The organism is Marinilactibacillus sp. 15R, assembly GCF_001895285.1.
Taxonomy (GTDB): Bacteria; Bacillota; Bacilli; order Lactobacillales; family Carnobacteriaceae_A; genus Marinilactibacillus; species Marinilactibacillus piezotolerans.
The window spans coordinates 57,672-519,044 of the sequence record NZ_CP017761.1 but is presented as its reverse complement, the minus strand read 5'-3'; the positions used below and the strand labels follow the sequence as shown (position 1 = coordinate 519,044).

General features: G+C 36.7%; 416 protein-coding genes, 29 tRNA genes, 7 rRNA genes, 1 other RNA gene, 9 pseudogenes, 2 riboswitches and 5 other annotated features (2 of these 469 running past the window's edge). Of the genes and pseudogenes, 366 read left to right on the top strand and 96 right to left on the bottom strand.

Features of this window, described 5'->3' with window-relative positions; genetic code table 11:
* On the top strand, positions 1-384 hold the end of the coding sequence (locus tag BKP56_RS02565; protein ID WP_072693581.1) for an NmrA family NAD(P)-binding protein. Its footprint begins 558 nt before the window's first position; only the last 384 of its 942 coding nucleotides appear in the window; the start codon falls outside the window, past its left edge; it ends in the stop codon at positions 382-384.
* A 77-nt stretch (positions 385-461) separates the two neighbouring features.
* Here the strand turns inward: BKP56_RS02565 and BKP56_RS02560 are convergent, their stop codons facing one another.
* Positions 462-896 (bottom strand): GNAT family N-acetyltransferase, encoded by a 435-nt coding sequence (locus tag BKP56_RS02560; RefSeq protein ID WP_072693580.1) that lies wholly within the window; start codon positions 894-896, stop codon positions 462-464.
* A 259-nt stretch (positions 897-1,155) separates the two neighbouring features.
* On the opposite strand from BKP56_RS02560, the gene BKP56_RS02555 reads away from it, so the two are divergent.
* From BKP56_RS02555 to BKP56_RS02530, 6 genes are all read left to right on the top strand, one after another.
* A complete protein-coding gene (locus BKP56_RS02555) occupies positions 1,156-2,139 on the top strand; it encodes an NAD(P)H-quinone oxidoreductase (RefSeq protein ID WP_072693579.1) in 984 nt (327 codons plus the stop codon).
* 463 nt (positions 2,140-2,602) lie between these two features.
* Positions 2,603-3,502 carry a glycine betaine ABC transporter substrate-binding protein gene (locus BKP56_RS02550; protein ID WP_072693578.1) on the top strand — a complete coding sequence of 300 codons (900 nt, stop codon included), beginning with the start codon at positions 2,603-2,605 and terminating at the stop codon, positions 3,500-3,502.
* A 238-nt stretch (positions 3,503-3,740) separates the two neighbouring features.
* Positions 3,741-5,060 (top strand): IS1380 family transposase, encoded by a 1,320-nt coding sequence (locus tag BKP56_RS02545; RefSeq protein WP_072693356.1) that lies wholly within the window; start codon positions 3,741-3,743, stop codon positions 5,058-5,060.
* A 396-nt stretch (positions 5,061-5,456) separates the two neighbouring features.
* A complete protein-coding gene (locus tag BKP56_RS02540; RefSeq protein WP_072693577.1) occupies positions 5,457-6,344 on the top strand; it encodes a glycine betaine ABC transporter substrate-binding protein in 888 nt (295 codons plus the stop codon).
* Positions 6,345-6,542: 198 nt separating this feature from the next.
* Positions 6,543-8,096 carry a histidine kinase N-terminal 7TM domain-containing diguanylate cyclase gene (locus tag BKP56_RS02535; protein WP_072693576.1) on the top strand — a complete coding sequence of 518 codons (1,554 nt, stop codon included), beginning with the start codon at positions 6,543-6,545 and terminating at the stop codon, positions 8,094-8,096.
* Between the two features lie 76 nt (positions 8,097-8,172).
* The gene (locus BKP56_RS02530) at positions 8,173-9,165 is read left to right on the top strand and encodes an ion channel (protein ID WP_072693575.1); all 993 of its coding nucleotides are present in this window, start codon (positions 8,173-8,175) and stop codon (positions 9,163-9,165) included.
* 52 nt (positions 9,166-9,217) lie between these two features.
* On the opposite strand, the gene BKP56_RS02525 is transcribed toward BKP56_RS02530, so the two are convergent.
* A complete protein-coding gene (locus BKP56_RS02525) occupies positions 9,218-10,171 on the bottom strand; it encodes an alpha/beta hydrolase (protein WP_072693574.1) in 954 nt (317 codons plus the stop codon).
* A 261-nt stretch (positions 10,172-10,432) separates the two neighbouring features.
* Positions 10,433-10,867 carry a YaiI/YqxD family protein gene (locus BKP56_RS02520; protein ID WP_072693573.1) on the bottom strand — a complete coding sequence of 145 codons (435 nt, stop codon included), beginning with the start codon at positions 10,865-10,867 and terminating at the stop codon, positions 10,433-10,435.
* Between the two features lie 131 nt (positions 10,868-10,998).
* On the opposite strand from BKP56_RS02520, the gene BKP56_RS02515 reads away from it, so the two are divergent.
* Complete coding sequence (locus BKP56_RS02515) at positions 10,999-11,649, top strand: HD domain-containing protein (RefSeq protein ID WP_072693572.1); 651 nt, start codon at positions 10,999-11,001, stop codon at positions 11,647-11,649.
* Between the two features lie 63 nt (positions 11,650-11,712).
* Here the strand turns inward: BKP56_RS02515 and BKP56_RS02510 are convergent, their stop codons facing one another.
* Together BKP56_RS02510 and BKP56_RS02505 are read right to left on the bottom strand one after the other, a co-directional pair.
* Complete coding sequence (locus BKP56_RS02510) at positions 11,713-13,086, bottom strand: M20/M25/M40 family metallo-hydrolase (protein WP_198033974.1); 1,374 nt, start codon at positions 13,084-13,086, stop codon at positions 11,713-11,715.
* Between the two features lie 123 nt (positions 13,087-13,209).
* Positions 13,210-14,214, bottom strand: coding sequence for a CPBP family intramembrane glutamic endopeptidase (locus tag BKP56_RS02505; RefSeq protein ID WP_083540444.1), 1,005 nt, complete (start codon positions 14,212-14,214; stop codon positions 13,210-13,212).
* A gap of 107 nt (positions 14,215-14,321) precedes the next feature.
* Here BKP56_RS02505 and BKP56_RS02500 point away from each other — a divergent pair, with 107 nt between their 5' ends.
* Positions 14,322-15,110, top strand: coding sequence for an ABC transporter ATP-binding protein (locus BKP56_RS02500; RefSeq protein ID WP_072693570.1), 789 nt, complete (start codon positions 14,322-14,324; stop codon positions 15,108-15,110).
* Positions 15,100-16,785, top strand: coding sequence for a hypothetical protein (locus tag BKP56_RS02495; protein ID WP_072693569.1), 1,686 nt, complete (start codon positions 15,100-15,102; stop codon positions 16,783-16,785). Before BKP56_RS02500 ends, BKP56_RS02495 begins: the two co-directional genes overlap by 11 nt.
* A gap of 47 nt (positions 16,786-16,832) precedes the next feature.
* Here BKP56_RS02495 and BKP56_RS02490 read toward each other — a convergent pair whose 3' ends face one another.
* The 5 genes from BKP56_RS02490 to BKP56_RS02470 form a co-directional block, all read right to left on the bottom strand.
* On the bottom strand, positions 16,833-19,214 hold the full coding sequence (locus BKP56_RS02490; RefSeq protein ID WP_072693568.1) for a transglutaminase domain-containing protein: 2,382 nt from the start codon (positions 19,212-19,214) through the stop codon (positions 16,833-16,835).
* Positions 19,207-20,244, bottom strand: a complete 1,038-nt coding sequence (locus BKP56_RS02485; RefSeq protein WP_072693567.1) for a DUF58 domain-containing protein — start codon at positions 20,242-20,244, stop codon at positions 19,207-19,209. The genes BKP56_RS02490 and BKP56_RS02485 overlap by 8 nt, the downstream gene beginning before the upstream one ends.
* Positions 20,241-21,206 (bottom strand): AAA family ATPase, encoded by a 966-nt coding sequence (locus tag BKP56_RS02480; RefSeq protein WP_072693566.1) that lies wholly within the window; start codon positions 21,204-21,206, stop codon positions 20,241-20,243. Before BKP56_RS02480 ends, BKP56_RS02485 begins: the two co-directional genes overlap by 4 nt.
* Before the next feature lie 167 nt (positions 21,207-21,373).
* The gene (locus BKP56_RS02475) at positions 21,374-22,375 is read right to left on the bottom strand and encodes a glycosyltransferase family 4 protein (protein WP_072695927.1); all 1,002 of its coding nucleotides are present in this window, start codon (positions 22,373-22,375) and stop codon (positions 21,374-21,376) included.
* A gap of 29 nt (positions 22,376-22,404) precedes the next feature.
* Positions 22,405-23,586 (bottom strand): glycosyltransferase family 4 protein, encoded by a 1,182-nt coding sequence (locus BKP56_RS02470; protein WP_072693565.1) that lies wholly within the window; start codon positions 23,584-23,586, stop codon positions 22,405-22,407.
* Positions 23,587-24,021: 435 nt separating this feature from the next.
* Here BKP56_RS02470 and BKP56_RS02465 point away from each other — a divergent pair, with 435 nt between their 5' ends.
* The 4 genes from BKP56_RS02465 to BKP56_RS02450 all read left to right on the top strand — a co-directional run bounded on the left by BKP56_RS02465 (position 24,022) and on the right by BKP56_RS02450 (position 28,538).
* Positions 24,022-25,740: an IS1634 family transposase gene (locus BKP56_RS02465; protein WP_072693564.1), complete on the top strand. Its 1,719-nt coding sequence runs from the start codon at positions 24,022-24,024 to the stop codon at positions 25,738-25,740.
* A 238-nt stretch (positions 25,741-25,978) separates the two neighbouring features.
* The gene (trpS, locus tag BKP56_RS02460) at positions 25,979-26,989 is read left to right on the top strand and encodes a tryptophan--tRNA ligase (protein WP_072693563.1); all 1,011 of its coding nucleotides are present in this window, start codon (positions 25,979-25,981) and stop codon (positions 26,987-26,989) included.
* Between the two features lie 210 nt (positions 26,990-27,199).
* Positions 27,200-27,913 (top strand): GNAT family N-acetyltransferase, encoded by a 714-nt coding sequence (locus BKP56_RS02455; protein WP_072693562.1) that lies wholly within the window; start codon positions 27,200-27,202, stop codon positions 27,911-27,913.
* 115 nt (positions 27,914-28,028) lie between these two features.
* The gene (locus tag BKP56_RS02450; protein ID WP_083540443.1) at positions 28,029-28,538 is read left to right on the top strand and encodes a GNAT family N-acetyltransferase; all 510 of its coding nucleotides are present in this window, start codon (positions 28,029-28,031) and stop codon (positions 28,536-28,538) included.
* Between the two features lie 109 nt (positions 28,539-28,647).
* On the opposite strand, the gene BKP56_RS02445 is transcribed toward BKP56_RS02450, so the two are convergent.
* The 4 genes from BKP56_RS02445 to aroE are packed head-to-tail and all read right to left on the bottom strand — an operon-like array spanning position 28,648 to position 31,258.
* Positions 28,648-29,484 (bottom strand): prephenate dehydrogenase, encoded by an 837-nt coding sequence (locus BKP56_RS02445; RefSeq protein ID WP_072693560.1) that lies wholly within the window; start codon positions 29,482-29,484, stop codon positions 28,648-28,650.
* 1 nt (position 29,485) lies between these two features.
* On the bottom strand, positions 29,486-29,929 hold the full coding sequence (aroQ, locus tag BKP56_RS02440) for a type II 3-dehydroquinate dehydratase (protein ID WP_072693559.1): 444 nt from the start codon (positions 29,927-29,929) through the stop codon (positions 29,486-29,488).
* Entirely contained in the window at positions 29,926-30,447 is a 522-nt protein-coding gene (locus BKP56_RS02435; RefSeq protein ID WP_072693558.1) for a shikimate kinase, read from the bottom strand. Before BKP56_RS02435 ends, aroQ begins: the two co-directional genes overlap by 4 nt.
* Positions 30,437-31,258, bottom strand: coding sequence for a shikimate dehydrogenase (gene aroE, locus BKP56_RS02430; RefSeq protein WP_072693557.1), 822 nt, complete (start codon positions 31,256-31,258; stop codon positions 30,437-30,439). The genes BKP56_RS02435 and aroE overlap by 11 nt, the downstream gene beginning before the upstream one ends.
* A 627-nt stretch (positions 31,259-31,885) precedes the next feature.
* Here aroE and BKP56_RS02425 point away from each other — a divergent pair.
* From BKP56_RS02425 to BKP56_RS02400, 6 genes are read left to right on the top strand one after another with little or no spacing between them, the layout of a single operon-like run.
* Positions 31,886-32,425: a hypothetical protein gene (locus BKP56_RS02425; protein WP_072693556.1), complete on the top strand. Its 540-nt coding sequence runs from the start codon at positions 31,886-31,888 to the stop codon at positions 32,423-32,425.
* An 18-nt stretch (positions 32,426-32,443) separates the two neighbouring features.
* Positions 32,444-33,484, top strand: coding sequence for a 3-deoxy-7-phosphoheptulonate synthase (aroF, locus tag BKP56_RS02420; RefSeq protein WP_072693555.1), 1,041 nt, complete (start codon positions 32,444-32,446; stop codon positions 33,482-33,484).
* 17 nt (positions 33,485-33,501) lie between these two features.
* On the top strand, positions 33,502-34,590 hold the full coding sequence (gene aroB, locus BKP56_RS02415) for a 3-dehydroquinate synthase (protein ID WP_072693554.1): 1,089 nt from the start codon (positions 33,502-33,504) through the stop codon (positions 34,588-34,590).
* Positions 34,587-35,834, top strand: a complete 1,248-nt coding sequence (gene aroA, locus BKP56_RS02410) for a 3-phosphoshikimate 1-carboxyvinyltransferase (protein WP_072693553.1) — start codon at positions 34,587-34,589, stop codon at positions 35,832-35,834. Before aroB ends, aroA begins: the two co-directional genes overlap by 4 nt.
* Positions 35,815-36,912 (top strand): chorismate synthase, encoded by a 1,098-nt coding sequence (gene aroC / locus BKP56_RS02405; RefSeq protein ID WP_072693552.1) that lies wholly within the window; start codon positions 35,815-35,817, stop codon positions 36,910-36,912. Before aroA ends, aroC begins: the two co-directional genes overlap by 20 nt.
* Positions 36,905-37,174 (top strand): chorismate mutase, encoded by a 270-nt coding sequence (locus BKP56_RS02400; protein WP_072693551.1) that lies wholly within the window; start codon positions 36,905-36,907, stop codon positions 37,172-37,174. Before aroC ends, BKP56_RS02400 begins: the two co-directional genes overlap by 8 nt.
* A 67-nt stretch (positions 37,175-37,241) precedes the next feature.
* On the opposite strand, the gene BKP56_RS02395 is transcribed toward BKP56_RS02400, so the two are convergent.
* The 7 genes from BKP56_RS02395 to BKP56_RS02365 all read right to left on the bottom strand — a co-directional run bounded on the left by BKP56_RS02395 (position 37,242) and on the right by BKP56_RS02365 (position 43,534).
* Positions 37,242-38,483, bottom strand: a complete 1,242-nt coding sequence (locus tag BKP56_RS02395) for a glutamate-5-semialdehyde dehydrogenase (RefSeq protein WP_072693550.1) — start codon at positions 38,481-38,483, stop codon at positions 37,242-37,244.
* On the bottom strand, positions 38,480-39,301 hold the full coding sequence (proB, locus tag BKP56_RS02390) for a glutamate 5-kinase (protein WP_198034014.1): 822 nt from the start codon (positions 39,299-39,301) through the stop codon (positions 38,480-38,482). The genes BKP56_RS02395 and proB overlap by 4 nt, the downstream gene beginning before the upstream one ends.
* A gap of 132 nt (positions 39,302-39,433) precedes the next feature.
* Entirely contained in the window at positions 39,434-40,324 is an 891-nt protein-coding gene (locus tag BKP56_RS02385; RefSeq protein WP_072693548.1) for a hypothetical protein, read from the bottom strand.
* 91 nt (positions 40,325-40,415) lie between these two features.
* Complete coding sequence (locus BKP56_RS02380) at positions 40,416-41,603, bottom strand: hypothetical protein (RefSeq protein WP_072693547.1); 1,188 nt, start codon at positions 41,601-41,603, stop codon at positions 40,416-40,418.
* 15 nt (positions 41,604-41,618) lie between these two features.
* Positions 41,619-42,467 carry a hypothetical protein gene (locus tag BKP56_RS02375; RefSeq protein ID WP_072693546.1) on the bottom strand — a complete coding sequence of 283 codons (849 nt, stop codon included), beginning with the start codon at positions 42,465-42,467 and terminating at the stop codon, positions 41,619-41,621.
* Entirely contained in the window at positions 42,464-43,153 is a 690-nt protein-coding gene (locus BKP56_RS02370; RefSeq protein WP_072693545.1) for an ATP-binding cassette domain-containing protein, read from the bottom strand. Before BKP56_RS02370 ends, BKP56_RS02375 begins: the two co-directional genes overlap by 4 nt.
* Before the next feature lie 3 nt (positions 43,154-43,156).
* Positions 43,157-43,534, bottom strand: coding sequence for a GntR family transcriptional regulator (locus BKP56_RS02365; RefSeq protein WP_072693544.1), 378 nt, complete (start codon positions 43,532-43,534; stop codon positions 43,157-43,159).
* Between the two features lie 259 nt (positions 43,535-43,793).
* On the opposite strand from BKP56_RS02365, the gene BKP56_RS02360 reads away from it, so the two are divergent.
* Positions 43,794-44,234: an 8-oxo-dGTP diphosphatase gene (locus BKP56_RS02360; RefSeq protein WP_072693543.1), complete on the top strand. Its 441-nt coding sequence runs from the start codon at positions 43,794-43,796 to the stop codon at positions 44,232-44,234.
* Positions 44,235-44,330: 96 nt separating this feature from the next.
* On the opposite strand, the pseudogene BKP56_RS13585 reads toward BKP56_RS02360, so the two are convergent.
* The 3 genes and pseudogenes from BKP56_RS13585 to BKP56_RS02340 form a co-directional block, all read right to left on the bottom strand.
* A pseudogene (locus tag BKP56_RS13585) lies at positions 44,331-45,922 on the bottom strand (IS3 family transposase).
* 104 nt (positions 45,923-46,026) lie between these two features.
* Complete coding sequence (locus BKP56_RS02345) at positions 46,027-47,400, bottom strand: MATE family efflux transporter (RefSeq protein WP_232226921.1); 1,374 nt, start codon at positions 47,398-47,400, stop codon at positions 46,027-46,029.
* A gap of 444 nt (positions 47,401-47,844) precedes the next feature.
* A complete protein-coding gene (locus BKP56_RS02340; protein ID WP_072693540.1) occupies positions 47,845-49,242 on the bottom strand; it encodes an MATE family efflux transporter in 1,398 nt (465 codons plus the stop codon).
* Between the two features lie 272 nt (positions 49,243-49,514).
* Here BKP56_RS02340 and BKP56_RS02335 point away from each other — a divergent pair, with 272 nt between their 5' ends.
* The 11 genes from BKP56_RS02335 to BKP56_RS02285 all read left to right on the top strand — a co-directional run bounded on the left by BKP56_RS02335 (position 49,515) and on the right by BKP56_RS02285 (position 62,120).
* Positions 49,515-50,267, top strand: coding sequence for a DeoR/GlpR family DNA-binding transcription regulator (locus BKP56_RS02335; RefSeq protein WP_072693539.1), 753 nt, complete (start codon positions 49,515-49,517; stop codon positions 50,265-50,267).
* On the top strand, positions 50,264-51,187 hold the full coding sequence (gene pfkB, locus BKP56_RS02330) for a 1-phosphofructokinase (RefSeq protein WP_072693538.1): 924 nt from the start codon (positions 50,264-50,266) through the stop codon (positions 51,185-51,187). The genes BKP56_RS02335 and pfkB overlap by 4 nt, the downstream gene beginning before the upstream one ends.
* Entirely contained in the window at positions 51,188-53,068 is a 1,881-nt protein-coding gene (locus BKP56_RS02325) for a PTS fructose transporter subunit IIABC (RefSeq protein WP_072693537.1), read from the top strand.
* Between the two features lie 181 nt (positions 53,069-53,249).
* The gene (locus tag BKP56_RS02320) at positions 53,250-54,593 is read left to right on the top strand and encodes a M20 family metallopeptidase (protein WP_072693536.1); all 1,344 of its coding nucleotides are present in this window, start codon (positions 53,250-53,252) and stop codon (positions 54,591-54,593) included.
* A gap of 191 nt (positions 54,594-54,784) precedes the next feature.
* Complete coding sequence (locus BKP56_RS02315) at positions 54,785-55,981, top strand: carboxylate--amine ligase (protein ID WP_072693535.1); 1,197 nt, start codon at positions 54,785-54,787, stop codon at positions 55,979-55,981.
* 34 nt (positions 55,982-56,015) lie between these two features.
* Complete coding sequence (locus BKP56_RS02310; RefSeq protein ID WP_072693534.1) at positions 56,016-57,593, top strand: Mur ligase family protein; 1,578 nt, start codon at positions 56,016-56,018, stop codon at positions 57,591-57,593.
* Positions 57,590-58,294 (top strand): aspartate/glutamate racemase family protein, encoded by a 705-nt coding sequence (locus BKP56_RS02305; protein WP_072693533.1) that lies wholly within the window; start codon positions 57,590-57,592, stop codon positions 58,292-58,294. The genes BKP56_RS02310 and BKP56_RS02305 overlap by 4 nt, the downstream gene beginning before the upstream one ends.
* A gap of 194 nt (positions 58,295-58,488) precedes the next feature.
* Complete coding sequence (locus tag BKP56_RS02300; RefSeq protein WP_072693532.1) at positions 58,489-59,439, top strand: ATP-grasp domain-containing protein; 951 nt, start codon at positions 58,489-58,491, stop codon at positions 59,437-59,439.
* An 83-nt stretch (positions 59,440-59,522) separates the two neighbouring features.
* Positions 59,523-60,188, top strand: coding sequence for a TraX family protein (locus tag BKP56_RS02295; protein ID WP_198033972.1), 666 nt, complete (start codon positions 59,523-59,525; stop codon positions 60,186-60,188).
* A 120-nt stretch (positions 60,189-60,308) separates the two neighbouring features.
* Positions 60,309-61,535, top strand: a complete 1,227-nt coding sequence (locus tag BKP56_RS02290; RefSeq protein ID WP_072693530.1) for an SH3 domain-containing protein — start codon at positions 60,309-60,311, stop codon at positions 61,533-61,535.
* A 153-nt stretch (positions 61,536-61,688) separates the two neighbouring features.
* A complete protein-coding gene (locus BKP56_RS02285) occupies positions 61,689-62,120 on the top strand; it encodes a CopY/TcrY family copper transport repressor (RefSeq protein WP_072693529.1) in 432 nt (143 codons plus the stop codon).
* A gap of 92 nt (positions 62,121-62,212) precedes the next feature.
* Here BKP56_RS02285 and BKP56_RS14175 read toward each other — a convergent pair.
* Both BKP56_RS14175 and BKP56_RS02270 read right to left on the bottom strand, forming a co-directional pair.
* Positions 62,213-64,067, bottom strand: a pseudogene (locus BKP56_RS14175) (ABC transporter permease/substrate binding protein).
* Positions 64,057-65,265 (bottom strand): quaternary amine ABC transporter ATP-binding protein, encoded by a 1,209-nt coding sequence (locus tag BKP56_RS02270; protein WP_072693526.1) that lies wholly within the window; start codon positions 65,263-65,265, stop codon positions 64,057-64,059. Before BKP56_RS02270 ends, BKP56_RS14175 begins: the two are co-directional and overlap by 11 nt.
* Before the next feature lie 750 nt (positions 65,266-66,015).
* On the opposite strand from BKP56_RS02270, the gene ehuB reads away from it, so the two are divergent.
* From ehuB to BKP56_RS02040, 45 genes and pseudogenes are all read left to right on the top strand, one after another.
* Positions 66,016-66,897, top strand: a complete 882-nt coding sequence (gene ehuB / locus BKP56_RS02265; protein WP_072693525.1) for an ectoine/hydroxyectoine ABC transporter substrate-binding protein EhuB — start codon at positions 66,016-66,018, stop codon at positions 66,895-66,897.
* Positions 66,898-66,954: 57 nt separating this feature from the next.
* Positions 66,955-67,602: an ectoine/hydroxyectoine ABC transporter permease subunit EhuC gene (ehuC, locus tag BKP56_RS02260; protein ID WP_072693524.1), complete on the top strand. Its 648-nt coding sequence runs from the start codon at positions 66,955-66,957 to the stop codon at positions 67,600-67,602.
* Positions 67,603-68,265 carry an ectoine/hydroxyectoine ABC transporter permease subunit EhuD gene (gene ehuD / locus BKP56_RS13715; protein WP_198033971.1) on the top strand — a complete coding sequence of 221 codons (663 nt, stop codon included), beginning with the start codon at positions 67,603-67,605 and terminating at the stop codon, positions 68,263-68,265.
* 30 nt (positions 68,266-68,295) lie between these two features.
* Entirely contained in the window at positions 68,296-69,081 is a 786-nt protein-coding gene (gene ehuA, locus BKP56_RS13710; RefSeq protein ID WP_156849202.1) for an ectoine/hydroxyectoine ABC transporter ATP-binding protein EhuA, read from the top strand.
* A 191-nt stretch (positions 69,082-69,272) separates the two neighbouring features.
* Positions 69,273-69,836 (top strand): GNAT family N-acetyltransferase, encoded by a 564-nt coding sequence (locus tag BKP56_RS02245; protein ID WP_083540442.1) that lies wholly within the window; start codon positions 69,273-69,275, stop codon positions 69,834-69,836.
* A 155-nt stretch (positions 69,837-69,991) separates the two neighbouring features.
* Positions 69,992-70,195, top strand: coding sequence for a DUF1659 domain-containing protein (locus BKP56_RS02240; RefSeq protein ID WP_072693521.1), 204 nt, complete (start codon positions 69,992-69,994; stop codon positions 70,193-70,195).
* A 70-nt stretch (positions 70,196-70,265) separates the two neighbouring features.
* Positions 70,266-70,490, top strand: coding sequence for a DUF2922 domain-containing protein (locus BKP56_RS02235; RefSeq protein WP_072693520.1), 225 nt, complete (start codon positions 70,266-70,268; stop codon positions 70,488-70,490).
* A gap of 99 nt (positions 70,491-70,589) precedes the next feature.
* Positions 70,590-72,181 (top strand): annotated as a pseudogene (locus tag BKP56_RS13575) (IS3 family transposase).
* A 122-nt stretch (positions 72,182-72,303) separates the two neighbouring features.
* A pseudogene (gene yidD / locus BKP56_RS13955) lies at positions 72,304-72,546 on the top strand (membrane protein insertion efficiency factor YidD); the annotation flags it as partial.
* 704 nt (positions 72,547-73,250) lie between these two features.
* Positions 73,251-73,577 carry a hypothetical protein gene (locus tag BKP56_RS02215; protein WP_072693517.1) on the top strand — a complete coding sequence of 109 codons (327 nt, stop codon included), beginning with the start codon at positions 73,251-73,253 and terminating at the stop codon, positions 73,575-73,577.
* A 111-nt stretch (positions 73,578-73,688) separates the two neighbouring features.
* Positions 73,689-75,347 (top strand): M20/M25/M40 family metallo-hydrolase, encoded by a 1,659-nt coding sequence (locus tag BKP56_RS02210; protein WP_072693516.1) that lies wholly within the window; start codon positions 73,689-73,691, stop codon positions 75,345-75,347.
* A gap of 165 nt (positions 75,348-75,512) precedes the next feature.
* Positions 75,513-76,211 carry a response regulator transcription factor gene (locus tag BKP56_RS02205; RefSeq protein ID WP_072693515.1) on the top strand — a complete coding sequence of 233 codons (699 nt, stop codon included), beginning with the start codon at positions 75,513-75,515 and terminating at the stop codon, positions 76,209-76,211.
* Between the two features lie 43 nt (positions 76,212-76,254).
* Positions 76,255-77,379: a sensor histidine kinase gene (locus BKP56_RS02200; protein WP_072693514.1), complete on the top strand. Its 1,125-nt coding sequence runs from the start codon at positions 76,255-76,257 to the stop codon at positions 77,377-77,379.
* Between the two features lie 263 nt (positions 77,380-77,642).
* Positions 77,643-78,974, top strand: coding sequence for a serine hydrolase (locus BKP56_RS02195; RefSeq protein WP_072693513.1), 1,332 nt, complete (start codon positions 77,643-77,645; stop codon positions 78,972-78,974).
* A 61-nt stretch (positions 78,975-79,035) separates the two neighbouring features.
* Positions 79,036-79,260, top strand: a binding site (T-box leader).
* Between the two features lie 64 nt (positions 79,261-79,324).
* Positions 79,325-80,605, top strand: a complete 1,281-nt coding sequence (serS, locus tag BKP56_RS02190) for a serine--tRNA ligase (protein ID WP_072693512.1) — start codon at positions 79,325-79,327, stop codon at positions 80,603-80,605.
* Positions 80,606-80,743: 138 nt separating this feature from the next.
* A complete protein-coding gene (gene msrA, locus BKP56_RS02185) occupies positions 80,744-81,226 on the top strand; it encodes a peptide-methionine (S)-S-oxide reductase MsrA (RefSeq protein WP_232226951.1) in 483 nt (160 codons plus the stop codon).
* Positions 81,227-81,390: 164 nt separating this feature from the next.
* Positions 81,391-81,506 (top strand): 5S ribosomal RNA (gene rrf / locus BKP56_RS02180).
* A 23-nt stretch (positions 81,507-81,529) separates the two neighbouring features.
* Positions 81,530-81,602, top strand: a tRNA-Val gene (locus BKP56_RS02175).
* Between the two features lie 9 nt (positions 81,603-81,611).
* A tRNA-Lys gene (locus tag BKP56_RS02170) sits at positions 81,612-81,684 on the top strand.
* A gap of 25 nt (positions 81,685-81,709) precedes the next feature.
* A tRNA-Leu gene (locus BKP56_RS02165) sits at positions 81,710-81,791 on the top strand.
* Between the two features lie 21 nt (positions 81,792-81,812).
* Positions 81,813-81,885, top strand: a tRNA-Thr gene (locus BKP56_RS02160).
* Between the two features lie 7 nt (positions 81,886-81,892).
* Positions 81,893-81,964: transfer RNA gene (locus BKP56_RS02155), tRNA-Gly, on the top strand.
* A 76-nt stretch (positions 81,965-82,040) separates the two neighbouring features.
* Positions 82,041-82,126 (top strand) — tRNA-Leu (locus BKP56_RS02150).
* 12 nt (positions 82,127-82,138) lie between these two features.
* A tRNA-Arg gene (locus BKP56_RS02145) sits at positions 82,139-82,212 on the top strand.
* Positions 82,213-82,245: 33 nt separating this feature from the next.
* A tRNA-Pro gene (locus tag BKP56_RS02140) sits at positions 82,246-82,319 on the top strand.
* Between the two features lie 28 nt (positions 82,320-82,347).
* Positions 82,348-82,421: transfer RNA gene (locus tag BKP56_RS02135), tRNA-Met, on the top strand.
* Positions 82,422-82,439: 18 nt separating this feature from the next.
* Positions 82,440-82,513 (top strand) — tRNA-Ile (locus tag BKP56_RS02130).
* Between the two features lie 23 nt (positions 82,514-82,536).
* Positions 82,537-82,609, top strand: a tRNA-Met gene (locus BKP56_RS02125).
* A 178-nt stretch (positions 82,610-82,787) separates the two neighbouring features.
* Positions 82,788-82,858, top strand: a tRNA-Gly gene (locus tag BKP56_RS02120).
* A gap of 10 nt (positions 82,859-82,868) precedes the next feature.
* Positions 82,869-82,942, top strand: a tRNA-Ile gene (locus BKP56_RS02115).
* A 24-nt stretch (positions 82,943-82,966) separates the two neighbouring features.
* Positions 82,967-83,038, top strand: a tRNA-Glu gene (locus BKP56_RS02110).
* A gap of 30 nt (positions 83,039-83,068) precedes the next feature.
* Positions 83,069-83,158, top strand: a tRNA-Ser gene (locus tag BKP56_RS02105).
* Between the two features lie 92 nt (positions 83,159-83,250).
* A tRNA-Met gene (locus BKP56_RS02100) sits at positions 83,251-83,323 on the top strand.
* 86 nt (positions 83,324-83,409) lie between these two features.
* Positions 83,410-83,482 (top strand) — tRNA-Asp (locus tag BKP56_RS02095).
* 17 nt (positions 83,483-83,499) lie between these two features.
* A tRNA-Phe gene (locus BKP56_RS02090) sits at positions 83,500-83,572 on the top strand.
* Between the two features lie 2 nt (positions 83,573-83,574).
* Positions 83,575-83,655, top strand: a tRNA-Tyr gene (locus BKP56_RS02085).
* 5 nt (positions 83,656-83,660) lie between these two features.
* A tRNA-Trp gene (locus BKP56_RS02080) sits at positions 83,661-83,731 on the top strand.
* Between the two features lie 38 nt (positions 83,732-83,769).
* A tRNA-His gene (locus BKP56_RS02075) sits at positions 83,770-83,842 on the top strand.
* 10 nt (positions 83,843-83,852) lie between these two features.
* Positions 83,853-83,925, top strand: a tRNA-Gln gene (locus tag BKP56_RS02070).
* A 45-nt stretch (positions 83,926-83,970) separates the two neighbouring features.
* Positions 83,971-84,041 (top strand) — tRNA-Cys (locus BKP56_RS02065).
* A 25-nt stretch (positions 84,042-84,066) separates the two neighbouring features.
* Positions 84,067-84,151 (top strand) — tRNA-Leu (locus BKP56_RS02060).
* Positions 84,152-84,481: 330 nt separating this feature from the next.
* Positions 84,482-86,033, top strand: a 16S ribosomal RNA gene (locus BKP56_RS02055).
* A gap of 216 nt (positions 86,034-86,249) precedes the next feature.
* Positions 86,250-89,163: ribosomal RNA gene (locus BKP56_RS02050) — 23S ribosomal RNA — on the top strand.
* Between the two features lie 230 nt (positions 89,164-89,393).
* Positions 89,394-89,509 (top strand): 5S ribosomal RNA (gene rrf, locus BKP56_RS02045).
* Together the 16S, 23S and 5S rRNA genes with 25 tRNA genes alongside form the textbook arrangement of a ribosomal RNA operon.
* A 35-nt stretch (positions 89,510-89,544) precedes the next feature.
* Positions 89,545-89,617: transfer RNA gene (locus BKP56_RS02040), tRNA-Asn, on the top strand.
* Between the two features lie 21 nt (positions 89,618-89,638).
* Here the strand turns inward: BKP56_RS02040 and BKP56_RS02035 are convergent.
* The 3 genes from BKP56_RS02035 to BKP56_RS02025 all read right to left on the bottom strand — a co-directional run bounded on the left by BKP56_RS02035 (position 89,639) and on the right by BKP56_RS02025 (position 92,146).
* Positions 89,639-90,637: an IS30 family transposase gene (locus tag BKP56_RS02035; RefSeq protein ID WP_072693510.1), complete on the bottom strand. Its 999-nt coding sequence runs from the start codon at positions 90,635-90,637 to the stop codon at positions 89,639-89,641.
* A gap of 296 nt (positions 90,638-90,933) precedes the next feature.
* A complete protein-coding gene (locus BKP56_RS02030; RefSeq protein WP_072693509.1) occupies positions 90,934-91,236 on the bottom strand; it encodes a HesB/YadR/YfhF family protein in 303 nt (100 codons plus the stop codon).
* Positions 91,237-91,279: 43 nt separating this feature from the next.
* Positions 91,280-92,146 (bottom strand): SDR family oxidoreductase, encoded by an 867-nt coding sequence (locus BKP56_RS02025; RefSeq protein ID WP_072693508.1) that lies wholly within the window; start codon positions 92,144-92,146, stop codon positions 91,280-91,282.
* A gap of 159 nt (positions 92,147-92,305) precedes the next feature.
* Between BKP56_RS02025 and BKP56_RS02020 the strand changes: the two genes are divergently transcribed.
* From BKP56_RS02020 to rpoC, 28 genes are all read left to right on the top strand, one after another.
* The gene (locus BKP56_RS02020) at positions 92,306-93,445 is read left to right on the top strand and encodes a glycerate kinase (RefSeq protein WP_072693507.1); all 1,140 of its coding nucleotides are present in this window, start codon (positions 92,306-92,308) and stop codon (positions 93,443-93,445) included.
* Between the two features lie 12 nt (positions 93,446-93,457).
* The gene (locus BKP56_RS02015) at positions 93,458-94,012 is read left to right on the top strand and encodes a sugar O-acetyltransferase (protein ID WP_072693506.1); all 555 of its coding nucleotides are present in this window, start codon (positions 93,458-93,460) and stop codon (positions 94,010-94,012) included.
* Positions 94,013-94,188: 176 nt separating this feature from the next.
* Positions 94,189-95,295 (top strand): ABC transporter ATP-binding protein, encoded by a 1,107-nt coding sequence (locus BKP56_RS02010; protein ID WP_072693505.1) that lies wholly within the window; start codon positions 94,189-94,191, stop codon positions 95,293-95,295.
* A 236-nt stretch (positions 95,296-95,531) separates the two neighbouring features.
* Complete coding sequence (locus BKP56_RS02005) at positions 95,532-96,068, top strand: dUTP diphosphatase (RefSeq protein ID WP_072693504.1); 537 nt, start codon at positions 95,532-95,534, stop codon at positions 96,066-96,068.
* Positions 96,069-96,240: 172 nt separating this feature from the next.
* Positions 96,241-97,611, top strand: a complete 1,371-nt coding sequence (gene radA, locus BKP56_RS02000) for a DNA repair protein RadA (RefSeq protein ID WP_072693503.1) — start codon at positions 96,241-96,243, stop codon at positions 97,609-97,611.
* Positions 97,612-97,631: 20 nt separating this feature from the next.
* The gene (locus BKP56_RS01995; protein ID WP_072693502.1) at positions 97,632-98,744 is read left to right on the top strand and encodes a PIN/TRAM domain-containing protein; all 1,113 of its coding nucleotides are present in this window, start codon (positions 97,632-97,634) and stop codon (positions 98,742-98,744) included.
* A complete protein-coding gene (ispD, locus tag BKP56_RS01990; RefSeq protein WP_072693501.1) occupies positions 98,741-99,460 on the top strand; it encodes a 2-C-methyl-D-erythritol 4-phosphate cytidylyltransferase in 720 nt (239 codons plus the stop codon). Before BKP56_RS01995 ends, ispD begins: the two co-directional genes overlap by 4 nt.
* Before the next feature lie 80 nt (positions 99,461-99,540).
* The gene (gene gltX / locus BKP56_RS01985; protein ID WP_072693500.1) at positions 99,541-101,013 is read left to right on the top strand and encodes a glutamate--tRNA ligase; all 1,473 of its coding nucleotides are present in this window, start codon (positions 99,541-99,543) and stop codon (positions 101,011-101,013) included.
* A gap of 6 nt (positions 101,014-101,019) precedes the next feature.
* Positions 101,020-101,237 (top strand) — a binding site (T-box leader).
* 74 nt (positions 101,238-101,311) lie between these two features.
* A complete protein-coding gene (gene cysS, locus BKP56_RS01980; RefSeq protein WP_072693499.1) occupies positions 101,312-102,736 on the top strand; it encodes a cysteine--tRNA ligase in 1,425 nt (474 codons plus the stop codon).
* The gene (locus BKP56_RS01975; RefSeq protein ID WP_072693498.1) at positions 102,733-103,134 is read left to right on the top strand and encodes a Mini-ribonuclease 3; all 402 of its coding nucleotides are present in this window, start codon (positions 102,733-102,735) and stop codon (positions 103,132-103,134) included. The genes cysS and BKP56_RS01975 overlap by 4 nt, the downstream gene beginning before the upstream one ends.
* A 193-nt stretch (positions 103,135-103,327) precedes the next feature.
* Positions 103,328-104,053 (top strand): 23S rRNA (guanosine(2251)-2'-O)-methyltransferase RlmB, encoded by a 726-nt coding sequence (rlmB, locus tag BKP56_RS01970; protein WP_072695921.1) that lies wholly within the window; start codon positions 103,328-103,330, stop codon positions 104,051-104,053.
* 32 nt (positions 104,054-104,085) lie between these two features.
* Positions 104,086-104,640 (top strand): NYN domain-containing protein, encoded by a 555-nt coding sequence (locus tag BKP56_RS01965; RefSeq protein ID WP_072693497.1) that lies wholly within the window; start codon positions 104,086-104,088, stop codon positions 104,638-104,640.
* A gap of 267 nt (positions 104,641-104,907) precedes the next feature.
* Positions 104,908-105,528 (top strand): sigma-70 family RNA polymerase sigma factor, encoded by a 621-nt coding sequence (locus BKP56_RS01960; RefSeq protein ID WP_072693496.1) that lies wholly within the window; start codon positions 104,908-104,910, stop codon positions 105,526-105,528.
* Positions 105,529-105,965: 437 nt separating this feature from the next.
* Entirely contained in the window at positions 105,966-106,115 is a 150-nt protein-coding gene (gene rpmG / locus BKP56_RS01955; RefSeq protein WP_072693495.1) for a 50S ribosomal protein L33, read from the top strand.
* Positions 106,116-106,158: 43 nt separating this feature from the next.
* Positions 106,159-106,335, top strand: coding sequence for a preprotein translocase subunit SecE (secE, locus tag BKP56_RS01950; RefSeq protein ID WP_232226919.1), 177 nt, complete (start codon positions 106,159-106,161; stop codon positions 106,333-106,335).
* A 173-nt stretch (positions 106,336-106,508) separates the two neighbouring features.
* Positions 106,509-107,063 carry a transcription termination/antitermination protein NusG gene (gene nusG / locus BKP56_RS01945; protein WP_072693494.1) on the top strand — a complete coding sequence of 185 codons (555 nt, stop codon included), beginning with the start codon at positions 106,509-106,511 and terminating at the stop codon, positions 107,061-107,063.
* 161 nt (positions 107,064-107,224) lie between these two features.
* Entirely contained in the window at positions 107,225-107,650 is a 426-nt protein-coding gene (gene rplK / locus BKP56_RS01940; protein ID WP_087056883.1) for a 50S ribosomal protein L11, read from the top strand.
* A gap of 193 nt (positions 107,651-107,843) precedes the next feature.
* On the top strand, positions 107,844-108,536 hold the full coding sequence (gene rplA, locus BKP56_RS01935) for a 50S ribosomal protein L1 (RefSeq protein ID WP_072693492.1): 693 nt from the start codon (positions 107,844-107,846) through the stop codon (positions 108,534-108,536).
* A 132-nt stretch (positions 108,537-108,668) separates the two neighbouring features.
* Positions 108,669-108,805, top strand: a sequence feature (ribosomal protein L10 leader region).
* A gap of 32 nt (positions 108,806-108,837) precedes the next feature.
* Positions 108,838-109,344 carry a 50S ribosomal protein L10 gene (gene rplJ / locus BKP56_RS01930; RefSeq protein WP_072693491.1) on the top strand — a complete coding sequence of 169 codons (507 nt, stop codon included), beginning with the start codon at positions 108,838-108,840 and terminating at the stop codon, positions 109,342-109,344.
* A 90-nt stretch (positions 109,345-109,434) separates the two neighbouring features.
* Positions 109,435-109,800 carry a 50S ribosomal protein L7/L12 gene (gene rplL / locus BKP56_RS01925; protein ID WP_072693490.1) on the top strand — a complete coding sequence of 122 codons (366 nt, stop codon included), beginning with the start codon at positions 109,435-109,437 and terminating at the stop codon, positions 109,798-109,800.
* Between the two features lie 294 nt (positions 109,801-110,094).
* Positions 110,095-111,285 carry an FtsW/RodA/SpoVE family cell cycle protein gene (locus tag BKP56_RS01920; protein ID WP_072693489.1) on the top strand — a complete coding sequence of 397 codons (1,191 nt, stop codon included), beginning with the start codon at positions 110,095-110,097 and terminating at the stop codon, positions 111,283-111,285.
* A 40-nt stretch (positions 111,286-111,325) separates the two neighbouring features.
* Positions 111,326-112,480 (top strand): FtsW/RodA/SpoVE family cell cycle protein, encoded by a 1,155-nt coding sequence (locus tag BKP56_RS01915; RefSeq protein ID WP_072693488.1) that lies wholly within the window; start codon positions 111,326-111,328, stop codon positions 112,478-112,480.
* A gap of 92 nt (positions 112,481-112,572) precedes the next feature.
* Positions 112,573-113,058 carry an LURP-one-related/scramblase family protein gene (locus tag BKP56_RS01910; protein ID WP_177206292.1) on the top strand — a complete coding sequence of 162 codons (486 nt, stop codon included), beginning with the start codon at positions 112,573-112,575 and terminating at the stop codon, positions 113,056-113,058.
* Positions 113,059-113,371: 313 nt separating this feature from the next.
* The gene (locus BKP56_RS01905; RefSeq protein ID WP_072693487.1) at positions 113,372-114,664 is read left to right on the top strand and encodes a uracil-xanthine permease family protein; all 1,293 of its coding nucleotides are present in this window, start codon (positions 113,372-113,374) and stop codon (positions 114,662-114,664) included.
* Between the two features lie 201 nt (positions 114,665-114,865).
* A complete protein-coding gene (gene fumC, locus BKP56_RS01900; RefSeq protein WP_072693486.1) occupies positions 114,866-116,233 on the top strand; it encodes a class II fumarate hydratase in 1,368 nt (455 codons plus the stop codon).
* 6 nt (positions 116,234-116,239) lie between these two features.
* The gene (locus BKP56_RS01895; protein WP_072693485.1) at positions 116,240-116,845 is read left to right on the top strand and encodes a class I SAM-dependent methyltransferase; all 606 of its coding nucleotides are present in this window, start codon (positions 116,240-116,242) and stop codon (positions 116,843-116,845) included.
* Positions 116,846-117,169: 324 nt separating this feature from the next.
* A complete protein-coding gene (gene rpoB, locus BKP56_RS01890) occupies positions 117,170-120,766 on the top strand; it encodes a DNA-directed RNA polymerase subunit beta (RefSeq protein ID WP_072693484.1) in 3,597 nt (1,198 codons plus the stop codon).
* A 176-nt stretch (positions 120,767-120,942) separates the two neighbouring features.
* On the top strand, positions 120,943-124,572 hold the full coding sequence (rpoC, locus tag BKP56_RS01885; protein WP_072693483.1) for a DNA-directed RNA polymerase subunit beta': 3,630 nt from the start codon (positions 120,943-120,945) through the stop codon (positions 124,570-124,572).
* Between the two features lie 134 nt (positions 124,573-124,706).
* Here the strand turns inward: rpoC and BKP56_RS01880 are convergent, their stop codons facing one another.
* Positions 124,707-126,245: an IS1182 family transposase gene (locus tag BKP56_RS01880; protein ID WP_072693300.1), complete on the bottom strand. Its 1,539-nt coding sequence runs from the start codon at positions 126,243-126,245 to the stop codon at positions 124,707-124,709.
* Positions 126,246-126,747: 502 nt separating this feature from the next.
* Here BKP56_RS01880 and rpsL point away from each other — a divergent pair.
* The 68 genes from rpsL (at position 126,748) to citF (ending at position 174,646) form a co-directional block, all read left to right on the top strand.
* Positions 126,748-127,158: a 30S ribosomal protein S12 gene (gene rpsL / locus BKP56_RS01875; protein ID WP_072693482.1), complete on the top strand. Its 411-nt coding sequence runs from the start codon at positions 126,748-126,750 to the stop codon at positions 127,156-127,158.
* Positions 127,159-127,199: 41 nt separating this feature from the next.
* Positions 127,200-127,670 carry a 30S ribosomal protein S7 gene (gene rpsG, locus BKP56_RS01870; RefSeq protein WP_072693481.1) on the top strand — a complete coding sequence of 157 codons (471 nt, stop codon included), beginning with the start codon at positions 127,200-127,202 and terminating at the stop codon, positions 127,668-127,670.
* Positions 127,671-127,820: 150 nt separating this feature from the next.
* Complete coding sequence (gene fusA / locus BKP56_RS01865) at positions 127,821-129,914, top strand: elongation factor G (protein ID WP_072693480.1); 2,094 nt, start codon at positions 127,821-127,823, stop codon at positions 129,912-129,914.
* A 132-nt stretch (positions 129,915-130,046) separates the two neighbouring features.
* Complete coding sequence (tuf, locus tag BKP56_RS01860; protein WP_072693479.1) at positions 130,047-131,231, top strand: elongation factor Tu; 1,185 nt, start codon at positions 130,047-130,049, stop codon at positions 131,229-131,231.
* Between the two features lie 401 nt (positions 131,232-131,632).
* A complete protein-coding gene (locus tag BKP56_RS01855; protein WP_198033970.1) occupies positions 131,633-131,977 on the top strand; it encodes a tetratricopeptide repeat protein in 345 nt (114 codons plus the stop codon).
* A gap of 399 nt (positions 131,978-132,376) precedes the next feature.
* Entirely contained in the window at positions 132,377-132,685 is a 309-nt protein-coding gene (gene rpsJ / locus BKP56_RS01850; RefSeq protein WP_072693478.1) for a 30S ribosomal protein S10, read from the top strand.
* Between the two features lie 33 nt (positions 132,686-132,718).
* On the top strand, positions 132,719-133,357 hold the full coding sequence (gene rplC / locus BKP56_RS01845; RefSeq protein WP_072693477.1) for a 50S ribosomal protein L3: 639 nt from the start codon (positions 132,719-132,721) through the stop codon (positions 133,355-133,357).
* 26 nt (positions 133,358-133,383) lie between these two features.
* Positions 133,384-134,007 carry a 50S ribosomal protein L4 gene (rplD, locus tag BKP56_RS01840; protein WP_072693476.1) on the top strand — a complete coding sequence of 208 codons (624 nt, stop codon included), beginning with the start codon at positions 133,384-133,386 and terminating at the stop codon, positions 134,005-134,007.
* Complete coding sequence (rplW, locus tag BKP56_RS01835; RefSeq protein WP_072693475.1) at positions 134,007-134,300, top strand: 50S ribosomal protein L23; 294 nt, start codon at positions 134,007-134,009, stop codon at positions 134,298-134,300. Before rplD ends, rplW begins: the two co-directional genes overlap by 1 nt.
* Positions 134,301-134,375: 75 nt before the next feature.
* Positions 134,376-135,209 (top strand): 50S ribosomal protein L2, encoded by an 834-nt coding sequence (gene rplB, locus BKP56_RS01830; protein WP_072693474.1) that lies wholly within the window; start codon positions 134,376-134,378, stop codon positions 135,207-135,209.
* Positions 135,210-135,260: 51 nt separating this feature from the next.
* A complete protein-coding gene (rpsS, locus tag BKP56_RS01825) occupies positions 135,261-135,539 on the top strand; it encodes a 30S ribosomal protein S19 (RefSeq protein WP_072693473.1) in 279 nt (92 codons plus the stop codon).
* A gap of 21 nt (positions 135,540-135,560) precedes the next feature.
* Positions 135,561-135,917: a 50S ribosomal protein L22 gene (rplV, locus tag BKP56_RS01820; protein ID WP_072693472.1), complete on the top strand. Its 357-nt coding sequence runs from the start codon at positions 135,561-135,563 to the stop codon at positions 135,915-135,917.
* A gap of 3 nt (positions 135,918-135,920) precedes the next feature.
* Positions 135,921-136,577: a 30S ribosomal protein S3 gene (rpsC, locus tag BKP56_RS01815; RefSeq protein ID WP_072693471.1), complete on the top strand. Its 657-nt coding sequence runs from the start codon at positions 135,921-135,923 to the stop codon at positions 136,575-136,577.
* Positions 136,578-136,580: 3 nt separating this feature from the next.
* Positions 136,581-137,012, top strand: a complete 432-nt coding sequence (rplP, locus tag BKP56_RS01810; RefSeq protein ID WP_072693470.1) for a 50S ribosomal protein L16 — start codon at positions 136,581-136,583, stop codon at positions 137,010-137,012.
* Positions 137,002-137,196 (top strand): 50S ribosomal protein L29, encoded by a 195-nt coding sequence (rpmC, locus tag BKP56_RS01805; protein ID WP_072693469.1) that lies wholly within the window; start codon positions 137,002-137,004, stop codon positions 137,194-137,196. Before rplP ends, rpmC begins: the two co-directional genes overlap by 11 nt.
* 34 nt (positions 137,197-137,230) lie before the next feature.
* Positions 137,231-137,494, top strand: coding sequence for a 30S ribosomal protein S17 (rpsQ, locus tag BKP56_RS01800; protein WP_072693468.1), 264 nt, complete (start codon positions 137,231-137,233; stop codon positions 137,492-137,494).
* Positions 137,495-137,572: 78 nt separating this feature from the next.
* A complete protein-coding gene (rplN, locus tag BKP56_RS01795; protein ID WP_072693467.1) occupies positions 137,573-137,941 on the top strand; it encodes a 50S ribosomal protein L14 in 369 nt (122 codons plus the stop codon).
* Between the two features lie 34 nt (positions 137,942-137,975).
* Positions 137,976-138,281, top strand: a complete 306-nt coding sequence (gene rplX, locus BKP56_RS01790; RefSeq protein WP_072693466.1) for a 50S ribosomal protein L24 — start codon at positions 137,976-137,978, stop codon at positions 138,279-138,281.
* A 27-nt stretch (positions 138,282-138,308) separates the two neighbouring features.
* A complete protein-coding gene (gene rplE / locus BKP56_RS01785) occupies positions 138,309-138,848 on the top strand; it encodes a 50S ribosomal protein L5 (RefSeq protein WP_072693465.1) in 540 nt (179 codons plus the stop codon).
* A gap of 33 nt (positions 138,849-138,881) precedes the next feature.
* Complete coding sequence (locus BKP56_RS01780) at positions 138,882-139,067, top strand: type Z 30S ribosomal protein S14 (RefSeq protein WP_072693464.1); 186 nt, start codon at positions 138,882-138,884, stop codon at positions 139,065-139,067.
* Between the two features lie 35 nt (positions 139,068-139,102).
* The gene (gene rpsH, locus BKP56_RS01775) at positions 139,103-139,501 is read left to right on the top strand and encodes a 30S ribosomal protein S8 (protein ID WP_072693463.1); all 399 of its coding nucleotides are present in this window, start codon (positions 139,103-139,105) and stop codon (positions 139,499-139,501) included.
* Positions 139,502-139,532: 31 nt separating this feature from the next.
* The gene (gene rplF / locus BKP56_RS01770) at positions 139,533-140,069 is read left to right on the top strand and encodes a 50S ribosomal protein L6 (protein WP_072693462.1); all 537 of its coding nucleotides are present in this window, start codon (positions 139,533-139,535) and stop codon (positions 140,067-140,069) included.
* Between the two features lie 208 nt (positions 140,070-140,277).
* Positions 140,278-140,643: a 50S ribosomal protein L18 gene (gene rplR, locus BKP56_RS01765; RefSeq protein ID WP_072693461.1), complete on the top strand. Its 366-nt coding sequence runs from the start codon at positions 140,278-140,280 to the stop codon at positions 140,641-140,643.
* 22 nt (positions 140,644-140,665) lie between these two features.
* Positions 140,666-141,169, top strand: a complete 504-nt coding sequence (gene rpsE, locus BKP56_RS01760; RefSeq protein WP_072693460.1) for a 30S ribosomal protein S5 — start codon at positions 140,666-140,668, stop codon at positions 141,167-141,169.
* 14 nt (positions 141,170-141,183) lie between these two features.
* Complete coding sequence (rpmD, locus tag BKP56_RS01755; RefSeq protein ID WP_072693459.1) at positions 141,184-141,363, top strand: 50S ribosomal protein L30; 180 nt, start codon at positions 141,184-141,186, stop codon at positions 141,361-141,363.
* 37 nt (positions 141,364-141,400) lie between these two features.
* Positions 141,401-141,841 carry a 50S ribosomal protein L15 gene (gene rplO, locus BKP56_RS01750; RefSeq protein WP_072693458.1) on the top strand — a complete coding sequence of 147 codons (441 nt, stop codon included), beginning with the start codon at positions 141,401-141,403 and terminating at the stop codon, positions 141,839-141,841.
* Between the two features lie 3 nt (positions 141,842-141,844).
* Positions 141,845-143,140: a preprotein translocase subunit SecY gene (secY, locus tag BKP56_RS01745; protein WP_072693457.1), complete on the top strand. Its 1,296-nt coding sequence runs from the start codon at positions 141,845-141,847 to the stop codon at positions 143,138-143,140.
* A 129-nt stretch (positions 143,141-143,269) separates the two neighbouring features.
* Positions 143,270-143,914 (top strand): adenylate kinase, encoded by a 645-nt coding sequence (locus BKP56_RS01740; protein ID WP_072693456.1) that lies wholly within the window; start codon positions 143,270-143,272, stop codon positions 143,912-143,914.
* 174 nt (positions 143,915-144,088) lie between these two features.
* Positions 144,089-144,307, top strand: a complete 219-nt coding sequence (infA, locus tag BKP56_RS01735) for a translation initiation factor IF-1 (protein WP_072693455.1) — start codon at positions 144,089-144,091, stop codon at positions 144,305-144,307.
* 34 nt (positions 144,308-144,341) lie between these two features.
* The gene (gene rpmJ / locus BKP56_RS01730; RefSeq protein WP_034299928.1) at positions 144,342-144,455 is read left to right on the top strand and encodes a 50S ribosomal protein L36; all 114 of its coding nucleotides are present in this window, start codon (positions 144,342-144,344) and stop codon (positions 144,453-144,455) included.
* A gap of 21 nt (positions 144,456-144,476) precedes the next feature.
* On the top strand, positions 144,477-144,842 hold the full coding sequence (gene rpsM / locus BKP56_RS01725) for a 30S ribosomal protein S13 (protein WP_072693454.1): 366 nt from the start codon (positions 144,477-144,479) through the stop codon (positions 144,840-144,842).
* Positions 144,843-144,871: 29 nt separating this feature from the next.
* Entirely contained in the window at positions 144,872-145,270 is a 399-nt protein-coding gene (gene rpsK / locus BKP56_RS01720) for a 30S ribosomal protein S11 (protein WP_072693453.1), read from the top strand.
* A 62-nt stretch (positions 145,271-145,332) separates the two neighbouring features.
* The gene (locus tag BKP56_RS01715; protein ID WP_072693452.1) at positions 145,333-146,277 is read left to right on the top strand and encodes a DNA-directed RNA polymerase subunit alpha; all 945 of its coding nucleotides are present in this window, start codon (positions 145,333-145,335) and stop codon (positions 146,275-146,277) included.
* A 26-nt stretch (positions 146,278-146,303) separates the two neighbouring features.
* Complete coding sequence (gene rplQ / locus BKP56_RS01710; RefSeq protein WP_072693451.1) at positions 146,304-146,723, top strand: 50S ribosomal protein L17; 420 nt, start codon at positions 146,304-146,306, stop codon at positions 146,721-146,723.
* Between the two features lie 402 nt (positions 146,724-147,125).
* Complete coding sequence (locus BKP56_RS01705) at positions 147,126-147,965, top strand: energy-coupling factor ABC transporter ATP-binding protein (protein WP_072693450.1); 840 nt, start codon at positions 147,126-147,128, stop codon at positions 147,963-147,965.
* On the top strand, positions 147,941-148,825 hold the full coding sequence (locus BKP56_RS01700) for an energy-coupling factor ABC transporter ATP-binding protein (protein WP_072695915.1): 885 nt from the start codon (positions 147,941-147,943) through the stop codon (positions 148,823-148,825). The genes BKP56_RS01705 and BKP56_RS01700 overlap by 25 nt, the downstream gene beginning before the upstream one ends.
* Entirely contained in the window at positions 148,822-149,619 is a 798-nt protein-coding gene (locus BKP56_RS01695) for an energy-coupling factor transporter transmembrane component T family protein (protein ID WP_072693449.1), read from the top strand. The genes BKP56_RS01700 and BKP56_RS01695 overlap by 4 nt, the downstream gene beginning before the upstream one ends.
* A 93-nt stretch (positions 149,620-149,712) precedes the next feature.
* The gene (truA, locus tag BKP56_RS01690; protein ID WP_072695913.1) at positions 149,713-150,459 is read left to right on the top strand and encodes a tRNA pseudouridine(38-40) synthase TruA; all 747 of its coding nucleotides are present in this window, start codon (positions 149,713-149,715) and stop codon (positions 150,457-150,459) included.
* Between the two features lie 225 nt (positions 150,460-150,684).
* Positions 150,685-152,040, top strand: a complete 1,356-nt coding sequence (locus tag BKP56_RS01685; protein WP_198033969.1) for a DUF2254 domain-containing protein — start codon at positions 150,685-150,687, stop codon at positions 152,038-152,040.
* Positions 152,037-152,774, top strand: a complete 738-nt coding sequence (locus tag BKP56_RS01680) for a nucleoside/nucleotide kinase family protein (RefSeq protein ID WP_072693447.1) — start codon at positions 152,037-152,039, stop codon at positions 152,772-152,774. Before BKP56_RS01685 ends, BKP56_RS01680 begins: the two co-directional genes overlap by 4 nt.
* Positions 152,775-152,901: 127 nt before the next feature.
* Positions 152,902-153,807, top strand: coding sequence for a mechanosensitive ion channel family protein (locus BKP56_RS01675; protein ID WP_072693446.1), 906 nt, complete (start codon positions 152,902-152,904; stop codon positions 153,805-153,807).
* Between the two features lie 287 nt (positions 153,808-154,094).
* Entirely contained in the window at positions 154,095-154,379 is a 285-nt protein-coding gene (locus tag BKP56_RS01670; RefSeq protein ID WP_072693445.1) for a YkvA family protein, read from the top strand.
* Between the two features lie 379 nt (positions 154,380-154,758).
* Positions 154,759-155,202, top strand: coding sequence for a 50S ribosomal protein L13 (rplM, locus tag BKP56_RS01665; RefSeq protein ID WP_305367258.1), 444 nt, complete (start codon positions 154,759-154,761; stop codon positions 155,200-155,202).
* A gap of 13 nt (positions 155,203-155,215) precedes the next feature.
* On the top strand, positions 155,216-155,608 hold the full coding sequence (rpsI, locus tag BKP56_RS01660) for a 30S ribosomal protein S9 (RefSeq protein ID WP_072693443.1): 393 nt from the start codon (positions 155,216-155,218) through the stop codon (positions 155,606-155,608).
* A 411-nt stretch (positions 155,609-156,019) separates the two neighbouring features.
* Entirely contained in the window at positions 156,020-156,667 is a 648-nt protein-coding gene (locus BKP56_RS01655; protein WP_072693442.1) for a carbonic anhydrase, read from the top strand.
* 198 nt (positions 156,668-156,865) lie between these two features.
* Positions 156,866-156,954, top strand: a riboswitch (TPP riboswitch).
* An 86-nt stretch (positions 156,955-157,040) separates the two neighbouring features.
* Entirely contained in the window at positions 157,041-157,553 is a 513-nt protein-coding gene (gene thiW / locus BKP56_RS01650; RefSeq protein WP_072693441.1) for an energy coupling factor transporter S component ThiW, read from the top strand.
* Positions 157,554-158,369, top strand: a complete 816-nt coding sequence (locus tag BKP56_RS01645; protein ID WP_072693440.1) for a hydroxyethylthiazole kinase — start codon at positions 157,554-157,556, stop codon at positions 158,367-158,369.
* Positions 158,357-159,001: a thiamine phosphate synthase gene (thiE, locus tag BKP56_RS01640; protein ID WP_072693439.1), complete on the top strand. Its 645-nt coding sequence runs from the start codon at positions 158,357-158,359 to the stop codon at positions 158,999-159,001. The genes BKP56_RS01645 and thiE overlap by 13 nt, the downstream gene beginning before the upstream one ends.
* Positions 158,998-159,822, top strand: a complete 825-nt coding sequence (gene thiD, locus BKP56_RS01635) for a bifunctional hydroxymethylpyrimidine kinase/phosphomethylpyrimidine kinase (RefSeq protein ID WP_072693438.1) — start codon at positions 158,998-159,000, stop codon at positions 159,820-159,822. Before thiE ends, thiD (BKP56_RS01635) begins: the two co-directional genes overlap by 4 nt.
* Before the next feature lie 39 nt (positions 159,823-159,861).
* Positions 159,862-160,530 (top strand): thiaminase II, encoded by a 669-nt coding sequence (gene tenA, locus BKP56_RS01630; RefSeq protein WP_072693437.1) that lies wholly within the window; start codon positions 159,862-159,864, stop codon positions 160,528-160,530.
* Between the two features lie 444 nt (positions 160,531-160,974).
* Positions 160,975-161,910 carry an ABC transporter ATP-binding protein gene (locus tag BKP56_RS01625; protein WP_072693436.1) on the top strand — a complete coding sequence of 312 codons (936 nt, stop codon included), beginning with the start codon at positions 160,975-160,977 and terminating at the stop codon, positions 161,908-161,910.
* Positions 161,903-162,673 carry an ABC transporter permease gene (locus BKP56_RS01620; protein ID WP_072693435.1) on the top strand — a complete coding sequence of 257 codons (771 nt, stop codon included), beginning with the start codon at positions 161,903-161,905 and terminating at the stop codon, positions 162,671-162,673. The genes BKP56_RS01625 and BKP56_RS01620 overlap by 8 nt, the downstream gene beginning before the upstream one ends.
* 148 nt (positions 162,674-162,821) lie before the next feature.
* Positions 162,822-163,241 (top strand): MarR family winged helix-turn-helix transcriptional regulator, encoded by a 420-nt coding sequence (locus tag BKP56_RS01615; protein WP_072693434.1) that lies wholly within the window; start codon positions 162,822-162,824, stop codon positions 163,239-163,241.
* A gap of 1 nt (position 163,242) precedes the next feature.
* Positions 163,243-163,872 (top strand): nitroreductase family protein, encoded by a 630-nt coding sequence (locus tag BKP56_RS01610; RefSeq protein WP_072693433.1) that lies wholly within the window; start codon positions 163,243-163,245, stop codon positions 163,870-163,872.
* 14 nt (positions 163,873-163,886) lie between these two features.
* Positions 163,887-164,174, top strand: coding sequence for a putative quinol monooxygenase (locus BKP56_RS01605; RefSeq protein WP_072693432.1), 288 nt, complete (start codon positions 163,887-163,889; stop codon positions 164,172-164,174).
* A 228-nt stretch (positions 164,175-164,402) separates the two neighbouring features.
* Complete coding sequence (add, locus tag BKP56_RS01600; RefSeq protein WP_072693431.1) at positions 164,403-165,401, top strand: adenosine deaminase; 999 nt, start codon at positions 164,403-164,405, stop codon at positions 165,399-165,401.
* A 264-nt stretch (positions 165,402-165,665) separates the two neighbouring features.
* Entirely contained in the window at positions 165,666-166,046 is a 381-nt protein-coding gene (locus BKP56_RS01595; protein ID WP_072693430.1) for a VOC family protein, read from the top strand.
* 60 nt (positions 166,047-166,106) lie between these two features.
* Positions 166,107-166,433, top strand: a complete 327-nt coding sequence (locus BKP56_RS01590; RefSeq protein WP_072693429.1) for a hypothetical protein — start codon at positions 166,107-166,109, stop codon at positions 166,431-166,433.
* Between the two features lie 48 nt (positions 166,434-166,481).
* A complete protein-coding gene (locus BKP56_RS13705; RefSeq protein WP_156849201.1) occupies positions 166,482-166,646 on the top strand; it encodes a hypothetical protein in 165 nt (54 codons plus the stop codon).
* A complete protein-coding gene (locus BKP56_RS01585; protein ID WP_072693428.1) occupies positions 166,646-167,134 on the top strand; it encodes an ROK family protein in 489 nt (162 codons plus the stop codon). The genes BKP56_RS13705 and BKP56_RS01585 overlap by 1 nt, the downstream gene beginning before the upstream one ends.
* 435 nt (positions 167,135-167,569) lie before the next feature.
* Positions 167,570-168,919: an oxaloacetate decarboxylase subunit alpha gene (locus tag BKP56_RS01580; protein WP_232226948.1), complete on the top strand. Its 1,350-nt coding sequence runs from the start codon at positions 167,570-167,572 to the stop codon at positions 168,917-168,919.
* Positions 168,916-169,206 (top strand): OadG family protein, encoded by a 291-nt coding sequence (locus tag BKP56_RS01575; RefSeq protein ID WP_072693426.1) that lies wholly within the window; start codon positions 168,916-168,918, stop codon positions 169,204-169,206. The genes BKP56_RS01580 and BKP56_RS01575 overlap by 4 nt, the downstream gene beginning before the upstream one ends.
* 12 nt (positions 169,207-169,218) lie before the next feature.
* On the top strand, positions 169,219-169,587 hold the full coding sequence (locus BKP56_RS01570) for a biotin/lipoyl-containing protein (RefSeq protein ID WP_072693425.1): 369 nt from the start codon (positions 169,219-169,221) through the stop codon (positions 169,585-169,587).
* A 21-nt stretch (positions 169,588-169,608) separates the two neighbouring features.
* Positions 169,609-170,739, top strand: coding sequence for a sodium ion-translocating decarboxylase subunit beta (locus BKP56_RS01565; RefSeq protein WP_072693424.1), 1,131 nt, complete (start codon positions 169,609-169,611; stop codon positions 170,737-170,739).
* Positions 170,740-170,910: 171 nt separating this feature from the next.
* On the top strand, positions 170,911-171,903 hold the full coding sequence (gene citC, locus BKP56_RS01560) for a [citrate (pro-3S)-lyase] ligase (RefSeq protein ID WP_072693423.1): 993 nt from the start codon (positions 170,911-170,913) through the stop codon (positions 171,901-171,903).
* 4 nt (positions 171,904-171,907) lie between these two features.
* Complete coding sequence (gene citD, locus BKP56_RS01555) at positions 171,908-172,228, top strand: citrate lyase acyl carrier protein (protein WP_072693422.1); 321 nt, start codon at positions 171,908-171,910, stop codon at positions 172,226-172,228.
* On the top strand, positions 172,216-173,109 hold the full coding sequence (locus BKP56_RS01550) for an aldolase/citrate lyase family protein (protein WP_072693421.1): 894 nt from the start codon (positions 172,216-172,218) through the stop codon (positions 173,107-173,109). The genes citD and BKP56_RS01550 overlap by 13 nt, the downstream gene beginning before the upstream one ends.
* A gap of 1 nt (position 173,110) precedes the next feature.
* Positions 173,111-174,646 carry a citrate lyase subunit alpha gene (gene citF / locus BKP56_RS01545; RefSeq protein WP_072693420.1) on the top strand — a complete coding sequence of 512 codons (1,536 nt, stop codon included), beginning with the start codon at positions 173,111-173,113 and terminating at the stop codon, positions 174,644-174,646.
* Between the two features lie 541 nt (positions 174,647-175,187).
* Here citF and BKP56_RS01540 read toward each other — a convergent pair.
* Complete coding sequence (locus tag BKP56_RS01540) at positions 175,188-176,507, bottom strand: IS1380 family transposase (RefSeq protein ID WP_072693419.1); 1,320 nt, start codon at positions 176,505-176,507, stop codon at positions 175,188-175,190.
* A gap of 206 nt (positions 176,508-176,713) precedes the next feature.
* Here BKP56_RS01540 and BKP56_RS01535 point away from each other — a divergent pair, with 206 nt between their 5' ends.
* The 8 genes from BKP56_RS01535 (at position 176,714) to spxB (ending at position 186,012) form a co-directional block, all read left to right on the top strand.
* Positions 176,714-178,069 carry a 2-hydroxycarboxylate transporter family protein gene (locus BKP56_RS01535; protein WP_232226918.1) on the top strand — a complete coding sequence of 452 codons (1,356 nt, stop codon included), beginning with the start codon at positions 176,714-176,716 and terminating at the stop codon, positions 178,067-178,069.
* Positions 178,070-178,234: 165 nt separating this feature from the next.
* Entirely contained in the window at positions 178,235-178,954 is a 720-nt protein-coding gene (locus tag BKP56_RS01530; protein WP_072693418.1) for a GntR family transcriptional regulator, read from the top strand.
* Positions 178,941-179,894 (top strand): triphosphoribosyl-dephospho-CoA synthase CitG, encoded by a 954-nt coding sequence (citG, locus tag BKP56_RS01525; protein WP_083540437.1) that lies wholly within the window; start codon positions 178,941-178,943, stop codon positions 179,892-179,894. Before BKP56_RS01530 ends, citG begins: the two co-directional genes overlap by 14 nt.
* 2 nt (positions 179,895-179,896) lie before the next feature.
* Complete coding sequence (gene citX / locus BKP56_RS01520; RefSeq protein ID WP_072693417.1) at positions 179,897-180,445, top strand: citrate lyase holo-[acyl-carrier protein] synthase; 549 nt, start codon at positions 179,897-179,899, stop codon at positions 180,443-180,445.
* 57 nt (positions 180,446-180,502) lie between these two features.
* Complete coding sequence (locus tag BKP56_RS01515; RefSeq protein WP_072693416.1) at positions 180,503-181,840, top strand: DUF1576 domain-containing protein; 1,338 nt, start codon at positions 180,503-180,505, stop codon at positions 181,838-181,840.
* A gap of 219 nt (positions 181,841-182,059) precedes the next feature.
* Positions 182,060-182,617, top strand: coding sequence for a winged helix-turn-helix domain-containing protein (locus BKP56_RS01510; RefSeq protein WP_072693415.1), 558 nt, complete (start codon positions 182,060-182,062; stop codon positions 182,615-182,617).
* Positions 182,618-182,641: 24 nt separating this feature from the next.
* On the top strand, positions 182,642-183,673 hold the full coding sequence (locus BKP56_RS01505) for an MFS transporter (protein ID WP_198033968.1): 1,032 nt from the start codon (positions 182,642-182,644) through the stop codon (positions 183,671-183,673).
* Positions 183,674-184,173: 500 nt separating this feature from the next.
* Entirely contained in the window at positions 184,174-186,012 is a 1,839-nt protein-coding gene (spxB, locus tag BKP56_RS01500) for a pyruvate oxidase (protein WP_072693413.1), read from the top strand.
* Positions 186,013-186,103: 91 nt separating this feature from the next.
* Here the strand turns inward: spxB and msrA (BKP56_RS01495) are convergent, their stop codons facing one another.
* The gene (gene msrA / locus BKP56_RS01495) at positions 186,104-186,937 is read right to left on the bottom strand and encodes a peptide-methionine (S)-S-oxide reductase MsrA (protein ID WP_072693412.1); all 834 of its coding nucleotides are present in this window, start codon (positions 186,935-186,937) and stop codon (positions 186,104-186,106) included.
* A gap of 537 nt (positions 186,938-187,474) precedes the next feature.
* Between msrA (BKP56_RS01495) and BKP56_RS01490 the strand changes: the two genes are divergently transcribed.
* From BKP56_RS01490 to BKP56_RS01465, 6 genes are all read left to right on the top strand, one after another.
* On the top strand, positions 187,475-188,407 hold the full coding sequence (locus tag BKP56_RS01490) for an ABC transporter ATP-binding protein (protein ID WP_072693411.1): 933 nt from the start codon (positions 187,475-187,477) through the stop codon (positions 188,405-188,407).
* Positions 188,400-189,170 carry an ABC transporter permease gene (locus BKP56_RS01485; protein ID WP_072693410.1) on the top strand — a complete coding sequence of 257 codons (771 nt, stop codon included), beginning with the start codon at positions 188,400-188,402 and terminating at the stop codon, positions 189,168-189,170. The genes BKP56_RS01490 and BKP56_RS01485 overlap by 8 nt, the downstream gene beginning before the upstream one ends.
* Before the next feature lie 322 nt (positions 189,171-189,492).
* On the top strand, positions 189,493-190,944 hold the full coding sequence (locus BKP56_RS01480) for a UDP-N-acetylmuramoyl-L-alanyl-D-glutamate--2,6-diaminopimelate ligase (RefSeq protein WP_072693409.1): 1,452 nt from the start codon (positions 189,493-189,495) through the stop codon (positions 190,942-190,944).
* A 130-nt stretch (positions 190,945-191,074) separates the two neighbouring features.
* Positions 191,075-191,275 carry a hypothetical protein gene (locus tag BKP56_RS13700; RefSeq protein ID WP_156849199.1) on the top strand — a complete coding sequence of 67 codons (201 nt, stop codon included), beginning with the start codon at positions 191,075-191,077 and terminating at the stop codon, positions 191,273-191,275.
* 124 nt (positions 191,276-191,399) lie between these two features.
* Entirely contained in the window at positions 191,400-191,846 is a 447-nt protein-coding gene (locus BKP56_RS01470; RefSeq protein ID WP_072693407.1) for a DUF4385 domain-containing protein, read from the top strand.
* A 180-nt stretch (positions 191,847-192,026) separates the two neighbouring features.
* Positions 192,027-193,034 (top strand): tRNA dihydrouridine synthase, encoded by a 1,008-nt coding sequence (locus BKP56_RS01465; RefSeq protein ID WP_072693406.1) that lies wholly within the window; start codon positions 192,027-192,029, stop codon positions 193,032-193,034.
* A gap of 354 nt (positions 193,035-193,388) precedes the next feature.
* On the opposite strand, the gene istB (BKP56_RS01460) is transcribed toward BKP56_RS01465, so the two are convergent.
* The 3 genes from istB (BKP56_RS01460) to map all read right to left on the bottom strand — a co-directional run bounded on the left by istB (BKP56_RS01460) (position 193,389) and on the right by map (position 196,542).
* Positions 193,389-194,144, bottom strand: a complete 756-nt coding sequence (gene istB / locus BKP56_RS01460; protein ID WP_022796280.1) for an IS21-like element helper ATPase IstB — start codon at positions 194,142-194,144, stop codon at positions 193,389-193,391.
* A complete protein-coding gene (istA, locus tag BKP56_RS01455; protein WP_072693405.1) occupies positions 194,134-195,690 on the bottom strand; it encodes an IS21 family transposase in 1,557 nt (518 codons plus the stop codon). Before istA (BKP56_RS01455) ends, istB (BKP56_RS01460) begins: the two co-directional genes overlap by 11 nt.
* A 63-nt stretch (positions 195,691-195,753) precedes the next feature.
* On the bottom strand, positions 195,754-196,542 hold the full coding sequence (gene map, locus BKP56_RS01450; RefSeq protein WP_083540436.1) for a type I methionyl aminopeptidase: 789 nt from the start codon (positions 196,540-196,542) through the stop codon (positions 195,754-195,756).
* Between the two features lie 273 nt (positions 196,543-196,815).
* Here map and BKP56_RS01445 point away from each other — a divergent pair, with 273 nt between their 5' ends.
* The gene (locus BKP56_RS01445) at positions 196,816-197,685 is read left to right on the top strand and encodes an AraC family transcriptional regulator (protein ID WP_072693404.1); all 870 of its coding nucleotides are present in this window, start codon (positions 196,816-196,818) and stop codon (positions 197,683-197,685) included.
* 112 nt (positions 197,686-197,797) lie between these two features.
* On the opposite strand, the gene BKP56_RS01440 is transcribed toward BKP56_RS01445, so the two are convergent.
* Entirely contained in the window at positions 197,798-198,439 is a 642-nt protein-coding gene (locus BKP56_RS01440; RefSeq protein ID WP_083540435.1) for a YczE/YyaS/YitT family protein, read from the bottom strand.
* A gap of 245 nt (positions 198,440-198,684) precedes the next feature.
* Here BKP56_RS01440 and BKP56_RS01435 point away from each other — a divergent pair, with 245 nt between their 5' ends.
* Complete coding sequence (locus tag BKP56_RS01435; protein ID WP_072693403.1) at positions 198,685-199,263, top strand: uracil-DNA glycosylase family protein; 579 nt, start codon at positions 198,685-198,687, stop codon at positions 199,261-199,263.
* Between the two features lie 96 nt (positions 199,264-199,359).
* Here the strand turns inward: BKP56_RS01435 and BKP56_RS01430 are convergent, their stop codons facing one another.
* Together BKP56_RS01430 and BKP56_RS01420 are read right to left on the bottom strand one after the other, a co-directional pair.
* Positions 199,360-200,202 (bottom strand): SDR family NAD(P)-dependent oxidoreductase, encoded by an 843-nt coding sequence (locus BKP56_RS01430; RefSeq protein WP_072693402.1) that lies wholly within the window; start codon positions 200,200-200,202, stop codon positions 199,360-199,362.
* 495 nt (positions 200,203-200,697) lie between these two features.
* Positions 200,698-200,943, bottom strand: coding sequence for a helix-turn-helix transcriptional regulator (locus tag BKP56_RS01420; RefSeq protein ID WP_442914824.1), 246 nt, complete (start codon positions 200,941-200,943; stop codon positions 200,698-200,700).
* A 199-nt stretch (positions 200,944-201,142) separates the two neighbouring features.
* On the opposite strand from BKP56_RS01420, the pseudogene BKP56_RS01415 reads away from it, so the two are divergent.
* The 4 genes and pseudogenes from BKP56_RS01415 to BKP56_RS01400 all read left to right on the top strand — a co-directional run bounded on the left by BKP56_RS01415 (position 201,143) and on the right by BKP56_RS01400 (position 206,826).
* Positions 201,143-203,605 (top strand): annotated as a pseudogene (locus BKP56_RS01415) (heavy metal translocating P-type ATPase).
* 205 nt (positions 203,606-203,810) lie between these two features.
* Positions 203,811-205,169, top strand: coding sequence for a YjiH family protein (locus tag BKP56_RS01410; RefSeq protein ID WP_232226917.1), 1,359 nt, complete (start codon positions 203,811-203,813; stop codon positions 205,167-205,169).
* 188 nt (positions 205,170-205,357) lie between these two features.
* Complete coding sequence (locus tag BKP56_RS01405) at positions 205,358-206,245, top strand: hypothetical protein (protein WP_156849197.1); 888 nt, start codon at positions 205,358-205,360, stop codon at positions 206,243-206,245.
* Positions 206,245-206,826, top strand: a complete 582-nt coding sequence (locus BKP56_RS01400) for a hypothetical protein (RefSeq protein ID WP_072693399.1) — start codon at positions 206,245-206,247, stop codon at positions 206,824-206,826. Before BKP56_RS01405 ends, BKP56_RS01400 begins: the two co-directional genes overlap by 1 nt.
* 463 nt (positions 206,827-207,289) lie before the next feature.
* On the opposite strand, the pseudogene BKP56_RS14195 reads toward BKP56_RS01400, so the two are convergent.
* Both BKP56_RS14195 and BKP56_RS01390 read right to left on the bottom strand, forming a co-directional pair.
* A pseudogene (locus BKP56_RS14195) lies at positions 207,290-207,451 on the bottom strand (ATP-binding protein); the annotation flags it as partial.
* Positions 207,452-207,782: 331 nt separating this feature from the next.
* A complete protein-coding gene (locus tag BKP56_RS01390; protein ID WP_156849196.1) occupies positions 207,783-208,013 on the bottom strand; it encodes a hypothetical protein in 231 nt (76 codons plus the stop codon).
* A gap of 294 nt (positions 208,014-208,307) precedes the next feature.
* On the opposite strand from BKP56_RS01390, the gene BKP56_RS01385 reads away from it, so the two are divergent.
* Together BKP56_RS01385 and BKP56_RS01380 are read left to right on the top strand one after the other, a co-directional pair.
* Complete coding sequence (locus tag BKP56_RS01385) at positions 208,308-208,922, top strand: RNA polymerase sigma factor (protein WP_232226916.1); 615 nt, start codon at positions 208,308-208,310, stop codon at positions 208,920-208,922.
* 28 nt (positions 208,923-208,950) lie between these two features.
* A complete protein-coding gene (locus BKP56_RS01380) occupies positions 208,951-209,571 on the top strand; it encodes a hypothetical protein (protein WP_143744913.1) in 621 nt (206 codons plus the stop codon).
* Positions 209,572-209,636: 65 nt separating this feature from the next.
* Here the strand turns inward: BKP56_RS01380 and BKP56_RS01375 are convergent, their stop codons facing one another.
* Positions 209,637-210,239 carry a hypothetical protein gene (locus BKP56_RS01375; RefSeq protein WP_072693396.1) on the bottom strand — a complete coding sequence of 201 codons (603 nt, stop codon included), beginning with the start codon at positions 210,237-210,239 and terminating at the stop codon, positions 209,637-209,639.
* Positions 210,240-210,418: 179 nt separating this feature from the next.
* Between BKP56_RS01375 and BKP56_RS01370 the strand changes: the two genes are divergently transcribed.
* The gene (locus BKP56_RS01370; RefSeq protein WP_072693395.1) at positions 210,419-211,330 is read left to right on the top strand and encodes a DUF4349 domain-containing protein; all 912 of its coding nucleotides are present in this window, start codon (positions 210,419-210,421) and stop codon (positions 211,328-211,330) included.
* Between the two features lie 203 nt (positions 211,331-211,533).
* Positions 211,534-212,064 (top strand): ATP-binding cassette domain-containing protein, encoded by a 531-nt coding sequence (locus BKP56_RS01365; protein WP_072693394.1) that lies wholly within the window; start codon positions 211,534-211,536, stop codon positions 212,062-212,064.
* A 160-nt stretch (positions 212,065-212,224) separates the two neighbouring features.
* On the opposite strand, the gene BKP56_RS01360 is transcribed toward BKP56_RS01365, so the two are convergent.
* On the bottom strand, positions 212,225-212,443 hold the full coding sequence (locus BKP56_RS01360; RefSeq protein WP_072693393.1) for a helix-turn-helix transcriptional regulator: 219 nt from the start codon (positions 212,441-212,443) through the stop codon (positions 212,225-212,227).
* Positions 212,444-212,755, bottom strand: a complete 312-nt coding sequence (locus BKP56_RS01355; RefSeq protein ID WP_072693392.1) for a DUF6442 family protein — start codon at positions 212,753-212,755, stop codon at positions 212,444-212,446.
* A gap of 271 nt (positions 212,756-213,026) precedes the next feature.
* Between BKP56_RS01355 and BKP56_RS01350 the strand changes: the two genes are divergently transcribed.
* The 9 genes from BKP56_RS01350 to BKP56_RS01315 all read left to right on the top strand — a co-directional run bounded on the left by BKP56_RS01350 (position 213,027) and on the right by BKP56_RS01315 (position 226,437).
* Entirely contained in the window at positions 213,027-214,487 is a 1,461-nt protein-coding gene (locus BKP56_RS01350) for a DUF5050 domain-containing protein (RefSeq protein ID WP_072693391.1), read from the top strand.
* Between the two features lie 66 nt (positions 214,488-214,553).
* A complete protein-coding gene (locus BKP56_RS13685) occupies positions 214,554-214,727 on the top strand; it encodes a hypothetical protein (protein WP_156849195.1) in 174 nt (57 codons plus the stop codon).
* A gap of 151 nt (positions 214,728-214,878) precedes the next feature.
* Positions 214,879-216,231 carry an ABC-three component system protein gene (locus tag BKP56_RS01345; protein WP_072693390.1) on the top strand — a complete coding sequence of 451 codons (1,353 nt, stop codon included), beginning with the start codon at positions 214,879-214,881 and terminating at the stop codon, positions 216,229-216,231.
* Between the two features lie 2 nt (positions 216,232-216,233).
* Positions 216,234-216,950, top strand: coding sequence for an ABC-three component system middle component 1 (locus BKP56_RS01340; protein WP_072693389.1), 717 nt, complete (start codon positions 216,234-216,236; stop codon positions 216,948-216,950).
* Complete coding sequence (locus BKP56_RS01335) at positions 216,947-219,595, top strand: AAA family ATPase (RefSeq protein WP_072693388.1); 2,649 nt, start codon at positions 216,947-216,949, stop codon at positions 219,593-219,595. The genes BKP56_RS01340 and BKP56_RS01335 overlap by 4 nt, the downstream gene beginning before the upstream one ends.
* 323 nt (positions 219,596-219,918) lie before the next feature.
* On the top strand, positions 219,919-221,541 hold the full coding sequence (locus BKP56_RS01330; protein ID WP_072693387.1) for a type I restriction-modification system subunit M: 1,623 nt from the start codon (positions 219,919-219,921) through the stop codon (positions 221,539-221,541).
* On the top strand, positions 221,525-222,739 hold the full coding sequence (locus BKP56_RS01325; protein ID WP_232226915.1) for a restriction endonuclease subunit S: 1,215 nt from the start codon (positions 221,525-221,527) through the stop codon (positions 222,737-222,739). The genes BKP56_RS01330 and BKP56_RS01325 overlap by 17 nt, the downstream gene beginning before the upstream one ends.
* 28 nt (positions 222,740-222,767) lie before the next feature.
* The gene (locus tag BKP56_RS01320; protein WP_072693385.1) at positions 222,768-225,818 is read left to right on the top strand and encodes a type I restriction endonuclease subunit R; all 3,051 of its coding nucleotides are present in this window, start codon (positions 222,768-222,770) and stop codon (positions 225,816-225,818) included.
* Between the two features lie 82 nt (positions 225,819-225,900).
* A complete protein-coding gene (locus BKP56_RS01315; RefSeq protein WP_072693384.1) occupies positions 225,901-226,437 on the top strand; it encodes an AbiH family protein in 537 nt (178 codons plus the stop codon).
* A gap of 130 nt (positions 226,438-226,567) precedes the next feature.
* Here the strand turns inward: BKP56_RS01315 and BKP56_RS01310 are convergent, their stop codons facing one another.
* Positions 226,568-227,314, bottom strand: coding sequence for an ATP-binding protein (locus tag BKP56_RS01310; protein ID WP_072693383.1), 747 nt, complete (start codon positions 227,312-227,314; stop codon positions 226,568-226,570).
* Positions 227,304-228,866 carry an IS21 family transposase gene (gene istA, locus BKP56_RS01305; RefSeq protein ID WP_072693382.1) on the bottom strand — a complete coding sequence of 521 codons (1,563 nt, stop codon included), beginning with the start codon at positions 228,864-228,866 and terminating at the stop codon, positions 227,304-227,306. Before istA (BKP56_RS01305) ends, BKP56_RS01310 begins: the two co-directional genes overlap by 11 nt.
* Before the next feature lie 424 nt (positions 228,867-229,290).
* Here istA (BKP56_RS01305) and BKP56_RS01300 point away from each other — a divergent pair, with 424 nt between their 5' ends.
* From BKP56_RS01300 to tnpC, 4 genes are all read left to right on the top strand, one after another.
* On the top strand, positions 229,291-230,931 hold the full coding sequence (locus BKP56_RS01300; protein WP_232226914.1) for a hypothetical protein: 1,641 nt from the start codon (positions 229,291-229,293) through the stop codon (positions 230,929-230,931).
* A gap of 500 nt (positions 230,932-231,431) precedes the next feature.
* A complete protein-coding gene (locus BKP56_RS01295) occupies positions 231,432-231,635 on the top strand; it encodes a hypothetical protein (protein WP_072693380.1) in 204 nt (67 codons plus the stop codon).
* Positions 231,622-231,981, top strand: a complete 360-nt coding sequence (gene tnpB / locus BKP56_RS01290; RefSeq protein ID WP_072693379.1) for an IS66 family insertion sequence element accessory protein TnpB — start codon at positions 231,622-231,624, stop codon at positions 231,979-231,981. Before BKP56_RS01295 ends, tnpB begins: the two co-directional genes overlap by 14 nt.
* 99 nt (positions 231,982-232,080) lie before the next feature.
* Complete coding sequence (gene tnpC, locus BKP56_RS01285) at positions 232,081-233,631, top strand: IS66 family transposase (RefSeq protein WP_083540432.1); 1,551 nt, start codon at positions 232,081-232,083, stop codon at positions 233,629-233,631.
* A gap of 432 nt (positions 233,632-234,063) precedes the next feature.
* Here the strand turns inward: tnpC and BKP56_RS01280 are convergent, their stop codons facing one another.
* Positions 234,064-235,692: an alpha/beta hydrolase gene (locus tag BKP56_RS01280; RefSeq protein ID WP_072693378.1), complete on the bottom strand. Its 1,629-nt coding sequence runs from the start codon at positions 235,690-235,692 to the stop codon at positions 234,064-234,066.
* A gap of 176 nt (positions 235,693-235,868) precedes the next feature.
* Between BKP56_RS01280 and BKP56_RS01275 the strand changes: the two genes are divergently transcribed.
* On the top strand, positions 235,869-237,320 hold the full coding sequence (locus tag BKP56_RS01275) for a DDE-type integrase/transposase/recombinase (protein ID WP_072693377.1): 1,452 nt from the start codon (positions 235,869-235,871) through the stop codon (positions 237,318-237,320).
* 387 nt (positions 237,321-237,707) lie between these two features.
* Here the strand turns inward: BKP56_RS01275 and BKP56_RS01270 are convergent, their stop codons facing one another.
* Complete coding sequence (locus tag BKP56_RS01270; RefSeq protein ID WP_072693376.1) at positions 237,708-238,253, bottom strand: cysteine hydrolase family protein; 546 nt, start codon at positions 238,251-238,253, stop codon at positions 237,708-237,710.
* 285 nt (positions 238,254-238,538) lie between these two features.
* On the opposite strand from BKP56_RS01270, the gene BKP56_RS01265 reads away from it, so the two are divergent.
* Together BKP56_RS01265 and BKP56_RS01260 are read left to right on the top strand one after the other, a co-directional pair.
* Positions 238,539-238,877, top strand: a complete 339-nt coding sequence (locus tag BKP56_RS01265; RefSeq protein ID WP_198033965.1) for a type II toxin-antitoxin system Phd/YefM family antitoxin — start codon at positions 238,539-238,541, stop codon at positions 238,875-238,877.
* Positions 238,878-239,168: a type II toxin-antitoxin system RelE family toxin gene (locus BKP56_RS01260; protein ID WP_072693375.1), complete on the top strand. Its 291-nt coding sequence runs from the start codon at positions 238,878-238,880 to the stop codon at positions 239,166-239,168.
* 133 nt (positions 239,169-239,301) lie between these two features.
* Here BKP56_RS01260 and BKP56_RS01255 read toward each other — a convergent pair whose 3' ends face one another.
* Entirely contained in the window at positions 239,302-239,523 is a 222-nt protein-coding gene (locus BKP56_RS01255) for a hypothetical protein (RefSeq protein WP_072693374.1), read from the bottom strand.
* Positions 239,524-239,599: 76 nt separating this feature from the next.
* A riboswitch (SAM riboswitch) is annotated at positions 239,600-239,702 on the bottom strand.
* 235 nt (positions 239,703-239,937) lie between these two features.
* Here BKP56_RS01255 and BKP56_RS01250 point away from each other — a divergent pair.
* Positions 239,938-241,428 carry a DUF5050 domain-containing protein gene (locus tag BKP56_RS01250; RefSeq protein ID WP_072693373.1) on the top strand — a complete coding sequence of 497 codons (1,491 nt, stop codon included), beginning with the start codon at positions 239,938-239,940 and terminating at the stop codon, positions 241,426-241,428.
* Positions 241,429-241,660: 232 nt separating this feature from the next.
* Here BKP56_RS01250 and BKP56_RS01245 read toward each other — a convergent pair.
* Positions 241,661-243,433: pseudogene (locus BKP56_RS01245) on the bottom strand (oleate hydratase).
* 430 nt (positions 243,434-243,863) lie between these two features.
* Between BKP56_RS01245 and BKP56_RS01240 the strand changes: the two are divergent.
* From BKP56_RS01240 to BKP56_RS01220, 5 genes are all read left to right on the top strand, one after another.
* A complete protein-coding gene (locus BKP56_RS01240) occupies positions 243,864-244,358 on the top strand; it encodes a GNAT family N-acetyltransferase (RefSeq protein ID WP_072693372.1) in 495 nt (164 codons plus the stop codon).
* A gap of 533 nt (positions 244,359-244,891) precedes the next feature.
* Positions 244,892-245,995: an iron-containing alcohol dehydrogenase family protein gene (locus tag BKP56_RS01235; protein WP_072693371.1), complete on the top strand. Its 1,104-nt coding sequence runs from the start codon at positions 244,892-244,894 to the stop codon at positions 245,993-245,995.
* 15 nt (positions 245,996-246,010) lie between these two features.
* Positions 246,011-247,195, top strand: a complete 1,185-nt coding sequence (locus BKP56_RS01230; protein ID WP_072693370.1) for an aminotransferase class I/II-fold pyridoxal phosphate-dependent enzyme — start codon at positions 246,011-246,013, stop codon at positions 247,193-247,195.
* Positions 247,196-247,239: 44 nt separating this feature from the next.
* Positions 247,240-248,067: a MetQ/NlpA family ABC transporter substrate-binding protein gene (locus BKP56_RS01225; protein ID WP_072693369.1), complete on the top strand. Its 828-nt coding sequence runs from the start codon at positions 247,240-247,242 to the stop codon at positions 248,065-248,067.
* Positions 248,068-248,235: 168 nt separating this feature from the next.
* Positions 248,236-249,618 (top strand): alanine/glycine:cation symporter family protein, encoded by a 1,383-nt coding sequence (locus BKP56_RS01220; protein ID WP_198033964.1) that lies wholly within the window; start codon positions 248,236-248,238, stop codon positions 249,616-249,618.
* Positions 249,619-249,766: 148 nt separating this feature from the next.
* On the opposite strand, the gene istB (BKP56_RS01215) is transcribed toward BKP56_RS01220, so the two are convergent.
* From istB (BKP56_RS01215) to BKP56_RS01200, 4 genes are all read right to left on the bottom strand, one after another.
* The gene (gene istB / locus BKP56_RS01215) at positions 249,767-250,504 is read right to left on the bottom strand and encodes an IS21-like element helper ATPase IstB (protein ID WP_072693368.1); all 738 of its coding nucleotides are present in this window, start codon (positions 250,502-250,504) and stop codon (positions 249,767-249,769) included.
* Complete coding sequence (istA, locus tag BKP56_RS01210) at positions 250,494-251,732, bottom strand: IS21 family transposase (protein WP_072693367.1); 1,239 nt, start codon at positions 251,730-251,732, stop codon at positions 250,494-250,496. The genes istB (BKP56_RS01215) and istA (BKP56_RS01210) overlap by 11 nt, the downstream gene beginning before the upstream one ends.
* A 421-nt stretch (positions 251,733-252,153) precedes the next feature.
* Positions 252,154-253,107: a 1-phosphofructokinase family hexose kinase gene (locus BKP56_RS01205; RefSeq protein WP_072693366.1), complete on the bottom strand. Its 954-nt coding sequence runs from the start codon at positions 253,105-253,107 to the stop codon at positions 252,154-252,156.
* Positions 253,104-253,856 carry a DeoR/GlpR family DNA-binding transcription regulator gene (locus tag BKP56_RS01200; protein ID WP_072693365.1) on the bottom strand — a complete coding sequence of 251 codons (753 nt, stop codon included), beginning with the start codon at positions 253,854-253,856 and terminating at the stop codon, positions 253,104-253,106. Before BKP56_RS01200 ends, BKP56_RS01205 begins: the two co-directional genes overlap by 4 nt.
* A 234-nt stretch (positions 253,857-254,090) precedes the next feature.
* On the opposite strand from BKP56_RS01200, the gene BKP56_RS01195 reads away from it, so the two are divergent.
* From BKP56_RS01195 to BKP56_RS01160, 8 genes are all read left to right on the top strand, one after another.
* Entirely contained in the window at positions 254,091-254,546 is a 456-nt protein-coding gene (locus tag BKP56_RS01195) for a PTS sugar transporter subunit IIA (protein ID WP_072693364.1), read from the top strand.
* Positions 254,547-254,561: 15 nt separating this feature from the next.
* Positions 254,562-254,864: a PTS sugar transporter subunit IIB gene (locus tag BKP56_RS01190; RefSeq protein ID WP_072693363.1), complete on the top strand. Its 303-nt coding sequence runs from the start codon at positions 254,562-254,564 to the stop codon at positions 254,862-254,864.
* Positions 254,865-254,882: 18 nt separating this feature from the next.
* On the top strand, positions 254,883-256,244 hold the full coding sequence (locus BKP56_RS01185) for a PTS galactitol transporter subunit IIC (RefSeq protein WP_072693362.1): 1,362 nt from the start codon (positions 254,883-254,885) through the stop codon (positions 256,242-256,244).
* Positions 256,234-256,467 (top strand): hypothetical protein, encoded by a 234-nt coding sequence (locus tag BKP56_RS01180; RefSeq protein WP_072693361.1) that lies wholly within the window; start codon positions 256,234-256,236, stop codon positions 256,465-256,467. The genes BKP56_RS01185 and BKP56_RS01180 overlap by 11 nt, the downstream gene beginning before the upstream one ends.
* A 17-nt stretch (positions 256,468-256,484) precedes the next feature.
* The gene (locus BKP56_RS01175; protein WP_072693360.1) at positions 256,485-257,234 is read left to right on the top strand and encodes a class II aldolase/adducin family protein; all 750 of its coding nucleotides are present in this window, start codon (positions 256,485-256,487) and stop codon (positions 257,232-257,234) included.
* Between the two features lie 63 nt (positions 257,235-257,297).
* The gene (locus tag BKP56_RS01170; RefSeq protein WP_072693359.1) at positions 257,298-258,104 is read left to right on the top strand and encodes a Cof-type HAD-IIB family hydrolase; all 807 of its coding nucleotides are present in this window, start codon (positions 257,298-257,300) and stop codon (positions 258,102-258,104) included.
* Between the two features lie 121 nt (positions 258,105-258,225).
* Entirely contained in the window at positions 258,226-259,305 is a 1,080-nt protein-coding gene (locus tag BKP56_RS01165; protein WP_072693358.1) for an IS30 family transposase, read from the top strand.
* A 243-nt stretch (positions 259,306-259,548) separates the two neighbouring features.
* A complete protein-coding gene (locus BKP56_RS01160) occupies positions 259,549-260,253 on the top strand; it encodes an HAD family hydrolase (protein ID WP_072693357.1) in 705 nt (234 codons plus the stop codon).
* Between the two features lie 228 nt (positions 260,254-260,481).
* Here the strand turns inward: BKP56_RS01160 and BKP56_RS01155 are convergent, their stop codons facing one another.
* Together BKP56_RS01155 and BKP56_RS01150 are read right to left on the bottom strand one after the other, a co-directional pair.
* Positions 260,482-261,801, bottom strand: a complete 1,320-nt coding sequence (locus BKP56_RS01155; RefSeq protein ID WP_072693356.1) for an IS1380 family transposase — start codon at positions 261,799-261,801, stop codon at positions 260,482-260,484.
* Between the two features lie 485 nt (positions 261,802-262,286).
* On the bottom strand, positions 262,287-262,613 hold the full coding sequence (locus BKP56_RS01150) for a hypothetical protein (protein WP_198033963.1): 327 nt from the start codon (positions 262,611-262,613) through the stop codon (positions 262,287-262,289).
* A gap of 203 nt (positions 262,614-262,816) precedes the next feature.
* On the opposite strand from BKP56_RS01150, the gene BKP56_RS01145 reads away from it, so the two are divergent.
* From BKP56_RS01145 to BKP56_RS01135, 3 genes are all read left to right on the top strand, one after another.
* Entirely contained in the window at positions 262,817-263,038 is a 222-nt protein-coding gene (locus tag BKP56_RS01145; RefSeq protein WP_156849194.1) for a hypothetical protein, read from the top strand.
* 240 nt (positions 263,039-263,278) lie between these two features.
* Positions 263,279-263,938 (top strand): DUF1275 family protein, encoded by a 660-nt coding sequence (locus tag BKP56_RS01140; RefSeq protein ID WP_072693354.1) that lies wholly within the window; start codon positions 263,279-263,281, stop codon positions 263,936-263,938.
* A gap of 182 nt (positions 263,939-264,120) precedes the next feature.
* Positions 264,121-265,881 carry a methyl-accepting chemotaxis protein gene (locus tag BKP56_RS01135; RefSeq protein WP_083540429.1) on the top strand — a complete coding sequence of 587 codons (1,761 nt, stop codon included), beginning with the start codon at positions 264,121-264,123 and terminating at the stop codon, positions 265,879-265,881.
* A 44-nt stretch (positions 265,882-265,925) separates the two neighbouring features.
* Here BKP56_RS01135 and BKP56_RS01130 read toward each other — a convergent pair whose 3' ends face one another.
* Positions 265,926-267,329: an aminotransferase-like domain-containing protein gene (locus tag BKP56_RS01130; protein WP_072693353.1), complete on the bottom strand. Its 1,404-nt coding sequence runs from the start codon at positions 267,327-267,329 to the stop codon at positions 265,926-265,928.
* Between the two features lie 145 nt (positions 267,330-267,474).
* Here BKP56_RS01130 and pdxS point away from each other — a divergent pair, with 145 nt between their 5' ends.
* The 6 genes from pdxS (at position 267,475) to BKP56_RS01100 (ending at position 272,394) form a co-directional block, all read left to right on the top strand.
* Positions 267,475-268,365, top strand: a complete 891-nt coding sequence (gene pdxS, locus BKP56_RS01125; protein ID WP_072693352.1) for a pyridoxal 5'-phosphate synthase lyase subunit PdxS — start codon at positions 267,475-267,477, stop codon at positions 268,363-268,365.
* 2 nt (positions 268,366-268,367) lie between these two features.
* The gene (gene pdxT / locus BKP56_RS01120; RefSeq protein ID WP_072693351.1) at positions 268,368-268,940 is read left to right on the top strand and encodes a pyridoxal 5'-phosphate synthase glutaminase subunit PdxT; all 573 of its coding nucleotides are present in this window, start codon (positions 268,368-268,370) and stop codon (positions 268,938-268,940) included.
* A gap of 129 nt (positions 268,941-269,069) precedes the next feature.
* The gene (locus tag BKP56_RS01115; RefSeq protein WP_072693350.1) at positions 269,070-270,029 is read left to right on the top strand and encodes a glutathione S-transferase family protein; all 960 of its coding nucleotides are present in this window, start codon (positions 269,070-269,072) and stop codon (positions 270,027-270,029) included.
* A gap of 320 nt (positions 270,030-270,349) precedes the next feature.
* Positions 270,350-271,243 (top strand): methyl-accepting chemotaxis protein, encoded by an 894-nt coding sequence (locus BKP56_RS01110; protein ID WP_072693349.1) that lies wholly within the window; start codon positions 270,350-270,352, stop codon positions 271,241-271,243.
* A gap of 278 nt (positions 271,244-271,521) precedes the next feature.
* Positions 271,522-271,908, top strand: a complete 387-nt coding sequence (locus tag BKP56_RS01105; RefSeq protein ID WP_072693348.1) for a hypothetical protein — start codon at positions 271,522-271,524, stop codon at positions 271,906-271,908.
* 180 nt (positions 271,909-272,088) lie between these two features.
* Entirely contained in the window at positions 272,089-272,394 is a 306-nt protein-coding gene (locus BKP56_RS01100) for a nucleoside triphosphate pyrophosphohydrolase (protein ID WP_072693347.1), read from the top strand.
* A gap of 166 nt (positions 272,395-272,560) precedes the next feature.
* Here BKP56_RS01100 and BKP56_RS01095 read toward each other — a convergent pair whose 3' ends face one another.
* The gene (locus BKP56_RS01095; RefSeq protein WP_072693346.1) at positions 272,561-273,964 is read right to left on the bottom strand and encodes an aldehyde dehydrogenase family protein; all 1,404 of its coding nucleotides are present in this window, start codon (positions 273,962-273,964) and stop codon (positions 272,561-272,563) included.
* Positions 273,965-274,123: 159 nt separating this feature from the next.
* Here BKP56_RS01095 and BKP56_RS01090 point away from each other — a divergent pair, with 159 nt between their 5' ends.
* From BKP56_RS01090 to BKP56_RS01080, 3 genes are all read left to right on the top strand, one after another.
* Positions 274,124-274,858 (top strand): alpha/beta fold hydrolase, encoded by a 735-nt coding sequence (locus BKP56_RS01090; RefSeq protein WP_072693345.1) that lies wholly within the window; start codon positions 274,124-274,126, stop codon positions 274,856-274,858.
* Positions 274,859-274,970: 112 nt separating this feature from the next.
* Positions 274,971-275,966, top strand: a complete 996-nt coding sequence (locus BKP56_RS01085) for an LLM class flavin-dependent oxidoreductase (protein WP_072693344.1) — start codon at positions 274,971-274,973, stop codon at positions 275,964-275,966.
* 33 nt (positions 275,967-275,999) lie between these two features.
* Positions 276,000-276,662, top strand: coding sequence for an endonuclease III domain-containing protein (locus BKP56_RS01080; protein ID WP_425434179.1), 663 nt, complete (start codon positions 276,000-276,002; stop codon positions 276,660-276,662).
* 310 nt (positions 276,663-276,972) lie between these two features.
* Here the strand turns inward: BKP56_RS01080 and BKP56_RS01075 are convergent, their stop codons facing one another.
* From BKP56_RS01075 to BKP56_RS01055, 5 genes are all read right to left on the bottom strand, one after another.
* On the bottom strand, positions 276,973-277,560 hold the full coding sequence (locus BKP56_RS01075) for a general stress protein (protein WP_072693343.1): 588 nt from the start codon (positions 277,558-277,560) through the stop codon (positions 276,973-276,975).
* 214 nt (positions 277,561-277,774) lie between these two features.
* Positions 277,775-278,233 carry a hypothetical protein gene (locus tag BKP56_RS01070; protein ID WP_072693342.1) on the bottom strand — a complete coding sequence of 153 codons (459 nt, stop codon included), beginning with the start codon at positions 278,231-278,233 and terminating at the stop codon, positions 277,775-277,777.
* Positions 278,234-278,487: 254 nt separating this feature from the next.
* Entirely contained in the window at positions 278,488-279,687 is a 1,200-nt protein-coding gene (locus BKP56_RS01065; RefSeq protein ID WP_072693341.1) for an NAD(P)/FAD-dependent oxidoreductase, read from the bottom strand.
* Positions 279,688-279,730: 43 nt separating this feature from the next.
* A complete protein-coding gene (locus BKP56_RS01060) occupies positions 279,731-280,531 on the bottom strand; it encodes an SDR family NAD(P)-dependent oxidoreductase (RefSeq protein ID WP_072693340.1) in 801 nt (266 codons plus the stop codon).
* 182 nt (positions 280,532-280,713) lie between these two features.
* Positions 280,714-281,214 carry a hypothetical protein gene (locus BKP56_RS01055; RefSeq protein WP_072693339.1) on the bottom strand — a complete coding sequence of 167 codons (501 nt, stop codon included), beginning with the start codon at positions 281,212-281,214 and terminating at the stop codon, positions 280,714-280,716.
* A gap of 216 nt (positions 281,215-281,430) precedes the next feature.
* Here BKP56_RS01055 and BKP56_RS01050 point away from each other — a divergent pair, with 216 nt between their 5' ends.
* Complete coding sequence (locus BKP56_RS01050) at positions 281,431-281,946, top strand: cupin domain-containing protein (RefSeq protein ID WP_072693338.1); 516 nt, start codon at positions 281,431-281,433, stop codon at positions 281,944-281,946.
* Positions 281,947-281,988: 42 nt separating this feature from the next.
* Here BKP56_RS01050 and BKP56_RS01045 read toward each other — a convergent pair whose 3' ends face one another.
* The 3 genes from BKP56_RS01045 to BKP56_RS01035 all read right to left on the bottom strand — a co-directional run bounded on the left by BKP56_RS01045 (position 281,989) and on the right by BKP56_RS01035 (position 286,448).
* Positions 281,989-283,137, bottom strand: a complete 1,149-nt coding sequence (locus BKP56_RS01045) for a M20 family metallopeptidase (protein ID WP_072693337.1) — start codon at positions 283,135-283,137, stop codon at positions 281,989-281,991.
* 295 nt (positions 283,138-283,432) lie between these two features.
* Positions 283,433-285,442 (bottom strand): type I pullulanase, encoded by a 2,010-nt coding sequence (gene pulA / locus BKP56_RS01040; protein WP_232226913.1) that lies wholly within the window; start codon positions 285,440-285,442, stop codon positions 283,433-283,435.
* A 349-nt stretch (positions 285,443-285,791) separates the two neighbouring features.
* Positions 285,792-286,448 (bottom strand): metal-dependent transcriptional regulator, encoded by a 657-nt coding sequence (locus BKP56_RS01035; RefSeq protein WP_072693335.1) that lies wholly within the window; start codon positions 286,446-286,448, stop codon positions 285,792-285,794.
* Between the two features lie 319 nt (positions 286,449-286,767).
* Between BKP56_RS01035 and BKP56_RS01030 the strand changes: the two genes are divergently transcribed.
* From BKP56_RS01030 to BKP56_RS01015, 4 genes are read left to right on the top strand one after another with little or no spacing between them, the layout of a single operon-like run.
* Positions 286,768-287,718 (top strand): metal ABC transporter solute-binding protein, Zn/Mn family, encoded by a 951-nt coding sequence (locus BKP56_RS01030; protein WP_072693334.1) that lies wholly within the window; start codon positions 286,768-286,770, stop codon positions 287,716-287,718.
* Between the two features lie 38 nt (positions 287,719-287,756).
* The gene (locus tag BKP56_RS01025) at positions 287,757-288,512 is read left to right on the top strand and encodes a metal ABC transporter ATP-binding protein (RefSeq protein ID WP_072693333.1); all 756 of its coding nucleotides are present in this window, start codon (positions 287,757-287,759) and stop codon (positions 288,510-288,512) included.
* On the top strand, positions 288,512-289,441 hold the full coding sequence (locus tag BKP56_RS01020) for a metal ABC transporter permease (RefSeq protein WP_072693332.1): 930 nt from the start codon (positions 288,512-288,514) through the stop codon (positions 289,439-289,441). The genes BKP56_RS01025 and BKP56_RS01020 overlap by 1 nt, the downstream gene beginning before the upstream one ends.
* Entirely contained in the window at positions 289,438-290,346 is a 909-nt protein-coding gene (locus BKP56_RS01015; protein WP_072693331.1) for a metal ABC transporter permease, read from the top strand. The genes BKP56_RS01020 and BKP56_RS01015 overlap by 4 nt, the downstream gene beginning before the upstream one ends.
* Positions 290,347-290,400: 54 nt before the next feature.
* Here the strand turns inward: BKP56_RS01015 and BKP56_RS01010 are convergent, their stop codons facing one another.
* The 3 genes from BKP56_RS01010 to BKP56_RS01000 all read right to left on the bottom strand — a co-directional run bounded on the left by BKP56_RS01010 (position 290,401) and on the right by BKP56_RS01000 (position 295,128).
* Positions 290,401-291,381 carry a LacI family DNA-binding transcriptional regulator gene (locus tag BKP56_RS01010; RefSeq protein ID WP_072693330.1) on the bottom strand — a complete coding sequence of 327 codons (981 nt, stop codon included), beginning with the start codon at positions 291,379-291,381 and terminating at the stop codon, positions 290,401-290,403.
* Between the two features lie 102 nt (positions 291,382-291,483).
* Positions 291,484-293,544 carry a polyphosphate kinase 1 gene (gene ppk1, locus BKP56_RS01005; protein ID WP_072693329.1) on the bottom strand — a complete coding sequence of 687 codons (2,061 nt, stop codon included), beginning with the start codon at positions 293,542-293,544 and terminating at the stop codon, positions 291,484-291,486.
* A 33-nt stretch (positions 293,545-293,577) separates the two neighbouring features.
* Positions 293,578-295,128, bottom strand: coding sequence for a Ppx/GppA family phosphatase (locus BKP56_RS01000; protein WP_072693328.1), 1,551 nt, complete (start codon positions 295,126-295,128; stop codon positions 293,578-293,580).
* 313 nt (positions 295,129-295,441) lie between these two features.
* On the opposite strand from BKP56_RS01000, the gene BKP56_RS00995 reads away from it, so the two are divergent.
* The 4 genes from BKP56_RS00995 (at position 295,442) to BKP56_RS00980 (ending at position 299,468) form a co-directional block, all read left to right on the top strand.
* Positions 295,442-296,584, top strand: a complete 1,143-nt coding sequence (locus BKP56_RS00995; protein WP_072695891.1) for a 3D domain-containing protein — start codon at positions 295,442-295,444, stop codon at positions 296,582-296,584.
* A 225-nt stretch (positions 296,585-296,809) separates the two neighbouring features.
* Positions 296,810-297,064, top strand: a complete 255-nt coding sequence (locus tag BKP56_RS00990; RefSeq protein WP_072693327.1) for a hypothetical protein — start codon at positions 296,810-296,812, stop codon at positions 297,062-297,064.
* A gap of 31 nt (positions 297,065-297,095) precedes the next feature.
* A complete protein-coding gene (uvrC, locus tag BKP56_RS00985; RefSeq protein WP_072693326.1) occupies positions 297,096-298,883 on the top strand; it encodes an excinuclease ABC subunit UvrC in 1,788 nt (595 codons plus the stop codon).
* Between the two features lie 24 nt (positions 298,884-298,907).
* Positions 298,908-299,468, top strand: coding sequence for a GNAT family N-acetyltransferase (locus BKP56_RS00980; protein ID WP_072693325.1), 561 nt, complete (start codon positions 298,908-298,910; stop codon positions 299,466-299,468).
* 42 nt (positions 299,469-299,510) lie between these two features.
* Here BKP56_RS00980 and BKP56_RS00975 read toward each other — a convergent pair whose 3' ends face one another.
* The 5 genes from BKP56_RS00975 to BKP56_RS00955 all read right to left on the bottom strand — a co-directional run bounded on the left by BKP56_RS00975 (position 299,511) and on the right by BKP56_RS00955 (position 302,825).
* Complete coding sequence (locus tag BKP56_RS00975; protein WP_072693324.1) at positions 299,511-299,855, bottom strand: iron-sulfur cluster biosynthesis family protein; 345 nt, start codon at positions 299,853-299,855, stop codon at positions 299,511-299,513.
* 69 nt (positions 299,856-299,924) lie between these two features.
* A complete protein-coding gene (locus tag BKP56_RS00970) occupies positions 299,925-300,485 on the bottom strand; it encodes an LURP-one-related/scramblase family protein (RefSeq protein ID WP_072693323.1) in 561 nt (186 codons plus the stop codon).
* 161 nt (positions 300,486-300,646) lie between these two features.
* Positions 300,647-300,814, bottom strand: a complete 168-nt coding sequence (locus BKP56_RS00965) for a YvrJ family protein (RefSeq protein WP_143744922.1) — start codon at positions 300,812-300,814, stop codon at positions 300,647-300,649.
* Positions 300,815-300,946: 132 nt separating this feature from the next.
* The gene (gene thiD, locus BKP56_RS00960; protein WP_083540427.1) at positions 300,947-301,774 is read right to left on the bottom strand and encodes a bifunctional hydroxymethylpyrimidine kinase/phosphomethylpyrimidine kinase; all 828 of its coding nucleotides are present in this window, start codon (positions 301,772-301,774) and stop codon (positions 300,947-300,949) included.
* A gap of 166 nt (positions 301,775-301,940) precedes the next feature.
* Positions 301,941-302,825, bottom strand: coding sequence for a Cof-type HAD-IIB family hydrolase (locus BKP56_RS00955; RefSeq protein ID WP_072693320.1), 885 nt, complete (start codon positions 302,823-302,825; stop codon positions 301,941-301,943).
* 171 nt (positions 302,826-302,996) lie between these two features.
* On the opposite strand from BKP56_RS00955, the gene BKP56_RS00950 reads away from it, so the two are divergent.
* The 7 genes from BKP56_RS00950 to BKP56_RS00920 all read left to right on the top strand — a co-directional run bounded on the left by BKP56_RS00950 (position 302,997) and on the right by BKP56_RS00920 (position 311,025).
* The gene (locus BKP56_RS00950; protein ID WP_257786585.1) at positions 302,997-303,680 is read left to right on the top strand and encodes a uracil-DNA glycosylase; all 684 of its coding nucleotides are present in this window, start codon (positions 302,997-302,999) and stop codon (positions 303,678-303,680) included.
* Positions 303,681-303,755: 75 nt separating this feature from the next.
* A complete protein-coding gene (gene pta / locus BKP56_RS00945) occupies positions 303,756-304,736 on the top strand; it encodes a phosphate acetyltransferase (RefSeq protein WP_072693318.1) in 981 nt (326 codons plus the stop codon).
* Between the two features lie 222 nt (positions 304,737-304,958).
* Complete coding sequence (glpK, locus tag BKP56_RS00940; protein WP_072693317.1) at positions 304,959-306,479, top strand: glycerol kinase GlpK; 1,521 nt, start codon at positions 304,959-304,961, stop codon at positions 306,477-306,479.
* Positions 306,403-308,169, top strand: coding sequence for an FAD-dependent oxidoreductase (locus tag BKP56_RS00935; protein WP_232226912.1), 1,767 nt, complete (start codon positions 306,403-306,405; stop codon positions 308,167-308,169). Before glpK ends, BKP56_RS00935 begins: the two co-directional genes overlap by 77 nt.
* A 182-nt stretch (positions 308,170-308,351) precedes the next feature.
* The gene (locus BKP56_RS00930; RefSeq protein WP_072693316.1) at positions 308,352-309,074 is read left to right on the top strand and encodes an MIP/aquaporin family protein; all 723 of its coding nucleotides are present in this window, start codon (positions 308,352-308,354) and stop codon (positions 309,072-309,074) included.
* 174 nt (positions 309,075-309,248) lie between these two features.
* On the top strand, positions 309,249-310,493 hold the full coding sequence (locus tag BKP56_RS00925) for a dicarboxylate/amino acid:cation symporter (RefSeq protein WP_072693315.1): 1,245 nt from the start codon (positions 309,249-309,251) through the stop codon (positions 310,491-310,493).
* A 115-nt stretch (positions 310,494-310,608) separates the two neighbouring features.
* On the top strand, positions 310,609-311,025 hold the full coding sequence (locus BKP56_RS00920; RefSeq protein ID WP_232226911.1) for an acyl-CoA thioesterase: 417 nt from the start codon (positions 310,609-310,611) through the stop codon (positions 311,023-311,025).
* 58 nt (positions 311,026-311,083) lie between these two features.
* Here the strand turns inward: BKP56_RS00920 and dhaM are convergent, their stop codons facing one another.
* From dhaM to dhaK, 3 genes are read right to left on the bottom strand one after another with little or no spacing between them, the layout of a single operon-like run.
* Positions 311,084-311,461 carry a dihydroxyacetone kinase phosphoryl donor subunit DhaM gene (dhaM, locus tag BKP56_RS00915; protein WP_072693314.1) on the bottom strand — a complete coding sequence of 126 codons (378 nt, stop codon included), beginning with the start codon at positions 311,459-311,461 and terminating at the stop codon, positions 311,084-311,086.
* The gene (dhaL, locus tag BKP56_RS00910; protein WP_072693313.1) at positions 311,454-312,041 is read right to left on the bottom strand and encodes a dihydroxyacetone kinase subunit DhaL; all 588 of its coding nucleotides are present in this window, start codon (positions 312,039-312,041) and stop codon (positions 311,454-311,456) included. Before dhaL ends, dhaM begins: the two co-directional genes overlap by 8 nt.
* A gap of 25 nt (positions 312,042-312,066) precedes the next feature.
* Positions 312,067-313,059, bottom strand: a complete 993-nt coding sequence (gene dhaK / locus BKP56_RS00905; protein ID WP_072695885.1) for a dihydroxyacetone kinase subunit DhaK — start codon at positions 313,057-313,059, stop codon at positions 312,067-312,069.
* A gap of 187 nt (positions 313,060-313,246) precedes the next feature.
* On the opposite strand from dhaK, the gene BKP56_RS00900 reads away from it, so the two are divergent.
* The 6 genes from BKP56_RS00900 (at position 313,247) to BKP56_RS00875 (ending at position 319,795) form a co-directional block, all read left to right on the top strand.
* On the top strand, positions 313,247-313,945 hold the full coding sequence (locus BKP56_RS00900; protein ID WP_072693312.1) for an NAD(P)H-dependent oxidoreductase: 699 nt from the start codon (positions 313,247-313,249) through the stop codon (positions 313,943-313,945).
* Positions 313,946-313,958: 13 nt separating this feature from the next.
* Positions 313,959-314,141, top strand: a complete 183-nt coding sequence (locus BKP56_RS00895) for a hypothetical protein (protein ID WP_072693311.1) — start codon at positions 313,959-313,961, stop codon at positions 314,139-314,141.
* Between the two features lie 129 nt (positions 314,142-314,270).
* Positions 314,271-315,983 carry a DUF2207 domain-containing protein gene (locus tag BKP56_RS00890; RefSeq protein WP_083540426.1) on the top strand — a complete coding sequence of 571 codons (1,713 nt, stop codon included), beginning with the start codon at positions 314,271-314,273 and terminating at the stop codon, positions 315,981-315,983.
* A gap of 172 nt (positions 315,984-316,155) precedes the next feature.
* Entirely contained in the window at positions 316,156-318,087 is a 1,932-nt protein-coding gene (locus BKP56_RS00885; protein WP_072693310.1) for a fructose-1,6-bisphosphatase, read from the top strand.
* A 106-nt stretch (positions 318,088-318,193) separates the two neighbouring features.
* Positions 318,194-318,835: a bifunctional 2-keto-4-hydroxyglutarate aldolase/2-keto-3-deoxy-6-phosphogluconate aldolase gene (locus tag BKP56_RS00880; RefSeq protein ID WP_072693309.1), complete on the top strand. Its 642-nt coding sequence runs from the start codon at positions 318,194-318,196 to the stop codon at positions 318,833-318,835.
* Positions 318,836-318,847: 12 nt separating this feature from the next.
* Positions 318,848-319,795: a sugar kinase gene (locus BKP56_RS00875; protein ID WP_072693308.1), complete on the top strand. Its 948-nt coding sequence runs from the start codon at positions 318,848-318,850 to the stop codon at positions 319,793-319,795.
* A 145-nt stretch (positions 319,796-319,940) separates the two neighbouring features.
* Here the strand turns inward: BKP56_RS00875 and BKP56_RS00870 are convergent.
* A pseudogene (locus BKP56_RS00870) lies at positions 319,941-321,290 on the bottom strand (PTS transporter subunit EIIC); the annotation flags it as partial.
* A gap of 259 nt (positions 321,291-321,549) precedes the next feature.
* On the opposite strand from BKP56_RS00870, the gene BKP56_RS00865 reads away from it, so the two are divergent.
* Entirely contained in the window at positions 321,550-322,749 is a 1,200-nt protein-coding gene (locus tag BKP56_RS00865) for an enolase C-terminal domain-like protein (RefSeq protein ID WP_072693307.1), read from the top strand.
* Positions 322,750-322,751: 2 nt separating this feature from the next.
* On the opposite strand, the gene BKP56_RS00860 is transcribed toward BKP56_RS00865, so the two are convergent.
* A complete protein-coding gene (locus BKP56_RS00860; RefSeq protein ID WP_072693306.1) occupies positions 322,752-323,465 on the bottom strand; it encodes a GntR family transcriptional regulator in 714 nt (237 codons plus the stop codon).
* A 231-nt stretch (positions 323,466-323,696) separates the two neighbouring features.
* Between BKP56_RS00860 and BKP56_RS00855 the strand changes: the two genes are divergently transcribed.
* The 8 genes from BKP56_RS00855 (at position 323,697) to BKP56_RS00820 (ending at position 332,501) form a co-directional block, all read left to right on the top strand.
* A complete protein-coding gene (locus tag BKP56_RS00855) occupies positions 323,697-324,737 on the top strand; it encodes an NAD(P)/FAD-dependent oxidoreductase (protein WP_072693305.1) in 1,041 nt (346 codons plus the stop codon).
* A 29-nt stretch (positions 324,738-324,766) separates the two neighbouring features.
* Positions 324,767-325,828 (top strand): FecCD family ABC transporter permease, encoded by a 1,062-nt coding sequence (locus BKP56_RS00850; RefSeq protein ID WP_072693304.1) that lies wholly within the window; start codon positions 324,767-324,769, stop codon positions 325,826-325,828.
* Positions 325,825-326,847 (top strand): FecCD family ABC transporter permease, encoded by a 1,023-nt coding sequence (locus BKP56_RS00845; protein WP_072693303.1) that lies wholly within the window; start codon positions 325,825-325,827, stop codon positions 326,845-326,847. The genes BKP56_RS00850 and BKP56_RS00845 overlap by 4 nt, the downstream gene beginning before the upstream one ends.
* Positions 326,848-326,882: 35 nt before the next feature.
* Positions 326,883-327,833 carry an ABC transporter substrate-binding protein gene (locus BKP56_RS00840; protein ID WP_232226910.1) on the top strand — a complete coding sequence of 317 codons (951 nt, stop codon included), beginning with the start codon at positions 326,883-326,885 and terminating at the stop codon, positions 327,831-327,833.
* Positions 327,834-327,866: 33 nt separating this feature from the next.
* Positions 327,867-328,652: an ABC transporter ATP-binding protein gene (locus BKP56_RS00835; protein ID WP_072693301.1), complete on the top strand. Its 786-nt coding sequence runs from the start codon at positions 327,867-327,869 to the stop codon at positions 328,650-328,652.
* 166 nt (positions 328,653-328,818) lie between these two features.
* Positions 328,819-330,357, top strand: coding sequence for an IS1182 family transposase (locus BKP56_RS00830; RefSeq protein WP_072693300.1), 1,539 nt, complete (start codon positions 328,819-328,821; stop codon positions 330,355-330,357).
* Between the two features lie 216 nt (positions 330,358-330,573).
* On the top strand, positions 330,574-331,230 hold the full coding sequence (locus BKP56_RS00825) for an SDR family oxidoreductase (protein ID WP_072693299.1): 657 nt from the start codon (positions 330,574-330,576) through the stop codon (positions 331,228-331,230).
* A gap of 296 nt (positions 331,231-331,526) precedes the next feature.
* Entirely contained in the window at positions 331,527-332,501 is a 975-nt protein-coding gene (locus tag BKP56_RS00820; RefSeq protein WP_072693298.1) for a DUF1002 domain-containing protein, read from the top strand.
* A 49-nt stretch (positions 332,502-332,550) separates the two neighbouring features.
* On the opposite strand, the gene tyrS is transcribed toward BKP56_RS00820, so the two are convergent.
* Genes tyrS through BKP56_RS00805 form a run of 3 tightly spaced genes read right to left on the bottom strand, consistent with a single transcriptional unit; the run spans position 332,551 to position 335,391 of the window.
* On the bottom strand, positions 332,551-333,819 hold the full coding sequence (tyrS, locus tag BKP56_RS00815; RefSeq protein WP_072693297.1) for a tyrosine--tRNA ligase: 1,269 nt from the start codon (positions 333,817-333,819) through the stop codon (positions 332,551-332,553).
* Positions 333,820-333,822: 3 nt separating this feature from the next.
* Positions 333,823-334,344 (bottom strand): NUDIX hydrolase, encoded by a 522-nt coding sequence (locus BKP56_RS00810; protein ID WP_232226908.1) that lies wholly within the window; start codon positions 334,342-334,344, stop codon positions 333,823-333,825.
* Between the two features lie 48 nt (positions 334,345-334,392).
* The gene (locus BKP56_RS00805; RefSeq protein WP_072693296.1) at positions 334,393-335,391 is read right to left on the bottom strand and encodes an IS30 family transposase; all 999 of its coding nucleotides are present in this window, start codon (positions 335,389-335,391) and stop codon (positions 334,393-334,395) included.
* A 141-nt stretch (positions 335,392-335,532) separates the two neighbouring features.
* Positions 335,533-335,736: a binding site (T-box leader), on the bottom strand.
* Positions 335,737-335,947: 211 nt separating this feature from the next.
* On the opposite strand from BKP56_RS00805, the gene BKP56_RS00800 reads away from it, so the two are divergent.
* The 8 genes from BKP56_RS00800 (at position 335,948) to BKP56_RS00765 (ending at position 345,391) form a co-directional block, all read left to right on the top strand.
* Positions 335,948-338,359 carry a glycoside hydrolase family 31 protein gene (locus BKP56_RS00800; protein WP_072693295.1) on the top strand — a complete coding sequence of 804 codons (2,412 nt, stop codon included), beginning with the start codon at positions 335,948-335,950 and terminating at the stop codon, positions 338,357-338,359.
* A gap of 189 nt (positions 338,360-338,548) precedes the next feature.
* The gene (locus BKP56_RS00795; RefSeq protein WP_072693294.1) at positions 338,549-339,376 is read left to right on the top strand and encodes a Cof-type HAD-IIB family hydrolase; all 828 of its coding nucleotides are present in this window, start codon (positions 338,549-338,551) and stop codon (positions 339,374-339,376) included.
* 95 nt (positions 339,377-339,471) lie between these two features.
* Positions 339,472-339,912 carry an NUDIX domain-containing protein gene (locus BKP56_RS00790; RefSeq protein WP_072693293.1) on the top strand — a complete coding sequence of 147 codons (441 nt, stop codon included), beginning with the start codon at positions 339,472-339,474 and terminating at the stop codon, positions 339,910-339,912.
* Positions 339,913-340,182: 270 nt separating this feature from the next.
* A complete protein-coding gene (metG, locus tag BKP56_RS00785; RefSeq protein WP_072693292.1) occupies positions 340,183-342,222 on the top strand; it encodes a methionine--tRNA ligase in 2,040 nt (679 codons plus the stop codon).
* Between the two features lie 123 nt (positions 342,223-342,345).
* Positions 342,346-343,113 (top strand): TatD family hydrolase, encoded by a 768-nt coding sequence (locus BKP56_RS00780; protein ID WP_072693291.1) that lies wholly within the window; start codon positions 342,346-342,348, stop codon positions 343,111-343,113.
* Positions 343,114-343,129: 16 nt separating this feature from the next.
* Positions 343,130-343,690, top strand: coding sequence for a ribonuclease M5 (rnmV, locus tag BKP56_RS00775; RefSeq protein WP_072693290.1), 561 nt, complete (start codon positions 343,130-343,132; stop codon positions 343,688-343,690).
* The gene (gene rsmA / locus BKP56_RS00770) at positions 343,687-344,589 is read left to right on the top strand and encodes a 16S rRNA (adenine(1518)-N(6)/adenine(1519)-N(6))-dimethyltransferase RsmA (protein WP_072693289.1); all 903 of its coding nucleotides are present in this window, start codon (positions 343,687-343,689) and stop codon (positions 344,587-344,589) included. The genes rnmV and rsmA overlap by 4 nt, the downstream gene beginning before the upstream one ends.
* 556 nt (positions 344,590-345,145) lie before the next feature.
* On the top strand, positions 345,146-345,391 hold the full coding sequence (locus BKP56_RS00765) for a Veg family protein (protein WP_072693288.1): 246 nt from the start codon (positions 345,146-345,148) through the stop codon (positions 345,389-345,391).
* Between the two features lie 138 nt (positions 345,392-345,529).
* On the opposite strand, the gene BKP56_RS00760 is transcribed toward BKP56_RS00765, so the two are convergent.
* Positions 345,530-345,925 (bottom strand): VOC family protein, encoded by a 396-nt coding sequence (locus BKP56_RS00760; protein WP_072693287.1) that lies wholly within the window; start codon positions 345,923-345,925, stop codon positions 345,530-345,532.
* A 195-nt stretch (positions 345,926-346,120) separates the two neighbouring features.
* Between BKP56_RS00760 and BKP56_RS00755 the strand changes: the two genes are divergently transcribed.
* The 9 genes from BKP56_RS00755 (at position 346,121) to BKP56_RS00720 (ending at position 354,086) form a co-directional block, all read left to right on the top strand.
* Positions 346,121-346,861: a sulfite exporter TauE/SafE family protein gene (locus BKP56_RS00755; RefSeq protein WP_072693286.1), complete on the top strand. Its 741-nt coding sequence runs from the start codon at positions 346,121-346,123 to the stop codon at positions 346,859-346,861.
* 297 nt (positions 346,862-347,158) lie between these two features.
* On the top strand, positions 347,159-348,010 hold the full coding sequence (gene ispE / locus BKP56_RS00750) for a 4-(cytidine 5'-diphospho)-2-C-methyl-D-erythritol kinase (protein ID WP_072693285.1): 852 nt from the start codon (positions 347,159-347,161) through the stop codon (positions 348,008-348,010).
* A gap of 719 nt (positions 348,011-348,729) precedes the next feature.
* Positions 348,730-350,313: a metal ABC transporter solute-binding protein, Zn/Mn family gene (locus BKP56_RS00745; protein ID WP_072693284.1), complete on the top strand. Its 1,584-nt coding sequence runs from the start codon at positions 348,730-348,732 to the stop codon at positions 350,311-350,313.
* Between the two features lie 153 nt (positions 350,314-350,466).
* Positions 350,467-351,183, top strand: coding sequence for a metal ABC transporter ATP-binding protein (locus BKP56_RS00740; RefSeq protein WP_072693283.1), 717 nt, complete (start codon positions 350,467-350,469; stop codon positions 351,181-351,183).
* On the top strand, positions 351,120-351,935 hold the full coding sequence (locus tag BKP56_RS00735; RefSeq protein ID WP_072693282.1) for a metal ABC transporter permease: 816 nt from the start codon (positions 351,120-351,122) through the stop codon (positions 351,933-351,935). Before BKP56_RS00740 ends, BKP56_RS00735 begins: the two co-directional genes overlap by 64 nt.
* 207 nt (positions 351,936-352,142) lie before the next feature.
* Complete coding sequence (gene rpsN, locus BKP56_RS00730) at positions 352,143-352,412, top strand: 30S ribosomal protein S14 (RefSeq protein WP_072693281.1); 270 nt, start codon at positions 352,143-352,145, stop codon at positions 352,410-352,412.
* Positions 352,413-352,531: 119 nt separating this feature from the next.
* On the top strand, positions 352,532-352,657 hold the full coding sequence (locus BKP56_RS13825; RefSeq protein WP_177206404.1) for a putative metal homeostasis protein: 126 nt from the start codon (positions 352,532-352,534) through the stop codon (positions 352,655-352,657).
* 11 nt (positions 352,658-352,668) lie between these two features.
* The gene (rpmG, locus tag BKP56_RS00725) at positions 352,669-352,818 is read left to right on the top strand and encodes a 50S ribosomal protein L33 (protein WP_072693280.1); all 150 of its coding nucleotides are present in this window, start codon (positions 352,669-352,671) and stop codon (positions 352,816-352,818) included.
* A 188-nt stretch (positions 352,819-353,006) separates the two neighbouring features.
* The gene (locus BKP56_RS00720; RefSeq protein WP_072693279.1) at positions 353,007-354,086 is read left to right on the top strand and encodes a GGDEF domain-containing protein; all 1,080 of its coding nucleotides are present in this window, start codon (positions 353,007-353,009) and stop codon (positions 354,084-354,086) included.
* Between the two features lie 116 nt (positions 354,087-354,202).
* Here the strand turns inward: BKP56_RS00720 and BKP56_RS00715 are convergent, their stop codons facing one another.
* Entirely contained in the window at positions 354,203-354,565 is a 363-nt protein-coding gene (locus tag BKP56_RS00715; protein ID WP_072693278.1) for a DUF2512 family protein, read from the bottom strand.
* A gap of 206 nt (positions 354,566-354,771) precedes the next feature.
* Between BKP56_RS00715 and BKP56_RS00710 the strand changes: the two genes are divergently transcribed.
* Positions 354,772-358,203: a pyruvate carboxylase gene (locus BKP56_RS00710; protein ID WP_072693277.1), complete on the top strand. Its 3,432-nt coding sequence runs from the start codon at positions 354,772-354,774 to the stop codon at positions 358,201-358,203.
* Between the two features lie 252 nt (positions 358,204-358,455).
* Positions 358,456-359,280 carry a pur operon repressor gene (gene purR, locus BKP56_RS00705; RefSeq protein ID WP_072693276.1) on the top strand — a complete coding sequence of 275 codons (825 nt, stop codon included), beginning with the start codon at positions 358,456-358,458 and terminating at the stop codon, positions 359,278-359,280.
* 57 nt (positions 359,281-359,337) lie between these two features.
* Here purR and BKP56_RS14110 read toward each other — a convergent pair whose 3' ends face one another.
* Positions 359,338-359,466 carry a hypothetical protein gene (locus BKP56_RS14110; RefSeq protein ID WP_257786580.1) on the bottom strand — a complete coding sequence of 43 codons (129 nt, stop codon included), beginning with the start codon at positions 359,464-359,466 and terminating at the stop codon, positions 359,338-359,340.
* A 91-nt stretch (positions 359,467-359,557) separates the two neighbouring features.
* Entirely contained in the window at positions 359,558-359,959 is a 402-nt protein-coding gene (locus tag BKP56_RS00700) for a general stress protein (protein WP_072693275.1), read from the bottom strand.
* Positions 359,960-360,249: 290 nt separating this feature from the next.
* On the opposite strand from BKP56_RS00700, the gene glmU reads away from it, so the two are divergent.
* The 3 genes from glmU (at position 360,250) to BKP56_RS00685 (ending at position 363,314) form a co-directional block, all read left to right on the top strand.
* On the top strand, positions 360,250-361,623 hold the full coding sequence (gene glmU, locus BKP56_RS00695) for a bifunctional UDP-N-acetylglucosamine diphosphorylase/glucosamine-1-phosphate N-acetyltransferase GlmU (RefSeq protein WP_072693274.1): 1,374 nt from the start codon (positions 360,250-360,252) through the stop codon (positions 361,621-361,623).
* Positions 361,624-361,735: 112 nt separating this feature from the next.
* The gene (locus tag BKP56_RS00690) at positions 361,736-362,710 is read left to right on the top strand and encodes a ribose-phosphate diphosphokinase (protein ID WP_072693273.1); all 975 of its coding nucleotides are present in this window, start codon (positions 361,736-361,738) and stop codon (positions 362,708-362,710) included.
* A gap of 160 nt (positions 362,711-362,870) precedes the next feature.
* Positions 362,871-363,314: a NusG domain II-containing protein gene (locus tag BKP56_RS00685; RefSeq protein ID WP_072693272.1), complete on the top strand. Its 444-nt coding sequence runs from the start codon at positions 362,871-362,873 to the stop codon at positions 363,312-363,314.
* A gap of 63 nt (positions 363,315-363,377) precedes the next feature.
* On the opposite strand, the gene menA is transcribed toward BKP56_RS00685, so the two are convergent.
* The 3 genes from menA to BKP56_RS00670 form a co-directional block, all read right to left on the bottom strand.
* Entirely contained in the window at positions 363,378-364,319 is a 942-nt protein-coding gene (menA, locus tag BKP56_RS00680; protein ID WP_072693271.1) for a 1,4-dihydroxy-2-naphthoate polyprenyltransferase, read from the bottom strand.
* Positions 364,320-364,321: 2 nt separating this feature from the next.
* Positions 364,322-365,392 carry an FAD:protein FMN transferase gene (locus BKP56_RS00675; protein ID WP_083540422.1) on the bottom strand — a complete coding sequence of 357 codons (1,071 nt, stop codon included), beginning with the start codon at positions 365,390-365,392 and terminating at the stop codon, positions 364,322-364,324.
* 137 nt (positions 365,393-365,529) lie between these two features.
* On the bottom strand, positions 365,530-366,060 hold the full coding sequence (locus BKP56_RS00670; RefSeq protein WP_072693270.1) for an FMN-binding protein: 531 nt from the start codon (positions 366,058-366,060) through the stop codon (positions 365,530-365,532).
* Between the two features lie 339 nt (positions 366,061-366,399).
* Here BKP56_RS00670 and BKP56_RS00665 point away from each other — a divergent pair, with 339 nt between their 5' ends.
* From BKP56_RS00665 to BKP56_RS00655, 3 genes are all read left to right on the top strand, one after another.
* Entirely contained in the window at positions 366,400-368,241 is a 1,842-nt protein-coding gene (locus BKP56_RS00665; RefSeq protein WP_072693269.1) for an FAD-dependent oxidoreductase, read from the top strand.
* Between the two features lie 107 nt (positions 368,242-368,348).
* Positions 368,349-369,329 carry a polyprenyl synthetase family protein gene (locus BKP56_RS00660; protein WP_072693268.1) on the top strand — a complete coding sequence of 327 codons (981 nt, stop codon included), beginning with the start codon at positions 368,349-368,351 and terminating at the stop codon, positions 369,327-369,329.
* A gap of 15 nt (positions 369,330-369,344) precedes the next feature.
* Positions 369,345-369,887 (top strand): Gx transporter family protein, encoded by a 543-nt coding sequence (locus tag BKP56_RS00655; RefSeq protein ID WP_072693267.1) that lies wholly within the window; start codon positions 369,345-369,347, stop codon positions 369,885-369,887.
* Between the two features lie 205 nt (positions 369,888-370,092).
* Here the strand turns inward: BKP56_RS00655 and BKP56_RS00650 are convergent, their stop codons facing one another.
* Positions 370,093-371,073, bottom strand: coding sequence for an L-lactate dehydrogenase (locus BKP56_RS00650; protein ID WP_072693266.1), 981 nt, complete (start codon positions 371,071-371,073; stop codon positions 370,093-370,095).
* A gap of 356 nt (positions 371,074-371,429) precedes the next feature.
* On the opposite strand from BKP56_RS00650, the gene BKP56_RS00645 reads away from it, so the two are divergent.
* The 4 genes from BKP56_RS00645 (at position 371,430) to celB (ending at position 377,804) form a co-directional block, all read left to right on the top strand.
* Positions 371,430-373,385, top strand: coding sequence for a S9 family peptidase (locus BKP56_RS00645; protein ID WP_072693264.1), 1,956 nt, complete (start codon positions 371,430-371,432; stop codon positions 373,383-373,385).
* Positions 373,386-373,710: 325 nt separating this feature from the next.
* Positions 373,711-375,225 (top strand): aspartate 4-decarboxylase, encoded by a 1,515-nt coding sequence (gene aspD, locus BKP56_RS00640; RefSeq protein ID WP_232226943.1) that lies wholly within the window; start codon positions 373,711-373,713, stop codon positions 375,223-375,225.
* 237 nt (positions 375,226-375,462) lie between these two features.
* Positions 375,463-376,008 (top strand): GNAT family N-acetyltransferase, encoded by a 546-nt coding sequence (locus BKP56_RS00635; protein WP_198033961.1) that lies wholly within the window; start codon positions 375,463-375,465, stop codon positions 376,006-376,008.
* A gap of 458 nt (positions 376,009-376,466) precedes the next feature.
* Complete coding sequence (gene celB, locus BKP56_RS00630) at positions 376,467-377,804, top strand: PTS cellobiose transporter subunit IIC (protein ID WP_072693260.1); 1,338 nt, start codon at positions 376,467-376,469, stop codon at positions 377,802-377,804.
* A 490-nt stretch (positions 377,805-378,294) separates the two neighbouring features.
* On the opposite strand, the gene BKP56_RS00625 is transcribed toward celB, so the two are convergent.
* The 4 genes from BKP56_RS00625 to glmS all read right to left on the bottom strand — a co-directional run bounded on the left by BKP56_RS00625 (position 378,295) and on the right by glmS (position 384,471).
* Positions 378,295-379,317: an IS30 family transposase gene (locus BKP56_RS00625; protein ID WP_072693258.1), complete on the bottom strand. Its 1,023-nt coding sequence runs from the start codon at positions 379,315-379,317 to the stop codon at positions 378,295-378,297.
* A gap of 107 nt (positions 379,318-379,424) precedes the next feature.
* Positions 379,425-379,817 (bottom strand): DUF4430 domain-containing protein, encoded by a 393-nt coding sequence (locus BKP56_RS00620; protein WP_072693256.1) that lies wholly within the window; start codon positions 379,815-379,817, stop codon positions 379,425-379,427.
* A 305-nt stretch (positions 379,818-380,122) separates the two neighbouring features.
* Positions 380,123-382,387, bottom strand: a complete 2,265-nt coding sequence (nrdJ, locus tag BKP56_RS00615; protein ID WP_198033960.1) for a ribonucleoside-triphosphate reductase, adenosylcobalamin-dependent — start codon at positions 382,385-382,387, stop codon at positions 380,123-380,125.
* Positions 382,388-382,662: 275 nt separating this feature from the next.
* The gene (gene glmS / locus BKP56_RS00610) at positions 382,663-384,471 is read right to left on the bottom strand and encodes a glutamine--fructose-6-phosphate transaminase (isomerizing) (protein ID WP_072693252.1); all 1,809 of its coding nucleotides are present in this window, start codon (positions 384,469-384,471) and stop codon (positions 382,663-382,665) included.
* 429 nt (positions 384,472-384,900) lie between these two features.
* On the opposite strand from glmS, the gene BKP56_RS00605 reads away from it, so the two are divergent.
* From BKP56_RS00605 to BKP56_RS00460, 30 genes and pseudogenes are all read left to right on the top strand, one after another.
* A complete protein-coding gene (locus BKP56_RS00605) occupies positions 384,901-386,361 on the top strand; it encodes a PTS mannitol transporter subunit IICB (protein ID WP_072693250.1) in 1,461 nt (486 codons plus the stop codon).
* Between the two features lie 123 nt (positions 386,362-386,484).
* Complete coding sequence (locus BKP56_RS00600) at positions 386,485-388,575, top strand: BglG family transcription antiterminator (RefSeq protein ID WP_083540421.1); 2,091 nt, start codon at positions 386,485-386,487, stop codon at positions 388,573-388,575.
* A gap of 16 nt (positions 388,576-388,591) precedes the next feature.
* Positions 388,592-389,035: a PTS sugar transporter subunit IIA gene (locus BKP56_RS00595; protein WP_072693248.1), complete on the top strand. Its 444-nt coding sequence runs from the start codon at positions 388,592-388,594 to the stop codon at positions 389,033-389,035.
* The gene (locus tag BKP56_RS00590; protein WP_072693236.1) at positions 389,035-390,189 is read left to right on the top strand and encodes a mannitol-1-phosphate 5-dehydrogenase; all 1,155 of its coding nucleotides are present in this window, start codon (positions 389,035-389,037) and stop codon (positions 390,187-390,189) included. Before BKP56_RS00595 ends, BKP56_RS00590 begins: the two co-directional genes overlap by 1 nt.
* A gap of 287 nt (positions 390,190-390,476) precedes the next feature.
* On the top strand, positions 390,477-390,998 hold the full coding sequence (locus BKP56_RS00585) for a hypothetical protein (protein WP_072693234.1): 522 nt from the start codon (positions 390,477-390,479) through the stop codon (positions 390,996-390,998).
* A gap of 159 nt (positions 390,999-391,157) precedes the next feature.
* Positions 391,158-391,559, top strand: coding sequence for a hypothetical protein (locus tag BKP56_RS00580; RefSeq protein WP_072693232.1), 402 nt, complete (start codon positions 391,158-391,160; stop codon positions 391,557-391,559).
* A 150-nt stretch (positions 391,560-391,709) separates the two neighbouring features.
* Complete coding sequence (gene pth, locus BKP56_RS00575) at positions 391,710-392,270, top strand: aminoacyl-tRNA hydrolase (protein ID WP_072693230.1); 561 nt, start codon at positions 391,710-391,712, stop codon at positions 392,268-392,270.
* 63 nt (positions 392,271-392,333) lie between these two features.
* The gene (mfd, locus tag BKP56_RS00570; protein WP_072693228.1) at positions 392,334-395,876 is read left to right on the top strand and encodes a transcription-repair coupling factor; all 3,543 of its coding nucleotides are present in this window, start codon (positions 392,334-392,336) and stop codon (positions 395,874-395,876) included.
* On the top strand, positions 395,869-397,455 hold the full coding sequence (locus BKP56_RS00565; RefSeq protein WP_083540420.1) for a putative polysaccharide biosynthesis protein: 1,587 nt from the start codon (positions 395,869-395,871) through the stop codon (positions 397,453-397,455). Before mfd ends, BKP56_RS00565 begins: the two co-directional genes overlap by 8 nt.
* A gap of 25 nt (positions 397,456-397,480) precedes the next feature.
* Positions 397,481-398,530, top strand: a complete 1,050-nt coding sequence (locus tag BKP56_RS00560; RefSeq protein WP_072693225.1) for a MazG nucleotide pyrophosphohydrolase domain-containing protein — start codon at positions 397,481-397,483, stop codon at positions 398,528-398,530.
* Between the two features lie 4 nt (positions 398,531-398,534).
* Positions 398,535-398,792 (top strand): RNA-binding S4 domain-containing protein, encoded by a 258-nt coding sequence (locus tag BKP56_RS00555; RefSeq protein ID WP_072693223.1) that lies wholly within the window; start codon positions 398,535-398,537, stop codon positions 398,790-398,792.
* Positions 398,793-398,962: 170 nt separating this feature from the next.
* On the top strand, positions 398,963-399,385 hold the full coding sequence (locus BKP56_RS00550; RefSeq protein WP_072693222.1) for an FtsB family cell division protein: 423 nt from the start codon (positions 398,963-398,965) through the stop codon (positions 399,383-399,385).
* Between the two features lie 217 nt (positions 399,386-399,602).
* Positions 399,603-400,046 carry a S1 domain-containing RNA-binding protein gene (locus tag BKP56_RS00545; protein WP_072693220.1) on the top strand — a complete coding sequence of 148 codons (444 nt, stop codon included), beginning with the start codon at positions 399,603-399,605 and terminating at the stop codon, positions 400,044-400,046.
* Between the two features lie 153 nt (positions 400,047-400,199).
* Positions 400,200-401,585 (top strand): tRNA lysidine(34) synthetase TilS, encoded by a 1,386-nt coding sequence (gene tilS / locus BKP56_RS00540; RefSeq protein WP_072693217.1) that lies wholly within the window; start codon positions 400,200-400,202, stop codon positions 401,583-401,585.
* Between the two features lie 53 nt (positions 401,586-401,638).
* Positions 401,639-402,175: a hypoxanthine phosphoribosyltransferase gene (gene hpt, locus BKP56_RS00535; RefSeq protein WP_072693215.1), complete on the top strand. Its 537-nt coding sequence runs from the start codon at positions 401,639-401,641 to the stop codon at positions 402,173-402,175.
* A 183-nt stretch (positions 402,176-402,358) separates the two neighbouring features.
* Entirely contained in the window at positions 402,359-404,488 is a 2,130-nt protein-coding gene (gene ftsH, locus BKP56_RS00530; protein ID WP_072693213.1) for an ATP-dependent zinc metalloprotease FtsH, read from the top strand.
* Between the two features lie 137 nt (positions 404,489-404,625).
* The gene (gene hslO / locus BKP56_RS00525) at positions 404,626-405,510 is read left to right on the top strand and encodes an Hsp33 family molecular chaperone HslO (RefSeq protein ID WP_072693212.1); all 885 of its coding nucleotides are present in this window, start codon (positions 404,626-404,628) and stop codon (positions 405,508-405,510) included.
* 398 nt (positions 405,511-405,908) lie between these two features.
* Entirely contained in the window at positions 405,909-407,411 is a 1,503-nt protein-coding gene (gene lysS, locus BKP56_RS00520) for a lysine--tRNA ligase (protein WP_072693210.1), read from the top strand.
* A gap of 171 nt (positions 407,412-407,582) precedes the next feature.
* Positions 407,583-408,854 (top strand): AI-2E family transporter, encoded by a 1,272-nt coding sequence (locus tag BKP56_RS00515; protein WP_072693208.1) that lies wholly within the window; start codon positions 407,583-407,585, stop codon positions 408,852-408,854.
* A gap of 474 nt (positions 408,855-409,328) precedes the next feature.
* Positions 409,329-410,880 (top strand): 16S ribosomal RNA (locus BKP56_RS00510).
* A 117-nt stretch (positions 410,881-410,997) separates the two neighbouring features.
* A tRNA-Ile gene (locus BKP56_RS00505) sits at positions 410,998-411,071 on the top strand.
* A 33-nt stretch (positions 411,072-411,104) separates the two neighbouring features.
* Positions 411,105-411,177, top strand: a tRNA-Ala gene (locus tag BKP56_RS00500).
* Positions 411,178-411,337: 160 nt separating this feature from the next.
* Positions 411,338-414,251: ribosomal RNA gene (locus tag BKP56_RS00495) — 23S ribosomal RNA — on the top strand.
* 230 nt (positions 414,252-414,481) lie between these two features.
* Positions 414,482-414,597 (top strand): 5S ribosomal RNA (gene rrf, locus BKP56_RS00490).
* Positions 414,598-414,615: 18 nt separating this feature from the next.
* A tRNA-Val gene (locus BKP56_RS00485) sits at positions 414,616-414,688 on the top strand.
* 7 nt (positions 414,689-414,695) lie between these two features.
* A tRNA-Lys gene (locus tag BKP56_RS00480) sits at positions 414,696-414,768 on the top strand.
* Positions 414,769-415,143: 375 nt separating this feature from the next.
* Positions 415,144-415,614 (top strand): CtsR family transcriptional regulator, encoded by a 471-nt coding sequence (locus BKP56_RS00475; RefSeq protein WP_072693206.1) that lies wholly within the window; start codon positions 415,144-415,146, stop codon positions 415,612-415,614.
* Positions 415,615-415,634: 20 nt separating this feature from the next.
* Complete coding sequence (locus BKP56_RS00470; protein WP_072693204.1) at positions 415,635-418,124, top strand: ATP-dependent Clp protease ATP-binding subunit; 2,490 nt, start codon at positions 415,635-415,637, stop codon at positions 418,122-418,124.
* Positions 418,125-418,263: 139 nt separating this feature from the next.
* Positions 418,264-419,083: pseudogene (locus BKP56_RS00465) on the top strand (manganese catalase family protein).
* Positions 419,084-419,170: 87 nt separating this feature from the next.
* Positions 419,171-419,509: a hypothetical protein gene (locus BKP56_RS00460; RefSeq protein WP_072693202.1), complete on the top strand. Its 339-nt coding sequence runs from the start codon at positions 419,171-419,173 to the stop codon at positions 419,507-419,509.
* A 60-nt stretch (positions 419,510-419,569) separates the two neighbouring features.
* On the opposite strand, the gene BKP56_RS00455 is transcribed toward BKP56_RS00460, so the two are convergent.
* Positions 419,570-420,433 (bottom strand): helix-turn-helix domain-containing protein, encoded by an 864-nt coding sequence (locus BKP56_RS00455; protein ID WP_072693200.1) that lies wholly within the window; start codon positions 420,431-420,433, stop codon positions 419,570-419,572.
* 100 nt (positions 420,434-420,533) lie between these two features.
* Between BKP56_RS00455 and tadA the strand changes: the two genes are divergently transcribed.
* On the top strand, positions 420,534-421,076 hold the full coding sequence (gene tadA / locus BKP56_RS00450) for a tRNA adenosine(34) deaminase TadA (protein WP_072693198.1): 543 nt from the start codon (positions 420,534-420,536) through the stop codon (positions 421,074-421,076).
* Between the two features lie 13 nt (positions 421,077-421,089).
* On the opposite strand, the gene proC is transcribed toward tadA, so the two are convergent.
* Complete coding sequence (gene proC / locus BKP56_RS00445; RefSeq protein WP_072693188.1) at positions 421,090-421,881, bottom strand: pyrroline-5-carboxylate reductase; 792 nt, start codon at positions 421,879-421,881, stop codon at positions 421,090-421,092.
* 426 nt (positions 421,882-422,307) lie between these two features.
* On the opposite strand from proC, the gene BKP56_RS00440 reads away from it, so the two are divergent.
* From BKP56_RS00440 to uxuA, 9 genes are all read left to right on the top strand, one after another.
* Positions 422,308-423,321, top strand: coding sequence for a PTS transporter subunit IIC (locus tag BKP56_RS00440; protein ID WP_072693187.1), 1,014 nt, complete (start codon positions 422,308-422,310; stop codon positions 423,319-423,321).
* Between the two features lie 57 nt (positions 423,322-423,378).
* On the top strand, positions 423,379-424,410 hold the full coding sequence (locus BKP56_RS00435; RefSeq protein ID WP_072693185.1) for a branched-chain amino acid aminotransferase: 1,032 nt from the start codon (positions 423,379-423,381) through the stop codon (positions 424,408-424,410).
* A gap of 75 nt (positions 424,411-424,485) precedes the next feature.
* Entirely contained in the window at positions 424,486-424,890 is a 405-nt protein-coding gene (locus tag BKP56_RS00430; RefSeq protein WP_072693184.1) for a secondary thiamine-phosphate synthase enzyme YjbQ, read from the top strand.
* Between the two features lie 173 nt (positions 424,891-425,063).
* Positions 425,064-425,963, top strand: a complete 900-nt coding sequence (locus BKP56_RS00425; protein ID WP_072693182.1) for an ABC transporter ATP-binding protein — start codon at positions 425,064-425,066, stop codon at positions 425,961-425,963.
* Positions 425,956-427,233 (top strand): ABC transporter permease, encoded by a 1,278-nt coding sequence (locus BKP56_RS00420; protein ID WP_072693181.1) that lies wholly within the window; start codon positions 425,956-425,958, stop codon positions 427,231-427,233. Before BKP56_RS00425 ends, BKP56_RS00420 begins: the two co-directional genes overlap by 8 nt.
* Before the next feature lie 155 nt (positions 427,234-427,388).
* Positions 427,389-428,078 carry a FadR/GntR family transcriptional regulator gene (locus BKP56_RS00415; RefSeq protein WP_072693179.1) on the top strand — a complete coding sequence of 230 codons (690 nt, stop codon included), beginning with the start codon at positions 427,389-427,391 and terminating at the stop codon, positions 428,076-428,078.
* 147 nt (positions 428,079-428,225) lie between these two features.
* Positions 428,226-429,611: a glycoside hydrolase family 1 protein gene (locus BKP56_RS00410; RefSeq protein ID WP_072693177.1), complete on the top strand. Its 1,386-nt coding sequence runs from the start codon at positions 428,226-428,228 to the stop codon at positions 429,609-429,611.
* A gap of 10 nt (positions 429,612-429,621) precedes the next feature.
* Positions 429,622-430,929 carry a PTS sugar transporter subunit IIC gene (locus BKP56_RS00405; RefSeq protein ID WP_072693176.1) on the top strand — a complete coding sequence of 436 codons (1,308 nt, stop codon included), beginning with the start codon at positions 429,622-429,624 and terminating at the stop codon, positions 430,927-430,929.
* Positions 430,930-431,064: 135 nt separating this feature from the next.
* Entirely contained in the window at positions 431,065-432,099 is a 1,035-nt protein-coding gene (gene uxuA, locus BKP56_RS00400) for a mannonate dehydratase (protein WP_072693174.1), read from the top strand.
* A gap of 149 nt (positions 432,100-432,248) precedes the next feature.
* On the opposite strand, the gene BKP56_RS00395 is transcribed toward uxuA, so the two are convergent.
* A complete protein-coding gene (locus tag BKP56_RS00395) occupies positions 432,249-434,042 on the bottom strand; it encodes a S9 family peptidase (protein ID WP_072693173.1) in 1,794 nt (597 codons plus the stop codon).
* Between the two features lie 539 nt (positions 434,043-434,581).
* Between BKP56_RS00395 and BKP56_RS00390 the strand changes: the two genes are divergently transcribed.
* The 27 genes from BKP56_RS00390 to argB form a co-directional block, all read left to right on the top strand.
* A complete protein-coding gene (locus tag BKP56_RS00390) occupies positions 434,582-435,856 on the top strand; it encodes a cytochrome P450 (RefSeq protein WP_072693171.1) in 1,275 nt (424 codons plus the stop codon).
* Between the two features lie 62 nt (positions 435,857-435,918).
* Positions 435,919-436,005: signal recognition particle sRNA small type (ffs, locus tag BKP56_RS00385), an RNA gene on the top strand.
* A 249-nt stretch (positions 436,006-436,254) separates the two neighbouring features.
* A complete protein-coding gene (dnaX, locus tag BKP56_RS00380) occupies positions 436,255-437,991 on the top strand; it encodes a DNA polymerase III subunit gamma/tau (RefSeq protein ID WP_072693169.1) in 1,737 nt (578 codons plus the stop codon).
* 32 nt (positions 437,992-438,023) lie between these two features.
* Positions 438,024-438,338, top strand: coding sequence for a YbaB/EbfC family nucleoid-associated protein (locus BKP56_RS00375; protein WP_072693168.1), 315 nt, complete (start codon positions 438,024-438,026; stop codon positions 438,336-438,338).
* 71 nt (positions 438,339-438,409) lie between these two features.
* Positions 438,410-439,006: a recombination mediator RecR gene (gene recR / locus BKP56_RS00370; RefSeq protein ID WP_072693166.1), complete on the top strand. Its 597-nt coding sequence runs from the start codon at positions 438,410-438,412 to the stop codon at positions 439,004-439,006.
* 11 nt (positions 439,007-439,017) lie between these two features.
* The gene (locus BKP56_RS00365) at positions 439,018-439,236 is read left to right on the top strand and encodes a YaaL family protein (RefSeq protein ID WP_072693164.1); all 219 of its coding nucleotides are present in this window, start codon (positions 439,018-439,020) and stop codon (positions 439,234-439,236) included.
* Positions 439,237-439,408: 172 nt separating this feature from the next.
* The gene (gene tmk, locus BKP56_RS00360; RefSeq protein WP_198033959.1) at positions 439,409-440,065 is read left to right on the top strand and encodes a dTMP kinase; all 657 of its coding nucleotides are present in this window, start codon (positions 439,409-439,411) and stop codon (positions 440,063-440,065) included.
* Between the two features lie 15 nt (positions 440,066-440,080).
* Positions 440,081-440,410, top strand: a complete 330-nt coding sequence (locus tag BKP56_RS00355) for a cyclic-di-AMP receptor (protein WP_072693160.1) — start codon at positions 440,081-440,083, stop codon at positions 440,408-440,410.
* 18 nt (positions 440,411-440,428) lie between these two features.
* The gene (gene holB, locus BKP56_RS00350; RefSeq protein ID WP_072693158.1) at positions 440,429-441,412 is read left to right on the top strand and encodes a DNA polymerase III subunit delta'; all 984 of its coding nucleotides are present in this window, start codon (positions 440,429-440,431) and stop codon (positions 441,410-441,412) included.
* A gap of 207 nt (positions 441,413-441,619) precedes the next feature.
* Entirely contained in the window at positions 441,620-441,964 is a 345-nt protein-coding gene (locus BKP56_RS00345; RefSeq protein WP_072693156.1) for an initiation-control protein YabA, read from the top strand.
* 414 nt (positions 441,965-442,378) lie between these two features.
* Positions 442,379-442,612: a glutaredoxin-like protein NrdH gene (nrdH, locus tag BKP56_RS00340; protein WP_072693153.1), complete on the top strand. Its 234-nt coding sequence runs from the start codon at positions 442,379-442,381 to the stop codon at positions 442,610-442,612.
* A 4-nt stretch (positions 442,613-442,616) separates the two neighbouring features.
* Positions 442,617-442,988, top strand: coding sequence for a class Ib ribonucleoside-diphosphate reductase assembly flavoprotein NrdI (gene nrdI, locus BKP56_RS00335; RefSeq protein WP_072693151.1), 372 nt, complete (start codon positions 442,617-442,619; stop codon positions 442,986-442,988).
* Entirely contained in the window at positions 442,975-445,161 is a 2,187-nt protein-coding gene (nrdE, locus tag BKP56_RS00330; RefSeq protein WP_232226907.1) for a class 1b ribonucleoside-diphosphate reductase subunit alpha, read from the top strand. The genes nrdI and nrdE overlap by 14 nt, the downstream gene beginning before the upstream one ends.
* A gap of 118 nt (positions 445,162-445,279) precedes the next feature.
* A complete protein-coding gene (gene nrdF, locus BKP56_RS00325) occupies positions 445,280-446,239 on the top strand; it encodes a class 1b ribonucleoside-diphosphate reductase subunit beta (RefSeq protein WP_072693145.1) in 960 nt (319 codons plus the stop codon).
* Between the two features lie 116 nt (positions 446,240-446,355).
* Positions 446,356-448,560, top strand: a complete 2,205-nt coding sequence (gene nrdD, locus BKP56_RS00320; RefSeq protein ID WP_072693143.1) for an anaerobic ribonucleoside-triphosphate reductase — start codon at positions 446,356-446,358, stop codon at positions 448,558-448,560.
* Positions 448,550-449,110, top strand: a complete 561-nt coding sequence (nrdG, locus tag BKP56_RS00315; RefSeq protein WP_072693141.1) for an anaerobic ribonucleoside-triphosphate reductase activating protein — start codon at positions 448,550-448,552, stop codon at positions 449,108-449,110. Before nrdD ends, nrdG begins: the two co-directional genes overlap by 11 nt.
* Before the next feature lie 239 nt (positions 449,111-449,349).
* Complete coding sequence (locus tag BKP56_RS00310; RefSeq protein ID WP_156849191.1) at positions 449,350-450,705, top strand: APC family permease; 1,356 nt, start codon at positions 449,350-449,352, stop codon at positions 450,703-450,705.
* A gap of 144 nt (positions 450,706-450,849) precedes the next feature.
* Positions 450,850-451,767: a YtnP family quorum-quenching lactonase gene (locus tag BKP56_RS00305; protein WP_072693140.1), complete on the top strand. Its 918-nt coding sequence runs from the start codon at positions 450,850-450,852 to the stop codon at positions 451,765-451,767.
* A 470-nt stretch (positions 451,768-452,237) separates the two neighbouring features.
* Positions 452,238-452,960, top strand: a complete 723-nt coding sequence (locus tag BKP56_RS00300; protein WP_072695870.1) for a tRNA1(Val) (adenine(37)-N6)-methyltransferase — start codon at positions 452,238-452,240, stop codon at positions 452,958-452,960.
* Positions 452,935-453,288, top strand: coding sequence for a GIY-YIG nuclease family protein (locus BKP56_RS00295; protein WP_072693138.1), 354 nt, complete (start codon positions 452,935-452,937; stop codon positions 453,286-453,288). The genes BKP56_RS00300 and BKP56_RS00295 overlap by 26 nt, the downstream gene beginning before the upstream one ends.
* Positions 453,266-454,141, top strand: coding sequence for a 16S rRNA (cytidine(1402)-2'-O)-methyltransferase (rsmI, locus tag BKP56_RS00290; protein ID WP_072693118.1), 876 nt, complete (start codon positions 453,266-453,268; stop codon positions 454,139-454,141). Before BKP56_RS00295 ends, rsmI begins: the two co-directional genes overlap by 23 nt.
* 63 nt (positions 454,142-454,204) lie before the next feature.
* The gene (locus BKP56_RS00285; protein WP_072693116.1) at positions 454,205-454,987 is read left to right on the top strand and encodes a hypothetical protein; all 783 of its coding nucleotides are present in this window, start codon (positions 454,205-454,207) and stop codon (positions 454,985-454,987) included.
* A gap of 120 nt (positions 454,988-455,107) precedes the next feature.
* The gene (locus BKP56_RS00280) at positions 455,108-456,055 is read left to right on the top strand and encodes an NAD(P)-dependent oxidoreductase (protein ID WP_072693115.1); all 948 of its coding nucleotides are present in this window, start codon (positions 455,108-455,110) and stop codon (positions 456,053-456,055) included.
* Positions 456,056-456,271: 216 nt separating this feature from the next.
* Positions 456,272-456,543, top strand: a binding site (T-box leader).
* A gap of 399 nt (positions 456,544-456,942) precedes the next feature.
* Positions 456,943-458,214 (top strand): argininosuccinate synthase, encoded by a 1,272-nt coding sequence (locus BKP56_RS00275; RefSeq protein ID WP_072693113.1) that lies wholly within the window; start codon positions 456,943-456,945, stop codon positions 458,212-458,214.
* Positions 458,211-459,251: an N-acetyl-gamma-glutamyl-phosphate reductase gene (argC, locus tag BKP56_RS00270; protein ID WP_072693111.1), complete on the top strand. Its 1,041-nt coding sequence runs from the start codon at positions 458,211-458,213 to the stop codon at positions 459,249-459,251. Before BKP56_RS00275 ends, argC begins: the two co-directional genes overlap by 4 nt.
* 9 nt (positions 459,252-459,260) lie before the next feature.
* Positions 459,261-460,511, top strand: a complete 1,251-nt coding sequence (gene argJ, locus BKP56_RS00265) for a bifunctional glutamate N-acetyltransferase/amino-acid acetyltransferase ArgJ (RefSeq protein ID WP_072693110.1) — start codon at positions 459,261-459,263, stop codon at positions 460,509-460,511.
* A 27-nt stretch (positions 460,512-460,538) separates the two neighbouring features.
* A protein-coding gene (gene argB, locus BKP56_RS00260) for an acetylglutamate kinase (RefSeq protein ID WP_072693109.1) crosses the window boundary here: on the top strand, positions 460,539-461,373 show its 5' portion. Its footprint extends 23 nt past the window's final position; 835 of the gene's 858 nt are visible here — the first part of the coding sequence; its start codon is at positions 460,539-460,541; its stop codon lies beyond the right edge, outside the window.

Sequence of the window (461,373 nt, the reverse complement as noted above, 5' to 3'; positions counted from 1 at the left end):
GCATTAGTAAATGATGATTTAAAAAACGAAATCATAAATGTAAATGGTGCTGAATCATTGACGATGAGTGAATTTGTGGCAATTGGTAATGAACAAACGGGAAATAATGTTACTTACAAAGCTACTACCGATGAAGAAAACTATGCTGTTTTTGATGCATTGGGTGTTCCGCGTACCACAGATGGTGAGTTTCAGAAAGATTCTCCAGCTCCTTACTCAAGTGACGGTATGGTAACCTTTGGACAAGCGATTCGTGAAGGAAAACTATCTACTTTCACAAATGACTTTGAAAAATTAGTTGGGGAAAAACCAAGAACAGTAGCATACATGTTTGCACGTGCAGATGAATATCAAGTAGGACAAAGAAATTCAACAGATAACTAACAATTGGGGCGATTATTAAATAAGTAAAGAAGACTTATGAGAGGCTAAGTCTTCTTTTTTTTACAAAGGAAAACTTGTTAAAGAAATTTAACGAACCTTTTCTGATATTTGTTAGATTCAGATCCAATATGTTCATAAAACTTATGAGCTTCAGTTCTGATTTCACCGGAGTTTAGTCTAACTCCGGTGAGTCCTCTAAGCAGAGCTTCTTTTTCCAAAGCTTGCATTAGAACTTTACCAATGCCTTTTTTATGATGATCCTTGTCTACTGCTAGCGCCATGACATTAAACATTGGTTCTGCATAAAGTGATTCATAAATTTCTGCATGGACGTATCCAATAGTATTAGCAGTTTCTTCATCCTCGTATACTGAAAAATAATGATGGGTACTGTCATTTGATAACTTCTTAATCTGCTGATTAACTAGATCAATAGATACTTCATAACCTAATTCTTCTATATTGATTTTCCTAATTCTTTCTGCATCAGAAAGCCTGATTTTTCTTAACATATATCTATCTCCCATTTTTATATGTAGTTTAAAATAGTTTAACAGATACCGAAATTAAATTATATGTCTAATTGATTCAACTTTAATTATAAAATTAAACAGTATAATCTATATTGAGGAATGAATATAAAAAATTGACTAGTTCTAATAATAGAAGTACCCTTTAAATATAGGAACTATTTAAGTGAATTTAGAATGAATATCCTTTCTGAGATAGTAGGAAGTAAATAGTATAAAAAAGTAAAGGAGCTCGACTGTATTGCGTGCATGGACGATAAAAGAACCTGGTTCAAGAGAACAATTAATAATAGAAAATAGGGAGAAACCAGAACCGAAAGATGGAGAAATTCTGATAAAAGTAAAAGCAGCGAGCATCAATAGAACGGATACTGTGACAAGACAAAATCCCTCTCTTGCTACTCCATATCCTATACTTGGAGTAGAAGTAAGTGGAGTAGTTGTTGAAAATCACTCCTCTGAATCCAAATTAAATCCGGGAGCAAAAGTTGCTGGACTAGTTAATCATGGAGGTTATGCCGAATACGTTACGATGCCTGCAGATCGTGCAATTTTATTCCATGATTCACTGACGATGGAAGAAGCTGCTGCAATTCCAGAAGTATTTTTAACGGCTTATCAGACACTGTATTGGTTAGGAGAATTGAAACCCAAGCAGAGAGTACTCATTCATGCTGCTGGCAGCGGAGTAGGGACAGCCGCTATACAACTAGCGCGGCACTTAAGTGACGCTTTTATATTTGCAACGGCAGGTCATAATAATAAATTGTCTGTAGCTAAGGAACTAGGAGCAGATCATACCATTAACTATAAAAAAGATTCCTTTGATGAGATTGTAAACAGCGTAACCGATAATAAAGGAGTTGATGTCATTTTAGATTTCGTAGGGGCTTCTTATTGGGATAAGAATCTATCCAGTTGTGCGTTGGATGCCAGGTGGGTATTGATTGGGGCATTAGGTGGAACGGTTGTAGAAAAAGTCTCACTTATGAAATTGATACAGAAACGAGTTTCTTTGAAAGGAACACTGTTGACACCTAGAAGTGACGAATATAAAGCTGAATTGACTAAAGAATTTATAGACAATGTTATGCCTTTGATTGAAGAGGGTAAGATAAAACCAATTATTCATTCTGTACTACCTTTTGAAGAAGCAAAAGAAGCACACCGTCAAATGGAGGACAATGAAAACACAGGCAAAATTATTCTTAAAGTATCAGACTAATTATTGGTAAGCACTATATATTTGAAAAATTAAATACTAATCAAAGACTGCTTAAACTTTTGTCAAAGGTTTGAGAAGTCTTTTTTTTAATCATCAGTTATAGTTTCGATGAATAAGTCTTGCATGAAAAAAACTGTAGAAATAACGGTTGATTCAGTTAAGAAATACGAAGTGCAGTATAATATGATCCCAGGTAAGAAACCAGCTCTAAGTAACCATTAAAGTAAATGTATATTATTTCTTAAAGATTAAGAAAAAAGTATGATTTTTGAATATTTTTCTATATTATGTTAACCTGATAAGTGGAGTCTGTTATCTGACTAGCGTGGATCGTTTTAAAAAGGGATAAGATGGTTTATTTTTTTTGAGAATTATACTCGAAATAAAATAAATACATACAATTATACTTTAGGGATTTTTGAATTAGCTAATAGATAGCAGCCAAATCATGAGGAGGAAAAGAATGACTTACCGTAAAACAATAGGAGCCATATCAATCGTATCAGGGGCTTTGTTACTTGCCGGATGTAGTAGTGAAGGCGGAGCAGAGGATACAGAAGAAGCCAATTTAGGAGAGCAAATGGATTACACCATCACTGGGATAGAACCTGGTGCAGGGCTCACAGGATTAGCTAGAGAATCTCTGGAAGTTTACGATAATTTAGAAGGATGGGAGCTGCAAGAAAGCTCTACAGCAGGAATGCTTACACAATTAGAACAAGCTATTCAAAATGAAGAACCGATAGTAGTAACAGGTTGGGCGCCGCATTGGATGTTTGAGAGATATGATTTGAAGATGCTAGAAGACCCAGAATTAGCACTTGGAGAAGAAGAACAGATTCATACTATTGCTAGAACTGGGTTAGAGAATGATCTACCAGATGCCTATGCTATTTTAGATGCGTTTAACTGGGAAGTAGAAGATATGCAAGAAGTTATGCTGGAGGCTCAAGATACACCATTTGAAGAAGTAGCAGCAGACTGGATTGAAGATAATCGTGATAAAGTAGATGAATGGGTAGCTGGTACGGAGCCGGTTAATGGAGAAGCAATACAATTAGTGTCGACTCCATGGGATTCAGAACGTGCTTCTGCTAATGTAATGAAATTAGTCTTGGAAGAACAAGGATACTCAGTAACGATTACAAGTGTGGATCCAGCTATCATATTTCAGTCGATTGCTACTGGAGAAGCAGACGCCAGTCTAGCTCCTTGGTTACCATCGACACATGGTGCTTTCATGGAAGAGTATGGAGAAGATATTGATGATCTTGGAGAAAATCTTGGTGGTGCGGTTAATGCGTTTACAGTCCCTGAATATATGGAAATAGATTCAATAGAAGATTTGCCTTCCAAAGATTAAAGGGAATAAGAGCATTTTTGAACCCAAAGATTAGTTATGTTATTCTATTTATAAATGGGTTTATTAATTCAATAATATTATCCTAGATAATTCATACTTTTGCTTGAATCGTGGAAACACTGCCTAATGGCAGGCACTATGATACTTTTATTGTTTCACCTGTTAAGTGATGAAAAAAGAACTCCATTCTGATATAGTAAAGGTGTCGAAACCAACCATAAGAAAAGGAGTTCTTCTAATGACTAGCTTACACAAAAAACAGATTAAATTCAATTCTAACATTACCATTTCGCATACAGGTGGACGCTTATCTAGTGATTCCGGTTTGGTCTTAGTTAAAGAACTAATGAATACCTTTGGTTTCTCTGATTTAGCTAAACGACTACTTCACTTAAAAGAAAATCGTGCTTACTTCATACATGATAATCTAGCAATTTTTGAGCAGCTTATTATGCAGCTAACGGCTGGTTATTCGACAGACTCTTCGGCTAATATATTAAGACATGATCCAGTATTTCAAGTTATTCTAGGTAGAAATCAGTTAGCCTCGCAATCGTCGCTTTCGCGATTTCTAGACCGTTTTTCAGAAGAGAACTTAGATCAGTTACAGTCATTAAATCAATCATTAATTGATAAAGCGCGTCTGATTCGTAATGATACCGAGTTGATCATTGATATTGATTCAACACACTCAGATACCTTTGGAAATCAAGAACAAACCGATTATAATGCCCACTATCAAACTTATGGATATCATCCTCTAGTTGCCTTTGATGGACTGACTGGAGATTTCTTAAAAGCTGAACTACGTTCAGGAAATCAATACACATCTAAAGGTGTAAAAGCTTTCATAGAACCTTTACTGCAGCATTATAATCACTCCTTACCGAATACCGACATACTCGTTCGTGGAGATAGTGGATTTGCAACACCAGAGGTGTATGAAGCTTGTGAAGCCAACAATAGCCACTATGTTATTCGTTTAAAGAACAATAAAAAAGTGAGTCAACTAGCTGAAAAATCAGTTCTATATGGTGAAAATCAGAAATGGGAAGAGAGAGAAGTGCAGTACTTTTCAGTACCTTATCAAGCTAAGTCATGGTCAAAACCTCGTCGTCTCTGCATTCGTTCTGTTCGAGAAGGAGGAGAACTCCTTTTTCAGCATACATTTATTGTGACAAACCTATCAAAAAATGTATCCCCTGAAGTCATATTCTCTCTTTATGCCAAACGTGGAACGATGGAAAACTTTATCAAAGAAGCGAAAGCAGGATTTTATTTTGATAAAACCGATAGTCCACGCTTCTTAGAAAATCATGTAAGGATGTTAATGAGTTTACTCGCTTATAACCTCATCAACTTTTTAAAGACGATTGGGTTTGATGAACGAGATAAAGGTCTGACTGTTCAATCCATACGACTGAAATTACTTAAAGTAGCCGGGAAACTTGTCCAAACAGGTAGGCAAGTCTATCTTAAACTGTCTAGTTATCACGTTTATCATAAAGAATTCTATGCTGTCTTCGACCGCCTGAGGCGGTCCCATTCATGGGTATAAACTAAGCGGATACTATTTATTTAAGAGAAAAGTTCCAAGGGATAAGTGTGCCCAAAATTATACAAAAGTAATTTTTGGGCACTTACAAAAATGAAAAGAGTCTTTAAAAAGATTGTTTTGGGCAAAAGTTATCAAAATAAATAAAGCGAGAATGATTTTTTTAAGAGATTTACTTAAAATACAGAGTTATGAATTATTCAGGATTATCTATATAGATAAATTGATTAAATATAAAAAAGCTGTTTAGTCAAATATAAGAATTAAAATAGTAATATTTTCGATATACTAAGGTAATTTACTTGTAAAAAATAATTAAATCAAGTAAAAAAGAATAGAGAGAAATTTTTCTGAATGTAGAATATTTTAAAACTTCATAAAAAGATAGGAGACAAAATAATGAAGAATAAACTAATCGGTTTAATAGCTGCAGGTTCAGTTTCTGCAGTTCTTGCGGGATGCAGCGATAACGGAACGACTGAAGAGGCAAACGTTGGAGAACAACTAGAGTATACGATAACAGGTATTGAGCCAGGAGCTGGGATTACTGGACAAGCAAGAGAAATGCTGGAATCTTATGATAATCTGGAAGGCTGGGAATTACAAGAGAGCTCGACAGGTGGAATGATGACTGAATTAGATCAGGCCATTCAAAATGAAGAACCAATCGTAGTAACTGGATGGACACCTCATTGGATGTTTGAAAGATATGATCTGAAAATGCTGGAAGACCCTGAACTTGCTTTTGGTGAAGGAGATGACATTCATACGATAGCACGTGAAGGTTTAGAACAAGATATGCCAGAAGCATATGCGATTTTAGACGCTTTTGAATGGTCTGTTGAAGAAATGCAAGTAGTCATTGATGAAGGTCAAGATATTGAAATGGAAGAAGCTGCAGCAAACTGGGTAGAAGAAAACCAAGATCAAGTTGATGGGTGGCTTGAAGGGGTAGATCCTGTAGATGGGCAACCAATCGATATCATTTCCGTACCTTGGGATTCAGAACGTGCATCTTCTAATGTAATACGTCTAGCGCTAGAACAACACGGATTTGATGTAACTGTAACAAATGTTGATCCTTCTATTCTGTTTCAGGCAGTTGGAAGTGGGGAAGCCGATGCGAGTGTAGCCCCGTGGTTGCCTAACACTCATGGCGCTTTTATGGATGAGTATGGTGACAGTATTGTGGACTTAGGACCTAATGCTGAAGGTACAATGAATGCCCTGGTTGTGCCAGCTTATATGGAAATAGATTCAATAGAAGATTTGCCAGCAGCAGAATAAGACACTATTTCCAAATAAATATTTTGATAAATCTGTAATTGAAAAGTGAGCATGTAAGTCCTTTAAAAAGGAATTTACTGCTCACTTTTTTACTACTATAATCAGAAATTTTGAATTAATTATTATAAAATAATTACAATTATTTTGAATAGTTATGCTATAGTTAAACTAAATAACAATTGTTTAGAGGTAGAGTATATGCATGCACAATTACTTGTTTACATATCAATAATCGCAATTTCTGGAGTATTCAATTTATACCTGTTTGCTTATGTTTTTCATAAAAGGCATTTTTATAAAAGCATTTCTACTTATTTTCTAGCTTATATTTTTGCAATCATAATTTACTGTTTTGGTTCTGTCTTCAGCTTAATGTCCACTAATATTATAGAATTGAAGTTCTGGACAGCAGTTATGTATCTGGGGTTGCCTTTTGCCTCACCTTTAGGGTTGCTTTTTGTTACAAAGTACTTAGCCATAAAGTTAAAACGAGGGTACATCATTTATATGCTTACTATTCCAACTATTAGTAGTATTTTAGTGGCAACCAACGATATGCACCATCTTTATTATAGGAGGCTTGAAATTGATCCAGTGTTGGGAGCTCCGTATTTTCTTCAAGAAATTGGTATCTGGTATTTAGTACAAGGTATTTTAACTTTTGGCTGTATGTTAGCAGCGTTTATATTACTGGCTTCTCATTATAAAGAAATGTCAGAGCAATATAAGCCTCAGATTATTGCATTAATGTTCGGACATTTAGTTCCTATGTTTACTGGCTTTATTTATCTTCTTGGCCTGACCCCTAGAGGAATTGATCCGGTTCCTATGGTTATATGGATATCAAGTCTGCTTTGTTTATGGGCAATCAATTCTTCGCAATTATTCAAGATTATGCCGGTTGCTAAAGATGTTATTTTTAATAGCATTAATGATGCGGTGATGGTCTTAGATGAATCATTGAGACTAGTTGAAATCAATCAAGCCTGCAAAATTCAATTTCCGGGGGTCAACCACTCGATACTTGGAACAAATATTAATAAAATATGGAATGATCTGTTCAATATCCCATTTACTCTAAAAATAGGAATTACTGAAGCATCCATTAAGTTAAATGAAGAAAAGGTCTACCAAGTTCGAATGTCTATGCTGGATCCGCTAAGAAATATAAATGGATACCTAGTTATTTTTACAGATATAACAGAAATCAAAAGACTGCAAGCTTTACTAGAATATCAGGCTTATTATGATGAACTCACACAAATCTATAATCGACGTGCCTTTTTGCAGCAATGTGAGCTGGATCTTGCTGACTCTCAAAAAAAAGGAGCGCCCTTTGCAATTGTGTTAATGGATGTGGATCATTTCAAAAAAGTTAATGATATTTATGGACACCACATAGGAGATCAGCTGCTTGAACACATAGTGACCATTTGTAAATTATATTTAACCAATGGAGAAGTCTTTGCAAGATATGGTGGAGAAGAATTTGTTTTTTCTCTTACTGACTATACGACTGCGAAAGCTGAAGCACTAGCTAATATGATACGTGATCATATTAAAAAAACACCTATGATCACTTCAGAAGGTGAGATTGGTATTACGCTTAGTTTAGGAATAGCTGAAGCAGAAAGAGGTGTGGGGGAGACAGTTTCCAGTTTATTAAATAAAGCTGATAAAGCTTTATACCAGGCAAAAAGAACGGGTAGAAATAAAGTAAACGTTTATTGTCAGGGAAATGTAGTAATTTAATTCATCTTGTTTGGAAAAATGACTCTATCAGAATAAGATAGAATTATGACAAGTTTAAAAAGGATGAATAACTAACATGAGATGGATATTTTACATTATTGGTTTTGCAATAATTTTACTTACTATAATTGACTTGGTATGGACTACTTTATGGGTAGATGGTGGAGCAGGTCCCTTATCCAAAAGAGTAGCAGAGACGCTTTGGAAAATTTTTGATAAACTTGGTAAAAAAAATAGTAAGTTCTATGATTTTACTGGACCAATTACATTGGTGAGTACATTATTATCCTGGTCGCTGATGATTTGGATAGGGTTTGCGCTCTTTTTTAATGGAGATGTAAATTCAATTACTAATACTTCCAATCCAGATGCTCCAGTTTTCTGGTATGAGCGATTTTATTTCACCGGATTTACACTTTTTACTTTAGGTATTGGGGATTATGCCCCTGCAATAGGATTCTGGCAGATCGTAACCACATTAAATTCAGCGGCTGGCATATTATTTTTGACTTTGTGTGCATCTTATATTATCTCCGTAGTAGATGCAGTGGTCCAAAAGCGTTCCTTGGCAACGAGTATAACAAGCTTAGGTATTAAAAGTACTGATATTATAGCAAAAACATGGAATGGTCAGGATTTTCACAATATAGACTTAGTATTAGTTGATATTTCATCAAAGATTAGTTCATTGACACAACAACATCATGCTTACCCACTGCTTCATTTTTATCATAGTAGAAAAGCTGATGAATCTGCTTCCGTGGCGATAGCCTCTCTAGAAGACACACTCACCATATTGCTTTATGGAATGAAGGAAGAAAATTTAGCTAATACATTACTTATCAAAAGTGCAAAATCCAGTATTGGAACGTATTTAGAATCTTTAACAGAGGCATTTGTGGATGCTGCTGATGAAGTACCGGATGTACCTGATTTTTCACCGTTAATTAAACAAGAGTTACCATTAGTTTCGGACCATGAACTAGAAATAATTTTTAAAGAGCATATAGAAGTTAGAAAAAAACTGTTAGGTGCGGTTCGAGTTGATCATCAAAAATGGCCGAAATAGGACGGATTATTTAAGAAAAGCTATGCTTCATTTTGAAGCACAGCTTTTTATTTTAAACTTGTGTGTCTACAGAGATATATTTTTTTAAAAAAGTTGAAACGACATGACGATATTTATCCTTATTCATTACATACGCGTATGCATGTTTAGCTCCAGGAACGATGTATAATTCTTTTGGAGAAGCATTTGCTTCGTATAAATCATACACCATACTTGTCGGAACGAAGTCATCATCTTCTCCATGAATGAACAATGTAGGGGTCTGATTTTTTTTGACTTGTTCCAGGGAACTTGCTTCTTCAAACCAATAGCCAGCTTTAAGTTTTGTAATCAAGCTAGTGATTTGAACGAGCGGAAACTTAGGTAATTTATACATTGTTTTTAGCTGATACGTGATTTCTTCTTCTACGGAGCTGAATCCGCAATCTTCAACAATAGCTTTAACTTGTTCCGGAAGCACTTCTCCACTAACGTTTAAAACAGTCGCGCCTCCCATGCTGATACCGAATAAAACTATTTCGCAATTTTCACCATATTTGTCAATGACCTGGTTAATCCATTGGAGATAATCCATGCGCTCGTGCCAACCGAACCCGATATAGTTACCGTCACTGGTACCATGACCTCTAGCATCAGCTACCAATATATTGAATTTCAGATCGTGAAACAGCTTTGCAAATGGGGCCATATCTCTTAAGCTGCCATTATACCCATGGGCAATTAGTGCTACTTTATTAGTTGCTTTTGGTGCCGGAATATAAATTCCATTAATTTTCAAACCATCTGTTGAGGTTATTTCAGTTATTTCACGTTCAACTTGGCTATACCATCTTTTTTCTTCTGCCCAAGGATCGTCTGGAGAGATTTGTTCATAATTGACCACTTCTAAAAAATCTTTTTCATTATTTGAAACAGCTGTTTTATAAAAGTAATGACCGGCTAAGGCTAAACCGCCTAAAGCTGCTCCAATTCCACCTAAAACGGATAATGCAAGTTTTTGTTTCATATATTCGGCTCCTAAACTTAAAAGTATTCTATCATATCGTATCATAAATTCTGTAAAAATAAGAATAGAACTATCATCAAAAAATGGGACAGTAATAAGCTTTTTTATAAATAAATGTTTGGCAAGTCAATAAAACTGATATTACTTAGAAGAACCAAATATTAGTAATGAATGATTTAAAAATAGTTAAAAATTACTGATTTTTTAGTCAAAAAATATACAGTAAAAGCAGCTTTATAATATTAAATTTACTATTTAATACTATAAGATTTCTCTGAATACTGCTCGGAATTTTTCTCGATCTTCTTGGGTAAAAGCTTTAGGACCTTTGGTGCGTTGACCATTTTTCCTTGCTATAGCACTTAAGTGTCTCGTCTGAAGCAGCTGATCAATATTGTCAGAAGAATACTGGAATCCTTTATGATGCAAAACAAGGCATCCTTTTGGTAACAATAAAGAAGCTAAACCATAGTCTTGTGTAATGACAATATCTCCAGTTTTTGCGAGCTGTACAATTTTGAAATCGGCTGAATCCGCGCCTTGTTCTACATAAACAGTTTCTACATATTCTGGATATTCTTGCAGAGAAAAATGAGCAATACTAGAGACGAGTACAACTGAAATATCTTTTCCTTGAACTTCCTCTATGACGATATCTTTTATGGGACTGGCATCTGCATCAATTAAAATTTTCATTGATAAATCCTTTCTATGAGCTTAGAAGACCTAGTTAAGGCTGCTACTAAGCAAATTACATCCATTTTTAACAGTGTAGCATAAAATGTGGTAGACTATTAGAAATAGTAGCATAGAAAGAAGGAATATATATGAATGAGGAAATCATTCTAAGTGCCGCTGAAATGGTTCGGGAAAAATTAAAAGATGAAGGTTCTGGACATGACTGGTTTCATATTGAACGTGTATGGAAAAATGCAATAAAAATCGGTCAGTCAGAAAAAGTAGACATGTTCGTTGTGCAATTAGCTGCTTTGATGCATGACTTGGCAGATGATAAAGTTGTTTCTAGCGAAGAAGATGGAATTTCTGAGATAAATTATTGGTTAGAAGGCGAAGGCGTGCCATCTGCGGTTACCGAGAAAGTATTGATGATTATTCAGAATATATCTTATAAAGGTGGAAATGGACAAAACTTGGAATCACTAGAAGCCAAAGTCGTGCAAGATGCAGACCGCCTGGATGCTATTGGTGCAATTGGAATTGCTAGAGCTTTTACGTATGCCGGCAGTAAGGGACAACCAATATTCGATCCGCGATATGAAGTACGTGAAGAAATGACGAAAGAAGAATATAGAAATGGAAAAACGAGCACAATCCATCATTTTTATGAAAAGTTGTTAAAGTTAAAAAACTTGATGAATACAGAAACTGCTATAAAAATGGCTCAAGAACGACATCAATTCATGGAACAATACTTGGAAGAATTCTTTAAAGAGTATATGTTAGAAGAAGATGAATAAATTGATGAAAAAAGGAAAACCTTTACCTCGGAGGGTATTGGTCTTCCTTTTTTGCTATTAAATTTAAATCTGTTCTCCTAAATGTAGTATCGCAACACAGGTTGTCTGAATGCCGTTTAAATATTCTTTAATACCAATATTTTCATTAGGTGCGTGATTATCTTCATCAACATTGGCATAAGGAACTGTCAATGAAGGGATTTTTAAAATATCTGTAAAAACATACATTGGACCTGTTCCACCAAGAGCAGGTAAGACGACGGGCAGTTTATTGTGAGAAATTTCAACTGCTCGAATAACTTTTTGGACGATATCTAAGTGCATAGGTGTTCTAGATGGTTTTACACCACCCAAATAATCTAAAGTGATTGTACTCGCTGAGTTAAAATGTTCTACGTGCTCTAAAATGTTTTGGAAAATCAAATCAGGGTCCTGATCGGCTGCTAGCCGCATATCGATTTTAACTTTAGCTTCACTAGGGATAATGGTTTTAGTTCCTTCACCAGTATAGCCACTTCCGAATCCAGCAATATTGAATGTAGGAGAGAGACAGAGTTTTTTATAATATTCTTCAGCAGGTATATCCATTTTGTGCATTCCTATTACTTGAGCAGTAGCTTCTGGATCAAAGGGTAAAGTGCGGATATGGTTTAACTCTTCCTCGGTAGGCGTTAAAATATCATTATAAAAATCTTTAATCAAAACTCGGCCCTTATCATCTACCATTGTACGAATTAGATTAATCAGATCCATTGCGGGATTTGGTGCTATATTTCCTTTATTTCCCGAATGATTGTCTTTGATAGCGCCCTGAGCTTTTAATTCAATATAAAGGAGCCCGCGATTTCCTAAAGTTACAGAAGGCTGATCTTTACCTTCCATGGGTCCATCGGCAGTGTAAGCAATATCAGCTGCAAGAAGTTCTTTATGATTTTCTATAAAAGGAGCAAGATTGATGCTGCCTTTTTCTTCTTCGCCTTCGAATAAAAATTTTACATTGATTGGTAATTTACCATAAAGATCTAGTAAAGACTTAACCGCTAATACATGGGCAATTAATTGACCTTTATTATCTCCCGTTCCACGACCGTAGATTTTCCCGTCGTGAATCGTTGGTTCAAATGGATCTGATTTCCATAACTCCAATGGTTCTGGAGGTTGTACGTCATAATGTCCATAAAATAATACAGTTAGTTTGTTGTCTGGATGTAAAACTTCTCCATATACAACAGGATATCCCTCAGTATCAAGAATCTTAGTATCAATTCCAGCATCTTTCATCATAGTAACTAACAAATCAGCACATTCTAAAACTCCCCTGTTTTGTGCACTGATACTTGGTTGACGAATAAGTTTAAATAGAGACTCCATATGAAACTCTTTTTCTTTATCCAGTTTCTCCCTGACTTTCATAAATTCAATCATTGATTCTTTCATTTTCATTCCCCCTTGGAATATAGTATACACAATTTTGGAATAATATACATAAAAATGTCGGATTTAAATAATAAAAATGTTTTCCTGGACTTTAAAAAGCTATGTAAGGATGCTAAAGCTAATTTAAAATTCTGGAAATTTTCTTTCATCTGGAATTGTTTCATGTGGAACTTTTGAAATATACTTTTCAAAATTATAAAGATAAGGGGTTTGCTCTTGGTTTAATTTTTTACTATAAAAAAGAAGACTTATAACAGCAACGAGGAAAAACATTACAAATAAAGTAGCATATATATTAATGTCATTAATTATATCTTGTTTAGGTAAAAACAATTCTGTATAGCCCCGTTCAAGTATTGCATTATTTGGAATCAGTGTAGGCAGAATAATAAAAAAGTTATAAAAAGAATGTACAAGAATTGGATAGATTATTTTTTTAGTTTTGATATAGATAACAGCACATAAAATCCCCATTAATAATTGCGGGAGTAATAATGAGCCAATATGAATCCCCATAAATAAAAGTGAACTGAACAAAACCCCTTTTACATTTCCATATTTTTCAGACCATTTATTCAATACGAACCCTCGAAAGAAAATTTCTTCTACTATCGGAGCTGCTATAACAGCTACTGGGAAATAATATAAGAGAGAAGGTCCTGTAGAATCTAAACCTTCAAAGTTCATATTCATAAAAGGAGTAATGAATTCGTCAGGGGAAATAAAAGAAATAATAATACGAAGGATAAAGAAAATAAAAAAGTAACCAGTCCCAGCAATAAGAAGAGTCAATATCCCTATAGGAATAAGCTTTTTCTTGTCCGGATGTCCTCGTCCTGTAATTGCTAAAGAAGAGATATTCTGTTTATCAATTTGACTTAGTGTAATTTTATAAATGAGGTAGTAAAGCGTTAACGAGCCAGTGAGACTAATAATTTCAGAATATTGAAATGGAAAAATGAACAAAAATATCCCACTGATAAGTTCAACTACAAGTGAAGTTAAAATAACTCTCCAGACGATCGACCAAATAGAGGCCTGCTTAAATGTTTCTTCCATGAATAAATGGATCCCTCCGATATTTATCAGATGTGTATATTTATTTAGTAATATTACTAAATGTATCATAGTTTGAACTTAGAATGTAGAGATATGTTATAGATTGTTTGAAGAATACTGTTTTAAAGAAACGTGTGTGATAAAATAGTTTTAATCATAGTCTTGGGGGTACATAGATGGAAACAATATTGGAAATGCGGGAAGTTAGAAAATCTTTTGGTGGAAACCATGTATTGAAAGGGGTGAACTTTTCAGTTCATCCAGGCGAAATCATTGGGTATATTGGCCCGAATGGAGCAGGGAAAAGTACAACAGTAAAAATCATTTTGGGAATGCTGCAGCAAGATGCAGGTGAAATCTTGCTGTTCGGACGATCTCTTTTAGATAGTGGAGATGAGTATAAAGCAAGAATTGGGTATGTACCAGAGAATGCAGAACTGTATGAGACGCTTTCTGCAGAAGAGTATTTATTATTTGTTGGTAGATTATATGGAATAGATGAACAGATCGTTCGTCAGAAAAGTTTATCAATGATGAGAATATTAGGCATTGATGCAGCATTTAAAAATCGATTATCTTCTTTTTCGAAAGGTATGCGTCAAAAGGTCTTGATTATTTCTAGCTTGTTACACAATCCAGATATCTTATTCTGGGATGAACCGCTGAATGGATTGGACGCAAATAGCGTTCAAATTGTTAAAGAAATTTTGTCAGAATTAAAAAAAGATGGAAAAACGATTTTTTATTCTTCTCATATTATGGATACCGTAGAAAAGTTAAGCGATCGAATCATTATCTTAAACGAAGGTATGGTGGTAGCGGATGGTCCATTTGAAGAACTCCAAAAAGATGCTGACGGAACCTTAGAGCAATTATTTAATCAACTAACAGGTTTCAATGAATATGCTGAACTGGCAGCTGATTTCGTTACAGCGATGAAAGGAGAGTCGCACTATGATGCGTAATATCTTTGGTAGAGAATCGAAAAGCAATACACCGTTCTTTATCAAAATATTAGAGTTCTTGGCACCAATGTACCGTGCTTTTGGTGTGGATTATCCTATTTTGAGAGTAATTGTTGAAACGAAAATGGTTATGGATAGTAGACAAGATAGTGTGATTCAAAATTCTGGATGGGGAAATAAGAAGAAAGACAATGAAGATAAAAATGCATTTTTTCAATCTTTGTGGATGTATGCCATATTCAGTTTGATTTTATTATTTGTGTTTGCAATTGATAACATTGTATTTCAATATACAATATTTTTCAGTTATATTTTTGTGATGCTGATATCAACATTAATTGCTAACTTCTCAACGATCTTATTAAATACAAAGGATCAAGTATTGATTGGAACGAGACCTGTTTCATCTAGAACGTTGAGTGCGGCGAAAGCGACACATGTTTTCATTTACCTTATTTCATTTGCTGCGGCGATAGCTGGACCAATAGTTATAGCAACCTTCTTTTTCCATGGAATACTAGCAGGTGTGCTGGCTTCCTTGTTAATCATAGTTGCCTCGTTATGGTGCCTATTACTGACAATTATTATTTATGCAACAGTACTAAAACGTTTCAACGGAGAAAAACTTAAAAACATTATTGCTTATAGTCAAATCGGTTTGTCAATTTTTACAATTATCGGTTATCAGATTATGAACCAGGTAATTCAAATTGTTGATCCTGAGGTACTGGCGATTGAACTCAATTTAGATTGGTGGCACGTAATCGTTTTTCCATTGTGGTTTGTAGCACCATTTGGAATGCTGCAGGATGGATGGTCTATTACTTATGGAATCTATATAGCATTTTTACTGTTGGGAACAATAGGGCTTGTAATGCTTTACCGGATTAATAATGATAAGTTAGAAAAAAATCTGCAAAAACTGGATAGCGGAGAAGTTGAAGAGGATAAACGGTCGTTATATGAAACAATTACGGGTAAATGGTTATCATGGGATAAAAGAGAAGTAGGGTACTATCATTTTGCTTGGCAACTAACAAAACATGAACGAGAATTTAAAACCAGGTTATATCCATCTCTTGCTAGTATTCTTATTTTTCCAGCTGTTCTTTTGTTTTCTTCTTTTAGATTTTCTGAAGGAGCAATAGAAGAATCCATTACTTTTATCTATATGCCTTATTTCACTATGTTGATGCTGCCGATGCTCACTGTGTCCTTACAATATTCTAAAAATTATAAAGGACGCTGGATATTTGAAACGAGTTCGGAAAATGATGAGGGAGTATTTCTTAGGGGAATGATCAAAGCTATGACTATGAAACTAGTTATTCCTATTTATGTATTATTATCAGCAATTGTGATTGTGATAACGGGATTTGAACTAATACCCGTTATTATAAATGGATTTTTATTAATTATTGCTCTTTTCTTTATTGAAGTGAAAAGAACAATTACTGACTATCCTTTTTCTCGCCAATATAATGCATCTGAAGCAAACCAAGGATGTCTAGCGACTGTTATCTTTTTCGGGATTGTAATTATCGCAACTCTATCAATGTTCTTGATACAAGAGTTTATTCCTTTAGGTTCCTATATTGCTTTAGTACTATTGCTAGCAGTAGATAGCTGGTTGCTTACCAAAGGTTTCAATAACACAAAATTTAACCACTTATAAAACTCAAAACAGCTATCCTCAAAGTTCTAGATGAGGATAGCTATTTTTTAATTTTTATATTTAGGCAGGAATTTTAACACTTGTAACGAATCTAATAAAATTATCTTTTGTTCAGCCGATAAAGAATCTTTAGCTGTTTCATGTCCATAAAATACTTGATTCAATAAATGAGCAAATAAATTCAGGACATCTGAATATTCATTTACAGATAAATCTAAACCTTCAAAATAATTTTCGAATGTTTGATTTGATAACTTTTTCTTTTTAATTTGAAAGAGTCTCAATGTCCATCTACTTGCTTGCAGTAAAGATAGTTTATTTTTCTGGATCAGCTTTTCTAAAATCCAGATAGCTACTTTTAAATGGACTGAAAAAAAGTAAAAAGTAAACAGTAGAATAAAAAAGATAGGAATCAAGAATAATAGGTACCAGGAATTAAGACTCTCTTCAGATGAAGTTACAGAATTATTTTCAGACGATTCTTCAATAATTTCTTCTTCTGAGCCTCTTTCAGTCTCTTCTGGTGTTTCTTCGTCAGGCGTTTCCTCTGGAGTTTGAACTTCAGGATCTTCCGCTTCTGGAGAACCCTCTTCTGGCATATCATTCTCATTGAAAGAAGATCCTGAATTTTCTGCCGCCAAATCAGCCTCTGTACGAGTCATTGGATTAGAAAAAGAAGGGCTGGGATCAAAAGGAACCCATCCAGAACTTGGGAAGTAGACCTCAACCCAAGAGTGTGCGTTTGCATTGGTAATCTGATAGTAAGTTTTACCATCAGTATCAGTCTGTTCACTGCCAGGTGAGAAGCCTTTCGTCCATCGAGCGGGAATACCTACTGATCTTAGCATTACAGTCATTGCTGTAGAAAAATTATCGCAATACCCTACCAGTGTTTCAAATAGAAACTGATCTACATAATCTTCCTCTTCTGGTGTTTGAGAAGCATCTTGTAGACTATAACGATATCCTCCATCATTTTTCAAGTATGTTTCAATTGAACGGACCATTTCATATTCACTATCTATGCCTTCAGTCAGTTCGACTGCTAAATCAGTGACTCTTTGAGGTAGGGAAGCTGGAAGCTGTAAATCATCTGGAAAAATTTGAACCATCTTTTCTCTGAGTGATAAATCAGCATCAAACATTGGAACTTCTGTATTGCTGTTTAGAGATTCTAATAGTAGTGTACGCCATCCGTCGTCTTGGTGAAAATTCTCATCATCTATACTTCCTAAAGAAACTGCATCATATGTGATTGTATAACTAGATATGTCCTGGCTTGAATCTGTAACTCTATGATGACCGTTTATATTACTGGCAAGCATCGTAAAGTCGTCTGGAGCATTTTGTATTTCTAATTTTTTCCACCCATAAGGATAAACAATATAGTCAACCGGATTTTCCCATACTAATGTTGTGGTTTCCTGAATTTCAGCAGGCTTTTTGGGTGTGGTTCCATATAATAAGTCGACATTTTCTGGCTCATAAGGAGAGGTGGCGAGACTTCTATCAGAAGGAAGATCGCTGTTCCAACCGCTACCAGTATATTCCATACGGTGTAACACTTTCCAATATTGAGGGGTTTCAGTATAGGCTTTAAATAACGGAGTGAAATCATTTTGTAAAGGACCGCCTAATACTTCATCATCTGTATCCATACCGATTTGCTGATATCTGGATTGAGGCGATCTAGCCCTGATCCAATCAAAGAAACCTTGCTGATTTAGATATTGCTGATAAGCTTCTGAACTTTTTTCCAACCATTCTTGAACGGGTCTTAAAGGAGTGATGCTCCAATAAGTTATTCCAATTAATATAGAGGTTAGTAAAGCCGTGAGTCCTGCAGATTTTAAAAACTGAAACGTATTAAAACGGTGGTCAATATGCACTAGACCAATCAATAAAAGACCAAACCCAGTTACAGAAACAGCAGTACTCAAAATAGCCTGATTTGTGAAAGTATGAATAACAATTAAATATCCAAGAGCTATCAGAAAAGAAGGCATTGCTAATCTTTGCCGGATAGATGTGTAAGTGAGTAATGTGATTAGAAACAATAAGCAAACTGTTGCAAGAAAAACAGGAATAGTCGACATACTGGTTGAAAGAAGAGTAGTCCATTCTGTTTTCCCATATTGCCAGATTAGAGAGAGCCATTCTATGAAATTCATCTGTTTATTAGATGGCGGAAACGTATAGTACAAGAAAATAGTTATTGTTCCGAATTGAATCAGAAAGTAAAGCCACCATTTTTTAAATAGAGCAGCGATGATTTGAGTCATAACAAAAAATAGTACAAAAAAATAAAATCCATTTAATTCATTGATTTTTAAAAAAAGAAATAAGACAGGAAGCAGCAAAAACGTGTGCACGATACTGAGTAAAAATGAACGAATAAAATTAGATAGGGGACTAATATAATTATTCACTGAGCCCTTCTCCTTTCTCTGGAGTAAGCTGCTTTTCGGTCATAATAGTACAAGAGGCTGGCTGACTTAGATATACTGGAATAGTAAGATCGCTGGGCTTAACAATGATAAGTTGTTCAGCGGTATAATCGAGCCTATCAATCAGTTTTTTTATCTTTTGCGTATCTGCGCTAGGCTGAATCGTTAAAAAATCTCTCTTATCATCTTTTGACAGCGTTACCCCATCAAAATCACCAATGAGAAGTAATCTAATCTTATGAGAAATAGACAAATGTTGATATAAACTATAGGTTAAGTTGAGTAATTCTTCGAATTGCAGAGATGAAGAACCGAAAAAACATAAAGTAATAGGCCTAATCTCTTCTGTGTCATATTCTTTAACCATCCATTGCTCACGTTTTAAACTCGATTTCCAATCGATTGCACTCAGTGAATCGCGACTTTGATATTGTCTGATTTCTTTGACTTGAAATTCATGATGAGAAAAGGAGCTACTTTGAGCAGTCTTGATTGATTGAGTATCTATTAATGAGACCAACGCTTTCTTAGTTAAATGAGTAGGAAAAATAGAAATTAAGACTGGTATATTCTGCTTGGAGTAATATTTGAAAATACCAAACAAGCCATATCCTTTTATTTCAAGTGTGAGATGATTATACTGACCTCTTGTAAGAGAAAAATTACCAAATCGGACTTGAATCATATGTTTAAAGAAAGCAGTAGGGTAGATCGTTCTAAGCGAACTTGATTCCAATAACGTAAGTTTTAAAGAAGACATCATGAAAGCCAGAGACCAACGAGGAGTCAGTGTAAATATAAGATCTACCGTTCCATTATCATGGATTTTCCAGTCGATATCCTTGAATTGGATATTTAATGGTGTAGATAAAAATGCAATCAATAATACAAGGGTAAAAGCATAGAAAATGAACCAGGTAACAGTTTCAGGGAAAGTAAAAGTATAAAGTGTGATTAATAAATATAAAAAGAAAAAGGAGAGAAAACGCCAACTAGGGAGATATCTTTTCATTCTGTACGCCTGCTTTTTGTAGGGATTGCTATCTGACTAATCAATTGTTCAATAAACAGATCAATATCTTCTCGGTCTAATTTATTTTCAAATAGCAGTCGATGGCGGAATAAAGGTTTAACAATTGATAGAATATCTTGAGGAATAACATAATCTCGCTCATTGAGCAATGCTTGACTACGAGCAGCAGCTAGGCAATTTTGAACACCACGAGGACTGATTCCCAATTTAACTGCTGGATGATGGCGACTAGCATCTGCTAGAGAAACGATATATTCAAGTAACTGTTTGTTTACATGAATAGTATTGACTGTTGCTTTTAATGAATTGAAATCTGAAAGAGATAAAATCGGATCCAACTTCTCAATAGCAGTTAACTGTTCTGGAGATTCAAGCATACGAACCTCTTGTTCTGGACTAGGATATCCTAAAGAAAGCTGGAAAAGAAATCTGTCTAATTGAGCTTCCGGTAAAGGATATGTTCCTTCGTAATCAATAGGATTCTGAGTGGCTAAAACAAAAAAAGGATCAGGCAACTGATGTGTTTTTCCATCCAAAGTCACTTGTTTTTCAGACATAGCTTCCAGCATAGCAGCTTGAGTTCTAGGAGAAGTTCGATTGATTTCGTCTGCTAGAACGATTTGATTGAAAATTGGACCTTTTCGAAATTCAAATTGTTCGTCATGTAGATTAGGTACAGAAAAACCGATAATATCAGAAGGAATCAGGTCTGGAGTAAATTGGATACGAGAAAAATCAGCTTCTAAACATTTAGATATTGTCTTGATCAAAAGTGTTTTTCCTACTCCTGGAATATCTTCAAATAATACATGCCCGCTTGCTAGCATAGCGTTGAGAGTGAGACGAGTTACTTCCTTTTTTCCAATAACGATTTGATCGACTACTTCGATTAAAGTATGCAGCTTCCGAATTGCTTGAGTGGTTTGGTTTGAAAAAGTCACCTTTTAAATCCTCCTAAAATACAGGTTAGTTGATATTATTGTAAATATAAAATATCTCTAAAACAATGGTTGAACCATAACTTTAGAAAAAATTACAAATACTATACAAAAACAGAAAGGACTAATCAAGTGACAGTCCTTTCTGTTTGTTAGAATAGTATTAAATTTTATACATCTAATAATTTATTATATAGAATAGCTAAATCTAGACTGACCTTTTTTATATCCAGCCTTAAAGCCTCCTGACGACCGTTTGCTGTCAGGGAGGGAAGCTTTTCTTCTAGAATTAAAGGTATGACATCTTCAAATTCAGATTGAGTTCGTGCTTTATAAACAACTTCTTTATCTGGCAGCCATTTTTTGTAAATCGGGATATCTCTGACAAGGACAGGTGTTTCGTTTGCTAAGGCTTCTAGTAAAACAATTCCTTCTGTTTCTTCATAGGTCATGAATAAAAACAAATCACAGCCTGAATAAGCATCATGAAGTTCTTCTGGTGAAATAAATCCAGGGAAATGAACGTTCGAAGTTGCTTGGTTAATGGCTTTTTGAACAGCACTCGTCATCAGTGATTTAGGAGTGTTGCCAAACCAGTAAAAAGAGTATTCCGGATACTTTGCAGCTAAAGCGATAAAGTCAATAATGCCTTTTCTGTCAATAAGATGGCCAACCGAAATAATTGCTTTTTGAGTATTAGTTAGAGCAAATTTTTTTCTAAATCGATCTCCAGATTTTTTACTTTTAGAGAAGAAAGTCGTATCGACACCATTTGAAAGTGAAAAAATAGGTTTACTTAAGTCATAACCAAGTAGAAGTTCTTTTGAATATTCTGTAGGGGTTATAATCATATCACCTTGTCGATAACAAGTCTGGAGCCACTTTTTGAATAATGGAGCTACCAGATTAGATCCACGAAATGAATTCATAAAATCTTCCATAGTAGAGTGTCCATAATAAATGACTTTTTTACCTTTGGATCGAGCTTTTCTAGCCATCCACAATGAATCAGGCAGTACTGTATTCAAATGAACGACATCGTACGCTTCATCAGGATTTTCAGTAAAAGGAATGTTCAAGTTTTTCAGCATCTTCTTTTGGTGACGAAGTGCCTCCCCAATCCCGCTTTGAGTGAAGACTTTTTCTGAACCAGTATAAAGTAAAACTTTCATGTCAAAGTGTTTCAACTGAATCCTCATTCCTACATTGAGAAAACGTGCTGATGAGTATAGTTTCGGATTGCTTCAAAATATACTGCTTCAACCTGTTTTCCGAAAGTTTCAATAGAGTATGTTTCTTCGATTTTATTTTGTGCTTCTTTTTTCTGAATCTCATTAAATTCAGCTTGGCTTAGTAATGTGTAAAGATAAGATTTGAATTCTTCATAGCTAGTATATTGATAGCCATTTTCTCCATTACGAATAACGTCAAGCAGACAATCATCCTTACGGCATAAAGCGAGTACGCCACTTGCTAAAGCCTCTATATAAGAGAGTCCTTGGGTCTCACTTGTTGAAGCACTGACGAACACATCTCCTAATTGATAGTAGGCAGGAATATTTACAGGATCTACCATTCCTACAAAAATAACGTAAGGACTCATATTTAATTTATCGACATATTCCTCTAGTGTAGCTCGGTATGGACCATCTCCAACAACTAATAAGCGAATAGAAGGGTCCTGTAAACGACTCATATAAAAAATGATTTCTTCTAGATTTTTTTCCTTTGCAACTCGTCCTACGCTAACTAGGACAGAACAATCATCGGGGATTGATAAAGAATTTCTGAAGGATTTTATTTCCTCGGGCTGCAAAGGTTTACTGAATTTGACCAGGTCTAAACCAGTAGGGATAACGTGTATAGGTTGAGTAACTTTATATCCTTTTAAAAGTAATTCGACTTTTTTTGTTGGCGCAATGACAGCTTCTGAGCTGTTCAATACTTTTTTACTGAATAATCCTACTGCTTTTTTACCCCACTTTTTATTGGGGGAAAAGTAGTGTGTATAGTCTTCGTACACAGTATGATATGTATGCACTAGAGGGACGTTTAGAATTTCAGAAATCCGACGTGCAATACGAAATGTACTAAACTCACATTGAGTGTGAATAATGTCTGGACTCCACTGCAATATATGAGACAAAACATCATCGTCCATTGTGAAGGCGAATCGAGCACCTGGATAAATCTTGCCGATGCCATAGGAAGACATTGTATATAAACCTTCCTCTTCACAAATTTTAACATTGTCTTTATCTGATAGTGTCAATACACGGACTTCATGCCCTTGTTTGGTCAGAATATCTTTTAGGTTGATAATAGAAGTGATTACACCGTTAACAGTTGGAGTATACCATTCTGTTGTAATTAATATCTTCATATCTTCCTCCAAAATTAATTGTATTCATTATACTCCAAATCAAGCCTGAATTTGACCATTTTTTAAAAATATCATCTAAAATTTACTAAAAATTTTAGAATACTTTATATTCATTAAAGATTTGACAGTAGTTGCACTCTATATTATATACTGTACGCTATTGATAAAAATTATACATCAGACTTAAGTCGGGTTTTAAAAAGAATAACAAATGAAGAAAATCTTTTTCTTTCTAGAGATTCTACATTGTTTTATATAGTAAACTTACGATACAATAAGTAAAAGGAAACTGGGAGTTTGACACTTCATTTCTCTAAAAACACTCTTAAGCCTTGATATGGCTTATTTTTTTGTCAAATTTCTACTTTAAATATTGAGTACTATTTAGTACTATGTTATAATAAGAGTAACTAATACTGAATCGAGGCGTTGATTATGCGTATAAAAAAGAGTGTTTCTAAAAATTCCATTTCCTATTCTGTCATTGAAAATGTTCGAGATATTAACGGCAAATCAACCACGCGCGTTATAGAAGCCTTGGGAAATGAACAAGAAATTCGTAAAAAACACCCAGGTGTTGATCCTGAGGAATGGGCACGTCAATACGCCAAGAAACTAACAGAAGAACAAAAGAGTCAACGAGAACCTAGCATCATAAAATTTAATGCAGAGAAACTTATCGACGCTGATGAACAGCGTTCATTCAACGTTGGTTATCTCTTTTTACAGTCGCTTTATTATCAACTTGGCCTCTCTAAAATTACGCAAGATATTCAATCTAAATATAAATTCGAGTATGACTTAAACGAAATATTATCTAAATTAATCTATATGCGCATTTTACACCCGAACTCCAAGCGGAGTTCGTTCGAACAAGCAAAACAATTACTCGAAGGTATTCAATGTGAGCCACATCAAATGTACCGGGCTTTAGATATACTTAAGAAAGAATCAGATAATATTCAATCTGCTGTCTACAAAAACAGTTTGAAATTAGTTCAACGACACAAGAAAATCTTGTATTACGACTGCACAAATTTCTATTTTGAAATGGAACAGGAAGAAGGCTTGAAAAGGTATGGAGTGTCAAAAGAACATCGCCCAAATCCTATTGTTCAAATGGGCTTATTTATGGATGCTTCCGGCCTTCCCCTTGCTTTTTCAATATTTGGTGGGAATGAAAATGAACAAACATCTCTTAAACCGTTAGAAAAGAAAATCCTGAAGGATTTTGAGTTGTCTGAGATCGTTGTCTGTACAGACGCAGGCTTATCTTCTAAAAATAATCGCATTTACAATACATTAGGTAGTCGCGGATTTATCACCACACAATCCATCAAAAAATTAAAAAAGCACCTCAAAGAATGGGCACTAGACCCTTCTGGATGGCGAACAAAAGCAAGTGATAAACCCATTAATTTAACAAGTATTAAAAATATTGAAAACAACAAAGAAACCTATTACAAAGAAAGATGGATTAAGGAAAATGATTTAGAACAACGCCTACTTGTAACATTCTCACCGAAGTATAAGCATTATCAAGAAACTATTCGGAAGCGCCAAATAGAACGCGCATTGAAGAAAGTTGAAAATCCTTCATCATTAAAAAAGAAACGTGCCAATGATCCATTACGATTCGTTACAGTTAAACACGCAACAACAGACGGAGAAATAGCCGAAAATATGCATGTAACGCTTGATGAGTCCGTTATAGAGAAGGAAGCACAATATGATGGATTCTACGGTATTTGTACGAATCTGACATCGGATCCTTTAGAGTTGATTCGTGTGAATCAACAGCGCTGGGAAATAGAAGAGAGCTTCAGAATTATGAAAACAGAGTTGAAATCGCGACCAATCTACGTAAGAAACGATGATAGGGTTGAAGCCCATTTCTTAACCTGTTTTCTCTCTTTATTGATTTATCGTATTTTAGAACAAAAGCTGGATAACAATTTTTCTTGTCAAAAAATCATTAAAACTTTAAGGGAAATGAATGTGATGAAAACATCGGGAGATGGCTACATACCGCTCTATGAACGAACACATTTAACAGATCAATTACATGAGATATTTGGATTTCGAACGGATTATGAAATCAATACCATTAAAAAAATGAAAAATAATTTAAAGCTATCCAGAAAAGCAAAATAGTACTCACTTTTTCAAAAGCAAAAAAACTCTCTAAATCCCTGAAAAATAAGGGGTTAGAGAGTTTTTGTTTTAATTAAGTGTCAAACTCGAGAAATTATACATCAGACTTAAGTCGGGTTTTAAAAAGAATAACAAATGAAGAAAATCTTTTTCTTTCTAGAGATTCTACATTGTTTTATATAGTAAACTTACGATACAATAAGTAAAAGGAAACTTCAAAATTAAGGAGCTAGGATCTATGGATAAAGTCATTTTAACAGGAGATCGTCCGACAGGTAAACTACACTTAGGACATTACGTAGGATCTCTTCAAAATCGTTTAAAAATGCAAGAAGATCCAAATAACCACATATATGTTATGATTGCTGATCAACAAGCTTTGACAGATAATGCAAAAACACCAGAAAAAGTTCAGCAAAGTGTAACGGAAGTAGCACTAGATTACTTGGCGGTAGGATTGGATCCAGAACGGACAACTATTTTCATACAGTCACAAATCCCACAATTACCAGAGTTGACGATGTACTATTTAAATCTAGTCACAATGGCCAGATTACAACGAAATCCAACGGTTAAGTCTGAGATTCAGGAGAAAGGTTTCAACGAAAGTATCCCAGCAGGGTTTTTTATGTATCCAGTCAGCCAAGCTGCAGATATCACTGCCTTTAAAGCAACGCACGTTCCGGTTGGAGAAGATCAGAGACCAATGCTGGAACAAACCAGAGAAATTGCCAGAGATTTTAATAGAATCTATGGAACTGAAACTTTAGTTGAACCTGATATCATTTTACCACCAAAAGGTCACGGGAGATTAGTTGGAGTTGACGGTAAAGGAAAAATGAGTAAATCCTTGAACAATGGAATTTATTTATCGGATTCTGAAGATGAAATCCAGAAAAAAGTTATGAGTATGTATACGGATCCGAATCATATTCGTGTAGAAGATCCAGGTCAGGTTGAAGGAAATGTCGTCTTTACCTATTTGGATGTGTTCGATGAAGATAAAGAAAAAGTCCAAGAATTAAAAGATCACTATCAAAAAGGCGGTCTAGGAGACGTTAAGATCAAGCGTTACTTAAACGAAGTCTTACAAGCACGATTAAAACCTATCCGAGAACGACGAGAAGAATACGCAAAAGATAGAGATGCAGTTTTAGAAATGCTGAAATCAGGTAGTGAAAAAGCAGAACGCGTTGCTGCAGAGACGTTAGCTGAAGTGAAAGCAGCGATGGGAATCAATTATTTCTAGGTATTATTTAATGGGGAAATAAAGATAAGTTATAATAAGGGGTACACAACTAATGCATTTTTAGTTTGTGTGGCCCTATTTTTCTAGTAGTTCATTCGTTTTCTCAGGACTCATTCGAAGAATATTGCATTAGTTAATTTTGTATGTATGAATGTCTGTTCTATAAAAGATAAATCTCACAAAAGATTACATAGGAAATGAGAGAGAAATATGAAAAATGAGAATTATAAAGTAATGAAATTTCTCGAAAGAGATAGAATTGCAAATATAACATTAATTGAAAGTATAAAACATAATCATTCAGAAACTATATATCAAGATTCTGAATGTGTCTTGATTTATGATATACCCAGTGAAACAATGTTACTTTCATCCAAGTCAATGAGTAGTGTAGTAAAAGCTCTGAAAGTCTTAAAAGAGCCTGCTGACTTTCTAGTTATTCAGAAAGAATACTGGAAGTATGTTGCAAAGACATTTGAATTGGAAAAATCTGCAGAATATTATCAAGCTGTTTATGATAGCAAAAAAATACATTTAGTAAATGATGGAGAATATTATCAATTGTTAAAAGAAGATGATATGTTTTTAGCAGAAAAATATTATCAAACTCAAAACAAGCAATATCTTTACGCCAGAATTTTAAATAGTTCTTTATGGATGTGCTCCGTAGAAAATAAGATAGTTGGATTTGTTGGAAAGCATGATGATGGTTCAATCGGTATGCTGCAATTTCTGCCTGAATGTAGAGGGCTCGGGTACGGAAAGAAACTGCTGAGATTTATCACAAAAGTATACTTAGAACGAGAGGAAACTCCATATTCTCAAATATCTTGTAGTAATGAAGGATCTATGTATCTACATAAAAATATTGGTTACAGTTTATCCGCTGACACTGTCATTTGGTTGACATCAAAATGTTTTTAGGAAAGTAAAAGCTGACTATTGAATTCGATTCTTCATTTTCTTTTTAATTTATTCTTCACTACATTAAGAATATTCTGTGCACTATTATTTATTGCTTTATTGAGGGGAGCGGAGAATTATATTAGAGACAAAACGGCTGATATTAAGAGATTATATAGAAGAAGATTTTGATTTTCTATATTCTTTATTATCTAATAAGCAAATAATGAGATATATCGGAACTGGAGAAATACGAGATAAACTACAAACTGAAATTTTTCTGAATAGAATGAGAGAATTTTATGAAGTAAACGCATTTTATGGATTGAAAGTAATTGAGTTAAAAGAGAACGGGGAAAAGATTGGTCATGCTGGGTTTGTTCCTCAAGTAATAGAAGATGTTAAATATATGGAAATTGGATATTGGATCTCAGAAGACTATTGGAACAGAGGGTATGCGACAGAAATAGCACAAGGGCTCAAGAAATTCGGGAGAGATATGCTGCAATTAGAAGAAGTGATTTCACTGATCCAAACGGAAAATATAGCATCGCAGCGAGTTGCAGAAAAAAATGAGATGAGTATTCTAAAAAAAATAAATTTAAAAGGCAGAACAGTCTATATTTATTCTTCAAAAGTCAATTGATGAAAAGGGAATAATTCATCATCCAATCATTTTAAGCTTATTATGAAAGTGACCTTATTCAGATTATTAACTGAATAAGATCACTTTTTGGTTACTATAGAGATTAAGTCTAATACCATTTTCTCCTTTGAGTTGCTGCACGGCTAAAAATTTCCTTTAATGATTCTTCATCATCTTCGGCTAGTGTTTGTTTAAGCTTATCTAATTCTGTTTCAAAAGTATTAATGGAATTTAATAAAGCCTGGCGGTTATTTAAAAACAGCTCACTCCATAGCTCACCGTTTATGTCCGCGATTCGCGTCAGTTCCTGAAAACTGTTCCCGGCAAACGTCAGAGTTTCTTCAGATGCTTGAGAACTATTAACCACAGCTACTGATAATGCATGCATCAGTTGACTGACATAAGCGATCTGTTCATCATGTAGTTTCGGTGAAACACGTGTTACTTGTTTAAAACCAATTCCTCTGTATAGTTTTTCAATCAATTGTAGATTATTTTCTGTATTTGAAGGAATTGGAGTAATCAGCGCATTTGCCCCAATAAACCGTGTATAATCCGCTCCGATGATACCTTTCTTTTCACTACCACGCATCGGATGGGCAAAAACAAAGTCTGCCGTTTCAGGAAGAACTGTAGTGACTTGTTTTATGATTTCTGTTTTTACACCGGTTACATCAGTCAGTACAACACCGGTCTTGAAAAGAGCTTTGTGCTGTTTAACAAAAGGCACAATCTGGCTAGGGTATAAAGAAAGCAAGATTACATCCATATCAGGTAGAATCTCCTGTGCATCAACGACACCTTTACGAATAAATCCTTTTTTTTCTGCAAATTCAATTGATTCTTCGTTGATATCAACTCCAAATACATTCTCATAGCCGGCAGCTTGTAAACCCATGGCGAAAGATCCGCCGATTACACCTAAACCTATAATAGCAATATTCATTTTACCCTCCTTTAATTCTGGTTTCTTCTAATGCATGAATCGCTAGCGTGTATCCTGTAGCGCCGAACCCTGAAATCTGGCCAATACATGCTGGAGCAATTACTGATTCTTTGCGGAATGATTCACGAGCGTGAATGGCACTCAAATGGACTTCGACCGTTGGTAAAGAAACAGCTTTAACGGCATCATGAATGGCATAGCTATAATGAGTATAGGCGGCAGGATTCAAAATAATTCCATCTGCTTCGTCTAAATGCGCTTTTTGGATACGATCAATTAGCATACCTTCAGAATTACTTTGAAAAAAAGAACAAGTATGTCCACGTTCCTCAGCGTAGCTCTGTATTTTCTGTTCAATATCTTTTAACGTTTGAGTTCCGTAAATATCTGGCTCACGTATGCCAAGGAAATTTAAATTGGGTCCATTAATGATGACAAGGTTCATTTTAGTTCTCCTTTTTGAATAGTTTCTATAAAATATTTTTCAATTTCTTGAATGACATCGTCCATTGTAGAATGATTTTCTACAATGAAATCAGCTGCTTCTCTATAAAGATCAATGCGGTTTTTATATAATTGGTATAGTTTATCTTTTCCGTCTTTTAAAAGCGGTCTGTTTTTAGTCTGTATATCTTGAAAAATATGGTCTATTGGACGATCAATGAATACGATCCAGCCAGTCTGTCTTAGTTCCTGAATGTTTTCCTGCTTCAGAATAACGCCTCCACCACAAGACAAGACAGTATACGTAACTTCGGAAGCTAGCTTCTTGCATACTTCTGTCTCGACATTTCGAAAGTATTGTTCACTGATTTCAAATAACTCTGGAATTGTCTGGTTTGTCATTTGTTCGATATACTGATCAGTATCAATAAATGCAGTAGATAGTTTAGTACTTAACAGCTGACCGATACAACTTTTTCCGCTTCCTGTCATACCAATCAGGACAAGATTAGTCTTCATTAGCATCCACTCGTTTCTTTTTAAATTTCTCAATCAATTCATCAATAATTCTTTCTTCAATAGAGAGAGTTTCCCAGATTTCTACTGCACGTACTGCTTGACCGACCAACATATCTAGTCCGTTTGCAGTCTGTTTATTATGATGATGTCCTAGTGACAAAAACTTTGTTTCCTGAGGGTTGTAAATCAGGTCAACCAATGTACCGAAACGTTGGATAGTTGATTCAGTCACTGGTGTATCATCTACATTTGGATACATTCCAACAGGGGTCGTATTAATCAAAAAGTCACCGCTGAGTGACTGGATATTATTATAGCTGGTATAGGTGGTAATGGGAGTATCTTTATATTTTTCAGGAGACCTTGAAACGATTATTATTTGCTTGACTCCCTGATCAATTAAATAAGCTTCAACTATTTTTGCAGCACCCCCTGTTCCCAAGATGACTACACTTTTATCCTTCAACTTCCAATTTCTTCGAGTAAAAATTAGTCCAAATCCAGCATAATCTGTATTATAGCCGACTAATTTGCCATTTTGGTTCTGAACCGTATTCACTGCGCGCAACTTTTCGGCAAAGGGGTCCAACTCGTCTAAATAAGGAATGATTTTTTCTTTATAAGGAATGGTTACATTCACACCAGTGAGAGATAACACGCGAATCCCTTCTACAGCTTGTTGTAATTGAGTTGGCGGGAAAGGAAAAGTTTTATAGGCTGCTTCAATCCCTGTTTTATGATAAATTGATTTATGTAATTCAGGAGATAAACTGTGCGATAGAGACTCTCCAAACAATCCGTAAAATTCCATAACAGACTCCTTTCAAGTTTTAGATATTGGTTTGAAGTATAGACAAAAGAGAAATAAAATACAAATAAAAAATAAACCGAATACTTAAAATTTAAAAAAATATCTTATTAGAATTATAAAATTCAGCATGATTCTATATAAGAAAATAAGAGGTCAGAAAGTTTTATTAAAAAATAATTTGAAAAAAATTCATGATTTCTGTTGACATCTTTAAATCTACTTGCTAGTATTGGGACACAGTTGAACAACAGCTGATATCGATCAATTGAGGAGAAACAGAGATGAACGCACAATTACAAATCAAAATGTCCCCACAATTGAATAGTTATTACTTTAGCTTCTTTAGAACCAAATCTATGGAGGCTAGAGAGCTTTAAGCTGCTGACAACAGCGTCCCATAGATTTCAGAGAAATCGAATGGGGCGCACAAGTAAAATAACAACATTTTATGAGTGAATATAAACCAAAGCCGCATTCGATCTTCTAAAGAAGACGAATGCGGCTTTTTGCTTTGCTCGTTCGAGCAAAGCGAGTTACGGGCAAAGTACTAGGCGAGCGAAAGCGAGCGTAGTCACCGATTTACAAAGGCCCGTTCGAGCCAAAATAAAAAAAGAAGGAGCAGCCAAAATGATCATCCATACTTTAGGACCAAACAGCACAGACAGCTACGCAGCAGCAGAGTCGCTTCTCAAATCAGAGGAGGATGATATCGTTGAGTATCCGTCTTTTGACAGTCTGCTACATAATTTAGAGCAGATAAAAGGGCAGCACGTATTATTTCCAGTCGCATTTAAAAGTGCTAGAAGAGAATATGGCTGGAAAGAATTCAATTACGATTACTGGGATCAAGTCGAGTTGATTGAAGTCTTCAAAAAGAAAACAAAGCCGATGGTGCTAGTGAAAAATACAAAATATGTCGAAAACACCACAATGATTCATCCAGCCACGATGATTTTTATGAAAAAGTATTTAGAAAAGGAAGCCGATGAAACGATTATCAGCTATACAGACAGTAAGTATAAAGCCTGGACAGCTTTTAAAAAGAAAAAACTGAAGTATACAATTATCAGTGAAGATGTATACGAAAAGGAGAAGCATCCAGAACACCAAGTGGAAGAGCGATACGAGCCTGTAATGGTCTGGTGTCTTTACAAAATAAAAGACTAAAAATGAGGAGAATATAAAATGATTATTGTATTAAAACAAGGAATTTCAGTTAAAGCAATTGAAGAGGTAACCGCAAGACTAGAAGCAAAAGGAGTATCTGTCAGCCATTTTTCAGATATCAAGAGAGATTTTTTAGGACTGATCGGAGATACGAGTGGCATTGATATGCATCAACTGCAAGCATTGAAAGAAGTAGAACAGATTGTACGCGTTGAAGAACCTTACAAACGTGCCAACAGAAAATTCCACCCAGAAAACTCAACCATCCAAATCGATAAAGAAGCAATCGGTGGCGGCCAATTAGGGATTATTGCCGGACCTTGTTCTGTAGAGAGTGAGGAACAGATTATTCATGTGGCGAAAAGAATCAAAGCAGCGGGTGCGAATTTCCTGCGCGGTGGAGCTTTCAAGCCTAGAACATCTCCATACAGTTTCCAGGGACTAGAATTAGAGGGACTAAGAATGCTTCAAGCCGCTAAAGCGGAAACGGGATTACCCATCGTAACAGAGCTGATGTCTACGAAATGGATCGATGAATTTGTGGATTCAGTTGATATGATTCAGATTGGTGCCCGCAATATGCAGAACTTTGATTTATTAAAAGAAGTAGGAAAAACACAGACACCGGTCTTGTTGAAGAGGGGATTATCTGCCACATACAAAGAATGGTTGATGTCAGCGGAATACATTATGTCTGAAGGAAATGAGAATGTTATCCTATGCGAACGCGGTATTCGTACCTTTGAAACAGAGACTAGAAACACATTGGACATTCAAGCTGTACCAGTAATCAAAAAGTTGTCTCATTTACCAATTATTATTGACCCAAGTCATGCTGGTGGAATGTCTTACTTGGTTGAAGCTGGTGCAAAAGCAGGAATTGCAGCCGGAGCGGATGGGTTAATGATCGAAGTACATGACGATCCTGCAAATGCATGGAGTGACGGAGAACAATGTCTGACACCAGACGAATTTGCAGAACTAATGGTGAAAGCTCGCAAACTAGCTGAAATTGAAGGACGTTCTATCCAAGAAGCATCAGCAATCTTGACAAAATAATATTAAGGAGGTAAAACATGCCTGAAATCACTGTAGCGATTCCTGCAAATGAGACAAGTTATGCTTTAAAAATCGAAAAACAACTCCTAGATAAAGTGGGTAATGAAATTGCTCAAATCTTTGATGGTTCAAAAATCATGGTTGTAACAGATGAGACAGTTCACGGTTACTATGGTGAAACAGTTTTAAATCAATTGAAAACGGCGGGATATGACGTTCAGTGCATCGTCTTGCCGCCTGGAGAACAAACGAAGGCATTCAGTTCAATGCCTAATATTTATAGTCAACTGATAGAATTTGGCTTAACGAGAAGTGATCTGATCATCGCACTGGGTGGTGGAGTAGTAGGGGATATTACGGGATTTGCAGCTGCAACTTATTTGAGAGGGATCTCTTTCGTGCAGATTCCAACGACGCTGCTTGCGCAAGTAGACAGCAGCGTCGGCGGCAAAGTCGGTGTTGATTTACCCGAAGGAAAAAATTTAGTTGGGGCTTTTTACCATCCTAAACTTGTCCTGATTGATCCCTTAGTACTTGAAACGTTGACCGATTTGTCTTTTGCAGATGGAATGGCGGAAGTAATCAAATACGGCTGTATAAAAGATGAACCATTTTTTAACCTTTTAATGGACTTATCTTCAAGAGAAGAAGTGATGGAACAGATTGAGTATATTATCGAAAAGTGCTGTACGATTAAAAAAGAAGTCGTTCAGGCAGATGAGAAGGATACAAGTGAACGGATGCTGCTGAATTTCGGTCATACACTCGGTCATGCTATCGAAGCTTACTATAACTATGAAACCTATTCTCATGGTCAGGGCATTGCGATTGGAATGGTTGAACTATCAAAAATTGCTGAAGAGAAATCTCTGACAAAAAGTGGCACAACTGAAAAAATCATTTCTATTTTAGAAAAAAATCACTTACCGACAAAACTGGCAGAACCAAGAGACTATGCAAAAATCTTAACTTACATTAAAAAAGATAAAAAGAACTTTGAAGGCAGTTTAAATGTCATTCTACTAAATGAAATTGGACAAGCTCAAAAGCTTAAGACAAATCGACAGTTTTTTGATGCATTAAAGACAGGAGGAACAACGAATTGACGACTTTAAAAGTTATTCCAAAAAAGTTAAAAGGAACAGTTACCGTTCCTCCTTCGAAAAGCATGGCCCACCGAGCAGTTATCTGTGCTAGTCTGGCAGATGGGCGAAGTGTAATCAGTAATATCCAGTTATCGGATGATATCAAAGCAACAATTGAAGGAATGCGAGCATTTGGAGCAGTGATCCTGCATGATGGAGACACACTGACTATTGACGGAATTGGTACGGGCATAACTAGGCGCAGTCAGGAAATCAATTGTAACGAATCGGGTTCTACACTCCGATTTCTCGTTCCATTAGCGACTCTATTTGAAGGAGAAACACGTTTTGTAGGCAAAGGAAAGCTTGGCCAACGACCGCTTGAACCCTATCAGGAAATGTTTGAAAATCAGTCCTTGAGATATGAGCCAGCACCTACAGAACTGCTCGACTTAACAATTGAAGGCCGCTTGAAGCCAGGTGTTTATGAAATGGCTGGAGATATCAGTTCTCAATTTATTACGGGTATGTTGCTGACACTGCCAATGCTTGACGGAGAATCTGTTATCAAAATGACTACGCATCTAGAATCAAAAGGATATATCGATCTGACTCTGACTGTACTTAAAGAATTTGGGATAGAAATTAATCACGACAAAGAATACAAGTTTTTCAAAATAAAAGGAAACCAGTCGTATCAAGCACAGGACTACAAAATAGAAGGAGATTATTCGCAAGCTGCTTTCTGGTTAAGTGCTCGAACGTTGGCTAATGAGATTTCAGTCGAAGGACTAAACGACTACTCACTACAAGGCGACCGGGAAATCGTAGAGATATTGGAAGACTTAAGTCAGCAAGCGGATGAACGAGTGATTGATGGTGCTCAAGTGCCAGATATTATTCCAGTCGTTGCCCTAGTTGCTGCCTTGAGTAAAGGCAAAACAAGACTGATCAATCTGGACAGACTTCGGATCAAAGAAAGTGATCGCTTAATTGCTACTCAAAAAGAGCTGGCTGCTTTGGGGGCTCGGATTAAAGTTGTAGGAGCTGACTTGCATATCGAAGGTGTTTCAATATTAAAAGGTGGTCAAGAGGTCTGGAGCCATAAAGATCACCGCATGGCGATGATGCTGGCGATTGCTTCAACTATATGTCAGGAACCGATCATCATTAAAGATACAGAATGTGTTAAAAAATCTTATCCCGATTTCTGGGAAGTTTTTCAAAATGTAGGAGGAGAAATACATGAGTGGAATATGGGGTAAAAATGTACAAGTCTCAATATTTGGAGAATCTCATGGTGTAGCGATCGGGATTACAATCAATGGTCTGCCACCAGGGTTAGAAGTAGATATGGAGCAAGTACTGTTTGAAATGGCAAGAAGAGCACCCGGCAGAAATGAACTGACTACACCAAGAAAAGAAAAGGACCAACCAGAAATTCTAAGTGGCCTATTAGATGGAAAAACAACTGGAGCACCACTTACTGCTATCATCTGGAACACGAATACACGCTCAAAAGACTATAGTTTACTTAAAAATGTTATGCGACCGGGACAGGCAGATTATCCTGGACGGGTACGTTACAAAGGACATAATGACCATAGAGGAAGTGGCCATTTTTCTGGTAGAATTACGGCGCCGCTAGTTTTTGCAGGAGCCATCTGCAAACAATGGCTGGCACAAAAAGGCGTAACGGTTGGCGCGCATATCCAGTCGATCGGGATGATTGAAGATGAATCGTTCGCTGATCAAAAAGAAGTGACATTGGAACAGATTCGATCTTTCAAGGAACAGCAATTGCCATTATTTAATGCTGAAAAAGAAACAGAAATGAAAGATTTGATCGTAGAAGCAAAAGAAGATGGCGACTCTGTGGGTGGAGTGGTTGAAACATTTGTATTAGGACTAGATGCAGGTTATGGAAATCCGTTTTTCGATTCCGTAGAGTCTCAACTTGCGCACTTAGTTTTTGCAGTCCCGGCCATCAAAGGGATCGAATTCGGAACAGGGTTTGATATTACGAAGATGCGAGGGTCAGAAGCAAATGATGAATACTACTATGACGAACATGGACAGATCAAGACTCGTTCAAATAATAATGGCGGTATTATTGGTGGGATTACTTATGGTATGCCCGTTGTGTTCAGGGCAGCTGTAAAACCACCTGCTTCTATTAAGAAAAAACAACAGACCATTAACGTCGAAGAGGGTAAAGCAGCGGAACTTGAAGTAGAAGGGCGACATGATCCGTGTATCGTACCACGTGTCTTGCCTGTATTAGAAGCCGTTACTGCCCTTGGATTGATGGACTTGATGATGGGAGGACAACATCATGAGTGAGTTAGAACAATACAGAGATGAAATTGATGCGATCGATCAGGAACTGACAAGGCTATTCGAAGCTCGATTAAAAACAGTATTGAAAGTGGGAGAGTATAAAAGACAGCATGAATTACCTGTGCTAGATGCCAGTCGAGAACAGAAAGTGATTGCTAAAAATGTCGATCGTCTGGAAGACAAGCAGTTTGAAGAAGAACTGACAAAGTTTTTCCAGTCTATGATGGACATTACTAAAGAGACTCAAACGAAAATGATGAAATAATTATTGATAGAGAAAAAGGTTCGTAAAGCAGCTATGAAAATCTGTTTTACGAACCTTTATTTTATGATTATCTAATCTGACCTTCACCAAATACTATATATTTGGTTGAAGTGAGTTCAGGTAATCCCATAGGTCCTCTAGCATGAAGTTTTTGGGTACTGATCCCAATCTCAGCCCCGAATCCGAATTCAAATCCATCTGTGAATCGAGTCGATGCATTAATGTAGACTGCAGCGGAATCAACTTCTTTGTGGAATCGTTGGCTGGCACTATAGTCACTCGTGACGATAGCTTCAGAGTGCCCGGTGCTGTAGTGATTAATATGAGCAATAGCCTCATCAATAGAAGAAACAACTTTGACTGCTAAAATATAATCTAAGAATTCTGTTTCCCAATCTTTTTCGGTAGCTGGAACAGACTGAGTAAAGATAGCTTGAGCAGCTTCGTCAGCACGTAATTCGACGTTCCATTCTGCTAAAGCTTGCTCAATAACAGGAAGAAAGTCTTCTGCAACACGTTCGTGAATCAGTAAGGTCTCTGCGGCATTACAGACAGAAGGTCTAGACGTTTTGGCATTGACTATAATATCTTTTGACATTTCAAGTTCTGCAGACTGGTCGATATACACGTGACAGTTTCCAGTTCCTGTTTCGATAACTGGAACAGTTGCGTTTTCTACGACTGTTTTAATCAGATTCGCACCACCTCGAGGAATCAACACATCCAGGTAACGATTCAACTGCATCATTTTTCGAGCTGTCTCTCTGGAAGTATCTTCAACAAGTTGAATGACTTCTTTCGGGAAAGTGGTAGATTCTAATCCCTTTTGCAGCACTTCAACTATCGCTTTATTTGAATGAAAAGCTTCTTTTCCTCCACGCAGGATTACAACGTTTCCTGACTTGAAGCATAGTCCCGCAGCGTCAGAGGTTACGTTAGGCCGTGATTCATAAATGATTCCAATAACACCAAGCGGCACAGTCTGCTGACCGATTCTTAACCCTGCTTCATTCGTCCACATCTGTTTGACTAAGCCAATCGGATCAGAAAGCAACGCAATATCTCTTAAACCATCAGCCATAGCAGTGATCCGCTCATTAGTCAGTGTTAAACGATCCAACATAGTCTCCGCAATTCCGTTATCTGCAGCAGCAGCTGTATCTTTCTGGTTAGCTTTTAAAATCTGTTCTTTATGATCCAGTAAAGACTGAGCCATTTTATTTAAAGCTTCATTCTTATCTTTAGTCGAAGCGTAAGCAAGGAATTTAGTCGAATCTTTTGCTTTTTTTCCTAAGTTAATCAATGTCATAGCAGTGGTTCTCCTTTCTGAGTAGGGATGAATAAAGTACCAATCTGTTCACCGGCTAATATACGAAAGAGGATCGTAGGATCTTCTCCATTCGCTAAAACCATTTGTTTTTGTTCTTCTAGAACTTGTTGCGCAGCATTCAATTTAGTAGTCATACCGCCAGTTCCGAAACGTGATCCTGAATCATTCGCTAATGCATAGGTTGCATCCGTAATTTCATGGATTGTATCAAAAAGCAGTGCATCTTCATGGTTCATTGGGTTCTTATCATAGAACCCATCAATATCAGATAAAAGGATGAGTAAGTCTGCATCCGTGATTTCTAATACAATAGCAGATAAGGTGTCGTTATCACCAAAACGAGTCAGATGATCCAACTCTTCAACAGAGACTGTATCATTTTCATTCACAATGGGAATAACATTTTTGATTAACAACTGTTCAAATGTATTTGCAGTATTTTTTCGACTAACAGGAAAGTCAATTACATCCTTCGTCAATAAAACTTGACCGATTTGATGACCATAATGATAGAAAAACTGACTATATAAATTCATTAATTCTGTTTGTCCAATGGCTGCAATGGCTTGTTGCTCAGGAATCGTTACGGGTCGTTCTGTGAGATTCATGCGAGACAATCCTACTCCAATTGCTCCAGAAGATACCAGAATGACTTGTTTCCCCTGATTTTTCAAGTCGCTTAATACAAAAGCAAGTTTTTCAAGTCGCTGAAGATTAATGGATCCATTTGGATACATAATCGTACTGGTTCCAACTTTTATTACGATGCGATTGCTTTGTGTTAATGAGTGTCTGATAGAAGTTGACATGATTTCATCCAATCTAAAGTTGATTATATAAGTTGCTGATTGCTTGAAAATAAGATGTATAATTTCAAACAGTATAACAATTTATATTAAGAAAATCTAGATGAATACGCAATGATCTAGCTAGATCATTTTTCTATAAGTATGGAAAGATTCAAGTTCAGTTAACTTTATAAAAGAAAATAACCCACAAGCATAGTAATCAGTCGTATCGATTTCTGTCTCAATAGAATTAACTCCCTTACTTTTGAACAGTTCCAGTTGTTTTTTGAAGAGCTGCTTTAATTCTAAATAAGAAATAGGCGTTTCTTCATCCAAACCTACCCAAGCAATTTCAACAGAATTTTGATCTGAAGAAAAGACAGTTATATAAGAAGAAATGGATCCATTGGTCAATCCAATGAGACTTAAGTCCAGATCAGGTTGTTCATGTAAAAAAAGTGATTCCCATTCTGAAAGTGTCAAGTCAGCTGCTGGATTAACCTGATGAGTATTTACGTAGTTTCTCTTCAGCAGATGAAAAAGTTCAACCTTTAAACTAGAATTACTCAGAGCCTCTTTGTAAGTGAGAACAGTGGAATGAGAAGGTTCAGTTATATGAATTAGACAATCATCGATAGCCAATGTAGGTTCATAGGTCTTTCTGATCAATTCATAACCACTGGATTCAAGTAATGAAATGATATTATATTGATCGTTCATTAAAGAATAGATGAATCGATCTGAAGAAGATGTAGCGTTTTGTTCTAGTTGAGTAAGAAGCTGTTTTTGTAGAGCATTCGTTTCTTGTGCAGACTCATCTAAGTAAACTTTCAGATAATCTGCATGTGGATGAAATGGATTTTCCCAACTTAAGGCTAAGCCGATTGTACTTTTATCTTTGGAAGCAGCAATAATCTGGCGATAACAGTTAGAGTGCAGTTTAGAGAGAATCGACGACAGTTGATTCTGTAAATTTGGTGAAAGAGATTCCTTGTTTGAGTTGAATTGTTTCAGTTTAAAAGAAGTGTTCATATCCGTGCCCCTTAGTATAGAGTAACAGTAAAGAATAAAGGAAAAAGCTATTCTCTGATATATTGTATCAGAGAATAGCTGAGAAAGCGGGTTATTCTATTAATCCAAATTGATCCAGATAATCAACATGAACGTCATTATTTTGTCCATCAGGTGAAACGAACTCACCGCGGTAGACAACTTCTCCAGTGTTGAGATCATTTATCTGTATGTTGATCGTATAATTTCCGATTTGGGAGGTTAAGTCTGTATAGGCTTCTTCATAAGAATAAAGAAGACCGTTAGAGATAAAAGAAGGGATTAATTGGCTGTTTGAATCAGAAGAACTAATCTCGCTGACTTTAGATAAGCTGACTGGATCAGTTGCTGTGTCTGCTTGATAAACCTCATATTTTTGTTCCGTAGGATTCAGGATAAAGAGACCTTCTTCAGTAGAAAAAATACGAGGAGAGTTCAATGTCTCCAGATCTGGAATATTGAGCATTTTATCTTCTATATAATCATAAATATACAGTTCTCCAGAAACTGGCTGACCAGTTGTTTCGTAATCAACTGAAGTTAATTCTAGATATCTTGAATCAAGATTTTGTTGCTCGTAATCTCCACCGTTCACTTCATTTAATTGCGGATCGATAGATTGTATAAGGTTTAATTGCGGTTCTGCCGCTTCTAAATTTACAGCGTATATATTAAATTCATTGGATTCAGTAGCTACATTATAAGAACCGATTGTAAAATACATATTTGGATATTGAATATAAGTATCTCTTACATCTAGATAACTAGAATTTTCCGAATCTTCAGGCAACGAAAGTGTATAGGAACTTTCTTCGTTTGTAAGTTTATCCAGTACAGAAATAATTAATTGATTATCTAATTCTCCAGGCCAATAGACATCCGATGCTGTGCCTGCATAAAGAATATGTGTTTCAGATTCTTTAAAAGTTCCATATGGACTTTTTCCTCTTAAAAAAGAACGATATTCATTTGTTAATTCATTGACTAATGGATTTAATGAGTGATCGAGCTGATTAAAAAAAGATAGGTCTGCAACATAGTTGAATTTTCCATGTCCATAAGTAAAGCCTGGATTTAATGTATTGACATCAGAATTTACATATCCAGCTAGATAAAGGTCGTCTGCGTATGTTTCATCTCCTTCAAGTGTGATCAACTCTAAAGGTTCAACAGATTGAGCCATTGCTTGCATAATGCTGTACACGCTCATTGTCACTACAGTAAAACTTAAGAAAGCAATCAACTTTAAATATTTTGACATTCTTTTCAGTCCTTTCTAAACAGTGATTTTGTTTTTCAGTAGATACCTACTAATTAGCAGGGAGACTAAACCAACAATAAGAGCAAAAATTACAACTATAATAATTAATTCAGAATTAAATAGAATATAATTATTTTTAGCTATTAATGAGACTAAATTTGGAGAAATTATAAATCCAATGCTTGCTAGAGCATAAAAGATCCCAAGGAGGAAGCCTTTAATACGGTAACTTCTTTCAAGTAAGATGATTGTAAATAAAACTGAAATAGCTACTAAGCCTAGACTGTAAATTCCTAAGAATACTTCTAAAGTATTAGGAAGAATCATAGGGAAAATAATTCCCGTTCTAACAACTTCACTTACAGTCATAGCACTAAAAAATTCTGGTGGTGTTAAACTGGATATTATGAAACTACCAATCCACAGTGAAATGATCTGTAAAGATAGTAAGCTAAAGATGCCTACGAAAATAATGAGTAGTTTGGCAAAGTATATATGCATTCTAGATGTTGGCAACATTAATAATCGATAGATAAATGTATTTTTTCCTAACCATTCCCGGTACCAGATAAAGATAGAATAGAATAAAAAACCTATAATGCCTAAAGCTATTGGACCAAGAATCCAAAGTGATCTTGTAAGGGTTTCTAACGAAAATGAACCATAAGTTTCTATATATTGTGTAGTACTTAATGATTCTAATTTCATCGTTTCATTTGCTTTACTAACATAATTAAGCGGGCCTATAATGTATCCAGCAAAGTTTGATAAAATTAGAATAATCATAATACCTAATAGAAATTTGTACATCCGCTCAAACTCAAAGTTCACTAACCTAATAAAATATTGTAATTGCTTTTTCATGCGTTGAAAGCCTCCCTCATGACATCTACTACAGACATGCCTTCGTTTTCTCTCATTTCTTCAGCATAGAATTCTTTTATAATGGCACCATCATCAAGAAAAACCACTTTATCGATCAAGTGCTCGATGTCAGCAATTTCATGTGTGGTAATCAACACACCTCGATCTTCCACCAAACGACTGCTGAAAACTTCTGCAATCTGTTCTCTCGTAAAAATATCGATTCCCGAAAAAGGCTCATCCATCAATATGTAATCCACATCCAAAGATAAACCAACAAGCAAATTAATTTTCGCTTGATTTCCTTTTGATAAATCCTGTATTTTATCAGTTGCCTTCAAGCGAAAGAAACGGATCAAATCTTTTGCTCGCTTATCGTTCCAGACAGAATAATAATCTTTCATAAAATCAATTGCTTCCTGAACGGTCATACCTGGCAATATAATAGAAGCATCTGGGATAAAAGCAATCTTATTATACATACTGGGAGATTGCGGCTGTCCATCAATCAAGATTTCTCCTTTTTTAATGGGTGTTAAATTCATGATAGAATTCAATATGGTTGTTTTGCCGACTCCGTTAATTCCGATCAGACAGGTAATATCTCCTTTATCAGCAGTGAAAGAAACCCCATTTAATACTTTTTTTCTTCCAAAATTTTTATGAATATCTATAACTTCTAACATTGTTTAACCTCCTGTTTTAGTATGATTCATTTCGGTTGTGATCAACTCTGTTACTTCCTCTATAGAGATATCTACATTTCGAATAGCACTAACGAAATCTTTTACGGCATGATTTACCCATTCGCTTTTTAGCTGCCTTAAAACATTTGGATCTTCGGTTATTTTACTTGGTCGATTTGGTTCAGTATGAATCAAATTTTCTGCCTCCATTTCACTGTATGCTCGCTGCACGGTGTTGGGATTTATCTTTAAATCATTAGCCAGCTGTCTTCTAGAGGGAATTTCTTCTCCAGGACACAAGTGTCCGGCTACAATTTCTTTTTTAAGAAAATGAATTACTTGTAAGTAAATCGGATCACGTTTATTTAAAATCAAATCCATATGCAGTACTCCTTTCTGTTCATGTTAAGTAGCTTTCAATAAATTTTTATTTAAGATGCTTTGGAGTAAATTTTTTTGTTCAAAAAAAAAACGATAAAAATATATTGTACTAAATGGTTAATACATGATAGCTAAAAAGCTACCAGTGTATTAACCCCTCCATACACCGGATAAGTGTATTATATAGTGCATACACTTTTAAAGTCAACAGCTTTTTCTAAAGTTTGTTATACTATAAGAAAAAGGTTGAGTAGTCAGGATGTTGATTATGGAAAATACTATCTTTACGAATATGGTGATGATTGAAGATGGTGAAGGAAATGTACTGGTTCAAAATCGTTTAAAAAGTTGGAAAGGTATTGCTTTTCCGGGTGGTAAAGTAGAAGCGCATGAATCTTTTGTAGAATCAGCCATTAGAGAAGTAAAAGAAGAGACGGGATTGACAATATCCAATCTGTCGTTATGTGGGGTAAAACAATTTCAGACAAAACTTGATGAGCGCTATGTCGTTTTCTTATATCGTACGCATACATATAAAGGAGAAATCCAATCTTCTGAAGAAGGAGAAGTAAAATGGGTACCTGTAACTTCTCTTAAAGAAGAAAGGACTGTTGAAGGCTTTGATTTAATGTTGGAAGTATTTATGAACAATAATGTAAGTGAACTATACTATGAAGAGAGGGATGTCACTTTACTTTAAAAGTAAGAATATTAGATGTATTTTGAATTAGAAAAAGCATGCTCCCTTTCTGTTTGAACTGACCCTTGTCAAGTAGACAATAAAATAATAAAAAATCTATATGGCAACCTGATACCGAAATTCCATCGGTGTTAGGTTGTTTTTTGTTTCTTGTAAACGTTCGAAATTATAAAATTCCATGTATTCATCAATATCTTTAATGAGTTCTTGATATAGAGTGTACTCCTTCAAATGATACGATTCGCATTTGTAGTGCCCAAAAAAGCTTTCCATTGGTGCGTTATCAATACATTTCCCCACTCTAGACATACTACGTGTAATTCCAGCTTCTGTCGTGATTTGACGGTACTGTTTAGAGGTATATTGAGAACCACGATCGCTGTGAAGAATCGGTGTCGCTTTTGGATTCTGCTTAAGGGCTTCTTTTAAAGTCTCCATAACTAAAGCATAATCGTTATTCTTGCTTATTTTGTAGGCGATAACGGTTCCATCATAAAGATCTTTAAGGGCACTTAAATAGGCCTTTTGACCCTTTCCATATTGTAAATAAGTGATATCCGTTACCCATTTTTGATTTGGTTTATCTGCTTTGAACTGACGATTCAAAATATTCTCTTCGATATTGACATAGCTCGTTTTCGTACAATATCCTTTGGAGCGTCGAATGTGCGATTTCAGCCCCATTTTAAGCATGAGTCTCCGAATTTGTTTGCGGTCATATCTTGCTTCGATACCCTTTTGTTCATTCTCTTTATTTAGATAATGCGTGATCCGTCTATATCCAAAAATGCCTTTATATTTATAAAACATTTTTTTGATCCGTTCCATCAATCGCTGATGATCAATTTCTCTAGTTGAAGGGACATGGTGCACCCATTTATAGTAGCCAGAACGAGAAACACCCAAAATAGTACACAATAAGTGAATAGGATATCTATTTTCTTGGTGAAATTCATACACTGCTTGAAACTCATCTAAACAAGATCCTATACGGGCCGATTCCTCCTTTCGATTTCCTTTAACTTTTTTATTAGACCATTTTCAGCTTCTAAATATTGATTTCTTTCTTCTAATTCTTTAATCCGTAGTTTATCGTTTTCTTCCTCTGTAAGAGATTCTTTGGGTTTGGATTTTAGAGTATGTCCACGGCGGTCACGAAGTGCTTCAGGACCGTTCGCTTTGTACTTGCGTACCCATCCATAGACTTGTTGGTAAGAAACATGATAGACTGTTTCCGCCTTGTGATAATCCAAATTATTGGCTATTGTGAATTGAACAATTTCAATTCTTTCTTTCCAGGTTGTTTTGCGCCCCTTATTCATCTGATTATTCCACCTTTTACTAGTTGGTTTAAACCCTTTACCACTAGTATAAAGCTTTATCCACTTACGTAAAACGGAAGAAGAAGAAATATTGAACTTCTCACAAGTTTTCTGTACCCCCATAGCCTCCTTCAAATAATACTCTACAGCTTTTGTTTTCAGTTGAGGAGAATAGCGCTTCCAAGTCTTGGACTCTGTTAATCCTGCCACGCCATCTCCTTTATATTTTGCGATCCACCTTTTAACTGTTTCAGGAGCGACTCCGAGTTGTTTCGCCATTTTTTTAATCGAACGGTTTCCTTCCATCACATTTAGAACAGCTTCTAAACGTTCATCTAGGGTATGCTTCGTTATTCTTTTAGACATCAAAAAAACTCCCTTTATAGTGTCAGAGAATTTTTATTATTTCTCTGTCTACTATAAAGGGAGCATATCAGTTAAAAGTAGGGAGCATGCTTTTTAAATAGGATTTAACGGATCAGTCCTGCTAATTTTGGTAATAGTTTTGGACGTTCTGTTCCATCTAGACGACGTTTCAAACTGTAGTAAGAGAAAGTTAATGGAACAAGTGCAGCTAACCAGGCAAGCGGGTTAGAAAGTGTAACCCCCGCGAATCCTAAAGAGTTTGAAAGCAGTAATGCAGCGCCGACTCTAGAGAATAACTCCATGATTCCTGCCATTGTAGGTGCAGTGCTTTTTCCAAGTCCTTGAAGTGTGTAGCGATAGATAAACAACATAGCAAGCAAGAAATAGAATGGCGCATTTGTTGCAAAGTACAAATGAGATAAGTCTAGAATTTCTGTGTTTCCTGATCCTACGAAAAGTGCAGCAAGTGGACGACCAAAGAACACTAATACTAGACCGATAACAGCACTGTAAGTTAATACAACTTTTAATGTAGTGCGTACACCTTGCCATACACGCTCAATATTGCCAGCGCCGTAGTTTTGAGCTGAGAAAGTAGCCATTGTGATACCAAAAGAAACAAGTGGTAAAGTAGCGATACCATCGATTTTTTGAGCTGCAGTAGTTGCTGCAACAGCTTCAGGTCCTAAGCTGTTCAAAGTCATTTGGATAGCGATAGATCCAATAGCGATGATTGAGCTTTGGAATCCCATTGGGAATGCAATTGCTGAATGTTCTTTAATTTGTTTGAACCCGGCAGCCCAGTCTTCTTTATGAATACGTAAGATAGGAACATTTTTCTTGATATAAACTAATCCAATGATACTAGATACAAATTGAGAAATAACAGTTGCTAAAGCAGCTCCGGCTACACCCATGTCAAATACAAGAATAAATGCTAAGTCTAAAACGATATTCAAAATAGACGTAATGATTAAGAATACTAGTGGGGCACGGCTATTTCCAATAGAACGTAAGATGTTTGAGATCAAGTTGAACATTACAGCTGCTCCGATACCAGAGAACAATACAATTAGGTAGCTGTAAGCATGTTCAATCAATTCAGCAGGTGTGTTCATGAATTCTAAAATCTGACGAGTGAAGATCACTGCTACAATAGTCAGGATTACGCTCATAGTTCCAGAAATAATAACACTTGCTGCTAGGTTCTGTCTGATTTTTGTTTCGTCTTTTGTTCCGAAACGTTGTGCTGTCAATACAGATAGACCTGCAGTTAATCCAATTGCTAGTCCTAAGATTAATCCGTTGATACTACCAGTTGCTCCGACAGCTGCAAAAGCTTCGACACCGATTGTTTTACTAACAATGAAAGTGTCTGCCATTTGATACATTTGTTGGAATAAGTTTCCTAAGATAAGTGGGATAGAGAACATTACGATTAATTTAAGTGGGTTGCCTTTAGTCATGTCTTTGTACAATATGATAACCTCCAGTTATGCTTGAGTCATTTTCGAATAATTCATTATTTAGGTTGGCTTATGAATAAGTTCAGTAATAAATAAATAGTTAAGTTAGCCAATGAGTGATTTATTTCTTTGTTATAAGGTGTATCGAATAATATTTATTGTTAACACTTTTGACAAGTATAGGCGCTTTTTAAAAGAATACAACCCCTTTTGAAATATTCTTTGTGAAAGGAATGTGAACGGATTTGAAGGTTATAAAAGTTATGCGTTTTCATTGTTTTCATAGAGCCAAACGTTGATATTTATAGGTTTTTATGAAAATGCGACAAAAAAATGAACAGAAAATGTTGATTAATAATTTTTATATTTCACAATCTTTACATAGGAAAATACAATAGATAAAAAAGCCATCTTCCTGTTAAGAGGAAGATGGCTTTAGATTTCTAATGGGATTAATTATTTGACCTTTTGAGGTTTTAACTCAGGAGTAATAGCTTCGATATCTTCTAAAGAGTTAGATACACGGCCTGACAAGCTTCGTCTAGTTGAATAATAAGCAGTGGCAAGTGGAGCTAATGCCGCAATCCATGCCAAAGGATTTGACAAAGCAGCACCTAAAAATCCGAAAGGGATAGATAATAAAGTTGCTGCACCAGCTCGTGCAACTAATTCTCCGACCCCTGCTACTGTAGGAGCTAAGCTGTTTCCTAAGCCTTGAAGAGTATGCCGGTAAATAAAGAGTAAAGATAATACAGCATACAACGTTGAATTTACTAAAAAGAATTGTTGAATCATGCTGACAACTTCAGCTGATGCACCTGTGCCTACAAAAAGTAATGCTAATTGTCTACCCCATATTAATAAAACAATACCAATTACTATACTATAGGACAAACTCAGTTTAATAGCCTGATTTACACCGTACCAGATTCGGTTCAGTTTACGTGCCCCATAATTTTGTGCTGCATACGTCGACATAGTAACACCAAAAGACTGTAGAGGTAACATAGCAACAGTATCGATTTTTTGAGCAGCTGTAAAAGCAGCCACAGCATTTGCGCCTAATTTGTTCAGGGTAACAGTAATAGCGACAGCTCCGATTGCTATGATAGAATACTGAAAGCCATAAGGTAAACCGATTCTTAAGTGTTCTTTATATTCAATCCAGTTAAAGGTCCAGTCTTCTTTATGAATTCTAAGCAAGGGAACTTTTCGCCAGATAAATATCAGACATAAAATACTGGAAACAATTTGAGAAATTACCGTAGCGACAGAAGCACCTCTGATTCCCATATTAAAATAGAGAATCAGAATATAGTCAAGTACGATATTTAAGATGGAAGTCAATATTAAGAAATAGAGAGGAGTTTTGCTGTCTCCTAGTGCTCTCAAAAGATTTGCAAGTAAGTTGAATAGGAGTGTAGCCCCAATCCCCCAGAAGATTACATTCAAATAATCGTATGCATATTGGTAGGTTTCTGCAGGCGTCTGCATCAAAGTCAAAATTTCTTCTGTAAAAGTAGTGGTCAATAGAGTAAGGATAAGGGCAATTACAATACTGATAACGACACTAGCTGCTAAGTTTTTTCTAAGTGCCGCATCATCCTTTCTACCAAAACGTTGGGCTGTAATTACGGAAAGGCCAGCTGTTAAACCAATCGCAAGACCAATAATCAAGAACTGCAAACTGGTTGTTGATCCTATAGCCGAAAAAGCTTCCACTCCAACAGTCTGACTGACGATATAAGAATCAGCCATATTGTAAAACTGTTGGAATAGATTGCCGATCAGCAAAGGTACAGTAAAGCTTAATATCAGTTTCATGGGACTTCCAGTAGTCATGTCTTTCTTCATTAAAATAATTCCTCCTGTCTGAAAAAATAAAATAAAATAAAATTTTTAATAATTGCAAATTTAAATATAAATAAAATGTGATACCAAGTAATTATAGCTAGCTGAGAGATAAAAGCAATAGTATTGCTGCAATATTATATTAAATAGATACATAGGTAGATTTCATTTAAAAATAAACCGTGAACAAAAAGTGACATAAATGAAAGAAAAAGACATTTTTTGATTGATTTTGATCGTATTGGATGTTATATTATTAGCGAGAGGTGAAGTAAGTGCTTACAGAAGAACGATACGCTTATATCATTAGACAGATCAACCAAAGGAATACGATTACTGTTCAAGAGCTTGTAGATACATTGCATCATTCGGAATCGACGATTCGTAGAGATTTGAGCCAGCTTGAAGCGGATGGTGAGTTGATTCGAATTCATGGTGGGGCAAAGAGAAAAGTGGCGATTTCTACTGAAGACACTATGGAAGAAAAAACGGTCAAAAACGTTCAAGATAAGCAATCGATTGCTAAGATGGCAGCTGACATTGTCCAAGATCATGAAGTGATATACTTAGATGCAGGAACGACTACGTTTGAAATGATCCCTTACTTGAAAGATAAAGAGATCACGGTTGTAACAAATGGTGTCCCTCATGCATCACTTCTAACAGACTTGAAAATCGAGACAATTTTACTTGGTGGAAAAATCAAGCAGAATACAAAAGCGATCATCGGTACCTTGGCACAGGAACAGATGGAAGGTTATCGATTCAGTCGCGCTTTCCTGGGAATGAATTCAATAGATAAAGAGGTCGGGTATACGACCCCGGATTTAGAAGAAGCAATTATGAAAAAAGTTGCAATCGCTCAGACGGGTGAAGCATATGTGTTGATTGATCCATCTAAATTCGGAAAAGTCAGTTTCGTTAAAGTAAGTGATATTGAAGATTGTACGATTATTACAACTCGATTATCAGAAGAAAATAGGGAACTTGCAAACTTAACGCGAGTGGTAGAGGAGAGAACTAAATGATTTACACCGTTACACTGAATCCATCGATCGATTATGTAGTCTATATGGATAATGAAGTAAAAACTGGAGCAGTGAACCGTATCCAGAAAGATCGCAAATTCCCAGGCGGAAAAGGAATCAATGTTTCTAGAATATTATCGCAGTTAAATATAGAAAATAAAGCATTGGGCTTTATCGGTGGCTTTACCGGTAAGTTCATTGAAGATGCTTTAAAAAAAGAAAATATCATAACTGAGTTCGTTCAAGTAGAAGAAGATACACGTATCAATGTGAAAGTAAAAAGCAGCAACGAAACAGAGATTAATGGTCTTGGCCCTCATATATCTCAAGAAAAAGCGAACGAATTATTGAATATTCTTTCAAACTTGTCCAGAGAAGATGTCGTTATCCTATCAGGAAGTAAGTCAAAAGGGCTTTCAGAAAAATTCTATCAAGAAATCATTGAGAAATTGAAACAGACTGAAACGGAATTTGTGATCGATACTACGGGAAAAGAGCTGAAAGATGCTTTATCGTCAAAACCATTACTGATCAAACCAAACAACCACGAATTGGAAGAATTGTTTGATGTCAAACTTAAGACAGAAGAGGACATGAAAATTTATGGTAAAAAATTAGTTGAAGCCGGAGCACAACATGTAATTATTTCGATGGCAGAAAAAGGTGCTATGCTATTTACCGAAAAAGGTGTTTACCATGGAAAAGCTCCTAAAGGCAATCTGAAAAACTCCGTGGGATCAGGAGACTCAATGGTAGCTGGATTTACAGGTATGTTGAAACAAACAGGAAATTCTCTAGAAGCATTCAAATATGGTATTGCGTCTGGAAGCGCAACAGCATTTGAAGAAGATTTGGCAACAAAAGATAAAATAGAAGGACTGCTTTCACAAATAAAAATCAAAGTACTGGAGGAAAATTAAATGCAAATCAACGACTTATTAAGAAAAGACCTAATGATATTAGATCTTCAAGCAACTGAAAAAGAAGCTGCAATCGATGAAATGATTGAGCGTCTAGCAGAAAAAGATGTCATCTCTGATAAAGAAACATACAAAGAAGGCATCATGCAACGTGAAGCGCAAACCTCAACTGGATTAGGTGATGGCGTGGCAATGCCGCATTCTAAGAATAAAGCAGTAAAAGAACCAGCAGTGTTGTTCGCTAAGTCTTCTAAAGGAGTAGATTATGAATCATTAGACGGACAGCCAACGCATTACTTATTTATGATTGCTGCTCCAGAAGGCGGGAATGATTTACACTTGCAAGTGTTAGCTTCATTATCTCGTAAATTAGTCAATCCAGAAGTACTTGAACAATTGGACCAAGCGACTACTCCAGAAGATGTTCAAACAATCTTTGCAGAATCTGAAGAAGATACTAAAGAAGTAACACCAAGCACAGACAGTGATTCAGCAAATAAAAAATTCGTTGTAGCAGTTACAGCATGTCCTACTGGAATCGCACATACTTACATGGCAGAAGATGCTTTGAAACGTAAAGCAGATGAAATGGGTGTGACAATTCGTGTTGAAACAAACGGATCAGATGGAGCGAAGAATCAATTGACTGCTGATGAAATCCGTCGTGCCGATGGAGTGATTATCGCAGCGGATAAAAAAGTAGAACTTGCTCGTTTTAATGGTAAACATGTTTTGCAACGTCCAGTTGCCGAAGGAATCAATAAAGCAGAAGAACTGATTACCAAGGCAATGAATCAACAAGCGCCCGTATTAAGAGTGGACGGAGATGCAGTTGATAATAATGCTTCAGAAGAAGAGGGCGGAAGCGCTTGGAATACGCTATATAAAGATTTAATGAACGGTATTTCTCATATGTTACCATTTGTTGTTGGTGGCGGGATTATCATGGCGATTTCATTCATGTTTGAACGTATACCGATGGACAATAATTTCTTGGTTGATTCATTTAATACGATTGGAAGCTCAGCATTCCAATTTCTTATTCCGATTTTAGCCGGCTATATTGCTTATAGTATTGCAGACCGTCCGGGGCTGTTACCTGGTATGACAGCTGGTATTATGGCAGTTGATAGTAACGCTGGATTCTTAGGTGGTTTAATTGGTGGTTTTGTAGCTGGTTATGTTATGAACTTAATCAAAAAATCACTTCGTGGAGTACCGAAGTCATTTGAAGGATTAAAATCAATCCTGATGTACCCGGTATTAGGTCTGTTGGCAACCGGATTGTTAATGTTCTTTATTATCAGTCCAGTATTCTCTACTATTAATACAGCAATGATTAGTTTCTTGGAAAATTTAGGTACGGGAAACGCAGTGCTACTTGGAGCTGTTCTAGGTGGTATGATGGCAATAGATATGGGTGGCCCATTCAATAAGGCAGCCTACACATTCTCAATCGGAATTTTCACGGATACTGGCGATGGTAGTTTGATGGCAGCAGTTATGATGGGTGGTATGATTCCGCCATTAGCAATAGCGCTTGCAACAGTGTTATTTAAAAATAAATTTACTGATGTAGAAAGACAATCAGGATTATCTAACTTTGTATTAGGGTTATCATTCATTACAGAAGGTGCTATTCCCTTTGCAGCAGCAGATCCAATGCGCGTAATAGGGTCATCAGTCATTGGAGCAGCAGTTGGTGGGGGATTGAGTCAATTATGGAATACAGCTATCCCAGCACCACACGGTGGTATCTTCGTAGTTGGATTAGGAGATAATATACTCTTATTCTTACTTGCATTAGTTATTGGAACAATTATTTCAGCAATAATTTTAGGATTCTGGAAACCTGAAGTTAAAAATGAAGTAAAAGTATAAATTAAAAAACAGAAAAAGCTTATCACAAAAAAGTAATTGAACCCGTCTTTCCCCAAAAAGGAAAGACGGTTTTTTTATGTTAAAGCTTGACTTTTTCACACAAACTAGTAACGTATTTAAGAAGAAAAAGAATATGAAATTCAAGAAAGTTGAAGCAAAGTATACATAGAGGGAGAATGAAATGAAAAATTATATTACTCAAGTGATTAAAGAGCAAAGCTTGTCTTCTTTAGAAAGGCTAGTCAATATTCCTTCATATATTACGCAAGCCGAGTCAGAAGAAGGGGGATTTCCATTTGGAGAAGGAATTGATCGGGTATTAAAAGAAACACTCCAGTTATGCAAAGAATTAGGAATGGATACTTACTACGATCCCAAAGGATATTATGGATATGCAGATTACGGAGAGGGTAAAGAGACGGTCGGTATTTTATGTCATTTAGATGTAGTACCTGAAGGTGATACCGCAAAATGGCACACATCTCCATTCGTGGCAACGGAACTAGATGGCGTAATGTATGGAAGAGGAACGCAAGATGACAAAGGACCTACAATTGCAGTATTATATGCGTTTAAAGCACTAGTAGATGCAGGAGAAACTTTCAATCGTAAATTGAGATTTGTATTTGGAACAGATGAAGAAAGTTTATGGCGTGGAATGGATAGGTACAAACAATATGAAGAAATACCTGATATGGGATTTGTACCAGATGGGGCATTTCCACTTACCTACGCAGAAAAAGGACTGCTACAATTCAAATTGACTGGTCCCGGCTCTGATAAAGTGAAACTGAATTGCCCAGGAGCTCCTAATGTTGTGCCGGCAGCAGCAGACTATCAAGGTGTTGAAAAGAAATCCCTAGCTGAAGCATTCTCTCAAAAAGGAATCCAATATAAACTGACAGATGAACAAATCACTGTATATGGAAAGTCTGTGCATGCAAGTACGGCTTTTAAGGGCGTTAATGCAATCAATTTACTAGCAACTCAGTTAGCTGTTTTTCAGCCTCATCCAGCTATTTCTTTTTTAGCAGAAAAGGTAGGAGAGGAAGCAAATGGATTTAGTATTTTTGGTAAAATTAGTGATGAGATTTCTGGGCAACTGACTTTTAATGTAGCTTCTTTAAGAATCGATGAAAACCACGCTGAAATAATGATAGATATGCGAATTCCGGTTTCATTTTCCTCAACAGAATTAGTTAAACAGTTAAAAGAAGTAGCAGCAGATTATGGGTTGGAATATCAGAAGTATGATGAGCTGCCGTCACTTTATGTTCCTAAAGACAGTTTGCTAGTGAAAACTTTAATGGACATTTATAAAGATAAGACAGGCGATCATCAAGAACCGATGACTTCTGGGGGAGCTACTTACGCTCGATCAATGCCGAATATGGTTGCTTTTGGTGCGCACTTTCCGGGAAGTCCGAGTTTGGCACATCAGGAGAATGAAGGAATAATATTAGAAGAACTATATAAAGCAATGGATATATATGCAGAAGCAATCTATCAGCTTTGCTGCAAATAATTAGAACTTGTAGTTAAAATTTAAGAATTTACCTTAATGAAACAGTTGGTACTTCTACAAAAATCTTGCAGTTTGATGTATAATGAGTGAACGTGTGTAGATCCGTATTAATTGAGTACCAATCCGTATTTTTGAGATCTATGCATGGAAACTATTCAAAGTGAACGCTTATGAAGGAAGAGAGAATTTAAATGACACAACAACATAAAGCAGTCGTTTTAGGAGCAAATTATTATATTGGATTAAGTATCATTCGATGCTTAGGTCGTGCAGGAGTACCCGTGGTTGCAGTGGAATATCAGAAAGAAGGAGCTTATGCACTTCATTCAAAGTATTTATCTGAACAACTGATTGGACCACATTATAAAAAAGAAAGCTCTGCATTAAAAGATTTTTTAATTGAATATGCGAGAAAACAAGATTATAAGCCTGTTCTGTATCCGACGGCGGATCCATATGTAGAGTTTATAGATGAGTATTTAGATGAGTTAGGTGAATATTTCCTAATTACACAAAAAGAAAAAGGCTTATGGACGCGTCTGATCGATAAAGATTCTTTATATATTTTAGCGGAACAACATCAGGTACGTGTACCTAAAACGATTCAAACAACTCGACCAGATTTGATCGAGGTAGTTGAATCTGATTTGGGATATCCCTGCTTAGTGAAACCGGCTGATTCCACTATATTTGTTGCTGAATTTCGTAAAAAATTATTCAAAGTACATGATCGGGTTGAATTGGAAGAAGCTTTGAAGAGATCTGAAGATGCACATATCGAAGTTGTTGTTCAACAACTAGTTCAAGGATTCGATGATCACATGTATACATTTGATGCCTATTTGAATCAGGAGTCTAAGGTGACTCACTGGATGACAGCCCAGAAACATCGTCAGTATCCAATTCATTTTGGAGCATCTGTATATACAAAACAGCGTTACGTTCCGGAACTCTTTACAATTGGCGCACCTTTCTTAGAGAAGTTAGGATATAAAGGGTTCGCAGAAATCGAGTTCAAGAAAGATGCAGATACTGGTGAATATTACCTAATTGAAATTAATGTAAGAACCACGAATTTCAATCAGATGATTGCAGACGTGGGACTGAATATGCCCTTGATAGCTTATAAAGAATTGACGGGTCAACCAATCGGTTCTAGAATCATCAAAGAAGATACAGGACAAGTCTTCCACTATATGTATGAGGACTTGCATGCTTCAAGAGCTTATGTAAAAGCGGGAGACTTAACTTGGGGTCAGATAATCAGATCTTATAAAGCCAACAAAACCGGAGCTATCTGGTCAAGTGATGATCCGAAACCGGGCATCCGATTCATAGGCAAATTTATAAAACGTATTGTGAGTAAAGCTAAGAAAAGAAACACTTAAATTAGAAGGTTAAACTGAAAAGGAGAAACGACTAATGATTCAATTATCAACTTTACTTGATGCAATTGAAGTAAAAGAATCGAAAAACCATCATGATCAATTGGTCTCTGAAGTGGCTTATCATTCAGAAAAAGTAAAAAAAGATGCACTGTTTGTTTGTATCAGAGGATATAAAACAGATGGACATCAATACGCAGAAAAGGCAGTTCAAAGTGGGGCAGCAGCGCTTGTGGTAGAAGAATTTGTCCCGAATCTTCATGTTGCCCAATACTTAGTTGATGATTCCCGTCAGGCGCTAGCAGCTCTTGGTGATCAGTATTATAATCATCCTTCTAAAGACTTAAATGTTATTGGAATAACAGCTACCAATGGTAAAACATCTACATCATTTATGACTAATGCAATTTTAGAAGAAAACAACTGGAAAACTGGACTTATGGGTACAGTTATGGTCAAATTCGGTGAGACATTGATTCCGAGCGTTTTAACAACCCCTGAGTCACTTGACTTGCATGAATACTTTGCGAAAATGCGTGACGAAAATATTTCTCATGTAACAATGGAAGTTTCTTCTTCTGCGTTAGATTTGAAAAGGGTAGGAAATGTTGACTTTAACATTGTAGCGCTAAACAATATCAGTCGGGAACACATTGATCTTCATGGTTCCTTTGAAGAATATTATAATGCGAAAGCAAGTCTGATCAGAGAAGCTTCTGCCGATGAATTTGCAGTATTAAATTTAGACGATGCTCATTCCGCATCGTTAGCCCAGGAAACAAAAGCAACTACTGTCACGTACGGTATAGAAAATGATAATGGGCATTTATATTGTTCAGATATTGATTTGTCCACAGGAAGAGGAACCTTCACAGTTGAAATCAAACGACCTTTTCAAACAGTGAATGGTGATTGGGTAAAGGAATCTTCTTTTGAAGTAACACTCTCAGTAGCTGGATATCATTCTGTTTACAATGCAATGAGTGCAATTGCCATTGGTTTGATTAGTGGTGTTTCTATCTCGACAATTCAGAGAGGAATCAGAAATTTCAAAGGTGTAGAACGCAGATTCCAGTTTATTTATGAAAATGATTTTAAAATAGTAGATGATCATTTTGCTAATGCAGGCAATATTGACGTAACGTTAGAAACACTCACAAAAATGGATTACAACGATTTACATTTAGTTTATGCGATTCGTGGAAGCAGAGGAGTGACAACAAACCTGGAAAATGCAGAGACCTTGGCTAAATGGGTTCCAGAATTGGGCTTGAAAAAGGTAATTGTTTCTTTAAGCGAATCCCATGTAACGAGTAAAGATATAGTGACATCAAAAGAGCTTGAAGCATTTGAAAAAACGATGGAAAAAGCTGGTGTAGAAGTTGAGTTGCACCATGAAATGCCGGATGCTTTACAGTCAAGCCTTGAACAAGTAAAGGCAGGAGATTTGATTGTAATGGGGGGAGCACAAGGAATGGACTTTGGAGCTAAATATATCTTGAACCAGCTTGTCGAAATGAAACCTGAATTAGATGCAGAAGCTATACTCGCACCCTTGAAAGAGCGAGTTGCTGGAATAGACGAGTCTTTTTTGAATAAGGAAGATGCGCAGTGAATAAACAGGAAAAAGTGATCGGTGTTTTAGGCGGAATGGGACCGGAAGCAACAGCTAGTTTCTTCTACAAATTGATTCATTCGACTAAAGGAGTTAAAAAGGATCAAGATCATTTTAGGATATTTATTGATAACAATCCTAAGATACCTGATAGAACAAAAGCGATACTAGGAGAAGGCGAAAGTCCACTGCCAGCTTTGATAGAAACTGCTAAAAATGTGGAAAAAGCCGGTGCAGATGTTATTGCTGTTCCGTGTATAACCTCCAATTATTTCTTGAAAGAAGTTCAAAAGGAAGTACCTATTCCAATTGCAGACGTATTTGCCGAGTTGGATAAGTATCTCAGACAAAATCCAAATAACATAAAAAAAGTTGGCGTATTATGTACAACCGGAACTCGTAAAACTGAACTTTTTCAAAATAAGCTGGATGCATTTGAGATTTTTTATCCAAGTCCCGATACTCAAAAAGCAAAAGTTATGGAAGCTATATACGGTCCAGAAGGAATTAAACAAGGAAATATTGGAAATGTTCCTAAACGACTACTTCAGGAAGCTGCGTTAGAATTGATCAATGCGGGTGTAGATGTGATTATTTCAGGTTGTACAGAGATAGAACTAGCCTTAAAACAAGAAGATGTAACAATCCCACTGATTGATCCTATGCAGGTTCTTGCAGAAAGTTTAACAAGAAATACCTAATAATTAAATATAAAAAAGGTTATACGATTTTTAAGATAGAAAAGTATAACCTTTTTTGCGTCCATTAAAACATTTCATTTATATCACAAAAAGTCAAGAGTATAGATTGGAAACACGAATAATAGTGTGATGGTAATTAGCTTATAATTGTAAGAAAGAGATTACTATAAAATAATAAACTTGAGGGATGCTTAATGAATAAAGTTTATATTATTCATGAAAATATGGAGTGGACAAAACATTTAATTGATAGATTAGAAATGTTGGAAGTGCCCTACGAAGAATGGGACTTGTCTGAAGGGCTAATTAACTTATCAGAAACTCCGCCACCTGGAATCTATTATAATCGAATGAGTGCTTCTTCTCATACTAGAGGACATCGATTTGCACCAGAGTTAACAGATCACATTTTAAACTGGTTAGAACTTCATGGACGAACAGTTATAAATGGCCCAGAAGCAATTGAATTAGAAGTCAGTAAATTAAAACAATACTTTGCTTTAAATAAAGTAGGTATTCTAACACCCAAGACCATTGGTGCAGTTGGTATCCAAAATATTATTCAAGCAGCTAAAACACTTAATGAATGGCCGTTTATTATTAAACATAATAGAGCTGGCAAAGGATTGGGGGTTCATCTGATTTACTCATTGGAAGAATTGACAGAATATCTAAACGGAGTAGAATTTGAAGATTCTATAGATGGAATCAGCTTAGTTCAACAATATATCGAATCAGCAAGTGGGAAAATCGTTCGTGCAGAATTTATAGGAGGCGAATTCTTTTATAGTGTAGAAATTGAGTCTAATGACAGTTTTGAATTGTGCCCAGCAGATAATTGTCAAATACCCAATTCATTAGAAACTAATCGGGGGGAAACTATCCAACCAGTAAAGTTTAAAATTAAAGAAAATCTTTTGACTCCTCTAGAAATAAAAGCCTATCAGAATTTTTTGACAGAAAATCATATCCAGGTAGCTGCACTAGAGTTTATTAGGGACGCACAAGGGAAAATGTATACCTATGATGTTAATACAAATACGAATTACAATCCAGACGCCGAACAAGAGAGTAATACATACGCCATGTTGGAGCTTGCATCCTACTTGAAGAAAAAGCTAGCTCAAGAAAATACGAGTAATTAGACTTTAGAGAATTTTTATGGTTATAGAAAATAATAAAATCTGGTAATACTTATTAGTAATAATTATCGATTGGGGTGCCTATATTGAAAAGTGATAGATCATTAAGTATAGCTTCGACAGGAGTAAATGCAAATGTCCTGAAAATCGTAGCTATAATTGCCATGTTTTTTGACCATGCCACATTAGCTTTTATACCGGAAGGAACACCACTGAATTGGAGTGTGCATTTTTTTGGAAGACTTGCTGCACCACTGATTTGTTATCTGATTGCAGAAGGATATCACTACACAAGTAATAAAAAAGCATATACTAAAAGACTATTCTTATTTGCATTAATTTCTCACTTTCCTTATGTATTGTACTATAATTTGAGTATATGGAAGGCGACAAGTGTTATGTGGTCTTTAACTTTGGGACTGATTGCGCTGACAATAGCGAATCATAAAAAATTGAACTTATATGCAAAGTCAGCGCTTATTTTAGCTTGTTGTTTAGCAGCCTATACAGCCAACTGGAATTACATAGCGGTATTATGGATCGTTAGTTTTGGTGTATTTCGAGACCAGTTTGACAAAAAGGTAGTTGCTTATGTGGCGATTGGATTTTTCCTATACGTACTGCCGGGTATACAAGAATACGGTGCTGCCGTTTCGTACCGCTTCGGATTTTTAATGGCAATTGTATTCTTTTATTTATACAACAGACAGCCTGGTAAAAGAAATGCCTTTATAAAATGGTCATTCTATTGATTTTACCCGGCTCATTTAGTCTTGCTTTTGCTACTAAGTACATTCTTTTTGTGATAAAATCAACTAAATATATTATTTGAAATTTAAACATTAAGATTGAATAGATAAAGGAGCTTTGATTTGAGAGATAAAAAACCAGCTATTATCGCTGTGCTTAGTGTGATACTGCTTGTATTGATTGTCTATATTATACAAGATGTGCGTTCTGATAGAAACCAAGCGCTTGACGAAGACTCTGTAGAAGAGGAGCTACCTCCTGTAGACCAGTCTGATGAAGAAAATGGAGAGTTGACAGAAAAACCAGAAGTTGAAACTCCAGAGTTTCCTATTTGGTATGAGGAAGGTCCTTTTGAATTACCAATTACAGGGGCTGGTGGGTATACATCAATTGAACTGAATATGTATACAGAGCCAAACGCCCAGACGCCAATAGTTGAAAAGCTAGAAGCGGGTACTCCATTCGAAATACAGGAAGAAAAAGAAGAATGGTGGCTAGTTAAAACAGAATCTGGGAATTTGGGTTGGTTAAAACATCAGTTTGCTTTAATTAATTTGCCAGATGTGGTTCCATCAATCATTTATGATCATACGAATAGTTACAATGCACAATTTAAATCATCTTATGTGGATATTCCAGAGCTTACGGGGCAGGCATTATATGAGATGATTGACTATAATAATAGATTAGATGAAGAGACATATATAATGCCAATTCTTTACCAAACAGCTAAAAAAGTATATGATGCTCAACAAATTGCACTTCAAAATGGAGAATCTTTAATAGTCTATGAAACATTTAGACCACGAGATGTTCAACTGTTAGTAAATGAAGCGTTAGCTGATTTAGCAGAAAGTAACGATGTAGTTAAAGCGGGTATAACAAAAGAACCGTGGAGCATGACGTGGTTTATAAATACGAATGTTTCAAATCACCAAAGAGGAGTAGCTATTGACCTAAGTCTTGTCCGAGTGGATGAACTATCAGAACGTATCGTCGGAGATTATCATGTTCCTAAAGTTTTGGACTATACACCCTATGAAATGCAAACGCCACTTCATGAACTAAGTATTAATTCAGCCATGTTTACTAAGCCTATTGCATCAAAAGATCAAGAAGGCTGGAAAAAGATGGAAGTAAGTAGTGCCGTGACAGAACCAGCTTTACGATTGCAGGAATATATGACAGAGGCTGGCTTCACACCTTTAGCTTCTGAGTGGTGGCACTTTAACGATGTAGACGCTCTGAATAGTATAGGGGAAAAAGCAGGAACAGGGAAGTTTCGAATTACGCAGAGTCTGAATCGACCCCCTAAATGGGAAGAAGTTAGAACCATTACAACTGAATAGGAAATCAATCAGTATATAAGGTTTAGTTATCTTATATACTGATTTTTCGTATAAAGTAAGTTATTACTAATAAAGCAAAACTTGACTTGATTCGTTTACGGATGTAAACTAATAACAATAGGAGTATTTAACCGAACAGAAGGAGAAAGTAACATGCAGGAAAATCAAATTACTGCTTCAGAATGGGAAGTCATGAGAGTTGTTTGGGCAAATAAACAAACCACTAGTAAATATATCAGCGAAGTTTTAGAAGATAAAATGAATTGGAAACCAGTTACTACAAAAACACTGATTGGCCGATTAGTTAAAAAAAATAAATTAAGTACAATTGAAGAAGGCAGGAAATATTTATACTCACCTCAAGTTACTGAGCAGGAATGTATACAAGAATCCAGTAAAGAAGTATTACAGCAAGTATGTTCGAAAAAAAGAGGATCTGTTCTTTATCAGATGATAGAAGATACTACGGTAAGCATAAAAGATATTGAAAAAATGCAGAAACTTTTGGAAGAGAAAAAAACATCGGCCCCAGAAGTGATTCTGTGTCAGTGTACACCAGGACAATGTAATTGTTCTTTAAGTTAATGTTGTATTAAAACAAAAAAAGCTGGTTACTCTCAAGAGAGAGTAACCAGCTTTTAAAGTATTATTAAAACCGAATAAAGTTTAGGGGAATTTTATTCTCCTACTCCGTCAGTCCATTCTGCTACTTTATCTTCATTTGCATCAACCCAAGCACGAGCAGCATCTTCAGGGGCAGTACCTTCTTGAATATCTAACATAACAGCTTCCATATCTTCAGTAGACCATTGGAAGTTTTCTAGAATCTGGTATGCTTCTGGCATATCTTCTTCTAGACCTTCGCGAGCAAAGGTATCAATTGTTTCAGCATCGCCGAATGAGCCTTCAGGATCTTCTAGATATTTAAGATCATAAGATTGGAACATCCAGTGCGGAGACCATCCAGTAATAACAATATCTTCTTCGTTATCAATTGCTTGTTTTAACTGAGTTGTCATAGCACCGGAAGAAGAAGTTTGCACATTCCAATCTGCAAGATTCTCGTAATCTTCAAGGGACTGTTCCGCAGCAGCTACAACACCAGCACCAGCTTCGATACCAGTAATAGTTTGTCCAGCTTCATCACTTAAATCAGCAATAGAATCAACATCCATATACTCAGGAACAACTAAACCAATTGCAGCTCCCTCAAGGTTGGTACCTAAGTGAACCATATCGTCTCCATACTCTTCAAGTTGAGGTGCATGAGTTCCGGGTAACCAGGCAGCTACCATTGCATCAGCATCTCCGCTTGCAACAGCTTCCCACATGATTGCGTTATCTAGCTGAGTTGTTTCAGCATCGTAACCATAATCTTCAAGAACCGTAGCAATTACGTTTGTAGAAGCAATTTCAGTATCCCAAGCAACATAAGCTAAGTTGATTTCACCGGATACCCCGTTATCATCTCCAGAATCAGCTGAATCTGAGTCATTGCTGCAGGCAGCTAAAAATAGTGCTGATGCAGAAGCAGCAGTTAGTCCGAATTTTTTCCAATTAATTGTCAAAATAAATCTCTCCTTTAGTTTTTATCATCTTTGAGTACAAAGATGTTTTTTCATAAGTTAAGTGATATAAAAAGAGTTTAACGAGTAAGTTATATTCCTCACTCAATGGTGATCATTATTTTTTGTTAAATCCTTGCATGATTCTATCTAAGATAATTGCTAGGACAACTAAAGCTAGCCCAGCTACAAACCCAGGTCCAACTTGAGCACGTTGTAAGGCGTTGATTACACGTTCACCGAGTCCTGGAGCACCGATCATTGAAGCAATAACGACCATTGATAATGCTAATAAGACAGTTTGGTTAATCCCAGCCATCATAGTTGCTTTTGCTAGAGGCAATTCCACTTTAAATAGGCGTTGTGAACCTGTGCTACCAAATGATTCAGCAGCTTCTACCATTTCTTCTGAAACTTGACGGATACCTAAGTTGGTAAAGCGAACAGTAGGTGGTAAAGCAAATATTACAGCTGAGAAAACACCGGGAACCATACCTATTCCGAAAAATGCTACAGCTGGAATCAGATAAACGAAAGCCGGCATTGTCTGCATAAAGTCTAATATTGGGGTAAGAATCACATTTGCAACTTTACTTTTTGCCATTAGAATACCAGATGGTACACCAATAATAATTGAAATCAAACTTGCTACTATAACTAACGTAAATGTATACATTAGAGGTTCCCATAACCCTTGGTTTTGAATATAAATTAAACCAATTAATGTGAAAAGAGGTATTCCAATTTTCTTCTTAGTCGCAAAGAAAGCTAGGGCTACCATTATAAGAATAAATACAATAGGTGGGATTAAAAGTAACAAATCAGTTACTGTATCCATAAACCATGTTCCACCATCTTGGATTGCTCCAAATAGGAACGCTAAATTATCTGTTAACCAGTCAATCATACTCGAGATCCATTCAGAAACGGGTACGCGAGGGATAAAGTCTAATATACTATTCTCCATCAATTGTTACCTCCTCTCGTTCTTTTGCAAGAGCACCAATTACTAATCCACGAACAACGATTCCTAATAGTCTATCGTTTTCGTCGACAACTGCTACAGGTGTTTGCGCTTCATGAATGACATCATATAATTCATGAATTAATGTTTCTTTTGGTACTTTAGGGATATCTGTGCGAATAATTGATTCTAATGTTGCAACGTTTTCTTTAACTAAACGAGCAGCATCATCAGCTACAACATAACCCAATAGTTTTTGATTTTCTCCAACAACTAATAGACTAGATAAGCTTTCTGTTCTCATACGATTTAAAGCAACTCTAGGTCCACTTTGTCCTAATCTTACAGTTTGTGGACGTGCCATAATATTTTCTGCAGTCAATACTTTAGAGCGATCGACATCTTCAACGAAACGTTCTACGTAATCATTAGCAGGATTGGTTAGGATTTCCTCACCGGTACCAATTTGAACCACTTCTCCGTCTTTCATAATCGCAACACGATCACCGATTCTAAGAGATTCATTTAAGTCATGAGTGATGAATATGATTGTTTTGTGCATTTTTTCTTGCATTTCGAGTAATTCATCTTGCATATCTCTACGGATTAATGGATCTAATGCTGAGAATGCTTCATCCATTAAAAGGATTTCTGGATCATTCGCAAGGGCACGCGCTAAACCGACACGCTGTTGCATACCACCAGATAATTGGTTAGGGTGTTGATCCTTATATGGAAGAAGTCCGGCATTATCAAGAGCTTGTTCAGCTTTTTTCTGACGTTCTTCTTTATCAATACCTTGAACTTCCAAACCATACTCGGTGTTTTCTAAAATAGTGCGATGAGGGAAAAGACCAAAGTTCTGAAAGACCATCGAAATTTTTTCGCGACGGACCTTACGTAGTTCTTTTTTCTCCATTTTGGAAATGTCATCACCATCAATTAATATGTTTCCTTCTGTAGGTTCGATCAATCTGTTTAACATACGAACTAAAGTTGATTTACCACTACCAGATAATCCCATGATGACAAAAATTTCGCCTTCTTGGACTTCAAAACTTGCTTGATTAACACCGACAGTTGCTCCAGTTTTTTGTAGAATTTCATCTTTCTGTTTTCCTTGATGAATTAACTCAAGAGCTTGCTGCTCTTTCTTACCGAAAATTTTAACTAAATTTTGTACTTCTACTTTTGTAGTCAAGAAATCATTACCTCCTCAATAATATTGTTCTTACTGTATATAGTGAATTAGACTTTCACTTATTGCTTGTAACAAAAGGCTTTGTTTACATAACATGACTTTTTGCGCCTTTTTTTGCACAATTACAATCGTAACAAACCATAAGGTAACTGTAAAACGATTTGCCCGTATTATAAATAAAAGCTTGAAATGTAATCGTTTCAATATGTTGGTGCGAAGCTTTTCTAAGAATTCGATTAGAAAATGGAAAATAATACTTAGTATGTAATCATATTGTAACGCAAGTAAGTGATAAAATCACGTAATATAGTTTGGATCATATGAGCGGATAAGCTTTAATGGAATAAATTAAATAACGGACGTTCCAAGTTGAAAGAAAAGGGTTTTAAATGATTTTACTGTAAAATCAATTATAAGAGAAACTGAAATTATTTAGTAAAAGAATATTTTCGTTTATCAACAATGTTAAAATTATTACATAAAAAAATAAATATATTACCAAGAATAATGTAATTATTGAAAAACAGAATATAGACATTGCTAACCTGTATAATATTAATAATACAGCAAAGATGGATTAGTTGACTCTAAGAAAAAATCTTTGATAAGGTAAAGGCGCCCATATTGATGTTTAAAATAAATGAATCATAACTCTTTATTTTTCTGCATTAATATATGAAGAAACATCGTTAAGAATGAAAGCATACTGTTTAAATTCTTTATGATTTAAATAAAATAGGAGGAAATATGATGACAAAAGTTAAGAAAAGAAACTTTTGCCTTTTTCTTATGGTTGGATTACTTTTTTTACAAGGTTGCAGTATTTTTGGAAATGATCAAAGTAAGACGACACTAGAAAGGATAAAAGAAGAAGGAGCTGTAACGGTAGGCTTTGCGAATGAGCAACCATATGCTTATCAGAATGCGAGTGGAGAATTAACAGGTTCTTCTGTTGAAATAGCGAAAAGAATATTAGAAAATTTAGGTGTTACTGAAGTTGATGGAGTGTTAACGGAATTTGCGTCTCTTATACCTGGACTGCAAGCGGAAAGATTTGATTTAGTAACAGCAGGAATGTTCATTACACCTGATAGAGCTTCAGCAGATTATGTGGAATTTGCTAATCCAGAGTATACAATTGGAGAAGCTATTGCTGTTGAACAAGGAAATCCCTTGGAACTTTTTTCTTATGAAGATATTGCAGCAAATGAACAAGCGGTTATTGCTGTGCCTTCTGGGACAGTAGAATATGATTATTTATTGGAAGTGGGGGTACCTGAAAATAGAGTTACGACAGTTCCAGATATGCCATCTGCTTTGGCGGCGCTGCAAGCAGGGCGAGTAGATGCTATTACTGCAACAGGTCCTTCCCTGCAATCTATACTTGATACAGCTCAAGATGAAGGCGTTGAACGTGTAGAGGATTTTAAACAGCCAGTAATAGATGGCAAAGAAGCAATCAACTATGGTGCTACAGTGTTTCGTGAAGCTGATCAGGATTTCATTGAGGCTTTTAACAAAGAACTAGAACGGTTGAAAGAGTCTGGTGAATTACTGGAAATTATTCAAGAATTTGGTTTTACAGAAGAAGACTTGCCGGGAGATGCTACAGTAGAAGACGCAATTAAGTGAAAATACTCTCCAATATAAAAATTTATTAAGTAATAAATGAAAGGAAGTGGCATAAAAATGAACTTTTGGGAAGTTATAATTTCTTTACTCGGTCAGGGTCTATGGATTACTTTACTAACGACTATTCTCTCCGCAATTTTAGCATTGGTTCTCGGTTTTGCAGGAGGGTTAATGAGACTTTCGCGGAATAAAATTATTCGGTTTATAGTGGGGATATATGTAGAAGTGTTTCGTGGGACTTCACTATTGGTACAGCTGTTCTGGATATATTACGTATTGCCAATGTTTGGAATTACGCTCTCTGCAGTAACAGCAGCTGTTCTAGCAATTGGTCTCAATTATGGAGCGTATACTTCGGAAGTTGTTCGAAGCGGGATCCAATCAGTGGACGAAGGTCAGATAGAAGCAACGATTGCTTTAAACATGACCAAAGTACAGCGTATGCGCAGAGTCATTATACCGCAAGCCTTCATACTAATGCTGCCTAATCTTGGGAATCAGTTAATTGAATTATTTAAAAGTACATCATTAGTAGCGCTGATTACTCTAACAGATCTAACATATCAAGCTGATGTACTGAATGCAACGACATTACAGACTACACAGATCTATACTGCTTTATTAGTGATTTACTTTGTGATTGCATGGCCGATGACAAAAGGGATGAAAGTATTAGAGCGAAAGCTTACAGAAGGGAGGATGTAAATGAGAATTTGGGATTGGGATTATGCATTCGAAATACTACCAGAAATTATCTCGGCGCTATGGGTAACGATTACGGCAACAATAGTAGGATTTGGATTAGCGCTTGTACTTGGACTAATATGGACTCTTTTAATTCGTTCTGACTCTAAAGGAGTTTCGGCTATTGCAGGAGGAATCGTTACGTTTGTGAGAAATACACCTATACTAGTGCAGCTGTTCTTTATCTTTTACGTCTTTCCAGAGTTTGGAGTTTCGTTAGAACCTTTTGTAGCAGGAGTAATTGGGTTAGGGTTACATTATAGTACCTACCTTTCAGAAGTGTTTCGCAGCGGAATAGAATCTGTTAATCCAGGTCAATGGGAAGTTGCCACAGCTTTGAATTTTACTAAAAGAAAAACGTGGACAAGAATTATTCTTCCCCAAGCTTTTCCGCCGGTTCTTCCAGTAATAGGGAATTACTTTATTACAATGTTTAAAGAAACACCGCTACTTTCTGCTATTACCTTAGTAGAAATACTGCAGACGGCTAAAAATATTGGAGCGGGAACATTCAGATACACGGAACCATTTACCATAGTTGGGATACTGTTCTTAGCATTGAGTTATCCTGCTTCGCTTTTATTAAGAAACCTAGAGAATAGAATCTCTGAGAGATATCAGTAACCGAGTATCATACAAAGAAAGGACGAAACGATGACAGAGCCTATTGTTAAATATAACAAAGTCACCAAATATTTTGATGATTTACAGGTACTAGACAAAATTGATTTTGAAATCCAGCAAGGAGAAAAAGTAGCTTTAATTGGACCAAGCGGATCCGGGAAAACGACATTTGCCAGATTACTAATGACCTTAGAAGAAATTACAGACGGCACCATTGAAGTAGATGGCGATTATTTATGGCATGAAAAAAATGAAAAGGGAGAGTTAAGCCCGGCTAGTACAGAACATTTACGAAAAGTCCGTTCAAATATTGGAATGGTTTTTCAGCATTTTCACCTTTTCCCTCATATGACGGTTTTAGAGAACGTAATCGAAGCGCCTATAACCGTACAAGGAAAAAAGAAAAAAGAAGCAATCAAACAAGGGAAAGAAATATTAGATAAAGTGGGGCTATTGGATAAGGCAGATGCATACCCGGCACAATTATCTGGAGGACAAAAGCAACGAGTGGCTATTGCTCGTGCCTTGGTCATGGAACCTAAAGTACTGATTTTTGATGAACCGACTTCAGCACTTGATCCTGAACTGGTAGGAGAAGTGCTCGAAGTTATTAAAGACATAGCTGATCAAGGCGAAACATCTATGTTGTTAATCACACATGAAATGGATTTTGCAAAAGAAGTGGCCGATCGTATTGCGTTTTTTGATGATGGGAAAATAGTAGAAGACGGCCCGCCCTCTGAAATTTTATATAATCCTCAATCGCAGAGATTAAAAGAATTTTTAGAGCGTTTCATGAATACTCAAAAACCTTAAAAAATTTTAGCTGTGAAAGTTAGAAAGATAAAAAGTCATAAACCTAAATTACGTATATCAACATAATATACGTAATTTAAGTTTTATTTATCTGGGTGCAGTATGAAACAAAATAGAAAATTTTATTACTTTATTTTTGACGTTACTCTATCATATTTTTGAAAAAAGTAAACAGTTTCTACATTGACAAAATGGGTTTAGTGTTGAAGAATAAAAGAGAACAATCGGAAAGAGGTAATGATATGCAAAGTCAAGAATACATAATAAGAACCCACCAACTCGGGGATATGGGATGGATTACTTATAGACATGCTCTAACAGTAGCTAAGAACTTTGGTTGGGGAGGAGCGTTTGAAGCGGTTGTAGGTGATATTACGTCGCAGTTCATTAAAACATACGATTCAGAAAAAGAAAGGTGCTTCATCGCAGAAAAAAATGGAGAAATGATTGGTTGTGTTTTCTTGGTGAATGCAGGTGAGGGAACCGCGAAACTAAGATTGCTGTTTGTAGAGCCGAAAGCGCGTGGCTTGGGACTTGCAACTAAATTAGTAGAAGAAGCTATAAGATTTGCAAAAGAAGCAGGATACGAGAAAGTCTGTTTATGGACGATGAAAATACTGGATTCAGCGAGACACATCTACAAAAAATCAGGATTTAAAATTGTCAAAGAGGAAGTAAATCAAGAGTTTGGTGAAAACCTGGTTTCTGAAACATGGGAGCTGAATTTGAATATTGATGAAGGAATAATACCCTAGAAAAATTTAATTAATTAGACATTTAGCTTGCTGCAGAGCAGGCTTTTTTTATAAAAGATCAGGTAACACTTTTACTGCTTTATTCGTTATTAATAGTGTAAGGAGTGATCACAACTTACTAAATAAGCTGGTTAAAAAAATTGGAGGAATGTTCTATGCAAAAAGAATGGACAGAGAGTAGAGTAGGAATCTACTTTGAAGACCTGGAGAATGAGAAATTAGTACGTCGTAGTTTCAATGGAGTAATTCAGTCACCAACAGATGAACAGGTTACTCAATTTGTACAAGCAATAGATGTAGTAAGTGATTTGCCTTCTTCACATACAATATTAGTTGAAGAGTACCGTTATGTTGATTAGTTAATTTAACAGAGACAATTCAATACCACAATTACCCCGTATATCAAAACTATAAATGGAGGAATAGTTTATGTCAACGACACTAGAATTGCGCTTTAAAACAGGAGAAGGGAAAAGTAAAACGCTTGGAATCAGTCAACCGGTTATGGGGCTGGATTCAGAAGTAGTAGAAGCAGCTATGCAGAAAGTTGTAGATCAGAATATGTTTGAAAAAGAAGGCGTGAACTTGTTTGAGTCAATCAAAGGAGCGCGTTATGTAACTAGAACAGTGGATGAACTTTTCGAAACAGAATAAGTAAATTTATAAAGAGAAGGGCGAGGTTTTGATATGCTCCCTTTATAGTAGACAGAGAAATAATAAAAATTCTCTGACACTATAAAGGGAGTTTTTTTGATGTCTAAAAGAATAACGAAGCATACCCTAGATGAACGTTTAGAAGCTGTTCTAAATGTGATGGAAGGAAACCGTTCGATTAAAAAAATGGCGAAACAACTCGGAGTCGCTCCTGAAACAGTTAAAAGGTGGATCGCAAAATATAAAGGAGATGGCGTGGCAGGATTAACAGAGTCCAAGACTTGGAAGCGCTATTCTCCTCAACTGAAAACAAAAGCTGTAGAATATTATTTGAAGGAGGCTATGGGGGTACAGAAAACTTGTGAGAAGTTCAATATTTCTTCTTCTTCCGTTTTACGTAAGTGGATAAAGCTTTATACTAGTGGTAAAGGGTTTAAACCAATTAGTAAAAGGTGGAATAATCAGATGAATAAGGGGCGCAAAACAACCTGGAAAGAAAGAATTGAAATTGTTCAATTCACAATAGCTAATAATTTGGATTATCACAAGGCAGAAAAAGTCTATCATGTTTCTTACCAACAAGTCTATGGATGGGTACGCAAGTACAAAGCAAACGGTCCTGAAGCACTTCGTGACCGCCGTGGACATACTCTAAAATCCAAACCCAAAGAATCTCTTACAGAGGAAGAAAACGATAAACTACGCATTAAAGAATTAGAAGAAAGAAATCAATATTTAGAAGCTGAAAATGGTCTAATAAAAAAGTTAAAGGAAATCGAAAGGAGGAATCGGCCCGTATAGGATCCTGTTTAGATGAGTTTCAAGCAGTATATGAATTTCACCAAGAAAATAGATATCCTATTCACTTATTGTGTACTATTTTGGGTGTTTCTCGTTCTGGCTACTATAAATGGGTGCATCATGTCCCTTCAACTAGAGAAATCGATCATCAGCGATTGATGGAACGGATCAAAAAAATGTTTTATAAATATAAAGGCATTTTTGGATATAGACGGATCACGCATTATCTAAATAAAGAGAATGAACAAAAGGGTATCGAAGCAAGATATGAACGCAAACAAATTCGGAGACTCATGCTTAAAATGGGGCTAAAATCGCACATTCGACGCTCCAAAGGATATTGTACGAAAACGAGCTATGTCAATATCGAAGAGAATATTTTGAATCGTCAGTTCAAAGCAGATAAACCAAATCAAAAATGGGTAACGGATATCACTTATTTACAATACGGAAAGGGTCAAAAGGCCTATTTAAGTGCCCTTAAAGATCTTTATGATGGAACCGTTATCGCCTACAAAATAAGCAAGAATAACGATTATGCTTTAGTTATGGAGACTTTAAAAGAAGCCCTTAAGCAGAATCCAAAAGCGACACCGATTCTTCACAGCGATCGTGGTTCTCAATATACCTCTAAACAGTACCGTCAAATCACGACAGAAGCTGGAATTACACGTAGTATGTCTAGAGTGGGGAAATGTATTGATAACGCACCAATGGAAAGCTTTTTTGGGCACTACAAATGCGAATCGTATCATTTGAAGGAGTACACTCTATATCAAGAACTCATTAAAGATATTGATGAATACATGGAATTTTATAATTTCGAACGTTTACAAGAAACAAAAAACAACCTAACACCGATGGAATTTCGGTATCAGGTTGCCATATAGATTTTTTATTATTTTATTGTCTACTTGACAAGGGTCAGTTCATTTAGAGGCTCTTCTCTTTTTTTTTCGTTTTGGTATAATAAAATCAATTCAGTTCAGTATGAGGAAAGGAGAGGATTGATTTGAAAAAAGTACTGATCAGTTTAGTAAAAAGCTACCAAAGAGTCATCTCTCCTTTATTTGCGCCAAGTTGTCGATACTATCCGACTTGTTCTAATTATACGGTACAAGCCATAGAGAGGCATGGAGCGTTGAAAGGAAGTCTAATGGCGATTGCACGAATTTTAAGATGCAATCCATTTGTTCAAGGCGGTGTTGATAAAGTCCCGGATCATTTTGTGCTGAAACGCAACCCTGCAACCAAAAATTTTATTTATCTAGGAGAGGGAATTACAGTTGACCCGGATGATCCAGAGGATAACAAAAAGGAAATAGATTCAATCCTAAATCAGTATAGAGAAGAACTTAAGATTGTGGATTATCCTGTTAACGTTGTCGATTATTTAAAGTCAATGGTAGATGTAGAAGAGCAATCAGTGGCTGGTCTAAGCGATGCTTATATTGAAATGCATAAAACAAGGCTACTTAGAGAAGGGTATTTTAATACTATTACTGAACTCGAAGAAAAACTGTCCCTGCGTTTTTTTAAAGTGATTAAAAATAAGAAGAGCCAGCCTTATTTTTATCATGTCCATCCAAGTCCAGTGGATAAGGAATATGAGAGCGGACATTCAATTTTCTGCTTCATAGATGAGAAGATAGGGGTTTTAGATTCTAACAGTCCAAAATTACAAGAAGAATTTGTTTTGAATAGAGGAATTACAGAAACAGATATCAAGGATAAAACTGCTCAATTAGTAGATTATTTATTAGTTCTCAAACAAAAGAATCGGCATAATCACTAAATTACTTTTAAAGTGGATTTTTATGTCAGAATACTCATGATCATCTGAACTCAGAAAAGACGAAGACAAACTAAAAGAAGAATCACTTAGACTAAATTAAAAAGTGAAGAATCGGATAGTATAATGAAGAAAAAAATCAAGAATGAGAATATAGGTGAATAACTATGAAAGAATCGAATTGCAAAATCAAATCAGTGGAATCTTATCGAACCCCCCAATTCAAAATGACAGAATTGCTGAAATCTATCTTTACTTTGGGAAAGGTTAAGCAAAAAAGGATGTCTGAAGTAGCAGCATTATATGTGTTCGAGCATAAAGAAAAAGACTTGTATCTGATTTTTTCTGAAGACATGTCAGGAAACCGTGAAAAAATTGTTGAGTTCCAAATGATTTCTTCAGAATTTGAACAAGTTGTATTTGACGATAAGAAGTTATCGTTTGATCACTATATCTATCACTTTGACTTGGATACTATTATTTACGAACAATAGAGGTACGGGTTTATTCAGTAAGATTTTTAATAAAAAATCAAGAAGGATTGCAATCCACTAGATAGCAAATTATACTTGTGAGGCAAGATTGACATTTGGAGGACAGAGAGAATGAACATAAAGATGCGACCAGAAAGAATTGAAGAGCTCGCCGTCATGTTGACAAGGCAAAGAAGTGTCACAGAGACAATTGAAGAACAGTTAGTAACAGAGAAAGTAGCGCATTTTTTTCAAGGTCTTGATTACTTTAAAGAACATCCTGAAGATTTAATTACTGTACCGGCTCCTGATGATCCATGGGGAAGAAAGAGTGTAATTTCCATTCTTCGAGGAAAGAAAGATCCACAAAATAAAAAAACAGTTATTTTAATTGGTCATACAGATACTGTTGGTATTTCAGATTATGGAGATTTGAAAGATTTTGCCCACTTACCTTATGAATTGACAGAGAAACTAAGAGCTAGAATAGAACAATTACCTAGGGAAGTTCAAGATGATTTGAATTCTGGAAATTACTTATTTGGTCGTGGAATATTTGATATGAAGGCTGGTAATGCTATTATTATGAGTCTGATGGAAGAAATTGAAAAAGATCTGGAAAGTTTCTCGGGTAATATCATTTATTGTGCAGTCTGTGATGAAGAAGCCAATTCCGTAGGGATGAGGTCTTGTGTTCCTAAATTAGTGGAATTAAGAGAAAATAATCAGTTTAAATATACGGCACTGATCAATACGGATTATATGACGTCGGAGTATCCAGGAGATTTAAATAAATATGTATATGTAGGTACGGTTGGGAAGTTAATGCCTTCCTTTTATGTAGTTGGAAAAGAAACGCATGTTGGAGAAGCCTTTAAAGGACTTGATCCTAATCAAGTAGTTGCAGAATTAACCAAACGAATCAATTTGAATACAGATTTATGTGATGTTGTAGAAGGAGAAGTAACCCTGCCGCCAATGAGCTTGAAACAACAAGATCTGAAACCTGAATATTCTGTTCAGACCGCAAAAACGGCGCATGCGTTTTATAACTTTGCGACTCATTACTCTACACCGGATATGGTTCTGGAAAAAATGCGCGGAGTCGCAACATCGGCTTTTGCAGAAGTTTTAAAGAATATAAATGATCAATATGCTAAATATTGTGCTTTAACAGAAAGATCATATGAGTCTATACCCTTTAAAGTAAGAGTAATGACATATAATGAATTATACGCTGCAGTTCGCGAAGAAAAGGGGAAAGATCTGGATGATCAGTTAGAAGTGAATCGTCAAAAATGGTTGATGGACGATTCGATAGATGATCGCGATTATGCATTGAAAGAAGTGGAATGGTTACAGATGATGTGGACAAATCAAGAGCCAGTTATCATTATCTACTTTACACCACCTTACTATCCGCACATATATGTTGAAGGAAAAACTAATCAAGAGAAACAATTGCTTGAGGCAGTTAAAGATGCTGTAGATACTACGGAAACAGACTATCAGTTAGTATATAAGAAATTTTTCCCATATATTTCTGATCTGAGTTATGCAGCTGCTCCAAGAGAAGTAGGCGCAGTCGAGGCGTTGAAGCAAAATATGCCTGGATTCGGTGTGAAATATTCTCTACCACTCGAGGACATGCAGCAATTGCAGTTGCCGGTTGTTGATATCGGTCCGTTTGGAAAAGACTCTCATAAGTTCACGGAACGTTTAGAAAAAAATTATAGTTTCAATATTGCACCTATTCTTGTACAGAAAACTGTTATGAATCTGTTAAAGTAGGTTCGAACTAGTCTAGAATCGTAGAATAGATAAACAATAGTAACTTCGAAAGCACTTTTCTTTTTTTGAAAAGTGCTTTTTAGTATGAATTTAAGGAAAAGTTTATGAATTGACAGGACATTACATGCTAAAATATAAGAGAATATAATCAAAGGAGGCAATATCATGAGAGTATTGATTGCTGATGACGATAAAGAAATTTGTGACCTTTTAGAAATCTATATAAAGAATGAAGGCTTTGAAGTTGAAAAAGCTTATAACGGACAGGAAACACTTGAAAAATTACACGAACAAGAAATTGATTGCTTAATATTAGATGTCATGATGCCTAAAAAAACAGGCTTAGAAGTGGTAAAAGAAGTTAGAGAAGAATCACAACTTCCTATACTGATGTTGAGTGCAAAAACAGCGGATGTTGACAAAATTAGAGGATTGGCTAATGGAGCAGATGATTACGTAGTTAAACCATTTAATCCATTAGAAGTAGTTGCAAGAGTTAAATCCCTGATGAGAAGAAGTTCTTATACAAATAGAGAGTCAGAGGCCGGAGAATTAGAAATCGGACCATTAGTCATTCGAAAAGAACAACATCAAGTTGAAACAGTAGAAGGGTCTTTAATTCAGTTGACGGCATTAGAGTTCGGTATTTTGTTTTTGCTAGCAAGTAATCCAAACCGCGTCTTCAGTGCTGATGAAATTTTTGAAAGAGTGTGGAAGCAGGAGAGCCTTGTTCCGGCAAAAACAGTAATGGTTCATGTGAGCCATTTAAGAGATAAAATTGAAAAAGCAACTGGCGGAGAAAATGTGGTCAAAACTGTTTGGGGTGTAGGTTATAAAATAGAAGAAAAACAAAGTTTTGACTAATAAGGATAGTGGGTTGATCAAAGCAGGCAGAAGGAGCAAATAAATGAAACTGACATTAAGAGAAAGATTTCGACTGCTGATTGAAGGTTTTGTCACAGCAGGAATCATCTTATTATGTTATTTCGCAACATATGAGATCATGGGCTGGTTTGTGGAAGCTTTCCCCAGTGTATTTGGGAATCTATGGTTTATTGAAGAGGTTTTTTTGCAAGATCGCCAACAAGACCTTTGGGGGATTACACCCTTTGTTTTGTTTCTGCTGGTCATTGTAGCTGTTGGGGCAATTTACTGGCGGCTGAAAAGAAGATATAGACAATATGAATTAAGACATATTATTGATGAACTTCATTTTATTGCTCAGGGGAATTATACTCATAAAATCCGAGGGAAATATAGTGGAGATATAGGTAAAGTGGTTGACAGTATTCATGTGTTAGTCGATTCTACAGTCGAAGCGATGGAAGAAGAACGGAGAATCGAACAATCAAAGGATGAGTTGATCACGAATGTGAGTCATGATATTCGAACACCGCTGACTTCAATTATTGGCTACTTAGGTTTGATAGAAGAAGGAAGATTCCGCTCAACAGATGAACTTCAAAAATATGTTCATACTGCTTATCAGAAAGCGAAGCAGATGAAAGTGTTAGTTGACGACTTGTTTGAATATACCAAAGTAAGACAAACAACTACACCACTGCAGTGTGTATCTTTTGATATGATTCAGCTGATTGAACAATTAGCTATTGATTTTGAACTGGAAGCGCAGAGCAAAGAAGTAGAAATTATCGTACATTCACCGTTCGAACGGCTGATGATGATAGCTGATACAGAAAAATTAGTCCGGGTATTCAATAATTTAATTTCGAATGCATTGAAATATGGAAAAGGCGGCAATATTATTAAGATAGAAGTTGATAAAGTAGATAGTCAAGCAAACATATCTGTGAAAAATGATGGTGAAGCTCTCCCGAAAGAAGCAGTTGAACAGATTTTTGAAAGATTTTATCGCGCTGAAATATCTAGATCTCAGGAAACAGCTGGAACTGGATTAGGCTTAGCTATTGCGCAAAGCATTATAGAATTACATGGAGGAACCATCACAGCAAAATCAGATGATGACTGGACAAGTTTTGATATTCAACTTCCTTTAGAGCAGAAAATGTAAGATGAGTTATTTTAGAAGTGCCAGTTATTTTAAATAACTGGTATTTTTTTTATAAAGAGGAAAACATGTTTGGTAGAATGTTTAGAGAAATGTCTAATTTTTGAAAATCACTCAAAACAGGTTGTGTTTTTATGGATGTCAGAGTACGATATAAGAGGTTGATTTTTGAACGATATAAATAGCTTACCAGACTGAATCAACTGCTAAAACAAAAAAATAGATGCATAAAAAAGAGTGCATATTATAGGAGAGCTCACTAAACCATGAAAATACTTAAAAACCAATTTAAAAAAATCGCTGTTTCAGGATTATCTGCTAGCGTACTGCTTCCATTTGTAATAAACACTAATTCTACAGTACTAGCAGCAGAAGCACCAGAAGTCGATGCAGAGTCAGCTTTAGTTGTAGATTTTGAGACTAATCAAATACTTTTAGATCAGAATGCTGATGATCAAAGAGGGATTGCTTCAATGACTAAGATGATGGTCGAATATATTTTATTTCAAGAAATAGAAGCGGGAAATCTCGACTGGAATACTGAAGTAACGATTAGTGACTATGCTTACCAAGTTAGTCAAAATTATGAATTATCTAATGTTCCGCTAAAAAAAGGTGAAGTATACAGTTTGGAAGAACTTTATCAAGCACTTGCTATATATTCTGCCAATGGAGCTACAGTAGCTATTGCTGAACAAATAGCAGGATCAGAGCCGGCGATGGTAGATAGAATGCATGAATTAGTAGAATCATGGGGAATTACAGATTATGAAATTTATAATACTACTGGATTGAGTAATGCTTCTTTAGGAGAGAACATCTACCCTGGAAGCACTGCTGAGGATGAGAATGTTATGTCTGCTAAAGGGATAGCGACAGTAGCCTCTCATTTACTGAAAGACTATCCAGAAGTCTTAGACACATCTAGTATTCCGAGTATGGTATTTCGTGAAGGCACAGATGATGCTATCTTAATGAAAAACTGGAACTGGATGCTGGAAGGGTTACTTCACGAAAGGCCAAATGTAGATGGACTGAAGACAGGAACGACTCCATTTGCAGGGGCGAATTTTACTGGAACATCTATGGAAGACGGACGTAGAATTATAACAGTTGTCATGGGCGCAGGCGATGGAATCGAGAACAAAAATCAGAGGTTTGATGAAACAGACAAAATTATGGATTATGGATTCAATGAGTGGGAAGCGGCGTCTATCATGGAAGGAAACACTGTCCTTGAAGATGTAGACCCAATTATGGTGCGTAACGGGAAAGAAGATTCGGTAGAGGTCATGTCAGCTGAATCATTAGAATATTTACTTCCTAACGGAGTAGAGCAGGAAGATGTCACATGGACATTTGATGTTGATGAAGAGGCTTTGAATAAAGATGGTGAACTTGAAGCCCCGATAGAAAAAGGACAAGAAATAGGAACGTTAACTTTCACTTATGAAGGGGAAAATTTAGGATACCTTGATGGAAGTGAACATAATAAAGTATCAGTAGTTACTGCTGAGTCAGTAGATCGTGCAGGTTTCTTTTCTGTAATCGGTACTTGGTTCAGTGATTTCTTTGGTGGATTGATGGAGCGTTTTTAAAATAAATATCATAATACTAGTTGCTTTAACCTAAAGATTAAAGTAAAATCAGTGTATATAAAATTGAACGTATAAGTGTGAAATAGTAAGGAGACTAAAGTTTAAGAGAGTCAGTGTATGGTGTGAACTGATACTTTATAACCTGAATCCATCGCATGAGTAGACAGTGAGACGACTATCGTTTAAATTGTCTCGGTAGAGCCCGTTAAAACTCATAGAGAGCAGGAAGATTTGAAATTTTCCTGAATCAGGGTGGTACCGCGAAAAGCAGTCTTTCGTCCCTTCATAATAGAAGGAATGAAAGACTGCTTTTTTTCGTACCTACAACAAAAAAGAAAAGAGGAAAACATATGTTGGATATTAAAATGATTCGTAACGAATTTGATCAGGTAAAGAAAAAATTAGAAACACGTGGAGTAAATCCGAAAGAACTTGACCAATTAAAAGCATTGGATGAAAAAAGAAGAGAAGCTATCCAAGAATCAGAAAGATTAAAAAAATATCGTAATCAAGTTTCTGACGAAATCGCTACAAGGAAAAGAAATAAAGAAAATGCGGACGAGTCAATTGCTGCTATGCAAAAAGTTGGAGCAGATATTAAGCGTATCGATAAAGAGCTAGAAGAAGTAGAAGAACAGTTTCAAGAGATAGCAGATGGGTTACCTAACTTACCACATGATTCTTTGCCAGTTGGTGCAGATGAAGACTCTAATGAAGAAGTCCGCAGATGGGGTAACGGAACCAACGAACAATTTGACTTTGAACCGAAACCACATTGGGAGATTGGAACGGATTTAGATATTCTAGATTTTGAAAGAGGAGCAAAAGTAGCGAAGAGCCGGTTTTTATACTATAAAGGCTTAGGTGCACGTTTAGAAAGAGCACTTTACAACTTTATGCTGGATGTTCATACAGAAGAACATGGTTATTACGAAATGATTCCACCTTATTTAGCTAATGAAGAATCATTATATGCTACAGGACAATTTCCAAAATTCAAAGAAGATGTATTCCAGATTCAAGATTCTGCATTAACGTTGATTCCTACAGCAGAAGTACCGTTGACGAATTACTACAGAAATGAAATTTTAGAAGAGACTGATTTACCTAAATACTTCACTGCATTAACACCTTCTTTCCGTTCCGAAGCTGGAAGTGCCGGTCGTGATACTCGTGGTTTAATCAGACTCCACCAATTCAATAAAGTTGAAATGGTAAAACTTGCCAAACCAGAAGAATCTTATGAGGAATTGGAGAAAATGACTGCCAATGCAGAAGCTATCTTGAAAAAGCTGAATTTACCATATAGAGTCGTTTTGCTTTCAACAGGAGATACTGGATTTGCCGCTGCTAAAACCTACGATTTGGAAGTATGGATTCCAGCCCAGAATACCTATAGAGAAATTAGCTCATGTTCAAATACTGAAGCGTTTCAGGCGAGAAGGGCGAAAATTCGCTATAGACGTGAAGAAGACGGCAAAATTGATTTTGTCCATACTCTTAATGGATCTGGATTAGCTATTGGGAGAACAGTAGCAGCAATTCTGGAAAATTATCAGCAAGAAGACGGTTCTGTCAAAGTCCCAGAAGTTCTGGTACCATATATGGGTGGAGTAACAGTTATAAAATGATTTAGACTTGTAAGTGTTTTTAATTAAATACTTAAGGGTTTTGATGATATACTATAAAGGAAGAAATTGATCAGGAGGGATAATGTGTCTGATAAAAATTTTGAAACAGCAATTTTTGCTGGTGGGTGTTTTTGGTGTATGGTAAAACCTTTTGATTCATTACCTGGGATTGAGAAAGTTGTTTCTGGGTATACTGGGGGAACTGTTGAAAATCCCACTTATAGTCAAGTGACATCTGGAAAAACAGGACATACTGAAGCGGTAGAAATTACGTACGACCCTTCTAAAATATCTTATGAAGAGCTTGTAGAGATTTATTGGCATCAAACCGACCCTACTGACGCCGGTGGGCAATTTGCTGACAGAGGCGATTCCTATCGACCAGTTATTTTTTACAAATCTGAGGAGCAAAAAGAAAAAGCAGAAAAATCAAAAGAGGCACTAGAACAAAGTGGTAAGTTCAGTGAACCAATTGTGACTTCAATAGAACCAGCGCATCCTTTTTATAAAGCAGAAGAATATCATCAAGACTTTTATAAAAAAGAATCCGCCCACTATAATCGTTATAGTAGAGGGTCTGGGAGAGTTGGTTTTATAGAACAGAACTGGGGAAATCAATAAAGAGCGAACAGCCATTTGTTTGTTTGAAATGCCGAGGAATTTGTTCTCGGCATTTTTATTTTTGAAAAAATCAGTAAAAATGATTGACAAAGATACAAGGCCATTGTATTATATAAGAGTTGCTGCTAATTGATTATTTCATTAAGCACTGACAGCTTAAATTGTATAGCGGTTATGGCGAGAAGGATCCACCTGTTCCCATTTCGAACACAGAAGTTAAGCTTCTCAGCGCCGAGGATAGTGAAGGGTTTCTCTTTGCGAAAGCAGGACGTCGTTATGCAAAGTACTTCTAAAAGTACTAATGGAGGTTTAGCTCAGTTGGGAGAGCATCTGCCTTACAAGCAGAGGGTCAGCGGTTCGAGCCCGTTAACCTCCATAGTCTTCTGAGACATTAGCTCAGTCGGTAGAGCATCTGACTTTTAATCAGAGGGTCGCAGGTTCGAACCCTGCATGTCTCATTACACTATAAGTGTAACAAGCAACGCGGATGTGGCGGAATTGGCAGACGCACTAGATTTAGGATCTAGCGCTTCACGGCGTGGGGGTTCAAGTCCCTCCATCCGCATAGCTTTGAATTTTCTAATATGCCGGCTTAGCTCAGTTGGTAGAGCAACTGATTTGTAATCAGTAGGTCGAGGGTTCGACTCCTTTAGCCGGCATCATTTAGCGAAAGTAGTTCAGTGGTAGAACATCACCTTGCCAAGGTGGGGGTCGCGGGTTCGAATCCCGTCTTTCGCTTGGATACTTACTATTAAAATCAAAAACAACAGCAAGTTGAAAATTATTTAGTTCTACTAAGTGTAAACACCTTTTAGCCGGGGTGGCGGAATTGGTAGACGCACAGGACTTAAAATCCTGCGGTGAGTTTTCACCGTGCCGGTTCGACTCCGGCCCTCGGCACTAGTTTTATTCGCACCCTTAGCTCAATTGGATAGAGTACCTGACTACGAATCAGGCGGTTAGAGGTTCGACTCCTCTAGGGTGCATCTTTCCGAATGGGGAGTAAAAGAGTGGATATACGGGAAGTAGCTCAGCTTGGTAGAGCACTTGGTTTGGGACCAAGGGGTCGCAGGTTCGAATCCTGTCTTCCCGATAGTTATCTTTTATAACTATCATAAATTGGCGGTGTAGCTCAGCTGGCTAGAGCGTACGGTTCATACCCGTGAGGTCGTGGGTTCGACTCCCTCCGCCGCTATAAATTTTACAGGAAATCGGACCTTTAGCTCAGTTGGTTAGAGCAGACGGCTCATAACCGTCCGGTCGCAGGTTCGAGTCCTGCAAGGTCCACTTTCGAATCATATACTTTTTATCGCGGGGTAGAGCAGCTGGCAGCTCGTCGGGCTCATAACCCGGAGGTCGCAGGTTCGAATCCTGTCCCCGCAATTGTCATGGTTGTTATTGCTTTAGCAATTTGCAGCATGATACATATGGGTAAAACCCACAGTTTCTTATAGTTAGTTTTTAAATAAAGGTCCCGTAATGTAGCGAATATCATACTTGTCTTTTTGTGTAAGAGATCGCGAGTTCGACTATTCCCGTTGGGACTACTTCCTAATGTAACGCGGGTGTAGTTTAGTGGTAAAACCACAGCCTTCCAAGCTGTTGTCGCGAGTTCGATTCTCGTCACCCGCTTTTTTGTTTGGGGCCTATAGCTCAGCTGGTTAGAGCGCACGCCTGATAAGCGTGAGGTCGGTGGTTCGAGTCCACTTAGGCCCATTAGTTTTAAAATGATATTATACTGGCCCCTTGGTCAAGCGGTTAAGACACCGCCCTTTCACGGCGGTAACACGGGTTCGAATCCCGTAGGGGTCATTAGTGATTAATCACTATATAGTTTTTGCTGGAGGATTACCCAAGTCCGGCTTAAGGGAACGGTCTTGAAAACCGTCAGGTGTGTAAAAACGCGCGTGGGTTCGAATCCCACATCCTCCTTTATCTTGCAGCACTAGTTATTTAGCGGGATCAGAGATACAATGTGTATAGGAATTAACCACTGTGTTTATTAGAATGCTTGCATTCATCATCGCGGGGTAGAGCAGCTGGCAGCTCGTCGGGCTCATAACCCGGAGGTCGCAGGTTCGAATCCTGTCCCCGCAATTGTCATGGTTATAGGTGCTTTGGTAATTTAAAGCATGATAGATATTTGAATCTATAGTATCAAACTATGAAAGTTTTAAAGACAAGGTCCCGTAGTGTAGCGGTTATCACGCCTGCCTGTCACGCAGGAGATCGCGGGTTCGAATCCCGTCGGGACCGTTAGAAATATTTTCCAAGGCGCAGTAGCTCAGTTGGTAGAGCAACGGATTGAAGCTCCGTGTGTCGGCAGTTCGACTCTGTCCTGCGCCATTGGAGGGATAGCGAAGTGGCTAAACGCGGCGGACTGTAAATCCGCTCCTTCGGGTTCGTAGGTTCGAATCCTACTCCCTCCATTTTTAGGGATATAGTTTAACGGTAAAACTACGGTCTCCAAAACCGTCAATGTGGGTTCGATTCCTACTATCCCTGTGAAACATTAGAATTACAATACAAAATTTGATATTTTGGCGATTGTGGCGAAGTGGTTAACGCACCGGGTTGTGGTCTCGGCATTCGTGGGTTCGATCCCCATCAGTCGCCCTTGTAACATTGGGCTATAGCCAAGCGGTAAGGCAGCGGGTTTTGATCCCGTCATTCCCCAGGTTCGAATCCTGGTAGCCCAGTTTCATTTTGTTTTTTACTTAGTATTTCAAAGTGGATAAATGTATGGCGGTATAGCCAAGTGGTAAGGCAGAGGTCTGCAAAACCTTCATCACCGGTTCAAATCCGGTTACCGCCTTGTCTTTTAGTTTCATTATTAACAGGCCGGCGTGGCGGAATTGGCAGACGCGCTGGACTCAAAATCCAGTGCCCGTTAAGGGCGTGCCGGTTCGACCCCGGCCGCCGGTATTGAAAATGAATTTAATTTATTTTCAAAAAATGTTTGACAAATGGTTAAGCAAATGGTATTATAAATAGGTTGCTGACAACGACATAAGCATCACTTGGTAAATTGGAAACGAAAGAAATTCAAAAAAAGTGTTGACATCGAATCGGCAACGTGGTATGATATAAAAGTTGCTGACAAACAAGGCAACGACTTATAAAGTAGTAGATCTTTGAAAACTGAACAAAGTAAAAACAACCAAATGTGCAGGGGTCTTCGATTCTTTATTGGATCAAGACAACTATCGGATGAACAAGGTTCATCCACAATTAATACAATGAGCTTTTCAAACTTAAAACGAGAGTTTGATCCTGGCTCAGGACGAACGCTGGCGGTATGCCTAATACATGCAAGTCGAACGATGAAATTCTCTGCTTGCAGAGAATGGATTAGTGGCGAACGGGTGAGTAACACGTGGGTAACCTGCCCATAAGAGGGGGATAACATTCGGAAACGGATGCTAATACCGCATAGGTCTTTGAGACGCCTGTCTCTTAGATGAAAGGTGGCTTCGGCTGCCGCTTATGGATGGACCCGCGGCGTATTAGCTAGTTGGTGAGGTAATGGCTCACCAAGGCTGTGATACGTAGCCGACCTGAGAGGGTGATCGGCCACACTGGGACTGAGACACGGCCCAGACTCCTACGGGAGGCAGCAGTAGGGAATCTTCCACAATGGGTGAAAACCTGATGGAGCAATACCGCGTGAGTGAAGAAGGTCTTCGGATCGTAAAGCTCTGTTGTTAGAGAAGAATAAGTCGGGTAGTAACTGCCCCGGCCTTGACGGTATCTAACCAGAAAGTCACGGCTAACTACGTGCCAGCAGCCGCGGTAATACGTAGGTGACAAGCGTTGTCCGGATTTATTGGGCGTAAAGCGAGCGCAGGCGGTCTTTTAAGTCTGATGTGAAAGCCCACGGCTCAACCGTGGAGGGTCATTGGAAACTGGAAGACTTGAATGCAGAAGAGGAAAGTGGAATTCCATGTGTAGCGGTGAAATGCGTAGATATATGGAGGAACACCAGTGGCGAAGGCGACTTTCTGGTCTGTAATTGACGCTGAGGCTCGAAAGCGTGGGGAGCGAACAGGATTAGATACCCTGGTAGTCCACGCCGTAAACGATGAGTGCTAAGTGTTGGAGGGTTTCCGCCCTTCAGTGCTGGAGCTAACGCATTAAGCACTCCGCCTGGGGAGTACGGCCGCAAGGCTGAAACTCAAAGGAATTGACGGGGACCCGCACAAGCGGTGGAGCATGTGGTTTAATTCGAAGCAACGCGAAGAACCTTACCAGGTCTTGACATCCTCTGAACACTCTAGAGATAGAGCTTTCCCTTCGGGGACAGAGTGACAGGTGGTGCATGGTTGTCGTCAGCTCGTGTCGTGAGATGTTGGGTTAAGTCCCGTAACGAGCGCAACCCCTATTGTTAGTTGCCAGCATTCAGTTGGGCACTCTAGCGAGACTGCCGGTGATAAACCGGAGGAAGGCGGGGATGACGTCAAATCATCATGCCCCTTATGACCTGGGCTACACACGTGCTACAATGGATGGTACAACGAGTTGCGAGACCGCGAGGTTTAGCTAATCTCCTAAAGCCATTCTCAGTTCGGATTGCAGGCTGCAACTCGCCTGCATGAAGCTGGAATCGCTAGTAATCGCGGATCAGAACGCCGCGGTGAATACGTTCCCGGGTCTTGTACACACCGCCCGTCACACCACGAGAGTCTGTAACACCCGAAGTCGGTAGGGTAACCCTTTTGGGAGCCAGCCGCCGAAGGTGGGATGGATGATTGGGGTGAAGTCGTAACAAGGTAGCCGTATCGGAAGGTGCGGCTGGATCACCTCCTTTCTAAGGGTATTGCCTTAAGGGCAAACGGAACCTTGCACAGGTGTTTTACTTTGTTTAGTTTTGAAGGATTTATTCCTTCTATATATTTGTTCTTTGAAAACTGGATAGTTGAATTAATACAAACATGTTAAGTAACAACACCGAGATTAACAATTGAGAACAGTTTTGTTCCTTGAATGAAACTCTCATCGCTAATAATCATACGCTTAACCACCAGGTTAAGTGAATAAGGGCGCACGGTGGATGCCTTGGCACTAGGAGCCGACGAAGGACGGGACGAACACCGATATGCTTTGGGGAGCTGTAAGTGAGCTTTGATCCAAAGATTTCCGAATGGGGGAACCCATCACCAATCATAGGGTGATATCTTTTCAGTGAATACATAGCTGGAGAGAAGGTAGACGTGGGGAACTGAAACATCTCAGTACCTGCAGGAAGAGAAAGCAAATGCGATTCCCTGAGTAGCGGCGAGCGAAACGGGAAGAGGCCAAACCAGAGAGCTTGCTCTCTGGGGTTGTAGGACCGGCGATATGGACGAGTGAAGATAGTAGAAACAGTTGGAATGCTGTGCGGAACAGGGTGAAAGCCCCGTATACGACATCTGATCTTACCTAGCTGGTATCCTGAGTACGGCGGAACACGAGAAATTCCGTCGGAATCCGGGAGGACCATCTCCCAAGCCTAAATACTCCCTAGTGACCGATAGTGAACCAGTACCGTGAGGGAAAGGTGAAAAGAACCCCGGAAGGGGAGTGAAACAGCACCTGAAACCGTGTGCTTACAAGTAGTCAAAGCCCTTTTACGGGTGATGGCGTACCTTTTGTAGAATGGACCGGCGAGTGACGATGTCATGCAAGGTTAAGCCGAAGAGGTGGAGCCGCAGCGAAAGCGAGTCTGAATAGGGCGTTTAGTATGCCGTCGTCGACCCGAAACCAAGTGACCTACCCATGTCCAGGGTGAAGGTGCAGTGAAATGCACTGGAGGCCCGAACCCACGTACGTTGAAAAGTGCGGGGATGAGGTGTGGGTAGCGGAGAAATTCCAATCGAACTTGGAGATAGCTGGTTCTCTCCGAAATAGCTTTAGGGCTAGCCTCGGATAGTGCATCGTGGAGGTAGAGCGACTGTTTGGACTAGGGGCCCTTATCGGGTTACCGAATCCTGATAAACTCCGAATGCCACTGATGTAGATCCGGGAGTCACACTGCGAGTGATAAGATCCGTAGTGGAAAGGGAAACAGCCCAGACCGTCGGTTAAGGTCCCAAAATCCTTGTTAAGTGGAAAAGGATGTGGGGCTGCTCAGACAACTAGGATGTTGGCTCAGAAGCAGCCATCATTTAAAGAGTGCGTAATAGCTCACTAGTCGAGTGGCCCTGCGCCGAAAATTTACCGGGGCTAAACAAGGTACCGAAACCACGGATAGAACCAATGGTTCTATGGTAGGAGAGCGTTCTAAGGGCATTGAAGCAAGATCGTGAGGACTTGTGGAGCGCTTAGAAGTGAGAATGCCGGTATGAGTAGCGAAACACGGGTGAGAATCCCGTGCACCGAATGACTAAGGTTTCCTGGGGAAGGCTCGTCCTCCCAGGGTTAGTCGGGACCTAAGCTGAGGCCGATAGGCGTAGGCGATGGACAACAGGTAGAGATTCCTGTACCAGTCTGCTTTGTTTGAACAATGGAGGGACGCAGGAGGCTAAGATAAGCACGCTGTTGGATATGCGTGCCCAAGCAACAAGTCTGAGTAGGAGTCAAATGCTTCTACTCACACGGACAAGTTGTGATGGGGAGGGAACTTATAGTACCGAAGTATCTGATGTCACACTGTCAAGAAAAGCTTCTAGTTAGAAGTAGGCTGCCCGTACCGCAAACCGACACAGGTAGTCGAGGAGAGAATCCTAAGGTGATCGAGAGAACTCTCGTTAAGGAACTCGGCAAAATGACCCCGTAACTTCGGGAGAAGGGGTGCTGACCAACTGGTCAGCCGCAGTGAATAGGCCCAAGCGACTGTTTACCAAAAACACAGGTCTCTGCTAATTCGAAAGAAGATGTATAGGGGCTGACACCTGCCCGGTGCTGGAAGGTTAAGAGGAAAGGTTAGCTTCGGCGAAGCTTTGAATTGAAGCCCCAGTAAACGGCGGCCGTAACTATAACGGTCCTAAGGTAGCGAAATTCCTTGTCGGGTAAGTTCCGACCCGCACGAAAGGTGTAACGATTTGGGCACTGTCTCAACGAGAGACTCGGTGAAATTATAGTACCTGTGAAGATGCAGGTTACCCGCGACAGGACGGAAAGACCCCATGGAGCTTTACTGTAGTTTGATATTGAGTGTCTGTACAGCTTGTACAGGATAGGTAGGAGCCAATGAAACCAGGACGCCAGTCTTGGTGGAGGCAATGGTGGGATACTACCCTCGCTGTATGGCCACTCTAACCCGCAACCGTCAACCGGTTGGGAGACAGTGTCAGATGGGCAGTTTGACTGGGGCGGTCGCCTCCTAAAGAGTAACGGAGGCGCCCAAAGGTTCCCTCAGAATGGTTGGAAATCATTCGAAGAGTGTAAAGGCAGAAGGGAGCTTGACTGCGAGACTTACAAGTCGAGCAGGGACGAAAGTCGGGCTTAGTGATCCGGTGGTTCCGTATGGAAGGGCCATCGCTCAACGGATAAAAGCTACCCTGGGGATAACAGGCTTATCTCCCCCAAGAGTTCACATCGACGGGGAGGTTTGGCACCTCGATGTCGGCTCGTCGCATCCTGGGGCTGTAGTCGGTCCCAAGGGTTGGGCTGTTCGCCCATTAAAGCGGCACGCGAGCTGGGTTCAGAACGTCGTGAGACAGTTCGGTCCCTATCCGTCGCGGGCGTTGGAGATTTGAGAAGAGCTATCCTTAGTACGAGAGGACCGGGATGGACATACCGCTGGTGTACCAGTTGTCTTGCCAAAGGCATCGCTGGGTAGCTATGTGTGGACGGGATAAACGCTGAAAGCATCTAAGCGTGAAGCCCCCTTCAAGATGAGATCTCCCATTCCTTTAAGGAAGTAAGATCCCTGAGAGATGATCAGGTAGATAGGCTGGAAGTGGAAGTACAGTGATGTATGGAGCGGACCAGTACTAATCGATCGAGGACTTAACCACTAAATATAAAGTGGAACGAGACGTTCAGGCTTGCTCGAAATACAAGAGGCGTTCTTTAGCGGTCGCTAGACAGCTTAAGAGAGCCGAAGTATTTCTGAGAAGCCTGGCGAGTGAAACTGGAATAAAGTGGAAAAAGCGTATGATGGTGTTGTAGACAAACCTGTTTGGAAAGTTCAACTATCTAGTTTTCAGAGAACAACGTTCTCTAAAGGATAAAAAAAGAGTCATTGTGCGGTGATGATGGCGGGAAGGATCCACCTGTTCCCATTCCGAACACAGCCGTTAAGCTTCCCAGCGCCGAGGATAGTGAGGGGTTTCCCCTTGTGAAAGCAGGACGTTGCCGTGCAGCTCTTTTTTATTTATTGAAAATAGTTTTTTGATTCCGCAATAGCTCAGTTGGTAGAGCGCGCGACTGTTAATCGCGTTGTCGCAGGTTCGAGCCCTGCTTGCGGAGTTTTTTTTATGTCTTGAATTGTCAAATTAAGTGCAACGCTACACCGAAAAATACTTCATAGGGTGTTTTCCAGTTTAAACACTTCCTTGGGCGTAAGTTGAGTTTACGAACATATTGATCTACAACCTGATCAGTGACCGTATCCATCTCTTTTGTTTTCGGTAAATACTCTCTTAATAAGCCGTTAGTGTTTTCGTTCGTCCCTCGTTGCCAGGGAGCATGTGGGTCAGGAAAGTAGAATGGGACGTTATTAAGAGCTTTAGTGATTTCCCAATGTCTTGAAAACTCCTTACCACGGTCTGGAGTAATTGATTTTACTTGATTAGACTCAATAGAAGAGAATAAATGAATCATCTTATCTCTGACTAGTTCAGATCGTTTTTTCTCGATTTTTCCACTCATTAAGTATCTTGATTTACGGTCGGTAAGCGTAACTAAACAAGCACCACCCGTCTTACCAGCCACGGTGTCTGCCTCCCAATGACCAATTTCAGAACGATCATTAGCAGTAGCTGGACGCTCATGAATCGTATTAGAGATCTGTATTTTACCTCTTCTCTCAATATGATGTTTCGTATGTCTAGTTTTTCCACGGTGTCTGAGAGAACGAACCAGCCCGCGGTTTCCTTTACTGAGTGGTTCTGTTTCAAATAGACCCCTGTAGATTCCGCGATAAATGGTAGGGTAACTTATATGGATACCTACCTGTTCGTCTTTCAATCGATAGGCAATCTCTTCGGGGGACCATTGTTCTTCTACGAATAGCCTTCGAACGATTTTCCAAACCTTGGGATTAGACAAAATCAACTTGCGCCCACAGTTTTGCTTTCTGTAAGAATACAACGTCTGAGCCAGGATAGGAGAATAAGCCCCCTTCTTAAAATTACGTTTCAGTTCTCTAGAGATCGTTGACGGACTTCGGTCGACGGCAGCGGCAATAGTACGAATAGAATGACCTTGGTTGAACATTAAAAATAGTTTTTCTCGTTCAAATATTGTAAGATGGTTATAGTGGCTCATAGCTATCTTCCTTTCAAATAGTGTGGACAACCCTATTTTAACTGGAATTTAGCTAGGGGTCTTTTTTAAGGATTAAGTGTTGCACTTAAAGTGTATATTCAAGGTTTAAAAATATAGCTATGTTCAGAATTTTAGATTCAATTATACTAAAATAGTTAAATATTTAGTAAAAAACACAATCTTCCTTCCTACAGTAGTGAAATTAGTGAGGAAAAAGATTGTGTTTTTTTATTATATCTACTATTATCTGTTAAATAAAATATTTTGTAACTTTCATTAATACCTATCCCAAAAAATTATGATTGAGTTTCCTGGAAATGATAAACTGGTTCTTCGAGTTTTGTGTCAAGGTCAATTTCTAAGTTGTAGCCACTAAAGAACCATTCATCTTCTTTTCCTGCAAAATAAGTTACTTCGTTAACTTCTTTCTGTGCCAATGGCTCGCTATCAGGTTGATCAACACTCATGCCTATAGAGAATCCTTCGTGGACTTCTGTATTTCCGTAAGTTTTGCCGAAAAATCTAACACTGTCACCTTTTTCTAAAGCTAGTTCGTCTTCAAACCATTTTACAGCACGTTCCGTTACATCGATTTTCATTATTATTCTCCTCTTAAAGCTTAGTCTTGTAATTTGTAGTTGGTCATCTAGTCACCAGAGCATTGGTGACCAAGTCTTTTAGACTAGCTTCCTTTTTAATCAAATTTTTTATATCAGTTCCAGGCTTTTCAATATCACCATTAGCTATAGCATGGTTCATAGAGGCAGTAAATTCAGCTGCAGGTTTCGGAAGTCCTGAATCAATAAAGTATTGTACAGCTTCTTCATTGGAAACTGCTTTATATGTTACCTGTTTTCCACTAACCTCACTCAAGGTGACAGCAAGGTCTTCATAAGACCAAGGTGTAGAAGATGCTAGATCTATTATTTCATTTTGAGAACCATTTTGACTTAATAATGCTGCTGTTGCCATTGCTAGATCTGTACGTGAAGTGGTATTTAACTTTCCATCACCTACATTCGCTATTAATTTTCCAGAAGCTATAGACTGGTTTAGAGAAGGATTAATGAAAACTTCCGTATAAAGTGGGTTTCGTATAAATGTATAGGTAAGACCTGAAACTTTTATAGCAGCTTCTGTGGCAAGATGCAATTTTGCTAATGGAATAGTTGAATGATCTGCATTAGAAAAACTTGTATAGTAAATTCGGCCGACTTCTGCATCACGGGCAGCTTTTACTACGGTAGCGTGCTGGATTACTCGTTCCATGTCATCAGTGCTGGGACTTGAAATAAATAGTAATTTTTTGATTCCTTGAAAAGCTTTTACTAATGAATCGTATGAGGAATAGTCACCATATCTTATCTCAATAGTACCTGGGAGTTGTTCTTTTGCTTTTTCTACGTTGCGAACAATGGCTGCTATTTTTTCTTTTGGGTTTTCTTCAAGAAGTTCCTGGATCACTAAATTTCCTAAATTACCTGTTGCTCCTGTTATAGCAATGGACATGTTGGATCCCTCCGGTTTTTAGATTCTTTTGTAACTTACTTTATGTTTGTTTCTAATCTTAATTTTAAGTGTAATGATATGGGAAGTCAATTCTATAGCTGGCTATGAATAATGGAATTCTGGTATGATAGATTTAAAATAATGAGGAGAGTAGTTTATATGACAACAATTGTAATTGCATCTGATTCTTTCAAAGGAAGCGCAAGTTCAAAATTGATAGCAGAATATATTACTAAAGGAATTAAACGGGTTGATAATACAGTAGAGATTTTATCTTTTTCGATTGCCGATGGAGGAGAAGGAACGGTAAATGCTCTTGTTGAATCATTAAAGGGAGAGTATGAGATAGCTCAGGTGAAGGGACCGTACAACAAAAATGTGATGGCTCGATATGGAATGTTAGGTGATTCAAAAGCTGTCATTGAAATGGCTAAAGCATCAGGATTGCACCTGAAAAGTGTAGGAGACTCTCCAATAGAAGCACATACTTATGGTGTAGGGGAATTAGTTAAAGCAGCAATGGACAAAGGTGTCACCGATCTTTTTATAGGGTTAGGAGGAAGTGCAACCAATGATGGAGGAGCGGGCATGGCGCAAGCTCTAGGAGTAAAATTGTTGGATAAGAATGGTAAAGAAATTGGTACAGGATTAAATGAGTTGAAACGAATACATACTATAGATTATTCTCAGATCGATTCGCGAGTTAAAAATTGTAAATTTACCATTTTATCAGATGTAACAAATCCATTAACTGGTGACAATGGTGCTACTGCCGTTTTCGGTTCTCAAAAAGGAGTCAAGAAGAATGAGATTAGAGAATTTGATTCTATTTTGCAGTATTATGCTGAAATAGTAGAAGAAACATTGAAATGCAGTTATATCAATACAGCAGGTGCAGGTGCAGCTGGCGGACTAGGATTTGGTTTGATGGCTTTTTGTGGAGCAGAAATGGCTAGCGGTATAGACGAAGTTCTTAGACTAATAGAATTAGAAAGCGTTTTGCCAAGAACTGATTTGGTTATAACAGGTGAAGGTAGAATGGATGGACAATCTGTTCAAGGTAAAGCACCAACAGGAGTAGCAAAGTTAGCAAAAAAATATCATTTGCCAGTAATAGCTGTTGTTGGCGGAAGAGATGATGATGTTTCTAAAATCTATGAAGCAGGCATTGATTTGATCATTGATACTGTTAATCGACCAATGCCACTAAAAGAAGCTATCGAAAATGTGGAAAAACTGTTGATAGAAGCCGGAGAAACAGCATTTCGAGCTTATCAGTTGAATAAAAATAAACAATAAAGAGGGAGCAGAATGAAGACAGAAAGAGATAAAATGATTGCAGGAGAGTTATATAATCCGGCTGATGAGGAATTAGTTAAAATGAGGATAAAGACTCATAATCTGGCACATACTTATAACCTTTTAGAAACAGAACAGGAAAGATCCGAAATGATCAAAGAGATATTCGGAATAACTGGAGAAAAACTTCATGTTGAACCAGGATTAAGAGTAGATTACGGAGAAAATATAACAGTGGGTAATAATTTTTATGCAAATTTTGATGCTGTAATGCTTGATGTTTGTCCTATCACCATTGGGAAAAACGCCATGTTAGGACCGAGAGTCAGTTTAGTGACGCCTGAACATCCTTTGCATCCAAAAGAGCGGAATTCTGGTATTGAATTTGGTCGACCTATAATGATTGGAGACAATTGCTGGGTTGGTGCAGATGCAACGATCATTGGTGGTGTGACTTTAGGGCATAACGTAGTAGTAGGAGCTGGATCTGTTGTGACGAAGTCTTTTGGAGACAACGTTGTAATTGCTGGAAATCCGGCACGGGTTATTAAAACCATTGAAATTTAGTATAATAGAAAATCAATAAAATTCTTGAATAATATATTTTAGTCAACATGCACAAATATCTACTAGATATTTGTGCATGTTACCGTAGAGAAATAAAACCGTTTACAATAAAATGATGAGTGTAAAGAAACTGATAAAACTAAACTATAGAAAAATAAAAAGGATTGGTGAATTAAATGGTAGAAATCGCACTGAAAAATATATATAAGAGTTATGATAATTCGGAAGATTACGCAGTGTCAGATTTTGATATGAAGATCAAAGATCGTGAATTTATTGTTTTCGTTGGCCCTTCAGGATGTGGCAAATCCACTACCTTACGCATGATTGCTGGACTAGAAGAAATTACAGATGGTGAGTTATGGATCGGTGACACAATGATGAATGATGTGGCACCTAAAGACCGTGATATCGCCATGGTTTTCCAAAATTACGCTTTGTATCCTCATATGACTGTGTTTGATAACATGGCTTTTGGTCTGAAATTACGTAAATATAAAAAAGATGAAATAAAAAAACGTGTAGATAATGCTGCAGAAATTCTTGGGTTGACTGAATACTTAGACCGAAAACCAGCGGCCTTATCAGGTGGTCAACGTCAGCGTGTTGCTTTAGGACGTGCGATCGTTCGTGATGCTAAAGTATTCTTGATGGATGAGCCTTTATCAAATTTAGATGCTAAATTACGGGTAGCGATGCGTGCAGAAATCGCAAAATTGCATCAACGCTTGAACACAACTTCTATCTATGTAACACATGATCAGACAGAAGCGATGACGATGGCTGATCGTATTGTTATCTTGAAAGATGGATTCATTCAACAAATTGGAACACCGAAAGAAGTATATGATTATCCAGTAAATACGTTTGTAGGTGGGTTTATTGGATCACCAGCTATGAACTTTTTTGATGTGACACTTACCGGAAATCGAATATCTAATGGAAGTGGTATGGAAGTAGAAGTTCCAGAAGGCAGACTGAAAATGTTACGAGAAAAAGGATATACTGAGGGAGCAAAATTAGTTTTCGGTATTCGGCCAGAAGATATCCATAGTGAACAAGTAGCATTGGAAGCTTCGCCTAACTCTGTTATTACTTCTAAGGTAGCTGTTTCTGAACTATTAGGAGCTGAAACAATGTTGTATTCTGAAATTGGCGGTATTGAATTTATTGCAAGAGTAGATGCACGTGATTATCACAATCCGGGAGAAAATGTAGATCTCGCTTTTGATATGGGCAAATCTCACTTCTTCGATATTGAAACGACAAACGTTATCCGCTAATTTTAATAAAGAATTTAATAGATTAGTTCTTTCCTCTCTAGTTTAACCAGACTAGAGAGGTTTTTACTTATCCAAGAATCATAAATGAATTTGCTTTGATCTATATTCTTCATAAGAAGTGCTGCTAAGTGAGCAGTATAGTTATAAAGGCAGTCTTTATTATAAAATATGGTTTTCAGAAAATATCATTTCATGTAGAATAAGACCATATGATTTTAAGAGGAGAATATAAAAATATGAACGAACATATACGCGGGTTTGAAGTGGTGTCAAAATATAAAGAAGAAACAATCGATTTACCTGTAAGAGCGACAAAAGGATCGGCTGGTTATGATCTTAAAGCAGCAAAAGATACTGTGATTCCTTCAATTTGGAAAGCTTTGCTAGCAAATAATGGTCTTGAAAATCTTTTAGAAGGAAGTCCAATAAAAGAAGAAAACAAAGAATTTCTAGCATCAACTTTAGTTCCCACAGGAGTAAAAGCGTTCATGCCGGAGCAGGAGTATTTACTCTTAGCTAATCGTTCAAGTAATCCTATGAAAAAACAGCTAGCACTGCCGAATGGTATCGGAATTATTGATGCTGATTATTATGGGAATGCTAATAATGAAGGTGAAATTTTTGTGCAGCTGGTCAATTATGGATTTGAAGATATTCTAGTGAAAAAAGGGGAACGTATTGCTCAAGGTATCTTCACTCCTTATAAAATAATTGATAATGAAGTGAATGAATTTCAGACAAGAATAGGTGGATTCGGCTCTTCGGGGTCATAGTGAGAAAGTTGTTTGAAAAGATGAGAAACTTTGAAGAACCTTCTATGTATATAATGTGAAGATAACTCGTTTTAGCTTATGATATGGTATAATAGAGAAACGATTTATTTTAGAAAAGACTATCTTACATAAGGTAGTCTTTATCAATCCAAAAACAAAAGGGGTAACCTGATTGGCAAAAAAAGCACCTACAGTATTTGTTTGTCAGCAATGCGGGTATGAGTCTCCCAAGTATTTAGGGAAGTGCCCGAGTTGTGGAACTTGGAATCAAATGGTTGAAGAAAAACTTCCAAGTAAAAATGACAGTAGAAGTCGTGTATCCATTAGTGGTAAAACCTCTAAAGCAGAGGCTATTACAGATATTACTATCGAAAAAGAAGAACGAGTCAAAACTAAATTGGTTGAATTCAATAGAGTTTTGGGTGGTGGAGTTGTTCCAGGTTCACTTGTATTGATCGGAGGAGACCCGGGTATTGGCAAATCAACTTTGTTGCTTCAAGTATCTGCTCAACTGAATAATAGTGGAGGAACTGTCTTATATGTCTCTGGAGAAGAAAGTGCCAGCCAGATCAAGATGCGAGCTGAAAGACTAGAGCTCCGTGGTACAGATTTTTATTTGTACGCAGAAACTGATCTAAATCTTATTCAAGAGACTATCGAAAATATTAAACCAGACTATGTAATCATTGATTCAATTCAGACAATGCATCATCCTAATATTGATAGTGCTTCTGGAAGTGTATCTCAAGTTCGTGAATCAACTGCAACATTGATGCAGCTTGCCAAGATGAACAATATTGCTATTTTCATTGTAGGTCATGTAACTAAAGAGGGAAACATTGCTGGACCTAGAATGTTAGAGCATATGGTCGATACTGTATTATATTTTGAAGGAGAAAGACATCACACTTTCCGTATATTAAGAGCAGTAAAAAATCGTTTTGGTTCGACTAACGAAATTGGCATATTCGAAATGAGAAATGGTGGGTTAGAAGAAGTATTAAACCCTTCTCAGCTGTTTTTAGAAGAAAGGCTTGCTGGAGCAACAGGGTCTTCTGTAGTAGCAGCAATGGAAGGGACAAGACCCATTTTAGTTGAGATACAATCTCTGATTTCTCCAACTGTTTTCGGTAACGCTAAGCGAACAGCCAGTGGACTCGATTATTCTAGAGTATCTTTGATTATGGCCGTCCTTGAAAAAAGAGCGGGTCTGCTTCTGCAGAATCAAGATGCCTATTTAAAAGCAGCTGGTGGGGTCAAACTAGACGAACCAGCTATTGACTTGTCTATCGCTGTTAGTATTGCCTCTAGTTATAAAGAAAAAGAAACTAGAGCAACTGACTGTTTTATTGGAGAGATCGGACTGACTGGAGAAATTAGACGAGTATCAAAAATAGAGCAAAGAGTGAATGAAGCAGCCAAGTTAGGGTTTAAAAGGATTTTTATTCCAAAAAACAATCAGGATGGCTGGACTTTCCCTGAGGGAATCGAAATTATTAGTTGTGCTACTATCTCAGAAGTGATAAAAAAAGCATTTGTATAAAGTTTTGAAAGGAGGATTAGATGATTACAAATTTAATAATATTGACACTTGTTTTAGTTGGCGGAAGTCTTGGATATAATTTCTTTCCAGATTTAATGACTTTCGTCCCATCTGCTCCTTCTTGGATCTTTCATCCTATTGTTGGAATGATCCTTGGAGCAGCAGTTTTTTACCTGATTTCATTTCAGACAATCAAGCCAATTGAACGGGCAATAAAAAGAATTGAGAATTTTTTCAATGAACAAAGCGTTTCTTATCTGATTTTTGGGAGTATCGGTGCGATTCTTGGACTTATTCTAGCAATATTAATTAGCTTACCTTTAAGAGCTCTCAATTTAATCATTGTAAGTGATGTTGTTCCATTAATATTAACGGTGATTCTAGCTTATCTGTTTTTTCAGTTGGGTACCTCAAGAAGAGAAGAAATCCGCCGCTTATTCACTTCAAGAACTCAGAAAACTGAGGAGAATGGGATTTTAGAAAGAAAAGAAGGCGACACGTTTAGACGGTACAAGGTTCTTGATACAAGTACAATCATTGATGGACGTATTCTAGATGTTACTAAAGCAGGATTTTTAGAAGGTATCTTAGTTATTTCTCATCATGTTTTACAAGAATTACAGTATATTGCTGATTCTTCTGATAGTCTTAAAAGAGTACGAGGACGCCGAGGATTAGATATCCTTAATGCCTTACAAAAAGAAGAAAATGTTGTAGTACAAATGGATGACAGCGAATTACCTGAATCTGACGAGGTAGATATGAAATTAGTTCATTTAGCAAAAAAAATGGATGGCGTTGTTGTAACAAATGATTATAACTTAAATAAAGTTGCTGAATTTCAGCGCGTACCTGTTTTGAATATCAATGAGTTGGCTAATGCAGTTAAACCTGTTGTTATACCAGGAGAAAATATGCGTGTCATGATTGTGAAGAATGGGACGGAAAGAAGCCAGGGAGTTGCTTACTTGGATGACGGAACAATGGTAGTTGTTGAAGAAGGTCAACACTATATGAATCAGTCTGTCGAAGTTGTTGTGACTAGTGCGCTTCAGACAAATGCTGGGCGTATGATTTTTGCTAAAATGGCACATAGTCAAAAAGCTATTGATGATTGGAAGGAAACAAAGTGAAAGAAACATATGAAGTTATTCTTCTAGGAGCCGGGTCGAGTATTCGCTTGGGAACTTTGGAAAATAAAGTAATGTTAATGTTGAAAGATCGTCCAGTATACGATTATGCGTTGAATTTATTTATAGAAGATGATTGCTGCGAACAAGTCATTTTCGTAGTTCAGCAAGAGGATCAGGCAAACATAAAAAATCAGTTATTAAAATTATATAATTCATTGCCTAAAAAGTTAACCTTTGTACAGGGTGGTAAGGAAAGGCAATATAGTGTCGAAAATGGGTTAAGTGCTTTGAATAATCCCAAAGATGGATATGTACTAGTCCATGATGCTGCCAGACCTTTTATTGATAAAGAAATGATTAATGAATTATTTGAAACGGTAAAAGTTGAAAAAGCTGTTATTCTCGCAATCCCTGCTAAGGATACGATCAAAGTTGTACGAAATAGTGAAGTCCATCAGACTCTTCATCGTCCGGTGATCTGGCAAGTACAAACGCCTCAGATGTTCAAAAGTAAATTGCTTATTCAAGCGCACAAGCAAGCTAGTGTAGATGAATTTGTTGGGAATGAAGAAGGAGAACTGGTAGAAAGAATGAATCATCCAGTTAAAGTCTTAGAAGGAAAAGATAAAAATTTTAAAATCACAACTGCTACTGATTTTATGATAGCAGAAGCAATTGTTGAGAGAATCAGGGAGCAGGGAATAACAAACAATTGATTAGACAATCTGGTGTTTTATGCTGAAACATGTTAAGTTTTAAAGAAGAATAGCTAGTAAATTTTAAAAGGAGAGTATATATGGAAAATAAAGTCCGTGTAAGATATGCACCAAGCCCGACAGGACATCTGCATATTGGGAATGCACGTACAGCCTTATTCAATTATTTATTTGCTCGTCACCACGGTGGAGATTTTATTATTAGAATCGAAGATACAGATATCAAAAGAAATGTAGAAAGTGGAGAACAAAGCCAATTAGATAATTTAAAATGGCTGGGAATTGATTGGGATGAAAGTTCAGACATTGGAGGAGCATATGGACCTTATCGTCAATCTGAGCGTAAAGACATATATGATCCACTGATTGAACAATTACTGGCAAGCAATAAAGCTTATAATTGTTACTGTACGACAGAAGAGCTAGAAGCGGAAAGAGAAGCGCAGCGCGCACGCGGCGAAATGCCTCATTATAGTGGGAAATGTGCTCACCTGACTCCTGCTGAGCAAAAAGCGAAAGAAGATGAAGGTATTGTACCTGTAGTACGTTTTCGTATTCCAAAAGGCAGCACATATACCTTTGATGATATGGTCAAAGGAGATATTACTTTTGAAGCTGATTCAATCGGAGGCGATTGGGTCATTCGTAAACGTGACGGAATGCCGACCTACAATTTTGCAGTAGCTGTGGATGATCACTATATGGAAATCTCTCATGTACTAAGAGGGGATGACCATATTGCCAATACTCCTAAACAGATGATGGTGTATGAAGCTTTTAACTGGACGGCACCACGATTTGGTCATATGACTTTAATCATCAACAGTGAGACAGGCAAGAAATTGAGTAAACGTGATGAAACAATATTGCAGTTTATTGAGCAGTATCGTGACTTGGGGTATGTTCCAGAAGCTTTATTTAACTTTATAACACTGCTGGGCTGGTCACCGGTTGGAGAAGACGAATTATTTTCTCGAAAAGAATTCATTGAAATGTTTGATCACAAACGTCTTGGTACTTCACCTGCAGCTTTTGATTCCAAAAAATTAGAATGGATCAGCAATCAGTATTTGAAAAATGTTGATTTAGATGAATTGACATTAAAAGCGATCCCTCATTTAGTCAAAGCAGGCTTTCTAGAAGAAACTCCTTCACCCGAAAAAAGTGAATGGGTCAAAAAACTGATAGGACTATATCACGAACAAATGAGTTATGCTGCTGAGATAACACAGTTGGCTACCTTATTCTTTGAAGAAGATATCGAGTGGAATGAAGAATCTATAGAGATCTTGAAAGGTGAAACAGTCCCTCAAGTATTAGAAGCATTTAGTGCTCAATTAAAAGAAGTAGAACCTTTTGAAGCAGATGAAATCAAAAAAGCAATCAAAAATGTTCAAAAAGAAACTGGTGTAAAAGGTAAAAATCTATTTATGCCGATTCGAGTAGCCGTAACCGGACAGCAACATGGACCACAATTAAATGAAGCCATTGAATTGCTGGGAAGAGAACGTTCTTTAGAACATCTAGAAAAAGCAAAAAAACACCTATCATAAAAACAGCCAAATATTATGATAAGAAAAGTAGTTTGAAAACTGTCTTCAGAAAACCTGAGTAGATGTGAACAGGTGACAGAATTCAAATGAAGTGCCTCTTTGAATAAGATTGTCGAAATGTATAGTAGGCAGTCTCGATTTATCACCGTTAAAAGATAGAAAGGGAAAGTTTCCAAGAAAAGCTTTCTAAACAAAAGTGGAACCACGTATTTGGCGTCTTTTTTAGAGGCTGATCACGTGGTTTTTACTATAGTAAATAAAATTTTCATAAAAAACAGATGGGAAGGGAGATGGAGTAATGATTGAGTTGTACAATACGCTATCAAATAAAAAGGAAGTTTTTAAACCGATCGAAGATGGAAAAGTGAAAATGTATGTATGTGGACCGACAGTCTATAATTACATTCACATCGGAAATTCTAGAAGTACGATTGCATTTGATACGGTCAGACGTTATTTTGAGTATCGTGGATATGAAGTAAATTATGTGTCAAATTTTACTGATGTAGACGATAAAATTATCAGAGCAGCCAGAGAACTTGGAATTACTGCTCCAGAAGTAGCAGATCGATTTATCAAAGCTTATTATGAAGACACTGAAGCGCTGCACGTCAAAAAACCTACACATACACCTAGAGTGATGGAAAATATTCAGGATATTATGCATTTCGTTGAACAATTGATTGCGAAAGAATTTGCATACGCTGTTGACGGAGACGTATATTATAGAACACGAAAATTTGCTGGATATGGAAAACTAAGTGGAATATCAGTAGATGAATTAGAGTCTGGAGCAAGTAAGCGTTTGGAAGAAATAGAAAGTAGTAAAAAAGAAGATCCTTTAGATTTTGCCTTATGGAAATCAGTCAAAGGAGATGAAATCAGTTGGGCTTCGCCATGGGGAGAAGGACGCCCGGGCTGGCACATCGAGTGTTCAGTCATGGCAACTAAGTATTTGGGAGATACGATTGACATCCATGCTGGTGGACACGATTTGACATTCCCTCACCATGAAAATGAAATAGCCCAATCAGAAGCAAAGACGGGTAAACCATTTGCACATTATTGGATGCACAATGGTTTTGTAACAATGGATGAAGAAAAGATGAGTAAATCGCTGGGGAATTTTGTACTGGTGAATGAATTGAGAATGATTCATGATCCCCAAGTCTTACGTTTCTTTATGGCAACTGTTCATTATCGTCATCCAATCAGCTATACAGAAGATACAATTCAAGAAGCTAAAACTAACTTAAATAAAATACAGACGGCTTATGCGAATGCAAGTCACCGTCTGAATACGGCTGTAGATGCATTGGATGGAGACGAAGTTCACATAAGCCAATGGGTTCAAATGGTCAATCAGTTTAAACAACATATGGATGATGATTTTCAGGCTCAAAACGGAATTACAGATGTTTATGAAATGGTCAGGATGTTAAATCGTTATTTGAAAGCCCCTGAAGTTTCAAAAGTTGTTGTGAACTATGCGATGGAACAACTGGAAGCCATTCTTGATATATTTGGAATACAATTGAAGGCGACGGATGATAATAATCTATTAGACGAAGAAATTGAATCACTTATTGAAGAAAGAAACCAAGCAAGAAGCGAGAAAAACTTTTCACGAGCAGATGAAATTAGAAATATCTTGCAAGAAAAGGGGATTATACTTGAAGATACACCTCAAGGTATTCGCTGGAAAAGAAAGGATAGACTATGAAACCTAAAGACGCAGAGCTTTTGAATGGACTAGCACTGGCGTATATGGGAGATGCAGTCTATGAACAATATATTCGTGAATATTTACTGACGAAAGGTCAGACTAAACCTAATCAACTGCATCGACTAGCAACTAATTACGTTTCAGCAAAAGCTCAAGCATGGCTGATTGATGAGTTGATAGCCGAAGAAAAACTGAGCGAAATAGAACTAGACTTTTTTAAAAGAGGCAGGAATGCTAAAAGTTATTCTAAGGCTAAAAATACCGATGGTTCAACCTATAATAAATCATCAGGTTTTGAAGCAGTTTTGGGGTATTTATATTTAACGCAGCAATCAGTACGACTGAATGAAATAATAAATGAATGTATTTCAAAAATTGACAGTACTTTAAGCTAGTTACTCAATTTGAAAGGAGGATAATAGTATGGTTAAAAAAAATGATAATAAAAGGCTAAGAAATAATAGAAAGAATAGAAAGAATAACAAGAATAATGAGCATCCCAAACAGCATAGACAGTCAAGGATTCAGCCGAGAGCGGGACAAGGAAACGAATTGAAACATAACCTCGCTGAGATAAATCAAGATGAGATGGTGATGGGAAGAATACCAGCAATTGAAACACTGAAATCTGATAGAGATATCAATAAAGTCTTTTTACAGGAAGGGCTGTCAGGTGGGAAATTAAAAGAGATTCAGAGTGAGGCAAAAAAAAGAAAAATTCAGCTCAGTTTTGTACCCAAAAGTAAACTAGACTTATTGAGCGATGGTGAAAATCATCAAGGTGTTATTGTTGCAGCTAGTCCAGTAGCATATGCAGAGTTAGAAGATTTATTTACTGCAGCTAAAGAAAAAGAAGAATCTCCATTTTTCTTGTTACTTGACGGAATTGAAGATCCGCATAATTTGGGATCAATCATGAGAACGGCGGATGCTGCAGGGGTACACGGAATCATCATTCCTAAACGTCGAGCGGTTGGATTAACTTCAACGGTTGCGAAAGCTTCAACGGGAGCTATAGAACATGTTCCAGTCGTACGAGTAACAAACCTAGTACAGACAATTGATGAATTAAAAGAACGTGGACTATGGATTTTTGGAACAGATATGGATGGGAAAGACTATAGACAATGGGAAGTTGATTCTCCAATCGGTCTAGTGATCGGAAATGAAGGAAAAGGACTTTCTAGACTAGTAAAAGAGAAAGTAGATGAAACGCTGACTATTCCGATGACAGGTCATGTTCAGAGTCTGAATGCCAGTGTGGCATCAAGTTTATTGATGTACGAAGTATTTCGCAAACGTCATTCATTATAAAATAAATTTAAGTTATAGAGAGGAGGAGAGCAATGAAAAAGGAACTGCTATACGTAGATGGATACAATATGATTGGTGCTTGGCCGGAATTAGTGAAGTTGAAAAAATTGGATAAAATGGCAGATGCCAGAGATCTATTACTTCATGAACTCAGCAATTTTGCTAAATATCAAGGTGTAGAGGTACGCATTGTTTTTGATGCTCAACTTGTACCTGGCATCCAACAGAGATATGATAAATATGATGTGATCGTAATTTTCACAAGTGAAGGTGAAACGGCGGATAGTTATATCGAGAGATCGGTAGGAGAGGAAAATCTGCTAATGACGAATGTTACCGTAGCGACCTCTGATTTAGCAGAACAATGGATTATTTTCCAGCGAGGTGCAGCAAGAATGTCTGCTCTGGAACTCTACAAAGATATTAATAGAGTGAAAAAAAGTATTTCAGTAGATGCAACCTTATATCGTATGCAGCAGTATCGACGTAACTCTCCTCTGAAAGAACAAGACGAAAAAAGATTAAAGAATCTTTATCAGCAGATGATCCAGGCAAAATCGACTGAAAAATCTAAAGAAAAAAAGTGATTGTGAATAAAATGTGAACAAAAAAAGAGCTCTTAAACAGAGTTCTTTTTCATCATAATAATTACGGGAAACGTTAACATAACAAGTGTGTTTAATACTATATTACATATATATCTATTTGGAAAAAAGAATATAATAATTATAAAAGTTAAAAATATCATAAAATAACCCGTGACAATTAACAGATATGTGTCAGTATATAGTTAGAAGGTCTTTTCATTTCATGTGAATGTTTTATCAAAGTGACTTGGAAGGGAGTAATAATAAATGGATAAAAACTTAGGAGAAGGAGCAAATTTTAGAAATAGGAAAATGGAGGAGCATATAAACGAGACGCTGATATTCATGATTCAGTATATAGATGACAGTCATTTCGATAAACTGTTCGAAAGGTGCAAACCACTACTCAAAAAGGCTGTTAGAAAGAAGCGATACATAAAAGGATATGATCAAGATGATCTTTGGCAAGAAGCCTGTGAATGCTTTGTCGAAGTAACCAAAAAGTATGATCGAACACGTGGGATGTGTTTCAGTCAATATGTATCATTGAGCCTAGATAATCATTTCAATCGACTAAGAAGATGGAATAATGCTCTAAAAAGGAAATCAAATATAGAAGCCTTATCATTAGATGGATTAGTGGAGCAGGCCGGCCAGCATATTATGGGTTCTTCAAAAGAATTAACACCTCCGGAAGCTGTAATCGTGAAAGAGTCAATGTCAGAATATAGTGAAGTCTTATCAAGATTTGAACAGATTGTCAGCATGCTTTATATGGAAGGGTATTCTTATGATGAGATTTCTGCAGAACTGAGTTGTTCTAGGGAAAAGGTCATGAATGCAAAACATCGCTGTAGTCAGAAATATAAAAATCTATTTATGAGATAGATAATCGTTTATTGGAGATGAAACATCATAGATATGAATTGAAATAATTACCTTCTACCACATATTGGAATCTTAAGGTGTCGTTATGGTCAATTGAAAAGGACTAAACGATTATTAATAGTAAATAGATAACAATCTCTGTGTTATAAATCTAGCTGACTGATACTCTATTGACGGGAAAAAGTTGGCTAGATTTTTATAAATAATCAGTTTACTTATCTTGTTTAGAACTCAATGATAGAGTGTTTGCTAAAAAATGTACTCAATGAAAAGGTAGTTAGGTATAATGAGTTCTGGGATTTCAATAATCGAACAAAGCTATAAAATAAACTTAGCGGTTGACTAACCATTTATTTAACAGTATTATTTGTATTGGTACGCCATGCAAATAAATAACAAATTTGATCGGTGTAAATCAGAAACGAGGAACTAAACTAATGAAAAAGAAAGTCATATTAGCATGTACTGATTGCGGATCTAGGAACTATTCTAAAGATGGTGGATCTAAAATACGCACAGAGCGATTAGAGGTTAAAAAATATTGTAGCTACTGCGGGAAACATACGATCCATAGAGAGACAAAATAAATAAAAGCGTGATAAGCAATTTTCATTTAAGGAGGCGTAACCCGTGAGTAAAATCAAAAAATTCTTCGGTGAAGTAAAATATGAATTAAAAGAAACAACTTGGCCAACTGCAAAAGAAATGCGTAAAAATACTCTGACAGTTTTTGGAGTAGTAGCCTTTTTTGCTGTTTTCTTTTTCGGTGTAGATTCTCTTATTACATTTTTATTGAATTTACTTTAAAAATGATTTGAACATTAAGAATAAATAGATTATCATGAAGTTACATGATATAATACGTAAAAAGACACGTAAGAAAACCTTCTCATTTAACCAATATCATAGAAGGTTTTTTATTATGGTTAGAAATGATTAGTAGACAGACAACTCAAAAAACAATATTAAAGGAGAACAAAATGAACGAAATAGAATTGTCAAAAGCATGGTATGTATTGCATACTTACTCAGGTTACGAAAATAAAGTAAAACAAAACTTAGAGTCTCGTGCGACAAGTATGGGTATGGAAGATAATATTCTCCAAGTCCTAATCCCGGAAGAACAAACTTATGAAGAAAAAAATGGGGAAACAAAAGTCTCTACAAGCAAAGTATTCCCAGGATATGTATTAGTTGAAATGATTATGTCAGATGATGCTTGGTATATTGTCCGTAATACACCTGGTGTTACAGGTTTTGTTGGCTCACACGGAGCAGGAAGCAAACCATCTCCATTGCTGCCGGAAGAAGTAGACCAAATCTTGCGAAGTATGGGAATCAATCCTCGTAAAGTAAATATCGATGTTGAAATCGGTGAACGCGTTAAAATCGTTACAGGAGCTTTTGCTGGAATGGAAGGAACGATTACTGAAATTGAATCTGAAAAAGGTAAAGTTAAAGCTTTAGTAGAAATGTTCGGTCGTGAAACGAATGCTGAGCTAGAATATGATCAGATTGCTCAGATTAAAGATTAAGTAATAACAAAACTATTATTGACATTGACACGCTGAAGGTCTATAATACATCAGTACGCCTAATATGCAGTGCGCATATTTTGCATGCGAAGAAATAGGTGGGAGAGGAAAACTATAACCTCATTTAACCACTCGCGAAACAAATCAAGGAGGTATGTCTCGTGGCAAAGAAAGTCGTAAACGTAGTCAAATTGCAGATTCCTGCAGGGAAAGCTAATCCAGCTCCTCCAGTAGGACCAGCATTAGGACAAGCACAAGTAAATATCATGGGATTCTGTAAAGAATTCAACGCTCGTACTGCTGATCAAGCAGGAATGATCATTCCGGTTGTTATTTCAGTATATGAAGACCGTTCATTTACATTTATCACTAAAACTCCACCAGCTGCAGTATTGCTTAAAAAAGCTGCCGGCGTTGAGTCTGGTTCAGGCGAACCAAACACTAAAAAAGTGGCATCTGTAACGCGTGATCAAGTTAAAGAAATTGCTGAAACAAAAATGGAAGACTTAAACGCAGCAAGCGTAGAAGCTGCAATGCGTATGGTCGAAGGTACAGCTCGTAGCATGGGCTTCACAGTTGAAGGTTAATAAAAACCAGAAACTATAAGCTCTTGCTGTCTCCAAAGTCGTAAAATCAATACTTATTAAGTAGACGATTATTATTGGAGGATTTTTTTCAATTGTCATCAAATAGACTGACTCACTGAAAATCATTTCAATCGCACTGTGGAGAACAAGTGGGAGGTTAAGCCGTTAATACCACAACAAGGAGGAAATAATCATGGCGAAGAAAAGTAAAAAATATTTAGCTGCTTTAGAAAAAGTAAACAGAGAACAATTATACGATGCTACTGAAGCGCTAGAATTAGTTAAAGAAATCGACTACGCTGGATTTGATGCATCTGTAGAAGTTGCATACCGTCTAGGAGTAGATCCTAAACAAGCTGATCAACAAATTCGTGGAGCAATGGTATTGCCGCACGGAACAGGTAAAACTTCAACAGTTGTTGTTTTCGCAAAAGGAGATCAAGCTAAAGCTGCAAAAGAAGCTGGAGCAGATTTCGTTGGCGATAGTGACTTAGTAGAAAAAGTTCAAGGTGGCTGGTTAGAGTTCGACGTTGTCGTAGCAGCCCCAGACATGATGGCTGAAGTTGGGAAATTAGGACGTATCTTAGGACCTAAAGGCTTAATGCCAAATCCTAAAACTGGTACAGTAACACCTGACGTAGTAAAAGCAGTCAATGATATCAAAGCTGGTCAAGTAACTTATCGTGTAGATCGTCAATCAAATATACATGTTCCAATTGGAAAAGTATCTTTTGACTTGAATAAATTACAAGAAAACCTTGCTGCACTTCATGATACAATTGTTAAAGCGAAGCCTGCAAGCTCAAAAGGCGTTTACATCAAAAATATGGCTGTTGCCAGCACATTTGGCCCTGGTGTCAAAATTGATCAAACAACAGTTAAATAATTCTAATATATTCTAAAAAAATCAATTAATTCTTGACCTGTGTAAGGTAGCTTGCTATACTTATGCAGGTTAAGCAATTAACTAAACATTGATGATTAAAAGTAAATAGATTCTACATCTTGATTTTGTAGAAGAAATTACTAGATTATACCGAAGACAGTATGTGGCGTAAGCCTTAATAATCATACCGAGGATAATTGTGATGTATGTATACATTAAACACACAATCCCTCATTGTCTACGGAGACATGGGGTTTTTTTATTGCCCTTATCAATTAATTGATCAGGAGGTGAAACATCAATGAGCAAAGCAAGTGTTTTAGCACAAAAAGAAGAATTAGTACAAGATATTACTAAAAAATTCCAAGATGCATCAGCAGTAGTCGTAGTTGACTATCGTGGATTGACTGTGGAACAAGTAACTGAATTGCGTAAACAATTACGTGAAGCTGGAATCGAAATGCGCGTATTGAAAAATACAATGCTTCGTCGTGCGGCAGTAGCAGCGGGACTAGAAGGACTAGAAGACGTCTTCAAAGGACCTACAGCTGTAGCATTCAGTAATGAAGAAGTAGTAGCACCTGCAAAAATTATTGCAGAATTTGCTAAAGATGCAGAAGCTTTAGAAATTAAAGGTGGCGTATTAGAAGGAAGAGTTGCAAGTGTTGAAGATATCAACAAAATTGCAAAACTACCAAGTCGCGAAGGTTTACTTTCTATGTTACTATCTGTACTTCAAGCACCAGTTCGAAACACTGCATTGGCAATCAAAGCAGTGGCAGAGAAGAAAGAAGAGGAAGCAGCTTAATTTCCAGTACGGAAATGCCTACTCTAGAGATTTATATGCAGTATCATTTAATTAAAAAAAAACAACTATTAAATTGGAGGAAAATATAAAATGGCATTAGATATTGAAAAAATCATTGCTGACTTGAAAGAGTCTACAATCGTTGAATTAAACGACTTAGTTAGTGCAATCGAAGAAGAATTTGGCGTTGAAGCAGCAGCACCAGTTGCAGCTGCAGGAGCAGCAGAAGGTGCTGCAGAAGAACAAACTGAATTTACAGTTGAATTAACAAGTGCTGGATCTGCTAAAATTAAAGTAATCAAAGCAGTTCGTGAAGCTACTGGTCTTGGCTTGAAAGAAGCTAAAGCATTAGTTGATGGCGCTCCTTCAGCAATTAAAGAAGGCGTTTCTAAAGAAGAAGCTGAAGAACTTAAAGCTAAAATCGAAGAAGCTGGCGGATCTGTAGAAGTTAAATAATTTAACTCTACTGTGCTAGTTACTGGTTGTAAAAGAGTCAGTGAATTGACTTGCTCACAAAAAAGTATCTCTATTTTGATTTTCTAATCAAAATGGTGGATGCTTTTTTTGTTTTCTAAGGTAAAAAATCAAGAATTATTGGCAATTATATGGCAATTTCATGCTAATTGTACAGGAAACCTATTAAAAGGGAATCGAATCTGTTAAAATGTTTTTTTGAAGAGGATAAAACTCTTTTTGATTTAAATGTTAGATGCATACCAGTATTTGTGAAATGCAAAGGAGAATTAAGAAATGAGTAACGACAAAAATGTGCAGCGGATAGACTATGGTATTATTCTGACTGTTATGCTTCTTGGATTATTTAGTATCGTTATGATTTACTCAACGACCGCACTTATGGAAGATGCTGGAATTAGACCTACAATCATGCAAATTGCTTGGTATGTTTTAGGAGCTGTTGCAGTAGCCATTATTATGCAGTTTGATTCTGAACAGTTATGGAAAATGACAACTTATTTGTATATAGCGGGTATCATATTGCTGATTTTAACAACATTACTGTATGATAGACAACTACAAGCCGCTACAGGAGCAAGATCTTGGATTAGAATCCCAGCCGTTGGGACTGTCCAGCCATCAGAATTCGTTAAGATACCTTATATACTGATGTTATCTAAAATTGTGACCAGACATAACAATTATTACAATTATCGAGATTATGCAAGTGATTTTAAACTAATAGGAAAATTAACGCTTTTTGCTGCTATACCATCTGCCTTAGTGTTATTTCAGAATGACTTAGGTACAACGCTTGTATACCTAGCTGTTTTCGTTGGAATAATTTTACTGTCTGGAATCAAATGGCAAATCTTGCTTCCAGCTTTTACTTTAGTTGCAGGTGCTGGGATTACGTTAATACTATTAGTAACGTATAATCGTGAATTACTCATACAGATGGGATTTGGCGGATATCAGCTTGCGCGTATAGAAACTTGGCTGAATCCATATCAGGATACTTCTAATGCTGCATATCAGATTACTCAAGTATTTAAAGCGATTGGATCCGGCGGAATATTTGGTAAAGGTCTGGGTGTCACTGAAGTCAATATCCCGGTTAGAGAATCAGATATGATCTTCTCAACTGTAGGTGAAAATTTTGGATTTGTTGGTGGCGCAATACTCATATTGACTTATTTCGTTTTGATTTATCATATGGTTAAAATTGTTTATGATACCAAAAATGAATTCTATGCTTATATTGCAACAGGCGTTATCATGATGATTGCCTTCCATGTGCTGGAAAACATTGGAATGAGTGTAGGCTTGCTTCCTATGACGGGCATCCCATTACCATTTATTTCTCAAGGGGGATCTTCTTTACTAGGCAATATGATGGCGATAGGGTTGCTGATGTCCATGCGCTATCACCACAAATCGTATTTCTTTTCCGGAGACGGAGAAGAATTTCATTCAGGTGCATAATAAAATGGAAGTTAAAAATAGGTAAGGGGGAGTTGCTGAGATGTTAAAAGATAGATTGAAGCACGTAGATAAATATCTTGTAATTCCCTTTTTGATATTATCATTGTTCAGTATTGTAATGGTATATAGTGCAAGTAGTTATGTGGCTTTGCAGGAGTATGGGAATCCTCAATTTTATTTTATTAGACAATTCATGTTTGTGGGGCTGGGATTATTATTTGCTTTTGCAGGATTTATCTTTCCCTTTAGATTACTTAAAAAGAAAAAGTTCGTTATGCTGGTCGTTTTAGCAATCATCGTAACCTTAATGCTCTTGCTTATTTTCGGTAGAGAGATCAATGGAGCAAAAGGATGGATTGAAACCCCCTTATTCAATATCCAGCCAGCTGAATTTGCAAAACTGATCGTCATTTGGTATTTATCGTATATCTTATCAAAAAAACAACATGTTATTGCGAATGATTTTTGGAATTCAATTATGGCGCCAAGCATATTAGTTGGATTTATTGTTGCATTGATACTGATTCAGCCGGATACGGGTTCAGCGGTTGTTATTTTAGGAATTAGCATCATTTTGTTATTTTCAAGTGGTGTTTCTGCAAGGCTTGGCTTACTCTTTGGTTTTTCAGGAACAGTATTTTTATTTGGAATATTAGAAATTGTTAGGCGCTTCGGTGAAAGCTTACCATTCTTAAAAGACTATCAATATCAGCGGTTTCTGGCTTTTTGGGATCCGTTTGCCTTGGCGGAAGGTGCTGGATTACAGCTTGTTCAGTCCTATTATGCATTAAGCAGAGGTGGAGTCTTTGGAGTTGGAATCGGTAATAGTGTCCAAAAAACTGGTTATCTTCCGGAGCCATATACTGATTTTATTCTATCAATTACTGGAGAAGAATTAGGACTTTTAGGAATTTTATTTGTTTTAGGACTAGCGACTTTAATGATTTCTAGAATGTATCTAATCGGAATCCGCTCTAAAAAAAGTTTTGAATCTATGATGTGTATCGGTATTGCTACGCTATTTTTGATACAAGCTACAATCAACGTAGGTGGCGTAATTGGACTCTTGCCGATTTCTGGGATGACTTTCCCGTTATTAAGTTATGGAGGATCTAGTATGCTGATTTTATCTGCATCTGTAGGTTTAGTTGCAAATGTGTCGGCTAGAGCTAATCTAGAAAGAAAACTGAAATAAAATAACTGAAAGGTCATATTTTTACGATATGGCCTTTTTTGTGGTTTTCTTTATAATGGAGATAAACCCATTAAATTAAAGGAGTTTTGATTGTGAAATACTATATTAAACAAAAAGTGTTTTCGCTCAAAGAGCAGTTTACAGTTAAAAATGAAGATGAGCAAGATGCCTACTATGTAGAAGGGAAACTTTTCACACTCGGAAGTAAATTACATATTTACAATACAAATAATGAAGAAATCTTGTACATTGAACAGAAAATCTGGAGATTTCTTCCGGAATTCGATATTTATCAACAAGGAGAACTTGTCGCAACAATCAAAAAAGAATTTAGATTTTTTAAAAATGATTATTCTATCAATGGACCGGATTGGGATATAGAGGGGTCAGTCATGGCTCATGATTATGTAATCAGGGAACGGGAAAAAGTAGTCGCAGATATCAGTAAAAAGTGGTTGTCTTGGGGAGATTCTTATGCGATCGATATTCAAGATAACAGTCAGAAAGAATTATTATTGCGAGCCGTTATCGTTATAGATTGTGTGATTTCCGCCAGCAGGAAGCAAGGATCTTCCTGATAAACGGCAGGAAGCAAATTCAGGTCGCTCAATTTTAGGTTGCAACCTACTATTAAAATTGCTACAATAACTAAAGCAAAACTCCTTTAAATTTTACCCTGTGAGGTAAAAAAGGATGGAAAGCTTTATATCATTACTTTTCTCCCTCAACTATAATTAGGCAAACTGATTTATAGAAATGTCTGAAGAGTAGAGGCGAAGAGTAGGCGATTTCCATCGAATTTCTAGGTCCTTTTGCATAAAAGCAAAGGGTATTTTTTTACGAAAAATTAAGGAAATACCTAATCTTACAACGGGGAAGGAAAGATAGTGAATGGCAGTACAAAAGCAATCATTGATATTAGATATAGAAGATAAACCGGCTTTAGGAACAGGGTTATTTTTAAGTTTACAACACGTTTTTGCAATGTTCGGGGCAACGATTCTAGTTCCAATCTTACTAGGGTTACCAGTATCCGTAGCTCTTTTGGCTAGTGGAGTAGGAACAATTATTTATCAGATCGCAACTAAAGCGAAAGTTCCTGTATACTTAGGTTCGTCATTTGCCTATATTGCAGCCATGCAAATTGCGATTGAACAGATGGGTGGGGACATCAGTGCAGCTCAAACAGGTATTGTATTAGTTGGACTGACATATATTCTTATTGCTGGGTTAGTTAAAGTTATAGGTACAAGATGGATCGACCATTTACTTCCGCCTATTGTGATTGGTCCGATGATCATGGTAATTGGTTTGGGTCTTGCTGGCAATGCTGTCCAAAATGCAGGTTTTGTAGCGGACTCGGATTGGAGAAACATCATAATAGCTATCTCTACATTCTTGATTACAGCATTCATTAATACTAAAGCAAAAGGATTTTTCAAAATCATTCCTTTTCTAACAGGGATTATAGCTGGATACCTTATTGCTGTTGTACTGGGAATAGTAGACTTTAACCCAGTTTTGGAAGCAAAATGGTTAGCTTTTCCAGAAATTTATCTACCATTCGAAAATAGTACATTCAATTCTTATCATTTCTATTTTGGTCCTGAGACATGGGCGATTCTACCAATTGTTTTAGTAACGATTGCTGAACATATTGGGGACCATACTGTTTTAGGGAAGATTGTTGATCGACCATTTTTGAAAAAACCTGGTCTGTCTAGAACTCTAATTGGAGATGGTGCTGCGACAGCTGTTTCAGCGTTTTTCGGAGGTCCTGCTAATACTACTTATGGAGAAAATACTGGTGTAATCGGTATGACTCGGGTAGCTTCTGTCTCTGTTATCCGAAATGCCGCATTTATCGCCATTGGGTTAAGCTTTTTAGGAAAATTCACAGCGTTGATTTCAACAATTCCCAATGCCGTTTTAGGAGGAATGTCGATCCTTCTTTATGGAGTTATCGCAAGTAATGGTTTGAAGGTCATGATTGAGGATAAGGTTGATTTTAATCAGTCACGAAATTTAATAATTGCTAGTTCGATGCTAGTCGTTGGGTTAGGCGGAGCAGTTTTAGATTTTGCAGGTATTGTTACACTTTCTGGTACGGCATTGAGTGCTATTACCGGGGTTATTTTGAATCAGATTCTTCCTCGAGAAGAACCTTTTGAAGCAGAAATTTAAATACTATTTTAGTGAAAAGAAGTTGCAGAAGCATCTTCTTTTTTTATTTTTTGATAAAAAATAGTAATACTTTTTGATATTTTTTTTAATTGCGGTAAAATGAAAAGTAACTTCAGAATAGTATATTTATTTAATGGAAAAATAGTAGGCAGAGGAAATTCACCATATGTTTTAAAAATGACTTAGAAAGTGTGCAAATAAATGATGGAAAGAATCGAATCAGATACTTTAGGAGAAATTCGGATAGCTGCCTCAAAAAAATGGGGTGCGCAGACGCAGAGAAGTTTGAAAAATTTTCCAATTGGAAAAGAAAAGATGCCGTTAGAACTCATCCAGGCATTTGGATTGATTAAAAAAGCAGCTGCTCTAACAAATTCGGAGCTTGAGTTATTAGATTGGGATAAGGCGGAAGCTATATCAGATGTATGTGATGAGCTGATTTGGGGCATGTTAGATGAAGAGTTTCCTTTGTCTGTATGGCAGACTGGTAGTGGAACGCAGACGAACATGAATTTAAATGAAGTTATATCATATGTCTGTAACGAAGAAAAACAGCAAAAGAATTGGCTACATCCAAATGATGATGTTAATAAAAGCCAAAGTTCAAATGACACATTTCCCACAGCAATGCAAATAGCTGTAGTATTAAAAGTTAAAGAACGCTTACTGCCAGTTTTAGAAAAAGTTAAAGAGACACTGGCTGGATTATCAGATGTTTACAAAGATACACTCAAAATCGGGCGAACTCATTTGCAGGATGCTACACCTATGACGTTTGGTCAGGAAATAAGCGGCTGGCTAACAATGCTGGAATATAACGAGAGAATGCTAAACGATGCACTTAAGTGGATGTATGAATTACCATTAGGTGGAACAGCGGTAGGTACTGGATTGAATACAGATCCTGATTTTCCGGAAAAAGCTATTCAAATGATGAAACGTTGGACTAATGAACCTTTTGTACAAAAAGAAAATAAGTTTCACGGATTATCTAGTAAAGATCAGTTTGTTTTTTTTCATGGGGCATTAAAAGCACTGGCTGCGAATGTCATGAAAATGGCTAATGATATCAGATGGCTGGCAAGCGGTCCTCGTACAGGGTTCTCAGAAATTACTTTACCTGCCAATGAACCTGGCAGTTCAATCATGCCTGGAAAAGTAAACCCTACGCAGATTGAAGCGTTAACGATGGTTTGCGTACAGGTCATGGGAAACGATACTACAGTTGGTATAGCGGCATCTCAGGGGAATTTTGAATTGAATGTTTATATGCCAGTGATTATCTATAATACTATACAATCGATTACTCTTTTAGCAGATAGTCTAGACAGTTTCAATCAGCGTTGTCTGATAGGACTGAAAGCAGATAAAAAGCAAATGAAACAATATGTTGATCGGTCATTGATGCTGGTTACCGCGCTTGCACCAGTCATCGGTTATGATAGAGCGAGCCAGTGCGCTAAACAAGCTTATGAACAAAGTAAAACATTGAAGGAAGTTGTTTTGAGTTCCGGCCTTTTATCAGAAAAAGATTTTGATAAGTACACAGACCCTAGAAAGATGGTATAAATAAATATGAGTGATCATTACTATACAAATTCTCCTCAATCAAAAAATCAGCCCCAGTCGTGGACTGCTGAATTAAGAGGATACAAATTGGCTTTCACTACTGATTCCGGTGTTTTTTCAAAAGAACGAGTGGATTATGGAACGCAAGTGCTGCTGAATGCTGTCGAACTGGCTGACTATCCCGCAGGAAAGCTGCTAGACGTAGGATGTGGATACGGTCCTCTTGGATTGACACTGGCAAAACTTGATCCTTCAAGAAGTGTGGAGATGGTAGATATCAACGAAAGAGCTCTGGCGCTGGCACAAAAAAATGCAGCTGACAATCAAATTGAAAATGTATCTATTTATGCTTCATCACTTTACGAAAACGTCAGACACCAAGAGTTTGCGGGAGTTTTCTCTAACCCACCTATCCGAGCAGGAAAAAAAACTGTTCATGCCGTACTCGAAGAAGCGAGCCTTCATTTGAAAAAAGGCGGCTATTTAACGATTGTTATCCAGAAAAAACAAGGGGCGCCTAGTGCACAGAAAAAAATGGAGACAGTGTTCGGGAATGTGGAAAGAATTTCATTAGATAGTGGATATTGGATTCTTCAATCGCAAAAGAAATAAAAATTGATGTATAAAGGAGATTGTCAAAATTCTCAAGAATTTCTTGACAGTCTTCTTTGTATTGTGTACAATTAGTAGACGCTAAACAATGTATGTAATGGAAGACTGTGCGAAATATTGTCCGTACGGTATTCTATATGATAAACAAAAGAACGTGAGAATGAATCAATCAATTTATCACACATCTTTTGTATTTTTTTTGGTCTAAAACACCTAAAATAGTTACGATTTAAACAAATAGAAATAATTGTTACCAAATTGTAACACTTAGTTTTTAAGATCAAAAGAAGCCATGCATTGAATACTAACGAGGGGTGAAAAAGTTTGGCAGGCCATAATGTGAACTACGGTAAACACCGTGTAAGAAGAAGTTATTCACGAATCAACGAAGTGCTGGAACTCCCGAATTTGACAGAAATACAGACAAATTCATACACATGGTTTTTAGAAGATGGACTAAGAGAAATGTTCAAAGACATTTCGCCTATTGAGGACTTTTCTGGAAATCTTTCACTGGAGTTTACTGACTATCAGTTACAAGCACCGAAATATTCAGTCGATGAAGCAAGACAGCACGACTCTAATTACTCTGCACCATTATATGTAAAATTACGGTTAATCAATAAAGAAACAGGGGAAGTTAAAGAACAAGAAGTATTCTTTGGTGATTTCCCGCTGATGACTGAACAAGGAACTTTCATTATCAACGGTGCTGAACGTGTCATCGTTTCCCAGTTAGTTCGTTCACCTGGTGTGTACTTTAGCCCTAAAGTTGAGAAAAATGGTATGGAAGGCTTTGGCTCTACTGTTATTCCTAATAGAGGAGCATGGCTGGAATACGAAACTGACTCAAAAGGATTATCTAATGTAAGAATTGATCGTACTCGTAAAATTCCTTTAAGTGTATTAGTTCGCGCATTAGGATTTGGATCAGACGATGAAATTATGGACTTGTTTGGTTCGAATGAAAGTCTGAAAGCAACTTTAGAAAAAGATGTTCACAAAAACACTGCTGACTCTCGTGTGGAAGAAGCATTGAAAGATGTTTATGAACGTCTACGTCCAGGAGAACCTAAAACAGCGGATTCTTCAAGGAGTTTATTGACTACTCGTTTCTTTGATCCTAAACGCTATGACTTAGCTCGAGTAGGACGTTATAAAATAAATAAAAAATTAGACCTTAAGATCCGTTTGATGGGCTTGACGCTAGCAGAAAATCTAGTTGACCCTGAAACAGGAGAACTACTTGCAAAAGAAGGAACGGAAGTAACACGTGATGTAATGGATAACCTTGGACCTCACTTAGATAATGGCTTGGGTAGTATTACAATTCATCCTTCAGATGAAGGTGTAGTTCCTGAACCGATCAATCTGCAGGTTATCAAAGTGTATTCACCTAAAGACAGCGATCGCGTGATCAATGTGATTGGTAATGCAAATCCTGATCGTGAAATAAAATATGTTATACCAGCAGATATGATTGCTTCGATGAGTTACTTCTTCAATTTACAAGAAGGAATCGGCGAAACAGATGATATTGACCACTTAGGGAACCGACGTATCCGTTCCGTAGGTGAATTGCTGCAAAATCAATTCCGTATCGGGCTATCTCGTATGGAACGTGTTGTACGTGAACGTATGTCTATCCAAGACACGTCTACAACAACTCCGCAGCAGTTAGTCAACATTCGTCCTGTTGTTGCATCAATCAAAGAATTCTTTGGTTCTTCTCAACTGTCTCAATTCATGGATCAGACAAACCCGCTAGGTGAGTTGACGCATAAACGTCGTCTATCTGCACTTGGACCCGGTGGTTTGACTCGTGACCGTGCTGGATATGAAGTTCGAGATGTACATTATTCTCACTATGGTCGTATGTGTCCTATCGAAACACCTGAGGGACCAAATATCGGGTTAATCAATAGTTTATCCACATACGCTAAAATCAATGAATATGGATTTATTGAAACACCTTACCGTAAAGTAGATCGTGAAAATTTACGTGTAACAGACGAAATCAGTTATCTTACTGCTGACGAAGAAGATCTGTACGTTGTGGCACAGGCAAATGCTCCGTTAAATCCAGATGGTACATTTACTAATGATATTGTACTTGCGCGTACGAAAAATAATAACGAAGAAATTGATGTAGCAAAAGTTGACTACATGGATGTCTCTCCTAAACAAGTTGTTTCTGTAGCGACAGCAAGTATTCCATTCTTGGAAAACGATGACTCTAACCGTGCTTTGATGGGTGCGAACATGCAGCGTCAAGCAGTTCCATTGATGCAGCCAGAAGCACCGCTTGTAGGTACTGGTATTGAACATCTTGCTGCACGTGACTCTGGAGCAGCGATTATTGCAAAACATGATGGAATTGTAGAGTATGTTGATGCGAAACAAGTTCGCGTTCGTAGAGAAGACGGATCATTAGATCGATACAACGTTGCTAAATTTAAACGTTCAAATGCAGGTACTTCATATAATCAGCGTACATTAGTAAGTAAAGGCGAAAAAGTTGATAAAGGGGACATCTTAGCAGATGGACCATCTATGGAAAATGGGGAAATGGCATTAGGCCGCAACCCACTGATTGCTTTTACAACATTTGACGGCTATAACTTTGAAGATGCGGTCATCATGAGTGAGCGTTTAGTTAAAGATGACGTGTACACTTCGATTCATATTGAAGAATTTGAATCAGAGGCTCGTGATACAAAGCTAGGACCTGAAGAAATTACTCGTGAATTACCAAACGTCGGAGAAGATGCACTAAAACATCTTGACGACCGTGGAATCATCCGGATCGGAGCAGAAGTACAAGATGGCGATATTCTAGTTGGTAAAGTTACCCCTAAAGGTGTTTCAGAACTGTCTGCAGAAGAAAAATTACTGCATGCAATTTTTGGGGAAAAAGCACGTGAAGTTCGTGATACATCACTACGTGTACCACACGGTGGTGGCGGAATCGTTCATGATGTTAAAATCTTTACTCGTGAAGCTGGAGACGAATTATCTCCAGGTGTCAACTTCTTAGTACGTGTATTCATTGTTCAAAAACGTAAAATCAACGTTGGAGATAAGATGGCTGGACGTCACGGAAATAAAGGGGTTGTATCATTGATCCTTCCTGAAGAAGATATGCCGTTTATGCCAGATGGAACACCAGTAGATATTATGTTGAACCCACTTGGTGTACCATCTCGTATGAATATTGGACAAGTAATCGAATTGCATATGGGAATGGCTGCACGTAAATTAGGTATTCACATTGCAACTCCAGTATTCGATGGAGCGCATGAGGAAGATATCTGGGAAACAATCAAAGAAGCTGGTATGGACGACGATGCGAAAACTGTATTGTATGACGGTCGTACAGGTGAAGTGTTCGATAATAAAGTCTCTGTAGGTGTTATGTACTTTATCAAACTTGCCCACATGGTAGACGATAAATTACATGCCCGTTCAACTGGTCCTTACTCTTTAGTTACGCAACAACCATTGGGTGGTAAAGCCCAGTTTGGTGGACAACGTTTCGGAGAGATGGAAGTGTGGGCACTGGAAGCTTATGGTGCTGCTTATACACTTCAAGAAATCTTGACATACAAGTCAGATGACGTTGTTGGTCGTGTGAAAACATATGAAGCTATCGTAAAAGGTGAGCCAATTCCGCGTCCAGGTGTACCGGAATCATTCCGAGTGTTGGTAAAAGAATTACAGTCACTAGGATTAGACCTTAAAGTTCTTGATATAGAAAACTTACCAATCGATCTTCAAGATACAGAAGAAGATGATGACTATGGTAACGTAGATTCTTTAGAAGAAATGAAAAAGGAACAAGATATCAAACGTGCTGAAGAAGCTAGATTACGTACGGAAGAAGAAGCAATGATCGAAATCCAAGAACAAGAAACAGAATAATCATCTACCTTACTCAATTGCAACACTTTATAAATACAGAGTAAACTGAACAGTTCAATCAAGATGATAGACACCTATTAATAAAGCTGTCGGATGATCTTGCTGAACTGTTTAGCACCGCTTTGTATTGGAGCTTTAGGGCAGCTCGATAATCTAACAAAAGGGAGGTCGCCCCTTTGATCGATGTAAATAATTTTGAAAGTATCCAGATAGGACTTGCTTCGCCAGATAAAATCCGTAGCTGGTCATTTGGAGAGGTTAAGAAACCAGAAACAATTAACTACCGAACACTGAAACCAGAAAAAGATGGACTGTTTTGTGAAAGAATCTTTGGACCAACTAAAGATTATGAATGTTCATGCGGGAAATATAAACGAGTTCACTATAAAGGGATCGTTTGTGACCGTTGTGGAGTAGAAGTAACTAAATCTAAAGTACGTCGTGAACGCATGGGACATTTAGAGTTAGCTGCTCCTGTTACACATATCTGGTATTTTAAAGGTATTCCAAGCCGTATGGGACTTGTTTTAGATATGAGCCCGCGTGCACTTGAAGAAATCATCTACTTTGCTTCATATGTTGTTACTGACGCAGGAGACACACCTCTTGAGAAGAAGCAACTAATGACAGAGCGCGAATATCGTGAGCGTCGTGCACAATATGGGAATGAGTTTCGTGCTGAAATTGGTGCAGAAGCTATCAAAACTTTATTAAATGATGTAGATCTAGAAGAAGAAGTTGCTGAATTGAAGGAATTATTACAATCAGCTACTGGTCAAAAACGTACGAGGGCTGTTCGTCGCCTAGACATTCTTGAGGCATTCCGTAACTCTGGAAATCACCCTTCATGGATGGTTATGGATGTAGTTCCGGTTATTCCACCAGAATTAAGACCGATGGTTCAATTAGAAGGTGGACGCTTTGCTACAAGTGATTTGAATGACTTGTACAGACGGGTTATTAATCGTAACAACCGTTTGAAACGTCTGTTAGATCTCAATGCACCACACATTATTGTGCAAAACGAAAAACGTATGCTGCAAGAAGCTGTTGATGCTTTAGTAGATAACGGACGTCGTGGACGTGCGGTTACAGGCCCAGGGAATCGCCCGTTGAAATCTCTTTCTCATATGTTGAAAGGGAAACAAGGACGTTTCCGTCAGAACTTGCTTGGTAAACGTGTAGACTATTCAGGTCGTTCTGTTATCGTAGTAGGACCTACTTTGAAAATGTACCAATGTGGCTTGCCGAAAGAAATGGCAATTGAATTATTTAAACCATTTGTAATGAGAGAACTTGTTGCAAGAGATATTGCAAACAATATAAAAAATGCTAAACGTAAAGTAGAACGCATGGATGAAGAAATCTGGGAAGTTCTTGAAGATGTAATCCGTGAGCATCCAGTACTATTGAACCGAGCACCTACATTACACCGTTTGGGAATCCAAGCTTTTGAACCGATTTTAGTTGAGGGTAAAGCGATCCGTCTTCACCCATTAGTATGTGAAGCGTACAATGCCGATTTCGATGGAGACCAAATGGCTGTTCACGTTCCGCTAAGTGATGAAGCTCAAGCAGAGGCACGTATTCTGATGCTTGGTGCACAAAACATCTTGAATCCTAAAGATGGTAAACCAGTTGTTACGCCTTCTCAGGATATGGTTTTAGGAAACTATTACTTGACTATGGAAGAAGCCGGGCGTGAAGGAGAAGGTATGATCTTCTCAAGCACATCGGAAGCAATCCAGGCATACCAAAGTGGTTATGTACACTTGCATTCACGTGTAGGGATTCACGTGTCAGCTTTACCAAACAAACCATTCACTGAATGGCAAAGTGATAAATATCTAATGACAACAGTTGGGAAATTAATTTTTAATGAAATCATGCCAGCTGAATTCCCTTATTTAAATGAACCAACTCAAGCAAACCTTGAAAAACAAACACCAGATAAATACTTTGTTCCTTATGGTACCGATATTCCGGCGCATATTAAAGAGAACGAAACGATCGAGCCATTCAAGAAGAAAAATTTAGGTAATGTTATCGCAGAAGTCTTTAAACGATTCCATGTTACCGAAACTTCTAAGATGTTAGATCTTATGAAAAACTTGGGATATAAATATTCTACAAGATCTGGTATTACAGTTGGGATAGCAGATATCTCTAACTTGAAAGAAAAAGAAGAAATTTTAAACAAAGCTCATGGGCAAGTAGATCGTATTAATGCTTCTCACAGACGTGGTCTGATTACTGAAGAAGAACGCTATACAGCTGTTATTGATGTCTGGACTAAGACAAAAGATACGATCCAACAACATTTAATGCATTCATTGGATGCTCGAAATAACATCTTTATGATGAGTGACTCTGGAGCACGTGGTAACATTTCCAACTTTACACAGCTTGCAGGTATGCGTGGATTGATGGCCGCTCCAAGTGGACGAATCATGGAACTGCCGATCACTTCTAATTTCCGTGAAGGATTATCAGTCTTAGAAATGTTTATCTCTACTCACGGCGCTCGTAAAGGTATGACGGATACAGCGCTTAAAACTGCCGATTCTGGTTACTTGACACGTCGTTTAGTAGATGTTGCACAAGATGTCATCATTCGTGAAGAAGACTGTGGAACAAAACGAGGACTCCTGGTTAAATCAATTAAAGATGGTAATGAAGAAATTGAACCGCTAGAAGACCGTATCATTGGCCGTTACGCTCGTAAAACAGTTAGACATCCAGAAACGAATGTAGTAATGGTAGCTGAAAACGACTTGATTACAGAAGATATTGCAAAACAGATCATTGAAGCAGGAATTGAAGAAGTAACAATTCGTTCTGTATTCAACTGTAATACAAATCACGGAGTATGTAAGAAATGTTATGGCCGCAACTTGGCAACTGGTCGTGAAGTTGAAGTTGGGGAAGCTGTTGGAACAATTGCTGCTCAATCAATCGGAGAGCCAGGAACACAGTTGACAATGCGTACATTCCATACCGGGGGTGTTGCCGGAGATGATATTACACAAGGTTTGCCTCGTGTACAAGAAATCTTTGAAGCTCGCCATCCTAAAGGTCAAGCAATGATTTCCGAAGTTTCAGGTGAAATTATTTCTATCGATGAAAATCCTTCAGAACGTACAAAAGATATCATGGTTAAAGGTGCAACAGATACTCGTACGTATACTCTTCCAATCAATGCTCGCTTAAGAGTTAAAGAAGGAAGTTATATCGAACGTGGAGATGCCTTTAATGAAGGTTCAATCGATCCGAAAGAATTATTGGGAGTAAGTAATGTAATCAAGTTACAGAACTATATGCTTCAAGAAGTGCAATATGCCTACCGTAGTCAAGGGGTAGAAATTGGCGATAAACATATTGAAGTAATGGTTCGTCAAATGCTGCGTAAAGTACGCATCCTTGATCCAGGCGATACATCAATTCTGCCAGGTAGCTTAATTGATATTCATGACTTTAAAGAGAAAAATAGAGATACTTTAATGTCAGGTGGGCTTCCGGCAACTGCTCGTCCGGTATTGCTGGGAATTACAAAAGCATCACTTGAAACCAACAGTTTCTTGTCGGCTGCTTCATTCCAGGAAACTACACGAGTATTAACAGATGCTGCTATCCGCGGTAAAAACGATAAACTGATTGGTTTGAAAGAAAATGTTATTATCGGTAAATCTATTCCAGCTGGAACAGGTATGAAAGTATATAACAAAATGAAACCGAAAAGTGTTGGTGTTGTAAGCGAAAATGTTTACAGCATTAATGATGAAGCAGCGCAATCAACAGAAGAATAAAACTTTCTCTTAAAAACGAAATGAATTTTGATGAAGAGGCTGGGACAAAAGTCTCTGAAAGTCTTTAAATATAGAGAACCCCTGAGAAAATTGTAGAATACAATTCTCTCAGGGGTTCTACTTACTGAATGATTCTATTTTTTCTTTCTTTTATTATATTTTCGTAGGTTATTAGCCATGAAGATCAGATTCGTTTCATTTTCTACATTCGATTTTCCACGAACTGAAAATCGAGTGAACCTCAAATTGGCCTTCACCTGTCCGAAAGTTGGTTCTACATCAATTTTACGTTTACCATAAAATTGAGTCCCTTCTTCTGACGAAAGCTTTTCTCTAATATTTAGTTTTTGTTCTTCGTACTCATAGTTAATGGAAAATGATTTTCTCCCATTTTTGTAACTTGGATCCGTCGATTGGTAAATATGAGACAATCTTACAAATCCAGAATCTGTTTTTTGCCTACTAACATAACCGTACGCATAGATAGTCCCATCAGGATGTGTATAGGTATTTTGATCTTCATCGTGAATCCAATTCTCTCTATTTCTATCCGAAAGTCTGTATTTCTTTTTCTGTTCCTTTTCGTACATGCCGTATTTAACCAAGCCAGTCCATCCGGACCGTTCTAAATATTTTAAATTTTCTTGGCTACCATATCCTGCATCTGCCACAATATAAGTGGACGGTTGAATGGGTTTAGGAAGCGAATGCAAAAACGGGATAAGGGTTCTTGTATCCGTTGGATTAGGATAGACTTGTGTATGCAAAACAAACTGGTTTTCCGTTGCGATTTGGATATTATAGCCTGGCTTTAATTGGCCGTTTCTCATATGATCGTCTTTCATACGCATGAAAGTAGCCGTTTTGTCTGTCTTAGAGAAGCTATTTCGACCGTCAAATGTGCTGTAGTAATCTTCATATTTCTGTTCTCTAGGTATAAAGTCCTTTTTCAATCTATTTCTATGTTTTTTCAAGGAACGACGCTTTTTCTTCTTTTTCTTAAGTACTTCTTTTTCGTTTTCCTGATTAATTTCTGTTTCAATCTTTTCCAGCTCTTTTTGAAGAAGTTCATATAGTTCCTCAATTTCTTTTTTAGTAAACTCCTGATTTTGATCTCTTTCGACCGCTTGATCGATGAGTGGGGCGATCTCTTCTTCATAGTAGTGAATTTCTTTTTCTTTTAAAGTAGAGTAGAATTGATCCGTGGCTTTCTTCCAAACAAAGGTATATTTATTGGCGTCTGCTTCGAACTTCGTACCATCTATAAATAGCGCTTTTCCTTCAATCAGTTTTTCTTCTTTTAAACGAAGAGAAAACGTGCAATAGAGATCTTGTAAAATAGCCTTAGTCACTTCTGACACTCTGAATCGATTAATTGTACGATAAGACACTAACGTTTGACCTGTTAACCATTGCATCGCTATATTTTCTTGCATCATTTTCTCGATTTTCCGACCGGAAAAAATCCCTTCTGAATAGGCAAATAGTAGCGCTTTGAGTAAAACTTTCGGGTGATAAGCCGGGCGACCAAAGTCGTTTTCAATTAAGTGATATTGCGAGTCATCTAAATCTTCCACAACTTGATGAATAGAGTAGACGATATGATTTTCTGGTAAGTAACAGTTCATTTCTAATGGCAAGGTTGTTTGGTTCATGGTATATTGAGTATACATAAGGAGCACCCTTTCTATGATGTTTTTGTGGTGATTATATTATACCAAAGCCGTGCTCCTTTTGCTTACATAAACAAATAAGATCCACTGAAATCTCAAGTAGATTTTCAGCGGATCTTATTTGTTTGTTAAGACTTTTGTCCCATCCTCAATTCATCATTTATCAAAAAAATATACTATGGAATGTTGACAGCATTATATAGACGTGCTATTATGCTAGAGGTGCTTTTGTTTACAGATTCCTGTTCTAGATCGTTTTAGCTCATTAGAGTCAACAGTCGTTCTGACTGGAACGCAAGAGCCGCTATTGTGCCGCAGATTTTTGGTGCGCTTTTTCAAATTTGGATACACCGAACTTGATGTTTGGATATTCATTTGCAGGCAGGTTGAATAAAGTCGCTTGACCAAGCGATTCTTTCTTTTGCCAATTGATGAACCACCTGGATGTGTGGGTCTAGAAAAACCATATAACATAAGTAAATTCGGAAGGAGGAAACAAAAAATGCCAACTATTAATCAATTGATTCGTAAACCTCGTAAATCAAAAATCGAAAAATCTGAATCACCAGCATTGAACAGAGGATATAACACACAAAAACGTAAACAGACAACTGTATATTCTCCACAAAAACGTGGTGTTTGTACTCGTGTAGGAACAATGACTCCTAAGAAACCAAACTCTGCGTTACGTAAATATGCTCGTGTACGTTTATCTAACATGATTGAAGTAACTGCGTATATCCCTGGAGAAGGACACAACCTGCAAGAACATAGTGTTGTTTTACTTCGTGGTGGACGTGTAAAAGATTTACCGGGAGTTCGTTACCACATCGTTCGTGGTGCGCTTGATACTGCTGGAGTTACTGATCGTAAACAAGGCCGTTCTAAATACGGTACTAAAAAACCTAGCTAATTTAAACATTAAAACCAATTTGAGTGAAAGGAGGAATTTACATGCCTCGTAAAGGTCCTGTTACAAAACGTGACGTATTACCAGATCCAATTTATAATTCTAAATTAGTATCTCGCTTGATCAACCGCTTGATGGTTGATGGTAAACGTGGAAAAGCTTCAACTATTTTATATGATGCATTTGCTGCAATTAAAGAACAAACTGGAAATGATCCAATCGAAGTGTTTGAACAAGCACTTAAGAACATCATGCCAGTTCTTGAAGTAAAAGCTCGCCGTGTGGGGGGGTCTAACTACCAAGTACCGGTAGAAGTTCGCCCAGATCGTCGTACTACACTAGCATTACGCTGGTTAGTAAGCTATTCTCGTCTTCGTGGAGAAAAAACTATGGAAGATCGTTTAGCTAAAGAAATCATGGATGCTGCTAACAATACTGGAGCAGCTGTTCGTAAACGCGAAGAAATGCACCGTATGGCAGAAGCTAACAAAGCTTTCGCTCACTACCGTTGGTAGGATAACTAAAGAATGTGATCAGAAAAAGCTGTTTCTTTGTTTATAAAGAAACGATGCTTCCTGATTCATTCTTTTGTACTATTATTGAATAGTTCTAATCTTTATGCATAAGTATGGATAGAAACAATCAAAGAGAGGTGTAGAGAACAAGTGGCTAAAAGAAAATTCCCTCTAGAAAAAACGCGTAATATTGGGATTATGGCGCATATCGATGCGGGTAAGACTACTACTACTGAGCGTATTCTTTATTATACTGGACGTATCCACAAAATTGGTGAAACACATGAAGGTGCTTCTCAAATGGACTGGATGGAACAGGAACAAGAACGTGGGATTACAATTACCTCTGCAGCAACAACTGCTCAGTGGAATAATCACCGTGTAAACATCATCGATACACCTGGACACGTGGACTTTACCGTTGAGGTAGAGCGTTCATTACGTGTACTAGATGGAGCGGTAGCTGTCCTGGATGCACAATCTGGTGTTGAACCTCAAACTGAAACAGTTTGGCGTCAAGCTACAACTTATGGTGTTCCTCGTATCGTATTCGTAAATAAACAAGATAAACTAGGTGCTAACTTCTTAGACGCTAATCATTCATTACACGATCGCCTTCAAGCAAATGCTCATCCGATCCAATTACCAATTGGAGCTGAAGATGACTTTAGTGGAATCATTGACTTGGTTAAAATGAAAGCTTTCATGTATGGTAATGACTTGGGAACTGAAATTTCTGAAGAAGAAATTCCAGCTGACTACCAAGAATTAGCTGAAGAGTGGCATGATAAACTCGTTGAAGCTGTTGCTGAAATGGATGAAGATCTAATGATGCAATATCTTGAAGGAGAAGAAATTTCTCAAGAACAACTAAAAGAAGGAATCCGTAAAGCAACACTTAGTGTTGAATTTTACCCTGTTTTAGTTGGATCAGCTTTCAAAAACAAAGGTGTACAATTGCTTTTAGATGCCGTAGTTGATTATCTTCCATCTCCACTTGACGTTCCTGCAATCCAAGGACACGCTCAAAGAGATCCGGAAGAAATTATCGAACGTACTGCTGGCGATGACAAACCTTTCTCAGCATTAGCATTTAAAGTTATGACTGACCCTTATGTAGGTCGCTTGACATTCTTCCGTGTATATTCTGGTACTCTTGAGTCTGGATCGTACATCTTGAATGCAACAAAAGACTCACGTGAACGTGTAGGTCGTATTTTGCAGATGCATGCAAACTCACGTCAAGAAATTCCTGAAGTATTTTCTGGAGATATCGCAGCAGCAGTTGGATTGAAAGATACAACTACTGGAGACACACTATGTGATCTTGATAGCCCGGTTATTCTTGAATCAATGGAATTCCCTGAACCTGTTATCCAAGTTGCGATTGAACCTAAATCAAAAGCAGATCAAGATAAAATGGGTATTGCATTACAGAAATTAGCAGAAGAAGATCCAACTTTCCGTGCTGAAACAGATCAGGAAACTGGTGAAACTCTAATCTCTGGTATGGGTGAGTTACACTTGGACATCATCGTTGATCGTATGAAACGCGAATTCAAAGTTGAAGCTAATGTAGGTGCTCCTCAAGTATCTTACCGTGAAACATTCACTAAACAAGTACAATCAGAAGGTAAATTTGTTCGTCAGTCTGGTGGTAAAGGTCAATACGGTCACGTATGGGTTGAATTTACACCAAACGAAGAAGGAGCAGGTTTCGAATTTGAAGATGCTATCGTTGGTGGGGTTGTTCCTCGTGAATACATCCCGGCGGTTAAAGCTGGATTAGAAGCTTCTCTAGCTAACGGAGTATTAGCTGGATATCCATTAGTGGACGTTAAAGCTAAACTTTATGATGGATCTTATCACGATGTCGATTCCAATGAAACGGCATTTAAAGTAGCAGCTTCTCTTGCATTGAAAAATGCAGCTAAAAAAGCTGGTGCAGTGATTCTTGAGCCAATCATGGCTGTAGATGTTACAGTTCCTGAAGACTACATGGGTGATATCATGGGTCACATTTCTGCTCGACGTGGAAATATCGAAGGTTCTGAACAACGTGGTAACACAATGATCGTTAGAGGTATGATTCCTTTGGCAGAAATGTTTGGTTACGCAACTACACTACGTTCTGCAACTCAAGGTCGTGGTACATTCTCAATGCAATTTGATCATTATGATAAAGTGCCTAAGAGTATTGCTGAAGAAATCATCAAGAAAAATGGCGGATCTGACTCAGAATAATCTTTCTGAGCTTTCGCTTAAATTAATTGATTATTCACCGTTTACTCGGTATAATTATATGAGATATAATGGGATGGAAACTGAGTTTTCATTCTGAATAAATGAACACAATCTAAGGAGGAAATGTTTAAAATGGCTAAACAAAAATTTGATCGTTCAAAACAACACATGAACATTGGTACAATCGGACACGTTGACCACGGTAAAACAACTTTAACTGCTGCTATCACTACTGTATTATCTAAAAAAGGATATGCAGAAGCACAAGCATACGACAGCATCGATGGCGCTGCAGAAGAAAAAGAACGTGGAATCACAATCTCTACTTCTCACGTTGAGTACGAAACTGATACTCGTCACTATGCACACGTTGACTGCCCGGGACATGCTGACTACGTTAAAAACATGATCACTGGAGCTGCTCAAATGGACGGAGCTATCTTAGTAGTTTCTGCTGCTGATGGCCCAATGCCTCAAACTCGTGAGCACATCTTACTTTCTCGTCAAGTTGGTGTTCCATACATCGTTGTTTTCTTAAACAAAGTTGATATGGTTGATGACGAAGAATTACTAGAATTAGTTGAAATGGAAGTTCGTGACTTATTGTCAGAATATGACTTCCCAGGCGACGATATTCCTGTAGTTGCTGGATCAGCTTTAAAAGCCTTAGAAGGTGACGAAGAATACGAACAAAAAATTCTTGATTTAATGGAAGCTGTAGATACCTACATTCCAGCTCCAGAACGTAGTTCAGACAAACCATTCATGATGCCAGTTGAGGATGTATTCTCAATCACTGGTCGTGGTACTGTTGCAACTGGTCGTGTTGAAACTGGTCAAGTATCAGTTGGAGACGAAGTTGAAGTTATCGGTATCAAAGATACTGCTAAAACAACTGTTACTGGTGTAGAAATGTTCCGTAAATTGTTAGATTACGCTGAAGCGGGAGATAACATTGGAGCACTTTTACGTGGTATGTCACGTGAGGATGTTGAACGTGGACAAGTTCTAGCTAAACCAGGTTCAATTACTCCGCATACTAAATTTGATGCAGAAGTATATGTTCTTTCTAAAGAAGAGGGTGGACGTCATACTCCGTTCTTCTCAAACTACCGTCCACAATTCTTTTTCCGTACAACGGACGTAACAGGTATCGTAGAATTGAACGAAGGTACTGAAATGGTTATGCCTGGAGACAACACTACAATGACTGTTAGCTTGATTGCACCAATCGCTGTTGAAGACGGAACTAAATTCACTATCCGTGAAGGTGGCCGTACTGTTGGAGCGGGCGTTGTAACTAAAGTTATAGAATAATTTTATTCTATTAATTGAAAAAGCCTAATTAATTAGTAAAAGCGCAACTTTGAGTAAATCTTAAAGTTGCGCTTTTTTATTTATATTCATTTCAGCATTTGGATACGGTATATTGTATAACATGTTTAAGTAAGCAGCAACAAAGGGGAATTAGTATAGAGGTAGATAAAGAATGCTGACTATAAATAAATACTATGAAAAGAATTTTTATTATGTAATGAGCAATTCTATTGTATCTAATGACAGCATTATCTGAATGGAGATGAAAGTAATGAATAGTAAAATAAATATGACAATTAAATTAAGAAAAAACGGAAACTTGAAAGAATCAAATAAAATGTTTTCTAAATTAATTAATAATTATCATGATAATTATTAATTAACAATATGCATGTTGTGATGTGCTAGGCGAAGAAAAAGAAGCAGCCGTCTTTTATGAACGTGCGATTAGATTAGGATTAACGGGAAACGATTTAGAGGAAGCTTTTTTAGGTCTAGGGAGTACATACAGAGCACTAGGTGAATATGAGAAGTCGAAAAATATATTGCAAAAGGGGAAAGATTTATTTCCTGACAATAAAGCGATACAAGTGTTTTATTCAATGACTTTATATAATATGAAAGAGTATAGTACAGCTATGAAAATAATACTCACATGTTTGACTGAAACAACAGTAGATGCTGATATCATAAACTATAAAAAGGCGATTGCTTTTTATAGTGATAAATTGAATGAAAAGTTTTGAATTTTCTATGCTTTGCGAAAATTGAAATAGTAACTATTAATATAGAAGGAACACGATTTATACCTACTAGAAGAGTGTCAGTGAAAGCTGATATAACAAGTATTTAACGGATTTAGAATAAAATAGAAAGAAATCAAAAATAATTCACTTTTTTTGTAAAATAAACTGGAAAACACTTGAAATTTAATATGATTGTATGTATACTTGTAAAAGTGTCTGCGAGGGGCTTTTTCTTTGTGTGCGTTCAATAAAATGTACTTAAAGAGGAGTAATAACTTCAGATCCAAGGCGTTGAAGCGAGAGGTTGCGACACACCCGGGTGCATTGCCATGGTGGGTGAGTTGGTTAAATTTTCGTGGAGCTAGGTTTATTTCTTAAATAAGCGAAGGAGGGAAAAACATGGCAAAACAAAAGATTCGTATTCGTTTGAAAGCATATGAACACCGTGTGCTTGATCAATCAGCTGACAAAATCGTAGAAACGGCAAAAAGAACTGGGGCAACAGTTTCAGGTCCGATCCCGTTACCTACAGAACGTAAACTATACACAATCATTCGTTCACCACATAAATACAAAGATTCACGTGAACAGTTTGAAATGCGTACACACAAACGTCTTATCGACATTGTGAATCCAACGCCTAAAACAGTTGATGCTTTAACTAAGCTAGACTTACCATCAGGTGTGGATATCGAAATTAAATTATAATACTATAAAAAATCATATAACGGAGGTGTACTCATGACCAAAGGAATCTTAGGAAAAAAAGTCGGAATGACTCAAATCTTTAGCGAATCAGGAGAATTAGTTCCTGTAACAGTAATCGAAGCTGTTCCTAACGTAGTTTTGCAAGTTAAAACTGTTGAAACTGACGGTTACAACGCAGTTCAATTAGGATTCGATGACAAACGCGAAGTTTTATCAAACAAACCGGCACAAGGTCATGTTAAAAAAGCTAACACGACTCCTAAGCGCTTCATTAAAGAATTACGAGATGCTGAGCTTGGAGATGTCGAAGTTGGAAACGAAATTACAGTAGCAACATTCGCAGAAGGCGACATTGTGGATGTTACAGGGACTTCAAAAGGTAAAGGATTCCAGGGTGTTATTAAACGCCATGGACAATCTCGTGGGCCAGAAACTCACGGATCTCGTTATCACCGTCGTCCTGGTTCAATGGGTGGCGCATCTGATCCATCACGTGTATTCCCTGGTAAGAAATTAGCAGGTCGTATGGGTGGAGATACAGTAACTGTACAAAACCTTGAAATTGTACGTGTCGATACTGATCGCAACGTATTATTGATTAAAGGAAATGTACCAGGATCTAAGAAATCACTTATTCAAATTCAATCTGCATTAAAAGCAGGTAACAAGTAATAGATTAGGAAGGGAGGACAAGCAGAATGCCAACTGTAGCGTTATATAAACAAGATGGAACGCAAAATGGTGAAGTAACATTAAATGATGCAGTCTTTGGTATCGAACCAAACGAAAGTGTCGTATTTGATGCAATTACCATGCAACGCGCTTCTTTAAGACAAGGAACACACGCGGTTAAAAACCGTAGTGCAGTACGAGGCGGTGGACGTAAACCGTGGCGTCAAAAAGGTACGGGTCGTGCTCGTCAAGGATCAATCCGTTCACCACAATGGCGTGGAGGTGGAGTAGTCTTCGGACCAACACCACGTTCATACAGCTATAAATTACCCAAAAAAGTTCGTCGTTTAGCAATCAGATCAGTACTTTCTTCTAAAGTATTAGATAAAGAATTGATCGTTGTTGAAGGTTTGAACTTCGACGCACCAAAAACTAAAGAGTTCAGAGCTGTTCTAACTAACTTAGACGTGAATAAAAAAGTCTTAGTTGTCTTAGAAAATGACAATGACTTTGCAGCGCTGTCAGCTCGCAACCTTCCAGGCGTGAAAATTGTTGCACCTAACAATGTATCTGTACTGGACGTAGTTGCTCATGACAACCTCATCATAACGAAGGCTGCTCTGGAAAAAGTAGAGGAGGCACTTCAATAATGAATGCACGTGACGTAATTTTACGCCCGATCATCACTGAAGCTTCTATGAATGCTATGGATGCAAAAAAATATACATTCGAAGTAGATGTTCGCGCTAAAAAAACTACAGTAAAACAAGCAATCGAAGAAATCTTCGATGTTAAAGTGAAAAAAGTTAATATCCTTAACACTGCTCGTAAACCAAAACGTATGGGTCGTTACATGGGATATACTAAAAAACGCCGTAAAGCAATCGTTACTTTAACACCTGAATCTAACGATATTACTCTATTCGGAGAAGAAGACGAATAAAAAGATCACTTTAAGACAAGTGACTACCGACTAATTGAAAATTAGTCAATTGATTATTACAAGGAGGGGAATTGCGTGGCGATTAAAAAGTACAAACCTACCACAAACGGACGTCGTAACATGACTGGGTCAGATTTCGCTGAAATCACTACTGACAAACCAGAAAAAAGTTTGTTGGCTCCAAGCCCAAAACGTGCTGGACGTAACAATAAAGGTAGAATCACAGTCCGTCATCAAGGCGGAGGCCACAAGCAAAAATACCGTATTATTGATTTCAAACGTCAAAAAGATGGCGTTCGCGGTATTGTAAAAACAGTTGAGTATGATCCAAACCGCTCAGCAAATATTTCATTGATTCAATATGAAGATGGTGTTAAAGCTTACATTTTATCTCCTAAAGGTATTGAAGTAGGACAAGACATCATGTCGGGTACAGATGTAGATATCAAAATTGGTAATGCATTACCATTGAGCAGCATTCCTGTTGGTTCAACTATCCACAACATCGAGATGAAACCTGGTAAAGGTGGACAATTAGCTCGTTCTGCTGGTACTTCTGCACAAATTCTTGGTAAAGAAGGCAAGTACGTATTAGTACGTTTGAGATCAGGAGAAAGCCGTCTGATTTTAGCTAGCTGTCGTGCCACTATTGGTGCTGTAGGAAATGAACAACATGAACTGATCAATGTTGGTAAAGCAGGACGTAACCGCTGGAAAGGCAAACGCCCTTCAGTACGTGGATCTGTTATGAACCCGAACGATCACCCACACGGTGGTGGTGAAGGTAGAGCTCCAATCGGACGTCCAAGTCCAATGACTCCATGGGGTAAACCTACTCTTGGTAAGAAAACTCGTAATGGTAAAAATCGTTCAGATAAACTTATCATTCGTCGTCGTAAAAGCAAATAATAAAAAATAAATGTAGAAATCTCAGGATATATCCTGGAAGGAGGGCAATACATGAGCCGTAGTTTGAAAAAAGGACCTTTCGTCGATGCTCATTTGATGAAAAAAGTTCGTGAACTTGGTGAAGACAACAAACGTGTTATCAAAACATGGTCACGTCGCTCAACGATTTTCCCGAACTTTGTAGGTCACACCATTGCCGTATATGATGGAAGAAAACATGTACCAGTTTATGTTCAAGAAGACATGGTTGGTCACAAACTAGGTGAATTTGCACCAACAAGAACATACCGTGGACACGGTAAAGATGACCGCACAACCGGTAAACGTTAATAGCGAAGGGAGGAAATTTCCATGGCAGAAACAGTAACAGCAGCAAAAGCAACTGCGCGTACAGTTCGTATTGCTCCTCGTAAAGCTAGATTAGTAGTCGATACTATCCGAGGAAAAAGTGCTGCAGAAGCTATTTCTATCCTTCGCTTCACTAACAGAGGAGCATCTGAAGAGGTAGAAAAAGTTTTAATGTCAGCAATTGCGAATGCTGAACATAACTATGATATGGATATTGAAGAATTATACGTAAGCGAAGCCTATGTAAACGAAGGAGCTACTTTAAAAAGATTCCGTCCGCGTGCAAAAGGTGCAGCTTCAAGAATCAACAAACGTACAAGCCACATTACTGTAGTGGTATCAGAGAAGAAGGAGGGGTAATCTGTGGGACAAAAAGTAAACCCTAATGGTATGCGTGTTGGTGTCATCCGTGATTGGGACGCTAAATGGTATGCTGAAAAAGATTTTGCAGACACTTTGCTTGAAGATATCGCAGTTCGCGAATACATTGCAGAAAAACTAAGTACTGCTTCAGTTTCACGTGTTGAAATTGAACGTGCTGCTAATAGAATCAACTTATCTATTCACACTGCTAAACCAGGAATGGTTATTGGTAAAGGTGGATCAGAAGTTGACACTTTAAGAAACAAACTAAACAACATGACTGGCAAACGTGTCCACGTCAACATTGTTGAAATTAAAAGACCAGATCTTGACGCTACTTTAGTAGCTAAAAGTATCGCTGAACAACTTGAAAACCGTATTTCATTCCGTCGTGCACAAAAGCAAGCAATCCAACGCACAATGCGTTCAGGAGCTAAAGGAATTCGTACAATGGTATCAGGTCGTTTGAACGGAGCAGATATGGCCCGTAACGAAAGTTTTTCTGAAGGAACAGTTCCATTGCACACAATTCGTGCTGATATCGATTTTGCTAATGAAGAAGCAAATACAACTTATGGTAAAATCGGCGTTAAAGTATGGATCTACAAAGGAGAAGTTCTTCCAGCAATTACAGAGAACAAGAAAGGAGGAAAATAATCAATGTTAGTACCAAAACGTGTAAAACACCGTCGTGAGTTCCGTGGTAAAATGCGAGGCGAAGCGAAAGGTGGAAAAGAAATTGCTTACGGTCAATATGGCTTACAAGCAGTTGATTCAGTATGGATCACAAGTCGTCAGATTGAATCTGCTCGTATCGCTATGACACGTTACATGAAACGTGGTGGGAAAGTATGGATTAAGATCTTCCCTCACAAACCGGTGACAGCTAAAGCAATTGGTGTACGTATGGGTTCTGGTAAAGGAGCTCCTGAGAGCTGGGTCGCACCTGTAAAACGTGGTAAAATCATGTTTGAAATTGGTGGCGTATCTGAAGAAGTAGCTCGCGAAGCATTGCGTTTAGCTTCACACAAACTACCCGTTAAAACTAAGGTAGTAACTCGTGAAGAAAGTGGTGACTCACATGAAGGCTAATGAATTAAAAGGCTTATCCACTACTGAATTGATTGAAAAAGAAGCAGAATACAAAGAAGAACTATTTAACTTGCGCTTTCAGTTAGCTACAGGACAGTTAGAAAATACTGCGCGCATTAAAGAAGTCCGTAAAAATATCGCACGTGTTAAAACGGTTTTGCGTCAAGCTGAATTAGTTAAATAATCGTGCCTGATCTGTATTCAAAGGAGGCTGGAAAATGGCTGAACGTAACGAACGTAAAGTGTATCAAGGACGTGTTGTTTCTGACAAAATGGACAAAACAATCGTTGTAGAAATCGCTACTCAAAAACAACATCGTAAATACCAAAAACGTATGAAGTACTCAACAAAATTCAAAGCTCATGACGAAAACAACGTAGCTAAAGCAGGCGACGTGGTTAGAATCATGGAAACTCGTCCATTATCTAAAGACAAACGATTCCGTTTGCTTGAAGTGGTTGAAGAATCAGTAATTTTATAATAAGAAAATGCATTTTAAGCCTAATGGGCTAAACAACGAAGAATAGATTCTTCGTGAGTTTGAAAGGAGGATCCTAACGTGATTCAAACAGAAAGTCGAATGAAAGTCGCTGACAACTCTGGTGCGCGTGAAGTACTTGTAATCAAAGTATTAGGCGGATCAGGTGCCAAGACTGCTAACATCGGTGATGAAGTGGTTGTTACTGTTAAACATGCAACACCAGGCGGCGTTGTTAAAAAAGGTGAAGTTGTTCGTGCGGTAATCGTACGTACTAAATCAGGAGCTCGTCGTCCAGACGGTTCATATATTAAATTTGACGAAAATGCTTGTGTTATTATTCGTGAAGACAAAGCACCACGTGGAACACGTATCTTCGGACCAGTTGCTCGTGAATTGCGTGAGAATGACTTTATGAGAATTGTTTCGTTAGCTCCGGAAGTTCTTTAATTCCGACAAATGTCATAAGGAGGTGCGCTAGAAAATGTTTGTAAAATCAGGAGACAAAGTTAAAGTTTTAGCTGGTAAAGATAAAGGGAAACAAGGTACTGTCTTAAAAGCTTTACCAAAGCAAAGCAAAGTTGTCGTTGAAGGTATCAATATCATGAAAAAACATACCCGTCCTACTGGTATGGGACAAGAAGGCGGAATAGTTGAAACTGAAGCGCCTATTCACGTATCTAATGTTCAATTAATTGATCCTAAAACAGATGAACCTACAAGAGTAGGATATAAAGTAGAAGATGGTAAAAAAGTTCGTTACGCTAAGAAATCTGGCGAAACACTTTAATATAGTAGGAAAGGAGGGCATTCATAAATGACACGCCTTAAAGATAAATATCTAAATGATGTACAACCATCATTAGTAGAAAAATTTGAGTACAGTTCAGTTATGCAATCACCAAAAGTAGACAAAATCGTCTTAAATATTGGTGTTGGTGATGCTGTATCAAACACTAAAAATCTAGATAAAGCAGTAGAAGAATTAACATTAATTTCGGGACAAAAACCAATTGTCACTCGTGCTAAAAAATCTATCGCTAGCTTCCGTTTACGTGAAGGTATGCCAATCGGTACTAAAGTAACTCTTCGTGGAGACCGTATGTATGATTTCTTGGACAAATTAGTAACTGTTTCACTACCTCGTGTACGTGATTTCCGTGGAGTCAGCAAAAATGCTTTTGACGGACGCGGCAACTATACGTTAGGTGTTAAAGAGCAACTGATCTTCCCTGAAATTGATTACGATGATGTAGATAAAGTCCGCGGTATGGATATCGTTATTGTAACAACAGCTAATACAGATGAAGAAGCTCGTGAATTACTTGGACAATTGGGAATGCCGTTCCAAAAATAACCTTGACACCTTAATAGGAGGGAAAATTCAGAAATGGCTAAAAAATCAATGATTGAAAAAAACAAAAAACCGGCCAAGTTTTCAACTCAAGAGTATACTCGCTGTGAACGTTGTGGACGCCCACATTCAGTATATCAACAATTTAAATTATGCCGTATTTGCTTGCGTGAGCTAGCTTATAAAGGGCAAATTCCAGGCTTGAAAAAAGCAAGCTGGTAAAATAAGAAAACTTGCCATAAAGGAGGATACAACGAATGGTCATGACAGATCCTATCGCAGATTTCTTGACTCGTGTACGTAACGCTAATAACGCTCGTCATACGAAAGTAGAAATTCCTGCTTCAAATTTAAAAAAAGGTATGGCCCAAATCTTGAAAAATGAAGGATTCGTAAAAGATATCGAATTCGTGGAAGATGACAAACAAGGAATCGTCCGCATTTTCTTGAAATACGGTCAAAATGACGAACGCGTTATTACTGGCTTGAAACGTATTTCAAAACCAGGATTGCGTGTCTATGCAAAAGCAGAAGAAATGCCAAAAGTATTAAACGGTTTAGGAATCGCGCTTGTTTCTACTTCAGAAGGCGTTGTTACTGATAAAATCGCTCGTTCTAAAAATATCGGAGGAGAAGTCCTCGCGTACGTTTGGTAATTAACATAAGAAATGAAGGAGGTGCCGTACATTGAGTCGTATCGGAAATAAACCTATCACTATTCCAGAAGGCGTTGAAGTCAACCTTAATGGAACAGAGATCACAGTTAAAGGAAAAAATGGCGAATTAACTCGTACATTAAGTCCAGTAATTAAAGTAAACATTGAAGATAACGTAATGACTTTTACAAGACCTGATGAATCAAAAGCTAGCCGTACAATTCATGGAACTACACGCGCTGTCGTGAATAACATGGTTGAAGGTGTAACTGAAGGATTCCAGAAAACACTTGAATTGATCGGTGTTGGTTACCGTGCCCAAAAACAAGGTAACAAATTAGTATTAAACGTTGGTCTTTCTCACCAAGTTGAATTTGATGAAATCGAAGGATTGACAGTAGAAGTACCGTCAAACACTTCTGTTATTGTTAAAGGTGCGAGCAAAGAAAAAGTTGGCGCATTAGCTGCTAACATTAGAGGTGTTCGTCCTCCTGAGCCATATAAAGGTAAAGGAATTCGTTACCAAGGTGAACATATTCGCCGTAAAGAAGGTAAAACAGGTAAATAATCGTGCAACAAAGTCGAACCTGATATTGAAATTATTAAAATTGAACTTAGAACATGTAAATTACATGACCTCAGTATTCAAAATTGATGATTTCTCTCTATTCCTGAATCAAGTAGTTGATCTCAGAAATAAACTGTTCGACTTACTTTTGCGTCGATTGCCTAGTTAAGCTATACTCAGGCTTGAATGAGTAATAAAATATAAAGAGGTGACAATTGTGATTACAAAACCAGATAAAAACAAATTACGTCAAAAAAGACATAAACGTGTCCGTAGAAATCTTTCTGGTACTGCAGAGCGCCCACGTTTGAACGTATTCCGTTCTAATAAAAACATCTACGCTCAAGTAATTGATGATGTAGAGGGTGTAACGCTCGCAAGTGCATCTACCTTAGATACTGATGTTTCAGGTAACTCTAAAGTTGAGAAAGCTGCAGCTGTTGGCGAACTAGTTGCTAAACGTGCAAGCGAAAAAAATGTTACAGAAGTAGTATTTGATCGTGGTGGATATCAATATCACGGGCGTGTGAAAGCATTAGCTGACGCAGCTCGCGAAAACGGACTAACATTCTAGAGTAAAGGAGGAGTTAAGGTACATGACAACTCATATTGATGCAGCAAAATTAGACATTGAAGATCGCGTAGTTGAAATCAACCGTGTTACTAAAGTTGTTAAAGGTGGACGTCGTCTACGTTTCGCAGCACTAGTAGTCGTTGGAGACAAAAACGGACATGTAGGATTTGGTACTGGTAAAGCACAGGAAGTTCCTGAAGCAATCCGTAAAGCGATTGAAGCAGCTAAAACTAACCTTGTTAAAGTACCAATGGTAGGAACAACAATTCCTCACGAAATTATCGGACGCCATGGCGGTGGTAACATTATCATGAAACCAGCCGTTGCCGGTTCTGGAATTTCTGCTGGTGGACCTGTTCGTGCCGTACTAGAATTAGCTGGAGTACAAGATGTTTCTTCTAAATCAGTTGGATCTAGTTCACCAATCAACATGGTTCGTGCAACTATCGATGGTATTACAAAATTGAAACGCGCTGAAGAAGTTGCAAAACTTCGCGGAAAATCTGTAGAAGAATTACTTGGATAAGGAGGGATGACACAATGGCAAATCTAGAAATTACTTTAAAGCGTAGTTTAATTGGTCGTCCTCAAAACCAACATCTAGTAGTTAAATCTTTAGGTCTTAGAAAAACAAACTCTTCTGTTGTGAGACCTGATAATGATGCAGTCAGAGGCGCAATCAAAAAAATCGCTCATTTAATTGACGTAAAAGAAGTTTAGTAAGTCTAGAGTTTAACTAAAGGAGGTGCCAAGATTTATGAAACTTCATGAATTAAAACCTGCAGAAGGTTCTCGTAAAACACGTAACCGTGTTGGACGTGGTTCGTCTTCTGGTAATGGTAAAACATCAGGTCGTGGTCAAAAAGGACAAAAAGCACGTTCAGGAGGCGGAACTCGTCTAGGTTTTGAAGGTGGACAAACTCCATTATTCCAAACTTTACCAAAACGTGGTTTTACTAACTATACACGTAAAGAATATGCAATCGTGAATTTAGATGCATTAAATCGTTTCGAAGCAGATACAGAAGTAACTCCAGAATTATTAGTTGAAACAGGTGTTGTTAAAAACAAAAAATCCGGTGTGAAAGTATTGGCGAAGGGAAGCGTTGATCGCAAGCTTACAGTTAAAGCACATAAGATTTCTGCTGCAGCTAAAGAAGCGATCGAAGCTGCCGGTGGATCAGTAGAGGTGATCTAGTTTATGATTGAGCTGATTAAAGGTGCTGTTAAAGAAAAAGACGTCAGAACACGAGTGATGTTCACTCTTGGAATTTTAATTGTTTTTCGTCTTGGTACACATATAACTGTACCAGGCGTTAACGCCCAAGCACTTGACGAATTATCGACAACAGGTTTATTTAATCTGTTAGATACATTCGGTGGTGGAGCATTGAACCAATATTCTGTATTTGCTCTTGGTGTTTCGCCATATATCACAGCTTCCATCGTTATTCAACTTCTACAAATGGATGTCCTTCCTAAGTTCAAAGAATGGGCAGAACAAGGAGAAGTTGGACGGAAGAAGCTTAATCAGGCAACTCGTTATCTAACGATCGTATTAGCATTTTTCCAGGCAATCGGAATCTCTTATGGCTTCAATGCATTATCTGAGTTGGATCTTGTGAGAAATCCTGGACCAACAACTTATCTGATGATTGCAGTGATGCTGACAGCAGGTACGATGCTTGTAATGTGGTTAGGGGAAATGATTACAGTGCATGGTTTCGGTAACGGAATTTCACTGATAATCTTTTCTGGTATCGTTGCCCGTCTTCCACAGGATATAACTGAATTCTATAATGTTCAGATCCGAAATGCTGGAGATGAAATTGTTACAAGTATACTGTTTACTATTGGAATTGTCGTTGCGATGATTATATTAGTAATCTTTGTCACTTATATGGAAAATGCTAAACGAAATATACCTGTACGTTATTCCAAACGTGCCAATGCATCTAAAGAGGGTGCGTTTTTACCACTTAAAGTCAACTCAGCAGGTGTTATCCCAGTTATCTTTGCGAGCTCATTTTTAATGACTCCTCAGATTATTCTTGGGTACTTTGCTCAAAACAATCAAAATGCCGGCTGGTACCAAGTTTTAAATAATATTTTTAACTTACAGGAACCAACGGGTGCAGTATTTTATTTATTCCTTATTGTAGTTTTCGCTTATTTCTATGCCTTCATTCAGGTTAACCCTGAGAAAGCGGCAGAAAATCTGCAGAAACAAAACGGTTATATCCCAAGTATTCGTCCTGGGAAAGCGACTGAAGAATATCTAGGATACATGCTGATTCGATTAAGTACTGTTGGAGCGATATATTTAGGGATCATTTCTATCTTACCTATAATAGCTTCTGCGCTTTGGGATCTTCCGGGTTCACTTTCTTTAGGTGGTACAAGTCTACTGATCGTAGTCGGTGTAGCACTTGATTCAATGAGACAACTTGAAGGATTACTAAGTAAAAAAAGCTATCAAGGATTTATCCAGAGATAAAGTGATTGAATTTTATCCTTTGTACGAAAATAGACGATTTGCCCCAGAGATATAAATATCCATTGTTGGGTAAATCGATCTTTTTTTCCTAAGACATTGAAAATTAGGAACAGTCAAGGAGGAAACAGAATGAATCTTTTTCTTTTAGGACTTCCAGGAGCGGGTAAAGGGACTCAAGCTGCACGTATTGCAGAAACTTATGGTATACCTCATATATCAACAGGCGATATGTTCCGTGCGGCAATGAAGAACGGCACACCTCTGGGCAAGGAAGCTAAAAGCTATATGGATGCTGGGAATCTCGTACCTGACGAAGTAACCAATGGAATCGTAAAAGAGCGTTTGGCAGAGCCTGATGCTCAAAACGGATTCTTATTAGATGGATACCCTCGTACGTTGAATCAAGCGAATGCTTTGAAAGAAGCACTTAGCAGTTCTGGTCGTTCGTTAGATGCTGTGTTGTACATCAAAGTCAACAAAGATATCTTAATGGAACGTCTAACCGGTCGTTTTATCTGTGCCACTTGTGGTGCAACATATCATAAATTGTTTAATCCACCAAAAGTGGAAGGAACATGTGATGTATGTGGCGGTCATGATTTTTATCAGCGTGAAGATGATAAACCAGAGACTGTTGAAAAACGTATCGACGTAAATGAAGCACAGACAGAAGAGCTTGCTGCATATTATGAAGAAACAGGAATCGTAAAAGAAATCAACGGAGAACAAGATCCAGACTCAGTATTTGAAGATATCAGAAATATTTTGAAATAATCATCAAAGTTTAAAAATATCTTGCATCAACAAACTTTGCGTGGTATAATATTTCGAGCGTCGTGTTAACATGACGGTTAATATAATAATTAAATTTATAAAGAAAATGTGGGAGCAGTCTGCCCTCACAATTTCATGCGTACAAAAGAGAGTCATCGAAGGAGGAAACTCAACGTGGCAAAAGACGATGTTATTGAGATTGAAGGAAAAGTACTAGAAACCCTGCCAAATGCAAGCTTCAAAGTTGAACTTGAGAATGGTCACGAAATTCTGGCACATGTATCGGGTAAAATTCGTATGAACTATATCCGTATTCTACCTGGAGATAAAGTAACAGTTGAAATGTCTCCATATGATTTAACTCGTGGACGCATTACGTATCGATTCAAATAACTTAAGACTCCGTAAAACCAAGGAGGGAAAGTTCATGAAAGTAAGACCATCAGTCAAAAAAATGTGTGACAAATGTAAAGTGATTCGTCGTAACGGCCGTGTAATGGTTATCTGCGAGAATCCTAAACATAAGCAACGTCAAGGTTAATAAAAGAGGAGGTGCTCATAAATGGCTCGTGTAGCAGGAGTAGATATTCCACGTGATAAACATGTGGTAATTTCATTAACGTATATTTATGGTATTGGAAAAACAACTTCTAAAAGCATTTTAGAAGCTGCAGGTGTACCTGAAGAAACTCGTGTACGTGAATTGACTAATGATCAATTAGATGCAATTCGTGCTGAAGTAGACAAACTTAAAATTGAAGGTGATCTTCGTCGTGAAGTAAACCAAAATATTAAACGTTTGATCGAAATCGGTTCATACCGTGGTATTCGTCACCGTCGTGGTTTGCCAGTTCGTGGTCAAAACACAAAAAACAATGCTCGTACTCGTAAAGGAAAAGCAGTGGCAATCGCTGGGAAGAAAAAATAATTACCTAAAGTTAGGAGGTCAATCTACGTATGGCTAAAGCAAATAGACCCGCACGTTCTCGTAAAAAAAGAGCGAAAAAGAATATTGAACACGGAGTGGCTCACATCCGTTCAACATTTAACAATACAATCATTATGATCACTGATGTTCATGGAAATGCTATTTCATGGTCTTCTGCAGGATCATTAGGATTTAGAGGTTCTAAAAAATCAACTCCATTTGCTGCTCAAATGGCTGCTGAAGCAGCTGCTAAAGGCTCAATGGAAAATGGCATGAAATCAGTTGAGGTTACTGTTAAAGGACCAGGTTCTGGTCGTGAAGCTGCAATCCGTTCTTTACAAGCAACAGGATTAGACGTAACTGCAATTCGTGACGTAACTCCGGTACCACACAACGGATGTCGTCCTCCAAAACGCCGTCGCGTTTAATAGTAGTATCGAACTAAAAATATTGCGTGAACTGAACGTTTTGAAAGGGGTAAACGGACTAGATGATCGAAATTGAAAAGCCGGTAATAGAAACAGTTGAGATCAGTGAGGATGGAAAATTCGGTAAGTTTGTCGTAGAACCACTTGAGCGTGGCTATGGTACAACGTTGGGGAACTCTCTACGTCGAATTCTTTTATCATCTTTACCAGGTGCTGCCGTCACAAATATTCAAATCGATAGTGTTTTACATGAATTCACAGCAATCGATGGGGTAGTAGAAGATGTGACTGCCATCATCTTAAACTTAAAGAAACTTGCACTTAAGTTGTATTCTGATGAAACAAAAACGATTGAGATTGATGTTGAAGGACCAGCAACTGTAACAGCTGCTGACATTATTTATGACAGTGATGTTGAGGTAATGAACCCTGACCTTTATATTTGTACAGTTTCTGAAGGTGGGCATTTACATGCACGCATGGAAGCGCAAAAAGGCAGAGGATATGTTCGCGCCGAATACAACAAACACGAAGATATGCCAATTGGTGTGCTCCCGATTGATTCGATTTATACCCCAATCAGCCGTGTGAATTATCATGTGGAAGATACTCGTGTAGGAGAGAAAAATCAGTTTGACAAGTTAACGCTTGACGTTTGGACTGACGGATCAATTTCTCCTGAGGATGGCGTGAGTTTAGCGGCAAAAATAATGACTGAACACTTAAACATCTTTGTAAACTTGACAGAAGAAGCTCGAGAAGCTGAAATCATGGTTGAAAAAGAAGAAACTCAGATGGAAAAAATGCTTGAGATGACAATCGAAGAGCTTGACCTATCTGTACGTTCTTACAACTGTCTGAAGCGCGCGGGGATAAACACTGTTCAAGAATTGACAAATAAAACTGAACCAGAAATGATGAAAGTTCGTAACTTAGGACGTAAATCGCTGGAAGAAGTTAAATATAAATTAGGTGAGCTTGATTTAGGCTTACGTGAAGAAGAATAATCTTGTAGTTAGGAGGGTTTCGACTAATGGGCTATCGTAAATTAGGACGTACAAGTTCACAACGTAAAGCATTGTTACGTGATCTTACGTCTGACTTAATTATTAACGAGCGTATCACTACTACTGAAACTCGTGCAAAAGAAGTTTCTAAAATGACTGATAAAATGGTTACTTTGGGTAAACGTGGAGACTTGCACGCACGTCGTCAAGCAGCTTCGTTTGTTCGTAATGAATTAGCAACTGTTGCAGAGACTGAAGAAGAAATCGTAGTACAAACAGTTTTACAAAAATTGTTTGATGATTTAGCTCCTCGTTTCGCAGAGCGTAACGGTGGATATACTCGTGTTTTAAAAACTGAACCTCGTAGAGGAGATGGCGCACCAATGGCTATCTTAGAATTCGTGGTTAAAGCTGAAACTGATTCTGAAGAGACAGAAGAAGCTTAATAAAATTCATTTAAATTGAATTTAACCAAATTCACTTTTGGATGTATGATGAGCGTTATGATGATGGAATTTTTTCCAAGTGTCTAGCTCAAGTCTCTCCTAAAAGGCGTTTTGCCTTTTAGGAGGACCATATATCGTTTAAAGTGTTTTTTTTGTATGCGCATAATCATTTTTCCCTAACAATTAAAAGACGAATAGTTAATCAATTATATCTATAAGTTTTGATCATAGTACATAAGAATAACGAATATAGATTGTTTAGCATACTTATTTTTGGTAATCTTGTACTGTTGAGGACTGTCAAGACACCTTGAAATACGGTATAATAGTCAAGTCGATAATGATTGACAATGATGAATTTGAGATGCAAAAGCATCATGACTCAAAGATTGAGGTAAAAGAATGAATGAAATCATAACACTGAAAAACATTTCATATAAATATACTGATGAAGAAACTCAGTATGCATTGGATAATATTTCTTTTTCGATAGAAAAAGGTGAATGGATAGCAATAATTGGACCCAACGGTTCTGGAAAATCAACGTTGGCAAAAACCATTAATGGATTAGTTGAACCTGAAAGTGGAGAAGTCAAAGTAGGCAAGTTTGATTTGAACGAAAATAATATTTGGTCGATTAGAGAAATGGTTGGAATGGTATTTCAGAATCCTGACAATCAGTTTGTTGGATCGACTGTTCAAGATGATGTAGCATTTGGATTAGAAAATCTGGGCATTCCGAGAGAACAAATGGTCGAACGTGTTCGTGATGCACTGGAAAAGGTCAATATGCTGGAATTTGCTGAACGTGAACCTGCTAGACTATCTGGAGGACAAAAACAACGTGTAGCCATTGCCGGTATCGTGGCATTGCAGCCAGAAATAATGATTTTAGACGAAGCGACAAGCATGCTGGATCCTAAAGGTCGTGAAGAAGTATTACGTACAGTCAAAGAAGTAAAAGAAAGAGAAAATTTATCTGTTATCTCTATTACACATGATATTGATGAGGCAGCTGCTGCAAATCGAATTATTGTTATGCGTGCAGGAAAGTTAGTCAAAGAAGGCACTCCTGAAGAAATTTTCTCATATGGTGATCAACTGATCGAAATGGGTCTTGATTTACCATTTCCTGAGAAATTGAAATCATCAATGAAAGAACTAGGAATACGAGTACCAAGTGAGTATTTAACAGAGGAAGGCATGGTGGAATGGTTATGGACATACGGTTCGAAGAAGTAGGGTATACGTATCAAAAAGGGACACCATTCCAAAGCCGAGCTTTGTATGATATCAATCTCTCAATAAAAGATGGTGGCTATACAGCACTGGTTGGACATACTGGAAGTGGTAAATCAACAGTTCTTCAGCATTTGAATGCCTTGAAAAAACCAACGGAAGGTTCTATCACTATTGGAGAACGCGTAGTCACAGCTGCTACAGATAACAAAGGATTGAAATCTTTGCGCAAAAAAGTTGGAATTGTCTTCCAATTTCCAGAGGCGCAGCTATTTGAAGAAACAATTGGAAAAGATATTGCATTCGGACCTAAAAACTTTGGGGTAAGCGAAGAAGAAGCAATAAGTAGAGCAAAAGCCTTACTACCACAAGTTGGTCTAGATGAGAGTTTTTTAGATCGTTCTCCATTTGATTTGTCGGGAGGACAGATGCGCCGTGTTGCTATTGCTGGCGTACTAGCTTTAGAGCCGGAAGTGCTGGTATTGGATGAACCAACAGCAGGACTTGATCCGCAAGGCCGTAAAGAGATCATGGATATGTTCTATAATTTATACAAAACGCAGGGACTAACGATAGTGTTAGTAACACATCAAATGGATGATGTGGCGAATTATGCTGATCATATGGTAGTACTGGAAAAAGGAACGGTAGTAAAAGAGGGTTCTCCAAGAGAGCTTTTTAAAGAATCAGACTGGTTAACTAGTATGCAGTTAGGAGTACCCTCAACAGTTCATTTTGCACAAGAACTAGAAAGGAAATTTGAATGGGCCTTTGATCCGTTGCCTTTGACAACAGATGAACTAGCGGAACAAATTAAAGATAGACTTGGTGTAACAGATCAGGAAGCAGGTGATCGAGTATGATGGATAAACTCATTTTCGGACGCTACATTCCTGGGAATTCTTTAATTCATAGGCTAGACCCTAGAACGAAACTCATGAGTGCCATTCTCTTTATTATTGTCATCTTTTTTGCCAATAATATAATCACGTATCTTGCGTTAGCACTTTTCGTTGGATTAGCTGTTGCCTTATCAAAAATTTCAGTTCGTTTCTTTATCAACGGAATCAAGCCACTTATCTGGCTGATTTTATTTACAGTAATTCTTCAGATTCTATTTACAAGTGGAGAAACAATCTTTTTTAGATTTGGGCCTATCATTCTTTCACAAGAAGGATTAATTAATGGTGGCTTTATCTTCATGCGCTTCGTACTGATCATTTTTATGTCGACATTGCTGACTTTAACAACTATGCCGCTGTCTCTGTCAGATGCAATTGAGTATTTGCTGCGACCGCTTGCTGTCATCAAAGTTCCCGTCCATGAAATTGCGCTGATGCTATCGATTGCACTTAGATTTGTACCAACTTTAATGGATGAGACAGAGAAAATCATGAACGCCCAAAGAGCTCGAGGAATCGATTTTGGAGAAGGAAATATCTATGAACAGATGAAATCTGTCGTGCCACTTCTAATTCCACTGTTTGTAAGCTCATTTAACCGTGCAGAGGAGCTAGCTACAGCAATGGAAGCTAGAGGATATAAAGGCGGTGAAGGACGCACTAAGTATCGTCAATTGAGCTGGGAGACCAAAGATACACTTGCTATGGTATCGCTCGGCATATTAACGGCCTTGTTATTATTATTGAGAACCTAAGAAGAAGAGGATAAGGATGCAAGTCTTTATCCTTTTTCTATATAAAAAATAACGATAAAGGAAGCAATTAATTTGGATAAGATAAGATATAAAATGAAGCTCGCTTACGATGGTACAAATTTTTCTGGGTTTCAAGTCCAGCCCAATAAGCGGACTGTCCAAGGTGAAATCGAAAAAGCATTGAGTAAAATGTCTAAAGAAGAGTTCATTCGTATAAAAGGTGCTGGTCGTACAGATGCAGGTGTGCATGCTAGAGGACAAATTATCCATTTTGATTATCCGAGATATATTCCAGAAGACGGTATGCTGAGAGCGCTGAACGCATTAGGACCAGAAGATATTGTATTTCTGGAATCTGATATAGTGGATCAGACCTTTCATTCTCAGTACTTAGCTAGAGGCAAAATGTATCAGTACCGAGTAGACAATCATTCTTTGAAAGACCCTTTCACACGTTTCTACGCACATCATCATCCATTTGATATGGATTTGGAGCGCACTCAGAAAGCACTGGCTTTTCTGGAAGGAACCCACGATTTTACAAGTTTTGCGTCTGCTCATTCAGACAAAGAAGATAAAACAAGAACGATTTACGAGGCATCTGTCGCAATCGATGAAAAAACGGAAGAATGGATCTTCACATTTCGGGGCAATGGATTCTTGTATAATATGATTAGAATTATTATGGGAACTATCCTGCAGGTTGCAGATGGTAGACGACCAGTAGAAGATATCAAAAAGATCCTTGAAGCAAAGGATCGTACAACAGCAGGTCCAACTGTTGAAGCTAAAGGGTTATGTATGATGGAAGTTTATTATGATGAAGATGCATTTAAATAAGTAACGAAGCTAATAGTCGAATAAAAAGGAAATGGACACAGAAAAAGAGGAATTGTATGATTAAAGAACCCACCGAGGAGTTTGCTATAAAGAAGCGAATAAGGTAAGGGTTCTTATTTTTTAGTTATAGTGCGTCTAAAAATTAACTTGTATAACAGAGGTACTGAAATCTACATAAAGAGAAAAGAGGATTGGAATATGTTATTTAGTAAATGGAGATTGCGGTTGGAGGATAAGAGAATCTGGCGCGTTTTTGGTCGAAGTATGGCCCTTTCGCTGATTCTATCTGTATTTATGATTTTCTTAGATACAAGTGCGCTTCCTCTGCTTGAGGAATTACCAGACTGGATGTTGACAGATGTAACGACGGCCAGACAAGTACTGAGTACCTTGGCCGGTACGCTATTTACCGCTACTACTTTTGTATTCTCTGCCATACTAACGATTGTAACGTTATATACTTCAAATTTCAGCCCGCGTGCTGTAGAAGACTTTTTATTGAATACCACATCCATGCGTACACTTGGTATTTTTCTGGGTGGATTTATCTATTCTTTGACATCACTGGTTTTCATGGATGGAAGTTTATATGATGATCGGGTCTTTTCGGTTGTTATTGCATGGGGTTACGCTGTGGGAAGTGCACTTTACTTTACGAAGTTTGTATATCAAGTCTCGAATTATATTCAAGCAGATAAACTGGTTAGTAGGATGTACAACGAAACAAGAACACAGTACGATGAAACTATCGGATACTTTAGAGAACATACTAGAATTGAAAGATTACCTGAAATTACTACCACCTATCAATATGATATGAAGACAAATGCAGAGGCTTATATTGGCTCTATCAAATTTGATGAATTAAAAGATTTATGTGAAGAGTACGAGGCTATCTGTAGAATTAGTATTAAAGTGGGGGATTTTGTTTCCCGCAAGGAGCCGGTGGCAACGATTTATACGAACAAAAAAGTTGCCGAAGTAAATGAACTGGAAGAATCATTCAATAAAACATTTTCCTTTGAAGCAGAGCGTTCTACTTCATTTGACTCTGGATATTCTAGAAATAAATTGAATGAGATTGCTCTGAAAGCAATATCTCCAGGGATTAATGATCCTAATACGGCAATCCATGCAGTTCACTATAAATCACTGTTAGAAGCAAAATTTGCAGCCCTCAGAGGAAGGTACGTCGTGGTCGGAAAATCAAGAGAAGAACTGGAAAATGAGCCGGATTTTTCGAAATTAACAGGTGTTTTGCTATACGATTTTAATGACTTCTTCAGACATTTACATGTAGGTTACCGACAACTGGTTCATTATATGAAAGAAGATATTTCAGCTATGGAATCTGTTTTTGATGCACTAGTTCTGATTGCCCACTCAGCACATCAAGACAAAATTGGAATAGTTAAAGAATATAGTCGTTATGTTTATGAATCAGTAATCGATAACTTTCCACAGCAACTTGATCGTGAGTTGATTGAAAAACGGTATAATCAGATCATTTCTATCGAAGTAGATGATCGAATCACCGCTGAAGAAGAAGAGGAAGCACGTGCAGAGGAGGACAGTCATTGAAAATCCCCTTTAACGTTAATGGATTAATGGTAGATGCAGAGTATACCAAAAAAGAAGTGAATGAGATTTTTATTCCTTTATTAAAGCAATTGGCTTTACTGAGAACAGATAAAGATTCTCGTGTAGTTGCATATTTAGCTGCGCCGCCAGGGGCTGGTAAAACAACACTCAGCCAGTTACTAGAGCTTTTGTATAAAGAGCAGAAACTTCCTTATTCTTTCCAGTCAATTTCAATCGATGGGTTTCATTATAAGCGCAAGTATTTAATGAATAACTGGATTGAAGTGAGTGGAGAAAAGAAGTCACTTAATAGTGTAAAAGGAAGCCCAGAATCATTTGACCTGGAGGCTTTGAAAGAAAGAATCAGACTGCTGACTGAAGGTAATGTAACAAAATGGCCAATGTATGACCGTAAGTTACATGATGTAAGTGAAGAAACTATAGTAGTGGATGCTGAGATCGTTTTGATCGAAGGAAATTATCTATTATTGGATGAACCCGGTTGGAAGGAATTAAAGAATATAGCTGATTTAACAGTATTTATAGAAGCAAAAGAAAAAAGTTTAAAACCGAGACTGATAGAACGTAAAATGTTGGGCGGATTGTCACTAACTGAAGCCGAATCTTTTTACGAGCAAAGCGATCAGCGAAATGTAATAAGAGTGCTGGAACATTCCAGCAAAGCGGATATTCAATTGGTGCTAACAGAAAAAAGAGAGCTTAAAAAGAGATGAAAAAGTAAGACTATACTGATTATTTAGGTAAATCGTATAAAATAAGTGGATGCTTAATAATCTGCTTATTCGCTATAAACTGTTATCATTAAGGTACTATATATTTGTTTGAAAAGGAGGCTTAAGTATGAAAGAGTGGTTCAATCAATATGCAGAAGCTTACCCATTAATTACAAATATATCCATTTTTATCATTGTTATCATTTTACTACTGATGATTAGAAGATTTGCTTTAAATCGTTTATATAAACAGTTCAACGAGTCAGACAATTGGTATGTTACTCGAAAAATAGCGAAGTGGATGACTAATTTTATTTTAGCCCTTACCTTTATCTATATATTTGGAAGTGATTTAAGTGGCTTTACGACGGCGATAGGTCTGGCAGGTGCAGGTATAACTTATGCGCTAAGAGAAGTAATCGTTAGTTTTGCCGGGTGGTTCGCTATTATGTTTGGAGACTTCTTTAAGACGGGTGACCGGGTCTTGCTGGGAGGAACAAAGGGAGACGTGGTCGATATTGGACTGTTGCGCACAACCTTGATGGAAATGGGGGAGTGGGTAGAGGGTGACCAGTATACTGGTCGTATTGTTCGAGTGGCCAACAGTTATATCTTTACTTCACCGGTGTATAACTATACTGCCGACTTTAAATTTCTGTGGGACGAAATTCATATTCCGCTGCACTTTGATACAGATGTAAAATTGGCTAGAAAGCTGGTTTTACAAATTGCAGAAGAGCAAATCGGTACGTACAACATGCAAGCTGAAGAAGACTGGGATAATATGAAACGTCGTTACCGAATAGAGAATGCTTCTTTGAAACCACAAGTTTTTATCTCATTTAATGATAACTGGATAACGCTAAGTTTAAGATATATCGTAGATACCAGAGAAAGGCGAGCAGTCAAAGATCGCATATTTATGTCTATCTTAGAAAGATTTAACCAACATACAGACAAAATAGAGCTAGCATCTGAAACCTTTGAAATCGTTCGTGATGAAACGAGAGAAGAAAGAAAGCAGAGACTTTAATTATAAGTATGTGCGACAAGGTAGAAATTGCTATGAGCATTATACTGATAAAAAGAGGAGCAGATTTTATGTCTGTTCTTCTTTTTTATTAAAGTAAACAATTATCTATAAGACTATACGCATATTTGAAAATCACAAATTCTATTCTAATAGTTCATACTTAAGACTGATTTATTAATCAGTGCATTATTATATACTAATAATGTACAAAAATTGTGTTTTAAATCAGTATAAACCTGAAAGTCAGAAGACTGAATTCAAAATAATTCTAAAAAGGGTGCTTATAGATGAAAATGAATAAAAATCGAAAAAGAACGCCTATGAAGCAAATTAAATCTTTGGTCACCTCTTTGTTTGAAGCCAAAGTAGAAACAAGAAAGAAATGGATGGTATTGGGTATCATTGTTTATATCATCAGTCCAGTTGATTTGGTACCAGATTTTATTCCCGTAATGGGTTATGCGGATGATGTTATTGTTCCAATTCTATTAATTATTGCAGAAAAACTGATGTCTAAAGATAAAGAACCTGCAACAGTCCATATTAGAAAAGACGCTGAAAAAATTAATTGATATTTTTTATAAATAATGCCTAAAGCACTTTCCGTTTTGGAAAGTGTTTTTTTAGATATGTTCTATATAGAGCGAAATTGTGATGATAAAGTTCTAGGAAAATTAGTAATAGGCATTGTTTTTGCAGTTTTCAACTCCGTAACATATATCATTTATATTGAAAAATGTTTTATATACAGTTGACTTATCTAGTCATTCGAGGTATTATGTTAAATGGTATTGTTTGCCACCATGATAAGCCCCGGAAACTTGTTATGTCACAAACAAAACGAAGCTCTGATCAAGAAAGTTCTGGACTATTCACAAGACTATTACATTAGAGCAAGAATGAAAACACAATAACTGAAATCGAAAATGATATTTTATGGAGGTCAAGATCGTGCGTACAACTTTTATGGCGAATGAAAGCAACATCGAGCGCAAATGGTATGTAGTTGATGCTACAGATATCCCATTAGGACGTCTTTCAGCAGTAGTTGCTTCTATTCTTCGCGGAAAAAACAAACCTACGTATACACCACACGTCGACACTGGCGATAACGTAATCGTAGTTAATGCTGAAAAAATCAAATTAACAGGTAACAAAGCTAGTGACAAGATTTATTCTCGTCACTCAGGATTCCCAGGTGGATTGAAACAGGTTTCTGCTGGTACTCTTCGTGCTGAAAAACCTGAAAGATTAATTGAATTATCTATCAAAGGAATGCTTCCACATAACTCTTTAGGAAGTACTCAATTCAGAAAATTACACGTATATGCTGGACCTGAGCACAAAAACCAAGCTCAACAACCAGAAACATTAGACATCACGAACTTAATTTAAGGAGGTACATTCATTGGCTCAAGTACAATATTTCGGAACTGGTCGTCGTAAAAATTCTACAGCTCGCGTAATCATGACTCCAGGTTCTGGTAACATCACATTCAACGGTAAAGACATTACTGAATATTTAAACTTTGAACACTTGCATCTAATTGTAAGACAACCTCTTGCTATTACAGATACAGTGGACAGCTATGACATTAGAATTAATGTTCAAGGTGGAGGATACGCTGGACAAGCTGGTGCTGCTCGTCACGGGATTGCTCGTGCACTATTAACAGTAGACCCAGATTTCCGCGGACCACTTAAAGCTGCTGGTTTATTAACTCGTGACCCTCGTATGGTTGAACGTAAAAAACCAGGTCGCAAAAAAGCGCGTAAATCACCACAATTCTCAAAACGTTAATATTTATCTTGGAGAACCTCATTCGTTGGGGTTCTTTTTTTACCTCAAATAAATTTGATATATCCATTTGTGTGACAGTAATTATAAAAAAAGCTAAGTATTCCCTTAATATAATTTCAAAAAGATCTTTTTTGAATTTTTTTCAGAATATGTCGGGAAATTTATAAAATATTTCTAAGGAATCTTGTATTATCAGTAGTGGGAGTTAACGCTGTAGGTATCGTTATTTGTGGTAGATTAATTGATTTGAATAAGTAGAAAAGATATACCCAGCAAGAAAACAATTAAATATAGTTGTGAAGTTGTAATCTATATCCAATAAAAATGTTTAAAAATTAGGGTTTTCTCTTCGAATTATGCAACGTAAATATGATATAGTAAGAACCTATTTAGGTATAATGGAGGAGAAACATGCTTTTACGATTAAAAAATGGATTGAAAAATTTTAAAGAAGTAACGTATAAAAAACATGAGCAGCTGTATCATGATTTAGAACAGGTTCAAAATCCACACACACTATTTATTGCGTGCTCTGACTCGCGAGTTAATCCCGAGAGATTAATAGGCAGCAATCCAGGAGAAATATTTACGATTCGCAATATTGCGAATACGGTCCCTGCATATGAAGTCAGCCATAATGACTTTACAACGGTATCTGCTATTGAATTTGCGATAGAAGTCCTTAAAGTAAGAGAAGTTATTATCTGCGGACATTCAAATTGTGGAGGGTGTGCTGCGGCACTTGAAGGACAGGAGAAACTGGACCAACTCCCTTATACACAACAATACTTGAAGCCACTGGAAAATATAAAAGTGAAAGTTGAACACAGTCACCATCATAAAGATGCAGAATCCAAGGCTAGACTGATGGAGCAGTTGAATGTGATTACTCAACTCAATAATTTGAAAAGTTACCCTCAGATCCAGCAGTTGATTGCAAAAGGAGAACTTGAAGTAGAAGGTTGGCATTATGATATCAAATCAGGTGATGTGTTCGTCTATGATGAAACAACTCGTTCATTCTGCAAATCTGATGAGTACCAGAACATACATCAGTAAGAACGATTATGATTAAAGTAAAAAGAAATAAAAGTTTGAAGTTCCTGACTATTTTTGAAAAATATAGCAGTGTTCTCAAAACTTTCTGCTTAAGGATGTTCTTTTTTACTCAATCATATAGAGTTTAAGTGCTGAATTATGAATTCCAAGACTAAATAGCGATAACAAAATAGATATGTTATACTTTACCTAATTGAATAGAAACATTTGGGGTGCTTTATGCTGAGATTATACCCATGGAACCTGATACAGTTAGAACTGGCGCAGGGAAATGTAGTTGTAAACGAATGGACTCAATTTTTATTTTGATAGTCTTTTTCTGTTTGTCTCAGACTGTACTCCTTTTGCTTTTCGCAGAAAGGAGTTTTTTTGCGTGGAAAAAAATCGAATCCACAAACTAACATTGTTATCTCTGATGATTGCACTGGATGTAGTCTTGTCGCCATTGTTACGAATTGAGGGAATGGCACCGATGTCTAGTGTAATGAATATCATTGCGGGTGTTTTATTAGGCCCGGTGTATGGAACTTTGATGGCTTTTGTATGTGGAATAATCCGCATGCTGCTGATGGGGATTCCTCCGCTTGCTTTGACTGGAGCGGTCTTTGGAGCCTTTTTTGCCGGTCTCTTCTATAGATGGAGTGGGAAAATCATCGGATCAATGATTGGGGAAATTATTGGTACAGGATTAATTGGATCATTACTGTCTTATCCAGTAATGGTTTGGTTTACCGGCAGCCAGCAAGAACTATATTGGTTTATCTATACACCTAGATTTATTGGTGCAACATTGATCGGTTCAGTTATTGCATTCTTAGTATTAGTCAAATTAAAAGAAACATCCATTTTCAAAAAATCTCAGCGTTTATTTTGGGAGGAGTACTAAATGAAGATGAATATTGATTTTTCAAAAATTTTCCCTTTAGAAAATGCACCACTGGTCCAATGTATTACCAATGAGATCACTTGTGAATCAATCGCAAATGCCTTGTTGTATATTGGTGCAAAGCCGATAATGGCAGATGATCCTAGGGAATTCTCACAACTTTTTGAGAAAACCAGTGCATTATTACTGAATTTAGGTCATTTATCTGAACAACGTCAAGAAAGCCTGCTAGCAGCCAGTAGTTACGCTACTAGAACAAGGAAACCCACTGTAGTGGACCTAGTTGGTTATGGGGTTAGTGATATACGAAACCAAATAGGTATTTCCTTAGTAGAAACTCATCCCGCTGTAGTCAAAGGTAATATTTCTGAATTCCGTCATTTTTGTGGTTTGCCTAGTCAGGGTCGTGGAGTCGATGGTAGTATGTGGGACCAAGGAGAAGACAATTTAAATGAATTGATTGATGCTCTGCAGGAAATTGGAGGCCTTTATCCAGCGACAACATTTTTAGCTACCGGGCAGAAAGACTTGGTTGTTAACCAGAAACAGGTCATAGTATTGAATAATGGGGTAGATGAATTAGACCGCTTCACAGGAACCGGAGATATTGTTGGAGCGATTATAGCTGCTCTGTTAGGTGAAGGTCATGGTTCTACTGAAGCGATAGCCGGGGCAGTTAGTTATTTCAATATTTGTGGAGAAAAGGCGAAGCAGTTAAGTTTTGGGCTTGCAGATTTTCGTCAGCAGACATTAAATCAGTTGTCTTTACAGATGTCAGAAAAATGGTATGAGCAGGCGAAAGGATGGAAAAAATGAAAGAGTTGACACTTTATTTGGTCACAGGCAGATATGATTTTAGTGACGAAGAATTTTTAAACATTATTGAAACAGCTTGTCAAAATGGCGTAACGATGGTGCAACTGCGGGAAAAAGCTATTACGACAAATCGATTTTATGAGTTAGCGGTAGCAGTCAAACAAATCACGGACCTTTATGATATTCCTTTGATTATTAATGATCGAGTCGATATTTGTCTGGCAGTTAATGCGGCCGGAGTACACATTGGGGACGATGAAATGCCAGTAAAAGTAGTCCGTTCATTAATTGGTGGTGAAAAGTTACTAGGTGTTTCTACTAAATCGATCGAGCGAGGAAAAAAAGCAGAAAAAGATGGGGCAGATTACTTAGGAGTAGGCGCAATCTTTCCAACTGAAACAAAAAGAGATCCGCAGCGCACAACGATAGAGACATTGAATACAATCGCAGAAGCAGTGAATATTCCAATTGTTGCAATCGGTGGAATCAATGAAAGCAATATTGAAAACTTTACTAATACAGCTATTTCAGGGATTGCAGTTGTGAGTGAACTGATGCTGGCAGAACAGGTTTCTCAAAAAGTTCAGAAATTAAAACAAGCTGTTGAACAAATATTGGAGGGAAGACAATGATTAATAGTACACCTCAAGTTGTAACCATTGCAGGGTCTGATTCTGGTGGTGGCGCCGGAATTCAAGCTGATTTAAAAACTTTTCAAGCACGTCAGGCATTTGGAATGAGCATTATCATTGCATTAACGGCGCAGAATACTTATGGGGTCCAATCTAGTCTGCCCATTCCCAGTGATTTTATTGATAGCCAGTTCCATTCATTGGCTGAAGATTTTTCGATTAAAGCATCCAAAACCGGTATGCTGGCAGATACGGAACATGTACTAACTGTCGTTGAGAACTTTAAAAAAGTAGATTTCGGACCACTAATCGTTGACCCGGTTATGGTAGCTAAAGGTGGACATCAGCTATTAGAATACGATGCAGTTCAAACAATTAAAGAACAGCTTTTACCACTAGCGACTGTTGTAACACCGAATCTGCCCGAAGCAGAAATGTTGCTAGGAAAAAGTATTACAACAGATCATGATATGATTGAAGCAGCAAAAAGCTTGCAGGCTTTAGGGACTATAAACATTATCATTAAAGGCGGGCATAGCCAAAACACAGAAGCTTCTGACTTTGTTTTACTGGAAAACGGAGAAAGTTTCTGGCTAAGTACACCGCGAATCAAAACGGCAAATACCCATGGAACAGGCGATACCTTTTCAGCCTGTATCGCAGCAGAGCTGGCTAAAGGAACTAAGTTGAAAGAAGCCATTATAATTGGAAAAGAATTTATCCAGGCTGCAATCAGTCAGGAAATTTCTGTCGGCCATGGTCATGGACCGACAAACCATTGGGCGCAAATACAAAACAGCGTCACGATTCATGAACTATAGGACAAACAAATACAGTAATCAAATTTTCAGGAGGATATGATGTCATTTACAGCAAAAGCACGACAAGCAGCTTCAGCTTCATGGCAAGGCAGTTTTTCTCATCCGTTCATTACGGAACTACAATCAGGTGCATTAAAAGAGGATGTTTTTCGCTATTACTTAGTGCAGGATCATTATTATCTACACCATTTTAATAAGCTCTATACCTTGATTGCGCAACAGACAAATGATCAAGCACTGAGAACCTTACTTTTAGAGAATGCCCAAAATTTAGCTTTAGGAGAAATCGCCATTCGAGAATATTTTTTCGAAGAATTGGGTATTACGGAGGAGGAAATAGAGGAAACACCTATTGCTCCGACAGCTTACCATTATGTTTCCCATATGTATCGACAATTAATTGAAGGTACACCAAATACAGCAGCGGCTAGCTTGCTGCCTTGCTCATGGTTATATCAGGAAATAGGAAATACTTTAATTGCTAAACAGTCACCTGTTCCGATTTATCAACGTTGGATTGAAACGTATGCTGGGTTGGAAGCTTTAGAACACATACAACAAGAACGAAAGATTTTAGACCGTTTGTATGATGAAAGTTCTGAATTAGAACAGCAACAGATGCTGGAAGCTTTTGTTATCAGCAGTGAAATGGAATATGGCTTTTGGGAAATGGCCTATCAGAAAGAAACTTGGAAGAAAGATATATAAAATTAGAAGATATAAGCGATTTGCTGTATTAATTTAAATAATTATGTAATGACCCCACCTTAATATATTAAGAGGGGGTTATTTTAAACCGTAAAGCAAATTAACCGCTATAGTCCTTTAAGAGCCGATAGAATTAGGTGGAAATCCATTTAACCACTATTAACATTCTTTTCGAAGAACAACTAGAAAGATATATTGTGAAAATTTTGAATGAAAAAATCATGGGATAAGTGAATCATATGAAGTAGAGTTTACTGGTGAAGGAAAGGCTATCAATGAATGTTGACGAATAGGAAATTATTTATGAAAATGACGTCTTTTCGTTTAGAGAAACAATAGACAGCTTATTTACTTACAAAAAATGAGAAAAAATGCTTTTTTTCATCATTGTAGAAGAATCCATGTTAAAATAAGGAATCATATCTATAAGGAGATCATTATTAAATGACGTATGCACTCGAAATAAAGGATTTGAAAAAAGTCTATGGAACAGGCGTTGTGGCATTAAAAGGAATCAATTTAAACGTGGAAGAAGGAGATTTCTATGCGCTATTAGGTCCCAATGGTGCTGGAAAGTCTACTACAATTGGTATCATTACGTCCTTGGTTAATAAAACCTCTGGAAAAGTAAAAGTTTTTGGACATGATCTTGATACTGACTTGGTAAGATTGAAACAACAGATTGGATTAGTTCCTCAGGAGTTCAACTTCAATCCCTTTGAAACAGTTCAACAGATCGTTGTCAATCAAGCTGGATATTATGGAGTTTCTCGTAAAGAAGCATTAGAACGTAGTGAAAAGTACTTAAAACAATCTGACTTGTGGGAAAAACGAAATGTTCGGGCACGTATGCTTTCAGGTGGAATGAAACGAAGATTGATGATTGCCAGAGCTTTGATGCACGAGCCGCGATTGCTGATTCTTGATGAACCAACCGCTGGTGTGGATATCGAATTAAGAAGAGAGATGTGGACATTTCTTAGAGAATTGAATAAGAATGGGACAACGATTATCCTGACGACTCATTATCTGGAAGAAGCGGAAATGCTTTGTCGGAATATCGGAATTATTCAGTCGGGTGAACTGATTGAAAACACTAGTATGAAAACCTTACTAGCAAAATTGCAGTTTGAAACATTCATTTTTGACTTGGATCGTTTTGATAAGAAGCCTGAAATCAAAGGATACACAAATTATTTTGAAGATGAGCAAACACTCGCTGTGGAAATCGAACGTAACCAAGGGGTGAATCAATTGTTTGAGCAGTTGACTCAACAAGGAATTAAAGTTCTTTCAATGCGGAATAAGTCTAATCGATTGGAAGAGTTATTCCTGAAAATTACAGAAGACAAAAAACCAGTGGAGGAAAAACATGTTTAATCTTTATTTCACAGCTTTAAAAAGTCTGGCTGCAAAGGAAACTAATCGTTATCTACGCATCTGGGTACAGACACTCGTACCGCCAGTTATCACAACGTCATTATACTTTGTTATTTTTGGTAATCTGATTGGTGGACGAATTGGTCAGATGGAAGGATTCTCTTATATGGAGTTTATCGTACCTGGCTTGATTATGATGTCTGTCATTACCAGTTCGTATTCTAATGTATCGTCATCATTTTTCTCTCAGAAATTTCAGAAGAATATTGAAGAACTGCTGATTGCACCTGTCCCAACGCATGTCATTATGTGGGGATTCGTCTTTGGGGGACTAGGTAGAAGCATTCTAGTAGGTATATTAGTAACAGTTATTTCTTTATTTTTTGTACCACTTCAGGTATTTTCCTGGTTCATTATTATCGTTACACTACTGATGACTTCAATTTTATTCTCATTAGCCGGGCTATTGAATGGGATTTTTGCCCAGTCATTTGATGATGTATCTATTGTACCTACCTTTGTCTTGCAGCCATTGACTTATCTTGGTGGAGTATTTTATTCTATTTCAGAATTGCCATCTTTCTGGCAAGGTGTTTCAAAAATCAATCCGATCGTTTATATGATATCCGGATTTAGATATGGTTTTTTAGGTGTAATTGATGTACCCATCATGGTGTCGATGGGTATTCTTGTAATTTTTATTGTGGGTCTTTATTCGACTTGCTGGTATTTGATTGAAAAAGGCCGCGGATTGAGAAGTTAAGAAATGAAAAGCTGATTTTGAACAGATTATTGTTCAAGATCAGTTTTTTTATTTAATTTACTAAAAGTATTTACATAAAGTAAGCAAAGGTGTATAGTTGACTTATCAACAGTTGACTAGTCAATTGTTCAGTGAGGGGGAGAATGAAATGGGCATTAGAGAGATTAGTCGGTTGCTTTATCAGCTGAAAATTGCGAACCAGGTAATGACTTCCAAGTTTGAGAAAGAAACAGGATTTAGCCTGACAAGGTATGAACTTATGAGATTTTTGAAAGAAACAGAAAAATGTTCTCAGACAAAGATCCAAACAGAATTATGTATCGATAGTGCAGCTGTAACGAGACACTTGAAGATAATAGAAGAAAAAGGCTATATCACTAGAAAACGAAATAGCCAAAACAATAGAGAAATCTTTGTCGAAATAACCCCAAAGGCTATTAAGGAATTAGAGAAATGCGAGTCAGATCATAATTCGACAGAAAATACTCTAAGTAGTTCTCTCAGCGAACTGGAAGAAAAGAAATTATCAGAACTGTTAGACAAATTAATGGAAAAAAAGAGGGATTAATATGAACAAGAACAACGATTTTTCAGATATCACATACAACAGAAAGTCCGTCCGCGTTTATGATGAAAAGGTTAAGATTTCTCATGAAGAAATGCTTGAAATGATTCAGGAATCAACGATAGCACCATCTTCAGTCAACATGCAGCCATGGCGCTTTGTGGTTGTTGAAAGCGAAGAAGAGAAAGCTAAACTTAGACCATTGATTCGTTTCAACAAAAGACAAAATGATACTTCAGCAGCCATGGTTCTGATTTTTGGAGATATGGAATGTTATGAATACGGAGAAGAAATCTATAATAGAGCCGTAGAAGAAGGGAAAATGTCTCCGGAAGTTAGAGACGAACAATTGGCAGCTATTATTCCTCACTACAAAAACTTCACTAGACAAAAAATGAACGACGTTGTCAAAATCGATTCAAGTCTAGCGGCTATGCAGTTTATGCTGGTTGCACGCAGTCATGGATACGATACGAACGCAATCGGTGGATTTGAAGATGACCAATTAGCTGAAGCTTTCGGACTGAATAAAGACCGTTATGTACCTGTTATGATTCTTTCAGTCGGAAAAGCTGCAGAAACAGGTTACAATTCTATTCGCCTAGAAGCTGACAGATTTACTACATTCGTATAAGAGGAGCAAAATACATGAAAATTATTAATGCATCATTCTTTATTAAAGAAGACAAACGGGAAACTTTTTTATCAGATATCAAAGCTTTGATTGAATCTACTCGTTTAGAAAAAGGATGTCTGCAGTATCATCTATATGAATCTCTAGAAGAAACTAACCATTTCATGATGGTAGAAAATTGGGAAAATCAGGAAGCAATGGATGAGCACGGAAAGAATCCTTTATTGCAGAGGTTATTTAAAGATATTCCAGAGTACAGTTCGAAAGCACCTGAATTGAAAGTATCAGAAGTAATTGAATAAAGTTTGTTTAGATTAAGAAAAGCATCTTCCTTGTGGAGGTGCTTTTTTAAGATTATTCGCTTTTAAAACCATTAATTTTAATTAGGAATTTATTATAGTATGAAACGAATAAAAAAACGAATGATAGAAGAATTTTTTTTATAAATATCTGTTAAATAATCTGGTATTCTGTTATGATAGTCCATAAAATATCGTATAGCGATGAATGGACTGAAAGCAGGCGACTTTATGAATAGAGAATGGATACACGCATTACCGAAAGTAGAATTACACTGTCATTTAGACGGGTCTATTCCAATGGCGACTTTGAAAGAACTGGCTGAAGCAGCAGACCTACCAAAAGATTGGATGGAACAAGCCGTAGCACCAGCCTTATGTCTAGACTTGAAAGATTACTTATCCACTTTTGATGCGGTGCTGCCCGTACTGCAGAGTGAAGCGAATTTAACAAAAGCTGCTTATGCAGTTGCTAGAGCAGCGCATGAAGAGAATGTCGTTTATCTGGAAATGAGATTTGGACCCTTGCTGCATCAGAGAGAAGGATTATCAACCAGACAAGTTATTGAAGCAGTCTGCAAAGGTGTCGAGCAGGCAATGGCTGAATTTCCAATCTTCGTTACGATTCTAGCGTGTGCTTTGCGCCATCACTCAGAAGAGAGAAATACTGAATTGTTCGAAGAAGTCAGTAAACTGCAGGTAGAGCAAGTTATTGGAATTGATGTAGCCGGAGATGAAGGAAACTTCCCGAATAGTTGTGTAGAAAAAGCGGTAAAGACGGGCGTTGATAGTAAGATGCTGTTAACCATGCATTCAGGGGAAACAGGTAGCTATGAAAATGTGCTTACGGCAATCGCATTTGGTGCCAAACGGATTGGTCATGGCGTGGCAATCAAAGAGGATCCAGAATCTATGGCAATCGTTAAAGAAAAGAATATACTGCTTGAGCTATGTCCAACCAGCAACTTGCAGACAGGCGCTGTCACTGGCTGGAAAGACTATCCACTAAGAGCCTTTATGAATTACGGAATACCTGTCAGCATCAATACTGATAACCGGACGGTCTCCGATACGACGCTGACCGATGAGTTCCTGATTTGTGCAAACCAGTTTGACTTAACGAAACAAGAAATGAAGGATCTGAATAAGACAGCGATGCAGCATGCATTTGCCAGCGATAAAGTAAAACAAGAGGTTATAAATAAAATCGACTTTTTTGGAAATGAATAAATTTATCTAATATACTGAGAATAAATTGATGATATCATGATTAAGAAATACTCCTAAAATATTTTCTAGGAGTATTTTTATGTTTAAGGGGATATAATTATTAGCTTCATATATTCCAACAGATACATAAAAGTTTTAATATAGTTTAGCTTTATATAATAAAAAAATAATTTTTTAAATTATCCATGCTATACTGGACGCTAGTTATTAAACATAGTTTAAAAAGTTGTCGGGACAGAAAAATATATTAAAGGAGATGCTCTTATGAGAATCGAACATGCTGCAGTTTGGGTTAAAGATTTAAATAAAATAAAGAAATTTTATGAAACATACTTTGGAGCAAAAAGTGGCGAGTTATACCATAATCAGAAAACTGGATTTACGTCTTATTTCCTATCGTTTGATACGGGGGCACGGTTAGAAATTATGAATAAAGCAGAGTTAAATACTAACAATGGTATGATGCTCGGATATGCACATTTGGCATTTGGAGTGGGCACAGAAAAAGACGTAGATCAATTAACTGATAAAATTGTAAAAGATGGATATCCATTACTAAACGGTCCAAGAGTTACTGGGGATGGTTATTATGAAGCAGTCATCGCTGACCCAGAAGGAAACTTGATAGAAATCACAACAGAGTAGCGCTAGCGCAATGATTTTGTAGCAGTTAATTGAAAATAGATTAACAAGGACTGTAAGTTTATGAAAGAGAAAGACATGAAAAGTAATAAACCACAACATATTAGAGAAAATAATCTTGAGTATATTGAATTTCTTCTAAAAAAATATACAAAACTTTCTCAAAAAGAGTTAGCTCAATTAAATGGATTAAGTATTGTAACCATAAAAAAAGTACTTGAAACATTACTGGAAAATGGTAGCGTCCAAGAGTCGGATAAACGTTCCATAACTGGAGGAAGAAGCGCACGTCTCTATGAATATAATCCCAGACATAAGCTACTTTTAGTTGTTCAGTTAATTGAAACTGAAGAACAAATGAGAGGTGTTTATTCAATCTGTGATATGTAGGGGGAACGTATCTATGAAGAAGTTGCTAGAGAAAATTCTTCATCATGGATGGGAATTTCTACATGTATCAGAGAATTAATCGACAGGTATGAAGCTATTGCCGCAATTGCATTTGGAGTTCCAGGTGTTGAAGTTCAAGGGAAATTAAAAGTTATTGATTTTTCGTCCTTATTGAACTTCGAGCTTGAAAAAAATCTGATGACCTTCCCATAGTGATTGAAAACGACGTGAACGCTGCTTTGCTAGGCTATAGTAGTTCCCTTCATAATCGGGAAAGTATTGCTGTTGGTCTCTATTATCCTATGAATTTTCCACCGGGAGCGGTTATAGTTATAAATGGACAAATACTTCAAGGGAAAAATGGATTAGCGGGAGAAGTTAAAAGTTTACCCTTGGAAGCGAAATGGCAGAATTATCCACGGATTCCGATTAATATCGAGAAACATATACGAGAAGTCATTCAAACGATTATTAGTATGTATGATCCAGACAGAATAATTTTATATGCTAACCCTGACATAATTTGGAGTAATCAACTTAAACAAATAGAAGAAGACTTAAGAGTAATCTATCCTTATGTAGATCTTCCAGTTATCAAAATCTCAACATTTTTTACTGAAGATTATATGAAAGGCCTGATCGTAAGAGGTTTAGAGACGATTGCAGCCACAGATAGATTTAGTGATAATGACGAAAAGTAAAAGTCAGTTCATCTATTAATATCTTTAGGATTAAGGTCAAAGTGAATAGACAATATATAGTTTGGAAAAATATATAAATTTTAAAGAATCTCATTTTTGAGATTCTTTTTTTACTTGAAATTTTAAAAACTGGAAAATATATAGCTCAATTAATTAAAGAGTAGAAAAGAGGTGATAAGTGTTTTTAAAATGTGTATCCTGTTTTTTTACTGTTTATTTTGACTTTGAGTAAAATTGAAAGCGTATACTGATGGATGTAAAACTTATACAGAAAACATAATCATTAAGGTTCTTTAAATACTCAAAGACAGTGACAGATGCTCTAAATACGTTGTTTATTTAATTATGAATTGAAGATTGGAAGTGAATATAGTGGGAGAACAAAAGAAAGTTTTATTTACTGAAACAGTATTGCGAGATGCCCATCAGAGCTTGATGGCAACTCGCATGAAAACAAGCGAAATGATCCCGATATTAGAAAAAATGGATGCTGCTGGCTATGATGCTTTGGAGTGTTGGGGTGGAGCAACATTTGATGCTGCTATCCGCTTTCTGAATGAGGATCCTTGGGATAGATTGAGAATTTTTAAAAAATCAATCCACCATACAAAATTACAGATGCTTTTAAGAGGGCAAAACCTTTTAGGGTATCGCCATTATGCAGATGATATTGTCGATAAGTTTGTTGAAAAAGCTATTTTTAATGGAATTGATATATTAAGAGTTTTTGATGCATTGAATGACCCGCGCAATATGGAAGGTTGCGTCAAAGCTATTAAGAAATATGGAGGACATGCACAATTGACTATTTGTTATACCGTCAGTCCAATTCATACAATTGAGTATTATATAAACTTGGTAAAAGAATTGGACGAAATGGGAGCAGATTCAATTTGTATAAAGGATATGGCAGGTATTTTGACACCTAAAGTTGCAGAAGAGCTCATTCCTGCTCTTAAAAATGTAACGAGTTTACCTATAGAAGTTCATACTCATGCGACAAGTGGAACCTCAGAGATGACTTATCTAACTGCCGTTAAAGCTGGTGCCGATAAGATTGATACAGCGATTTCTCCATTTTCTGGTGGAACGAGTCAACCTGCTACTGAAACACTTGGAATTGTACTTGAAGAATTAGGTTATGATACGCACTTAGATATGGAGACTTTACAAGATATAGCAGACTACTTTAAGCCAATTAAAGATCACTACCTAAAAGAAGGTACATTGGATCCGAAGATGTTGACTGTCGATCCAAAAACGTTATTCTATCAAGTTCCTGGAGGTATGTTATCCAATTTGTACTCTCAACTGAAACAAGCGAAAGCTGAACATAGATATGAAGAGGTATTAAGAGAAGTTCCAAGAGTCAGAGAAGATCTAGGTTTTCCGCCGCTAGTAACGCCTATGAGCCAGATGGTAGGAACCCAAGCAGTCTTTAATGTTCTTTCTGGTGAAAGATATAAGATGATTCCAAATGAAATTAAAGATTATGTTAGCGGCGCTTATGGAAAATCACCCGCTCCAATAAGTGAAGAAATGAAGCATAAAATTATTGGAAATAAAGCAGTAATTAAAGGTAGACCAGCCGATTTGCTACAACCAGAATTTGAGGAATTAAAAAATGAGTTAGGTGATTTAGCTCAATCAGACGAAGATGTACTGGTTTATGCTATGTTCCCTCAAATAGGAAAAGAGTTTTTAGAGAATAAGTATAAACAAGAAGTAAAACAAGAAAATGAAGTCATACGAATCAACGCCACGATGAGGGAGGGAGACATTTGATTGATATTAGTTTATTGAAAGGGGTAGAAATTACTCTGGTTTCTATAACAGTTGTTTTCGTTGTGCTTGTCGGACTTATGCTGATTATTGAGTCTTTTAAATATATTTTTAAAGAAGACAGTGCACAACAAAATGCTCAGATAGTAAAAAAAGAAACGAAAGAATGTATTTCAATAGAAGATGATCAGGAAAGTAAAAGAGTAGCAGCCATTACTGCGTTAATTATGGCAAATGAGGAACAACAGGATAGACATTATCAGATTACGTCAATCAAACGGATAAAATGAAGGAGCTTAAAAATGAAGAATTATAAAATTACAGTAGATGGAAAAACATATGCTGTATCAGTAGAAGAAGTAAACGAATCAGTGGGTGCTGCAAAAGATTCATTAAAGAACACTTCCAAGGAACAAGAAATGCTTCAAACAACTCAAAGCCAACCAGCACCAGCTTCTTCTGGAATAGATATTACAGCACCGATGCCAGGAACCATTATTGATGTAAGAGTACAAGCTGGAGCAACTGTTAAAGCAGGACAAGTAATCTGTGTATTAGAAGCTATGAAAATGGAAAATGAAATTGTGGCGCCAGAAGATGGAACAATAAGCGAAATGAAGATTTCTAAAGGGACCCAGGTAGAAGCTGGAGAGCTTTTAGTGAAAATATAAAGAAAATAAGGAGTTGAGAAAATGCTTGAAGCTATACTCGGAATATTTACAGAATCTGGTTTTTCAGAAATTACGTATAAAAATATCATTGTCATTGGGATTGCCTGTATTTTTCTCTACTTAGCGATAAAAAAAGGGTATGAACCTTACTTATTGATTCCTATTGCATTTGGGATGTTGCTTGTAAACTTGCCTTTAGGCGGGTTAATGGCATCCCCTGGAAATGGAACAAATGGCGGATTGCTGTATTACCTCTATCAAGGAACAAACTTAGGAATCTACCCGCCTTTGATCTTTTTATGTCTAGGAGCCACTACCGATTTTGCACCACTCATTGCTAACCCAAAAACTTTGTTATTAGGCGGCGCTGCACAAATCGGTATCTTTATTGCTTTTTTTGGAGCGATTGCCCTTGGGATGACAGGACCCGAGTCAGCATCTATTGGAATTATCGGGGGAGCGGATGGTCCAACAGCTATATTTACAACAAGTAGACTGGCACCACATTTGCTTTCCGCCATTGCATTAGCTGCTTATTCTTATATGGCATTGGTACCGATCATCCAACCCCCTATTATGAAATTACTAACGACAGAAAGCCAACGCAAAATCAAAATGGAGCAATTAAGAAATGTATCTCATACAGAGAAAATAGTTTTTCCCATCGTAGTAACTATATTTACAATTTTGATTCTACCTTCATCTGCACCTCTAATTGGTATGCTGATGTTGGGTAATCTTATAAAAGAAAGCGGACAAGTGCCTAAGATTACTGAAACACTTCAAAACTCATTTATGTATATTATTACCATTCTATTAGGAATAACTGTTGGGGCAAAAGCTGAAGCAGATATCTTATTATCAATGCAAACAGGTAAAATTATTATACTAGGGTTAATTGCTTTTTCAGCTGGAACGGCAGGTGGTTTATTGATGGGACAAGTCATGTATAGATTATCAAAAGGAAAAATTAATCCGCTGATTGGTGCTGCTGGAGTATCTGCGGTACCTATGGCTGCACGAGTAGTACAAAAAGAAGGAGCAAAAGCAAATCCATCTAACTTCTTATTGATGCATGCCATGGGACCTAATGTTGCAGGAGTAATAGGATCAGCGGTAGCAGCGGGTGTGTTGTTACAATACTTTGGGTAGAAGATAGTAAAGAAACTGAGAAATATTTGATCCTATAAACTACTTAGTTTCTTCATACTGTTTTTTTACTGTTTTCCCTGCTTTTTTACTGTGTTTTTCCTCAAATACCCGCTTTGGAAGCGTATACTATTTTTGTTGCATTAAGATTTTTGAAAGGAGGGATGTGAAAAGTTGGAAGTACGGAGACTCTGGATCAATAAAAGAAAGAAAGATTACCTAAGCTGGTTAGAATTACTGAAAAAGGTAGGAATCCGTGAAGAAAAAAATATTGATCTAGTTATTGGAATATATGAAGAAGACAAACTAATAGCAACTGGAGCTGTTTTTGGGAATGTGATAAAATGCGTTGCTGTTTGTAAAAAATATATAGGTGGATCCGTTGTAGGATTATTAGTCAGTAGATTAGAGGAACTGATTTATCAGGATTATGATTCTTGCTATTTATATACAAAACCTGAAGTTACTTCTTCCTTTCGATATTTAGGGTTTCAAGAAATTGCTCGTGTAGATGATGTTCTTGTATTTATGGAAAAGGCACTTAATGGATTCTCTGAGTATTTGAAGCAAATCAAGAAGTTCCGCAAGCCAGGGCGTAAACAAGCGGCGCTAGTGATAAATGCGAACCCATTCACTTTGGGACATCAATATTTAGTTGAAATAGCAGCTAAGGAAAATGATGTAGTGTATGTGTTTGTTGTTTCAGAAGATCGTTCCTATGTTCCTTTTGAAGATCGATATTATTTAGTACAAAAAGGTACAGAACATCTTTCGAATGTGGTTGTGCTAGAAACCGGACCTTATCTAATTTCTCAAGCAACCTTTCCTTCTTATTTTCTACCCGAGAAAATTGACGTTACAATGATCCAAGCCAAACTGGATGCCATCTTATTCAAGGGAAAAATTGCTCCAGCAATGAATATAAGTTATCGCTATGCCGGAGAAGAGCCTTTGTCAAAAACGACCGCTATTTATAATGAGCAGATGAAAAATGTTTTTGATAAAAAAGTTCAATTGATCATTTTAGAAAGAAAGAGGATAGAAGAACAGGTTATTAGTGCTTCTATAGTGAGGGAACTCTGGCGGAAAGGAGATCTAAAAGCAATTAGACCTTTCGTTCCGCAAGCAACCTTCTCGTATATTAAAAATCATTTAGAAGGAGTGTAGGATTATGGAACAACTTATGGTTCACAGACAGGGCGTTGCTGGAACACTTGAATCATCAGATATACAGATAATGATCAATCAAAATATGGACAATGGAATTGAAATTGAGTTATCCAGTTCTGTTGAAAAACAATATGGACAACAAATCAGAAAAGTAATTACAGAAACATTAATGAACTTGGGAATGGAAAACGTAAAATTAAAAGCTCAAGATCAAGGAGCACTAGATTGTACGATCAAAGCGCGGACGATTGCTGCAGCATACCGGGCAGCAAACAAGGTCTCATCAATTGATTGGGAGGGGATCGAAGAATGGAACGTATAAGAAGAACAATGATGTTTGTTCCAGCAAGTAATGCAGGTATGTTGAGAGAAGCAAACTTATATGGTGCTGATTCTATAATGTTTGACTTGGAAGATTCTATTTCATTACTTGAAAAAGATTCTGCAAGGTTTTTGGTCTATCAAGCAGTAAAAACGATAGACTATGAAAACACAGAAATTATAGTTCGTATAAACGCATTGGATGCTGGTGGCCGAGATGACATAGAAGCTATGGTCAGAGCCGGAATTGATGCCATTCGTCTACCAAAAACTGAAACAGCTCAAGATGTTGCAGATGCAGAAGAAGTAATTGCTGAAGTAGAAGAAAAATGTGGTCGCAAATTAGGCTCAACAAAAATTTTTGCAGCAATTGAAGGACCTCTAGGTGTATTGAATGCCTATAGTATTGCGACAGCTAGTGAACGTATTATTGGAATTGCCATTGGTGCAGAAGATTATGTAACCTCAATGAAAACACGTCGCTACCCAGAAAAGAATAGTGAAGAATTATTTTTTGCCCGCTCAATGATTATCCATGCAGCAAGGGCAGCTGGTATTGCAGCAATTGATACAGTTTTTTCTGATATTAATGATATGGATACTTTGCGTAAAGAGACTGAATTTATTAAACAATTAGGATTTGATGGAAAATCAGTTATCAATCCTCGTCAAATCTCAGTTATCAATAAAGTATTTACTCCGCAGAAAAAAGAAATTGAGAATGCAGAAGATGTGATGTCAGCTATTAAAGAAGCAGAAGCAAAAGGATCAGGGGTAATTGCATTAAACGGAAAAATGATTGATAAGCCAATTGTTGAGAGAGCTCAAAGAACACTTCAACTAGCAAAAGCAGCGGGTATGTTGCAGGAAGGAGAGCAATAGAATGATGAAAAATGGAGTAGAACGAGACATACCAGAAGAAATCGAAAAAAAATACGGGAATTACGAGAGTGCCTTTAGTCGTAAACCAGTCTATTCAAGAGCAACGAGCCAAGTTACATCAGTAAATCCTGGCGATTCAAAAATGCTTTCTACAGTTCGTGAAGCGATTGAAGCAGCAGGACTGAAAGACGGTATGACTATTTCCTTCCACCATCACTTTAGAGAAGGTGATGCAGTTATGAATATGGTTATGGAAGAGATTGCGAAATTAGGAATAAAGAATCTTTCAATTGCACCTAGTTCGATTTCTAATATTCATGAACCGCTGATCGGCTATATTAAAGAGGGAATCATAACGAACATCACATCAAGCGGACTACGAGATAATTTGGGTGCTGCCATTTCAAGCGGTTTAATGGAAAATCCAGTTATTATTCGTTCCCACGGCGGACGTGCAAGAGCTATTGAAACCGGAGAAATCCATATTGATATTGCTTTTCTTGGAGCACCTTCTTCCGATGAATACGGAAACGTAAATGGGATTAAAGGAAAAGCGCCTTGTGGATCTCTTGGGTATGCAAAAATGGATGCTAAATATGCAGATAAGGTAATTATATTAACGGATACTTTAGTGCCGTATCCAAATACGCCTATTAGTATTTCTCAAACAGATGTAGATTACGTAGTAAAAGTTGATTCGATTGGAGACCCTGATGGTATTGCAAAGGGTGCTACGCGTATTACTAAAAATCCAAAAGACTTACTTATAGCTAAAAATGCAGCACGCGTTATTGAAGCTTCACCCTACTTTACAGAAGGATTTTCTTTTCAAACGGGGACAGGTGGATCAACATTAGCTGTTGCGAAATACTTAGCTGAAATAATGCGTCAGAAGAAAATAACTGCGAGTTTCGCTCTTGGGGGTATTACTCAGCAGATGGGGGACATGTTAGAAGAGGGATTAGTTGAAAATATTATTGATGTGCAAACCTTTGATAAAGGTGGCATTCAATCAATGATCAATAATCCAAATCATTATGAGATAGATGCTGGATTTTATGCAAGCCCCGGAAACAAGGGAGCCGCAGTGAATCAACTAGACATTGTCGTACTTTCAGCACTTGAAATGGACTCAGATTTCAATGTGAATGTTTTAACAGGGTCTGATGGCGTAATTAGAGGTGCATCAGGAGGACATAATGATACTTCTGCTGCTTCTAAAATGAATATTATATGCTGTCCACTAATTAGAGGGCGTATTCCTACTATAGTTGATAGAGTAAATACCGTTATTACACCAGGAGAAACAGTTGATGTTGTTGTCACAGAGATTGGGATTGCTATCAATCCAAAGCGTGAAGATTTAAAAGATAGCTTTAAATCATTATCGATTCCTCAATTCACAATGAAAGAATTGAAAGAAAAAGCGTATAAGATCGTAGGGAAACCGGAAGCGATTGAATATGGTGATAAAACAGTAGCGGTTATCCAGTATCGAGATGGTAGCATTATTGATACTGTCCACAATATTATCTAGCTTTAATAGATTAAATAGTTTTCTACGATAGGGTTAAAACAGATGTAAGCACTAGAGAGATATAGTGAATTTAAAAGTGAAAACATTCACAATAATACCTTTTGAATATTTTAAAATATTATTAGATGAATTGATTTGCTGGTAGTTTTGGGGAGATTTACTCGAATTCTCTGAACTATAAAGAAGATGATCGACACAAAGCATATTTATAATTTTTTGAGTTCGGGTAACTTCTGATAGTGTAAAGAAAAAGAGATTTCTTGAGGTAACCTTTCCAGAACTAATACTGAAGTGTTCAAAATCAATCTTAAAGAATAAATTTGAGAAAACATTCACTCCTGAATAATTCATAGCTCTGTAATTAAGCCTGTTTTCTTGAACAGATTATTTGTTTTTGAAAAAATTAGCGACTTTTTCATTAAACAATGTGTCTTTGGACTTGATTTCTACTGAATCAATCTCTTAAGGATTTTCTTAAGTGTTTAAGGGCATACTTCTCCCTTGAAAGTGAAGGATTGAAAATTTTTTTGCATTTAAGGGTCTAAATCCATTGCCTGGATTGCCTTAGGCGCTCAAAAACCTTATAAAATTCAGCTTGATATACATGGTAACTCGACAGTTTGAGATAAGCTTGTCTCCCTGTTTGAACGAGTTTACCGGCAACTTTAAGTAATCGCAATCGAATGGAATGAATCGTCATGCCCTGATTCAGTTTCTCAAACGCAATGGTCTTCAAAAAATTGACGAGGTTATAAGCCAAGACACTCATCATCATTCTGACATGGTTTTCCAGGAATCGTGGACTATCGGTTTTATCAAAATAAAACCCTGATTTCGCTTCTTTGATAAAGTTTTCCATTGTACCGCGTTTACCATAAAGAGAGAATACAGCTTCAGGAGAGATCGTCTCTGAAAGACTAGTCACAATAAACGAGTGTTGAAAGAGAAGTTCTCCTCCTTCACGAACAGATCGAATACAGACACGACGAGGTTTGGACCATGACTGAGCTTGATACAGTACAGAAAAATACTGAACTTCTCGCTCTTCCCATTTTTGGTTGTCCCCGTACAGGACTAATTGTTCAGCTCGTTGACTGAGCTTTTGATTGTTCTTTAACCGGATCACATAATGAGCGCTGTTGGCTTCGCAAGACTCATACACCTCTGGTGTAGCGAACCCACTGTCTCCCCGTACCAATATGTCGGTATGGGGTAATGCCTCATTGTAGTGAAGTAACAACGGGTCTATAAACCCTTTCACGCCTTTGGATGTGTATTGGTTCCCTGAACGCAGTTCAGCTTTCAAGAAATCTCCCGTTGAACCATCGAAGGCAAGTAAAGGATGGTACCCGTATGTCTGATAATGAGCGTTATAATCAGTCTGTTCTTGATGGCCAAAGGTATCTGAATGGGTAGAGTCAATATCTATGATCAATTCTGTATCATTGCGGATCAAACGTGCTTGATCGATTAATGCTTGATTCAAAGACTGTAGTTGATGGATATTTTCTTCTGAGAAACGGTCTAGAAAACGTGAAAGTGATGATTGAGAGGCTAAAGGCTTCTTGCCTAGCACCATTTGGAATACGGGATCTTGTCTTAAAAGATTCGCTGAAGAGTCTGCCGAATAGCCAGCGACCAGCTGCATGATGAACTGCTCAAGTATCGCTATATTATCATGGGTGAAATAGGCACGATGATCCGTTATGTGCAACAGGCCTTTGGCCAGTTCAGAGAAATTGAAGGTATTCATGACTTCTTTAACTAAGACTAATCCAGAATCGCTTGATAAGCGACCACCTGTATGGGAAATAGTGATGTTTGAATTGAATTTAACTTGATTTTTGTGTAAGCTAATCATTAGAAGAACTCCTTTCTTGTGGTTGGTTTAGTCACCTTTACCATATCAGAAAGGGGTTCTTTTTTCATCACTTAAAGGGTGATGATATAAAAAGTTAATTTCACCTGCCGTTAGGCAGTTTCTACATGTTCCAAAAGAAAGTATGAATTATTCAGGTTCACTTTATATTAATTAAAAATTAAAAGTTTTAGAGAGGAGTAATGAAAATGAGTAAAAAAAATCATGAGATGGGAAACCCGTCAGTGAAAGAACATACAACAAAGAAAAAAGAAAAGAAAACAATCAAAAAATTTTTTGGACTTCCGGTCTGGATAGTAGTTGTATTGATAGGGATTGTTTTAACAGCAACTTATACAGGCGCATTATCAAAAGACTTGTCAGGCGCATTTGCATTGATGTTTGCTATTGGGGTGGTTTTCAATGAAATTGGAGACCGAATTCCGATTTGGAATACTTATATTGGAGGCGGTATTGTACTCGCCTTCTTAGGAACAGCTGCTTTAGCTTACTTTAATATTTTACCAACTGAATACGTAGATCTAATTAACTGGGCAAACGGGGAAGTAAACTTTTTAACTTTCTTTATTGTCATTTTGATTACTGGTTCAGTTTTAGGTTTGGAAAGAAAACTACTTTTGAAATCCATTGCTGGTTATGTTCCTGCTATTCTAGGTGGCGTGGCAGGGGCTGGCTTACTAGGCATAGGAGTGGGGCTTTTATTTGGAGTGTCTCCTGCGGACACAATGATTCGTTACGTATTGCCAGTCATGGGAGGAGGAAATGGTGCGGGAGCAGTACCTTTAAGCCAAATTTACGAGACAGTAACAGGAAACCCAGCAGCTGATTATTATGCATTTGCAATTGCAATTTTAACTATTGCCAATATTTTTGCTATTATATCTGGTGGTTTGTTAAATGCTTTAGGGAACAAACGAAAAGGGTTAACAGGAGATAAAAAGACATTAATGAGAAATGCCTCTGAGATTGCATCTGAAGAAGAAGTCACAGAAGTATCAATGAAAGATTATGGTGGTGCAATGATGCTGTCCTTAACTTTTTATGCATTAGGTCTCTTATTTAGTAAGGTGTTGCTTCCAGAGGTATTTGGAGTAGCAATTCATCAATTCGCCTATATGATTATTTTTGTAGCTGCAGCTAACGCTTTTGGATTGATTCCGACATATGTTCGTAAAGCAGCTCAGACATTACAAAAATTCTTCACAAAAAATATGATTCTAATTATTATGGTTGGAGTCGGAGCAGATACAGATCTTGGTGAATTAATGGCTGCGATTACAATACCAAATGTTGTCATGGCGCTATTTATAGTTATCGGAGCAATCTTTGGCTCTGCTATAGTCGGCTACCTTGTAGGGTTTTATCCAATCGATTCTGCAGTTACAGCAGGTCTATGTATGGCTAATCGTGGAGGTTCAGGAGATTTAGCTGTTTTAGGAGCTGCCGGACGAATGGACCTAATCTCATACGCACAATTGTCTTCTCGTTTAGGAGGAGGTATGGTATTAATTATCGGGAGTCTAATTTTTGGAGCTTTGCTATAATAAAAATTTTCTAAATATATTAAATGCTATAAAAGGAGTAAGCCAAAATTGACTTGCTCTTTTAGCATATTTCGATGATAGTATAGAGGAAGAGATGAAAGACTTAATTATTATAGTAACTTATTGAATAATTGACAATCTGCAATTGTTAAGGAGTAGATAATATTGGACAGCTATATTGATGAAGTAATAGAAATAATGGATTTGTCCCAAAACAAACCATTAAATGAGATTGTGTTTGAAGGTTTTCGCCAAGCCATTATTAAAGGAATCATTCCTGTTGGGGAAAGAATAAATGAAAAGGAATGTGCAGTACAATTGAATATTAGCCGGACACCCATTCGAGAAGCACTTCGAAGGATCGAGAAAGAAGGGTTAGTGGAGTATATTCCAAAATTTGGAGTAGTCGTTAAAAAAATTTCCGTAGAAGATGCAGAAGAAATCTACCAAATTCGTAAATCACTCGATATTCTAGCGACCACTAATGCTATGAAAATTATGTCAGCAAAGGAATTTTCTCAAATGGAAAACCTCCTAGAAGAGACAAAGCGTGCAAATGAAGCAGAAGAAGTAGATAAAGTCATTCAATATTTCTCAGATTTTAATATGATGATCTATCAGTATAGTAGAATGCCTCGTTTGGAAGCCATTGTTCGAAAACTACGAGAATATCTTATGAGATTCCGTGATATCTCACTATCAGGAGAAAATAGAAGAAGAAAAGCATTGAATGAACATTGTCAGATTTTTAAAATGATGAAAAATCAAGAATATGATAAAATCTCAGATGTCATCGAAGAACATTTAGATTACTCAAAATCATTTGTCATTCAAGAAATGGTCCGTGTACAAGAAGGAGTTAAGGAGTCGCATGGTAGAAGTTAAAATAGAGACTGAAATTATCCCAGAAAATGAAATAAGTCGTTATCAGAACTGGGCCAATAAACTTGGACGTTATGCACAGCAAGCTGTCTTATACGAAGCTGTATTAGAGCCGAAACCTGGGCTAGTAGACTCTATAGATAATGGTTCTCACAAAGATATGGATATTTTCACTTTTATAGATAGTGCCAGCAGCTTGTATAGTGGTTTTGTAGAATTTGCTATGAATGGATTCAATCATACTGGAGATGCTCGTTCACTGTTTACGAAAATTCGCAAAACAGGTATCGAAATAGAAAAAAATATGTTTAAAGTAACAAATGGAATCAATACACATAAAGGCATTATTTTTTCAATGGGAATTGTTATTTCTGCAGTTGCCTTTTCTTTAAAGAATTATCAGAAAACAACTGTTAAAGAATTACCGGTCCTTAAACCTACCGAAGTGGAAATCGTTTTTTCAACTATACAAAAAATGACGGAAGGATTAGTTTCAAAAGACTTTTCTGCGTTAGAGACAAAAGAAATATTAACGAATGGTGAAAAATTGTATATAGAGTTTGGATTTTTAGGGATACGAGGAGAAGCAGAAGCTGGATTTCCCACTGTTAAAAATGTTCTCCCAAAATTAAGAAAAGGTAGCTTTAGAAAACCAGCACATAGTACGAAGGATATTTACTTAGATATACTTTTTATATTAATGTCAGATGTTCAAGATTCCACTGTAGTTTCTCGTGGTGGAATAGAAGCATTGGAATACGTAAAACAAACAGCTAGAATATTTCTAGAAAACGGAGGTATGCAGCAACATAATGCTATAGAAAAAATTATTAATATAAATGAACGCTTTCGTGAAAGGTGGATCAGCCCAGGAGGTTCCGCAGATTTATTAGCTATTACTATTTTATTTATTAAATTAGAAAATATAAACTTGGGAGGATAAGTATGGGTATTTTTGAAGGTTCCATTCCTTCTCTAGAAGAAGTACTGAAAAATCGAGAGAATCGTTCGTTATTTCAAAAAAAATTAAGTGATAAATTTCCAAAACATACATTGATTTCTTTAAAATGTAACATACCTGGACCAGTAAAGAATAATGCAATAATCCAGCAACTATTTGAATTCGGGAAAAAAGAAATAGAGGAAACTTTATACAGAAATGACTACGAAATTATCTATTTTAAAGAAATAAATTTACCCACAGGTCCTGAATGTTTTTACGTGATAAATGGTCTTCCTATAGACATCAAACAGCTTATGATCGAAATCGAAGAACAAAAAGAATTAGGACGACTCTTTGATAATGATGTTTTATATAATAAAAATGGTCTAATTGAAAGCATATCTCGTAAACAATTAAGTTATCCTTTACGACAATGTCTAATATGTAAGCAAGCTGCAAAAAGCTGTGGAAGAAACCGAACTCATCAATTAGAAGAATTATACGAAAAAATTGAGAATATAATAAGAAGTGATGGTAGAATTCGACTTTAAATAAATTACTGAACTTAAGATAAGTATCTATTAAATCTATCGAAAGTGAGGAATCAGATGAAGGTGATCCGACAGAAAAGTCACACGTTAAATATAGATAAAAAGGTAAGTGAACATACAAAATATTTGATTTTTACTGGTATCGCAGGATACTTCATAATTTTATCCTTTATATTTAATACTCCCCAAGAAATTTTCAACGGACAGGTAAAAATTCTTTTGTCTCCAGCCAATTTATTTACTGATTATTTTGCTTTAACAGATGCAGGGGTGACTTTCTTCAACTCTGGCTTAATGATTCTGCATGCAATGGCGATTATTCGAATCGTTCATGCTAAAATCAATGGTCCCATCATTGCCGCAGTCTTAACAATTGCCGGATTTTCCTTTTTTGGTAAGAATTTATATAATTCCATGCCGATTGTGATAGGTGCATTTTTATATGCTAAGGTGACCCATGTTCCAGCTAAGAACTCTCTACTAGCTGCATTATTCGGAACAGCATTAGGTCCTTTAGTGAGTGAGATCTCCTTTAATATAGGGCTTTCTATACCAATAGGAATAGGTGCTGGCTGGATTTCAGGAATTATAGCAGGGTTTCTTATTCCTCCATTATCAGATAGTTTTATAAAATTCACTAAAGGATTCAGTTTGTATAATATAGGATTTACCAGCGGCATTATTGGTACCGTTTTCTCTTCGCTGCTTCGAGGTTTTGGAGTAGATATTGAACCTGTAATTTTGCTTTCTTCAGGGAATAATATTCCAGCTAAAATTATTCTCTTTATCTTATTTCTTTCTCTTCTGCTAATTGGGCTATTTTTAAATGGGTGGACATTTAGAGGATATAAAAATTTAATTAAAGAGACTGGACAATTATCAACAGATTTTGTAGATATAAGTGGGTTTAGCATCAGTCTAATCAATGTTTCTATATTAGGATTATTGGGAATTGGCTATTCATTAGTATTAGGAGGAGATCTAAATGGTCCAGTAATAGGAGGCATTCTTACCTTAGCTGGATTTGGATCATTTGGAAAACATCCCAAAAATGTAATACCCATTTTAATAGGGGTAACTGGGCTAGGATTAATCAGCTCATATGATATCAGTTCGACTTCTGTTATTACCGTTGGACTTTTTGGAACTACCTTAGCTCCTCTGGCAGGGCATTATGGTAACAAAGTAGGCATCATCGCCGGAGCCTTACATCTACTTGTTGTAATGAACACGAGTTTTTTACATGGGGGAGTTAATTTATACAACAATGGATTTGCCGGAGGACTTGTTGCTGCTACACTAGTCCCTCTTTTAGAAGCCATTAAATATCATAAAGAAAAGCAGAAACAATGGAAAAACCCTGTCAATCCAGCTGATGAGGTTGAAGTCGATTAGAATATATTTAAATTTTTTTATAATTAATAAATTGAATGATTAAAGCATATATACAATTAATAGAGTCCTAAGAGTAAAGCTTTCCTCTTAGGGCTTTATATTTATTTGCGATTCGAAAAAGTTATTAAAAGACATTTTACAAATATATTCATTAGGGTTAATATTAATTTACCAGTTAATTTTTATTAACCTATAAAGATGAAATGAGGAGTGTTTAAATTGGAAAAATATTTAATTGAAAATTATGATCAACTTAAAGTGATTTCGGATTCCTTGAGAGTGAAAATTGTGATTATGTTGATAGAAAAAGAAATGACGGTTACTGAAATTGGGAAAGAGACTAATTTACCAAAAGCAAAAGTATTTTATCATTTAAAAGAATTAGAAAAATTTGGAATGATTAGTATTACGAGGAAAGAAGAAGTGAAAGGTAATGTCTACAAATATTATAGAGCTACTCATAAAGGCTTTGAAGTAGATCAAAAATTATTACCCCATCTAAAAGAAGATATTGGTTCTGTGCATAACACCATTATTATGCAACAATTGGAGAATGCAAAAATGGTTATAGCTAAGAATATCAATTTAATAAATGGGAAAAATAGTATATCTCAAACACGACAAATCAAATGTACAGAAGAAGAATTTAAATCATGGATGGAAGAATATAATAAGTTAATGACAAAATATGATAATTTAGAAGACGGGAACAACAGTAAAACATACTATATTAATACTGTAGGGATAGAAGTTGAAAATGAAATTTTTCAAAGCTGAATTTTATAGAAAGGGGGATAAATGTTGAAAAAAATATCATTAACTAATTTGAACAAGTATACTTACTTTTTTTTATCAACTAGTTTTATTATCACTTTTTTCAGATTTTTATCGATGCCATTTCTTACAATTTTCTTAAGCTATACAACTTACTTTTCTACAGCCCAAATCGGATTAATTATTGGGATTCCTGGTTTGATTCAATTGTTTTTAGGGGTAATAGCCTCTAATATTATTGATTATTTCTCAGATAAATTTTCTATTATTTTATCGATTTTTCTACCTGCCTATGGAATGTTGGGGTACATTTTTTTTGATAGCTATGTACTTATGCTACTTTCTTCAGTAGTTTGTGGAATAGGATGGTCTATTTACAACCCATTATTAATGAGTTGTTTGATGAGATATTCTAACAGAAATTCCGATACTATAATCGAAATCAATTATTGGATTATAAATTTGAGCGGAGCAATCGGGCCACTTGTGGGTGCGCTATTGAGTGATGGAAAATCAGAATTTCCATTTTTTCTATTTTCAGGAGCACTCTTTTTCTTGGCAATTAGTACATTAATTCTTTTTCCATATAAAAGAAAAAAGAAATTACTAGAAGAAAAACAAGATTCACCCCAATTGTTAGCTGTAATAGAGAATTTAAAGAATGATATTTTAATATTATGTAAAAGTAAAGCTTCTCTTTTTTTGTTCTTCTCTTTTTTCAGTATTAATTTTATAGAAGCACAATATAATACAAATTTTGCTTTGCATTTAACAGAAGTAACAAAGGATGGACCTAATGCTCTAGCGAGTATGATGATTGCGATGACAGCTACTATTTTGATACTACAACCTATTTCAATTAAAATATCTAAATTTGTAAAATTAAATGTACAATTAATTATTGGTTCTATCTTTTATACAGTTGGAATTTTGATTTTTGGGTTTTCATTTTCAGTTTCTATTTTTATTCTTTCAGCTATTCTATTGGCAATTGGAGAATTAATTATTGCACCTAAAATACAAGTTTTAACAGGGAAATCAGCACCTGAAGAGCTATAAACCACGGCTTTTGCATTTACCACAATGGGCGGAAATCTTGCTTTTTTTCTTGGACCTACTTTAGGAGGACTTTTATATGAGGAAAGCTTTCGCTCTATTTTTATACCATTTATCGTTATAATTGGTATAAGTACAGGGATAACAGCAATGGTGGCTAATATATATTATAAGAAACACAATACAAGTGCTTAAGAAATAAACGGGAATTGGCCAATTTTCCTAAAGCTAAAGCAAGGAATTAAGTGGATAAGTTTTTTCTATAATGAGAAAATTTCATACTTGTAGATAAATTCTACTTTCGTTCAAAAAATTAAGTTTATTGTAATAGGGTGCAATAAATTCAAAATAATTGAATGAAAAACTGAGTGGGTGTAAGGTAAGGGATGTAAGGAGAAGAGTTTATTTTCTCATGATGACAGTTTAGCTTAATTAATAAGCTAGACTACTGAATATATACTAATAATGAAGCATTTTTTTAATGACAGGAGGAATGGAGAATTATGAATAAACAAACTGGTAAAATCGAAGCAGGGGTTGCCGCGATCAAGGTATTAGAAAACTGGGGAGTAGAACAGATCTACGGAATACCGGCAGGATCTTTGAACTCTTGGATGGATGCCTTGAAGCACGAAGAAACGAATATGGACTTTATCCAAGTTCGTCATGAAGAAGTCGGAGCATTGGCCGCATCAATGCAGTACAAATTCAGTGGGAAAATCGGAGTAGCTTTAGGATCAGGCGGACCGGGTGCGACGCATTTAATGAACGGGCTATATGATGCACGGGAAGATGGCGTACCGATGCTGGCGATTATTGGACAGCGCGCAGAGAATGAGATTAATATGGATGCTTTTCAAGAAATGAATCACAATCCAGTATTTGCGGATGTAGCGGTTTATAATAGACGAGTAGCGTATCCGGAACAATTACCGAAAATAATCGATGAAGCAATTCGAACAGCGATTACGCGTAATGGAGTAGCCTGCGTGGAGGTACCGGTCAGTTATGGCTGGGTCGAAATTGAAGAAGACAGCTGGTATTCATCCGCAAGTGCTCACCGTGAATTACCATTTCCAGTTCCAGATGAAAAAGATATCGAGGCAGCAGTTGAAATTCTGGAAAATGCGGAGCGTCCCGTTATTTATGCCGGAATCGGAACACGCGGTAATGGGGAAGCTGTTATGGAATTATCTCGCAAGCTGAAAGCACCCGTAGCTGTTACAGGAATCAATTACGATACATTCCCGCATGATTTTGAGGCATTACTTGGTTCTGCTAACCGGGTTGCTAGAAAACCGGCAGTAGAAGTGTTTGAAGAAGCAGATGCCGTACTGTTTGCTGGAAGTAACTATCCGTTTACTGAAGTGACGGGTGTATTTGATCACGTTAAGAAATTTATCCAAATCGATATAGATCCATATAAACTAGGAAAAAGACATCCAGTGGATGCAGCTATTCTAGGAGATGCTGGGGCAGCGATCCGTTCCATTACCGATAAAATTTCTGAAAAACCAGAAAGCGGCTGGTATCGTGCGAACCTGAATAACATCAAAAACTGGGCTGATTATATCGAAAAACTGGAAAAGAAAACAGAAGGCGAGTTGCAAGTCTATCAAGCCTATAATGCAATCAATAAAGTTGCAGATGAAGATGCGATTTTTTCTACGGACGTCGGAAATACGACGCAAACTTCCATACGTCATCTGAAAATGACACCGAAAAACATGTGGAGAACTTCAGGTGTATTTGCCACAATGGGAAATGGACTGCCAGGTGCCATTGCGGCTAAGAAAAATTTCCCAGACAGACAAGTATGGGATCTGACCGGTGAAGGCGCGTTTGCGATGGTCATGCAAGACATTATCACAACTGTTCAGCATAAACTGCCAAGCATTCATGTTGTATTCTCAAATGACGAGTATGCGTTTATTAAAGCGGAACAGGAGGACACTAACCATAATTACTTTGGTGTCGATTTTCAATCTGCAGATTACGCCAAAGTCGGCGAAGGACTCGGAGCAGTCGGATTCACAGTCAGAGAAATCAGCGAGCTTGAGGAAGTCTTCCAGAAAGCTGTTGAGCTGGAAAAATCAGGACGTACTGTGGTCATCGATTTAAAAGTCAGTGACGACCGTCCGATTCCAGTAGAAAAACTGAAACTGGATCCGAAATTATATTCAGAAGAAGATATCAATCAATTTAAAGAACGTTATGAAGCAGAAGAGCTCGTCCCGTTCAGTCAATTCCTGGAACAAGAAGGATTAGACGTGCATGTGCATAAACGCAGAGGGAATAATGGATTAAAAGAATCAAACGTAGATACTGAAGAACAGATTTAAATCTATTTTATTTTAAAAGGATAGAATGAGTAAAGGACGCTGGGATTTTTCACCAACGTCCTTTTTGCTTGTATTAAAATCATGGGTTAAGCTATTTTCTGAACCGTTTGAGTCCGTAGTATAGTTTGGCTTGCAGCCGTCTAAAGAACAGAAACTGTTTATGAGATTTCCACATGCCTTTATGCCGCTTTGGGTTCTTCTTATAAAACTGCTGATGATAATTTTCAGCCGGCCAGAAGGTTCCGGCGGATTTGATTTCAGTCACGATCGGCTGTTTGAACGTATGAGATTCCTCCAGCTGCAGCTTGGAACGTTCAGCGGTCAACCGCTGTTCTTCATCTTTGACAAAGATGATTGAACGATACTGTTCCCCGCGGTCCTGGAACTGACCGGAAGCATCTGTTGGATCCGTTAATTTCCAGAAAATGTCCAACAGTTCTTCATATTCAATCAACCGTTTATCAAAAAGGATTTCCACGGCTTCTACATGACCGGTATACTGACCCACTACCTGGTCATAGTTGGGGTTCTCAAAATCTCCTCCGGTATATCCGGATAAGACAGATAGGATTCCATTCCGTTCTTCAAAGGGTTCGACCATGCACCAGAAACAGCCTCCAGCAAAGGTAGCCGAATCCTGATATTCTGCACTCTCAAGCTGATGGTTGGAGAAATCAAATGAACCAACCGTCGAATCATTTCCCGTGATCTGGTTATAAAAATCCATCACGTCCGGCGTTAGATTGTTCCTTAAAGCCAGCGGACGCAATTGAGCCTCAATTTCTGCCAAGTGGCGGTTCAGATTTCTATCGTCATCTAACGTATCTTTAGCAGACTGCAGTATAGAACGCTCAAAGTTCCGAGTCGCCGGATTCAGAATAAGGTTGTACAGCGTATTGAGTAACGTTTCCTGATCAGGTTTCATTTCAACCTCCACCTCTGGTTCAAGTTTGCTCCTTCTGTTAGTAAAAGGTGGACTAAGTATAGCATAACGAATTGTATAGCAAGTACATCTCTGCAGTTTGTTTTTCTAAAATTCTATTATATTTCGTTCGTTAGCGACTAGGTTTGATGACTGTGCGGTACCAAAGTGATCGCAATCTCCATATTAGAACCAGTTCGTGCGCGTATTCCAGATTAACTGGTTCCAAAAAGGATATTGCGACTAGTTCTGACAACTGTGCTGCAAGGAAGTGGTCGCAATCCCCCTATTAGAACCAGTTCGTGCAAGTATTTCAGATTAACTAGTTCCAAAAGAGATATTGCAACTAGTTCTGCCGACTGTGCTGCACGGAAGTGGTCTCATTCTCCTTAAAAAGAAATACTGACAGTAAAGAGGATTGAATATAGTAATTCCTCTGCCGTTAAATGAAAATAATAATCCGATTAATGATCTTTTATACAAATAATAAGTCATTCCATGTTAAAATAAAGCATCAAAGTTTAAGGAGATTGTTCGTACATGACATATGCACTAGAAATAAAAGACTTGAGAAAAGTCTATGGAACCGGGGTTGAAGCTCTGCGAGGCATTGACCTGACCGTAGAAGAAGGAGACTTCTATGCGCTATTAGGTCCAAACGGTGCCGGAAAATCAACAACAATCGGTATTATTACCTCACTCGTGAATAAGACTTCTGGAAAGGTAAATGTACTTGGGTATGATTTGGATACGGATTTAGTCCGCTTAAAACAACAGATTGGATTAGTGCCGCAGGAATTCAACTTCAATCCATTTGAGACCGTACAACAGATCGTCGTCAATCAAGCGGGATATTATGGTGTATCGCGTAAAGAAGCGTTGAAGCGCAGTGAAAAATACTTGAAGCAATCTGACTTGTGGGAAAAACGGAATGAACGTGCTCGTATGCTGTCTGGCGGAATGAAGCGGCGTTTGATGATTGCACGCGCATTGATGCATGAACCTCGTTTACTGATATTAGATGAACCGACAGCGGGCGTGGATATCGAGCTGCGCCGGGAAATGTGGACTTTCCTGAAAGAATTGAATCAGAACGGAACCACCATTATCCTGACGACCCATTATCTGGAAGAAGCAGAAATGCTGTGCCGCAATATCGGAATCATTCAAAAAGGCGAACTGATTGAAAATACCACCATGAAATCACTGCTTGCAAAACTGCAGTTTGAAACGTTCATTTTTGATCTGGACGATCATACTCAGGCACCCGAGATCAAAGGGTATACTAGCACGCTGGTAGATGAAAATACACTTGAAGTTGAAGTGGAGCGGAATCAGGGAATCAATGAGGTCTTCAACCAGCTTACACAACAAGGAATAAAAGTTCTTTCGATGCGGAATAAATCCAATCGTTTAGAAGAACTGTTCCTGAAGATCACAGAAGAAAATCAAGTGGAGGCTGCACATGTTTAATCTTTATTTAACCGCACTGAAAAGTCTGGCGGTCAAGGAAACAAACCGCTATTTGCGTATCTGGGTACAGACATTAGTACCACCAGTTATCACAACATCACTATACTTTGTTATTTTCGGAAATTTGATCGGAGAACGAATTGGACAGATGGAAGGCTTCTCTTACATGGAATTTATCGTTCCGGGTCTGATCATGATGTCTGTCATTACCAGTTCTTATTCCAATGTTTCTTCATCATTTTTCTCTCAAAAGTTTCAGAAGAATATTGAAGAACTGCTGATTGCGCCAGTACCGACACATGTCATTATGTGGGGATTCGTGATTGGCGGACTCGGCAGAAGTATACTTGTTGGTACACTGGTAACGATCATTTCACTCTTGTTTGTACCGCTTCAAGTGTACTCCTGGTTTATGGTCATTCTAACACTATTAATGACCTCGACATTATTTTCATTAGCAGGATTGCTGAACGGAATTTTTGCTCAATCATTCGATGATGTATCGATCGTACCAACATTTGTCTTACAACCGCTGACTTATCTAGGTGGAGTATTCTACGCGATCTCGACACTACCGCCATTCTGGCAGACAGTTTCTCAGGTCAATCCGATCGTTTATATGGTTTCAGGATTCCGTTACGGATTCCTTGGCGTAATCGACGTACCTGTTTTACTATCAATAGCTATTCTCATCATATTCATCGTAGTATTGTATGCAATCTGCTGGTACCTGATTGAAAAAGGCCGCGGATTGAGAAGTTAATAATAGAAAAGCTGGTTCTGAACAAACTCCTGTTCAAAATCAGCTTTTTATTTTACCTGCAGCTTTAAATGATTAATTTTGTTGCAGCAGTTATATGCAAATCATGATGACAAATTAACTCATTAAATGATGAATTTAAGTATTTAAACTGAACTGCAAATTATATGTATAAAGTTGTTCTTGTTATTTATTTCTTTTAGTTGAAGTAAAGACTTTTTTACTTTATCGTTAGGAATGTAAAAAAAGTAAGTTACAACCATATTGTTTTAATAAAAATAAAGGAATATTGATTATAGATTTATTAAGGTTAAGGAGAAGGAAGATGGAACTCTACAAGTTATCAAAGCTCAGCTCTGTTACTGAACTTCAAAACTCGACAGAAAATAAGGATATCACAGGGATAACAGAAAGTTCTACTAAAGTAAAAGCAGGGTATCTGTTTATTGCAGTAAAAGGACATGAAGTGGATGGTCATGATTTTATAGAGGAAGCAGTCGAACGAGGCGCTGCTGTTGTGATTGGAGAATATCCGGCTGAACAGATTTCTGTTCCTTATATTCAAGTAGATAATTCAAGAAAAGTATTAGGTCAGTTGGCTGCGGCTTTTTATGGATTCCCCAGCCGCGATAAATTAGTTATAGGGGTTACAGGTACGAATGGAAAAACAACGACATCATTATTTATTCAGCACTTATTGAAAAAAATAGGCTATCGGGTAAGTTACTTTGGGACAATTTTCAATGAAGTAAATGGTGTTCGAACTAAAAGTGCATTGACTACTCCGCCATCATGCTTCATTCAAGAACAGTTATCGCAATCTGATGATGAAGCAGTAGTCATTGAAGTTTCCTCTCAAGGCTTAGCTCAGCACCGTATGGAAGGTCTAGAATTCGACTATGCGTTATTTATGAATTTGCAACATGATCACTTAGATTATCACAATACAATGGAAGACTATTTTTATTCAAAAAAACGATTATTCTCATATTTGAAAAGCAATGGGAAAGCCATCGTCTATACAGACGATGACTGGGGAATGAAACTTAAAAACTTGTTAGAACAAGAAGGTCAGGAAGTACTGACAGTCGGAAGTAAGAATAATGCTAATATTCAAATAGATGAAATTCTAAAGACGAATGGTATGATATCAATAGAACAGGATACTTATAAGGTGAAATCTCCGCTGCCAGGAACTTATAATGTAATCAATACAATAATGGCAGGATCAGTTGTTTATGATATGGGTAAGTCATTTGATCAAGTAAATGATTGGATACAAGATATTGAACAGATAGCGGGAAGATTTGAGAGCTATTTAATAAAGGATGAAGTCTATTCAGTAGTCGATTATGCTCATACTGCTGAAGCTGTAGATCTGCTGCTGAAAACGGTAAGGGAAATTTATCCAAAGTATCATCTGATCCATATTTTTGGATTTAGAGGAAATAGAGATATAACGAAACGAAATAAAATGATTGAGGTCTCTTCTAAAAGAAGCGACAAAACGATTTTAACTTTAGACGATTTGAACAAAGTACCTGAAGAAGAAATGAAAGAAGAGTATAAAAAATATCTAGATAAGAGTATTGTCGTAGAAATGGATCGAACGCGTGCTGTTTATAAAGCTGCAGCTGCAGCTGCTGGCCCGACGATCATCGTCGTAACAGGTAAAGGACATGAAACTTACCAACAACACTTTGAATTAGGAACTGCTACAGATACAGAGACAGTCAAATTGATAAGAAAACAATTGAAAAATGAAGAATATTGTTGAATCCAGCATCCAGCTCTCGACACGCAGTGAAAGATACTCTCCAATTGGAAAGTATCTTTTTTCTTGTCTTCCTGATTTTTTCGCGCTGACGTACATCCATACTGGCTTTTACACTTTGATCCAATTCGTCTTGCCTGAGCACAAAATCGGTCAGTTGATGACGGCTTTCACTACATTGAAATCTACAATGGAACTGGCGACTGTCGCTGCGGTAAGCGGATTGGGTAATTTTTGTGATATAAGACTCGTGCTGATAGAGACGGAGCTAGTAGTGGTGGGCATTGTCATTATTATTTTTCTATCACTGATTAAAATAAGGAAAGCTGAATGAGTATCTATACAGTTGCTATTATCACTATCTTGTCACAAGGTCTCTTACTCAATCATTCTGCTGCTGGATGATATGATGAAAATACGAGTAAAAAATATCAGATGAGTGAAAAGAGGAATGGCATATGGCTTTTAACTATGATTTGGACTTCGACAAAATTGATTTTCGCGAGCAACCCGAGCTGTATAGAATCGGACGCGGCGAGCAGGGTGTACTGATGGTCGAGCCGTACAAAGGTGAGATCCTGCCGCACTGGCGCTTCAAGACACCTGAGATTGCCAAGAAATCATCTGAAAAAATTTATCAAATGTATCTGGATTACAAAGAAGCAGAGGACTTTGTCGGAATGGATATGGCCAGGAAATTTTTGCAGATGGGCTATACCCGCTCGCGCCGCTATGCAAACTATAAAGGCGGGAAAAAATACGACGAGAACGGTGAAGTAAAAGAGCGGGAAATCAATGAAGAAAAAGCTGAGTCAGCAGCAATCTTTGAGGAAAAGTGGAAGATTGTCCGCGAAGATAAAGCATACCTGGAAATGAAAAGGGCTCATCAGAAAAAGTATGGTTGATTGTTCACTTCATTATACTTCCTTATAAAAGTCAATCGACTTATTTATTCAAAGTTCATTTGACAAAATCGCTATAACAGCTAAAATAGATAGAGTTAGTCTAGGTAAATTGAAAGATGAACTTACCTATTTAAATGAACAGAATAGTGGATTTGAATAAGAAAGGATTCGTTATTAAATATGGAAAATAATTTTTGGAAAGACTTGCCGAAGCCGTTTTTCGTCTTGGCACCAATGGAGGATGTCACGGACGTTGTCTTCAGACATGTCATCGCTGAAGCCGGCAGACCGGATGTCTTTTTTACGGAGTTTACGAATACAGTGAGCTACTGCCACCCAGAAGGACGCAATAGTGTACGCGGACGTCTGACCTTTACAGAAGATGAACAACCGATCGTGGCGCATATCTGGGGAGACCAGCCGGAATTTTTCCGTGAAATGAGTATCGGGATGGCGGAAGCAGGTTTCAAAGGAATCGATATCAACATGGGCTGCCCGGTACCGAACGTGGCTAAAAAAGGAAAAGGAAGCGGTCTGATCAAGCGTCCAGAAGTCGCTGCTGAACTGATTGAAGCAGCAAAAGCTGGAGGACTTCCAGTCAGCGTGAAAACAAGACTGGGTTATGCGAAGTTAGATGAGTGGCGCGAGTGGATTACACACTTGTTGAAACAAGATATCGTCAACTTGTCGATTCATTTACGAACCAGAAATGAAATGAGCAAGTATGATGCACACTGGGAAATGATTGGAGATCTCAAGCAACTGAGAGACGAAATCGCTCCCGACACCTTACTTACGATTAATGGAGATATTCCTGACCGCAAAACCGGCTTGGAGCTGGTTGAAAAATACGGTGTCGACGGAGTCATGATTGGACGCGGAGTCTTCACAAATCCACACGCTTTTGAAAAAGAACCTAGAGAGCACAGCGGCAAAGAACTGCTGGATCTTTTAAGAATGCATCTGGATTTGTTTGATCAGTATTCTGTTGAAGACGGACGTTCATTCAAACCGCTGCGTCGTTTCTTCAAAATCTACGTCCGCGGAATAAAAGGTGCCAGCGAGTTGAGAACAAAATTGATGGAAACCGTCACCACCAATGAGGTTCGTGCATTGTTAGACGAGTACGAAGCACATCATCCGGAAATACTAGAAGTACCAGAAAAAACGGTATCTGTAAAACAGTAATCAAAAAAATAGGCTTCGCCGGCATAATCAGCGAAGCCTATTTTTTATTTTGTGATTTCAGTTAAAAAGCTCGCTTCAATCATCCAGAAAGTGTCTGCTGACTACAGCGTCGTAATGATTGGGCCAGATTTTGAAAGAATGATTGTATGCTCATATTGAGCGACATAGCTGACTACTGCCACACATTTGTACCATTGATGCCAACTTTCTTACCACTGTTTGCCAAAGAATGTACCACCTTTTGCCAGCTCGATGTACCACTAAAGAAATATCCCATAACCACTGTGATTTAAGTTAGTTATGGGACACCTTTACATAATCCATAGGATTATATTAGTTTTTCATAATAATATCTTAGAAGTTATTGGATAAACCCAGTCGTTCACGCATAGATGTTTCACCATCAATAGTGATGGTGTAGGAATTATGAACAATCCGATCAATAACTGCTTCTCCTGTGGGACCACCTCCCAGTTTAGAGTGCCATCCGGCTGTGTTGAACTGGGTACAGAAGATCGTAGAAGTCGTCTTTTCCCGTTTTTCTATGATTTCCATGGTCAAGTATAGTTCTTCTTCTGTTAAGTCATGAAGAAGCCACTCATCAATAATGAGTAGTTCTTTCTTGGTGTACTTACGCATTAATTTTTTATAGCTGTCATCTGGTTGATTTTTTGCTATCTTAAACTCATCTAGGAGTTCAGGTAGGCGAACATACTGAACTTTATAAAATTGACGACAAGCAGCTATACCAAAGGCACAGGCTAAGTAGGTTTTCCCAGCTCCAGTTGCTCCCATCAGAATGATGTTGTTCTTATTTTCTAAGTACAACCCAGAAGCTAAGCGTAAGATCTCTTCTTTTGGTAACCGTCGGTCTTCGAAATATTGAATCTCCTCAATTGATGCTGAAGGAACTTCGAATGCAGCTTGCCTTATTAAGCGTTGAAGCTTATTACTTTTGCGACGAGAATGTTCGCTGTCTACTAATAGCTTAAAGCGATCTTCGAAGCCCAGATCGTTATATTGCTTGTTTTGTGCCTGTTGCTTATAGGCCTCTGCCATGCCACTCATTTTCATTTCAATCAATTTTGTTATCGTATCTTCATTCATCATTTAAACGTCCTCCATAGTATCTAGCTCCACGGGTGAATCCATGGTTCTGAGTTAATTTATCTACTGCTTTCTTCATTTGTTCTTCTTTTATCTGCTTCTGATTATTTTTAAGGGCTGTTTTAACAAGAGAGACCGTCGGTCTTTCTGTGACGTCCAGTACCGTCTGGCAGGCTTTTTCCAATTCATACTTTGTGTGTTTGCGTAACACTTTCTTAAGAGTGAAAATGGACTGAACACCTTGTCGTTCAACGGCAGCGTTTTTTAGAATTAATTCGACCACTTGTAAGGTAGATCGTCCAATATCTTTTGCCCATGCAATGGCATTTTGTGGGGTTTGATCCGTATATAATTTATGGTTCTCTGGCATATGATCTCGGTTAGTGGACTGCCTGCCATATTTCCCATATAATCGTGAATGAGAAGCGATTCTCATATGATTGTAGAATACTTCAATAAGATGATCTGTAACTCTCACATCTACCTGTTGACTGATATATTCATAAGGAACAGAATAAAACTGACTTTTAACAGAGATATGATAGTCTGGTTGAACTTTGGCGGTTAACCATTCAGACATCTGATAAGGTGTTGGCGGAAGAGGAGAAAGGTACGATTTCTCTTCTTCTAAAAATGCTGACCATCTGGAACCTTCACGCTTCGTAAAATCACGATGATTGAACTCTTCTAATTTTTCTTTGGCAACGTCATTCCATTCCTTTAAAGTGAAGCATTGAGTGTGCCTCATGGCAGCGATAATCCAAGTCGAGATTGTGCGTACAGACCCTTCTACTGACGCTTTATCCTTTGGATATTTTACTCGAGCTGGCATCACGAATGTGCCGTAATGATTCGCCATATCTTTATAAGTAGGATTTAGTACTAATTGCTTTCGCGTATTTTCCTGAACCCCTGTTTTTAAGTTGTCAGGGACTAGAACTTCACTCACACCACCAAAATAGTCGTAAGCATGTCTATGGGCTGTGATCCACGACGTTAAGTTCATTGATAAAAAACCTTCAACGTAGGACAATTGACTACTAGGAAATGTCGCTACGAATACATAGACTTTCACCTTCTCACCAGTATCTCGGTCAATTAAAGTACCGGTAGATCCAGCCCAGTCGACTTCTAAAATTTCTCCTGGCTTTCGTTTAATTCGCATCGTTGCCTTATGTTTTTCTGCATATTTTCTATAATGACGAATGAAACTGCGATAGGCATAAGGAATAGCGTTTTCTGCTCGACACTGCACTTCATATTCATGATGAAGCAGTGTTAAAGTGACATTCTTCTTTCCCAACTCTTTGTGAATGTATTCAAAGTCAATCGGTCGGTAACCTGATCCTTCCATCGTCTTTTCAGGATACAAAAACTCTTCGAGCCATTTATCTGTCATCTCATCTGTTAACGGTAGTGTCACCTCCTTTTTTTCCGCAAGTCGAATGACTTCCGTTATTTTTTGTCTTGAGTGACCAGTAGCTGCACGAATACTTCGAAGCGAAAAGCCATCAGACCTCATCTCCAATACTTTCCTATATTGGAACATAAAAAAACCTCCATATAATAAATGTCATGCTTTAGGCTTAAATGCCGTAGGCATGCACATTAATTATACAGAAGTTAATAAGTGGTAAACAGGTTGGCAATGACTGGTACATTTCATGGCAAAGGGTGGTACAAAACTTGGCAGCGCTGGTACATTTCGCTGGCGGTAGTCAACATAGCTGTCTCTAACTAAAAAAGTCCATCCGTCATCGCCTTCAAAAACTTCTTCTTCAGCGGTCGAGATAAAAGGTTCCCATGCAATGACCATACCTTCTTTTAATAGCGTATCGTCATAACGAGTGTAGTAATTGAAAATATGGTTGGGTGATTCATGGATAGAACGCCCGATGCCGTGACCAGTCAGATTTTTGATGACGGTCAAGTTATGTTTTCTGGCAACATTATGTGCCGCTTTTCCGAGTCCGCTGGCGTTTGAACCAGGTTTTGCCTTTGCAAGTCCCGCTTCGAAAGCTTCTTTTACGACTTCACACACCTTATGTGCATCAGGATCCCCTTTTCCGACGACAAATGAAACACCCGTGTCCCCAAAGTAACCGTCTTTAGAACCGGAAACATCAATATTGACCAAGTCACCTTCTTGAATGATTCGATTACCAGGAATACCATGCGCTACTTCTTTATTTACGCTGATACAAGTATACCCGGGAAAGTTGTATTCTCCTTTAGGGGCAGACTGAGCTCCAGCCTTTTCAAAAAGGTCTTTTGCCATTTCATCTAGCTCGTTCGTCGTTATACCCGCTTTTGTATGCGCCACTAATGCGTCACGAATGGATCCGCAAATCTTGCCGATTTCTTTTAATCCATTAAAATCTTCTTCTGTTTTTGCTATCATGTTGTTTCCTCTATTCATTATTTTAATTTGGGGTATTTTGTCGGTTAAAGTGTATCATAAATCGAATGATTCTATCAGGTATTTATTTTTTTGCTTATTAAACCTGGCGGATAGAATCATGGGTTCTGTTCAAATATCCAAAAGGCTTATTTATAAGACTATTCATTTTCCACACTATTCACATAAAAATGAGAAATACGACAGTTTTGCTTCTAAATGATCGAGTCATATCTCAGTGACTTTGTTATTATACAGTTATGAAAGGAGGAGACCATGTTAAAAGAACTGAATCAAGTAATTGACTATATTGAGGAGCATTTGACTGAAGATGACTCCCTTGAAAAACTATCGGAATATGCGGGGGTTTCTGATTATCACTTAAGGACGTTGTTCTTTCATTTATCTGGTATGACGGTTACTGAGTATATAAAAAACCGTAAATTAACAGAAGCCAACAAAGACTTATTGAATGGAGAAAAAGTAACAGTAGTGGCATTCAAGTATGGATACCAATCGCTTGATGGATTTACGCGAGCCTTTAAGAATTGGTGTGGGTTCTTACCATCAGATGTTCACAAAAAAGGGATGAGCAAATTTGTACCAAGACTATCTTTCTTCATTGATGTAAAAGGAGGCATTTCAATGAACTACCGAATCGAAGAAAAACCGGCATTTAGCTTCGCAGGGGTCAGCAAACGAGTTCCAATGCAGTTTGAAGGCGTCAATAATGCAATTGTCGAGCTGGCTCAGAGTATTACAGAGAAGCAAAGGAAAGAAATGCATACTCTTCAAAATATAGAACCACGTGAAATTGTAAATGTGTCTTATGATGCTGACGAAAACTTTATGAAAGAGGAGGGAGAATTGACGCACTTGATTGGGGTAATGACAACCGAAAGTCAAATCAGCAACGATTTAGATACTATATTCGTTGAAGCTTGCACTTGGGCAGTATTTCCATGTGAAGGACCTTTTCCTTCAGTATTACAAGAAACCATGGCAAGAACTTACTCAGAGTGGCTGCCGGCTTCTGATTATGAATTGATTCAGGCACCGAATTTTTCATTTACTAAAATGGATGATCAGAAAAGTGGGTATGCGTACAGTGAAATATGGTTGCCAGTCAAGAAAATTACGAAGTAAACATAAAACGCAATAATAAATCAGTAAAAAAAGTATTTCTTTAAGGAGAAATACTTTTTTGCTTTTCATTCAATTATAAATGGATACATCAGTATTTAGTCAGACAGCGCAGTTATTCTTCTACAGTAACATTTTCAACAATGGGCTGAAGGCGTTTGATGAAAAAGCCTAAAAGCGGGGCAAAGATCAGCATGCCGATTACAGTTCCTTCTCTTGCAGTCATCGGAACGCCAACTGATAAGGTCAGCAAGACAGTAAGGAGAACAGCGAGGACATCGACCATCTGCCGTATGACAGCAAAGCGGGTGTGAGTTTTTTCTGCCAGCGCCATACAAAAACCTTCCAGCGGAAATGTGACGATATTCAGTGTCATAACCATACTTACCGCAAAAGCAGCCAAGACGGTTCCTGTTAAGAACAACAGCAAAGTAAATACATAGTGAGTTAAAGTCAGAGAAGCAAAGAGGGTATAGTAAAAATAATTAATTAAGACGCCTAGTAAAACGCTGACTGGAATTTGCAGCAGTTGTCTAGGCGGAAATGCGCTCTTTAATAAAAGCAGTTGTCCGAATACACAGGAAATATTTAAAATCATACCGATCGTGCCGACTTTTATGGCAGAAAGGTGCGCCAGAGACTGAGCGATGGCATCCCATGCGGCTAGACCAATAGCTGCTTTGATTGTCAGTGAAGCCGAAAATGCTACAAATACCATAGAGATTACCATCAAACTCAGTCTTTTCATCTGCTGCACGTTTATATCTCCTCATCATTCATTCATCGTTATTACAAGCTAAGTCTATCACAGTCAGGATATGATTTTAAGCTTTTATCGAAATGACCCTGTTATTTAATGATATACCGGATAGTGAAGCAGTAAATCAGTTGATCATTTAGTATAGAGCATCGAAATTTGTTATAGTGTAAAGAAAGCGATAGAATCAAGCAAATGAGATCAATTCAAAAGATAAAAAATAAAGCAAGGAGATCGTTAAGGAAATGACCACAATAGAAGCAATCAGACAAGAAATCATGGCGGATCCGATGAATGAAAGCTATACAAAGCGCGGCGTTCCTCCGTTGTTTAGTGCACCAAAAGAAGCCCGCATTGCAATCGTCGGCCAGGCACCAGGACGAAAAGCAGAAGAAACCCAAATGTTCTGGAATGATGCCAGCGGAGATAGACTGCGTGAGTGGATGGGTGTTTCTAGAGAATTTTTCTATAGTACGAATGAAATTGCTCATCTGCCGATGGATTTTTATTATCCTGGCAAAGCGAAATCAGGCGATGTTCCGCCCCGTAAAGGATTTGCTGAAAAATGGCATTCTCGTCTATTAGCAGAGATGCCGCATATTGAAACCATTATACTGATCGGCAGTTACGCTCAAAAATACTATCTGGGAAAACGCCGGGAGAAAAACTTGACCGAGACCGTTCGGAACTTTGAACAATATGCACCTGAATATTTACCGCTTGTTCATCCATCGCCGTTGAATTACGGATGGATGAAGCGGAATCCCTGGTTCGAAGAACAGGTATTGCCGGTTTTGAAAGAACAAGTGCTCAAAAGCTTATAAGCCTATATTAGGTAATAATGAGTGGAAAAGAGGATGATCACAAGATAAAAAAGTACGAGTTCACCCAAAATTTACAGTGAACGCGTACTTTTTGATTTAAAGGGCTTTAAGATCTAATTCTAGTAATGTGGCGTCGATAAATTCTCTGCGCATGATAAAGTCGCTCCCATACTGCTTGACGGCGGCGATTTTTCCCTCGTCTGAATAAACACCAGCATATTTTTCAGGATGATCAGCGGCTAAAATAATCGGCTGGGCACCTTCATCGACCGTCACGAATAAAGGATCCAGCAGCTTGAAGACAAAATCTCCAACTTTCTGACTGACGTTGTTTCTACCGATATTAGTTGAGACCATTCCCGGATGAACGGCAGTTGTTTTTAAGCCTTGTCGTGAATACTGTTCATGCAGTTCCTGTGCCAGATACAATGTTCCGAGTTTTGATCTGCCATATCCAGCGAGTGGATTAAAATGCTGCGGGCTGAAGAAGGGTCTTTTCATCGGGACAAATTTATAAGCACCAGAAGAAACCACTATGACTTGTTTGCTTTCACTATTCATAACCAGCGGCAGCAATTCATGCGTAAGTAAAAACGGTCCAAGATAGTTTGTTGCCATCATCAGCTCATAACCATCGCTGCTTTCTCTTTTTGTTGTAGAGACCATGCCGGCATTATTGATCAGACAGTCGATGTGATTCACTTGTTTATGAGTCGTTGCTGCAGCTGTTTTGACAGAAGATAAATCACTCAAGTCACATTCAATCAAGTCGACTCTTGCTTGCGGATTGATTTCAAATAACGCCTTCTTTAGCGCTTCTCCCTTAGTGAGATTTCTGCACAACAGCAGAACACGGTCATATTGCTTTACCAACACTTTGACCGCTGCTTGTCCAATACCAGAAGTTGGACCGGTAATAGCTAAAATAGATTCATACATAACATATTCATCCTTACTAATTGTTTTACTAGCTGTTTTATCTAGTATACCAAAAAGAATGCCACCTTTAAGCCAACGTGTCTTTTAGTCGTCATCCAGCTCGTCATCTCTTTTCTTTCTTAAACGAAAAACGTAATAAGCAGGGATAATACAGCAGATAAACAGTATTCCCGGCATAATGACGGCATTCATCCAGCTGAGGCCATCGATCACGGAATTGAGAATTCCGCTGACGATCACAAGCAGACTGATAATGATCAAGGTGATGATGAATCCTTTATTAGGAGAGGTATTTTCCTTTCCTGTTCTACACTAACAGTGGCTGATTGATAGGCAGCTATAATCCCTGTTATCACCAGTAAAAACCATAATGGCCGATCCGTCATTTCACTGAACCCTCTAGTGATCAAGTCGTAACCTAGTATCCCTAAAATTCCGACCATTTGAATCGCAAACAACACTCTGATCTGTTTTAGGTTTTTTAGTATAAGTCGCTCATCCGTGATTTTCTTTATGTTTCCGTTCCTCCTCGTTTATCCAGAACAGTTCATCCAATGTTTTATTGACGATGTGACAAATGTTCAGGCATAACTTTAGCGTCGGGTTATAACTTCCTTTTTCAATCAAACTGATTGTCTGACGAGTTACACCTGCTTTTTCCGCTAACTGCTGTTGCGTCAGGTTAACGGCTGCGCGTGCACTCTTTAAATGATTTTCCACAAACTGAATCATCCCTTCCATGTAATATATAGTGTACGTTGTACAGTATATATTACATTATTCAAGATATATATTCCGTGATTGATGAAAATTGATTCTAAAGGAGATCTGAATTAATATGTTTACAATCGTAAACGTATGTGATATAGTGTATCCATAGTTAAGGTTACAATCGTAAACGAATAATAAAAAATCATCAAGCAATAGAGGAGGAAGCCTTATGTTAAAAGAAACGTATGAAATAGAAGGAATGTCCTGTGCATCTTGCGCACAGACGGTTGAAAAGGCGGTAGCCAAGTTAAAGGGTGTCGACTCGGTCAACGTCAATCTGGCGACAGAAAAAATGAGTGTCGCTTACGACACAAACGTCCTTAAAAATCAAGAAATCGAACAAGCTGTTAAAGATGCCGGGTATAAAGCCAGTAAAAATACCCTGAATCATACTTATGAGATTGAGGGGATGTCTTGTGCATCTTGCGCATAGACAGTTGAAAAAAACGTCAGTAAACTCAGTGGCGTCAGCAGTGCCTCAGTCAACTTGGCCACTGAAAAGATGACTGTTGAATACGAGGCAAAAGCTTTATCTAAAGCGGACATTATGAAAGCAGTCCAAGATGCCGGCTACAAAGCAATCGATCTGGAAGAAAACAAAGAAGCAGGAGAAGAACAAGCAGACTAGAAGCAAGCACATATAAAAGAGATGTGGACCCGTTTCTTCTGGTCAGCCATTTTTTCCGTACCGCTTCTTTATATTGCAATGGGAGAAATGATTGGACTGCCGATTCCGGGATTTTTACATCCTATGGAACAAAGTACCGCTTTTGCGACCACACAATTGATTTTGACACTGCCGGTCATGTATTTCGGGCGTTCTTTCTTTACAAATGGATTTAGAAATCTATTTAAAGGTCATCCCAATATGGACTCTCTGGTTGCATTGGGAACAAGTGCCGCATTTCTATACAGTTTATACGGCACAATCTTGATTTACATGGGAGACAATCATTTTGCGATGAGCCTGTATTATGAATCAGCCGCTGTTATCCTAACGCTGATTACTTTAGGGAAATATTTTGAAGCCGTCTCAAAGGGCAAAACTTCTGAAGCTATCAAGAAACTGATGGACTTAGCACCAAAGACAGCCAATGTTGTCCGTGACGGTCAAGAGATAGAGATCGGCATTGATCAAGTGATGACAGACGACATCGTGATTGTTCGACCAGGAGAGAAAATTCCAGTCGATGGTGTGATCGTTGAAGGTACATCTGCAGTAGACGAATCGATGATCACTGGAGAAAGTCTACCTGTAGAAAAGAATGAAGGAGATAATGTCGTCGGTGCCAGCATCAATAAAACCGGCTCGTTCAAATTCAAAGCAACAAAAGTCGGAAAAGACACCACGTTATCTCAAATCATTCAACTAGTAGAAGAAGCACAAGGATCAAAAGCACCGATTGCACAGCTGGCGGATAAATTATCTGGTGTATTCGTACCGATCGTTATTGGCTTAGCGATTCTCTCTGGACTTGTCTGGTTCTTTTTAGGACAAGAGTCTTGGGTATTTGCCTTGACAATCACAATCTCCGTACTGGTGATCGCTTGTCCCTGTGCACTTGGCTTGGCAACACCGACAGCGATCATGGTCGGAACGGGCAAAGGAGCAGAAAACGGCGTCTTAATTAAAAGCGGAGATGCGCTGGAATCTACCCAGAAAGTCCAAACGATTGTATTTGATAAAACCGGAACGATCACAGAAGGTAAGCCCGTTGTGACAGATATCCTCAACTACAATGGGTATAGCCAAGAAGAGGTATTGGAATTAGCGGCTTCTGCAGAAACAGGTTCTGAACACCCGCTTGGTGAAGCAATTGTGGAAGGGGCCAGAGAACGCGGCTTGCGGTTAGAGTCAGTGAAGAACTTTAATGCAATTCCGGGACAAGGCATCAAAGTAACCGTTGGAAAGCAAGACTTGCTGTTAGGAAACAAAAAACTGATCACAGAAAACAACATCGATCTATTGGATTCACAAGCAGCAGCTGATCATCTGGCAGCTGAAGGAAAAACGCCTATGTTTATCGCAGCGGACGGTCAACTGATTGGGATCGTTGCAGTAGCCGACACGATCAAAGAACACAGTGTCCAGGCAATCGAAAAACTGCATAAAATGGGTATTCAAGTAGCGATGATTACCGGCGACAACAAAGGGACTGCAAACGCAATTGCCAAACAAGTCGGCATCGACCGCGTATTCAGTGAAGTCTTGCCTGAAGATAAAGCCAACGAAGTACAAAAACTTCAAAGCGAAGGGATACACGTGGCAATGGTCGGAGATGGTATCAATGATGCACCGGCATTAGCACAAGCGGACATCGGAATCGCAATCGGTTCAGGAACAGATGTCGCGATCGAATCAGCGGATATCGTTTTGATGAGAAGCGACCTGATGGACGTACCGACAGCAATCGAGCTCAGCCGTGCGACGATCAAGAATATCAGAGAAAACCTATTCTGGGCATTTGCTTATAATGTACTTGGAATCCCGGTCGCAATGGGTATCCTCTATGCATTCGGGGGACCATTATTGAATCCGATGATTGCCGGAGCCGCAATGAGTTTCAGTTCAGTATCTGAATTGTTGAATGCACTAAGATTGAAACGATTTAAAGCGAAACGCATAGATTGAAAATAAAGAAAGGGTCAACTTCTCAATCATAGGAGAGGTTGATCCTTTTATTATGGATTTTTTTGCTTATGTAAAGCAGCTGCCCCAATCCAATTGAAACGATTTATTCATTTGTACAATCATTTATACATATAGAAGCGGTTTAATTGTATTCAGTATCCAGATATGATAACCTTTAGACCGTTGTAAATTGGAGGAAATATAAGTGATCAAAAATTCATTCAAGTTTATCTTTTTATCATTATTGGGACTTGTCTTTTTCTTAGTTCCGTTTGAAATCGGCGGCGAAAGCAGCATTATGATCTCGCATATCATTGACTTTATTACGGAGAATATCTTTAATGCCTTTATTTTATTTACTCAAATCAGTGCTTGGATCGTTTTGCTGGGAACAATCATTTTTCTATTTTATACTTCTAAAAATAAATATGTGAATTCAGTATTTAAGGCTTCTCCTTTGAATGTAATATTGCGGATTGTCGGATCTTTCTTATATCTGATGGTGATCAACAAATGGTTCCTGCAGACGGGCGTTGGAAGTATTATTATAGATCCGGGAACCGGCGGGACCATGGCAGGAGAAGAAGGCCTATTGACGACCTTATACATCACATTTCTGGTCGGACTGCTGGCACTGCCTTTGCTGACACACTTTGGGATCGTTGAATTCCTGGGTGTGATTCTGGGACCGGTTATGGAAAAAGTTTTTAAAGTACCCGGCTTCTCAACGATTGATGCTATTGCCTCTTTCGTAGGAGATGGAACGATTGGAATCGTCGTGACGGATAATCAGTATCAGAGAGGGTACTACAGCAGAAGAGAAGCTTATGTGATATCGACTAGTTTTTCGGTCGTAGGGATCGCTTTTGCGGCTGCAGTGGCACAGGAGCTGGGGTTCAGCTCAATTTTTCCAATCTTTTACGGTTCAATTTTAGTAGTAACACTGATACTGGCATTTATCACAGCGAGATTGCCATGGAAGAAGTTTCCGGCAGCCTACTATCAGGGGAAAGAACCGAAAACGGCAGAGACCCCGGAGGGTAAATCGAAGTTCAAACATGCTTACGAATCAGCGATCGAACAAGCAGAGTCTTCTACAGTCGGTGGAGCTTTAAAAGAAGCCGTTAAAAATATCATTAATATTTACGTCAGCTTTTTGCCGATCATTATGGCTGTTGGAACGGTTTCACTGATTATCGCAGAGTACACGCCGTTTTTCGACATCATTAGTGCTCCGCTGTTTTATGTCTATGACTGGATCGGTTTCAGTTCGGAAGTAGCCAGCCAGATGGCACCAGCATCTCTAGCAGGATTTGCAGATATGTATCTGCCGGCACTATTCATTACGGATGTGTCTTCTGAAGCAGCTCGCTTCTTTATCGGCGTTCTCGCTTTCACACAGCTGGTCTTCATGTCAGAAACGGGCATGATTTTGATCAAAACAAAAATCGGACTGAATTTCTGGGATATTGTAAAAGTCTTTATTTTTAGAACCGTTATTTCAATTCCGATTTTGATGGGCATTACTTACGGCTTATCCTTGATTGGCGTTATTTCATTTTAAATAATCATTCTATACAGTATCTGGATCAGTGAGAGCCGCTGAGACGGATGCTGTATTTTTTATAGAAAAGCAAAAGTCTCTTTGCATAAAGCATGTAATTTCTATAAAATTTACCTAAGAGAATAGGAATCATTACATAAAGAACAAGTTGAATAGAATAACAGAAATTGGGGAGAACAAATTTGAAAGTGAATAATCGACTGTTTCTGAGTATACTTGGAAGCATCTCAACCATCGCAATCATAGGTTTTTTATTTTTAAGTTACATAAAATTGGACGAACCGCTGTTTTTTGAACAGTATTATGAGCAGCAAGTGACCGTTTTGTCAGATGGAGATTTAGACTCGCATGGCGGGGAATTTGAGTTGAAATACCTTACAAATGCGTTTGAAGATAAGACAGTCATTCATGTGGAGTTTCCAGAGGAACCGGATTTAGCATTTCAGGCTTCAGAGTATCCATTTGGTATAAGTCCGAATTCAACTCCAACTCCAGAGGAAACTAAGGGGCCGTATTCTGTCCGAACCGTTTATGTACAACCGCTTGAACTATTTGGGGCTGAACAATTCGACCAGACAACCTTGACCCAAGTAAAACTTTTCTTCAGTGATAACAGTTCAATGACTGTCGATATAGGGGAAGTGAACTTCTATACTGTTTCTCCTGATCAATTAGATACAGAGCCGCTCAACTTCTTTAGTTCCACCAGCACCTCTGAAGGAGATACTAGTCATTTTTATGAAGTGAAAAGTGAGGTCACACTGACAGGGATACATTCTGAGCATTTAGACAAGTATGCTGACTGGATAAATTTTAAAATAAACGACCAGCCCTTAGAAACCTGGATTGGAAAAACATTCCAATCTGGGGAAACGATCAGTGGCAGCAGTGAAATGGTTGAAAATTATAATAGAGATACTCTGGACCGCTTTACCGAAATCAAGCTTCGTCCAGAACTCACTCTCACGGATGCGGAGGGACAGCAGCATACGAGCCGAACGTTTGAAATAGAGGACAGAGAAGCGTTTACGTTCTTCAACTTGTTGGAATATGTAAAAGCGAGAGGAGCATTGTAATGTCAGAAGCATATAAGAAACTATTCTGGGGTGTGTTTTTTGCGAATATCCACCTGCACATTGGGGCCATCACGCTGCTTCCGGCATTTGTCGGATTTCTGATCGCCTATTCAGGACTGTCAGATCTAGATATGAAAACGGAGACGGCAGCAAAATCATTTGACTTGCCGCAAGGAACACTGCTGGCTCTCGTAATTTTGACTGCTATCTATTCTGCATTCAATTTATTTACAGGCAGTCAGTATGAAACAATGCCGCTGGTGTCGTTTATTCCGACTGTATTCTCCGTGATGGAGTTAGTCGCTTTTCATAAGATTCTTGAAGTGTCCGTAACTGAGTTCCAAGCACGCGACTTTACATATGGAGTGGAAAAATACAGCCGCCGAGACAGAGTCTATATCCTTTTAAAAGGACTCTCTGCGCTGTTGCTGACGCTGAACCTCGTATTCAGCAGTCTGGTATTGTTCATACCAGGAACTTTGCTGGAAGTCGCTGCCATCATTTACCTGCTGGTGATCTTCCACTCATTGAAAAAAGATACAGAAGAAATGGAGATAGAGTATTTTAGGGATATTCTTTAATAGGAAGTGGTTAAACTGCTTTGATTTTAAAAAGAGGTTGGAGCATAAGTCTTTGATTAACATTGTTTTGCAAAATCAGAAAAGTATAAAATCCGTTAAATCAAGGATTAGATATCCTAGATTTAACGGCTTTGTTCTATTCGGCTAGTTTTGTTCCAACCTCTTATTTTTGATCGGTTAAATTAAAGAAAGTGTTAGAGTTGTAATGTCCTATTCAGCTGCTAAATAAGAAAATAATCTCAACGTGTCTGTAACTTGTGCATGATCTGGATCGCTGATGTTTTCTAAAGGAACCCCCATGACAATGCTGATATACTCCTGGCCGTCTACTAAGCCGAGAGTTGCCCAATTCTGTCCAGATTCTTCTGTGGTTCCGGACTTGCCGCCGATAATTTCAAACTGTATATAGAATAAAAGAACAATTTTAAATTTGAACTAGGGTAATCCTTAAACCTTTCTTAAATCAAGATTGGCTGTTCTCTAGAGGCAGTCTGACTTCAAAGACGGTTTGAACAATATCACTTTCAGCAGAAATCGTTCCGCCATGTTGTTCAACAATATTCTTAGCAATAAAGAGTCCTAGACCAGTGCTGTTTTGTTGCTGTGTACGCGAACGGTCTCCTGTTGGAGATGCAGGTACAGCTTACTTGATCAATAAATATAAGACGCTCGCAGTTTTATCGATTATCCTGATGGCGCACCTTTTGTTTTTCGCTGTCCTTTAAACTGAGATCAAAAGTTTTTTTACAACTGGTCATGATGCACGCTGCGTTTTTGCATCCGAGACAAAGAGCAGAAGCTGGCAGAATATGATTAAACTAGAGCCCCGGATAAAATGAACCGGAAAATAAAACTCCGTCAAATGCAGGGAATCATTTCCTTGATTTGATGGAGTTTTTAATGCTTTCCTTTCCAATACTCACTCAAAAAGATGATTATTCCTGATCTATTATTATTCAGTAGCAGTATCCAGCTTTAGTGACTAATTCCGGTGGATTTTCTTCAGGAAGTGGTTCCAAACGGGATATTGTGACTAGTTCAGGCGGATTTTCTTCAGGAAGTGGTTCCAAATGCGGTATTGTGACTAGTTCAGGCGGATTCGCGTCAGGAAGTGGTTTCAAACGGGATATTGAGACTAGTTCCGGTGGATTTTCGTCAGGAAGTGGTTCCAAACTCGATCTAGGCACCTGTTCTGTGATCAGAGAAAGGGTCAAATCATTCCATCAGGTCTTTTGGCAATCGTTTATGACCTGTCCAGGTTTATTCTCGCATGCAAATTCCTATTTCTATTGAAGAATAGATATGGCTATAATGGAACTAATAAACGTTCTGCTTTCTAGAGAATGTATCATAAAGAATAAAAAAGAATAAAAAATTTATTTAATTCTGCAACATTATGACTTGTTGAGTTGTATATAAGGTAAGACAGCTTTTTTAAGCCGTCTGATTTACATGGTTAAAATGGGTAAGGAGGAAAACAGATGCAGCAAGCTGACTTAATGAGTAATAGAGGAAGGAGGAGCGGACGCTTTTTTCAGACAATCTGTCATATGATTCAAGCCGTTTATTCTTTTGCGTTTAGCCGCCCTGAATCGGCGCAGTCAAAGCAGAAGGAGACCCATCAGGAACAGGCAAGCAGGTTAATGACATTATACGGGAATGCAATTTTCCGTCTCGCCTATTCTTACTTGCATAATAAAAGTGATGCGGAAGATATTTTACAAGATACACTGATCCAATATTTGAAAAAGCATCCGCAGTTCGAATCCGCTGAACATGAAAAGGCCTGGCTTTTGAGAGTGGCAATCAATCTCAGTAAAAATAAAATCAAGTACAACCATATACGCAAAACGGACGAATTGAATGAGACACTGACTGCAAAAAAGAGTGAGGACTTGAGCTATGTCTGGGAAGCCGTAAAATCGCTACCGATCAAATACCGAGAAGTGATTCATTTATATTATCAAGAAGGCTATTCTACTGCCCAAACAGCTGATATGCTCTCCAAAAAAGAAGCCACGGTCCGCTCTTTACTTAGACGTGCCCGTATTAAGCTGAAAACAGTATTGAAGGAGGCCTATGATTTTGAAGAATAACTATAATCAGGTGATGGATCATCTTGAAGTGACGGAGGAGATGCAAGACAGCATCCTGTATGCCATCAGTAAATATGACTTTGACCTATCTGAACAATCAGAACCTCAGAAGAAAACTTTCCGGATGCCGAAACATACCCTGTCTGTGGTAACAGCCGTCTGTTGTATAGGGCTATTCATTTTCGGAAGCGTCCTGATCTACAATCAGAGCAGCCGAAACGATCAGACAGAAATAGCCAGCGAGGATTCAGCGCTAGAAAGTGCACCATCGAGTGATGTTTATGCTTCAAGAGCGGCATTGTCAGAAAGTGTCGGTTTTGAGGTAGAGAACATCCAAACAGTACCATTTGAGGTGAAGAGCCGTCAGTATACATCCGGAGAAGCGGGTCAAGCCATGATCGAATTCTTTGGGGCAGAAAATACTCTGACATTTATTAAAGAAGAAAGATTTTATGAATTTGGAGACGGAGAGAACTCCGCTGCGGTGACTGAGACAATAAAAGTTAACGGCGTAACCGTCAGCTTGTCAGGAGAAGAAAATCAAATTTACTTGGCTGAATGGCAAAACGATGGATTCAACTATCGTCTTCAATTCGACCAGCCGATCTCAGAATCAGCTCTCATAGAAGTAATCAACAGTATACAGTAAAGAAAAAATGAATATAGAAATAGACGCGATAGCCATTAAGAAGACTATCGCGCCAATAATACTCATTAAAATTTCTTTTTCGGATGCTTGTCGATGATCTCAGGATATTTTCCAAGCAGTGCCAGACCAGGAGAGGTCAGCTTGTATCCGCGAACAGAGAAAAGTGATTCTAATTCATCTTCCAAGTAAGCAGAACGTACACGCTGCATCAGCTTGCCTTTGGTCAAGTTGGAAAAGCCGGATCCGCCTCTTTTCTTCAGCAGATCTTTTAACTGAGCAGCGTTTAGGTAGGTCAGAGATTCAAAGGTAGACATCTCTTTAACATAATGTTTTTCCAATAATTCATCCAAGGCCTGCTCTGCATTGATACCGTAAGTATATTCGAAATATTTTGGAAAAGGACTTTCGTTGGTAAAAGTCGAGAAACTGATACGCCAAAGTAAAATCAGATAGCCAGGCAGAATCCCTTCTTCTAAACGCACCATGTTACGCTTAGGAACAAGCGACTCAGAACCAATCTCTACAGCTTCCAGCCACTCATCCAGGTTTCGGTTAGGAGAGATATAAGGTGCTTCTTCATGCTGGTCATACAAAGATAGTGCCTTTTGAACTGCTGGATCTTCTAAGTCCAAGTGACTGTTCTGTAATTCAATATGTTGTGTATTCATCTTTCGTCGCCTCCTGCTTGCTGTTTATTACAGTTTACTAGAGGAAAGCGCAGAAGACAACGCTAATGCAGAACGGAATAACAAAGGGGAAAAGTGTGGAACATTAACAGTAGATTTAATATGTTTACATGTTGAGGAATTATAAAACAGCATAACGATCATCATTAGGGGGAAAGAAAATGAGAAAAAGAATAGTATGGATAGCATTAGTAATTATAATGATCCTGTCAGCCTGTTCATCAAACGGTGACGGCGACATGGCAGAAGAATCAGCTGATTCAAGTGTTGAAATGTCCGATTCGGAAATGGCATCAGAACCTGGGTCTTCACCCTCAGAAAATACAGTGATAGAACCGAAAGAAGGAGCTTCCAACACCAATCAAAGTGGGGAATTGATTGGTGAAAAAGTCATCAAGACAGTATCTTTAGAATACGAGACCTTAGATTTTCAGCAGACAACCGACACAATCGAAGATCTGGCCGACCAGTTTGACGCATATATAGAATTTTCCAATGAAACAACTGATGAACCGGGTGGTATTTCCGGGCAACAATATAAAAGCATCAGCTACACACTGAGAGTGCCGACAGAATCGCTGACAGACTTTCTAAATGCCTTGGAAGACATGAAGGCTTATAAAAAGAGTGAGACAATCGGAACACAGGATGTCACGCAAACGTACCGCGATACAGAAGCCAGAATCGAAGTCCTCAGAAACAAGGAAGCACGGCTGACAGCTCTGCTGGAAGAAGCAGGGTCTATTGAAGACATTATTGAGTTGGAAAACAGCTTGAGCGAGACGATTCAAGAACGAGAATCGTTACAGGCTGTACTGGAAACATTTGACAGTCTGATCGATTATACTGAGGTACAGCTGTATGTTATGGAGCGTCCAAGCCTATCAGATTCCAGCGGTGATCATCTGCCATTTATCGACAGAGTGAGCGAAGCCTTTATGGAATCGATGTACGGATTCTTTTATTTCCTGCAATCCCTTCTGATCTGGATCATCTATGCCATTCCTTTCCTGATCGTGATTGGTTTGATAGGCGGTATTCTCTATTACGTTCATAAGAAGAGAAAGAAATAAGCCATACCGAATAATAAAATAAGGCAGCAATAAAGAGGCGTTTTTTTTCTAGAAAAGACGTCTCTTTACTTGTCCTACTAAACAATTAAATAAATAGCAGATTTTACAGTAAATATATATAACAAGTTATGTCAATAAGGTAGAATAACAAGTGTTAAAGGATGATTCGAAGAAAAGTTGCGGGGTAAAAGGGGAGAATGCTCATGGAAAAATCGAGGGAATATGCTATTGAAGTCAGGGGGCTGACGAAGCAGTTTGGTGATTTTAAAGCAGTAAAGAAAATAGATTTGAACATCGAAAAAGGCATGGTCTATGGGTTTTTAGGACCAAACGGAGCGGGGAAAACAACAACCGTGCGGATGCTGGCGACACTGCTTGAGATTGATGGGGGAACAGCTACGATCTTCGGATACGATGTGCAGACAGAACCGAAAAAAATCCGTCCGCGAATTGCTTTGACAGGACAGTATTCCTCGGTAGATGAAGACTTGACAGGAAAAGAAAATCTGGTCATGATCTGTCGATTGATGGGCTTTTCCAGAAAAGATTCAAAGAAGCGCGCGCTGGATCTGCTGGAAGCTTTTGGGTTATTTGATGCTGCAAACAAGCAGACAAATCAAGCACTATTAAAAAGGTGGGCATTTCTTAGCTTTTCCATACAGCTGCTGGAATCTTTCCGAAAATACACATGTGAAAATCGGCAAATGACGATAACCTTTGGAGGAACTAAGTAAGCCAATGCACATGCAATGGATGAATCCTTATTGATAATTATAGAGTTTGTTGAAATCATTTATAAGGCCAACCATATCAAAAGGTTAAATAAAAATAGCGTATTCCAACTATCTTGGATTTGTACCCAAAGTAATTGTTATACGCTTTTTTTATTTGCAGTTAGTCAAAATAGAATATCTCTTCAAAGGTTTTATCTAATGCGATACATAAAATTAAAGCAAGCTTTGCCGTCGGATTAAATTGCCCCGTTTCGATTGAACTGATAGTTTGTCTCGATACCCCTACTTCTTTAGCTAATGCACCTTGACTAAGATTTTTTTCAGCTCTAGCCACTTTCAAACGATTTTTTAAAATAAGGGAATCATTGTTAGTCTTCATCTAATAAACTCCGTATTGGCTGAGCAAGGCAGCAAAATTTAGAGCGACAGCAACTAAACTTATGACTCCGGTAACCAAGTGTTTTTTATTATGAATATTGGAATACTGATAAAATGATGCTGCTGCAAGTTGAGTCATTAGAATCAGCAATATATCGCTGACAGTTTCTTTATTGAGCATCCTTAATACAAGAATAAACAGTGTAACTAGTACTACACCAATCCATCCAATACGAAATGCATAGGTTTTAATAACCTTTTCTCGTTCGTCCTGTTCTTTTCTGGCTTTTTTTAGAATTTCTTGCTTATCCATATGAATTCCTCCTTAACCTTACTTTATCAAAACTTGAGTTATTTGACAAGTTTTATTGTCATTTTGTAGTTAAAACTTGTCGAAACATTGAATTGACTTTTTATTGTTTTGTATAAATTTTTCGTAACAAGTTATAAATAGAAATGTTCATATATTTATTAAAAAGCGGTTTCTACTGAGTAGTCTTTTTTGTTAAAATAGAATAAATTAAACATACCACAATCATTTTTCAATAAAAGATGAATAGACAATTGATAAACAGGAGGTTCGAATGAAACTATTCAAAGACTGGTCACATATTGTATTAAAAAGCACCGTATTTTTAGTTATTCCTATTGCACTATTGATGCACTTTTATTATGGCATTCGTTTTTTGGAAGCTGATGCACTGCAGTGGATTGTGTACCTTTTATACATATTATTGATTTACAGATGGACGATTGATATTTATAGAAAGATTCAGAAAAAAGTTGAAGTGCAATCTTTTTCTGGACTAGAACAGCTGATAACAAAATACAAATGGAAAGTGATTGAGCGCCGCGTTCACCGGCTGATCGTCAGACCTAGATTCGATTTTCCCTTCAATAAACTATTTAATGGAAAAGTTGAAGTCATCTACGCTAACCAGCAAGTCACAATGATCGGGCAGAAATATTACGTAGATATTTTAAAAAAGAATCTGCAAGGAAAAAACAGTTTTGCAAATGGGAAAATCGTGACGGGATTGAAGATTGCTTTTGTCCTTTTCATTTTAGCGGCACCGGTTCTTCAAGGAAGAAATCTGGTCTGGGAATGGAAGGTGTATCAGCATAATGCAGCTGCAGAATCTATGAGCACTGTTTCTGGACTGGATCACAATGGACTGGGGAATACTGTAGAAAACACTAATAACTACGGATACGCCGTAGAAAATGAAGATCATGTATTTTACGTTGAAGACAGTTTGAATCTCGTTCGAACAAATCAGTTATTTGAACAGAAAACGTATCTATCTGAACAGACACAGGGTATAGGGATAGATGAACTGAATATTGTGGGAGAATGGCTGTATTACACCAGAGGAGAGGAACTGATCCGCAGTCGATTCGACGGGTCGGAACGAGAGATTATTTATAACTTGAGCTACTCATCTGATATACATATATACGAAAACTGGATTTATTTTATTAATTTCAACGAGGATAGCGCTCTCTACAAAATGGATTTGAACGGCGGTCAGCTGCAGAAAATGATGGATGGAGAAATCCAGGACCTGGCTCTGTATGGTGAGTTCTTATATGTCAGCCATCAGAACGAAGCAGGTCAATCGGTTGTTGAGCGCATGACGCTGGACGGACAGTATACAGATGTAGTGTTAGAAGCATCAGCAAGAGCGCTTGTTAAGCGAGAAGACGAGTATTACTATGTTGGGGAAAATGATCGGTTATATCGGAATCAGTTGAATAGTAGCACACACCCGGAGCTGATTATCGATGAGCGGGTGGCATACTATACGATTCATGAGAACCAGCTTTACTATAGCCCTTATCAGGCGGAAATGGGACACGAAGGAAAGGGGATCTATCAAACTGACCTCTCAGGCGCAGAACCTGCTCGAAAACTGTCAGAAGATACAATTGAAGGACTGTTCAAAATAAAAAGTGCCCTTTTATATAATGCTGTGAATGAACAATCGGGAGAATCTACAGTTCAGCAATTGGATACTGAAACAGGAGAAAGCAAGACACTCTAAGAAATAGACGAAAAGAACAATCAGCATGTTTACACTGAATGCTTCAGTACTTGGGGGAGAATAAGGATGAATAAATATCGTAACTGGATCGAGATAGCTGTCAGGAGTACTATTTTCATGCTTTTGCCAGCATACTTGCTGCTATTTTTAATTTATCGGTTGCTGTTCAATGCAGATTTAGACGTTTACTGGTTAGCACTGATTCCAATCTGGTGGATGACAAGCTCGCGACCAAGTTAAATATTACAAACGAATCAATCTATTAATACGATGTTTAGATAGAGAAGTATAGATTAATTATATAAACAGTATTAAAAGTATGTATGAAACAGTAGATACCTATTAACATAAACATAGAATCTGAAGATTTAATAATCAAAGGAGGAATACCTTGGACAATAGAAATGCAACAGCGAGTTGGAGTGGATATTTACATCAAGGAAAAGTGGGTATGTTTTTATCACTTCAAAAAATAAATGACTGTCTTTTAAATGATAAAGATTTTAATAGAATAACGATGGAATATGAATCAGCAGAAGATATTGATTTAAAACTAGGCAATGTAGTAATATCCAGACATCAAGTTAAAGCATATAAGAATGCAGAATATCCTAATGATTATATTGATGTATTGTCAAAGCAAAAATATGAGATTGAAAATGGAAAAAGAAAGTTAATCCAAAAAGGATTTCAAATAATGAAATACAATGAACAATCAGGCGAGTACGAATTAGAAGTAGACGAAGAAAGCAGGTTTTTGCATGTGATAAATGAAGTTAAAGGATTTAACATGGATAAAGTTGAGTTTGAAAGTACTTATAAACGGTCGAAGTATGTACCTAACGATAACAATATAAAACTATATAAATACCCTGATGGAAAAGATTTTTGCCCCTTACGCAAAGACGACAATGACAATTTAAAAGAGTTTTGTATTAAAGAAATTGAAAAAATCTTACACTCGCAAGATCACATATATAAAAATGATAGAAGCCATTGTGAATATATATATTATGAGCTTTTAAACCTATTAGATACTGAAATAAGGATTAATCACATAGAGGGAAAATATCCAAAAATTTTATTTGAAGATATTATTAATATTGTTACTAGTATAGAAAAAAAGAAAAATCAAGCTTTAAATATTATTAGAAGATCATTTGTAGAATGCTGGGATAAATTTGTATATGATCTAGAAATTAATAATATAACTGTTTCTGATGAACATTTTAGAAAAACTGAAAGTGTTATTAAAGATTTGAACTATCTAGATGACGCACAGTTCATAGAATTTCTCATGAAAATTAATATTCACAGAGTTATTGTGCCGGACGAAATTACGCCAGAAGATGTTCCGAAAATTTGTTCAGTAGATGCCTTTAATGAAATATTCTACAGTATCTTAATACAAGTAGATTCTCTTGAATTTGATAAGAATATTGTGGGGTATGATTTTGGAGAAGGATATCTTTTAACTCTAATTAATCAAAAGCCTGCTCGGATTGGGTCATTGTTGAATGATTTAATAAGTAAAAAATATTCAGTAGAGAAAATTTACAATGAAAAATACTTAATTAATGGCCATATTGATAACCATTTCATAGGAGAAAAGATTGATGAGGTTGCAGCCACGAATAGTGTAAATTGGAATCGAGAGGTTAGTTTAGATAATATATTTTACTTATCAAAAATGCACTTAATTAAGGTTGAGACGGCAATAGAAAAATTAAATGAGGAGAGTTAAAAATGTTAAAATATATTGAAAAAATAGTTAAAGAGTATAAAATCAAAACCTTAGATAAACAGGAAAGTTATAATTACTATGGTAACAATTCTGATTACTATATAGTATCTGAGTATAATTTTAAAGACTTTATTGACTTTTTTAACTCTGAAAAAACTAATAAAATTGTGGACGACTTTTTGTTTAAAAGTAAGAATAATAATGACTATATAAAAAATACTTCACTAATTATCTTGTTGAAAGTTAGTGATATAAAATATTTTATTGAAAATTATAAAAATCAAATGATGGCAGTAGAAGAAGATGAATACTTTTTTAGAAAGTATATAATAATTTATACTCAATCTGGTGTAGATGAATTAAATGATCTCTCTCTCAGCACTTTATTTGAAATGTTAGAGAAGCCTAGTAACATAGATAAGTTTGAAGTGGATACTTACTTTAGTGATGAATATTTTATAAATATGCAATTAGCAATCAAGCTTCCTTTTGTAACTATCCCAAAAAAAACAAGTAAATTTATATCTATGCAAGATAAAATAGATATTGCTATTAAAGAGAATATAGGTGCTACCAATATATTGAATGACTTTTGGGAGATCAAAAATATTAACAGTGATAACTTTTATAATAAATTTGAAGAAGAATTTCTTGACGAGAATAGTGAAGGGGAATTGTTGAAAGAAGTATATAAAATATTTAAGGACGGTGGAATATGATTATAAAAAAGGTATATATTAGTAATTTTAAAGGTATAAAGAATAAGATTATACTTGATTTTAGTGATAAAACTTCTTTACTCGTAGGTCCAAATGGGTTCGGTAAAACTACAATATTCGATGCAATTGAATTGGCTTTTACAGGGAAGATTCATCGTACAGATATATTAAAGGTAACGAAAGATAATAAAAATTACAAGAAGCCATTTTTTCAAAATGATGAAAACAAAGATGTAATAATAAAAGTTTGGTTAGAAAATGAGGATCAAGAACAATTAGTTATCGTTAAATTCTTTGATAAGGACTACTATCGAAAAAACCAGGTAACTGAAAGAAAAAATAAACCAAGTGACTTTTCTATTTTTAAGACATATACGGAAGATCCAAAAAAATTCGACAATGATGAATATAGTTCTGAAAATAGTAAAGTAATAGAGGATAAAGAAATTGAAAAATTTTTAAAGATTAGTGACAACCTTTTTAATGTTGAGAAAATTTACAAACTGTTTAATTATTTACAACAAGAAGAGACAACATATTTCTTGAAACAATCAGAAGAAAACAGGAAAAGGTCTTTAGGATTTTTATTTCAAACAAGTAAACAAGAAAATGAGTTAAAAAATATTTCTGAAGCAATAACGAAGCTAGATTCGATTTATGAATCTCTAGATAAAAAGATAGCGAGTTATAAAACAGCAGAATCATACAAGAAAGAGGAATATTATAAGTTAATAAAGGGAAAAGATATTGAATTCGATCAAGAAACGTTATTTGTAAATGAAAGTATAGTAGATTTAGAAGTAAAATACAAAAAATATACTGATGAAATTAATAAGATTATAGATTTTAAACAAAATTTTTCACCCAAAGAGTATCAAAAGAGAAATAAACTGAATTATATAGAAAATGTATTAAAGCAAGAAAATTTGTTAAATTATGTGGCTCTTAAAAATTACACTAATGAGAACACGATGAGTCTATTAGATAAAGAATATAGATACTTAAATAATAAACAATACGTAAAAAGTTTTATTTTAGAAAAATATTTTAATAAGGTTAGTTACTTAGAAAAAGAAAAAGTTCAATATAACCTCTATCGAGATTATATTAAACATTTAGAAAACGATGTATATAATGAGGATACAAAAAAGATTCAGGAAATTTGTAATAAAATATTTCCTGAAAAAACTAAAAGTTTGCTTGAAAAATTAGACGAATTATTGTTAATTCAAAAAATGGTCCAAGTGAATGATAATTCACTACAGAAAATTTTAGAAAATCGAAAGACAATTCATTATGAATATCACCAAAACCCTGACTTGAATGATAAGGGTATGTGTCCATATTGTGGTAAAAGTTGGGAATCAACAGAACTTGATCAAAAATTTATTGAAACAGAATCTATTATAAGTGATCTTATGAATATACAAAGCCGTAGAGCAATGGAATTGAAAAATCAGATAAAGAAAGCATATATAGATCCTATGTTAAGTATAATAAAAGAAAAGAGCGAAAATCTGACACTTATTGATGATGAAGTATTAGCGACTATTAAACAAATTGCAAATGCCAAATTAAACATTGATCATATGTACAAATTAACAGAAGGTTTTCGATTTGATGATAATATAAATGTTTTAGAATTAGACTCGAATGGATTAAATTTAATTTGTAATAAGGTTAAAAACTATATAGAAAGCAAAACATTAGTTAGTAGAGACTTATATGATGTGATTACGAGATTGAATACAATTTCTTTTAGTGAAGAGCTAAAATTTATTAAGAAATGTTTAGATGATTTAGATTTGAATGATTTTTCTTTACAGATTGATAGCAACCAACAGAAGTCTTTATTGGATCTTAAAAGTGTTACGAGATCATTTGATCAAAAGCTAACACAATCTAAGGAAAGGTTTAAATTTAGCCACGAAAAAGTGATTGATCTTGAAGGAATATATGATTTTTATTTTGACAATAATAGTCATAGATTTGAAGAAGTAACGATAGATCAAATAACAAAGAAAAAAAGATATATTCATAATCAGTATAAGTGGAAGTTAAATAAAAAAGTTAGTCGCATTGAAGAAAGAATGGATGTTATTCAATCTATGTTAGTTGAATTTGGAAAATTTAAAAAGGTATATGGAGATGAAATTACTTCCTATAAAAAAGAAATGATAGAAAGAATAAAATTCCCATTTTATCTATATACAGCAAAAATACTACAGAACTATCAACAAGGGTTTGGTATATTCTTGTCTACCTTGAAAAAGGATGACTCCATAAGATTTATAACAGATCCGACTACAGATCATGATGCTATGCACCATTTAAGTTCTGGACAAATAGCTGTAATATCACTTGCTTTTACACTAGCGATAAATAAAACATACAATATATCAAATAATTTAAAGTTTCTAGTAATAGATGATCCAATTCAAGATATGGATTCATTAAATATACATTCATTTATAGAATTGTTAAAGTATGAATTTAGTAGAGAATATCAAATTATACTCTCAACACACAAAGATTTTAGCGCTATGTACACTAAATACAAATTTGAGCGGTTAGAAGGAAATGGAGTAAAAGTAATAAACGTTCAAAATTTACTTCATAAATCTATTGAAATGTCAGATGATTAAATAAAGGAAGCTAACAACTAAAAAATGATAATCAAGTAGAATAGTATTTATTATGATTCTGCTTGATTTTCTATTATTGCAACTTAATAGTATTAGATGAAGCACGGTTGTCTTTTATCATTTCTATTCAATTTGGCTTTACTGTTGTTACTATTTGTAAGGATAAGTAGGCAAACTGTATGTTCGTTGGGCCTAATCAAACAGAAAAACTATTTGTATATCCCCAAATAGGTACAAAGTAAAATTTAAATATTGCAATATTTGTTTTATAATAAAAGAATGTAGCAAGTTAATCATTAAAGCAAATAGAGGAGTAACTTATAATGGCAAACCAGAATCCGAAAACAATTTATCAGTCACTATGGAACAGTGCGGATATCCTGCGCTCCAAAATGGATGCAAGTGAGTATAAAAACTATACATTAGGGTTAATTTTCTACAAATACTTATCAGACAACATGCTGCATCATGCGGCAGAATTATTGGAAGAAGAGGTCACTGATCTAAACGAAGCACAGCAAGTGTACGCTGATGCTTTTAACGATCCTGAAATCAAAGAAGACTTGATCGATGAATTGAAATTTGATTTTTCTTACGCCTTAGAACCAAATCTCACGTTTACGGCTTTGATGCAATCGATTTATAAAGGGAAATTTCAATTAGAAGATTTAGCGCAAGGATTTCGCAATATTGAACAGAGCAGCGAACTGTTTGAAAATTTATTTGAAGATGTAGATTTGTATTCCAGAAAATTAGGGGCTACACCGCAAAAGCAAAATCAAGTAATCTCCGATGTTATGAAAGAGCTAGCTACGCTAGATATGGCACATCAAGGAGACATTTTAGGGGATGCATATGAGTACCTGATCGGTCAATTTGCTTCAGATTCTGGGAAAAAAGCTGGAGAGTTTTATACACCGCAAGCTGTTTCTAGTTTAATGACACAAATCGTTGTTCAAGGAAAAGAAGATCAAAAAGGATTTTCCGTTTACGATCCGACTATGGGATCAGGTTCACTCTTATTAAACGTCAAAAAATATACGAATGAACCAGGTACCGTTAATTACTTTGGTCAAGAATTAAATACTTCTACTTATAACTTAGCTCGTATGAATATGTTTCTTCATAAAGTAGACGTAGCGAATCAGCATTTAAGCAATGCAGATACATTAGATGCAGACTGGCCTACAGAAGAACCAACGAACTTTGATGCAGTACTGATGAATCCACCTTATAGTGCAAAATGGACAGCAGATAAAGGCTTTTTAGACGAACCGCGCTTTTCAATGTACGGAGTACTAGCGCCTAAATCTAAAGCCGACTTTGCTTTCTTATTACATGGATATTACCACTTAAAAGATTCAGGTGTAATGGCTATCGTATTACCCCATGGTGTTTTATTCAGAGGAGCAGCAGAAGGCAAAATCCGTAAAATCTTGCTTGAAAATGGCGCAATCGATACAGTGATTGGATTGCCGGCAAACATTTTCTTTAATACAAGTATTCCAACAACCGTTATTATTCTAAAGAAAAATCGTGAAAATAAAGATGTTTTATTTATCGACGCTTCAAATGAATTCACAAAAGAAAAAAATCAAAACAAGTTAGAAGAAAAGCATATTGAAAAAATATTAAATACCTACAAAGAGCGTAAAGATATTGAAAAGTATTCCCATGCAGCAACTTATGATGAGATTGTAGAGAATGATTTTAACTTAAACATTCCAAGATATGTGGATACGTTTGAAGAAGAAGAACCTATTTCGTTAGCTGAAGTAGCACAAGACATGAAAGAAGTGCAAAAAGAAATTGCCGAATCAAATGCGGCATTAGCTCAAATGGTACAAGAATTAACTGCATCAAATGACGAAGCTCAGCAAGAATTAAATCAATTCATTGAACTCCTAGGCTTTAATGATGTGCAAGGCGGTGGACAATTTGAGTAGTAAAAGTCCTGAAATTAGATTTAACGGATTTACTGACGATTGGGAACAGCGTAAGTTATCAAAAGTGGTTAATGTAATGGATGGAGATAGAGGCAAAAATTATCCGTCAAAAGATGACTTCTCAAACAAAGAGCATACATTATTTTTGAGCGCAAATAATGTAACAAAGGAAGGTTTTTCATTTAAGAAAAATCAATATATTACTGAAGAAAGATCAAATGCTCTGGGTAATGGAAAACTTAAACACAATGACATTATACTTACTTCTCGTGGCTCAGTGGGGCATATTGCTTGGTATAGTAGGGAAGTTGAATCTAAAGTTCCTCATGCTCGTATCAATTCGGGAATGTTAATACTTCGATCGAATAATAATATTGAAGCAAATTTTATCTCTCAATATTTAAAATCACCAATTGGAAAACGTCAAATTGATTTAATTAGTTTCGGTTCAGCACAACCCCAGTTGACAAAAAAAGATGTTTCAAATTACAACATTTCTTTACCAGATAGACAAGAACAGCTTAAGCTTGGGAAATTTTTCACTGATTTAGATAAAACTATCGCTCTTCATCAACGTGAGTTAGATAACTTGATCAAAAGTAAAAAAGGGTTTCTTCAAAAAATGTTTCCGAATAATAATGAAAGTACTCCTGAAATTCGGTTTGAAGAGTTTGGTGAACCATGGAAAAAATATGAACTTGGATCATTAATAGAGTATGAACAACCTTCGAAATATATTGTGAAATCAACTGATTATGATAACAGTTTTAAAACTCCAGTTTTAACAGCTGGAAAAAGTTTTGTCTTGGGATATACAAATGAAACAGAAGATATAAAGATGGCAAGTGCTTCAAATCCTGTAATCATATTTGACGATTTTACAACAGGATCTCATTATGTTGACTTTCCTTTTAAAATCAAGAGCTCAGCTATGAAATTACTAAGCCAAAGAACAGAAGGAAATGATTTTTACTTTCTGTATTATATTTTAAAAAATATTTCGTATGTTCCGCAAAGTCACGAGCGTCATTGGATATCGAAATTTTCAGAATTCAGTGTAAAAATACCGTGTTATAATGAGCAACTAAAAATTGGTTCCTTTTTCAAACAACTTGATGACAGTATCAATCTTCATCAACAACACATAGAAAAGCTTAAACAAACCAAAAAAGCATTCTTACAAAAAATGTTCGTATAACTAATCAGTAGAGGAACGAGGTGAAACAATGGCAAATTTTACAGCTGAACAAGTACTGGAAGATAACTTAATTAAAAAGTTGATTAGCGGAGATTCGCAGTGGACTTATCGGGATGACTTGCATACTGAAGAGGAGCTATGGGAGAATTTCCGCCATAAGTTGGAGCTGAATAATAAAAGTACTTTAGATGGCAATCCGTTGACTGAACAAGAATTTAAACAAGTTCAAAACCAGCTGTTGTTTCCAAGTTTTTATGCGGCCGCGAAATGGCTGGCTGGAGAGAATGGTATTGCCAAAGTGCAAGTTCAAAGAGAAGATGCTGCTTTAGGAACCATTCGATTAAATGTCATCAATCGCCAAGATGTTGCGGGCGGGATGTCTTCTTATGAAGTGATCAATCAATTTAAGTCAGATAAGAGGTCCATTGAAGATATGAATCGTCGGTTTGATGTGACGCTGTTGATCAATGGTTTGCCGATGATTCACATCGAATTGAAGAATCGTGCCCATCCTTATATGGATGCGTTCAGACAAGTGAAGAAGTATTTAAAAGAAGGAAAATTTACAGGAATTTATTCTTCGCTTCAAATGTTTGTGGTGACGAACGGAACAGATACCCGTTATATTGCTTCTGCACAAGATACGAAGTTGAATGAACAGTTTTTAACGAAGTGGGTTAATAACCAAAACCAGCCAGTAAATGACTACCTAGAATTTGCGGAAGAAGTATTATCCATTCCAATGGCACATAAAATGGTTACGCAATATACAGTGATTGATCGAGATAAAAAAGCGTTGATTCTGCTGCGTCCGTATCAAATTCATGCCATAGAGGCAGTTAAACAAGCGTCTCGTAACCAAAAATCAGGATATGTATGGCATACAACCGGTTCGGGTAAAACATTGACCTCTTATAAAGTGGCTCGGAATTTGTTGCAAATTCCTTCACTGCAAAAAACAATTTTTATTGTCGACAGAGTAGATTTGGACCAGCAAACCTCTGCGTCCTTCACTTCATATGCAGAAAATGACGTCATCAACATTGACGAAACAGAAAATGTAAATGATTTGATCAAAAAATTGCTTTCTGATGACCGCACAGTCATTATCACGACGATTCAAAAGCTAAATTTTGTGATGAAACGATTCGCCCATCAAGAAGGGTCGAAAAAGCATACCCAGTTAACTCAGTTGAAAATTGCTTTTGTCGTAGATGAATGTCACCGTGCTGTTAGTCCCGCAAAGCAAAGAGAAATTGAAGAGTTTTTCGTTCATTCTTTATGGTACGGATTTACAGGGACACCGATCTTTTTTGAAAATGCTAAAAAAGTGGTCGGAGACTTGCCCAGAACAACAGCGAAACAATACGGAGACCGACTGCATGAATATACCGTTAAAGAAGCAATTAATGACCATGCCGTACTTGGGTTTCAAGTGGAGTATAAATCGACGTTTTCTGAAGAAGAGTTAGATGGTGCCGTAATGGAACTCTCCGGTAGAAATGAACTAGACATGGGAGATATGAGCTCAGAAGACAAAGAAGCTTGGCTGCCTAAGTCTGTCTATGAAGATGAACGGCATATGCTGGAAGTCATTGACTCGATCATTAATAAGTCGCGTATGAAGTTGGGATTCCAAAAGGGATCTGGACAAACTTATAATGCTCTTTTGACGACTTCTTCTATTGCGCAAGCTCAGCGTTATTATGATTTATTTAAAATGGTCAAAGCAGGAGAAACAACCGTCACGATCGATGAAAAAACAAAACGGGTCTTGCCAGATTTTCCAAAAGTTGCCATCACGTATTCAATTAGTGAAAACGAAGAAGCATCCATTGCGAACCAAGAAAAAATGAAAGAATCACTAAGAGACTATAACGAAGAATTTGATACAAGTTATAAAATCGATACAATGCGTGCTTATAATCGAAACGTAAATGATAGACTATCTCGCAAAAAAGAAAAATATTTAGCGCGTGCGGAACAGTTGGATGTTGTTATCGTAGTCGATCGACTGCTTACCGGGTTTGATGCACCGTCTTTATCAACCTTGTTTATTGACCGGGCGCCGATGAAACCTCATGATTTGATCCAGGCATTTTCACGGACCAATCGTTTATTTGATAAACCGAAAAAATACGGACAGATCGTAACGTTCCAAACACCCACAACGTATGAACAAAAAGTAAAAGAAGCTTTGATTTTGTATTCTAACGGCGGAGAGAATGAAGTGCTTGCCCCAGAATGGGAAGAAGCAAAAGAAGCATTTATTGAAGCCATTACGGAATTAAAAGAATTGGTTGAAACACCGACCGAAGTAGACGGATTAAACCGAGCGGAACTTAAAAAATTCGTGAAAGCTTTCCAGAAACTAGATAAAACGTACGCTGCTGTTCAAGTATACACGGATTTTGATGTGGAACAGTTAGGTACAGAATTTCCAATTATTCCAGCTGAAATCGAAGAGTTTAACGGCAAGTATGTGAATGCCCTTGAAGAGTTGAAAGAGGATCCCAATGAAAAAGAACTCATTGAGATCAATATCGAATATGAACTAGAATCTGTGAAAACAGAAGAAATCAACTATGAGTACATTTTGCAGCTGATTCAAGCATTCGTGCCAAGCGGTGACGACGAATATGAATTGCTGGCTAGAGAAGACGCAAAAGCAACCGCTGAAGTGGATAAGTATATTGATGATCTGGCAAAAAACAACCCAAGATTAGCCGGAATCATGCAGAACCTTTGGGGCAACATTCGATTAAACCCAGAGAAATACCGTGATCAGAATATCTCTAACGTTTTAGAAGACGTCATCCAAAGCGAACAACAATACGTCATCGAAGACTTTTCACAAAAATGGCAAGTAAAGCAAGAAGAGCTGAGTTATGTAGTCGCCAACTACAGTCCTAAAAAAGACAAACAGAATGGCGAAAGCGAATTAAAAGAGTCTGCCAATTACTATGCCTACAAAGAAAAAGCTGAAAAACCAGTATCCAAACTAAAATACTGGAAACATGTACGTTCTGATTTTGAAGAAATAATGAAGAATGAGATCTTGCCGTTGCAACGGCGGTAAAGATTGTAACAAATATTAATTTATTTTAGTACTTATTAGACAATGATAAAACCTAACGTAGTCTGACTAGATCTCAGTTATTATGTATATAAAAGAAATACCTGAATTTTACTATGACCGGTTCTTTGAATGTATAGGTGATGAAGGGAAAGAAAGACATTTGGATAATAATTCAGAAAAAAATAGTAGTGATGGTACCAATCTGTTTGGTGAGAGAGAGAAAAAAGAAGATCAAAAAAGTAACTATGTCATAGTTGGAAATGGGTTTGATTTAAATTTAGGATTGAAGAGTTCATATAATAATTTTTTAGAAGAAACCATAAGGCAGTACAGACTTTATGACAATAATTTACTTTATGAATTCAACAATCTTTTTATCAAAGAATTTGATGGTAAAGAGTTAAACTGGTCTGATTTTGAAACGATTTTCGAAAATCAAATAATAGAAATAAATAAATCTTACATGCAAAGCAATAGTGATTATACAAATAATTTCAGAGTTGATAAAATTAACCGAAATTTGAGAGAGCTGGAAAAACTGTTCTATCATTATATAAAAAAAGAATATGAAAATTGGACAGAAAATAGAAAGAATAAAAAGAGTAAAATCAATAGGTGATTATTTCGTGCTTTCAGGACCTCCTTTTCGAAGTATTGAGTCTTACAATATCCAATAGCAGTCCATCAGTCCGTGCTTTGAGTCCGCTAAATAGCCACGCTGTGTGAGAGCGTGGCTAGTGAGTCATACTTTATTGATGATTATTTTGAGCAAGCTGTTCTCTCATATTTAATTGTCCAGTATCGAACCAGACTGCATTGTGAACGATTCTGTCCATGATTGCGTCCGCATGGACGCCTCCTCCTAATCTCTTATGCCAGTCTCCTTTACGAAATTGTGTACAGTAGATGGTGGAACCGGAGTCGTATCGACGCTCAATAATCTCGAATAAAAATTTTAGATCTTCTTCCGATACGTCGTCTAGCAGCCATTCATCAATAATGAGCAGACTATAATTGGAGAATTTAGTAATGAGGTTCGTTACACCTTTAGGTTTAAGCGTCGCTTCGTCTCGCTCAATTAACAAGTCAGGCAAGCGAATATAACGTGTACGGATCTCTTGCTTACAGGCTTCTCGTCCTAGAGCACAGGCGAGATACGTTTTTCCGGAACCTGTAAATCCTTGAAATATGATATTTCTTCTGTGGGTGACATAATTACAGGTTGCCAATTCTTGAAGTGTATGACGATCGATCTCTCGCTGTTCATAATAAACGGCAGAAAAATGAGCATCTTGAATGCGGAATTTAGATCGCTTGATCAATCCTTTTACTCGGCTATTGTATTTCTCTTGATACAGATAATCTATACTGAGCTGCAATCGTTCATCAAATGACAGGTAACGGGTATCATTCTCTATTTCTTGCATTTCTAAATGATCGACTAACTCACTTAAGTCCATTTTTCTTAATTTTCTTATGGATTCGTTATTTATCATTGTGTTTTCCTCCGTAGTAGTCTGCCCCTCTAACAAATCCCATGGATTCCGTATAAGTACTTTGAGCGTTTTCCATGGTCTTATTATTGGCAGGATTGGTTAATATAGCATTCAGCTGGCGATATTTTGGAGAGTAGACTTTCTCTAAAGCAACCTGGCAAGCTGTCTCTAAAGCAGCGTTCGAATATTTTTTAGATAGATTAAGAATAGATAAGCAAGACTGATATCCTTGTTCTTTGAGTAATAAATTCTCAAAGACACGCTGGATAACTTTGTGCGTATACGGACCAATCTTAAGGCCCCAATTTAACAACCGTTGGTCATTCCACTCGAGTTGGTTGAATTGGTCGGGGAGATGTTCTGGGGAAGTAGAGAAAGCATATTCTTTGTACTGAGGGAAACGTTTATGAGTCGCGATTCGTTCATCTTGGAAATAGATTTCTAGAAAATGATGGGTTACTTTTAAATCTACTTTCTTTTTAACGTATTGATAGGGGCAAGAGTAATGATTCTTTTGGTAAGAGATATGACAGTCCAATTTCACTTTTCTTCCATAAACCCATTCTGCAATTTCATAGGGGACAAGTGGCAATGGACGCAATTTAGCCTGTTCGGTTTCAGCAAAAATAAGCTGTCTGCTTCCTTCACGTTTTTGAAAAGGTGTTTCATTAAAAGCCGTCATTTTTTCGCGAATTGCGATCTTTAGATCACCCATAGAAGTAAATAGTTCATTCCTTAAAGAAGCAATAACAGCCGTTGCAATTTTACCCACTGCGCCCTCAACAGCTGCTTTTTGTTTTGGTTTTCGTACTTGAGCAGGCATAACAGCCATCACATAGTGATTCGCTAAGGCTTCATACTGCTCATTTAAGATAATGTCTCCTTCTTTTGGGTGGCTAATGACCCCTGTCTTCAAGTTATCACAAATCAATCTAACGGTTGTCCCACCAAAAAAGGCAAACATATTCATGTGACAATGAAGCCATGTGTTACTTTTCATATCGAGAGTGGGTTCAACATAGGTGTACTGACTATAAGGAAGGGTTCCTACAAATAAATAGACTTTCCTTAATTCGCCAGTAGCCGGATCCAATAATTGCATGGTAGCTCCACTCCAATCGACTTGAATAGAAACACCCGGCTTATGTGTTAAAGGATTCGTTAAACGGTACTGGTCAATGTGCTTTTGATAGTCTTCACAGAATTTTGTATAACCTACTGCAATACCGTTGGTATCGTTACACTGATCGACGTATTCTTGCCATAGAAGCTTGAGGGTAACCCCTACACTCTGAAGCTCCTTATGGATTTTATCGTATTCAGGTAGTGTGTATAACACTTCTGATTGATAGCGTTCAGGAAAGAATAAGCGATACGCTTCCTTGTCAGACAATTCCTTAATGTCTTCATATGAGAGATTTAGTTCATCTGCTCGTTTAAAGACATCACTAACTGAACTGCGACCTACTTTCTGAGTTTTAGCAATCATGTTTCGAGAAAATCCTTGATCTCGATACTGAATCACTCGTTTAACTGGGATTTTTCTAGCCATTAAAAATAGCCTCCTTCATGTATTTTAGAAGTAAGAACTTCTAAATTTACTATACACAAAAGAGACTGAAAAGTGGTCTTGAACTGCGAAATAGTGGTCTTGAACCGCGAATTTGATTAAAAAATAAGGTGGACTCAGTTCGTGAAACAGTGGACTCGAAATGGATATTCATGGACTCCAAAACGCGAAATAATCAAATAGGTTTTATAAAGAACTTTTTTCCAATAAAGATACCCATATACTTTCTTTTAATTTTACAAATGCTTTAAAGGATGTTCTTAAAGAAAACGGAATAACAAATTCAAATAACTACCAGCTTCATGGATCCCTAAAGGATAACAATATCATTTTCGGAGGGGGATTTACTGGAAGTGAAGGTTTAAAGAATGTTAATTTGAATGACTCATTAACCAACGATAAACTAGTGAGAATGAAAAATGATCCTACTTTATTTTCAAATAGACAAAGACTAATTCAAAATTTGAAAGCGAATAAGAATGAATCTTTCAATCTTTTTATAATGGGTCACTCTATTATAGGAAGCGATTTTATATTTCTTAAACCTTTTTTTGAAAAAGCTCACAAAATATATTTATTTTATCACGAGAAAGATTACTCTACAAAACTGCAATACTTTATAAAACAATTAGGAAGGGAGCAAGCTGAAAAGATATATCTTATACCATTTTTTAATGTTTTGCAGAAACAAGAAGATCTTGTTGTGATTGACGGTTTAGAAAATTATAATTTAGTAAAAGATAATTTTACTTTTTCAATTCCACAGGATAAAGAAAGTAGTTTGATCTTCGAAAATGTCCAAATAGACTCTCATAGTTTCATAGTTTACAAACTAAGGCAAATAAGTATAAATGGAAAGATAGAGTTAGAGAATCTATTAAAGGTACTAGAACAGTTCGAACAGGAATATACTGTCGAATTCCAACCGAATTTTGCAATCCACATACAGGAAGTTAAAGATAGCAAAGCATTATCAAAATTATTTGCGAATCGAGTTTTCAAGAATAGTTTAAAGTATGCTAATAGAATAGAAATCTTAAATTCTACGTTTGAATGGAAAGCTTTATATAATATAATAGATATTAACAAACTAGAAGAATGTATCATGAAAAATAATAATATAATCTTTGATGAAAGTAATAGTCAGTTTGACATATCCAAGCTTCCTGAAATGAAAAATTTACAAATTGAGAATAATGAGTTTCAAGACGATGCCAATGAACTTAATGTTAAAAGCATTTTTGAAATAACTATTGAACACTCATTAGCTAATATGTATAGGCTTATAGTGATATATAATAATAATTTGACTGTAAACCAGAAAATAATGGATATAGGAATAGAAAGCACAATTATAAAAATCCAAATAGATTCTTCAACTGCTAATGTACATTTTCCTAAAGTGGAACATTTAGAGATGTATGGTATAGATGATATTTCACTTCCAAGTATAACAATTAATAATAAAATAAGTGTTTTAAAAGTAAATGATTTTGCTGATGAAGAATTAAAATTGAGTATGTTTTTCCAGAAAGAAAATAATTTACTATCAAAATTGCAAGAAATAGAAATTAACAATATGTTTTTAAATACTCTAGAAGTTGATATTTTTTGTGATATTTTCAATTATTCTCCTATACTAAGATATAATACTGATAAAATTTATTTTTCGAAAATTATAAGTGAAAGTAACAAAAATGCTAAGGAATTAAACATATTAGATCTAATAGTAGAAAGAAGCGAACCGTTTAGATCCTCCTCTAAAACTAATGAGGAGAAAAATAAGGCAATTAAAAATATCATAATAATGGATGAACAAATCTCTGAATTTGTCGATGAATGGGGTATAAACAAAGAGAAACTTAATTTCTTCCTAGAGAATTATCAGTTAAAAAAAGAAATAAATATGCAAAATGGTTATCAGGAACTTCGTAGAAAAGAATATTTTCATAACAGCAGCAAAAGTAAAAATATGAACTATTTAGAGTATTCAAATGCGTTCAAAAATGAATTAAAGTTATTGGTTGAAAAGGTGCGAGATAACTAAAATACTTTTTTGATGAAAGGTATATACTGATTAATGTGCTTCGATGAAGTGATAGTGAACTTACACATAACAATAAAATTTTCTTAATAAACTTCTAATATAAATAGGGTAAGTTACTAAAGGAAAGTGAAAAAGGTTTCTTTAGATTTTAATCAGAAGGAGCAATATAAGAACTGATTTTATACAGCAAGTGAAGCTGTATAAAACATACAGAACAGTAGTCAAATACAATTTCTTCAGGGCATTCCAATAATGTATTATTGAAAATAGAATGAAATAGTAATTGAATTCTCTGTATTAACTGAAAAGTTTTAGGTTGATCATTTAAAATATATTAAATATAAAAAAAGCCTTCCATCATATCTAAGCAAGATTAGATATGATGGAAGGTTTTCAAAGAATGGGGAAATTAATTGTAAGCGATGAATAGCTAGGTACCTATGAGGCTTGACAGCCTCCTGTTAAACTTAAGACAGCTTAAGGATGCAGGAGGTTTTTATTTGGAAAACAAGAGACAAACGATCGTACCGGTAACATTGCAGAGTGATCCTATCTATCGTTCTGCAGGTGAGAAAAAACAGCCGACACAGAAATTAGTGGCGCAATTCAAACAGAATCAAGCGGAGCTGCTTATCTATGAAGGAATCAAACCCTCAACCTTGAGAGTGCTCCTTGCGGAGATGTCATCGAATGAAACTCGTTGACTTTACTCAAGTAGAGAATATTTTTATTGTGTGTGGTAAAACAGATATGCGCCGACAAATCGATGGGTTAGCCGCCACTGTCACGGAAGAATATGATATGGATGTATACAGTGAGGCACTCTTTCTGTTCTGCGGAGGAAAGAAAGACCGTTTCAAAGCGCTTTACTGGGAAGGCGACGGCTTCCTTCTCTTATACAAACGGTTAGAGAACGGAAAATTAAACTGGCCGCGTAATCAGAACGAGATCCAAAAGTTAAGCGCACAACAACTGCGTTGGCTGCTGGAAGGATTATCAATCGACCAGAAAGTCTCTGTTAAACCCGCAGTCAAAGGGAGTATAGCCTAAGAAACGAGAGAGAAATTGATAAAAAAATCAATGGCTCTCTCGTTTTCTGTTCCGGACTAGTGTAAACTTTAAGTACCATTTATGTGAGGAGAAGCAGACATGTCGATCAAGAGTGAAAAACAGTTTGAAGTGATTATTGAAAAGCTCGATCAGCTGTTAGAAGAAAACAAACAACTGAAGACCCTTATTGCTCAGAAAGATGATGAGCTTTCCTTACAGAAAGAACAGATCGAATTCTTAACTCAGAAATTATACGGCCCAAAGAAAGAAACGTTGAAAGAGGATCCCAACCAAGGCAATCTATTCAATGATTCCCTTTTTAGCGAACCAGAGCAGACTGGTGACCAAAGCGACGAAGATGAAGTGATCGTGACGACCATTAGTCGTCGCAAAAAACGAAAAGGGTTAAAAGACCAGCAGTTGTCTTCTTTGCCTACGGTTGATCATATTCATGAGATTGAATCTTGTACGTGTCCAACCTGCAAAGCAGCTATGAAAGAAATCAGCACACAACTCATCCGCCAGGAAGTTAAATTTATCCCGGCAAGAGTGGAAAACCACAGACATTTCCAGAAAACCTATGCTTGCGCAAACTGTGAGAAAAGCGGAACGCGTACGCCTTTTGCCAAAGCAGAGATCCCTAGACTTCCATTAAACAATACAGCTGCTTCTGCATCACTGATCGCAGAAACGATGTATCAGAAGATCGAGCAAAAAGTTCCCGCCTATCGTCAAGAGGCTTATTGGAAACTGCTTGGTTATCCGATTCCTCGCCACACCATTACAAACTGGCATATTAAAACATCACAGTATTATTTCGAAGCGATGGTGGCTGAAATGCACAAAGTCCTTTTGAACCAGAAGGTTCTACACGCCGATGAAACGACCTTCAAAGTACTAAACGACAAAGAGCGACAAAAGTCCTATATGTGGTTGTTCAGTACCGGCGCATATGCCGAGCGTGCCATACATATCTTCAAGCTAGGTCCGTCACGCAGCGGATCTGTTCCCAGAGATTTCTTAGAGAACTATACCGGCTATCTACATAGTGACGGATTCTCTGGATACAACCATCTTCCAGGAATGACGATGGTTGCCTGCTTGGCACATATCAGAAGAAAGTTCTATGAAGCACGTCCAAAGAACTATTCCAGTAAAAGTGTCGCTCATAAAGGGGTCACGCTGTGTAATGAATTATTTGCGTTGGATAAGTCCCTAAAGGACTTATCTGTCAATGAACGGTATGATCAGCGCCTAATAGTAGTAAAGCCCAAGCTTGAGGCTTTTTTTGACTGGTGTGAAACGTTGACGGCGCATGGGAAGTTGGGCACGGCGGTCAACTATGCATTGAACCTGAAAGAGCGCATGATGAATGTACTGGAAGACGGGCGTCTTGTACTTTCTAACAATCTGGCTGAACGAGGCATCAAGTCTCTCGTTATGGGAAGAAAAAACTGGCTTTTCTCTAAATCGATAGAAGGTGCACAGGCCGTCGCAACAATGTTAAGCCTAGTTGAAACGGCCAAATCCAACGGATTGCATCCAAGAAAATATCTGGAGTACCTCTTAACTCACCTCCCCAATCGACAAAATACACCTTTGGAGGCTTATTTGCCATGGCATCCAAAAGTGCAGAACGACTGTCGTTAGACATTCAACATAAAAATCGGACATTTCTTAGTATAGAAGTGTCCGATTTTTATTTGTAGGTGTTCACCTATTCACCGCTTACAATTAATTACAAAGTAAATAGAATAATTTTCACTTAAAAATCATAACAGTAATTTTTGATATACGACTCTTTTTTGCATGAAAGTTTCAATGTAATTCAGAAATTGTAGATAATAGGACTAAAATTGAGAGAATCTCCTGAAAAATATTATGCAAAGATAACTAGAAAGAAATTTAGAATTAATAGTGAGAGAAAAAATAGATTAATTCAAATACTACTTAAAAAGTCGATCAAGTAATTTCTATCAACATTGATAAAGCAACGTTAAGCATGAAGTCAAAAATATACTTAATGTCACATTAATAAAGATGGAAAGTGATTTTCATCGTGAAGATAGGAGCTGTCCATATCTATCTATACTGATACATAAATCTTTCCATATAGTATATGAAGGTTTGACTATAAAATCCAGGGAAGTACAAATCACTGGCATGTTCACCGTAAGGCATGCGGATGATGGCAATTTCGGTGTTGTTATTTTCCAGATAAGCGTCTTTAAAGTTCTCGGCTACTTGTGGATCAACGATTGTGTCGTGCTGACCCTGATAGACTAAAGCAGGTGGGCTATCTTTCTCTACAAGTAAGGCAGGATCGACCAGTTCGTCTTCTCCGGTGATATCTTGATAACCAGCTAGTCCGTTTGCAGGATAGATAGGAATGATTCCATTGACAGTCAGTCTGTCGTCTAACAGCTCAGTGTATTCACCACTAGATAATCCCAGTGCCACAGCATTAGCCAGATGTCCTCCAGCTGAACCACCTGAAACGAATACGGAGTCTATATTGGCTGAGTATTCTTCATGATGATCTGCCAGATAAGTTGTAAAGATTCCCAGATGACGTACCATATCATCTATTGAAAAATCACCCGCAATTTCATCAGGAATAGTAGCAAATTCGACAAACTGGTCTTGATCGTTCAGCCCATACTGAACGTCAAAAACGACGTATCCTTGAGCAGCAAAGTATTTATTTATTTGCGAATAATTTTCGGATCCTTTATTACCCGAGTTCCAGCCGCCTCCATGAATGCGTATCAAGGTAGATCCTTGTCCTGGGAGTTGATCTGCATTGACGGGTGGTGTGTATGCATCGAACCGAAGTTCCAGTCCTTCGTCCACACCTTCTGTTCCTTCATAAAATAAGATATCTTCAGTAACATTGTATTCTGTTGAAGGTACCCCAAAGAAGTAACCTGGAATAGATATTGGACTGCTCATAAATAAAGAATTGTCTTCTCCAATCGTTTTCCATTCTTCGCCAAATACTTCAGTATAGTCGGTCTTTGCTTCATTTAATAGAGACGGTAGAGTGAATAAAGGTAAATTGAAGAGTACGAATAAGGAGATACCTAAAAATGAAATCAGAACCCCTATGATTGACCGCAGCTTAATTATTGAAATTTTAAGTAAAAGACCCGCAATACTGAGAAAGATCAAGCTGTAAAATAAGCTATATTGAGAGATAACGACTTGGACTAATCCTACATCTATACCCGTTACTATAACGAATGCTAAAAAAGCACCAATCAATAAGACAATACTTAATAATAACATCAGGATAATTCTAATGACTTTATTTGTTTTCTTTTCTGACAGTCTTTGTGATAGAAAAGGTCCTCTAGTTGACCTTTTTATATGCGGTGTACGAGTGACGATAGCGCCCAGAATCATCATTAAAAAAAGAATACCAATCGATAGTACACTTCTAGAGGAGGCATTCGTGGGAGACAATGAAGCAACTGTGTTTAAAAGCATCACAGCTATAAGTCCAACACTGGACAGGATAAGGTAAGTATAATCTATCTTTATAGATTGGCTTCCAATTACACTGGCGATAATATTACCGGTCAGTGTAACAATCAATAATAGGCCATAACCATTCAGATAGACAGTCTCTATAGGGAAGACAAGGTAAAGGATACTTAGCAAAACTGAAACGATGTTCATAATAAATAAAAATTTAAAAAATACTTTCATGTTCTCACTCCATTATGGTGAAGAGTAATTACCAATTTTTTTGTTTTTTCGTGTTGTTTTAATGCAACTATCGTTGCTCTATCAATTAAAATACAAAAAGGCACCTCTTCCCCCCCTTAATCTGATAAAATGAAGTTCACTAAAACAAACATTCATCACTTAAGGAGTGAAAAGAGATGCCTAATCTACTTCAGATTATCATGTATTTAGTTAATAAAATCAAGTGGCAAAACAGTTTAATTCAACTTTTAAACGATTATATTACTTGGCTTGAAGATGCGGGTGATCGACCACCTAAAGGGACCGATATCACAAAGCTTGATTACAACAAATTGACCCTTGATGACCCACCGAAAGTTGTAAAGCTTGAACGGGCGGACTATAAATACCTTCTAAAACAGGCCGTGGAAGCAGGTAAACCGATCAAACCTGTTCGTCGCCACAAGTCATCTTCTGAAGTTCCTGAAAATGTACGTTGCGCTAAGTGTCATGCGCCCCATAACTATCTCTATAAGAATAATGGTGTGCACGGACAATATCAGTGCAAAGTCTGTTGTGCTTTATTTAATTCGAAGAATCATTACTCTAAAGATGTCATTCTCAAATGTCCTCACTGTGAGAAGTGTCTTGAGAAGATTAAACAACGGTCTGAATTCGACATCTACAAGTGTAAAAACGACACTTGTCCTTATTATATTCAGGCGTTAAACCAGTTGAGTGAGGAGCAAAAGGAACTCTATACTGTCGCACCATACTACTTAAAGCTACGATACGTCTATCGTCAGTTTAATTTAAAACTCGAGGACATCAAGTCCTATGGACTGATTGAATCGCCAGTTGACTTAAGTCGCATTCATGCCTCACCTCGATTATTAGGTGAGATTTTGACCTACCACGTTAATTACGGCCTTCCTGCACCTAAGGTTGCCGCATTAATCTACGACATACACGGAGTAAAGATTGGTAGACAGACGATATTAAACTACGCGGCAGCAGCAGGGGCTCAACTTTACACCCTTACTCAACACTACCCCTATGATCTTTCTGATCAGATCTGTGGAGACGAGACCTACATCCGTGTCGGGAAAAAATGGCACTATATCTGTTACTTCTTCGATGCAAAGAATAAAATCATCTTATCCCAAAGAGTGTCTGAAAAACGCAATACTGAATTAGCAATCAGGGCCATTCACGATGTGCTCGACCACTATATAGCTAGCGAAATCCCTGAGGATTTAAACCTCATCGTTGACGGAAACCCCATTTACAAACTGGCACAACATTTCCTGGCCCAACACGGCCTGAACTTCGATATCACTCAAGTCATTGGTTTAACCAACGAGGACGAAGTATCTAGACAATATAGGCCCCTTAAACAAATCATCGAACGATTGAACCGGACTTACAAAGGCAATTACCGTGGTACCCATGGATTTAAATCTCAAAATGGTGCACGTGCTCATGTCGCTTGCTTTACTGCCTGCTTCAACTTTCTACGTCCACATCAGTCATTAGATGGCGAAGTTCCTGTGAGGATTCCATTCGTCCATGATGATGCAAAAACAATGCCCGACAAGTGGATCCGTTTATTATCTTTCGGGAACAGTGTTCTACAGTACACGGACTAATACTGTAGAAGTGATTTTACATATCTCGAAAAACTTCAAAAAAACGAAGTTTTTTAAACATGCCTTCTTATACTTCTCGTTGCTTTACTGGATCTGTTATAAAGCTGTTTAATCCAGACAATGATTGGATTATATTACCTTCATCGACAGAAATCATCATACGAGCAACGAGAAATTTGGGAAACATAATTTTTCATAGATTATTGGGAGTTACCTGGTGAAGATCAGATTGAAATTACCATTAAATTTTGTCGCTCATTATATTGTATTCAATAAAACAAAAAGTTGCAAAGTATTCAGGTAGGTATTCATCATTTCAAATTGGAATTAAAAAATCTCTCTCAATCCTATAAAGGATTGAGGAGATTTTTAACTATCTATAGTTGACTAAATGACTTTTGCACCAAGTGTATTCTTAAAGTGTCTTAGTGCCCATTCATGTCCAGCTTGATCAAAACTTGCGACGGCATCTTGGTACACGACGATTGAGAAGCCTTTGTTGTAAGCATCTACCGCTGTATGCAGCACGCAGATATCTGTACAGACACCCACTAAATGTACTTCTGTAATGTCTCGTTCTCTCAACTTTGTTTCTAAATCTGTCCCGTTAAACGCGCTGTACCGCCTTTTATCCGTGTAGTAAACAGTTTTGGCATTTTTGATTTCTTGGTAATAAGCTTCCAAGTCGCCGTAGAGCAGACGTCCGTCGGTTCCTTCAATATTATGGGGAGGAAATAGTCCAGTCTCTGGATGGTATGGATCATTTTCAGTATGCTTGTCGATTGTAAAAGCCACAAATTCGCCCGCTTCATAGAATTCTTTAGTTAAGGATAAGACCTTATCGTGAATAGCTTGTCCGGGTTTTCCACATGTCAATGTACCGTCTTCAGCAACAAAATCATTTGTATAATCAATGTTGATCAACGCTTTCATATTCTATCAGTATCCTTTCTGGTAACCACTCATATAATAGTTTATGTATAGTTAGAGTATCAAAAGTTGAAGATAAAGCAAGTCTTTCCTACATTATAGTGAGTCATCGGGCTATCTCTCATCAATAATAAAGAACTTTCTGATCATACATACTAGAGATTTTTTGGTTATTCTGTTCAATATATAAGTAGTGTCAGCATTTTATAGAATTCAATATTTTAAAAGACTTTTTAAAGACTTTTAAAAATGATATAATAGAATTAAAATAAAAAAGGAGGAGATATGATGGCTATTGAAATGATTAGGAATATACCAAAGGGCTCTATTTCAGATGTAAAAAAAAGTCCTATGGATATTTTTAAGAAATCCGAAGAATTAAAACAAGGTGTATATATTTTGAATCGGGATAATGTTGCGGGCGTTATGATTTCGAAACAACAGTATGAAGGTCTATTAGATTTGATTGAAGAGTTAGAAGAAAAAGTATTGGAAACTAAAGTTGCTGAGCGGTTAGCTCGATACGATACACAAGAAAGTCCTGAAACCTATACAGTCGAAGAAGTATTTGGGAAAACATTAATGGAAATGCAGTTTGATCCTGATGAAGAAGATGAGTGGGAATAAATGGTATATAAAGTTGAGTTTATTGAAGAGGCTATTCAGGATTTTAAAAAGTTAGACAGATCGCAACAGATTTTAATAAGAAAATCGATTTTGAAAATTGAAAAATATGGCATGCAGGTTGGTGAAGCTCTAAGAGGAGAACTTTCAGGCTGTAGAAAGCTAAAACATAAAAAAGCAGGTTTAAGAGTTGTTTTCAGAGAGACGAAAAAAGGTTTGGAGATTATTCAAATTCTAGCAATCGGTAAGAGAAGTGATAAAGAAGTGTATAAATCCGCGACTAAAAGATTATAGTTAGAATGCTTCAGTATTTTAAAGGACCAAAATTTTTAGAATCTTTGTTTAATTTGTTCTATAAGATGTTAAATATATAAGTTTTTAAAAGAATAAGGAGCAGTTATCTGTCAGATAGCTGCTCCTTATTCTTTTAATTGATAAAGTCTTTTCTATAGTCAATATCCTCTAGTGTATTGATAGCATTCTCAATCTCAGGCAAAATCTTCTCGTACCAGCCGAGTCGATTGGCGCGCATCAGAACCCCTACTGCGTGAGGATACGGATCGACTTGCTCCCAGTGTGCCTGCTGAGCTAACAATTGCTGCTGCAGCTCCTCGAAATAGTGCTTTACTTCAGTATTTGTTACTTCCATTACTTAACCTCTCCTTTTATATTTTGCAATAAAAAAAGCGTCACTTAGTAATTAAGAAGTGTGCGCCTGAATGATGGTCTTATTTTCCAAGTTCACACTTGTTGGATTTAGCACCGTGCCAAAAGGTCGGTTGCTGAAGCTTCATTGGGCCAATTCCCTCCGCTTGCTCTTAATAAGCTTTGCTATTCTATTGTAGTGTTATCTTAACATATTTTAGCTTTATTATCTATCATTCTGTAACCTTCTAAGAAATAGGAATTTGTTAATGATTTACTAAAAATCGGTTTCTAATGAATGCAGGATTTGCTAAGATAGAAGTAATTAACAGGAATACATATGAACAATACAGCAATTGAAGTTTGAGAAAAAATCAATACATAGTTAACTTGAATCAAAAGAAAGGGGATCGTATGAATGGAAAAAATCAGAGATTGGATCAATATCGGATTGCGTGCTACTATCGGATATCTGATACCCATATTTTTTATCTTATATGTTATTTTGGAAGTTACGTTCAATATAGAGTTGTATAATCTATTTGAAGAATCTTTTATTTTATTCTTAATTGCTTTATCAAGTTATTTAGTGCCTCTGATAAAAAGATACCAGTATCATAAAGCAGGAATTTATCTGCCGACTTTTGAAGGTGTCAAAAAAACCTTAAATGAAAACCGATGGGAAGTTCTGGTTTTACATAATAATGAAATGATCGTTAGACCAAGGTTTGATTTTCCAAATCGTATCGTACTTAATAGTAAAATATCGGCAGAGTATAAACAAAATAGGCTTGAGTTCGCAGGTCCATATTACTATGTTGACCAATTGATTACTGATCTTGGCGGGGATACAAGTGATCGTGACAAGAAAAAAGAAAAAGGCTGGTATAAAAGTACAATTGGAGCTGTAGCTTTTGCCATTATCTTCCCATCCATACTTAATGGCGGTATGTTGTGGGAGATAAAGCGTTTATACCACAATAATTTTGTGGAGGCAGAGACCATAGTTGAAATGCCGGAAGATCAGATAATAGGAAACTCTGTTGAAAATATTAATAACGGCAGCTTCGCAGTAGCGAACGATAGATATATTTTTTATGTAGAAGAGGGCTATCAAATCAAGAAAGCAAAACAAGAACTTAGAGATAGTCAGACTCTTGTAACAGCCGAAAAAAATAGGGAGATAGAAGAACTGAATCTGGTTGGAGACTGGCTTTATTACACAGAGCAGGATTTTATAGAAGATAAGGCTGCACTTAAAAGAATGAATTTAGAGAATGAAAAAAGTGAGACTCTTTATATGATGGGTGGCGCAACCCAACTCCATATCTATGATAACTGGATCTATTTTATTAATGCTGAGGATGAATCTAGTTTATACAAAATGGATCTTAATGGAAATGATGTCCAAAGTGTACATGCGGAATTTACTACAGATCTAGCTGTATATAATAACCAGTTGATCATTAGTAGTTTTGAAGAGGAGGGAGATTTGAAAACCATTATCCGAGATACTCCTGGAAATTATCATAGCACGATTATGAATGAAGAAATGCACGATCTAGTGAAGTGGGAGAATTATTATTACTATATTGGGGAAAACGAAGGACTGTACCGTGTGAAAACGACTTTAGAATCTGAACCAGAAGTACTTGTCGAACACAACATCTCCAACTTTACCATAACGGAACAAGGGATTTTCTATTCCTTATATAGAAGAAGTTCTATGTATCTAGAAGAAGACAATGGTGTTTATCAGATGGATCTTGAAGGGAAAGAAAGAAAGCTTGTATACAAAGTCAATGATACAGTAGAAATCGCAAAAGTGAATGGAGACTTGTTATTCAGAGCCACCGGAGAATACGGATATGAGGATATAAAATGGTATGAATTAGGAACAGACCAATAATTATAATAGGATGTTTACTTTTGATTTATCGAAATAAGATAGATAGTAGGGGATTTGCTTTCTCTTGAAATAAACATATTTTAAAGTCTATAAAAAAGGTATGAACGAATCTCTTCATCCATACCCTAAATTATAGAGTCTACGTGATTTTTCTTCAGTAATTTTATTTTTCGGAACGCTCATTCTGCATATAAAGAATTGTTTCAAATGGGAAACAATGGATAAGAAGCTGTTAAATAAGGTTTGCTTCTTTTAGAATCTCTTCTATATACGTATGCTGAGTTTTTTTAATAGCAGCATCTACCAATTTTCTTTTTACAAAAGGAAGATCAGCTTCTGTGAGATTCTGTTTATCTGACAAGTAGTAGATCGCATCAGCAAGTGTGCGAATATCATAAGCAGAAGCAAAAACTTCAGGAACACCACGTTCGACATTTAGTAACTGGTAAACAGCTTCCATAGCCGTTCTGACAGAATATTCAGTAGTAAATACAGTATCGCGTTCTGTTTCTGAAAAATTCCCGATAAAGGCCAAGTTTTTTGATCCGTTTGGAACCACTAAAGGTCGGTCTCCTGGTTCTCTGAGCATAAAGTACGAAGTAATAAAAGGCATATAAACAGGAATCACTTTACAAGATTTTTCAGATAGCATTTGAATATCTTCTTCCACTATTCCTAGATGATACATTAATTCCTGTACAATCTCCTGACCGGAACATTGCTCGATTGGTTTTTTTATATAATTTCCTGGTTTATTTGATAAAAGGCCATATACCCACATAATCGTTTGGTGATCATTTTGTCCCTTGAAATGTGGTTGACGATGCACGGCAAAGCTCATTAGCCAATTAGAATCTTTAATGGTAATAATTCCGCCGGTAACTATATTACCTGTTCTCAATTTCCGTCGTGTTAAACGAGAAATATAGGGCTCAATATCAAAATTTTCCCAAGTAACGGTTGCTGAAACAAACCAGCTTTCGTCTGGAAGATTTTCATAAAAGACTTCTGGATGCCCGAATTCTGGAGATTGTTTGGCTAAGTTATTCCAAAGTTTCCAGCTTCCGCCTAAGTCATGCGTTATAGGTGCCGGTGTGTAATGGTCTCCTTGGGTAGAACTTTCCGTTATAGATCCATTTGTAACAAAAACTAAATCATTTTCAGTCAAAGGAATTTCTAGTGTTTCTTCATCTTTGGTCAATAAAATATTGCGTGCAACTTTTGTTTCGGTATCAATGTCAACTTGGATATTATTGATTTGTGTTTCATATTGGAAGTCGACACCTTTATCTTTTAAGAAGGTTAACAAAGGTTTAACTAAAGATTCATATTGATTAAAACGAGTAAATTTTAATGCAGTAAAATCAGGTAAGCCTTTAATATGGTGAATAAAGCGCATTACGTAGCGTCTCATTTCAATTGCAGAATGCCATTTTTCAAACGCAAACATTGAACACCAATACAACCAGAAATTTGATTCGAAAAATTCATCACTAAAAATATCTTCAATTTTTTTACCAATTAATTGGTCTTCAGAAGTCATGAATAATTCAACTAATTCTTTTTGTGCTTTTTCCGATAATGTAAACTGTCCATCATCTGGAACACGTTCTCCACGGTTATGGATAATACGACAATTAGAAGAGTTTGGATCATCGTGATCTAACCAGTAAAACTCATCTAAGACAGAAGCATCTTCTACTTCAAGAGAAGGAATAGAGCGAAAAAGATCCCATAAACACTCAAAATGACTTTCCATTTCACGACCACCACGAGTAACAAACCCGTCGTGTGGAATAAAGGTTCCATCCAAAGAACCACCTGAAAGGGACAGCTCTTCGAAAATGTGAATATTTTCACCCTGCATATGTCCATCTCGTATCAAAAAAACAGCAGCTGATAATCCGGCCAAGCCAGCACCGACAATATAAGCGCTCTTTTCATCAACGCCTTAAGGTTTCCGGCTTCTTGCGAATGCTTCGTAGTTTCCACTTGTGTATCTCATTATATGATCCTCCTATATGATTTGACATCTCAATTCTATTCCGATTGTGAATTTTATTCAAACGGAATGAACATTATTTTCTCTTAATCTAAATTAAACTATCTTATAGTCATTCACATGAATTAATTAGAATAGATAGGCATTTACAAAGAAAACACTACTGAATAAGAAACTAGCTAGAAGGAAGATATACTTTGATGATATTTTACCTGAAACAGGTCGGCATACTAAAGTTTACGAAGTAACGGTTAATAATTTGTAGTTCTCAGACTTACATGAAGACTATGAAAAGTAAAATTTAAATTGTAAAATAATCAATAAGTATAATATTAAAATTTGGCGTATTATAATTGTTCAATAGGAAAAGCAATAGTATCAGTTGCAACAACTAGTTTGTAATAAAGGAAATTAAAAAGGAGTAAAACAGATAATGGATAACATACAAATCAGATTAATGAATCAAAGAGAAGTTATCGAGATTGCGGACGAATGGAAGTATCCGCAGCCATATGATTTTTACGATATGACGGCGGATCTGGAAGACTATGAAGAAATTATTGACCCTGTTTCTCGTGGCCATCACTATTATTCAGTATTAGAGAATCACAAGCTGATTGGCTTCTTTGGTATTTTCCCTAAAGAGTCAGGAGAGAATGAAATCGAACTTGGTCTGGGATTGAAACCTGATTTAACAGGGAAAGGATTGGGGAAGAACTTTGTTACAACAATCTTGCAGTACATAAAAGAAGAACACTCATCTGTAAAAGTATGGTTATCAGTAGCGGACTTCAATCAGAGAGCTATAAAGTTATATGAACAAGTTGGATTTAACTATATAGGTGAAAAAGTGCAGGAAACCAACGGTGGAAAATATAACTTTATAGAGATGAGTAGTTTTAGCGAAGACCTAATAGATAAAAAATAATAACCTACTATTTTAAAAAAGTGAAATAGTGGAAATTCATCTTAGTAATTGTGCCGGAGCTGGGGTGATGTCACTTGAATCGGAGCCATTATAGGATTGATGATCTGGATCAATAATATATATATAAATACATTTGACAAATGATTTTTAGACTGCTATTATTATGGAAATTAAATCATGATTAGATAAATATTAAAAAGAGTATAATACCTGCACGTTGAAGAGAAGAGTACATTCTGGAGTATGTTTATAGAGAGCCTCTGTTGGTGGGATGAGGTAGCGGAAAAGGGATGGAAGATGGTCTTGGAGTGAAACGGTCGAAGGTTCTGTGAACTTCAAACCGTTACGGGTGCGCCCGATAAAGCGCCACAGTATCAGTAAGTCTATAGGACTGAACGCACTGGTTAAGGCAGTCACTGTGAAGTGGTTGTAAATCAAGGTGGTAACGCGAGAGAATTTTATTTTCCGTCCTTGCACAAAGTTTATTTGTGTGAGGGCGGAATTTTTTTTTGAAAAATTGGAGGGATAAAGATATGTCATTAATCGTGAGAACGGGTCCTCAAGAGTATGAATGCAGAGTAGGTGTATTAGATTCACTGAATGAAAGACTTAATAAACATGATATTCATAAAATTGTGATCGTCCATGGAACAACCTCTTGGGAAATCGCCCAACCTTATCTGTCAGAGCTGTTGGGAAGTAATGTTGAAATAGAGTTGAGTACATTTAATGGAGAATGTACTTACGAAGAAGTTGAGCGCATCGCAGATCTTGCCAGTCAAATAAATGCCGATGCCATTATTGGGGTAGGTGGCGGTAAACTAATGGATACAGTCAAATATTCAGCTGCTAAATCTTCGAAAGTAAACTCTATCCTGATTCCAACTCTAGCAAGTAACTGTGCACCTTGGACACCTTTAAGTGTAATGTATACAGCTGACGGTGTTTGCTTGGGACATGATATTCATTCTAAGCAAGTAGGGATATTGCTGATTGAACCGAAGCTGGTGCTTGATTCTCCAGTAAATTATTTTATTGCCGGAGTGGCGGATACGATAGCCAAATGGTATGAATCAGATGTCATCTTGTCGCAACCAGCACACCAAAATAATGCATTTCTGCTTATGGCACGAGCTGCAGCTTTGAATTGTAAGAATAACATTGTTCAGTATGGAGAGCAGGCGGTAGCTGACATAAAGGGTCAGTCACTAACATCAGCCTTCATTCAGGTTGTGGAAACAATTATTGCTGTGAGTGGTCTGGTTGGCGGGCTGGGAGATGGCTATGCACGTACAACTATCGGACATGCGGTTCATGATAAAATCACTGTCTTTCCAGAAACACATGCATACCTGCACGGTGAAAAAGTAGCCTATGGTGTGATGATACAGTTAGCCTATGAGGGAAAATGGCGCGAAATAGATCAGTTGACTGACTTCTATGAAGAATTAAAATTACCCAAGTCGTTAGCAGACTTGAAATTAAGTTACCTGACAAATGAGCAATTAGAAACATTCGCCGGGGAAATAGTCAAGGATGCGACTCTAAAAGAATCTGGTTATCCAGTTTCTCAAGGAGAAATGACAAACGCCATAGTAGAGCTAGAAGAATATATAAAGGGAAAATCATCTAAATAGAATGGAGGATAAAAGATGGTTGATTTCGAGACGTCAGATACATTAAAACGATTGCCGAGACAATATTTCAGTTATCTTGCAGAAAAAAAGAAAGGGTATAAAGAAAAATATACCGATGTGATCGACTTAGGGGTGGGAAATCCAGATTTGCCGGCACCTGAATTTATTGTGGACGAACTAAAAGAAGCTGCCAGTGATCCGATAAATGATCAATATGGACCGGCTAGAGGATTTGATTACTTGAGAGAGGCAGTTGCTGAGTATTACTTGCGTGAGTATGGAGTAACGCTTGATCCCCAGAAAGAAGTAGCGATTCTACAGGGTTCAAAAGCTGGGATTGTTGAGATCAGTCAATGTTTATTAAATCCTGGAGATATGGTGTTGTTGCCAAATCCAACTTATCCGGACTATTTGTCAGGTATTGCCCTGGCAGGTGCTGAAGTAGCAGAATTGCCTTTGCTGGCAGAAAATCAGTACTTACCGAGATATGACCTGATCAGTAAGGAGGCAGCTGCAGCAGCTAAACTGATGTTTTTAAATTACCCGAATAATCCAACCTCTGCAGTGGCAACGCCTGAATTTTTTGCTGAAACAGTTACGTTTGCAGAGAAGAATAATGTTTGTGTGGCTCATGACTTTGCTTATGGCACAATCGGGTTCGATGGCGAACGACCATTGAGTTTTCTGCAGACGCCTGGAGCTAAGGATATTGGAATTGAGTTCTTTACGTTATCTAAGTCGCATAATATGGCCGGATGGCGCATGGGCTTTGCAGTCGGAAACGCTTCTGTCATCGAAGGAATCAATTTGCTGCAGGATCATACTGGCTGTGGCTGGTACGGGGGAATCCAAAGAGCAGCAGCGAAAGCATTAAGAGAAGACCAGTCATCTGTCCGAGCATTGACGGCTACATATGAGCGACGACGCGATTTGTTCTTAGCTGAATTAGCGGAAAGTGGACTTGAAATCAACAAACCAAAAGGTTCTTTTTATATTTGGATGAAAGCACCGGGAGAATTCACTTCAGAAGAGTTTATGGAATTCCTGGCGAGCGAAGCACATGTATTAGTTGCTCCGGGAGATGGATTTGGAAGTCTAGGAGAAGGTTATGTCCGTATTGGGTTGTCCCAACCAGACGACCGATTATTGGAAGCAGCCAGACGAATTGCACGATTATCACCTTACTCAGTAAAAGTGTAAGTTTTTAAACGGGATAAATTAAAATAATATTTGGAGGAATTAGAATGAGTAAAAAATGGGGAGTATTAGCAACTATAGCAACAGGAGTAATTTTAACGGGGTGTGGAGCTGGACAATCAGATTCTGCAGAATCTGAGGATTTGTTGAGTGATGGTGTCCTAACAGTTGGTGTCACGGCGGGACCGCACGAAGACATTGTTAACGAAGTTAAAAAAATTGCAGCAGAAGATGGACTGGAAATAGAAGTCGTTTCTTTTACAGACTTTGTAAAACCTAATACAGCTTTAGCAGAAGGTGATTTGGATATTAATTCCTTTCAGACTGGCATTTTCTTAGATACGGTAGTAGAAGATAGCGGATATGATTTAACGAAAATAGAGCCAACAGTTACCATTCCTATGGGGATTTATTCAGAAAAATATAGTGACATCAGCGAAATTAAAGATGGGGATGTTATTGGAATTCCTAATTCACCAACGCAAGAAGGACGTGCACTGCAACTATTTGAAGATGCAGGTCTGATTACACTGCCTGAAGGTTCCAGTATAGAGGTAACAACTAGTGATATTGAGGAAAATCCATTAAATCTGGATTTTGTGACAACTGAAGCGGCTCAATTACCAGCACAATTACAAGATGTTGGAGCAGCAGGAATTAACTCGAACTTTGTACTTGATGCCGGAATGAATCCAGCTGAAACAAGTTTGTTTATGGAAGATGTAGATGACTTATTCCAGGTGAACTACATTGTATCTCGAACAGAAAATAAAGATGACGAAGCATTGGCACAATTTGTAGAGTATTACAAGACTCCTGAGATCAAACAATTTATTGAAGAAGAATTTAAAGGAGCATTAGTACCATCTTGGTAGAAACAGGTAAATTATCCGGATTAAATTTTGTTTAGTTAGTGGAAATTTAAAAAACAAAACTGTAAACGCAACCTTAATTCTTTTCATGAATTTGCTCAACATCAGACTTCTTTAATGTGGTATTATTATTAATTATAATATGAAAAGTAAATTGAAGGAGTCTGATGTATGGAAGGTTTTATGGAATGGATCATGAAGGTCAACGAGTTTGTTAATGACCTGGTTTGGGGATGGCCATTATTATTACTGATTTTCGGAACAGGTATTTTTTTAACGATATATATACATTTTGTTACTTTTACTAAATTCGGTTATATAATTAAAGAAACATTTTTTAAGATGTTTAAAAAAGACCAAGTCGGAGAAGGAGAAGTCACAGCCTTTCAAGCGGTCTCTACAGCTTTAGCGGCAACGGTTGGCACCGGGAATATTGCGGGTGTCGGAACGGCGATAGCTATCGGTGGTCCAGGCGCAGTTTTCTGGATGTGGGTCGCCGCAATGTTTGGTATGGCGACAAAATATGGTGAAGTTGTCTTATCTATTAAATATAGAGAGAAAACAGAGGACGGCCGGTTTGTCGGGGGACCGATGTATTACTTAAGCAAAGGCGCTAATATGAAGTGGCTGGCAGTCATTTTTGCAGTATTTGGAACATTGGCGACATTTGGAATCGGAAATATGGTTCAATCCAATTCAGTGGCGGATTCTTTAAATGTTACATTTGGGATCAATCCTTTAATAACCGGAGTCGTACTGGCGATATTAGTCGCATTGGTTATTCTTGGAGGAATCAAATCGATTGGAAAAGTTACAGAAATTATTGTGCCATTTATGGCAGCTGTCTATATTATCGGTGGTGTGAGTATTGTTTTATTGAATATTCGTTTGATACCAGAAGCATTCAGAGTGATCTTCCATGATGCCTTTACGGGTTCATCGGCGGCTGGAGGATTTGTGGGCTCTTCTATTGTGCTTTCTATAAGATATGGTGTTGCCAGAGGGATATTCACGAATGAAGCGGGTCTTGGTAGTGCGCCGATCGCACATGCGGCAGCAACCACAGATCACCCAGTAAGACAAGGCTTATGGGGTGTATTTGAAGTGTTTGCAGATACAATCGTTTTGTGTACGATAACTGCTTTAGTTATCGTTATGACAGGAGCATGGGATACTGGACTCGATGGTGCACCACTGACGACTGCAGCGTTTGAAGAAGGATTACCATATGGTGGATATGTCGTGACATTCGGACTGATATTCTTTGCATTTTCAACGTTACTAGGCTGGTCTTATTATGGAGAACGCTGCATGGAATACTTATTCGGACCAAAATCCATCATTATCTATCGACTAGTTTATCTACCATTAATTGTGATTGGATCAGTTGGAGGTCTGCGAGTAGTCTGGGCATTAGCCGATACGCTAAATGGATTGATGGCTCTACCTAACCTGATAGGATTATTGATTCTAAGTCCAGTCATTGCTAAATCTACAAAAGATTTCTTTGGCAAAGGTGGTATTTATGAGAGAGAGCAGAAACAAGTAGAGTAAAACGTTAGATTTATTTTAGTTAAAATTATATAGAAAAGATCTCTTTTTAAAGAGATCTTTTCTATTTTTATGTCAAGGACAGTATAAAATTGTAGGTTTATGACAGAATAAAAATGTAGGTTTTTGACAGTCTAATTTAGAAGTCCATTTATATTTTCCCTTTCATACGATATGATTTTCCAGTAATCTTGAAGACTTTAACATGGTGAACCAGGCGATCAAGAATGGCGGCGGCTATTTCAGAATTCTGAAATAGCTCCCCCCATCGAGATAAGATAATATTTGTCGTAATCATTGTTGATTTCTTTTCGTAACGCATCGTTAATAGTTGAAAGAAAAGGTTAGCTTCAACTTTTTGAATTGGTAAATAACCTATTTCATCAATAATCAAAAGATCATATTTGGCATATCGTTTCAGAACACGATCGACGGTCCCTTTTTCAAAGGCAGAACGAAGACGTAAAAGTAATTCATGACAACTGATAAACAGCGTACGGTAGCCTTGATGACATGCTTCAATGCCTAATGCAATGACAAGGTGTGTTTTCCCTACACCAGGGTTTCCAATGAAAACTAAGTTTTCTTTTTTCTCCATAAAAGCCATATGTTTCAAGTCTAGAATCTCTTTTTTGTTAACGCTTGGTTGAAAGTTGAAATCAAATTCTTCAAGTGATGTTCGTTTGGGAAAGTGTGCGCGCTGGATGACACGTTCCACAGTCTGATTCGTTTGAAAGTCTAATTCTTGATTAGTTAATTCTAAAAGAGCTTCTGTTAAAGAAAGCTCATCCCGATTGGCAATTTCAACATAGTTTGGCACATATTCTCTCATATGTTTTAAATTCAAGGCCTCTAGATTATTTAATAGCTTTTGATAGTTACTGCTCATTCGAAGGCACCTCCAGTAAATCATATTGCTTTAAACTTCGTTTAATATGTTCTTGGATGTCATCTTCTTCTTTGTGGCTCATGACATCTGATTTAAGTATCTGAACCAAATCTTCTTGGTTATAGTTCAATCTTTTTGTGGTAAGTGGGTGCGAACGAATCTGTTCTCCGTTATAATAAATGTGCACGTGCTCTTCGTTTTCGGAAAGATCCAAGTTAACTTCTTTTCCGATATAGCGAGGGTCTACAGAGTACCTACATTTGCGGAAAATGACCATTGCTTCCTTTGTGACTTTACGGCGAATAGAGTCTTCAAAATAAGGATTTAACAAGTCATCTTTTAGCTTATGGAGGTGCTCTTTTTCATTAATTTTCCAAAGTATATCAGGAATCTCGTCCGTTGCTTGAGACACTTCCGAATTTAATTCATCACAAAGTTCGTCAACGATTCGAATGAGATCTGTCGAATCATAAAATTCATGATTGTAAACCCGTAACCGGTCCATTGTTCTAGCGAGAGCTTCTACGCTGCCTTTTGTTTGGGGGCGAAAAGGGCGACAGACCATTGTTCTGAACCCTGCATCTTTACTTAAAGAATAGAAGCGATCGTTTAAATGAACCTGAGAGAATTGAGTTCGTGACCGGTCGACGACAGTTTTCATATTATCGAACCATATTTCTTCTGGAACACCACCGGTGTGATAAAAGGCATCATTCATGCACTCAAACAATGTATCTTGTTTACGATCAAAGGTAAGCGTAATAAATTTCTTCTTTGAGTAGGGCAATATATAAAGAAAAATATTAAAGCGGAAGACTTCTCCCTGACTGCTTATCAGTCGCATTTCTTCTTTCCAATCGATTTGTGCTGAAAGACCAGGCGTATATTCGACGCGTACCGTTGCTTTCTGTATCCGTTCTTTTTTCACTCCACGGCAATAGTCTCTAACAAGACTGTAACTCCCATTGAACCCTTTCTTTTGTATGAATTTGAAGATACTTTTAGCGGTACATTGATCTTCTAACTTGATATCTATGATTTGTTTGAATGAATCTAATTTACTCGGATATGTCCTCCTTGTTTTAGGTTTATTACCTTGTAACGCTTCTTCATACGCTGCTTTAACCGTACGATAGTCACATCCGTATTGTTCCGCTAACGCAGTATAATTGGGCTTTATGCCATCAATCATATGTTTTTTCACTCCTTCTCTGATATCTCTTCTCATTCCTATTCCACTCCAATTCTATAGGGGATAAGAAGAGTATATAAAAAATGTAGGAAAACCAACAATTTTACATTGTCATTTTCCTACATTTTATAACTGTTCTTTACAATTTTTATAGCTTTTAACCATAATTTATTAATGATTATTTTGAAACAATTTCATAGGTTTAGACTGGGATTTTTTTGATAAAATTATATGCGATTTCTTTGTTTGTTTTTGGCATTCTAAAAGGGAAGATATATTAGGAAGAACCTCTAATGTCCTAAAAATTTTTAAAGAAAAAATATAAATTATATATATTAGTAAGTTTAAGGTTGGAATGAAACAGAATCAAATTGGAAAAGAGAATATATAATAAAAAACATTGATATTTATAGGCAAGCATTATATCAATGTTTTTTATTTAATTAGTCATAGATTTTTAAAAAGAATGTACTTCTTTGATCGTTATTTGCTTAGAAATAGCATTCACATTTTCTTGCGAAACAACTCCGACACCCGATTCCATTGCATTTGCTACACCACAAGCCATAGCTTGTCTAAGAATTTCTTCGTCACTAAAGTGATTCTCAAATGAGTAAGCGACTCCACCTACAGTAGCATCTCCAGAACCAGTAGGATTAACTAGCTGAATGCTTGGGATACTTACATCATAAATTTTGTTTTTCATTTTTGCTACTGCTCCATCTCCTCCACACGATACTAATACATAGGGGATATCTATATTATGCAGTTTAAGCATCTCTATAACTTCAGATTTTTCTGTAATTTCTTTATCATAAAGCTCCCCAAATTCGAAGAGATTAGGTTTAATAAAATCTGGTCGATATTTACTTTTATTTACAATATTTTTTAATTTTTCTTTTGAAACGTCCATTAAAATAATTATTTCATGATTAATCTTTGTTCTAAGAACTTCTAACAATTCATTATAAAAAAATTCATTTTCACTGTTTACTGAACCATTAACGCTGACAATGTTGATATGATTTGCGCTAATAATTTCAAGAATAGAATTAAAAGTCTCTATTTTTTTCTCTTCAGATATTAAAGGCCCTTTTTCAACAATTTCGGTATGAGTTTCATTATCATGCATAATAGTTATGGCGTTTCTGGATTCTTCTTCAATTTTGATATGGTAATTAGAAAATTTTTCTTTTTGTAATTCTTTGTAAATTATTTTCCCGTTAGTCCCCCCAAGAAAAATAAAAGCTAGTACCTCTGTATTTAAAGAGGCGATCGTACGAGAAGCATTTATTCCTTTTCCACCGGGCATTTTTGTAGGAGTATTGAATCTATTTTGTTTTCCGAGATTAAAATGATCAATATGATATATATAATCCATAGAAGGATTAAGAGTAATAGTTAAAATCATGAGTCTATCCTCCTATTTATCATTTTTGTATATTTGCTGTAATATTCAAATTTCTCATCAGATATTTTATTATCCGTAATAACGCTATCTATTTTGTCTAATGTAGTGAAAGTGTACATGTCAGAATAATCAAATTTTGAACTGTCAGCAATCAATATATTTTTTTTAGAAGCATTCATTACTTTAACTTGTAAACGACCTAATGAGGGGTTCGAAGTTGTAACATTTTCATTATATATTCCATTCGTAGATAAAAATGCTATATCAATATTTAAATTATCAAAAAAAGATTCAGCATGTAACCCGACAAATTCACTAGTACGCTGATAAAGTTCTCCGCCAGTTAAAAAAATATTATCAAATTTATTTTGTACTAACCAGTTAAAAGTAAAAAGACTATTTGTAATAATTGATTTATACAATTTATCAATAGATTTTATTGCATGATAGACAGTTGTACCAGCACCAATGAAAATCACATCATTGTCATGGATAATACTATTCATGACTGTCCCTATATATTCTTTTTCTTCAATATGCTTATTAATTTTTTCATCAGTAGATAATACTCTGTTTCTTCTTCGAGCCCCCCCTTGTTCTTTAAATAATAATTTTTCTTTTTCCAATTCATTGATATCACGTCGAATAGTCATCTCAGAAATATTCAATGTTTTAGCCAGTTCACTGATTGAACAATATTCATTTACCTCCAAAATGGAGATTATTTTTTTTTGTCGTTCATTCTTCATAACAACTAATTCACTCCTTCTACTATATAGATTAACATTATATGTTTGTATTATAACAAAAGATGTGAAAAATATCATATTTTTTTGAAAGAAAATAAATGATATTTTTATAAAGCTAGTAAAATAAAGGATTATACCTTTGAAAAAATGTTATGGAAAGCGTTGACAAAAACTAGAATGTTAGTATAATAACACTATAAAGAAAAAATATTAACAAAAAAGGAGGTTTTGGTTATGTATAACAACATGGTAATCCCAGATCTTGTGAACATTCATTTAGATGGAAAGAACCAAAAAGAATTGTTTCAGAATGTAGGTGAGGATTTATATAGGAAAAATTATGTTACTGAGGGGTATCTAGAAGGTATTATCGATAGAGAAGCTAAGTATCCAACAGGTTTAGCGACCCAATCTTTAAATATTGCGCTACCCCATTCGGATCCAGAATATATTAAAGAACCATTTATTTATATTGCTCGAAATAATAGACCCATTCAAATGCTCCAAATGGGAGATAATACGGAATTAGAATGTAATTATTTTTTCTTTTTAGGAATTAAAGAACCAAATAAGCAAGTAGGACTATTATCAAAATTAATGGAACTTTTTATGAATGAAAATTTCATAAAAAGTCTAAAATCTATTGATGATGAGAAAGATATGTACGAATTAATAAAAACTAATATATAGAAAGAGGTACTTAAAATGGCAAAAAAATTAATTGTAGCATGCGGTAGTGGAGTAGCAACGAGTACAACGATAGCTGAAAAAATTAAAAATAAATTTGAAAATGACAACATTGATTATCCAGTAGAAGCAGTGGATTATAAATCTATTACAAATGAATTACCAAGTGCAAGTATTTATGTATATATTGCAAAGCCAGATCAAGAAGTTTTAGATCAAGCCGAAAAACTAGGAGTATCTGTTTTCCCGGGTATTCCTTTCTTAACCGGAATGGGTTTAGAAGATACGTATGAAAAAATTGTAGAAGTTACTAAAAAATAGAGAAGGAAGTGGGAAAAAATGGGAGCTTTTGAAAGTACTATACAATGGGTCCTTAATCTAGGATCTGCAGTATTTGTTCCAATTATTATTTTTATTATAGGTATTATCGCAAAAATGCCACTTAAAAGAGCATTTATCTCTGCATTAACCTTAGGTGTAGCTTTTACAGGCATGAACCTTGTAATCGAGTTTATGTCAAATGCAGTAGCACCAGCTTCTGAAGCACTTGCCTTAAATACGGGTATTTCGCTACCAGCATTAGACTTGGGTTGGACAGGTGCGGCAAGTATTACCTGGTCTTGGGTTTATGCATTTGTATTTTTTGCTATACAGATTGTCATCAATATTATTATGCTGACTTTAAACTGGACGAAGACACTTAACGTTGACATGTGGAATGTCTGGGGAAAAGCTTTAACTGCTTACTTAGTTTATTTTGTAAGTGGACAACTTTGGGCAGGATTTTTAGTAGCAGGGATTCAAGTTATTGTAGAGTTGAAGTTAGGAGATATGTTCCAAAAACATATTGAAGATTTAACTAATATTCCTTTAGTAACAGTAACTCATCCTATGATTCTTTCAGCAGTTTTGATGTTGCCAATCAATAAATTAATGGATAAAGTACCGTTTTTAAATAAAAAGGCGAATACAGATGCTCTACGTAAAAAGATTGGTATCTTTTCTGAAAATTCAGTCATGGGATTTTTGATAGGATTATTACTAGGCTTTGCTGGAGCTTATGGACTTTCAGGATCATTGAATTTAGCAATTCAAGTGGGTACTGCCATGACTTTATTCCCAATGATAAGTAAATTGTTTATGCAATCACTATCACCATTAGCTGATGCAATGAGTGAATTTATGAAGAAAAGATTTAAAGATAGAGAGGTTTTCATCGGCATGGATTGGCCAGTACTAGCCGGCCGTTCTGAAATATGGGTTACATTAATATTGATAGTTCCTGTGTTCATTGGATTCTCCTTGTTTTTACCCGGAAACATTGTATTACCTATTGCTGGCGTATTAAACTATTCAATTGCAGTTGGTGGATTACTCTTAACAGGAGGAAACCTATACAGAATGTTAATTTTAGGGGTCCTATTTACACCACTTTATCTTTATAGTGCAACTTACTTTGCACCTATTCTTACAGGATTAGCAAATACAACAGGTGCTGTAGAAGTTGATGAGGGTGGCTTAATTACGTGGTCTACTATCGAAGCTCCTGAATTCAGAATTATGTTTGCAGAGGCTTTTAAAGGGAATTGGTTAGCTATTGGAGGAGCAGCAATTTTTATAGCATTGTTTGTATGGCTTTATAAAGTTATGAATGCTGAAAAGATTCCTTCAGAAAGGTATGAAGCTATTAATGAAAAATAATAGAATAATATGGATTTTATTATTGATGATTGCATGTGGCTTATTCTTAGTTGGGTTAAATACAAATAATTTTTTATATAATGTACTAACTATAATTATAGCATTCTTAGTATACCGAAAAGGTTATTCTGATCTTTTTCAAGAATATGATAAAAAGCAAGATGCGAAAAGGGAAAGTTCTAAACAAGTTTACAATGCTTTGTACAAATCGAAAGCAAAATAATTGGAGGTATCATTTAGATGACAAAAGGCAGAATTTTATTCGAAGATGAAAGAAAAAGTTTAGCAAAAGCGGTAGAGTTAACTTATTATCGAAAAAATACTAATACAGCAGGAGGAAACTTCTCATTTAAGACGACAGATGAAAATGGAAAAGATTACATTATTATGACACCATCTATGATGTCTGAAACTTATCACGGTGTATTGAGTGCATCTCAGGTATTAGTTGTTGATTTAGAAACGAGAGAAAAGGTGGCTGGTGAAGGAGAAGTTACAAGAGAAATTAATATGCATTTTGCTTGTTATGAAACAAATCCTGAAATTAAATGTGTATTCCATGCCCATGCCCCAAATGCTATGTTTTGGGCAACCAGTCATTTAGATATGCCAAATCTTACTGAAGCTACACAAAAAGTTGAGTATATCAAAGTACTTGATTTCGAGCCAAATACTACACCTGAATTAGCAGCGATCGTTAAAGGTGAATTAGAGCAAGATTCAAGATTACCTAAAGAATATTTATTAGATAGCCACGGAGTTTTAGTTCTCACACCAGGATTAGATGGAGTTGAAGCACTAAATAAAGCTCTGCAGATTATTGATACCGTAGAATGGAATGCAGAAATTGCGTATAAGCAAACAATTTTTCAAAAACTTGGTATCCTTGATGGATTTTATTCTAAAGGATATAAAATTGGAGATATTAATGATTTGGTAAGCCATAATGAAATTTGGAATAAAGGTAAAGCTGACGAAGGTTTCGAATAAAATAATTGAATTAGAATGAAGGAAGAATTATTTTCCTTCATTCTTTTTACATTAGGAGGGTATATGAAATTAATAGCAATTGATATGGACGGAACACTTTTGAATTCTCAAAATTATATTACTAATAAACAACTTAATTTCTTGGAAAAATTAGATACTAAAAAAGATTTTCATCTAGTTTTAACAACAGGCAGACCATTAAAAGGAGTCATAAACATGATTCCAGAGAAAATCAAGCAAAATCTATATATTATTGGTTTAAATGGAAGCATTATTGTAGATCCCAAAATGAATACTACAAAAAGTTATAGTTTGAATTTACTTGAGTTTATGGAAATTCAACAGTTTGCTAAAAGAATAAACGTAGATGTGGCGGTATTAGATTCTAAAGAATTTTATACTACCGCTGAAAAAACAACCAATTTAATGAAATATGATGCTGGTTTAAACAAAATGGAAATGAAAGAAATTAAATTAGAGAATATTAAGAATTTGGATATTATCGCGAAAGTATTGTTGTTTTTCCAACCTGAAAGAATGAAAGAAGTAACAAATATGATTCCACAACAGTTCTTTCGTCAATTTAGTATTGTTTTCTCACAACCTTATTTAATTGAATTTCTGCCTCAAGGGATTGATAAAGGAAGTTCTATATTATCATTAGCGAAACAGCTTAAAATTGATGAAAAAGATATCGTGGTTATTGGGGATGGATTAAATGATTTACCTATGATAAAAATTGCCGGTGTATCTATTGGTATGAAGAATTCAGTTCCAGAAGTACTAAACAGTGTAGATTATGTAACTCTAAGTAACGATGAAGATGGTGTTCAATATGCCATCGAAAAATTTATTTTAAAAAATAGTTAATATATTTTCTTATGCTGGATTTTATAATGAAGTTAGCCACCTAGGCTAATAAAAAAACGCCATGTGAATTTCATGTTATATTGAAGTTACCACTAACTCTCAATAGACAGGATGAATTCACATGACGCAATCTAACAATAACACATTATCACGTAAAGGAAAACACCTATCATATGCAGAGAGAGCTCAAATAGCTGTGTTGAGGAAAGAAAATTACTCCAATAGACGCATTGCTGAGATCATCGGGTGTGCTGCTCAGACCATTAATAACGAAATCCATCGTGGGGAAATCACTCAGCTCAAACGTCAAAAGCAAAATGGTAAGATTTATGATTACTACATCAAAGTATATGATGCCAATGCTGCTCAAGCCACCTATGATAAACATCGATTGAACTGTGGCCGACGACCAAAATGGGCGGATACGGATGCTTTCATAGAATGGGCTGACGAGAAATTGCTGGATGATAAATGGTCCCCTGATACTGTGATCGGTTTTGCTAAGAAACATGACTTGTTCGATGCTTCCATTATCCCCTGTACCACAACGCTTTACGGCTGGATAGACAAAGGGATTATGAGAACAAAAAACATTGATTTGCTGGAGAAGCTATCTCGCAAACCAAAGGTTTCTACTCAACAGAACCGACCGAATAAACGTGTTCTTGGCCCCTCGATTGACAGTAGACCAAAAGAAATTGATACTCGCGAAACATTTGGTCACTGGGAAATCGATACCGTTGTAGGGAATAAAGAAAAGACCGATGCTGTACTGCTCACTTTGGCTGAACGACAGACCCGATTTGAAATCATCCTAAAAGTGAATGGAAAAGACCAAGAATCAGTTGATCAGGCGATTCGTGACCTTCAAAGACGATCAGGACATGCATTTTCTACACTATTTAAAACGATAACGTCAGATAACGGTTCTGAGTTTGCAGGACTTCATGAGGCTTTAAAGGAGGCTTTAGACGTCTATTTCAGTCATCCCTATGCATCGTTTGAACGAGGAACAAGCGAGAACCAGCATAAATTTATCCGTCGTTTCATTCCCAAAGGGAAGCCTATCGCCCGGGTCTCAGAAGCACAATGCATGCGTATACAACAATGGATGAATGATTACCCTAGAAAAATCTTAGATTACAGAACACCGCACGAGTGCTTCGTCAATGCGCTTCGTTCAGAACGTCAGGCTGCTTAAGCCGCGAGGACTTGACAACGAGCCTCCTTCGGCAAGACTTGAAAGCTGTGAAGCTGGCTGAAGCCAGCTTGTCAGAAGACTATCATGCCTCAGCTCATTATCAAGCCCTCACTATATGAGTTGATAATCGTAAAATAGCACATGAAATAAATGTTTAACAGGTGGCTAACTTAAACTTGAAATTTGCGATATATTTTCTTATAGAAAAAGATTAAACAGATTTATAAGGTAAGGTGGAATAAAATGATTAAGGCAGTAGGGTTAGATTTAGATGATACATTATATGATAGAAATCAAGTTTATGAAAAAGCATACACTATTATGGAAAGAAATATTCTTTCAACTAAAACTTCTTTTGAAGAATTTAATCAAGTATTTCAGCGGAAATCGCTCATAGAATTTCAAAATTTTGTTAAAGGAATAAAAGGGGAATTGGATTATAAAACAGATCGGGTTATAGACACTTATAAGGAACTGGGATGGGAACTAAGTAATGAGCAAGCACTCATTTTCAATAGTGTATGTCTTCATTTTAGAGATCAGATAAAAATTAGACCTGGAATGAAAAAATTAATCGATTATTTAAAAACTGTAAATGTTCAATTATTTATATTAACAAATGGTCCTGAAAAGACACAGTTAAAAAAATTGCATAATCTGGGTATAAATAAATATATTCAGCACGATAGTTTTTTTATTTCAGAGAAGTTAGGAGTAGCCAAACCTAACAAAAAAATTTTTGATGTAATAGAAGATAGACTTAAATTAAATGGTAATGAAATATTATATATTGGTGATCACTATGAAAGTGATATACGCAGTAGTTTGAAAAATGACTGGAAAGCTATATTTTATAATGTAAATAATATGGAAATACAAGATGAAAATGTCCTGCAATTTTTTTCGGATGAACAAGTTTATGAATATATAAAAGGATTATTTACCTAGATTTATTTTTTATAAAAAACTATATACCTGAATAATTCATAACTCTGTATTTTAAGTAAATCTCTTAAAAAAATCATTCTCGCTTTATTTATTTTGATAACTTTTGCCCAAAACAATCTTTTTAAAGACTCTTTTCATTTTTGTAAGTGCCCAAAAATTACTTTTGTATAATTTTGGGCACACTTATCCCTTGGAACTTTTCTCTTAAATAAATAGTATCCGCTTAGTTTATACCCATGAATGGGACCGCCTCAGGCGGTCGAAGACAGCATAGAATTCTTTATGATAAACGTGATAACTAGACAGTTTAAGATAGACTTGCCTACCTGTTTGGACAAGTTTCCCGGCTACTTTAAGTAATTTCAGTCGTATGGATTGAACAGTCAGACCTTTATCTCGTTCATCAAACCCAATCGTCTTTAAAAAGTTGATGAGGTTATAAGCGAGTAAACTCATTAACATCCTTACATGATTTTCTAAGAAGCGTGGACTATCGGTTTTATCAAAATAAAATCCTGCTTTCGCTTCTTTGATAAAGTTTTCCATCGTTCCACGTTTGGCATAAAGAGAGAATATGACTTCAGGGGATACATTTTTTGATAGGTTTGTCACAATAAATGTATGCTGAAAAAGGAGTTCTCCTCCTTCTCGAACAGAACGAATGCAGAGACGACGAGGTTTTGACCATGACTTAGCTTGATAAGGTACTGAAAAGTACTGCACTTCTCTCTCTTCCCATTTCTGATTTTCACCATATAGAACTGATTTTTCAGCTAGTTGACTCACTTTTTTATTGTTCTTTAAACGAATAACATAGTGGCTATTGTTGGCTTCACAAGCTTCATACACCTCTGGTGTTGCAAATCCACTATCTCCACGAACGAGTATGTCGGTATTCGGTAAGGAGTGATTATAATGCTGCAGTAAAGGTTCTATGAAAGCTTTTACACCTTTAGATGTGTATTGATTTCCTGAACGTAGTTCAGCTTTTAAGAAATCTCCAGTCAGTCCATCAAAGGCAACTAGAGGATGATATCCATAAGTTTGATAGTGGGCATTATAATCGGTTTGTTCTTGATTTCCAAAGGTATCTGAGTGTGTTGAATCAATATCAATGATCAACTCGGTATCATTACGAATCAGACGCGCTTTATCAATTAATGATTGATTTAATGACTGTAACTGATCTAAGTTCTCTTCTGAAAAACGGTCTAGAAATCGCGAAAGCGACGATTGCGAGGCTAACTGATTTCTACCTAGAATAACTTGAAATACTGGATCATGTCTTAATATATTAGCCGAAGAGTCTGTCGAATAACCAGCCGTTAGCTGCATAATAAGCTGCTCAAAAATTGCTAGATTATCATGTATGAAGTAAGCACGATTTTCTTTTAAGTGAAGTAGTCGTTTAGCTAAATCAGAGAAACCAAAGGTATTCATTAGTTCTTTAACTAAGACCAAACCGGAATCACTAGATAAGCGTCCACCTGTATGCGAAATGGTAATGTTAGAATTGAATTTAATCTGTTTTTTGTGTAAGCTAGTCATTAGAAGAACTCCTTTTCTTATGGTTGGTTTCGACACCTTTACTATATCAGAATGGAGTTCTTTTTTCATCACTTAACAGGTGAAACAATAAAAGTATCATAGTGCCTGCCATTAGGCAGTGTTTCCACGATTCAAGCAAAAGTATGAATTATCTAGGATATATGTTAGCAATTATAGTAAGAATAATACTTGAAAATTAAGAATAGTTTTTAAAGTGACTTAATTTCAAAAAAGGCGCTCCTTCAGTCAAACGAAGGAGTGCCTTTTTATAGAAAATGTGAATACTGGTAAACTTAACCAAAGTGAAACTCCCACAATCTCTATTTGTCAAAATAAGATAAAAGAAGTATCCTTATAAGTTATTTTGAAAAAACTACAGTTCTTTGACCATCAGTACATGCGGGCCTAAATCAGGGTAATCAAAGGGTTCTCCAACAGCTTTGAAGCCGATCTGTTCATAGTAAGATTTCGCGTTCGTTCGTCCTTTACACCCACAGGTAATCTATATGCTTACTCTTCAATTCAGCCTCTGCTGAGACCACTATGGATTTGCCAATATGATTTCTGAGATATTCCAAAAGAGTTGCCATAGCTCTTAAACGGTAATGGCGGTATCCGGGCAAGTCAGGATGGACTTCTATTGAAAAGGAAGCGATTGATACTAATTTCTTCTCTATAAAAGCGCCAATATGGAATGTGGTTTCCAGATGATCTGTTTCATATTTGCAAGCATCAAAAGACTGGTGTGGTCTTAATATGTGATGACGAATAGGATAAGTTTCTTCTACTTGGATTTTTTTGATCTCTACCATAAACATGGACTCCTTTCTATAAATAGAGTATAGAACAAACAAGTCCAGGTTTTAAACAGCTACCAAGAAAGAGTATATCTCATATAAAATTACTTTTCGGATTAAGTGACTAAATTTTAGATGTCATAAAGTTTTGTCTACTATTTGACTACACCTTCTATATTCTTTACGCTTAATTTAGTGGAAAGTGGGTGAAAATAATGATGAACGATACGATAGGTATGGATCCGACTGGAGCGTTCCAATGGTTGGAAGCAACATTATTATCAAGCTTTATTTTGCAGATTCTAATGATTATACTTGCTGTTGTTGCTATAGTAGCTATTATTTATGGTATGCTGGTATTACGTCAGTTCTTGGATATATATAAAGCAAACAGTGAAAAGATTCATAAAAATGACGATGAATATATGGATCAATTATAAAAATAAGATGCGCTAATCCAACTCTTATAGAAAAAGAGCTTTTTTCTGCTCATTAAAAGAATCTAATAGATGAAGTTGAGGCTGTTATCGCTCACTTCATCTTTATTTCTATTATATTTTCCGGCTAATGTTTGGGAGACGAGAGTCATCAAATAATAAGTAGTAAGAATTTTGATAGAGAATGAAGAAAGTGAATAGAAATTTCAATCAAGACCGACCAGATTTGAGGGAATCTATTAAATGAAAATATCGATTACGAAAGTTCAGAGTTATGAAAACTATATCCACTACTCCATGTGTATGCTTGGCGGTTTCTTCGGGAGCTACGCACTACTGTTAAGAGGGAATTTCGGATCTGCTCAGACAGCTAATTTGATTCAACTTTTTATTAATGTCAGTGCGTTCAATCTAATTGACATACTTTTTAGAACTTTAGCGCTATTTTTATTTATTTTATTCTTAATGCTATCATTTTATGTTAAAGATAAATATACGCTTCAGTCGATCAAGATCTGTTTACTTGTGGAAATAGTAGGTGTTTGTGCTATTGGGCTTATACCTAATGGTGCTAATGACTTATTGGCCCTACTTCCGTTGTTCGCGCTGACGGCTTTTCAATGGGGAATGTTTAATGGAACAAGAAAATATGTCAGTCCAACGCTCTTTTCAACAGGAAATATAAGACAATGCATTAGCGCCTGGACGGATTATAAAATAACAGCTAAAGCTGAAAGTAAAACAAAAGGACTGTTTTATACGTATACATTGCTCTACTATCATGTAGGCGTTTTAACAGGTATTGCTTTGACCTACCTATTTGGAGCGCAGAGCATCTTTCTTTGCCTAATTCCTTTGACTTTAAATCTTTTGATTGATTTACGTCATGATCAATTAGTGTGAAATCTATAAATTTTTATCATTATATAATATTGATTGATTGATATAAGTTATTTTAAGAAGTCGTTTATAGCTTTCTATAGTGGGCAGCTTTTTTGTATTATTTTCTAAATGTCTAGATAACATCCAATAACAAAAAATGATTTCACATTATCTGTCGGTTTTGCTATTAATGTATTTGTTCCATGACCGATAATAGTAAGGTTGCCGTCATGGAATTAAGTATCATTATTAATTATAAAAGAGATACCGGAGGGAAAAATGTGAGAATCACTGCAAAATTGATCATTTCTTATTTAACTTTAGCTATTATTGTTATACTTTTAGGTACATTGTCCTACTTTGGACTACATACTATTAATGAAGGGTCCAGCGATTTATATAATGATCGTCTACAACCTACTATTACCCTAACTGAGATTGCTCAAAAAATAGAAAATACTCGAGTACAGATGACATCAGGAGTGGCCTATGAAGACCCTGCGAGTGGTAAGATAGCTTTAATGGACCTTGACCGTATAGATATTCTTCTGGAAGAATATCAAAATAGAAATATGGGAGAAGAGGAAGAAGCAAAGTTTACGGAACTACAAAGTAATTGGGAAATTTTCTCTGAAAATGTTAGAGGAAATGTCGAAACTTTATCCGCTCAATTATACGATGAAACGTTAGAAGGTTTGAGAAATGCAGAGGTATCATATAGTGCTACAAGTACCAATGTAACAGAGTTGATTGATATAGTAGATAATCTAGCTTTGAGCGAGTATGAAACCAACCAAAATGTTTTCTCAACGCTTAGGTGGATCATTATTATCGCCAGCGTTATAGCAACTGTATTTGCAATCGCTATAGGGATACTTATGGGAAGACTTATTGGTTCTCCACTGAAAGATATTTCAGGGAAACTTTCAAAAATCGCGCATGGCGATCTGAACGAAGATATAAAGAAAACTAACCGTAAAGATGAAATCGGCATTTTGGTCAATACAACTAGACAGATGCAACATGAGTTGAAAATATTGATTGAGGCTGTATCCGATGCAACGATGCGAGTATTAAGTTCAAGTGAAGAATTAACCCAATCTACAAATGAAGTTGTGACAGGTGCTGAACAGATTGCCGTAACTATGCAGGAACTGGCAACAGGATCTGAAACTCAAGCAGGCTACTCAAGTGATTTGGCGGACAGTATGAACGGTTTCGCTAAAACGATTGAAGAGTCCTCAAGACAAAGTGATCAGGTTTATAAAACTTCAAATCAGGTCCATTCGTTAACTGAAGATGGTAAAGATAAAATGGACAACTCTGTTCAGCAAATGCGCACAATTGATGATATTGTCAAAGACTCAGTAACGGGTGTTAAAGAACTAGACAATAAATCAAATAAAATATCCAAACTTGTTAATGTAATTGAAGAGATTGCTGAGCAGACAAATCTTCTGGCTCTTAATGCTGCAATTGAAGCAGCCAGAGTCGGAGAGCAAGGAAAAGGCTTTGCTGTTGTCGCAGATGAAATAAGAAAGTTAGCTGAGCAAGTATCTGTGTCAGTTGTAGATATTACAGATATTGTAAATGACATTCAATCAGAATCTTCTAAAGTAGTTACAAATTTAGAAACTGGATATGCAGAAGTTGAAAAAGGAACGTCTCAAATTCAACAAATGGGAGAAACATTCAATAAAATTTCTTCTTCAATCAATACAATGGGTAATGCTATAAAAGAGATTTCTGAGAAATTAACGGAAAATAAAGCAACTACGTTCCAAATGAATTCTAAATTAGGAGAAATTGCCAGTCTTTCTGAAGAATCAGCTGCAGGAATAGAACAGACTTCAGCTTCTTCCCAGCAAACGACTAGCACGATGCAAGAAGTTTCATCTAGTTCTGAGGAACTTGCTAAACTTGCAGAAGAATTGAATCTTGTAGTTGAAAAATTTACAGTATAATCATTTAAATAGAAAAAAACTCGTACTGAAGTGTACGAGTTTTTTTATAAATTTTCTTTAAGATGACTGAAGCTGAGTCGGAATCCATTATTGTGGTCACCGAATTTCTCTCCTTCTAAAACGATTATCCCTTTTTGCAATAACTCTATCAGAATTGCATCAACTTCTGCTTTTGTTTTTTTAGGGAAGTGACAATATAAATGAAATCCACCTTTTGGCGATTGAAATTCTATCTCCTCTCCAAACTCTGATCGTAACCATTTCTCTAGATTGTGAGCTCTATCTGCTAATTGCCTGCGAACATATTTCTGGTGTTTGTTCATTTCGATTCGTAAGAAGTAGTCAGCCATAAATTGAGGGAGGAAGCTCAATTCTGAATCAATTTGAACTCGAATATCTGCCAGCTCTTTCAAGACCGTCTGAGGACCAACCATCCAGCCGATACGCAAATGATGTCCAGCTAATTTTGATAAAGTTCCTAAATAGATGACTTGCTGCCGTTGATCCATCTTTTTAAGAGGTGTATTGTCAACGGAATCAGCAAAACTCAGTCCGCCATAGGCATCATCTTCTACAATTGGAATACGTTTCATCAAACAATAATCAAGGATTTCTTTTTTTCTTTTAGCACTCATGACTAAGCCTGTGGGATTTTGAAAGATAGGATTTAGAAAAATCATCTTTAAAGGGTGATTTAGCGAAGCTTCTTGTAATCCTTTGACGGTCATTCCTTCTTTATCCATTGGTATGGGTGCGATGCGAAGACCAGCTGCTTGAAATAAACGAAGGGAATAAAAATAAGATGGAGCCTCAATTCCGACAGCGTCTCCAGGTTTCAACAATCCTTGTGTAATCAGAAATAAGGCATTTTGTGTACCGGAAGTTATTAATATTTCTTCTAACGGTATAGTCATTTGATAGGTGTTTTGCAGATGTAACTGAACACTTTCTCGTAAAGTATACATACCATTATTAATAAGCGTCTGTTCTTTTTCCTGCTGAACTAGTTCTTTCCAGGATAGACTGGGGGAATGAAGTTCAGGCAATAAATCAGAAGGAAGAGAACCGTTAGATAAATCCATGATCTTTTCGGGATGTTTTGCTTTCAACTGATCAGCGGCTAGTTGATAAATACTTTTCCTTTTTAAATTATCAGTCGTCAGGGAAGTTCCCCAGTTGATGGTAGGTTTTGTCTGAAGTCCCCACTTATCAGGATTGACATATGTTCCACTGCCCTTTTTTCTAGTCAGAACTCCTTGGGCGGTCAGTTCCTCCATTGCACGAATCACTGTAGAACGATTTACATCTAATTCTTCAGCCAGTTTTCTCTCTGCAGGAATCCGAGTTCCCGGCGTTAATTCTCCTGATTTGATTTTTTCTTCTATCAATAACATGATTTCCTGGTAAAGTGGTAAACTGCTGACTTTGCTAATCATCCATTTGTTCATAAGACAAACTCCTTTCAGGTGCATAACTATTCTACCATAAATTGGATGGTCAAATTATAGTCCAATTGGATGTAGCCTGTTCTTTTTCTTTTGCGTATACTATCAATCAATACAGATGTTAGAGAATAATCTAGGAGGAAATAGAATGAGTGAAAAAATAATTGGCAGTTCAAGAGTGAAACGTGGAATGGCACAAATGCAAAAGGGCGGCGTCATTATGGACGTGGTAAATGCAGAACAAGCTAGAATAGCAGAAGCTGCTGGAGCGGTTGCGGTTATGGCGCTGGAACGTGTACCATCTGATATACGAAAAGCTGGTGGTGTTGCACGCATGGCTAACCCTACGATTGTTGAAGAAGTGATGAATGCAGTTAGTATTCCAGTAATGGCAAAAGCGCGTATTGGACATATCTCTGAAGCAAGAATTCTGGAAGCAATGGGCGTCGATTATATTGATGAAAGTGAAGTTCTGACCCCGGCAGATGAAGGATATCATTTACTGAAATCAGAATACGTAGTGCCGTTTGTCTGTGGCTGCCGAGATTTAGGAGAAGCTTTAAGACGAATTGGTGAAGGAGCTTCAATGCTGAGAACAAAAGGCGAACCAGGAACTGGGAATATAGTGGAAGCTGTTCGCCATATGAGAAAAGTAAATAGTCAGATAAATGTACTATCTACTAAATCAAATGATGAATTAATGACATTTGCCAGAGACATTGGGGCACCCTATGAATTAGTGAAAGAAGTAAAAGAATTGGGGGCATTACCTGTGGTTAATTTTGCTGCAGGGGGTGTGGCTACTCCGGCTGATGCTGCATTGATGATGAGCCTTGGAGCAGATGGTGTCTTTGTCGGTTCAGGTATTTTTAAATCTGAGTCACCAGAAAAATTTGCTCGTGCTATTGTTCAAGCAACAACTAATTTTGAAGACTACGAATTATTGGCTGAATTATCTAAAGATTTAGGGGAACCAATGAAAGGAATCGAAATTAGTCACTTACAATCAGAAGAGCGAATGCAGGATAGAGGGTTATAAAAATGAATAAAGTTGTAGGCGTATTGGATCTGCAGGGAGCAGTTGCGGAACACCTTATTGCTTTAAGAAATTTAGGCGTAAAGGCAGTATCTGTGAAAACAGCGGAAGATTTTGTTGGATTAGATGGTCTGATTATTCCAGGTGGAGAATCCACAGCTATTGGTCGTTTGATTCGTGAACAAGGACTGGAAGACGTACTGAGAACATTTTATCAAGAAGGAAAAGCTATCTTTGGAACGTGTGCCGGACTGATTTTATGCAGTACAGATAAAAGTCATGCTACAGAAGATCTGCGCCTAGGGTTTATTGAGATGGAAGTAGAACGAAATGGATTTGGAAGACAAATTGCCAGTTTTGAAACCTATCTTGATTTTTCAGGAATCGACCGAAAAGTAGAAGCAGTATTTATTCGTGCTCCTTATATTGAATCTGTTGGGCCTAAAGTCAAGGTGCTCGCAACAGTAGATCAGAAAATTGTAGCTGCCGAACAAGGGAATGTACTAGTGACGGCTCATCATCCTGAATTAACAGAAGACTACGCTGTTTTGACTTATTTTTTAGAAAAAATAGTTTAAAGACTCTTTTAGAAATTTAAGTTCACTGTAGAGACAAACAAAGTGATTTGTTTATTTTGATTTCGAGATTTATACTAGATATAGAAATCAATTCTTTGAATTTAATATTCGAATCGAAAGGAGTCGCTTATGGGGATATTGGTAAAAGGAAAGTGGTATGACAAGTGGGATTATAATAATGAGGAAGGTGAATTTATTCGCCAAGATTCACAGTTTAGAAACTGGATCACAAAAGATGGGAGTGCCGGACCAACTGGCGAAGGCGGTTTTAAGGCAGAACCAGATCGTTATCACTTATATGTATCTTTAGCATGTCCTTGGGCAAGCCGTGCATTGATTATGCGCAGCTTAAAAGGATTAGAGGATCTGATCTCACTATCTGTGGTTAATACATTGATGGGGGAACATGGATGGACCTTTGAACCAGAAGAAGGGGTTGTTCCTGACCCGGTTATGGATGCCGATTATTTGTATGAAATCTATAAAAAAGTTGATCCGGAATATAGTGGACATGTTACAGTACCAGTGTTATATGACTTGAAACAAGACAAAATCGTCAATAATGAATCAGCCGATATTATTCGTATGCTGAATTCAGCTTTTGATGAAGTAGGTGCAAATGACAGAAATTATCTTCCGGAAGACTTGATACCGGAGATCGATAAGATCAATGAAAAAGTTTATGGGGCTATCAATAATGGTGTTTACAAAGCAGGATTTGCAACAAGCCAGGAAGTTTATGAAAAAGAAGTTACCAAGCTATTTGATGCTTTAGATGAAATAGAAGAGCGGTTAGAGGGAAGCCGATTTTTAGTAGGGAACCAGATCACTGAAGCAGACTGGCGTTTGTTTACCACGTTGATTCGCTTTGATAGTGCTTATCACGGACATTTCAAATGTAATATCAGAAGAATCGTCGACTATAAAAATCTTTGGCGTTATACAAGGGAACTGTACAATGAACCGGGTGTCAAAAAAACAGTCGATTTCAATCATATCAAGAAACATTACTACCGGAGTCACAAACAAATCAACCCGAACGGCATCGTACCAAAAGGACCAGAACTAGATTTTAGTTTGGATAATTAAATATAAGTATAACTGAAAGATATCTTTCTATTTTTGAGAGATATCTTTTTTATTTTTATAAGCACTATGTTTAAAATAAACTTCAATTAATTATATAATTAACGTAAATTTGAAGTTTGCTTCAAATTTATGTAGAGTAATAAATGAATATAAGTTGACAGTGAAGGAGGAAGTCAGGTGTTTCAGAGACCAGTGTATTTAAATCAATTAATTAAGTTTAAAGATTCTGACTTTATTAAAGTTATTACTGGTGTGCGCCGTTCAGGAAAGTCGGTATTATTAATGCTTTATAAAGAATATCTGAAAAATGAAAACTGCAGGTGTTAAGTTCAAGTGAAGAATTAACACAATCAACCAACGAAGTGGTTGTTGGTGCAGAACAAGTTGCAGCTACAATGCAGGAGTTAGCTACAGGATCAGAAGCACAAGCGAATTACACCAGCAAATTTTCTGAACACATGCAGAATTTTGCTAAAACAATCGAAGACTCGTCAAAAGAGAGTGATAAAATCTATCAAACTTCAAATGGTGTCTACTCACTGACGAAAAATGGCAGATCAATGATGTCTAATTCAGTTTTGCAAATGAAGTCGATTGATAGTATTGTGAAGAATTCAGTTCTTGGTGTGAAAGAATTGGATGTTAAGTCTAGGGAAATCTCTAAGTTAGTAGGCGTTATTGAAACAGTTGCTGAACAAACAAACCTTTTAGCACTTAATGCAGCTATTGAAGCGGCGAGAGTCGGGGAACAAGGGAAAGGATTTGCTGTAGTAGCAGATGAGATTAGACAATTGGCAGAACAAGTGTCTGTATCAGTGGTAGATATTACTCGTATTGTAAATAATATTCAAAGTGAATCTTCGAAAGTTGCTATTGAATTAGAAACAGGATATGAAGAAGTTGAAAAAGACACAATCCAAATTCAGCAGACGGGAGAAACCTTTAATAAAATTTCATCTTCAGTTGAATCTATGGGTAATGCGATCAAAGATATTTCTAATAGATTGGCTGACAATAAATCAACAACTGCAAATATGAACACTAACATAGAAGAAATTGCAGGACTTTCTGAACAGTCTGCTGCCGGTATTGAACAAACTTCAGCCACTGCGCAGCAAACAACCAGTACAATGCAAGAAGTATCTTCTAGTTCAGAAGAGCTAGCCAAACTAGCAGAAAAGTTAAGTAAACTTGTTGAACGATTTAAGATCTAAAATTAATTTTGAAAAGTTAAGTAATAAATATGAACTGCAAAAGGCCTATAAACGTTAGAATTAATCTAGCGTTTATAGGTCTTTTAATAGTATAAATTAGTCCAGAATATAATTATTCCGATTAAGGATAAAGCGTATAAAAAGTTCTCGGAAGATTTTTTGAAAAATTAGTAAAAACTAAATACTTGACTTACAGTGGGGTCTAAGGTGTAAACTCATATTTGTTAATGAAAACAGAAAAGCTGTTTTCAAAATAAAGTTAATATGGAGGGATTAAGATGTCTAAAAAGGTGATTACTTTACTGACAGAGGAACACTCCCCTGGTAAACAAACGATGAAAATCTTATTCAATAAAATAAAACAAAAACATGAAACCAAAGAATTAGTATTTGAACTAAAAGTGTTAAACGATGAGAACCGATTAGAAATGATTTACTCTGATATGGTGCTGGCTGATTACTTTCTCATTTCAGATGCAGATTATATCAGAAGAAGAGCTTTCCACGAATCTGTATTTGATTTTGTTCAAATGGCTGCGTTCAGCGCAAGAGATACAAGTCGTCTTGAAGAACAAGTGTCTCATTTGTTTGAAATGGATGAAAAACAAGTTCGTCATCTGAATGCTACTGATTGGTCACACCTTAATTATGTGGCAGCTGGTTAAAAGCAAGCCGACAAATAAATGAACGATAATTTTTCAACAGATAGTATAGAAATCATATCGATTTTTATACTGTCTGTTGAGATTTTTATTATAGATAAACGCATTATTTTAGAGACATTAAACTACTAGAATTAATACTGAAAAAACAAAGTGAATAAAATATAGAGGAGTTGAAAGTAAATGGAGACATTCAATAAACTTGTAAGAGACAAAATCCCAGAAATGATTGAAGATAATGGAGAAAACTGTAAATACAGAATTCTTGATGAAGATGAGTATGCAGATCAACTAAAGATAAAATTAAAAGAAGAAGTAAAAGAATACTTAGAAGCGACCAATGACGGCAATGCTGTAGAGGAACTGGCAGATATCCTTGAAGTCATTCGTTCCTTTTTTGAATCACATCGACAATCTCTTCAAGAACTGGAAGAAGTGCGTCAATACAAGTTATTAGAGCGTGGGGGATTTAAAAACAGATATTTTTAATTAGTAAAAATTAACTACATAAGTCCTGTAATAAAAGATTCCAAGTTGTTATAAAATAAATCTATTAATTTGCAACCTGTCAAATTTACATGATTAAAATATAAAAACGCTAACTACCGGTAAGTAACTCTTCCGAATAGTTAGCGTCATTTAATTTGGTCTAAATTTATCTAAAAATCGCTTTGAATTCAAAGTAATCTTCAACGCCGTACAAACCGTTTTCTCTACCGAAACCAGATTGCTTATATCCTCCGAATGGTGCTTTAGGAGAACGGGCAGCATCGTTTATTGTAATGTTTCCTGTACGGATCTGACGTGCTACTTTAACGGCTTCTTCTTCAGGTCCAACAACTCCGCCGGATAATCCATATATTGAATCATTCGCTAATTCAATTGCTTCCTCAATATCATCATACGTGATGACGACAAGAACAGGTCCGAAAATTTCTTCTTGAGCAATCGTCATATCATTTGTTACATTAACAAATACTGTAGGTTCAACATAATAGCCTTTACGGTCCATTTTATTACCACCAATTAGTACTTCTGCGCCCTCTTCTTTTCCTTTTTCAATGTAGCCTAAGACAGTTTCCATTTGGCCTTTGGAGACTAGCGGTCCTACAATAGTATCTTCTTCTGCTGGATCACCGACTTTGATATCTTTGTAATAGTCTTTCAGAACTTCTTTTGTTCGCTCAAGTTCATCTTTTGGTACAAATAGACGAGTCAATGCGGAACAAGTTTGTCCTTGGTTATGCAGAACAGTATTGGCTGCATTTTTCACAGCTAGTTCTAGATCTCCGCCTTTTAAATAAACCATTGGAGATTTCCCACCTAATTCTAGTACAAGTTTCTTGATATTTGTTTTTGCTTTTTCATATAAGCTTGATCCAACTTTTGTAGATCCTGTAAACGAGATTACAGAAACATCTGGATGACTTGTTAAATAGTCTCCGGTTTCACTACCAGGACCAGTAACAATATTAAATACCCCTTTAGGCAATCCAGCCTCATCTGCAATTTCTGCTAATAGCAGGGCAGTAAAAGGTGTCATGTTTGCTGGTTTTACCACTACTGTATTTCCTGCCAGTAGTGCAGGTGTAATTTTTCTCTGAATCTGATTGAGGGGATAATTCCATGGTGTAATACAAGCTACTACTCCGAATCCTTCTTTGATGATCGTCGCATTATCGATTGTTTCTTCAAAATCATATTTTCGAATTTCTTCAATACTCGCTGACATTTCTTTTACAGCAAGACCAACTTGGGTCTGATCAGCGAATGTAGCCGACGTTCCTAATTCTTTGATCATAATATCCATTAGATCCTGTTTTCTATCTTTAATGCCATTTAAAAATTTTTCCATGTAATTTGCTCTAGTTTCAGGATTAGTCTGATTCCATTCTGTAAAGGCTGTTTTGGCTGAGGCTACAGCTGAATTTACATCTTTTTGATTAGCATTCACAACTTTTCCCATTGTTTCTTCTGTAGTTGGATTAATGACTTCTGTATAATCTGTTGATTGAGCTTTCTGCCATTCTCCATTGTAATATAATGTTTCTTCTCTCACTAAAATCCTCTCCTTAATTCTATTATGTAAAAAATATTTAAGAAAGCCAACTCAAAGACCTTGTTAAATGTTTATTTTTTATAAGTGAGAAAAATCTAAGGATTTTAATCTATTCAGGTGCTGATATTTGAGGTAATCTTATCTTTGAGGTGATAATAAATGAAATTAACGATAAGAAAAAGAACATTGGGAACCATTCCACTACTAGAAGTGGTTCGTGAAGAGAAGAAAAATGAAATACAGCCTTTGATTATCTATTATCACGGTTGGCAATCCTCTAAAGAACTAGTACTTACTCAAGGCCGTAAATTAGCTGAAGCAGGTTTTCGCGTATTACTTCCTGATGCAGCGAATCATGGAGAACGTAAACAGCCGATAACCAAGATTCCTTCTTTAACTTTCTGGCAAAGTATTCAGACCAATCTATTTGAGTTTGGATATATAGTAAATCATTTTAAAGAACGTGGATTAGCGGATGATCGGATTGCGGTTGGTGGAGTATCAATGGGTGGAATCACAACTTGTGCTTTATTGACAAATCATCCAGAGATCAAAGTCGCGGCTTGTATAATGGGGTCACCCAAACCAGTTGCTTATCGTGAAAGAATCTTTAGACATGCAGAACAACTGGATCGTTTTTACCCACATGATTATGAGAATCTTTTGGCCTGGGTTCCACGTTATGATTTATCACTACAGCCAGAAAAATTAGCTGGTAGACCGGTATTATTCTGGCATGGTAATCAAGATGAAATTGTTCCGTTTGAAGATACTGCAGAATTTGTAGCAGAGAATCCGGATCTGAATCTTACATTCGTAGAAGAAGATGAAGTTCATCTAGTAAAAGTTCCCACAATGGAAATGATTGCAGCATTTTTTGTGAAAGAAATGTAGTAAAAGATATCATTTGATAGTGGTTAAATAAACAACCTAGATAATTCATTATGAATAATAGGTCTTACAATGATATACTAAAAGTAAGTAAAAGGGAAGGTTGTTATATATAATGAGATTAAGTGTATTAGATCAAGCACCGATTACGAGAGGAAACTCTCCCCAAGGCGCTCTGGAAAAAGCGGTAGAATTAGCACAAGTAACTGAAGAATTAGGATATTATCGTATGTGGATGGCCGAGCATCATGGTAGTGATGCTTTTGCAAGTTCCGCTCCAGAAATTATTACCGCATATATTGCTGCAAAAACAAAAAACATTCGTCTAGGAACAGGCGGAACAATGATGATGCACTATTCTCCATTGAAGATGGCAGAAGTATTCAAAACCTTGAGTGCACTAGCACCTGGTCGTATCGATTATGGTGTTGGACGTGCACCTGGTGGAGATCAGCGATCTATATATGCATTGTCGCAAGGGAATAATCCTGACTTTGATCATTTATATGAAAAACTTGATGTGGCTTTAAAGCTAATAAAAGACGAAGTACCTGAAGAAACATTATATAAACATACAATTGCGACTCCAAGAAAAGTAACTTTACCGGAAGCTTGGCTACTAGGATCAAGTGGAAATAGTGCAATCGAAGCTGGGCAAAGAGGGATAGGCTATTCATTTGCACAATTCTTCATGTTAAACGCTATGCGAAAAGAAATATTTGAATTATATCGGTACCACTTTAAACCTTCTGAATTTTTAGAAAAGCCAGAAATTAATGTAGCGTATTTAGTTACTGTTGCAGAAACTAAGGAAGAAGCTGAATTTCAAGCTAAACCTCAAGATATCGCGCGTATTCATCTTGCTCAAGGAAGGATGAGTCAGTTGAGAACACCAGAGCAGGCGAGAGACTACAAGTTATCTGAAGAAGAAATAATAGGAATTCAAAGAAATCGTCAGATTCATTTGGTAGGAACGGCTAAAGAAGTCGCCGACAAGTTAAGAGAAGATGCTGAAGTATATGGTTTTCAAGAAGCTATGATCTGTAGTATTGCGCATTCTCAAGAGCAGCGCTTAAATACGTACCGCTTGCTAGCAAAAGAGATGTTATAAAAGTCGATGAAATAGAACTGAGGATCAATTATTTTGCAGATAAACCAAGAAAAACTTAATAGAGAAAAAATTCATGTCTTGAATAAACTGGTTTCACATTATGGCATTCAAAATTGGTGGTCCGACGAGAATCGGATAAAAGACTGGGTCTCTATGATTTTGATTCAACAGACGACTCAACAGAATGTTTATAAAGCACTATTCAATTTGGAGCCCTATCTGACTGTTAGACAGTTACATGAAATGGATGAAGAGACACTACAAGCGTTGATTCGACCAGCAGGATTTTATAAACAGAAAAGCCAGTATATAAAAGCGCTGATGCAGTGGTTTATTGATCATGGTGAACGTTTTGATAAATTTGATAAGTATACAAACAAAGAACTGAGAATCGAGTTGCTGTCAATCAAAGGGGTAGGTCCGGAAACGGCAGATGCGATGATGCTATATCTCTTTGAGCGGAAAGTCTTTATAGGAGATCAATATGCGATTCGCTTATTTAAACGATTAGGCTTTGGAGAATATAAAAGTTTGGAACATATGCGCAGGGAATTCAATCATTTAGCAGAAATGGTTCCACTTGAACTTTGTAAAGAATGGCATGCAGCAGTTGATGTACATGGGAAAGCTTATCGTTTGAGTAAAAATCTGGATGAATCCTGGCTATTGCCATCTGATAAGCAAGGGACAAATTAAAGTAGATAGTGAGCGTTTGACAGTGAATTTTGTAAATTTCTTTCTTCTCTCTTGAAATATCAAATTAAATACACTACGTGAACTACTCACCACTTAGCTAAATTTAATGATTCTTACCGCTTGAACTGACGCTTCCTGGAACTCACGCATATTTGACTGAGCATTTCTTAACAAGTCAGCATAACGTATTTACCTCAACCTATAAAAATGGGGCGACTTCTGCCTAGAATATATTAAATTATATACTCAATACCAAAAAGCTGAAGAAAGCAGATATCTGCTTCCTTCAGCTTTTTTTAGAATCAAATGTTTAATGTTTGTCAGTATCTTTTGAATTGTGAGCCGGATCAGTTGGATCAATTCCAGGATCATCTGTAGGATCTGGAGCTGGCTCAACTGAATTATCTGCGTTAGAATCAACTACTGTATCTGATCCGGGATTAATGGGATCGACAATTGGTTGATTGACAGTGTTCGGTGCAATTGGGTCCCCGGTTGGTGGAGTAACAGGAGCATTTGTATTTGCAGGATTGTCGTTTGTACTTACATTGGAGTTGTCATCTACTAGAATAACGACATTATCATTTTGAATATCGTCTCTATAGTCATTTAATAGAGTGTTTTCAGAATCTGAAGTTAGATTTGAAGAATCAGAGCCTGAATTATTAGAATCACCAGTGAAGACATCTTTGATTTTATCCATCATTGATTCATCTTCTTCATGACTGGAATCATTTCCGTAGACTTTAGTATGAACATCGGTTGACAATTTAGCATTTGTAGCCTGGTTACTTGCCATAGTAATGGCACTTCTATCGTACCCTTGAGATAGTAAAGCCTCTACTGCACGATTTGCATCTTCTGCTGTTAAATAGCTTCCTTCAACATATTTACTCATAACTAATTTCCTCCTATTAATCTTTTGCAATAATGGATTACAATGTAAGTATATTGAGCATCCTAAATATATACAAATTATACGCTTGAATATATTTAGTCAGAATGTAGGATTTCAAAAATATAACATAAAAAGTTACGCTAAAACCTGAGTAAAAGAAAAATCATTCAGATAAAAAGCCACAGCATATTTAGTTCTTGCTGTGGCTTATCTTTTATAATTGTCTGTCTGTTAAATCATTATGATCATCTACTGGGATTCCACCAGGATTATCATCGTCATCTCCAACTGGAACATTGCCAGGGGTACTATTATCACTTAATGGATTATCTTTGGTAACATTCGAATCTAATTTTGGGTTAGGAGCAGGATCTTCCGCCGGACTATCTGCCTCATAATTTGCCGAACCAGTTTTCTGTTCATCATTGATACTCGAATCCTCTTCTACTAATGCAACAAGATTTCCTTTTTCAATATCACTTTGATAACTTTTCAGTGCTTCATGAGAGGTGTCGGTTGTAACGTTTACACTAACGTCTGAAAGTTCTTTCTTTTTGTTTTGATTTGTTACTAATAGAATATCTTCTTTAGAATATCCTCTAGTTACTAAAGCGTTGATAGCTTGAACAGCGTCTTGAAGGGAAGGATAGCTTCCTTCTACAAATTTTCCCATAAATAATTCCTCCTGTTTGGTTTGGAAATTTTTGGTTCAGATTGTTTATCGAGTTGTTCTGGCCGCAAGCTGAGATAACTATTTTCTATTTGAATATAGTTTAGTTATTTCAGGCAATTATCCTTTAAAAATTCTACTTACACTCCATAGTATATAAACCATAAATTTGATTTACAATTGATATGATTCTAAGTCAAGCTGATGCGATAAAAAACGATACTAACATTTAGCTAGTATCGTTTAATAGGGTTTTATTAATTTTCTTTGTTGCGAATAGCACCTTTTAACTCTTCAGAAGACACAGGTGGATTATCAATCAAGTTACGTACTTGATCGAGATCTGGTTCAATGTTCCAGGTTAAAATCCCGACTGGTTTGTCATCTTTCAGATAATAAACGACTTTTCCACCATCTACTTCATCAATAAGTAGATCTAATGATGGATCAAGTGTACCGATTGCTTTCCAGGAAATATCAAAGACCATAGAGTAGAAGTAAGGAGTATAATTATAAGGTTCTTTAAGACCGGCCATAACTTTACCCACTGCTGTACCAGAATTTCTGGCATGATCCACATGTTCGATACGTTGTCTTCCCAAAATCGGATCCGGGTAAGAAGCGATATCTCCAGCAGCATAAATATCTGGATCTGATGTACGCAGATATTCATTTACTATTACCCCGTCATCAACTTCAAGTCCAGCATCTTTTGCTAGATCTAAAACTGGAGATACACCTAATCCAAGTATGATAGAGTCCGCTTCCACAGTCGTACCAGTATTTAAATGCAGAAGGAATTTGTCTGCTTCTTTAGTATATCGTTCAGCACGGGTTTCATTAATCATTTCTATGCCATGATTTTTATAAGTCTGTTCATATTCTTTTGCAATTTCTTCTGGGAAACGGTTGTCGCCTAATATCTTCTGAGGATAGATAAGGGTTACTTTTGTATTGTTCAGTGCTAAATTAGCCGCTAATTCAGTACCGATGTAACTTCCGCCGACAACAGCGATCTGCTGATTTTCGCCGGATAAGTTACGTAGCTTAAGGTAATCTTGATAAGATCTGAAAGCATAAACTTTATCGTCTTTCGGTCCTTCGATAGTTTGCGGTTCACCACCCGTAACAATGAGTAATTTCTTATAGTTTATAGTATCGCCTTTGTTGGTTGTGACAGTATGAGCTTCACGATTAATTGAGACCACTTCTGTCTCTAACATAAGTGCTGCCTGGTGATCTTCACTCACATCATAAAAGATTTGATCTTCTGTAAAAGAATCGTCTGTCCATAATTTTTTAGATAGTGCGGGTCTTTCATAAGGTTTATCTACATCAGCAGATATGATACCGATTGTGCCGGCTTTATCTTCTTCACGGATTCCAGCTACGGCGTTACCTGCAGCAATTCCACCACCAATGATTAAATAATCAAGATACATTTGTTCATTATTCATATACAAATCTCCTTAGTTGGTTTGACTTTAGTTTTATTTAGATTTATTGAATCGTTGCAACAGAACCACCATCGACTCTGTAGTTGGCACCATTAACAAATGAAGCTTTATCAGAGCATAAGAAAGAAATCACTGCTGCAACTTCTTCAGCTTGTCCACGACGTTTAAGTTCTATATGCGGCCTTTTCTCATCTAGGAATGTTTCAACTGCCTTGTCGAAGGAAACATCCATTTCTTTGGAACGCTTTTCCATCATTTCGTCAGTCATTGGTGTTTCAATAAAAGCTGGAGAGACAGTGTTAACGAGTAGCCCTTCCTTGGCATATGCACGAGATAAACCTTTGGAGAAGGAAAGCACACCAGCTTTTGCTGCATCGTAAGGCAGTTCATCAGCATAAGGTTGCACAGCATTCTCGGAAGATAAATATACAATACGACCCCAGCCACCACTTCTTAAATCAGATAGAAATTCTCTTGTGACACGAACAGGTCCCAGAAGATCAACTTCAAGAGTTTCTACCCATCCATCGTCTTCGATTTCATGAAATTCTCCTTGAGCACCTGAAGTGCCAGCATTTTGTACAAGAATATCAATTTTTCCAACATTATCTTTGATTTGTTGATGTAATTTCTTTAAGCTTTCAGTATTTCTTATATCTGCAGGATAAGAATAAACTTTACCTTCCTGTTGCAATTTTTCTGCTGTTTCAGCTAGTTTATCTTCTTCTATATCAGTTAGAATGACTGTAGCGCCTTCAGCAAGTAGTTGTTTGGCAGTAGCTTTTCCAATTCCTGAATCAGAGCCAGTAATTAATGCGATCTTTCCTTTTATTCCTAAATCCATGTCTTACGCCTCCAGTGTTATTTTTGAATATTTTATAATAAAACGTACCTTGTTACTTTAAAGAGTACTATTTGATTACCAAAAGTTCAATTAATCAGCTTATAGAGTAACTTTTATTAATAAAAAAGCCAACTCATTTCATATAGAAATAAGTTGGCGTATAGAATTAAGTTATAATGAAATCAGGTAAATTGTACGTAAAGATCCAATCCATATGGTTCAAATCCTTCGATTACCTCTTGAGACGCTGAAGAGTACTCTTTATAGTAGCCACCAGTTACATAAGCATAGGCAGTGAGTAAATAGGTTTCATAGTAATGAGCAAATTCTTTACTGATTAACTCAGGGATTTTCCCAAGTTCTATACCTTCTACATTAATAATGTAATGATTATCGGAATCTACAAGTAGATTGACATTGACTGTTGTAATGGCATCATATTTATAGACGCGTTTTGATAATGGACCGAAGTCAGCATCTACTTTTCCAGTGTAAAAGTTTTTAAAAGGATCTTCTTTAACCATTTTATTTATGATTGATTCCATGAGGTGTCTATCTTGAGTTAAGTCGTTAGCTGTAAACTTAGTTTCATATTGGATTTTCTGTGATTTTGTTTCAGTACATTTTTTCAGTTTAGTTGTTGCAGGCTGCTTTTTTGATTTAAAAAAATTGCAAATTTTCATCAGTTCACCTTCCTGAGATAGAGGCGTTTACATGTTGTGTCTTATACTTTTTTTAGTTTAAATTGTTATAAGTTTGTTTACTTATAGAATACGAAATCGAGGGATAAATGTCAATTTCAAAAGGATAAATTTTTATAAAGTTAATAAATCATTATTTTTGAAATCAAGAGCAAAGAGTGAGAGAATAATCGAAAGAAATAGAGAGGAGTCTAATCAATGATCGAGCAAATATTATTGAAAGAAGATCAACCTTATCCGAATAGTATGTTGCCGGTCTTATTTTATCCAGGAGCATTCAGAGAAATTTTAGAGACGGATGAGCCCGCTCAGAATGGGATCGATTTATTTGAAGAGCATGGATACGCTAATGCATGGGTAGATGGAATTTTTCCATATCATCATTTTCATTCTAATACACATGAAGTACTGGCTTGTATCTCTGGAGAAGCTTCCGTTCAATTAGGTGGATCAAATGGAAAAATCATCAAATTTACAACAGGAGATGTAGTTTTACTGCCGGCCGGTACTGCTCATAAAAGAGTTAAAGCTTCCAAGGACTTTAAAATTATCGGGGCTTATCCAGATGGAAAAAATTACAACACATATAGATCTGAAGATGTTACTTCAGATGAGCAATATCAACGCTTAAAACAAGAAATAAAGAATGTTCCAGTACCAACTTTAGATCCAGTTCAGAGTAAAGGTGGAGCAGTTAAAAAATACTGGTATTAGAGAAAGCAAAACCCCTTCACTATAAAAGTGATGGGGTTTATTTTATGATTTGAAAGAGGGAATATTATTCAAAGCTTTTAATGTGTTGATAAGAAGCATGCCTTTTGTTTCAAGGCTCTCCAAAAGCAAGAATTCAGTATCCTGATGAGCATTGCCACCGATTGGGCCTAATCCATCAATCGTTGGAATACCTAAGTTTCCAGTGAAATTTCCATCCGATCCACCACCGCTATAAATCGGTTCTAATTCTAAATTTAATTTTATGCCTTCTTTTCGGATTAAATCAAATAGTTTCATAGAAGCAGTATCTGCTTTCCATGCAGGACGTGTGATGCCCCCAGTTAATTTAATTTGGGTTCCTTCAATGTCAGAATAGCTCAAGATTTCTCTGACTGAATGGTCTAACCATTCGCCCTGTGCTTGAGTTTCAAATCGTATATCGATTTTACATTCAGCATTGGGAGCAATGGTGTTAGGAGAGGTACCACCAGATATTACACCTACATTGACATTGACTCCATCATGATGGTTTAGTTCATGTAATTTAATAATTTTATGGCCTAATTCTCCGATTGCGCTGATTCCTTTTTCAGGAGCTGCTCCAGCGTGAGAAGATTTTCCTTTTATAGACAAATAATACTTTCCACCTCCCTTACGACTGGTCGTAAGTTGTTTTCCACGAGCAGGCTCAATAATTAATACCGCTTTTGCTTTGGCAGCATATTTTTCAATGTAGTGACGAGAAGTAATTGAACCAATTTCTTCGTCAGAGTTTAGGAGGATAGCAACTTTTTTATATACTGGATGATTTTCCTGAATTAAAGATTTTAAAGTATAAAGTGCTTGGACTTGACTTGCTTTCATATCAAATACACCGGGACCTTTTGCAATTTGATCATCAGTGATAGTAAAGGGACGTGCTGCTGCAGTACCATCAGGGAAAACAGTATCCATATGAGCAATGATTAAAATATCAGGATCGACAGCTTGCTGATGAGTTATATATAAATGATTTCCATTTTGTATTTCTTGCAGAATCTCTATATTAAATCCCAGTTGCTTATATTCTTCTATTAAAATGTTTCCAACAGCATCACAGCCATCTTTGTTGAAAGATCCACTATCCTGATTAACAATTTTTTTCAATAAAGTCAGTATGTCTGTTTTTTCATCTTGGAATATGTTTTTCATTGAAATCATCCTCTAATATAATTATAATTGTTCTCTCATTTTTATAGTTTACCTTTTATTTAGCCTACGCGCAAATACAGTTTCCATTAAGAACTAGTTGTGACCGGAGGCAATACAATAGATCTACTAAACAAATGACCAGAGAGAAGTAATTAGGTAAAAAATAAAAAACACCGGAACCCTTTTAAAAAGGACTCCGATGTGATGAACTGTTCTGTTATCTTGTTGAGTTAGTTCTAATATATCCTGATTTTTAAAAGTCTAAGTTGTCATTATCTTTTTTTCTTAAACTTGTCTATTCTGAAACAAAAATCAGAACTTCTCTAGGGTTGATCAATAATTCATGACCGACTTGTACACCTAAGGAATCTAGACCAGCTGTGTGACGGTTTGCAATAATAGTCCATTCTTCTGGCATTGGGAGAGTAGAATGTAATTCGATCATTTCAGTAGTCCAGCTTGTATTCATGATCACAGCCATTTGTTTCCATGTTGGATTTTCTTCAATAATATTTGGAATTGTATAAGCTAGAATATTTTCTCTCAGCTCTGTAAAATGTACTTTCTCTGCAGTCTGATTTGTCTGATCTCTTAGAGGCGGGTAAGCATTTCTGATTTTGATCATTCCTTTATAATAGTCAACTAAATCTTTGTTTTCTTGTGTTTTAGACCAGTCTAGTCTGTTGATTTCTATAGACGAGTTATAACTATTGTCATCTCCAAATTTTGTTCGGGCAAACTCTTCACCAGCTTGCATAAATATTCCGCCCTGAGCAGTCATTAATAAAGCAGCACTCAACTTATTGACTTGGATAAGTTCTTCGTCCCGTTCGTAAGCATCTTGATTTTTGAGAGACTGGACTAATTTATCGTATAAAGGTAAATTATCATGTGCAGATGCATAATTAATAATTTGAGATGGATTTTTTGCCCAATTTTTTCCATCAGGAAGTCTAAAGTCACCGACTTCCACTTGAGTATTTGCTAGAAGGCCACCGATAATATCTCCGTTCATAAAAGCACTATCCTCAAAACCATTAGCTCCTTGCAGAAATCCTCCTTTGTGTGCATCAAATACAGGACCTTTTATCGAATCACGGAACTCATCATTAAAGACGGCAATTCCTTCTGCCAGCTCTCCTAAATGATATTTATCAGCTGGAACATTTGGTTCATAAATTTCTACACTACCAGCATTCCAAGGTTCACCATATAAAATGATATCTTCCATGCCCGCATCATTGAATGCCTGACGTATATGGTTCATCGTTTCTACATCATGTAATCCCATCAGATCAAAACGAAATCCATCTACATGATATTCTTTTGCCCAGTAAAGCAAAGAATCAATCATATATTTTCGCATCATTTTTCGTTCACTTGCTGTTTCATTTCCACAACCTGATCCGTTTGTCAATTCACCTTGATCATTATGGCGGTAGTAATAATCGGGAACAGTCCTAGTAAAGCAAGAAGAATCATAAGCATGCGTATGATTATAGACAACATCCAAAACCACACCGATATTCTGGTTATGCAAACTTTGGACCATTTGCTTAAATTCTCTGATGCGGACAGCCGGCTCATTAGGATCAGTAGAATATTTACCTTCAGGAACCATATAGTTTTTGGGATCATATCCCCAGTTGTATTGTGTGCCTTGTTCGTCGTTTTCAAAATCAAATGCTGGAAGCAGATGAACATAATTGATTCCAAGGTCACTTAAGTAACGGATTCCTGTAGAAATCTCAGAAGAAGAATCCCCATTTAAAAATGTATTATTTTCTGTAAAAGCTAGATATTTTCCTCTGTATTTCTGAGAAAACCCACCATTTTCATGACTTGAAAAGTCCTCGACATGTGTTTCCCATATAACAGCGTCAGTGATTGAAGTTTGTCTGACAGGTATATCATTATTCCAATCAGCTGGATCAGTACTTTCTAGATGAATGATTGCAGAACGATTACCGTTTATTCCAACTGCTTTGCTATAAATATCGGGGGTTTCTGTTTCTGTTCCATCAAAATGCAAAAGGCGATAAGTATAAAAGAGACCGTTTAGATTTCGGTCAATTGCCACTTGCCAAATATTATTTTCTTGAGTCATTTCAATTTGTTCGATTAAGGAATCATCAGTTTCATTTCCTGTCTCATACAAATTTAATATAACTTGTTTAGCAAGAGGAGACCAGATCTTGAACAAGGAAGTTTGTTCTGAGTATGTTAGTCCTAATTGTTCGCTTTCACAAGCGTGTTCCTCTAAGTAATTGATTTTTTCTTGTATTGAATCAAATGTCTTTTCCAACTGATTTCCTCCGTTGATTTGTAATGGATTTTTTCTTAAAGATAGAAAAAATTGAATAGATATTCTTGACTGATTAAAGCCAAATCAAATCGTATATATTACTACTATAGCAATCTTGGAAAAGAATAGCTTGTATAAAGAGTTGAATTTAGTATAAATAAAGAAACAAATGTATGTGAAAAGTTAGCTGATTATTTAGAAATAAAGCACGCTTTTATGCTGGATTTAGAAGAGCAGCTGGAGAAATCAGAAAGAGAGAGTAAATTTATATAGTAACTAGAAAAATTTGGTTATGTAACAAAAAGGAAGTTTCATCATCATGAAACTTCCTTTTATAAATTAAAATAAGTTAGTTCAGAATTTCTTTCACTAAAATTTTGAAGGCAGCCTTATGACTGATAATCGTTTTACTTCCTTCAGGAGTTTCTAACGTTAATGGACCTTCGTAGGCCTCAATATTTTTTAAAGTATACTGTTTGCCTAATTGAACATCTTTATGAAGAAGATATTCCAGAAATTCTTGCTGGTCATCGACTTCTTTGATAATAAGCGGTGTTCCAACTTTAACGTCGACAAGCGGAATATGATCAACTTTCTGCGTTGTTCCATCTTTATTCGGTATGACACCGCCATGGGGATCGAACTTGGGCTCCCCTAAAAATAAATCTAAGCGTTCAATTAAGGAATCAGAGGAAACATGTTCCAGTAAATCAGCATCTGCATGCACTTCATTCCAATCATAACCTAATTTTTCAGATAAGAAAACTTCCCATAAGCGATGTTTGCGAATCAATTTATTAGCGATTCTCAAGCCTTCTTCAGTTAGTTTGACTCCTTGATAGGGAGTATGTGTTAATAGATTCTCTTTCAGCAATCTGCCATTCATTTCAGTTACAGAGGCAGCTGAGACAGATAGGGCTTTAACTAGGCCTTTGTTGCTTACGACATTTTGTTCGCCGCCTAGTTCGTAGATAGCTTTGATATAGTCTTCTTTATTTGGTGTCATGGATGTTACTCCTTATACAGTCTTTGTTTAATCAATAAGCGCGATACAATTCTAGATAATAAATGATTCAGGTATACTATAAATCGGTCGCAGAAATTATATTTTATATTTTTTATAGTTCTATCGCAAGGAGATAAAACTACTAAGCACGATCATTATAACGCACTAAGGTCAAAACAAACAAATATCTTTTCAAATTTCTGTGCCTTTAAAGAGACGATAAAAAAATCCATTATTATATAGTTGACTTAAATTTATTTTTAGGATATGTTAAAAATAATTAAAAGTGAATTTTATATTAGAGAGAGTGCAGATAACTATGAAAAAGATATTAGGTTTAATCATTTTCTGTGGAGTATTAATATTACCAGCATGTTCGAATATAAACAGAACAGACTCAGGAGTTTTTGATACTTCTGATAAAGAAGAGCCAATCAATATTGTAGCTACAACCACTATGATCACTGACCTAGTCAATAATATTGGTGGTGACCATGTTCAAGTTACAGGTCTGATGGGACCAGGAGTAGATCCTCATACTTACAAACCTTCAGCTTCAGATGTTTATACGCTTGATGAAGCTGACATGATTGTCTATAACGGTCTTCACCTGGAAGCTCAATTTATCGAGATGTTCGAACAGTTTTCAAAGCGTGGAGTACCATCGACTGTGATTGCTGAAGGTATACCTGAAAATCAGTATTTAAAAGTTGGAGGGGAAGACAGTTCAGAATTTGATCCTCATATTTGGTTTAGCGTGAACAATTGGATTGATGCATCCAGGTATGTGGCAAATCAACTGAAATTACATGATCCAAAGCATGCAGCTGACTATGAAGAAAATGTTCAAACCTATATCGCTCAGCTGGCAAGTTTATCTGAATATATCAAAGATCGAATTGAAGAAGTACCTGAGGAATCTCGCTATCTTGTGACTGCACATGATGCCTTTCAATATTTTGGAAGAGAGTTCAACTTTGAAGTAGTCGGACTGCAAGGGGTCAATACTCAAACAGAAGCTGGTACAGGAGATATCAGCGGACTGGCCGAATTCATTGCTGAACAGAAAATTGGAGCGGTTTTTGTGGAAAGTTCAGTTTCGTCCAGAAATATTGAAGCATTGATAGAAGCGGTCAATAGCCGAGGTCAAAAATTAGAGAATGCTGGAGAGTTATATTCTGATGCTCTAGGCGATAGAGAACAAGATGCAGACACGTATATTAAAATGTATAAAGCAAATATCGATACTATTGTGAATGCGCTGAAATAAAATATAAAGTTAAGCAGGAAGAAAGAAGGTAACCTAAGATGGAAGAACAAAAAGCAATTGATATTCATCAACTTACAGTAGCTTACGATGCAAAACCTGTTTTATGGAATACCTCAGTAGCTTTCAAAAAAGGAAAATTAACCGCTATTGTAGGACCTAATGGAGCAGGTAAATCTACACTTATCAAAACAATATTGGATTTTATTAAACCAGTTACAGGACAGATTGAATATTTTGTAGGCAAACAGTCATCAGAATATAAAGAGATTAAGAATCATATTGCTTATGTACCGCAAAATAGTACAGTAGACTGGGATTTTCCTGCTACGGTACTGGATGTAGTGCTGATGGGACGTTATGGTCATTTGGGATGGTTTAAACGTCCAAGGAAAAAAGACAAAGATATAGCAAAAGAAATGTTAGTTAAAGTGGGTATGCCTTCTTTTTCTAATAGACAGATCAGCCAGTTGTCTGGAGGACAGCGACAACGAGTTTTTCTAGCCCGAGCACTGGCTCAGGAAGCAGAAATTTATATGCTTGACGAACCATTAGCTGGAGTAGACATGAAAACAGAGCATATTATTATGGACTTGTTAAAAGAGTTGACAAAGAAGAATAAAACGGTCATCGTCGTTCATCATGACTTGCAGACAGTCGAAGAGTATTTTGATGAAGTTATTTTTATCAATCAGGAAGTATTAAATAGCGGACCTGTCTCATCAGTATTCACAAAAGCTAATATAGAAGAAACATATCGACAAGATCGTAACCTTGGAGAAGAGGAGGATACGTAATGTGGGATCAGATTACTTTATTGTTTAAGGACTACACTTTTCAAATAGTGGCATTGGGAACAGGTTTTTTAGGCTTGTTAAGTGGAGCGATTGGTACGTATGCAACTTTAAAAAAGGAAAGCTTACTGGGAGATGCTTTGAGTCATTCGGCGCTTCCAGGAATTGGAATTGGTTTTTTAATTATTCAAAGTAAAGAACTGACAGGATTGTTAATTGGTGCAACGATTTCTGGATTAATTGCGACAGCGATCATTCAATTAATGAGTAAAAAGTCTTCCGTAAAATTCGATAGTGCTTTGTCATTAGTTTTATCCAGTTTTTTTGGATTGGGATTAGTCATCATGACCCATATACAAGGCAGTCCGAATGCACAACAAGCAGGACTGGATAGTTTTATTTTCGGCCAAGCAAGTGCAATGCTAGTACGGGATGTTCGTCTGATTGCTATTATCGGAACAATTATATTTTTATTAGTTATAGTTTTCTGGAAGGAATTTAAATTATTCGCCTTTGATTCAGATTTTGGGAGAACTCTTGGTTTTTCTGGTAAATTTATTGAGTTTCTAATGTCTACGATGATTGTACTGACGATTATTTTAGGACTGGAGTCGGTCGGGGTTATTCTGGTCAGTGCATTACTGATTGGACCTTCTGTTGCGGCTCGACAATGGTCTAATAAACTAGGTGTTGTTTTGCCGTTAGCAGGAGCTATAGGTTTTGTTTCGGGGATATCAGGCACAATAATCAGTTCTATAGGAAACAGAATTCCAACTGGACCGTCTATTGTTGTGGTACTCAGCATTTTCGTTATATTTAGTTTGTTTTTTTCGCCAGAAAGAGGAATGATAGTTAAACGGTCAATCCATAAAAAGCAGCAGAAAAATTTTATGAAACAGATTAAATCATTAGAAAAGGAGCATGGAAAATGACTATCATAACTGAAATCACATTGATTGCAGTCGTTGTTTCCATTGCCTGTGCACTTCCCGGGGTATTTCTAGTTTTGCGAGGGACAACAATGGTATCAGACGCGATCACACATACCGTATTACTTGGAATCGTCTTAGCCTTTTTCGTTACTCAAGATCTTAACTCACCATTTCTTATAGTAGGAGCAACCTTGATGGGTGTTTTTACAGTATGGGCAATAGAGACACTGCAACATACAAAGTTATTAGGAGATGATGCAGCGATTGGAGTAGTTTTTCCATTATTTTTCAGTATTGCTATCATTTTAATTACCCGCTATACCGGAGACATTCATTTAGATCAGGATACTGTTTTAATGGGTGAATTGGCATTTGCACCTTTTAGAAGACTGACAGTTTTTGGAATCGATATAGGCGCAAGAGCATTTGTGACTATGATGATTATTTTATTGGTCAATGCAGGATTTGTTGCTTTGTTCTATAAAGAGCTGAAAGTTACGACTTTTGATGCTGCTTTTGCAACAGCTGTAGGGTTTTCTCCAGTTCTTATCTATTATGGACTGATGACATTAGTCTCACTGACAGCTGTAGGGGCCTATGATTCAGTAGGGTCTATTCTTGTAGTGGGTTTCATGGTTGGTCCGGGACTGACGGCCTATCTTTTAACTCATCAGTTGAAGAAAATGATTGGACTAACGGTTTTGTTCGCTGCAGTAAATAGCATTATCGGAGTGCGTCTGGCATTTGCATTTGATAGTTCTATAGCAGGAATGATTGCTGTTGTTACCGGAATAGTCTGCTTATTGGCTTTTACTTTTTCGCCGAGAAAAGGACTGATCCAAAATTCATTGAACAGACGAAAAAGACAGAAAGAGTTTAATGAGAAAATAAAAAAAGTTTATTGACAGAAAAAGGGATCACTGAAGTTGTTAAACCAGTTCAGTGATCCCTTTTTCTAATTAGGGTGATTTATTAGTAGTCTCTCGTTCGATTAATTTGAATTCTAGATGAAATAAGGGATCATCTCTTTTTTCTAATACATTAAGTAATAGTCTGCAAGCATTCTTTCCTTGTTCAACGATGGCATAATCGATTGTTGTAATATTCATCAAATCACTAATTTGAAGATTATCAAACCCTACAATTGCGACATCTTCAGGTATGCTGTATCCCAGTATTTTCAGTCTGGAAACCACTATAGCCGCGATGGTATCAGAATGGGCTACAATTGCCTCCGGTTTAACTCTTTGCTTATGAAACCACTCTACAACATTTTCGGCCTGTTCAGTTCGTATGATATCTAAAAAAGGTTCTGCTGCATGTGGCGTCAGATCATGCTCTTGACAAAAATCTTCATAAGCTTTAATTCTTCTTTTTGTATTGAGACCGTTAGTAGAACTGTAAAGGTTGAGGATATTGCTGCGTCCAATACTCCAAAGATAATCTAGAGTCATCTTGTAACCTTGATAATGGTCAATAAAAACAGAAGGAATCGCTTTAGAATCTATACTATGGAGAGTTACGATCGGTCCATAAGTTGCGTATTCTTCTAAGATTTCCCAATCGTTTGCTCTATAGACTAAAAAGATGCCGTCAAGCTGTTTAGATTTTAGCATATCAAAAGCCTCGAGTTCTCGCTGTTTATTACCATTAGTGGCGAATAGAGTAGAAGTATAGCCAGCATCATGAGCAAGTTCAATGAAAGGGTTTATACGTGCAACAGCCGTTTCATTGAATTGGGTGCTTATAATACCAAGATTCTTTGTAGTACCTCTTCGTAAGTATTGAGCATTACGGTTGGGAGTATAGTTTAGTTCTTTTACAGCTTGTTCAACTTTAGTACGAGTTTCTTCCCCTACATAGCCATTTGAATTGATTACCCGAGAAACAGTAGCTGAAGAGACACCGGCAAGTTTGGCAATATCTTGAATTGTGGGCACTCTAACACCTCCTTTGTTTTACTATTATAACAGAATTCAAAAAGCATTATCGTGTATAAAAGAAGTGAGGCAGAATAAAATATTAGTTTTAGTATATAGGAGTTAAAAGTAATTTATTAACTGATGTTGAGAACTAATTGGTTTAGTGTTATTTGGAACTGCTTTAGTATATCTGCCATCAGCTCCTAGTATCCAGGCTTTTGTATTGTCATACATATATAGTTTTAGAATATTGATTACATATTTTTTCCATTTCTCTTCTATAATCGGAAATGCAAGTTCTACCCGTTTAATCATATTTCTGGTCATCATATCAGCTGAGGAAAGATAAAGTTCTTTATTTCCGTTTTGATAAAAATAATAAACGCGACTGTGTTCCAGGAAACGGCCAACAATACTGTGCACTTTTATATTTTCACTGACACCAGGTATGCCAGGAATTAAGCAGCAAATGCCTCTAATAATCAAATCAACTTTTACACCGGCTTGGCTCGCTTTAAATAGTTTGATAATCATCTTTTTATCAGTCAGAGAATTCATTTTTGCAATGATGTGGCCATTTCCATAATGCTTGTGTAAAGTAATCTCCTTTTCGATATTATCTATAAATGAATCTCTCATCTCAAATGGAGAGACATGTAAATAGTTGTAAATAGGCTGTTTTGAATACCCGCTTAAGTAATTAAAGAAATCTGCAACATCTTGTGTCAGTTTTTCATTAGTTGTAATAATACCCATATCTGTATACAGTCTTGCTGTTTGTTCATTATAATTTCCAGTACCCAAATGAGCATATCTTTTAAAGCCTCTATGATCTTTTTTTACGATTAAGGTAGCCTTGCTGTGAGTTTTCAAGTTTTTAATCCCGTAAAGGATATGTGCACCTGATTCCTCGAGCTCTTTGGCCCAGTGAACATTGTTAGCTTCATCAAATCGTGCCTTCAGTTCAACTAATACAGTAACTTGAATATCTTTTCTAGCAGCTTTTTTCAAGGCTTCGATAAATGGTGATTCGTCACTTACTCTATAGAGAGTCTGTTTAATGGCAATTGTATTAGGATCTTCTACTGCTTGTCTGACTAGATCGATTACAGGTTGAAAGGAATCAAAAGGATGATGCAGAAAAATATCTTGTTTTTCAGAAAGCTCATATACGGTTTGTTTGTTTAAAATGCTAGGATATTCAGGCGTAAATTTTTGAAACGATTCCGTTAGAAGAGTTGGCTTTAACTGTGAAGCGATATCGGATAGAACAGTTAGGTCAAGAGGACCGCTGATTTCATAAACATCACGTTTTAACAAGTCAAGTTCTTCCATTAAATAGGTAACATCCTCTTTAAATGTATAGGATGCTGTTCTGACATCAACCTCCAGTCGGACAGCTCTTCCATTCTTTCGTTTCAAAAGGTAATCTTCAATGACGGAAAGCAAGTCATCTGCCCCTTCTTCTTGAAGCTCTAAATCAGCATTTCGGGTGATACGGAAAGTAAAGGAGTACTCTACATTATAACCTGTAAATAACTCATTTAGAAATTTGAAGAGAATCTCTTCAGTGAATAAGATGATTTTTTTATCATTTTCTTCAAGAATATGGAATCTTTCTATAAGCAAAGGAACTGGTAATATTGCAATAAAAGGGCTGCCCGACTTTTTCAAACGCACAAACAAATGGATAACCCCATCGTTTAAATGAGGAAAAGGGCGATAAGCATCTACTCCGAAGGGTGTAATTGCTGGCTTAATATGTTTTCGGAAAATATCAGCAGTTTGATGAAGTTCCGATTCATTCAAATCTTCAATATGTTTGAATAGAATATTTTTTTCTGCTAGTTCTGCTAATTTCTGATTATATAAATCATATTGATAACGTACGATATCTTTATTTCTTTTTGAGATTTCTTCTAATTGTTTTTCTGGACTCCATTGTTTTTTTGTATCTGTTTCATCTACACCGAGTTTTAACTGATCTTGGAGACCGGCTACTCGAACTTTAAAAAATTCATCTGAATTTGAACTGCCGATAGAAAGAAAAGTTAATTTCTCAAGCAGAGGATTTGTTGAATCTTCTACTTCTGCTAGTACACGCTCGTTAAAGTCTAACCATGATAATTCTCTATTCTGATAATATTTTGGATTGTGTAAATCAATTGACTGATATTGCATGAAATTCCCTCCGAATAGCTTAGTCGATCAATTCTATTTTGATTCACTTTTAAATATAATATGGACGTTACCGCCGAGAACGCGTTCCAAGTGATTCTTATGTTTATTAGCACGATATTTTTCTGAAACGACATCTCCATTATAAGTTACCGTTATTTCAAATTCGTCTTCTGAATTTTTTATTCTAGTTAATTTGATATTTGTAACCATATTGACATGGGAATCATTTAGTGCTTCTGCAAACTTTATAATACTTCCCAAATGAAGCAGGGTTTCAGTTTCTTCTTCACTGAACCAATTCTCTACAGTCTTAATATACTGATTAAATAGAGAGCGGTTTTTATAGCTTGCCATTAAAGCTAAACGAACTCGGTCTTTATGACTAAACCCTTGAAGATTACTATTAGAAATAATATAAAACGTATGCTGAGATTTTGAGTCATCTTCAACATAGCTTCCGAGATTATAAAGAGATGCAGCATAATGGACAAGAATCAGATGGTCTTCATCTATGGAAATAATATTTTTTTCTTGTAAAAGGTTCAATAAGTGATCTGCAAGCAAAATTCGCTGGTGGGCTCCTATAGCCCTTATATTGTATCGTTTCGACATTCTTTCTATTGTTTGTCGTTTGACTCCGTACAAATCATATGGCGTGTTCTTTGTCCTGTTTATATAATCAATTATCAAGCCTTCTCGTAGTCCGCGAGTACTTAGAGCAAATTCGGAAGAATCCATATAGTGAAATAGCTGAACAAAAACTATACCTGCCGGAATAATGATATCTTTACGATCTTCACTCAATCCATCGAGTTTAGAAAGTTCTTTCATAGAACTTTCTGCTAACAATTGAAAAGTATGCACTAGTTCTGATTCTTTCATAGTATATTCATGGATACCTGCAATTGGATAATTAGTTTGACGCTGGAAAACGTCGGCAATATTACGGGCAGAACCTCCGATACCGATCAGAGGTACTTTAACTCCGGAAAGCCAGTCTAATGCAGAAAGCTGCTCTAGTACCCATTCTCCAGCTTTTTCAATTGCCTTTTTATCATTATGTTCTTTTCCATCAAAAAATTGTGCTTTTAAACTGACAACACCAAACGGGAAACTATGAGAATTCACAACTTGTTTATCTTTAAATAGTGTTAACTCGGTACTCCCACCACCAATATCGATCGTGACACCATCGCTTAATCCCATTGTATGGCGTACTGCATAGTTTCCAAAGAAAGCTTCCTCTTCTTCATTGAGTATTTTCAGATCTAAATCTGTTTTTTCTTTTACAAGTCTTAATATATCTTGCGCATTTTTAGAACGGCGAATAGCAGCAGTTGCGACAGAAATCATTGTTTCAATGTGATAACGACTAGCGATCTCTGTAAAGCTTTCCAGGGCTTCAAGTAAAACGGCAACTCCTTCTTTTTTCATTATTTGATCTTTATCCAGGTACTGTACTAGTCTGGCTGGAGTTTTAATATTCTGTAATTCTGTAATGGTCTGACTGGTATCTATTTCAAATATAACCAGTCTTATGGTATTTGAACCAACGTCAATTAATCCTATTCTCTGATTAGGCATTATGCAGTCTCCTTTTATACAGATTGAATTCTTTACTTTTATATCATACTTGAAAGAAAGGGGAAATGTCGAAAACAATGGACAAATATTACAAAAACATTACATTAGAATCTATATAGATAAAATTCAGTCATATCATGACAAAATCAGAGCTCCTTAGATAAAAATGAATTCTAACTAAAAATGTTTTGTAATAAATTGTAAGAAACTAGAAATGTACAGCCCAGATATTATATGTATAATAGCAAAGCAATACACATTCATAACATATTTATATTGAAATCTATTAAGGAAAGGGTTGTTCTTAAAAGCCATGAAGAAATGGATAACAGGATTTGCTGTACTCATACTAGGAGTCGTTAACATATTTAGTGCTCAAGTTGCTTCAGCTGATTCATTGGATGACATTCGTCAGCAGCAAGAACAAAAACAAGAAGCGATCGATTCACTGCAAGCTAAGGTCGCTAATGCACTGGAAGAAACGAGTGCAATGAATGAAAAAATTGAAGCTCTAAATTCAGAAATTTCTGATACAGAAGTAAACATCGAAAATAAAGAAGTAGAGATCACAGAACAAGAACAAATTGTAGAAGCTAGATTGGAACAAGCTAGTCAGAGATTACAAGCACTACAAACGAATGGAATGGATAATGATATCATTATGGCCATTTTTGAAGCTGAAGATTTCTCCGAGCTATTCAGTCGTACATTAGCAGTGCTGCAATTAACTGATGCAGGGAATCAGTTAATCGAAGAAGCACAAGCAGAAGCTGATAAATTAGCAGAATTAAAAGAAGAACTGGTTACTGAAAAAGAAAGTTTGAAATCAGATCTTGCATTAGTTTCAGAAGAAAAAGCTGATTATGATGAAAAAGTTTCTTCTTTACAGGCTTTAATAAAAGAAAATCAAGCTGAATTAACTCAGCTGGAAACAAGAGAAGCAGACGAAACAGCTCGTATTGAAGAAGCTCGTAAAGCGGCACGTGCAGAAGCAATCAAAGCAGCTGAAGAACAACGTGCAGCAAACGAAGCAGTTGTCTCAACTTCTTCTAGCCCTGATAATTCTTCCACTGTAGAAGCGGCAGAAACAAGTAATGAAACTAAGCAGTCAGGAAAAACTGAAACAGCTGAACAAACTTCCAAACCAGCCCAAAGTAATTCAAATGCAAGTGGACGTACAGTTCAAGTAAGTGCAACAGGGTATTCCACTCAACAAGCAAACTTAAGTACACAGACTGCGACTGGAATTGATTTACGAGTTAATCCGAGAGTTATTGCAGTAGATCCTTCAGTTATTCCATTAGGATCAACAGTTGAAATTCCTGGAAAAGGTATTTATATTGCTGGAGACACAGGTGGAGCAATAAAAGGAAATAAAATTGATATTCACTTCTCTACAGTGTCGGAAGCATATGCATGGGGAAGAAAAACAATAACAGTTAAAATTCTTAATTAATCAGTGTTAAATGAATCATATGGAGCGATTGCAAATATAAGCGATCGCTTCTTTTTTTTGTTAGATGATGAGGAAAAAGATAGAAAATTAAGTCAGTCTATAAACAGATGCTAACTTTCTATACCTGACAAATGTTCCCATTTTTGGTAGAATATTCCTATTGATTTAAATAAATAATGATAAATTTAAAAAATACAGAGAAAAACAAACAGAATTGAGGGAAAAATGTCTAATAATGATATGGAATTTTTTACCGGAAAAGATGAAGACGCATTTTTGTCAGCTTGGCAAAAACAGTATGGTGACTTATCAGAAGAAGAAATCGATGAGTTATACACAAAAATTGCAGAAGAAATTGATCGTGAAGTAAAAGCTGGAGAACATGAGCTTGGAGATGTGTTTGAATACATTGGAATCAAAGTGGGCAAATCTGATTATAATCAGTTTCACCAAGTATATTTGTTTGAAGAAGAAAAATAAACAATCGTAATGTAAAAAGGGGGGTATTTCTTTGTCTATAGAATTGATTGATAATAAACTGAGTTTGCTTCCTGATCTGCCAGGTTGTTATATCATGAAAGATAAAAATGATCGTATAATTTATATTGGAAAAGCAAAGAATCTTAAAAATCGTGTACGATCTTATTTTAGAGGATCACACGACGGGAAAACTGCCCGTCTTGTTCAGGATATAAGAAATTTTGAAACCATAGTCACCGGATCAGATAAAGAAGCCCTTTTATTAGAAGTAACTCTGATTCAGAAACATCAGCCGAAATATAACATTCGTTTGAAGAGAGGAACTAGTTACCCTTATCTAAAAATAACTAATGAAAAAGATCCTAAATTAGTTATTACATCTGAAGTTGTAAAAGATGGTGCTCAATATTTTGGGCCATATCCAGATGTATACGCTGCATCAGAAACACAGCAGCTGATCCAGAAAATTTATCCTCTTAGAAAGTGTAACGGTTATCAGAAAAGAGCATGTTTATATTATCATATCGGTCAATGTATTGGGCCGTGTGATCACGAGGTACCGAAAGAAGAATATGATAAGCAGATTCGTAAAATTCGAAGCTTTTTAAATGGAAATGTTCATGATATCAAGCGAGATCTTAAACGAAAAATGGATGATGCTGCTAAAGAAATGAACTATGAAAGTGCTGCAGAATTTCGCGATCAGATTGCTTATATCGAAAAAACTGTAGAAAAACAGTCGATTATCTCAAATAGTTTTATGCCTCGGGATTTTTTCAATTATTATATGGATAAAGGATGGATTTCAATTCAAGTTTTCTTCGTCCGTCAAGCGACTCTTATTAAAAGAGAAGCGACAATGTTTCCATGTTATGATCCGCCAGAAGAAGAACTGATGAGTTTTATCCTACAGTATTATAATAATAAAAATAATATTCTTCCTAGTGAAATCTATGTGCCTGATACAGTTGACAAAGAAGTTCTGGCAGAAGCAGTTGAAGCCAAAGTAGTCAATCCTAAGAAAGGCAGAAAAAAAGAATTACTAGATTTAACAGGAAAAAATAGTGAACTCGCTTTAAAAGAAAAATTCCGATTAATTGAAATGAACCAGCGTAAAACCACCGGAGCTATAGAAGAGCTTTCTGAAGCAATGGGCTTACCTTACATCGAAAGGATAGAATCCTTTGACCATTCGAATATTCAGGGAACCAATCCTGTTTCTGCAATGATTTCTTTCAAAGATGGCAAACCGGACAAGAATAATTATCGTAAATATAAGATTAAAACAGTTATTGGAAGCAATGAAGCGGCTACTACCCAAGAAGTAATTAGAAGACGATATAGTCGTCTTTTAAAAGAAGGAAAGCCATTACCTGATCTCATCTTGATGGATGGAGGGAAAGTTCAAGTAAATGCTGCTGTAGATGTTCTGGTTAATGAACTTTCTTTAGATATTCCCGTTGCAGGAATGGTAAAAGATAAAAAACATCGTACGGCTAGTTTAATATTTGGAGAAAGTCTTGAAATAGTTGTGTTGGACCCTCGTAGTCAAGCATTTCATCTTGTACAGCGAATACAGGAAGAAGTTCATAGATTCGCTATCACATTTCACCGTAATGTACGCAGCAAAAATAGTTTTACCTCTAAGTTGGATGAAGTGGAAGGTGTAGGACCGAAAACCAAAACAAAAGTATTAAGACATTTCAAATCAATGAAACGTTTGAAAGATGCTGATATAGAAGAAATTAAAAAATTAGGAATTTCTGAAAAAGTAGCAGTACGGATAAAAGAGACACTTGCTGAATATCAATCAAGTTAATCTAGGTAGAGAGTAGGAAGTACAGTGATTCGCGACGCAGAAGCAAAAGATGTAGAAGATATCGTAGAATTATTCAAAATCATTTTAGAGGACCTAGACTTATCTATTTTACAAAGCACCTCTTGGAACCAGCTAAAGTCAGCTTTAATGGAAGCAGCAGTCAATATTGAATACCGCTATTCTTATAAGAATGCGATCGTTAAAGAAATAGATAAAAAAATTGTTGGTTTTAGTTATGGATATCGTGGAGAAATAAATAAAAGAGCAGATGAAGTTCTTTTAGAAGTATTGACTAAACATAATTTACCACATTTTGTGATTTTTAATGAGGATGAAACAGAAGCTGGAGAATGGTATTTAGATTCTTTAGCAGTAGATGAATCACTTAGAGGAAGAGGAATTGGGAAAGAATTACTACATGCAGTTTATAAGAAAGCAAAGTCTTTGGGGATAAATAAAGTTGGATTAAATGTAAATCAGTCAAACCATAAAGCCCTCAGACTATATGAAAACGAAGGATTTCATGAAACAAGAGAAGTTGAATTATCGGGTCACCTTTATACGCATATGCAAAAGTTAGTTTAAAAAAGATCACCTAGGGAATAATCCTTAGGTGATCTTTTTTAATTATAAGCTTTTACTCAGACTATTGACCACACGTAAATTATCAACCATCATACCTGAACGGCCTTTTAGTTGTAGTGTATTCATCTTTTCCTGATAATCTATAAAAGGGTCATCATCTAAATGTTCTGCTTTTGCTGGATCGATATAAACGGTACCTAAAGGAGATTCTAATGCATTTAATGATTCACTGATCTTATTTGAAATCCTTAGTTCGAATACTCCTTTAATACTACAAGCGTAAGATCCTTGAAAATTTTCATTATAGTAAAGTTCAATTTTACCAGAATGATTTTCCAGGATGTTAGTGATTCTCTTTTGCGCGCGAGGCGTCATTCCAAGTTCCATATAAACACGTCCTTATTTGTGAAGTTAGCTTATTCTCTCATAAATAGGTGAAATGAGCAAAGTGGTTGATCATTTCGAAGATTTAGAAAAAATAAAAGAATGCATAAAACTTAAGCTGTATTTTTCTTTTTTATATTGCTGCCAGATACTGTCTTTTTCTGAAGAGTAGTGGTCAATAATGACTGCTAATACACAACAAACTGGAGCATATTCTTCTTTTTCAATTTCAAGTGCATAGAAATCTCCCTGAAAAGAGTAGTGTTTTTCTACACGCATAATAACTTCGGCGTGATGTCTGACAACATACTGCTGTTCAACAAAGTTCCCTGAAATAAACCAGTTTAAATTGCTGAAAAGGTAATAGGGCTGTTTTAATCCTTGGAATCCAGGAATTTTTTTAACTGTACCTAATTTTTGATTATCCACATAAAAGTCAAACTTAGGGAAAATAGATAATACAGTTTGTTTGGCTTCTACTAAGCGATCACCATTCATTGCATACAATGAAAGAGCATCACGAGCCCTTCCCCATTTTCCTACAATCAGATACGTATCTTTCCCAGAAGGTGTTTTAACGATCATACGATTCTGCATAGACATATACGCATTGTTTATATATAGACGAACCATTACTTTCACCTCTTAGTTCGTAAAGTCAAACTTGTTTAATCGGTTTTCTATATTATAACACCCAAAATAAAAATGTCGAACTGCATAAAAAAGAGTATGTTACTAAAAAAGCATAGACAACATATTAAAAAGCCGAAACAAGATGTGTTTCGGCTGAGATACTATTGTTTTTTTTGCGACAGTACAGCGGTCAGTTGATTGACTGCTTGTACAACCGCATTCAACTTTGCTTCCATGCGGTAAAGTAGAAAGAGCGAGATAAATATTGGAAAACCCACATTCTCGATCATTTCAATTACAGCACCAAAGACAGCGGCGCTTTGTTCCATTACACCTATCCTTTCCATTACCCCTTACTAATAATGACGATTGAAAAGAAAAAAATGTAACCCGGTTAGGAAAAAACGAATACATCTGATTGAGCGATGTACTCGTTTTGAAGTCTATAAAGTATTAAGAAATCAGATCCCTTTATTTTGCTCTAGACGATAACCACTATGGAAAACAGAGCCGACAAACTGATTATATTCAAAACCATTTTTGATTGCTGCAGTTACAAAGTCTTTTGCTTTGAGCACTGCCTCTTTAGGCTCTAATCCTTGAGCTAAGCCAGAAGTGATCGCAGCAGCAAATGTACAACCGGCACCATGATTTGTTGCACTCTCAATTTTGTCTACTTCAAGAACAGTAAAGTCTGAACCATCATAAAACAAATCGATAGCTTTATTGCCTTCTAGTGCTTTTCCACCTTTTACGACTACATACTGAGCCCCTTTTTGGTGAATTAATTTAGCAGCCTCTTTCATATCATCAAGTGTTTTTAATGTTCCCAAACCAGATAACTGGCCGGCTTCAAATAAATTAGGAGTAGTGATTGTTGCAAGAGGAACAAGTAAATCTCTCAACGCTTCAGCATTTTCCGGGTTCAATACTTCTGTTTCGCCTTTACAGACCATTACTGGATCCACTACTAAATTTGTTAATTTTTTATCTTTGATTGTTTCAGCAATAACTTCAATCACCGGAACATTAGGAAGCATGCCTGTTTTGAAGGCATCGATTTTTGGTCCTGCAGTTGCAGTAACAAGCTGGTCTTTTACAATTTGTGCATCGATAGGAGTCACACCGTGGCTCCAGTTGTTATTAGGATCCATAGTAGCGATAACTGTTAACGCAGCAATTCCATAAGTTCCAAATTCTGCGAAAGTTTTTAGATCGGCTCCAATGCCAGCACCACCGCTGGCATCATTGCCTGCAATCGTTAAAGTGATTTTTGGTTGAGTCACAATTCATTCCTCCAATTAAATAATAGGGTTTACTCTTTATTCATTTAATTTTATCACAAGTAAAAAAAAAAGAAACTATATGCAAAAGAAACATAATTATTTCCAGTAAAAAACGAATAGAAAATAAAAAGAGCAATAAATACTTTATATGTATTTATTGCTCTTTTTATTAGTCTTTGTAGATTTTTCCGTTTAGTACTCTGGAAATAGCCTCAGCTACGCCATTTTGAGAATTGCTGGAAGTGGAGTAACTCGCGGCTTCTTTTGCTTCGGGGACTGCATTAGCTACAGCGGTTCCATATTTAGCCCACGTTAGCATAGATAAATCATTGATATTATCTCCGATTGTCATAACTTCTTCTGCTTTGATCCCTAGTTTTTTGGCATATTGAGCAATGGCAATACCTTTCTGAGCAGATTCATGATTGATTTCGATATTCTTTTTACTAGAAGCGGTAATGGCTAATTTAGGAACTTCGTTTGCTAATTGTTCTTTTAAAGGCTTTAATATTGCTGGCCCTTCTTCCGAATGAGCAGATACTTTTAATATGACGATGTGATTATCTTCCACAACAGAATCAAGGCTATTTACAAATTTGACGTTCATTTCTTCAACATGAGCAGCAGCACTTTCCATAGCGTCTTCAAAAGTTAAATCTGGATTTAAATCTGCTAACATAGAAGCTACAGTTTTTAAACGTTCTTCTCGATTACTGGAATAGATTCCATCAGATGTCATTAGTTCCTCGTGGACATCAGAATACTGAGAAATAATTGATCTAATTTTTTTCACGACATTTTTTTCTAAGCCTTTATTATATAGATTTTTACCCTCTTTATCGAAAAGTTGTGCCCCGTTAAGAGTGATGATTGGGCACTCAACGTTGTGGTCTTGCAAAGGATGGATAGCTAGCGGATAATCTCTCCCGGTAGCAATTAAAAAATGAATTCCATTTGCTTGAGCTCGTTTGATAGCTTGAGCATTTGATAGTGAAACATCGATATGGTTATTTAGTAAGGTGCCGTCCATATCTGAAGCGATTAGTTTGATCATAGTATAATTCCTCCAATATTAGATTCACTTATAAGTCTAACAGATTGGTGTAAAAAATAAACTGTTTTACAGTGTATACTTAGAAAAGATAGAGACAAATTTGTTACAATCAATTCAAGAAGACCATAGAAAATTATGAAAATACCATAAAAGGAGTGTTGGATTGTGCCAATACCAGTAGAAAATGATTGGAAACCAATTCTGAAAAAAATAGAAGAAACTGAATCCTATAAGCAGCTTAGAGAATTTTTGGTTAAAGAATATAACACGGAAACGATTTATCCCAAAAAAGAAAATATCTGGCAAGCATTCGAATGGACGCCCTATAATGAAGTTAAGGCAGTTATTCTAGGACAAGATCCTTATCATGGAATTAATCAAGCACACGGATTAGCCTTTTCAGTCAAACCCGAAGTAAAACTGCCACCTTCTCTAAAAAATATATACAAAGAATTACAAGATGATTTAAATATAACTCCAGTTGAACATGGTTATTTAAAAAGTTGGGCTAAGCAAGGCGTATTAATGCTGAATACGATATTGACTGTTAGAGCAGGGCAAGCTCATTCACATAAAAATGTGGGTTGGGAATTATTGACAGATGAAGTGATTAAAGCTCTAAATGAAAGAGAAAAACCGATTGTCTTTATTCTGTGGGGAACACCGGCACAGAAAAAACGAGCCATGATTGATGAAGCTAAACACAAGGTTATTACTTCGGTCCATCCTAGTCCATTAGCTGCTTATAGGGGCTTCTTTGGATCTAAACCCTTTTCAAAAACGAATGAATTTCTGAGACAAAGTAATCAAGAACCAATCGACTGGAAACTGCCGGTAGATCCAATGAAAGAATAGGACTTTTTCTGTGAAAATTCACTAATAAGTGTTATGATATATTAGTGAAAACAAATCATTGGAGGGAATTAAGCAGTGGAATTATTTGAAAGTTTAAAACAGAAGATTCATGGAAAAGAGTTGAGAGTCGTTTTTCCGGAAGCAACTGATGAACGCATTTTAGGAGCAGCAGTCCGTTTGCAGTCGGAAAAGATTTTAAACCCTATTCTTTTAGGAAATAAAGATGAAGTGACGAAAGCAGCAAAAGATCATGGATTCGATTTAGGTACTATTGAGATTGTTGACCCTGCAACTTATGATAAGTATGATGAAATGGTGGCTGCTTTTGTTGAACGCCGTAAAGGTAAAGCAACCCAAGAACAAGCTCAAGAACAATTGAGAGATGTTAATTATTTCGGAACAATGCTAGTCTATATGGATCTTGCAGATGGTCTAGTATCTGGAGCAATTCATTCAACAGGAGAAACTGTTCGTCCAGCATTGCAAATTATCAAAACTCGTCCAGGTGTAAGCCGTACTTCAGGAGCATTTATCATGTTACGTGGTAGAGAACAAGAGAAATACTTGTTTGCTGACTGTGCAATTAACCCGAATCCAGATGAAAAAGTTCTTGCAGAGATTGCAGTTGAAAGTGCTCGTACAGCGAAGATGTTTGACATTGATCCTAAAGTAGCGATGTTAAGCTTTTCTTCAAAAGGATCAGCTAAAGCACCAGAAGTTGAAAAGGTTCAAAAAGCAACTAAACTTGCACAAGAAATGGCTCCTGAATTTGAAATTGATGGAGAATTACAATTTGATTCTGCCTTCGTTCCAGCAGTAGCACAACAAAAAGCACCTGGTTCAAATGTTGCCGGAGAAGCAACAGTATTCGTATTCCCAGAGCTGCAATCTGGAAATATCGGTTATAAAATGGCACAGCGTTTAGGTGGATTTGAGGCAGTTGGACCAATCTTACAAGGATTGAACAAACCAGTGTCTGATTTATCACGTGGATGTGTAGAAGAAGATGTATATAAGACGGCAATTATTACAGCCAACCAGTCAATTATGGGTTAAATTAAATATAACTAAATAAATAACTTCCGGTTCTCCCGTTTTACCTTGATCAGGTAAGATGGGAGAACTTTTTTGTTTGAAAAAGACTACTATTATAAATTTTAGTGAAAACATTCACTTGTACAGAATAAGACATATGGTTAGATAGTTTATACTATGTATGTTATAATTGGGACTGTTGGTAAGCCTTTTCAGATCATTTTCATAAAGGAGAGTGCACAAATGGCGAAGTATATTTTGTCAATAGATCAAGGAACCACAAGCACACGAGCAATTATTTTTAATGAAGAAGGAGAACCAAAGTGGAGTTCTCAGAAAGATATTGAACAGTACTTCCCGGAACCTGGTTGGGTGGAGCACGATGCTAATGAAATCTGGCTTAAAACCTTACAAGTTATTGCAAGTGTCATGATTGAATCAGGGTTGGAACCTGAAGACCTTGATAGTATCGGAATCACGAATCAGCGTGAAACAACAGTAATCTGGGATAAGGAAACAGGTACACCTATCTATCACGCAGTTGTATGGCAATCTACACAAACTTCAGACATTGCTGATCAATTGAAAGCAGATGGACATAAAGATAATATTCATAAAAAAACTGGATTGATCATTGATTCATACTTTTCAGCTACAAAGATTAAGTGGATTTTTGATAAAGTTGAAGGTTCAAAAGAAAGAGCTGAAAATGGGGAGTTGCTTTTTGGAACAATCGATACGTGGCTATTATGGAAATTAACTGGTGGAAAAGTTCATGCTACTGATTATTCTAATGCGAGTCGTACAATGCTTTATAATATTTATGATTTAGAATGGGATAAAGACATATTAGAACTATTAGATATTCCTGAAAAAATGTTGCCGGAAGTTTTACCTTCTTCTGGTATTTTTGGTGAAACAATGGATGCCGTTTTCCATGGAGTAAGCGTGCCGATAGCGGGTATTGCAGGAGATCAGCAAGCAGCGTTATTCGGACAAACAGCTTTTGATAAAGGTATGGTAAAAAACACTTACGGCACAGGTTCATTTATCATTATGAACACTGGAAAAGAACCAATTCAATCTAAAAATGGTTTATTGACCACGTTGGCATATGGACTAAATGGTGAAGTCTATTATGCATTGGAAGGTTCCATTTTCGTAGCGGGTTCAGCTTTACAATGGTTAAGAGATGGAATGGATATGTTCAGAGAATCGCCAGAGTCTGAAGATCTTGCTTTAAAAGTAGATACTACAGATGGTGTATATGTTGTTCCGGCATTCACAGGATTGGGTGCGCCGTATTGGGACCAGGATGCTAGAGGTTCTGTATTCGGTTTGACTAGAGGAACGACCAAAAGTCATTTTGTTCGGGCTACACTTGAGTCTTTAGCTTATCGAACAAGAGATGTTGTTGATGCAATGAATCAAGACGCCGGTTTGAAAACTGAAACCATGCGAGTAGATGGCGGAGCAAGCATGAATGACTTTCTAATGCAGTTCCAGGCAGATATTTCAGATGTGAAAATTGAACGCTCCAAGGTTATGGAAACCACAGCCCTAGGTGCTGCCTATTTGGCTGGACTAGCTACCGGATTTTTCAACGATCAAGAAGAAATTAAAGCTAAATGGGAAAAAGCAAGCTCATTTGAACCGAAAATGGGTGCAGAAAAAAGAGAAGATTTATATGCTGGATGGCAAGCAGCAGTTAAATCTACTCAGACATTTAAATTTAAACCAAAAAAAATCAATCAAGAATATTAACCTATACAAAGAAAGGGCTGAGTGCAGTATGACTTTTTCGGCTCAAACGCGAAAAAAGAATATTGATGAATTAAAAAACAAAAAACTAGATCTATTGATTATCGGCGGCGGTATTACCGGAGCAGGAATTGCATTACAAGCCGGTGCCAGAGATATTAAAGCCGGTATGATCGAAATGCAGGATTTCGCAGCCGGAACCTCTAGTCGCTCAACAAAACTAGTTCACGGAGGATTGAGATATTTAAAACAGTTTGATGTTGAACTTGTTGCTGATGTTGCTCAGGAGCGAGCAGTTATCGGAAAAAATGTTCCTCATGTTGTACAACCTAGTTATATGCTTATGCCGGTATATGATGAACCTGGAGCGTCATTTAATAAATTTTCAGCAGAAGTAGTACTACATTTATATGATTATCTGGCAAAAGTAGATAATGAATGGGCACACTATATGATCGATAAAGACAAAGTAGAAGCAGAAGAACCTGATTTAAGAACGGAAGGATTATTGGGTGGCGGATTTTATCTTGACTATACAAATGATGATTCTAGGCTCACAACTGAAATTATCAAAAAAGCTCACGAGTTAGGCACTTTGATTACTAACTATGTAAAAGCTGTTGACTTTATCTATAATGATGAAGATAAAATTATTGGTGTCAAAGCTGAAGACACATTGACAGGGCAATTATTCGAAATTCATGCTTCTGTTGTTGTAAATGCAACTGGTCCGTGGTCAGATACTGTCCGTAAACAATTAAAAGGAAATACAAAGAAAAAATTATTTCCAACAAAGGGCGTCCACTTTGTAGTTGATCATAGTAAAATTCCAATTGATCGTACCATCTATACAGATACTGGTATGGATGATAATCGAATGATCTTTTTCATTCCTAGAAGTGGAAAAACATATTTTGGGACAACAGATACGCCTTTTGAAGGGGAATATGATGATCCGAATATTACTCAAGACGATATAGATTATCTGTTAAAAGCGGCGAATTATCGTTTTCCTAATACACATATTACTTTGGATGATATTGAAGCAAGCTGGGCCGGACTTAGACCGTTGATCCAAGACGAGGATAACTCCGATCCATCAGGAATTTCTCGTGGTCATGATGTGTTTGTCTCTGAAGGCGGACTAGTTAGTGTTGCCGGTGGAAAACTGACAGATTACAGAAGAATGGCAAATGATACATTTGAAATGATTGATGAAGAACTAGCACAATTTGATAAATTTTTTGATCAGGTGGATACAGCTGATATCCGTTTATCAGGAGGGGACATTCCTGAGCACCAGACATTCAGCGAATACGCTGATGAACAGACTGAAAAAGGAATGGCTATCGGACTTAAAGAAGATGAAGCTAGAGCCCTGGTTAACTGGTATGGTACAAATGTAGAAACAGTTTATAGCTTGAAAGATAAAATAACGGATAGTGAGCTGCCTTTAAAAGATGCCTTACAATTAGAGTATGCCATTGAGTTTGAAATGACATTGCTTCCGGAAGACTTTCTGGCTCGCCGCACAGAAACTTTATTGTTTGACACACCTCGTATAGAAAAATTAAAAATACCGTTAGTTGAACATTTTGCCAAACGTTTCAACTGGACAGATCAAGAGAAGCAAAAATGGTCAGATCAGGTCGATAAAAAAGTAGCTGAAACTACATTAAGTCAGTTTAGATAGAATATATATAAGACTAGAGAGGAAAGACGGGTACTTCCTTTTCTATCTTATTGTTATTCTAGGCATTTTTACAATAATATTCTAAAATCAATTCTTTAAACCATGAATCTATATGAGGAAACTTCTACAGCAAGGAATACTCAGGATACTAGTAAAAAAATAGTAAGAGAGGGGAAAGGTAATTGGATACAACTTTATGGCAACAATTAATTGGAGAATTTTTTGGAACAATGATCCTTGTACTTTTAGGAGATGGAGTTGTAGCAGCAAATGTATTAAAGAAAACAAAGTCTGCTGATACAGGGTGGCTGCTGATTACGATTGGCTGGGGACTAGGAGTAACTATGGCTGTTTACGCGGTAGGTTGGTTATCTCCAGCTCACATTAATCCAGCTGTGACTTTAGGAATGGCGATTGCTGGAGAGATTGCATGGGCATCGGTAATTCCTTACATGATTGCACAAGTAGCAGGGGGGATAGTAGGAGCTACACTAGTATGGTTACACTATATGCCTCACTTTGCTGCGACAGATGATCAAGAAGCAATACTTGCCGTATTCTCTACGGGACCAGCTATTCGTCACAGTATATGGAACTTAGTTTCAGAAACTATTGCGACCACAGTATTAGTATATGGACTGCTGGCTTTTACACAAGGAGAGTTTACAGAAGGACTGAATCCGGTAGTTGTTGGGCTATTGATTGTTGCTATTGGTATTTCCTTAGGTGGAACAACTGGATATGCGATCAATCCTGCTCGTGACTTAGGTCCTCGTATTGCACACCAGATATTGCCGATTGCGAACAAAGGAACGTCTGACTGGGGTTATGCGTGGATTCCGATAGTCGGTCCATTTTTAGGTGCAATTGTGGGATCGTTACTATTTATGTTAATTAGCAGTTGAACTTAAGAATATAAACCGATCAAGGGCAATGAACCGTCTTCATTAAGGTTCATTGCTCTTTTTTATAGGAATAATCGAATTATAATAAATAAATAATGTATTTGAATATAATGTGTTATAAAATGGTGAGCATATAATTTGAACTATAAAAATCTAATACATGGAGTGAGGAATATGGGAAAAAAGAAAGTGAACTTAGGGTTAGTTCCTAAGCTGCTTCTAGCAATTATACTAGGTGTTATTGTGGGACAATTATCATTTATCCCCACAACTTTATTAAGAATACCTGTGACGTTTTCTAATTTATTCAGTAGTTTGTTATCATTTATCATACCTTTAATGATCATAGGTTTTATTGTAAAAGGAATTTCTGACTTGACGGAAGGGGCTGGGAAATTATTAGGCGCAGCAACTGTTATTTCTTATGCTTCCACTATTATAGGAGGGATTGTAGCCTATTTTGTTGCTTCAACGGTTTTTCCATTATTTATCACTTCCCAAATTAACACAGATGTACAAGAGGCAAGTGCTGAATTAACAACGTTATTTGAAATCCCTCTAGAGCCGATGTTAGATGTGACAGCCGCGATTGCTTTTTCTTTTATCATGGGTATGAGTATCTCTTGGCTTAGAGCAAAGCACAAAAGTGATGCCCTATACAATGTTTTTAATGAATTTAACCTGATTATTGTGAAAGTGCTGAATACTGCAATTATTCCCTTGCTTCCTTTTTTTATATTTGGCAATTTTGTCAGCTTGAGTTATACAGGTCAAGTGTTTGATATTTTATCTGTATTCTGGAGAGTTTTCTTAATCATTATCGCGCTTCATCTAATATTGATTGTTTTATGGTTTACCTTTGCAGGTTTATATCGGAAGAAGAACCCGATTCAACTAATCAAAAACCAGATTCCAGGATATTTTACAGCAATTGGAACTCAATCATCTGCTGCGACAATTCCAATTAATATAGAATGTGCACAGAAAAATGGGGTTTCAAGAAAAATCCGGGAGTTTGTGATTCCACTTTGTGCAACCATCCATTTATTGGGTAGCATGGTAACGATCATCTCATGTGTATATGCAGTACTATATCTATATGATATGCCAGTAAACTTTGGGATGATGGCAAGTTTTATTGGCACATTAGGTATTGCGATGGTTGCTGCTCCTGGTGCTCCTGGTGGGGCAATTATGTCTGCATTACCGTTCTTGACGATTGTAGGAATTGATCCGACAGGTACTTTAGGGAATTTACTGATAACGTTATATCTTACACAAGACAGTTTTGGAACTGCTGCAAATGTATCCTGTGACAATGCTATTACTCTAGTAGTAGAGAAAATATACTTTAAATATATTGCAAAAGAAGAAGCGTCTGAATCCTTCGGAAGAGTTCAAGAGATTACGGTTGAGTAAGTGAGTAAAGCTGAGCTAAATTGTATTGAAGTTTTTGAGTAGAGCTATGAAGTGTACGAATAAGCACTCTTTTATGCTAAACTATACTAGAATAGTATTGAAGGAGTCGAAAGTTTTGAAAAATTGGCAGCATAAAGTACAGTATTATGAAACAGATCAGATGGGAATCGTTCATCATTCCAATTCCATTCGCTGGTTTGAAGAAGCTAGAACATGGATGATGGATGAGATGCAGTTCGGATACGAAAAAATGGAAGCTTTAAACATTCTGGTTCCTGTTCTGGAAGCTTCTGCAAAATATATCAGTATGGTGAAGTTCGGAGAAACAGTAGAAATCACTACTCACATTAGCCAGTTTACAGGAGTGAAAATGGTGATAGAGTATGAGATAAGAGATGTAGAAACAGGAGAACTCAGAACGACGGGGCAGACAAAACATGCCTTTTTAGATAAAGAATCCTATAGACCCATTTCGTTAAAAAGAAACCATAAAGAGATTTATGATTTATTTAATGAAGTAATGAAAAAGTAAGTAAGCTATAAAAAAACAGCCACCCAGTTTAATGGGTGGCTGTTTTACATGGAATGAATTACTCTTTGATTTTTAGTTCATCCAGTTGGGTTATGATAGCTTCTTCACCAACATCTGCTTGGATAAGTGAAGCTGCTGTATACGCACTTTCGATAAAGGCTGTATCAAACAGTCTGACTTCTTTGTCTGAAGATTCCATGGCCATCTCAAGATTCATCTTGGCACTGCCAAGATCGTAAAATGCCCAAACTTTGTCTTCCTCAAATGAATCCATCGCTTCTTGGATACGTGCATAGTCTGTTCCAACTTCGCCATCCTCTGTTCCGCCGATTGCTTTGATGGTTACATCTTGTGCAACTTGATCCAACAAAGTTGATAATCCATTTGCAATATCATTGACATGAGAAACGACCAACATTCCAATTTCTTTACCCATTTACAGCACCTGCTTCCAGTAGACTTTTGAATAGATAAGCACTTGATTGAGCGCCGGGATCAATATGACCAATTGAACGATCACCTAGATAAGAGGCACGACCTTTGGTTGCTTTCATATCTTTTGTTTTTTCCAGACTATCTTCTACAACTTCATCTGTTAACTTATTTTCTTTCAAAGCTGCTACAACGGGAATCCACTCGTCTACCATTGTTTTTTCGCCAGCTTCAGCTTTACCGCGTTTTTGAATCCCCTCTAATCCAGCTTCTAACAAAGCTGCTAAATCATCTGATTCTTTTGCCTGCTTAGCCATTGAAATAAAGGCTGAACCATACAGAGGACCAGAAGCTCCGCCAACTTTACTGACCAAGGTCATTCCTACATCTTTGAAGAAGTCAGAAAGATTATCATACTCTGATTCAGAAACTTTCTCTTTTACTGCAGCAGCACCACGTGTAAGATTGCTTCCATGGTCACCATCACCAATATCAGAGTCTAATTGATTTAAGTGTTCTTTATTTTCTGTAACTTTTTCACCATATAATTCGATCCATTTTTTTAAACTTTCTATTTCAACCATTTAAGTCTTCCTTTCTGTTATTTAATTACCAGCCAATTACATCTACTGGTGCATTCAGATATTCAATCCATTTAGGGTCTTCTACTTTCAGTAAAGTAACAGAAACACCGGCCATATCAATCGAAGTCATATAGTCTCCGACTTTTCTGAACGAAAGCTCAAGTCCTTCTTGTTCTGAGAGTAGTTTTTTTACATCATTCATAAATAAAAACTGTTCCATTAGTGGCGTTGCGCCCATGCCGTTGACTAACACTGCATAAGAATCACCAGCAGACCAGTTGCATTCTTTTTTCAGTTGGTTAACGAGTTCAGCAGCTAAGTCTTTTGAAGGCTGTAACTTTTCTCTTCGATATCCAGGTTCACCGTGAATCCCGATACCGAATTCGATTTCATCTGCGGCCAATTCAAATCCAGGTTTACCGACTTCTGGGTTCGTTGCTGGTTTTAAAGCTAATCCAATTGAAGCAAGGTTAGCGACAACTTTATCAGCTAATTCTTTAAGCTCTTTCAAGGAATACCCTTCTTCAGCAGCAGCACCAAGTATTTTATGCACTAACACTGTTCCAGCTACACCACGTTTACCAGCAGTAAACGTGCTATCTTCTACAGCAATATCATCGTCAACTACGACTGATTCAACTTCAATATCTTCTAGCTCAGCTAAGTCTTTAGCCATGTCAAAGTTCAATACATCACCTGTATAATTCTTGATGACTAAGAAAACTCCTTCACCTTCATCGGCAGCTTTGATTCCTTCTAGAACTTGGTCAGGAGTTGGAGAGGTAAAGACTTGTCCTGCCACGGCAGAAGACAACATACCTTTTCCTACGAATCCAGCATGTGCTGGTTCATGTCCGCTACCGCCTCCGCTAACTAGTCCAACTTTTCCTTTTTTCTCATGTTTCCGATGGATCACTTTTGTTTCTGGAATCCGTTCTACAATTGAATCATAGGCAAAAGCCATTCCATCTAGCATTTCATCTACTATCTGGTCTGGGTTATTCATGATTTTTTTCATTGTCATTTGTACATCCTCCTTATTCATGATTACTTTCATTGTAATTCATTTTTAGTGTTAATTCTAATGATAAGGTATTATAAAAAAGAATTTGTTATACTAATAAATGAAAATGAGAATAATATTTATCTTATTATATACAAATCTAATTTTTTTATTATTTAAAATACTAGAAAGGAGCATTTAATTGAAGACTCTCGTTATTATTTCTCACCCGAATATAAATGAATCAAGTAGTCAGCAGTTCTTGATTCAATCTTTTCCACAGTCAGAGAAGATTACTATGCATCACTTAGAAGGCACTTATCCTGATGGACAGATTGATGTAAAAAGAGAGCAGGCGCTGTTGAAAGAGTATGATCGTATCCTTTTTCAATTTCCGTTTTATTGGTATTCTTCTCCACCTTTACTCAAACATTGGTTTGATGAAGTGCTTGAAGAGCATTTTGCATTTGGATATCGAGGGAATAAACTACATGGAAAAGAATTTGGACTGATATTAGTAGTCGGTGTAGGAGAAAAAGAGTATCAGACTGGCGGTCAGGAAGGGTTCAGCATTAGTGAACTGACCAAACCTTACCAAGCAATTGCTAAAAAAATCGGAATGCAGTATTTAAAACCTCTGACGATCTTTCAATTTCCGTATATGAAAGAAGCGCAGAAAATGCAGTTGCTGATCAAATACCAGCAGTGGGTCATGATGGAAAAACCAGATTCTTTAAAAGCTAGAGAAGTATGGATAGTTAATCAACTGGAAGAAACCAGTCACGATACACTTGATGCAGATGAAAGTTCTTTTATATTAGATCAAGCAATTGAAATCATCGAAGATAATCGTATAGAACTAGATGAATTAAGAATGCATATCGATAACAACGATCAATAGAAGGTGGAATCGCATGGAAGACCAACAATGGTTAATCACTCAACTTGAAGAACTTTTTAAAAAAAGTCACGACTATAAACAAAAAGCATTGCTTCAAGCAACTATCAATCTCATCATAGAACAGGAAGAAAGAAAGGAACAGTTACAAGGAGAATTAGATGGTAGATTGTGGAATCCTGGAAATTGGGGAAGCTGAATTTTCGGTTTAAATAAACGAAATATAAAGAATGAAGTTAATTTAATCAGAAAATTCAGACTTTAGACCGTATTTTATCCCATACTCTTTTGTTATGATGAATTCATAAGATAAAGAAAGGAAAAAGAGATGAAAAAAATAGTTAGCTGTTTAATGCTTTTGATGGGGATAGGTTGGATTGTTGGAGGACAAACGGTCTATGCAGAGGATAATTCGATGTCATTGATTGAATATGATGTCAAATTATTAGAAAATGGAACTGGTATTATAACAGAACATAGAAAAATGAATATGACTGAAGGAACAGAGCTATACATTGAGATGAATAATTTACAAGGTTCAGAAGTGACTGATTTTTCTGTACAAGGATTTTCTTACAATCCTGACTGGAACTTAAATGACAGCCGTGAGGAAAAAGCTGGCGAATATGGAGTTTTAGAGTCAGATGAGGGAGTAGAATTAGTCTGGGGTATCGGTGAATATGGTGAAAGAGAATATGAACTAACTTACACGATTACTAATATGGTCCGTCAATTGGAAGATGGACAAGCTTTGAACTGGAACTTCAATACTTATGGTGAAATTGCTCCAGAAGCCATGTCGCTGACAATTAATGGTCCCTTTGCTTTTAACCAGGAAAATGTGGATATATGGGGATTCGGATATGAAGGAGTTGTGGAGTTAGAGAATGGGAGATTAACTTCTGCAGCTCAAGCACAGCTAGAACCGGATGGACGCTTAGTAATTTTAATGCAGTTTTCTGGTTCACCATTTAATACAACTGTACAAGACGATCAAACTTTACAAGAGCAACTTGCTGAATCACAAGATGGTGCAACTTATAATGGAGACGGAAAATTAAGTGGTTGGCTTCTGTCCTTGATTTTAGGAATTGTCATAGGAATTCCATCGCTTTTGGGAATCGTATTTTGGAGAATAGAAGTACGGAAAAAAGAAGCTGGTAAGATGCGTTCAGGTTATGCACTAAAAAAACGGAATAAAGGACAAACTTACGGGGATATCCCTTATACTGATGGAGATATATTTGATGTATCATATTTGCTTCAGCAGATTCAGCATGGAACATTTGAAGATTATTTCTTTGCCTATCTTTTAAAATGGTCAAAAGAAGAACGAATCAAGATCCATACCAAAGAAACGGATGGCTGGCTTGATAAAGAAGATACAGTGATAGAACTGCTGCAAAGACAAAACTACTCATTCAATAAGTTTGATAATGAGGCTATGACCTTTGAAGAGAAGGTCTGGAGCATTCTTGAAGAGGTAGCTGACTTGAGTGGGAAAGTATCGGAAAAAGATATGAAAAAATGGTCTAAAAAGCATGCAAAAGAATTAAGTGAATTAGCAACGAGTATGAAAGACGAATCCAAAGATATATTAGAAGCAAAAGGATATATCAGACAAGAAGCAACCACTTATCTGGGAATGAAGCTGCCATTTATTTCAGCTACGCGTGAAGGGGAGCGTTTGTTTGACCGAGTCGCTCAGTTTGAGAATCATTTAAATGATTTGGAATTAGACGAATCATTGTCTTACAAACAAACTTTACCGTGGGAAGAATTCATTATCTGGGCAACTTTATATGGAAAAGGATCAGATGTGGTAGAAAGCTTAGAAAAATTTTACCCGGAACAATGGAATGACTGGGTCGTTCAATATCCTTATTTTTACGGAGGCTATCATGGGTTGTACGGTTTCTCTCATAGTATGTCTTCCGGAATGGAAAGTGGTGGCTACAATGCAGCTACTGGTGCTGGAGGTTCAACATCCATTGGTGGTGGAGGCGGCGCTATCGGAGGCGGTGGCGGTGGAGCACGATAAGAAAAAATATGAATAACAATAGAAAAACAGATCATACACGGATATAAAATTTGTAAAGAATATAGATAAAAAGAAGTTTTAATTCAACATAAAATGTGTTGAGTTGAAGCTTCTTTTTTTTAAGTGGTATAATAGAAAAGTATAAAAACGAAGGTGGGGACTGAAGTGAATTATGAATGAGAATAAATACTTGGAATTACTTAAAGAAAAATTTGAGACGCCAGAAGCAATCTATACAGAGCTGATTAATCTTGAAGCGATACAGAATCTTCCTAAGGGAACAGAACTGTATTTATCTGATGTTCATGGTGCGGATAGGGCATTTGATCATATTCTAAGAACAGGAGCAGGAAATTTACGAGAAAAAATCAACAACTTTTTTGGTGAGGAATGGTCCACGGAAGAAATGGATTGGTTCAATCTCTTCATCAGTTATCCTACTGAGGCAATGAAAAATAGTTACCACTCCCAACCAAAAGATAAAGAGTGGTCTATGCAGATGATCAGGAACCTGATTGACTTCATGCAATTCTGTGCAGTTAAATACACACGATCTAAATTGAGAAAAGCGTTGCCCAAAGAATATATTTATGTGATTGAAGAATTATTGTATACAGACCTTTCACAAAATGAAAAAGATTTATATTATAAAAACATTTTGCACCGTCTAATCAGTTTGGGACAAGCTGAAGAATTCATGATCAAACTTTGTCAGGTAATCCAACGCTTAGTCATTGATCATTTACATCTTGTTGGAGACATATTTGATCGTGCAAGCGGAGAGAAAGTTGTAATGGAAAAATTGATGGCCCATCATTCTGTTGATATCCAATGGGGGAATCATGACTTACTATGGATGGGGGCGATGTATGGTTCTAAAGCGAATCTAATTACAATGCTGCGAATTGCAGCAAGATATGGCTATTTATTTGAACTGGAAAAGACATATGGATTAAATTTACGACCACTATTTTTATTTGCGGAAGAGCGATATGGTATTCATCCGAATTTTGAACCGAAAGTTGTAGAACCAACGAATACCTTTCAGGAAGAAAGTGAAGAGCTGCTGACTAAAGTCCATCAAGCTTTAGCAGTTATCCAGTTTAAGTTAGAAGGTCAGATTATTAAGCGACGACCTGATTTTGATATGGATGAGCGTTTACTTTTAGATAAAATTAATTTTGATGAAGAAACTATAGAAATCGATAACAAGCAATTTCAATTAAATGGTTTTCCCGTACAGCAATTTTACAAAGAGGATCCATATAAACTCTGTCCGGAAGAAGAACATGTTGTAAATACACTGCTGGAAAGTTTTCAACAATCTGAAAAATTAGTGCGATATATTGACTTTCTATTAAAAAAAGGCAGTATGTATTTAGTTTACAACGGGCAATTACTTTATCATGGATGTATACCATTAACAGAACAGGGAGAATTAGACTCTTTCAGTTTTGAAGGCGAACAGCTAAAAGGCAGAAAAATGCTTGATAAATTTGAAGAATATATTAGAAATGCTGCTTCATCCAAGCAGGAAACAGAAGATTATGCTACAGATCTTCTATGGTATTCCTGGACTGGGAAAAAGTCTCCTCTTTTTGGCAGAGATCGTATGACGACGTTTGAAAGATATTACATTGAAGACGATGAAATTTCTCAAGAAAATCGGAACCCATACTTTAAGCTAAGAGACAATGAAGAGATTATGCTGAATATTTTGAAAGAGTTTGATTTGGAATATGAGGATGCAAAAGTTATCAATGGACATACTCCAGTTAAAGCCAAAAAAGGAGAATTACCCGTTAAAGCTAATGGTCGTTTGATTGTTATCGATGGAGGAATGAGTGCTGCTTACCAGAAGTCTACAGGAATAGCAGGTTATTCTTTAATCAATAATTCATATGGATTCCAGATCGTAACTCATCAACCATTTGAATCCATTGATGCATTATTTGAAAAACAAAGAGATGAAACAAGCTTAAAGCAGATTATTGATGGAAAATTAGATAGAAAACTGATTAAAGATACAACGATTGGAGAGAGTCTGCAAGAACAGATTGATGATTTACAAGCTTTGCTTCATTATTTAAAAAGGAAGAAATGAAATTGGACTGTTTTTTAGGTAGTTTAATAGCCCAATTTTTATTGAGTCACGTTAACTAGTAAGGTATACTGTAATTTGAGAAAACGCTAACTATTAGGAGGCAATCATGACTAAGAAACAAACGATTTTGTCAGGTTTGAAAGAAAATTATTTATTCGCCGTAATCAGAGGGAACTCTGCTTCAGAAGCAACAGAGATATCGGAAGCTGTTTACAAGGGTGGAATAAAAAATATCGAAGTAACTTTTACAACACCGCAAGCGGATGAATCGATCAAAGAACTTTCTAGAAAGTATGCTGATACTGATATGGTAGTAGGCGCAGGAACAGTAATGGATGATGTAACAGCTCGAATTGCGATTATTGCAGGAGCTGAATTTATCGTAAGTCCAAATTTTATTCCTGAAATTTCTAAAGTTTGTAATACCTATGCAGTACCTTATCTTCCAGGATGTGGCACAGTTACAGAAATCACCAGTGCAATGGCAACCGGTGTGGAAGTGGTTAAAGTATTCCCGGGAGGAATTTTAGGGCCGTCCTTCATCAAAAATGTTCACGGACCAATTCCGCATGTTGAAATGATGCCTTCAGGTGGCGTAAGTTTAGAAAATATGCAAGAATGGGTTGATAATGGTGCATGGGCTGTGGGAATCGGGAGTGCACTGACTAAAAACCTGGCCGCTGATGGACTGAATAGTGTGACGGAAATCTCTAAACAATTTGTAGATAAATATAAAGAGTTACATTAAGGAGGTGGGATAATGACAGATGTACTATTATTGGGAGAACCGATGGGGTTATTCTCAGCGACAGAATATGGATCATTGAAAGAGGCAGTGACATTCAATAAATCCGTCGCAGGTGCAGAAATCAATGTTGGAATAGGTCTTTCTAGATTAGGTCATCAAGTAGAGTACATAACAAAGCTTGGTAAAGATCCAATCGGAGAATTTATTTTTGAAGCACTGCAAAAGGAGTCTATAGGTACAAATTATGTGTCTTTTGATAAAGATTATAATACGGGGCTTATGTTGAAGAACAAAGTGAAAGATGATGATCCAGATACGGCCTACTATAGAAAATCTAGTGCATTTTCCACACTTTCTAAAAAGGATGTAGAAAACATTGACTTTGATAATGTAAAAGTATTGCATGTAACGGGGATCCCACCTGCTTTAAGTCATTCAGTAAGAGAAGCGGTTGAATATCTGATGCAGAAAGCAAAATCTGCTGGAACTTTTATTACGTTCGATCCTAATCTAAGACCTGCTTTATGGAAATCGACACAGGAAATGCTGGAAGTTTTAAATGCTCTAGCAAAATATGCGGATGTTGTATTACCAGGAATATCAGAAGGAGAAACTTTAGTCGGTTCATCTGATGTCGAAGCTATTGCACAATTTTATATAAGAAACGGTGCTAATGTGGTGATAACGAAAAGCGGAAGCCAAGGAGCTTATGTAACAGAAAAAGGTAAAGAGACAATCAATATCCAAGGATTTAAAGTTGAAAAAGTTATCGATACAGTTGGTGCAGGAGATGGCTTTGCGGTAGGGATTTTACATGCCTATCTTGAAGGATTAAACTGGAAAGAAGCAGCGGCGTGTGCCAACGCTATTGGTTCCTTACAAGTTCAGCATGCTGGAGATAATGAAGGCTTGCCTACAAAAGAAGAACTGGATCAGTATTTGAAACATAATAATAGATAAAAAAAGGGTTCTTAGCTACCTGACTCGGTCATGGTAATTAAGAGCCTTTTTTTAAGGATGAAAAAGCATGCACCTTCATCCTCTCAAATGAAGGTGCACGCTTCAGGCATTTAAACGGCTATTATTTTGCTTTATTTGTCTCAGTTTCATTAGGCACAAGCATGTACGTAATGATAAATGCAGTAGCGAATGCAATGATAATTCCTAAGATAATAAAGATAAAGTATTCACCAACATAAGCTGGCAAACTGAAAACACTTGATAGGATGTATCCATAGATTCTTACTCCAAAGAAACTAATGAATGCAGATGCAACTGAACTTCCGACAGTTGCTGCGATAAATGCTTTAGCATTTTTAGTTAAAACCCCAAATAATGCCGGTTCTGTTATTCCTAAGAAACCGGAAACAACTGCAGAGATTGCAATGCTTTTCTCTTCTTTGGTGTTTACTTTCAAATACATTGCTGCTGTAGCACCAGTGATTGAAATGTTTGCCATGAACATCATCGGCATCAACATATCATATCCCTGATTTGCGAAGTTCTGCAGGGCAATTGGTGTCATAGCATGGTGTAAACCAGTAAAGACAGCGATTGGTCGAATACCACCAACAATGATACCAGCTAGGATAGGAGAAACTCCGAATAACCATTCTACTCCGGCTGCTAACCAGTTACCTAGATAAATTCCTGCAGGTCCAATAACAACGAGTGTAAGAATACCTGCAATAAATAGTGAAAGCGTAGGTGTGAAAACCGTTCTCAATACTTCAGGAAGTACTTTATCAATGAAGCGGTGAATATGGCTCAATGCCCATACTGCAATAATGATCGGGATAACTGTTCCGGCATAACTAAATACTGGTACTGGTAAGAATCCAAACAAATTGAACTGATCAATAACGCCTTCTGCTACTGCGTCAGTCATAGCAGGTACTTGAAGACTTGCAGCAATTGCGATAGCAAGATACTGATTAGTCTTGAATATCCTAGCAGCGGAAGCCGCTACGAAGAATGGCAAGAAAGTAAATACACCTTTAGAGATCATATCGATTACGATATAAGTGTGTGATTCATTGCTTATAATATCTAATGCGCTTAATCCAGACATCAATCCCATGATCATACCTGCACCAGCAATAGCAGGTACGATGGGTCCGAAGACTCCAGATACAATATCCATAAATGTAGAAATAATACCTTTGCGTTCAGCTGGTTCATTTGATTCTGTTGAAGAATCCTCAGTATCCATACCAAGTATTGAAGCCACAGTTTCATAATATTCATTTACATTTGTTCCAATAACAATCTGTAACTGTTCGTTCTTATGATTTGTGCCAACAACGGCTTGTTCTTTCATTAAGGCTTCGTGATTGACTATATCATAATTCTTCAATTTGAATCTCAATCTAGTCATGCAATGCCAGACATTTTGAATATTGTCTGCTCCTCCTACGTTTTCAATGATGCGTTTCGCAACATCATGATGTTTCATAAACCTCTTCCTTTCCCCAATTAGATGTGTCCGTTTACAAATAAAATCATAACAAATATATTTCTGTTAGTAAACCAGTCCTAAAATAGATAATAACTACTCTTAATCCTTATAAATAAAGGTTTTAATACATATTTCAAGTTAATTGGACTGGTATTAAGGGGGTTAGTGAATGTTTATCAGTCCAAATTGACAGCGTTCTATTCTTCGTGTTCTAATACTAATAGAGTACAGATTAGATAGGAGAGGAAGTAGTGAATTGATCCCTACTATAATAACTAACATTAAAAGCTACGGCATAAAACCTGATAGACATAATTTGGTGGTCGTAAAAGTGGAGACGGACAAGGGCGTAGTTGGATATGGCTGTGCGACTTTCCAGTTTAGGCCCAAAGCAGTACAAACGATTGTAGATGAATATTTAAAACCGTTACTAGTTGGAAAAGATGCGAATGAAATCGAAGATCTATGGCAGTTGATGTATGTGAATGCTTATTGGCGTAATGGGCCAGTATTGAATAACGCGATTTCCGGAATAGATATGGCATTATGGGATATCAAGGGAAAACTAGCGGAAATGCCGCTGTATCAACTTTTAGGCGGGAAATCTAGAACGGCCATTCCTGCATATACTCATGCAGTAGCGGAGAATATGGAAGATCTGACTAAGCAGATCGATCAATATATGGATGAAGGGTATCGTTATATTCGCTGTCAGTTAGGGTTTTATGGTGGAACAGCTGAAAGTATAAAAGCGCCTGCTGATGCCTTAGAAGGCAGTTATTTTGATCAGCAGGAATACATGGATACTACGCTTAAAATGTTCAAAGAAATTGATAAAAAGTATGGACATTCTTTTCAGATGTTGCATGATGTCCATGAACGGTTACATCCTAACCAGGCTGTGCAGTTTGCCAAAAAGTCTGAGCCTTATAATTTATATTTTTTAGAGGATATTTTACCTCCGGACCAAACAGAGTGGCTGAGTCAAGTCAGAAGCCAGACAGCAACGCCAATTGCGATCGGAGAGTTATTTAACAATCCAATGGAGTGGAAATCAATCATTAAAAATCAGCAGCTGGATTATCTTCGTGTTCATATTTCTCAAATTGGAGGAATTACCCCGGCGATCAAACTGGCACACTTATGTGATGCGTTCGGTGTTCGCGTTGCATGGCATACACCATCAGATATTTCACCAATCGGATTAGCTGTAAATACTCATTTGAATATTCACCTGCATAATGCGGCAATTCAAGAAAATATTGATTTAAAAGACAATACGAAAGCTCTATTTAAGAATGCACCAACACCGGAAAAAGGATATTTCTATCCAATTGATCGTCCAGGTATCGGAGTAGGGTTTGATGAAGAGATGGCAGAAAAGTTTCCGGTTGTTTATCGTCCGCATGAATGGACGCAAAGTCGTTTACCGGATGGGACATTGTTTACACCATAAGTTTAAATATTCGTTCTTCGGGCTTGATGCCCTTTTTTATCAAATGGTGTAATATAAGTACAGGTATAATCAATAGCTGTCAATTCACTGTATTCATAGACTTTACCATTTTTCAGTAAACATCTGTTTTCAATCCGCATAGCGGGGGTGTTTCGCTTAGACATTAATAGTTCTGATTGTTTTTTTGTCAGCAGAGTTGGACTGTAGCTTGTAATATAATGAGAAATAGAATATTTCTTACTCAATACGTATTCCTGAATAGACTGTTCAATGATTTCTTCAGTCAAGTCCGGGAACATAGAAACTGGCATTTTAGAGCGCTCGATCTGTTCAATTTTATAATCAACAATCCTGACTCTCTCGAATGTCCAAATATCTTCTGAGTTATCTAATTGGAAAATCTGCTCCTCTTCTGGAGTAGATTTTTTCTTTTCTAGACTCAAAAACTTTGAGGTGATTCGTTCGTAAGGGGTACGAGTCAAAGTATTGAAAATCAATGGATTCATCTGAAACTGTTTTTTTACATACATTCCTGAACCTTGTACCGTCTCTATAATTCCAATTTCTTCCAATGTTTTAATGGATTCTTGTATGGTATATCTTGAAACTTGATAAGATTGGGCCATCGTTCGCTGATTAGGTAGTTTTCCGTCTTTAAATTGTTCCTGATAAATTTTACTCAATAAATCCTGAATCACAAATTCTCTTTTTTTCATTTTTTACTCCTTTTACAAACTATTTTTGATTAGTTTAAATAAATAACGCATATAGCACTTTAACAAATTATATAAGCTAAATGTATAAATTAAAAGAGAAAGTAAAAATGGTAGACCTTATTTTTAGCAGTTCCCTAGAACTTGACACTTATGATTGTGAATGATATAACTAGAGATGCAAGTGATAATCGTTCTCATTCAGATTTTTAGTGTAAGGGAGGGCTTACATAAATGTCGGTAAAAGATATAACTATTATTGGTGGCGGTCCTGCTGGATTGTATGCAGCATTCTATGCTGGTATGCGGGATCTGGACGTTAGGATTGTTGAAACACAGAAAACATTAGGTGGGAAAATTAATTTTTATCCAGAAAAGCTAGTCTGGGATGTTGGGGGTATTCCTGCAACAACAGGGGCTAATTTAATCGATCAAATGGTTGAACAGGGGCGTGCTTTTAATCCAGAAGTGATATTAGACCAGAAAATAAGTAGATTTGAAAAAACGGCTGATAGTTTGTTTGCAGCAGAAAGTGAATCTGGAAATCGATTCTTAAGTAAACGAATAATTGTTGCTACGGGAGGAGGAATATTTAATCCCAAAAAACTTCCCTTACAGTACGACGTTAAGTTTGAAGAAAAGAATCTGCATTATAATATATATCGGTTAAATGCCTTTAAAGGTAAAAAAATTGTAATTGTGGGCGGAGGTAATACAGCTGTTGACTGGGCGAACAACCTTGTAGAAATTGCTGATGAAGTTCATCTCGTCCATCGGAATGACAAGTTCAAAGCCCATGAATTTAATTATAGAAAATTAATAGAATCAGCTGTAACAGTACATACTCATTCGTTAGTAAGTGAAATTATTCCTGATCAGACAGGAAGTTTTATCACTTCTATTAAAATAAGAAATGATCAGACTGATGAAGATACTATTCTTGATTTAGACGAATTAGTTGTAAACATTGGATTTGATAATGATCTGAATTTTCATCATGACCCTGCCTTGAATTTTCAATTGAAAGATGATTATTACATTGAAGGATCTGCTAAAGCCCAGACAGCGGTTGAAGGTGTATACGCTATAGGAGATATTCTGGAGTTCGATGGAAAAGTTCGTTTGATTGCAGGAGCATATAACGATGCCGCTAATGCTGTAAATCAAATCAAGCAGTCACTAGACCCAAGTGCGGATGAAAAAGCAAAAGTCTCTTCCCATAATGAAGTATTTGATGAAAAGAATAAAGAAATGAAAGAACGTTACTATCTGTAGATTGTTCGTCGACTAGAGAAGGAATAATTATGGAACAGATCAGAAAACAAGAATTAAATAAAGAAGAAACTAAAAAAAGAATTCTTAAAAGATTTCATTCGCGTTCAGCTGCTGCCTTTTTTATGATAGGGGTCCTGGTATTATTTGGAACCATGACTTTTTCCATTTCATATGGAGCCGCGGATATAGATTGGTCGATTATCAGAGAAGCTATACTTCATTTCGATGATCAGAATACGGATCATCTGATTTTGTATGATTTGAGATTTCCGAGAGTTATAGCAGCTGCTTTAGTAGGGTCCTTTCTAGCAATTTCCGGCGTAATTATGCAAGGATTGACTCGTAATCCACTAGCTTCCCCATCTATTATGGGTGTGAGTTCAGGAGCGGGCTTTATGGTAGCGGTTGCTTTTGCGTTATTTCCACAAACGAGTCAGGGTGGATTAATTATATGGGCATTTTTGGGAGCAGGATTAGGAGCAGGACTAGTATTCTCAATTGGACTGGTTTCTAAAAGAGGTTTGACCCCAGTAAAATTAGCTTTAGGAGGAGCAGCTGTTAGCGCTCTACTGCAGTCGGCATCCACTATGCTGGCAATGTATTTTAATGTTACCCGAGATATTAGTTTCTGGTATGCCGGGGGAATAGCAGGCGTCTCTTTAGCAAGTGTTCGTTTAGCAGCTATTGTAGCAGTAGTTGGATTTGTTTTTTCAATTGGATTGTCTCGACCTTTGACTTTGATGAGTCTTGGAGATGAAGTTGCGAAAGGGTTAGGACAGAGGTTAGGAGTAATAAGAACGGTAGGCATCCTTGTTGTACTACTCCTTACAGGTACAGCTGTTTCGATTTCTGGAACAATTGGATTTATAGGGCTGGTAATACCGCATATTACTAAAAAGTTGATTGGAATGGATTATCGTTGGATTATACCATTTTCTGCTATCTTCGGTGCTTGGCTCTTAGTTACTGCAGACATTGTGGCGAGAGTAATCAATCCACCTTATGAAACTCCTGTAGGAGCACTCACTGCGCTAATCGGGGTACCGTTCTTTCTAATTCTAGCAAGAAGAGATGGGAGAGGCTGGAAATGAATTTTAAAAATACTCTAACTAAAAATTATAAAAGCTTCCTGTTCTTTCTAATTCTCCTGATTGTGGTAATTGGCCTTTTTAGTTTAGTTACCGGATATCTGTCAATCTCATTAAGTGATATTTGGGCAACGATGATTGGGAAAGGTACGAAAAGAAATCAACTTTTACTGATAGAATTTCGATTACCGAGGTTATTGGTTGCAGTACTTGCCGGTGCTAGCTTAGGAGTGGCTGGAACTCTCTTTCAAGGGATTACGCAAAATGAGCTTGCCGATCCGGGGATTATAGGAATCAACTCAGGAGCAGGCTTAGCAGTTGTAGTGTTTTTAACAATTCGTTCTAGTCAGATAAATTCGTCAAGTCTAATCAATGTAATCAGCTTGCCTTTTGCAGCATTTGCTGGGGGGCTTATTGCAGCCTTCAGTATTTATGTGATTGCATGGAAAAAAGGCATTACGCCTATTCGAATGGTATTAGTCGGAATAGGCGTAAATGCAGGATTTGGAGCGCTACTGACAATGTTCCAGCTCAGAATGGATGAAAGTGATTTTAATCAAGTAGCAATCTGGCTTTCAGGATCCATATGGAATGCACATTGGCCAGCCGTTTTTAGTTTATTACCATGGGTTATTTTCTTGATTCCAATCAGTATTTATAAATCTCGAATTCTGAATATATTACAGCTTGGAGATCAGATGGCAGTCGGATTAGGGGTGTCGATTGAACTAGAAAGAGTCAAGATGATTGCCATTGGGGTGGCACTAGCAGGAGCTAGTGTATCAGTTGCCGGCGGAATTTCTTTTTTAGGATTAGGGGCACCGCATATTGCAAGAAAATTAGTTGGGAATAAGCATGAACGATTACTGCCAGTTGCTGCTTGTATTGGTGCTTTGGTTTTGCTTATTTCTGATAGTATATCAAGAAACTTATTAGCACCATCAGAAGTTCCAGTTGGATTAGTTGTATCAGTCTTGGGAGCGCCATATTTCTTATACTTACTAGTCAATAGCGAAAGTTAAATTAAATATCTATAAAACAAATGGAGGAAAATAGAATGAAGAAAATTTTGTCAGGTAGTGTGTTGCTAGTATTGGGACTAACGTTATCCGCTTGCGGAAGTAATCAATCAGATTCTTCAGAAACATCATTAGAGGAAACAACAGAAAACTCGGCATCTAAAGTTATGACAGATAAACTGGGTAATGAAGTTGAAATTCCTGATAATCCTGAGAAAGTATTAGCTTCCTATTTAGAAGACTACCTAGTTGCGCTTGATGTTATTCCAGTTGCTCAGTGGTCAGTATACGACGGAGAAAGTATTCAGGAATACCTTCAGGATGAACTAGTGGGGGTGCCGTTGATTCCCCACGATTTACCTTATGAATCGGTATTAGAATATGAGCCAGATTTAATGATTGTACGTGATGCTATTGAACCAGATATGTATGACCAATATGCTCAGATTACTCCAACTTATGTACTTAATTCTAGCCCGACTGAATGGCGAGAAACTTTGACAGAAATTGGAGAAGTTTTGGGAAAAGAAGAAAAAGCGAAGTCAGTGTTGGATTCTTACGAGAAAAAAGCAGAAGAAAAGGCATCGGAACTGGCCAAAGTAGCAGACGGAGAGTCGGCTGCAGCCATATGGATGGTAAACAATAGTTTGTTTGTTGTCCATCCCAAACGTTCAAGTGGGGCAGTTTTATATGAAGATTTAGGACTTGCAGTCCCGGAAGTTGTTTCAGAACTCTCAAGTGATGCAGACTGGGCAGCTATTTCTTTAGAAGAATTAGCAAAAATGGATGTTGATCATTTGTTCTTTGTAAATAGTGATGGACCTAATGCGGAAATGTTCGAAGATCGCTTGTGGCAAAACATTCCTGCGGTACAAAATGAGCAGGTTTATGAGTTTGGACCAGAAACTTCTTGGTTATATTACGGTCCGATAGCTAGTGAACAAGTAATGGATGATGTAGTAGAAAGCATAACAAATAGTGTTCAGTAATAAACTCAACTGAGCTGTAGAGGAGCTGAGTATATGACGAAGATTGAATCACATGCAATGTCAATTGGATATGGAAAGCGAAAAGTATTAAATAATCTATCATTAAAAATACCAGAATCTAAGATTACATGTATCATTGGGCCTAATGGCTGTGGCAAATCAACGTTATTAAAAACTATCGCCCGGCTTCTAAAACCAGCGAATGGAAGTGTAACCCTGGATGGGAAATCAATCCATAAACAAGCTACGAAAGTAATCGCTCAAGAAATAGCAATATTGACTCAAGCACCACAAACGCCAGAGGACATAACAGTGAAAGAATTAGTGTCATATGGAAGGGCACCCTATCAAAAAGGATTTGGGCAGCTACAAACAAAAGACTGGGAAAAAATTCATTGGGCATTAGATCAAGCGCAATTACTCAATCAAGCAGATCGTTCAGTCAGTTCATTATCTGGGGGACAAAAACAAAGAGTCTGGATTGCAATGGCGCTTGCGCAGGATACAGATTGTCTCCTTTTGGATGAACCGACAACGTATCTAGATATGGCACATCAACTAGAAGTCTTGCAAGTTTTAGAGACACTCAACAAGAAATATAAGCGGACTATTGTAATGGTACTGCACGATTTGAACCATGCTTCAAGATTTTCAGATCATCTTATTGCAATTCGTGAAGGGGAAGTCATGAAGTCTGGTACACCAGAAGAAGTCATGCAGCCGGACATTTTACGAGCGGTCTTTGATATAGAAGCAAGTATTGTAGAAGACCCTCATACAGGAAAGCCGGCTCTTCTCAGCTATCAGTTAATAGAATAACAGGTTGATTTAAGAAGAGGCTGGGACAAAAGTCTTAACAAACAAATAAGATCCGCTGAAAATCTACTTGAGATTTCAGTGGATCTTATTTGTTTATGTAAGCAAAAGGAGCACGGCTTTGGTATAATATAATCACCACAAAAACATCATAGAAAGGGTGCTCCTTATGTATACTCAATATACCATGAACCAAACAACCTTGCCATTAGAAATGAACTGTTACTTACCAGAAAATCATATCGTCTACTCTATTCATCAAGTTGTGGAAGATTTAGATGACTCGCAATATCACTTAATTGAAAACGACTTTGGTCGCCCGGCTTATCACCCGAAAGTTTTACTCAAAGCGCTACTATTTGCCTATTCAGAAGGGATTTTTTCCGGTCGGAAAATCGAGAAAATGATGCAAGAAAATATAGCGATGCAATGGTTAACAGGTCAAACGTTAGTGTCTTATCGTACAATTAATCGATTCAGAGTGTCAGAAGTGACTAAGGCTATTTTACAAGATCTCTATTGCACGTTTTCTCTTCGTTTAAAAGAAGAAAAACTGATTGAAGGAAAAGCGCTATTTATAGATGGTACGAAGTTCGAAGCAGACGCCAATAAATATACCTTTGTTTGGAAGAAAGCCACGGATCAATTCTACTCTACTTTAAAAGAAAAAGAAATTCACTACTATGAAGAAGAGATCGCCCCACTCATCGATCAAGCGGTCGAAAGAGATCAAAATCAGGAGTTTACTAAAAAAGAAATTGAGGAACTATATGAACTTCTTCAAAAAGAGCTGGAAAAGATTGAAACAGAAATTAATCAGGAAAACGAAAAAGAGGTACTTAAGAAAAAGAAGAAAAAGCGTCGTTCCTTGAAAAAACATAGAAATAGATTGAAAAAGGACTTTATACCTAGAGAACAGAAATATGAAGATTACTACAGCACATTTGACGGTCGAAATAGCTTCTCTAAGACAGACAAAACGGCTACTTTCATGCGTATGAAAGACGATCATATGAGAAACGGCCAATTAAAGCCAGGCTATAATATCCAAATCGCAACGGAAAACCAGTTTGTTTTGCATACACAAGTCTATCCTAATCCAACGGATACAAGAACCCTTATCCCGTTTTTGCATTCGCTTCCTAAACCCATTCAACCGTCCACTTATATTGTGGCAGATGCAGGATATGGTAGCCAAGAAAATTTAAAATATTTAGAACGGTCCGGATGGACTGGCTTGGTTAAATACGGCATGTACGAAAAGGAACAGAAAAAGAAATACAGACTTTCGGATAGAAATAGAGAGAATTGGATTCACGATGAAGATCAAAATACCTATACACATCCTGATGGGACTATCTATGCGTACGGTTATGTTAGTAGGCAAAAAACAGATTCTGGATTTGTAAGATTGTCTCATATTTACCAATCGACGGATCCAAGTTACAAAAATGGGAGAAAATCATTTTCCATTAACTATGAGTACGAAGAACAAAAACTAAATATTAGAGAAAAGCTTTCGTCAGAAGAAGGGACTCAATTTTATGGTAAACGTAAAATTGATGTAGAACCAACTTTCGGACAGGTGAAGGCCAATTTGAGGTTCACTCGATTTTCAGTTCGTGGAAAATCGAATGTAGAAAATGAAACGAATCTGATCTTCATGGCTAATAACCTACGAAAATATAATAAAAGAAAGAAAAAATAGAATCATTCAGTAAGTAGAACCCCTGAGAGAATTGTATTCTACAATTTTCTCAGGGGTTCTCTATATTTAAAGACTTTCAGAGACTTTTGTCCCAGCCTCTTCTTAATGCACAGATAGAAGTTCACTAAACAAAATATCAAGTCGAACTCTTTGGTATTCTTACTTAACTTTGTTAGAGTAAGCATATAATGGAAAATGAAAGGAAGCGTTATAACAATGAACGTACTAGTTGTTGGAGCGAACGGACAAATCGGAACTCACCTTGTAGAAAAATTAAATGAAACAGAAAGCTATAAACCAGTTGCTTTTGTAAGAAAAGAAGAACAAGTGGCTAAGTTCGAAGATAAAGGTATAGAAGCAAGACTTGGTAACTTAGAAAGTTCAGTAACAGATATAAAAAAAAGCATGAAAGATATTGATGCAATCGTCTTTACAGCAGGATCTGGTGGAAATACTGGAACAGATAAAACAATGTTAATTGATCTTGACGGTGCTGTAAAAGTAATGGAAGCAGCAGAAGATATGAATATCAAGCGTTTTGTTATGGTTAGTGCTTTCCAAGCAGATGTAAGAGAAAATTGGAGCGAAGAAATGAAACCATACTTTGCTGCTAAACATTATGCAGATAAATTCTTGATGAATAGTGATTTAAACTATACAATCGTTCGTCCGGGTATGCTTGAAAATAAACCTGCAATCGGAAAGGTATCACTAACTAGAGCACTAACTGAAGCAACTGATCCAATGACGATACCAAGAGAAGATGTTGCGCAATTGATTGTAGCAGTATTAGAAAATGACCACACTTACTTACAGTCATTTGACGTAACAACGGGTGATAAAGAAATTGAAGAAGCGTTAAACGAATTATAATTTGAATTTTAAAGCTTTCTCGAGCTAGGATAATAGTTCGAGAAAGTTTTTTTGTATTTTGTATGATGAAGAAAAATAAAAATATTTGGCTTTAACCTATGAAAAGGAAATGAATATGGAAGAGCAAAAGGGATTATACAATCAAACATCCACAATAAGCAAAACGCTGATACGATAATCTCAAAATTTAAGAATCAGTTTAGATTTCATCTAATAAGTGCAAAGATAATATAGAATGCTATAATACGAATAGATTCAGTAGAATTAAAAATAGTTATTTGAAGGGAAGTATAATTATGAAGCAATTAACAACCAAATTCATTAAAACTTTAACAATTATGACAACAATGGCATCGATAGCACTGTTTGGAAATGAAAAAGCAGAAGCTGCCGAAGGTATAGATACGAGTGTCGTGGATGAAGCATGGGGATTACCTACTTATGTGTATGGTGGTGGTCTGGATGAAACTCAAATCCAGGATACTGCAGATATTCTTGGAATTGATAGTATGGAAAATGTGGCTAGTGTAGAGGTGACTGGAGAAGATTTACAAACGTATCTGGGTACAGGCTCTGGAAATACAGCAAGTATGATTTCGTCTGTACTGGTACAACGTGAAGACGAAGGAGAAGGCGTCAATGTATTGATTGAAACGCCGGATGATATTACAGAGATTACTCAGGAACAATATGCGAATGCTGCTATTACAGCTGGTGTTGAAGATGTAACGATCATGGTCGCTAGTATTCGTCCCGTAACAGGAGAAAGTGCACTGACGGGCATCTATAAAGCTTTTGATGTAAATGGTGAAGAGCTGGATCAGGACCGTATGGAAGCAGCTCAAGAAGAATTAGAGACGACTAACCAGATTGCACAGGAAAATAGTGGAGATTCAGAATTTGACACTTCTAGGTTTGATCAGGCGATTGTCGAAATCAAACAACAGCTAGCAGAGCTGAAAGAACAACAAGGAGAACTGGCAACAAGAGAAGATATTGAACGAATCATTAACGATGCATTGGAAAATAACAACTTGCAAAATGTGATTTCTCAAGAACAACTAGATCGTTTGTTGTCGTTCTTTGAGACATACCAGCGAACTGGTGCAATTGATTCTGATCAGGTAAAAGAACAGTTAGGAAAATTATCCAGTGATATTCGTTCAAGATTTGGTGATGCTTTTCAAGAAGCTGAAGACAGTGGTCTATTTGATAAAATAGGAAATTTCTTTCGTTCAATTTGGGAGGCTATCTCAGGGTTCTTTAACTAAATAGTTAAAAGCACGTTACTCATTAACTTTTGAGTAACGTGCTTTCATTTTAGTCTATTAAGTTCACTAAGAAGTATTTTTTCTTTCCTCGACGAACAATTACAAATTGATTTTCAAAACTGTCTTTTTCTGATAATACATAGTCAACATCTTTAATACGTTCACCTTTGATTAAGATCGCACCGTTTTTAATATCTTCTCGAGCTTGGCGTCGAGAAGGCTCAATATTAGTTACGTCTACCAAAAATTCAACTAAATTATGGTTCCCTTTAGTAGCTTCTGAAGAAGGAACATCTTTGAATGTTGCTGCAATCTGTTCAGCTGTAAGGTCTTGAATCTCACCAGAAAATAAAGCTTTAGAAATCTGAATGGCTTCATCCAATGCAGCTTGTCCATGTACAAAACGAGTCATCTCTTCAGCTAGCGCCTTTTGAGCAGCGCGTTTGTGCGGCTCAGTTTCTACTTGTTCTGCTAAAACATCAATTTCTTCTTTTGATAAGAAAGTAAAGTATTTAAGGTATTTTATGACATCACGATCATCTTGATTAAACCAGAACTGGTAGAACTCATAAGGAGTTGTTTTTTCAGGATCTAGCCATATTGCACCATCTGCTGATTTACCGAATTTTGTTCCATCTGCTTTTAATAGTAAAGGAATCGTCAAACCAAATGCTTTTGCTTCAGAACCTTCTTTTTTACGTATCAAGTCAAGACCAGCTGTGATGTTACCCCATTGATCGGATCCACCGATTTGAAGCTGAACATCTTCATTCTGGAACAAATGTAAAAAGTCGACAGACTGAATGATCTGGTAACTGAATTCTGTAAAAGAGATTCCGGTGTCCATGCGGTTAGCAACGACATCTTTTGCTAACATCGTGTTGATATTGAATTCTTTTCCGTAGTCTCTTAAAAAGTCAAGAAAGCTCAGATTACTTAACCAGTCATAATTGTTGACCAGTTTGATTCCAGAATGTTCAGCACCAGCTTCAAATAAACTACGCATTTGTCCACTTAATTTTTCAGCGTTTGAAACAATTTTGTCCATCGTCTGGAGTACTCGTTCAGAGTTTCGTCCGCTTGGATCGCCGATAGATCCTGTTCCTCCTCCAATTACAATGACGGGTTTATGCCCGGCCAACTGAAATCTTTTTAAAATCATAAAAGGAATTAGGTGTCCTACATGCATACTATCTCCGGAAGGATCGATACCACAGTATAAAGCGACACTTTTTTCCTCTGTCAATTCTCTTAAACCCTCTTCATCTGTCTGTTGATTAATGGCTCCGCGCCATTCTAATTCATCTAGTATATTCATGGTTCATCTCCTTTGATTTTGATTATTATTTAATTTTTTATCTATGACTGTCCAGTGTTCATAGCGGCTTTTATCTATAGTAGTCTCTTTATTACTCTGCTCATCTAGAACTTTTAAAATAAGCGGGGAAGCATTTAGTTCATTCAATTCACTTATCTTGACCCATGTAACTCCGTCTGAATCATTTAAACCATCGGCTACATATAAAGGAAGATCACTGACTTCTTCGTGCAGTGAAACTGTATATAATGCGAAAACATGGTGAGTCGTTACTGATTTTGTATGAGGTTTTATAAAAGTATCATAGATTCTAGGATGGCTATATTTTTTGACTTTCTGTCCTGTTTCCTCGTACACTTCTCTGACTAGCGTTTCAGTCAGACCTTCTCCAGGTTCCTGGCTTCCACCGGGAAGATCATACCGATTTTTATACGGTCCTGAATTTTTATGAATACATAAAATATGCCCTTGTTCAATTACTACACCATATACACCGAAATGCAGAGTATATTCAGGTTCATCCAATACTATCACCATCCTTTCAATAAAAATCAATATTTGAACCTTGAATTGTCAAATTAAGTGCAACGCTACACCGAAAAATACTTCATAGGGTGTTTTCCAGTTTAAACACTTCCTTGGGCGTAAGTTGAGTTTACGAACATATTGATCTACAACCTGATCAGTGACCGTATCCATCTCTTTTGTTTTCGGTAAATACTCTCTTAATAAGCCGTTAGTGTTTTCGTTCGTCCCTCGTTGCCAGGGAGCATGTGGGTCAGGAAAGTAGAATTGGACGTTATTAAGAGCTTTAGTGATTTCCCAATGTCTTGAGAACGCCTTACCACGGTCTGGAGTAATTGATTTTACTTGATTAGATTCAATAGAAGAGAATAAATGAATCATCTTATCTCTGACTAGTTCAGATCGTTTTTTCTCGATTTTTCCACTCATCAAGTATCTTGATCTACGGTCGGTAAGCGTAACTAAACAAGCACCACCCGTCTTACCAGCCACTGTGTCTGCCTCCCAATGACCAATTTCAGAACGATCATTAGCAGTAGCTGGACGCTCATGAATCGTATTAGAGATCTGTATTTTACCTCTTCTCTCAATATGATGTTTCGTATGTCTAGTTTTTCCACGGTGTCTGAGAGAACGAACCAGCCCGCGGTTTCCTTTACTGAGTGGTTCTGTTTCAAATAGACCCCTGTAGATTCCGCGATAAATGGTAGGGTAACTTATATGGATACCTACCTGTTCGTCTTTCAATCGATAGGCAATCTCTTCAGGTGACCATTGTTCTTCTACGAATAGCCTTCGAACGATTTTCCAAACCTTGGGATTAGACAAAATCAACTTTCGCCCACAGTTTTGCTTTCTGTAAGAATATAACGTCTGAGCAATGATAGGAGAATAAGTCCCCTTCTTAAAATTACGTTTCAGTTCTCTAGAGATCGTTGACGGACTTCGGTCGACGGCAGCGGCAATAGTACGAATAGAATGACCTTGGTTGAACATTAAAAATAGTTTTTCTCGTTCAAATATTGTAAGATGGTTATAGTGGCTCATAGCTATCTTCCTTTCAAATAGTGTTCTGGACAACCCTATTTTAACTGGAATTTAGCTAGGGGTCTTTTTTAAGGATTAGGTGTTGCACTTAAAGTGTATATTCAAGACATAAAAAAACCCCCATAAAAAGTATAAACTTTTTACCGGGACGAACAGCGCCGTGGTACCACCCTGATTAAAATGGACGAAACAGACCATTTTCACTTATTCCCATAACGCTGGGTAGCGCCTGTAGAGGAAAGCTCCAAGGTGTACTTCATTTGATCTGTATGTGCGAATTTCCAGCAGCCATTCGCTTTCTAAGACAGTGACAGATAAACTACTATGCCCATTCATCGCTTATTTGCATTATATATGAATTTCAGTATAATTTATTAAAAATCATTAGTCAACTTTCGATAAGAAAAAGTCTTTTAAAATAATTAAAAGTAGTTAAATCAAGACTTACTTCATAAAAAAATAGATTCATACTTTAATACGGGCAAAGCAGTTCTTTACAAGTTCTAGGTATGCTAAAATAAATAATGATAGATATTTGCAGAAAGGAAGACGGTTAGTGGTAACGAAAAGACAAGAAACATTTAGGCTAGAAGTAAAACCAAAAGCACCAGAAGAGTCTCAAGTGATATGGAAACAGTACCGTTTTACAGTATTGACACCTGCAATGATCAGAGTGGAATATGATCCGAATGCAACGTTTGAAGATTCTGCAACACAGACGATTTTAAATCGAGATTTTGAGACTCCTGAATATAAGTTGAAAGAGACAGATGAATTTATTGAAATCATTACTACCCATGTTCATCTGAACTTCCATAAAGAATTAGGAGGATTCACGAAAAATAATTTAAATATTGAAGCGCTAGGGAATTATAGTTTATATCATAGCACTTGGTATTTTGGGGATAAGCCCGATACACTGAAAGGTACGGCTCGCACACTGGATTTTTCAGATGGAGCAATTGATTTAGAAGAAGGGTTGATGAGTAAGAACGGCTTTTCAATCATTGATGATAGCCATTCAATGAAGCTGCTGAATAATGGATGGGTAGATAAACGAGAATCCAATATCGTTGATATTTATTTCCTGGGATATGGTAGAGACTATTTAGGTACATTAAGAGATTATCATCACCTTACAGGTAAGACACCTAAATTACCTAGATACGCTTTAGGGAACTGGTGGAGCAGATATTATCCGTATTCAGAAAATGGCTATAAAAAGCTGATCAGAAAATTTGGAGAGAAGCAAATACCATTTTCAGTAGCCGTACTAGATATGGATTGGCATGTGACGGAAGTTCCTTCAGAATACGGCTCTGGATGGACAGGATATACATGGAATAATGAATTGTTTCCTGATCCAGAAGAATTTTTGGGATGGTTGCATGAACAAGGTCTTAAAACGACATTGAATCTGCACCCCGCAAATGGCGTACAGCCTTTTGAAGAAATGTATGAACCAATGGCAAAAGAATTAGATGTTGATACAGAAAACGGAGAGCCGATTAACTTTGATATTGCTGATCCTGAATTCTTGAATGCTTACTTTGAATATTTACATCATCCCCATGAGGAAATTGGAGTAGATTTCTGGTGGATTGACTGGCAGCAAGGCAGTGTTACCAAAGTAGAAGGACTGGACCCATTGTGGATGCTGAACCATTATCATTATCTGGATTTAGGTAGAGGTGAAAACAGATCACTAATTTTTTCTAGGTATGCGGGGTTAGGGTCACACCGCTATCCAATCGGATTTTCTGGGGATACTGCTTCGACTTGGGATGCTTTGAATTTTCAACCTTATTTCACATCAACTGCCTCAAATGTAGGGTATAATTGGTGGAGTCATGATATCGGTGGTCATATTGGTGGAGTGAAAGACAGTGAATTATTCATACGTTGGGTACAATTCGGAGTCTTTTCTCCGATTAATCGACTGCATAGTCAAGACGGAGAATTCAGTGGTAAAGAACCTTGGCGTTATGGGCTGAAAGCCGAAAGAATCGTGACTCAGTTCATGCAGTTGCGGCACAAGCTGATTCCTTATTTATATACAATGAATGTACTAACGCATACAGACAACTTTCCGTTGATTCGTCCTATGTATTATCACCATCCTAGAGAAGATGAAGCATATGAAGCACCAAATCAGTATTTCTTTGGGACACAGTTGCTAGTTGCACCTATTACAACGCCGCTTAGAGGAGATTTACGTCTTGCACAAGTCAAAACATGGCTTCCAGAAGGTATGTGGATTGATTTCTTTAATGGGCGAATGTATGAAGGTGGCAGGGTACTAGATGTCTACCGCCCGATTTCGACAATGCCGGTTTTTGCGAAAGCAGGTGGAATCGTCCCTATGGATCAATCTTTTGGAAATAGCGTAGATAACCCTGAAAAAATGGATGTACGTATTTTTGCTGGAGCTGATGGCAGCTTTACAATGTATGAGGACGATGGTCTGGGAAAAAACGATGAACATGCTACGACTAAATTTTCATTGAAATGGCATGAAGAAGATACAGACTGGTCTTACTTCCAGATTCAAGAACCGGAAGGAGACTGGGAATGCCTGCCGGAAAAAAGACAGTACACTTTGACATTTGTTGGATTTTCATATGATGATGTACCAGAAGTCTATGTAAAAGATAAATTAGTAGATGTCAAATTAACCAAAAGAGGCAAATTTACAACTGTAGAAATCCCTGAACAAGAAATTGATTCCTGGTACTTTGTACGATTTAGAGGTGTATCAGCTAAGAAAAATGATATGTATGGAGAAATCTTTAGATTCTTAGATCGTGCACAGCTATCGACTAGCTTGAAAGAAAAAATTTATGCAACTGTTCGTAAGAGTCGTAATAGTGCAAGAGTCATTAGTGGTTTGCTTGCTTTAGATATTGATCCCGATTTACTTGAAGCACTGAGCGAGCTGATCTGGGCAAATCCTGATGATGTAGATTAAGAGGATAGTCACAAAATGATAAGGAGCTAGAGTGAAATCTAGTTCCTTTTGTTTCTTATGAAGATTAAGGATAAGAGAATACAATGATTTTTTAAGAATATTTTATAAATTTCTCAGCATATTATGAGACGTTTGGCGATCTAAGATGATATAGTAGTAAAAATCCTTTTATAGAAAGTGAGTTTATCTATGAAAAAAGTTGTGTTTTTTGATATCGATGGAACACTGGTCTCAAGACAGAATTATATTCCAGAATCTGCTAAAAGAGCTATCAAAGAACTTAAAAAACAAGATATTTTACCTGTTATTGCTACAGGGCGTGCTACTGTACTGCTGGAAGAAGTTAGAAATGAATTAGAGATAGACAGCTATATTGCAATGAATGGACAATATATTGTACTTGAAGGCGAACCGATTTATACTAATCCTATTTCAGAGGATCTGTTGGTTAGATTGATGGAACAGGCTGCAGAAGATAGAAAAGGGATTGTTTTATGTGGGACAGAAGATATTTTCAGTAATTCAATAATCTCTCTAGTGCAAAGAAGTTCAATGTTGAAAGTTCTCAAAAGTATAGGGAAAATTGTTCCAAATAAAATCCAAATGTCTTTATTCAGTCGGTTGATTCGTAAGCCACCTAAACCCGAAGATTATAAAGGAAAAGATATTTGTCAAGTAATCCTTGAAGTTAGAGAGCGAGAAGAAAGTGTTTATAGAGAGAACTTTAAAGAGCTGCATTTTGCGCGATCGAATGATTATACAGTGGATGTAATCAGTTCGGGTGTTACTAAAGCTACAGGTATAGAAAAAATGGTTAAAGAGCTTGGTGTTGAATTGGAAAACACTTATGCTTTTGGAGATAGTCTGAATGATTTAGAAATGATTCAATATGTTGGAACAGGTGTCTCAATGGGAAATGGTTGGGATGAACTGAAAAAAGTAGCCGACATGATTACAGAAGATGTTTCAGAAGATGGAATCGAAAAGGGTTTGAAGAAGTTGAACTTGATTCCTTGAAAGAAATGATTTAGTAACTGTCCTTGGTAATGAGGACAGTTATTTTTGACTAAATAATTAAAATATAGTTTTCTAAAAAGCAGAGGAGTATGTCAATGGATTTAACGGTGCGAACACAAGAAGGGAAATTGAATTTAAGAGTAGCTGCTTGGATAACAGATGCAAATAAAATATTAGTCACTACATTTCCCGATGGGAATATGTCATTGCCTGGGGGAAGAATAAAATTTGGTGAGACTACACTAGAAGCGGTTAAAAGAGAAATACTAGAAGAAACGGGAGAAAAATTATTAAATCCAGAATTATATGCTGTCATTGAAAACTTCTATGAAAGAGATGATAAAATCCATGAATTACTCTTCATTTTTAAAGGAGAAATTGGAATTAGAGAAAGCTATAGTGGGACAGAAGAAAACAGTGAATTAATTACTTGGATAGAAAAGAAGCAGATACATAAACTTAAACCAGAAGTGTTAAGCAAGCTAATCTATGATACGAAGAACATAGAACATTATACAAATGTTGAAAGTACTTAAATGCATTTAGTCATAAGTCATCTCGCAAAAAAGAGTTTAGCATTTATCACCAATGGAGTTACGTTCATTAAATTAAGATAGATACTAAAATATCTTTTCAGGATGAAGGTATTTTTCGTACCTTCATTCTGCTGTTTTTGTATGCTATACTATTTAGGTATATCGAACAGGGAATACTTATTTAGGAAGATTCATCATGCTGCTGAAGCAGTACTTCAATAAATAAAAATTTATGAGTTATAGAATCTAATTATCTAGGAGGACACGGAATTGTCTGAACAAAATTCATTTTATATTACTACACCAATCTATTATCCAAGTGGTAAGTTGCATATAGGAAATGCCTATACGACCATTGCTTGTGATGTAGTGGCTCGCTATAAGAGATTACAAGGATTTGATACTTTTTATCTAACAGGAACAGATGAACATGGACAGAAAATCGAAACAAAAGCTCAAGAACTTGGCCAGACACCTCAGGAATATGTAGATGGCATGGCAGAAGGAATACAAGAGCTATGGAAGACACTTGCAATCACCAATGATCAGTTTATTCGTACCACTGATTCTTATCATAAAGAAGTTGTTGCAAAGATCTTTGAGAAATTATTAGCGCAAGGTGATATTTATCTGGGAGACTATGCAGGCTGGTATTCTGTTTCCGATGAAGAATTCTTTACTGAAACGCAATTGGAAGAAGTTTACCGAGACGAAGAAGGCAACGTAACCGGCGGAATCGCACCAAGCGGTCATGAAGTTGAATGGGTAAAAGAAGAGTCTTATTTCTTCAAGATGAGCAAGTATACAGACCGATTACTTGATTATTATGAAAACCACCCGACATTCATTCTTCCTGAATCAAGAAAAAATGAAATGATCAATAACTTTATTAAACCAGGATTGGAAGATTTAGCTGTCTCTCGTACTACATTTGATTGGGGAATTCAGATCAAATCAAATCCGAAACACGTTATCTACGTATGGATCGATGCACTGACCAATTATATTACTGCATTGGGTTATGACCCTGATCTAGGAGGTTTTGAGAATCAATCTGAACAATTCAAAAAATTCTGGCCGGCAGATGTACAAATGGTTGGAAAAGAAATCGTTCGTTTTCATACGATCTATTGGCCAATCATGCTGATGGCGCTGGATCTCCCGTTGCCGAAACAAATTTTCGCGCATGGCTGGTTATTGATGAAAGATGGGAAAATGTCCAAATCAAAAGGAAATGTTGTTTATCCCGAATTTTTGGTAGAACGTTACGGACTAGATGCATTGAGATATTATTTAATGCGAGAAGTAACATTTGGCAGTGACGGAATTTTTACACCCGAAGAGTTTGTCAATCGAATGAATTATGATTTAGCAAATGATTTAGGGAATTTATTGAACCGTACAGTTGCGATGATCAATAAATATTTCGATGGACAAGTGCCGGCGTATAATGGTGACGTCACGGAGTTTGATGAGATTCTTCGTCAGACAGCTACTCAAAGTATCTCAGAATATAACCAGCATATGAACACAATGCAGTTCAGTTCTGCTTTAGCTTCAGTCTGGACATTGATCTCACGTACAAATAAATATATAGATGAAACAAAACCTTGGGTATTAGCTAAGGAAGAAAAAGGTCAGAAAGAATTAAGCAGTGTTATGGTACATTTAGCTGAGAGTTTAAGAGTTGCAGCGATTCTATTACAACCAGTACTAGTAGAAACACCGGCGAAAATGTTTGAACAATTAGGTATAGATAAAGAAAATTCAGGATGGGATACAGTAGCATTCGGACAGTTTCCAGCGGATACTAAAGTCACGAAAAAGGGCGAACCGATTTTCCCTAGATTAGATAAAGAAGAGGAAATCGCAGCGATTCAAGAAGCAATGTCCGGAAATGCTTCGAGTGTAGAAACGAAACCTGAAGAAGAAAACTGGAACCCAGAAGAAATACAACTATCATCAGTCAAAGAAAAAGAAATCAAATACGATGCCTTTGATAAGGTAGAGTTGAAAGTTGCTGAAATCATTAGTTGTGAAAAAGTTGAAAATGCAGATAAGCTACTGAAGTTTCGTTTAGATGCAAATGACGAAGGTGGACATCGTCAGATCTTATCAGGAATTGCTGAATACTATCCGGATTTTGAGCAACTGATTGGCAAAAAAGTCGTGATTGTTGCGAATCTGAAACCACGGAAAATGCGTGGAGAAATCAGCCAGGGTATGATCTTGTCTGCAGAGGATGAAGACGGAAATCTGACTATTGTCGAAGCACCGGCACATATGCCTAATGGATCCATCGTTGCTTAAATTTTTATGAATCAGACAAAGAGCTAGGCTAAACCCTAGCTCTTTCATTTGCTTTTAAAAGTGCATCTAAGTGAGGCATCTGGTAGTATGAAGATAACAAAATATAAAGGAGAAGATCAATAAATGTTTTTTGATACACATACTCATTTAAATGTAGATAAGTTCAAAGGTGAAGAAGCAGAATTGATAGCAGAAGCAAAACTGCATAATGTAAACAAAATGGCGATAGTAGGATTTGATGCCCCTACTATAGAAAAATCATTAGAATTAAGTCGTGATTATGAAGATGTTTATTCTATTATCGGCTGGCATCCAACGGATTCTGATACGTATACAGATGAGGTAGAAGAGATGCTGATCCAAAAGCTGCAATTACCTAAAGTTGTCGCAATGGGAGAAATGGGACTCGATTATTATTGGGAAAATGTTCCTAAAGAGATTCAACATGAAGCATTCAGACGTCAGATCAGAGTAGCCAAACAATTGAATCTTCCGGTTAGTATCCATAACCGTGATGCAACAGAAGATACGTATAAAATCTTGAAAGAAGAAAAGATCGAAAAAATCGGTGGAATCATGCATAGCTTTAATGTGGATACCTATTGGATGGAAAAATTTTTAAATCTTGGTATGCATATTTCATTAAGTGGCGTCGTGACATTTAAGAATGCGCCTGAAGTTAAAGAAATAGCTAAAGCAGTACCTTTTGACAAATTATTGATCGAAACAGATGCGCCATACCTGTCTCCAATGCCTTATCGTGGTAAGAGGAATGAACCGAGCTATGTACGTTTTGTAGCAGAAGAAATTGCCCGCTTAAGAGAAATTTCTATTGATGAAGTTGGAGATCAGACTACTATAAATGCTGAAAAGCTTTTCAGATTAATTTAGATAGGAGCTCTAGATTTTGAAAAAAATCAAAGAAATTATCGTCGTTGAAGGTAGAGACGATACGAAACGAATTAGATTAGCTGTTGATGCGGATACAATCGAAACCAATGGATCAGCGATCAATGAAGAGACATTAGCTAAAATTGAACATGCCCAAAAGAAACGTGGAGTGATCGTTTTTACAGATCCGGATGTATCCGGGGAAATGATTCGTAAAACAATCTCAAGGAGAATACCAGGGGTAAAGCATGCTTTTTTAAATCGCGAAGAAGCAAAACCGACTAAAAAGGGTAGTCTAGGGATAGAACATGCTTCTATTGAAACAATACAAAAAGCACTTGAAGGGTTATATAGTGAACGACCAGAATCTGAACCAACGATCAATCGATTATTCTTATTGAACGAAGGATTGATGGGAAGACCTCATTCCAAAGAGCTGCGAATTAAATTAGGAAATGAACTGAGAATTGGTTATACCAATGGAAAACAATTAGAAAAAAGATTGAATATGTTTGGAATCACACAGGGGAAAGTTGAGAAAGCTTTAGAGAAGATCAGAAAGGAGGAAGCAAAATGAGTGAGCATAAAGATATCGCAACACCAGCTAGAACAAAAGCTATATTAGATAAATATCATCTGGCTGCTAAGAAAAGCTTAGGACAAAATTTTATAGTGGATACGAATATATTAGAAAAAATTGTAGCTACTGGATCAATCGATAAAGAAACAACAGTAATCGAAGTCGGGCCGGGAATTGGAGCTTTAACGGAACAAATTGCCAAAAAGGCAAAAGAAGTCATTGCTTTTGAAATTGATGACCGACTGCTTCCTGTTTTAGAAGATACGCTGTCACCTTACAATAATGTAAAGGTCATTCACCAAGACATCTTGAAAGTTGACTTGAAAGTTTTCGAAGAAGAATATCTAAAAGAAGCAGAACGGGTTGTCGTTATTGCTAACTTGCCATATTACGTAACAACTCCGATTATTTTAGAATTCTTAGAATCATCACTTCCAATTGACAGCATGGTATTGATGATGCAAAAAGAAGTAGCAAACCGATTATCAGCAAGTCCTAGCACCAAAGCTTATGGATCGCTATCAATAGCGGTTCAATATTATATGGATGCTGAAGTAGCCTTTATTGTTCCTAAAACAGTTTTCACTCCACAACCAAACGTTGAATCTGCTGTGATACGATTATCTCGTAAAGAAATACCAGAAGTCATGGTTAAAGATGAAGCTGCTTTCTTCCAAGTTGCTAGATCAGCGTTTGTACAAAGACGGAAAACTTTATGGAATAATTTGCAGTCTGCTTATGGAAAAGAACCGGAAATCAAAGAAAAACTAAAAAAATCGCTGGATATTGCTGGAATTGATCCAACAAGACGAGGCGAAACGTTGTCATTGAAAGAGTTTGGTCGTCTTTCAGATGCTTTAGTTGAACAGAAACTTCAAATTGAACTGAAAAAATAAAAACATTTTTATATACTATCCAAAATGAAGACTTTCTTATAAAAAGGAAGTTTTCTTTTTTTGCAAAAAAATATAAATTCATAAAAAAATCAAAAGATAGTTCGGGTTTAGCTAAATAGAAAATAAAAAGATATTTAAACTAGTAAGCTGAATAGTTGTTGGAATAGAAATGTTAAGCTGAATTATCTAATTATTTAAAGTAAGATAAAAATTATTAAAATGAATATTTTAACTTGAATTAAATTGAAGGATATATGAATATTTTTAGCTAGTATAAATTTATGTAAATTCCTTGTTAAGTAAGTGTTTGAATAATGTTGAGGTGGATATAATCTGAAAGCTGAAAGAATAATCGATATGACCATGTTAATATTTTACTGAAAGAATATCGGGAGATACATCCTTAGCAAGAGTGAATATTATAAACATATGAAATTATTAGAATATAACCATTTTTTAGAAAATTATTTGAAACCAATCTTTTATTTCAAATAAACTTTTAATTTTCGGTTTTTTATGTTATACTATATTTATAACTTTGTGAGGTGAATAGATTATGCCAATTACTATAGCAAGTATTAAGCAAAATCTTGACGGTCAGTTAGGGAAACAAATCAAATTGACAGCTCAAGCCGGACGGAAGAAAACGACTGAACGCAAAGGGATACTGACTGATACTTTCCCAGCTGTGTTCATTGTGGAATTGAATAAAGAAGAAAATGCTTTTGAACGTGTTTCATATAGTTATGCCGACGTCTTAACACAAACCGTAGAATTAGAATTTTTAGGAAACGAAATTTAACCACTTAATTTAATCATGTACTTAGCCTATGAAAAAAGCCGATAATAAACGCTTGATTTTACATGTCTAAGTTAAAATATAAAATAAAAGAAACCTGTCCAGCACTATATATAGTGCTGGACAGGTTTCTTTTTAAAATTATGGAGCAACTAATTCAACTTTAATTCGGTCTGGATCTTCAAAGTAAACGGCATAATGAGAATCTCCGCCTGCATAAGGATGTGTATTTGTATATAAGATTTTTGTATTACGTTCTTTAAGCTGATCCGTCAGAATGTCGATGTGCTGACGTGATGTTGCATAAAAAGCCAGGTGGTTCAATCCTACTCGACATCTATGGTAAGGAATATCCAAGAACCGATCCTCAGTCTGAACAAAAACGATATAAGTCGCATCTAGTTTCCAGCTTTGACCACTTTCCCATTTTTGAAAGGGCGTATAGCCTAACTCCTCCAGTAACCAACCCCAGAACTCCACTGTACGACTTAAATCTGATACATATAATTCAATATGATGTAACAATCCCTTTGACATTCAGTTCACTCCTAAACGAATATTTTAATAAGTTTATCAGAAATGAAATACGTTTATAAACCCAAAAAAGAAGGAAACTATAAACAAATTTTTCCTTTGTAAAACAGTATATGTCTGATAATATAAAAAGTTACGAGACTAGTTAGAATCAATGAAAAAAGGGTAAAAGATATTTACCAAAAAGGAGTATTAATAATGAGTATTACGCTTATCTTATTAGTAATAGGCATTGTTTTTCTGGGATCCTTAATGAGGGCAGTATTTGGTTTTGGAGACTCTATTATCAGTATGCCTTTATTAGCGTTGTTACCGATTGATTTATCTACCTCCATTTCACTTATTGGATTAGTGGGATTTACGGTTGCAGTATTAACCATTCTATCAGGTTGGCAAAATGTTGATCGGCCTGTTTTGGGGAGGCTTTCTATTGCTACGTTATTGGGGATACCTTGTGGTTTGTTATTAGTCAGGTTTGCCCCTAATAAAGTCATTACATATAGATTAGGGATCTTTCTAGTTATCTACGGTATTTATTCGTTGGTTAAACCTCGGTTATTTCAGTCGTTGCCAGATTTATCACTAAACAAATCTATCTGGTCGCTTCCTTTTGGATTTGTTGCCGGGATATTCGGAAGTGCTTATAATATGAATGGTGTACCTGTCGTTATTTATGGCACAATGCGTGACTGGAAACCAGAAGTATTCAGAGAGACCCTGCAGGCACATTTTTTAGTTTCTAGTTCACTGATTATTGTAGGCCAGTTTATGGGAGGGTTTTGGTCTAAAGAATTATTTCTTTTATATGTTTTATCTTTACCTGTTATTGGAGTTGCTATATTATTAGGGAACTTTATTCATGGACGGATACCAAGTTATAAATTTGGACGTTATGTTTTTGTTGTTGTGATCGTATTGGGCATGATATTACTAGTTTAAGATTAATAAAATATTTAAAGTGAAGGTGTTATTTGCGTATAAAAGATAACTCAAAACAAGTTCATGGACTACATATAAAAAAAGTAGTCCATTGCAATAAACCACTGATACGTGAAAATATTAAATGGTTTCCATACAAGAATAATATGCTGAATGGTACGGGTAGTACATTCAAATACATAAAATTCGAAACAAATAGATTTAAAATAGTAAGCGTCATCTTTTTAAATTAACCTAGCTTTCGATAAACTGTATAGTAAGTAAACTAAGAGAATATTCAAGAAAAGGAGGATAGCAGTGGATATTGTAGAAAAAGCGCCGGCCAAAATCAATTTGACTTTGAATGTAATAGATAAACGAGCAGATGGATTTCATGAAATGAGAATGGTCATGACGTCCATAGATCTGGCAGACCATCTTACTTTTACAGAGCGTAATGATTCGAAGATTACTTTATCCTCTAATACAGCTTTCATGCCTTTGAACAAGAAGAATATTGTCTATCAGGCAGCCCGGATATTGAAAGAAAAGTTTGATGTTCAATCAGGTGTGAATATTGTAATCGACAAACAGATTCCTATAGCAGCTGGGCTAGGAGGAGGCAGCAGTGATGCCGCTGCTACATTGAGAGGATTGAATCGGTTATGGGAACTGAATTTGAATTTAGAAGAATTAGCCGTTATAGGAGAAGAGTTAGGGTCTGACGTTCCATTCTGTATTTATAATAAAACAGCCTATGCTACTGGCAGAGGCGAAGTAATCAATTTAATAAAAGAAGTCCCTCAGTGCTGGGTTATCTTAGTCAAACCACCTAAAGGGATTTCAAGCTGGACAGTATTTGGAGAATTAGATTTGAAAGAAATTCCTCAATATGATTATCACAAAATGATTGAAGCAATCAATTTGAATGATTACGACGGTATGGTTCAGCATGCTGGGAATGCTTTGGAAGATATATCGATCAGACAGCAGCCTGACATTAAAATGATCAAAGAGAAAATGAAGAAATTTGGAGCAGATATAGCAGTTATGAGTGGAACCGGACCTACAGTGTATGGACTGACACAGCAATATTCAAAAGCACTGAGAATAGTTAATGGCTTAAAAGGATTCTGTAAAGAAGTCTATTTAGTCAGAACGTTAAAATAAACAGATGTACTATCTGCTTATCCGGACATCAGTATTTATAATTTATAATGGAGATATAGAACCTAACGTAGAAGTGATTCATCGTACTTAATTCAAGTAGAGAGTAAGTTTAGATAGACTAATAAACTTGCCATTAACTTTGACGAGCCTTTAAATAGTGGGTAAAGTTAAGGATTTTATCTTGCAGCCAACTAAAAAGGATGTTCTTATGAAAGGGTATAACAAGAAGACTCGTTTCTATTCTTATCTAGCATATTAATAAACGAGAGTATACTTTGAGAGAAATGTATACTCTCGTTTTATTTTTCTAAGAAAAGGTTGACAGCAATCTGATTTACCTGTAAAGTTATCAAATCGTAATGATTACGATTTGATAAATAGAGAAAGGTGGATAGTACGAAATGAATAAAATGCAATATATATAGGATTTTATCAAACTATTATTTTTGTGGCGAGTCAAAATTCAAATACATCTTCAGAAATATGGAGATAGAAATAATCGGAAAATATTAATCAGCACGTTAAGGTGAATTACTAAATTTTTGTTGACTTTCTAAAGGGAAGCATGCTATTGTTTGAATCGTAACGAATACGATTTTGAAGAATTTGTATACGTAATTATTAGTATAAATAGAAGAAAAAAGTTACTTTCGTGACATTTTGAAGTCATAGTATATATCTTGATAAATTACTATCTAGTATTAAAAGGAGAATGAAAAATGAAACATAGATGGTTAGGTTCGGCCTTACTTACTTTAATGATCGGAACAACTCTTGCTGCCTGTTCGACTGAAGAAACTGAAGAAGAAACAATGGAAGCAACAAATGAAGATGCAGAAGTATCGGTTATAGCTTCATTTTATCCTATGTACGAATTTGCCAGTCAAGTCGCTGGAGATCGAGCAAATGTTACATTGATGGTCGGAGGTGGAGATGATCCGCATCATTATGAACCAAGCGCACAAGATGTTGCCGCTGTTAATGAAGCCGATTTATTTGTATATAGTAGTCCGGAAATGGAATTCTGGGCTGAAAGCCTATTTGATACAATTGAAAATGATGATTTGAAAATTGTAAGTGCAGCTGAGGGTGTGAATCAAACGGCTCATTCTGAAGACGACCATGAAGAAGAAACTGAAGTTGGAGTAATTTCTATTGAAGGTCTTGCTGCTCATTACCATACTGGAGACACGGTTGAATTGACAGCTGAAATGGAAGGCAATGACTCTTTAGATCACTGGCATTGGTACACAAGAACAGCTGAAGATGCAAAATGGGAAGCAATTGCTGAAGAACTTAGTCCAAAGTTAGCTTATGAGGCTCCTGAAGAAAGTCTTGAAATAAAAGCAGTGTTATATGGAGATGATCATGAAGTCTTTGCTGAATCAGATCCAGTCACTATAGAGATAGAAAACCATGAAGATGGAGATACTCATGAAGAAGATGATCATGAAAGCGAAGAGACCTCAACCAATCAAGAAGGAGAAGCAAATGAGGTTGTTCAATCAGGAGATGTAGTTATTGCAGGATTAGCAGGTCATTATCACTCAGGAGACGAAGTAACAATTGTTGCCGAAACTGAAGAAGAGGTTAGTGAATGGAAATGGTCAGTTCGAAAAGATGAGAATTCAGAGTGGGAAGTTGTACCTGATCAAATAACTGAACAATTCAGCTCGTCAGCAGATGAAGAAAGTTTTGAAGTGCAAGGGGTAGGGCTAGATGCTGAAGGTGAAGAAGTTGTCAATACTGATCCGGTAGAGATTATTGTAGAAAATCATGAAAACGAAGATACACATAGCTGGTTAGATCCAGTATTGGTTCAAGAACAAGTTGATGCGATTCGTGATGCCTTGATTGAAGTAGATCCAGAAGGTGAAGAAGTCTATACAGAAAATGCAGCGAATTTCAATAAGAGACTACAAGAACTTGATCAAGAATTTCAAGATGCGTTCGCAGATGCAGAAAATCGAACATTTGTCGTTCAACATCAAGCATTTGGATATATTGCTGAACGCTATAATCTGGAGCAGATTGCTGTGGGTGGATTATCAACTGAAGTAGAACCTAGTCCTTCTAGGATTGCAGAAATTGGTGCTTTAGTAGAAGAAAATAATGTGCCTGTTATTTACTATCAACAAGGAGCTGACTCTTCTATTGCACAAACAATTGCCGCAGAAACCGGAACTGAAACAGCTGTGCTCCATGATCTGGAAAGTTTGTCTGAAGAATTGCAGTCAGAAAATTTAGGTTATATTGAAGCAATGGAACAAAATATTGAAGCACTAAAATTAAGTATTAACTAAAAATTAGATAAGGAATTTAGAGGACAACTTTTTATGCTTATGTAGATAAAAAGGTCTGTCCTTTTGTTCCGTTTAGAATACAAGTTGCAATCGTTACAATAATCCAGTAGAATACCGAAAGAGAACGTAAGGGTTTAAAGAGAGGGTGCAATAATGCAATATATAAAAGTAAATGACCTTGCTTTTTATTATGAGAATGAACCAGTGCTGGAAAACATTTCTTTTGAAGTGAATTCTGGTGAATTTGTTATGCTTACAGGAGAAAATGGAGCTGCGAAAACGACACTACTTAGAAATATCTTAGGGTTATTAAAACCAACTAAAGGAAATGTAATACTTTCAAAAAAAAATAGACGAGGTAAAAAGCTAGTAATTGGATATGTACCTCAACAAGTATCATCGTTTAATGCCGGATTCCCAAGTACTGTATTAGAACTTGTACAGTCGGGACGTTATCCTAGAGGGAAATGGTTTAAAAAATTAGATAATGAAGATAAAGAACACGTTCGTCGTTCATTAGAATCTGTTGGAATGTGGGATATGAGAAATAAAAAAATCGGAGAATTATCCGGCGGACAGAAACAGCGGATTTCACTTGCACGAGTATTTGCTACCGATCCTGACTTGTTTGTCCTAGATGAACCTACAACCGGAATGGATGTAGAGTCACGAGAAGAATTTTATAAACTACTGAAACATAATAGTGAAGTTCATGGTAAAGGTATATTGATGGTTACACATGATCATGACGAACTGAAACAGTATGTGGACAAACATATTGAATTGATCAGAAAGGAGAATTCACCGTGGAGATGTTTTTCTATGGATTTATGCAAAGAGCCTTCCAAGCATCACTCTTCATCTCACTGATTGCTCCTGTACTTGGGCTATTCCTGATCCTGCGTAGACAATCTTTGATGGCAGATACATTATCACATGTTTCTCTTGCTGGTGTGGCATTAGGGATGCTGATAGGAGTTAATCCGACTGTTACGAATATTATAGTAGTCGTTGGGGTAGCCATTTTACTTGAATATCTAAGATTAATCTATCGCTCTTATTCAGAGATTTCGATTGCTATTCTGATGTCTGGCGGAATGGCTGTAGCGCTGGTACTGATGGGATTAAATGGTGGAGGCGCAACACTAACTGTAGATCAGTTCCTATTTGGATCCATCGTTACAATTAGTCAAGAGCAAGTGTGGATGTTGCTTGTATTGACGATTATCATTGGATTATTATATATAATTTTCCGTAAACCAATGTATATATTAACGTTCGATGAAGACACAGCTTATACTGCCGGACTACCTGTTAAATTGATGTCCATATTATTTAATGTACTGACAGGTATAACGATAGCAGTGATTATGCCAATCGTGGGAGCTTTACTGGTGTCGGCTATTTTAATATTGCCTGCTGCTATTTCAATGCGATTAAGTAAGAGCTTTACTGGGGTCATACTGATTGGAATCATGATTGCCGTATTTGGAATGACCACAGGACTTATATCTTCTTATCAGTACGGTACACCTCCCGGAGCGACAATAACGATTATTTTTATTGGTGTTTTTATAGTGACTTTAATAGTTGAAAAGTTGAAAGTGAAAAAAATAAAATGAGAAATAGTTAAATTATTTATCCAAATAAAGATAAATCAGTACATTTATTAGATGTACTGATTTTTTATAATGTCCTAATAAAGTTATCTGTTTCTGCTCATATTAACGTAGTATAAAATGATCTTCAAAAGACTTGACAGAAATAGGAAAAGAGTGTATTATTTAAATCGTAACCATTACGATTTAAAGTGTATAGGAGGATATATATTGGCAAAGAAAAGTAAAATCGAAAAACATAAAAAACAAGTAAGAACAGTGGAAAAGTATGCAGCAATCAGAAAAGAGTTAAAAGAAAAAGGCGATTATGAAGGTTTAGCTCAGTTACCTAAAGATGCTTCCCCTACAAGAATTCAAAACCGGGATAAGTTAGATGGACGACCACATGCCTATATGCGTAAATTTGGTTTGTCTAGAATTAATTTTAGAAAACTAGCACATGAAGGTAAAATCCCTGGTGTCAAAAAAGCAAGCTGGTAAATAGCAATGTGATTTACTATATAAAGTAAAAAAGTTTTATATAGTAAAATTATTCTAATGCACTTAAACCTTGCATTATAGATTAATAACTGATTAAATGAAGAAAGGGAATGGTTGATATGGCCGAAAAAAAAGACCTTGCAACTGCACGTAGAATGATGAAAAGCCCTAATAAAATAACAGCTAGACGGGGACTAAAAGTAATCAAAGAAGTGAAAAGATTAAGAAAAGGTCTGAAAAAATAGGAGGATGATTCATGCGAGTAAATATTACGTTAGAATCTGTTGAAACAGGTGAAAGACTTTACATTTCAACTAAAAACAAGAGAAATAATCCTGAGAGACTTGAATTGAAAAAGTATTCTCAAAAATTACGTCGTAAATCATTGTTTAGAGAAGTTAAATAGTTAGATGAACCTATAAGTAAGCTCTGAAGTCCTAGAATGAAGGATTCAGAGCTTTTTTTGTTATTGTAAGGTAAAAAATGTTACGATATGTTTATAATTATATTTTTAATGGGATTAGATAAAATAGCAATTGATTTAATGAAAAGTAGACTTTTCACATAATATCGGAAATATTTAAGGAGAAATTTATGTTTGAAGATTTATTTGTTAATATTTGTATCGTTACTACACTTGTATTTGTTTACATGAAAATCAGATGGGGAAATCGAGAAAAAAGTAGTTATCCTTGGATTTCTCATTTAATAGATGGATTTTGTGGAGGCATCTTGGGCCTATTCTTGATGCAATTCTCCATTCGTGTTACAAGTGAGACCTTAGCCGATATGCGCTATATACCCATTTTACTTATGTTACTTTTTGTAGGAAAGGTTCCCGCAGTAATAAGTGCTGTATTGATTATAATTAGTCGCTTTCTTTTTGGGGTGAACAAGTCTTCTTATGCGGCTATATTGATGATTACAACTTTGTTAGCAGGTTATTTGATTATAGAAAAAATATTTAGAAATGAAGATAACATTCTTTTAAAAGGAATGTACATGGTTATCTATTCAAATGTTATTGTAACGATCTTTTTAAATTATGTTCTCAGCGATATCAGTATTCTTATTCCGTTAACGGTTATTTATTGGACTGTTTCATCAATAGGAGGATTTACTTCTATATTTTTAGTGAATTATCTTAGAAGATCTGAATATTTATTTAGAAAATATGAAAATGAATCTACAGTTGATTTTCTGACAGGATTACGAAATGTTAGAAATTTTGATAGTATTTGGAAATATTCTAAAGAGCTAGCTGAAAAGAAGAATAAATTCTTATCCTTATTGATGTTAGATATTGATCATTTTAAGCGAATCAATGATACGTATGGTCATGGGAATGGAGATTTTGTTTTGATGGAAGTATCTAGGATAATGGAAGAAGCTATTACAAAAAAAGGTTCGGTTTTTAGAAAAGGTGGAGAAGAATTTGCGATTATTCTACCAACCTATTCAAAATCTCAAGCAATTGAGATAGCAGAAAGAATTAGAAGCAGGGTAAAAAGACATCAGTTTAAAATAGACGGAAATACAAAATTATTAGTCACTATCTCTATTGGGATTACAAGTTTTCCTGAGACAACCGGTTTAATTGAAAATATGGTAGAAGCTGCGGATAATGCACTTTACCGTGCAAAAGAAAACGGAAGAAACCAAATTTCTTTGTAAAAAATGATTTTTGTTTAAATTTTTTGAAAAATAGCAATATTTACTAAAAAAGACTGCATTATTTAGGAAGTCAATGTGACTTTCTAATATATGCAGCCTTTTGATTTAACTGTAGATTATTTCATCGAACGTTCATCTGGAACAATACGTTTTTTTAGTAACCATGAATGAAAGAACCATTCAAAAACAGCAATACCTGCTGAAGCTGCTAGGCTTTCCAAGAAGTAGCTTTCTCCTAAAGAAAGATACAGATAACTCCATAGAATCGCAAGTGCACCACCCATATCAACAACTGTAGCTACTATGTTGCCGATTTTTCTTAATACCAACAAGTCTCCGATAACATAAATCATTACTGAGACAATGGCGCCTCCAATTACAGCATCCATAAGTGGAATATTCCATATTAATGAAAGAATAATCCAAGCAATTAAAATAATTGCAATCAACTTTATTATCACTGCTTTGACATGTTTCATTTTTTCACTCCTTTTTTAAGATGGTTTTATCATATATGTAACTAAATGATTAAAAAATTGATAGAACTTGTTATTTCCATATAATAACAAATTAATTCTAGATAGAAATAAAATATAGAGATTTTTAAACTTATTGATTTAAACTCTGGTAAAATGGTAAAGTGATGAAATATTCATAGAAGAAATATAAGTTAGAGGTGAAAGCATTGAAAAAGGTACTTGTAGCAAATAGAGGAGAAATCGCTATTCGAATTTTTCGGGCGCTGACTGAACTTGGAATAAGCACAGTAGGTGTCTATGCTCAAGAAGACGAAAAAAGTGTTCATCGGTTTAAAGCAGATGAGGCATATTTAGTCGGAAAAGGGAAAAAGCCAATCGATGCCTATCTAGATATAGAAGGCCTGATTCATATTGCAAAAGATTCTGGAGCAGATGCAATCCATCCAGGATATGGATTTTTATCTGAAAATCTTGATTTTGCTAAAAGATGTGAAGAGGAAAATATCACTTTTATTGGACCAACAACAACTCAATTAGATGTATTTGGAGATAAATTAAAAGCTAAACAAGTTGCTCTTGAAGCAGGTATTCCAACGATACCTGGTACAAAGGATGCCATCCATTCTATTAATGAAGTCCTAGACTTTGCCAATCAGCACGGTTATCCAATTATTATGAAAGCCGCACTTGGTGGTGGTGGAAGAGGAATGCGAGTCGCTTATAATGAAGCAGAAGCTATAGAGGGATTCAAACGTGCACAAAGTGAGGCCATTGCAGCTTTTGGACGAGGAGATATTTATGTAGAGCGATATATTCAAAATCCAAAACATATTGAAGTACAGATTTTAGGAGATGCTCATGGAAATCTAGTGCATTTATATGAAAGAGACTGCTCTGTTCAAAGACGTCATCAGAAAGTTGTAGAAGTGGCACCTTGTGTAACTTTGTCTTCGGAAGTTAGAGAGAAGCTATGTCAGACAGCTGTTAAATTGATGAAGCACGTAGAATACGTAAACGCCGGGACGGTAGAGTTTTTACTTGAAAATGATCAATTTTACTTTATAGAAGTAAACCCCAGAGTTCAAGTTGAACATACTATCTCAGAAATGATCACAGGAATAGACATTGTTCAGTCACAAATTCTGATTGCTCAAGGAAAAGATTTGCATAAAGAAGTAGGCATTCCGTTACAAAAAGATATTCATCTGATTGGTGCGGCAATTCAATGTAGAATCACAACTGAAGATCCATTGAATCAGTTTTATCCAGATACTGGAAAAATCAATACTTATCGATCACCTGGTGGGTTTGGTGTCAGATTAGATGCCGGAAATGGATTTCAGGGAACAGTTGTTACACCGTTTTTTGATTCATTGCTTGTAAAAGCTTCTGTTCACGCAGTAAACTTTCCTGGAGCAATCCAAAAGATGGGCCGAGTGCTGAAAGAATTTCGCATTAGAGGCGTAAAAACAAATATTCCATTTTTGGCGAATGTTGTTAAGCATCCTGATTTCATTAGTGGAGCAGCTTCTACTACATTTATTGACGAGACTCCTGAACTATATGAGTTTCCTAAGGGTCAAGATAGAGGGAATAAAACGTTACAATACATTGGAAATGTAACCGTCAATGGATTTCCGGGAATCGGCAAAATCGAAAAACCTCGATTTGAAAATCCGAGAATGCCTGACAAACTGATTTTACCTAAACAAGAACTAGTTAGACCAAAACAGATTTTAGATCAGCAAGGTCCAGAGGCAGTTGCAAAATGGGTGCAAGAAACAGATGCGGTATTACTGACAGATACGACTTTCAGAGATGCGCATCAAAGCCTTCTGGCTACAAGAATGAGAACTAAAGATATGCTTGCAGTTGCAAAACAAATGGAGCAGGGAATACCCGAATTATTCTCAGTAGAGATGTGGGGAGGTGCAACTTTTGATGTTGCTTACCGTTTCTTGAATGAAGATCCTTGGGAACGATTAAGAAAACTGAGAAAGAAAATGCCGAATACATTATTCCAGATGCTTTTTAGAGGATCAAATGGTGTAGGATATGAAAATTACCCAGATAATGTCTTGGAGACATTCATTCAAGTTGCTGCCAAAAACGGAATTGATGTATTCCGTATATTTGATAGTTTAAACTGGATTCCTCAAATGGAAAAAAGTATCCAATATGTTAGAGACAGTAACAAAATTGCAGAAGCAACGATTTGTTATACAGGAGATCTAAACGATCCAGCGCAGACAAAATATACAATGGATTATTATAAACGCATGGCTACTGAACTAGAACAAGTCGGTGCGCATATTATTGCAATAAAAGATATGGCCGGATTGTTGAAACCACATGCAGCTTATCGATTGATCAGTGAATTGAAATCAGCAGTTGATGTACCAATACACCTTCATATGCATGATACAAGCGGAAATGGTGTTTATACGTACGGTGCGGCGATTCGAGCTGGTGTTGATATTGTTGATGTAGCACAAAGTGCTTTGAGCGGGAAAACAAGTCAGCCAAGTATGGGCAGTTTATACTATGCATTGGAAAACACTGATCGCGAACCGGATATTAACATTACAAATGTTGAGTATATTAATCGCTATTTTGAAGATGTTCGCAAGTTCTATTCTGTTTTCGAAGAAAGTATGCCAGCTGCATCAACTGAAGTTTACAAGCATCAGATGCCCGGAGGGCAATATACAAATTTGAAGCAACAGGCTAAAGGGGTCGGTCTAGAAGATAGATGGGATGAGCTGAAAGAAATGTATGCTGTCGTGAACAATATGTTCGGAGACATTGTTAAAGTAACACCTTCTTCAAAAGTAGTTGGAGATATGGCATTGTTTATGCTTCAAAATAATTTGACGGAACAAGACGTATTTGAGAAAGGGGAAAGCCTGAATTTCCCGAAATCTGTTATTAGTTTCTTTAGAGGGGATTTAGGAAGACCCGAAGGTGGCTTTCCAAAACGTCTCCAGAAGATTATTTTGGGAGATGAAAAACCGATTGAAGGACGGCCGGGAGATTATAGAGAACCTTTGGACTTCGATGCACTTACTCATGAGCTGAAAGAACAGCTTGATCGTGAGCCGAGTATCGAAGAAGTCCTTAGCTATGCCATGTATCCGCAAGTATTCAATGACTACATTTATTTCCAGAACACCTATGGAGATATAACGAAATTTGATACACCTTCATTCTTTTATGGTATGCGAACTGGAGAGCAGATCGAGATTCGTATTGAAAAAGGAAAAACACTTATTATCAAGCTTAATCAGATAGGAGACCCGGATTCAGAAGGAAATAGAGTCCTATATTTTGAATTGAACGGCCAAGGACGACAAATAGAGATTAAAGATAAGAGTATCACAAATACAAAAGCAGTCCGGAAAAAGGCTGAGCCTTCTAATAGAGGTCACATTGGAGCGACAATGCCAGGAGCTGTATTGCAGATTCTTGTTAAACGTGGAGACAAAGTCGAAAAAGGTGACCCAATAGTAATTACAGAATCTATGAAAATGGAGACGACTATTCGTTCAGGAATTTCAGGAAGTGTAGAACACTTATATGTTACTGAAGGAGATCAGATTGAAACAAGTGATTTATTAATTGAAATCGAGGCTAAATAAGCAACTTTAAAATTTAAAACTCAATATAGTGAATCTTGTAAGGAAATGCCATACTTTTACAATAAAAGTCGAGTAGGTTGAAATAGACTATGCGTATATTTATGGAAAATCCAAATGCAAGATTCACTTTTTTATTAAAAATTCCGAACAATTTAGAAAAAAATATAGAAATTGCTATGTTTTTAATCTAATAAGATGTAGAATGGATAATAAGGAAAAAGAATGTACGTTAACTAAATGAGGTGTCTGTAATTGAAAATAAAAAGAAGTGAAAGACTGATCGACATTACGCATTATTTACTTGAACATCCGCATACATTGGTATCGCTTACGTTTTTCTCTAAACGCTATGAGTCTGCAAAGTCTAGCATAAGTGAAGATCTTACGATTGTAAAAAAGACCTTCAGTGAACGAGGGATCGGAATTATTGAAACGGTACCTGGGGCAGCTGGAGGCGCCAGATATATCCCTAAGATGAAAAAAGAAGACATAGAAGGAATTATTCAAGAGTTATGTGATGAATTGAATCACTCTGAACGACTTCTTCCAGGAGGTTATGTTTATTTATCCGATATGCTGGGCCAACCGGATTGGTTGAGAAAAATCGGACGAGTGATTGCTTCTTTTTATATGGATAAGGAAATCGATGCAGTTATGACTGTCGCAACAAAAGGTGTGCCAATTGCACAAGCAGTAGCAACCTATCTTAATGTACCATTTGTGATTGTTCGTCGCGATTCTAAGGTAACTGAAGGTTCAACCGTAAGCATCAATTATGTATCAGGTTCTTCGTCTCAAAGAGTTGAAAAGATGGAGTTGTCTCGACGTAGTTTGAAACGCGGTTCAAGAGTCTTGATTGTTGACGATTTCTTAAAAGGAGGAGGTACAGTCAACGGTATGAAGAGTCTCATTGAAGAATTTGATGCAGAACTCGTTGGTGCTACTGTAATTGCCGAGAATATTTATCAAGGTGTCCGTTCAATCGATAATTATACAGCTTTGTTAAAGGTAGATAGTGTGGATGTTGAAAGCAGAACAATTCAAGTTGTTCCCGGTAATTTTATTGCCTATTTATAGTGAATAACAGAATATAAAAAAGGAGCTGCTCAGGCAGCTCCTTTTTTGACTAAATACTTAAAGTAAATCATCAGATCTTTTAGACCTTTTTTTATTTACTGTATGACCATGAGTATCTTCAAGTTCAGTAGGTATGCCTTCTTCGGATTGTTCAGATTCTAATGGAGGTTGCCCGCCGTTTGTCATGCTTTCTACAGCACCTGCAGAAGGGTATCACTGTTAGTGAACCCAAAGAACTGACAGCATCTGACCTGCCTTGAAATTAATCTGAAATTCTTCATTGAGATGTTGTGCTATTGGTACTACCGGAACGATCAGCATTAAAATTGTTCACTACAATAACAATCTCGCCTGCAATGAGATTATCTCTATATCGATAAAGTAATTCATTGTCTGCAGTGTAATTAGGATCATCAAAATGATGATCTTCACGAATTTTGAAAGCATCTTTGATCGATTGCCAGAAATTCTTATCATCTTCATGTGATTCTTTCGGGTCACTCATATTTGGTTCAGCGATATCAATATCTTCCGGATTATCTAAACTATTCATTCTTTTCTGATTTGTAAACAGTGTAATTTCATCTTTTAAATAGCCGTCAGTAATTAATCGTTTAATAACCTTGATTACTTCATCTTCTGTTTTATAACTACCTATGACGGTTTGATTTTTTCTCATGCTTTTTCCTCCTAATGTTACCTTTAAAAAATGTTCAAGAGTCATAATAAACTTGGTATAAACATAATTGTGACGAAAATGTGTCTGATTCAATATAGTCCTATTATAAAAGTACAGGTAATATCCTACAAACAAAACAACCTAGAAACTTGAAAAGAGAAGGGAGGTAAAGTATCATATAGTAAGGAATCTGCATAATACAGCTAAAAAATCAGAATCTAATATTAAGCGTAAGTTGACTAATTTATAAATATAATCTAAGACATAATAAATAGAATGGGAGTACTATAGTGAGTAAAAGATACACAGTAGTTTTAGCAGCAGGTCAAGGGACACGAATGAAATCAAAATTGTATAAAGTTATGCATCCGGTCATGGGAAAACCAATGGTTGGTCATGTGGTAGATGCAGCACATGCAGTCAAAATGGATCAAGTAGTAACTGTTACTGGTGTTGGAGCGGAAACTGTTCAAGATTATTTAGGGGATAAGAGTTCTTATGTACTGCAGGAAGAACAACTAGGAACAGCGCACGCAGTGAAGCAGGCAGCTTCAATCTTAAAAGATAAAGAGGGTACAACGCTTGTGATTTGTGGAGATACTCCGTTATTAACGGCAAAGACATTGACCGGATTAGTTGATTTTCATGAAAATGAAGGGGCCAAGGCAACTGTTTTGACAGCTCATGCTGATAATCCATTTGGTTATGGGCGTGTAATTCGCTCAAATGATGATGCGGTAGTTAAAATCGTAGAACAAAAGGATGCATCAGATGAAGAAGCTGCTGTTCAAGAAATCAACACAGGGACTTACTGTTTTGATAATAAAGCGTTATTTAATGCTCTGGAAAAAGTGAAAAAAGAGAATATCCAGGGAGAATATTATTTACCCGATGTGATTGAGATTATGAAAAAGCAAGGAGAATTAGTGGCTGCATTCCAATTAAACAATATGGACGAAGCGCTGGGAGTAAATGACCGTGTTGCTTTAGCTCAGGCTCATAAATCAATGAAAGAGCGTATCAATGAGCAACATATGCGTAATGGAGTATCAATTATCGATCCGGCAAATACGTATATTGAAAGTGATGTAAAAATCGGTCCAGATACAGTCATAGAGCCAGGCGTTTACCTTAAAGGAAACACAGTGATTGGAGAAGACGTACTGATTGGTGCTCACTCAGTAATCGTAGATAGTACAATTGGCAACAGTGTTAAAATTATAAGTTCTACCATTGAAGAATCAATTATGGGAGATGGTAGTGATATTGGACCAAACAGTCATTTAAGACCCCAAACGATTTTAAAAGAATCTGTTCATATTGGAAATTTTGTTGAAGTGAAGAAAGCTACGATCGGCAAGCACACCAAAATTGGACATCTAACTTATGTGGGAGATGCCGAATTGGGAGAAAATATTAATGTAGGCTGCGGAACGGTTTTTGTGAATTATGATGGAAAGAATAAGCACAAAATCGATATAGGAGACAACTCATTCATTGGATGTAATACTAACTTGATTGCGCCTGTAACAGTTGAGAAAAATACGTATATTGCTGCTGGTTCAACAATCACAGATACTGTTCCCGAAAATGCCTTGGCGATTGCTAGAGCTCGTCAAACGATAAAAGAAGGATATTTCACTAAAATGCCACAAAAAGATTAGAAGTCTCTCTTTAAAAGCGTTATTATTAAATAAGAATATTGATTTATCCCGCGCTTCATCATAAACTAGGAGATGGGAAAAAATAGAAACGCACAAAAAATTGGAGGCCGACATGTCCGAACATTATTCAGATCCAAAACTTAAGATTTTTGCTTTGAGTTCTAACGTGCCACTTGCAGAAAAAATTGCAAAAGACGTTGGAGTAGAATTAGGAGACGTATCTGTAAAAAAATTCAGCGACGGTGAGATTCGCATCAATATTGAGGAAAGTATACGTGGAGATCACGTCTATTTAATTCAGTCTACATCAGCACCTGCAAATGATCATTTAATGGAAGTGCTGATTATGATTGATGCATTGAGAAGAGCAAGTGCTAAGACAATTAATGTAGTTATCCCTTATTATGGTTATGCAAGACAGGATAGAAAAGCGAGATCTCGTGAACCGATTACCGCTAAACTAGTAGCGAATATGATCACACAAGCAGGAGCAGATAGAATATTAACGCTTGATCTACATGCTTCTCAGATTCAAGGGTTCTTTGATATCCCTGTAGATCACTTACTAGGAGCGTCACTACTTGCAAACTGGTTCTTGGATAAAGGGTTAGGTGGAGAAGATACAGTAGTTGTGTCTCCTGATCATGGTGGCGTAACACGTGCGCGTAAACTTGCAGAATTCTTGAAATCACCATTAGCAATTATTGATAAACGTAGACCAAAAGCAAATGTTGCAGAAGTTATGAATATCGTTGGGAATGTAAATGGAAAGACTGCAATACTGATTGATGATTTAGTTGATACTGCTGGAACGATTACCTTAGCCGCTGATGCACTGATTAATCAAGGTGCTAACGAAGTATACGCCTGTGGGACTCATGCTGTATTCTCTGGACCAGCAATTGAAAGATTAGAAGCATCACCAATTAAAAAAATGGTTGTTACAGATTCTATCAACCTATCAGAAGATAAAAAGATTGATAAAATTGCTCAAGTAAGTGTTGGAGAGCTTATGGGACATGCCATTAAACGCATTCACGAAAACCGCTCAGTAAGTCCGTTATTTGAGAAAAAATTTAAAAAATAAACTAAATAGCTAAAATAAGAGTCACTGGCCTAACTAAACAAATTAAACGATTATTTCTGATTATTATTAGTTTTTCTAAATGTATAATAATAGTGAGATGATTTTACTTTAGGCTAGTGTCTTTTGTTGGTCTTTTAGGGGAAAAGGAGCAGAACCAGTCATGCTTGATAAAATTAAATTTCATTTGAGCAAAATGAAACCACTAGATGCAGTCATCATTGTATGTCTTTTTGTAGCTTCTTTTATCCCACATGTGGTTTATGGTATCCAGTTGAGTCAGATAGATGAAGATGCTTTGGTCTATGCAACTGTTAAAATCTCGGGAGAAGAAGTTTATCGAGTAGAACTTTCTGAGGATACCCCTCATGAAACAATGACCTTTTACCCTGCGGAGGATCAATATAACATTATTGAAGTAGATGGAACCCGAATACGTAATAAAGAAGATAACAGTCCAGATCAAATCGGTGTCAGAAAAGGTTGGATTAGTAAACCAGGTGAGACTGCAGTAGTGCTGCCTCATGAATTAATTATAGAAATCCATGCAGAATCTCCTGATGGCACAGAGATTCAAGATGACGAAGAGGTTATTATTCCTCTTTAATTCAATAATAAAAAAACCACTGGCGAATTAAATAATCGTCAGTGGTTTTTTAATGGATTAAATTTAGTTGATTAAGACGCTGATACCTAATAGAATCACTTCAGCTCCAGAAAATAGAACTAAGTTTTTAATAGAAACAATAAATGTTTTTTCCTTTATTTGTGCTTGATTAAAGGTAGCTAAATTTTTATGAATTGGAATAAGTGTTAATAATACAAGTAAAAGTAATGGATGTAACCAACCTGTTAAAACGGATATTACAATAACGAGATATGCAGCATATACTAGTAAATTAAAGAGTTGCACACCAGTTTTTCTTCCGATGTAATAAGGTAGAGTATAACGATGGTTGGAAATATCCTGCTCAAGATCACAAAGATTGTTAGCTAGCATAATGTTGGCAATTAAGAAGACGGTTGGCAAGGATACGAAAAAAATAATTAATAGAGACCATAAGTTACCTGATATATTGAATTCAGGCAAATGCAAACTTAAATCCAGCAGTAGACTGTTATCTACATTAACAAATGCAATAATAAAGAAAATGCCAAAGCCCATTGTTAATCCGGAAATGACTTCACCTAGAGGCATTCTTGAAATCGGTACAGGACCGAAAGTGTAAAATATTCCAATCAGAAAACATAGTCCACCTATAAAGAGTAATAGAAGACTAGTCCGAATTACTAGAACGATCCCTAAAAGAGAAGCCAGCGTCAGCATGCTGAGAATTAGATAAATGACTAGTTTCTCTGATAATTTGGTTTGACCGATGATATTGACTTCTTCCTTATAGCCGGCAGCTTTTGCTTTCTGGTAGTCCATTAAGTTATTGATTGCCGTGGTCGCCATGTCGAACAACAGCATAGCAACAAAAAATATGAGGGAATTTGTTAAGTTAAAAACTTGAAAATAATAAATTGTAAACAGTAATCCTAGTAAGAAAGGAAATAAACTAGCTAATTTAGTTTTGATTTCTACTAGGTCTAAAAACGTTTTTGCCGTCATGATTAATCTCCATTCATTAATGTAAAATCATCATTTTTTAATTTAAAGTCTTTTAAGCCATCTGAAAGATATACTTTTTTATCTTTCGTAACAAACACGGCATCTACTCCGTCTAATTGATTGACATATTCCAGTCCACCTTCTAATCCTTTTGAAAATAAGGAAGTAGATAATCCGTCTCCATCAATTGAGCTAGTTGTTACTACGCTTACTCCGGCGAGCTCATTGTCAAAAGGATACCCAGTTTCCGGGTTCATTAAGTGATGATATTTTTTACCATCAACTTCAAGGAATCTTTCATAAACGCCTGAAGTTACCATAGATTGGTTACTGAGAGGAATAAAACCAATGATTTCCCCGCGTTCTTCAAAAGGATCTTGGATTCCTACTTGCCAGTCTTCATTTACATCTCTTGGGCTACTGCCCATAACAAAAATATTGCCTCCTAGGTCGATAACAGCTGTTTCAACATCGTTTTCGGTTAGTACTTTAACAGTTTCATCTGTAATGAAACCTTTTGCAATTGCTCCAAGATCAATTTTCATACCTTCCTCAGAAAGGTAAACAGTTTGATTCTCTTCGTTTAACTCTACTTTTTTGTAGTCTACTAAAGATAATGCTGTATCAATTTCAGCTGGTGAAGGTACTCGAGCATCGGGAAAACCAATTCGCCATAGATCTGTGATTGGTCCAATAGTTAGATCGAAACTACCTTCTGTTTTTTCGCTGTAAGTAAGAGCAGATTTAATAAGAGCAAATAAATCATCTGAAACTGGAACAGGCTCTTGCCCGGCCGCTTCATTGATTGCTTTGATCATAGAATGTTCTTCTTCATCTTCCGTTGTAATAAATTTAGCTAATTCTTTTATTCGGTCAAATGCTTTTGACAAGACTTCTTCTTTTCCTTGATCATAGATTGTCACACGTACCACAGTGCCCATTAAAAATTCTGTCTCTTCGTATGGTTGGTCAGCAAGCGTGCGCTCATCTTCAGAAACAGCAGAGTTACAGCCGCTGAGAGTAAGCAAAATTGATAATAACAAAATTATTCGAGTGTGCATTCTCGTTTTCATGTAAAAACTCCTCATTATAGATACTAGCTCATTTGATTTACATAAAAAAATGAGCCTTAGAATTATCTCTAAGACTCATTGTATTTATAGAAACGCTTTATTGCAATATTAAATTGACTTAATGCAAAGTCTTTTTATTATTCTGCAGCGTTGTCTACTTCGATCATTTCAGTATTGCCTTCTTCAGCAGCATCAATCAATTGTTCAGAATATTTGATAAAGCTTTCTGATGACTGAGTAGCACCTGATACAACATCAACTTCTGAAGGATCTTGAACTTCTACTAATTGGCTGTTTAAATCAGGAAGATAATCAGCTGGACCAACGCCAACTTTTTCTGACATAGCTTCTTGGTAGCCTTCGTCTTCTGATTTCAAATCTCCAGCTTCATTTTTGTAGTCATAGTTTGATTCAGTGATTTCTCCACCGTCTACTGTCATATCGAAAACTACACGCCAGCCATTTTCATCGAAGTTTTGTTCTTCCAATGAATAAGTACCGTCTTGTAATTCACCTGTAGCTGCTTGGTCTTCTGATTCTTCAGTAGTTGATTCCTCAGTTGTTGTTTCTTCAGTATCTTCAGCTTCATCTGAATTACCACATGCTGCCAAAATTAATGTTGATGCAAAAAGTGTTGTTGCGAATTTGAAACTTTTCATGATTTTCATGGTGTCCCTCCAATAGGAATTTAGTTTTAGCTTACGAGCATTTACTCGCTTGCAAATTAATTTACAAACATAGTATACCTTTCTAGTTATCGTTTGTCTATACTTTCACAATAAATTATTTTTATTTATCTATTTTTTAATATAATTTTCATATAAATAGAAAGCCTATTCATGTTTGATTATATGCTATTTTAAAAGTTTTAAAATAATTTAAAAATAGTCTAGACAAATGCTTATTAATTACGTTATAATTAATTCGGAATAATTGTGAAATAATTATCAAATTATTTGATGTTGGAATCACAATAGAATTAGCTATTATAAAAGGAGTATACCAATATGCCACAGATTAACATTGTTGTTGTTGGAGGCGGGTTTGCAGGGGTATCTGCTGCGAAATCACTCTCGAAAAAATTGAAGAAAAATAGTGATGTAGTGATCACATTAATTGATCGTCATCCTTATCATACTTACATGACTGAATTACATGAAGTTGCAGGTGGACGGGTAGAACCTAGCGCTATCCAGTATGACTTACAACGTTTGTTCTCTAGAAGAAAAAATGTTCAGTTGGTGACAGATAACGTAACAGAATTAGATCACCAAAATAAAACTGTTATTACTGAAAATGGTCAATATGCATATGATTACCTTGTTTTAGGTATGGGTGGAGAAGCAAATGATTATGGCACTCCAGGTGTTAAAGAAAATGGATTTACTCTTTGGTCATGGGAAGATGCAGTTCGTATTCGTCGTCATATAGAAGATACAATAGCTGCAGCTGCCAGAGAACGAGATGCTGAAAAAAGAACAGCTATGTTACGATTCGTTGTATGTGGTTCTGGATTAACTGGTATTGAAATGGTTGGGGAACTAATTGATTGGAAACCAGTACTTGCGGACAAGTATCACATCGATGAAAGTGAAATTGAATTGGTCGTTGTAGAAGCATTACCGGAAATATTGGCAACTATTCCTCGTGTTAGTTCAAATAAAGTAGAAAAATATTTAACGAAGAAGAAAGTTCGTATATTGAAAAATGCTCCAGTTGTGAATGTAGCTCCAGATAATGTAGAGTTGAAAACAGAAGAAGACTTACCTACACACACACTTATATGGGCAGCTGGAGTCAAAGCTAATACAGACACTGACGAGTTCGGTGGAGAAAAAGCTAGAGCTGGAAGACTTGTAGCAAATGAGTTTATGGAAGCGAAAGATCTAGAAGATGTTTATGTAATTGGTGATCTTGTATATTATGAAGAAAATGGGAAACCCACTCCACAAATCGTACAGGCAGCTGAACAAACAGGACATACTGCTGCTAAAAATATTGTGGCAGCCATTGAAGGTGGAGAAAAACATCCACATGAATCAAATTATCAAGGGACTTTAGTTTCAGTAGGCTCTAAATATGGGGTAGCTTATTTATTCGATAAAATCCATTTAAGTGGATTCTTCGCAATATTAATGAAACATATCGTCAATCTTAAGTATTTTATTGACATTAATTCACTATATTATCTAGTACAATATGTGTTCCACGAATTCTTCCACATTAAGAATAAACGAAATATTTTCCGCGGACACTTATCAAGATACGGGAATGTATTATGGAGTGTTCCTTTACGTGTATTTTATGGTAGTATGTGGTTAGTAGAAGGATTGAAGAAAGCCTTCGGTATACTTGGAGCAGAAAGTTGGTTTGGCGATACGGTTTCTTTACCATTCTCATGGCTACAGGAACCTACATCTGGTGCTTCCGAAGCAGTAGTAGAAGAGGTGGCAAAACCAGTATTTGGACTAAGCTATGCATATGGAGAAGAACCGATGATGATTTTTAAAGAAGCTCCAGGCTGGTTTGAAAGCATTATGAAAATAATGATTCCTAATACAGAAATGGCGTTATTCTTCCAGAAATTTATGACTTATGTTGAAATTGCTATAGCTTTAGCACTGATCTTTGGGTTATTTACTTGGTTGACAAGTGCCGCAACAATTGGGCTTGTAATATCCTTCGCTCTTTCAGGTATGTTCTACTGGATTAATATATGGTTTATCTTTGTTGCAATTGCATTGATGAATGGATCAGGACGTGCATTCGGCCTTGATTACTACGTGATCCCATGGATTCAGAAAAAAGCTGGATCATGGTGGTATGGAAAAGAAAAATCTCTGTATTAACCCTTAACGTATAGTTGAATATTGAGTATAATAGTAGAGAGAGGAGGCAGGTTTGCAGACTTGCCTCCTCTCTCTATCTAAGTTATTTTAGTTTAAAGGAGAAATATATGAAACTGCATCCGATGTGGGATAATTACCCTCAGGTAGCAACTGAATTGGAACAAGTAAACGGACTAATTGAACAATCAGTCCGCATGAGAAATAAGGAAGTAGAATTTGTATTAAAAGATATGCTTGATTCGGGAGGGAAGATGGTGCGCCCGGCTTATACGCTCCTGTTTTCTACTTTTGGAGCTGATCATAATCCCAAACGCGCTCAGGCATTAGCTGCATCCATTGAAGTGCTGCACACGGCGACCCTGATTCATGATGATATTATCGATGATGCATCACAAAGAAGAGGGAAAGTTTCTTTACAATCTAGATATGGAAAAAGTGCAGCGGTCTATGCTGGAGATTATTTATTCACAGTTTCATTTCGTTTAAGTGCACAATATGCTAATACGGTTAATCAGTTTGAAGTAAATACTCGGGGAATGGAACGAATACTGATGGGCGAATTAGATCAGATGAATTTGTATTATAAGCAAGATATGACCATTCGTCAGTATCTAACACAAATTTCTGGTAAAACAGCGCAGTTATTTGCATTGGCCTGTTATACTGGAGCGTTAGAGGGGGGCCAATCTGAAAAAGAGTCAAGAAATGCTTATTATATTGGAAGCCACATTGGTATGGCGTTTCAGTTATTAGACGATATTTTAGACTATACACAAAGTGCAGAAGACTTCGGAAAACCGGTTTTAGAAGATGTAAGGCAAGGAATCTATACCGCTCCCCTTATTTTTGCTATGCGTAAAAATCGTTCTAAGTTTGAGCCTTTGCTATCGAAACAAGATCAAATGACAGATGAAGATATTAGAACAATTAAACAGTGGGTCCTTGAATTTGAAGGGGTAAAAGAAGCCAGACAAATAGCGCAGAAATATACCGAAAAAGCTATAAAACGAATAAAAAAATTACCAGATACACCAGAGAAAAAGGTCATTGAGAAACTAACACTGCAGTTGCTTCAACGTAATTTTTAGAATAAGGTGCTGAATATGACAAAAAGCCAAAAAATGATCTATATCGCTTTACTCGCTGCTCAGGCAGTTGTCTTGAGCTTGGTGGAAAGAATGATACCGTCACCTTTTGCTTTTGCGCCAGGAGCCAAGCTCGGAATTGGAAACCTCATTACCATTATTGCCATTTATACTTTACCATTTAAAGATAGCTTTACTGTAGTTTGGATGAGATTGCTCATGACAACATTGCTTGGCGGAACGTTATCGACGTTTCTTTACAGTTGTGTCGGAGCACTTTTAAGCTATATAGGAATGCTAGTGATTAAGTTACTAGGATCAAATAAAGTAAGTGTTATAGGTGTGAGTGCAACAGGAGGTATCTTGCACAATCTTGGGCAATTAATTGTAGCAAGTACGATTGCCCAATCTTGGACAGTTCTCTTATATCTACCGATACTATCCTTTATGGGCATACTTGCTGGTGTAGCAAATGGTATTATTGCAAATTATATGATGGCACATATCAATACTTTAAAATTCTTCCGAAAGAGCCAATTAAAAGATAAGACATCTCGCTAAAATAAATTAAAAGATAAGAAAAGCCAGACATTCTATTAAACGGACAGGATGTCTGGCTTTTTTATAAATATTTTCCAAAAACTGACTGGGATTTATATGAAGCGATAATTAAATTAATCCAGCTAGATAAAAAAAGAATTTTTACTATATATAATAATAAATAAAGCAAGTGCTGATTTTCAGCACTTGCTTTATAAGTTTAAGATTAATTATCAAAAGATAAATCGGGACATCTTTCAAGAACTTCGCTTAAGTGAGTACGTATAGTATTAGCAGAATGTTTCATTTTTTCTTTCTCAGAATCATTTAAAGGAATTTCGATGATTTTCTTAAGTCCATTACGATTAATAATAGCTGTTGTTCCTAAATAGATTTCTTCTTCTCCGTATTGACCTTCTAAATATACTGATAATGGTAATACAGCATGTTCATTATTCAAAATTGCTTTAGTGATTCGAGCTAAAGCAACTCCGATTCCATAGAAAGTTGCGCCTTTTTTCTCAATGATCGTGTAGGCAGCATCTCTAACAGAAAAGAAAATTTCCACAAGAGCTTGTTCATCTGTATTAGGATTATTTTCTACCCATTCATTAATTTGTAAACCAGCAACGTTAGCATGAGACCAAACTGGGAATTCAGTATCACCATGTTCACCAATAATATAACCATGAACATTTCGCACATCTACATCAAGTAAATTAGCTACAGCTTGACGGAAACGGGCGCTATCTAAAGAAGTACCTGTACCGATTACTTGTTCTGCAGGAAGACCAGACCATTTGTAAACTGCATAAGATAAGATATCTACTGGATTAGCTGCAACAAGGAAAATACCGTTAAAGCCACTTGCCATTACACTCTCTACTACGCTTTTTGTAATACGCAGATTTTTTTCAGTCAAATCTAAACGAGATTCACCAGGTTTTTGGCTAGCTCCTGCTGTATAAACAATTAAATCAGCATCTCCACAATCAGCGTAATCTGCAACATAAAGTTTCATTGGAGCAGTAAAAGCTAACGCACTACTTAAATCCATTACATCGCCTTCAGCTTTTTCGCGGTTAACATCAATGATCCCTAATTCTTGTCCGATGTTCTGATTTATCAGAGAATAAGCATAACTTGATCCGACGGCACCGTCTCCAATTAATATGATTTTTTGTTGATCTTTTGAAGTTTTCAAAATAGGACACTCCCTTTTAAATTATAAGTTCATTATATCACACATTTCCTATGAAAAACTATGAATTAAGGTAGGAATTATGATTAAAATTTTGTTAATTAAAATATAGAGAATATTTCTTTACATGTTATTTGATAAATCGTTAGATGGTTATCATAAAATGATATTGACTATAATTAAATAAAGTGGCAGAATTGTATTAAGTTATTTATTAATGAAATAATCAATTAGTTAATTAAGCCAATTTCAAGTAATGATTGCGTTTACGCAAGAAAGCACTTGATGAAATTATACAAAAAACTATATTGTAGTTATAATTTAATTATTTTCATTATTATATTAAGGGATGGGATGAGTATTTGAAGACAATTATGGGAGAAAGTTTATTTGAATTAAAAACTGTTTCACAACCGGTAGTGTTTCAAGATAATGTATTTTTTGTTGAAACAATTATGGATAAAGAAGAAAATGAGTATCGCACTTCTATCTATAGTGTAGATCAAAATACAAAGGAGCGAGTTCACTGGGGAGATAGCGGTTCTGCTAATATAGGTATCAGTATTTCTCCAAATGGTAAATGGTTAGCATATGTATCTAATAATACAAAGAATAAAAAGAAACAACTTTTTTTAATTGGTCTAAAAGGTGGTTCAGCTATACAGTTGACTGATGAAAAGCAGGGAATTGCTAGCTATGAATGGACAAGTAATGGATCTGGGATTTATTACCAGACTACTCAAAAAATAGAAGACGAAAAATCAGAAGACAAAAAATCATTACCTGAATCTCGAGTAATTACTAAGCTCCACTATAAAATGGATGGTAGTGGTATTTCTCCAACTGATTTAATATATCAAATCAAAAAAATAGAGGTTGCTACAAAACAAGCACAAATAATTCTTGAAAAAGAGCGTCCTATTGGGTTGAGTTATGTTGCTAAAGATGAAAGCTATCTATTATATACTGACAAATTAAATCCTGAAGATGAATGGGTTTATGGAGGGAGTATTTACAAATATACTTTATCAACAAACATCACAACGATGTTGACTAGCTCTATACCGGATGGAAGTTTTCAGTTCTTAGAAGCAAATGAAACAGAAGATTATTATTTATTAGTTGGAAATGATTTTGAATTTGCTTTTGTTTCGCAATCAAAAATTTATGGATATGATGTAAAGTCCAGCAGACTGAGCTGCCTCACAGAAAATCTGGACGCAGAAGTAGGAGATACTATTATTGGAGATTTCCAGCAGAATGTCTCAGAATTTCCTGTAAAATGGGTCAATAATGAGGAATATTTATTCCCGGTAACTGAACATGGAAAACTACAAGTATACAAAGGGAACAAGAACGGCACATATGAAAAACTAGTGGATGAAAAATTTCATTTAACAGGTGGAGATTTAACTGGTTCAGAAAACATTGTGGCAGTAACGTACTCCACAGCCATTAAGCCAAGTGAAGTGGGGCTGCTTGATCTGGGTACTGGAAAAGTTGAAGGACTTTATGATCCGAATGCTGCTTTTGTATCTGAACATACAATTGTCGAACCGGAAATGTTCTGGTATAAAGGAGCGGATGATTGGGATATTCAAGGATGGTATATGTCGCCAGTAAATCAAAAAGAAAAGCATCCAGCGATTTTATATATTCATGGTGGACCGCAAGTGAACTATGGAGAGACGTTCTTCCATGAAATGCAGAAACTATCCGGCCAGGGATACGGAATTATCTTGTTAAACCCACGGGGAGGAAATGGATACGGTCAGGAGTTTGTAGCATCAATTCTGGGTGATTATGGTAATAAAGATTATAAGGATCTTATGATTGGGACGGATTATGTGTTGGAACAGCATCCGGAAATCGATAAGAATGCATTATATGTAGCGGGAGGCAGCTATGGTGGCTTTATGACTAACTGGATTGTTGGGCATACAAATCGTTTCAAAGCAGCTGTCACACAACGTTGTATTTCCAACTGGATCAGCTTTTACGGAACCAGTGATATTGGACCGCATTTTGTAGAATTTCAATTACAGCATGACTTGAGCAATATGGAGGAGCTATGGAGAATGTCACCGCTCGCATATGCTCAAAAAGTTGAGACTCCGCTGCTTATTATTCATGGAGAAGAAGACCTTCGTTGCCCTCAGGAACAGGCTGAACAGATGTATATTGCAATGAAGAAAAAGGGAGTAGAAACGAAACTGATTACTTTTCCTAAATCTAGTCATGGATTATCCAGAATGGGCTTACCTAATTTACGACTTGAACGAATGAGCGCTATTTCAGACTGGTTTGAACAGCATTAAATAGAAAGTTTTAAAGAAGACAGACTTTATTTTAAATATAAAATCTGTCTTCTTTTGATTTATATCAATATAAGAGTAATTAAGTATTGTTAAGATAGCAAAATAAGAAATACTTAAAAATAGTGTTCTCTAAATGAGAATTTGGATAAATTCCCTATAAACCAGCCTATAAACCAGCCTATAAACTTGGGTTTACTTATCTTGTTTGTTATACTCAATCACGGATGAGAAATAAAAAGAAGAATAAAAACTTAGGAGTGGAATTTTGAAGCAGGATCTAGAAAGTCTAAGTCCTTTTGAATTGAATTTATATTTGGAAAATCGTATGCAGAATACCCCTAATACGAAAGAATTTTTAAATGCGGGTAGAGGGAATCCGAACTGGACAGCCCCGATTCCAAGAGAAGCTTTTTTCTTATTAGGAGAATTTGCTACGAAAGAAACGATGATCAATGAAAGTAGTCAGATCGGTGGAATGATTAAAGAACAAAAGGAACAAGCAAAACGTTTTGAACATTTTTTATCAGAAAAAGAGTCAAGAGGAGCAATATTACTACGTGATATCTGGGAGAGTGGAACTCATTTAATGGGAATGCCTAGAAATCATTGGCTGAAAAATATGCTCGATTATGTGATAGGAGATAATTACCCTCATCCGGAAAGAGTTTTGAAACCTTGTCAAGAGCCGATCAAACAGTACTTGCACCATGAATTGTTTGATGCTAAGAGTTCGCCTTTTGATGTTTTTGCAGTAGAAGGTGGCACAGCGGGGATTGTGTATACTTTTAATTCACTCTTCAATAATGCTTTATTGGAAAAGGGCGATACTATTGCACTGTTAATCCCTACATTTGCACCGTATATGGAAATCCCTGAGTTGCCGGAATATGGATTTAATGTTGAGTATATTTGTTCTGAATTAATGGATATTAACGGACATACTAGTTATCAATTTTCTAAAAAAGAATTGGATCGTTTACGTGACCCAAATATTAAAGCAGTATTTGTTGTAAATCCAAGTAATCCTACAGCCAATGCAATTTACGGGGACTCAATTTCACAGCTGGAGGATATCGTAAAGAATGATAATCCTGAATTGATGATTTTATCTGATGATGTATATGGAACATTTTTAAATCAATTTACCTCTTTATTTACCGTTTTACCTTATAACACTGCTTGCATCTATTCTTATTCTAAATATTTTGGTGCAACAGGATGGAGAATTGGGACGATTGCGGTTGCAAAAGAAAATGTTTTTGATAAAAGATTAAAAGCATTACCTGAACATAAAAAATCGCAATTAAACCGTAGATACGAAACATTGACTTCAGAGCCAGAAGAGATAAAGTTCATTGATCGTCTAGTAGCGGATAGTCGTTCAGTTGCACTGAATCATGCAGCAGGACTTTCTTCTCCGCAGCAAGTAATGATGACCTTGTTCAGTCTGTATGCTTTGTTGGATAGAGAAAACATCTATAAAAGAGAAGTTATCAATATCTGTCAGGAACGAGGGAAACTCCTTTATGCATCACTTGGGATGACTATGCCGCTTAAAGAATTAAATACAGCATATTATTGTGAAATCGACTTCGAATGGTGGCTGAAAAAAAAATATGAAACAGAATTTGTCGAGTATGTTGAAAGTCATTGGACAATGACTGACCTAGTAGCTCGATTAGTAGAAGAAGAGCAATTGATGCTGTTGAAGTCTGAAGCGTTTGGTTCAAGCAAATGGACAGTAAGAGTATCATTAGCTAACTTACCGACTGAAACTTATGCTGAAGTTGGGAAACGCATTACTAGTATGGTGGAACGAATGTATCAATCATGGAGATAAAAATATGTGAATAATAAAGACGTGTGCTGGCTATTGTTTGTGTCTGGTACACGTTTTCTAAATTTTTGATTGATATAAAAATGATTGTGAACCATAATTAATTTTGTATATACAGAAATATGTATAATAAAAAAATCATTTATGGATATGGAATTTTAAAAAAGAAAAATTGTATAAGCTAGTATAAATAAAATTTTTTCTGATAGAACTATATAAAGTACCCGAAGGACTGAAAATTTGAACATATTAAGAGATCAAGAAATAGTAATTAGAAACATAAAAGAAACAGATTTAAAAATATTGTGGACGCTTATCTATAAAGAAGAAAATCCCGAATGGAAGCTATGGGATGCGCCGTACTATGAACACCACACAAAATCTTTTAATGAATTTCTAGATGAAAAAGATAAGTGGATCGATAGTAATCAAATGAAAATTATCGAAGTTAATGAGCGAATTATAGGGACAGTTAGTTACTACTGGGAACATGAACCATCGAAATGGCTCGAAATGGGCATAATTGTATATAAAAAACTTGATAGAGAAAAAGGATATGGAACACGTATATTGAAGCTGTGGATTCAATATCTATTTGACACATTAGGTTTAGTCCGAGTAGGGTATACTACATGGTCGGGGAATTATCGGATGATTCGTATAGGTGAAAAATTAGGTATGACAATGGAAGGCCGTTTAAGAAAGGTACGTTATTGGAAAGAAATATATTATGATTCTATTCGTATGGGAATATTGAGAGAAGAATGGAATGATATAAATAAATAATTATGCAATAAGTCTTCTGTAAAATGAGTGTTTACTCTTTTTTAGAAGATTTTTTATTTTCATAAAATAAGCCTATTATTAATTGAATCAAAAAATATAAAATATAGAAATTAATTTAAATTTTTTATATTTTTAAAATGTTGTTATACCAAGTATGTAATGGATTACATATGGGAAACATCGATTTTAAAGAAAAGAAAACGCTTACTTAAATCCGATGTAAGAAATATAACATAAACATGAAAGAGGTTACAATGATTTTTATCCGTTCAGTTGTGACCAGATTCGAAAAATTCACAATTAGATTTATCAAGTAAAACATCTTTAATAGGATGATTTATCAAACATTTAAAAAGGAGGGGAATCTCGGGTGTTATTACATAATTATGCAAGCGCTTAATTGTGTGGATCGGTATTGCCATAATCAGAATATATATAAAGGAAAGAAGGTATTGTATATGGAAAAAGCTTTAAATAAATTATCAGATATACTATCGCCGATAGCTTTTAAACTGGATGCCAACAGATATTTATCAGCAGTCAAGGCAGGATTCTTTGGTGCTATGTCATTACTTATCATTGGATCAGTCTTTTTACTTTTCGCTAATATACCAATAAATGGATATCCTGAATTTATGGAAGGGATTTTAGGATCAGATTGGAATAGCTATTTCATGGTACCTTATAATATGACTATGGAAATTATGACACCATTTGTTATGGTTGGAGTAGCAAAATCGCTGGCAAATTATTATAAAGTGGATGATATTGGAGCGATCTTATTAGCATTAGTTTCATTCTTTATTTTAACTCCATCAATTGCAACAGCAGATGGCGCAACTGGTATTCCAACACTGAACTTAAGTGCAAGCGGACTATTCGTCGGTATGATAGCAGCAGTTCTTTCTACTGAAGTATACCGTTGGGTTATTCAAAAAGGCTGGGTTATCAAACTACCTGATTCTGTGCCTTCCAATGTAGCTAGATCTTTTTCAGCACTTGTTCCTGGTCTTATTGTAATTATTTTATTCAATTTTGTTCGTATCGCATTTAGTTTTACGCCTTATGAAACAGCGCATGCATTTATTTTTGAAATCTTACAAACACCACTATTAGCATTGGCACGTACATTACCTACAACATTTATTATCTTTATATTTGAAGGATTATTATGGTCATTTGGTATTCATGGTTCCAATATTATTGGAGCAGTTATGAATCCAATCTGGTTAAACCTGACAGCTGAGAATGCTGCAGCATTTAAAATAGGTGCAGAGTTGCCGAATATTATCAATGCACAATTCTATGGTAACTTTGTAAAAATTGGAGGAGCTGGTGCGACGCTGGGGTTAGCTTTATGTGTAATAATGTTTGCTAAATCACAACAATATAAAACATTAGGAAAACTCGCAATTGTCCCAGGGTTATTTAATATTAATGAACCGCTAATTTTCGGACTCCCAATTGTATTGAATCCAGTACTGATTATTCCTTTCCTGATAATGCCGTTACTGATGGCTGGAATGACTTATGCAGCAATGGCTTGGGATTTGGTTCCACTTACTAACGGGGCCAATATCCCTTGGACAACGCCTCCAATTATTTCGGGTTTCTTGTTAAGTGGATGGCGAGGAGCTGTACTACAAGTATTCCAAATTGGGGTTAGTGCAGCAGTCTATTATCCATTCTTTAGAATTGTAGACCAAAAAGCTTATAAATTAGAAAAAGAAGGTACAGAAGGAATTGAGCAAGTAGAAGATGGTGCTGTACAAGCAACTCAACCTACTGAAGCTTAATCAAAAGAATAAATGTTTTACGTATATAAAAATAGGAACTAAGCATTAGCTTAGTTCCTGTTTTTTTAGAGATTATTACTTATAGAAGAAACAGGAAAAGATTTTTCGAAACTGGAATTTATTATTAAAGGTTTGGGTTGGCACTCAGTAAAAAAGATGCAATGATTTTCAGCATAGCTTGAATAAATATTTCTTTTTTATGTCTAAATCCTAAATGATTTATAAGAAGCAGGCAGCTAGCTATCTTTGCTATATTTTCTTTGTGTACTGGGTGAAATTATAAGGTGGAGTGATTGCCGATTTTTACTTTTTTAATAGTGTCATTTGTCAAATTAAACTAGAAAATATTTATACTCCTTCATGTTCCCTTTATGAATAAATGCAAGTATAAGGAAAGTCATTTCTGTCGGTCGGCGTAAACGTTAAAACACGGCGTGTCAGTGACGGAAAGAGTGCTCTTCTCTTGTAGTCGCTGACTCGCTGTGTTAGATTACACAGCTGACGGACAAAATGTTCTTTCCGCCCATTTCTGGAGGGAGGCAAGAGAAATAGCTTGTCCCAAATTATTGTGAATTTCTTCTACGAATACTTGCATGGGTGTCTTGAACCCGAGAGACCGTCTTGGAATTCGATTCCTCTCATCAGACATGGATTGAATAAATGTTTCACTTATCTTGTTAAAATCCATTTCTTTGGGCAGTCCGTTCCTTCGAAGAATACCATTTGAATTTTCATTCAATGGCCGTTGTGAAGGAGTTCCAGGGTCACAAAAATAGATATCAATATCGTTCGCGTTAGAAATATCTTTCCAGTTTGAAAACTCTTTTCCACAATCAAAGGTGAGTGATTTAAAGAAATGTGCCGGTAAATGATTGAGCCAGTCAGTGATGACCATTCCTACATCTTTGGCTTTGCGACTCGCCGGTTTGAATGTGAAAATCATCTTAGACAAGGGCTCTGCAAAAGTAACGACTGCACTTTTGTGCTTCAATCCAACGATCGTGTCGCCTTCAAGATGACCGAATTCTTTCTCTACATTAGGGTGGTCAATTTTTCGTTGAGCAATATTCCGAGTGAAGGCTTGTTTTCCGCGTTTCTCCTTGTGCCCATTAGGTTTGCGTTTTCCTTTCATTGGAAGAAGGTGTTTATCAAACATCCCTTCTCTTGCCCGGCGATAAAGAGTAGTAGCCCCCATAGAAAAAGCAAGAAAGGTACTATCTGCTTTATGGTGATTGGCGATCATATCAAGTGACCACTTTTGACGAAGCAGATGTTCGACATGACCGTCTTCTTCAACAGAAAGTTTTAAACGTTTACGACCACAACGCGATTGTTTTGTCTTTCTCTGTTCCCAGAATTCTTTTGAATTTTTCCCAGTCTTAAAGAAATTGATCACATCATAAACCGGCTGTTTTTTGCCCATGATCTCAATAATTCTAGAAGTCGTTACATCTGCCAAATAATATTTTTCTATGAGGATGATATCATCCATGGTAAACTGTTTGTGAGCCATACGTGTTCCTTCTTCCTTGTAGATTTGGTGGTACAAACTACTTTAAGGGAACACGTGTGGTTTTTCAAATATCTTTTTCTAGTTTAATTATAAAATTCGCGTAGTATTTAAAATTCCATCAATTCCCATGAAATCGTATCTCCATCTTCAAGAATGAATTCTTCTGCTGGCTCAGTTACCATTTCATCATTAGCCTCAAAGACCCAAAACTCATTATTGTCAACACTTTGTTCAATGCCTTCAATAGCTTCAACAAAACCATCACCCGAAACTGTAAGCTCATAATTTTCTTCCATAGCATCCATCAAGGTCGTGTCCGCCGAAACAGATAGCGAGTCATTTGCCAATTCTTCTTCGTTCGCATAAATTTGGACTGTTACTTCAGTGGCTTTTTCAGAATTAGAATTTGGGACGTTGTTTCGCCCTATAATCCATAAAATAAATGCAAGAGCTATGAGTGCTGTTGCAGTAGACAGTAAGATAGTTGTTTTCTTTTTCATAAAAATACTCCTTTATTTTTCAACACATATTTAAATTGATTTTGAATCAGAACGATTAAATATGTGTATTACTATTTGGATATAAAAGTGCAGAGAAACTAATATTTCCCTTAGCATATATAAAATTTACAAGCAGTCCTGATAAATAGCACAGAATAAAAATATTCCAAACGAAGAACGGAGTCTAAACAAGATAAACCACTAGTCCATATAATAGATCTAAGAATCTAGCATAAATTTACAAGACAAAAGTGCGAATACAATTCAAGTTTTATTTTCTCTATCCTTCTTACCCTGCTGCTTTTTTATCTGATTGGACAAACGCCTGATGAGCAAGCTTCCATATTATCCAAATCAGCATTTGTTTCATTACGCTCAAACTGATGGAGCAGGGTTGTATCAAAAGGTTTCATAGATGATTTGAGCTGTTCGTATTCTTTCTCTGTACAGGCTTCATAAGGAGCCAAAGTATAAGTTCCGCCGTCGTGGCTTAGGAATGAGACGCCGACAAATTTATCCCAGCCATCCCAAACACGCTTTTCTGCCTGAGCCCATTCACCGGGTTTAACGTCAATTGTATTGGAGGCATTGTGCTCCACGTATTCTTTCTGGAATCGGAAGTAGGTATCAAACTGTTCGTCGACCGTCGTATCTTCTTTTGTACGCTTTGAGCCACTAGCGATAGGGAAATCTATTACTACAGTTCTTGCTTGCGCAATAACATGCTCTTTAGCCAATTCGTTTTGATCATAAATATTTGCTGTACCGATTTCTGCATGAATTTTCCAACCAAGTTCTTTAGCGACTTTAACAAGTGGGTCAGTAGCGGTGATGCGGATACGACGGATATAATACGGACTGTGGCTCATATGAACACCAGGAGAGACGCCACCAGCAACTTGTGATAACGTTCCTTCAGGTTTAACAGTTGTCGCTAGTAAGGGAGCATTGACACGCAAAGCTTTGGCGTATTCATCTGCTGCATTTCGAGAAGCATCACGCAGAATGTTCATCCATTTGACTTCGTCTTCTTCAGTAGCGTTAACGAGCGCAAGCGCATCTTTCCAGCCAGTTACAGATGTACCGATGAGTCGATCACGTTGTTGTATGTCATTCCATGAATCGATTTCCAAAGGAGTTAAAGTCATACGCAGGCCAATGCGAGCAGAGAGCTCTTGAGCGCGCTTTAAATTGTCCAAGTCGAGACGGTAGGTTCCGTCTTCATTTTCTTGTACAAAAGCTTTGACATTGATTGTGGTCAAGTTACATACCCCTTTAGAATCCAAAATGATTTCGCCGCAAGGATTGACGCCTTCAGCATTAGGGCGACGACGACGAGCTTCTTCCATATTGAAGAAACCTGGCTCTCCTTCGAGCTGCATCATTTCAAATACAAGATGTAAGAAGTCCCGAGATGGTTTTTTCTCAAAAGCAATGGAGTTGTTACTCATGCGACGGTGATCCAAACCTTCACGACGATCGCCCACTGCTTTCAAGTTATCGAACCAACGAGGCTTGATTTTTGCTTTTTCCAAGAGATTGCCAATGTTTTTATGGTGTTCCAGTTGCTCTTCAGTCCAGATACCGTTTATACCATATTTAGCAAACATAGATTCATGATCATCTGCATCAAACAAGAATATTTCTGCTGTTCTTCTCACTCCGCCAACAACAACATTTGCGCCGATCAAATTACCGATGTCTAAAATATGGACCGGACGAACCTTGCCGTAGCCTTTGTCGTCAATTTCAATTGGATCTAGATACGGATCAATTTCATTTTTAAGTACTTTATTAATGCCTTCAAACATTTCTTTCAGCGGTGCAGGTCCTGATGCTGTTCCACCAAACGTCTTTAAGCGCTCACCTTCAGGTCGCACACTGTTATAGCTGATTTTAACTGTATGAATATCTTCGTTTTCTTTTTTTATTAGTAAATCTAGATACTGAGTAAGAGATTCAACCCATCCTTCCTTGGAATCTCCAACGTAAATTTTTGCATAGCCATTTTCCATTTTTACTGTTTGTGTATGTTCTAAGCGTTCCTCTACGGGGACAGGTCGGTACTCAGAATGTAAGAGGGAGGTGTTAGTGCGAATTGGATCCATCTTTTGGGCCATTTTCTTGCGTGACTTAAATCCTACGCCGGTTCCTACGAGTAAGAGATAGAAGAGTTCACCTAAATCTTCCCATTTTTCAATAGATAAGAAAGAGCAGTTAAAATTACCTAAAGCAAAATTTTCATTTACTTTTTCATTGGCATTCCCAAGCCACAAGGTTCTGCCTGAAGGGAATTGTTTCGTATTATAGATTGATTCAAAAAGCTCTTTTGCTTCTTTGCGCATTGATTCAAGATCAGTAGAATACCCAATTTTTTTTAAATGCTTATATTCAAGTGCCATATTGTATTCGATAGCGCGTTTTGCTGTTTCATGCCAATATTCTCTGCGACCTTTATCTTCGAGCCACCTTGAGTAGGTACGGCTGTAAACAAATTCTCCAAGTTCATTAAGCGGATTAGAATGTTGCGCTACGTATTCTTCTACGTAAGATGTGGGTAAAAATTCCATTATATAGCTTCCTTTCATTTTGTTTTTGACACTATATATAGTATCAAATAATTACTCAGTACACAATATATGCTATTTTATTAAATTTTTGTAATAATAAAGATTTCCCATTGACATCGCTTGACAGCGAAGGAAGAATTATATTTTATAATAGTAGGTTCTGTAAATAATTATATGAACAATTTTTTTATTAAGAACAAATGAAAAGAACCGAGAAGCATTATAAAATGCACTCTCGGTTCTTTTTAATTTTTTTGTTCTATCTAGATTGATGATTATTCAACGGTTACTGATTTTGCCAAATTACGAGGTTTATCAACATCGTTTCCACGGTGCAATGCTGTATAGTAAGCAATCAACTGTGTAGGAATAACGCTGATTAGTGGAGTCAATAGATCATGCACTTTTGGAAGGACATAAGCATCCTCTTGGCGGTCTAAGCCCTCCATAGAAATAATCATACTGTTTGCACCACGAGAAATGACTTCATGGGCGTTACCGCGAGTATGTGGTCCAGAAACTTCATCAGTAATAATTGAAATGACAGGTGTGTTATCTTCAATCAATGCAATCGTTCCATGTTTTAATTCTCCTGATGCCCAACCTTCAGCTTGAACATAAGAAACCTCTTTGAGTTTCAAAGCAGCTTCCATTACTACATAGTAGTCGATTCCTCGACCAATATAAAACGCATTCTTACTAGTGCTCAAGTGAGTAACAGACAAATGTTCGAAAACTTCATGATCGTCAATGACTGTTTCAATAGCATTTGCGATGATTCCTAGTTCATGGGCTACATCTAATGGAGAATCTACACCGTTAAATTTAGCTACACATTCTGCTAGGATAGCAAGAACAGCAATTTGAGCAGTATAGGCTTTAGTAGAAGCAACTGCGATTTCAGGACCAGCGTGTAACAATAAGGTATACTTAGCTTCACGAGACAATGTTGAACCAGGGACATTTGTAAGTGTCAATGAAGGATAACCTGCTTTATTAACTTGAACTAGTACTTGACGGCTGTCTGCTGTTTCTCCTGATTGAGATAGGAAGATAAAGAATGGTTTCTTCGTCAGTAATGGGGTGTTGTACGCAAACTCACTTGCCAAATGAACTTCAGCAGGAGTGCCGGTTATACGTTCAATCAGTTGTTTGCCGACCCAACCAGCGTTATAACTAGTTCCACATGCTACGATATAAACACGGTCACTTTCTTTAACTTCTGCTAGTATATCTTCATTGATTTCTAAGTTGCCATCTTCATTCTGGTATTGTTGAACCAGTTTACGCATGACAGCTGGTTGTTCATCGATTTCTTTGATCATATAGTATGGGTAAGTTCCTTTACCCAGATCATTTGCATCAATATGAGCAGTATAGCTGTCACGTTCAATGGTTTCACCTGCGAGGTCTTCTATCTTGATAGAATCTTTTGTTAAAGTAGCTACTTCTCCATCCATCAACTCTATGAATTGACTTGTTTCGCGAACCATTGCCATTGCATCAGAAGAAATAACATTGAAACCTTCACCAGTACCTAGTAATAGAGGAGATTTGTTTTTAGCAGCATATAAAGTATCAGGATTTTCGTTATCAACTAAAGCTAAAGCATAAGAACCCTTTAAGGTAACGATTGCTTTTTTAAATGCATCAATGGTGTCTAGTTCTTCGGATTCTACAAACCAGGCAATTAATTGAACGATTACTTCTGTGTCTGTAGTGCTATGGAAATGTACATCCGCCAAATAAGCATCTTTTACTTCTTCAAAGTTTTCGATTACACCATTATGTACAATAGTGAAACGACCACTGGTTGATTGATGAGGATGTGCGTTTTCTACACTAGGAATACCATGAGTAGCCCAGCGTGTATGGCCAATACCAGAGAAGGCGCTGATTGAGTTATCTACTTTATCACGTAAAGCAGCAATACGTCCCTTTTCTTTAAATAAATGACCTTGATTAGCTTCATCTGTAATATAGATACCCGCAGAATCATATCCCCGGTATTCTAGTGTATCTAAACCGCTTAATAAAATTTCCTTCACATCTTTATTTCCAATATATCCTACAATTCCACACATATGCTTTCCTACTTTCAATAATTTTTTGAGGTATAGACCAAAACGTAATTGGTATATACTGTTTTTTAAAAATATAATCTTGATGCATGACAATATTATAACCATTTAAGCCTGTTGTCAAACTTTAAACTAATAAGATAATAAAATTGGTATACTTGCTATTTGCAGGCTTGGTTATAGAGAGATTTACTTAACTTTCTTAAGCAAAAGAACCTAGACTTAATAAAATGAAGTCATTAGCAGTTAACTCTTTGATAAATAAAGATTTTTTGCTAACCCTTGTTTAATAGTAAGGTCCATAAAATAAATCTTGTCAATAAATCTTTGACAAAGTCAGTACTAGTATGACTAGTATTAAGTAAGCGTAGCGCTTACAATATGGGCATAAGGTTGAGCAATAAATAAACCAATAATAAAGGAGAGTATAACATGCAAGAAACAAAGAGTAGAGGTGGAAAAGCATTTATTCAACGCTTAGGTTCTTATCTAAGTGGTATGATCATGCCGAATATTGGAGCGCTGATCGCTTGGGGAATTCTTACAGCATTATTTATTCCGGATGGTTTCTTACCCAATGAAAGTCTAGCAACAATGGTAGACCCGATCATTAAATTCTTGATTCCGATATTAATCGCTTATCAAGGCGGGAGTATGGTTCATGGTCAAAGAGGAGCAGTCGTAGGGGTTATCACAGCGATGGGTGTCATTATGGGTGCACCTGATGCACCAATGTTACTGGGTGCAATGGTTGCCGGTCCGCTGGGTGGTTATGCAATTAAACTATTTGATGATTTCTTCTCAGACAAGATTCCAACAGGATTTGAGATGCTCGTCAATAACTTTTCAAGTGGGATTATCGGATTTGGATTATCATTAGCTGCATTTTTTGCAATTGGTCCTGTATTTTTGGGATTAAACAATGCAATGGCAGCTGGAGTAGACTGGATCATTGATGCTAACTTATTACCTTTCGCAAACGTATTTATTGAACCAGCGAAAGTATTGTTCTTGAACAACGCTATCAACCACGGTATCTTCACACCGCTGGGAGCACAGCAGACAACTGAAATGGGTAAATCAATCATTTACCTATTAGAAGCTAACCCTGGACCAGGTCTTGGTATCTTACTTTCATACTTGGTTTTTGGTAAAGGTTCAGCAAAATCTTCATCTGCTGGAGCGATCTTAATTCACTTCATCGGTGGGATCCACGAAATTTATTTCCCATATGTATTGATGAAACCAGCTATGTTCTTAGCAGCAATTGCCGGTGGGGTTACAGGTACATTAACAAACGTATTACTAGATGGCGCGCTTCGTGCACCAGCTTCACCAGGTTCAATACTTGCGATTCTGGCTAATACAGCTTCAGGTTCTTATGTAGGAGTTATCTTGAGTGTTATTTTTGCAGCTACAGCTTCATTCGCAGTCGGAGCACTGATTCTTAAATTAGACAAATCTGATGACGCAGAAGATGCGTTAGAAACAGCCGTTGCACAATCAAGTGCGAATAAAGCACAAGCAAAAGGTCAAGTTTCAGCAAATAATACTGGCGCGGTTGGAGCAGGAGATGCTACAGTGGGTGTTGATGCTGTAGAAAACAATCATGTCAGCAAAATCATCTTTGCCTGCGATGCAGGAATGGGTTCATCAGCGATGGGTGCTTCACTGATGAAGAAAAAAGTGAAAGAAGCTGGGTTGAATATCAGTGTAACCAATTCTTCTATTAAAAACCTGCAAGATGAAGAAGGTTTACTGGTTATTACCCAAAAAGAATTAACAGAAAGAGCAACGCAGTATACACCAAGTGCGGTACATGTTTCTGTAGATAATTTCTTGGGCAGTCCCAAATATGATGAGATCGTTCAAAAAATAAAAAATCAATCTTAATGAATAGGTCTATGTCGTAAAGGCAGAAACTCTAAGAAAACAGTGGAGAAATTCACTGTTTTCTGTGTTTTTTATAAATTAGGGTATGCAAAAATTTGAAACGAACAAAGAAAGTGAAAAGAGGTGAACGACCTGTACATCTCAAATAGAGAAAAAATAATATTAGAGCATTTATTGAATCAGAAAAATGGTGTGACAATCAAGTATCTAGCGAATCGACTAAATGTAAGTACTAGAACAATCTACAGAGAAATTTCCAGTTTAGAAAGCACGCTTGCTCAATACCAATTAAGGCTCCAAAAAGAAGACGATGGATATTTTATTCAAGGTAATCCTAAGTTTATTGAAGAATTGCAGGCGGAAATTTACAATGCCTCAGATGAATTGACTACTAAAAAGAGACAAAGTTTATTGATGATCAACTTATTACTAGAAACTAGCGAAATAAAAATGGAATCCTTGGCTTATGATCTTAAAGTGAGTGTGGGAACGATTCAGCAAGATCTTCAGACAATAGATGAAATATTCAAAGAGTACAATATCCAAATCAAACGTAAAAAAGCCAGAGGAATTAAAGCAAAAGCTTCAGAATCTTCACTTAGGTTAATCGTTAGCGGGTTGATTGCTAGTGAATTGAATGAATATAACTTTTTTAAGTTGTTTGATCATAAAAATCAGCTTCAAAAAAAGGCTATGAATAAAAATAAAAATCCGTTTTTGAATGTACTTGATCCGGATGCTTTAGAAATTGTATTTAAGTTGGTCAAACAATATGAAGAGTTTCAATTTGAAGAAGTAAACGACACCCAGCTTCAAAGTCTGATTCTATTCATAACTTTCTCAATCAAGCGAATCAAAGAAAATCATTTAGTCGCATTAAAAGAAATCAACAAATATACAGATGAATTGAAAGTTCGTGAACACAGCGAATCGATTTCTAGAGAATTATTAAAGGAAATCAGTGAACAATATGGTTTAAATCATATTCCGCTTGAAGAAGTCATTTTCTTAGCGCTGCAGATTGAGGGGCTCAATGTTCCACTTAGAGATGAATTTTCAGATGAATATGACCTTCAACTAAGTTTTCAAGTTAGAGAACTGATTCGTTCTGTTTCTGAGGAGATGCAAGTACAATTTTATCAAGATGAAACGCTGTTCAAAGACCTGTTTGCACATATCTCAGCAGCTATACAACGGAATAAAGCGCCGATGCCAGAAGTGAATAATCCGTTACTTGAAAAAGTCCATAAAGAATATGAAGACTTAAGTCTCACAATAGAAGATAAGCTTTCTAAAGAATTTCCGAATTTTGAATTTCAGTTTAACGAATTGTTATATGTCGTTATTCATTTTGCTTCAGCTTATGAAAGGAATTCCAGTGCACAGCTGCTCAATGTATTGATTATATGTTCAAGTGGAATGGGAACAGCAAAAATATTAGAGAGTAGACTGAGAAAAAATATTCCAGAAGTAACCAATGTGGATGTTTCACGAATTTCTCAGTTACACCAGCTGAGTTATGAAAAATATGACTTGATTCTTTCTACTATATTTCTTCAAGGATTTGAAGAAGAATATAAAGTTGTGACACCTCTGCTGATGGAAGATGAACTCAAAAGTATACGAACCTATATAGACCAAGTTTTGCGTAAAAAAGTTAGAGAATTGAGAAATTCAAATAGAAATATTTTAAGACAAAGTGATAATCATCAAAGCTTTCAAGATTTATATGTAAAAATCGTTTCTGTCAACCGTTTGCTCGAATCATTTGACTTAAAAGTAATGCCACAATATAAATCTTTGAAAGAAACGCTATATCAGATTTGTCTATCACTGCCAAACTCTATACTTGAGGATCCACAAGCAGTAGCTCAAAAACTAGAGAAACGTATGAACACAGCACCAATTGGGATACCAAATACCGGATTAGGGTTGTTTCACTGTATCCATAAGACAATAAAAGAACCGTATTTCAGCGTAGTCGATTTATCGCAGTCTTTTGAGATTGTCAACATGGAGCAGAAAAAAATGAAATTGAATCGAATTTTATTACTTCTAGCACCAGACCCTATGGATACTTCAATACAAGATATGATGGGTACGATTAGTGCCTCTATAGTAGAAAGTGATGCAAACCTGCATCTATTTAATAACGGATCGAAAGAGCAAATTGAATATCATTTAAACCAACTTTTTTTAGAGAAAATGAATTAAAGAGGAGTAAAACAGTATGACAATTTTAAAAGAAGAGAATGTGGTTTTGAATAAATCGTTCTCAAACAAAGAAGATGCAATTAGAGAAGCAGGGCGCTTATTAGTGGATGGGGGATATGTTAAACCAGAGTATATTGAATCTATGCTTGAAAGAGAAGAAACTGTTTCAACTTATATGGGTAATTTTATAGCTATTCCCCATGGTAGAGAAGATGCAAAAGAATTGATTGAATCCACAGGGATATCTGTTGTTCAAGTACCCCAAGGGGTTAATTTCGGGAAAGATGGAGAAGATAAACTAGCAACTATCATTATTGGCATTGCAGGGGCAGGGAACGATCACTTAGAAGTATTGTCTCAGATTGCTGTATATTGTTCTGAAATTGAAAATGTCACAAAACTGGCAGATGCAAAGTCAGAAAAAGAAATTGTTCAATTATTAGGAGGTATTGAAGCTTAATGTTAACTGTACATTTCGGAGCCGGCAATATCGGTCGAGGCTTTATTGGAGAAATTTTAAATCAGAACAATTCAGAAATCGCTTTTGTAGATGTAAATGAACAGGTCATTGATGCACTGAATAAAGAAAAGAAATATACGATCGAAGAAGCTTCTGACGAAGGAACAATTATTGGAGTAGATAATGTATATGGAATAAATAATGCCAAAAATCCAGCAAAAGTAGTAGATACTATAGCACAAGCTGACCTGGTCACAACAGCAATCGGACCTAATATTTTACCACTGATTGCACCTTTGGTTGCTCAGGGTATACAAAAAAGAGAAGAACTGAAAAAGAATACTCCTATTGACGTAATTGCCTGTGAAAACATGATTGGTGGCAGTACGTTCTTGAAGCAAGAAGTGATGAGCCACATTGAAAATGAACATACAGCTAACTATTTAGAGAAGTATGTAGGATTTCCGGATGCCGCTGTAGATCGTATTGTTCCGCAGCAAACTCATGCAGATCTACTAAAAGTTACCGTAGAACCATATAAAGAATGGGTCGTCAGCTTACAGGGAATGAAAAATACAGAATTAAAACTGAAACAGGTACATTATGTAGAAGATCTTGCACCGTTTATAGAAAGAAAATTATTTACAGTTAATACAGGACATGCCACAGTTGCATATAATGGAGCTTTTGCAGGCTATCAAACGATCGACGAATCATTAAGAGATAAAAAAGTTCTAAATGAAGTCAAAAATGTGCTGCACGAAACAGGCGCTTTATTGATTGATAAATGGGGATTTAATCAGAAAGAACATACAGCTTATATAGAGAAAATATTATCCAGATTTCAAAATCCAAGATTATCTGACGATGTAACTAGAGTAGGAAGAACACCTATCCGCAAACTTGGTTATGATGAACGTTTCATCAGACCAATTAGAGAAGCCGTTGAAAGAGGATTAGAGGTTGATGCTTTGATTGCTACAGTAGCTAAAGCATTACGATATGATAATCCGAATGATTCAGAAAGTGTTGAACTTCAAAAGATGCTCGCAGAAAAATCTATTTCGTCTGTTATCCAAGAGGTTACTCAATTAAGCAATGATGAAATCCAAGAAAAAATCATAAAAAAATATGAAAAAATTTCTAAAGTATAACATTAAACATGATAATTCGGTGGAATTGAAAATCGTTTTATAACTATTTAATTATATTATTATATTTATATTCGAATTATAATATACCCTAATGAGTCTATTTCTATGAAATGCCAATTAAAAGAATTATTATAACGCTAATTTGTAATTTTTTGCTATTTATGTTTCAAATAACGAAAAGTGAAAAGTTTGTTATAAAAGCATAGATATGCTAATATATTGTTTGAGCAGATTTTTTTATTTGAAGAATTGTCGGAATAGGCTACATACATTTAGGGGGAGAAATAATGGAATATAAAAAGTTAATTGGATTACTAGCAGTGTCTGGACTATTGCTGGCTGCATGTGATTCAGGAGAAGATGAAGCAAGCGATACAACAGAAACAGAACAAGCAGAAAATGAATCTGATAGCGCAATGGATATTATAGATAATATCGACACTGATAGCTTAGACTATACTTCAGCTATTGAATTAGAAATGTCTGGAGCTACATGGACTGAAGAAGGCTATCTGTACTCACCAGTAGGTGGTGAAGCAGTGATTACTGGGACAGCGGTTGCCAATGAAGAAGACACAACAATCTATGCTTATATAATTCAAGGTGGCGAAGTTACTGCAAAACCAGAAGTAACTGAAGGTGAATTCACTTATCCTGTGTCAACGCCGGAAGAAGATATGAGTTATGAAGTAGGCGTTTCTAATGAAGATTTATGGGAAGTCGGCGATGAAGCAGACGCTGAAGAATTAGTTCGTCATGAAACAGTGATTGTTTCTTCAACCGAAACTGAACCAGCGGCAGAAGAATAAATAGATGATTTTTAATGAAAAATGTTCAAAACCGGAGTTTCCTTATTAGGGAGCTGCGGTTTTTGTGTCTTTTTAAAAAATTCAAAAGAATAAGGTTTTTCATAAATTCTTAACACTTTATTGGTATAATATTTAAACAAGACAAAAGGGTGGGGACTAATGCAATTTATTCAAAAAATGTTGTTTTATATGAACGGTCGTTATGGAATGGATGAACTATCGAAGGTGTTAATGGTAGTAGGGCTTATCGCTAATGTATTGTCTAGTTTCTTTGGAGGATGGTTCTTACAAATCTTAGGAGTTGCGTTTATAGCTTATGCAGTTTTACGTGTTTTATCTAAAGAAAAAGCTAATCGCTATAAAGAATTTACTCGATATATTAAATTAAAACAAAAGATAGTATCAACGATCCAAAGACTGAGAAATAAGCAAGCCCAGCATAAAGTCTATAAATATTATAAATGTGGTGCCTGTAAACAGAAAGTACGCGTGCCTAGAGGTAGAGGGAAGGTTAGGATAACTTGTCCATCCTGCCAGAATCAATTTGTTAAAAAAACTTAGTAGCAAGACAACCAGCAAAGTAAGAATGATTTAATTCATTTGACGACTATGCTATACTCAATTTAAAGCAATTAAAGAAAAAAGTCTGAACGGATAACTCGTTCAGCTTTTTTGCATGTATAAGAAAACGTGAATTAAGGGAGTTTAAGGATGAAATTAATCATAGGATTAGGAAATCCAGGTGTAAAATATAAAGAAACGAAACATAATATAGGATTTATTGCATTGGATGAAATTGCTTATCAGCTGGGATTGGCATTTAATAAAAGTAAATTTGATTCTGTTTATGCAGAAGGAAGAATTGGATCAGAAAAAATTATATTGATCAAGCCGCAGACTTACATGAATGATTCCGGAAGATCTATTCGTCCGTGGATGGATTTTTATAATTTATCGGAAGAAGATATTGTAGTGATATATGATGATATGGATTTACCAACTGGAAAAATTCGTTTACGAATGAAAGGTAGTGCTGGCGGGCACAATGGAATTAAAAGTCTTATCCAGCATATTGGAACGCAGAATTTTAACAGAATTCGTATAGGTGTTGGAAGACCTTATCCAGATCAGTCTGTGATTTCTCATGTATTGAGTGGATTTGAAAAAGATGTTCATGAAGATATGCTGTCAGCGGTCAAAGTTACAGCTGATGCAGTTAAATACTGGTCAGAAGGGAAAACATTCCAGGATACAATGACTAAATATAATTAATTAAAAGCAAACTAACAAAGATAGTATGAATATTGTACGAATTTGAAAAGGAGAAGGAAACTATTGTCAACGATTACAAGTTTTTTATCAGAAAAACCCTCTGTTCAAAAGGTTTTCTCTACTATTGGACAGAGACAGACGCAATTGATTACCGGAATTGCTGGTTCTGCTAGAGCATTACTCCTTTCTTCTTTATTGAAAGAAAAACAAAAGCAGATCGTGATTATAGCACAAAATTTATATCATGCTAATCAACTGATGGCAGATTTAACTGGTCTAGTTCCTGATGACCAGTTATTTGTATTTTCAGTCGATGATATGATTCATGCTGAAATGGCGATTGCTTCGCCTGAAGCTCGGGCAGAAAGAGTGCAAGCGCTAGATTATCTTTTATCTGGGAAACCTGGGATTGTTATTATCCCGCTTTCTGGTATTAGAAAATTATTGCCACCCAAAGAAATATTTCAAGCATCTCACATCAATATTGAACTGGGTGCCGAAATCGAGTTTGACCACTTTGCTGAATCGCTTATAGGAATGGGATATAGAAGAGAACAAAAGGTTGCTGCTCCAGGAGAGTTTAGTATCAGGGGAGGCATTATTGATGTCTATCCATTGACAGAAGAAAATCCTGTAAGAATTGAGCTGTTTGATGTAGAGGTTGATTCATTGAGGTTTTTTGATGCAGATACCCAGCGCTCAATAGAAAATGTAAGTAAAATTTCTTTAATACCTGCAACAGATTTTCTAGTAACAAAAGAGCAAATGAAGCCAGCAGCTGAAAAGCTGAAAAAAGCACTATCGAGAAATTTAGCAGCTCTAACTGATAACGAAGCTAAGCAAATATTGAGTAAGCAATTAAATTCTGTGATTAGAGGATTGGAAACCGGTGAATTGACAGATGATCTAGTCAAATTCAGAGATTTTGTGTACGAAAAGCATTCTTCTATAATTGATTATATGGCAGATGATGCAATTTTAGCAATGGATGAATATCCAAGAATTCTAGAGAAAGATGCTCTTTTGAATGAAGAAGAGGCAGAATGGGCTACTTCCCAGTTGAGCCAGCGGCTAGTTTTACAGAAACAGACTTTTTCAAACGACTTTAGAGAAGAGCTTAAAAAAAATCAACATGATACTTTGCACTTTGCTTTATTCCAGAAAGGTATGGGAGGTTTGCGTTTTGATGCAATTCATCCTTTCCAGTACCGAAACATGCAGCAATTTTTCGGGCAAATGCATTTGTTGAAAACAGAAATGGATCGCTGGGAAAAATTAGGATACACTGTAGTTGTAATGACAGCAGATGCAGAGCGAGCAGATAAAGTGAATCGTACATTACTGGATTTTGAAATTCCGAGCATCCTTTCAGGAAATGGAGAAATACAAGAAAAAAAAATACAAGTTATTTCATCGACTGTTCAAAACGGATTTGAATTGCCTACTGAAAAATTGGCCGTTCTGACTGAAAAAGAACTATTTAATCGTGTCAATCGCAAGAAAGTACGTCGTCAGAATATAACAAACGCTGAAAGACTAAAAAGTTATACAGAATTGAATCCAGGAGATTTTGTTGTTCACGTTAATCACGGTATCGGAAGATACACTGGAATGGAAACAATGGAAATTGGTGGAGTCCATCAAGACTATATGTCTATCATATATGATAATGACTCTAAATTATTTATTCCAGTCACCCAAGTAAACTTGCTGCAGAAATACGTATCTTCAGAAGGGAAAACGCCTAAGATAAATAAGTTAGGCGGGACTGCCTGGGCAAAAACGAAGAGAAAAGTTGCGAGCCAAGTAGAGGATATTGCAGATGATCTGATTGAATTATATGCTGAAAGAGAAAGGAAAACGGGGTTTCCTTTTTCAGAAGATAATGAATATCAGCATGAATTCGACGAAGCATTTCCCTATACCGAAACAGATGACCAGCTTCGTTCAATTAAAGAAGTTAAACGAGACATGGAAAAAGATAAACCAATGGATCGTCTATTAGTTGGAGATGTTGGATATGGGAAAACCGAGGTCGCAATGCGGGCAATTTTTAAAGCTGTACAAGACGGAAAACAAGCGGCTATATTAGTACCGACAACTGTCTTAGCCCAGCAGCATTATGAAACCATGTTAGAACGTTTTAGCGATTTTCCAGTTGAAATTGGATTGATGAGTCGGTTTAGAACTGGTCAGCAAATGAAAAAGTTAACAGAAGAATTGCGTAAAGGACAAGTAGATGTAGTAGTAGGAACCCACAGAATTTTATCTAAAGATGTTGTGTTTCAAGATTTAGGCTTACTAGTTGTTGATGAAGAGCAGCGCTTTGGAGTTAAACATAAAGAACGATTGAAGCAGTTGAAGAACGAAGTTGATGTATTAACGCTGACTGCGACTCCTATCCCTAGAACCTTACACATGTCTATGCTTGGAGTGAGAGACTTATCAGTAATTGAGACTCCGCCGGCTAATCGCTATCCTGTCCAAACTTATGTTATGGAAATGAATGGTGCCGTGGTTGGTGAAGCGATGAAGAGAGAACTGGCTCGAGGTGGACAAGTTTTTTATCTGCATAATCGTGTAAGTACGATTGACCAGAGAGCTGAAGAACTTCAGCAGCTTGTTCCGGACGCACGTATAGGTATTGCGCATGGCCAGATGTCAGAAGGACAACTGGAAAATGTATTATTCGAATTTATTCAGGGAGAGTTTGATATATTAGTTACAACGACGATTATTGAGACTGGGATTGATATGCCCAATGTCAATACACTTCTAGTCGAGGATGCTGATCGCATGGGCTTGTCACAGCTGTATCAGCTAAGAGGTCGTGTTGGTCGAAGCAGTCGAATTGCTTATGCTTATTTCATGCATCAGCCGAATAAAATTTTAACAGAAGTCAGTGAAAAAAGATTACAGGCAATCAAAGATTTTACTGAACTTGGTTCCGGATTTAAGATTGCAATGAGAGATTTATCTATTCGAGGAGCTGGAAATTTATTGGGTCAGCAACAGCATGGGTTTATTGATTCAGTTGGATTCGATCTCTATTCTCAGATGTTATCAGAAGCAGTAGCTAGAAAACGAGGAGACACTGCACAGCTGCAGACGAATGTTGAACTAGATCTTTCAGTAGATGCGTATCTTCCAAGCACATACATTGAAGATGAAAGACAGAAAATCGAGTTATATAAACGTATACGTGAATTTGCTAGTGACCAGGACTATGTGGAACTCCAAGATGAATTGATTGACCGTTTCGGAGATTATCCTCAAGAAGTCTCTGATCTGTTAACAGTTGGATTGCTTAAAATGTATAGCGATAGAGCATTGATTGAAACAATTAAACGAGATAAGCAAAAGGTGGCTGTTACCTTCTCCAAAGAAGGGACGCAAACTTTACCGTTACCAGAAGTTTTCAAAGCTTTGAAAAAAATCAGTCTGAAAACAAATATGAACACAAATGACCGTTTGAGTATCGATTTCAAGCTGCCTGTTAGATTGGTGGATAATGAATGGCTAGATTCATTAGTTTTGTTTTCCAAAAACATTTCAGAATTTCAAATGAATAAAAAAGAGGCAGTAGCAGGTAAAGGAAATGAATAGAGTGGATAATAACCATCAAAATCATATGATGCAAGGTGCTTTGGTTTTGTCGATCGCTGCTTTTATAACAAAAGTGCTCAGTGCTTTATATAAAGTTCCATTTCAGAATTTAACAGGAGATGAAGGTTTCTACGTTTATCAGCAAATCTATCCACTTTATGGTATTGCTGTTGCACTTTCCTTAAATGGTCTTCCTTTATTTGTCTCAAAAATCATTGCAGAAGAAAAAGAGCGTTCTGAACAGCAAGTCGTCATAAAGCTGATCGGAGTATGGCTGATTATAGTATCATTCATCTTATTTGCTTTTTTCTGGCTTGGAGCTGGCTGGATTGCTGGAAAAATGGGAGATGCAGAACTTTTTCCAGTGATTCGTTCAGTTTCATACATCTATTTGTTTATTCCTTTTTTATCAAGTATACGCGGTTTTTTCCAAGGAAATCTAGACATGCTTCCTACCGGCATTTCGCAAGTTGGGGAACAGGTTGCTCGAATTACTGTACTGTTAGGGGCAGCATATCTTTATACACTTACCGATTGGACCGTTTATGAAATGGGCTCTTTAGCTTTAGCTTCTTCTTGGATCGCCGGGATAGTTGGATCAGTTATTCTTTTTTGGTATGTTTTCAAAAGAACAGAAAGTATGAATCTTAACAAGACATTCGATAAACAAAAATTTTTGAAGATTGGTCGAAGATTAATAATTGAAGGCTTGCCATTAACAGCAATGAGCAGCATGATGGTGCTTTTTCAGTTATTGGATTCTTTTACCGTCTACAATGGTCTGATAGATTCAGGTATTTCTGAGCGAGTGGCAATGAGTACAAAAGGAATTTACGATAGGGGACAACCGTTTGTGCAACTCGGATTAGTCATTGGGCTAGGTATCTCAACGAGTGCATTACCATTGCTTAGAAAATACAGCCAAGAAAATAAAAAGGAAGAGTGGGAAAAAATCAGCTTTACAGTTCTAAATCTGACTCTTTTATTTTCAGGAGCGGCTTCTGTTGGATTAATTGTGATTATGCCATGGCTTAATCATGCGTTATTTTCTGATGAAGCCGGAACAGGAATATTGCAGGTTTATGTAGTTAGTATTTTATTGGCTTCCCTGGTCACCAGCACTCACTCTATCTTACAAAGCGAGACGAATCGGATCATGCCTGTGATCTCCTTGTTAGCCGGGTTGATATTCAAGGCGTCAATGAATCAGTTAGCAGTAAGATATATAGGGATTATGGGGTCAAGTTATTTAACTATTATATCTTTAATAGTCGTTTTATTATTGATGAATAATCAAATGCCAAAAAACATTTGGACTAAATTTCTTGAAAATAGAAAGATTTTTAAAATCATAACCCTGCTTATTCTTATGGGGGGGTTAACATATTTGAGCCTTGAAGGACTGACGCTGATAATTCCTGATATGAGTAGAATGTTAGCACTGGTTTTGACACTTATTGGAACCACGCTGGGTAGCGTAGCATTTATATTTGGCTTAATCTATTTTAATCTATTGAGTGAACAAGAATGGCAATATATCCCTTTTAGAAATAAAATTGATCGTTTTATTAGTAAATAAAGTATTCTCGGGAAGGAAGGTTCTAATGGGGCAAATCAAAATAATTGGTTTAGGATCATCAGAGTTGGAACAGTTACCATTAGGTGTTTACAGAACAATCAAACAGTCAGATAAACTTTATGTTAGAACTAAAGATCATCCAATAGTTAAAGAACTGGAAGAAGAAGGCGTTGAGATGTCCTTTTTTGATGAGTATTATGAAAAGTTTTCCTCTTTTCAGCAGGTCTATCCTGCAATTGTAGAAAAGCTTTTGAAATTGTCAGAGAACAAAGATATTGTGTATGCAGTGCCGGGACATCCAATGGTTGCTGAAAAAAGTGTTCAACTACTGCTGGAATCAGGAAAAAAAGTTGAAATTGTGGGTGGAAAAAGTTTCATTGATGATATGTTCCAGGCAGTAGCTATTGATCCAGTAGATGGATTTCAGTTACTTGATGCTTTTGATTTATCTCATGATGAGATACAGACAGGCCAAGCGGTCATCGTCATGCAGATATTCAATCAGTTGATGGCGAGTGAAGTTAAGCTGACATTAATGGAGATATATCCAGATGATCATCAAGTATGCAGGATTGATGCAGCAGGAAGTCGCTATGAAAAAATAAAGTGGATGCCTCTATATGAATTAGACCGTTTTGAGGGTGTACACAATTTAAGGTCAGTTTATATTCCGCCGCTGAAAAGGGATGAAAGAGTCAGGTCTTTTGAATTACTGCAACTTTATATTGATGAAATAACCAGCGAAAATGGAGATGTTTGGATACGTGAACAGACTCCGGAGTCTTTGTTAGCATATTTAAAGGAAGAAACGAATGAATTGATTCAAGCGTATGAGCAAGAAGATATGGAAAATGTAATAGAAGAACTAGGAGACGTATTATTACAGGTTCTATACCATACCAACTTAGCCGAAAAAACAGGACAATTTTCTTTAGAGGAAGTATTAGAGGTCATCAATCGTAAATTAAGAAGGAGACACCCTCATGTATTTGACGGAATTAGTGCCGAAACAACGGAAGAAGTAAATGCAATATGGCAGGAAATAAAGAAAAAAGAAAAAGAAGAGAGAAGGTAATGAGATGAGACTTGACAAATTTTTAAAAGTTTCAAGAATAATCAAAAGAAGATCAGTTGCTAAAGAAATAGCTGATAAAGATCGTATTCAGATCAATGGCAAGACAGCGAAGTCTTCCACTCAAGTAAAAGTTGGAGATGAACTGGAAATAAGATTTGGGAATAAGACAATGATTGCTAAGATTGAAGATTTAAGAGATACAACTAAAAAAGATGAAGCTAAAGAGTTATACAGCATTATTGAAGAAAAATATAACAGCTAGAAATCATATGATTGAGTCTGTTTAATAGATAATTAGCTATAGTCTCTTTGAGTATAGGGGGCCAGTAGATAAGTTATATTAAATTACTGTGACAATCCTTTGCATACAGAGAGATTATTGCTATAATCACTATACTATAAGAAAAGTTATTCTTGAGAGGGTAGAGTGTAATGGAGAATAAAAAGCAACCGGTCATTACAAAACTGAATAACCAGTACATAGAAGAGAAGACTTTGGAGAGTATTCGAAATCGAAAAAGAATTAAGTTCATTAAAAGGCGAACAACGCTGATTACAATCTGTGGACTTTTCTTTGTTTCTCTTTTAGTCACACCACTTTTTAATAACTATCAGCAGTTACAAGAATCGACAATCGAAAAAGCAGAGGCAAAGGAACAATTGGAAGCACTAGAGCTGCATCAGGAAGAACTGGATTATTATGTTGGGCTTCTTGAAAACGAGGAATATGTACTTAAGCTTGCTAGGAGCGAATACTACTTAACGAAAGATGACGAGATCGTTTTTAGTTTTCCAGAAGATAAAAATCCGGATTTTGCAGAAGCTGCAAATGGACAGTCTGAAATAGATAAGTAATGCGGTATAGAAATACGATATCATATCCATTTAGAATTCGGTTTTAGCAGGTTAAATAGTTCTAACCACAAAATATATTCGCTCATTTAAATGATTAAAGTGGAATAATACCGAATGATTTTTGATGAATGTAGTCAAAACCTTTCTAAAACACTTTATTCTAAAATTTTAGCATGGTATAATATGGACAAATTAATTAGGAGGCAACAAAGAAAACATGTCAATTGAAGTTGGAAGCAAAGTAGAAGGTAAGGTTACCGGGATTGCGAATTTTGGTGCATTCATTGATCTGGGAGACAAGAAAACTGGATTAGTACACATTAGCGAAGTATCCGATAATTATGTAGAAAATATTAACGAAGTGCTTGAAGTTGGACAAACGGTCATGGTGAAAGTATTGTCTATAGCGGATGATGGAAAGATAGGATTATCTATTCGTAAAGCCCAAGATAAACCTGCCGAAGAAGCTCCCAAGAAAAAAGTGCCTCAACGTGCTAAAAGCAGTAGTCAGCCAAATAAGCGAAACAATTTTTCAGCTCCTAAAAAAGAAGATTTTGATTCTTTGATGAATTCATTCTTAAAAGATAGTGAAGATCGCTTAACTTCTTTAAAACGCAATACTGAAAACAAACGTGGCGGACGCGGTGGACGCCGAGGATAAAGGGTTTGCTGATTTAAGTAAACGTCCGATCTATTAAAAGGGTTTAGGGAGTTTCCCTAACCCTTTTTTGTTACCAACCATAGAGCACATATAATGATGAAAACTTATTCTATTTAATTTTTGGGAATTAATAATTATAGAAAGGGCTTTGAGATGAATTTAACAGATAAATTCTCTAAGTTAGTAAGAGAACATCATTACTGGACAAATGAAGATAAAGTGTTGATCGCCGTATCTGGTGGAGTAGATTCCATGGTCCTTCTACATTTAATCGCTCATTTACCTAATGATATCAGACCGCGGTTTTCGGTCGCCTATGTTGATCATCAATTACGGAATACTTCAATAATAGAGCGACATGCCGTTAATAAAATAGCCGAAAACTTAGGGATTCCATTTTACTCTTATATATGGGAGAAAGAGACTCATCCGCAATCTGGAACCGAGAAGGCCGCAAGAGAAATAAGATATCATTTTTTTCATAAAGTCATGGTTGAACAAAATATAACTAAGTTGCTGACTGGTCATCAAAAGAATGACCAAGTGGAGACCATTTTAATGAGAATCGTACGAGGAAGTGCAATAAACCAGTTAGTGGGTATTCACAAAAAAAGATTATTTAAAGATAAAGAAATCATTCGACCATTATTGAGATTTACAAAATCAGAGCTCTATACATATGCAAAAGCATATGAACTTGATTTTTATGAAGATGAGAGTAATACTTCATTTCAATATACTAGAAATCGTTATAGAAATAGGATTTTGCCGTTACTGAAAAAAGAGAATAAAGAAGTTGAAGACCATTTGACGAATTTTGCAGATGATCTTCAGGATTTATTGACTATAGCGAGTCCGATAATCGAAAAACAAGCAGTAGATTGTTTAACTTTTCAAGAAGATAAGGTTGAAATAAGCAAACAACATTTTATAAAGCAATCAGATAGTATGCAAAGACTAGTTCTTAAATATATGCTTGATCGGCTTTATGAGAAGACTCCGTTGCAATATAAGAGAGTCCACCTCGAAATTTTACAGGAATGGATAAGTAGTGATACGGCTAATAGTAAAATAGAGCTTCCAGGAGATTATGTAGGCATTAAAGAATACACAAAGTTTTTAATTTGCAAGCAAAACAATATAAAGATAAATCGCTTGTCTGAACCATTACAACTTGAAATAGGAAAATGGGCTGTTCTGCCTGATGGTAAAAAAATTGGTTTATTTTACTCTAATGAAATGCCTGACTTGAAAATAAATTTTGTCACCCTTTTCTTGGGTTTGGACTCTATTACTCTGCCGCTGACTATTCGCCATAGAGCTGATGGAGATCGCATGGAAATCAAGGGAATAAATGGCACTAAAAAAATTCAGAGAATCATGATTGACCAGAAACTACCCCCTTCAAAAAGAGAAGAAGCAATTCTGATAGAAGATGCAAGAAAACAGATTATCTGGCTGGTGGGATTAAAAGAGTCAGCGTTGTCTACTAAACCGATACCTGATAAAATACAGTACGTATTGATTTTAAAAGAATAGATCAACTTTTATCTATAAAAAGTATAAATTAACTAAAAAGGAGTACTATCAGCATGAAGTCAGATATGGAAAAGATTTTAATATCAGAAGAAGAAATACAGAAAAAGGTGAAAGAACTTGGAGCAATATTAGCAGAGGAATACAAAGATAAAAATCCTTTACTGGTTGGTGTACTGAAAGGTGGATTACCTTTTATGGCAGATCTGATCAAAGCTATGGAAATTTATTTGGAAATAGATTTTATGGATGTTTCCAGTTACGGGAATGAGACGACTTCTTCAGGGGAAGTAAAGATACTTAAGGATTTAGATACAAATGTAGAAGGAAGACATGTATTGTTTGTGGAAGATATCATTGATACTGGCCGTACTTTAGCGTATTTAAAGGATATGTTCAAGTATAGAAAAGCCGCTTCTGTAAAAATTGTAACTTTACTTGATAAGCCATCTGGCCGAGCAGTAGATATGACAGTTGACTGGATAGGTTTTGAAGTTCCTCATGAGTTTGTAGTCGGATATGGTCTGGATTTTGCAGAACGCTACCGTAATTTGCCATATATTGGTGTTTTGAAACCTGAAATCTACCAATAAAGTCAAAAATCCTTTCTTTTACATTTTGAATAGATGAATTTTCTTTTAATAATCAAATCATCAAACAAAATTCATAGTCAAAATAGGTCAAGTATGTTAACATAAGTAAAGTATAAAACAGTATCATTTCTAAATAGTATAGACTATTTAAATAACAAAACTAATAGTTAGATGGAGGATGACATGAAGAAGGGATTTTTCAATAGTGGACTCTTCTACATCTTGGTGTTTATCGCAGTCATAGGGATTGTGTCTTGGGCGACAAGGGGTTCTGACGGTGCATCAGAGGGATTTACTTCAACTGAGTTTGTTGAATTTCTTGAAGAAGATCGAGTAGAAGAATTTACAATTCAACCAACAGGCGGTATTTATGAGATCAGTGGAGAGTTCCGAGAAGATCAAGAACCTGAAGTAGAAAATAACACAGGTGTTTCAATTTTTGGAAATGTAGAACAGGATACAACGAGTTTTACAACAGCTATTCTACAGAATGATTCTTCAGTAGAAGAAGTAATGGCTTTGGCCGACGAGAATAATGTAAAAATTCAGCCCCTTGAGGAACCATCTCTTGGTATCTGGGCGAGTCTTTTAATATCTATATTACCTTTATTTTTACTAGTTGGATTCTTGTACTTTATGATGAATCAAGCTGGGCAAGGTGGCGGCGGTGCTGGTGGTGGCCGTGGTGTAATGAACTTCGGCAAATCTAAAGCTAAAGAAAGCGACGCAAAAACAAGTAAAGTTCGCTTCTCCGATGTGGCAGGAGCAGATGAAGAAAAAGAAGAATTAGTTGAAATAGTTGAGTTTCTTAAAGATCCTCGTAGATTCTCTAACTTAGGTGCGAGAATTCCGGCAGGGGTATTACTTGAAGGACCTCCAGGAACAGGTAAAACATTACTTGCCAAAGCAGTAGCCGGAGAAGCAGGCGTTCCTTTCTTCTCTATCTCGGGTTCTGAATTTGTAGAAATGTTTGTGGGTGTTGGAGCAAGTAGAGTACGAGACTTATTTGAAAATGCTAAGAAAAATGCACCAGCAATTATCTTTATTGATGAGATTGATGCAGTAGGACGTCAGCGTGGAGCTGGAATGGGTGGCGGACACGATGAACGTGAACAGACATTAAATCAATTGCTAGTCGAAATGGATGGTTTCACAGGTAATGAAGGTGTCATCGTTGTAGCAGCTACCAACCGTCAAGATGTATTAGATCCTGCTTTACTTCGTCCGGGTCGTTTTGACCGTCGAATCCTTGTTGGTCGACCAGACGTCAAAGGACGTGAAGCGATTCTTAAAGTACACTCTAAAAATAAACCAATGGGCTCTAGTGTCGATTTAAAACAAATTGCTAAACAAACTCCAGGTTTTGCCGGAGCAGATCTTGAAAACTTATTAAATGAGGCAGCACTAATTGCCGCTAGACGTAATAGCAAACAAATCGAAGCTTTAGATGTTGATGAAGCACACGATAGAGTGATAGCTGGTCCAGCGAAAAAAGATCGTGTAATTTCTAAAGTCGAGAGAAGTATGGTTGCTTATCATGAAGCAGGACATACTATTGTTGGATTAGTATTAAATGATGCTCGAATCGTTCATAAAGTAACCATTGTTCCGCGAGGACGTGCGGGTGGTTATGCAATTATGCTTCCAAGAGAAGATCGTTTCTTGATGACTAAAAAAGAAATGTTTGAACAAATTGTTGGGCTTTTAGGTGGGCGTGTTGCGGAAGAACTTATCTTTGACTCACAATCTAGTGGAGCCTCTAATGACTTCCAGCAAGCGACACAGTTAGCCAGAAGCATGGTAACAGAATATGGAATGAGTGATCTGCTGGGTCCTGTTCAATATGAAGGCAACAGCCAAGTATTCTTAGGAAGAGATTATTCTCAATCTAAAGCATATTCTGAACAGTTCGCTTACCAGATCGATCAGGAAGTATTGAGAATTCTTAATGAAGCGCACGACGAAGCAAAACGAATCGTTGAAGAACATAAAGATGCGCATGAACTGATTGCTCAAAAATTACTTGAAGTTGAAACGCTGGATGAAAAAGAAATTAAGAGTTTATTTGAAAAGGGCGAAATGCCGGATAAACGCAGTGATAATCCAGTGGAATTTCCTCGTGAAAGCGAAGAAGCTGATAGAGATCCAGAAGAGGAGCCTATCGGTACTTCGTTTGAAGAAGTGAAAGCTGCTCGAGAAGAAAAAGAAAAAGAGCGAGAAAAAGAATTCAAAGAAAAAAATAGTGATGAAGAAGCATCAGATTCAGAAGGTAACAATACAGTTCCTTCAGAAGATGATGATAAAAACAAATAATCTTTATAATTAAAATGATAAAGGATGAGAAGAGGAGGTGGAACGTAAACCTCCTCTTCTTTCCTTGTTTAATGAAATATAGTAAGATGATGGAAAGTTCATAAATAATAATTCTAACCAGTCAAGGAGAGAATGATTTGACAGATAAATTAATAAAAGCATTAGCATATAACAATGAAATTAGAGTTTATGTAGTAGATGCAACAGAGATGGTGACTGAAGCTCAGAAGAAACATGATACTTGGAGTACAGCCACTGCAGCGCTAGGTAGAGCAATGATCGGAACCACACTGTTGGGCGCAACATTAAAAGGAAACGAAAAGATAACTGTAAGGATTGAAGGAAATGGCCCCATCGGCTATTTAGTTATAGACAGTAATGGGAAAGGCGAGACAAAAGGATACATTCATAACCCGCAAGTTAATTTACCATTGAATGGAAAAGGTAAATTAGATGTAAGAGGTGCTGTTGGCACAGAAGGAATGTTGACAGTCAGCAAAGATCTAGGAATGAAAAAGCCATTTGTCGGACAAGTTCCTTTAGTAAGTGGTGAATTGGGAGAAGATTTCACTTATTATATGGCAAACTCTGAACAGATACCATCAGCAGTAGGTGTATCTGTATTAGTTAATCCAGACGAAACAGTTAAAGCGGCAGGTGGATTTATGATACAAGTATTGCCAAATGCTAAAGAAGAAACGATCAATAAAATAGAAACAGTAATTGCTGAATTGCCATTAGTTTCCAGATTAATGGAAAATGGAGAGAAACCTGACCAGATTTTAGAAAGACTAGTAGGCAAAGACAATTATCAATTACTTGAGACTACGCCTGTTATGTTTAAATGTGACTGTTCAAAAGAACGATTCGCAGATGCAATTATTTCACTTGGAGCAGAAGAGATTCAAAATATGATAGATGAAGATCATGGGGCAGAAGCAGTCTGCCATTTCTGTCGTACGAAGTATCAATACACCGAGAATGATTTAGAGGCATTAAAAGAAGAAGCTGTTTCTTTATAAAACTATAAATTTTTAAGTAGTGCTTTGCATTCTACCTTTAAGAAGGGTAAAAGTTGTGTTAATATAATTCAGAATGAAAGTTGTCAAATGAAGAGACTCAAATGATCATATGAATCCCTAAAATAGAGATTTTAGATTCTGCGTGTACAATAATAAGAATCAAAGAATGTAGCTAGCTTACTTGAAATAATCAACTAATCAAAAAGTTGAACAGTAAAAATACTCTTATTGAGATAATTGATTCTAATTCATGGCATAAAATGATTGAAAACTTTATTTATAGATAGTCAAATAGAAATGAATAGAGAAATAATAGAATTAAATAAGGTAAAGAAAATATAAACTTAAAAAATGATTAATTCTAAAAAAGTTTGAACAGGAATGGAGCGAAGAAACGAATGACTCAAGAGCCATCAAATCAAGAAACATTAAATGATCAACTTATGGTACGTCGGGAAAAGATGAATGAATTACGCAAACGTGGAATTGACCCTTTTGGAGGCAGGTTTGAAAGAACGCATTTTTCTTCTGAGTTACAAGAAACATTTGAAGATAAATCAAAAGAAGAATTGTCTGAAAAAGAGTATTCAGTTGTTATAGCGGGTCGTTTAATGACTAAACGTGGAAAAGGAAAAGCCGGATTTGCTCATCTCAAAGATAAAAAAGGTATGATTCAGATTTATGTACGTAAAGATGCTGTAGGAGATGAAGAATACGAAAGTTTCAAAACAGCTGACCTAGGAGACTTTCTAGGTATTGAAGGTACAGTGATGAAAACCAATACTGGCGAAATAACAGTACGGGCTAAAAAACTAACTTATTTATCCAAAGCTCTGCGGCCATTGCCAGATAAATATCATGGATTAACTAATGTAGAACAAAAGTATCGTCAGAGATATCTTGATTTGATTGCGAATGAACATTCGTTTAATCGTTTCACTAAACGTAGTCAAATTATTCAAGAAATTAGAAATTATTTGAACAGTAATGATTATCTTGAAGTAGAGACTCCTTTACTGCATAATTTAGCAGGAGGTGCAGCAGCGCGTCCGTTTATTACTCATCACAACGCGTTAGATATGGAGCTATATCTAAGAATTGCCATTGAATTGCATCTGAAACGTCTAATTGTTGGAGGAATGGAAAAAGTTTACGAAATTGGTAGAGTGTTCCGTAATGAAGGAATAGATACCACTCATAACCCCGAATTTACAATGTTAGAACTTTATACAGCGTATCATGACGTGTCAGATGTCATGGATTTGACAGAAGATATGATCAAGACAGTAGCGCAAAAAGTACTAGGTACTAACGAAATTTCTTATGGTGAAGAAATAATTGAATTAGGTAAACCTTGGACACGTAGACACATGGTGGATTTAATCAAGGAACAAACCGGAATTGATTTCTGGAAAGAGATGTCTAGTGACGAAGCGCGTCAGTTAGCGAAAGATCATAACGTAGCTGTAGATGACTATGCTACTTTCGGTCATGTTGTGAATGAATTTTTTGAAACTTTCGTGGAAGAAACACTTATTCAACCTACTTTTGTCTATGGACATCCGCTAGAAATTTCACCGCTTGCAAAGAAAAACGATGAAGATCCAAGATTCACTGATCGATTTGAGCTTTTTATTTCACGTCACGAATATGCCAATGCTTTTAGTGAATTGAATGATCCAATTGATCAGCGGGAAAGATTTGAAGCACAAATGAAAGAAAAAGATCAAGGTAATGACGAAGCTCAAGAAATTGATGAAGATTTTATCGAGTCTCTTGAGTATGGTATGCCGCCAACAGGTGGTCTCGGTATCGGAATCGACCGTCTGGTTATGTTATTAACGAATGCTCATACTATACGAGATGTTCTATTATTTCCTACTTTAAAAAACATTGATTAAACATAGGCTTCTGGTTTACGTTCAAAGCATGCTTATACCGGTTTAAGTACGGGACAAGCGTGCTTTTTTTATTTTATAGAACTGATACACCCAAATCATTCGATTATGTAACGCAAATGATATAGAATAATAGAATAAGTACATTTTGTTATATAGAAAGTAGGAAATTAAATGAAAAAATCAAGATGGACTAACTTTTTAGGAGGATCGAGTCTGGTCTTCACTTTAGGAATTTTAATCATGATTGGAATTATAGTATTACTTTTTAATCAAGTTAACTTTATTTTTTATCCAATCGCCGTATTAATATCAAGTGTGTTGATGCCATTTGTAATAGCACTATTATTATATTATCTATTAAATCCAATAATTGATTTTCTAGAAAAAAGAAAAGTTAAAAGGTTATGGGGAGTAGCCCTTTTATTTATTGTTATGATCGGCCTGCTTGTACTGTTAATTGGAACATTGATTCCCTTGTTAAGCAATCAATTCAATAGCTTAATTGAAAACTTCCCTTCATTCGTTGATACAATTGTAAATACATCTTCTGAATGGTTAAAAAATGTACCATTCGGAGAACAGATCGAATCGTTTATAAACGAAGGTGAAACTTTCATTTCTCAAGTTCCTGATAACCTTAATCAGTATCTAACTAATGGACTTAGTGGAGTATCTTCAGTCGTTTCGAGTGTTACTAATGTTGTAGTTACTCTGGTTACCTTTCCGCTGATTCTATTCTTTTTATTAAAAGATGAGAAAAAAATGTCTACAGCTGTCTTATCGGCCGTACCGCCAAAATGGAGAGAAGATATTTTGCGTGTTTCTAGTGAAATCAATTCTCAAGTTGGAGCGTATATTAAGGGGCAGCTGATCATTGCTACTTCAATCGGGGTTATGATGTTTATTGGATTCCTGATTATTGACTTGGATTATGCTGGAATTTTAGCTATCATTGCAGGATTCACTTCTATCATACCTTATATTGGACCAACGCTGGCATTTATACCAGCAGTAGTCATAGCACTGATGAGCTCTTGGACTATGGTTTTGCTCTTGATTGTTGTTTGGATGGTTGTCCAATTCATAGATGGAAACCTTATAGAACCAAATGTTATGGGTAAACAATTAAATGTTCATCCTTTAACGATTATTGTTGTATTATTAGTAATAGGGGATTTATTGGGTATTTTTGGTTTGATTTTTGGAGTACCTATCTATGCAATACTTAAAGTAATTTTTGTACATTTTTTCCAGAAATTTAAAGAAAGATATAATAAGTATTATGGAGACGTAGCTGGTGAGTATGAGGTTAAATCGATTGAAGATGCAGTTCGAGGGGAAGATCATAAAGATAAACAGTACGAAGAAAACGTAAAAGAAGCAAAAGAGAATAGAGATGAAGCAAAAGAAGAAATGCATGAAGCAGATCATGAAAAAGAGTAGAAAAAACAAGAGGATAAGTAATAAAGAAGCATGTTCTTAATAAAAGAGTATGCTTTTTTTATTTTTATCTAAAAATCTATTGACTAGAAGCTGGCAACCTGTTATTATTAATCTCGTTGCTGCAAAACAAATAAAGCGACAAGCGAAAAAAAGTTTTTAGTAAATGTATTTTTTTCTTGACAACGAACAAACAATCAGATATACTTAAGTAGTTGTCATAGAGGCATGTGTAACGCTTACACAAAAAGGGTTGATAATTCTTTTTAAAAAAAGTAGTTGACATCAATTCAACAACATGGTATGATATAAAAGTTGCCGACAAACAAGGCAACGACTTATAAAGTAGTAGATCTTTGAAAACTGAACAAAGTAAAAACAACCAAATGTGCAGGGGTCTTCGATTCTTTATTGGATCAAGACAACTATCGGATGAACAAGGTTCATCCACAATTAATATAATGAGCTTTTCAAACTTAAAACGAGAGTTTGATCCTGGCTCAGGACGAACGCTGGCGGTATGCCTAATACATGCAAGTCGAACGATGAAATTCTCTGCTTGCAGAGAATGGATTAGTGGCGAACGGGTGAGTAACACGTGGGTAACCTGCCCATAAGAGGGGGATAACATTCGGAAACGGATGCTAATACCGCATAGGTCTTTGAGACGCCTGTCTCTTAGATGAAAGGTGGCTTCGGCTGCCGCTTATGGATGGACCCGCGGCGTATTAGCTAGTTGGTGAGGTAATGGCTCACCAAGGCTGTGATACGTAGCCGACCTGAGAGGGTGATCGGCCACACTGGGACTGAGACACGGCCCAGACTCCTACGGGAGGCAGCAGTAGGGAATCTTCCACAATGGGTGAAAACCTGATGGAGCAATACCGCGTGAGTGAAGAAGGTCTTCGGATCGTAAAGCTCTGTTGTTAGAGAAGAACAAGTCGGGTAGTAACTGCCCCGGCCTTGACGGTATCTAACCAGAAAGTCACGGCTAACTACGTGCCAGCAGCCGCGGTAATACGTAGGTGACAAGCGTTGTCCGGATTTATTGGGCGTAAAGCGAGCGCAGGCGGTCTTTTAAGTCTGATGTGAAAGCCCACGGCTCAACCGTGGAGGGTCATTGGAAACTGGAAGACTTGAATGCAGAAGAGGAAAGTGGAATTCCATGTGTAGCGGTGAAATGCGTAGATATATGGAGGAACACCAGTGGCGAAGGCGACTTTCTGGTCTGTAATTGACGCTGAGGCTCGAAAGCGTGGGGAGCGAACAGGATTAGATACCCTGGTAGTCCACGCCGTAAACGATGAGTGCTAAGTGTTGGAGGGTTTCCGCCCTTCAGTGCTGGAGCTAACGCATTAAGCACTCCGCCTGGGGAGTACGGCCGCAAGGCTGAAACTCAAAGGAATTGACGGGGACCCGCACAAGCGGTGGAGCATGTGGTTTAATTCGAAGCAACGCGAAGAACCTTACCAGGTCTTGACATCCTCTGAACACTCTAGAGATAGAGCTTTCCCTTCGGGGACAGAGTGACAGGTGGTGCATGGTTGTCGTCAGCTCGTGTCGTGAGATGTTGGGTTAAGTCCCGTAACGAGCGCAACCCCTATTGTTAGTTGCCAGCATTCAGTTGGGCACTCTAGCGAGACTGCCGGTGATAAACCGGAGGAAGGCGGGGATGACGTCAAATCATCATGCCCCTTATGACCTGGGCTACACACGTGCTACAATGGATGGTACAACGAGTTGCGAGACCGCGAGGTTTAGCTAATCTCCTAAAGCCATTCTCAGTTCGGATTGCAGGCTGCAACTCGCCTGCATGAAGCTGGAATCGCTAGTAATCGCGGATCAGAACGCCGCGGTGAATACGTTCCCGGGTCTTGTACACACCGCCCGTCACACCACGAGAGTCTGTAACACCCGAAGTCGGTAGGGTAACCCTTTTGGGAGCCAGCCGCCGAAGGTGGGATGGATGATTGGGGTGAAGTCGTAACAAGGTAGCCGTATCGGAAGGTGCGGCTGGATCACCTCCTTTCTAAGGATATTGCCTTAAGGGCAAACGGAACCTTGCACAGGTATTTTACTTTGTTTAGTTTTGAAAGATCTGCTAATATAATATATAGCAACATCTTTTTTATTTGCTCAATATATCGGGCCTATAGCTCAGCTGGTTAGAGCGCACGCCTGATAAGCGTGAGGTCGGTGGTTCGAGTCCACTTAGGCCCACTTTATCAATACGATATATTAGTAATTACTTTAGGGGCCTTAGCTCAGCTGGGAGAGCGCCTGCTTTGCACGCAGGAGGTCAGCGGTTCGATCCCGCTAGGCTCCATTACAATCTTATCAATAAAAAAGATTGTGCTTGTTCTTTGAAAACTGGATAGTTGAATTAATACAAACATGTTAAGTAACAACACCGAGATTAACAATTGAGAACAGTTTTGTTCCTTGAATGAAACTCTCATCGCTAATAATCATACGCTTAACCACCAGGTTAAGTGAATAAGGGCGCACGGTGGATGCCTTGGCACTAGGAGCCGACGAAGGACGGGACGAACACCGATATGCTTTGGGGAGCTGTAAGTGAGCTTTGATCCAAAGATTTCCGAATGGGGGAACCCATCACCAATCATAGGGTGATATCTTTTCAGTGAATACATAGCTGGAGAGAAGGTAGACGTGGGGAACTGAAACATCTCAGTACCTGCAGGAAGAGAAAGCAAATGCGATTCCCTGAGTAGCGGCGAGCGAAACGGGAAGAGGCCAAACCAGAGAGCTTGCTCTCTGGGGTTGTAGGACCGGCGATATGGACGAGTGAAGATAGTAGAAACAGTTGGAATGCTGTGCGAAACAGGGTGAAAGCCCCGTATACGACATCTGATCTTACCTAGCTGGTATCCTGAGTACGGCGGAACACGAGAAATTCCGTCGGAATCCGGGAGGACCATCTCCCAAGCCTAAATACTCCCTAGTGACCGATAGTGAACCAGTACCGTGAGGGAAAGGTGAAAAGAACCCCGGAAGGGGAGTGAAACAGCACCTGAAACCGTGTGCTTACAAGTAGTCAAAGCCCTTTTACGGGTGATGGCGTACCTTTTGTAGAATGGACCGGCGAGTGACGATGTCATGCAAGGTTAAGCCGAAGAGGTGGAGCCGCAGCGAAAGCGAGTCTGAATAGGGCGTTTAGTATGCCGTCGTCGACCCGAAACCAAGTGACCTACCCATGTCCAGGGTGAAGGTGCAGTGAAATGCACTGGAGGCCCGAACCCACGTACGTTGAAAAGTGCGGGGATGAGGTGTGGGTAGCGGAGAAATTCCAATCGAACTTGGAGATAGCTGGTTCTCTCCGAAATAGCTTTAGGGCTAGCCTCGGATAGTGCATCGTGGAGGTAGAGCGACTGTTTGGACTAGGGGCCCTTATCGGGTTACCGAATCCTGATAAACTCCGAATGCCACTGATGTAGATCCGGGAGTCACACTGCGAGTGATAAGATCCGTAGTGGAAAGGGAAACAGCCCAGACCGTCGGTTAAGGTCCCAAAATCCTTGTTAAGTGGAAAAGGATGTGGGGCTGCTCAGACAACTAGGATGTTGGCTCAGAAGCAGCCATCATTTAAAGAGTGCGTAATAGCTCACTAGTCGAGTGGCCCTGCGCCGAAAATTTACCGGGGCTAAACAAGGTACCGAAACCACGGATAGAACCAATGGTTCTATGGTAGGAGAGCGTTCTAAGGGCATTGAAGCAAGATCGTGAGGACTTGTGGAGCGCTTAGAAGTGAGAATGCCGGTATGAGTAGCGAAACACGGGTGAGAATCCCGTGCACCGAATGACTAAGGTTTCCTGGGGAAGGCTCGTCCTCCCAGGGTTAGTCGGGACCTAAGCTGAGGCCGATAGGCGTAGGCGATGGACAACAGGTAGAGATTCCTGTACCAGTCTGCTTTGTTTGAACAATGGAGGGACGCAGGAGGCTAAGATAAGCACGCTGTTGGATATGCGTGCCCAAGCAACAAGTCTGAGTAGGAGTCAAATGCTTCTGCTCACACGGACAAGTTGTGATGGGGAGGGAACTTATAGTACCGAAGTATCTGATGTCACACTGTCAAGAAAAGCTTCTAGTTAGAAGTAGGCTGCCCGTACCGCAAACCGACACAGGTAGTCGAGGAGAGAATCCTAAGGTGATCGAGAGAACTCTCGTTAAGGAACTCGGCAAAATGACCCCGTAACTTCGGGAGAAGGGGTGCTGACCAACTGGTCAGCCGCAGTGAATAGGCCCAAGCGACTGTTTACCAAAAACACAGGTCTCTGCTAATTCGAAAGAAGATGTATAGGGGCTGACACCTGCCCGGTGCTGGAAGGTTAAGAGGAAAGGTTAGCTTCGGCGAAGCTTTGAATTGAAGCCCCAGTAAACGGCGGCCGTAACTATAACGGTCCTAAGGTAGCGAAATTCCTTGTCGGGTAAGTTCCGACCCGCACGAAAGGTGTAACGATTTGGGCACTGTCTCAACGAGAGACTCGGTGAAATTATAGTACCTGTGAAGATGCAGGTTACCCGCGACAGGACGGAAAGACCCCATGGAGCTTTACTGTAGTTTGATATTGAGTGTCTGTACAGCTTGTACAGGATAGGTAGGAGCCAATGAAACCAGGACGCCAGTCTTGGTGGAGGCAATGGTGGGATACTACCCTCGCTGTATGGCCACTCTAACCCGCAACCGTCAACCGGTTGGGAGACAGTGTCAGATGGGCAGTTTGACTGGGGCGGTCGCCTCCTAAAGAGTAACGGAGGCGCCCAAAGGTTCCCTCAGAATGGTTGGAAATCATTCGAAGAGTGTAAAGGCAGAAGGGAGCTTGACTGCGAGACTTACAAGTCGAGCAGGGACGAAAGTCGGGCTTAGTGATCCGGTGGTTCCGTATGGAAGGGCCATCGCTCAACGGATAAAAGCTACCCTGGGGATAACAGGCTTATCTCCCCCAAGAGTTCACATCGACGGGGAGGTTTGGCACCTCGATGTCGGCTCGTCGCATCCTGGGGCTGTAGTCGGTCCCAAGGGTTGGGCTGTTCGCCCATTAAAGCGGCACGCGAGCTGGGTTCAGAACGTCGTGAGACAGTTCGGTCCCTATCCGTCGCGGGCGTTGGAGATTTGAGAAGAGCTATCCTTAGTACGAGAGGACCGGGATGGACATACCGCTGGTGTACCAGTTGTCTTGCCAAAGGCATCGCTGGGTAGCTATGTGTGGACGGGATAAACGCTGAAAGCATCTAAGCGTGAAGCCCCCTTCAAGATGAGATCTCCCATTCCTTTAAGGAAGTAAGATCCCTGAGAGATGATCAGGTAGATAGGCTGGAAGTGGAAGTACAGTGATGTATGGAGCGGACCAGTACTAATCGATCGAGGACTTAACCACTAAATAGAAAGTGGAACGAGACGTTCAGGCTTGCTCGAAATACAAAAGACGTTCTTTAGCGGTCCCTAGACAGCTGAAGAGAGTCGAAGTATTTCTGAGAAGCCTGGCGAGTGAAACTGGAATAAAGTGGGAAAAGCGTATGATGGTGTTGTAGACAAACTTGTTTGGAAAGTTCAACTATCTAGTTTTCAGAGAACAACGTTCTCTAAAAGATATAAAAAGAGTCATTGTGCGGTGATGATGGCGGGAAGGATCCACCTGTTCCCATTCCGAACACAGCCGTTAAGCTTCCCAGCGCCGAGGATAGTGAGGGGTTTCCCCTTGTGAAAGCAGGACGTTGCCGTGCAGCTCTTTTTTTATTTCTGGAGGTTTAGCTCAGTTGGGAGAGCATCTGCCTTACAAGCAGAGGGTCAGCGGTTCGAGCCCGTTAACCTCCATTTTTTTGAGCCATTAGCTCAGTCGGTAGAGCATCTGACTTTTAATCAGAGGGTCGCAGGTTCGAACCCTGCATGGCTCATTAGAGATTAAGTACATATATATTTTTTGAAAGCCGTGTAGTCTATACATTGGCTTTTTTATTTATTCAAAAAATGGGGTTCTTGTTTGAAAAAAGTTTTTTAACAATTTATATTATTTAATATGGAATTTATTAAATTATTGGAAAGTTAAGGATTACTCACTGCAACAAATACTTGATTCTTGCTACTTTAAAAAAAAGAATATCACTGGTATAATGTTATTAGTCAAAGTTAGTCAAAGTTAGTCAAAGAAAAACTGGTGAAATTCAAAATGAAAACGAAAAGGAGGGTATTAAGATAAAGACTTGAATGTGATAGTAAAAGACGTTACTATAGGTGCATTCATTAAATATTTATCTTAATAATGGTTCAACATGGAAAATCAAAACATGTCAGATATAATTGAATCCTATTTGAAAAAAGTTTTGAATCAACAAGAGAAAGTTGAAATCAGACGTAGTGAAATTGCCGAACTATTCGATTGCGTCCCTTCTCAAATCAATTATGTGATTAATACTCGATTTACTATCCAGCAAGGCTATCTCGTTGAAAGTAAACGCGGTGGTGGAGGGTATATTCGGATTATAAAAGTACAATTATTGGATGATTCCGATGTTCTGGATACGATGATTGAAATTATTGGGAAGAGTATTTCAGAAAGAGATGCGCAATCAGTTGTACAAAGACTGTATGAAAATGATATTATATCTAAAAGAGAAGCCAAGTTAATGTTAGTAGCAGTTGACAAAACAATGTACACTGGAGAAAGAATTATAGACAATCAAATTAGAGCGAATATGCTGAAAAGTATGATTGCTAATTTAAAATATGAAGAGCCGAGATAATAGAAGGGCGGATAAATTAAATGAATGAACTATTTACAGACAAAGCAAAAAAAGCTTTATTAATAGCACAAGAAGAAGCAAAGGGATTCCGCCATCGTACTGTAGGAACTGAACACTTGCTGTTAGGGTTAGTGATGGAAACTGAAGGTATCGCTGGAAAATCATTACGTCAATTATCTTTGTCAGAAGAAGAAGTCAGAGAGGAAATTGAACACTTTACAAGCTATGGACCAGGCGAAAAATTGCCAGCAAGTGCTGTACTTCCATATTCTCCTAGGGCACGACAAGTTATTAAATATGCAACAGATGAAGCTAAGAGAATGCAAAGAAGTTTAGTTGGAACAGAGCACTTATTATTAGGTCTTTTAAGAGATGAAGATATCCTTTCTTCTAAGATTATGAGTAATTTGGATATCAGTCTTTCTAAAACACGACAATTAATTCTTAAGAAACTTGGTGTTCAAGAAAACAAAGCTAGAGGCGGCTTTAAAGGACGTAGACAAGCTAGAAGTCCGAAATCAGTAGAAGGAACACCGACCTTGGATTCATTAGCAAGGAATTTGACACAAGCAGCAAGTGAAGATCGCTTAGATCCTATTGTTGGACGTAATAAAGAAGTTAGAAGAATCATTCAAATCTTAAGTAGACGTACGAAAAATAATCCTGTTTTAGTTGGAGATCCAGGTGTAGGAAAAACTGCGATTGCCGAAGGATTGGCTCAGAAAATTGTAGCGGGTGAAGTACCTCCTGCACTGAAAAACAAACGATTGATGACACTGGATATGGGATCTTTAGTAGCTGGAACGAAGTATCGCGGTGAATTTGAAGAGCGAATGAAAAAGATCATTGATGAAATTTATGAAGATGGAGAAGTTATCCTCTTCATTGATGAACTGCATACTTTGATCGGAGCGGGGGGAGCTGAAGGAGCAATAGATGCTTCCAATATTCTTAAACCTGCACTTGCAAGGGGCGAATTGCAAACAATTGGTGCTACAACTTTAGATGAGTATCAGAAACATATTGAAAAAGATGCAGCATTAGAGCGTCGATTTGCCTCTGTTCAAGTAAATCCACCTTCAGAAATTGAGGCAGAAGCTATATTGCTTGGCCTAAGAGAGCGTTATGAAGAACATCACGGCGTTAAAATTACAGATGACGCGATTCATTCTGCTGTACACTTTTCCACAAGATATATTACTTCTAGACAGTTGCCTGATAAAGCAATCGACTTAATGGATGAATCTGCATCTAAAGTTAGAATCGATGCCAGTGATCAGCCAACTACAATGTCTAAAGCAACTGAAAAATTAAGTGATTTATCCCGTATGAAAGAAGAGGCCATCCAAGAACAGAACTTTGAAAGAGCTGCTCAAATCCGCGAAAAAGAAATGAAACAACGTAAGCGGATTGAAAAAATGATTGAAAATGAAGATGTCTCAGAAGAAGTTGCCTTAGAAGTAACAGCTAAAGATATTGCTGAAGTAGTGTCTCAATGGACAGGTATTCCTGTACAACAAATGGAACAAAAAGAAACTGACCGTTTATTGAATTTAGAGAAAGTATTGCATGAACGTGTAGTAGGTCAAGAGGAAGCTGTTGTAGCAGTTTCCAAAGCTATTCGACGTGCACGAAGTGGATTGAAAGATCCGAAGAGACCGATTGGATCATTTATGTTCTTAGGACCAACCGGTGTAGGGAAAACTGAACTTGCAAAAGCACTGGCTGAAGCGATGTTTGGTAGTGAAGAATCTTTGATTAGAGTAGATATGTCTGAATACATGGAGAAATATAGTACAAGTAGACTAGTAGGTTCTCCTCCTGGGTATGTTGGATACGATGAAGGTGGTCAATTAACAGAAAAAATCCGCCAAAAACCTTATTCTGTAATTTTACTTGATGAAGTAGAAAAAGCGCATCCTGATGTTTTTAATATTTTATTGCAGGTACTTGATGATGGTTTACTGACAGATGGAAAAGGTAGACAGGTAGATTTTAAGAATACTATTGTGATTATGACCTCTAATCTAGGTGCAACAGCTTTAAGAGACGAAAAATCAGTAGGATTCGGAGCAGTTGATAAACGATTTGATCATAAGGCTATGGAAAAAAGGATTCGTGAAGAACTTAAAAATGCTTTCCGCCCTGAATTTCTAAATCGAGTAGATGATACAATCGTATTTGAATCACTTAAAAAAGAAGAACTTCGTGAAATCGTGAAATTGTTAACCCAAAGTATTGTTACACGTATGGATGAATTAGGTATTGGTTTGAAAATTACATCTTCAGCCATGGATGTGATTGCAAAAGCAGGGTTTGATCCCGAATATGGTGCAAGACCTTTGCGAAGAGCTATTCAAACAAAAATCGAAGATAAATTGAGTGAAGAATTACTTGCTGGAAATGTTATTATCGGAGATAAAGTGACAATTGGTGCATCAAAAGGTGAAATAACCTTAAAGGTAAGAAATAGAACTAATAATGAAAAGGAAATAACTGTAAAAAATTAATACAGAAAATTTCTAAAAAGGAACGGACGCTGATATGCGTCCGTTCCTTTTTTGTAACGAGTCTTATGTTTTGATTATACGTAATTAACGTGCTAAAGTTCAAATTGTAATAAAAAAAATTAAAGGAGATGTTGACAATATGGTTATGCACAGTAAAGAATTACAGTACCATGCAAAAACCAGATCGATCTGATCCGATAATGGCTCGAAGACTGCAAGAGATTCTCGGAGGACAATGGGGAGAAATGTCTGTTATGAATATGTATTTATTTCAAGGCTGGAATGCTCGTGGAAACGAGAAATATAAAGACTTGTTATTAGATACAGCAACAGAAGAAATTGGACATGTTGAAATGATTGCGACTATGATTTCACAGCTACTGGAAGGTGCACCCCTTAAAACACAGGAAAAAGCTGTAGACTCTGATCCGGCACTGGCTGCTGTGATGGGAGGAATGAACCCTCAACACGCGATTGTATCAGGATTAGGTGCAGCACCAAGAGATTCTAATGGCAATCCATGGACATCTAACTACATTGTATCAAGCGGAAATATACTTGCTGATATGCGGATGAATGTGACTGCTGAATCACAGGGCAGACTTCAAGTAGCTCGATTATATGAAATGACAGAAGATAAAGGTATCCGAGACATGCTAGGTTTCTTATTAGCACGTGATACGCAGCACCAACTTCAATGGATTGAAGCAATCAAAGAGTTAGAAGAAAAAGAAGGGGTTGTAGTTCCAGGACAAGTACCTGAAAAATACGAAGTAAATGATGTATCTCATGTATTGTACAATTTCTCTGAAGGCAACGATAGTAAAAAAGTTGTAGATGGTAAAACAGCTAAAGATGGTAAAGAGTTTATATATAAAGATAAACCTGAAGTTATGGGTGAAAAACCTGTATTAAAACCAGTAACAAAAGATGTTTATAATACCTCTTCAATGGACTAGAAATAAATAGATGTAGTGCATATCTTTAGTTAAATAACACAATTTCTGTTATCCTAAACTTAATAGATTAAGAAAGGATGACATTTTATGAAAAATATGGATAATCAAAATAAAGGAATTCTTTTAGGTGTAGGACTTGCTGTAGCAGTAGGTTTATTGGCTGTTATTTTTTCTACAGGTGATACTAAAGAGAAAACAAAAACAGCAGTTAACCGCCAGAAAGCAAAACATTTTTTCAAAAACAAGATGCACGGCAGTAAAAAGACTTCTAAAGTTGTAGACAAATTATCAGATGATGAAGTAAATAGTTTACTTGGAACAGTAGACAAATTTAAAGAAATTGAAAGTAATTTATCAGATGTTTCAGCTGATTTTAAAAATTTTTTCAGTGATAAAATCAAAGATGCAAAAAAAGCAATTAAATAATTAATAAAAACCCATGGAAGCAGTTTATTTAAACTGAGTTCATGGGTTTTTTACTTAAATTTATAAGGTTAATAAAAAACAAAGAGTAAGATCATTAATTTGTTTCAAAGATAATCCTGTAGCTTCATAAAATCTTTCAATTCTGTATTGAAGTGTATTTCTGTGAATGAATAAAGATTTAGCAGCCATACTAACATTTCCCTGGTTTTCCCATAGAGCTCGAATCAGCTCTTTCCAGTTTTCTAATGTATCAAATTTATATCTTAATTGTTGAACTACCGTACTGTCCATAAGCGCATCTTTGGTAAAAAAATGTAAAGAAATATCCGTTAAAGAACCGATACGACCATTTAAGTGTGGAAGTTCTTGAGAAAATAATTCCAGTTCTTCTTGAAGTAAAGTTCTCAATTTTTTGGAGGGTTCCCAGTATTGACCAATATAGCAGAATGATTTCAAAGAAAAATCGATTTCTAATGTTTGCAGGATTCCTTGAATTTCATTTTTATCCAAATAATATTTTGACTGTGGTTGTATGATAATATAGAGATCATCTGATAAAAAAAAACTATCAATGGTTGGTTCAAATAACGTTTTGGCTGATTCGGACCAGAGACTTGGATCGAATTGTTGATCTTTATTATTTAACTTCAATTGAATCATTCTGACTGATCTAGAGCTTTTAGGTACAGCTTTTTTTTTGCCAATTAGATAATCATGCCATTGAGAGGAATCAGATGCTGAGATTATTGATTCTTGTTTCTGATATAACATCGTCAGCAGATCTATTTCACTTTCCGTCAGAGAAGAAGTAGGTACATGAATCCATTTATTTTTATAGGGCAATGATAATAAATCATTTTCAGAAAAAGGGTTATCTGACAAATAAGCTTCAGGATAGACTGTTTTTAAATCTGTAAATTCCAATTTTAATCCTCCATATCGGTTCATGATTAAAGTTATTTTAACACTGTTTTAGAGAATAATAAACTAAGGTATAATAAAGAAAAGATATGGGAGCTATGATATGGATTTAAAAGAAAAAGAAAAATGGATGAAAGAGGCCATTAAAGAAGCTAGGAAAGCTGAAAAAAAAGGAGAAGTTCCGATAGGAGCAGTTGTTATTCATAAAGGAGAAATTATTGGCAGAGGACATAATCTAAGGGAAACTTCTCGTAACGCTACTACGCATGCAGAAATGATTGCAATTCAAGAAGCTAATCATTTTTTAAATAATTGGAGACTGGAAAATTGTCAGTTATTTGTAACATTAGAACCATGTGCAATGTGTAGTGGCGCAATTTTGCTTTCACGAATTGGTGAAGTTTATTATGGACCAGCTGATATAAAAGGTGGAACAGCGGGTACATTAATGAATCTTTTAGGGGATGAGCGAATGAATCATCAAGCTTATGTAGAACGAGGAATTTTAGAAGAAAAATGTCGAGAATTGCTGACAACGTTTTTTAAAGAACTGCGCCAAAACAAAAAAATAGAAAAGCAGAGATTGAAGTTGAAATCAGAAATTTTTCCAGAAAAATCAGATAAGGCAAAGGACTCTCCCGACTAGGAGAGTCCTTTTTTTACTTAGAAAGTTGATCATTTTTTTCTACCATAGCATCTACAGATTGTATAATTGATGCAGAAAAATCATTTTGTAGTAACGATAATATACCGTCTACAGTGATACCTGCTGGAGAAGATACTTGATCAATTAAGTTCCATGGAGACTGGCTGGAATTGAGAACAGTCTTTGCACTTCCCAAAACAGCTTGAGCCGCGATTTCGGTAGCTTTATCCTTGGTAATTCCATATTTTACAGCTGAACGGGCTAATGTATCGATAAACATGAATACTAATGCAGGAGAACTCCCGGCAATAGCTATGAACGGACCGATTTGTGATTCAGGCAATTCCACTACTGTACCGATAGATTCAAATATTTTTTTAGCTTGTTCTAATAATTCATTTTTAGCAGTTGAATTTTCAATGATTGCTGTAATTCCTTCACCAACTTGAGCATTCAAGTTCGGCATAGTCCGAATGAAGCTAGATTCAGGCAAATAGGCTGCTAGCTGCTGATTTGTCACACCAGCAACTACAGAGATTACGTATGGGCTATGAACTTTATCTATTTTAGTGAGAACTTCTTCAACTTGGTAAGGTTTGACTGCTAAAATGATTAGATCAGATTGGTTCCATACATCTTGATTATGCGGGGTGCTTTTAATATTGAATTGAGTTTCTAATACTTTTCTTTTTGATTCGGTACGATTAGAAAATATTAAATCTGTTAAATCAGTTACATTATTTTCAATTAATCCAGTCGCAATAGCTTGGGCCATATTTCCAAATCCAATGAATCCTATTTTCAATAGTTTTCCCTTCTTCCTAAAGTTTTGATTAAAGTATATCATATGAAAGCCCTGAGCTCGAATGGGCATAAAAGAATAACTAGTTTTAAATGAAATTTATTTAATTAAAACAGTTGACTTATCTGATATAAACATATAAAGTTATCATAATAATATAAAAGAAGATAAGGAGATGAATACATATGAATTTTCTATACGAAAGTCAAACAATAACCAATATATCAAAACAAAATTTGTATGATTCATCTAAAATCTTATTATTACTCATTCCGTAGCTTGGATTCTATTCTTTATAAAAGATAGAGTCCTATTTTAGCATTTTAAAAAGGGCTCGGGATACGTTACATAATTTACCAGCCTCTGATAAAAGAGGCTGGTTTTTTTATATTAGAATTTTGAACATAATTAGAAAGAGGGGATAGTAAGATGAAAGGATATATTAAAAGTAATGTATTGAAAGTATCATCAGGAGTAGCTAATGCAATTTTTGTAACGATTGGTATTGGATTTTTATTTGGCACATTAGGAGATATGTTTAGTTTACCCATATTAGTTACAATAGGAAGTATAACTCGCGTTTTACTAGCCCCCGCTTTAGGAGCAGGTATTGCCTACAATATGCAAGCTAATACGCTGACACTCTTTGCCGCTATGGCATCCTCTACAATTGGAGGCGGTGCTATAAAAATTTCTGAAGCAGGATTTATGATTGTTGGAGGAGATCCGATTGGGGCACTGGTTGCTGGGGTTATTGCAACTTGGATTGGTAAAAAACTGACTGGAACTTCACCACTGGATATGATGTCTATTCCAACGTTATCTCTGTTAGGAGGTGGTTTGGCAGGAGTGGGCTTATCTCAAATCATTACACCGATATTACTTTCAGTCAGTGAGTTTGTCTCCAGCGCTGTGGAAGGTAGTCCAATTATAGGATCTTCTGTGATGGCAGTTCTATTTGGATTATTTCTAATGTCTCCGTTGTCTTCCGCAGCATTATCCATTGCACTGGCATTGAGTCCAATGGCAAGTGGAGCTATGCTGATTGGAACAACAGCTCAATACTTTGTATTTTCAATCGTATCATTGAAAGAAAATAACTTAGGTGGATATATTGCTCAGGGGCTTTGTACACCAAAAGTTCAGTTACCGAACATTATAAAAAATCCAAAAATTCTAATTGGACCCACTATAGCCTCTGCTGTCTGTGGGCCGATCGCCACCGTACTGTTCGGGTTTCAGACAATTCCTGAAATGGGTGGAGTTGGTTTTGCCGCTGGTGTAGCGCCACTTTGGGTAATCAACAATTCAGGTCTGCAGGCTTTTGGTGTATACTTGTTATGTGGGGCTGTTCTTCCAATCTTAATAACGCTTGGGATAAATAAATTGCTTTATGCTTCAAAAGCAATAAAAGTAGGAGATATGGCTCTGAAAGTAAGTTAAATTAGTATTCAATACTTAAATATTGAAAGATTTTATAGAATAGGGGATTGTTTTTTTATGACAACTGATTTAAGACCGGAAAACATTGACTGGAAAGATTTAGGATTTTCATATATTAAAACGGATTATCGATTTATTTCCTACTACAAAGATGGCTCATGGGATGAAGGAACATTAACAGAAGATAACCAGCTTCATATTTCAGAAGGATCAACTGCATTACATTATGGTCAACAATGTTTTGAAGGAATGAAAGCTTATCGTACAGCAGATGGTTCGATTCAACTATTCCGCCCATATGAAAATGCTAAAAGAATGAAGTTGAGTTGTGAAAGACTTCTGATGCCGGTATTTCCTGAAGAAAAATTTGTGGAAGCAATTAAAAAAGTCGTTAAAGCAAATGAAGAATGGGTACCGCCTTATGGAACTGGAAGTACTTTATACATCCGTCCTTTTATCATTGGTATTGGAGATAATATTGGAGTGAAGCCAGCAGATGAATATATTTTCTCAGCATTTGTGATGCCCGTGGGACCATATTTTAAAGGTGGACTGAAACCATCAAACTTCCTAGTGACCGATTATGACCGTGCTGCACCTAAAGGAACAGGGGCTGCTAAAGTAGGAGGTAACTATGCAGGCAGCTTACTTCCCGGAAAAGAGGCTAAAGAACGTAGCTTCAGTGATGCCGTTTATCTTGATCCAGAAACACATACTAAAATAGAAGAAGTCGGCGCAGCCAATTTTTTTGGAATCACCAAAGACGATTTGTTTATCACGCCTAAATCCTCTTCTATTTTGCCAAGTATCACGAAATACTCATTACTTTGGTTAGCTGAAAATCGCTTGAACCTTAAAGTCTCTGAGGGAGATGTCTACATTGATCAAATTAATCAGTTTAAAGAAGCGGGTGCTTGTGGAACAGCAGCAGTAATAGCTCCGATTGGAGGGCTACAAATTAAAGATGATTTTCATGTCTTTTATTCTGAAACAGAAGTAGGACCTGTAACAAAACGTTTGTATAATGAATTAGTTGGAATCCAGACAGGAGATGTTGAAGCACCTGAAGGATGGATCGTGAAAGTTTAAGAACAAAAAAGACTTGATTCAAACGAATCAAGTCTTTTTTGTGAAGTGACAAAATAACAGAAAGGAAATAAGTATATGTCAAATCTATTTAAGTATGAAGTTAACACAAAACAAAAACAAGAGCTGATTAATATAGATGAATATCTATATAAAGCGTTAGAGGAAAGTGGAATCAGAGAAGGACTAATGATTATATATTGTCCGCATACAACTGCGGGTATTACTATTAATGAAAATGCAGATCCAGATGTAAAAAAAGATTTATCGGCGTCATTGAATGATACATTTCCTAATCATGATTATTTTGTTCATATGGAAGGCAATTCCGATGGACATATGAAATCTTCTGTTTTTGGAGCAAGCGAGACAGTGATTATCTCTAATGGTAAAATCATACTAGGTACTTGGCAAAGTATTTATTTCTGTGAATTTGATGGTCCAAGAAAGCGAACAGTATACATTAAAATAATTGAAGGATAAATGAAACTTACAATATATTAGTAAATATATAACCAATAAAGAGTAAAAATAGAAATTTCATCCTAAAGGCGGATGCAAATCAATCTAAACAATAATACAATACGAATAGAGATTAGAGACTTACCCAAGGGGGTCTCTTGATTACATAGAATAAAGAAGAGAGGAAGAAAAAGATGCTTGAAGCAAAGAGTCTCCAAAAAAATTTCGGAGATGTTACGGCAGTGGATGGAATCACCTTTAAGATTAATAAAGGCGAAATAATGGGTCTGATTGGTCAAAATGGTGCTGGTAAAACAACGACCTTCCGTATGATATTAGATTTACTCACACCTGACCAGGGAGAAGTTCTCTGGAAAGGAAAAAAACTGACAAATAAAGTGTTTAATCAGATTGGATATTTACCAGAAGAAAGAGGCCTTTATCCAAAAGTTTCTATTGAAGACCAGATCTTATATTTTGCCCAATTAAGAGGCAAATCAAAAAAAGAAATTAAGCCATTAATTGATGACTGGTTAGAGAAATTCGACGTAAAAGGTAAAAGAGGAGACAAAGTCAAAACTCTTTCAAAAGGAAATCAACAGAAAGTTCAATTGATTACAACTTTGATTCATCAACCAGAACTGATTATATTAGATGAACCGTTTAGTGGGTTAGATCCTGTAAATGCGGAACTTCTAGAATCAGGAATTAGAGAAGCGCAAGCAAATGGTGCCAGCATTATTTTCTCAAGTCATAATATGAATAATGTTGAAGAACTCTGCGATAGTCTGATTATGCTCCGAGATGGAAATCAGATATTAAATGGAACAGTGAAAGAAATTAGAGAAAAATTTGGTCGAACTAAATTATTTTTAGAATCATCATTATCGCTTGAAGAGTTGAAGCAGTTCCCAGGTGTACAATCAGCCACAGTCAATAGAGATGGTATTTCTGTTATTCAGCTAAGTGCTGCAGAAAATGGAAAAGCGATTTTTGATGCAGCTACGGCAGATGGATATATTCCAACCTTCAGCCAGCAACCACCAACTTTAGAAGAAATTTTCAAACGAATGGTAGGTGAGAAGAATGAATAAGTTTTGGGTCATTACTAAAGAAGTTTATAAAAAGAACGTAAAGTCAACGAGCTTTATTATCATGTTACTAGCACCGCTTCTGGCAATTGGGATTTTTTATGGAATCAGTTACTTTATTGCGCAAGACGAAAAAAATGCTGAGCCATCTGCAATAGCTGTTATTTCTGAGGATCCAGCTATACAAGATGTTTTTACTATAGAAGATGGACCGTATGAAGTGCAAGAAGATATCACGACTCAAGAAGCTGCAGAAGAAGCTTTATTGGATGAAGAGATAGATGGCTATCTAACAATCAGCGAAACTGGAAATACCATTGATTCAGCAATTGTGCATACTGATTCATTAACTAATATTATTCCGATCTTAAACGAACAGTTATCTAATTATCAAACTTTGCTGAGAGCAAATGAGCTGGATTTATCTCAAGAACAAGTCATGTCATTGTCTGAACCAGTAGTCATTGAAGAATCGATTGTGAGTATTGAAGATGGCAATTTAACTCAAGAAGAAAATAATGATACGACGGTTAAGGAGATAGGAGCTTATATAGTCAGTTTTGCAGTTTACATGTTTATTTTGTTTTATGCTTCTATCATTGCAAGTGAAGTTGCGAGCGAAAAAGGAACAAGAATTATGGAAATTATCTTATCCAGTGCTTCTGCTACCGTTCACTTCTTTGGGAAATTAGCAGGTGTAATGCTTATATTACTAACTCAGTTAGTAGTATATGGCATTATAGGATTTGTAACATATTTCTTTGTAAAAGATTCAGCAACTATCCAAGGATTGACGCAAGGTATTGATTTAGCAACGATTGCTAAGGAATTATTAGGATATACAAGCATATTCTTTATAACAGGAGTATTGATGTACGTAGTATTTGCTGCCTTCTTCGGATCACTTGTTACTAAAATTGAAGATGTAAATAAATCGATAACACCAATTGTAACGTTAGCTATTATTGGACTATACGTAGGAATATTTGCTTTTGCATCTCCAGAAAATATTGTGCCTGTGGTATTTTCTTATATTCCTTTATTTACACCTTTTGTAATGCCGTTTAGGATTGCTTCAGAGACAGTAGGACAACTAGGAATATGGATATCCATTATTGGTACAGTAGGTTTTACAGCAATATTAACTTACCTGTCATTTGTTTTTTATCGTGCGAATGTATTGATTTATTCAGATGGCGGAGTTATCAAGTCATTAAAACGCTCATGGGGACTACTGAAAAGTAACCGCAAGGCCAAAAAAATAAATTCATAGTATAATATAAATGGAGCTTTCAATGATTAAATTCATTGGAAGCTTTTTCATATTAGAAACGGAAATCCAAAGAAAAATCCTGGAATACATGTTACTTTTAATTGTAGAAAGGTATAATGAAAATGACTACAAAACAAAAGTAGAGGTATAGATAAATGGAAAATAAAACATTAGTAGAAATTACAACCCAAAAAATTTTGAACTATATTAAAGAACAAAATCTGCAAATAGGAGAAAGGTTACCAAACGAATTTACCTTGGCAGAACAGTTGAAAGTTAGTCGAAATACTATTCGAGAAGCCACGAAAATGTTGAAATCAAGGAATATTCTTGAAGTCAAACAAGGATCAGGAACTTTCATTAGTGCAAAAAAAGGACTAATGGATGATCCGTTTGGTTTTTCGTTGTTAGAAAACAAAATCAAAATGACCAAGGACTTATTTGATATTCGCTTTATTTTAGAGCCTTATATTGCGTCCTTAGCTGCTCAGAATGCTACGGAAGAAGAAATCGCATCCATAGACCAATTAAGAGTCCAAATTGAAGAAGAGATACTAAACGAAGGAACAGAGCATTTAAAGCTGGATCAGCAGCTGCATACCCAAATTGCTAAGGCATCTGGGAATACTGCATTGTACCATTTACTTCCAATCATTAATGAATCTATTCATCTATATAATGATAATTTTACTAGTGAAAAGAAAAAACTTGAAACAATAGAATCACACAGAGAAATCGTAAATTTTATAAAAAATAGAGATAGCTTAGGTGCTCAACAAGCAATGTTGATCCATATGAGCAATAATCGTGTTTCTCTTGAAAATGATACAGACGCTAATAGGTAGGATGAATCATCCGTTTTTCTACCTTAAAAACAATAAAACGGATTTTATTTGACAAATCATCCTACGTATTTTATGATTCAGAGGTGGATCAGTAAAATACGTAGGATTTTTATATGATTCTCAAAAAAATTGTAGGAGGAGTAATAGTTGGATAAAGTATCAAAAAGATTACCGGAAGCTTTCTTATGGGGAAATTCAGTATCAAGCATGCAAACTGAAGGAGGATGGAATGAAGGCGGAAAAGGACTGTCTGTCTATGATATAAGAGAGGCTACTGAATTTTCGTCTGACTGGAAAGTTGCTAATGATAACTATAATAACTACGATATAGACTTTGATCATTTAAAAAAACTTGGGATGAATTGTTACCGTTTTCAAATATCATGGAGTCGTGTTAATCCTGATGGTGATGGGGCATTTAATGAAGAAGGTATTGAGTATTACAGTAAACTGATTGATGCTCTGATTGACAGAGGGATTGAGCCAATGATTTGTCTGTATCACTTTGATATGCCATTAAATCTTGCCAGAAAATATAATGGTTTTTTAAGTATGCATGTAATGAAAGCGTTTGTTGATTTCGGTATTGAAATGGTCAAGCGGTTTGGAGATAGAGTGAAGTACTGGATTACTTTTAATGAACAAAACTTATTTCATGTACCTGAGGCTTTCAGAATCAGTGGATACTTAAAGGGTGAACAAACGCTTGATGAACTGTACCAGATTAGTCATAACGTTATGATGGGACATGTAAAAGTAGCAAATTATATTCACGAAAATACAGAGTGTAAGATCGGTGGAATGCTAGCCTATTCGGAAAGTTATCCTGCAACATGTGCGCCTAGAGATATTTTATTAGCGCGTAAATGGGATGAGTTCATTAATTATAACTTACTGGATGCCTTTGTGCATGGTCGCTACAGTAATGAAGTGCTTACTTACGTCAAGAATCATCAAATTGACATGAAAGCTACTGAAGAAGAATTAAAAGAGTTGGCAAATTTGAAAAGTGATTTTCTTTCTTTCAGTTATTATGCCAGTTCTACGATCAATTCTAACTTAGTCAGTGAGGAGACCCCTATCAATTATATAATGAAAGAAGGAAAACAGAAAAATCCTTATCTAGAAAGTACGGAATGGGATTGGCAGATAGACCCCCTTGGATTTAGAGATGTTTTCAATAAATTATACCAGAGATATCAGTTGCCAATATTCCCTATAGAGAATGGAATTGGAGTAAAAGAAGAATGGGATGGTGAAAATGAGATTAATGACCAGTACCGTATTGATTATCATCGAGCACACTTGCAGGCAATGAAAGATGCTATGTTTGAAGATGGGGTAGAAGTCATTGGTTATCTCGGTTGGGGACTGATTGATATTTTGAGTTCACAGGGAGATATGAGAAAAAGATATGGTGTTGTTTATGTGAATCGGGACAATCATGACTTGAAAGACATGAAACGAGTACCTAAAAAAAGCTACTGGTGGTTGAAAAAAGTTATTGAAACAAATGGCGAAGATATAGAATAGGAGAATCAAAATGAAAAACAAGAATTCATTTACTGATCGTTTTACCATGTTTGCTGTAAAACTAGGCAATCAAGTACATCTACGCTCATTGCGTGATGCTTTTGCCGTTATTATTCCATTTTTTATCTTAGCAGGATTAGCGGTACTCATTAATAATGTGGTATTTCCCTGGCTCTTTACTGGTGACACGTTAGAAAAACTGAAAGTTTGGGGGAACGTGATTACAAACGGGACTTTAAACTTAGCCAGTTTACTCGTTGCACCAATGATCGGGTATAGCTTGTCCAAGAATAAAGGGTTCAAAAATCCGCTGGCAGCTGCAGCTATCTCTATAGGATCACTGATCATTATGATGCCGATTTCAATCCCTATGACAGCAGTTGAAAGTGGAGAATCCATGCTCGTATCAGGAGGACTGACTTACGGAAATCTTGGTACAAGTGGAATGTTTTCTGGAATTATTATTGGGTTGCTGGCAACAGAGATATTCGTAAGAATCTCAGGAGTGAAAAGATTACAGATCAATCTTGGAGAGGGTGTTCCACCTGCAGTTAGTAAGTCTTTTACAGTTATGCTGCCTACCATGATTACATTAAGCTTATTTGGAATCATATCAGCTATATTACTTACTATATTTGATACTAACCTTATAGACCTGATCACTACACTGATTCAGGAACCGTTGAGAGCTATTAATACGAGCTTGATTGGAACAGTAATTATCTATAGTTTTTCAAATTTTCTGTTTACAATAGGGATTCATCAAACAGTAGTAAATGGAGCAATATTAGACCCATTGACCCTGCAAAATATGAATGAAAATATGCTTGCATTTAATGGAGGAGAAGAAGCTCCTAATATTATAACAAACTCATTCGTCTCGTCATTTGGAATGATTGGCGGAACGGGCTCAACAATAGCTTTGATGCTTGCGATATTTCTGTTTGCTAAATTAAAATCTTCAAAAGATGTAGCAAGTATTTCTTTTGCTCCAGGAGTATTCAACATTAATGAGCCTATTATTTTTGGATATCCAATCGTCTTTAACTTACCTATGATGATTCCTTTTGTCCTTTTACCTGCACTAGGAATTATATTTGCTTATTTCTGTACAGCATTAGGATTTATTAATCGATCGGTTATCATGGTTCCTTGGACTACACCACCCTTGATGAATGCCTATCTTACTACTGCAGGAGACTGGCGTGCAGTAATTGTCCAATTAATTATTATAGTGTTCGGTGTATTCTTGTACCTACCATTTATTAAAGTTAGCGAACGAGTATCGAAAGCACAAGCAGATGCTGAAGAAGTTTGAAAGAAAGTTTAAATTGATGTGCAACATAAAAGCATAGCATTTAAACCAAATCTAAATTTCAGCCATCGAGTTGCAGGCTTGGTGGCTGATTATGTTTATAAGAAAGTAAGATATTGAATAATTCAGGAGGATAAAATGAAGTTAAGTTTTAGATGGTTTGGGAACGATGATCTGGTTACGCTAGAAAATATCAGACAAATTCCCAATATGAATGGGATTGTAAGTGCTATATACTCTATACCGGTGGGAGAAGTATGGCCTGTTGAACAAATTAAAGAAATGAAACAAAAAATCGAAAACAATGGGTTAAATCTTGGTGTGATTGAAAGTGTCCCTGTACATGAAGATATTAAATTAGGCAACTCTAACAGGGATCAGTGGATTGAAAACTATAAGCAGACAATACTGAATTTATCTGAATGTGGGATACAAACAATTTGTTATAACTTTATGCCTGTCTTTGACTGGACAAGAACAACGCTTCATCATCTCAACAGTGATGGCTCAACTTCCTTAGCATTGAGTACAGAAGAATTGAAAAAATTAGATCCATTAGATGAATCTCTTTCATTGCCGGGATGGGATGAATCTTATGATAAGGATAAATTAAAAGACATCTTAAAGCAGTATAGTACAGTGGATGAAGAAAAACTCTGGGAAAATCTAACGTATTTCCTTGAAGCGATTATTCCAGTTGCAGAAAAAGCACAAGTCAATATGGCGATTCATCCAGATGATCCTCCTTATTCAATTTTTGGATTACCTAGAATCATTAAAGACAAAGAATCTTACGCAAGGTTATTTCAACTATCCAGTAGTTCAGCAAATGGCATCACCTTCTGTACTGGATCTTTAGGGGCAAATCCTTACAATAACTTGTATGAAATGCTTGACGAATATCTTTCATTAGGAAAAGTACACTTTATGCATGTCAGAAATATTTTACTGCATAAGGACAAAAGTTTTGAAGAAACAGCGCATGTTTCAAATTATGGTTCAATTGATATGGTTAGAATTCTTTCGCTATTGAAAAAGCATCAATATACTGGATATCTAAGACCGGATCATGGGAGGATGATTTTCAAAGAATCCGGTAGACCAGGATATGGTTTATATGATCGCGCATTAGGAGCAAGTTACTTGAATGGAATATGGGAGACGTTAAGTTAAAGAAAGTACTGTTAAATTTGATATTAGTTTTCATTTTTTATAGTTAAACTTCCCGATTACAATTATGTGCGAATTGAGAGTACTGTTTGTAAGGAATAGACAATATAAAATCTCCCTACTTTGAATATAGAAGTAGGGAGATTTTATGTTTAATTTTGATGTTTTTCTAAGAAATCCATTACTTTTTTATATACAGCAATTTCATTTTCTTTTTTTGCAAATCCATGTCCTTCATTTTCTAGGACAAGATAAGTGATATCACGCTGCTTTTCTTTTAACTTTTCAACGATTTGATCCGATTCTTTTTTTACAACTCGCGGATCTTGTGCACCTTGTACAACTAACATCGGTTTAGTCATTTGATCCAAGTACGTAATAGGAGAATCTTCGATGAATTTTTCTTTGTCTTGATTTGGATCACCTAACCACAGTTTCATGATTGGTTTCCAATGCGGCGGTACAGATTCATAAAAAGAGAATAAGTTAGAAGGTCCAAATAAGTCCACAACAGCACGGAAATAATCTGGATGACGACCGTGAAGCAGTAGACTCATATATCCGCCATAACTGCCGCCTACTAGGAATAAAGAATCTTTCGAAGCAATACCTTGTTTGAATAACCATTCGATACTTGCAACATTATCTAACCTTGGAGCATTACCCCAGTCTTGTTCTACCAGCGTAGCAAAAGTTTTTCCATATCCTGTGCTACCTCTAAAATTAGGTGCGAAAATATTATATCCACTATATAAAAGTGCCTGAAATAAAGCACGGAAATTTTGTCTCTCGGCTGCTTGTGGACCACCATGAGGCCAGAAAATTGTATATCCATTCGCATTATCTTCAGTTGCTCTAAATAATAATGCTTCAATTTCTAGTTCGTCAAAAGAATTGAATTTAATGGTTTCGGGTTCGACCATTTCAGTTGAGTCAATTCCGAGGACACGATTTTCTGTCAGCGATTCCCAATGAACCCCATCAACCGAACGGAATATATTGACAGGCATTACTGCACTAGATCCCGATAAATAGATTGTTCCGTTTTTAGCAATTTTTATTTCTTGCAATACATGTACAGGAGAGACAAGTTCTTCTACTTCACGTGTCTCAGGATTAAAGCGATATAGATTATCTGTAACGCCTGCAGTAGTCGCTAAGATAAAAGTTTCGGATTCTTCGTGCCAGGAAACCTCTGTAATGCTTTCATCTCTGAATGAAAGTACTGTTTCGCTTTGGCGAGAGGCTAGATCATAACGGACCAGATAGGCTTGTTCACTTTGATAGTCTGTTACAAAGTAGATCATATTGCTCTCAGTGATAGTTGTTCCACTGATCGTATAAGGTGGTTTAGCATCTTCTGGAAGTAAAGGAATCATTTCATCTTCAACTTTTAAAAAGGCTTTTTGATGCGTATTAGAATATAATTTTGTGTAAATAAAGAGGGCTTCATCTCTGGAAACGGCTGTCAGATAAGTTGGAGCTTCCTGCCCCTTTTCTAAAAGTGTATCTTTTCCTGTATCAAGATCTCTGACATGTGTGTTCAAGAAGTTAGGATTAGCGAGAGAGGTAGTATAATATAAACGATTTCCATCTTCAGAAAGGTCTGCAAAATAAAATTTTTCTGAAGCATCACCTGTTACAAGCGGGGTTGGATATCCGCCGTATATTGGAAGAGCATAAATTTGAGTATTTTCATTTCCATCCCTATCAAATCCCACTAGAACGTAATCAGAGTTTGGACTGATCTTGATAAAGGAGACAGATTCATCATACTTGGCGAATAGATAGGGTGTTGTACTTTCTTTTAAATCAATTGCCCATAGATTAGGCTCTCCAGTTATATCAGACATATAAATCAATTTTGATTCATCGTTTGCAATAGCAAAACTGCCAATACGGTTGGTATGGAAGAATTGTTCGAAATGTGCTTTTTCAAAATTCATGTACTTTCCTCCTTAAGAAACTATGTAAATTCTTTTTGTTGTTACTAGCTTACCATAATTTTTGGAAAAGCGAGAATAAAAACAGAAGCATGTAGCAAATTTATCAGAAGAATAAATACTAGGGTAAGTAGATGACAAGATGATTGAAACTTGTAGAAAGAGTGTGGAAAATATCAAAATTAGAAATGATTTACGTAAAATATAGCACAATAGAAACATCACATTTGTATTCATGTCCATTAACCTTAAAAGACGCGCAAGATATACTCTAGTACATCGAAAGAGGAAACGTTCTACATAGATGTTTATTTGATTAGCACTATCAAAAATTACTAGTAGTATTTAATAAAACTATTTTGATAAATTTTGGTTACATTTATCTTTATTCCAAATTAACTCCGTCAGAAAGTACCATTAGAAATAAGGGACTTTTCCTTCGAGGAGAAATGTTTGAAACTACATACCGAGTAAGAATATACTAAATGAATAGATGAATAAAGTTATAGTTGAATCAGATATTTATTTAGGAGGAGAAAGCCATGCAAAAAGTCAAACCATTTCCTAGAGAAAAAGGAATTGAAAATGGATTGAGATTATTAAGAGAAGGGTATTTGTATATACCCAATCGTCGAAAAGCATATCAATCTGATGCAGTTAAAACTAGAGTCCTCGGGCAAGAAGCAATATTACTAGGAGGAGAAGAAGCAGCAGAACTATTTTATGATGAAGATAAATTTAAGCGTGAAGGTGCTGCTCCAGAACCTGCTGTATCGACTTTGCTTGGTCAAGGTGGTGTTCAACAGTTAGATGATGAAGCACATCGTCATCGCAAAAAGATGTTTTTAGATCTTATGTCTAAAGAACGTATTGAAATCTGGGCAAAATTAGTGGAGAAATATCTATACATTGCTACAAAAGAATGGATCAGAAAAGATTCGATCAACTTTTATAAAGAAAGCCAGAAAGTGCTGACCCAAGCTGCATGTGAATGGTGTGGTGTTCCATTAAAAGATAAAGAAATTGATAAACGGACAGAGCAATTGATCAGTATGATTGAATCACCTGTTGCTGTAAGTAAACGCCATATCGAAGGACGAATCGGTAGGATCAAAGGAGAAAAATGGGTTTCTGGATTAATTGAGCAGGTAAGAGAAGGAACACTTCAACCAGACGAAGATACAGCGTTATACCAGATAGCTTGGCATAAAGAATTAGACGGAGAGCTATTGGACTTGAAAACTGCGGCAGTAGAATTACTGAATGTTATTCGACCTTCTGTTGCAATTGCTTTATACTTTGCATTCACGGCGTTAACCTTACAGCAGTTTCCGGAAGAAAAAAATAAATTGAATGGAGAAAATCCTTACTACCTGCATATGTTTATTCAAGAAATCAGACGATATTATCCGTTCTTCCCATTCAATGGTGCCATTACGCGAAAAGACTTCATATGGAATGGCTATCAGTTTGAAAAAGATACTTTAACAATATTTGATTTTTATGGAACGAACCATGACCCAAGAGTTTGGGAAAATCCTGAAGACTTCAAGCCAGAGCGATTCAGCAATTGGCATGAGAGTCCTACTGATCAGATTCAGTTTAGATTATTGGCACAAGGCGGAGGTAGTTATTCTGCTGGTCATCGATGTCCAGGAGAATGGAATACAGTACGGGCAATGGAAATAATCACGGATTTCTTAGTCAACAAAATTGATTATACCGTTCCGGAACAAGATGTTGGATTTAGTTTAGTCAACATGCCGACAACACCTAAAAGTGGAATGATTTTTGAAAATATTCAGTATAAAGGTTAAGATAATTTAAAATAGTACTAGAAAAATTGTTCTATCTATAGTATAATTAAAAGTGCCGAAAGGCCGCATGACAATGGCGGGTGTATGAACCGTGTCAGGTCCGGAAGGAAGCAGCACTAAGTACATTCCTCCATGTGTTATGTGTATACATAGTTATGAACAATTGATAGTTGTGCATATAAGAAAAGAGATGTTCCTTTTATTAGGGCATCTTTTTTCTGTTTATGCATAGTTTCTATAAAAGGGTAAATTGAATAAAAATATACAAAATCTATTTCTCATTCACTCTGATTTCGCTTATAATGAAGAGTAGAGAAATCAAAATAGAAAACCGTAAGTATAAATTTTATAAAGCGATCATCTAATGCAGTAAAATTATAGTAGAGAAGAGGGGAATCATGAGCTATCAAGCATTGTACCGCGTCTGGCGTCCGCAAAAATTTGGAGATATTGCTGGACAACAGGCAATTACAAAGACTCTGAGAAATGCGATTGTACAAGATAAAACGAGTCATGCGTATTTGTTTACGGGACCTCGTGGTACAGGCAAGACGAGTGCAGCCAAAATTTTTGCCAAAGCAATCAACTGTCCACATGTTAAAGATGGTGAACCTTGTAATGACTGTGAGATTTGTCAGTCGATCAGCCAAGGAAAACTTGGAGATGTTATTGAAATCGACGCAGCAAGTAACAATGGGGTTGAAGAGATTCGTGATATCCGAGACAAAGCAAACTATGCTCCCACGCAAGCAGAATACAAAGTGTATATTATCGATGAGGTTCATATGTTGTCAATGGGGGCATTTAATGCCTTATTGAAAACACTTGAAGAACCTCCTGCTAATGTCATATTTATTCTGGCAACGACGGAACCTCACAAGATTCCTTTAACAATCATTTCCAGAACACAAAGATTTGATTTTAGGCGGATATCTCCTCAAGATATCATTAGTCGAATGCAATATATTCTGAATCAAAAAGAAGTAGAATTTGAATTAGATGCACTGACTACTATATCGAAAGCGGCAGAGGGAGGTATGCGGGATGCGTTAAGCATTTTAGACCAAGCCTTATCATTCTCTGAAGGGAAACTGAAAACAGAAGATGCAATGAGAATAACCGGTAGTATTACTCAAGAACTTTTGATTGAGTATATCCGTGCGCTTTATACTCAGCAAACTGAACAGGGTTTAAACATTCTCCATGAACTGATTGCTGAAGGGAAAGACCCTAGCCGCTTTGTAGAAGATATGATTCTATTCAGCAGAGATGTTTTGCTCTATCAAACAGCACAAACAGATGTGTTATTAAAAATGGGAAAAGCAGATGATGAGTTTATACAACTTTCAAACGAAGTGGCTTCACCGCTTTTATACGAAGTGATACAAGTATTTAACCAGACGCAGCAAGAAATGAGATTATCCAGCCATGCTGAAGTTTATCTTGAAGTAGCAACAGTCAGACTAACACAACCCACTAAACCTTCTTCAAAAAGAGAAAATTCTAAAAATTTTCTTGAAGAAGATACTACGTCATCTGCAGAAATCTCAGATTTAAAAAAACAATTAGCAGATATGCAGAAGCTGGTTCAGAATATGGCTGGGAATGAAGGCACCGTAAAACTATCTCCATCCAAGCCGAAAAGATCTAAAAGCAGCCTAGTCTTTAAAGTCAACCGTCCATCCGTATATAGAGTCCTTGAAAAAGCGACAAAAAAGGACTTAGCCCAATTGAAAGATGTCTGGCCGGATTTGATGAATGTGCTGGAAGCAAGTCAAAAAGCTATTATGAATACTTCAACCCCTGTAGCAGCGAGTGCTCAAGGGTTGGTTGTGACCTTTGATTATGATATTCTATGTGAGAGAGCAACTAACGATAAACTTCTGTTAAATACTATTGGTGAATATCTTGAAAAAGTTATTGGACATAAAGCTGAATTAATTAGTGTTCCTGCTGAACAATGGCCAGTTATCCGTCAGGAATTCATTAAAAGTATGAAGGAAGAATCTGCCGATACTAGCGATACTCAGTCAGAAACATTTTCTCCAGAAGATAAAAGAGAACTTGAAACCGAGCCGATTGTATCAGAAGCACTTAAGATTTTTGGAGAGCAAATCGTTAAAATCGAAGAATAAAAATTATAATAATTAATAAAGGAGAATGAATAATGCGCGGTGGAATGGGAAATATGCAAGGTATGATGAAGAAAATGCAGAAAATGCAAAAAGAAATGGGAATAGCTCAAGAAACATTGAATCAGACAGAATTTACAGGATCAGCTAATGATGACCTGGTAACTGTGACTTTTACAGGTGATAAAAAATTAAAAAAAGTTTTAATCAAAGAAGAAATTGTCGATCCTGAAGATGTAGAAATTATTGAAGATCTTGTGCTGCTTGCAGTAAATGATGCTCTTCAAAAAGTAGATGCAGAAACAGAACGTGTAATGGGGAAATATACTAAAGGTATGCCTGGAATGTAACACTGAGATTCAAGTAGAAGCCAATTAACACAATCTTTGATTGAGAGTATCTTTTTAGAAAGGAGACGGTCATGCATTATCCAGAACCGATCTCGAAATTAATGGAAAGTTATATGAAATTGCCAGGAATTGGGGAGAAAACAGCTGCCCGCCTGGCTTTTTATACAGTTAATATGAACGAAGACGATGTGACCGGCTTTGCCAGATCCCTAATTAGTGTCAAACGAGATCTGCATTACTGTTCAATATGCGGAAATATGACCGAACAAGACCCTTGTGAAATCTGTCAAGATAAAAGCAGAGATCAGTCATTGATCCTAGTTGTTGAACATCCCAAAGATGTCATTTCAATGGAAAAAATGCAGGAATTTAAAGGCTTGTATCATGTACTTCACGGAGTATTGTCTCCTATTGAGGGAACAGGTCCGGAAGATATCAATATACCGGATTTAATTAAACGACTTCAAAACGAAGAAGTAAAGGAAGTCATTATTGCAACCAATGCTACAGCTGAAGGAGAGGCTACAGCAATGTACTTGTCGCGTTTGATTAAACCATCAGGCATTAAAGTCACGCGTCTGGCGCATGGTCTATCAGTAGGAAGCGATATAGAATATGCTGATGAAGTAACTCTGCTTAAAGCAGTTGAAGGCCGCAGGGATATGTAGGAGAAGATGAAATGGGATTGTTTAAAAGAAAGTCAAAACTGAGAAAAGAATATGACGAAAAACTTTTATCTTTAATGCAACATCAAAAAGCACTGTGGGAAAATTCTAAAGTGATGGAAGAAATTATCGTAGAAGAACATCCAAAACTTAAAGCAGAACGCAAACTAGCTCAGGCAAAATACTTTTATTTATTCAAAGAGGCAAAAGTGAGAAAAATAAAAGGAAATTAGTTGACTAATATTAAATGAAAAAGCAAGTGTCGCTGGAAATAGACATTTGCTTTTTTTATTTATATAGAAAAATCTCTGAGAAAATCCTTTTATAAAATCCATAGACAATAGGGATGAATCTCACGTATAATAAACTAAATAGGATAATTATTTTAGAATTGAGGAAATAAATGTGACAGGTATGTTTATTACAATAGAAGGACCAGATGGAGCGGGAAAATCTGGTTTAGTCAAACGGCTGGTTCCGACCATCCAATCCATGATCAATCATCCTCTTGTTGTAACTCGTGAGCCTGGAGGCAGTGAAATTGCTGAAGAAATTCGCAAGCTTATTTTGAATCCGGCATATTTGGCAATGGATGCTAGAACAGAAGCATTACTTTACGCAGCTAGTCGTAGACAGCATGTGGTAGAGAAAATCCTACCGGCTTTATCAAGAGGGGAAGTTGTATTATGTGACCGTTTTGTTGACAGTTCAATAGCCTACCAAGGACAAGCTAGAGGAATTGGCATGGAAAAGGTAATGGCTATAAATGAATTTGCGATAGAAGGACTAAAACCGGATATTACCCTTTATCTAGACGTAGATGCAGAAGTAGGATTAAAGAGGATTAAGGACAAAAAATCTAAAAGAACACAGGATAGACTAGAATTAGAAGCTGTGACATTTCATGAAGAAGTAAGCAAGGCCTATCATTTACTAATTGAAAAAGACCCGAATCGCTTCCGTGTTATTGATGCAAGCTTGGACCAGGATAGCGTGTACAAGAATGCACTTGATGCACTTGAAACAGCAATAGAAGAGTATAAGAATCAAGATAACGATTAAGGAAGGATGAAAAACATGAAATTGATAGTAGCGATCGTTCAAAATCAAGACAGCAAAAGACTTGCCGATGAATTTGTAGAGAAAGGCTTCCGTGCAACAAAACTATCTTCTACAGGAGGGTTTCTACGTGCCGGAAATACAACTTTTTTAATTGGAGTGGAAGACCGTAGAGTAGAAAGTGTATTAGCTCTGATTAAAGAAAATTGTTCAACTAGAAGTCAAACGATGATGAGCCCGCCTTCTTATGATTTTACATTAGAATCTGACTTGACATATCCGGTAGATATAGAAGTAGGAGGAGCAACATTATTTGTTCTTCCAATCGAACAATTCCAACAATTTTAAAGCTAGGGGAGACGTCTAATGTCTACCATTGTTAAAAAGCAAGCTAATATCCATGAATTATTTTCTAAAATGATTCAAAACCAGACTATACAGCATGCTTATTTATTTGAAGGTGTTGCTGGAGCTGGAAAAAAAGAAATGGCATTGTGGATCGCAAAAGCTCTTTTTTGTCCCAATTATTTTGAGCATAATGAGCCATGCGGCACTTGCCATCAGTGCCAGAGGATTGATACGCATCAGCATCCAGATATTATTGAAATCAAACCAGATGGATTATCAATCAAAGTAGCGCAAGTCAGAGAATTGAAAGCGGAATTTTCTAAAAGTGGAGTAGAGAGTAAAAGAAAGTTGTTTATTATCGAAGATGTTGAAAAGATGACCCAGAATGCTGCTAACAGTTTGCTGAAATTTCTGGAAGAACCCGATGGTGAAACAACAGCACTGCTTTTAACTACAGCAAAGCAGAGACTTTTGCCGACCATTCTTTCTAGATGCCAAGTCATTCATTTCCCAGTCCAGTCTCTTGAAAAAAGAATTCGGGAACTAGAAGCCAGAGGATTGACTTTGTCACAAGCTTCTTTAACTTCTAGAGTTACTCACGATGCTGATAAAGCAATCGAACTCGCAAATGATGAAGAGTTCCAGGATACAGTTAAGACTGTCTGGAATTGGTTCAAACTTTTAGCTAAGCAGGATGAACAGGCATTTATTTTTGTACAGACAGAACTGATGAGTACGGTCAAAGAGAGAGAATCTTATCAATTTGTTATTGATCTGCTGATTATTATATATCGAGATCTTCTTAATTTGACGTATTCAGATTCAGTCACATTGGCATTTTTGAATCAAGAATCCAATATGAAACAATTTGCTGCTCAGTTATCCAGCAGAAAACTAATTGAAGTTTTAGAACAACTACTTGAAGCAAAAAAGAAGCTAAATAGTAACGTAGCAGCCCAAGGTGTTTTCGAAGATATTGCATTACAGATAGTTTTTAGTTAAATTTAAAAAGAGTAAGCATATAAATACAGATAATGACTGAGATTTTATATTTTTCTTTATTGAGTGTTTGCCAATTCAATTCTAATCGTGTTATGCTATTAAAAGATACTATATCGCCAATTCAATTTTTTAACTGCTCGACCGTTTAAAATATTCAAGTCGAAATCAAACGTGAAGAAATCTGTAGAAATGAAAAAGTGGTGTACAATGAATAAAAAGGAATTACATGACACATTTTCCGAGTTGGAATCCCAAGCAGAAGCCACTCTGAAGACACTCAAGCAAGTAAAACAAGAGCTGTCTCAGTTAACCGAAGAGAACCATGCTTTGAGTATGGAGAACCAGCATTTACGAGACAGATTAGCTGAAGTCATCAAGCAGCAGTCCATTGAAAAACAAATTAGCGATACGGGAATGACTAAATCTCGAATGAATCTAGAAAAGATATATGAAGATGGATTTCATGTATGTAATCTTTTTTATGGTTCCAGAAGAGATGGAGACGAACCATGCGCATTTTGTTTGGAAGTTATTTATGGAGAGCGAAAATAAAGTAGTCAGTCGGATCAGAAAAATATATAATTTTTTAGATACTATATATAGTGGTTATCGAAAAAAACAAAAAAGTATATTATTAGTGCAACTCCTTGTACACTCTCGTTTTGCTTGTTAAATTGAGCAAAAAAAGCGAGAGTGTCTTTTTGTGTCTTGACACAACATATTGTGTTCTCGTTAAATTAATTTTCTACATACAGTGTTTTGTGCTTGAAAAAAATCTGAAGTCATGTAAAATAATAGATACGATACCAAGCGAGCTTAGCGCTGAAACAGGATGGCGAACAGTTAGCGCTAATCACTATATATAGATGAGCTCATTGGCTGAAGTAAATTAATTCACAGAGAAATTCACAAAGATATCGAACGAAATCGACGCAGTAATTTTCATTTATTTAGGAGGAAATCATCATGTCAAATAAACCAGTTATTGTCTATTCAAAACCTAATTGTATGCAATGCAACTTTACTAAAAAATATTTAGAAGATAAAGGAATCTCTTACGAAGTTAAAGATATTGCTGAAAATGAAGCAGCAATTGAAGAAGTGAAAAGCTTAGGATTTAGTTCTTTACCAGTTGTTATTGCTGAAGGACTAGAAGCATTCAACGGATTTCGTCCTGATATGCTGAATCAGTTAGCGTAGTGCCATGAAAGTAGTTTATCTTTCTTTAACTGGCCAGACAAGAAAATTCGTAAATAAACTTGGGATGGATTTGTTGGAAATAACTCCAACAAATCCTTTCATTACTATAAATGAGCCTTACATCGTCATTACTCCTACATACGATAAGGAAGTGACGGAAATTCTAAATGACTTTATTGAGACAGAACATAATGAATCTTTTCTAAAAGGAGTAGCTGGCGGAGGAAATATTAATTTTGGTCAGCTATTTGTTTTTACAGCAAAAGATCTAGCGAAAGATTATAATGTGCCTCTGCTTCACAGCTTTGAATTTCAAGGGAATGAAGTAGACGTGAAAAAATTAAAGAAAGCGGTGGATGATCTTGGCTTCAACTAGTCCAGTAAAAGAAATACCTAAAGAAGTGACGTATTTTCAATTAAACAATGAAATCAATCGACCAGTAAATAATCAAATTCCGCTTCATAAAGACCGAGAAGCGGTTAGAGCTTACTTTATTGAACATGTAAACCCTAATACTGTTAAATTCGATAGTATCAATGAAAAAATTGATTATCTGATTGAACATGATTTTATTGAAGAACCTTTTCTATCTCAATATTCAAGGTCATTTATCACTGAATTATTTGAAGATTTATATAATCAGAAATTCCGTTTTCGTTCATTTATGTCTGCGTATAAGTTCTATACTCAATATGCGCTTAAAACAAATGATGGTAATCGATTCCTAGAAAGATTTGAAGATCGTATCGGCTTTAATGCTCTGTATTTAGCAAATGGGGATGAAACACTTGCAAGAAAGATTGCAGACGAAATCATTCATCAGCGTTATCAGCCAGCGACACCGACTTTCTTGAACGCTGGAAGAAAACGACGTGGAGAATTAGTTTCTTGTTTCCTGATTCAGACGACAGATGATATGAATAGTATCGGTCGTGCGATCAATTCAGCACTTCAATTGTCTCGTATTGGTGGAGGTGTCGGGGTCAACTTGACGAACCTTAGAGCTGCCGGAGATCCAATCAAAAAAATCGAAAATGCATCCAGCGGTGTTTTACCGGTTATGAAGTTGCTGGAAGACAGCTTTAGTTATTCCAACCAGTTAGGACAAAGAAATGGTGCTGGTGCAGTATATCTGAATTTATTCCATCCGGACATTATGAGTTTTCTATCAACTAAAAAGGAAAATGCGGATGAAAAAGTTCGCGTTAAAACCCTTTCTCTAGGCGTCGTGGTACCAGATAAATTCTACGATTTGGCTGCTCGCAATGAAGATATGTATCTATTTAGCCCATATGATGTAGAAAGAATCTATGGTGAACCATTTGCTTATGTAGATATTTCTAAAGAATACGACAATATGGTCGCAAATCCCGAAATCAAGAAAACTAAAATCAAAGCTCGTGAGCTAGAAAATGAAATCTCCAAGCTGCAACAGGAATCTGGTTATCCATATGTAATCAATATTGATACAGCGAACAAGGCGAATCCGGTATACGGTACAATTACAATGAGTAACTTGTGTAGTGAAGTACTGCAAATACAAGAACCATCTATAATCAAAGATAATCAAGAATATGAATCTCTTGGTACTGATATTAGCTGTAATTTGGGGTCGACAAATGTAGTGAATTTGATGACTACTCCAGATTTCGAGGGTTCAGTGGATACAATGGTACGTGCATTGACCTATGTCACAGATCGCTCAAATATCGAAGCTGTTCCTTCTGTGAAAAATGGAAATGATAGATATCATACGATTGGTTTAGGAGCCATGGGACTGCATACATTTTTTGCACTAAATCAAATGCATTACGGATCACCTGAATCAGTAGAGTTTACAGATGCGTACTTTTTGCTGCTGAACTATTATACATTGAAAGCCAGCAATAAGATTGCAAAAGAGCGTAATCAGGTATTTTATGATTTTGATAAATCGGATTATGCAAATGGGACTTACTTTGATAACTATACAAAAGAAGATTTTAATTTTGCTTCAGAGAAAGTTGCAGCAATTTTTGAAGAACGTGGTATCAGTATTCCAACATCATCTGACTGGGATACACTTAAAGAATCTGTCCAGGAATCCGGATTATATCACCAATACCGCATGGCTGTTGCTCCAACAGGGTCAATCAGTTATGTGAATGAAACATCTGCTAGTATTCATCCTATCACCCGTTTAGTAGAAGAACGTCAAGAAAAACTGACTGGTAAAACTTATTACCCAGCACCATACTTATCAAATGAAACGATGCCTTATTATAAGAGTGCTTATGATATGGACATGCGTAAAGTCATTGATATCTATGCTGCAGCTCAAAAACATGTGGACCAGGGAATGAGTTTGACTTTGTTCATGAGGTCAGAAATTCCAGCAGGTATTTATGAATGGAAAGCAGGCAAGACAACAAAACAGACAACGCGTGATTTGAATATTTTAAGACACTACGCCCATAAAAAAGGGATTAAGTCTATCTACTATGTTCGTACGTTTACGGACGATGCAGAAGAAATCGGATCAAATGCATGTGAAAGCTGCACGATATAAGTCACGTCAAAACGTACAGGAGTAAATCCCTGAAAAGCTATATTGTTCTTTTATAGGGATTTCCTTGTATGCTGTAAATGACTCAGACAGAGCAAAGGATATGGACAAGGAGAATAAAATGACTGAAACGTATAAAGCCATTAACTGGAATCAGATCGAAGATATGGTTGATAAACTGACATGGGAAAAATTGGTAGAACAATTCTGGACTGATACTCGTATTCCATTGTCCAATGATTTGAGTGACTGGCAAAAGTTATCTTTTGATGAGAAAGATATGATTGCTAAAGTATTCGGAGGATTAACATTACTAGATACTTTACAATCTCAGGATGGGATCGAAGCATTGAAGAAGAGTATTCGTACTCAACATGAAGAAGCAGTATATAATAATATTGAGTTCATGGAATCTATGCACGCAAAAAGCTATAGTGCGATTTTTAGCACATTAAACACTAAATCTGAGATTGATCAAATTTTTGAATGGACACATTCAAATGAAATGCTTCAGAAAAAAGCTCAAATTATCAATGCGATTTATCAAGAAGGTACAAATTTACAGAAAAAAGTTGCTAGTGTTTTTTTGGAATCATTCTTGTTTTATTCTGGATTCTTTGCACCACTTCATTATTTGGGGAACAGTAAAATGACAAACGTAGCTGAGATTATCAAGCTGATCCTAAGAGATGAGTCAGTACACGGCACATACATTGGATATAAGTTTCAGATTGGCTATAATCAATTATCTGAACCTGAACAAGAAGAATTAAAAAACTGGACATATGAATTATTATTCAAGCTATATGAGAACGAAATGGAATATACAGAGTATCTATACGGTGCAATTGGCTGGACAGAACGTGTTGGGGTATTCTTAAGATACAACGCCAATAAGGCCTTACAGAATTTAGGTTTTGATCCCTTGTTTCCAGATACATCAGAAGACGTTGATCCCATTATAATGAATGGAATTTCCACAGGAACCAGCAATCATGATTTCTTCTCTCAAGTAGGGAATGGCTATCTACTGGGAATGGTTGAAACTATGGAAGATGAAGACTACGTTAAATGGTATTAGATTGATCGTGTTAACTGAAAAGTATTTCCTGCTTATGATTTTAAGCAGGATATACTTTTGATAGTGTTTGTGAAAAAACAACCAAAGGAACAAAATAATTGAGAGGGGCAGAATAAATGCAGACTACATATAAAGAAAACGAGACGATCCTACTAGAAGAGAAAGTAGAAAATAAATTAAAAGTATTAAAACAAGATGGTCGTACACAATCTTTCAATTTAAATAAAGTCCTGAGAATTTATATAGAATCAGCAAGACAGAATAATGTACAGTTGACCGATAATGAGCTAAATATAATTAAAGATAAAATAGAAGAAAAAATAGCAGTAAGAGTGTCACCTTTCATCAAAACATGTGAAATTGAACACATTTTAAAAAAGGTAATGAATGAATCAGGGCATCCAAAATTGATTATTTCGTATAATGAAGAAAAAGAAAATAAGTTAAGCGAAAGACAAAATCGGCGAGATGTAAACAAAATGATTCAAAGTTTACTAATAAAAGATAAAAGTATCGTCAATGAGAATGCAAACAAAGACAGCAATGTGTTCAATACACAACGAGATTTAACGGCTGGAATAGTGGGTAAGGCAGTTGGATTGAAGATGCTGCCAGAACATGTTGCGAACGCGCATGAAAAAGGTGAAATTCACTATCATGATCTAGATTATACGCCTTATTCCCCTATGAGTAATTGCTGTTTGATCGACTTTAAAGAAATGTTTGAAAAAGGATTTCAAATCGGTAATGCAGAAGTTGATTCACCCCAGTCTATACAGACTGCAACTGCACAAACAGCTCAGATCATAGCTAATGTAGCTTCCAGTCAATATGGCGGGTGCAGCTTTGATCGTATTGATGAAGTACTGGCACCTTATGCAAAACTGAATTATAAAAAACATCAGCAAACAGCAGAAAAATGGATAGATGATAAAGTAAAGAGACAAGAGTATGCAGTCGAGAAAACAAAAAAAGACATATATGATGCCATGCAAAGTTTAGAGTATGAAATTAATACACTTTATACTTCTCAAGGACAAACACCATTTACAAGTGTGGGATTTGGATTAGGTACGAACTGGCTAGAGCGGGAAATCCAAAAATCTATTTTAAAAGTACGCTTGAAAGGCTTGGGAAAAGAAAAGCGAACAGCGATCTTTCCCAAACTGATTTTTACTTTAAAGCGTGGCATTAATTTGAATCCGGAAGATCCTAATTATAAAATCAAACAGCTTGCATTAGCTTGCTCAGCTAAAAGAATGTATCCAGATATATTATCTTATGATAAAATTGTTGAATTGACTGGAAGTTTCAAAGCGCCAATGGGATGTCGCTCATTCTTACAAGGATGGAAAGATGAGCAAGGCCAAGAAATCAACTCTGGAAGAATGAATCTCGGGGTCGTTACCTTGAATTTACCTCGAATAGCATTGGAGGCAAAAGGAGATCAGGAAAAATTATGGTCATTACTAGAAGAAAGACTTGATACTCTTCATGATGCCCTGATTTTTAAAGCTGAACGGGTGATGGATGCTACACCAGAAAATGCCCCTATATTGTATATGCACGGTGCATTCGGCAAACGACTAACAAAAGAGCAGAGTGTCAGTGAATTATTCTTGAACAGAAGGGCTACAGCCTCTCTAGGATATATAGGATTGTATGAAGTCGCTACAGTGTTTTATGGTGGTGAATGGGAAGAAAATAAAGAAGCTAAAGCATTTACACTGGATATTATTCGAAAACTCAAACAGACAGCCGACAGCTGGAGTGAAGAGACTAATTTGCATATTAGTGTATATTCTACGCCAAGTGAAAGCCTGACAGATCGTTTCTGTAAATTAGATAAAGAAAAATTTGGTATAGTTAAAGATATAACGGACAAAGGCTATTACACAAACAGCTTTCATTATGATGTCCGAAAAAATCCGACACCATTTGAAAAGATTGAATTTGAGAAAGAATATGCTCCTTATACTAGTGGAGGATTCATTCATTATTGTGAATATCCAAAATTACAAACAAACTTAAAAGCATTAGAAACTGTATGGGATTTTGCTTACGATAAAGTTGGATATTTAGGAACTAATACACCAATTGATCACTGTTATAAGTGTGGGTTTGAAGGAGACTTCACTCCTACTGAACATGGCTTTAAATGTCCTGAATGCGGGAATACGGATCCGGAGACTTGTGATGTCGTTAAAAGAACATGTGGTTATCTTGGAAATCCTCAAAAAAGGCCAATGGTAGATGGACGACATAAAGAAATCTCTTCAAGATTGAAGCATATGAAAGGATCTGACGTGAATGCCAACTGATCCAGTAGCCTGGACCTCAGATCAGTTCAGTAAGCATTATATTGCAGACTATAAACCTTACAATTTTGTAGATGGAGAAGGTGTTAGATGCAGTATTTATGTCAGTGGTTGCCCGTTTGCCTGTAAAGGATGCTATAACAAAGTTGCCCAAAATTTTACTTATGGGCAACCGTATTCCAAAGAATTAGAAGATAGAATTGTAGAAGATTTACGAGCTGAATACTGTCAAGGCCTTACACTGCTTGGTGGAGAACCATTTTTGAATACAGGTGTTACGATACAACTATGTCGACGTATCCGAGAAGAATTTGGATCAGCAAAAGACATCTGGTCTTGGACAGGTTACACATGGGATGAATTGATGCGGGGAACTGAAGATAAACAGACATTGCTCACTTATTTAGATGTTATAGTCGATGGTCGCTTTGAACTTGATAAAAAAGATTTAAACTTAGCATTTAGAGGAAGTTCAAATCAGAGAATAATTGACGTTCAGCAATCTTTAAAAACAGAAACAGTAAAGTTATGGAATGATGGGGCCTATAAATAAACTTCTAAAACATTAAGAGCAGCTTTCAAAAAATTACTCGAAAGTCTTGCTGCTCTTAATGTTTTTATATTAAAAAAGAAAATGTAGAGAATTTGTTTAGAGTTTAATGAAGTAAGGATGAAAACTTGCTTTTCTTGAACCCTGATTTCTGGTATATTCTGTTGTATACTTTATATAATGAAATCAACTTCAAAAATAAAAAGTATAGATAATATATTCAGATTTTAAGGAGATAAATAGTGGAAGATAAAAGTATAAAGCAGCATTACGGATTATTAACAGCATTATCTATGATTGTAGGTATATGTGTAGGTTCTGGTATCTTTTTTAAAGCAGACGACATTTTAACATACACAGGTGGTAATGTTTTCTTAGGAATTATTGTATTTTTAATTGGAGCTTTCTGTGTTATTTTCGGAAGTATTACTTTAACAGAACTGGCAAGTAGAACTTCAAAAACTGGTGGTGTTGTAGGCTACTTTGAAGAATTTATTTCTTCGTCAGCTGCAAGTGCATTTGGCTGGTTTCAGTTATGGATCTACTTTCCAACGATAACGGTCGTAGTGGCCTGGGTCGCGGGAATTTATACGACGATGCTATTTGGACTTTCAACAACACTGGAGATGCAAATAGGTATTGGATTAGTTTATTTAACTTTTCTTTTTTCATTAAATTATCTTTCGCTTAAAACAGGTGGAAGATTTCAGAATTTGACAACCTTGATCAAAATGGTTCCGTTGATTGGTATTGGAGTTGTAGGGCTGTTTTGGAGTTCGCCTACACCGGAAATACCAAGTGGAATTGCAGCAATTGGAACAAGTTCAGTTGGGCTAGGATGGTTAGCGGCGCTTGCTCCTATGGCCTTTTCTTTTGAAGGCTGGGTTATTTCAACAACCATTACTCCAGAAGTGAAAAATGCTAAACGTAATATGCCGATTGCATTAACGATTGGGCCATTGATTGTGCTAGCAGTTTATCTAGCATACTTCTTAGGGACAGTAGCAATTGTAGGTGAAGAATATATCCTTTCCACAGGAGATGCTGCAATTAACCAGATCGGAACAGCCATTTTAGGAGCAAATGGAGAATCGATCATGTTGACATTCGTATTAATTGCAGTACTAGGTGTGGTTAATGGTTTGACATTGGGATTTATCCGTTTACCGCAGGCGTTGGCAATGAAGAATATGATTCCGATGAGTGATAAGATAGCAGAAATAGATCCGAAAAGTGAACTATCACCTTCTTCTGCTACGGCAGCTTATATGATTAGTCTCGTATGGATGCTGCTACATTACCTTACTCAAAAGACAGGATTGTTATCAGGCGGGGACGTTAGTGAGATTGCAATTGTTTTCAGCTATCTCGCTTATGCAGTACTTTACCTTAAAGTCATTCAACTAAAACGAGAAGGTATTGTTCAGAGTATATTCTTAGGATATATTGCGCCAGTATTTGGGACGATTGGGGCAATGGTAATCTTGATAGGTGGTATTTTCTCAAATCCAACATTCGTGCCATTCTTTTTGATCTTTTCTCTGCTGATTTGTATTGCGGGCTATTTCTATTATCAGAAAAAAGTTGTAGAAGTATAAAATAATGAAATAAATTAGAGCGCTCAGAAGATAAATTACTTTTGAGCGTTTTTTGCATAGGGATCTTTATTTTTAGTATAATTTAGCCAGTAGCTCCTGTAGTTATAAAATAAGAATGGCTAGTTTAAAAAAGGGGATAATTATATGGTACTGGAATTAGATTCAATGGACTTTCATGATATGACACTGACATGGATAAATGGTGGGATTACTTCAATGGATGGTGGAGCCATGTTTGGCCCCGTACCTAAACCACTTTGGTCAAAAAAATATCCGGTAAATGAGAAAAATCAGATAGAGTTACCGACAGATGCGATTCTAATTCAATATCAAGGGAAAAATTATTTGATTGATGCAGGAGTAGGTAGAGGGAAGCTGACTGAAAAACAGATTAGAAACTATGGCGTGAGGGAAGAAACACAAGCAGAAGAAAGCCTGGCTCAATTGGGAATAACGACAAATGATATTGATATGGTTCTGATGACCCATATGCATTTTGATCATGCCGGTGGTCTTACTCAATTAATTAAAGATAAATATGTCTCCACCTTCCCTAATGCTATAATTTACGTAAATAATGTTGAGTGGAACGAAATTCGTCACCCTAATATACGTTCTAAAAGTACTTACTGGAAAGAGAACTGGGAAGTCATTCAAGATCAGGTTAGAACATTTGATGATCATATTACAGTGGTGCCGGGGATCGAATTGTTCCATACTGGAGGTCATAGTGAGGGGCACTCGATTGTAAAATTAACTCAGCAAAGAGAGACTTTACTGCATATGGCTGATATTATGCCGACGCATGCTCATCAGAATCCGTTGTGGGTACTTGGGTTTGATGATTATCCAATGGATTCCATTGCAGCAAAACAGTATTGGATGAAAGAAGCAATAGAAGCAAATGCTAAATTCCTATTCTACCATGATGCTTTCTATCGAATGATCCAATGGGATACTACTGGAAAAAATATAATAAGTTCTCTCAAACGAACTAAACTACCGTATATTAATTGGATTCCTGAGAATGAAACAATAGATCGAGGATCCTTAAAAAGGTAATTTTTAACAGATAGAATTATTTAAATTTATAATAAGAATCATATCACACTTTATAAACTGTAGAATCAAAGTGTTTATAGAGAATTTGCAAAGGTTTTGAAAATTGATTTATTAGTAGAATATGGTATAATAGAATTATATTAGGAATAAATATGAAACATTATATAAAATCGTTTTAACGAAGTTTAATCGATCTGGCGCAACTATAGAGTTGTAAGGACATAGTAGAGGTAGGGACTGTGTTGTTTAAATGAGAAACTCAGTAATATAATTTGAATAGTATTTTAGCACGAAAATCACTGTATAAGTCATTTATTTTTAATTAGAGAGCCGCTCCTTAATTGGAGGGGCTTTTGTCAATTCTAGAGTAATATTGATAAGTGAATTTTGGTATACTGGAATAAATGAATAGATAAGGAAGCGAACAAGTGGAAGATTTACTTAGAAATGATGAACGAATCGATCAACTGATGCAGTATGACCTGAAGATTATTCAAAGTCCCACTGTTTTTTCGTTTTCATTAGATGCGGTACTTTTAGGAGATTTTGCTCAGGTTCCAAGACATGATCGCGCGAGTATAATGGATTTGTGCTCAGGAAATGGAGCAATCGCTTTGATGTTGAGCCAAAAGACAAAGAGCTTAGTAACAGGGGTAGAAATTCAGGAGCGACTAATTGATATGGCGAATAGGAGCATCCGCTTAAATAGGCTGGAAAGTAAAGTTAATATGATTCATACAGACGTCAATGAAATAAAAAATTGGATCAGACATGACTCAGTGGATGTGGTGACTTGCAATCCTCCATATTTCAAACATACAAAGGAAAGTGCCAAAAATCCTAATCAGCATCTGGCAATCGCTAGACATGAGCTCTACTTGAATTTGCAAGAACTTATGAAAGCGACTGCTTTTTTATTAAAAACAAAAGGAAAAGCATATTTTGTGCATAGACCGGAACGGTTTCTTGAAATTTTAGATGCTATGCGAGAAGTTAATCTCGTACCAAAGCGAGTCAGATTTGTTTATCCCAAAGAACATAAAGAGGCTAACATGCTGCTGATCGAAGGAATAAAAAATGGCAAAGAAACTGGATTTACGGTTCTTCCACCATTATATGTATTTGATCAGCAAGATGAATATTTACCAGAAGTTAGAAGGATGATATATGGAAGCAACAGAAAAGAAAGCTAGTTACTTTTATGTACTGCTTTGTAAAGATGATACACTTTATGGTGGGTATACAACAAACCTGGACCGTAGACTGAAAGAACATAATACCGGCACAGGTGCAAAATATACACGTCCAGCTTATAGGAGACCTGTACGAATGATTTATGCAGAAAGCTATGTTTCCAGAAGTGAAGCAACAAAAGCTGAAGCAGCATTCAAGAAACTGACGCGTAAAAATAAAGAATATTATTTAAAAAGAAATGGTGTATCGATTCCATTTAAGGACCAGTTAAATCGAATCATCAATAATACAGAGGAGTCCAATGATGCAGACACAGAAGAGTTTTGAAACAAGTGAAAAAGGCATTCTCTACTTAATTCCTACTCCGATTGGAAATCTGGAAGATATGACGTTTAGAGCGATTCGTTTATTAAAAGAAGCAGATATTATTGCGGCTGAAGACACTAGAAATACACAAAAGTTATTGAATCATTTTGAGATAGAAACAAAACAAATCAGTTTTCATGAACATAACTCTAAAGAAAGAACGACTCAATTAGTAGAAAGAATGCTAGCTGGAGAAACAGTGGCACAGGTTAGCGATGCCGGAATGCCATCAATTAGTGACCCGGGAGTTGACTTAGTGAAGTCAGCTATAGAAGCAGGAATAGCTGTTGTTCCATTACCGGGTGCAAATGCTGCCTTACCTGCTTTAATTGCCTCTGGAATCGCACCACAGCCTTTCTGCTTCTATGGATTCTTATCAAGAAAGAAAAAGGATCTACAGTTAGAACTGGAAAATTTGAAAAATCGTCAAGAAACACTGATTTTTTATGAATCACCTCACAGATTGAAAACGATGTTGGAACAAATGGAACCTGTACTTGGATCTGAACGTAAAATTGTTCTAGCGAGGGAATTGACGAAGCGATATGAAGAATTTATTCGTGGTTCAGTTTCTGAAGTATTTAAATGGGCACAGAACGAACAGATTAGAGGGGAATTCTGTATCATTGTAGAAGGAAATAAAAGCCCTGATTTAGATGAACAAGAGGCGGAATGGACAAACTGGACATTAAAAGAGCATGTTGAAAAAATAATCGACAAGCAGGACGTAACGAGTAAAGCAGCTATTAAAAAAGTGGCGCAACTTAGAAATGTACAAAAAAGAGAAGTTTATTCTGCTTATCACGAGTTATAAATACTAGATAGTATTCTTGAAAAAGATACAGTATAATATAAATAAATGAAGGAGGCTATTTCAATGAAAAAATGGACTAGATTAGTGGCATTTTTAACTATTGGAGCTACTTTAGCTGCGTGCAGTAATGACACAGAAGAGTCAGCGATGGAGCCGGAATCTGAGCAAACTACGAATACTGAAACAAATGTAAATAATGACTATCAAACAATGCTGGACCAGGCAAAAGTGCAATATGATGCAGAAAAATTGGATGAAGCAGCTGGAACGCTATCTCTTTTATTGAAAGAAGATTTGACAGAGTATCCAGATATTCAGTCAGAAGCAGAAAGCTTATTAGAAGAAGTGAATTTGACCCAAGCCGAACAAGCAAGGGAAGTGGCCAGTGCATCTTCAGATAAAACTGAATATCAGACAGAACGTCAGTCAAGTGTACTAGGAGAAGAGTATCTGGCTGCTACAGGTAAATCTATAGAAGATGCAACAGATGAAGAGCTGGGTAATTGGCTAGCTGAAAAAGAAGAAAAAGCTGAAGCAGAAACTAATTCTGAGGAAACTGCTACAGAAGAAACTGAAACACAAGATCAAAAAACATTTGCCACAGATAAAGAAGCAGAAGACTACGCTTTTACCCAATCTGTAGATCGTCTAGAATTAAATAACGAAAATTATTCAATCTTTGTAGATAGAACAGATAATCAATGGGTTTCTATTGAGGTAAGAGAAACCGTAAAACAAGACGGAGTAGAATGGTCTAATTTAATTGGGTTATATCGATATGACTTGCAGACTGACTCTATCGAAAAACTGGATTCAGTAACTGGAGAATATCAGGATGTTGAATAGCCATACTTCAATTAAAAAGGATATACCGATACTAGGTATATCCTTTTTTTATCTTAAAAATACGACATCATAGAAATTTTACAAAAGCTATGTCATAATATTAAAAAAGGGGTGGAAGAAATGACTCAAACAATTTTGACATGGCGTAACCTTACAGCGCAGCAAGAAGAAAAAATAAAAGAATTAGCACCTGATTATAAACTGATTTCTTCACTTGAAGAAGCAGATAATCTAGAAGATATAGAGGTAGTATATGGTTGGAAAAGTGAAGATGGGAATAAACTGATCGACCATTCAGCGAATCAGGTAAAATGGATACAGGTGGCTTCTGCTGGCGTAGATTATTTAGACCAGGAGAAATTGAAGAAACAAGACATTTTGCTAACAAATTCAAGCGGAATTCACTCGAATGGTATTGCAGAGTCTGTCTTCGGAATGTTACTTAATTATACAAGAGGAATGGATATTTCTTTAAAAGCACAATTGAAAAGTGAATGGATATCAGTCGACACATTACTAGAGTTAAGTGGTAAGACAATGATAATCGTGGGTACTGGAGAGATTGGAAAACAAACTGGTAAAGTTGCTCATGCTTTTGATATGAAAACGATTGGTATCAATCGCAGTGGTGGTGAAGTGGAGCATATGGATGAACAATATACCCAGGATGATTTAGAGAATGTAATTGGACACGCAGATATTGTAGTGAATATTCTTCCGATGACAGATGAAACTGATAAGTTGTTTGATAAAAATTTATTTAAACAAATGAAAGATCAAAGTATATTTATTAATGTCGGTCGTGGTGGAACAGTAGATACAGATGCTTTACTGGAAGCATTGGACTCTAATATTGCTTATGCCGGATTGGATGTATTTCACGAAGAACCCTTACCAAACGATCATCCACTTTGGAATCGTGAAGATGTATTGATTACGCCGCACATTGCTGGTAGATTAGAGGATTACAGTAAAAGTCTCTTTCCGATATTTGAAAAAAACTTAAAAGCCTACGTGAACGGAGAAGAATTACCTATTAATTTAGTAGATTACTCTCGCGGCTATTAAGCACTGCTAAACAATGATATATTTAATAAAAGTTTAAACGATTGTGCAATTACTGTTTCTATAGTAATTGCACAATCGTTTTTTGTTTTGAATTTTATAAATAAAAAAATGTATAAATATACTTAAAATGGCGATTTAATTTATTAAACAGTGCAAAATATTCAAAAAAGATAATAAAACAGTTGACATAGAAAATTGGCTGATGTAGACTACTTCATAACATCAATGAACAAGAGAGTAGATGAGATACTTTCATAAATGCCTATGGCAATCAGCGAGCCGATACAGAGTGGAAGATCGGCATGAAAAACTCATTGAACCGCACTTGGAAGATGCTGTTTTGAATCGTACTGTCTGGGACAAGTAAGGTCTGGGCAGGAGAAGGAGAAACAGCCGTCATACAGCGTTAATGTACTGAGGTGGCAGACACCCGTTAGTAAATATTTGTCTGCAAGTAGAGTGGTACCGCGATTTAAATCGTCTCTGTGTAAAAACAGCAGGCGTTTTTTTTATTGTCTAGCTTCACACACCAACCCTTCGAGAAAAAGATAACGGCCTACGTTCCACATTTGTTACGCCTAGTACCATGTTCGTAATTCACTTTGTTCAAACGATCATGGCATCGGAGACTACTCTAGCTGCGCTCGTCTAGTACTCTATCCGTAATTCACTTCATTCAAACGGCTAGAGCAATTGCGCGGGATGCTTATTGACATAGCTGTTCGAACGGATGTGAGTTACAGATATGTTATGTCGACGACCTTTAGGGAGGTCGACGCTTCCTATGAGGTTTTAGATTTTCTTTTCAGGGCTGAACGGTGTACTTAGCTTTTCTTAATACACATTTTTAAAAATTAAAACAAAAATTAAAAAAAGGAGTATGCATCATGACTGACAAACAATACAAAAAAATCGTACTAGCTTATTCAGGAGGATTAGATACTTCCGTAATCATCCATTGGTTAAAGGCACATTATAACTGCGATATTATTGCAGTTACAGCTAATGTCGGGCAAGAAGACGAACTAGAAGGACTAGAAGAAAAAGCTTTGAAGACAGGTGCTTCAAAGTTTTATCTAGCTGAAGTGGAAGAAGAATTTGTTTATGATTCCATTTTTCCAACATTAAAAGCAGGTGCCATCTATGAGAATAAATATCTGTTAGGCACAGCAACGGCTCGTCCAGTCATTGCCAAAGCTCTCGTAGAAATAGCAAAACAAGAAGGTGCAGATGCCATTTGTCATGGTTGTACTGGAAAAGGAAATGATCAGGTTCGATTTGAGATGGGAATTAAAGCTTTAGCTCCTGAACTAGATATTATTGCTCCATGGAGAACGTGGGAAATCACTTCTCGTGAAGAGGCAATCGATTATGCAGAAAAACATGAAATCCCATTGAAGATTTCTCGTGAAACGAATTACTCCAAAGACAAGAATTTGTGGCACTTGTCTCATGAAGGGTTAGATTTAGAAGATCCATTGAATGAACCGAAGTATTATTCGATTTTAGAAATGAGTGTTACTCCAGAAAAAGCTCCAGATAAGCCAACATATGTAAGTATTGACTTTGAGCAGGGCGTTCCAGTAGCAATCGACGGAAAAGAACTAGGTGGCGTAAAATTAATCAAAGCTCTAAATAAAATTGGTGGAGAAAATGCTATAGGGATTCTGGATATGATAGAAAATCGTCTAGTCGGAATGAAAAGCCGTGGTGTATATGAAACACCCGGTGGAACGCTGCTTTATTTTGCACATGAGCAGCTAGAAATGATTACTTTGGATAAAGAGACGCTTCAATATAAACAAGAGCTGGCTCAGAAATATGCCAATATTATATATAACGGTCAGTATTTTACACCACTAAAGCAGGCTTTGGATGCATTCATAAATGAAACTCAACAGACTGTTACAGGCACTGTGAAGCTGAAATTATATAAAGGGAATGTGATTATTTCAAGTGTGGATTCACCCTATAGCTTGTATTCAGAAGCTTTTGCAACCTTTGATGACGACGATGTCTACAATCAAGGAGACGCCGCTGGATTTATCAATCTATATGGATTATCAAGTGTCATTCATGCTGAAATGAAAAAGAAGACACAACTCGCAAAGCAAGTAAACAGTAGCTTTATTTTGAAAGAGGAAGGAATTAAGGCATGAGCAAAATCAAAGTCGGTGTAATCGGAGCAAGCGGATTTGTTGGAGCTGAATTAACTGGTATCCTGCTCAAGCATCCAGAAGTAGAAATATCTGGGTTATCCTCCATAAATCATGTCGGAAAAGCAATTTCAGAATTGTATCCTGCTTTTACTGCTCAATATGATCAAAAGTTTGAAGAAAATGACACAGTAATTGATCGGTCAGACATCTTGTTTATATGTTTACCACATGGAGAAAGCGAAAATTTAGTCAAGCAGTGTATGGATCAGAACAAAAAAGTCGTTGACGTCGGCGCAGATTTTCGTCTGAAAAATCTTGATGTGTATAAAGAGTGGTATGGAGTGGACGTTGAATTTCCAGCACTACATGAGCAGGCGGTCTATGGGCTTCCAGAAATGAATCGTGAAGAAATTAAAAGGACAAAGTTAGTAGCTAATCCAGGATGTTATCCCACGAGTATATTACTGGGACTATATCCAGCGATCTCAAAGAAATTGGTTGATCCAGACAGTCTGATTATTGACGCAAAGTCAGGTGTGACAGGAGCGGGTAAAGCTCTCTCAAAAGGTACAAATTATGCAATGAAGAATGAAGGGTTTAATGCCTACAAAGTGGCGACCCATCGACACACACCAGAAATCGAAGAAAAATTGAATCTTATGGGAGCTGGAGAAACCAAGGTATCCTTCGTTCCGCACCTGCTACCAGTCAACAGGGGAATCTTATCCACAATGTATGTGGATATCTTAGATGGAGTCGATGCAAAAAGTATTCAGCCAACATATGAAAACTGGTACGAAGATGAACCGTTTGTAACGGTATTGAAAGCAGGCAAATTACCAGATATCAGCCATGTACAACATTCCAACCATTGTCAGATAGGATTAACAATAGACGAAAGAACCAATCGATTGATCATAGTCAGTGTCATTGACAATATGCAAAAAGGTGCTGCAGGTCAAGCAGTACAGAATTTCAATCTAATGTTGGGAATTGATGAAACTAAAGGACTGTCGATGGTAGCCCCATCGTTTTGAGGTGGAAAAATGGAAACCCTAATCAAACATAAAAAAGAAAATCAGTTTAAACTAATCCAAGGAAATGTATGTGCACCTCAAGGATTTATGGCTTCGGGAGTGCATGCGGGATTCAAAAAGAAAAGAAAAGACCTTGCATTGATCTATAGTAAAACAATCAGCAGTACAGCTAGTGTTTATACACAGAATAAAGTAAAAGGTGCTCCGATACAAGTTACCAAAGCACACAGTATAAACGGCAGAGCTCAAGCCATTATCTGTAATAGTGGCAATGCCAATACTTGTAACGCAAATGGAGAAGAAATTGCAAATGAAGTCTGTGCATTAGTTGGGGATGCGCTTGAAATCAAAAAAGAGGATGTTCTAGTTGCCTCTACTGGTGTGATTGGTCAGCCACTGAGCATCGAACCATTCAAGGATGGTATGAATGATTTAGTAGAACAGCTTGATGAAGAAGACGGGAGTGAAGCAGCTCAAGCCATATTGACAACCGATACCGATATAAAAGAATATGCAGTAGAATTTGAACTTGAAAATACAACTGTAAGACTCGGCGGGATTTCAAAAGGCAGCGGCATGATTCATCCGAATATGGCTACAATGCTTGGATTTATTACGACAGATTTAGCTATTGAACCAGAACTGCTTCAGATAACTTTAAAAGAGGTTGTAAAGGATACCTTTAATATGATCAGTGTGGATGGAGATACTTCAACAAATGATATGGTTACGATATTAGCAAACGGTGAAGCCGGGAATCAGCTGATTCAATCAGAAGCAGAACCTGCTCTGCAAGTATTTAAAGAAGCCTTGCATCTAGTGTGTATAGAACTTGCTATTGCAATTGCAGAAGACGGAGAAGGGGCGAGTACGCTAATTACCTGCAATGTACTAGAAGCAGCAGATAAATTGCAGGCAAAAGCAATAGCGAAACAGGTAATCAGTAGTAGTTTGGTCAAGACTGCAGTATATGGACGAGACGCAAATGTGGGTCGTTTATTATGCGCAATCGGATACAGCGATGCGGAGTTTGACTATCACAACCTGGATATTTATCTGAGATCAGAAAATTACCAGAGTGTCTGTGTGTGTGAAGAAGGTTCGACTGTGTCATTTGACGAAGTAAAAGCATTTGAGATTCTAGGAACAGATAGACTGAGTATTGATATTTATTTGTATGAAGGTAAAAGTCAGGCGACTGCCTGGGGCTGCGACCTCACATATGACTATATAAAAATTAATAGTGCCTATAGAACATAAGGTGTTTAGGCAAAAGAAGGAGCCAAGATGGATTCATTTGAAGTAGCAGAAATTTTAACCAATGCCCTACCTTATATTCAGCGATACGATCAGAAAATGGTCGTTATTAAATATGGTGGTTCAGCAATGCAGAATGAATCACTGAAAAAGGCTGTTTTGTCTGATGCCATGCTGCTGGCAAAAGTCGGAATCAATGTCGTTATCGTACATGGCGGCGGCCCGGATATCAATTACTGGCTCAATAAAGCAAATGTAGAAAGTTCATTCGTGAATGGACTTAGAAAAACAGATACTGACACGATGGAAATCGCTCAGATGGTACTTGCTGGAAAAATCAATAAAGACCTGACACGTATGATTCATTCTCTTGGCGGAAAAGCCATGGGAATCAGTGGTGTGGATGGCGGATTAGTCACAGCCAAACTCAGAGATCCTGAAAACATGGGTGCTGTAGGAGAAGTCACTAAAGTAAACACGCAAGTCATTGAAGATTTGGTGGAAAATGGATATATTCCAGTTATCGCCTGTATTGGAACAGATGAAAATGGTGAAATCTGCAATATCAACGGAGACGAAATGGCCAGCGGAATTGCTAAAGCCTTAGGAGCAGACAACTTGGTTCTGATGTCTGACATCCCTGGTGTACTGGAAGATGCAACGGATTCTACTACACTAATCAAACAGATTGAATTAAAAGAAGTAAATCATTTATACGAAAAAAATATCATCAGTGGCGGTATGATCCCTAAAGTCCAGTGTTGCACAGATGCAGTCAAACATTCAGTAAGACAAGCAGTGATACTAGACGGCAGGATTCCTCATTCATTAATCGTTGAATTTTTGACTGATAAAGGGATTGGCA

Coding starts and splice junctions, on each gene's coding strand:
- BKP56_RS02560 (WP_072693580.1), bottom strand. CDS start 896: ATGTTAAGAAAAATCAGGCTTTCTGATGCAGAAAGAATTAGGAAAATC.
- BKP56_RS02550 (WP_072693578.1), top strand. CDS start 2,603: ATGACTTACCGTAAAACAATAGGAGCCATATCAATCGTATCAGGGGCT.
- BKP56_RS02545 (WP_072693356.1), top strand. CDS start 3,741: ATGACTAGCTTACACAAAAAACAGATTAAATTCAATTCTAACATTACC.
- BKP56_RS02540 (WP_072693577.1), top strand. CDS start 5,457: ATGAAGAATAAACTAATCGGTTTAATAGCTGCAGGTTCAGTTTCTGCA.
- BKP56_RS02535 (WP_072693576.1), top strand. CDS start 6,543: ATGCATGCACAATTACTTGTTTACATATCAATAATCGCAATTTCTGGA.
- BKP56_RS02530 (WP_072693575.1), top strand. CDS start 8,173: ATGAGATGGATATTTTACATTATTGGTTTTGCAATAATTTTACTTACT.
- BKP56_RS02525 (WP_072693574.1), bottom strand. CDS start 10,171: ATGAAACAAAAACTTGCATTATCCGTTTTAGGTGGAATTGGAGCAGCT.
- BKP56_RS02520 (WP_072693573.1), bottom strand. CDS start 10,867: ATGAAAATTTTAATTGATGCAGATGCCAGTCCCATAAAAGATATCGTC.
- BKP56_RS02515 (WP_072693572.1), top strand. CDS start 10,999: ATGAATGAGGAAATCATTCTAAGTGCCGCTGAAATGGTTCGGGAAAAA.
- BKP56_RS02510 (WP_198033974.1), bottom strand. CDS start 13,086: ATGAAAGAATCAATGATTGAATTTATGAAAGTCAGGGAGAAACTGGAT.
- BKP56_RS02505 (WP_083540444.1), bottom strand. CDS start 14,214: ATGATACATTTAGTAATATTACTAAATAAATATACACATCTGATAAAT.
- BKP56_RS02500 (WP_072693570.1), top strand. CDS start 14,322: ATGGAAACAATATTGGAAATGCGGGAAGTTAGAAAATCTTTTGGTGGA.
- BKP56_RS02495 (WP_072693569.1), top strand. CDS start 15,100: ATGATGCGTAATATCTTTGGTAGAGAATCGAAAAGCAATACACCGTTC.
- BKP56_RS02485 (WP_072693567.1), bottom strand. CDS start 20,244: ATGAAAAGATATCTCCCTAGTTGGCGTTTTCTCTCCTTTTTCTTTTTA.
- BKP56_RS02475 (WP_072695927.1), bottom strand. CDS start 22,375: ATGAAAGTTTTACTTTATACTGGTTCAGAAAAAGTCTTCACTCAAAGC.
- BKP56_RS02470 (WP_072693565.1), bottom strand. CDS start 23,586: ATGAAGATATTAATTACAACAGAATGGTATACTCCAACTGTTAACGGT.
- BKP56_RS02465 (WP_072693564.1), top strand. CDS start 24,022: ATGCGTATAAAAAAGAGTGTTTCTAAAAATTCCATTTCCTATTCTGTC.
- trpS (WP_072693563.1), top strand. CDS start 25,979: ATGGATAAAGTCATTTTAACAGGAGATCGTCCGACAGGTAAACTACAC.
- BKP56_RS02455 (WP_072693562.1), top strand. CDS start 27,200: ATGAAAAATGAGAATTATAAAGTAATGAAATTTCTCGAAAGAGATAGA.
- BKP56_RS02445 (WP_072693560.1), bottom strand. CDS start 29,484: ATGAATATTGCTATTATAGGTTTAGGTGTAATCGGCGGATCTTTCGCC.
- aroQ (WP_072693559.1), bottom strand. CDS start 29,929: ATGAACCTTGTCATCATTAATGGACCCAATTTAAATTTCCTTGGCATA.
- BKP56_RS02435 (WP_072693558.1), bottom strand. CDS start 30,447: ATGAAGACTAATCTTGTCCTGATTGGTATGACAGGAAGCGGAAAAAGT.
- aroE (WP_072693557.1), bottom strand. CDS start 31,258: ATGGAATTTTACGGATTGTTTGGAGAGTCTCTATCGCACAGTTTATCT.
- BKP56_RS02425 (WP_072693556.1), top strand. CDS start 31,886: ATGATCATCCATACTTTAGGACCAAACAGCACAGACAGCTACGCAGCA.
- aroF (WP_072693555.1), top strand. CDS start 32,444: ATGATTATTGTATTAAAACAAGGAATTTCAGTTAAAGCAATTGAAGAG.
- aroB (WP_072693554.1), top strand. CDS start 33,502: ATGCCTGAAATCACTGTAGCGATTCCTGCAAATGAGACAAGTTATGCT.
- aroC (WP_072693552.1), top strand. CDS start 35,815: ATGAGTGGAATATGGGGTAAAAATGTACAAGTCTCAATATTTGGAGAA.
- BKP56_RS02400 (WP_072693551.1), top strand. CDS start 36,905: ATGAGTGAGTTAGAACAATACAGAGATGAAATTGATGCGATCGATCAG.
- BKP56_RS02395 (WP_072693550.1), bottom strand. CDS start 38,483: ATGACATTGATTAACTTAGGAAAAAAAGCAAAAGATTCGACTAAATTC.
- BKP56_RS02385 (WP_072693548.1), bottom strand. CDS start 40,324: ATGAACACTTCTTTTAAACTGAAACAATTCAACTCAAACAAGGAATCT.
- BKP56_RS02380 (WP_072693547.1), bottom strand. CDS start 41,603: ATGTCAAAATATTTAAAGTTGATTGCTTTCTTAAGTTTTACTGTAGTG.
- BKP56_RS02375 (WP_072693546.1), bottom strand. CDS start 42,467: ATGAAAAAGCAATTACAATATTTTATTAGGTTAGTGAACTTTGAGTTT.
- BKP56_RS02370 (WP_072693545.1), bottom strand. CDS start 43,153: ATGTTAGAAGTTATAGATATTCATAAAAATTTTGGAAGAAAAAAAGTA.
- BKP56_RS02365 (WP_072693544.1), bottom strand. CDS start 43,534: ATGGATTTGATTTTAAATAAACGTGATCCGATTTACTTACAAGTAATT.
- BKP56_RS02360 (WP_072693543.1), top strand. CDS start 43,794: ATGTTGATTATGGAAAATACTATCTTTACGAATATGGTGATGATTGAA.
- BKP56_RS02340 (WP_072693540.1), bottom strand. CDS start 49,242: ATGAAGAAAGACATGACTACTGGAAGTCCCATGAAACTGATATTAAGC.
- pfkB (WP_072693538.1), top strand. CDS start 50,264: ATGATTTACACCGTTACACTGAATCCATCGATCGATTATGTAGTCTAT.
- BKP56_RS02325 (WP_072693537.1), top strand. CDS start 51,188: ATGCAAATCAACGACTTATTAAGAAAAGACCTAATGATATTAGATCTT.
- BKP56_RS02320 (WP_072693536.1), top strand. CDS start 53,250: ATGAAAAATTATATTACTCAAGTGATTAAAGAGCAAAGCTTGTCTTCT.
- BKP56_RS02315 (WP_072693535.1), top strand. CDS start 54,785: ATGACACAACAACATAAAGCAGTCGTTTTAGGAGCAAATTATTATATT.
- BKP56_RS02310 (WP_072693534.1), top strand. CDS start 56,016: ATGATTCAATTATCAACTTTACTTGATGCAATTGAAGTAAAAGAATCG.
- BKP56_RS02300 (WP_072693532.1), top strand. CDS start 58,489: ATGAATAAAGTTTATATTATTCATGAAAATATGGAGTGGACAAAACAT.
- BKP56_RS02285 (WP_072693529.1), top strand. CDS start 61,689: ATGCAGGAAAATCAAATTACTGCTTCAGAATGGGAAGTCATGAGAGTT.
- ehuB (WP_072693525.1), top strand. CDS start 66,016: ATGACAAAAGTTAAGAAAAGAAACTTTTGCCTTTTTCTTATGGTTGGA.
- ehuC (WP_072693524.1), top strand. CDS start 66,955: ATGAACTTTTGGGAAGTTATAATTTCTTTACTCGGTCAGGGTCTATGG.
- ehuD (WP_198033971.1), top strand. CDS start 67,603: ATGAGAATTTGGGATTGGGATTATGCATTCGAAATACTACCAGAAATT.
- ehuA (WP_156849202.1), top strand. CDS start 68,296: ATGACAGAGCCTATTGTTAAATATAACAAAGTCACCAAATATTTTGAT.
- BKP56_RS02245 (WP_083540442.1), top strand. CDS start 69,273: ATGGGTTTAGTGTTGAAGAATAAAAGAGAACAATCGGAAAGAGGTAAT.
- BKP56_RS02240 (WP_072693521.1), top strand. CDS start 69,992: ATGCAAAAAGAATGGACAGAGAGTAGAGTAGGAATCTACTTTGAAGAC.
- BKP56_RS02235 (WP_072693520.1), top strand. CDS start 70,266: ATGTCAACGACACTAGAATTGCGCTTTAAAACAGGAGAAGGGAAAAGT.
- BKP56_RS02215 (WP_072693517.1), top strand. CDS start 73,251: ATGAAAGAATCGAATTGCAAAATCAAATCAGTGGAATCTTATCGAACC.
- BKP56_RS02210 (WP_072693516.1), top strand. CDS start 73,689: ATGAACATAAAGATGCGACCAGAAAGAATTGAAGAGCTCGCCGTCATG.
- BKP56_RS02205 (WP_072693515.1), top strand. CDS start 75,513: ATGAGAGTATTGATTGCTGATGACGATAAAGAAATTTGTGACCTTTTA.
- BKP56_RS02200 (WP_072693514.1), top strand. CDS start 76,255: ATGAAACTGACATTAAGAGAAAGATTTCGACTGCTGATTGAAGGTTTT.
- BKP56_RS02195 (WP_072693513.1), top strand. CDS start 77,643: ATGAAAATACTTAAAAACCAATTTAAAAAAATCGCTGTTTCAGGATTA.
- serS (WP_072693512.1), top strand. CDS start 79,325: ATGTTGGATATTAAAATGATTCGTAACGAATTTGATCAGGTAAAGAAA.
- msrA (WP_232226951.1), top strand. CDS start 80,744: ATGGTAAAACCTTTTGATTCATTACCTGGGATTGAGAAAGTTGTTTCT.
- BKP56_RS02035 (WP_072693510.1), bottom strand. CDS start 90,637: ATGAGCCACTATAACCATCTTACAATATTTGAACGAGAAAAACTATTT.
- BKP56_RS02030 (WP_072693509.1), bottom strand. CDS start 91,236: ATGAAAATCGATGTAACGGAACGTGCTGTAAAATGGTTTGAAGACGAA.
- BKP56_RS02025 (WP_072693508.1), bottom strand. CDS start 92,146: ATGTCCATTGCTATAACAGGAGCAACAGGTAATTTAGGAAATTTAGTG.
- BKP56_RS02020 (WP_072693507.1), top strand. CDS start 92,306: ATGACAACAATTGTAATTGCATCTGATTCTTTCAAAGGAAGCGCAAGT.
- BKP56_RS02015 (WP_072693506.1), top strand. CDS start 93,458: ATGAAGACAGAAAGAGATAAAATGATTGCAGGAGAGTTATATAATCCG.
- BKP56_RS02010 (WP_072693505.1), top strand. CDS start 94,189: ATGGTAGAAATCGCACTGAAAAATATATATAAGAGTTATGATAATTCG.
- BKP56_RS02005 (WP_072693504.1), top strand. CDS start 95,532: ATGAACGAACATATACGCGGGTTTGAAGTGGTGTCAAAATATAAAGAA.
- BKP56_RS01995 (WP_072693502.1), top strand. CDS start 97,632: ATGATTACAAATTTAATAATATTGACACTTGTTTTAGTTGGCGGAAGT.
- gltX (WP_072693500.1), top strand. CDS start 99,541: ATGGAAAATAAAGTCCGTGTAAGATATGCACCAAGCCCGACAGGACAT.
- cysS (WP_072693499.1), top strand. CDS start 101,312: ATGATTGAGTTGTACAATACGCTATCAAATAAAAAGGAAGTTTTTAAA.
- BKP56_RS01975 (WP_072693498.1), top strand. CDS start 102,733: ATGAAACCTAAAGACGCAGAGCTTTTGAATGGACTAGCACTGGCGTAT.
- rlmB (WP_072695921.1), top strand. CDS start 103,328: ATGGTGATGGGAAGAATACCAGCAATTGAAACACTGAAATCTGATAGA.
- BKP56_RS01965 (WP_072693497.1), top strand. CDS start 104,086: ATGAAAAAGGAACTGCTATACGTAGATGGATACAATATGATTGGTGCT.
- BKP56_RS01960 (WP_072693496.1), top strand. CDS start 104,908: ATGGATAAAAACTTAGGAGAAGGAGCAAATTTTAGAAATAGGAAAATG.
- rpmG (WP_072693495.1), top strand. CDS start 105,966: ATGAAAAAGAAAGTCATATTAGCATGTACTGATTGCGGATCTAGGAAC.
- nusG (WP_072693494.1), top strand. CDS start 106,509: ATGAACGAAATAGAATTGTCAAAAGCATGGTATGTATTGCATACTTAC.
- rplA (WP_072693492.1), top strand. CDS start 107,844: ATGGCGAAGAAAAGTAAAAAATATTTAGCTGCTTTAGAAAAAGTAAAC.
- rplJ (WP_072693491.1), top strand. CDS start 108,838: ATGAGCAAAGCAAGTGTTTTAGCACAAAAAGAAGAATTAGTACAAGAT.
- rplL (WP_072693490.1), top strand. CDS start 109,435: ATGGCATTAGATATTGAAAAAATCATTGCTGACTTGAAAGAGTCTACA.
- BKP56_RS01920 (WP_072693489.1), top strand. CDS start 110,095: ATGAGTAACGACAAAAATGTGCAGCGGATAGACTATGGTATTATTCTG.
- BKP56_RS01915 (WP_072693488.1), top strand. CDS start 111,326: ATGTTAAAAGATAGATTGAAGCACGTAGATAAATATCTTGTAATTCCC.
- BKP56_RS01905 (WP_072693487.1), top strand. CDS start 113,372: ATGGCAGTACAAAAGCAATCATTGATATTAGATATAGAAGATAAACCG.
- fumC (WP_072693486.1), top strand. CDS start 114,866: ATGATGGAAAGAATCGAATCAGATACTTTAGGAGAAATTCGGATAGCT.
- BKP56_RS01895 (WP_072693485.1), top strand. CDS start 116,240: ATGAGTGATCATTACTATACAAATTCTCCTCAATCAAAAAATCAGCCC.
- BKP56_RS01880 (WP_072693300.1), bottom strand. CDS start 126,245: ATGTATACTCAATATACCATGAACCAAACAACCTTGCCATTAGAAATG.
- rpsL (WP_072693482.1), top strand. CDS start 126,748: ATGCCAACTATTAATCAATTGATTCGTAAACCTCGTAAATCAAAAATC.
- rpsG (WP_072693481.1), top strand. CDS start 127,200: ATGCCTCGTAAAGGTCCTGTTACAAAACGTGACGTATTACCAGATCCA.
- tuf (WP_072693479.1), top strand. CDS start 130,047: ATGGCTAAACAAAAATTTGATCGTTCAAAACAACACATGAACATTGGT.
- rpsJ (WP_072693478.1), top strand. CDS start 132,377: ATGGCAAAACAAAAGATTCGTATTCGTTTGAAAGCATATGAACACCGT.
- rplC (WP_072693477.1), top strand. CDS start 132,719: ATGACCAAAGGAATCTTAGGAAAAAAAGTCGGAATGACTCAAATCTTT.
- rplD (WP_072693476.1), top strand. CDS start 133,384: ATGCCAACTGTAGCGTTATATAAACAAGATGGAACGCAAAATGGTGAA.
- rplW (WP_072693475.1), top strand. CDS start 134,007: ATGAATGCACGTGACGTAATTTTACGCCCGATCATCACTGAAGCTTCT.
- rpsS (WP_072693473.1), top strand. CDS start 135,261: ATGAGCCGTAGTTTGAAAAAAGGACCTTTCGTCGATGCTCATTTGATG.
- rplV (WP_072693472.1), top strand. CDS start 135,561: ATGGCAGAAACAGTAACAGCAGCAAAAGCAACTGCGCGTACAGTTCGT.
- rplP (WP_072693470.1), top strand. CDS start 136,581: ATGTTAGTACCAAAACGTGTAAAACACCGTCGTGAGTTCCGTGGTAAA.
- rpmC (WP_072693469.1), top strand. CDS start 137,002: ATGAAGGCTAATGAATTAAAAGGCTTATCCACTACTGAATTGATTGAA.
- rpsQ (WP_072693468.1), top strand. CDS start 137,231: ATGGCTGAACGTAACGAACGTAAAGTGTATCAAGGACGTGTTGTTTCT.
- rplX (WP_072693466.1), top strand. CDS start 137,976: ATGTTTGTAAAATCAGGAGACAAAGTTAAAGTTTTAGCTGGTAAAGAT.
- rplE (WP_072693465.1), top strand. CDS start 138,309: ATGACACGCCTTAAAGATAAATATCTAAATGATGTACAACCATCATTA.
- BKP56_RS01780 (WP_072693464.1), top strand. CDS start 138,882: ATGGCTAAAAAATCAATGATTGAAAAAAACAAAAAACCGGCCAAGTTT.
- rpsH (WP_072693463.1), top strand. CDS start 139,103: ATGGTCATGACAGATCCTATCGCAGATTTCTTGACTCGTGTACGTAAC.
- rpsE (WP_072693460.1), top strand. CDS start 140,666: ATGACAACTCATATTGATGCAGCAAAATTAGACATTGAAGATCGCGTA.
- rpmD (WP_072693459.1), top strand. CDS start 141,184: ATGGCAAATCTAGAAATTACTTTAAAGCGTAGTTTAATTGGTCGTCCT.
- rplO (WP_072693458.1), top strand. CDS start 141,401: ATGAAACTTCATGAATTAAAACCTGCAGAAGGTTCTCGTAAAACACGT.
- secY (WP_072693457.1), top strand. CDS start 141,845: ATGATTGAGCTGATTAAAGGTGCTGTTAAAGAAAAAGACGTCAGAACA.
- BKP56_RS01740 (WP_072693456.1), top strand. CDS start 143,270: ATGAATCTTTTTCTTTTAGGACTTCCAGGAGCGGGTAAAGGGACTCAA.
- rpmJ (WP_034299928.1), top strand. CDS start 144,342: ATGAAAGTAAGACCATCAGTCAAAAAAATGTGTGACAAATGTAAAGTG.
- rpsM (WP_072693454.1), top strand. CDS start 144,477: ATGGCTCGTGTAGCAGGAGTAGATATTCCACGTGATAAACATGTGGTA.
- rpsK (WP_072693453.1), top strand. CDS start 144,872: ATGGCTAAAGCAAATAGACCCGCACGTTCTCGTAAAAAAAGAGCGAAA.
- BKP56_RS01715 (WP_072693452.1), top strand. CDS start 145,333: ATGATCGAAATTGAAAAGCCGGTAATAGAAACAGTTGAGATCAGTGAG.
- rplQ (WP_072693451.1), top strand. CDS start 146,304: ATGGGCTATCGTAAATTAGGACGTACAAGTTCACAACGTAAAGCATTG.
- BKP56_RS01705 (WP_072693450.1), top strand. CDS start 147,126: ATGAATGAAATCATAACACTGAAAAACATTTCATATAAATATACTGAT.
- BKP56_RS01700 (WP_072695915.1), top strand. CDS start 147,941: ATGGACATACGGTTCGAAGAAGTAGGGTATACGTATCAAAAAGGGACA.
- BKP56_RS01695 (WP_072693449.1), top strand. CDS start 148,822: ATGATGGATAAACTCATTTTCGGACGCTACATTCCTGGGAATTCTTTA.
- truA (WP_072695913.1), top strand. CDS start 149,713: ATGAAGCTCGCTTACGATGGTACAAATTTTTCTGGGTTTCAAGTCCAG.
- BKP56_RS01675 (WP_072693446.1), top strand. CDS start 152,902: ATGAAAGAGTGGTTCAATCAATATGCAGAAGCTTACCCATTAATTACA.
- BKP56_RS01670 (WP_072693445.1), top strand. CDS start 154,095: ATGAAAATGAATAAAAATCGAAAAAGAACGCCTATGAAGCAAATTAAA.
- BKP56_RS01655 (WP_072693442.1), top strand. CDS start 156,020: ATGCTTTTACGATTAAAAAATGGATTGAAAAATTTTAAAGAAGTAACG.
- BKP56_RS01645 (WP_072693440.1), top strand. CDS start 157,554: ATGAAGATGAATATTGATTTTTCAAAAATTTTCCCTTTAGAAAATGCA.
- thiE (WP_072693439.1), top strand. CDS start 158,357: ATGGAAAAAATGAAAGAGTTGACACTTTATTTGGTCACAGGCAGATAT.
- thiD (WP_072693438.1), top strand. CDS start 158,998: ATGATTAATAGTACACCTCAAGTTGTAACCATTGCAGGGTCTGATTCT.
- tenA (WP_072693437.1), top strand. CDS start 159,862: ATGTCATTTACAGCAAAAGCACGACAAGCAGCTTCAGCTTCATGGCAA.
- BKP56_RS01625 (WP_072693436.1), top strand. CDS start 160,975: ATGACGTATGCACTCGAAATAAAGGATTTGAAAAAAGTCTATGGAACA.
- BKP56_RS01620 (WP_072693435.1), top strand. CDS start 161,903: ATGTTTAATCTTTATTTCACAGCTTTAAAAAGTCTGGCTGCAAAGGAA.
- BKP56_RS01615 (WP_072693434.1), top strand. CDS start 162,822: ATGGGCATTAGAGAGATTAGTCGGTTGCTTTATCAGCTGAAAATTGCG.
- BKP56_RS01610 (WP_072693433.1), top strand. CDS start 163,243: ATGAACAAGAACAACGATTTTTCAGATATCACATACAACAGAAAGTCC.
- BKP56_RS01605 (WP_072693432.1), top strand. CDS start 163,887: ATGAAAATTATTAATGCATCATTCTTTATTAAAGAAGACAAACGGGAA.
- add (WP_072693431.1), top strand. CDS start 164,403: ATGAATAGAGAATGGATACACGCATTACCGAAAGTAGAATTACACTGT.
- BKP56_RS01595 (WP_072693430.1), top strand. CDS start 165,666: ATGAGAATCGAACATGCTGCAGTTTGGGTTAAAGATTTAAATAAAATA.
- BKP56_RS01590 (WP_072693429.1), top strand. CDS start 166,107: ATGAAAGAGAAAGACATGAAAAGTAATAAACCACAACATATTAGAGAA.
- BKP56_RS13705 (WP_156849201.1), top strand. CDS start 166,482: ATGGGAATTTCTACATGTATCAGAGAATTAATCGACAGGTATGAAGCT.
- BKP56_RS01580 (WP_232226948.1), top strand. CDS start 167,570: ATGGCAACTCGCATGAAAACAAGCGAAATGATCCCGATATTAGAAAAA.
- BKP56_RS01570 (WP_072693425.1), top strand. CDS start 169,219: ATGAAGAATTATAAAATTACAGTAGATGGAAAAACATATGCTGTATCA.
- BKP56_RS01565 (WP_072693424.1), top strand. CDS start 169,609: ATGCTTGAAGCTATACTCGGAATATTTACAGAATCTGGTTTTTCAGAA.
- citD (WP_072693422.1), top strand. CDS start 171,908: ATGGAACAACTTATGGTTCACAGACAGGGCGTTGCTGGAACACTTGAA.
- BKP56_RS01550 (WP_072693421.1), top strand. CDS start 172,216: ATGGAACGTATAAGAAGAACAATGATGTTTGTTCCAGCAAGTAATGCA.
- citF (WP_072693420.1), top strand. CDS start 173,111: ATGATGAAAAATGGAGTAGAACGAGACATACCAGAAGAAATCGAAAAA.
- BKP56_RS01540 (WP_072693419.1), bottom strand. CDS start 176,507: ATGATTAGCTTACACAAAAATCAAGTTAAATTCAATTCAAACATCACT.
- BKP56_RS01535 (WP_232226918.1), top strand. CDS start 176,714: ATGAGTAAAAAAAATCATGAGATGGGAAACCCGTCAGTGAAAGAACAT.
- citG (WP_083540437.1), top strand. CDS start 178,941: ATGGTAGAAGTTAAAATAGAGACTGAAATTATCCCAGAAAATGAAATA.
- citX (WP_072693417.1), top strand. CDS start 179,897: ATGGGTATTTTTGAAGGTTCCATTCCTTCTCTAGAAGAAGTACTGAAA.
- BKP56_RS01515 (WP_072693416.1), top strand. CDS start 180,503: ATGAAGGTGATCCGACAGAAAAGTCACACGTTAAATATAGATAAAAAG.
- spxB (WP_072693413.1), top strand. CDS start 184,174: ATGAATAAACAAACTGGTAAAATCGAAGCAGGGGTTGCCGCGATCAAG.
- msrA (WP_072693412.1), bottom strand. CDS start 186,937: ATGAAACCTGATCAGGAAACGTTACTCAATACGCTGTACAACCTTATT.
- BKP56_RS01490 (WP_072693411.1), top strand. CDS start 187,475: ATGACATATGCACTAGAAATAAAAGACTTGAGAAAAGTCTATGGAACC.
- BKP56_RS01485 (WP_072693410.1), top strand. CDS start 188,400: ATGTTTAATCTTTATTTAACCGCACTGAAAAGTCTGGCGGTCAAGGAA.
- BKP56_RS01480 (WP_072693409.1), top strand. CDS start 189,493: ATGGAACTCTACAAGTTATCAAAGCTCAGCTCTGTTACTGAACTTCAA.
- BKP56_RS01470 (WP_072693407.1), top strand. CDS start 191,400: ATGGCTTTTAACTATGATTTGGACTTCGACAAAATTGATTTTCGCGAG.
- BKP56_RS01465 (WP_072693406.1), top strand. CDS start 192,027: ATGGAAAATAATTTTTGGAAAGACTTGCCGAAGCCGTTTTTCGTCTTG.
- istB (WP_022796280.1), bottom strand. CDS start 194,144: ATGATGAATGAAGATACGATAACAAAATTGATTGAAATGAAAATGAGT.
- istA (WP_072693405.1), bottom strand. CDS start 195,690: ATGTTCCAATATAGGAAAGTATTGGAGATGAGGTCTGATGGCTTTTCG.
- map (WP_083540436.1), bottom strand. CDS start 196,542: ATGATAGCAAAAACAGAAGAAGATTTTAATGGATTAAAAGAAATCGGC.
- BKP56_RS01445 (WP_072693404.1), top strand. CDS start 196,816: ATGTTAAAAGAACTGAATCAAGTAATTGACTATATTGAGGAGCATTTG.
- BKP56_RS01435 (WP_072693403.1), top strand. CDS start 198,685: ATGACCACAATAGAAGCAATCAGACAAGAAATCATGGCGGATCCGATG.
- BKP56_RS01430 (WP_072693402.1), bottom strand. CDS start 200,202: ATGTATGAATCTATTTTAGCTATTACCGGTCCAACTTCTGGTATTGGA.
- BKP56_RS01420 (WP_442914824.1), bottom strand. CDS start 200,943: ATGGAAGGGATGATTCAGTTTGTGGAAAATCATTTAAAGAGTGCACGC.
- BKP56_RS01400 (WP_072693399.1), top strand. CDS start 206,245: ATGTCAGAAGCATATAAGAAACTATTCTGGGGTGTGTTTTTTGCGAAT.
- BKP56_RS01385 (WP_232226916.1), top strand. CDS start 208,308: ATGCAGCAAGCTGACTTAATGAGTAATAGAGGAAGGAGGAGCGGACGC.
- BKP56_RS01375 (WP_072693396.1), bottom strand. CDS start 210,239: ATGAATACACAACATATTGAATTACAGAACAGTCACTTGGACTTAGAA.
- BKP56_RS01370 (WP_072693395.1), top strand. CDS start 210,419: ATGAGAAAAAGAATAGTATGGATAGCATTAGTAATTATAATGATCCTG.
- BKP56_RS01365 (WP_072693394.1), top strand. CDS start 211,534: ATGGAAAAATCGAGGGAATATGCTATTGAAGTCAGGGGGCTGACGAAG.
- BKP56_RS01360 (WP_072693393.1), bottom strand. CDS start 212,443: ATGAAGACTAACAATGATTCCCTTATTTTAAAAAATCGTTTGAAAGTG.
- BKP56_RS01355 (WP_072693392.1), bottom strand. CDS start 212,755: ATGGATAAGCAAGAAATTCTAAAAAAAGCCAGAAAAGAACAGGACGAA.
- BKP56_RS01350 (WP_072693391.1), top strand. CDS start 213,027: ATGAAACTATTCAAAGACTGGTCACATATTGTATTAAAAAGCACCGTA.
- BKP56_RS13685 (WP_156849195.1), top strand. CDS start 214,554: ATGAATAAATATCGTAACTGGATCGAGATAGCTGTCAGGAGTACTATT.
- BKP56_RS01340 (WP_072693389.1), top strand. CDS start 216,234: ATGTTAAAATATATTGAAAAAATAGTTAAAGAGTATAAAATCAAAACC.
- BKP56_RS01335 (WP_072693388.1), top strand. CDS start 216,947: ATGATTATAAAAAAGGTATATATTAGTAATTTTAAAGGTATAAAGAAT.
- BKP56_RS01330 (WP_072693387.1), top strand. CDS start 219,919: ATGGCAAACCAGAATCCGAAAACAATTTATCAGTCACTATGGAACAGT.
- BKP56_RS01320 (WP_072693385.1), top strand. CDS start 222,768: ATGGCAAATTTTACAGCTGAACAAGTACTGGAAGATAACTTAATTAAA.
- BKP56_RS01315 (WP_072693384.1), top strand. CDS start 225,901: ATGTATATAAAAGAAATACCTGAATTTTACTATGACCGGTTCTTTGAA.
- BKP56_RS01310 (WP_072693383.1), bottom strand. CDS start 227,314: ATGATAAATAACGAATCCATAAGAAAATTAAGAAAAATGGACTTAAGT.
- istA (WP_072693382.1), bottom strand. CDS start 228,866: ATGGCTAGAAAAATCCCAGTTAAACGAGTGATTCAGTATCGAGATCAA.
- tnpB (WP_072693379.1), top strand. CDS start 231,622: ATGAAACTCGTTGACTTTACTCAAGTAGAGAATATTTTTATTGTGTGT.
- tnpC (WP_083540432.1), top strand. CDS start 232,081: ATGTCGATCAAGAGTGAAAAACAGTTTGAAGTGATTATTGAAAAGCTC.
- BKP56_RS01280 (WP_072693378.1), bottom strand. CDS start 235,692: ATGAAAGTATTTTTTAAATTTTTATTTATTATGAACATCGTTTCAGTT.
- BKP56_RS01275 (WP_072693377.1), top strand. CDS start 235,869: ATGCCTAATCTACTTCAGATTATCATGTATTTAGTTAATAAAATCAAG.
- BKP56_RS01270 (WP_072693376.1), bottom strand. CDS start 238,253: ATGAAAGCGTTGATCAACATTGATTATACAAATGATTTTGTTGCTGAA.
- BKP56_RS01265 (WP_198033965.1), top strand. CDS start 238,539: ATGGCTATTGAAATGATTAGGAATATACCAAAGGGCTCTATTTCAGAT.
- BKP56_RS01260 (WP_072693375.1), top strand. CDS start 238,878: ATGGTATATAAAGTTGAGTTTATTGAAGAGGCTATTCAGGATTTTAAA.
- BKP56_RS01255 (WP_072693374.1), bottom strand. CDS start 239,523: ATGGAAGTAACAAATACTGAAGTAAAGCACTATTTCGAGGAGCTGCAG.
- BKP56_RS01250 (WP_072693373.1), top strand. CDS start 239,938: ATGGAAAAAATCAGAGATTGGATCAATATCGGATTGCGTGCTACTATC.
- BKP56_RS01240 (WP_072693372.1), top strand. CDS start 243,864: ATGGATAACATACAAATCAGATTAATGAATCAAAGAGAAGTTATCGAG.
- BKP56_RS01235 (WP_072693371.1), top strand. CDS start 244,892: ATGTCATTAATCGTGAGAACGGGTCCTCAAGAGTATGAATGCAGAGTA.
- BKP56_RS01230 (WP_072693370.1), top strand. CDS start 246,011: ATGGTTGATTTCGAGACGTCAGATACATTAAAACGATTGCCGAGACAA.
- BKP56_RS01225 (WP_072693369.1), top strand. CDS start 247,240: ATGAGTAAAAAATGGGGAGTATTAGCAACTATAGCAACAGGAGTAATT.
- BKP56_RS01220 (WP_198033964.1), top strand. CDS start 248,236: ATGGAAGGTTTTATGGAATGGATCATGAAGGTCAACGAGTTTGTTAAT.
- istB (WP_072693368.1), bottom strand. CDS start 250,504: ATGAGCAGTAACTATCAAAAGCTATTAAATAATCTAGAGGCCTTGAAT.
- istA (WP_072693367.1), bottom strand. CDS start 251,732: ATGAGAAGAGATATCAGAGAAGGAGTGAAAAAACATATGATTGATGGC.
- BKP56_RS01205 (WP_072693366.1), bottom strand. CDS start 253,107: ATGATTTTAACTATTACTCTTAATCCTTCTATGGATTATATATATCAT.
- BKP56_RS01200 (WP_072693365.1), bottom strand. CDS start 253,856: ATGAAGAATGAACGACAAAAAAAAATAATCTCCATTTTGGAGGTAAAT.
- BKP56_RS01195 (WP_072693364.1), top strand. CDS start 254,091: ATGTATAACAACATGGTAATCCCAGATCTTGTGAACATTCATTTAGAT.
- BKP56_RS01190 (WP_072693363.1), top strand. CDS start 254,562: ATGGCAAAAAAATTAATTGTAGCATGCGGTAGTGGAGTAGCAACGAGT.
- BKP56_RS01185 (WP_072693362.1), top strand. CDS start 254,883: ATGGGAGCTTTTGAAAGTACTATACAATGGGTCCTTAATCTAGGATCT.
- BKP56_RS01180 (WP_072693361.1), top strand. CDS start 256,234: ATGAAAAATAATAGAATAATATGGATTTTATTATTGATGATTGCATGT.
- BKP56_RS01175 (WP_072693360.1), top strand. CDS start 256,485: ATGACAAAAGGCAGAATTTTATTCGAAGATGAAAGAAAAAGTTTAGCA.
- BKP56_RS01170 (WP_072693359.1), top strand. CDS start 257,298: ATGAAATTAATAGCAATTGATATGGACGGAACACTTTTGAATTCTCAA.
- BKP56_RS01165 (WP_072693358.1), top strand. CDS start 258,226: ATGACGCAATCTAACAATAACACATTATCACGTAAAGGAAAACACCTA.
- BKP56_RS01160 (WP_072693357.1), top strand. CDS start 259,549: ATGATTAAGGCAGTAGGGTTAGATTTAGATGATACATTATATGATAGA.
- BKP56_RS01155 (WP_072693356.1), bottom strand. CDS start 261,801: ATGACTAGCTTACACAAAAAACAGATTAAATTCAATTCTAACATTACC.
- BKP56_RS01150 (WP_198033963.1), bottom strand. CDS start 262,613: ATGGTAGAGATCAAAAAAATCCAAGTAGAAGAAACTTATCCTATTCGT.
- BKP56_RS01145 (WP_156849194.1), top strand. CDS start 262,817: ATGAACGATACGATAGGTATGGATCCGACTGGAGCGTTCCAATGGTTG.
- BKP56_RS01140 (WP_072693354.1), top strand. CDS start 263,279: ATGAAAATATCGATTACGAAAGTTCAGAGTTATGAAAACTATATCCAC.
- BKP56_RS01135 (WP_083540429.1), top strand. CDS start 264,121: ATGACCGATAATAGTAAGGTTGCCGTCATGGAATTAAGTATCATTATT.
- BKP56_RS01130 (WP_072693353.1), bottom strand. CDS start 267,329: ATGAACAAATGGATGATTAGCAAAGTCAGCAGTTTACCACTTTACCAG.
- pdxS (WP_072693352.1), top strand. CDS start 267,475: ATGAGTGAAAAAATAATTGGCAGTTCAAGAGTGAAACGTGGAATGGCA.
- pdxT (WP_072693351.1), top strand. CDS start 268,368: ATGAATAAAGTTGTAGGCGTATTGGATCTGCAGGGAGCAGTTGCGGAA.
- BKP56_RS01115 (WP_072693350.1), top strand. CDS start 269,070: ATGGGGATATTGGTAAAAGGAAAGTGGTATGACAAGTGGGATTATAAT.
- BKP56_RS01105 (WP_072693348.1), top strand. CDS start 271,522: ATGTCTAAAAAGGTGATTACTTTACTGACAGAGGAACACTCCCCTGGT.
- BKP56_RS01100 (WP_072693347.1), top strand. CDS start 272,089: ATGGAGACATTCAATAAACTTGTAAGAGACAAAATCCCAGAAATGATT.
- BKP56_RS01090 (WP_072693345.1), top strand. CDS start 274,124: ATGAAATTAACGATAAGAAAAAGAACATTGGGAACCATTCCACTACTA.
- BKP56_RS01085 (WP_072693344.1), top strand. CDS start 274,971: ATGAGATTAAGTGTATTAGATCAAGCACCGATTACGAGAGGAAACTCT.
- BKP56_RS01075 (WP_072693343.1), bottom strand. CDS start 277,560: ATGAGTAAATATGTTGAAGGAAGCTATTTAACAGCAGAAGATGCAAAT.
- BKP56_RS01070 (WP_072693342.1), bottom strand. CDS start 278,233: ATGGGAAAATTTGTAGAAGGAAGCTATCCTTCCCTTCAAGACGCTGTT.
- BKP56_RS01065 (WP_072693341.1), bottom strand. CDS start 279,687: ATGAATAATGAACAAATGTATCTTGATTATTTAATCATTGGTGGTGGA.
- BKP56_RS01060 (WP_072693340.1), bottom strand. CDS start 280,531: ATGGATTTAGGAATAAAAGGAAAGATCGCATTAATTACTGGCTCTGAT.
- BKP56_RS01055 (WP_072693339.1), bottom strand. CDS start 281,214: ATGAAAATTTGCAATTTTTTTAAATCAAAAAAGCAGCCTGCAACAACT.
- BKP56_RS01050 (WP_072693338.1), top strand. CDS start 281,431: ATGATCGAGCAAATATTATTGAAAGAAGATCAACCTTATCCGAATAGT.
- BKP56_RS01045 (WP_072693337.1), bottom strand. CDS start 283,137: ATGAAAAACATATTCCAAGATGAAAAAACAGACATACTGACTTTATTG.
- BKP56_RS01035 (WP_072693335.1), bottom strand. CDS start 286,448: ATGACACCAAATAAAGAAGACTATATCAAAGCTATCTACGAACTAGGC.
- BKP56_RS01030 (WP_072693334.1), top strand. CDS start 286,768: ATGAAAAAGATATTAGGTTTAATCATTTTCTGTGGAGTATTAATATTA.
- BKP56_RS01025 (WP_072693333.1), top strand. CDS start 287,757: ATGGAAGAACAAAAAGCAATTGATATTCATCAACTTACAGTAGCTTAC.
- BKP56_RS01020 (WP_072693332.1), top strand. CDS start 288,512: ATGTGGGATCAGATTACTTTATTGTTTAAGGACTACACTTTTCAAATA.
- BKP56_RS01015 (WP_072693331.1), top strand. CDS start 289,438: ATGACTATCATAACTGAAATCACATTGATTGCAGTCGTTGTTTCCATT.
- ppk1 (WP_072693329.1), bottom strand. CDS start 293,544: ATGCAATATCAGTCAATTGATTTACACAATCCAAAATATTATCAGAAT.
- BKP56_RS01000 (WP_072693328.1), bottom strand. CDS start 295,128: ATGCCTAATCAGAGAATAGGATTAATTGACGTTGGTTCAAATACCATA.
- BKP56_RS00995 (WP_072695891.1), top strand. CDS start 295,442: ATGAAGAAATGGATAACAGGATTTGCTGTACTCATACTAGGAGTCGTT.
- BKP56_RS00990 (WP_072693327.1), top strand. CDS start 296,810: ATGTCTAATAATGATATGGAATTTTTTACCGGAAAAGATGAAGACGCA.
- BKP56_RS00975 (WP_072693324.1), bottom strand. CDS start 299,855: ATGGAACTTGGAATGACGCCTCGCGCGCAAAAGAGAATCACTAACATC.
- BKP56_RS00970 (WP_072693323.1), bottom strand. CDS start 300,485: ATGGTTCGTCTATATATAAACAATGCGTATATGTCTATGCAGAATCGT.
- BKP56_RS00965 (WP_143744922.1), bottom strand. CDS start 300,814: ATGGAACAAAGCGCCGCTGTCTTTGGTGCTGTAATTGAAATGATCGAG.
- BKP56_RS00955 (WP_072693320.1), bottom strand. CDS start 302,825: ATGATCAAACTAATCGCTTCAGATATGGACGGCACCTTACTAAATAAC.
- glpK (WP_072693317.1), top strand. CDS start 304,959: ATGGCGAAGTATATTTTGTCAATAGATCAAGGAACCACAAGCACACGA.
- BKP56_RS00935 (WP_232226912.1), top strand. CDS start 306,403: ATGCTGGATGGCAAGCAGCAGTTAAATCTACTCAGACATTTAAATTTA.
- BKP56_RS00925 (WP_072693315.1), top strand. CDS start 309,249: ATGGGAAAAAAGAAAGTGAACTTAGGGTTAGTTCCTAAGCTGCTTCTA.
- dhaM (WP_072693314.1), bottom strand. CDS start 311,461: ATGGGTAAAGAAATTGGAATGTTGGTCGTTTCTCATGTCAATGATATT.
- dhaL (WP_072693313.1), bottom strand. CDS start 312,041: ATGGTTGAAATAGAAAGTTTAAAAAAATGGATCGAATTATATGGTGAA.
- dhaK (WP_072695885.1), bottom strand. CDS start 313,059: ATGAAAAAAATCATGAATAACCCAGACCAGATAGTAGATGAAATGCTA.
- BKP56_RS00895 (WP_072693311.1), top strand. CDS start 313,959: ATGGAAGACCAACAATGGTTAATCACTCAACTTGAAGAACTTTTTAAA.
- BKP56_RS00890 (WP_083540426.1), top strand. CDS start 314,271: ATGAAAAAAATAGTTAGCTGTTTAATGCTTTTGATGGGGATAGGTTGG.
- BKP56_RS00885 (WP_072693310.1), top strand. CDS start 316,156: ATGAATGAGAATAAATACTTGGAATTACTTAAAGAAAAATTTGAGACG.
- BKP56_RS00880 (WP_072693309.1), top strand. CDS start 318,194: ATGACTAAGAAACAAACGATTTTGTCAGGTTTGAAAGAAAATTATTTA.
- BKP56_RS00875 (WP_072693308.1), top strand. CDS start 318,848: ATGACAGATGTACTATTATTGGGAGAACCGATGGGGTTATTCTCAGCG.
- BKP56_RS00860 (WP_072693306.1), bottom strand. CDS start 323,465: ATGAAAAAAAGAGAATTTGTGATTCAGGATTTATTGAGTAAAATTTAT.
- BKP56_RS00855 (WP_072693305.1), top strand. CDS start 323,697: ATGTCGGTAAAAGATATAACTATTATTGGTGGCGGTCCTGCTGGATTG.
- BKP56_RS00850 (WP_072693304.1), top strand. CDS start 324,767: ATGGAACAGATCAGAAAACAAGAATTAAATAAAGAAGAAACTAAAAAA.
- BKP56_RS00845 (WP_072693303.1), top strand. CDS start 325,825: ATGAATTTTAAAAATACTCTAACTAAAAATTATAAAAGCTTCCTGTTC.
- BKP56_RS00840 (WP_232226910.1), top strand. CDS start 326,883: ATGAAGAAAATTTTGTCAGGTAGTGTGTTGCTAGTATTGGGACTAACG.
- BKP56_RS00835 (WP_072693301.1), top strand. CDS start 327,867: ATGACGAAGATTGAATCACATGCAATGTCAATTGGATATGGAAAGCGA.
- BKP56_RS00830 (WP_072693300.1), top strand. CDS start 328,819: ATGTATACTCAATATACCATGAACCAAACAACCTTGCCATTAGAAATG.
- BKP56_RS00825 (WP_072693299.1), top strand. CDS start 330,574: ATGAACGTACTAGTTGTTGGAGCGAACGGACAAATCGGAACTCACCTT.
- BKP56_RS00820 (WP_072693298.1), top strand. CDS start 331,527: ATGAAGCAATTAACAACCAAATTCATTAAAACTTTAACAATTATGACA.
- tyrS (WP_072693297.1), bottom strand. CDS start 333,819: ATGAATATACTAGATGAATTAGAATGGCGCGGAGCCATTAATCAACAG.
- BKP56_RS00805 (WP_072693296.1), bottom strand. CDS start 335,391: ATGAGCCACTATAACCATCTTACAATATTTGAACGAGAAAAACTATTT.
- BKP56_RS00795 (WP_072693294.1), top strand. CDS start 338,549: ATGAAAAAAGTTGTGTTTTTTGATATCGATGGAACACTGGTCTCAAGA.
- BKP56_RS00790 (WP_072693293.1), top strand. CDS start 339,472: ATGGATTTAACGGTGCGAACACAAGAAGGGAAATTGAATTTAAGAGTA.
- BKP56_RS00780 (WP_072693291.1), top strand. CDS start 342,346: ATGTTTTTTGATACACATACTCATTTAAATGTAGATAAGTTCAAAGGT.
- rsmA (WP_072693289.1), top strand. CDS start 343,687: ATGAGTGAGCATAAAGATATCGCAACACCAGCTAGAACAAAAGCTATA.
- BKP56_RS00765 (WP_072693288.1), top strand. CDS start 345,146: ATGCCAATTACTATAGCAAGTATTAAGCAAAATCTTGACGGTCAGTTA.
- BKP56_RS00760 (WP_072693287.1), bottom strand. CDS start 345,925: ATGTCAAAGGGATTGTTACATCATATTGAATTATATGTATCAGATTTA.
- BKP56_RS00755 (WP_072693286.1), top strand. CDS start 346,121: ATGAGTATTACGCTTATCTTATTAGTAATAGGCATTGTTTTTCTGGGA.
- BKP56_RS00745 (WP_072693284.1), top strand. CDS start 348,730: ATGAAACATAGATGGTTAGGTTCGGCCTTACTTACTTTAATGATCGGA.
- BKP56_RS00740 (WP_072693283.1), top strand. CDS start 350,467: ATGCAATATATAAAAGTAAATGACCTTGCTTTTTATTATGAGAATGAA.
- BKP56_RS13825 (WP_177206404.1), top strand. CDS start 352,532: ATGGCCGAAAAAAAAGACCTTGCAACTGCACGTAGAATGATGAAAAGC.
- rpmG (WP_072693280.1), top strand. CDS start 352,669: ATGCGAGTAAATATTACGTTAGAATCTGTTGAAACAGGTGAAAGACTT.
- BKP56_RS00720 (WP_072693279.1), top strand. CDS start 353,007: ATGTTTGAAGATTTATTTGTTAATATTTGTATCGTTACTACACTTGTA.
- BKP56_RS00715 (WP_072693278.1), bottom strand. CDS start 354,565: ATGAAACATGTCAAAGCAGTGATAATAAAGTTGATTGCAATTATTTTA.
- BKP56_RS14110 (WP_257786580.1), bottom strand. CDS start 359,466: ATGACAAACGGCGGGCAACCTCCATTAGAATCTGAACAATCCGAAGAA.
- BKP56_RS00700 (WP_072693275.1), bottom strand. CDS start 359,959: ATGAGAAAAAATCAAACCGTCATAGGTAGTTATAAAACAGAAGATGAA.
- BKP56_RS00690 (WP_072693273.1), top strand. CDS start 361,736: ATGTCCGAACATTATTCAGATCCAAAACTTAAGATTTTTGCTTTGAGT.
- BKP56_RS00685 (WP_072693272.1), top strand. CDS start 362,871: ATGCTTGATAAAATTAAATTTCATTTGAGCAAAATGAAACCACTAGAT.
- menA (WP_072693271.1), bottom strand. CDS start 364,319: ATGACGGCAAAAACGTTTTTAGACCTAGTAGAAATCAAAACTAAATTA.
- BKP56_RS00675 (WP_083540422.1), bottom strand. CDS start 365,392: ATGAAAACGAGAATGCACACTCGAATAATTTTGTTATTATCAATTTTG.
- BKP56_RS00670 (WP_072693270.1), bottom strand. CDS start 366,060: ATGAAAATCATGAAAAGTTTCAAATTCGCAACAACACTTTTTGCATCA.
- BKP56_RS00665 (WP_072693269.1), top strand. CDS start 366,400: ATGCCACAGATTAACATTGTTGTTGTTGGAGGCGGGTTTGCAGGGGTA.
- BKP56_RS00660 (WP_072693268.1), top strand. CDS start 368,349: ATGAAACTGCATCCGATGTGGGATAATTACCCTCAGGTAGCAACTGAA.
- BKP56_RS00655 (WP_072693267.1), top strand. CDS start 369,345: ATGACAAAAAGCCAAAAAATGATCTATATCGCTTTACTCGCTGCTCAG.
- aspD (WP_232226943.1), top strand. CDS start 373,711: ATGCAGAATACCCCTAATACGAAAGAATTTTTAAATGCGGGTAGAGGG.
- celB (WP_072693260.1), top strand. CDS start 376,467: ATGGAAAAAGCTTTAAATAAATTATCAGATATACTATCGCCGATAGCT.
- BKP56_RS00625 (WP_072693258.1), bottom strand. CDS start 379,317: ATGGCTCACAAACAGTTTACCATGGATGATATCATCCTCATAGAAAAA.
- BKP56_RS00620 (WP_072693256.1), bottom strand. CDS start 379,817: ATGAAAAAGAAAACAACTATCTTACTGTCTACTGCAACAGCACTCATA.
- nrdJ (WP_198033960.1), bottom strand. CDS start 382,387: ATGGAATTTTTACCCACATCTTACGTAGAAGAATACGTAGCGCAACAT.
- glmS (WP_072693252.1), bottom strand. CDS start 384,471: ATGTGTGGAATTGTAGGATATATTGGAAATAAAGATGTGAAGGAAATT.
- BKP56_RS00605 (WP_072693250.1), top strand. CDS start 384,901: ATGCAAGAAACAAAGAGTAGAGGTGGAAAAGCATTTATTCAACGCTTA.
- BKP56_RS00595 (WP_072693248.1), top strand. CDS start 388,592: ATGACAATTTTAAAAGAAGAGAATGTGGTTTTGAATAAATCGTTCTCA.
- BKP56_RS00590 (WP_072693236.1), top strand. CDS start 389,035: ATGTTAACTGTACATTTCGGAGCCGGCAATATCGGTCGAGGCTTTATT.
- BKP56_RS00585 (WP_072693234.1), top strand. CDS start 390,477: ATGGAATATAAAAAGTTAATTGGATTACTAGCAGTGTCTGGACTATTG.
- BKP56_RS00580 (WP_072693232.1), top strand. CDS start 391,158: ATGCAATTTATTCAAAAAATGTTGTTTTATATGAACGGTCGTTATGGA.
- pth (WP_072693230.1), top strand. CDS start 391,710: ATGAAATTAATCATAGGATTAGGAAATCCAGGTGTAAAATATAAAGAA.
- BKP56_RS00565 (WP_083540420.1), top strand. CDS start 395,869: ATGAATAGAGTGGATAATAACCATCAAAATCATATGATGCAAGGTGCT.
- BKP56_RS00560 (WP_072693225.1), top strand. CDS start 397,481: ATGGGGCAAATCAAAATAATTGGTTTAGGATCATCAGAGTTGGAACAG.
- BKP56_RS00555 (WP_072693223.1), top strand. CDS start 398,535: ATGAGACTTGACAAATTTTTAAAAGTTTCAAGAATAATCAAAAGAAGA.
- BKP56_RS00550 (WP_072693222.1), top strand. CDS start 398,963: ATGGAGAATAAAAAGCAACCGGTCATTACAAAACTGAATAACCAGTAC.
- BKP56_RS00545 (WP_072693220.1), top strand. CDS start 399,603: ATGTCAATTGAAGTTGGAAGCAAAGTAGAAGGTAAGGTTACCGGGATT.
- tilS (WP_072693217.1), top strand. CDS start 400,200: ATGAATTTAACAGATAAATTCTCTAAGTTAGTAAGAGAACATCATTAC.
- hpt (WP_072693215.1), top strand. CDS start 401,639: ATGAAGTCAGATATGGAAAAGATTTTAATATCAGAAGAAGAAATACAG.
- ftsH (WP_072693213.1), top strand. CDS start 402,359: ATGAAGAAGGGATTTTTCAATAGTGGACTCTTCTACATCTTGGTGTTT.
- lysS (WP_072693210.1), top strand. CDS start 405,909: ATGACTCAAGAGCCATCAAATCAAGAAACATTAAATGATCAACTTATG.
- BKP56_RS00515 (WP_072693208.1), top strand. CDS start 407,583: ATGAAAAAATCAAGATGGACTAACTTTTTAGGAGGATCGAGTCTGGTC.
- BKP56_RS00475 (WP_072693206.1), top strand. CDS start 415,144: ATGGAAAATCAAAACATGTCAGATATAATTGAATCCTATTTGAAAAAA.
- BKP56_RS00470 (WP_072693204.1), top strand. CDS start 415,635: ATGAATGAACTATTTACAGACAAAGCAAAAAAAGCTTTATTAATAGCA.
- BKP56_RS00460 (WP_072693202.1), top strand. CDS start 419,171: ATGAAAAATATGGATAATCAAAATAAAGGAATTCTTTTAGGTGTAGGA.
- tadA (WP_072693198.1), top strand. CDS start 420,534: ATGGATTTAAAAGAAAAAGAAAAATGGATGAAAGAGGCCATTAAAGAA.
- BKP56_RS00440 (WP_072693187.1), top strand. CDS start 422,308: ATGAAAGGATATATTAAAAGTAATGTATTGAAAGTATCATCAGGAGTA.
- BKP56_RS00435 (WP_072693185.1), top strand. CDS start 423,379: ATGACAACTGATTTAAGACCGGAAAACATTGACTGGAAAGATTTAGGA.
- BKP56_RS00430 (WP_072693184.1), top strand. CDS start 424,486: ATGTCAAATCTATTTAAGTATGAAGTTAACACAAAACAAAAACAAGAG.
- BKP56_RS00425 (WP_072693182.1), top strand. CDS start 425,064: ATGCTTGAAGCAAAGAGTCTCCAAAAAAATTTCGGAGATGTTACGGCA.
- BKP56_RS00420 (WP_072693181.1), top strand. CDS start 425,956: ATGAATAAGTTTTGGGTCATTACTAAAGAAGTTTATAAAAAGAACGTA.
- BKP56_RS00415 (WP_072693179.1), top strand. CDS start 427,389: ATGGAAAATAAAACATTAGTAGAAATTACAACCCAAAAAATTTTGAAC.
- BKP56_RS00405 (WP_072693176.1), top strand. CDS start 429,622: ATGAAAAACAAGAATTCATTTACTGATCGTTTTACCATGTTTGCTGTA.
- uxuA (WP_072693174.1), top strand. CDS start 431,065: ATGAAGTTAAGTTTTAGATGGTTTGGGAACGATGATCTGGTTACGCTA.
- BKP56_RS00395 (WP_072693173.1), bottom strand. CDS start 434,042: ATGAATTTTGAAAAAGCACATTTCGAACAATTCTTCCATACCAACCGT.
- BKP56_RS00390 (WP_072693171.1), top strand. CDS start 434,582: ATGCAAAAAGTCAAACCATTTCCTAGAGAAAAAGGAATTGAAAATGGA.
- dnaX (WP_072693169.1), top strand. CDS start 436,255: ATGAGCTATCAAGCATTGTACCGCGTCTGGCGTCCGCAAAAATTTGGA.
- BKP56_RS00375 (WP_072693168.1), top strand. CDS start 438,024: ATGCGCGGTGGAATGGGAAATATGCAAGGTATGATGAAGAAAATGCAG.
- recR (WP_072693166.1), top strand. CDS start 438,410: ATGCATTATCCAGAACCGATCTCGAAATTAATGGAAAGTTATATGAAA.
- BKP56_RS00365 (WP_072693164.1), top strand. CDS start 439,018: ATGGGATTGTTTAAAAGAAAGTCAAAACTGAGAAAAGAATATGACGAA.
- BKP56_RS00355 (WP_072693160.1), top strand. CDS start 440,081: ATGAAATTGATAGTAGCGATCGTTCAAAATCAAGACAGCAAAAGACTT.
- holB (WP_072693158.1), top strand. CDS start 440,429: ATGTCTACCATTGTTAAAAAGCAAGCTAATATCCATGAATTATTTTCT.
- BKP56_RS00345 (WP_072693156.1), top strand. CDS start 441,620: ATGAATAAAAAGGAATTACATGACACATTTTCCGAGTTGGAATCCCAA.
- nrdH (WP_072693153.1), top strand. CDS start 442,379: ATGTCAAATAAACCAGTTATTGTCTATTCAAAACCTAATTGTATGCAA.
- nrdI (WP_072693151.1), top strand. CDS start 442,617: ATGAAAGTAGTTTATCTTTCTTTAACTGGCCAGACAAGAAAATTCGTA.
- nrdF (WP_072693145.1), top strand. CDS start 445,280: ATGACTGAAACGTATAAAGCCATTAACTGGAATCAGATCGAAGATATG.
- nrdD (WP_072693143.1), top strand. CDS start 446,356: ATGCAGACTACATATAAAGAAAACGAGACGATCCTACTAGAAGAGAAA.
- nrdG (WP_072693141.1), top strand. CDS start 448,550: ATGCCAACTGATCCAGTAGCCTGGACCTCAGATCAGTTCAGTAAGCAT.
- BKP56_RS00305 (WP_072693140.1), top strand. CDS start 450,850: ATGGTACTGGAATTAGATTCAATGGACTTTCATGATATGACACTGACA.
- BKP56_RS00300 (WP_072695870.1), top strand. CDS start 452,238: ATGCAGTATGACCTGAAGATTATTCAAAGTCCCACTGTTTTTTCGTTT.
- BKP56_RS00295 (WP_072693138.1), top strand. CDS start 452,935: ATGGAAGCAACAGAAAAGAAAGCTAGTTACTTTTATGTACTGCTTTGT.
- rsmI (WP_072693118.1), top strand. CDS start 453,266: ATGCAGACACAGAAGAGTTTTGAAACAAGTGAAAAAGGCATTCTCTAC.
- BKP56_RS00285 (WP_072693116.1), top strand. CDS start 454,205: ATGAAAAAATGGACTAGATTAGTGGCATTTTTAACTATTGGAGCTACT.
- BKP56_RS00280 (WP_072693115.1), top strand. CDS start 455,108: ATGACTCAAACAATTTTGACATGGCGTAACCTTACAGCGCAGCAAGAA.
- BKP56_RS00275 (WP_072693113.1), top strand. CDS start 456,943: ATGACTGACAAACAATACAAAAAAATCGTACTAGCTTATTCAGGAGGA.
- argC (WP_072693111.1), top strand. CDS start 458,211: ATGAGCAAAATCAAAGTCGGTGTAATCGGAGCAAGCGGATTTGTTGGA.
- argJ (WP_072693110.1), top strand. CDS start 459,261: ATGGAAACCCTAATCAAACATAAAAAAGAAAATCAGTTTAAACTAATC.